This window comes from Streptomyces pseudovenezuelae, assembly GCF_029892565.1.
Taxonomy (GTDB): domain Bacteria; phylum Actinomycetota; class Actinomycetes; order Streptomycetales; family Streptomycetaceae; genus Streptomyces; species Streptomyces pseudovenezuelae_A.
Genome location: NZ_JARXVH010000008.1, coordinates 1 through 413,729, shown reverse-complemented (window position 1 = coordinate 413,729; position 413,729 = coordinate 1). Strand labels below are relative to the sequence as shown.

Annotated in this window: 352 protein-coding genes, 10 pseudogenes and 2 riboswitches; of the genes and pseudogenes, 180 read left to right on the top strand and 182 right to left on the bottom strand. The window is 70.8% G+C overall.

Annotated elements, in window-relative coordinates; all coding sequences use genetic code 11:
- Positions 1–212: 212 nt before the first annotated feature.
- Positions 213–1,430, bottom strand: coding sequence for a cytochrome P450 (locus M2283_RS27530; RefSeq protein WP_280879074.1), 1,218 nt, complete (start codon positions 1,428–1,430; stop codon positions 213–215).
- Positions 1,431–1,755: 325 nt separating this feature from the next.
- Between M2283_RS27530 and M2283_RS51975 the strand changes: the two are divergent.
- The 4 genes and pseudogenes from M2283_RS51975 to M2283_RS27515 form a co-directional block, all read left to right on the top strand.
- Positions 1,756–1,896, top strand: a pseudogene (locus M2283_RS51975) (IS5/IS1182 family transposase); the annotation flags it as partial.
- 750 nt (positions 1,897–2,646) lie between these two features.
- On the top strand, positions 2,647–3,828 hold the full coding sequence (locus M2283_RS27525) for a glycosyltransferase (RefSeq protein ID WP_280879073.1): 1,182 nt from the start codon (positions 2,647–2,649) through the stop codon (positions 3,826–3,828).
- Between the two features lie 15 nt (positions 3,829–3,843).
- Complete coding sequence (locus M2283_RS27520) at positions 3,844–4,506, top strand: sulfotransferase family protein (protein WP_280879072.1); 663 nt, start codon at positions 3,844–3,846, stop codon at positions 4,504–4,506.
- 303 nt (positions 4,507–4,809) lie between these two features.
- Positions 4,810–5,079, top strand: a complete 270-nt coding sequence (locus M2283_RS27515; protein WP_280879071.1) for a hypothetical protein — start codon at positions 4,810–4,812, stop codon at positions 5,077–5,079.
- Between the two features lie 79 nt (positions 5,080–5,158).
- Here the strand turns inward: M2283_RS27515 and M2283_RS27510 are convergent, their stop codons facing one another.
- The 7 genes from M2283_RS27510 to M2283_RS27480 form a co-directional block, all read right to left on the bottom strand.
- A complete protein-coding gene (locus M2283_RS27510; RefSeq protein ID WP_280879070.1) occupies positions 5,159–6,028 on the bottom strand; it encodes an SGNH/GDSL hydrolase family protein in 870 nt (289 codons plus the stop codon).
- Between the two features lie 78 nt (positions 6,029–6,106).
- Complete coding sequence (locus M2283_RS27505; RefSeq protein WP_280879069.1) at positions 6,107–7,120, bottom strand: hemolysin family protein; 1,014 nt, start codon at positions 7,118–7,120, stop codon at positions 6,107–6,109.
- Positions 7,117–8,541, bottom strand: a complete 1,425-nt coding sequence (locus M2283_RS27500) for a hemolysin family protein (protein WP_280879068.1) — start codon at positions 8,539–8,541, stop codon at positions 7,117–7,119. Before M2283_RS27500 ends, M2283_RS27505 begins: the two co-directional genes overlap by 4 nt.
- Positions 8,542–8,772: 231 nt before the next feature.
- A complete protein-coding gene (locus tag M2283_RS27495; protein WP_280879067.1) occupies positions 8,773–9,198 on the bottom strand; it encodes a GNAT family N-acetyltransferase in 426 nt (141 codons plus the stop codon).
- A 73-nt stretch (positions 9,199–9,271) separates the two neighbouring features.
- Positions 9,272–10,150, bottom strand: coding sequence for an LLM class F420-dependent oxidoreductase (locus M2283_RS27490; RefSeq protein WP_280879066.1), 879 nt, complete (start codon positions 10,148–10,150; stop codon positions 9,272–9,274).
- Positions 10,151–10,210: 60 nt separating this feature from the next.
- Positions 10,211–12,778, bottom strand: a complete 2,568-nt coding sequence (locus tag M2283_RS27485; RefSeq protein WP_280879065.1) for an ABC transporter permease — start codon at positions 12,776–12,778, stop codon at positions 10,211–10,213.
- 4 nt (positions 12,779–12,782) lie between these two features.
- Positions 12,783–13,616 carry an ABC transporter ATP-binding protein gene (locus M2283_RS27480; protein WP_280879064.1) on the bottom strand — a complete coding sequence of 278 codons (834 nt, stop codon included), beginning with the start codon at positions 13,614–13,616 and terminating at the stop codon, positions 12,783–12,785.
- A gap of 229 nt (positions 13,617–13,845) precedes the next feature.
- Between M2283_RS27480 and M2283_RS27475 the strand changes: the two genes are divergently transcribed.
- Entirely contained in the window at positions 13,846–14,085 is a 240-nt protein-coding gene (locus tag M2283_RS27475; protein WP_280879063.1) for a toxin-antitoxin system HicB family antitoxin, read from the top strand.
- Positions 14,086–14,089: 4 nt separating this feature from the next.
- Entirely contained in the window at positions 14,090–14,464 is a 375-nt protein-coding gene (locus M2283_RS27470; protein WP_280879062.1) for a fic family toxin-antitoxin system, toxin component, read from the top strand.
- Here M2283_RS27470 and M2283_RS27465 read toward each other — a convergent pair whose 3' ends face one another.
- A complete protein-coding gene (locus tag M2283_RS27465; protein ID WP_280879061.1) occupies positions 14,465–15,196 on the bottom strand; it encodes a class I SAM-dependent methyltransferase in 732 nt (243 codons plus the stop codon).
- Between the two features lie 70 nt (positions 15,197–15,266).
- Positions 15,267–15,953 (bottom strand): esterase/lipase family protein, encoded by a 687-nt coding sequence (locus M2283_RS27460; protein WP_280879060.1) that lies wholly within the window; start codon positions 15,951–15,953, stop codon positions 15,267–15,269.
- Between the two features lie 200 nt (positions 15,954–16,153).
- Here M2283_RS27460 and M2283_RS27455 point away from each other — a divergent pair, with 200 nt between their 5' ends.
- Positions 16,154–18,571: a helix-turn-helix transcriptional regulator gene (locus tag M2283_RS27455; protein ID WP_280879059.1), complete on the top strand. Its 2,418-nt coding sequence runs from the start codon at positions 16,154–16,156 to the stop codon at positions 18,569–18,571.
- A 63-nt stretch (positions 18,572–18,634) separates the two neighbouring features.
- Here M2283_RS27455 and bioD read toward each other — a convergent pair whose 3' ends face one another.
- Genes bioD through bioB form a run of 3 tightly spaced genes read right to left on the bottom strand, consistent with a single transcriptional unit; the run spans position 18,635 to position 21,879 of the window.
- A complete protein-coding gene (gene bioD / locus M2283_RS27450; RefSeq protein WP_280879058.1) occupies positions 18,635–19,351 on the bottom strand; it encodes a dethiobiotin synthase in 717 nt (238 codons plus the stop codon).
- A 1-nt stretch (position 19,352) separates the two neighbouring features.
- On the bottom strand, positions 19,353–20,642 hold the full coding sequence (locus M2283_RS27445; protein ID WP_280879056.1) for an adenosylmethionine--8-amino-7-oxononanoate transaminase: 1,290 nt from the start codon (positions 20,640–20,642) through the stop codon (positions 19,353–19,355).
- Positions 20,635–21,879 (bottom strand): biotin synthase BioB, encoded by a 1,245-nt coding sequence (bioB, locus tag M2283_RS27440; RefSeq protein WP_280879055.1) that lies wholly within the window; start codon positions 21,877–21,879, stop codon positions 20,635–20,637. The genes M2283_RS27445 and bioB overlap by 8 nt, the downstream gene beginning before the upstream one ends.
- A gap of 146 nt (positions 21,880–22,025) precedes the next feature.
- On the opposite strand from bioB, the gene M2283_RS27435 reads away from it, so the two are divergent.
- Positions 22,026–23,162 carry an 8-amino-7-oxononanoate synthase gene (locus M2283_RS27435; protein ID WP_280879054.1) on the top strand — a complete coding sequence of 379 codons (1,137 nt, stop codon included), beginning with the start codon at positions 22,026–22,028 and terminating at the stop codon, positions 23,160–23,162.
- 64 nt (positions 23,163–23,226) lie between these two features.
- Here M2283_RS27435 and M2283_RS27430 read toward each other — a convergent pair whose 3' ends face one another.
- Together M2283_RS27430 and M2283_RS27425 are read right to left on the bottom strand one after the other, a co-directional pair.
- Positions 23,227–23,454 (bottom strand): DUF397 domain-containing protein, encoded by a 228-nt coding sequence (locus M2283_RS27430; RefSeq protein WP_280879053.1) that lies wholly within the window; start codon positions 23,452–23,454, stop codon positions 23,227–23,229.
- A 9-nt stretch (positions 23,455–23,463) separates the two neighbouring features.
- On the bottom strand, positions 23,464–24,324 hold the full coding sequence (locus M2283_RS27425) for a helix-turn-helix domain-containing protein (protein WP_280879052.1): 861 nt from the start codon (positions 24,322–24,324) through the stop codon (positions 23,464–23,466).
- Between the two features lie 213 nt (positions 24,325–24,537).
- Between M2283_RS27425 and M2283_RS27420 the strand changes: the two genes are divergently transcribed.
- The gene (locus M2283_RS27420; RefSeq protein WP_280879051.1) at positions 24,538–24,996 is read left to right on the top strand and encodes an ATP-binding protein; all 459 of its coding nucleotides are present in this window, start codon (positions 24,538–24,540) and stop codon (positions 24,994–24,996) included.
- 77 nt (positions 24,997–25,073) lie between these two features.
- On the opposite strand, the gene M2283_RS27415 is transcribed toward M2283_RS27420, so the two are convergent.
- The 3 genes from M2283_RS27415 to M2283_RS27405 all read right to left on the bottom strand — a co-directional run bounded on the left by M2283_RS27415 (position 25,074) and on the right by M2283_RS27405 (position 27,052).
- On the bottom strand, positions 25,074–25,547 hold the full coding sequence (locus M2283_RS27415) for a C40 family peptidase (RefSeq protein ID WP_280879050.1): 474 nt from the start codon (positions 25,545–25,547) through the stop codon (positions 25,074–25,076).
- 3 nt (positions 25,548–25,550) lie between these two features.
- A riboswitch (cyclic di-AMP (ydaO/yuaA leader) is annotated at positions 25,551–25,723 on the bottom strand.
- A 377-nt stretch (positions 25,724–26,100) separates the two neighbouring features.
- A complete protein-coding gene (locus tag M2283_RS27410) occupies positions 26,101–26,409 on the bottom strand; it encodes a hypothetical protein (protein ID WP_280879049.1) in 309 nt (102 codons plus the stop codon).
- 7 nt (positions 26,410–26,416) lie between these two features.
- Positions 26,417–27,052, bottom strand: coding sequence for an ATP-dependent Clp protease proteolytic subunit (locus M2283_RS27405; protein ID WP_280879048.1), 636 nt, complete (start codon positions 27,050–27,052; stop codon positions 26,417–26,419).
- A 73-nt stretch (positions 27,053–27,125) separates the two neighbouring features.
- Between M2283_RS27405 and M2283_RS27400 the strand changes: the two genes are divergently transcribed.
- Positions 27,126–27,407: a type II toxin-antitoxin system Phd/YefM family antitoxin gene (locus M2283_RS27400; RefSeq protein WP_280879047.1), complete on the top strand. Its 282-nt coding sequence runs from the start codon at positions 27,126–27,128 to the stop codon at positions 27,405–27,407.
- Positions 27,408–27,495: 88 nt separating this feature from the next.
- Here M2283_RS27400 and M2283_RS27395 read toward each other — a convergent pair whose 3' ends face one another.
- A complete protein-coding gene (locus tag M2283_RS27395; protein ID WP_280879046.1) occupies positions 27,496–28,509 on the bottom strand; it encodes an ABC transporter permease in 1,014 nt (337 codons plus the stop codon).
- A gap of 163 nt (positions 28,510–28,672) precedes the next feature.
- On the opposite strand from M2283_RS27395, the gene M2283_RS27390 reads away from it, so the two are divergent.
- The 8 genes from M2283_RS27390 (at position 28,673) to M2283_RS27355 (ending at position 35,705) form a co-directional block, all read left to right on the top strand.
- Positions 28,673–29,302 carry a TetR/AcrR family transcriptional regulator gene (locus M2283_RS27390; protein ID WP_280879045.1) on the top strand — a complete coding sequence of 210 codons (630 nt, stop codon included), beginning with the start codon at positions 28,673–28,675 and terminating at the stop codon, positions 29,300–29,302.
- 133 nt (positions 29,303–29,435) lie between these two features.
- Positions 29,436–29,738, top strand: a complete 303-nt coding sequence (locus tag M2283_RS27385) for an urease subunit gamma (protein WP_280879044.1) — start codon at positions 29,436–29,438, stop codon at positions 29,736–29,738.
- 10 nt (positions 29,739–29,748) lie between these two features.
- On the top strand, positions 29,749–30,060 hold the full coding sequence (locus tag M2283_RS27380; RefSeq protein WP_280879043.1) for an urease subunit beta: 312 nt from the start codon (positions 29,749–29,751) through the stop codon (positions 30,058–30,060).
- Positions 30,053–31,774: an urease subunit alpha gene (locus tag M2283_RS27375; protein ID WP_280879042.1), complete on the top strand. Its 1,722-nt coding sequence runs from the start codon at positions 30,053–30,055 to the stop codon at positions 31,772–31,774. The genes M2283_RS27380 and M2283_RS27375 overlap by 8 nt, the downstream gene beginning before the upstream one ends.
- 13 nt (positions 31,775–31,787) lie before the next feature.
- Positions 31,788–32,462 carry an urease accessory protein UreF gene (locus tag M2283_RS27370; protein ID WP_280879041.1) on the top strand — a complete coding sequence of 225 codons (675 nt, stop codon included), beginning with the start codon at positions 31,788–31,790 and terminating at the stop codon, positions 32,460–32,462.
- Positions 32,463–32,516: 54 nt separating this feature from the next.
- The gene (ureG, locus tag M2283_RS27365) at positions 32,517–33,194 is read left to right on the top strand and encodes an urease accessory protein UreG (RefSeq protein ID WP_280879040.1); all 678 of its coding nucleotides are present in this window, start codon (positions 32,517–32,519) and stop codon (positions 33,192–33,194) included.
- Positions 33,191–33,949, top strand: coding sequence for an urease accessory protein UreD (locus M2283_RS27360; protein ID WP_280879039.1), 759 nt, complete (start codon positions 33,191–33,193; stop codon positions 33,947–33,949). Before ureG ends, M2283_RS27360 begins: the two co-directional genes overlap by 4 nt.
- A 151-nt stretch (positions 33,950–34,100) precedes the next feature.
- Positions 34,101–35,705, top strand: coding sequence for an alpha/beta hydrolase (locus M2283_RS27355; RefSeq protein WP_280879038.1), 1,605 nt, complete (start codon positions 34,101–34,103; stop codon positions 35,703–35,705).
- 87 nt (positions 35,706–35,792) lie between these two features.
- On the opposite strand, the gene M2283_RS27350 is transcribed toward M2283_RS27355, so the two are convergent.
- The 6 genes from M2283_RS27350 to M2283_RS27325 form a co-directional block, all read right to left on the bottom strand.
- The gene (locus M2283_RS27350; protein ID WP_280879037.1) at positions 35,793–36,521 is read right to left on the bottom strand and encodes a lysophospholipid acyltransferase family protein; all 729 of its coding nucleotides are present in this window, start codon (positions 36,519–36,521) and stop codon (positions 35,793–35,795) included.
- A 163-nt stretch (positions 36,522–36,684) separates the two neighbouring features.
- Positions 36,685–37,914, bottom strand: a complete 1,230-nt coding sequence (locus M2283_RS27345; RefSeq protein ID WP_280879036.1) for a PP2C family protein-serine/threonine phosphatase — start codon at positions 37,912–37,914, stop codon at positions 36,685–36,687.
- A 69-nt stretch (positions 37,915–37,983) separates the two neighbouring features.
- Positions 37,984–40,446, bottom strand: coding sequence for a SpoIIE family protein phosphatase (locus tag M2283_RS27340; protein WP_280879035.1), 2,463 nt, complete (start codon positions 40,444–40,446; stop codon positions 37,984–37,986).
- 166 nt (positions 40,447–40,612) lie between these two features.
- Positions 40,613–41,851, bottom strand: a complete 1,239-nt coding sequence (rocD, locus tag M2283_RS27335; protein WP_280879034.1) for an ornithine--oxo-acid transaminase — start codon at positions 41,849–41,851, stop codon at positions 40,613–40,615.
- Complete coding sequence (gene ddaH, locus M2283_RS27330) at positions 41,848–42,669, bottom strand: dimethylargininase (RefSeq protein ID WP_280879033.1); 822 nt, start codon at positions 42,667–42,669, stop codon at positions 41,848–41,850. The genes rocD and ddaH overlap by 4 nt, the downstream gene beginning before the upstream one ends.
- A 153-nt stretch (positions 42,670–42,822) precedes the next feature.
- Positions 42,823–43,308, bottom strand: coding sequence for an Lrp/AsnC family transcriptional regulator (locus M2283_RS27325; RefSeq protein WP_280879032.1), 486 nt, complete (start codon positions 43,306–43,308; stop codon positions 42,823–42,825).
- Between the two features lie 77 nt (positions 43,309–43,385).
- On the opposite strand from M2283_RS27325, the gene M2283_RS27320 reads away from it, so the two are divergent.
- From M2283_RS27320 to M2283_RS27305, 4 genes are read left to right on the top strand one after another with little or no spacing between them, the layout of a single operon-like run.
- Positions 43,386–44,135 (top strand): LytR/AlgR family response regulator transcription factor, encoded by a 750-nt coding sequence (locus M2283_RS27320; protein WP_280879031.1) that lies wholly within the window; start codon positions 43,386–43,388, stop codon positions 44,133–44,135.
- A 2-nt stretch (positions 44,136–44,137) separates the two neighbouring features.
- Positions 44,138–44,500: a hypothetical protein gene (locus M2283_RS27315; protein WP_280879095.1), complete on the top strand. Its 363-nt coding sequence runs from the start codon at positions 44,138–44,140 to the stop codon at positions 44,498–44,500.
- A gap of 52 nt (positions 44,501–44,552) precedes the next feature.
- The gene (locus tag M2283_RS27310; protein WP_280879030.1) at positions 44,553–46,265 is read left to right on the top strand and encodes a cation acetate symporter; all 1,713 of its coding nucleotides are present in this window, start codon (positions 44,553–44,555) and stop codon (positions 46,263–46,265) included.
- Entirely contained in the window at positions 46,262–47,467 is a 1,206-nt protein-coding gene (locus M2283_RS27305) for a sensor histidine kinase (RefSeq protein WP_280879029.1), read from the top strand. Before M2283_RS27310 ends, M2283_RS27305 begins: the two co-directional genes overlap by 4 nt.
- Before the next feature lie 39 nt (positions 47,468–47,506).
- On the opposite strand, the gene M2283_RS27300 is transcribed toward M2283_RS27305, so the two are convergent.
- The 7 genes from M2283_RS27300 to M2283_RS27270 all read right to left on the bottom strand — a co-directional run bounded on the left by M2283_RS27300 (position 47,507) and on the right by M2283_RS27270 (position 55,296).
- Positions 47,507–47,677 (bottom strand): hypothetical protein, encoded by a 171-nt coding sequence (locus M2283_RS27300; RefSeq protein WP_280879028.1) that lies wholly within the window; start codon positions 47,675–47,677, stop codon positions 47,507–47,509.
- A 13-nt stretch (positions 47,678–47,690) separates the two neighbouring features.
- Positions 47,691–49,562 carry a serine/threonine-protein kinase gene (locus M2283_RS27295; protein WP_280879027.1) on the bottom strand — a complete coding sequence of 624 codons (1,872 nt, stop codon included), beginning with the start codon at positions 49,560–49,562 and terminating at the stop codon, positions 47,691–47,693.
- A gap of 27 nt (positions 49,563–49,589) precedes the next feature.
- Positions 49,590–50,957, bottom strand: coding sequence for a PASTA domain-containing protein (locus tag M2283_RS27290; RefSeq protein ID WP_280879026.1), 1,368 nt, complete (start codon positions 50,955–50,957; stop codon positions 49,590–49,592).
- A gap of 67 nt (positions 50,958–51,024) precedes the next feature.
- Positions 51,025–51,975, bottom strand: a complete 951-nt coding sequence (locus M2283_RS27285) for a cytochrome c oxidase assembly protein (protein ID WP_280879025.1) — start codon at positions 51,973–51,975, stop codon at positions 51,025–51,027.
- Between the two features lie 99 nt (positions 51,976–52,074).
- The gene (locus M2283_RS27280) at positions 52,075–53,100 is read right to left on the bottom strand and encodes a 6-phosphofructokinase (protein ID WP_280879024.1); all 1,026 of its coding nucleotides are present in this window, start codon (positions 53,098–53,100) and stop codon (positions 52,075–52,077) included.
- A gap of 212 nt (positions 53,101–53,312) precedes the next feature.
- Complete coding sequence (locus M2283_RS27275; protein ID WP_280879023.1) at positions 53,313–54,041, bottom strand: type 1 glutamine amidotransferase; 729 nt, start codon at positions 54,039–54,041, stop codon at positions 53,313–53,315.
- A 16-nt stretch (positions 54,042–54,057) separates the two neighbouring features.
- Positions 54,058–55,296: a MurT ligase domain-containing protein gene (locus M2283_RS27270; RefSeq protein WP_280879022.1), complete on the bottom strand. Its 1,239-nt coding sequence runs from the start codon at positions 55,294–55,296 to the stop codon at positions 54,058–54,060.
- Positions 55,297–55,407: 111 nt separating this feature from the next.
- Here M2283_RS27270 and def point away from each other — a divergent pair, with 111 nt between their 5' ends.
- Entirely contained in the window at positions 55,408–55,953 is a 546-nt protein-coding gene (gene def / locus M2283_RS27265; RefSeq protein ID WP_280879021.1) for a peptide deformylase, read from the top strand.
- Positions 55,954–55,979: 26 nt separating this feature from the next.
- Here def and M2283_RS27260 read toward each other — a convergent pair whose 3' ends face one another.
- The gene (locus M2283_RS27260) at positions 55,980–56,624 is read right to left on the bottom strand and encodes a TetR family transcriptional regulator (RefSeq protein WP_280879020.1); all 645 of its coding nucleotides are present in this window, start codon (positions 56,622–56,624) and stop codon (positions 55,980–55,982) included.
- A gap of 172 nt (positions 56,625–56,796) precedes the next feature.
- Here M2283_RS27260 and M2283_RS27255 point away from each other — a divergent pair, with 172 nt between their 5' ends.
- Positions 56,797–58,023: an acyl-CoA dehydrogenase family protein gene (locus tag M2283_RS27255; protein WP_280879019.1), complete on the top strand. Its 1,227-nt coding sequence runs from the start codon at positions 56,797–56,799 to the stop codon at positions 58,021–58,023.
- Between the two features lie 89 nt (positions 58,024–58,112).
- Here M2283_RS27255 and M2283_RS27250 read toward each other — a convergent pair whose 3' ends face one another.
- The 8 genes and pseudogenes from M2283_RS27250 to M2283_RS27215 form a co-directional block, all read right to left on the bottom strand.
- Positions 58,113–58,634 carry a cupin domain-containing protein gene (locus M2283_RS27250; protein ID WP_280879018.1) on the bottom strand — a complete coding sequence of 174 codons (522 nt, stop codon included), beginning with the start codon at positions 58,632–58,634 and terminating at the stop codon, positions 58,113–58,115.
- A 7-nt stretch (positions 58,635–58,641) separates the two neighbouring features.
- Entirely contained in the window at positions 58,642–59,859 is a 1,218-nt protein-coding gene (locus M2283_RS27245; protein ID WP_280879017.1) for a cytochrome P450, read from the bottom strand.
- A 1-nt stretch (position 59,860) separates the two neighbouring features.
- Positions 59,861–60,931, bottom strand: a pseudogene (locus tag M2283_RS27240) (type III polyketide synthase); the annotation flags it as partial.
- Positions 60,932–61,205: 274 nt separating this feature from the next.
- A complete protein-coding gene (locus M2283_RS27235; protein ID WP_280879016.1) occupies positions 61,206–61,442 on the bottom strand; it encodes a DUF6213 family protein in 237 nt (78 codons plus the stop codon).
- A gap of 24 nt (positions 61,443–61,466) precedes the next feature.
- A complete protein-coding gene (locus tag M2283_RS27230; protein WP_280879015.1) occupies positions 61,467–62,852 on the bottom strand; it encodes an NADP-dependent succinic semialdehyde dehydrogenase in 1,386 nt (461 codons plus the stop codon).
- Positions 62,853–62,926: 74 nt separating this feature from the next.
- The gene (locus tag M2283_RS27225) at positions 62,927–63,397 is read right to left on the bottom strand and encodes an NUDIX domain-containing protein (protein ID WP_280879014.1); all 471 of its coding nucleotides are present in this window, start codon (positions 63,395–63,397) and stop codon (positions 62,927–62,929) included.
- The gene (locus tag M2283_RS27220; protein WP_280879013.1) at positions 63,394–64,932 is read right to left on the bottom strand and encodes an ATP-dependent DNA ligase; all 1,539 of its coding nucleotides are present in this window, start codon (positions 64,930–64,932) and stop codon (positions 63,394–63,396) included. Before M2283_RS27220 ends, M2283_RS27225 begins: the two co-directional genes overlap by 4 nt.
- Positions 64,933–64,975: 43 nt before the next feature.
- Positions 64,976–65,923, bottom strand: coding sequence for an NAD(P)/FAD-dependent oxidoreductase (locus M2283_RS27215; RefSeq protein WP_280879012.1), 948 nt, complete (start codon positions 65,921–65,923; stop codon positions 64,976–64,978).
- A 77-nt stretch (positions 65,924–66,000) separates the two neighbouring features.
- Between M2283_RS27215 and M2283_RS27210 the strand changes: the two genes are divergently transcribed.
- The 6 genes from M2283_RS27210 to M2283_RS27185 all read left to right on the top strand — a co-directional run bounded on the left by M2283_RS27210 (position 66,001) and on the right by M2283_RS27185 (position 71,359).
- Positions 66,001–66,591 (top strand): helix-turn-helix domain-containing protein, encoded by a 591-nt coding sequence (locus M2283_RS27210; RefSeq protein WP_280879011.1) that lies wholly within the window; start codon positions 66,001–66,003, stop codon positions 66,589–66,591.
- Between the two features lie 147 nt (positions 66,592–66,738).
- Positions 66,739–67,731, top strand: a complete 993-nt coding sequence (locus M2283_RS27205) for an NADPH:quinone oxidoreductase family protein (protein WP_280879010.1) — start codon at positions 66,739–66,741, stop codon at positions 67,729–67,731.
- Positions 67,728–68,909, top strand: a complete 1,182-nt coding sequence (locus M2283_RS27200; protein WP_280879009.1) for an acyl-CoA dehydrogenase family protein — start codon at positions 67,728–67,730, stop codon at positions 68,907–68,909. The genes M2283_RS27205 and M2283_RS27200 overlap by 4 nt, the downstream gene beginning before the upstream one ends.
- Positions 68,906–69,979: an acyl-CoA dehydrogenase family protein gene (locus tag M2283_RS27195; protein WP_280879008.1), complete on the top strand. Its 1,074-nt coding sequence runs from the start codon at positions 68,906–68,908 to the stop codon at positions 69,977–69,979. The genes M2283_RS27200 and M2283_RS27195 overlap by 4 nt, the downstream gene beginning before the upstream one ends.
- A 171-nt stretch (positions 69,980–70,150) precedes the next feature.
- Positions 70,151–71,008, top strand: a complete 858-nt coding sequence (locus tag M2283_RS27190) for a phosphatidylinositol-specific phospholipase C/glycerophosphodiester phosphodiesterase family protein (RefSeq protein WP_280879007.1) — start codon at positions 70,151–70,153, stop codon at positions 71,006–71,008.
- A gap of 156 nt (positions 71,009–71,164) precedes the next feature.
- Entirely contained in the window at positions 71,165–71,359 is a 195-nt protein-coding gene (locus M2283_RS27185; RefSeq protein WP_280879006.1) for a hypothetical protein, read from the top strand.
- A 12-nt stretch (positions 71,360–71,371) separates the two neighbouring features.
- Here the strand turns inward: M2283_RS27185 and M2283_RS27180 are convergent, their stop codons facing one another.
- From M2283_RS27180 to M2283_RS27170, 3 genes are all read right to left on the bottom strand, one after another.
- Positions 71,372–72,610 carry a phosphodiester glycosidase family protein gene (locus M2283_RS27180; RefSeq protein WP_432423131.1) on the bottom strand — a complete coding sequence of 413 codons (1,239 nt, stop codon included), beginning with the start codon at positions 72,608–72,610 and terminating at the stop codon, positions 71,372–71,374.
- Between the two features lie 75 nt (positions 72,611–72,685).
- A complete protein-coding gene (locus tag M2283_RS27175; RefSeq protein ID WP_280879002.1) occupies positions 72,686–73,045 on the bottom strand; it encodes a DUF779 domain-containing protein in 360 nt (119 codons plus the stop codon).
- Positions 73,046–73,107: 62 nt separating this feature from the next.
- Positions 73,108–73,242, bottom strand: a complete 135-nt coding sequence (locus M2283_RS27170) for a hypothetical protein (RefSeq protein WP_280879096.1) — start codon at positions 73,240–73,242, stop codon at positions 73,108–73,110.
- A 2-nt stretch (positions 73,243–73,244) separates the two neighbouring features.
- Between M2283_RS27170 and M2283_RS27165 the strand changes: the two are divergent.
- Positions 73,245–73,715: pseudogene (locus M2283_RS27165) on the top strand (LuxR C-terminal-related transcriptional regulator); the annotation flags it as partial.
- Positions 73,716–73,826: 111 nt separating this feature from the next.
- Here the strand turns inward: M2283_RS27165 and M2283_RS27160 are convergent.
- Entirely contained in the window at positions 73,827–77,921 is a 4,095-nt protein-coding gene (locus M2283_RS27160; protein WP_280879001.1) for a discoidin domain-containing protein, read from the bottom strand.
- Positions 77,922–78,313: 392 nt separating this feature from the next.
- On the opposite strand from M2283_RS27160, the gene M2283_RS27155 reads away from it, so the two are divergent.
- The 12 genes from M2283_RS27155 to M2283_RS27100 all read left to right on the top strand — a co-directional run bounded on the left by M2283_RS27155 (position 78,314) and on the right by M2283_RS27100 (position 91,820).
- A complete protein-coding gene (locus M2283_RS27155; RefSeq protein WP_280879094.1) occupies positions 78,314–80,395 on the top strand; it encodes a glycoside hydrolase family 27 protein in 2,082 nt (693 codons plus the stop codon).
- A gap of 14 nt (positions 80,396–80,409) precedes the next feature.
- Positions 80,410–81,699, top strand: a complete 1,290-nt coding sequence (locus tag M2283_RS27150) for an ABC transporter substrate-binding protein (RefSeq protein WP_280879000.1) — start codon at positions 80,410–80,412, stop codon at positions 81,697–81,699.
- A gap of 1 nt (position 81,700) precedes the next feature.
- Entirely contained in the window at positions 81,701–82,636 is a 936-nt protein-coding gene (locus M2283_RS27145; RefSeq protein ID WP_280878999.1) for a carbohydrate ABC transporter permease, read from the top strand.
- Positions 82,636–83,484, top strand: a complete 849-nt coding sequence (locus M2283_RS27140) for a carbohydrate ABC transporter permease (RefSeq protein WP_280878998.1) — start codon at positions 82,636–82,638, stop codon at positions 83,482–83,484. Before M2283_RS27145 ends, M2283_RS27140 begins: the two co-directional genes overlap by 1 nt.
- Positions 83,481–85,544, top strand: coding sequence for an alpha-galactosidase (locus M2283_RS27135; protein WP_280878997.1), 2,064 nt, complete (start codon positions 83,481–83,483; stop codon positions 85,542–85,544). The genes M2283_RS27140 and M2283_RS27135 overlap by 4 nt, the downstream gene beginning before the upstream one ends.
- Positions 85,545–85,616: 72 nt before the next feature.
- Positions 85,617–86,390 (top strand): SDR family NAD(P)-dependent oxidoreductase, encoded by a 774-nt coding sequence (locus tag M2283_RS27130; RefSeq protein ID WP_280878996.1) that lies wholly within the window; start codon positions 85,617–85,619, stop codon positions 86,388–86,390.
- Positions 86,391–86,442: 52 nt separating this feature from the next.
- Positions 86,443–87,183, top strand: coding sequence for a FadR/GntR family transcriptional regulator (locus M2283_RS27125; protein WP_280878995.1), 741 nt, complete (start codon positions 86,443–86,445; stop codon positions 87,181–87,183).
- On the top strand, positions 87,180–88,325 hold the full coding sequence (gene dgoD / locus M2283_RS27120) for a galactonate dehydratase (protein WP_280878994.1): 1,146 nt from the start codon (positions 87,180–87,182) through the stop codon (positions 88,323–88,325). Before M2283_RS27125 ends, dgoD begins: the two co-directional genes overlap by 4 nt.
- A gap of 2 nt (positions 88,326–88,327) precedes the next feature.
- Positions 88,328–89,143: a hypothetical protein gene (locus M2283_RS27115; protein WP_432423129.1), complete on the top strand. Its 816-nt coding sequence runs from the start codon at positions 88,328–88,330 to the stop codon at positions 89,141–89,143.
- A 108-nt stretch (positions 89,144–89,251) separates the two neighbouring features.
- On the top strand, positions 89,252–89,884 hold the full coding sequence (locus M2283_RS27110) for a bifunctional 4-hydroxy-2-oxoglutarate aldolase/2-dehydro-3-deoxy-phosphogluconate aldolase (protein WP_280878993.1): 633 nt from the start codon (positions 89,252–89,254) through the stop codon (positions 89,882–89,884).
- On the top strand, positions 89,881–90,768 hold the full coding sequence (locus tag M2283_RS27105; protein WP_280878992.1) for an SMP-30/gluconolactonase/LRE family protein: 888 nt from the start codon (positions 89,881–89,883) through the stop codon (positions 90,766–90,768). Before M2283_RS27110 ends, M2283_RS27105 begins: the two co-directional genes overlap by 4 nt.
- Positions 90,765–91,820 carry a sugar kinase gene (locus tag M2283_RS27100; RefSeq protein WP_280878991.1) on the top strand — a complete coding sequence of 352 codons (1,056 nt, stop codon included), beginning with the start codon at positions 90,765–90,767 and terminating at the stop codon, positions 91,818–91,820. Before M2283_RS27105 ends, M2283_RS27100 begins: the two co-directional genes overlap by 4 nt.
- A 27-nt stretch (positions 91,821–91,847) precedes the next feature.
- Here M2283_RS27100 and M2283_RS27095 read toward each other — a convergent pair whose 3' ends face one another.
- A complete protein-coding gene (locus tag M2283_RS27095) occupies positions 91,848–93,113 on the bottom strand; it encodes a YhgE/Pip domain-containing protein (protein WP_280878990.1) in 1,266 nt (421 codons plus the stop codon).
- 341 nt (positions 93,114–93,454) lie between these two features.
- Between M2283_RS27095 and M2283_RS27090 the strand changes: the two genes are divergently transcribed.
- The 3 genes from M2283_RS27090 (at position 93,455) to M2283_RS27080 (ending at position 99,515) form a co-directional block, all read left to right on the top strand.
- Positions 93,455–95,539 (top strand): xanthine dehydrogenase family protein molybdopterin-binding subunit, encoded by a 2,085-nt coding sequence (locus M2283_RS27090; RefSeq protein ID WP_280879092.1) that lies wholly within the window; start codon positions 93,455–93,457, stop codon positions 95,537–95,539.
- A 61-nt stretch (positions 95,540–95,600) separates the two neighbouring features.
- On the top strand, positions 95,601–96,062 hold the full coding sequence (locus tag M2283_RS27085) for a (2Fe-2S)-binding protein (RefSeq protein WP_280878989.1): 462 nt from the start codon (positions 95,601–95,603) through the stop codon (positions 96,060–96,062).
- Positions 96,063–96,140: 78 nt separating this feature from the next.
- Positions 96,141–99,515: a pyruvate carboxylase gene (locus tag M2283_RS27080; protein WP_280879091.1), complete on the top strand. Its 3,375-nt coding sequence runs from the start codon at positions 96,141–96,143 to the stop codon at positions 99,513–99,515.
- 3 nt (positions 99,516–99,518) lie between these two features.
- Here M2283_RS27080 and M2283_RS27075 read toward each other — a convergent pair whose 3' ends face one another.
- Positions 99,519–100,436 (bottom strand): pyridoxamine 5'-phosphate oxidase family protein, encoded by a 918-nt coding sequence (locus tag M2283_RS27075; protein ID WP_280878988.1) that lies wholly within the window; start codon positions 100,434–100,436, stop codon positions 99,519–99,521.
- A 163-nt stretch (positions 100,437–100,599) separates the two neighbouring features.
- Here M2283_RS27075 and M2283_RS27070 point away from each other — a divergent pair, with 163 nt between their 5' ends.
- Positions 100,600–104,325, top strand: a complete 3,726-nt coding sequence (locus M2283_RS27070) for a BTAD domain-containing putative transcriptional regulator (protein ID WP_432423128.1) — start codon at positions 100,600–100,602, stop codon at positions 104,323–104,325.
- Positions 104,326–104,333: 8 nt separating this feature from the next.
- On the opposite strand, the gene M2283_RS27065 is transcribed toward M2283_RS27070, so the two are convergent.
- Positions 104,334–105,242 carry an AraC family transcriptional regulator gene (locus tag M2283_RS27065; protein WP_280878987.1) on the bottom strand — a complete coding sequence of 303 codons (909 nt, stop codon included), beginning with the start codon at positions 105,240–105,242 and terminating at the stop codon, positions 104,334–104,336.
- Between the two features lie 206 nt (positions 105,243–105,448).
- Between M2283_RS27065 and M2283_RS27060 the strand changes: the two genes are divergently transcribed.
- A complete protein-coding gene (locus tag M2283_RS27060) occupies positions 105,449–105,730 on the top strand; it encodes an Atu4866 domain-containing protein (RefSeq protein WP_280878986.1) in 282 nt (93 codons plus the stop codon).
- Positions 105,645–107,018 (top strand): annotated as a pseudogene (locus tag M2283_RS27055) (Na+/H+ antiporter); the annotation flags it as partial. The gene M2283_RS27060 and the pseudogene M2283_RS27055, both read left to right, overlap by 86 nt.
- A gap of 376 nt (positions 107,019–107,394) precedes the next feature.
- On the opposite strand, the gene M2283_RS27050 reads toward M2283_RS27055, so the two are convergent.
- Genes M2283_RS27050 through M2283_RS27040 form a run of 3 tightly spaced genes read right to left on the bottom strand, consistent with a single transcriptional unit; the run spans position 107,395 to position 108,957 of the window.
- A complete protein-coding gene (locus M2283_RS27050; protein ID WP_280878985.1) occupies positions 107,395–108,060 on the bottom strand; it encodes a dihydrofolate reductase family protein in 666 nt (221 codons plus the stop codon).
- Positions 108,060–108,611: an SRPBCC family protein gene (locus tag M2283_RS27045; protein WP_280878984.1), complete on the bottom strand. Its 552-nt coding sequence runs from the start codon at positions 108,609–108,611 to the stop codon at positions 108,060–108,062. Before M2283_RS27045 ends, M2283_RS27050 begins: the two co-directional genes overlap by 1 nt.
- Entirely contained in the window at positions 108,595–108,957 is a 363-nt protein-coding gene (locus M2283_RS27040) for an ArsR/SmtB family transcription factor (RefSeq protein ID WP_280878983.1), read from the bottom strand. The genes M2283_RS27045 and M2283_RS27040 overlap by 17 nt, the downstream gene beginning before the upstream one ends.
- A 204-nt stretch (positions 108,958–109,161) precedes the next feature.
- Here M2283_RS27040 and M2283_RS27035 point away from each other — a divergent pair, with 204 nt between their 5' ends.
- Entirely contained in the window at positions 109,162–109,899 is a 738-nt protein-coding gene (locus tag M2283_RS27035) for an FG-GAP repeat domain-containing protein (protein ID WP_280878982.1), read from the top strand.
- Between the two features lie 225 nt (positions 109,900–110,124).
- Positions 110,125–111,498, top strand: a complete 1,374-nt coding sequence (locus tag M2283_RS27030; protein ID WP_280878981.1) for an amidohydrolase family protein — start codon at positions 110,125–110,127, stop codon at positions 111,496–111,498.
- A gap of 68 nt (positions 111,499–111,566) precedes the next feature.
- Here M2283_RS27030 and M2283_RS27025 read toward each other — a convergent pair whose 3' ends face one another.
- The 3 genes from M2283_RS27025 to M2283_RS27015 form a co-directional block, all read right to left on the bottom strand.
- Positions 111,567–112,340: a dienelactone hydrolase family protein gene (locus M2283_RS27025; protein ID WP_280878980.1), complete on the bottom strand. Its 774-nt coding sequence runs from the start codon at positions 112,338–112,340 to the stop codon at positions 111,567–111,569.
- Between the two features lie 225 nt (positions 112,341–112,565).
- On the bottom strand, positions 112,566–113,321 hold the full coding sequence (locus M2283_RS27020; RefSeq protein WP_280878979.1) for an Atu4866 domain-containing protein: 756 nt from the start codon (positions 113,319–113,321) through the stop codon (positions 112,566–112,568).
- 106 nt (positions 113,322–113,427) lie between these two features.
- The gene (locus M2283_RS27015; protein ID WP_280878978.1) at positions 113,428–115,290 is read right to left on the bottom strand and encodes a glycoside hydrolase family 76 protein; all 1,863 of its coding nucleotides are present in this window, start codon (positions 115,288–115,290) and stop codon (positions 113,428–113,430) included.
- 318 nt (positions 115,291–115,608) lie between these two features.
- Here M2283_RS27015 and M2283_RS27010 point away from each other — a divergent pair, with 318 nt between their 5' ends.
- Positions 115,609–118,500: an MGH1-like glycoside hydrolase domain-containing protein gene (locus tag M2283_RS27010; protein ID WP_280878977.1), complete on the top strand. Its 2,892-nt coding sequence runs from the start codon at positions 115,609–115,611 to the stop codon at positions 118,498–118,500.
- 75 nt (positions 118,501–118,575) lie between these two features.
- On the opposite strand, the gene M2283_RS27005 is transcribed toward M2283_RS27010, so the two are convergent.
- The 3 genes from M2283_RS27005 to M2283_RS51670 all read right to left on the bottom strand — a co-directional run bounded on the left by M2283_RS27005 (position 118,576) and on the right by M2283_RS51670 (position 121,923).
- Complete coding sequence (locus M2283_RS27005; RefSeq protein ID WP_280878976.1) at positions 118,576–120,003, bottom strand: cellulose binding domain-containing protein; 1,428 nt, start codon at positions 120,001–120,003, stop codon at positions 118,576–118,578.
- Positions 120,004–120,062: 59 nt separating this feature from the next.
- A complete protein-coding gene (locus M2283_RS27000; protein ID WP_280878975.1) occupies positions 120,063–121,595 on the bottom strand; it encodes a beta-N-acetylhexosaminidase in 1,533 nt (510 codons plus the stop codon).
- Between the two features lie 85 nt (positions 121,596–121,680).
- Positions 121,681–121,923, bottom strand: coding sequence for a hypothetical protein (locus M2283_RS51670; protein WP_348538928.1), 243 nt, complete (start codon positions 121,921–121,923; stop codon positions 121,681–121,683).
- A 270-nt stretch (positions 121,924–122,193) separates the two neighbouring features.
- Between M2283_RS51670 and M2283_RS26990 the strand changes: the two genes are divergently transcribed.
- Positions 122,194–123,033 carry a GntR family transcriptional regulator gene (locus M2283_RS26990; RefSeq protein ID WP_280878974.1) on the top strand — a complete coding sequence of 280 codons (840 nt, stop codon included), beginning with the start codon at positions 122,194–122,196 and terminating at the stop codon, positions 123,031–123,033.
- A gap of 22 nt (positions 123,034–123,055) precedes the next feature.
- Here M2283_RS26990 and M2283_RS26985 read toward each other — a convergent pair whose 3' ends face one another.
- The 3 genes from M2283_RS26985 to M2283_RS26975 form a co-directional block, all read right to left on the bottom strand.
- Entirely contained in the window at positions 123,056–123,607 is a 552-nt protein-coding gene (locus tag M2283_RS26985) for a dinucleotide-binding protein (RefSeq protein ID WP_280878973.1), read from the bottom strand.
- A gap of 147 nt (positions 123,608–123,754) precedes the next feature.
- Positions 123,755–124,537 carry an SDR family oxidoreductase gene (locus tag M2283_RS26980; protein ID WP_280878972.1) on the bottom strand — a complete coding sequence of 261 codons (783 nt, stop codon included), beginning with the start codon at positions 124,535–124,537 and terminating at the stop codon, positions 123,755–123,757.
- Positions 124,538–124,595: 58 nt separating this feature from the next.
- A complete protein-coding gene (locus M2283_RS26975) occupies positions 124,596–125,435 on the bottom strand; it encodes an SDR family NAD(P)-dependent oxidoreductase (RefSeq protein WP_280878971.1) in 840 nt (279 codons plus the stop codon).
- Positions 125,436–125,609: 174 nt separating this feature from the next.
- Between M2283_RS26975 and M2283_RS26970 the strand changes: the two genes are divergently transcribed.
- Positions 125,610–126,074, top strand: a complete 465-nt coding sequence (locus M2283_RS26970; protein ID WP_280878970.1) for a MarR family winged helix-turn-helix transcriptional regulator — start codon at positions 125,610–125,612, stop codon at positions 126,072–126,074.
- A gap of 12 nt (positions 126,075–126,086) precedes the next feature.
- On the opposite strand, the gene M2283_RS26965 is transcribed toward M2283_RS26970, so the two are convergent.
- Positions 126,087–126,965, bottom strand: coding sequence for a helix-turn-helix transcriptional regulator (locus M2283_RS26965; protein WP_280878969.1), 879 nt, complete (start codon positions 126,963–126,965; stop codon positions 126,087–126,089).
- A gap of 169 nt (positions 126,966–127,134) precedes the next feature.
- On the opposite strand from M2283_RS26965, the gene lpdA reads away from it, so the two are divergent.
- The 3 genes from lpdA to M2283_RS26950 all read left to right on the top strand — a co-directional run bounded on the left by lpdA (position 127,135) and on the right by M2283_RS26950 (position 130,299).
- Entirely contained in the window at positions 127,135–128,565 is a 1,431-nt protein-coding gene (lpdA, locus tag M2283_RS26960; RefSeq protein ID WP_280878968.1) for a dihydrolipoyl dehydrogenase, read from the top strand.
- Between the two features lie 211 nt (positions 128,566–128,776).
- On the top strand, positions 128,777–129,625 hold the full coding sequence (locus M2283_RS26955; protein WP_280878967.1) for a helix-turn-helix transcriptional regulator: 849 nt from the start codon (positions 128,777–128,779) through the stop codon (positions 129,623–129,625).
- Between the two features lie 143 nt (positions 129,626–129,768).
- Positions 129,769–130,299: a flavin reductase family protein gene (locus M2283_RS26950; RefSeq protein WP_280878966.1), complete on the top strand. Its 531-nt coding sequence runs from the start codon at positions 129,769–129,771 to the stop codon at positions 130,297–130,299.
- A 301-nt stretch (positions 130,300–130,600) separates the two neighbouring features.
- Here the strand turns inward: M2283_RS26950 and M2283_RS26945 are convergent, their stop codons facing one another.
- The 4 genes from M2283_RS26945 to M2283_RS26930 form a co-directional block, all read right to left on the bottom strand.
- Complete coding sequence (locus M2283_RS26945; protein ID WP_280878965.1) at positions 130,601–130,831, bottom strand: MarR family winged helix-turn-helix transcriptional regulator; 231 nt, start codon at positions 130,829–130,831, stop codon at positions 130,601–130,603.
- 28 nt (positions 130,832–130,859) lie between these two features.
- Entirely contained in the window at positions 130,860–131,357 is a 498-nt protein-coding gene (locus M2283_RS26940) for an ABC transporter permease (RefSeq protein ID WP_280879089.1), read from the bottom strand.
- A 68-nt stretch (positions 131,358–131,425) separates the two neighbouring features.
- Positions 131,426–132,601, bottom strand: a complete 1,176-nt coding sequence (locus tag M2283_RS26935; RefSeq protein WP_280878964.1) for a permease — start codon at positions 132,599–132,601, stop codon at positions 131,426–131,428.
- 95 nt (positions 132,602–132,696) lie between these two features.
- Positions 132,697–133,110, bottom strand: coding sequence for a DUF2218 domain-containing protein (locus M2283_RS26930; protein WP_280878963.1), 414 nt, complete (start codon positions 133,108–133,110; stop codon positions 132,697–132,699).
- Between the two features lie 103 nt (positions 133,111–133,213).
- Between M2283_RS26930 and M2283_RS26925 the strand changes: the two genes are divergently transcribed.
- From M2283_RS26925 to M2283_RS26910, 4 genes are all read left to right on the top strand, one after another.
- Positions 133,214–133,789 carry a TetR/AcrR family transcriptional regulator gene (locus M2283_RS26925; RefSeq protein WP_280879088.1) on the top strand — a complete coding sequence of 192 codons (576 nt, stop codon included), beginning with the start codon at positions 133,214–133,216 and terminating at the stop codon, positions 133,787–133,789.
- A gap of 237 nt (positions 133,790–134,026) precedes the next feature.
- Positions 134,027–134,893 carry an oxidoreductase gene (locus M2283_RS26920; RefSeq protein WP_280878962.1) on the top strand — a complete coding sequence of 289 codons (867 nt, stop codon included), beginning with the start codon at positions 134,027–134,029 and terminating at the stop codon, positions 134,891–134,893.
- Between the two features lie 71 nt (positions 134,894–134,964).
- On the top strand, positions 134,965–135,447 hold the full coding sequence (locus M2283_RS26915; RefSeq protein ID WP_280878961.1) for a MarR family winged helix-turn-helix transcriptional regulator: 483 nt from the start codon (positions 134,965–134,967) through the stop codon (positions 135,445–135,447).
- Between the two features lie 114 nt (positions 135,448–135,561).
- Positions 135,562–136,185, top strand: coding sequence for a TetR/AcrR family transcriptional regulator (locus M2283_RS26910; RefSeq protein ID WP_280878959.1), 624 nt, complete (start codon positions 135,562–135,564; stop codon positions 136,183–136,185).
- Positions 136,186–136,345: 160 nt separating this feature from the next.
- Here the strand turns inward: M2283_RS26910 and M2283_RS26905 are convergent, their stop codons facing one another.
- Together M2283_RS26905 and M2283_RS26900 are read right to left on the bottom strand one after the other, a co-directional pair.
- Positions 136,346–136,654, bottom strand: a complete 309-nt coding sequence (locus M2283_RS26905) for a hypothetical protein (protein WP_280878958.1) — start codon at positions 136,652–136,654, stop codon at positions 136,346–136,348.
- Between the two features lie 53 nt (positions 136,655–136,707).
- On the bottom strand, positions 136,708–137,397 hold the full coding sequence (locus M2283_RS26900; RefSeq protein WP_280878957.1) for a DJ-1/PfpI family protein: 690 nt from the start codon (positions 137,395–137,397) through the stop codon (positions 136,708–136,710).
- 208 nt (positions 137,398–137,605) lie between these two features.
- Between M2283_RS26900 and M2283_RS26895 the strand changes: the two genes are divergently transcribed.
- On the top strand, positions 137,606–138,544 hold the full coding sequence (locus tag M2283_RS26895) for a GlxA family transcriptional regulator (RefSeq protein ID WP_280878956.1): 939 nt from the start codon (positions 137,606–137,608) through the stop codon (positions 138,542–138,544).
- A 53-nt stretch (positions 138,545–138,597) separates the two neighbouring features.
- Here the strand turns inward: M2283_RS26895 and M2283_RS26890 are convergent, their stop codons facing one another.
- Positions 138,598–139,614: an alpha/beta hydrolase family esterase gene (locus M2283_RS26890; protein WP_280878955.1), complete on the bottom strand. Its 1,017-nt coding sequence runs from the start codon at positions 139,612–139,614 to the stop codon at positions 138,598–138,600.
- Positions 139,615–139,811: 197 nt separating this feature from the next.
- Between M2283_RS26890 and M2283_RS26885 the strand changes: the two genes are divergently transcribed.
- The 7 genes from M2283_RS26885 to M2283_RS26855 all read left to right on the top strand — a co-directional run bounded on the left by M2283_RS26885 (position 139,812) and on the right by M2283_RS26855 (position 148,664).
- Positions 139,812–140,657 carry a helix-turn-helix transcriptional regulator gene (locus M2283_RS26885; RefSeq protein ID WP_280878954.1) on the top strand — a complete coding sequence of 282 codons (846 nt, stop codon included), beginning with the start codon at positions 139,812–139,814 and terminating at the stop codon, positions 140,655–140,657.
- 135 nt (positions 140,658–140,792) lie between these two features.
- Positions 140,793–141,896 carry a LacI family DNA-binding transcriptional regulator gene (locus M2283_RS26880; protein ID WP_280878953.1) on the top strand — a complete coding sequence of 368 codons (1,104 nt, stop codon included), beginning with the start codon at positions 140,793–140,795 and terminating at the stop codon, positions 141,894–141,896.
- Positions 141,897–141,954: 58 nt separating this feature from the next.
- The gene (locus tag M2283_RS26875; RefSeq protein WP_280878952.1) at positions 141,955–143,565 is read left to right on the top strand and encodes an FAD-dependent oxidoreductase; all 1,611 of its coding nucleotides are present in this window, start codon (positions 141,955–141,957) and stop codon (positions 143,563–143,565) included.
- A 56-nt stretch (positions 143,566–143,621) separates the two neighbouring features.
- The gene (locus M2283_RS26870; protein ID WP_280878951.1) at positions 143,622–145,751 is read left to right on the top strand and encodes a hydantoinase/oxoprolinase family protein; all 2,130 of its coding nucleotides are present in this window, start codon (positions 143,622–143,624) and stop codon (positions 145,749–145,751) included.
- Positions 145,748–146,332 carry a hypothetical protein gene (locus tag M2283_RS26865; protein WP_280878950.1) on the top strand — a complete coding sequence of 195 codons (585 nt, stop codon included), beginning with the start codon at positions 145,748–145,750 and terminating at the stop codon, positions 146,330–146,332. The genes M2283_RS26870 and M2283_RS26865 overlap by 4 nt, the downstream gene beginning before the upstream one ends.
- A 3-nt stretch (positions 146,333–146,335) precedes the next feature.
- Positions 146,336–147,622, top strand: coding sequence for a TRAP transporter large permease subunit (locus tag M2283_RS26860; RefSeq protein ID WP_280878949.1), 1,287 nt, complete (start codon positions 146,336–146,338; stop codon positions 147,620–147,622).
- Between the two features lie 43 nt (positions 147,623–147,665).
- The gene (locus M2283_RS26855) at positions 147,666–148,664 is read left to right on the top strand and encodes a hypothetical protein (RefSeq protein WP_280878948.1); all 999 of its coding nucleotides are present in this window, start codon (positions 147,666–147,668) and stop codon (positions 148,662–148,664) included.
- A 7-nt stretch (positions 148,665–148,671) separates the two neighbouring features.
- Here the strand turns inward: M2283_RS26855 and M2283_RS26850 are convergent, their stop codons facing one another.
- A complete protein-coding gene (locus tag M2283_RS26850; RefSeq protein ID WP_280878947.1) occupies positions 148,672–149,583 on the bottom strand; it encodes a hypothetical protein in 912 nt (303 codons plus the stop codon).
- Between the two features lie 4 nt (positions 149,584–149,587).
- Positions 149,588–150,670 carry an NlpC/P60 family protein gene (locus M2283_RS26845; RefSeq protein WP_280878946.1) on the bottom strand — a complete coding sequence of 361 codons (1,083 nt, stop codon included), beginning with the start codon at positions 150,668–150,670 and terminating at the stop codon, positions 149,588–149,590.
- Positions 150,671–150,872: 202 nt separating this feature from the next.
- Between M2283_RS26845 and M2283_RS26840 the strand changes: the two genes are divergently transcribed.
- The gene (locus tag M2283_RS26840) at positions 150,873–151,646 is read left to right on the top strand and encodes a DUF1963 domain-containing protein (RefSeq protein WP_280878945.1); all 774 of its coding nucleotides are present in this window, start codon (positions 150,873–150,875) and stop codon (positions 151,644–151,646) included.
- A gap of 55 nt (positions 151,647–151,701) precedes the next feature.
- Here M2283_RS26840 and M2283_RS26835 read toward each other — a convergent pair whose 3' ends face one another.
- Both M2283_RS26835 and M2283_RS26830 read right to left on the bottom strand, forming a co-directional pair.
- Complete coding sequence (locus tag M2283_RS26835; protein ID WP_280878944.1) at positions 151,702–152,973, bottom strand: nucleotide disphospho-sugar-binding domain-containing protein; 1,272 nt, start codon at positions 152,971–152,973, stop codon at positions 151,702–151,704.
- A 118-nt stretch (positions 152,974–153,091) separates the two neighbouring features.
- Positions 153,092–153,793, bottom strand: a complete 702-nt coding sequence (locus M2283_RS26830) for a TetR/AcrR family transcriptional regulator (protein WP_280878943.1) — start codon at positions 153,791–153,793, stop codon at positions 153,092–153,094.
- Positions 153,794–153,974: 181 nt separating this feature from the next.
- On the opposite strand from M2283_RS26830, the gene M2283_RS26825 reads away from it, so the two are divergent.
- Positions 153,975–155,060, top strand: coding sequence for a medium chain dehydrogenase/reductase family protein (locus tag M2283_RS26825; RefSeq protein WP_280878942.1), 1,086 nt, complete (start codon positions 153,975–153,977; stop codon positions 155,058–155,060).
- 36 nt (positions 155,061–155,096) lie between these two features.
- On the opposite strand, the gene M2283_RS26820 is transcribed toward M2283_RS26825, so the two are convergent.
- Complete coding sequence (locus M2283_RS26820; RefSeq protein ID WP_280878941.1) at positions 155,097–155,348, bottom strand: Dabb family protein; 252 nt, start codon at positions 155,346–155,348, stop codon at positions 155,097–155,099.
- Between the two features lie 230 nt (positions 155,349–155,578).
- Here M2283_RS26820 and M2283_RS26815 point away from each other — a divergent pair, with 230 nt between their 5' ends.
- The 4 genes from M2283_RS26815 to M2283_RS26800 all read left to right on the top strand — a co-directional run bounded on the left by M2283_RS26815 (position 155,579) and on the right by M2283_RS26800 (position 158,173).
- The gene (locus M2283_RS26815; protein ID WP_280878940.1) at positions 155,579–155,857 is read left to right on the top strand and encodes a hypothetical protein; all 279 of its coding nucleotides are present in this window, start codon (positions 155,579–155,581) and stop codon (positions 155,855–155,857) included.
- Between the two features lie 212 nt (positions 155,858–156,069).
- On the top strand, positions 156,070–157,464 hold the full coding sequence (locus M2283_RS26810; RefSeq protein ID WP_280878939.1) for an FAD-binding oxidoreductase: 1,395 nt from the start codon (positions 156,070–156,072) through the stop codon (positions 157,462–157,464).
- Between the two features lie 85 nt (positions 157,465–157,549).
- The gene (locus M2283_RS26805; protein ID WP_280878938.1) at positions 157,550–157,807 is read left to right on the top strand and encodes a hypothetical protein; all 258 of its coding nucleotides are present in this window, start codon (positions 157,550–157,552) and stop codon (positions 157,805–157,807) included.
- Between the two features lie 216 nt (positions 157,808–158,023).
- Positions 158,024–158,173 (top strand): hypothetical protein, encoded by a 150-nt coding sequence (locus M2283_RS26800; protein ID WP_280878937.1) that lies wholly within the window; start codon positions 158,024–158,026, stop codon positions 158,171–158,173.
- 59 nt (positions 158,174–158,232) lie between these two features.
- Here the strand turns inward: M2283_RS26800 and M2283_RS26795 are convergent, their stop codons facing one another.
- The 3 genes from M2283_RS26795 to M2283_RS26785 form a co-directional block, all read right to left on the bottom strand.
- Positions 158,233–159,135 (bottom strand): alpha/beta hydrolase, encoded by a 903-nt coding sequence (locus M2283_RS26795; RefSeq protein ID WP_280878936.1) that lies wholly within the window; start codon positions 159,133–159,135, stop codon positions 158,233–158,235.
- Positions 159,132–159,365 carry a hypothetical protein gene (locus tag M2283_RS26790; protein WP_280878935.1) on the bottom strand — a complete coding sequence of 78 codons (234 nt, stop codon included), beginning with the start codon at positions 159,363–159,365 and terminating at the stop codon, positions 159,132–159,134. The genes M2283_RS26795 and M2283_RS26790 overlap by 4 nt, the downstream gene beginning before the upstream one ends.
- Before the next feature lie 62 nt (positions 159,366–159,427).
- A complete protein-coding gene (locus tag M2283_RS26785) occupies positions 159,428–162,022 on the bottom strand; it encodes a LuxR C-terminal-related transcriptional regulator (protein WP_280878934.1) in 2,595 nt (864 codons plus the stop codon).
- Positions 162,023–162,214: 192 nt separating this feature from the next.
- On the opposite strand from M2283_RS26785, the gene M2283_RS26780 reads away from it, so the two are divergent.
- The gene (locus M2283_RS26780) at positions 162,215–162,928 is read left to right on the top strand and encodes a hypothetical protein (protein ID WP_280878933.1); all 714 of its coding nucleotides are present in this window, start codon (positions 162,215–162,217) and stop codon (positions 162,926–162,928) included.
- A gap of 99 nt (positions 162,929–163,027) precedes the next feature.
- On the opposite strand, the gene M2283_RS26775 is transcribed toward M2283_RS26780, so the two are convergent.
- The 6 genes from M2283_RS26775 to M2283_RS26750 all read right to left on the bottom strand — a co-directional run bounded on the left by M2283_RS26775 (position 163,028) and on the right by M2283_RS26750 (position 166,993).
- The gene (locus tag M2283_RS26775) at positions 163,028–163,789 is read right to left on the bottom strand and encodes an SDR family NAD(P)-dependent oxidoreductase (RefSeq protein ID WP_280878932.1); all 762 of its coding nucleotides are present in this window, start codon (positions 163,787–163,789) and stop codon (positions 163,028–163,030) included.
- Between the two features lies 1 nt (position 163,790).
- Positions 163,791–164,504 carry an isochorismatase family protein gene (locus M2283_RS26770; protein ID WP_280878931.1) on the bottom strand — a complete coding sequence of 238 codons (714 nt, stop codon included), beginning with the start codon at positions 164,502–164,504 and terminating at the stop codon, positions 163,791–163,793.
- Positions 164,505–164,525: 21 nt separating this feature from the next.
- Positions 164,526–165,581, bottom strand: a complete 1,056-nt coding sequence (locus tag M2283_RS26765) for an MBL fold metallo-hydrolase (protein ID WP_280878930.1) — start codon at positions 165,579–165,581, stop codon at positions 164,526–164,528.
- A 59-nt stretch (positions 165,582–165,640) separates the two neighbouring features.
- Positions 165,641–166,321, bottom strand: coding sequence for an SDR family NAD(P)-dependent oxidoreductase (locus M2283_RS26760; RefSeq protein WP_280878929.1), 681 nt, complete (start codon positions 166,319–166,321; stop codon positions 165,641–165,643).
- Positions 166,322–166,550: 229 nt separating this feature from the next.
- Positions 166,551–166,679: an LPFR motif small protein gene (locus M2283_RS26755; protein WP_280878928.1), complete on the bottom strand. Its 129-nt coding sequence runs from the start codon at positions 166,677–166,679 to the stop codon at positions 166,551–166,553.
- A gap of 107 nt (positions 166,680–166,786) precedes the next feature.
- Entirely contained in the window at positions 166,787–166,993 is a 207-nt protein-coding gene (locus M2283_RS26750) for a hypothetical protein (protein WP_280878927.1), read from the bottom strand.
- Positions 166,994–167,347: 354 nt separating this feature from the next.
- Here M2283_RS26750 and M2283_RS26745 point away from each other — a divergent pair, with 354 nt between their 5' ends.
- From M2283_RS26745 to M2283_RS26735, 3 genes are read left to right on the top strand one after another with little or no spacing between them, the layout of a single operon-like run.
- A complete protein-coding gene (locus M2283_RS26745; protein ID WP_280878926.1) occupies positions 167,348–169,096 on the top strand; it encodes a diacylglycerol kinase family protein in 1,749 nt (582 codons plus the stop codon).
- On the top strand, positions 169,097–170,050 hold the full coding sequence (locus M2283_RS26740) for a YihY/virulence factor BrkB family protein (RefSeq protein ID WP_280878925.1): 954 nt from the start codon (positions 169,097–169,099) through the stop codon (positions 170,048–170,050).
- A gap of 3 nt (positions 170,051–170,053) precedes the next feature.
- The gene (locus M2283_RS26735) at positions 170,054–170,839 is read left to right on the top strand and encodes a phosphatase PAP2 family protein (protein WP_280878924.1); all 786 of its coding nucleotides are present in this window, start codon (positions 170,054–170,056) and stop codon (positions 170,837–170,839) included.
- Between the two features lie 64 nt (positions 170,840–170,903).
- Here the strand turns inward: M2283_RS26735 and adh are convergent, their stop codons facing one another.
- The 7 genes from adh to xylB all read right to left on the bottom strand — a co-directional run bounded on the left by adh (position 170,904) and on the right by xylB (position 180,046).
- The gene (adh, locus tag M2283_RS26730; RefSeq protein WP_280878923.1) at positions 170,904–172,427 is read right to left on the bottom strand and encodes an aldehyde dehydrogenase; all 1,524 of its coding nucleotides are present in this window, start codon (positions 172,425–172,427) and stop codon (positions 170,904–170,906) included.
- Between the two features lie 173 nt (positions 172,428–172,600).
- Positions 172,601–173,923, bottom strand: coding sequence for a GAF domain-containing protein (locus M2283_RS26725; RefSeq protein ID WP_280878922.1), 1,323 nt, complete (start codon positions 173,921–173,923; stop codon positions 172,601–172,603).
- A 71-nt stretch (positions 173,924–173,994) separates the two neighbouring features.
- Positions 173,995–174,594, bottom strand: a complete 600-nt coding sequence (locus M2283_RS26720) for an N-acetylmuramoyl-L-alanine amidase (protein WP_280878921.1) — start codon at positions 174,592–174,594, stop codon at positions 173,995–173,997.
- A 38-nt stretch (positions 174,595–174,632) separates the two neighbouring features.
- Complete coding sequence (locus M2283_RS26715) at positions 174,633–175,646, bottom strand: acetamidase/formamidase family protein (RefSeq protein ID WP_280878920.1); 1,014 nt, start codon at positions 175,644–175,646, stop codon at positions 174,633–174,635.
- Entirely contained in the window at positions 175,643–177,127 is a 1,485-nt protein-coding gene (locus M2283_RS26710) for an APC family permease (RefSeq protein ID WP_348538927.1), read from the bottom strand. The genes M2283_RS26715 and M2283_RS26710 overlap by 4 nt, the downstream gene beginning before the upstream one ends.
- 197 nt (positions 177,128–177,324) lie before the next feature.
- Positions 177,325–178,569 carry an ROK family transcriptional regulator gene (locus M2283_RS26705; protein WP_280878918.1) on the bottom strand — a complete coding sequence of 415 codons (1,245 nt, stop codon included), beginning with the start codon at positions 178,567–178,569 and terminating at the stop codon, positions 177,325–177,327.
- 37 nt (positions 178,570–178,606) lie between these two features.
- Positions 178,607–180,046 (bottom strand): xylulokinase, encoded by a 1,440-nt coding sequence (gene xylB, locus M2283_RS26700; RefSeq protein WP_280878917.1) that lies wholly within the window; start codon positions 180,044–180,046, stop codon positions 178,607–178,609.
- A gap of 180 nt (positions 180,047–180,226) precedes the next feature.
- Between xylB and xylA the strand changes: the two genes are divergently transcribed.
- Together xylA and M2283_RS26690 are read left to right on the top strand one after the other, a co-directional pair.
- Positions 180,227–181,393, top strand: a complete 1,167-nt coding sequence (gene xylA, locus M2283_RS26695) for a xylose isomerase (RefSeq protein ID WP_280878916.1) — start codon at positions 180,227–180,229, stop codon at positions 181,391–181,393.
- Positions 181,394–181,548: 155 nt separating this feature from the next.
- On the top strand, positions 181,549–182,052 hold the full coding sequence (locus M2283_RS26690) for a hypothetical protein (RefSeq protein WP_280878915.1): 504 nt from the start codon (positions 181,549–181,551) through the stop codon (positions 182,050–182,052).
- Between the two features lie 7 nt (positions 182,053–182,059).
- Here the strand turns inward: M2283_RS26690 and M2283_RS26685 are convergent, their stop codons facing one another.
- The 3 genes from M2283_RS26685 to M2283_RS26675 form a co-directional block, all read right to left on the bottom strand.
- Complete coding sequence (locus tag M2283_RS26685) at positions 182,060–183,400, bottom strand: esterase-like activity of phytase family protein (RefSeq protein ID WP_280878914.1); 1,341 nt, start codon at positions 183,398–183,400, stop codon at positions 182,060–182,062.
- Positions 183,401–183,679: 279 nt separating this feature from the next.
- Positions 183,680–184,963 (bottom strand): SWF or SNF family helicase, encoded by a 1,284-nt coding sequence (locus M2283_RS26680; protein ID WP_280878913.1) that lies wholly within the window; start codon positions 184,961–184,963, stop codon positions 183,680–183,682.
- A complete protein-coding gene (locus M2283_RS26675; RefSeq protein WP_280878912.1) occupies positions 184,960–187,872 on the bottom strand; it encodes a DEAD/DEAH box helicase in 2,913 nt (970 codons plus the stop codon). The genes M2283_RS26680 and M2283_RS26675 overlap by 4 nt, the downstream gene beginning before the upstream one ends.
- Before the next feature lie 183 nt (positions 187,873–188,055).
- Here M2283_RS26675 and M2283_RS26670 point away from each other — a divergent pair, with 183 nt between their 5' ends.
- Together M2283_RS26670 and M2283_RS26665 are read left to right on the top strand one after the other, a co-directional pair.
- Positions 188,056–188,238, top strand: a complete 183-nt coding sequence (locus M2283_RS26670) for a hypothetical protein (protein WP_280878911.1) — start codon at positions 188,056–188,058, stop codon at positions 188,236–188,238.
- Between the two features lie 336 nt (positions 188,239–188,574).
- Positions 188,575–191,865 (top strand): hypothetical protein, encoded by a 3,291-nt coding sequence (locus M2283_RS26665; protein ID WP_280878910.1) that lies wholly within the window; start codon positions 188,575–188,577, stop codon positions 191,863–191,865.
- Between the two features lie 38 nt (positions 191,866–191,903).
- Here the strand turns inward: M2283_RS26665 and M2283_RS26660 are convergent, their stop codons facing one another.
- The 8 genes from M2283_RS26660 to M2283_RS26625 all read right to left on the bottom strand — a co-directional run bounded on the left by M2283_RS26660 (position 191,904) and on the right by M2283_RS26625 (position 198,772).
- A complete protein-coding gene (locus M2283_RS26660) occupies positions 191,904–192,758 on the bottom strand; it encodes a hypothetical protein (protein ID WP_280878909.1) in 855 nt (284 codons plus the stop codon).
- A 135-nt stretch (positions 192,759–192,893) separates the two neighbouring features.
- Positions 192,894–193,190: a hypothetical protein gene (locus M2283_RS26655; RefSeq protein ID WP_280878908.1), complete on the bottom strand. Its 297-nt coding sequence runs from the start codon at positions 193,188–193,190 to the stop codon at positions 192,894–192,896.
- Positions 193,191–193,574: 384 nt separating this feature from the next.
- Positions 193,575–194,987 carry an NAD(P)/FAD-dependent oxidoreductase gene (locus M2283_RS26650; RefSeq protein ID WP_280878907.1) on the bottom strand — a complete coding sequence of 471 codons (1,413 nt, stop codon included), beginning with the start codon at positions 194,985–194,987 and terminating at the stop codon, positions 193,575–193,577.
- Complete coding sequence (locus M2283_RS26645; RefSeq protein ID WP_348538930.1) at positions 194,984–196,141, bottom strand: MAB_1171c family putative transporter; 1,158 nt, start codon at positions 196,139–196,141, stop codon at positions 194,984–194,986. Before M2283_RS26645 ends, M2283_RS26650 begins: the two co-directional genes overlap by 4 nt.
- A gap of 29 nt (positions 196,142–196,170) precedes the next feature.
- The gene (locus M2283_RS26640) at positions 196,171–196,698 is read right to left on the bottom strand and encodes a toxin-antitoxin system, toxin component (protein WP_280878905.1); all 528 of its coding nucleotides are present in this window, start codon (positions 196,696–196,698) and stop codon (positions 196,171–196,173) included.
- A gap of 32 nt (positions 196,699–196,730) precedes the next feature.
- Positions 196,731–197,360, bottom strand: a complete 630-nt coding sequence (locus tag M2283_RS26635; protein ID WP_280878904.1) for a hypothetical protein — start codon at positions 197,358–197,360, stop codon at positions 196,731–196,733.
- 364 nt (positions 197,361–197,724) lie between these two features.
- Positions 197,725–197,862: a hypothetical protein gene (locus tag M2283_RS26630; protein ID WP_280878903.1), complete on the bottom strand. Its 138-nt coding sequence runs from the start codon at positions 197,860–197,862 to the stop codon at positions 197,725–197,727.
- A 310-nt stretch (positions 197,863–198,172) separates the two neighbouring features.
- Positions 198,173–198,772 carry a class I SAM-dependent methyltransferase gene (locus M2283_RS26625; RefSeq protein WP_280878902.1) on the bottom strand — a complete coding sequence of 200 codons (600 nt, stop codon included), beginning with the start codon at positions 198,770–198,772 and terminating at the stop codon, positions 198,173–198,175.
- Positions 198,773–198,924: 152 nt separating this feature from the next.
- On the opposite strand from M2283_RS26625, the gene M2283_RS26620 reads away from it, so the two are divergent.
- From M2283_RS26620 to M2283_RS26600, 5 genes are all read left to right on the top strand, one after another.
- Positions 198,925–199,698: an MHYT domain-containing protein gene (locus tag M2283_RS26620; RefSeq protein WP_280878901.1), complete on the top strand. Its 774-nt coding sequence runs from the start codon at positions 198,925–198,927 to the stop codon at positions 199,696–199,698.
- A gap of 109 nt (positions 199,699–199,807) precedes the next feature.
- Positions 199,808–202,324: a sensor histidine kinase gene (locus M2283_RS26615; protein ID WP_280878900.1), complete on the top strand. Its 2,517-nt coding sequence runs from the start codon at positions 199,808–199,810 to the stop codon at positions 202,322–202,324.
- Entirely contained in the window at positions 202,321–202,758 is a 438-nt protein-coding gene (locus M2283_RS26610) for a roadblock/LC7 domain-containing protein (RefSeq protein WP_280878899.1), read from the top strand. The genes M2283_RS26615 and M2283_RS26610 overlap by 4 nt, the downstream gene beginning before the upstream one ends.
- 20 nt (positions 202,759–202,778) lie before the next feature.
- Positions 202,779–203,192 carry a DUF742 domain-containing protein gene (locus M2283_RS26605; RefSeq protein ID WP_280878898.1) on the top strand — a complete coding sequence of 138 codons (414 nt, stop codon included), beginning with the start codon at positions 202,779–202,781 and terminating at the stop codon, positions 203,190–203,192.
- Positions 203,193–203,243: 51 nt separating this feature from the next.
- Positions 203,244–203,849, top strand: coding sequence for a GTP-binding protein (locus tag M2283_RS26600; RefSeq protein ID WP_280878897.1), 606 nt, complete (start codon positions 203,244–203,246; stop codon positions 203,847–203,849).
- A 25-nt stretch (positions 203,850–203,874) separates the two neighbouring features.
- On the opposite strand, the gene M2283_RS26595 is transcribed toward M2283_RS26600, so the two are convergent.
- Complete coding sequence (locus M2283_RS26595) at positions 203,875–204,303, bottom strand: PPOX class F420-dependent oxidoreductase (RefSeq protein WP_280878896.1); 429 nt, start codon at positions 204,301–204,303, stop codon at positions 203,875–203,877.
- A 92-nt stretch (positions 204,304–204,395) separates the two neighbouring features.
- Between M2283_RS26595 and M2283_RS26590 the strand changes: the two genes are divergently transcribed.
- Together M2283_RS26590 and M2283_RS26585 are read left to right on the top strand one after the other, a co-directional pair.
- The gene (locus M2283_RS26590; protein WP_280878895.1) at positions 204,396–204,809 is read left to right on the top strand and encodes a roadblock/LC7 domain-containing protein; all 414 of its coding nucleotides are present in this window, start codon (positions 204,396–204,398) and stop codon (positions 204,807–204,809) included.
- Positions 204,810–204,933: 124 nt separating this feature from the next.
- A pseudogene (locus tag M2283_RS26585) lies at positions 204,934–205,881 on the top strand (DUF6397 family protein).
- Position 205,882: 1 nt separating this feature from the next.
- Here the strand turns inward: M2283_RS26585 and M2283_RS26580 are convergent.
- Both M2283_RS26580 and M2283_RS26575 read right to left on the bottom strand, forming a co-directional pair.
- A complete protein-coding gene (locus tag M2283_RS26580) occupies positions 205,883–206,749 on the bottom strand; it encodes an acyl-CoA thioesterase (RefSeq protein WP_280878894.1) in 867 nt (288 codons plus the stop codon).
- Between the two features lie 37 nt (positions 206,750–206,786).
- Positions 206,787–209,300, bottom strand: coding sequence for a DEAD/DEAH box helicase (locus M2283_RS26575; protein WP_280878893.1), 2,514 nt, complete (start codon positions 209,298–209,300; stop codon positions 206,787–206,789).
- Between the two features lie 145 nt (positions 209,301–209,445).
- On the opposite strand from M2283_RS26575, the gene M2283_RS26570 reads away from it, so the two are divergent.
- On the top strand, positions 209,446–210,240 hold the full coding sequence (locus tag M2283_RS26570; RefSeq protein WP_280878892.1) for a metal-dependent hydrolase: 795 nt from the start codon (positions 209,446–209,448) through the stop codon (positions 210,238–210,240).
- Between the two features lie 62 nt (positions 210,241–210,302).
- On the opposite strand, the gene M2283_RS26565 is transcribed toward M2283_RS26570, so the two are convergent.
- From M2283_RS26565 to M2283_RS26545, 5 genes are all read right to left on the bottom strand, one after another.
- Positions 210,303–210,782, bottom strand: coding sequence for a carboxymuconolactone decarboxylase family protein (locus tag M2283_RS26565; protein WP_280878891.1), 480 nt, complete (start codon positions 210,780–210,782; stop codon positions 210,303–210,305).
- Between the two features lie 147 nt (positions 210,783–210,929).
- Positions 210,930–211,196, bottom strand: coding sequence for a type B 50S ribosomal protein L31 (locus M2283_RS26560; RefSeq protein ID WP_280878890.1), 267 nt, complete (start codon positions 211,194–211,196; stop codon positions 210,930–210,932).
- 33 nt (positions 211,197–211,229) lie between these two features.
- Complete coding sequence (locus M2283_RS26555; protein ID WP_280878889.1) at positions 211,230–211,700, bottom strand: DUF5709 domain-containing protein; 471 nt, start codon at positions 211,698–211,700, stop codon at positions 211,230–211,232.
- Between the two features lie 204 nt (positions 211,701–211,904).
- Complete coding sequence (locus M2283_RS26550; RefSeq protein WP_280878888.1) at positions 211,905–213,686, bottom strand: ABC transporter ATP-binding protein; 1,782 nt, start codon at positions 213,684–213,686, stop codon at positions 211,905–211,907.
- Entirely contained in the window at positions 213,683–215,473 is a 1,791-nt protein-coding gene (locus tag M2283_RS26545; protein WP_280878887.1) for an ABC transporter ATP-binding protein, read from the bottom strand. Before M2283_RS26545 ends, M2283_RS26550 begins: the two co-directional genes overlap by 4 nt.
- Before the next feature lie 203 nt (positions 215,474–215,676).
- On the opposite strand from M2283_RS26545, the gene M2283_RS26540 reads away from it, so the two are divergent.
- A complete protein-coding gene (locus M2283_RS26540; protein WP_280878886.1) occupies positions 215,677–216,396 on the top strand; it encodes a L,D-transpeptidase family protein in 720 nt (239 codons plus the stop codon).
- A 72-nt stretch (positions 216,397–216,468) separates the two neighbouring features.
- Here the strand turns inward: M2283_RS26540 and M2283_RS26535 are convergent, their stop codons facing one another.
- A complete protein-coding gene (locus M2283_RS26535; RefSeq protein WP_280878885.1) occupies positions 216,469–217,110 on the bottom strand; it encodes a PadR family transcriptional regulator in 642 nt (213 codons plus the stop codon).
- An 85-nt stretch (positions 217,111–217,195) separates the two neighbouring features.
- Here M2283_RS26535 and M2283_RS26530 point away from each other — a divergent pair, with 85 nt between their 5' ends.
- From M2283_RS26530 to M2283_RS26515, 4 genes are all read left to right on the top strand, one after another.
- On the top strand, positions 217,196–217,900 hold the full coding sequence (locus M2283_RS26530) for an ABC transporter ATP-binding protein (RefSeq protein WP_280878884.1): 705 nt from the start codon (positions 217,196–217,198) through the stop codon (positions 217,898–217,900).
- Between the two features lie 5 nt (positions 217,901–217,905).
- Positions 217,906–220,728, top strand: a complete 2,823-nt coding sequence (locus M2283_RS26525; protein WP_280879087.1) for an FtsX-like permease family protein — start codon at positions 217,906–217,908, stop codon at positions 220,726–220,728.
- Positions 220,729–220,788: 60 nt separating this feature from the next.
- On the top strand, positions 220,789–222,423 hold the full coding sequence (locus M2283_RS26520; RefSeq protein ID WP_280878883.1) for a peptide-N4-asparagine amidase: 1,635 nt from the start codon (positions 220,789–220,791) through the stop codon (positions 222,421–222,423).
- Between the two features lie 168 nt (positions 222,424–222,591).
- Positions 222,592–223,983, top strand: coding sequence for a cation:dicarboxylate symporter family transporter (locus M2283_RS26515; protein WP_280878882.1), 1,392 nt, complete (start codon positions 222,592–222,594; stop codon positions 223,981–223,983).
- An 80-nt stretch (positions 223,984–224,063) separates the two neighbouring features.
- On the opposite strand, the gene M2283_RS26510 is transcribed toward M2283_RS26515, so the two are convergent.
- On the bottom strand, positions 224,064–224,546 hold the full coding sequence (locus tag M2283_RS26510) for a MarR family winged helix-turn-helix transcriptional regulator (RefSeq protein ID WP_280878881.1): 483 nt from the start codon (positions 224,544–224,546) through the stop codon (positions 224,064–224,066).
- Between the two features lie 93 nt (positions 224,547–224,639).
- On the opposite strand from M2283_RS26510, the gene M2283_RS26505 reads away from it, so the two are divergent.
- Together M2283_RS26505 and mltG are read left to right on the top strand one after the other, a co-directional pair.
- Positions 224,640–226,442 (top strand): ABC transporter ATP-binding protein, encoded by a 1,803-nt coding sequence (locus tag M2283_RS26505; RefSeq protein WP_280878880.1) that lies wholly within the window; start codon positions 224,640–224,642, stop codon positions 226,440–226,442.
- A gap of 43 nt (positions 226,443–226,485) precedes the next feature.
- On the top strand, positions 226,486–227,340 hold the full coding sequence (mltG, locus tag M2283_RS26500; protein ID WP_280878879.1) for an endolytic transglycosylase MltG: 855 nt from the start codon (positions 226,486–226,488) through the stop codon (positions 227,338–227,340).
- 12 nt (positions 227,341–227,352) lie between these two features.
- Here the strand turns inward: mltG and M2283_RS26495 are convergent, their stop codons facing one another.
- The 6 genes and pseudogenes from M2283_RS26495 to M2283_RS51970 all read right to left on the bottom strand — a co-directional run bounded on the left by M2283_RS26495 (position 227,353) and on the right by M2283_RS51970 (position 232,665).
- Positions 227,353–228,510, bottom strand: coding sequence for an NAD(P)-binding domain-containing protein (locus tag M2283_RS26495; protein ID WP_280878878.1), 1,158 nt, complete (start codon positions 228,508–228,510; stop codon positions 227,353–227,355).
- Between the two features lie 69 nt (positions 228,511–228,579).
- Positions 228,580–229,718, bottom strand: a pseudogene (locus tag M2283_RS26490) (LLM class flavin-dependent oxidoreductase).
- 1 nt (position 229,719) lies between these two features.
- Positions 229,720–230,745 carry an ABC transporter substrate-binding protein gene (locus M2283_RS26485; RefSeq protein ID WP_280878877.1) on the bottom strand — a complete coding sequence of 342 codons (1,026 nt, stop codon included), beginning with the start codon at positions 230,743–230,745 and terminating at the stop codon, positions 229,720–229,722.
- Between the two features lie 41 nt (positions 230,746–230,786).
- Positions 230,787–231,533 (bottom strand): ABC transporter ATP-binding protein, encoded by a 747-nt coding sequence (locus M2283_RS26480; protein WP_280878876.1) that lies wholly within the window; start codon positions 231,531–231,533, stop codon positions 230,787–230,789.
- Positions 231,506–232,411, bottom strand: a complete 906-nt coding sequence (locus M2283_RS26475; RefSeq protein WP_280878875.1) for an ABC transporter permease — start codon at positions 232,409–232,411, stop codon at positions 231,506–231,508. Before M2283_RS26475 ends, M2283_RS26480 begins: the two co-directional genes overlap by 28 nt.
- Before the next feature lie 170 nt (positions 232,412–232,581).
- The gene (locus M2283_RS51970) at positions 232,582–232,665 is read right to left on the bottom strand and encodes a putative leader peptide (protein WP_349817350.1); all 84 of its coding nucleotides are present in this window, start codon (positions 232,663–232,665) and stop codon (positions 232,582–232,584) included.
- 121 nt (positions 232,666–232,786) lie between these two features.
- Here M2283_RS51970 and M2283_RS26470 point away from each other — a divergent pair, with 121 nt between their 5' ends.
- From M2283_RS26470 to M2283_RS26445, 6 genes and pseudogenes are all read left to right on the top strand, one after another.
- Entirely contained in the window at positions 232,787–233,209 is a 423-nt protein-coding gene (locus M2283_RS26470) for a secondary thiamine-phosphate synthase enzyme YjbQ (protein ID WP_280878874.1), read from the top strand.
- A 27-nt stretch (positions 233,210–233,236) separates the two neighbouring features.
- A pseudogene (locus tag M2283_RS26465) lies at positions 233,237–233,638 on the top strand ((2Fe-2S)-binding protein); the annotation flags it as partial.
- A gap of 4 nt (positions 233,639–233,642) precedes the next feature.
- Positions 233,643–234,617, top strand: coding sequence for an FAD binding domain-containing protein (locus M2283_RS26460; RefSeq protein ID WP_280878873.1), 975 nt, complete (start codon positions 233,643–233,645; stop codon positions 234,615–234,617).
- Positions 234,617–236,764 (top strand): xanthine dehydrogenase family protein molybdopterin-binding subunit, encoded by a 2,148-nt coding sequence (locus M2283_RS26455; RefSeq protein ID WP_280878872.1) that lies wholly within the window; start codon positions 234,617–234,619, stop codon positions 236,762–236,764. Before M2283_RS26460 ends, M2283_RS26455 begins: the two co-directional genes overlap by 1 nt.
- 9 nt (positions 236,765–236,773) lie before the next feature.
- The gene (locus M2283_RS26450) at positions 236,774–237,349 is read left to right on the top strand and encodes a substrate-binding domain-containing protein (RefSeq protein WP_348538926.1); all 576 of its coding nucleotides are present in this window, start codon (positions 236,774–236,776) and stop codon (positions 237,347–237,349) included.
- Between the two features lie 357 nt (positions 237,350–237,706).
- Positions 237,707–238,366, top strand: a complete 660-nt coding sequence (locus M2283_RS26445; RefSeq protein WP_280878871.1) for an MSMEG_1061 family FMN-dependent PPOX-type flavoprotein — start codon at positions 237,707–237,709, stop codon at positions 238,364–238,366.
- A gap of 133 nt (positions 238,367–238,499) precedes the next feature.
- On the opposite strand, the gene M2283_RS26440 is transcribed toward M2283_RS26445, so the two are convergent.
- Both M2283_RS26440 and M2283_RS26435 read right to left on the bottom strand, forming a co-directional pair.
- On the bottom strand, positions 238,500–239,600 hold the full coding sequence (locus M2283_RS26440; RefSeq protein ID WP_280878870.1) for a dipeptidase: 1,101 nt from the start codon (positions 239,598–239,600) through the stop codon (positions 238,500–238,502).
- A gap of 58 nt (positions 239,601–239,658) precedes the next feature.
- The gene (locus tag M2283_RS26435) at positions 239,659–240,972 is read right to left on the bottom strand and encodes an amidohydrolase family protein (RefSeq protein ID WP_280878869.1); all 1,314 of its coding nucleotides are present in this window, start codon (positions 240,970–240,972) and stop codon (positions 239,659–239,661) included.
- Positions 240,973–241,089: 117 nt separating this feature from the next.
- Here M2283_RS26435 and M2283_RS26430 point away from each other — a divergent pair, with 117 nt between their 5' ends.
- The 3 genes from M2283_RS26430 to M2283_RS26420 all read left to right on the top strand — a co-directional run bounded on the left by M2283_RS26430 (position 241,090) and on the right by M2283_RS26420 (position 243,591).
- Positions 241,090–241,860 (top strand): IclR family transcriptional regulator, encoded by a 771-nt coding sequence (locus M2283_RS26430; protein ID WP_280878868.1) that lies wholly within the window; start codon positions 241,090–241,092, stop codon positions 241,858–241,860.
- Complete coding sequence (locus tag M2283_RS26425) at positions 241,857–242,801, top strand: ornithine cyclodeaminase family protein (RefSeq protein ID WP_280878867.1); 945 nt, start codon at positions 241,857–241,859, stop codon at positions 242,799–242,801. Before M2283_RS26430 ends, M2283_RS26425 begins: the two co-directional genes overlap by 4 nt.
- 571 nt (positions 242,802–243,372) lie before the next feature.
- Complete coding sequence (locus M2283_RS26420; protein WP_280878866.1) at positions 243,373–243,591, top strand: hypothetical protein; 219 nt, start codon at positions 243,373–243,375, stop codon at positions 243,589–243,591.
- On the opposite strand, the gene M2283_RS26415 is transcribed toward M2283_RS26420, so the two are convergent.
- Both M2283_RS26415 and M2283_RS26410 read right to left on the bottom strand, forming a co-directional pair.
- Complete coding sequence (locus tag M2283_RS26415; protein WP_280878865.1) at positions 243,585–244,481, bottom strand: S1 family peptidase; 897 nt, start codon at positions 244,479–244,481, stop codon at positions 243,585–243,587. The two genes, M2283_RS26420 and M2283_RS26415, sit on opposite strands and share 7 nt — an antisense overlap.
- 434 nt (positions 244,482–244,915) lie before the next feature.
- Entirely contained in the window at positions 244,916–246,094 is a 1,179-nt protein-coding gene (locus M2283_RS26410; protein ID WP_280878864.1) for a serine/threonine-protein kinase, read from the bottom strand.
- 219 nt (positions 246,095–246,313) lie between these two features.
- On the opposite strand from M2283_RS26410, the gene M2283_RS26405 reads away from it, so the two are divergent.
- Together M2283_RS26405 and M2283_RS26400 are read left to right on the top strand one after the other, a co-directional pair.
- Positions 246,314–246,739, top strand: a complete 426-nt coding sequence (locus M2283_RS26405) for a hypothetical protein (protein ID WP_280878863.1) — start codon at positions 246,314–246,316, stop codon at positions 246,737–246,739.
- Between the two features lie 103 nt (positions 246,740–246,842).
- Positions 246,843–249,959: a tetratricopeptide repeat protein gene (locus M2283_RS26400; protein WP_280878862.1), complete on the top strand. Its 3,117-nt coding sequence runs from the start codon at positions 246,843–246,845 to the stop codon at positions 249,957–249,959.
- Between the two features lie 124 nt (positions 249,960–250,083).
- On the opposite strand, the gene M2283_RS26395 is transcribed toward M2283_RS26400, so the two are convergent.
- Together M2283_RS26395 and M2283_RS26390 are read right to left on the bottom strand one after the other, a co-directional pair.
- Positions 250,084–253,311 (bottom strand): alpha-L-rhamnosidase, encoded by a 3,228-nt coding sequence (locus M2283_RS26395; protein WP_280878861.1) that lies wholly within the window; start codon positions 253,309–253,311, stop codon positions 250,084–250,086.
- A 234-nt stretch (positions 253,312–253,545) separates the two neighbouring features.
- Positions 253,546–254,430, bottom strand: a complete 885-nt coding sequence (locus tag M2283_RS26390) for a LysR family transcriptional regulator (protein ID WP_280878860.1) — start codon at positions 254,428–254,430, stop codon at positions 253,546–253,548.
- Positions 254,431–254,524: 94 nt separating this feature from the next.
- On the opposite strand from M2283_RS26390, the gene M2283_RS26385 reads away from it, so the two are divergent.
- The 3 genes from M2283_RS26385 (at position 254,525) to M2283_RS26375 (ending at position 256,333) form a co-directional block, all read left to right on the top strand.
- Entirely contained in the window at positions 254,525–254,842 is a 318-nt protein-coding gene (locus M2283_RS26385) for a hypothetical protein (protein ID WP_280878859.1), read from the top strand.
- A gap of 69 nt (positions 254,843–254,911) precedes the next feature.
- Positions 254,912–255,559 carry a WD40 repeat domain-containing protein gene (locus M2283_RS26380; protein ID WP_280878858.1) on the top strand — a complete coding sequence of 216 codons (648 nt, stop codon included), beginning with the start codon at positions 254,912–254,914 and terminating at the stop codon, positions 255,557–255,559.
- Positions 255,560–255,595: 36 nt separating this feature from the next.
- A complete protein-coding gene (locus tag M2283_RS26375) occupies positions 255,596–256,333 on the top strand; it encodes an SAM-dependent methyltransferase (RefSeq protein WP_280878857.1) in 738 nt (245 codons plus the stop codon).
- Positions 256,334–256,404: 71 nt separating this feature from the next.
- Here M2283_RS26375 and M2283_RS26370 read toward each other — a convergent pair whose 3' ends face one another.
- The 3 genes from M2283_RS26370 to M2283_RS26360 all read right to left on the bottom strand — a co-directional run bounded on the left by M2283_RS26370 (position 256,405) and on the right by M2283_RS26360 (position 260,584).
- Positions 256,405–257,976 (bottom strand): MFS transporter, encoded by a 1,572-nt coding sequence (locus M2283_RS26370; RefSeq protein ID WP_280878856.1) that lies wholly within the window; start codon positions 257,974–257,976, stop codon positions 256,405–256,407.
- Between the two features lie 153 nt (positions 257,977–258,129).
- On the bottom strand, positions 258,130–259,506 hold the full coding sequence (locus M2283_RS26365; protein WP_280878855.1) for an alpha/beta hydrolase: 1,377 nt from the start codon (positions 259,504–259,506) through the stop codon (positions 258,130–258,132).
- Positions 259,507–259,723: 217 nt separating this feature from the next.
- On the bottom strand, positions 259,724–260,584 hold the full coding sequence (locus M2283_RS26360) for a PaaX family transcriptional regulator (RefSeq protein ID WP_280878854.1): 861 nt from the start codon (positions 260,582–260,584) through the stop codon (positions 259,724–259,726).
- Between the two features lie 155 nt (positions 260,585–260,739).
- Between M2283_RS26360 and M2283_RS26355 the strand changes: the two genes are divergently transcribed.
- Positions 260,740–261,942, top strand: a complete 1,203-nt coding sequence (locus M2283_RS26355; protein ID WP_280878853.1) for an FtsX-like permease family protein — start codon at positions 260,740–260,742, stop codon at positions 261,940–261,942.
- A 105-nt stretch (positions 261,943–262,047) separates the two neighbouring features.
- Here M2283_RS26355 and M2283_RS26350 read toward each other — a convergent pair whose 3' ends face one another.
- Entirely contained in the window at positions 262,048–263,193 is a 1,146-nt protein-coding gene (locus M2283_RS26350; RefSeq protein WP_280878852.1) for a hypothetical protein, read from the bottom strand.
- A 125-nt stretch (positions 263,194–263,318) separates the two neighbouring features.
- Between M2283_RS26350 and M2283_RS26345 the strand changes: the two genes are divergently transcribed.
- The gene (locus M2283_RS26345) at positions 263,319–264,173 is read left to right on the top strand and encodes an alpha/beta fold hydrolase (RefSeq protein ID WP_280878851.1); all 855 of its coding nucleotides are present in this window, start codon (positions 263,319–263,321) and stop codon (positions 264,171–264,173) included.
- A gap of 55 nt (positions 264,174–264,228) precedes the next feature.
- Here M2283_RS26345 and M2283_RS26340 read toward each other — a convergent pair whose 3' ends face one another.
- A complete protein-coding gene (locus tag M2283_RS26340; protein ID WP_280878850.1) occupies positions 264,229–264,930 on the bottom strand; it encodes a response regulator transcription factor in 702 nt (233 codons plus the stop codon).
- 148 nt (positions 264,931–265,078) lie between these two features.
- Complete coding sequence (locus M2283_RS26335) at positions 265,079–266,803, bottom strand: SulP family inorganic anion transporter (protein ID WP_280879086.1); 1,725 nt, start codon at positions 266,801–266,803, stop codon at positions 265,079–265,081.
- A 268-nt stretch (positions 266,804–267,071) separates the two neighbouring features.
- On the opposite strand from M2283_RS26335, the gene M2283_RS26330 reads away from it, so the two are divergent.
- Entirely contained in the window at positions 267,072–267,701 is a 630-nt protein-coding gene (locus tag M2283_RS26330) for a DoxX family protein (RefSeq protein WP_280878849.1), read from the top strand.
- A gap of 191 nt (positions 267,702–267,892) precedes the next feature.
- On the opposite strand, the gene ppk2 is transcribed toward M2283_RS26330, so the two are convergent.
- On the bottom strand, positions 267,893–268,696 hold the full coding sequence (gene ppk2, locus M2283_RS26325; RefSeq protein ID WP_280878848.1) for a polyphosphate kinase 2: 804 nt from the start codon (positions 268,694–268,696) through the stop codon (positions 267,893–267,895).
- Between the two features lie 49 nt (positions 268,697–268,745).
- Here ppk2 and M2283_RS26320 point away from each other — a divergent pair, with 49 nt between their 5' ends.
- The 4 genes from M2283_RS26320 to M2283_RS26305 all read left to right on the top strand — a co-directional run bounded on the left by M2283_RS26320 (position 268,746) and on the right by M2283_RS26305 (position 275,933).
- Positions 268,746–271,127, top strand: a complete 2,382-nt coding sequence (locus M2283_RS26320; RefSeq protein ID WP_280878847.1) for a phosphoketolase family protein — start codon at positions 268,746–268,748, stop codon at positions 271,125–271,127.
- Positions 271,128–271,317: 190 nt separating this feature from the next.
- On the top strand, positions 271,318–273,045 hold the full coding sequence (locus tag M2283_RS26315; RefSeq protein WP_280878846.1) for a GAF domain-containing sensor histidine kinase: 1,728 nt from the start codon (positions 271,318–271,320) through the stop codon (positions 273,043–273,045).
- A gap of 153 nt (positions 273,046–273,198) precedes the next feature.
- Positions 273,199–274,029, top strand: coding sequence for a universal stress protein (locus tag M2283_RS26310; protein ID WP_280878845.1), 831 nt, complete (start codon positions 273,199–273,201; stop codon positions 274,027–274,029).
- Between the two features lie 182 nt (positions 274,030–274,211).
- Positions 274,212–275,933 carry a hypothetical protein gene (locus tag M2283_RS26305; protein WP_280878844.1) on the top strand — a complete coding sequence of 574 codons (1,722 nt, stop codon included), beginning with the start codon at positions 274,212–274,214 and terminating at the stop codon, positions 275,931–275,933.
- A gap of 79 nt (positions 275,934–276,012) precedes the next feature.
- On the opposite strand, the gene M2283_RS26300 is transcribed toward M2283_RS26305, so the two are convergent.
- From M2283_RS26300 to M2283_RS26265, 8 genes are all read right to left on the bottom strand, one after another.
- On the bottom strand, positions 276,013–276,654 hold the full coding sequence (locus M2283_RS26300; RefSeq protein WP_280878843.1) for a cutinase family protein: 642 nt from the start codon (positions 276,652–276,654) through the stop codon (positions 276,013–276,015).
- Positions 276,655–276,749: 95 nt separating this feature from the next.
- On the bottom strand, positions 276,750–278,006 hold the full coding sequence (locus M2283_RS26295; RefSeq protein ID WP_280878842.1) for a PucR family transcriptional regulator: 1,257 nt from the start codon (positions 278,004–278,006) through the stop codon (positions 276,750–276,752).
- A 122-nt stretch (positions 278,007–278,128) separates the two neighbouring features.
- Entirely contained in the window at positions 278,129–279,109 is a 981-nt protein-coding gene (locus M2283_RS26290) for an alpha/beta hydrolase (protein WP_280878841.1), read from the bottom strand.
- Between the two features lie 9 nt (positions 279,110–279,118).
- The gene (locus M2283_RS26285) at positions 279,119–283,171 is read right to left on the bottom strand and encodes a beta-ketoacyl synthase N-terminal-like domain-containing protein (protein WP_280878840.1); all 4,053 of its coding nucleotides are present in this window, start codon (positions 283,169–283,171) and stop codon (positions 279,119–279,121) included.
- The gene (locus M2283_RS26280; protein WP_280878839.1) at positions 283,168–284,910 is read right to left on the bottom strand and encodes a fatty acyl-AMP ligase; all 1,743 of its coding nucleotides are present in this window, start codon (positions 284,908–284,910) and stop codon (positions 283,168–283,170) included. The genes M2283_RS26285 and M2283_RS26280 overlap by 4 nt, the downstream gene beginning before the upstream one ends.
- A 73-nt stretch (positions 284,911–284,983) precedes the next feature.
- Positions 284,984–286,519 carry an acyl-CoA carboxylase subunit beta gene (locus M2283_RS26275; RefSeq protein ID WP_280878838.1) on the bottom strand — a complete coding sequence of 512 codons (1,536 nt, stop codon included), beginning with the start codon at positions 286,517–286,519 and terminating at the stop codon, positions 284,984–284,986.
- Between the two features lie 160 nt (positions 286,520–286,679).
- Positions 286,680–287,834 carry a diaminopropionate ammonia-lyase gene (locus M2283_RS26270; protein WP_280878837.1) on the bottom strand — a complete coding sequence of 385 codons (1,155 nt, stop codon included), beginning with the start codon at positions 287,832–287,834 and terminating at the stop codon, positions 286,680–286,682.
- A 111-nt stretch (positions 287,835–287,945) separates the two neighbouring features.
- Complete coding sequence (locus M2283_RS26265) at positions 287,946–289,403, bottom strand: MFS transporter (RefSeq protein WP_280878836.1); 1,458 nt, start codon at positions 289,401–289,403, stop codon at positions 287,946–287,948.
- Positions 289,404–289,705: 302 nt separating this feature from the next.
- Between M2283_RS26265 and M2283_RS26260 the strand changes: the two genes are divergently transcribed.
- On the top strand, positions 289,706–290,971 hold the full coding sequence (locus M2283_RS26260; RefSeq protein ID WP_280878835.1) for an amidohydrolase family protein: 1,266 nt from the start codon (positions 289,706–289,708) through the stop codon (positions 290,969–290,971).
- A gap of 97 nt (positions 290,972–291,068) precedes the next feature.
- Complete coding sequence (locus M2283_RS26255) at positions 291,069–291,578, top strand: DoxX family protein (protein WP_280878834.1); 510 nt, start codon at positions 291,069–291,071, stop codon at positions 291,576–291,578.
- 27 nt (positions 291,579–291,605) lie between these two features.
- Here M2283_RS26255 and M2283_RS26250 read toward each other — a convergent pair whose 3' ends face one another.
- Together M2283_RS26250 and M2283_RS26245 are read right to left on the bottom strand one after the other, a co-directional pair.
- Complete coding sequence (locus tag M2283_RS26250) at positions 291,606–292,367, bottom strand: SDR family NAD(P)-dependent oxidoreductase (protein ID WP_280879085.1); 762 nt, start codon at positions 292,365–292,367, stop codon at positions 291,606–291,608.
- Positions 292,368–292,372: 5 nt separating this feature from the next.
- The gene (locus M2283_RS26245) at positions 292,373–293,911 is read right to left on the bottom strand and encodes an acyl-CoA synthetase (protein WP_280878833.1); all 1,539 of its coding nucleotides are present in this window, start codon (positions 293,909–293,911) and stop codon (positions 292,373–292,375) included.
- 186 nt (positions 293,912–294,097) lie between these two features.
- Between M2283_RS26245 and M2283_RS26240 the strand changes: the two genes are divergently transcribed.
- From M2283_RS26240 to M2283_RS26230, 3 genes are all read left to right on the top strand, one after another.
- Positions 294,098–294,886: an enoyl-CoA hydratase/isomerase family protein gene (locus M2283_RS26240; RefSeq protein WP_280878832.1), complete on the top strand. Its 789-nt coding sequence runs from the start codon at positions 294,098–294,100 to the stop codon at positions 294,884–294,886.
- Between the two features lie 78 nt (positions 294,887–294,964).
- Positions 294,965–296,023, top strand: coding sequence for an alcohol dehydrogenase catalytic domain-containing protein (locus M2283_RS26235; protein ID WP_280879084.1), 1,059 nt, complete (start codon positions 294,965–294,967; stop codon positions 296,021–296,023).
- 1 nt (position 296,024) lies between these two features.
- Positions 296,025–297,179 carry an acyl-CoA dehydrogenase family protein gene (locus tag M2283_RS26230; RefSeq protein WP_280878831.1) on the top strand — a complete coding sequence of 385 codons (1,155 nt, stop codon included), beginning with the start codon at positions 296,025–296,027 and terminating at the stop codon, positions 297,177–297,179.
- Positions 297,180–297,237: 58 nt separating this feature from the next.
- On the opposite strand, the gene M2283_RS26225 is transcribed toward M2283_RS26230, so the two are convergent.
- Positions 297,238–297,945 (bottom strand): TetR/AcrR family transcriptional regulator, encoded by a 708-nt coding sequence (locus tag M2283_RS26225; RefSeq protein ID WP_280878830.1) that lies wholly within the window; start codon positions 297,943–297,945, stop codon positions 297,238–297,240.
- 194 nt (positions 297,946–298,139) lie between these two features.
- Here M2283_RS26225 and M2283_RS26220 point away from each other — a divergent pair, with 194 nt between their 5' ends.
- Positions 298,140–300,143, top strand: a complete 2,004-nt coding sequence (locus M2283_RS26220) for an alpha-ketoacid dehydrogenase subunit alpha/beta (protein WP_280878829.1) — start codon at positions 298,140–298,142, stop codon at positions 300,141–300,143.
- A 64-nt stretch (positions 300,144–300,207) separates the two neighbouring features.
- Here M2283_RS26220 and M2283_RS26215 read toward each other — a convergent pair whose 3' ends face one another.
- Positions 300,208–301,257 carry a cyclase family protein gene (locus M2283_RS26215; RefSeq protein WP_280878828.1) on the bottom strand — a complete coding sequence of 350 codons (1,050 nt, stop codon included), beginning with the start codon at positions 301,255–301,257 and terminating at the stop codon, positions 300,208–300,210.
- A gap of 161 nt (positions 301,258–301,418) precedes the next feature.
- Between M2283_RS26215 and M2283_RS26210 the strand changes: the two genes are divergently transcribed.
- Both M2283_RS26210 and M2283_RS26205 read left to right on the top strand, forming a co-directional pair.
- Complete coding sequence (locus M2283_RS26210; protein WP_280878827.1) at positions 301,419–301,817, top strand: nuclear transport factor 2 family protein; 399 nt, start codon at positions 301,419–301,421, stop codon at positions 301,815–301,817.
- 24 nt (positions 301,818–301,841) lie between these two features.
- Positions 301,842–302,237: a nuclear transport factor 2 family protein gene (locus tag M2283_RS26205; RefSeq protein ID WP_280878826.1), complete on the top strand. Its 396-nt coding sequence runs from the start codon at positions 301,842–301,844 to the stop codon at positions 302,235–302,237.
- A gap of 64 nt (positions 302,238–302,301) precedes the next feature.
- Here the strand turns inward: M2283_RS26205 and M2283_RS26200 are convergent, their stop codons facing one another.
- A complete protein-coding gene (locus tag M2283_RS26200) occupies positions 302,302–303,930 on the bottom strand; it encodes a flavin-containing monooxygenase (RefSeq protein WP_280878825.1) in 1,629 nt (542 codons plus the stop codon).
- 237 nt (positions 303,931–304,167) lie between these two features.
- On the opposite strand from M2283_RS26200, the gene M2283_RS26195 reads away from it, so the two are divergent.
- From M2283_RS26195 to M2283_RS26155, 9 genes and pseudogenes are all read left to right on the top strand, one after another.
- Positions 304,168–304,587 carry a carboxymuconolactone decarboxylase family protein gene (locus M2283_RS26195; protein ID WP_280878824.1) on the top strand — a complete coding sequence of 140 codons (420 nt, stop codon included), beginning with the start codon at positions 304,168–304,170 and terminating at the stop codon, positions 304,585–304,587.
- A 36-nt stretch (positions 304,588–304,623) separates the two neighbouring features.
- The gene (locus M2283_RS26190) at positions 304,624–305,364 is read left to right on the top strand and encodes an SDR family NAD(P)-dependent oxidoreductase (protein WP_280878823.1); all 741 of its coding nucleotides are present in this window, start codon (positions 304,624–304,626) and stop codon (positions 305,362–305,364) included.
- 31 nt (positions 305,365–305,395) lie between these two features.
- Positions 305,396–306,586 carry an NAD(P)/FAD-dependent oxidoreductase gene (locus M2283_RS26185; protein ID WP_280878822.1) on the top strand — a complete coding sequence of 397 codons (1,191 nt, stop codon included), beginning with the start codon at positions 305,396–305,398 and terminating at the stop codon, positions 306,584–306,586.
- A gap of 17 nt (positions 306,587–306,603) precedes the next feature.
- Positions 306,604–306,798, top strand: coding sequence for a ferredoxin (locus tag M2283_RS26180; protein WP_280878821.1), 195 nt, complete (start codon positions 306,604–306,606; stop codon positions 306,796–306,798).
- A 30-nt stretch (positions 306,799–306,828) separates the two neighbouring features.
- The gene (locus M2283_RS26175; RefSeq protein ID WP_280878820.1) at positions 306,829–308,067 is read left to right on the top strand and encodes a cytochrome P450; all 1,239 of its coding nucleotides are present in this window, start codon (positions 306,829–306,831) and stop codon (positions 308,065–308,067) included.
- 74 nt (positions 308,068–308,141) lie between these two features.
- The gene (locus M2283_RS26170; RefSeq protein WP_280878819.1) at positions 308,142–309,059 is read left to right on the top strand and encodes an SDR family NAD(P)-dependent oxidoreductase; all 918 of its coding nucleotides are present in this window, start codon (positions 308,142–308,144) and stop codon (positions 309,057–309,059) included.
- A 217-nt stretch (positions 309,060–309,276) separates the two neighbouring features.
- Positions 309,277–311,505: an MMPL family transporter gene (locus M2283_RS26165; protein WP_280878818.1), complete on the top strand. Its 2,229-nt coding sequence runs from the start codon at positions 309,277–309,279 to the stop codon at positions 311,503–311,505.
- 57 nt (positions 311,506–311,562) lie between these two features.
- A pseudogene (locus M2283_RS26160) lies at positions 311,563–311,712 on the top strand (cytochrome P450); the annotation flags it as partial.
- Between the two features lie 52 nt (positions 311,713–311,764).
- Positions 311,765–312,355: a GNAT family N-acetyltransferase gene (locus M2283_RS26155; RefSeq protein WP_280878817.1), complete on the top strand. Its 591-nt coding sequence runs from the start codon at positions 311,765–311,767 to the stop codon at positions 312,353–312,355.
- Positions 312,356–312,433: 78 nt separating this feature from the next.
- Here the strand turns inward: M2283_RS26155 and M2283_RS26150 are convergent, their stop codons facing one another.
- On the bottom strand, positions 312,434–315,817 hold the full coding sequence (locus M2283_RS26150; protein ID WP_280878816.1) for a S8 family serine peptidase: 3,384 nt from the start codon (positions 315,815–315,817) through the stop codon (positions 312,434–312,436).
- Positions 315,818–315,912: 95 nt separating this feature from the next.
- Positions 315,913–316,701: a DUF3152 domain-containing protein gene (locus M2283_RS26145; RefSeq protein WP_280878815.1), complete on the bottom strand. Its 789-nt coding sequence runs from the start codon at positions 316,699–316,701 to the stop codon at positions 315,913–315,915.
- Positions 316,702–316,901: 200 nt separating this feature from the next.
- Here M2283_RS26145 and M2283_RS26140 point away from each other — a divergent pair, with 200 nt between their 5' ends.
- From M2283_RS26140 to M2283_RS26130, 3 genes are read left to right on the top strand one after another with little or no spacing between them, the layout of a single operon-like run.
- Positions 316,902–317,594: a response regulator transcription factor gene (locus M2283_RS26140; protein ID WP_280878814.1), complete on the top strand. Its 693-nt coding sequence runs from the start codon at positions 316,902–316,904 to the stop codon at positions 317,592–317,594.
- Positions 317,591–319,075 carry a sensor histidine kinase gene (locus M2283_RS26135; RefSeq protein WP_280878813.1) on the top strand — a complete coding sequence of 495 codons (1,485 nt, stop codon included), beginning with the start codon at positions 317,591–317,593 and terminating at the stop codon, positions 319,073–319,075. Before M2283_RS26140 ends, M2283_RS26135 begins: the two co-directional genes overlap by 4 nt.
- Positions 319,072–319,635 carry a hypothetical protein gene (locus M2283_RS26130; RefSeq protein WP_280878812.1) on the top strand — a complete coding sequence of 188 codons (564 nt, stop codon included), beginning with the start codon at positions 319,072–319,074 and terminating at the stop codon, positions 319,633–319,635. Before M2283_RS26135 ends, M2283_RS26130 begins: the two co-directional genes overlap by 4 nt.
- An 18-nt stretch (positions 319,636–319,653) precedes the next feature.
- Here M2283_RS26130 and meaB read toward each other — a convergent pair whose 3' ends face one another.
- The 4 genes from meaB to M2283_RS26110 form a co-directional block, all read right to left on the bottom strand.
- Positions 319,654–320,643, bottom strand: coding sequence for a methylmalonyl Co-A mutase-associated GTPase MeaB (gene meaB, locus M2283_RS26125; protein ID WP_280878811.1), 990 nt, complete (start codon positions 320,641–320,643; stop codon positions 319,654–319,656).
- 6 nt (positions 320,644–320,649) lie between these two features.
- A complete protein-coding gene (gene scpA / locus M2283_RS26120; protein WP_280878810.1) occupies positions 320,650–322,824 on the bottom strand; it encodes a methylmalonyl-CoA mutase in 2,175 nt (724 codons plus the stop codon).
- Positions 322,824–324,632 carry a methylmalonyl-CoA mutase subunit beta gene (locus M2283_RS26115; RefSeq protein WP_280878809.1) on the bottom strand — a complete coding sequence of 603 codons (1,809 nt, stop codon included), beginning with the start codon at positions 324,630–324,632 and terminating at the stop codon, positions 322,824–322,826. The genes scpA and M2283_RS26115 overlap by 1 nt, the downstream gene beginning before the upstream one ends.
- 99 nt (positions 324,633–324,731) lie before the next feature.
- Positions 324,732–325,433, bottom strand: a complete 702-nt coding sequence (locus M2283_RS26110) for a hypothetical protein (RefSeq protein WP_280878808.1) — start codon at positions 325,431–325,433, stop codon at positions 324,732–324,734.
- Positions 325,434–325,689: 256 nt separating this feature from the next.
- Here M2283_RS26110 and M2283_RS26105 point away from each other — a divergent pair, with 256 nt between their 5' ends.
- Positions 325,690–326,472, top strand: coding sequence for an ABC transporter substrate-binding protein (locus M2283_RS26105; protein ID WP_280878807.1), 783 nt, complete (start codon positions 325,690–325,692; stop codon positions 326,470–326,472).
- A 27-nt stretch (positions 326,473–326,499) separates the two neighbouring features.
- Here M2283_RS26105 and M2283_RS26100 read toward each other — a convergent pair whose 3' ends face one another.
- Positions 326,500–327,084, bottom strand: coding sequence for a TetR/AcrR family transcriptional regulator (locus tag M2283_RS26100; RefSeq protein WP_280878806.1), 585 nt, complete (start codon positions 327,082–327,084; stop codon positions 326,500–326,502).
- Positions 327,085–327,266: 182 nt separating this feature from the next.
- Between M2283_RS26100 and M2283_RS26095 the strand changes: the two genes are divergently transcribed.
- The 4 genes from M2283_RS26095 to M2283_RS26080 all read left to right on the top strand — a co-directional run bounded on the left by M2283_RS26095 (position 327,267) and on the right by M2283_RS26080 (position 330,544).
- Positions 327,267–328,286 (top strand): zinc-binding dehydrogenase, encoded by a 1,020-nt coding sequence (locus M2283_RS26095; RefSeq protein WP_280878805.1) that lies wholly within the window; start codon positions 327,267–327,269, stop codon positions 328,284–328,286.
- A 20-nt stretch (positions 328,287–328,306) separates the two neighbouring features.
- Positions 328,307–328,867: a nuclear transport factor 2 family protein gene (locus tag M2283_RS26090; protein ID WP_280878804.1), complete on the top strand. Its 561-nt coding sequence runs from the start codon at positions 328,307–328,309 to the stop codon at positions 328,865–328,867.
- 93 nt (positions 328,868–328,960) lie between these two features.
- Positions 328,961–329,758, top strand: a complete 798-nt coding sequence (locus M2283_RS26085) for an NAD(P)-dependent oxidoreductase (RefSeq protein WP_280878803.1) — start codon at positions 328,961–328,963, stop codon at positions 329,756–329,758.
- Positions 329,759–329,767: 9 nt separating this feature from the next.
- Positions 329,768–330,544 (top strand): SDR family NAD(P)-dependent oxidoreductase, encoded by a 777-nt coding sequence (locus tag M2283_RS26080; RefSeq protein WP_280878802.1) that lies wholly within the window; start codon positions 329,768–329,770, stop codon positions 330,542–330,544.
- Between the two features lie 12 nt (positions 330,545–330,556).
- Here the strand turns inward: M2283_RS26080 and M2283_RS26075 are convergent, their stop codons facing one another.
- From M2283_RS26075 to M2283_RS26060, 4 genes are all read right to left on the bottom strand, one after another.
- Positions 330,557–332,116 (bottom strand): serine/threonine-protein kinase, encoded by a 1,560-nt coding sequence (locus tag M2283_RS26075; RefSeq protein WP_280878801.1) that lies wholly within the window; start codon positions 332,114–332,116, stop codon positions 330,557–330,559.
- Positions 332,117–332,264: 148 nt separating this feature from the next.
- A complete protein-coding gene (locus M2283_RS26070) occupies positions 332,265–332,822 on the bottom strand; it encodes a DUF3455 domain-containing protein (protein ID WP_280878800.1) in 558 nt (185 codons plus the stop codon).
- Positions 332,823–333,285: 463 nt separating this feature from the next.
- The gene (locus tag M2283_RS26065) at positions 333,286–334,140 is read right to left on the bottom strand and encodes a DUF1684 domain-containing protein (RefSeq protein ID WP_280878799.1); all 855 of its coding nucleotides are present in this window, start codon (positions 334,138–334,140) and stop codon (positions 333,286–333,288) included.
- Between the two features lie 157 nt (positions 334,141–334,297).
- Complete coding sequence (locus M2283_RS26060) at positions 334,298–334,918, bottom strand: TetR/AcrR family transcriptional regulator (protein WP_280878798.1); 621 nt, start codon at positions 334,916–334,918, stop codon at positions 334,298–334,300.
- A gap of 147 nt (positions 334,919–335,065) precedes the next feature.
- Here M2283_RS26060 and M2283_RS26055 point away from each other — a divergent pair, with 147 nt between their 5' ends.
- Entirely contained in the window at positions 335,066–335,863 is a 798-nt protein-coding gene (locus M2283_RS26055) for a siderophore-interacting protein (protein ID WP_280879083.1), read from the top strand.
- Between the two features lie 11 nt (positions 335,864–335,874).
- Positions 335,875–338,085 (top strand): 2Fe-2S iron-sulfur cluster-binding protein, encoded by a 2,211-nt coding sequence (locus M2283_RS26050; protein WP_280878797.1) that lies wholly within the window; start codon positions 335,875–335,877, stop codon positions 338,083–338,085.
- A 171-nt stretch (positions 338,086–338,256) separates the two neighbouring features.
- Here the strand turns inward: M2283_RS26050 and M2283_RS26045 are convergent, their stop codons facing one another.
- On the bottom strand, positions 338,257–338,745 hold the full coding sequence (locus M2283_RS26045; RefSeq protein ID WP_280878796.1) for a beta-class carbonic anhydrase: 489 nt from the start codon (positions 338,743–338,745) through the stop codon (positions 338,257–338,259).
- A 302-nt stretch (positions 338,746–339,047) separates the two neighbouring features.
- Between M2283_RS26045 and M2283_RS26040 the strand changes: the two genes are divergently transcribed.
- A complete protein-coding gene (locus M2283_RS26040; RefSeq protein ID WP_280878795.1) occupies positions 339,048–339,953 on the top strand; it encodes a TauD/TfdA dioxygenase family protein in 906 nt (301 codons plus the stop codon).
- Between the two features lie 6 nt (positions 339,954–339,959).
- Here the strand turns inward: M2283_RS26040 and M2283_RS26035 are convergent, their stop codons facing one another.
- A complete protein-coding gene (locus M2283_RS26035) occupies positions 339,960–340,766 on the bottom strand; it encodes an SAM-dependent methyltransferase (RefSeq protein ID WP_280878794.1) in 807 nt (268 codons plus the stop codon).
- A 136-nt stretch (positions 340,767–340,902) separates the two neighbouring features.
- Positions 340,903–341,670 (bottom strand): anti-sigma factor antagonist, encoded by a 768-nt coding sequence (locus M2283_RS26030; RefSeq protein WP_432423127.1) that lies wholly within the window; start codon positions 341,668–341,670, stop codon positions 340,903–340,905.
- 133 nt (positions 341,671–341,803) lie between these two features.
- Between M2283_RS26030 and M2283_RS26025 the strand changes: the two genes are divergently transcribed.
- Complete coding sequence (locus M2283_RS26025; RefSeq protein WP_280878793.1) at positions 341,804–342,187, top strand: helix-turn-helix transcriptional regulator; 384 nt, start codon at positions 341,804–341,806, stop codon at positions 342,185–342,187.
- A gap of 262 nt (positions 342,188–342,449) precedes the next feature.
- The gene (locus tag M2283_RS26020) at positions 342,450–342,917 is read left to right on the top strand and encodes a helix-turn-helix domain-containing protein (protein ID WP_280878792.1); all 468 of its coding nucleotides are present in this window, start codon (positions 342,450–342,452) and stop codon (positions 342,915–342,917) included.
- Positions 342,918–342,938: 21 nt separating this feature from the next.
- Here M2283_RS26020 and M2283_RS26015 read toward each other — a convergent pair whose 3' ends face one another.
- Both M2283_RS26015 and eno read right to left on the bottom strand, forming a co-directional pair.
- Positions 342,939–343,775, bottom strand: a complete 837-nt coding sequence (locus M2283_RS26015) for an alpha/beta fold hydrolase (RefSeq protein ID WP_348538925.1) — start codon at positions 343,773–343,775, stop codon at positions 342,939–342,941.
- Positions 343,776–343,843: 68 nt separating this feature from the next.
- Positions 343,844–345,127, bottom strand: a complete 1,284-nt coding sequence (gene eno / locus M2283_RS26010) for a phosphopyruvate hydratase (protein ID WP_280878791.1) — start codon at positions 345,125–345,127, stop codon at positions 343,844–343,846.
- Between the two features lie 100 nt (positions 345,128–345,227).
- Here eno and M2283_RS26005 point away from each other — a divergent pair, with 100 nt between their 5' ends.
- Positions 345,228–346,097 carry a winged helix-turn-helix transcriptional regulator gene (locus tag M2283_RS26005; RefSeq protein WP_280878790.1) on the top strand — a complete coding sequence of 290 codons (870 nt, stop codon included), beginning with the start codon at positions 345,228–345,230 and terminating at the stop codon, positions 346,095–346,097.
- 24 nt (positions 346,098–346,121) lie between these two features.
- Here M2283_RS26005 and M2283_RS26000 read toward each other — a convergent pair whose 3' ends face one another.
- The gene (locus tag M2283_RS26000; protein WP_280878789.1) at positions 346,122–346,880 is read right to left on the bottom strand and encodes a ferredoxin reductase; all 759 of its coding nucleotides are present in this window, start codon (positions 346,878–346,880) and stop codon (positions 346,122–346,124) included.
- Positions 346,881–347,324: 444 nt separating this feature from the next.
- Here M2283_RS26000 and M2283_RS25995 point away from each other — a divergent pair, with 444 nt between their 5' ends.
- A complete protein-coding gene (locus tag M2283_RS25995) occupies positions 347,325–348,749 on the top strand; it encodes a nucleobase:cation symporter-2 family protein (protein WP_280878788.1) in 1,425 nt (474 codons plus the stop codon).
- Positions 348,750–348,813: 64 nt separating this feature from the next.
- On the opposite strand, the pseudogene M2283_RS25990 reads toward M2283_RS25995, so the two are convergent.
- Positions 348,814–349,354: pseudogene (locus M2283_RS25990) on the bottom strand (molybdopterin-dependent oxidoreductase).
- A 167-nt stretch (positions 349,355–349,521) separates the two neighbouring features.
- Here M2283_RS25990 and cynS point away from each other — a divergent pair.
- The gene (gene cynS / locus M2283_RS25985; RefSeq protein WP_280878787.1) at positions 349,522–349,965 is read left to right on the top strand and encodes a cyanase; all 444 of its coding nucleotides are present in this window, start codon (positions 349,522–349,524) and stop codon (positions 349,963–349,965) included.
- Between the two features lie 37 nt (positions 349,966–350,002).
- On the opposite strand, the gene M2283_RS25980 is transcribed toward cynS, so the two are convergent.
- A complete protein-coding gene (locus tag M2283_RS25980) occupies positions 350,003–350,689 on the bottom strand; it encodes a response regulator transcription factor (RefSeq protein WP_280878786.1) in 687 nt (228 codons plus the stop codon).
- Between the two features lie 338 nt (positions 350,690–351,027).
- Between M2283_RS25980 and M2283_RS25975 the strand changes: the two genes are divergently transcribed.
- Together M2283_RS25975 and M2283_RS25970 are read left to right on the top strand one after the other, a co-directional pair.
- Positions 351,028–351,336 (top strand): YbaB/EbfC family nucleoid-associated protein, encoded by a 309-nt coding sequence (locus M2283_RS25975; RefSeq protein WP_280878785.1) that lies wholly within the window; start codon positions 351,028–351,030, stop codon positions 351,334–351,336.
- A 123-nt stretch (positions 351,337–351,459) separates the two neighbouring features.
- Positions 351,460–354,339 carry an ATP-binding protein gene (locus M2283_RS25970; RefSeq protein ID WP_280878784.1) on the top strand — a complete coding sequence of 960 codons (2,880 nt, stop codon included), beginning with the start codon at positions 351,460–351,462 and terminating at the stop codon, positions 354,337–354,339.
- A gap of 19 nt (positions 354,340–354,358) precedes the next feature.
- Here the strand turns inward: M2283_RS25970 and M2283_RS25965 are convergent, their stop codons facing one another.
- Positions 354,359–355,045 carry a sigma-70 family RNA polymerase sigma factor gene (locus M2283_RS25965; RefSeq protein WP_280878783.1) on the bottom strand — a complete coding sequence of 229 codons (687 nt, stop codon included), beginning with the start codon at positions 355,043–355,045 and terminating at the stop codon, positions 354,359–354,361.
- 217 nt (positions 355,046–355,262) lie between these two features.
- Here M2283_RS25965 and M2283_RS25960 point away from each other — a divergent pair, with 217 nt between their 5' ends.
- Positions 355,263–358,085: an ATP-binding protein gene (locus M2283_RS25960; RefSeq protein ID WP_280878782.1), complete on the top strand. Its 2,823-nt coding sequence runs from the start codon at positions 355,263–355,265 to the stop codon at positions 358,083–358,085.
- 251 nt (positions 358,086–358,336) lie between these two features.
- Positions 358,337–359,566 (top strand): cytochrome P450 family protein, encoded by a 1,230-nt coding sequence (locus tag M2283_RS25955; protein WP_280878781.1) that lies wholly within the window; start codon positions 358,337–358,339, stop codon positions 359,564–359,566.
- A gap of 94 nt (positions 359,567–359,660) precedes the next feature.
- On the opposite strand, the gene M2283_RS25950 is transcribed toward M2283_RS25955, so the two are convergent.
- Positions 359,661–360,647 carry a methyltransferase gene (locus tag M2283_RS25950; RefSeq protein WP_280878780.1) on the bottom strand — a complete coding sequence of 329 codons (987 nt, stop codon included), beginning with the start codon at positions 360,645–360,647 and terminating at the stop codon, positions 359,661–359,663.
- A 267-nt stretch (positions 360,648–360,914) separates the two neighbouring features.
- On the opposite strand from M2283_RS25950, the gene M2283_RS25945 reads away from it, so the two are divergent.
- The 3 genes from M2283_RS25945 to M2283_RS25935 are packed head-to-tail and all read left to right on the top strand — an operon-like array spanning position 360,915 to position 363,431.
- A complete protein-coding gene (locus tag M2283_RS25945) occupies positions 360,915–362,141 on the top strand; it encodes a Glu/Leu/Phe/Val dehydrogenase dimerization domain-containing protein (RefSeq protein ID WP_432423126.1) in 1,227 nt (408 codons plus the stop codon).
- Positions 362,138–362,974 carry an EamA family transporter gene (locus M2283_RS25940; protein WP_280878779.1) on the top strand — a complete coding sequence of 279 codons (837 nt, stop codon included), beginning with the start codon at positions 362,138–362,140 and terminating at the stop codon, positions 362,972–362,974. Before M2283_RS25945 ends, M2283_RS25940 begins: the two co-directional genes overlap by 4 nt.
- A 52-nt stretch (positions 362,975–363,026) precedes the next feature.
- The gene (locus M2283_RS25935; RefSeq protein ID WP_280878778.1) at positions 363,027–363,431 is read left to right on the top strand and encodes a nuclear transport factor 2 family protein; all 405 of its coding nucleotides are present in this window, start codon (positions 363,027–363,029) and stop codon (positions 363,429–363,431) included.
- Here M2283_RS25935 and M2283_RS25930 read toward each other — a convergent pair whose 3' ends face one another.
- Entirely contained in the window at positions 363,432–364,358 is a 927-nt protein-coding gene (locus M2283_RS25930) for a GNAT family N-acetyltransferase (RefSeq protein ID WP_280878777.1), read from the bottom strand.
- Between the two features lie 150 nt (positions 364,359–364,508).
- Here M2283_RS25930 and M2283_RS25925 point away from each other — a divergent pair, with 150 nt between their 5' ends.
- Both M2283_RS25925 and M2283_RS25920 read left to right on the top strand, forming a co-directional pair.
- Entirely contained in the window at positions 364,509–365,531 is a 1,023-nt protein-coding gene (locus M2283_RS25925; RefSeq protein ID WP_280878776.1) for an ArsR/SmtB family transcription factor, read from the top strand.
- A 98-nt stretch (positions 365,532–365,629) separates the two neighbouring features.
- Complete coding sequence (locus tag M2283_RS25920; protein WP_280878775.1) at positions 365,630–366,031, top strand: hypothetical protein; 402 nt, start codon at positions 365,630–365,632, stop codon at positions 366,029–366,031.
- 103 nt (positions 366,032–366,134) lie between these two features.
- Here M2283_RS25920 and M2283_RS25915 read toward each other — a convergent pair whose 3' ends face one another.
- Both M2283_RS25915 and M2283_RS25910 read right to left on the bottom strand, forming a co-directional pair.
- Positions 366,135–366,605, bottom strand: coding sequence for a carboxymuconolactone decarboxylase family protein (locus M2283_RS25915; protein ID WP_280879079.1), 471 nt, complete (start codon positions 366,603–366,605; stop codon positions 366,135–366,137).
- 87 nt (positions 366,606–366,692) lie between these two features.
- Positions 366,693–367,304 (bottom strand): TetR/AcrR family transcriptional regulator, encoded by a 612-nt coding sequence (locus M2283_RS25910; RefSeq protein WP_280878774.1) that lies wholly within the window; start codon positions 367,302–367,304, stop codon positions 366,693–366,695.
- 105 nt (positions 367,305–367,409) lie between these two features.
- On the opposite strand from M2283_RS25910, the gene M2283_RS25905 reads away from it, so the two are divergent.
- The 3 genes from M2283_RS25905 (at position 367,410) to M2283_RS25895 (ending at position 370,728) form a co-directional block, all read left to right on the top strand.
- Positions 367,410–368,096, top strand: a complete 687-nt coding sequence (locus M2283_RS25905; protein ID WP_280878773.1) for a class II aldolase/adducin family protein — start codon at positions 367,410–367,412, stop codon at positions 368,094–368,096.
- Positions 368,093–369,019, top strand: a complete 927-nt coding sequence (locus M2283_RS25900) for a carbohydrate kinase family protein (protein ID WP_280878772.1) — start codon at positions 368,093–368,095, stop codon at positions 369,017–369,019. Before M2283_RS25905 ends, M2283_RS25900 begins: the two co-directional genes overlap by 4 nt.
- Before the next feature lie 224 nt (positions 369,020–369,243).
- Positions 369,244–370,728 carry an MFS transporter gene (locus M2283_RS25895; protein WP_280879078.1) on the top strand — a complete coding sequence of 495 codons (1,485 nt, stop codon included), beginning with the start codon at positions 369,244–369,246 and terminating at the stop codon, positions 370,726–370,728.
- Between the two features lie 12 nt (positions 370,729–370,740).
- Here the strand turns inward: M2283_RS25895 and M2283_RS25890 are convergent, their stop codons facing one another.
- Positions 370,741–371,649, bottom strand: coding sequence for an EamA family transporter (locus M2283_RS25890; RefSeq protein WP_432423125.1), 909 nt, complete (start codon positions 371,647–371,649; stop codon positions 370,741–370,743).
- Between the two features lie 68 nt (positions 371,650–371,717).
- Here M2283_RS25890 and M2283_RS25885 point away from each other — a divergent pair, with 68 nt between their 5' ends.
- Positions 371,718–372,578 (top strand): LysR family transcriptional regulator, encoded by an 861-nt coding sequence (locus tag M2283_RS25885; RefSeq protein WP_280878771.1) that lies wholly within the window; start codon positions 371,718–371,720, stop codon positions 372,576–372,578.
- 29 nt (positions 372,579–372,607) lie between these two features.
- Here M2283_RS25885 and M2283_RS25880 read toward each other — a convergent pair whose 3' ends face one another.
- From M2283_RS25880 to M2283_RS25860, 5 genes are all read right to left on the bottom strand, one after another.
- A complete protein-coding gene (locus M2283_RS25880) occupies positions 372,608–373,378 on the bottom strand; it encodes a LuxR C-terminal-related transcriptional regulator (protein ID WP_432423130.1) in 771 nt (256 codons plus the stop codon).
- 180 nt (positions 373,379–373,558) lie between these two features.
- Positions 373,559–374,743, bottom strand: coding sequence for a GDSL-type esterase/lipase family protein (locus M2283_RS25875; RefSeq protein ID WP_280878769.1), 1,185 nt, complete (start codon positions 374,741–374,743; stop codon positions 373,559–373,561).
- A 33-nt stretch (positions 374,744–374,776) separates the two neighbouring features.
- Positions 374,777–375,346, bottom strand: coding sequence for a TetR/AcrR family transcriptional regulator (locus tag M2283_RS25870; RefSeq protein WP_280878768.1), 570 nt, complete (start codon positions 375,344–375,346; stop codon positions 374,777–374,779).
- 130 nt (positions 375,347–375,476) lie between these two features.
- Positions 375,477–377,231 carry an NlpC/P60 family protein gene (locus M2283_RS51665; protein WP_348538924.1) on the bottom strand — a complete coding sequence of 585 codons (1,755 nt, stop codon included), beginning with the start codon at positions 377,229–377,231 and terminating at the stop codon, positions 375,477–375,479.
- Between the two features lie 8 nt (positions 377,232–377,239).
- Positions 377,240–377,414: riboswitch (cyclic di-AMP (ydaO/yuaA leader) on the bottom strand.
- Between the two features lie 232 nt (positions 377,415–377,646).
- Complete coding sequence (locus M2283_RS25860; protein ID WP_280878767.1) at positions 377,647–378,036, bottom strand: DUF5997 family protein; 390 nt, start codon at positions 378,034–378,036, stop codon at positions 377,647–377,649.
- Between the two features lie 58 nt (positions 378,037–378,094).
- On the opposite strand from M2283_RS25860, the gene M2283_RS25855 reads away from it, so the two are divergent.
- Positions 378,095–378,904 (top strand): LysR family substrate-binding domain-containing protein, encoded by an 810-nt coding sequence (locus M2283_RS25855; protein ID WP_280878766.1) that lies wholly within the window; start codon positions 378,095–378,097, stop codon positions 378,902–378,904.
- Between the two features lie 55 nt (positions 378,905–378,959).
- Here the strand turns inward: M2283_RS25855 and M2283_RS25850 are convergent, their stop codons facing one another.
- Complete coding sequence (locus tag M2283_RS25850; RefSeq protein WP_280878765.1) at positions 378,960–381,785, bottom strand: beta-L-arabinofuranosidase domain-containing protein; 2,826 nt, start codon at positions 381,783–381,785, stop codon at positions 378,960–378,962.
- Between the two features lie 172 nt (positions 381,786–381,957).
- Here M2283_RS25850 and M2283_RS25845 point away from each other — a divergent pair, with 172 nt between their 5' ends.
- Positions 381,958–384,561, top strand: a complete 2,604-nt coding sequence (locus M2283_RS25845; protein ID WP_280878764.1) for an ATP-binding protein — start codon at positions 381,958–381,960, stop codon at positions 384,559–384,561.
- 140 nt (positions 384,562–384,701) lie between these two features.
- Positions 384,702–386,090: an FAD-binding oxidoreductase gene (locus M2283_RS25840; protein ID WP_280878763.1), complete on the top strand. Its 1,389-nt coding sequence runs from the start codon at positions 384,702–384,704 to the stop codon at positions 386,088–386,090.
- A 231-nt stretch (positions 386,091–386,321) separates the two neighbouring features.
- Here the strand turns inward: M2283_RS25840 and M2283_RS25835 are convergent, their stop codons facing one another.
- On the bottom strand, positions 386,322–386,798 hold the full coding sequence (locus M2283_RS25835) for an Lrp/AsnC family transcriptional regulator (RefSeq protein ID WP_280878762.1): 477 nt from the start codon (positions 386,796–386,798) through the stop codon (positions 386,322–386,324).
- A 167-nt stretch (positions 386,799–386,965) separates the two neighbouring features.
- Here M2283_RS25835 and M2283_RS25830 point away from each other — a divergent pair.
- Positions 386,966–388,291: pseudogene (locus M2283_RS25830) on the top strand (FUSC family protein); the annotation flags it as partial.
- Positions 388,292–388,946: 655 nt separating this feature from the next.
- Here M2283_RS25830 and M2283_RS25825 read toward each other — a convergent pair.
- The 3 genes from M2283_RS25825 to M2283_RS25815 all read right to left on the bottom strand — a co-directional run bounded on the left by M2283_RS25825 (position 388,947) and on the right by M2283_RS25815 (position 392,848).
- Positions 388,947–389,882 (bottom strand): TauD/TfdA family dioxygenase, encoded by a 936-nt coding sequence (locus tag M2283_RS25825; protein WP_280878761.1) that lies wholly within the window; start codon positions 389,880–389,882, stop codon positions 388,947–388,949.
- Between the two features lie 57 nt (positions 389,883–389,939).
- Positions 389,940–391,916: an ABC transporter ATP-binding protein gene (locus M2283_RS25820; protein WP_280878760.1), complete on the bottom strand. Its 1,977-nt coding sequence runs from the start codon at positions 391,914–391,916 to the stop codon at positions 389,940–389,942.
- 128 nt (positions 391,917–392,044) lie between these two features.
- A complete protein-coding gene (locus tag M2283_RS25815) occupies positions 392,045–392,848 on the bottom strand; it encodes an alpha/beta fold hydrolase (protein WP_280878759.1) in 804 nt (267 codons plus the stop codon).
- A gap of 487 nt (positions 392,849–393,335) precedes the next feature.
- Here M2283_RS25815 and M2283_RS25810 point away from each other — a divergent pair, with 487 nt between their 5' ends.
- The 8 genes from M2283_RS25810 (at position 393,336) to M2283_RS25770 (ending at position 402,519) form a co-directional block, all read left to right on the top strand.
- On the top strand, positions 393,336–394,919 hold the full coding sequence (locus M2283_RS25810) for an MBL fold metallo-hydrolase (RefSeq protein ID WP_280878758.1): 1,584 nt from the start codon (positions 393,336–393,338) through the stop codon (positions 394,917–394,919).
- 56 nt (positions 394,920–394,975) lie between these two features.
- A complete protein-coding gene (gene hppD, locus M2283_RS25805) occupies positions 394,976–395,998 on the top strand; it encodes a 4-hydroxyphenylpyruvate dioxygenase (protein ID WP_280878757.1) in 1,023 nt (340 codons plus the stop codon).
- On the top strand, positions 395,995–398,424 hold the full coding sequence (locus tag M2283_RS51660) for an aminotransferase class I/II-fold pyridoxal phosphate-dependent enzyme (RefSeq protein WP_348538923.1): 2,430 nt from the start codon (positions 395,995–395,997) through the stop codon (positions 398,422–398,424). Before hppD ends, M2283_RS51660 begins: the two co-directional genes overlap by 4 nt.
- A gap of 64 nt (positions 398,425–398,488) precedes the next feature.
- The gene (dpgA, locus tag M2283_RS25790) at positions 398,489–399,640 is read left to right on the top strand and encodes a 3,5-dihydroxyphenylacetyl-CoA synthase DpgA (protein ID WP_280878756.1); all 1,152 of its coding nucleotides are present in this window, start codon (positions 398,489–398,491) and stop codon (positions 399,638–399,640) included.
- Positions 399,641–399,651: 11 nt separating this feature from the next.
- Positions 399,652–400,371 (top strand): enoyl-CoA-hydratase DpgB, encoded by a 720-nt coding sequence (gene dpgB, locus M2283_RS25785; RefSeq protein WP_280878755.1) that lies wholly within the window; start codon positions 399,652–399,654, stop codon positions 400,369–400,371.
- The gene (gene dpgC, locus M2283_RS25780) at positions 400,368–401,717 is read left to right on the top strand and encodes a (3,5-dihydroxyphenyl)acetyl-CoA 1,2-dioxygenase DpgC (RefSeq protein WP_348538922.1); all 1,350 of its coding nucleotides are present in this window, start codon (positions 400,368–400,370) and stop codon (positions 401,715–401,717) included. Before dpgB ends, dpgC begins: the two co-directional genes overlap by 4 nt.
- Positions 401,714–402,007 carry an enoyl-CoA hydratase-related protein gene (locus M2283_RS25775; protein WP_280878754.1) on the top strand — a complete coding sequence of 98 codons (294 nt, stop codon included), beginning with the start codon at positions 401,714–401,716 and terminating at the stop codon, positions 402,005–402,007. Before dpgC ends, M2283_RS25775 begins: the two co-directional genes overlap by 4 nt.
- A complete protein-coding gene (locus tag M2283_RS25770; protein WP_280878753.1) occupies positions 401,956–402,519 on the top strand; it encodes an enoyl-CoA hydratase-related protein in 564 nt (187 codons plus the stop codon). Before M2283_RS25775 ends, M2283_RS25770 begins: the two co-directional genes overlap by 52 nt.
- 54 nt (positions 402,520–402,573) lie before the next feature.
- Here M2283_RS25770 and M2283_RS25765 read toward each other — a convergent pair whose 3' ends face one another.
- On the bottom strand, positions 402,574–403,659 hold the full coding sequence (locus tag M2283_RS25765) for a prephenate dehydrogenase (RefSeq protein ID WP_280878752.1): 1,086 nt from the start codon (positions 403,657–403,659) through the stop codon (positions 402,574–402,576).
- 875 nt (positions 403,660–404,534) lie between these two features.
- Between M2283_RS25765 and M2283_RS25760 the strand changes: the two genes are divergently transcribed.
- The gene (locus M2283_RS25760; RefSeq protein WP_280878751.1) at positions 404,535–405,599 is read left to right on the top strand and encodes a ParB/RepB/Spo0J family partition protein; all 1,065 of its coding nucleotides are present in this window, start codon (positions 404,535–404,537) and stop codon (positions 405,597–405,599) included.
- A 115-nt stretch (positions 405,600–405,714) separates the two neighbouring features.
- Here the strand turns inward: M2283_RS25760 and M2283_RS25755 are convergent, their stop codons facing one another.
- From M2283_RS25755 to M2283_RS25740, 4 genes are read right to left on the bottom strand one after another with little or no spacing between them, the layout of a single operon-like run.
- The gene (locus M2283_RS25755; protein WP_280878750.1) at positions 405,715–406,752 is read right to left on the bottom strand and encodes a MupA/Atu3671 family FMN-dependent luciferase-like monooxygenase; all 1,038 of its coding nucleotides are present in this window, start codon (positions 406,750–406,752) and stop codon (positions 405,715–405,717) included.
- Positions 406,753–406,768: 16 nt separating this feature from the next.
- Positions 406,769–408,007: a beta-ketoacyl-[acyl-carrier-protein] synthase family protein gene (locus tag M2283_RS25750; RefSeq protein WP_280878749.1), complete on the bottom strand. Its 1,239-nt coding sequence runs from the start codon at positions 408,005–408,007 to the stop codon at positions 406,769–406,771.
- A complete protein-coding gene (locus tag M2283_RS25745) occupies positions 408,004–408,240 on the bottom strand; it encodes an acyl carrier protein (RefSeq protein ID WP_280878748.1) in 237 nt (78 codons plus the stop codon). Before M2283_RS25745 ends, M2283_RS25750 begins: the two co-directional genes overlap by 4 nt.
- Before the next feature lie 18 nt (positions 408,241–408,258).
- Positions 408,259–409,245: a beta-ketoacyl-ACP synthase 3 gene (locus M2283_RS25740; RefSeq protein WP_280878747.1), complete on the bottom strand. Its 987-nt coding sequence runs from the start codon at positions 409,243–409,245 to the stop codon at positions 408,259–408,261.
- A gap of 441 nt (positions 409,246–409,686) precedes the next feature.
- On the opposite strand from M2283_RS25740, the gene M2283_RS25735 reads away from it, so the two are divergent.
- On the top strand, positions 409,687–409,896 hold the full coding sequence (locus M2283_RS25735; RefSeq protein WP_280878746.1) for an MbtH family protein: 210 nt from the start codon (positions 409,687–409,689) through the stop codon (positions 409,894–409,896).
- Positions 409,897–410,104: 208 nt separating this feature from the next.
- On the top strand, positions 410,105–413,729 hold a 3,625-nt coding region (locus M2283_RS25730), incomplete at its 3' end, for an amino acid adenylation domain-containing protein (RefSeq protein WP_280878745.1).

Here is a 413,729-nt window from a genome sequence, read left to right as displayed (position 1 = left end):
CGTACGGCTCAACCGTCAGTATCGCCAACCCACTTGACGTGGGCAGCTTCCTCTCTAACTTCGCGGCATTGGCTCCTGTGCCTGTGGGTTGAGACTTCGAACACCTCCCCCAACGGCACGGGAGCCTCGTGCGTTGCGCACACCTCCAGCGTCACCCGATCAGTGGCCACTCTGAAACAGCTCACTGACCGCCCGCGTCCGGCACTTGAGCGTCAGAGGCCGACCGCGTCCCATGTCACAGGGAGCCTGGCAAGGCCGTAGGTGATGGAGTCCGTGCGCAGTGGCACGTCCTCCGGCGGGACGGCGAGCCGCAGTGTGGGAAAGCGTTGGAACAGCGCCTTGTACCCGATCCGCAGCTCGACCCGGGCGAGTTGTTGGCCCAGGCACTGGTGGATGCCGAATCCGAAGGCCACATGGCCGGCGGCCTGGCGGGTGACGTCCAATACGTCGGGATCGCCGAAGCGTTCTGGGTCGCGGTTGGCGGCCATCAGCGCGGGCACGACGACGTCACCCCTCCTGATCAGCCGACCACCCACCTCGACGTCCTCGGTGGCCGACCGTTCCGCACCGTACTGTGCGATGGTCAGATAGCGCAGGAGTTCCTCGACCGCGCCGTTGACCAGGTCGGGGTCGGCGCGTAGGGCCGCGAGCTGGTCGGGGTTGCGCAGCAGCGCGAAGGTTCCCAGAGCAAGCATGTGGGCAGTGGTCTCGTGGCCTGCCGCCAACAGAGCCAGGCCCATCCGGGAGACCTCCTCCGTGGTCAGTTCCTCGTCGGCGGCGAGATTGCTGAGCACGTCGTCCGTGGGCCGGGCACGCTTGGCCACCACTAGCTTCGTGACGTAGCCGGTCATCTCCTCGACCGCCGCCATGAACTGATCAGCGCTGGCGCCCAGGGTCAGCATTGCCTTGGTCCGCTCCTGGAACTCCGCCCGCTCCGCGTAATCGACACCCAGTAGCTCGCAGATGACCAACGAGGGAATGGGAGACGCGAACGCCTCCACCAGATCGACCGGCGGGCCCAGGAGTTCCATTGTGTCCAGAGCGTCATCGACGATCCCGGCAATGCGCTCGGACAGCTGCGCCATACGACTCGTGGTGAACTTGCCGGCGAGCTTGCGCCTCAGCCGGGTGTGTTCCGGCGGATCGACGGAATTGATCTCGCCGGGCCTCGCCGGTCTGGCGGCGGTCACCTGGCCGTCGAGGGCCGAGTTGCGCAGCTCGCCGCGTGAGCTGAACCGCCGGTGGTCGCCCAGTACCGCGTGTACGTCCTCGTGACGGGTGAGCAGCCATCCGCTGCTGCCGTCCGCCATCGCGACCGGACAGACGGGGTCTTGCGTCCGTAATTCGCGCAGCGTCGCCGGCGGATCGAAGGGACAGGTCTGCGAGCGCTCCTTCGGTATGGCCCTGCGCTCTGGAACGGTCTCTGGCACGGGGGATTCCCCTCTCGTGGGGGCGGAAGACTTCCCGGCATGATCGGTCGAGTAGCGTCACCTTACAGACGATCATTGCCCCGTCAACCAGGAGAACATTCCGCTTGGTTGGTTCGGCAGCCTGCGGTTGCGGGCGTCGTGGAGCGTTTGGCGCCGTATGAGCCGTGGGAGCTTTTCGAGCCGGTGGTGGTGGTCAATTCTGGTTTGTACCTGGAGGCCGTCGCCCCGTCATTCGGGCCCCGGGCAACCGGCCCGCCGCCGCTTCAACAAGTGGTTCAAGGCCAGGGCCGAGGTCGGGCCGCACCTCTTGGTGCTGGAGGCACAACCGCTCGCGCACGGGACACCGTCGGTCCGTGCACGCCGCGGTCCGCGCCGACGCCGACCCGGCAAACCGCAGGCCGGCAAGGGTTATGTCGCCAGCAGTGGTCATGACCACCTGCGCCGATGGCTCCGTAAGCGCGGTATGCGCAGTCCGCCGAGATGTCCAGCGTCGTGGGTGGGCCGCGCCAATGGGACCGCCTCTATCACGGGAGAATAGAAGACCGTTGATCACCATAATTCATTTGTATCGGGGGCAAACCATCCATCCCAGAGGCGTACTTGCATGCGCGCGCTCCAGTCTTTAGGCTCAAAAAGCGGCAGGTGAAGATCCGCCCTAGTTCGATGAACAGGACGTACTGACCAATGTCTGACAGCAGTCTTTTCAGGCACGCAACCACCGCTTCCTTTCGAGGAAACGGCATTGCCGGCAGCCTTACCGCAGTGTGCGTATTCACCCCAAGTGAACACCGGGGGTCAGGTGTCAGTGATCCGGACGTGACAGCCGCGGACGAGACCCCGCAGTACGTCGAACTCGACCACGGATTCGGTTGCTACGCCCCGGAGAACGGTAGCGGTAGACCTCCGGGACCGGATTCATCCACACCGCAACCTTCCGCAGGAACTGGCCTTCGAACGTACGCCCGCCACGTTCCGCGCGTCGCGCGCGCCACTGCCCGGCGCAGCCCCGGGAACACGAGTACCGGGATCGGCTGCTGACGGGCACGCGCGAGGTACGGCTACCTGCCGAGTCGGGTTTCGGACTTGCCGGCCAATGTCCACCCCGTGGAGGCCATCGCCTTGGTCGCGATCGACGTCGGAGGGCCGAGACGGATGCGCTCGCCGATCCGGGTACGGAGACCGTGTCCGTGAGGCGGCGACAGGAGGAGGGTGTCGGATGCGCGTGATACTGACCTGTTTACCCTATTACTCACACATGATGCCGGTGGTGGTGCCGGTGGCGATGGCGCTACAGCGGGCCGGTCACGCGGTCGCCGTGGCGACCGCGCCGGCGATGGCTGACGCACTCGTCCGTGCCGGCGTCGAGCACCTGCCGCTGCCGCACGTCCAGACATTGGAAGAGCTGCTCGCCGATCCCGAGTTCGCCGGCAGCCCCGGGATGCCGGACGCGCGGGAGGAAAGCCCCGAAGAACAGGCACGGGCCAGGGCACAACCGGGACGGTTGACGCAGGCAAGAGCCGGAGCGTTGGCTGGGATCTTCGCACGAGAGGTGATAACGGCCTCGCAGGCGTGGCGGCCGGACCTGATCGTGCGGGAGTGTAACGAGTTCGGCGGCTACCTGGCCGCGGAGAGGCTGGGGTTGCCTCGCGCCGTGCTTGACATCTCGCCCTTCTCGGCACTGAACCTCCCGTTCGTGCACGATCTGGTGAACGGTCAGCGGGTAGCGTTGGGTTTGGACCCGGTCGACGATGTATGGCACCCGATCCGTGGCCCGCTCGCCGGCATCATCCCCCGCGAGTGGTATCCGGAGTCCTTGCCGATTTCCCCGGCGCGTTCCTACCGTCCGGATGCGGTCACCGCCGCCCTCGACCGCGCGCTCGCTGACCTGCCCGACGACCGACCGCTGGTGCTCGCCGGGCTCGGCACGGTCGCACCTGTTGTCGTGCCGGAATCTCGGCAGTTGCTCACGGCGATGGTCACCGCGCTTGGCGAACTGCCCTGTACGGCGATCATCGCGGCGGAATCCGATTGGCAGGGACCGCGCCCGGCCAATGTCCGGCTGGTGCCATTCGTCCCGCTTTCTCTGCTGCTTGGCACTGCCGAGCTGTTCCTGTCGCACGGCGGTTTCGGCAGCGTGCAGTTGGCGATGATCGCCGGCACACCGATGGTGAACCTGCCGATGTTCGGCGACCAGCCTGCCAACTCGCACCGGGTCGAAGAACTGGGTCTTGGAATACATGTGGACCCGGCCGACGCATCCCCCCGAGTACTGGCCGAGGCATGCGGTCGGGTGCTGGCGGACCGGACCTTCCGGTACCGAGCGGCCGACATGTCCAGGCGCATTCTGGCCGATCCCGGGTATGACGTGCTCGTCGATGATCTGGCCACCCTCTGCTAAAAAGGGAATTAAACGATGAAGATAATCGGTGTCGGTTTCCCCAGAACGGGAACGGTAACCCTGTACGAAGCATTGAACCAACTGGGCCTCGGTCCCTGCTATCACACGAAGGAAATGATAAAGAAACCCGATCATATCGAACACTGGGTACAGGTCTACGAGGGCGGGCCGATCGATCCGCATGCGATATTCGCCGGTTACCAGGCGACAGCGGACGCACCCGGTTGTTTTTTCTGGCGAGAGCTGATCCGGGAATATCCGGAAGCGAAGGTCATCCTCAGTATTCGTGATGCGCAAACGTGGTACCGGAGCATGAGCGACACCGTCCTTCGGCAGGACCTCCTCGATAAATCGGCTGATCCCGTCCTCGCCGGGCTGCGCCGGTTGGCGCTGGCAATGTTCGACCATGTCTTCGACAACCGCCGGGACGAAGTGCACCTCACGGCGGTGTTCAATCGGCACAACGCCGAGGTGCAGCGCGAAGTCCCCGCAGACAGGCTGCTGGTGTACGAGGTGAGTCAAGGCTGGGCGCCGCTCTGTGAATTCTTCGGAGTGGACTCGCCCGTCACGCCGTTCCCGTGGCTGAACAACACCGCGGAGTACGTGGACAAAGCTGAAAAGCACCGCCGTTCGCTCGTGAGGGGCCCAGTGTTTCCCGGACAGGCGTCTGGCCATTGAGCGTTTTCCAACCTCACGTTGACGCGTGGTGAAGGACGAGGACGGCCTTCACCATGTCGGTGATCCGGTTGGTGCTGCCCCGCCTGGATCAACGACCCGGCCAAGCGCTGCGAACCCGCACCACAAACCTCATAGCGCCAAGACCGTCTCACTGGACTTGAAATCTTCCGCGGACCTGGTGAGGCTTTCCATGTCTGCGACGGAACCCGGTTCTTGGAGCCGGTGGGCGCACGTGGATCGCTGTGTGGTTGTCCGACGCACCTGGCTGACCGCACGGCGGCAGCCCGGGCAGGTTGCGGACCGATGCCGGAAATCCGAATCGGCTTCCGGCTGGCGGATCTTCCCGAGCTGGCTGTGTTCTCTTTCGTGTCGACTTCGTGGGAACTCGCTGCCGAGCTACCCGCGTTGGCTGCTGCGCTGGAGGTGGCGGTTGTGCCGGCCTTGGGTGTGCTGCGATGTGAAGTGGTGGGGTTCATCACACGTTCCGGGCTCGCCGTGAGTTACAGGCGGCCGGTCGTTGAGGTCGACAGGACGCAGGTCCTCGCTCAGGATGCTGTACGGCTCGCGGCGTGACGTCGGTCTGTCGGTTGCAGGTGTCGTGCGGGTGAGGCTCCGCGTTCGATCGGTGCATGGCATCCGGCGAGGCTCTGGGTTAGGGCTCTACCTGTTGCCAGTCCGTCACAGGGCCAGGGTTTGTGTGGTCCGCAGGGGTGACCCAGAAGGCTTTGCCCAGCTCAGCGCTAGAATGGGCGCCTGTCCGGCCGTCCCCGGAGGAGCGGCCCGTCAGGCGGCGGCCGATCCACGGCAGCAGGTGCTGCCGGGCGAACCGTGCGTCCGCGACGCGTCGCGCGACCCACGCGGGCGGCACGGTGGCCGCCATCGGCGTACGCCACTCGGTGTCCTCGGGGTCGTAGCCGAGCGCCTGCCACACCGCCTCGGCGACCCGGCGGTGGCCCTCGGCCGTCAGGTGCAGCCGGTCCACGTCCCACAGGCGCGGGTCGGCGAGCGAAGGGGCGCCGTACAGGTCGACGAGCAGGGCGCCGTGCCGTTCGGCGAGCCCCTCGACGATGGTGAACAGCTCCTCCATGCGCGGCCGGAACCGCTCCAGGACGGGACCTTGGCGACCCGGGCTGCGCATCAGCACCAGCCGCTCGCAGGACGGGGCCAGCCGCTCCACGGCCTCGGTCAGCAGATCCCGCACCCGGCCCATGTCGACCTTCGGCCGGAGGGTGTCGTTGAGCCCGCCGACCAGCGTGATCACGTCGGGCCGCATGGCCACCGCCACGTCGACCTGCTCGTCGACGATCTGCCCGATCAGCTTGCCGCGCACCGCGAGGTTGGCGTAGCGGAATCCGGGCGCGTGGGCGGCCATCCGGCCGGCGAGGAGATCTGCCCACCCGCGGTACGAGCCGTCCGGCAGGAGGTCCGACATGCCCTCGGTGAACGAGTCACCCAGCGCGACCAGGCTGGTGAGCGCCGGGCCGGCCTGCGCGGGGTTGCTGTGTGTGGAGTTCGTCTGCATAGCGAAGCAGATGGTAACCCGACGGCATACCCGCCGGTCTGTCGGCCTCCGGGGAGGCGGCCGCTACCCTCCCGATCCTCATGCCCGCTGCCCGAACAGCTCCTGCAGTACGTCCTCCATGGTCACCAGACCCTCCAGCCGGCCGTCGTCGCCGCGCACCGCCGCCAGGTGCGTACGGCTGCCCCGCATCGCGGTCAGCACGTCGTCCATGGGCGTGGTCGCCCGCACGCGTGCGATGGGCCGCATGTCCTGGACGCGGAACGGCACCTCGCGGGGCGAGGCGTCCAGCGCGTCCTTGACGTGCAGGTAGCCGACGATCCGGCGGGACTCGTCCACGACCGGGAAACGGGAGAAGCCGGACTGCGCCGAGAGCTGCTCCAGCTCCTCGGGGGTGACACCCACGCGCGCGTAGACGACGCCTTCCAGCGGGAGGGCGACGTCACGGACCGGGCGGCGGCCCAGTTCGAGTGCGTCGCGCAGCCGCTCCTGCGCGCGGTCGTCGATCAGGCCCGCCTCGCCCGAGTCCCGCACGATCCGGGCCAGCTCGGCGTCCGAGAAGGTCGCCGCGACCTCGTCCTTCGTCTCCACGCGCAGCAGTCGCAGCAGGGTGTTCGCGAAGGCGTTGATCGTGAAGATCACCGGTCGCAGCGCCCGGGCCAGGGCGATCAGCGGCGGCCCGAGCAGCAGCGCGCTGCGCACCGGCTCCGCGAGCGCGATGTTCTTCGGCACCATCTCGCCGAGCAGCATGTGCAGATACGTCGCCAGGGCCAGCGCGATCACGAAGGACACCGCGTGCCCCGCGCTCGTGGGCACGCCCAGCGCGTGGAACACCGGCTCCAGCAGATGCGCGATCGCCGGTTCCGCGACGATACCGAGGACCAGCGTGCACAGGGTGATGCCGAGCTGGGCGGCGGCCAGCAGCGCCGACACGTGCTCAAGACCCCACAGCACGCTCTTGGCCCGCCGGTCGCCCTCTTCGGCGTACGGCTCGATCTGCGAACGTCGTACGGAGATCAGCGCGAACTCGGCGCCGACGAAGAAGGCGTTGACGACGAGGGTCGCGAAACCGATCAACAGTTGTACGGCGATCATCGGGCGTCCCCCTGCTCGTCCTGCTCGTCCTGGTCGTCCATGGCCTTGGTCTTGGCGGTGCCGGCAGTCCCGGAAGCCCCTGCGGCGCCGGCAGTTCCGGACGCCCCCGCCATGCCGTCGAACGGCGCGTGCATCAGCACGCGCGCGGCCCTGCGGCCCGACGCGTCCACGATGTCCAGCCGCCAGCCGGTGACCTCGACGGAGTCGCCCGTCTCCGGGATGCGGCCGAGTTCCGTCGCGACGAGGCCGGCGAGGGTCTCGTACGGCCCCTCGGGCGCCTTGAGGCCGACGCGCGCGAGCTGGTCGACGCGGGCCGAGCCGTCGGCGGAGTAGAGGGCGCGGCCGTCGTCGTCGCTGCCCGCGAGGGCCAGGTCGGGCGTCTCGTGCGGGTCGTGCTCGTCGCGTACCTCGCCGACGACCTCCTCGACGATGTCCTCCAGCGTGGCCACGCCCGCGGTGCCGCCGTACTCGTCGATCACGACGGCCATGGTCCGTCTGCCGGACAACCGGTCCAGCAGGCGGTCGACGGTGAGGGACTCCGGGACGAGCAGCGGCTCGCGCATGATCTCGGCGACCGGCACGTACCGGCGGCGGTCCGCCGGGGTCGCCAGGACGTCCTTGATGTGCGCGGTACCGACCACGGAGTCGAGGTTGCCGCGGTAGACGGGGAACCGGGACAGGCCGGTCGCCCGGGTCGCGTTCGCCACGTCCTCGCAGGTCGCCTGGACGTCGAGGGCGATCACCTGGACCCGCGGGGTCATCACGTTCTCCGCGGTGAGGTCGGCGAGGTTCAGAGTGCGGACGAACAGCTCGGCGGTGTCCGGCTCCAGGGCGCCCTCCTTGGCGGAGTGCCGGGCCAGCGCGGCCAGCTCCTGCGGGCCGCGGGCCGCGGCCAGCTCCTCGGTGGGCTCCACGCCGAAGAGGCGCACCACGCGGTTCGCCATGGTGTTGAGGTGGGAGATGAAGGGGCGGAAGGCCGCGCTGAACCAGCGCTGCGCGTTGCCCACCCCCTTGGCCACCGTCAGCGGCGAGGAGATCGCCCAGTTCTTGGGCACCAGCTCGCCGACGACCATCAGGAAGACCGTCGACAGCGCGGTGCCGAGCACCAGCGCCACGGTGCTCGCCGCGGAGTCCGGGATGCCGAGCGACTCCAGCGGGCCCGCGATCAGCTTGGCGATCGACGGCTCGGAGAGCATGCCGACGACCAGGTTGGTGACCGTGATGCCGAGCTGCGCGCCGGAGAGCTGGAAGGTGAGGTTCCGTACGGCCTTGAGGGCGCCGGCCGCGCCGCGCTCGCCGCGTTCCACCGCCCGCTCCAGCTCGCCCCGCTCGACCGTGGTCAGCGAGAACTCGGCGGCGACGAAGGCACCACAGGCGAGCGACAGCAGGATCGCCACCAGCAGGAGGAGCACTTCGGTCATCGGGTCACCTCCGTCCCATGATCGGACAGGGCGGGTCGGACCGCGCGCCGTCGTGCACGGTGGGTACTACTGGGAGGCTCGCCCATGGGCGGACGCTCACACCTTTCATGAAAGTACGGGTCGTCCTCGCATGCTCGCACGGAGGACGGAACAGTCCACCAATAGTAAAGGACGAGCAAAGTAGATCGGAAAGCTGGTCGAGGGCATGGGGAGAGTCGGCCGGGAAGCAGATCAGCCTGCCAGCGGCTTCACCCAGCGCCGCCACTGCTCCTGGGGCGCGTATCCCGCCGCACGCCACGCGTGCCGGCCGGTTTCGTTGCGGGTCAGCACCATAGCGTCCCCGCGCCGCCCGCCGAGCCGTACGAACCGCTCCTCGGCCGCGGTCAGCAGCGCCGAGCCGATACCCCGGCGGCGCCGCTCCGGGTGCACCGCCAGCCGGTACAGATGGCAGCGCCACCCGTCGAATCCGGCGATCACCGTGCCGACCAGCTCACCGTCCAGCTCGGCCAGGATCAGCGCCTCGGGATCGCGGGCCACCAGCCGCTCCACACCGTCCCGGTCGTCACTGATGCTCGTGCCCTCGGCGGCGCCCTTCCAGAAGGCGAGAACGGCGTCGAGGTCGTCGGGCCCGGCGGCCCGTATCCGCAGATCGGTCATACGGCGATCCCATCATTCCGAACGCCTGTGAACACGGAATTCCAGCATGCGGACGGCAGTCACCGCCGGCCGTTCACCGCCCCGCCAGCGCCGCCACGACCGGTGCGAACGCCTCCATGTACGGCTCCAGGACCGTCAGATACGAGAACCCGTACCGCTCCCGCTGCGCCAGCACCTGCGCGGTGATCTCGTCCACGGTGCCCACGAGGAGGATCGGCAGCTCCAGGGCCTGCTCCGGCGTCAGCCCCGGTACCCGCTCCAGGAGCGGTCGGACGGCCGCCTCACGGTCCTCGGTGACGATCACCATCTGGACGAGGAGATTCAACTCGGCCTTCTCCGCGCGCCCTTCCGTCAGCTCCAGATAGCGCGCCACCCGCCCGGCGAGTTCCGCCGCCGCGACCGGCGCAAGCTGCCCCGTCGTGCTGCCCGGCACCAGCCGCGCCCCCGCGAAGGCCGCGATGTCGGCGTGCTCGGCGGCGAGTTGGAGCATCCGTTCGCCGTTGCCGCCGATCATCAGCGGGACGTGGGTGGACTCGTCCGCGTCGAGCGTGCGGGTCAACTCCTCGACCGTGCGCCGCAGATGGGCCACCCGCTCGCCCGGCGAGCCGTACGGCAGGCCGGCCGCCTCGTGCTCCGACTGTACGTAGCCGGTGCCGAGCCCGAGTTCGAGGCGCCCGTCCGTCAACGCGGCCGTCGTCGCTACCTCGCGGGCGAGCAACACCGGGTTCCAGAAACCCGCGTTGAGCACGAAGGTGCCCAGCCGCGGCCGCTCGGTCGCGCCGGCCGCCGCGACGAGGGCCGGGAACGGAGCGACCATGCCGAGGTGGTCGGGGACCAGGATGACGTCGTACCCGAGCTCCTCGGCGCGACGGCATCTCGCGCGCCACTCGGCGGCCGGACCGGGCAGCAGCAGACTCGCTCCGAAACGGAACGGACGCGATGGACGCGGCATGAACTCTCCTCACCGAGAAGGGACTTGAGTACCCGCCGCGATTCCATCACTTCCGTTCCGTCATTCGTGCGCGATCGCCGCCAGTACGTTCATGCGTGACGCTCGCAGCGCGGGCAGCAGTGCCGCGACCACGCCCACCACCGCCGAACCGACCACCACTTCGACGATCGTGGCCCACGGGACGGCCAGCGCGTCCATGCCCTGCAGCGCCAGTACCTGCTGGGTGCAGACGCCCCACACCAGGCCCAGCGCGAGGCCCAGGACCGCGCCGAAGACCGCGATCACCACCGACTCCAGCCGGATCATCCGGCGCAGTTGGCGCCGGGCGAGGCCGATGGCCCGCAGCAGACCGATCTCCCGGGTGCGCTCCACGACCGACAGGGCAAGGGTGTTGACGACGCCGAGCACCGCGATGACGATCGCGAGCCCGAGCAGCGCGTACACGAGGTAGAGCAGGACCGCGATCTGGTCGTGCACGAGCTTCTTGTAGTCGGCCAGGTCGCGGACCTGGACCTGGGGATACGGGTCGAGCGTCGTGTCCAGACGCTTGCGCAGCTGGTCGGGCGCGGTGCCGGAGGCCGCGTTGACGTAGAGCGAGGAGTCCTGGCCGCCGGGGACGTACTTCTCCACGGTCGCGATCCCGAAGAACAGCCCGCCCTGCATGCCGAAGCCGTCGGCGGAGGCCTGGTCGGTGAGGGCGGTGACCTTCAGTTCCGTCTTCTGACCGGCCGGGAACTCCACCGGGATCGTGTCGCCCAGCCTGACCTGGTGGTCCTTCGCGAAGTCGACGTCCATGCCGATGGCGCCGGGCGCCAGCGCCGCCTGGGTGTCGCCCTGCGCGTACGTCACGTGTGCGACCTCGTCCGCGCCGTCGTCGTAGCCGGAGGCGGTCGTCTCGATCCGCTTGCCGTCCGGCAGCCGTACCGCGAGCGGCGCGAACCGCTGGCGTACGACGAGCCCTACGCCCTCGGTGGCGCGCACCTTGTCGGTGACCTCTTTGGAGAACGGCACGAAGTTGGCGTTCTGGATCACGAAGTCGGCGCCCAGGGTCTTGTCGATCTGCTCGTCGAAGGACTTCGACATGGAGGCGCTCGCCACGGACATGTCGCCGACCAGGGCGAGGCCGACCATCAGGGCGGCCGCGGTGGCGCCGGTACGGCGTGGATTGCGCAGGGCGTTGCGCTGGCTCATCCGGCCGATCGAGCCGAAGAGCGCCGGGAAGGCCGCGCCGAGGACCCGGATCACCGGGCGCACCAGGAGCGGGCCCGCGACCACGGTCGCGAGCAGTGTCAGGACGACGCCCAGCCCCAGGAAGGAGGCCGACGAGGCGGTCTTCGTGGCGGTCGCGCAGCCGACCAGTGCGGCGGCGCCGGCCACGCCCAGGACGGAACCGACGATCGCCCGGGTCCGCAGCGGACGCCCGATCTCGGCGATCTCCGCGTCCGCGAGCGCGGCCATCGGCGAGACCCCGGCGGCGCGCCGCGCGGGGAGGTAGGCCGCCACGAAGGTGACGCCCACGCCGACGGCGTAGGCCGCGACGGGTGTACCCCAACCCACCACCATCTCGGTGGTCTTGAGGTTCATGCCGAACGCGCTCATGAGCTTGATCAGTCCGGCCGCGAGCCCGATGCCGGCCGCCAGGCCCAGGGTCGAGCCGACCAGGCCGAGCAGGATCGCCTCGGTGAGCACGGACCGGCGTACCTGGCGGCGGTCGGCGCCCAGGGCGCGCAACAGGCCGAGTTCGCGGGTGCGTTGGGCGATCAGCATGGAGAAGGTGTTGACGATCAGGAAGACGCCGACCAGGACGGCGATGCCGGCGAAGCCGAGCATCACGTACTTGATGACGTCGAGGAACCCGCCGAGGTCCGCGGCGGCCGACTTGGCCTGCTCGTCGGCCGTCCTGACCTCGTAGCTGCCGGTGCCCACCACGGCGGCGACCCGCTGCTTGAGCACGGTGTCGCTGACGCCCTTCGCCGCGTTGGCCGAGATGCCGGTGGCCTTGTCCGCGGAGCCGAGTAGCTGGTTCGCCGCGGTCTTCGGGTCGAGGAAGACCAGGGCCGCGCCCGGGTTGGTGGTGGTGAAGGTGGCGATGCCGACGATCTCGACCTTGAAGGTGCCCGGCTGGGCGAGCACGGTCAGGGTGTCGCCGATCTTCACGTCCTTCTTGTCGGCGGTGTCGGCGTCCAGGAGTGCCTCGCCGCCGCCCCGCGGGGCATGGCCCGAGGTCAGCTTCACGGGGCTGCGGTCGGTGAGGAACCAGTCGGAGGCGATGGTGGGTGCGCCGGTGGTCGGGCCGACCGACTTGTTCTTGCTGTCGACGACCGTGATGTTCTCGACGCCCACGTCCGCGTGCGCCGACGCGACACCGGCCACCTTCGCCACCCGGTCCACGAGCGCGGCCGGCACGGTCTGCGCGGCCCCCGTCGGCACCTGCGACGAGAGGTCGTCCTTGGCCTCCACCGTCACATCGGCGGAGGTGGAGGCGAACAGCCGGTCGAAGGTGCGGGTGACCGTGTCCGAGAAGATCAGGCTGCCCGCGACGAACGCCACGGACAGGACGATCGCCAGCGCGGAGAGCAGCAGCCGCCCCTTGTGGGCGAGGAAGCTGCGGAGGGTCGCCTTGAGCACCGGTTCAGTCCTTGTCGAGGTTCACGTCGGCGGAGGCGGCGGATCCGTCCCCGTCCGACGGGCCGCGCAGGGAGTCGAAGCGCTTCATGCGCTCCAGCACCGCTTCCGCCGTCGGCCGCTCCATCTCGTCCACGATCCGTCCGTCCGCGAGGAAGAGCACCAGGTCGGAGTGGGCGGCGGCGCCCGGGTCGTGGGTGACCATGACGACGGTCTGCCCCAACTGGTCGACGGCCTCGCGCAGGAAGCCGAGCACCTCAAGACCGGCGCGCGAGTCGAGGTTGCCGGTCGGCTCGTCGGCGAAGATCAGCTCGGGCCGGGAGGCCAGTGCCCGCGCACAGGCCACGCGCTGCTGCTGGCCGCCGGAGAGCTGGGAGGGCCGGTGCTTGAGCCGGTCCCGCAGCCCCAGGGTGTCGATGACCTGGTCCAGCCACTTCTCGTCGGGCTTCTTGCCCGCGATGTCCATGGGCAGGGTGATGTTCTCAAGCGCGTTGAGGGTCGGGATCAGGTTGAACGACTGGAACATGAACCCGATCCGGTCGCGCCGCAGCCGGGTCAGCTCCTTCTCGCGCAGCCCCGTGATCTCCGTGTCGCCGAGCCACACCTGACCGGCCGACACGTTGTCGAGCCCCGCCAGACAGTGCATCAGCGTGGACTTCCCGGAGCCCGAGGGCCCCATGACGGCGGTGAAACGGCCCCGCGCGATGTCCACGTCCACCGAGTCGAGGGCGAGCACCGTCGTCTCGCCCGAGCCGTACGCTTTGGTCAGACCGCGGGCGCGGGCCGCGATCCCGCCCGCCGACGCATGGCCGGGGACGTACTGCGCAGCAGGTGTGGACAAAGCCGTCTCCTCGCTCGTGGGCACCGCGACTCGCTCGTCCTCGCCGAGCCTAGTGTGATCCAGAGCACACGCGGAATCCCCCGGAAGTCCCGGGCGGTCTCCACCGCAGGTCGGGTCCCTGATACGGATGTAAGGGGCACGCTCCACCCGACGGTGGACCCTTTCGTCCCGGATTTCGTACTGGCGTACCCCTTGCCGGTGCTAGCTGTTCGGCGCTAGCGTCATGGGTATGGCGAAGACCCAGCTGAACGTGAGAGTGGACGAGGGCACCGCCCGCGCCGCCCGTGAACGCGCCCTGGCCCGCGGCATGAGCGTCAACCGCTACATCGAAGAGCTGGTCAGACAGGACACCGGAGAGGTCGGCCACACCTTCGTGGACGCCGCCGCCGACTTCATGAAGCAGTACGAGTCCGTCTTCGCCGAGGAGTTCGGCACGGAGAAGGAACCGCCGCGCGAAGGTCGCCGCTGAGCCGTTGAGCAGTCTCAGAATCGATCTTGCCTGGCTCCTCATGCTCGCCGAACAGAAGACACCGGGGGACCCCCAGGTCACCGACTGGGGTGCCCTGGTCGCCGCCGTGGCACGCCACGAGGCCGAGATCTTCGACGTTCCCGTCTACGACACCCCGCCCGCGCGTGCCGCCGCGCTGCTCCAACTCCTCATCCACGTCCCTGCGTTGGAGCGCTCCAACGCCCTCTTCGCCTCCGCCGTGGCATACGCCTACCTGGTCGCCAGCGGCCTCAAGGTCGCCACCTCGCCCGAACAGGTCCGCGATCTGGCCCGGCTGGTCAAGAACGGTGAGGCGACGGTGCACGAGATCGCGGAGGAGCTGCGTCAGTGGACGCTGTGATCACTCGCCGGCGGTGGGCCCTGTGGGTGCGGCCGATCCGGTCGGCTCCGTGACCTCCGGTGATCGCCAGGCCGTGCCCAGCACGCAGTACGAGGTGGGCAGGCGCGGTCCCTTCTCCGGCATCAACAGCCGCCGGTAGGGGCCGAGTTCGAAGCCTGCGTCCCGGAGTGCGGCGATCGGCTCGCGGGCCAGATGGCAGCCGCCGTTCAGGGGTGGCCACAGGGTGCGGTCCAGGGCGCGCTGGGTGACGGTCATCGCGGGGCCGCCGCCCCTGCCGTGCTCGAAGAACCGCACGACACCGCCCGGCCGCAGCACCCGCCGCACCTCGCCGAGGGCGCGCCGCACATCCCGGACGCTGCACAGCACCAGACACAGCACCACCGCGTCGAAGGCCTCGGACTTGACCGGCAGCGCCTCCGCCGCGCCCGGTACGACATCGACCGGCACCTCCGCGCGCAGGGCGGCCTCGACCGCCAACTGCCGCAGCAGGGCCTCCGGTTCGAGGGCGACGACCTCCGCGACCGTACTCGGATAGTGCGCGAAGTTGAGCCCGTTGCCCGCGCCGATCTCGATGACCCGGCCGGACAGTCCGGCGAGCAGCCGGTCGCGTATCCCGCCCATGCCCATCCGGGTCTCGGCGCCGACGCTGACCTTGGCGTAGTAGCGGGCGAACAGCGGATGGTGCACGGGGCCCCGCGTGACCTTCGCGGAACCGGTGGACCCTTGCGGCATGAGGACCTCCCTCACCGGACGCCTTACCGCGATTGTCCCCCGGAACAGCCCCGCGCACCCTTTCGGCGGGTCAGGCGATGAAGTCCCGGACCTGGGTGTAGACGCCGTGGTCGTTGTTGGTGTCGGTGTGCGAGATGCACCCGACGTCGACGTTGGTCGCGCCGCTCAGCAGGGCCGAGCTGTTCGGGACGACGGCGGAGTCGCAGTCGGACCAGTAGCTCGCGTACGAGACACTGCCCGGCGTCTCGTCTCCGGAGTTCAGCGCGGTCACGTACGCGCTGCCGGTCTGCATCTCCTTGCAGGACGTGTACAGCCAGGCGCACAACGAGGCGATGGACGTCCCGTGGTTCGTACCGGCGACCGAGACGAAGTCGTCCACGTACGCCGTCCCGCCCAGGTTCTTGAGGTAGTAGCGGGTGCTGAGCACACCCATCGAGTGGGCGACGAGGTCCACCTTGGACGCACCGGTCCGCGCCAGCACGCTCTTGATCTCGGTGGCCAGCTGCTGCGCGCTGGTGGCGTTGGACTGTCCCCAGTCGTACGACCACGCGAACAGCTCGGAGGAGGAGTAGCCGTCGGCCTCGAAGTCGGCGACCCAGTCGTCCCAGCCGCTGGCCGAACCGCTCAGACCGTGCACGAACACGACCGGGTTGTGGGTGGCCGCCTGAGCGGGTGTGGCGGCCAGGGAGAGAGACAGCAGGAGCGTGGCGACAACTCCCGAAAGGGCGGTGGCGATACGACGCTTGTGGCGCTGCATGGGGCCTCCTGAAACGGATGGGGATCGTCAGGAGTGTCAGCGCGGGTCTACGCGCGCCGCATCGGTGAAATCGCCGGTCTTTACGGGTCAATTAACTCGCCAGTAACGTCAGTTGTGTGGTGTATCCGGTGAACCCCCCGCCGCTCGACCGCACTTCGCCACCGCCTCCCCCCACGGACGCGTGGCGCCAACTGGCTCCGATGCTCCCCGAAGGCGTCCGGGTACGGATGCTGCACGCCGTCTACGGCGATCCGCGCGCCGCCGCCGAGGCGGTACCGCGACTGACGGAGCGGCAGACGTCCGGCCACGACCCGCTCCCCACGGACCCCGCGGAGCTGGCCCCGGCCCTCCTGCACGCCCACCGCGCGGAGATCCGCGCCCTCCCGGACGACACCCGCCTGCTCCTGCTGCTGGCCGCGGCCGACCAGTACCCCCTGGCCACCCACGCCTTCCTCCGCGCGACCGCCGCCGCCCGCCTGGACACCCGCCCCCTGGAATGGGCCGAGGCCGCGGGCATCGCGCACGCCGGGGCGGGCGGTGTCGTCTTCCGCGACGCCTGGACCAGGATCGCCGCGTACGAGACCGGGTCCCCGGCGGACCGACGCGACGTCCACCGCCTGTTGGCACGCGTCCTGCGCGCCGACGGCGAGACGCCCCGCCGCTCCTGGCACCGCGGCGCGGGCGCCCTCGGCCCGAGCGGCCGGCTCACCTCGGAACTGCGCGCCGCCGCGGACCAGGCCCGCACCGCCGGCCAACTGACCCTGGCCCGCGCCCTGATGGAACGCGCCGCCACCCTCTGCCCCGACCGGACCGAGACCGCCCGCCTCCTCGCCCGCGCCGCCACGGACGCCTGGCACGCGGGCGACGGCGACCGGGCACGCCGTCTCGCGGCCACGGCAGCGGAGGACGACGCCTTGGCTGGCCTGTTCGCGTTACGCGCGGGGAACGCGACGGAGGCGTTCGACGCGCTGGTCGCGGCCGCGGTCCAACGGGGCGGTGGGGGTGAGGGACGCATCAGAGGGAACGGTTCAGCGGCCAGCGCCGGCGGGGGAGAGGCGGCGTCGGCCGAAGGAGTCACCACCGCGACAGGTTCCGGCCTGGGCGGCATCGGCGGGAGACCGTCGGCCTCGCTCGGCGGCGGTTCCGCCACGGCGTCCGTTCTTCGTCCGGCCGAAAGGGGACCGGAGGCCCCCGCACCGGGTCAGGCCGACAGGGTGTCGTCGTGTCGGCGTATCGCCGCACCGCTGCCGGGCCAACCCGGTGGTGCTGATCGGGGAGTCGAGATGCCCGACCGCCCCGACTCCGCCGTACACCTCCTCGCCCGGGCCGCCGAGGCCGCCGTCTACACCGGAGATCTGCGGCGCTGCCGGGAGGCCGTCCAGGTCGCCGGGCGGCTGGGTGTCGGGCCGCCCGGAGCACTCGGCGGTCTCGCGGCTGCCGTGGAGGGGCGGTACGAGGACGCGCGGGAGCTGTTGCGGACGGCGGCCGGGCACCGCGGGCCGGGCGGTGACCCCACGCTCCTGGTCCACGCCGGGATCGCCGCGCTGATGCTCGGGGACCACACCCTCGCCGCCACGGCGACCGTACGGGCCGTCTCCTCGGCGCGGGCGCGGGGTGCGACCGCCACCGTCGCCCAGGCGTTGGAGTTCCGCGCCTACGCCGACTTCTGGACCGGACGTCCGCACGCCGGCGCGGCCACCGCCCTGGACGCCCTGCGCCAGGCCCACGCCACCGGGCAGGACAACGGCGCCTGCCATCTGCAGGCCGCCCTCGCCATGTTCGCGGCCCTCACCGGCGACGAGGACACCTGCCGCGAACGGGCCGCCGCCGCACGCTCGTACGCCCTCACCCACGGCCTCGGTCTGCCCGCCGCGCTGGCCCAGTGGGCGCTCGCCTACCTCGATCTCGCGGCCGGCCGCTTCGCCGGCGCCGCGGCGCGGTTGCGCGCGCTCGCCGGGTTCGGCCCCGGGCACGGGCACCGCGCCATCCGGCACCTCGCCACCCCGCACTACGTCGAGGCCGCCGCCCGTACCGGCGACACGCGTGTGGCGCGGGCCGCCCACGCCGACTACGACCGGTGGGCGAGCGCCGTCCGCAGTCCGGACGACCTTGCCCTGAGCGCCCGTTGCCGCGCCCTGCTCGCCCCCGGCGCCGAGGCCGTCGAGCACTACCGTGCCGCCCTCGACCTCCACGCACACGGCACCCGGGACTTCGAACGCGCCCGCACAGAGCTGCTGTTCGGCAGCGCGCTACGCCGACTGCGCCGCCGCACCGAGGCCCGCGACCGCCTGAACAGCGCCCTGGAAGCCTTCGACTCCTTCGGCGCCCCACACTGCGCGACCCAGGCCCGCGCCGAACTCCGCGCCCTCGGCGCCCCCGCGACCCCCGCCCACGGCGGCGCCGCCGACCCCACGACTCGCCTCACGGCCCAGCAACTCCTGATCGCCCGCATGGCAGCCGACGGCGCCACCAACCGCGAGATCGCTGCCTGCCTCGCCCTGAGCCCGCGCACGATCGACCACCATCTGCGGGGTGTCTTCACGCGGTTGGGGATTCGGTCGCGGATCGACCTGGTTCGGTTGTTGGGTGGGGGTGGTGGCGTGCAGGGCACTGGATAGGTCCGTCGCGAGGCTTCTCCGGGCGCTGCTGCGAGGACACCGCAAGCGCACTGCAAGGCACCGCTAAGGCGCCTCCCGCACCCCGAACGCCTCCGCATCCCACGTCCCCGACAACCGCGCCGCCAGCCAAGTCGGCGCAGCAGTACGGAAGTCGGTCGGCGACAACGCACCCACCCCGGCGGGCACGGCACCCAGCAGCGGCGCGCCGGAGACCTCCGCCAAGTCGGCCACGTTGCAACGCGACGCCAGATCAGGTGAGTTCGGCCAGCTGCCGATCACCACGCCCGCCAACTCAAGGTCGCGGGAACGGAGTTCACGGGCCGTCAGTTCCGTCGTGTTCAGCGTGCCCAGGCCCGCCGACGCCACGACCAGAACCGGCGCCCCGAGAAGCCCCGCCGCATCCGCCAGCGTGCCGCCCTCCGCGTCGAACCGGACGAGCAGCCCGCCCGCACCCTCCACCAGCACCAGATCGTGCTCGGTGGCCAGCTTGGCGGCGGCCTCGGCGACCTCCGCCGGACGCACCGGCGCCCGCCCGGCCCGCCGCGCGGCCGTCGCCGGTGCCAACGGGTCGGGATAGCGGGCGAGTTCGGCCGTTGTCACGGCGCCCGCGAGCCGCGCGACTTCTGCCGCGTCCCCGGGCTCGTCCGGCCGTACCCCCGTCTGCGCGGCCTTCAGCACGGCCACCGAGCGACCGGTGGCGAGCGCCGCGGCGGCGACCGCGGCCGTCGTGACCGTCTTGCCGACCTCCGTGCCCGTTCCCGTGATCACCAGTACCGACATCTCATCCCTCCCGCGCAGCCGCACACACCGCACCCGCGATCCGGGCAAGATCCGCGTCACCCGTCACATACGGCGGCATCGTGTAGATCAGGTCCCTGAACGGCCGCAGCCACACGCCCTCGCGTACCGCCGCCTCCGTGGCCGCCTTCATGTCGACGGCGTGGTCGAGCTGCACCACCCCGATGGCGCCCAGGACCCGGACATCCCGCACGCCCGGCAGCTCACGCGCCGGTGCCAGTCCGTCCCGTAGACCCGTCTCGATCCGTTTGATCTCCGCCTGCCAGTCCTGCGCGAGCAGCAGCTCGATCGAGGCGCAGGCGACGGACGCGGCGAGCGGGTTGCCCATGAAGGTCGGGCCGTGGGCGAGGACGGGGACCTCGCCCCGTGAGATGCCGTCGGCAACGCGCGCGGTGCACAGCGTTGCCGCCATCGTCAGGTAGCCGCCGGTCAGGGCCTTGCCCACGCACATCACGTCCGGCGTCACGGCCGCGTGGTCCGCCGCGAAGAGCGCGCCCGTTCGCCCGAAACCGGTGGCGATCTCGTCGAACACCAGGAGCACGTCATGCGCGTCGCACGCCTCGCGCAGTACCCGCAGATACGCGGGGGCGTGGAACCGCATCCCGCCCGCGCCCTGCACCACCGGCTCGACGATCACCGCGGCCAGTTCGTCGGCGTGGCGCTCGATCGCCGAGCGCAGCTGGTCGGCGTACGACTCCTCGTACTCGGCCGGTGGCGCGTCCACGAACACCTGGCGGGGCAGCACCCCGGACCAGAGTTCGTGCATACCGCCCTCGGGGTCGCACACCGACATCGGCTGCCAGGTGTCGCCGTGATAGCCGCCGCGCCAGGTCAGCAGGCGTTGCTTCGCGGGGCGGCCCAGTGAACGCCAGTACTGCAGGCACATCTTGACCGCGACCTCGACCGACACCGAGCCGGAGTCGGCGAGGAAGACATGCTCCAGGCCATCGGGCGACATGTCGACAAGGTGCTTCACGAGCCGCACCGCGGGCTCGTGCGTCAGCCCGCCGAACATCACGTGGCTCATCCGCCCGAGCTGCTCGCGGGCGGCCTCGTTGAGCACCGGGTGGTTGTAGCCGTGGATCGCCGACCACCAGGACGACATGCCGTCCACGAGGTCGTCCGTGCTCCCGTCCGCCCCGCGCAGCCTCAGCCTGACCCCGCTCGCCGATTCCACGACGAGCGGTTCCTGCCGGCCCGGCATCGGCCCGTAGGGATGCCAGACGTGCCGCCGGTCGAGCTCCAGCAGTTCGGAGACGGGCAGGTCAGGCATTGGGCGCGAGGTCCGTTCCGGCACCACGGCGGCGGACCGATACGAGGTCGGTACGGGGTTCGCTCAGCGCAGACGCAGACGCAGACGCAGACGCAGACGCAGACGCAGACGCAGACGCCGACTCGGGCGTCGCCGTACCGCAGACTCCGCCGTCCTCGTGCGACCCGCACCCGCCGCCCGCATGGGATCCGCATCCGGCGCTCTCGTGCGACCCGCAGCCCCCGCCGACCGTCGCCCGGTGCTCCGGCAGCGTCACCTGGTCGGTGCCCTCCACCTCGAAGCCGGCGTCCGCGATCATCTCCAGGTCGGCGTGGCCGGCTTGGCCCTCGCTGGTGAGGTAGTCGCCGAGGAAGATCGAGTTGGCGAGGTTCAGGGCCAACGGCTGCATCGTGCGCAGGTGCACCTCGCGGCCGCCCGCGATGCGGACCTCGGCGTCGGGGCACACGAAACGGACCATCGCCAGGATGCGGAGGCAGCGCTGCGGGGTGAGGTTCCACTCCTGGGAGAGCGGGGTGCCCTCCATCGGGATCAGGAAGTTGACCGGGACCGAGTCCGGGTCAAGCGCGCGCAGCGAGAAGACCACGTCGACCAGGTCCTCGTCGGTCTCGCCCATGCCCGCGATCAGACCGGAGCAGGCGGACAGACCGGCCGCGTGCGCCTTCTGCACGGTGTCGACGCGGTCGGCGTACGTGTGCGTGGTCGTGATGTCCCCGTACGTCCCCTCGGACGTGTTGAGGTTGTGGTTGTACGCGTCCGCGCCCGCCGCCCGCAGCCGTTCGGCCTGGCCGTCGGAGAGCAGGCCGAGGCAGGCGCACACCTCGACGTCCTCGTTCTGGTCCTTGATCGCCTTGATCGTGTCCGAGACCCGATCCACGTCACGGTCGGTCGGCCCGCGCCCGGACGCCACCAGGCAGACCCGCTTGGCACCTCCCGCCAAACCGGCCGCCGCCGCCTTCGACGCCTCGTCCGGCTTGATCCAGGTGTACTTGAGGATGTCGGCCTTGGAGCCGAGCCGCTGGGAACAGTAGGAGCAGTCCTCCGGACACAGTCCGGACTTCAAGTTGACGAGGTAGTTGAGCTTCACCCGACGGCCGAACCAGTGCCGGCGTACCTTGCCGGCCGCGGCCACCACATCGAGCACGTCGTCGTCGGAAGTGGCGAGGACGGCAAGGGCCTCCTCGCGGGTCGGCAGCTCGCGCCGAAGCCCCTTGTCCACCAGCGTGTTCAGCAGGTCCATGAGAGCCGATCCTGTCCTACCGGGCGGCTTTCGGCCAAGGAGAGTTCACACAACGAAGGGACTTCGTCGTGTGTGTATTGCCACATCCTGGGCGGCGCGACCTGCGGCTAGTGTCTGTCCACTGCCTACAAAAGCCCGGAGGAGCCATGGCGTTCGGCTGGATCGACGAGCAGGCGATGGTGCGCCGTCGCGCCGGGCTCGTACGGACCCTGCGCCCGCGCCCGGCCGACTCCCCGCTCCTCGATCTCGCGAGCAACGACTACCTGGGTCTGGCGCACCATCCCGAGGTCGCCGAGGGAGCCGCGCGGGCGGCGTACACTTGGGGCGGCGGTTCGACCGGCTCGCGGCTCGTCACCGGGACGACGGAGCTGCACACGGAGCTGGAGCGCGAGCTGGCCGACTTCTGCGGCTTCGAGGCGGCGCTGGTCTTCTCCTCGGGCTACGCGGCCAACCTCGCCGCGGTGACGACCCTGGCCCCGCACGGCTCGCTGATCGTCTCCGACGCGGGCAACCACGCCTCCCTCATCGACGGCTGCCGACTGGCCCGGGGCGCCACGCAGGTGGTCCCGCACACCGATACGGAGGCCGTGCGCAAGGCGCTGCGGACCCACGAGGGGCAGGAGGGCCCGGCGGTCGTCGTGTCCGACACGGTCTTCTCGGTCGACGGCGACGCGGCCCCGCTCGCCGCCCTCGCCGGGGTGTGCCGGGAGCACGGCGGGGGACTGCTGGTCGACGACGCGCACGGGCTCGGCGTCCTCGGGGACGGTGGGCGGGGTGCCCCGCACGCGGCGGGGCTCGCGGGCGCCGACGACGTGGTCGTAACTCTCACGCTGTCCAAGTCGCTCGGTAGTCAGGGCGGAGCTGTTCTCGGCCCGGCGCGGGTGATCGACCATCTGATCAACGCGGCCCGCACGTTCATCTTCGACACGGGCCTCGCGCCCGCCGCGGCGGGCGCCGCCCTGGCGGCCCTGGGAGTGCTGCGCCGGGAGCCGGAGCGGGCGGCACGCGCGCGTGCGGTGGCCGCCGAACTGCACGCACGGCTGACCGCCGCGGGGCACGAGGCGGTACGCCCCGACGCCGCTGTGGTCTCCGTGCGCGCGCCGTCCCCGGAGGGGGCCGTGCGGTGGGCGGCCGGCTGCCGTGCCGAGGGGCTCGTCGTGGGGTGTTTCCGCCCCCCGTCCGTGCCCGACGGCATCTCACGGCTCAGGCTGACCGCCCGCGCGGACCTCTCCGAGGCGCAGATCGAACGCGCTGTACGTGTGATCGGCGAGACGCGACCATGAGTCGGCGTGACACGGCCGTGCGCCGCCGGATGCAGAACTGATCAGGTCCCGGACACGGAACCGATCAGGCCTCGAACGCGGCCGTGAAGCCCGCCCAGCTCTCGGGGGAGAAGAGCAGGACGGGTCCTGTCGCGTCCTTGGAGTCGCGCACGGCGAGCATCCCCGCGAAGGGGCCGGAGCGGGGCAGCGCCGTCTCGACGCAGTTGTTCGCTCCCGTGCTGTAGCTGCTGCGCAGCCATCGCACACCGTGCAGATCGGTACTGGAAGGTACGTTCCGAGGCAGTGCTGACATGGTGCCTCCTTACGCGCCGTCACCTATCCCGGCGATGTAATCCAACGAGTCCTCGGGTGAAAGGGCGTAGATCTGAAGGGTGTTGAAGGCCTCGGTGTAGGCCTGGAGGTCTTCTTTCCGTTCGAGGTAGAGGCTACTCGTCAAGTGGTCGAGAACAACCACGTCCAGATCAGAAGTGCTCGAAAATGAGAAGACAACGAAAGGTCCGGTGACGCCGACATGAGCCCCGGCGGTGAACGGCAGTACCTGAAGCCGCACTTGGGGCAGGCGAGCCGCCTCGATGAGCCGCTCCAGCTGCCGTGACATGACGTCAGGGCCGCCGATCTCCCGGCGCAGCACCGCTTCGTCGAGGATCGCGCTGAGTTTCAGCGGTGGATTCGAACGCAGAACGTCCTGTCGGGCCAGCCGCACCTCGACCAGCGTGTCCAGCCGCTCGTCGTCCAGACCTCCGACCGCCGCCCTGGTCACCGCCCGCGCGTACTCGGGCGTCTGCAACAGCCCGGGCACCACCGAGGTCTCCAGCGTGCGCATCGCGCTCGCCTGGGACTCCAGACTGATGAAATCGCGGTACGTGGTCGGCAGCACCCCGCGATAGGCGTGCCACCAGTGGTGCCGGCCGCCGCCCTCGTCGGAGCCCGCCAGCATCTGGAGCATCTCCCGCAACTGCGGATCCGAGACCCCGTAGGCGTCCAGCAGTAACCGCACATCGGCCGGTTTCACACCGCTGGCGCCGGTCTCGATCCGGCTCACCTTCGACTGGTGCCAGCCCACCATCCGGGCCGCCTCACCACTGGTGAACCCCGACCCGGTGCGCAACGAACGCAGTTCGGCGCCCAGCTTCCGGCGGCGCACCGCGGGACCGTGCTGCATGGCCCACTCCTTACTCCTTTCGGGCCGCCCAAATACGGTCTCCCGTCGTAGAGTTCACCGCTTTGAGCGACAGATATATGCATATCTTGGTGGATCGCCACCCGTGACCGGCGCGGAAATGGCAGTCTGACGACGAAGCACCAGTCCGGGACCGTACTCGAACCATCCGCTCTGTGTCGGACCCCGGTCCCGCGGGAAAGGGACGACCTCGCCATGGCAGACCACCTGGAAGCATCCGTCACTCTGCCGAGCGAACCCGCCTCGGTCGCCACCGCCCGCGGCTACGTGGTCTCGACGCTGGCGGAGTGGGGGCTGCCGTCCGACACCGAGGTGGCCGACACCGTCCGGCTCATCGTCTCCGAACTGGCCACCAACGCCGTACAACACACCTTCGGCCAGTCACCCACCTTCACGGTGGACATCGTGCTGGACCGTGACGAACAACTGCGCATCGGGGTAACCGACAGCCATCCCCGGTTTCCGAAACGCCTGCCGGCCGCTGTCCAACAGGACAACGGCCGGGGCATGGTGATCATTCGTTGGCTGGCCGCGGAGTGCGGCGGCCGCTTGCGGGTGCGGCCCACTCAGGAGGGCGGCAAGACGGTCTCCATCGAACTTCCGTGGACCGTGCCGGCGCGGCCGGTCACGACCGCGGGACAGCAGGAGCCGTAGCGGAGACGGAGACTGAGGCTGTGTCATGCCCCGCGAGGGCGACGGCGTGTCAGGTCGCCGTCACCCCCGCGGGAGAGTCAGCTGACCCGGCCGTACCAGACGCTCTTCGTCCAGATCTTCTGCAGCCGCACCACGTCCCCGGTCTTCGGGGCGTGCCAGATCTTTCCCTTCCCGGCGTAGATGCCGACGTGGTAGACGCTGGAGCCCGAGTGGAAGAACACGAGGTCCCCGGCCTTGCGGCCCTTGGCCGAGACATGGTGGGTCTTGTTGTACTGCTGGGCCGCCGTACGAGGCAGCTTCTTGCCCGCCTTCTTGAACGAGTACAGCGTGAGCCCTGAGCAGTCGAAGCGGCGTGGTCCGGCGGCGCCGTACTTGTACGGGGAGCCCTTCTTGGAAGCCGCGATGTGAAGTGCCTTGGTCGCAGGCGTCGCGGCCGCGGCGTCGGAGGCGACACCCGGGATCACGACGGAGCCGCCCACTGCGGCGATGGTGAGAGCGGAGGCCGTACCGGCCCGGGCCATCAGCGACGGGACACGATTGAGCGCAGACATGCGCAACCCTTCGTCAGCCGCCTGTGAAGGATGACCTGTCGGATTCGGGCTGGCGAAGTTGCCCGGCCGCACACTCGCGGCTTCACCCCAAGGGCTGCTCGACCCGGCCATGGCGTGACCGTTCCGGCGACCCGTCGTGCTTGGGTCCTCCACTCCTGCCGATGCAATCCTGTCGACCTGTCATCCGGGCGGCGGCAGGACTCGGCGTCCGCCCGGATCGCCCCGCCGCTGCGGCGGGGTCTTGTCGTCAGACAGGGATCTTGACCTATGGATGTCCTAAAATCCCAACGGAACCGGGGGTTTGTGTTGTTACTCACCACTCACCCGTTCGGGTGGACACCCACGTGTTCGAGCCGGCGTCCAGAGCCTCGCGGACCCCCGGACCAGCGCCGGAACGCCTCATGCGGCCCTCGAACCACGCGCGTTGCGCAAGCCTGACGGTCGCGAAAAAGTAGCCGCGGCTCCGCCGAACGGGGGTACACCATTTGGTCCGTTTCACCTCCGGTCCGGACGCCCCACGGCGCGGCGGACATCCGAACCGGCCGCGTCTGCGTCAACTGTCGGAGCGCGGCGGCAAAGTGAGCCGGGCGGTGCGGCGCTCGCCGTCCAGGACCCGCAGCGCCCGCGCCAAGGTGGGGGCGTGCACCTCGGCCTCGCCCCGCTGATGCATCAGCGCCAACGCGTCACGTAGTTCGGCCGCCTTGGAGACCAGGGCCTGCGCGGCCCGCAGCCCTCGGTACGTGTCCCCGTGCTGCGCCGGGTTGATACGGCCGAGCAGGTCGACCACGTCGAGATAACGGTCGATCAACTCGCCCTCGGCGCGCGTCAACGCGGGCAGCGGCGGCAGCTCGGGCGGGAGCACCGGCGGCTCACCTCCCCGCGGGCGGGGCGAGGGTGGACTTGCGGGTGGCGACGATCCGGTCCACCAGCCCGTACTCCAACGCCCCTTGCGCATCAAGGATGTTGTCCCGCTCGACGTCCTCGTGCACCTGCTCCGGCGTGCGGCCGGTGTGCCGCACCAGCAACTCCTCCAGCAGGTCCCGGGTCCGCATCAACTCCTCGGCCTGGATGGCCAGATCACTCGCCTGCCCCTCAACCGGCTCGGAAAGCCCGGGCTGATGAAGCACCACGCGCGCGCCCGGCAGCGCGAGCCGCTTGCCCGGCGTGCCCGCGGCCAGCAGCACCGCGGCGGAGGAGCCGGCCTGGCCCAGGCAGATGGTCTCCACGTCACAGGTGACGAACCGCATCGTGTCGTAGATCGCCGACATGGCGGTGAACGAGCCGCCGGGGGAGTTGATGTACAGCGAGATGTCCCGGTCCGGGTCCTGGTACTCGAGGTGCATGAACTGCGCCATCACGTCGTTCGCCGAGACGTCGTCGACCGGCGTCCCGAGAAAGACGATCCGCTCCTCCAGCAACTTCGAGTACGGATCCATCGTCCGGACCCCGGAGCTGGTGCGCTCGGTGAACTCGGGCAGGACGTATCGGGCGGTCGGTCGGGTCATGGGTGCCCCTCCATCTGCGTCTGGCTGCTTCTGTAAAAAATGTACAGGATGTACATGACGTTATGATGGAGGTATGGCCTACGAGATTCCGGTGACGCAAGCCAGGGCTGAACTCGCCGACCTGATCAACAAGGTGGTGTACGGCGGTGAGCGCGTCGTCGTGACGCGGCACGGGAAGCCGCTGGTCGCCCTCGTCTCCGCCGCTGACCTGGAACGACTCGCCGAGCTCGACGCGGCCGCCGAGGAGGAGCAGGTGATCACCGCCGTCTCCACGGTCCGGGAGGTCGCGTCCGCTCCCCGCGAACAGCAGCGGTTCGGCATCACGGCGCATCACCGGGGGACCGGCGCCTCGTAGAGCGAGGCGCCCGCAGACAGAAGGACCGCGCATCCCCGTCCGCTACGGCGGGGATGCGCGGTCGGCCCTGTGGTGGCCCGGTGTGCGGTCAGCCGACGGGCGTCAACTCCCGTTCGGCGACCGGCTTCGAGGCCCTCGTGCGCGTCCTGAGCGCGTCGCCGAGCAGGACGGCGCCCAGGCCCAGCACGGCCCACCAGGTCAACGTCAGCGCGGGACCGGTCGCCGCGGCGCCGTCGAAGAAGGACACCGAGCGCAGCAGCGTCGTACCCGCCCCCGGCGGCAGCCACTGGCCGATCGTGCCGACCGGCTCCGGCAGCATCCGCGGCGCGGAGGCCGCGCCGGAGAACGGGTTGCCGAGGAACATCACGAGGAACGCGACGCCCGCGATGCCCGCCGGTCCGACCAGTGCGGCGAGACCGGCGACGGCCGCGGAGACCGCCAGCGTCGACAGACTGAGCGTCCCGGCCTCCGTCCACCAGTCGCCGGTGAGCACCCCGAGCCAACTGTGCGCGAGCGAGGCGGCGATGACGCCCACCAGAGCGGCGGCGCCGAACAGCGCGACCGCGGCCCGGATCCCGCGCAGCCCGAGCACGGTCACCGCGGCGCCCGCGATGATGCCGGCCAGCGCGAGGGGCAGCACGCTCGCGGTGAGGGCGGCGCCCCGGGGATCGGTGGCGGGGGCGGCCACCACGTCGACCGTCTTCATCTCGGTGCCGGCGGCGGCGGCCTGTTCGGCCGTCGCCTGCTGGAGCAGCTGGGCCACGGTCGGGCTCGCCGCCGACGCGGTCAGCAGTTCGGGGCCCTGGGCGGTGACGACCACCGCGCCGTATACGGTCCGGTCCTCGACGGCGTCCCGGGCGGCGGCCTCGTCGGCGTAGCGGTGGATCTCGAACGCGCCCTTGTGCCGGGCGAGTTGCCGCTCCACCTGAGCCGTCGCGGCCGTGGGCCCTGCCACGCCGAGCGGCAGATCGCGGGGTGCGGTGCGGGCGGCCGGCCAGGCGAAGGCCCACAGTGCCAGGGTGGCCAGCACGGGGACGAGCACGACGACCGCGATCAGGCGGCGGTTGTGTCCCCGCGTGGGGGTGGCGGAGGCGGTGGACATGGGACGGGTTCCTCTCTGGCGGTATGGGTGTCGCTGTCTGTCGCTGAGGCGATGGCCTCTCTGGTGCGCTTAAAAGAAGGATCGTTCGTTTTTGGCGCGCCACCACCGTCCCGCCGATGCCCGCGGCTTGTCAAGAATGAATGTTCGTTTTACTTTGGACGGTATGGCCCGCGTATCCCAGGAACACCTCGACGCCCGCCGCCGGCAGATCCTCGACGGCGCCGCCCGCTGCTTCGCCCGCAACGGGTTCCATGCCACGTCGATGCAGGACGTGCTCAAAGAGGTGGACCTGTCGGCCGGAGCGGTCTACCGCTACTTCAGCGGCAAGGACGAACTGATCGCCGCGATCGCCGCCGAGGTGCTGGGCGAGGTCCGCGCGGCCTTCGGGGAGGTCACCCGGCAGAGCCCGCCCCCGCCGCTGGACGAACTGGTCGGCTCGGTCCTGGGGCGGATGCTGGGCATCTGGTCGTCGCTGACCGTCGACGGTCAGCCGGGCTTCCCGCGGCTGATCATGCAGGTCTGGGCGGAGGTCGCCCGCAACGAGGAACTGGCGGCCATCACGCGGAACGGATACGAGGCCCTTCAGGCGGGCTGGGTGCAGGTCGTCCGGGAGTACCAGGAGTCCGGCGTGATGCGGCCGGACATCCCCGCCGAGCACGTCACCCGTACGGTGATCGCCACCGTGCAGGGGTTCATCGCCCAGCAGAGCCTCTTCGGGCCCGCGCCCGTCGAGGTCCTCCAGGACGGTCTACGGGCGTTGATGAGCATGTCCGACACGCGGACCGCGAGCTGAGAGATCACAGCTCGGTTAACTTGCTTGAAACTCGGTCCAACTAGCCTGCCGATCCACGCCACCAGGGACTTTGCCCGGGTGGCCGCGGCAACCGGACCCCGCACGGTCCGGAGCGAGGACTGTGAGGTGGGACGTGCAACTGACCCCGCACGAGCAAGAGAGGCTGCTGATCCATGTGGCGGCCGACGTGGCCGAGAAGCGCCGGGCCCGTGGTCTGAAGCTGAACCACCCCGAGGCGGTCGCCCTCATCACGTCGCACATCCTCGAAGGCGCGCGCGACGGCCGTACCGTCGCCGAACTCATGTCCTCCGGGCGCAAGTTGCTGACCCGCGAAGACGTCATGGAGGGCATCCCCAAGATGATCCACGACGTGCAGGTGGAGGCGACCTTCCCGGACGGCACCAAGCTCGTCACCGTCCACGACCCGATCGTCTGAGGGGGCGGCGATGATTCCCGGAGAGATCCTGTTCGCCGACGACCCGATCGTCTACAACGAGGGCCGTGAGGTCACGCGGATGACCGTCCTCAACGCCGCCGACCGGCCCGTCCAGGTCGGCTCCCACTACCACTTCGCCGAGGCCAATCCCGGTCTGGACTTCGACCGTGCCGCCGCCCGCGGCAAGCGGCTCAACATCGCCGCCGGTACGGCCGTGCGCTTCGAACCCGGGATCCCCATCGACGTGGAACTCGTCCCGCTCGCCGGCGCCCGTGTCGTGCCCGGGCTGCGCGGGGAGACCGGAGGTGCCCTCGATGCCTGAGATCTCCCGTGCCGCGTACGCGGACCTGTTCGGGCCGACCACCGGCGACCGGATCCGGCTCGCCGACACCGACCTGCTGATCGAGATCGAGGAGGACCGCAGCGGCGGCCCCGGACTCGCCGGTGACGAGGCGGTGTTCGGCGGTGGCAAGGTCATCCGCGAGTCCATGGGCCAGGCGCGTGCTACGCGCGCAGACGGCACTCCGGACACGATCATCACCGGCGCCGTCATCGTCGACCACTGGGGCGTCGTCAAGGCCGACGTCGGCATCCGCGACGGGCGGATCACCGGCATCGGCAAGGCCGGCAACCCGGACACCATGGACGGCGTCCACCCCGACCTGGTGATCGGCCCCGAGACCGAGGTCATCGCGGGCAACGGGCGGATCCTGACGGCGGGCGCGGTCGACGCGCACGTCCACTTCATCTGCCCGCAGATCGCCGACGAGGCCCTGTCCGCCGGCGTCACCACCCTCGTCGGCGGCGGCACCGGTCCCGCCGAGGGCTCCAAGGCGACCACCGTGACGCCGGGCCCCTGGCACCTCGCCCGCATGCTGGCGGCGATGGAGCAGTACCCGCTCAACATCGGCCTCCTCGGCAAGGGCAACACCGTCTCGCACGAGGCGATGATGTCCCAGATCCGAGGCGGCGTACTGGGCCTGAAGCTGCACGAGGACTGGGGTTCGACCCCGGCCGTCATCGACGCGTCCCTGACCGTCGCCGACCGCACCGGGGTGCAGGTCGCCATCCACACCGACACCCTCAACGAGGCCGGTTTCGTGGGCGACACCCTCGCGGCGATCGCCGGACGCGGCATCCACGCCTACCACACCGAGGGTGCGGGCGGCGGGCACGCGCCGGACATCATGACCGTCGTCTCCGAGCCGCACGTCCTGCCCAGCTCGACCAACCCGACGCGGCCGTACACCGTCAACACCGCCGAGGAACACCTCGACATGCTGATGGTCTGCCACCACCTCAACCCGGCCGTCCCCGAGGACCTCGCCTTCGCCGAGTCCCGGATCCGCCCCTCGACCATCGGCGCGGAGGACATCCTCCACGACCTCGGCGCGATCTCGATCATCTCCTCCGACGCGCAGGCCATGGGGCGGGTCGGCGAGGTCATCATGCGGACCTGGCAGACGGCGCATGTCATGAAGCGGCGCCGGGGCTCACTGCCCGGTGACGGGCGGGCCGACAACCATCGGGTACGTCGCTATGTCGCCAAGTACACGATCAACCCCGCCCTCGCGCAAGGCCTCGCCCGCGAGATCGGGTCCGTCGAGACCGGCAAGCTCGCCGACCTCGTGCTGTGGGAACCGGCGTTCTTCGGCGTCAAGCCGCACCTCGTCATCAAGGGCGGGCAGATCGCCTACGCGCAGATGGGCGACGCGAACGCGTCCATCCCGACCCCGCAGCCGATCCTGCCGCGGCCGATGTTCGGGGCGATCGGGCGGGCCCCCGCCGCCAACTCGTTCAACTTCGTCGCGCCGTTGGCGATCGAGGACGGGCTGCCGGAGCGACTCGACCTGGGGAAGCGCTTTGTGGCGATCGAGTCGACGCGCGGTGTCACCAAGGCCGACATGCGCGAGAACGACGCCCGGCCGCAGGTGCGGGTCGATCCCGACAGCTTCGCCGTGCACATCGACGGGGAGCTCGTCGAGGCGACGCCCGCCGCCGAACTGCCCATGGCCCAGCGGTACTTCCTCTTCTGATGAGGGGGCTTCGATGAGCAGGGCAGCGCTTCTCGTCCTGGCCGACGGCCGCTTTCCCGCCGGGGGGCACGCGCACTCCGGCGGGGCCGAGGCGGCCGTGAAGGCCGGGCGGATCACCGGGGCGGGGAGTCTGGCCGACTTCTGCCGGGGACGGCTGCACACGGCCGGGCTGGTGTCCGGTGCGGTGGCCGCCGCCGCGGTACTCGGCGTCGATCCGCTGGAGTTGGACAGGGCCACGGACGCGCGGACGCCCTCGCCCGCGTTGCGGGTGGCCGCGCGGAAACTCGGACGCCAGCTGATGCGGGCCGGCCGCGCGACCTGGCCGTCGGCCGAACTCGACGCCCTGGCACGGCAGTTCCCCAAGGGGGCGCATCAGCCAGTGGTGTTGGGGCTGGTGGCTCGGGCCGCCGGGTTGGGCGCGGAGGACGCGGCGTACTGCGCGGCGTACGAGAGTGTGAGTGGGGCGGCGAGTGCGGTGGTGCGGTTGCTGAGTCTTGACCCCTTTGACGCGACAGGGGTGTTGGCTCGGCTGGCGCCGGAGTTGGATCGCGTTGCGGACAGGGCGGTCGAGGCGGCACGCGCGGTCGTCGGCGACGGGGTCAATGCGTTGCCCGCGGCTTCGGCGCCTCTGTTGGAGATCGGGGCGGAGGCACATGCCGCTTGGGCTGTGCGGTTGTTCGCCTCCTGAAGGCTCCCTGGAGCCGTGAAGCACCGTAGAGAAAGATCGTAAGGAGCCGCTCTTATGCACCTCGACCACGACCACCACGGACCCGCCGCCGTCAGCGCCGACTCCCACCGTCCCGACGGCACCCGGCGTGCCCTGCGTATCGGACTCGGCGGACCTGTCGGCTCCGGCAAGACCGCCACCGTCGCCGCCCTCTGTCGGATCCTGCGCGACGAACTGTCCCTCGCCGTCGTCACCAACGACATCTACACCCGCGAGGACGCCGAATTCCTGCTTCGGGAGGCCGTGTTGCCGCCCGAGCGGATCACCGCCGTGGAGACGGGGGCCTGTCCGCACACCGCGATCCGGGACGACATCTCCGCCAACCTGGAGGCCGTCGAGGATCTGGAGGACGAGATCGGGCCGTTGGATCTGATCCTGGTGGAGTCCGGCGGGGACAACCTCACCGCGACCTTCTCCAAGGGGCTCGTCGACGCGCAGATCTTCGTGATCGACGTCGCCGGTGGCGACGACATTCCACGCAAGGGCGGGCCCGGTGTCACCACGGCCGACCTGCTTGTCGTCAACAAGACCGACCTCGCTCCCTACGTGGGGTCCGATCTCGGTCGTATGGCCGCCGATGCCAAGGCGCAGCGGGCCGAACTGCCCGTCGTCTTCCAGTCGTTGCGGACCGAGGCCGGGGTTTGCGAGGTCGCCGGCTGGGTGCGGGGCCGGCTCGCCGCGTGGACGGCATGACCGTGACCGGGGTGCGGGCCACCGCTCGGATCCTCGCTCGGGACGACGGGCGGGGCGGTACCGCGTTGCCCGTGCTGGAAGGGGACGGGCCGCTCGCGCTGCGGCGGACGCGGGGGAGTGGCGCCGAGGCGCGGGTCATGCTCGTCGGGGCGATGAGCGGGCCGCTCGGTGGTGATCACTTCGCCGTGGAGGCGGAGGTGGGGGACGGGGCCCGGCTGAGCGTCGGGTCGGCCGCCGCGACCATCGCCTTGCCGGGACAGGCGAAGGGTGAGTCCCGGTACGACGTGCGATTGAATGTCGCCGACGGGGGTGAACTGTGCTGGCTGCCCGAGCAGTTGATCTCCGTGCACGGCAGCGATCTGTACGTCACCACGCGTGTCGAGGTCGGTGCGGATGCCCGGCTCGTGCTGCGCGAGGAGCAGGTGCTCGGGCGCGCCGGGGAGGAACCCGGGCGGCTGACCAGTCGTCTTTCCGTGCGGGTCGCGGGGCGGATGGTGCTGGATCAGGAGTTGGCCTGCGGGCCCGGGGCGCCGGGAGGCTGGGACGGTCCGGCCGTGCTGGGTGGGTATCGGGCCGTGGGGCAGCTGGTCGTCGTACGGCCGGAGTTCGGGGAGCGGCCGGTGGGCGCGCGGGTGCTGGGGGACGGGGTGGCCGTGATGCCGTTGGCCGGGCCCGCCGCGCTGGTGACCGCGGTGGCCGCGGACGCGCTGCGGCTGCGGCGGGCGCTCGACGAGGCGCTCGCGGCCTTCGGGTGAGCCTGTGCAGGTGAGGCGCCTTCTCCGCTGAGCGGGACGAACTACTCCGTTTATCGGATTGGCAAAGAAGGTCAACGAACCCTGTTCTCAGGGAGCACACAGCCGAAAGGATCCCCTTACCAAATCGCAATCATGTAGGGGGAGGTCCCACTTGAGGGACATCAGACCGAACAGGCGGGTGACCGCGCTCGGCTCGGCCGGCGCTCTCGTCACCGCGACACTGATAGCCGGCGCGTTCGCCGCACCCTCGGCGAGCGCGACCGCCGGCTCCCGGCACGGTCAGGACCGCGAGACCCGCGGCGCCACCGTGGCGGCGGAGCGGGCCGCCAAGGCCGGGATCGACTGGGCGGACTGCCCCACGGACTGGGGATTCGCCAAGCCCATCCAGTGCGGCTGGGTCAGCGTGCCGCTCGACTACGCCAAGCCGTACGGCAAGCAGATCAAGCTCGCCGTCGACCGCGCCGTCAGCACCGGGACGGCGGCGGAGCGTCAGGGCGCCCTCGTCTACAACCCCGGCGGCCCCGGCGGCTCCGGCATGCGCTTCCCGACCCGGGTCACCACCAAGAACCCGCTCTGGATCAACACGTCCAAGGCGTACGACTTCGTGGGCTTCGACCCGCGCGGCGTCGGCCACTCCGCGCCCATCTCCTGCATCGACCCGACCGAGTTCGTGAAGGCGCCGAAGATGGACCCGGTGCCGGACTCCGAGGCCGACAAGCAGGCGCAGCGCAAGCTGGCCCGCGAGTACGCCGACGGCTGCGCCGAGCGCAGCGGCAAGGCGATGCTGGCGCAGATGACCACGCCGAACACCGTCCGCGACCTCGACGTGATCCGCGCCGCGCTCGGCGAGAAGAAGCTCAACTACCTGGGCGTCTCCTACGGCACGTACATCGGCGCCGTGTACGGCACCATGTTCCCGGGCCACGTGCGCCGCATGATCGTGGACAGCGTGGTCAACCCGTCGAAGGAGAAGATCTGGTACCAGGCCAACCTGGACCAGGACGTCGCCTTCGAGGGCCGCTGGAAGGACTGGGAGGACTGGGTCGCCGCCAACGACGCCGTCTTCCACCTCGGCACCACGCGCGCCGCGGTCCAGGCGAAGTGGCTCGAACTGCGCGCCACCGCCAAGAAGAACCCCATCGGCGGGGTCGTCGGTCCGGCCGAGCTGATCGGCTTCTTCCAGAGCGCGCCGTACTACGACTCGTCGTGGATCCCGGTCGCCACCGTCTTCAGCAAGTACTTCGCCGGAGACACCCAGGCGCTGGTCGACGCCGCCGCCCCGGACCTGTCGGACACCGCGGGCAACGCGTCCGCGGAGAACGGCAACGCCGTCTACACGGCCGTCGAGTGCACCGACGCCAAGTGGCCCACCAGTTGGAAGAAGTGGGACAAGGACAACACGGCGCTCAACAAGAACTACCCGTTCATGACCTGGGCCAACGCCTGGCTGAACCTGCCGTGCGCCACCTGGCCGGTCAAGCAGCAGACCCCGCCGACCGTGGGGACCCACAAGGGTCTGCCGCAGGTCCTGATCGTGCAGTCCACGCGTGACGCCGCCACCCCGTACGAAGGCGCCGTCGAACTGCACAAGCGCTTCAAGGGCTCCCGCCTGATCACCGAGAAGGACGCGGGCTCCCACGGTGTGACCGGACTGGTCAACCCGTGCATCAACCAGCGGGTGGACACCTACCTGCTGACCGGCAAGCTGGACGCCAAGGACGTGACCTGCACCCCGCACGCCACGCCCAAGCCGTAACGGACTGCCGTACGAAGTGAAGGGGCGGCCGGAATCCTCCGGCCGCCCCTTCATCAACTCGCCCTGGCCCAGCGGCATCCGCTCGCTCTAGCCCAGCGGCATCCGGCGGAACCGGCGTTCCTTCTCGGCGACGCCCGCCGCCTCGGCCTCCGCCTTCGCCGCGGACGCGTACTGATCGACGTACTCCTGCTCGGACAGCGTCAGGATGGCGTACATGATCTCGTCGGTGATCGCGCGCAGGATCGCCTTCTCGTTCTCCATGCCCTCGTAGCGGGAGAAGTCGAGGGGCTTGCCGAAGCGGATGGTCACGGGGTGGGTGTTCGGGATGACCTTGCCGGGCGGCTGCGCCTCGAAGGTGCCGATCATCGCGCAGGGGATCACCGGGACCCGGGCCGTGAGGGCCATGACCGCGACGCCGACCTTGCCCTTGTAGAGGCGGCCGTCGTGGGAGCGGGTGCCCTCCGGGTAGATGCCGAGGAGTTCGTCCTTGCTCAACACGCCCAGGCCCTCGCGGATCGCCGCCTGGCCCGCCTCCTTGCCGGTGCGGTCGACCGGGATCTGGCCCGCGCTGCGGAAGAAGGTCGCGGTGAGGCGGCCCTTGATGCCGGGTCCGGTGAAGTACTCCTTCTTCGCCAGGAAGGTGATGCGCCGCTTGAGGATCGCCGGCATCAGGAAGTGGTCCGAGAAGGAGAGATGGTTGCCGGCGATGATCGCCGCACCCGTCGCCGGTACGTTCTCCAGGCCTTCGGTCCGAGGGCGGAAGAACAGTTTCAGCAGAGGTCCCAACAACACGTATTTGAGTACGTAGTAGAACAAAGGGGGCTCTCCTCACTCCGGCGGATCGGCGGGTCCCCGCGTTCTAGCAGGTCAACCGGCGTGTCGTGGGCTTGTCAGTGTAGGTGCAGGCAGGGGTTGCCGGAACACGGCCGACAGTTGTGTCGCAATCGCACCCAACTGCGGGCAGGCGCACGGCACTTGTTCACAGCCGCACGATGACGAGGGCGGTGTCGTCGGTGGCGCCTCCGGGCGGGAGCAGTTCGAGGAGGACGGCGTCCGCGAGGGACTCGGGGTCGTCCGTGCGGTGGCGGGTCAGGGAGTCGGCGAGGCGGGTCAGGCCGGTGTCGATGTCCTCGTGTCTGCGCTCGACCAGGCCGTCGGTGTACAGGACCAGGGTCGCTCCCTCGGTGTACGTCGTGCGGAACTCGGGTCTGCGGACCGGGTCGGGGCGGGCGTCCAGCGGCGGGTCGGTGGCCCGGTCGAGGAACTCCAGGCGGCCGTCGGCGTGCAGGAGGACCGGCGGGGGATGGCCGGCGCTGCTGTAGGTGATGGTGTGCGCGTCGAAGTCGATGAACGTCGTGACGGCGGTGGCCGATTCGGCACCGTCGACGACATGGGCGTAGCGGCCCAGGACGTTCAGCGCCTCGGCCGGACCCGCGGCGACGCGGGAGGCCGCGCTCAGGGCGCTGCGCAGCTGGCCCATGACGCCGGCCGCCGCGAGCCCGTGCCCGACCACGTCGCCGACCGCCACGCCGATGCGGTGGCCGCCGACCAGGTCGACGAGGTCGTACCAGTCCCCGCACACGTTCAGCGCGCCGACCGCGGGGCGGTAGCGGACGGCGGCGCGGTGGTGGCCCATCTGGCGGCGGGCCGGGAGCATCGCCTCCTGGAGGGCGAGGGCCACCTCGCGCTCGCGGGCGTGCGCCTGCCGGAGGCGTTCGTTGAGCTCCTGGAGTTCCCGGGCGCGGGTGTACAGCTCGGCCTCCAGGACCCGGGTCCGGCCGCCGGTCGGACCGCCGCGCGCCTTGATCAGCTCGGTGACCTCCTCGACCCGGTGCACCAGCACCGCCACCTTGCCGTCCGGGCCGAGCACGGGCGCGTTGACCGGGCTCCAGTAGCGCTCCTCCCACTCGCCGGGCCGCTCGGGGTCCTCGACGTCGTAGCGCTGCAGGGCCATGGCGTCCCGCGTGCCGGTCTCCCGCACCCGCTCCAGCGAGGCCGCCAGGTTGCGCATGCCGGAGGCCGCCGGGTTGTTCGGGTTGTCCGGGAAGACCTCGAAGAGATGGCGGCCGACGACCTGCTCGCGGGTGCGCCGGCTCATCCGCAGGAACTCCTCGTTGGCGTCCGCGTAGACCAGATCGGGCGTCAGCAGCGCCACCATGCCCGGCAGGGCCTGGAACACTCCCGTGTAGTCGATCGCCGTAACCGTCATGACCGCCGCCTCACCGCCGGGATCACACCATTTTCCCATGGCATGCGGCATATGTTGCGGTTCCGTCTGTCAGCCGGGAGGTTCCGTCAGGGACTGCTCGGCCCAGATGACCTTGCCCTCCGGTACGAAGCGGGTGCCCCAGCGCTGGGTGAACTGGGAGACCAGGAGCAGTCCGCGGCCCCCCTCGTCCGTGGTGCGCGGGTGGCGCAGATGGGGTGCGGTGGCGCCGCCGTCGGAGACCTCGCAGATCAGGGCGCGGTCCCTGATCAGGCGCAGCCGGATGGGTCCGGTGGCGTACCGGATCGCGTTGGTGACCAGCTCGCTGACGACCAGTTCCGTGGTGAAGGCCAGCTCCTCCAGGCCCCACGCGGTCAACTGCCGGGCCGCCGCCTTGCGGGCGTCGGCGACGACGGCCGGGTCGCCGGGCAGGTCCCAGTCGGCGACCTGGTCCTCGCCGAGCAGCCGGGTGCGGGCCAGCAGCAGGGCCACGTCGTCGTGCGGCCGGTCCGGGACCAGTGCGTCGACCACGGCCCGGCAGCGCAGGTCGAGCGAGGACGCGACCCGCTCCAGGGCCCCGCGCAGCCGGTCGCGGTCCGCGCCGACGGCCCAGTCCTCCCCGCGCGCCAGCAGCCCGTCGGTGTGCAGCGCGAGCACGCTGCCCTCCGCGAGGGCCAGCTCGACCGCCTCGAACGGCGGCCCGCCGACACCGAGCGGCGCCCCCTGCGGGAGGTCCACGAAGCTGACGGTGCCGTCGGGCATCACGACCGCCGGCGCCGGATGGCCCGCGGCGGCCATCGAGCACTGGCCGTCGACGGGGTCGTAGACGACGTAGACGCATCCGGACCCCACGATCCGCACCATGCCGTCGGCCCCGCCCGTGCCCGGTTCGCCGCCCTCCTCGCGGGCCGACCGTCCGACCAGGTCGTCGAGGTGGGCCAGCACCTCCTCCGGGGGCAGTTCGAGGGCGGCCAGGGTGCGTACGGCGGTGCGTAGCCGGCCCATGCCCGCGGCGGCGTCGATGCCGTGTCCTGGCACCTCGCCGACCACGAGGGCGACCCGCGCGCCGGAGAGCGGGATCAGGTCGTACCAGTCGCCGCCGAGGCCGGTCAGCTCGTCGGCGGGCCGGTAGCAGGCGGCCACCTCCACCGCGTCCTGCTCGGGCAGCCGGCGCGGGAGCAGGCTGCGCTGGAGCACCAGGGCGGCGTCGCGCTCGCGCGTGTAGCGGCGGGCGTTGTCCACGCAGACGGCGGCCCGGGAGACCAGGTCCTCGGCGAGGCTCAGGTCGTCCGCGTCGAAGGGCTCCTGGCGGCCGCGCCGGAAGAAGGTGGTGACGCCCAGGGTGACGCCACGGGCGCGGATCGGGACGATCAGCACACTGTGCAGGCCCAGCTCCAGGAAGGTGGCCTCCCGGCCGCCCGGGATGCGGGTGGCCCACTCCTTGGCGAGCGGGTCGAGCCGCTCCTCGCGCCAGGCCCGGCCCGAGGCCAGCGCGCGGACCGGCGGCGAGGTGGGGAGGTAGGCGGCGACGTCGCCGATCCCGACGACGGCCTCCGGCACGCCGGCGTTGACCGACTGGTGGCCGGCCCGGCGCAGCGGCACCTGGTCCGTGACGGCGACCGGGCCCGGCACCGGCTCGCCGCCCCGCAGCACCGACTCCAGCAGGTCGACGGTCACGTAGTCGGCGAAGTCCGGCACGGCGACGTCGGCCAGCTCCTGGGCGGTCCGCTCGATGTCCAGGGTGCGCCCGATGTTCTCGCCGGCCCGGTCGAGCAGCGCGAGGCGCTGGCGGGCGCGGTGCCGCTCGGTGATGTCGACGACCGTGTAGTAGACGCCCATCGGATGGCCGCGGTCGTCCTCCAGCCGGGTGAACGACATCATGTGCGCGGTCTCCCGGTGCGGGGCCGCCCGCACCTGGCCCACATGCTCGTAGCCGACCACCGGCTCACCGGACGCCAGCACGCGCCGCATCTGGGTCTCGATGCCCTCGGCGTTAAGCCCCGGCTGGATCTCCGCGAGGCGCCGGCCCAGCCGTTGCCGGGCCGGTCCGCCGCCGAACTGCTCCAGGGCCGCGTTCGACCACACGAAGCGCAGGTTCGCGTCCACGATCGCTATGCCGACGGGCGAGCGGTTGACCATCTGCTCCAGCACACTGCGGCTCATGTCCCAGCCGGGCGCCCCGGCCAGGTCCGACAGCAGCACCAGCCAGTGCCCCGCGCCGCCCGGTTCCACCGCCGGAGTGATGCGCACCATGACCGGGACCGGCCGGCCGTCCTTGTGCCGTGCGGTCAGCAGCCCGGCCCAGCCGCCGTCGTGGCGGCACCGCTCGGCCAGCTCGGGCACCCGCTCCGCGTCCGCGGCGGCCAGCAGTCCCGTGACCGCGGTGCCGACCACCTCGCCCGCCGAGTAGGCCAGCAGCCGCTGGGCACCCCTCGTCCAGCTGGTCACCACGCCCTGGGCGTCGAGCAGCAAGGGAGCGGCATCGGCCACGTCGAACCGGTGCCGGGCCACGTCATGCTCCTCGTGAGCGCCCAAGGCCGACCTCTCTGTCGCTGAGAGTGGTCTACCACCACATGTCCCCATCTTCACCCTTCGCGGCATCGGACGGGTTTCGGACGGGGACACGGGGGTGGGTCGCGTGAGGTGGAGAGGGGCGGGCGGGGCGTACGGGATTCCCGTGCACCCCGCCCGCCCGCCGGGCTCACGCCCCTTCGGCCAGCACCTTCGCCAGCGTCCCCAGAGCCGACTCCAGCTCCTCGCCCGTGATGGTCAGCGGCGGGGCGAGCCGGATCGTCGAGCCGTGGGTGTCCTTGACCAGGACGCCCTCCCGCATCAGCCGGGCGCTGATCTCGCGCCCGGTGCCGATCGCCGGGTCGACGTCGACGCCGGCCCACAGCCCGCGGGCGCGGAAGCCGACGACGCCCTTGCCGACGAGCCCGGCGAGACCGTCCCGCAGCAGCACGCCGAGGTCCGCGGCCCGCTGCTGGAACTCACCCGTCTCCAGCAGCTCGACCACCGCCGTGCCGACCGCGGCGGCCAGCGGATTGCCGCCGAACGTCGAACCGTGCTCGCCCGGCCGCAGCACCCCGAGCACGTCCCGCCCGGCCACCACCGCGGACACCGGCACGATGCCACCGCCCAGCGCCTTGCCCAGCAGCAGCACGTCCGGGACGACCGACTCGTGCTCGACGGCCAGCGTGCGGCCGGTGCGGCCGAGGCCCGACTGGATCTCGTCGGCGATGAACAGGCAGCCCTTGCGACGGGTCAGTTCGCGTACGCCGGTGAGGTAGCCCGGGTCCGGGATGATCACGCCGGCCTCGCCCTGGATCGGCTCCAGGAGCACGGCCGCCGTCGTCTCGTCGACCGCCGCCTCCAGGGCCGCAAGATCGTTGTACGGCACGATCCGGAAGCCGGGCGTGAACGGGCCGAAGCCCGCCCGTGCCGTCTCGTCCGTGGAGAAGCTGACGATCGTCGTCGTACGGCCGTGGAAGTTCTCCGCGGCGACCACGATCGTGGCCTGGTCGGCGGGGACGCCCTTGACCTCGTACGCCCACTTGCGGGCCACCTTGATGCCGCTCTCGACCGCCTCGGCGCCCGTGTTCATCGGCAGCACCATGTCGAGACCGGTCAACTCGGCCAGCCGCTCGGCGAATTCGGCGAGCCGGTCGTTGTGGAAGGCGCGAGAGGTGAGGGTCAGCCGGTCCAGCTGACGGTGGGCCGCCTCGATCAACGCCGGGTGGCGGTGGCCGAAGTTGAGGGCCGAGTAGCCGGCCAGCATGTCGAGATAGCGACGGCCCTCGACGTCCTCGACCCAGGTGCCCTCGGCGCGGGCGACGACCACGGGCAGCGGGTGGTAGTTGTGCGCCAGGACCGGCTCCTCGGCGCTGATCAGGTCGGCGGAGGTGCGGGCGCGGGCCGGAACGTCGGCGGTGGCAGTCATGAACGGATCTCCTGAGTGCAGCACTTGATGCCGCCGCCCGCCTTGCGGAACTCGGACAGGTCGACGGGTACGGGGACATAGCCGCGGTCGGTGAGCGCGGCGGCGAGGGCCTCCGCCTGGGGTGCGATGAAGACATGGCGGCCGTCGGAGACGGAGTTCAGGCCGAACGCCATCGCGTCCTCGGCCGTGGCGAGCACGGCGTCCGGGTACAGCCGCGCCAGCACCTCACGGCTGCCGGGCGAGAACGCCTCCGGGTAGTACGCGATGTTGTTCGCGTGCCCGTCGTCCAGCACGAACAGCGCGGTGTCCAGGTGGTAGAAGCGCGGGTCCACCAGCGTCAGGCTGATCACCGGGTGACCGAAGAACTCCTGCACCTCGCGGTGGGCCTCGCGGGTGGTACGGAAGCCGGTGCCGGCCAGCAGGTACCGGCCCGTCCAGACCAGGTCGCCCTCGCCCTCGCAGACGGACTCGGGACGGTGCACGGCGAAGCCCGCCGACTTGAACCAGGTGTCGTAGTGCGTGGACTCGGCGCGCCGCTCGGGCGCGTGGAAGAGGGAGCCGAAGACACGACCGTCCACCACGACCGCCGAGTTCGCGGCGAACACCATGTCGGGGAGACCGAGGACCGGCTCCACGACGTCGACGTCGTGGCCGTGGGTCCGGTAGGCGCTCATCAGCGCCTGCCACTGCTCCCGGGCCAGGTCGACATCGACATGGGCGTCGGGACGCATCCAGGGATTGATCGCGTACTGCACGGCGAAATGTCTGGGTTCACAGACGAGGAAGCGCCGCCGGCGCGGCACACGGGAGTCGGACACAGAGGGGTTCCTCCGCTTCCTTGATGACGAGTGAGGGTTGACACCAAGGTAAGAAGTGACGGAGCCGCGCGACAAGCAATGAAAGTTGCGTGTCTGCGCAGGAACACTGCGTCTTTGGAATCCCCCACGCAGCATCGCTGCGCGCTCGGATGTTTATTCGGGAGCCGGGTGGGTCGCGCCGGCTTCGGGGCTTTCCGGGATCAGGTGGGACAGCACCATCACGCTGATCGTCTTCCGCACGAACGGCTCCGCGCGGATCCGCTCCAGCACCCCCTCGAAGTGCTCGACGTCCCGCGCCCGCACGTGCAGCAGCGCGTCCGCGCCGCCCGTCACCGTCATCGCCGCGGTGATCTCCGGATGGTTGCGGACCACCTCCGCGAGCCGCCGGGGCGGGGCCGCGCCCTCGCAGTACACCTCGACGTACGCCTCCGTCAGCCAGCCCAGCGCCGACGGCTCCACCGTCGCCGTGAACGCGGTGATCACCCCGGTCTCGCGCAGCCGGTCCACCCGCCGCTTCACCGCCGTCGAGGACAGCCCGATCGCCGCCCCGATCTCGGCGAAACTGGTCCTGGAGTTCGCCATCAGGGCGTTGATGATCTTCCGGTCGAGCTCGTCGAACGGCGCGGGCCTGCTGTTCATGCCCGCACTGTATCCAGCGGGAACGTGCACGCCCGGCACATGTCCAGGCGTCCGGATTCCACCTACACTCCGGGTTCATGCTGCGCGCCCTCGCCGTCGACGACGAACGCCCCTCCCTGGAGGAGCTGCTCTATCTGCTGCACGCGGATCCGCGCATCGGCAGCGCGGAGGGCGCGGGCGACGCGACCGAGGCGCTGCGCAGGCTCAACCGCGCCCTGGAGTCCGGCCCCGGCGGGGCCGCGGCGATCGACGTCGTCTTCCTCGACATCCAGATGCCCGGCCTCGACGGCCTCGACCTGGCCCGGCTGCTCACCGGCTTCGCCCAGCCGCCGCTGGTCGTCTTCGTCACCGCCCACGAGGACTTCGCCGTCCAGGCCTTCGACCTCAAGGCCGTCGACTACGTGCTCAAGCCGGTCCGCAAGGAACGGCTCGCGGAGGCGATCCGCCGGGCCGCCGAACTCACCGGCAGCTCACCGCGCATCCCCGTCCACGAGCCCGACCCCGACCACATACCCGTCGAACTCGGCGGCGTGACCCGCTTCGTGGCCGTCGACGACATCACCCACGTCGAGGCCCAGGGCGACTACGCCCGCCTGCACACCGACAGAGGCAGCCACCTCGTACGGATCCCGCTGTCCACCCTGGAGGAGCGCTGGCGCCTGCGCGGCTTCGTCCGCATCCACCGCCGCCACCTCGTCGCCCTGCGGCACGTCGGCGAACTCCGCCTGGACGCGGGCACGGTGAGCGTCCTGGTCGGCGACGAGGAACTCCAGGTCAGCCGCCGCCACGCGCGCGAACTGCGCGACCTGCTCATGAGGAGGCCGTGACAGTGCCAGGCCAGGACCCCGCCGAACGCCGCGTCACCGTCACCGGCCCGCCCCGCCGCGTACGCCGCGCCACCGGCTACTACCGCCCCCGCACCGAGATCGACGAGCAGACCACCCTCGGCCACACCTATGTCCGCTCCCTCATGCGCACCCAACTGCGCGCCGCGCTCGCCGTGTTCGCCGTCCTCGGCCTGCTCGTCGGACCGCTGCCCCTGGTCTTCGCGGCCATGCCGGACGCACACCGCCTCGAATGGGCGGTCCTCGGCTTCTGCCTCTACGCCCCACTCGTCCTGCTCGCCCTCTGGTACGTCCGACGCGCCGAGCGCAACGAACGGGACTTCGTGCGCCTGGTCGAGGACCGATGAGCACGCGACCCACGCGGACCGGGGACCACCGAGCCCGAGGACCGATACGCCGGTGAACTCCAGCTACGCCATCACCGCCGTCGCCCTCGTCGTCATCGCGACCGTCCTGGTCGGCGCCTTCGGCCTGCGCATCTCCCGTACCACCTCCGATTTCTACGTCGCCTCCCGCACCGTCGGCCCCCGCCTCAACGCGGCCGCCATCAGCGGCGAATACCTCTCCGCCGCCTCCTTCCTGGGCATCGCGGGCCTCGTCCTGGTCCAGGGCCCCGACATGCTCTGGTACCCCGTCGGCTACACCGCCGGATACCTGGTCCTGCTCCTCTTCGTCGCCGCCCCACTGCGCCGCTCCGGTGCCTACACGCTCCCCGACTTCGCCGAGGCCCGGCTCGCCTCGCAGAACGTGCGCCGACTGGCGGGTGCCTTCGTCGTCGGCGTCGGCTGGCTCTATCTGCTGCCCCAACTCCAGGGCGCCGGACTGACGTTGGCGGTGCTGACGGGCGCCCCCGACCTGCTGGGCGGCGGGATCGTCGCGGTCGTCGTGGTCGCGACCGTCGCCGCTGGCGGCATGCGCAGCATCACCTTCGTGCAGGCCTTCCAGTACTGGCTCAAGCTCACCGCCCTGCTCGTGCCGGCGATCTTCCTGACCCTCGCCTGGCAGGGCGACGGCTCCCCCCGGCACGCCTTCGAGGAACCGGCCACCTTCCGCGAACAGCGCGTGGTCACCGTCGACGACAGCCTCGACCTCACCATCGACCGACCGCTCACCGTCACGGTCGACGGCAGGGTGGACGGCCGCGCCCGCGACGACCAACGGGTCCGACTCGCCGCCGGCACGCACCACATCGAGCACGGCACCCGGCTGACCTTCGCCAAGGGCTCAGCCGTCCCCGCCGCAGACCGGGGCAGCAGCAACGGGATGTCGACCTCGCTGGAGGCCAGCCGCGAGGAGCGCCCGCTGTACGCCACGTACGGACTGATCCTCGCTACCTTCCTCGGCACGATGGGCCTGCCGCACGTGGTCGTCCGCTTCTACACCAGCCCGCACGGCGTCGCCGCCCGCCGCACCACGGTGGCCGTCCTCGGTCTGATCGGCGCGTTCTACCTGCTGCCGCCGGTCTACGGCGCCCTGGGCCGCATCTACACCCCCGAACTCGGCCTCACCGGCGACGCGGACGCCGCCGTACTGCTGCTGCCCGACCGGATGATCGGCGGCGCCGGCGGTGACCTGCTCGGCGCGCTGGTGGCGGGCGGTGCGTTCGCCGCGTTCCTGTCCACGGCGTCCGGCCTGACCATGGCCGTCGCGGGCGTGCTCACCCAGGACGTCCTGCCGGCGCGCGGCGTACGGCACTTCAGGCTCGGCACCGTGCTCGCCATGGCCGTGCCGCTCGCCGCGAGCGTCCTGGTCGGCGGGCTGCCGGTGGCCGACGCCGTCGGACTGGCCTTCGCCGTCTCCGCGTCGTCCTTCTGCCCGCTGCTCGTCCTCGGCATCTGGTGGCGCCGGCTGACCCCGCCGGGCGCCGCCGCCGGCATGGTGATCGGCGGGGGCGGCGCGTTCGTCGCCGTGGCCGCCACCATGGCGGGCTTCCCCGGCACCGGCCCGCTGCACGCGCTGCTCGCCTGGCCCGCCCTCTGGTCGGTCCCGCTGGGCTTCCTCACCATGGTGCTGGTGTCCCTGGCCACCCCGGGGCGGGTGCCCACCGGAACGGCGGCGATCCTGGCCCGCTTCCATCTGCCGGAGGAACTGCGCGCGGAGGTGAAGGCATGAGCGGCTTCCTGGCCGGCCTGTGCGTGGCCGTACTCCCGCTGCTGGCCGCCGGGTTCTGGTTCGGGCGGCGCACGGCACGCCCGCAGAACCTCGGCGGGCTCGGCACCCCGGGCGAGCACGCCACCTTCCAGACCCTGCACACCGCCTCCCTCGCCGCGCCCCCGCTGCGGGCGGGCCTGACCGAGGAGACCGCCCGCAAGTCGGCCCGCAGACTGCGCTCACTGCTCGGCACGGACGCGCTGTGCCTCACCGACCAGAAGGAGGTCCTGGTCTGGGACGGGGTCGGATCCCACCATCGCACCGAGATCATGGACCGCCTCGCCGGCGCCCTGGAGACCGGCCGCGGCGAGGCCTTCCGGCTCCGCTGCGAGACACCGGACTGCCCGGTGCGCTGGGCGGTCGTCGCCCCGCTGACCGTCGACGACCGGGTGCACGGCGCGCTCGTCGCCTGCGCCCCGCGTGAGTCCGCCGTCCTGGTCCGGGCGGCCGGCGAGGTCGCCCGCTGGGTGAGCGTCCAGCTGGAGTTGGCCGATCTGGACCAGTCCCGCACCCGCCTGATCGAGGCCGAGATCAAGGCACTTCGCGCCCAGATCTCCCCGCACTTCATCTTCAACTCGCTCGCGGTGATCGCCTCGTTCGTCCGCACCGACCCCGAGCGGGCCCGCGAACTCCTCCTCGAATTCGCCGACTTCACCCGCTACTCGTTCCGCAGGCACGGCGACTTCACCACCCTCGCCGAGGAACTCCACGCCATCGACCACTACTTGGCGCTGGTGCGGGCACGCTTCGGCGACCGCCTCTCCGTCACCTTGCAGATCGCCCCCGAGGTACTGCCGGTCGCCCTGCCCTTCCTCTGTCTCCAGCCGCTGGTCGAGAACGCGGTCAAGCACGGCCTGGAGGGCCGCACGGACAAGAGCCGCATCAGCATCACCGCACAGGACACCGGCGCCGAGGCGCTCGTCGTCATCGAGGACGACGGCGTCGGCATGGACCCCGTCCTGCTGCGCCGCATCCTCGCCGGCGAGGTCAGCCCGTCCGGCGGCATCGGTCTGTCCAACGTCGACGACCGGCTCCGCCAGGTCTACGGCGACGAGTACGGGCTCGTCATCGAGACGGCGGTGGGCGCGGGCATGAAGGTCACCGCACGGCTGCCCAAATACCAGCCCGGTGTCCACTCGGCGGGGCGCCTGACCACGGAGTGAGGCTCAGGCGCCGCGAGTGACCGCCTTTCCCAGATCCCCTCAGGCGCTGCGCGTGGCCACCATCCCGAGGGTGATCAGCCCCAGCACGACCCAGCCGAACCACAGCCAGCCGTTGCTGCCGAGCGCCACCGTGTAGGCGGTCACCGCGACCAGACCTCCGACGGTGAGCACCCCCATCGTCTTGGTCGAGCCGTCCGTAGAACCGGGCATCGCGACACCCTCCTCATGGTTCGTCCCCCTCCATGGTGCCCCCGTTCTGCCTCCGGACGGTGCACACGACGAAATGTGTGCCCGATTTCCACGGTCCCTCGCTGGTCCAGGACCCGGCCGTGTAGACGGAGGGATCGAAGCCGTAGTCCCCTGGAGGCACGTCCTTCGCGCAAGCCGCGTCCGACTCCGTACGCGCCTCCGGAAGGGTGACGTCGGAGCCGAGCCGGGTGAAACCGAGCACCTTCTCGTCGTACGCGCCGGTGCAGGAGACCAGCTGGGCGTCCCGGTTCGTCCGGGCCCGCAGACAGTCCCGGCGCTGCATGTTCGTGGTGTCGATGAAGGACGAGCCGAGCTTGCGGTGCGCGCCCAGCGGCCCGTAGACCGGCCCGTGCGCGCCGAGCACCAGACAGGCCGTACGGCGCCCGGCGGCCCGGAAACCGGCCGGGCTCGGCACCACCGCGACCGCGCGGACGTCCGCGAGCCTCTCCCGGATCTCCCGCGTCCGCTCCTCGCAGCGGGCCGGACCGGTCTTCCTGGCCTCGTCCGCGGACCCGGCCGGCGCGAAGGCCATCACCTGCCCGTCGGGCGTACCCCCGACACAGCCCGCGTCCACCCGCAGCCGGGGCGTGCCCCGGAAACGGCCCCCGGGCCAGTCGGCGAGCACACAGTCGCCGTCCTTGAGCGGCTCGGCGAGCCCCACCCCCGAGCCGTACGGCGGCGCCGACGCCGTCGTGTCCTCGGTGGACGTCCGGTGCGCCATGGCGTACCAGACCCCGCCCAGGGCCAGCACCAGGCCGAGAGAGACGGCGAGGACGGCACGCAGGACACGCGGGACCTCCCGGCGGTGCCGGGCGGGCGACGACCCCGCCGAGGGCGCCGACGGGCCGACTGACGGGGACGCGACGGGCGGCCCGAAATCCTGCACGCCAGGCCCGGGCGGGGGAGGGGGCGGGGCGACGCCCGCCCAGGGCGGCTGCGAACCCAGATCCGTCTGGGTGCGCGCGTACGACTCGGCCTGCGGCGTGATGATCCCCGACAGCGCCGCCTCCGCCTCCGTCGCGGACAGCCGCTCCGCCGGATCCTTCGCGAGCAGAGCCGCCAGTACGGGGCCCAGCGCACCGGCGCGCACGGCGGGCCGCGGCTCCTCCATGACCACCGCGGTCACTTGTGCCAGATGCGACTCCCGCTCGAAAGGCCCCTGGCCCTCGACGGCGTGATAGAGCGTGCAGCCCAGCGAGAACAGGTCGGCGGACGCGGTCGGCGGCCCACCCGTGGCCCGCTCCGGCGCCAGATATCCCGACGTCCCCACCAGCACGGACGCCATCGTGTACCGGGTCTCGCCGCCGTCGGGGCGCACCGAGATGCCGTAGTCGGTGAGCAGCACCCGGCCGTACGGCGACCCGCTGCGGTCCGGCGCGAGCAGGATGTTCGCCGGCTTCACGTCCCGGTGCATGACGCCCCGCTCGTGCCCGGCGGTCAGCGCGTCGAGCACGGCGAGTCCGACGCGGGCGCCCTCCGCGGGTGCGAGGGGACCCCGCTGGTCGACCAGGTCGCGCAGGTCCACGGCGCCCGCCACGTACTCCATGACGATCCACGGCAGCCCCTCGTGCTCCAGGACGTCGTGCACCGTCACCACGTTCGGATGGCCCCGCAGCCCGGCCGCGTGCCGGGCTTCCGCGCGGGCCCGCGCCACCCGGGACTCCCGTTCCTCGGCGACCGTGTCCAGGTCCCGGAACACGATCTCCTTGAGCGCCACCTCGCAGGCGAGTCTCCGGTCGTGGGCGAGCCACACATGGCCCATGCCCCCGCCGCCCAACTGGTTGAGCAACAGATAGCGGCCGGCGATGACCCGGCCCACTCCCGACGTCGGTGATCCTGAAGGCATCCGGTGACTCCCGGGGTCTGCGGTGCGCTAGGCGCTCGCGCTCGAAGCGGGCCCGGACGACGCGGGCTCGGTGGTGCCGGGAACGCTGCTGGTGACCGGGTCGCCGGGCGGCGGTGGCGCGCTCGTCGTGACCGGGTCGCTGGGCGGCGGTGGCGCGCTGGTGGTCACCGGATCTCTCGGCGGCGGCGGTGCGAGCGTGTCCGGCGGCGGTGCGACGGTCGTCGTCGGCGGAGTGCTGTCCGGTGGCTTCGAGCTCGGCGGCGGGTTCGACGTGGGCGGCCCGGAACTGGGCGGCCCGCTCGACGGCGGGGCGGACGAGGAGCCGCCGGTGCCGCTGCCCGAGGGCGAGGAGGGTGGAGCCTTGGACGGCGGATCGGAGACCGATGGGGGCGGGGGAGGTGTCGAGCCCCCACCTGACGTACCCCCACCTGACGTACCGCTCCCCGACGAACTCCCGCCGACGGCCGTTAGCGTCACGTACTGGCCGAACCGCAGCTCGGTCCCGGCCGGCGGATCCGACGCCGTCACGCGCGCGTCGGCGGCCGGCGCCTGCTGGCCGCCGTACCCTGTCGCGAGCCCCTGGTCGGCCAGCCGCAGGCTCGCCTCCCCGAAGGTCGTCCCGGCGAGGAGGGGCACCGCGCGCAGCTCGCGGGTGTCGAACGTCGTGTCGGCCCTGCCCGTCGTGCCGACCGGCCGGCTGATGCCCGTATCGGGGTCGTCGACGTCGACGAGGGCGAGCTTCGCCATCTTCCGGGGTGCGGGACGCACCGCCACCACGGACGAACGCTCGTACCCCTGCCACTTCTTGTTGCCGTCGTCGAACGTGACCGAGATCCGGTCGGTGTCACCCTCGAAGGGCCGCAGCGGATTTCCGCACGAGCACTTCACGGCCGGCAGTCCCTGCTGGTCGACGAGAATCGCGATTCCCGCCTGCAGCAGCGAATTGAAGGGAACGGCCTTTCCCTTTTTGTAGTCGTGGTTCTTCACGAGAGTGTCGTGACGCAGGAGAACCGGTGTGAGCCGGTCCAGATAATCCGGAATCTCGGCCGTGGTCAGGTCGAGGGCGGTTGCCCACGCCTGAGCCTTCTGCCTGTTCCTGGGATTCGTGAGAAACGCCTTCAGCTTGGCCACGTCACAGAGCGTCGGCTCCCGTGTCCCGCCGTACAGCCCGGGCGTGTCCCCTTGCTGCAGGCCGCCCCGCACGGCCTGCGAGCGGACCGTGGTGTCCTTGCCGAGACCACTGCCCTCGTCGAAGAAGGGCGCGAGAGAAGGCACTCCCGCGGCTACTGCTTTCACCTTGGTCAAAGGCGTTCCGGTGTCACAACCGCCCAGCACCAGTACGCATGCCAACAGGACGGAGATCCTCCGAATTAACATGAACGCGCGCAATGTCATCACCGCTCCCCCTGCGGTTTCCCCCGATGCGCTTCATGCTACTGAATGCGTCAGAAAGACGGAGCCTTCAACGCCCGCGTGCGTTCAATGAGGCCAAATAGGCGTTGTATGCCTCGAGTTCCTTGTCGCCGTCGCGGTCGGCGGCCCGGTCCGAGCGCCGGGCCTGGCGCTGTTCGGAGCGGTACCACTGGAACAGCAGGGCGAGCAGCACCAGGACGGACGGCACCTCGCTGAACGCCCAGGCGATCCCGCCGGCCGCGGTCTGGTCGGAGAGCGCGTCGATGCCGAGCGAGGCGGACGGGTTCTTGAACGTCGAGACCATCGGCTCCGACGCCATCATCAGCGCGATGCCGAAGAACGCGTGGAACGGCATGCCCGCGAACAGCTCCAGCATCCGCATCAGATAGCCCGGCCGCTGCGGGCCGGGGTCCACCCCGATGATCGGCCAGAAGAAGACGATGCCCACGGCCAGGAAGTGCACCATCATCGCGAGGTGCCCCGCCTTCGATCCCATCAGGAAGTCGAACAGCGGCGTGAAGTACAGCGCGTACAGGCTCGCGATGAACAGCGGGATGGTGAACGCCGGGTGCGTGATGATCCGCATGTACCGGCTGTGCAGCAGCATCAACAGCAGCTCGCGCGGCCCCTTACGACCCTTTCCGGTGGTCGGCAGCGCGCGCAGGGCGAGCGTGACGGGGGCGCCCAGCAGGATCAGGATCGGCGACAACATGCTGATGATCATGTGCTGCACCATGTGCACGCTGAACATCACCATGCCGTAGTCGTTCAGCCCGGTGCACATCACCAACATGATGGTGAGCACCCCGATGACGTACGAGATCGTCCGCCCCACGGGCCAGGCGTCCCCACGCCTGCGCAACCGCACGACACCCCACGCGTACAGCCCGAGCCCCACCAGACAGGCGACCAGGAAGAACGGGTCGGCGGACCACGCGAGCCCCCGCCCCAGCGTGAACGGCGGCAGATCCATGGTCATGCCGTGCCCGCTGTGATCCATCCAACGGCTCCTGATTCGAGGCGCTTGTGCAAGTCTGTCCGCACCAGGGTATGACTCACCCCGGTCACCTCTGTGACCGGGGTGAGGGTGGTCCGAACGTCAGAGCACGCACTCCGCTTCGTCGTACCGCTCAGCGGGCACCGTCTTCAAAGTCTCCACGGCCTCCGCCAGGGACACCATGAGAATGTCCGTCCCCCGAAGCGCCGTCATCTTCCCGAACTCACCCCGGTGCACAGCCTCAACGGCATGCCACCCGAACCGCGTGGCCAGCACCCGGTCGTACGCGGTAGGTGTACCTCCACGCTGCACATGCCCAAGAATCACCGGCCGAGCCTCCTTGCCGAGCCGCTCCTCCAGCTCGATGGAGAGCTGCCGCGCGATCCCCGCGAAGCGCTCGTGCCCGTAGACATCCTTCTTGCCCTCGTCGAAGTCCATGGACCCGACCTTGGGCTTGGCCCCCTCGGCCGCCACCACTATCGCGAACCGCTTGCCCGCTTCGAACCGCGAGCCCACCCGAGCGGCCAACTCCTCGATGTCGAAGGGCCGTTCCGGTACGACGATGGCGTGCGCGCCGGCCGCCATGCCGGAGTGCAGGGCGATCCAGCCGGTGTGGCGGCCCATGACCTCCACGACCAGCACGCGCTGATGGGACTCGGCGGTGGTCTTCAGCCGGTCCAGCGCCTCCGTGGCGACACCGACGGCCGTGTCGAAGCCGAAGGTCACGTCGGTGACGGCGATGTCGTTGTCGATGGTCTTCGGCACGCCCACGATCGGCAGACCGGCGTCCGACATCAGGCGGGCGGCCTTCAGCGTGCCCTCGCCGCCGATCGGGATGATCGCGTCGAGACCCAGTTCCTCGACATGCCCCTTGGCCCGCTCCACGCCGTCCCGCAGATGCGAGGGCTGGACCCGGGAGGAGCCGAGGATGGTGCCGCCGCGGGCGAGGATGCCGCTCACCGCGTCGAGGTCGAGCTTGAGGTAGTCGCCCTCCAGGAGGCCCTTCCAGCCGTCCCGGAAGCCGATGACCTCGTCACCGTGGTCGGCCACGGCACGGTGGACGACGGACCGGATGACGGCGTTCAGGCCGGGGCAGTCGCCGCCGGACGTGAGGACACCAATGCGCATAGCCCGAAAGAACCTTCTCACCGTTGAACGTGCGCCGGGACCAGACCACATTGTCCGGCTCGAACCCCGCCACCCTAGCGGCACCAGGGGGCGGGGCAGCACCGTGCGTCCGCCTGCTGGACGACCCCGCTCACCTGTGCGGACGGGGTTTCAGACGGGCTGGTTACGAGAGGCCGGCGCGCAGGTGTCGGGCCGGCTGCCCGCCACTGTGATCACGCAGGTTGCTGCGCCGAAGCGATGCGCTCGTTGCGCAGCGCCTCGTACCACCGGTCGTCCGTCGGCGGCAGCGCGTTCACGTCGAGCGCGAGCTTCAGCAGATGGTCGGCGATGAGCGGGTTGCGCGCCAGCACCGGGCCGTGCATGTACGTACCGAAGACCGTGTCGTTGTACGCGCCCTCCGTGCCGTCGCCCGTGCCGTTGCCGTTGCCGAGGCGGACCTGGGCGAACGGGCGGGCCGACGGCCCGAGATGGGTGATGCCCTGGTGGTTCTCGAAGCCGGTCAGCGGCGGCAGGCCCAGGCGCGGGTCGATGTCGCCGAGGACGTCGCCGACGCACCGCGCGCCCTCGCCGCGCACCGAGACCACGTCGAGCAGCCCGAGGCCGGGCTCGCGCTGGCCGAGGTCGTTGATGAACTCGTGGCCGAGGATCTGGTAGCCGGCGCAGACGGAGAAGACGATCGCTCCGTTCTCCACGGCCCGGTGCAGACCGCCGTCCCGGCGCAGCCGCTCGGCCGCGAGCCGCTGCGGCCGGTCCTCACCGCCGCCGATCAGGTAGATGTCGCCCGAGGTCGGGATGGGCTGGTCGCTGCGCACGTCGAGGCGCGCCACGTCGAGGCGGCGCTGCCGGGCCCGGCGCTCCACGACCAGGACGTTGCCCTGGTCGCCGTACGTGCTGAGCAGGTCGGGGTAGATCCACACGACCCGCAGGCTGTTGTCGCTCACAAAAGTCCCCTGAGTGTCAGTTGCCGACGCGGCGGCGCAGATCCTGGAACGCGGTGTAGTTGGCGATGACCTCGATGCGCCCGGGCGGGCACTGCTGCACCGCCTGGTCGAGGTTGTCGCAGACCTGGAAGTGCTGGTTGGCGACCTCCAGGCGGACGGCGAGGTCGAGCTTGCGGTCGCCGACGACGCAGATCGGGTGGCCGCTCAGCCGGGTGTAGTCGACGTCCCACAGCCAGGAGGTGTCGGTGCCGTCGGCGCCCCGCGCGTTCACGGAGAGGATCACCGGGGTGGGCGGCGGATCGATCAGGCTGAACGTTTCGAGCCAGCCCGCCGGGTTCTTGGCGAGCAGCAGTCGCAGGTCGCGCTGCTGGAACTGCACGACGTCGTAGCGGCCGGCCACGGCCTGCACCTGGTACATGCGCTCCAGGGCGACCTGCGGCGGTACGCCGAACACGGCGGCGACGGCGGCCGAGGAGGCCGCGTTGGCCTTGTTGGCGCGCCCGGGCAGCTGGAGGTGGATCGGCCAGGCGGAGCCGTGCGGGTCGAGCACGTGGTCGCCGGAGAGCGCCCAGCTCGGCGTCGGGCGGCGGAACCCGCACTCGCCGCAGAACCAGTCGTCACCGGGCCGCTGCATCACGCCGCCGCAGGACGGGCAGGACCAGGCGTCGTCCTTCCACATCTGACCGGCGGCGACCCAGATCACGTTGGGGGAGGAGGAGGCGGCCCACACGACCAGCGGGTCGTCCGCGTTGGCGACGACGACGGCCTTCGAACCCGCCAGCCCCTCGCGCCAGTTCTCGGCGAGCATGCGGGTCTCGGCGGCACGGTCGAGCTGGTCGCGGGAGAGGTTGAGGAGGGCGATGCACTTGGGGTCGGTGTCGCGGGCCACGCCGGCCAGGTACTTCTCGTCGACCTCGATGACGCCGTAGCGCGCCTCCGAGCCGCCCGCGAGGGCGGAGGTGATCCCGGCCGGCATGTTCGCGCCGAGCGCGTTGGACACGACCGGGCCCGCGGCGCCGAGGGCCTCGGCGATCAGCCGGGTGGTCGTGGTCTTGCCGTTGGTCGCGGAGACGAGGACGACGTCCAGGCTCTGGGCGAGCCTGGCCAGGAGGTCGGGGTCCAGTTTGAGCGCGACGCGGCCACCGATCACCGATCCGCTGCCGCGGCCCGCGGCACGCGACGCCGCAGCGACCGCCTTGCCGGCGGTCACGGCGAGCTTGGCCCGCGGCGAAAGCGGGTCCGAGTTGCCTGACATCAGTTCCCGATCCTCCTTGCGTACGCGCCGCGCCTCTGCCTGACGGCAACGTGGTGGTGGCCAGCCTATCGAGATCCATTCGCACTCCCGAATCGCCGTACCCTTGCGGCCATGCGAAACGGCTCCATTCCGGGCACCCGCGGGCGCGTCCGGCCCCTCACGCTGTTCGGCGACGCCCCGCTGCACACGCCCTGCCGTGAGGTCACCGACTTCGGCCCCGAACTCGCGAGCCTCGTCGAGGACTTGTTCGCAACGATGTACGCCGCACAGGGAGTGGGCCTCGCCGCGAACCAGGTGGGGGAGTCCCTGCGGGTCTTCGTCTACGACTGCCCGGACGACGACGAGGTGCGTCATCTGGGCCATCTCGTCAACCCGCGCCTGGTGGAGACCGACGGAGTGTCGCTCCGCGGCCCGGAGGGCTGTCTGTCCCTGCCGGGCCTGGAGGCGGGGACCGAGCGCTACGACCACGCGGTGGTCGAGGGCTTCACGGTGACGGGCGAGCCGGTGACCGTGCACGGCACGGGTTTCTTCGCACGCTGCCTCCAGCACGAGTGCGACCACTTGGAGGGTCGCGTCTATGTCGATCACCTCACGGGATGGCGCAGACGCAAGGTGCTCAGAGAGGCGGCGAAGGCTTCCTGGAGCCGCCGGAGTTAGCCGGAGCCGGCCCGAACCATCCCGAACTAGAAGCCCGGCCCGCCGGCCTTGTCCCCGGCCGCGGCCAGCCGACCCCACAGCAGGTCCGCCAGGCTCCTGACCAACTCCGCGCGTGAGCACGGGCGTTCGCCGAGCCACCAGTCTCCGGCCGCGTGCATCATGCCGACGATGCCGTGGCCCCACACCCGCGCCAGTTGCTGACTGTTCGGTCCGAGGTCCACCCGCTCCTCGATGACCTGGGCCAACTCCTCGCCCATGCGGCGCAGCAGGGGAATCGAGTGCTTGCCGGCCTCGAAGCCCTGGTCGGCCGTCTGTCCACCCTCCGCCGGATGCATGAGGAAGCGGTACACCTGGGGCCGTGCCTCGATGGCCGCGAGATAGGTGTCCAGCGTTGCCTCGACCCGTTCCCGGCGTTCCGCGGGCGCGTCCAGGGCCGCCCGCAGGGAGGCGAGGAGGGCGTCCGTGTGCCGGGTGGCGAGGGCCGCGTAGAGTCCGCCCTTGTCGCCGAAGTGGCGGTACAGGATGGGCTTGGTGATGCCTGCCTCCGCGGCGATGGCGTTCATCGAGGCCTGTGGCCCGTCGCGCAGCACCACCCTGTCGGCGGCCTCCAGCAGCTCACGCCGGCGGCGGTCCGCCGAGCGCTGCTGATCGGTCCGCTGCGTGGTGTCCATGAGCTCTCCCCACCCGTGCTGATTCGGTGACGCCTGCGCAAACTAACACCTGACCTCAGCGTGACATCGAACGGGCTGCCGAGGAGTCATCAGGAGTTGACTTTTCCTACCGATGGGTAACAAGCTAGTGTTACCGCTAGTAACATGCAGGTGTACCGCCGCTGGAGGAGACATGGCCGAGTTCACCATGGAGCTCAACGACGAACAGAAGGAGGTCCGGGACTGGCTGCACGGCTTCGCCGCCGACGTCATCCGCCCCGCGGCCGCCGAATGGGACGAGCGTGAGGAGACTCCCTGGCCGGTCATCCAAGAGGCCGCCAAGGTGGGCATCTACTCCCTCGACTTCTACGCCCAGCAGTACTTCGACCCCACCGGCCTCGGCATACCGATGGCCATGGAGGAACTGTTCTGGGGCGACGCGGGCATAGCCCTCTCCATAGTCGGCACCGGCCTCGCCGCCGTGGGCGTCCTCGCCAACGGCACCGAGGAGCAGATCGGCACCTGGATCCCCCAGATGTACGGCGATGCCAACGATGTCAAGGTCGCCGCGTTCTGCTCCTCCGAGCCCGACGCCGGCTCCGACGTGGCCTCCATGCGCACGCGTGCCGTGTACGACGAGGCCAAGGACGAGTGGGTCCTCAACGGCACGAAGACCTGGGCGACCAACGGCGGTATCGCCAACGTCCACGTCGTCGTCGCCGTCGTGGACCCCGAGTTGGGCTCCAAGGGGCACGCGTCCTTCATCGTTCCGCCCGGTACGCCCGGTCTCTCGCAGGGCCAGAAGTTCAAGAAGCACGGGATTCGTGCCTCGCACACCGCCGAGGTCGTCCTGGAGGACGCTCGCGTTCCCGGTTCCTGCCTTCTCGGCGGCAAGGAGAAGCTCGACGAGCGCCTTGCCCGTGCCCGGGAGCGGGCCAAGAAGGGTGGCGAGCGGGTCAAGAACGCGGCGATGGCCACGTTCGAGGCGAGCCGCCCCGCGGTGGCGGCGATGGCGGTCGGTACTGCTCGGGCCGCCTATGAGGTGGCCCTCGAGTACGCGACGACGCGTGAGCAGTTCGGGCGGCCCATCATTGACAACCAGGGTGTGGCCTTCCAGTTGGCCGATATGCGAACGTCCATCGACGCGGCCCGGCTGTTGACGTGGAGGGCCTCCTGGATGGCGGTCAACGGCAAGCAGTTCACCGCCGCCGAGGGGTCGATGTCGAAGCTGTTCGCCAGTGAGACGGCGAAGAAGGTCACCGCCCAGGCGATCCAGATTCTGGGCGGCAACGGTTACACCAGGGAGTACCCGGTGGAGCGGATGCACCGGGATGCGGCGATCTACACGATCTTCGAGGGCACGAGTGAGATCCAGCGGCTGGTGATTGCTCGGACGCTCTCTGGGATGCCCATTCGGTAGCTGTGCGGCTGCGGGCCGGTGGGTGCTGGTCGCGCCCACGCGGCGGAGCCGCAAATCGATGCGGCCCCGCGCCCCTGAGGTCGGCGAACTCACCGGTGTTTCAGAGGCGTGAGTTGCTCGATGTCGTATCTTGCCCGGAGTTCTTCGATCGCCGCATGGTCCGGCGGACCCCCGCTGCCCAAGATTTCGAGCAGCTCCTCGAAGTAGCGCTCGTGATCCGGGGGCGGGGACGCCTGGAAGAACATCCTCGCGGGGGTGTCCGTCGGGTTCGCGAACGCGTGGGGGCAGCCGGGGGGTACGGCGATGAGCGTGCCCGGGGTGGCTCGTACCACCCGGGTGCCCGAACTCGACTCCCAGCGCTGCCAGTTGTCGGGAGTTCGTACCCTCGGTTCGAAGGCCAGGACGTCCAGTTCGCCTTCGAGGACGTAGAAGAGTTCCTCGCTGCGGGTGTGGACGTGGGCGCCGACGTCGAAGCCGGGCGGGACCTCCACCTCGAAGGTGGAAGCCGTCCGGGAGTGCGTGCCGGTGACCTTGAACGTCACGCGCTGGGCGGGGGTTTGGACGATCCGGCCGTGGCCCGGAGGGACCAACAGGCCCTCTGTCGCGCTCATCGGCCGCTCACCATGTCACCGGCAGAGACTCCGGGCCGCGGATCAACGCGCCCTTCTTGAAGGGAACTTGGTCCGGGGGTACGGCCAGCCGTAGGCCCGGCAGCCGGTCCAGCAGCGCGTCGATCAGCAGCTCCGACTCCAGCCGGGCGAGCATGCCGCCGGGGCAGTAGTGCGGGCCGAAGCCGAAGGAGACGTGCGGGTTGGGGTTGCGGGTGAAGTCGATCTTCTCCGGGTCGGGGAAGACCTCCGGGTCGCGGTTGGCGGCCAGGTAGGAGACGTAGATCGGGTCGTCCTTGCGGATGCGTACGCCTCGGATCTCCACGTCCTCCATGGCGATGCGGGACAGGCCGACCGCGTTGCGGTGCGGGATGTAGCGCAGGAGTTCGTCGATGGCCTTGGGGCGGATCTCCGGCTCGGCGCGTAGGCGTTCGGCCAGGTCGGGGCGGGTGAGCAGCAGGTAGAACATCTGGCCGCTGTTGTTCGTGACCGCCTCGCCGCCGATCTGCAGTAGCACCGCGAGTCCGACGGCCTCGTCGAGCGTCACCTCGCCGCGGCCCACGGCGGCGCCGAGCAGGGAGGTGACGTCCTCGGCGGAGCTGCCCTCCCGCAGGCCGATGAGGTCGGCGAAGTAGGCGCCCATCTCCTGCTTGGCCTGCTCGCTGACCTCCTTGCCGTGCGAGGAGGACAGGATCAGCTGGGTCCAGGTGTGCATGCCGTGCCGGTCGGCGGCCGGCACGCCCATCAGCTCGCAGATCACCGCGATGGGGAACGGGCTGAGGACGGTGGCCGTGAGGTCGGCGGGCGACCCGTCCTGGACCAGTTCGTCGATGAGTTCGTCGAGCAGCGCGCGCGACTTCTCGCGCACCCGCTCCACGCCCTTCGCCGTGAACGCGGCGGCGACCGAGCGGCGCAGCCGGGTGTGGTCGGGCGGGTCGAGGAATCCGACCGCACCGCGCTGCGGGATGAAATGCGGGGCGAGCCGGGTGACCGGCTGGTCCATGACCGCCTCACGGCTGAACCGGGGGTCGTTGGTCACCATGCGTACGTCGTCGTAGCGGGTGACCAGCCAGGCCCAGCCCTCGCCGTTGGGCAGCCGGATCCGGGTGACGGGGCCCTCGCGCATCAGCTGGGCCAGCACCGGGTCGAAGTCGACTCCGGTCAGGTCGCGCGCCGGCCAGTCGTGGATCGGGGGCAGGAAGGTCTCGGTGATCGTGTCGTCGCTCATGTCACGTCGTTTCGTCGTCCCGGTGCCAGCGGCCCAGGGCCATCTCGGCGGTGATGCCGGGTCCGAACCCGGCGAGCAGCCCGCGGGCCCGGTGCTGGGCGCCGCCCTCGTCGAAGAGCCGGCGCAGCGCGTCCAGGACGACGGCGCTGGCGATGTTGCCGTACTCGGTGAGCGTGGCCCGGCTGAAGCGGAAGGCGTGCGGGTCGACCTGCAGGAACTTGCTGAGGTCGTCGAGTATTCGGGGCCCGCCCGCGTGGACTATGTAGAAGTCCAGGTCAGCGGCGTCCCAGCCGTGCAGTCCCGCGAGGTCCTGGAGCGCCGGTGCGAGGGGCTCCATGGTGGCCGGCACCCGCTTGTCCAGCAGGAAGTGGAACCCGGTGGCCCGGACGTCGTACATGATCCACTCTTCGGTCTTGGGGATCAGGTACGAGCCGTTGCGCTCCAGCTTGATGCCCTCGCCGCCCTGTCCCCGCACCACGGCGGCGGCGATCCCGTCGCCGAAGAGGCCGTTGGACAGCAGGGAGCCGATGCCGAGGTCGGTGGGCTGGTAGCACAGCGAGCAGAACTCGCAGGCCACGATGAGCGCGTTGGCCTGGGGGTAGGCCGTGCAGAAGTCGTGCGCGCGGTTGATCGCCGCGCCGCCGGCCGCGCAGCCCAGCTGGGCTATGGGGATCTGGCGCGTGGTGGCGTCGAAGGCCATCTCGTTGATCAGCCAGGCCGTGAGCGAGGGCATCATGAAGCCCGTGCACGAGACGTAGATGATCACGTCGATGTCGCTGGTGAGGAGCTCCGCGTCGTCGAGGGCCCGCTGCACCACTGCCGGGACCCGGGCCTTCGCCTCGGCCACGTAGATCCTGTTGCGGTCCTCGAACCCGGGGTGCTTGAGGGTCTCCTCGATGGGCTGCACGATGTGCCGCGTGCGCACGCCGGTGTTCTCGATCAGCCGGAGGGCCAGCGGCAGTTGGGGGTGGTCGGCGTGGCGGGAGCGTGCCAGCTCCAGCGTCTCCTCCATCGTGATGACGTGCTCCGGGACGGACACCGAGGGTCTGCACAAAGTCGCCATGAACCGTGCCTGCTTTCGCCGTCCGGAAGGCTTTCGGCCCCCCGGTCAGAAGGTGGTTCACCTCTGGGGGTGGTGCACCCACGATCACCCGCGCAGGCGACGATCTCGCGGTGGACTACTCCAATTCAGGGACCCCGAGTAAAGATCGGATCAGCGGGGGCCCACCATTGGCCAACGCTCACTGTGCCGACCTCTGGGGGCGCGGAGCTGTATCAATTTGCGGCTCCGCCGCGTGGGCGCGACCAGCCGCGACGAACCGGCACCCGGCACACCACAGGCACCCCTACGACGCGCCCCCGCTGCTGTGCGCAATGCAGGCCACATCGATCCGGTCGGCCAGCTTCGCGAGCTCGATCGTCAACGCAGCGACCGTGTCTTCGTCGAGAGCCTCCTCCCCGGCCTCGACAAGGTGCAGCCACCGACCGCCCACCGTGCGGAGCAGCTTGCTCACATCCGCCGCAGCCACCTGCAAGGTCCCGCGGTCGTCGACGATCAGAGGCAGAGTCACTTCGCGGTTCACAGACGGATGGTAGCCGCGCAGCGTTCACGCACCGTGCCAAACCGTCGTGATGTTGCAGAACTCCCGGATTCCGTGCCCGGACAGCTCACGCCCGTACCCGGACCGTTTCACCCCGCCGAACGGGAACGCCGGATGGGAGGCGGTCATGCCGTTGAAGAAGATTCCGCCCGCCTCCAGATCCCGTACGAAGCGGTCCACCTCGGCGTCGTCGCGCGTCCACACGTTGGAACTCAGCCCGAACGGCGTGTCGTTGGCGATCAGCACGGCGTCCTCCAGGCTGTCGGCCCGGTACAGCGTGGCGACCGGACCGAACGCCTCCTCGCGGTGGATGCGCATCTCGCGGTCGATGCCGGCCAGGACCGTCGGCGGGTACCACCACCCCTCGCGGTCCGGCCGCTCACCCCCGCACAGCACGGCCGCACCGCTGCGCTTGGCGTCGTCGACCAGCTCCTCCAGATCGGACCGCCCCTGCTCGCTGGAGAGCGGTCCGACGTCCGTGCCCTCGTCCATGGGGTCACCGACGGTGAGTGCCTTCATCCCGGCGACGAACCGTTCGGCGAACGCGTCGTACACGTCCGTGTGCACGATGAACCGCTTGGCGGCGATGCACGACTGCCCGTTGTTCTGCACGCGCGCGGTGACCGCGATCTTCGCGGCCCGGTCGATGTCGGCGGACGGCATGACGATGTACGGGTCGCTGCCGCCGAGTTCGAGGACCGTCTTCTTGATCATCTCGCCGGCGGTGGAGGCGACGGCCCGCCCGGCGGGCTCGCTGCCGGTGAGCGTGGCCGCCCGGACGCGTTCGTCGCGCAGGATCTCGTCGACCGCGCCGGAGCCGATGAGCAGGGTCTGGAAGCAGCCCTCCGGGAAGCCCGCCCGGTGGAAGAGGTCCTCCAGGTACAGGGCGGTCTGCGGGACGTTGGAGGCGTGCTTGAGGAGGCCGACGTTGCCCGCCATCAGCGCGGGTGCGGCGAAGCGGATCACCTGCCAGAGCGGGAAGTTCCAGGGCATGACGGCGAGAACCGGGCCCAGCGGCCGGTAGCGGACCAGGGCGCGGGAGCCTCCGGAGTCCTTCACGTCGTGCTCCGCGGGCTCCTCGTCGGCCAGCAGCCCCTCCGCGTGCTCGGCGTACCAGCGCATCGACTTGGCGCACTTCGCGGCCTCCGCGCGGGCCTGCTTGACCGGCTTGCCCATCTCGGTGGTCATGACCGCGCCGATGTCCGCCTGGTCCTCTTCGAGGAGTTCGGCGGCCCGGACCAGGAGGCGGGCGCGTTCGGCGAACGTCGTCGTGCGATACGTCCGGAACGTCGCCTCGGCGAGCCGGATCCGGCGCTCCACCTCCTCCTCGCCCATGGCCTCGTACGTCTTGAGCGTCTCGCCGTTCGCCGGATTGACCGTCGCGATGGGCATGGCTGACCTCCTGGGGGCGGGCTTGCTCCGACCTTCCCGCGCGGTGCCGGGCACCGCAACGCGTAGGCCGCTGTTCAGTCCGAGTGCTCCGCCAGCCGGTCGAGAAACGCGGCCTGCGCCTTGACGATCACGGCTCGGGCCCGGTCCGGCGTGAACCACTCGACGCGGTCCAGCTCCGGGAACTCCCGCAGCTGCCCCGACTTCGGCGGCCACTCCATCCGGAACGTGCCCGGCTCGATCGTCGCGGGGTCCAGGTCGGCCTCGATCGCCCAGGCCGTGACGATCTTGCCGTTGGTCTGCCGGACCTCGCCGAGCGGCACGGCCTCGCCGTCGGGCGGCGCCAGCCCCAGCTCCTCCTGGAACTCGCGGCGGGCGGCGTCCCAGGCGGTCTCCTCCGCGGGCTCGTACTCGCCCTTCGGGACGGACCACGCCCCGGCGTCACGCTTGGCGAAGAAGGGCCCGCCCATGTGGCCGAGGAGCACCTCCAGGCCCTGGCCGGTGCGCCGGTACAGCAGCAGGCCCGCGCTGTGCTTCGGCCCGGTCACGGCTTCACCTCCGGGTGCGCGGCCAGCAGGGTCTCCACGGTGTCCGCCTCCTCCGGCCGCTTGTCCTCGCGGTAGCGGATCACGCGGGCGAAGCGGAGGGTGACGCCGGCCGGATAGCGGGTCGACTTCTGCAGGCCGTCGTAGGCGATCTCGACGACGAGTTCGGGGCGTACGGTCACCAACCAGCCGTTGTCCTCGACGGCCAGCTCCTGGAGGCGCTCGGTCTGCCAGGTGAGCATCGCGTCGGTCATGCCCTTGAAGGTCTTGCCGAGCATGGCGAAGGTGCCGTCCGGGTTGCGGGCGCCGAGGTGGAGGTTGGAGAGCTTGCCGGTGCGGCGGCCGTGGCCCCACTCGGCGGCCAGTACGACCAGGTCGAGGGTGTGCACGGGCTTGACCTTCAGCCAGGAGGCACCGCGCCGGCCGGCGCTGTAGGGCGCGTCGAGGGCCTTGGCCACGACCCCCTCGTGCCCGCGCGCCAGGGTCTCGGCGAGGAAGGCCTCCGCCGCGGCCGTGTCCTCGGGCCCGGACACCAGTGCGCGCCGCACCCGCATCGGCTCCGGGACCAGCCGGGCCAGCTCCGCGTGCCGCTCGACGAACGGCAGGTCGAGCAGGTCCCGGTCGTCGACCGACAGGGCGTCGAAGAAGACGGGGGAGACCGGGACCTCGCGGGCGGCCGTCGCCACGTCCACGCGGGAGCCGACGCGCCCTGCGGTCTCCTGGAAGGAGCGCGGCCGTCCGTCCGCGTCGAAGGCGATGACCTCGCCGTCCAGGATGAACCGCTCGCCTCTCAACTCCCGTGCGGCAGCCGTCACTTCGGGCAGACGGTCGGTGATGTCGTCGAGGGTGCGGGTGTAGATCCGTACGGTGTCGCCGTCGCGGTGCACCTGTACGCGGATGCCGTCCAGTTTCTCCTCCACCGCGCACGTGCCCAGCTTCTCGACCGCCTCGGCCACCGAGGCGGCGGTGTGCGCGAGCATCGGCTGGACCGGGCGGCCGACGGTGAGGCGGAAGCGGTCCAGGGACGCGGGGCCGTCCGCGAGCAGGGCCTGGGCCACCGGTTGCACGGAGCCGGCGAGCATCACCGCCCGCCGCACGTCCGCAGACGGTGCCTCGGTCGCCTGCGCAAGGCCCTCGACCGCCACCGCGTCCAGGGCGCCCTGCCGGACCTCCCCAGTGAGCAGCCCGAACAGGAAGCGCTGTTCCTCCTCGGTGGCCGCGCCCATCAACTCACCGACCAGCCGGGCCCGTTCGGCCTGCGAACCGGCGCCCGCGACCTTGCCCAGCTCGGTGAGACGGGCGTCCACCTCACGGACGGTGAGGGTGGGCTCAGCGGCCGGAGCGACCTGGTTGCTCAGCACCTTCCAGCCGACGCCGAGCCGCCCCTGCGGCAGCCGTCCCGCCAGATACGGGATCACGATCGGCACGTCGTCCGACTCGGCGTCCCGGAACAACTCCGCGAGCAAGGCGATCTTCCGGGACCGCGCCGAGGTGGCGGCGACCTCCTGGGACACATGGGCCAGCCGGGCAAGCAGCATGCAGCAATGGTGCAACGGAGGCGGCGGATCCACACCCGGACGTCTACACCTTGACGGCCGCGTCGAGGTCCGCGAAGAGCAGCTCCCCGTTGATCGCGGCGCCCGCCCGGTAGCCGCGGCTGGCCGAATTGATCACCTGCTCGGCGAATCCGCTCGCGTTGCCCGCCGCCCACAGCCCGGGCACGGTCGTCAGGCCCCGCTCGTCGACCACCGGGTACGTGCCGAACGGCGTCTCGACCATCTCGGCGCCCAGGCGGGCCGGCAGATCGGTCTGCGGGATCGCGCGCGGGGCGGTGAACAGGACCGACCGGTCGTGGACCGTGCCATCCACGAGCCGGACCCCGGTCAGCCGGTCGTCGGTCACGACGAGACCGGCGACCGGGCCCTGTACCACCTGGACTCCGGCCGCGGCCAGCCTGCGCAGGTCGTCATCGGAGAGGGCGTCCTCGGCGATCTCGTGCAGGAAGAGGGTCACGTCCTTCGACCACTGGGACACCATCAGCGCCTGGTGCACGCTCATCGGGGTGGTCGCGAGCACGCCGAAGGGCTGGTCGCGCACCTCCCAGCCGTGGCAGTACGGGCAGTGCAGCACGTCACGGCCGTAGCGCTCGGCGAGGCCCGGGACGGCGGGCAGCTCGTCCTTGAGGCCGGTGGCGACGACGAGGGCGCGGGCCCGCACGGTCCGGCCGCCGGCCAGCGTGACGGCGAAGTCCCCGTCCCGTGTCACGTCCACCGCGCGGTCCCGGAGCAGCTCGACGCCGTAGCGTGTGATCTCCTCGCGGCCGACCGCCAGGAACTCCGCGGGGGACATGCCGTCCCGGGACAGATAGCCCTGCATGTGGGCGGCGGGCGCGTTGCGCGGTTCGCCCGCGTCGACGACGAGGGTGCGGCGCCGGGCCCGGCCCAGCACCAGCCCGGCCGAGAGCCCGGCCGCTCCGCCGCCGACGACGACCACTTCGTACCTGTCGCTGATCCCGTTCCTGTCGGTCATGGTTGACCACCTCCACGACGACAGTCCCGCGACCGTACGGGATTGACAAACGCGTTTGCCGAAACTGCAATACCTGTATGAGTGACGACACGGACGACGGCACGAGCGAGGTCCTTGCCGAGGTCGGCCCGCGGCTGCGGCGGGTCCGCAAGGAGCGGGGTGCGACGCTTGCCGGGCTCTCTGAGGCGACCGGCATCTCGGTGAGCACGCTCTCGCGGCTGGAGTCGGGGCTGCGCAAGCCCAGCCTGGAGCTGCTGCTGCCGATCGCCCGGGCCCATCAGGTGCCGCTGGACGAGCTGGTCGGCGCACCGGCGCCCGGCGATCCGCGGGTGCGGGCCAAGCCGATCGTGCACGGCGGCCGCACCCACTGGCCGCTGACCCGCCAGCCCGGCGGACTCCAGGCGTACAAGGTGCTCGAACCGCAGCGGCAGCTGGAGCCGGAGGCGCGGACGCACGAGGGCTACGAGTGGCTGTACGTGCTGTCCGGGCGGCTGCGGCTGGTGCTCGGCGAGCACGACGTGGTGCTGGGCGCGGGCGAGGCCGCCGAGTTCGACACCCGGGTGCCGCACTGGTTCGGGTCGACGGGGGAGGGGCCGGTCGAGTTCCTGAGCCTGTTCGGGCCGCAGGGGGAGCGGATGCACGTACGAGCGCGGCCCAAGCGGGCGTGATGCCTGGAGGGGGCACGGGCGCGGCGCTACGGTGCAGGCGGTCGTGACGCGCGTGACTGTTCCGTGAGGGCTGTTCCCTGTCGGCAAGCGACCGCTTAGTATGCGTTTCGAACCCCGTCGGGCGAGGCAGTCGCGTGGAGGCACCGCATGCAGGCATGGCAAGTGCACGAGAACGGCGAGCCGAGCGAGGTGATGCGGCTCCAGGACATGGAGACGCCCACGCCCGGCGACGGCCAGGTGCTGCTGAAGGTGCGTGCCGCCAACATCAACTTCCCCGATGTGCTGATGACGCGGGGCCAGTACCAGGTGCGCCCGCCGCTGCCGTTCACGCCGGGCGTGGAGATCTGCGGCGAGACCGAGGACGGGCGCCGCGTGATCGCCAACCCCGCGCTGCCGTACGGCGGTTTCGCCGAGTACGCCGTCGCCGACGCCGTCGGTCTGCTGCCCGCGCCGGACTCGCTGGACGACGCCGAGGCCGCCGCGCTGCACATCGGCTACCAGACCGGCTGGTTCGGCCTGCACCGCCGGGCCGCCCTGGAGGCCGGTGAGACGCTGCTCGTGCACGCCGCCGCCGGCGGGGTCGGCAGCGCCGCCGTCCAGCTCGGCAAGGCCGCGGGCGCCACCGTCATCGGGGTCGTCGGCGGGGCCGAAAAGGTGCCTGTGGCGCGGGAGTTGGGCTGTGACGTCGTCATCGACCGGCGGAGCGAGGACGTCGTCGCCCGGGTCAAGGAGGTCACCGGCGGGCGGGGCGCGGACGTGGTCTACGACCCGGTCGGCGGCGAGGCCTACACGCAGTCGACCAAGGTCGTCGCCTTCGAGGGGCGGATCGTGGTCGTCGGTTTCGCCAGTGGGGTCATCCCCAGCCCGGGGCTCAACCACGCCCTCGTGAAGAACTACTCGATCCTCGGCCTGCACTGGGGCCTGTACGCCACCAAGAACCCGAAGCTGATCCTGCGCTGCCACGAGCAGCTCACCGACCTGGCCGCGCGCGGCGCCATCAAGCCGCTGGTGAGCGAGCGGGTGCCGATGGCGGGCGCCGCGGACGCCGTGCAGCGGGTCGGTGACGGTGTCACGACGGGCCGGGTGGTCATCGTCCCCTCGCTGGAGGCCGGATCCCAGGAGAACGGAGCCGCCGCATGACCGACGCAGCCGAACTCAAGCGCCGCACCGCCGAGTTGCTGGCCGCGTATCCGCCGGCCACGACCGACCGGCTCGACTTCCTCCAGGCCCGCTTCGACGCCGGGCTCGCCTGGGTGCACTACCCCGAGGGCCTCGGCGGACTCGGTGTGCCGCGCTCCCTCCAGGCCGTCGTGGACGCCGAGTTGGCGGACTCCGGTGCTCCCGACAACGACCCGCGGCGCATCGGCATCGGCCTCGGGATGGCCGCGCCGACGATCCTCCAGTACGGCACGGAGGAGCAGAAGCAGCGCTTTCTGCGGCCCCTTTGGGTGGGGGAGGAGGTCTGGTGCCAGCTCTTCAGCGAGCCGGGTGCCGGGTCCGACCTGGCCGCGCTCGGTACGCGTGCCGTGCGTGAAGGCGAGGACTGGGTCGTCAACGGGCAGAAGGTGTGGACGTCCAGCGCCCATCTCGCCCGCTGGGCCATCCTCATCGCCCGCACCGACCCGGAGGTGCCCAAGCACGCCGGCATCACGTACTTCCTCTGCGACATGACCGACCCCGGTGTCGAGGTCCGCCCGCTGCGCCAGATCACCGGCGAGGCCGAGTTCAACGAGGTCTTCCTCACGAACGTCCGCATCCCCGACTCCCGCCGCCTCGGCGAGGTCGGCAACGGCTGGCGGGTCGCGCAGACCACGCTGAACAACGAGCGCGTGGCCATCGGCGGCATGCGACTGCCCCGTGAGGGCGGCATGATCGGCCCGGTCTCCAAGACCTGGCGCGAACGCCCCGAACTGCGCACCCCCGACCTCCACCAGCGGCTGCTGGGGCTCTGGGTCGAGTCCGAGGTCGCCCGCCTCACCGCCGAACGCCTGCGCCAGCAGCTCGTCGCCGGCCAGCCCGGCTACGAGGGCTCCGGAATGAAGCTCTCCTTCGCCCGCCTCAACCAGGAGATCAGCGGCCTGGAGGTGGAACTCCGGGGCGAGGAGGGCCTGTTGTACGACGACTGGACCATGCGCCGCCCCGAGCTGGTGGACTTCACCGGCCGGGACGCCGGCTACCGCTATCTCCGCTCCAAGGGCAACAGCATCGAGGGCGGGACCAGCGAGGTCCTGCTGAACATCGTCGCCGAACGCGTCCTGGGCCTGCCCGCCGAGCCGCGCACCGACAAGGACGTCGCATGGAAGGACCTCGCCCGATGACTGACCTGCTCTATTCGGAGGAGGAAGAGGCCCTCCGCTCCGCCGTCCGCGACCTGCTCACCGACCACTGCGACGCGGCGAGCGTGATCACCCGCACCGAGTCGGACGCCCCGCACGACCTGTCGCTGTGGAAGTCTCTCGCCGACGGCATGGGCCTGGCCGGTCTCCTGGTGCCCGAGGACAAGGGCGGCCAGGGTGCCACCCACCGCGAAGTCGCCGTGGTCCTGGAGGAGTTGGGGCGCGCGGTCGCCCCCGTGCCCTACCTGACGAGCGCCGTCGTCGCCACCGAGGCCCTGCTCGCCTGCGACGCCGACGACCTCCTCGTCGAGCTCGCCTCCGGCCGGCGCATCGGCGCCCTCGCCGTCGCCCTGAACGTCGCTCCGGGCGGTTCCTTCAAGACCGTACGACTCGAAGACGGGTTCCTGTACGGGGAGTTGACCGGGGTCGCGGACGCGGCCGTCGCCGATGTGCTGCTGGTGCCGGGCGAGGACGGTGGGCTGTACGCGGTGGACGCCTCCGAGGTCACCGTCACACCGCAGGTCGCCCTGGACCTCACCCGGCCGCTCGCTACCGTCTCCTTCGACGGGGCGCGTGCCCGCCTCGTCGGTGACGGCGGACCGGCCGTGCGGCGTGCTCTGCGGGCCGGTGCCGGGCTGCTCGCCTCCGAGCAACTCGGGCTCTCCGACTGGACCTTGACCGAGACCGTGCGTTACCTGAAGGAGCGCAAGCAGTTCAACCGGCCCGTCGGCGGCTTCCAGGCGCTCAAGCACCGGCTGGCCCAGTTGTGGCTGGAGGTCGTCAACCTCCGCGCCGCCGCCCGCAATGCAGCCGACGCCCTCGCCACCGGTGAGGACACCGACGTCGCGGTCGCCGTCGCGCAGGCCTACGCGGCACGTGTCGCGGTCCACGCGGCCGAGGAGGCGGTGCAGTTGCACGGCGGTCTCGGCATGACGTGGGAGCACCCGGTCCACCTCTACCTCAAGCGGGCCAAGGCCGATTCGATCGCCTACGGCACGGCCGGCGCCCACCGTGCCGAGTTGGCCGAACTCGTCGACCTCCAGGCCCCCTGAGATTCACCCGGTGAAGCCCGCCCCACCTGGGGCGGGCTTTTTCGTGCGGCTGGGCGGAAGGAGTGAACTGACGACGGCAGTCCGGCCAACTCCTGGCATGTACAGGTTCATTGAGCCTGGTCCCGCCGCATACTCCCTGTGGTTCCGACCCGCCCCACAGGGAGGCAGAACATGGCCCACTTCACCCGCCGCAGAGCCCTTACCACCCTCGGCGCCGCCGCCGCGGCCGTGCTCGCCCCGCCCGCGGGCAGCGCGTTCGCGGGCGACGACAAGCACCGCCCGCGCCCGTTGTGGAACGCCCACGCCCACAACGACTACGACCACCCGCGCCCCCTCTTCGACGCCCTCGACCACCGTTTCGGCAGTGTCGAGGCCGACATCTTCCTCGTCGGCGACCAGCTCCTGATCGCGCACGACGCGACCGACCTGGACCCGACGCGCACCCTGGAGTCCCTCTACCTCGACCCGCTGTCCGCCCTGGTGAGGCGCAACCACGGTTCCGTGTACCGGGGTTACCGCAAGCCGCTGCAACTGCTCATCGACATCAAGACCGAGGGCTCCTCGACGTACCTCGAACTCGACCGTCATCTCCAGCGCTACAAGCACCTGTTCACGACCTACGCCCACGGCCGGGTGCACCCCGGCGCGGTCACCAACGTCATCTCCGGCGACCGGGCCGCCCGCATCCCCATGGAGGCGCAGACCGTGCGCCGCGCCTTCTACGACGGTCGACTCACCGACCTCGGCACCTCGGCGCCCGCCTCCTTCGTGCCGCTGATCAGTGACAACTGGCAGCTCAACTTCACCTGGCTCGGCGCGGGCGCCTTCCCCGAGGCGGAGCGACAGAAGCTGCGCGACATCATCCGCCAGGCCCACCGCCGCGGCCAGAAGGTGCGCTTCTGGAACACCCCCGAGGTGGCCGGGCCCGCCCGGGACGCACTGTGGACCGAGCTGCTGGACGCCGGCATCGACTACTTCAACACCGACGACCTGGCGGGCTTGGAGGCCTTCCTGGACGCCCACCGGTAGGCAGGCACCGGTTACCCGGACGCCCACCGCCGGGCGTCAATCCAGCACCGCGGACATCACACGTCCGGGGGGCGGGTCAGCCGCCCGGACGAACCCTCCACTACGCCACACTTGCGGCCGAATACCGCGAAACGGGCGTGGCGGAGGAGGTTGACGATGGCTATTTCCATCTCTGTGGTGGTGCTGCTCCTGATCCTGGCGGTGATCTTCCTGCGCAGCGGTGGACTGAAGGTCTCGCACGCCCTGGTGTGCGCCCTGCTCGGCTTCTTCCTGGCCGGCACGAGCATGGCGCCCACCATCCACAGCGGCCTCACGGCGACCGCCGACATCGTCAGCGGTCTGCGGCCGTGAGGCCCGCCGCGCTCACGACTTGGTGAAGACCCCGATGCCGGTCGGGACCGGACGCTCCGAGCCGTCGGAGGGGTGGTTGCGTACGGACACGGCGCTCGCCCCCGGCTCGCGGGCGACCAGTTCCGTGGAGCCGCCGCCGTCCAGGCTGAAGGCGTCCACCGAGCCCAACGACCGCATGGTGGTGGCCACTTCGGCGATCGTCAGACCGGTGCGGTAGGCGGGCGCGCCGTCCAGCGCGAACAGCAGCAGCTTCCGGCCGCCGTCCGCGATGCCGACGGCGGTGCGCACGGCCGCGACCGCGTTGTCGAGACCTGCAAGCGGCTGGCCGCCCATGAGCACCGGATAACCGCCGAGCGCGAAGCGGTACGGGATCCCGGAGGTCGACGCCACCAGCCGCCGCGTCACCTTCACCGCCTCGCCCTTGAAGAACTTCCGCAGCTGCTGCGCGCCCGCCTCACGGCCGACCAGCACCGTGGTCCCGGCCGCGATGGCGCCCTTGCCAGGGGCGTCGGCCGTCGACACGACCCGGTTGTCGCGGATCGTCACCTCGTAGGTGTCCGCGCTGCACGCGGCGGCGCGGTTGGTGTCGGTGCCGCAGGTGGCGCGCACCCGGGAGGCACTGCCCCAGTCGGCGGTGAACGCGCCGACGGAGCCCACCGGCAGCGCGTACTGGTTGAGCCCGCCCAGCGGCAGCCGCCCTTCCGGTGTGCGGACCGAGCCTTCCAGGGCGAGGCTGTCCAGCCGGGCCCTGCGGTCGACGCCCACGCCGATGACGTCCTGGGTGGTGCGGCCCGGCGGCATCGAGGGGCCGAAGCGCTGCCCGTTCGGCACCGCCCCCTTCAGCGTGCGGCCGCTCGCGATCGCCGGGCCCACGGTGGAGAACGTGGCCTCGACGCCCGGGTGCTGGGCCTCGGTGATGTTGAAGAAGTCGCCGTTCACGGCCGCGACCGCACCCTTGGCGTCGGCCAGCGCGGACAGGGCGGCCCGGGAGGCGACCGCTCCCGGATACAGCAGGTCGAGCCTCACACGGGCGTCGCGCAGGTCCACGGTCACCAGGTGGGCGTGCGTCAGCCCCTTCATTCCCTGGATGTCGAACTGCTGGTAGGTGACCCCCGAGCCGACTGCGAGGGCCCTCGGCACGCCGCTGGCCGGTGCCGCCCCCGCCAGGGCCGCACCGGCCAGCGCGCCGAATGCCGTGAGAAACGCCAGCACCGATCTGCGTGCCGAACGACGTCTTTGACGATGCGTCACCATGCCCCCTGAAGTCTCGTCAACTGTCCCAGGACTCAGGAGAAGTGCATCAGACGGTGGTGACCGGTGGGGTCCCTAAGCGTCGACTACGCGAGAACGAGTGAGAAAACGCAGCCCCTCGGGCGCCTCCAACGAGAAACCGCTGCCGCGACCCGCTACGACGTCGATGATCAGCCGCGTGTGGCTCCACACCTCGTACTGGCTGCGCGACATCCAGAAGGTCACCGGCTCCGCCACCCCCTCGACGTGCAGCTCGGCGAGCAGCACGTCCGAGCCGCCCGTGCGGAACTCGCCCTCGGGGTAGCACATGGGCGCGCTGCCGTCGCAGCAGCCGCCGGACTGGTGGAACATCAGCGGGCCGTGCGAGGCGTGAAGCTTGCGCAACAGGTCCTCGGCCGCAGGGGTGAGTTCGACGCGCGGAGTCTCCTCGTACATGCCACCAGGGCAGCACACGCAAGGTTGCGAGAGGGTTGCACGGCTCAGTCGCACGGCAGCCCCTACTCCGCGCGCAGGGCGGTCGCCGTGCGGATCCGGGCCGCCCAGCCGGTCGGCAGCAGCGAGCCCAGGACGGCGACGGCCGTGCCGGCGAGGGCCAGCAGGACCAGTTCGGGACCGCCGTAGACGGAGGTCACGGAGCAGACGCATCCTGGACGGTGCCACGGAGGCGCCCCGCGTGGTCATGCTCACCACCTTCGACCTCGACCACTACGTGTACGCGGCGCTGTCCGCCGGAGCCAGCGGCTTCCTCCTCAAGGACGTCACCCCCGAGCAACTCGTCGCCGCCGTCCGCACGGTACGGGCCGGTGACGCGCTGCTCGCCCCCACCATCACCCGCCGCCTCGTCGAACGCTTCGCCCGCACCAGCACCGCATCGGCCTCCCTGCACCGCGACCTGGCGGCCCTGACCCCTCGCGAATTCGACGTGCTGCGGCTGCTCGCTGAGGGCCTCAGCAACGCCGAACTCGCCGCCCGCCTCCACCTGTCCGAGACCACCGTCAAAACCCACGTCTCCCGCATCCTCACCAAACTCTCCCTGCGCGACCGGGCCCAGGCGGTGGTGGTGGCGTACGAGACGGGACTGGTCAGCCCGCGGTCGAGTCTCTGACGGCGTTCTCCGTCCGGAGCCGTGCAGCAGGGTGCAGCCGGGGGCCCAGCGGAAGTGCTGGGCCCCCGACTGCTATGCCCCGACCGCCCTGACCTAGGGCCGGGTCCTGTCCTACGGCCGGGCCGTGGCCGTAGGAACGTTGTATCCCTCGACCCGCAGCTTCGGCCGAGACCCGCCCGGCGCTTCGGCCGGCCAGGAGAGGGTGAGGGACCTGGACTCACCCGGCAGCAGCCACAGGTAGTTGTCGCTGTAGAGGGTGGGCAGCACCCGGTGGCCCGACTTCGCGTCGAGGAGTGAGACCCGCACCATCGCCGCGACCGACGAACCACGGTTGCGCAGCCGTGCCGTGAGCCCGTGGCGTGAGCCCGAGTGGTCCGTGTCGGTGATGTCGACGGACACCCGGGTCCGCGCCGCGGAGTTCAGCGCCCGCATGTTCTGCGGGGCCTTGTAGCGCCAGTACGTGTTCTCGGACAGCAACTCGCCGCGGGCGTCCGTGAGGCGCACCCGCAGGAGGTGGAAGTCCGGCAGTCCGTCCCGGCCAACGGTGAACGCGCTCGTCGTCGCCGAGGACGCGATGTCGACCTTCTTGCGCTGCTCCGCGCCGAGTTGACGTCCCGTCAGGTCATAGCAGCGTGCGGAGACCGTGGCGCCTTTGATCGCGCGGGGCGTGTGGTTGACCGCGATCACCTTGCCGTCCGTCGGGTCCGCCTGGACGTGGACGGGCTCGCTGGCCTTGCGGGAGCCGTAGTAGGCGCCGTTGACGTCGAAGTCGTAGTCGTACGTCTGCCACACCGTGCTGTACCAGGCGGGGTGGGACATCCACAGCATCAACCCGCTGGCGTCCTCCCACAGGTTGGCGTTCCAGGCCTCGAACATGGCGCGGTGGTTCTCGTAGTTGACGAACTGCGCCTTGCGGGAGAAGTCCTCCAGGCCGGTCGCGGTGTCGAGTCGGGACTCGATGGCGGCCCGGTAGTTCTGCGGCGCCTGATTCCCGCGGGTGCTCCAGTCGTGGTAGTACCAGGCGCCGCCGATCGGCCACTCGGGTTCGTCGCCGACGAGGTTCCGCAGCGTCTCGGCCGTCGACACGACCGGCATGCCGATCTCGGTGTGGAAGCCGAAGCTGCCGCTGCCGTAGGTGGTGGCGGAGGAGTAGCGCTCGGGCTCGACCCAGCCGTAGGGGCCGCCGCCGGTGACGATCCCGCCCGCCGAGTTGTTCTGGTAGAGCACGTCGGGTGCTTCGGCGCGCACCGCCGCCCGCATGCCGTCGTCGACCGGTCCCGGCGGGTTGCCCTCGTTGGCGCCGCACCACACCACGACGCTCGGGTGGATCCGGTACCGGCGCACGGTGTCCCGCGCGGTGTCCAGGAACGCCTTGTGGTTCGGCGGGTCCATCGCCCACGCGTTGGGGAAGTCGTTCCACACCAGCAGCCCGTGCTCGTCGCAACTGGCGTAGAACTCCTCGCGGTTGCTGCTGCCGACCCAGTTGCGGATCATCGTGAAGTTCATGTCCCGGTGCATCCGCACCGCCGCGTCCATGCGGGCCGCCGGCATGCGGCGCAGCAGCTCGTCCCAGCCCCAGTTGCCGCCCCGGCAGAAGACCCGGGTGCCGTTGACGCTGATCTTCAGCGGCACGGTGTTGTTGTCGACGGTCTTCACGTCGGTCCAGTTGTCGCCGTCGTCGGAGACCTGGATCGTGTACGTCTTGGCGTAGGCCGCTTCCCAGGTGATGACGACCTTGTCGAAGGGCACGGAGGAGCCGAGGTCGACGCGGATCCACTGGTCGTCCTCGTAGGCCGAGGACCAGCGGGTGCCCGGGTCCCCGTCGGTGGCGTTGCCCGCCCCGGTGCCCGAGCCGTCGGTCGAGGACGCGGTCGCCGTCCTGTGCAGGGCCAGGTCGGTGTCCGGCGCCGTGCTGTCCAGGACCGACAGGCTCCACATCGAGGAGCCCCAACTGGTCGCCCGAGTACGGCAGTAGACCCGCAGATACTGTGCCGTCCGCGCCTCGAAGTCCACGGTCTGCAGGCTCGCCGCACCACCGGCGCGGAACGGCAGCGGCACCGCCGTGTTGTCGACCGAGGCCGCGTCCGTCCAGGTGTCGCCGTCGTCGGAGACCTGGACGGTGTACGTCTTCGCGTACGCCTGCTCCCAGGTGACGACGACCCGGTCGAGGGAGACCGAGGAGCCGAGGTCGACGCGGATCCACTGGTCGTCCTCGAAGGCCGAGGACCAGCGGGTGCCCGCGTCACCGTCGGTCGCGTTGCCGGGCTGGTTGGCCGGGTCGTCGACGGTGGAGGCCGTGGCCGTCCTGCCGAGCGCGAGATCGGTGTCCTGGGCCATGCTGTCCACGACCGACAGGGCCCACATCGAGGAGCCCCAACTCGTCGCCCTGGTACGGCACATGATGCGCACGTACCGCGCCTTCCGACGGGTGAAGTTCACCGTCTGCGCGTACGAGTCGCCGCCGGTCTGGAACGTCAGCGGCACCTCGTACTCGTAGCCGAACTGGCGGATCCCGAAGCGCGTGGTGCGCCGGTCGCTCTCCGCGTCGCCGACGGTGGCGGTGAGGGTGAGCCGGTGCAGGTTCGGCTCGCCGTAGCCGTTGGGCCACCACAACGCCGGGTTGCGGAGGCGGAGTTGGGCGTGGTCGGCGGGGGAGAAGGTCACATCGGCCGTCTCGCCGCCGGCGATCGTGACCGTCTTGGTGAGGCGTACGCCCTCGAAGGCGGCGGAGACGGTGACGCTCCGGTCGGCGGTGTCCGCGTTCTGCACCGGCACAGTGATCGTCAGCTCGGCGGTGCCCGTGTCCGGGAGGTCGGGCAGCCGGGTCTCCACACGCGGGTCGCCGAGGACCGCGGCGCCGGTGGAGCGCAGCCGGACGTGGTTCCAGATACCGGCCGCCCGGTCGCGCACCGCGGGCATCCAGTCCCAGCCCGAAGAGGCCAGATACGTCGGTGAGTTGCGGTTCATCATGTTCGCGCCGGCGTCGACGAACGCGAGGCCCGCCGAGCCCTTGTCGCCCGGGCTGCCAGGGAAGGGTATCGGCGTAATCCGCACGGCGAGGGCGTGTGCGGAGCCGCCCTTGTCATCCGTGTTGTCCGCCAGGAGCTTGGTGACGTCGAAGGCGGCGCGGGCGAAGGGGAAGCCGACCTCGCCGACGGAGCTGCCGTTGAGCCAGACCTCCGCGTTGTGGTTGACCCCGTCGAACTCCAGCCAGACATGGCGTCCGGCGCCGGTGCGCAGGCCCTTGGGGAGGCGGAACTCGCGCCGGTACCACCAGGAGTGGCGCGAAAGGGCCTCCGGGGCATGGAGGTTGTTGAAGCCGGCGACCGGGTCGGGCAGGTGGCCCTGGTCGACGAGTGAGGTCAGGACGGTGCCGGGGACGGTGGCCGGCAGCCAACGGCTCGTGTCCGCCGAGGGCTTGGACAGGGCGGTGCCGTCTCCTGCGGCCCAGTCGTCCATGGTCAGGTCCCAGCCGGACTCCAGCGGGACGGTGCCGTCCTCGGCGACCTTCAGGGCCGGGGGAGTGCGGTGGTGGGTGCCCCAGTCGGTCCAGCCGGTGGCCCCGGGGCGGGCGGTGCGGCAAGTGCCGTACACCTGAAGGCCGTTGAGGCCGAGCGGGTTCGCGTTGGAGCGCTTGCGCACCGTCATCCGCACCCAGCGGGCGGTGACCGGCTTGGCAAGGGCGATCTCTACGACCCCGCCCTTGCCGGAGTCCGTGCGGTACACGCTCGTCCAACTCTTGTTGTCCCGTGAGGTCTCCACGACGTAGTCGACCGCGCAACTGGACAGGATCTCCTGGCCCGTCGTGTCGTTGCGCGGACTGCCGCTGGTCGATTCGGTGAACGGCGGGTCGTCCGCGGTCGCCTCGGAGGTGAGGTGGATCGAGTCGACCTCGCACAGGGCCTGGAGGTCGACCGAGATCCACTGGGGATCGCCGGCCGCCGCACGCCAGCCCGTGCCGCGCACGCCGGTGGCGGCCACCTTGTCCACCGCGAACTCCGCGGGGGTGGGCGCGTAGTCGGTCGAGGACACGGTGACGGGCCGATATCCGGCCAGCTCGCCCGGTGTCACGGGCCGGCTCGGCTGTCCGGATCCGGTCGCGAAGGCGTCGGCGGTCGGGGCCATACCGAGGCCGAAGCCGGCCAGCAGGGCGGAGCCGGTGGAGAGGACGGTGCGGCGCGAGGGTCTGGACGGCTGATCCGACATGAAATGCGGCTCCGATCAGGGAAGTTCAGGGCGCGGGCGAGCTCTGGGGCAGCCTGCTGACAACGTTGCCAGGGCGGCTCTGACAACGTTGCCAAACACTGCACCCGCGGTGTGGGGCTGTCAAGGTTTCCGGCAGGCGTCCGAGGCCTCTCTGAATAAATTAGTAATTAATATTGACAAGGTTTCGGCCGCGCGCCACAGTCGTCGCCGTGACGCCGAGGCCGCCGTCCTGGGGCCGGCCCGTGTCACGCCTTCCGCATCCCAACCACCCGGAGAGGCACGTGACCTCACACCCGCAAGGCCGCAAGGCCGCAGGCCACAGACTCGGGCGCCGAGCCACCACGGCCGCCGCGATCGCGACGGTCCTCGCCGCGACCGCGGCCCCCACAGCGATGGCACAGGCACCCACGGCGACGGCGCAGGGATCCACGGCGCGGTCCGCCACGGGCACGGCGCAGGGCGCCGTCGACCAGGGCGCACCCGCCTACTACGACAGCGGTCTCGCCCCGACGCCCTACATGGGCTGGAACACCTACTACGGGCTCGGCGCGCCCACCGAGAAGGAGGTGCGCTCGGTCGCCGACCGGCTGGTCAGCAGCGGTCTGCGCGACAGCGGCTACGACATCGTGTGGCTGGACGGCGGCTGGCAGGCCGACAACCCCCGTGACGCACAAGGGCGGTTGGTGGCCAACCCGGAGCGCTTCCCCTCCGGCATCCCGGCCCTCGTCTCCTACCTGCACAAGCGCGGACTGCGCGCGGGCATCTACACCGACGCCGGCACCTACGACGGCGGCAAGAGCTGCGGCCTCGGCAGCCGCGGGCACTACGACCAGGACGCGCGGCAGTTCGCCGGCTGGAAGGTCGACGCGATCAAGGTCGACTTCCTGTGCGGCATCACCGCGAAGCTCGATCCCGGCCCGGCCTTCAAGGAGTTCGGCGACGCGGTCGCCGAGTCCGGCCGCAAGATGCTGCTGAACCTGTGCAACCCGCTCACCGACGACTGGGGCCTGCCGCACACCCCCGAGCAGGACGCGCACAACACGTACGTCTACGCGCCGACCGCCGCCGACTCCTGGCGCACCGGCACCGACATCGCCTGGGGCACCGCGAGCCCAGGTCAGTGGCCCAACGTGCTGCGCAACATGGACGCCAACGCCTGGCACCCCGAGGCGCAGGGACCCGGGCACTACAACGACCCGGACTACCTGATCCCGATGCGCAAGATGACCGACGGGTCGTACGAGCTCACGCAGGAGGAGTCCACCAGCCAGTTCGTGATGTGGGCCGAGATGGGCTCGCCGCTCGTCCTCGGCTCCGACCCGCGCACCCTGTCCGACTCGATGCTGAAGACCCTCCGCAACCCGGAGATCATCGCCGTCGACCAGGACCCCCTCGCCATCCAGGGCGTGCGTGTGGCCTCGGACTCGGTCGGGGACGTGTACAGCAAGGTCCTCCAGGGCCACGGCCGGCGTGCGGTTGTGCTGCTCAACCGGTCCGACCAACCCGTCCAGCGCACCGTGCGGTTCGCGGACGCCGGGCTGGGTGGCCAAGTCCAGGTACGGGACTTGCGGGCGCGAGCCGACCGGGGCACGCACACGGGGTCGTACACCGCCGAAGTCCCCGCCCACGGCACCGCGTTCCTCAAGCTGACCGGCGCCGACGCCCTTCCCGGCACCAACCTGGGCGAGAAGACGACGGCCAGCCCGGCCGTGGTGCGCGACGGCGCCGGACTGACCACCTTCTCCCGGGGGCCGCACGGCTCGCTCGTCCAGCGCACGGACAACGGTCGCACACGGGACCTCGGTGGCCCCGCGCAGGGGAAGATCCTGGGCCAGCCCGCCGCGTACGCCTCCGCCGGCGGCCGGATCGACGTCTTCGTGCGGGGCGCCGACTCCCGGGCCTACCGGCGGGTCTACGACCACGGGCACTGGAGCGCCTGGCAGAGCCTCGGCGGCCGGCTGACCGACGCGCCCTCCGTCGCCTTCACCGACCCCGCGCACTGGACGCTGGTCGCGCGCGGCGCCGACGGGCTGATCGTGCAGCGCGGTCCCGAGTCCGGGTGGACGTCGCTCGGGGCGCCCAACGACCGGGCCACGTACGGGCGTCCGTCCGCCGTCGTCGACGCGCAGGGGCGCGTCCATGTCGCTGTACGCACCGCGGCGGACGACGTGTGGACGCGGTCGCGCGACACGTCGGGGGAGTGGTCGGCGTGGTCCTCGATCGGCGGGACGGTCAGCGGCAGTCCGACGCTGGTCGCCGTCGGGAACGCGGTCGTGCTGTACGCGCGGGCCGCGGACTACACGCTCTGGCAGCAGCGGTACGCCGACGGTGCCTGGCAGGGCTGGAGCAAGCGACAGGAGTTCCCGAGCGCCGCCTTCGACGGCGCGCTGGGTGTGGTCGCGGGGCCCGACGGCTCCGTCGACGCGGTGTTCCGCGGAGTGGACGGCTATCTGCACCGGACCGAATTCAAATAAATTAGGAATCAATCATGGCCAACCAACTGCCCAGCCGACGCCGGTTCCTCGGCGGACTCGGCGCCGCCGGGACCGCGGCACTGCTCAGCGGCTGCGTCACCTCCACCTCCACCGGCAAGAGCTCCTCGAAGGGCGCGGTGACCCTCCAGTCCAACCTCTCCGCCCCGCAGGCCAAGGCCGCGATGGAGGATCTCGTCGCCGCCTTCGGCAAGGAGGGCTCCGGCCGCGCGAGCCTCAACACGGTCGCCGCGGAGACCTTCCGCACCCAGCTGCCGACCTACCTCACCTCGGCCAACCCGCCGGACGTGTACACCTGGTACCCCGGCTCGGTGGCGGACGCCTACGCCAAGAAGAACCTGCTGCTCGACCTCGACGAGGCCTGGACGTCCTCGCCCGACCTCAAGCGCTACTCCAAGGCGCTCGACTCGCTGTGCACGTCGACCTCAGGCAAGAAGGTCTTCGTGCCCTCCACCTACTACTGGTGGGGCATGTTCTACCGGAAGTCCAACTTCGCCAAGTGGGGCGTGAGCGAGCCCAAGAGCTGGGACGACTTCCTGGACGTGTGCGACAAGCTCAAGAGCAAGGGCGTCGCCCCGATCGGACTCGGCGCCGGCGGCAACACCCCCTGGGTGGCCTCCGCCTGGTTCGACTACCTCGACATCCGGATCAACGGTGCCCAGTACCACCGTGAACTCCTCGCCGGGAAGCACCGGTTCGACGACCCGGAGGTGCGCAAGGTCTTCGACCGCTGGCAGGAGGTGCTGCCGTTCTTCGACCCGGACGGCACCGCCGTGCCCTTCCAGGACGCGACGACCACCCTGCTCAACGGCCGCAGCGGCATGATGCTCATCGGCACGTTCTTCGCCGACGCGGCTCCCAAGAACGCCCTCGACGACATCGACTTCTTCCGCTTCCCGATCATCGACGAGAAGATCCCGCTCGCCGAAGAGGCGCCCACCGACGGCTACTTCGCCAGCGCCCGCACCGGCCGCCACGACCAGGTGCTCGACCTGATGAAGTACCTCGCCACCGCCGAGGCCCAGGAGATCTACATCAAGGGCTCCTCCGGCACCGTCCTGCCCTGCAACCCCGACGCGAAGGACGCGGGCACCGCCCTGGTCAAGAAGGGCCGCAAGCACATCGAGGAGGCGGCCGAGATCACCCAGTACTTCAACCGGGACTCCAGCGACGCCCTCCAGCCCACCGCCGACAACGCGTTGACGAAGTTCCTGGCCAAGCCCAAGTCGATCGGCAGCATCCTCACCGACTGGCAGCGCGACGCCGAGAAGATCTGGAACGCCTGACATGGCTGTCCTGACCGCCCCCGAACGGAAGTCCCCGGCCCGCACGCCCGCCAAGGGCAAGCGGGCCCGGGGCCCCCGGCGCACGCCCCCGCTGGTGCTCGTCTTCGTCCTGATCCCGCTCCTCGCCGAAGCGGTGTGGGTGTTCTGGCCCGCCCTCCAGGGCTTCTACCTCGCCCTCACCGACTGGGACGGCGTCTCCGCACCGCGCTTCGTAGGCCTGGACAACTTCCAGGAGATGGCCCACGACGAGGTCTTCCGCAGCGCCACCGGCCACACCGTCCTGTGGCTCGTCCTCTTCGGCGGCCTGTCCGCCCTGCTCGGCCTCGCCGCCGCCCTGCTGCTCCAGCAGGAGCGGCGCGGCGTCGGCTTCTACCGCGCGGCCCTGTTCCTGCCGGTCGTCTTCTCCCTGGTCGCCACCGCCCTGGTCTGGCAGGCGATCTACCAGCCCGACGGCGTCCTCAACCAACTCCTGCAGTCGGTGGGCCTCGGCAGCCTGCGCCACGCCTGGCTCGCCGACCAGGACACCGCCCTGTACGCGGTGATCGTGCCCGCGCTGTGGCGTCAGATCGGCTACGTCATGGTCCTCTACCTGGCCGGCCTCAAGGGCATCGACCCGGCCCTGTACGAGGCCGCCAAGGTCGACGGCGCGACCGCCTGGCAGCGTCTCCGGCACATCACCCTGCCCCAACTGCGCAGCGTCAACGCGGTCGTTCTGTCGGTCATCGTCATCGACTCGCTGCGCTCCTTCGACGTCGTGTGGTCGCTGACCCGCGGCGGCCCCTACCACTCGTCCGAGCTGCTGAGCACCTACATGTACTCGACCGCCTTCCAGTCCCTGCGCCTCGGCTACGGCTCCGCACTCGCCGTCGTCATCTTCGTGCTGGCCTTCGGCGTCATCTGTTCCTATCTCGTCCGCGCGTTCCGGGAGGCCGACTGATGTCCGCCAACTCCACGGCCCTGCGCCGCAGGCGGGCCGCGACCGCCGGATTCCACCTGGGCGCCGGGGCGTTGGCGATCCTGTGGCTGCTGCCCATCGCCCTGGTCCTGGTGACCAGCCTGCGCTCCTTCGACGACATCGCCGCCCACGGCCTGGGCAGTTGGCCGCACTCCTTCACCCTCGGCAACTTCCGTCAGGCCTGGGTCGACGGCGGCCAGCAGCGCGCCCTCATCAACAGCCTGGTCGTCACCATCCCCTGCGTCCTGATCACGCTGGCCCTCGCCGCCATGGCCGCGTTCGCTCTCAGCCGCTACGAACTCCCCTTCCGCCGCTCCCTGTTGCTCCTCATGCTCGGCGGCAACCTGCTCCCACCGCAGATCCTGCTCATCCCGGTGTCCAAGCTGAGCGAGGTCATGGGCATCTACGACACCCTGCCCGCGCTCATCGGCGTGCAGATCGGCTTCGGCGTCGGCTTCTACGTCTTCGTCCTGCACGGATTCATGCGGTCGATCCCGGTGGAGATCCAGCAGGCGGCGGTCGTCGACGGCGCCGGCCCCTGGCAGATCTTCTGGCGGATCATCCTCCCGCTGACCAGGCCCGCCCTGGCCGCGCTCAGCGCCCTGTCCTTCACCTGGATCTTCAACGACCTGCTCTGGGCGATCACCGTGCTGCGCAGCGACACCAAGATGCCGATCACCGCGGCACTCATCGGACTTCAGGGTCAGTACGTGTCGATGTGGAACGTCATCGCGGCCGGCTCGGTCATCGCTGCCGCGCCCACGGTCGCCGTGTTCCTGCGCTTCCAGCGGCACTTCGTGGCCGGGCTCAACCTGGGAGCGGTGAAGTGACGTACCAGCGCTGGACCTTGCGCACGGACAACACCAGCTACACCGTGCGCCTGTCCCCGGACGGCCCCTGGGCCGAACTCGACGCATGGGGACCGCTCGGCGTCGAGGACGGCCCGTCCGCCCTGGACCGGTCGAGGCGTACGCACTTCATCACCCCCGCCGACGCGGCACCGGCCGAGTATCTGCCGTACGGGCTGCGGCCGTTCACCGGATCGGAACTGGTGGCCTCGCGTCCGGACGGGGAAGACAGGGGCGTGTGGTGGGCGTTCGCCGGGGCCGAGGCGGACGAGGGTTCGCTGCGGCTCGCCTTCCACGACGAGCTGCTGGGCCTGCGGACCGTCCTCCACTACGAGACCGTGCCAGGCACGGACGTGATCCTTCGCTGGACCGAGTTCACCGCCACCGAGGAACTGCGCCTGGAGCGGCTCGACTCGGCCGCCGTGAACATCCCCGTCTCCGGCGTCGCCCGACTGACGTACCTCACGGGTCAGTGGTCGCAGGAGTTCCAGCGCACCCAACTCGACCTGCCCCGAGGCACGTTCACCATCGGCAGCCTCCAGGGCGCGCCTGGACACGGGTACGCGCCCTGGCTCGCGGTGCAGGACGGTGAGTCGCCGGCCGCGTACGGCATCGCCCTCGCCTGGCCCGGCAACTGGCACATCACCGCAGAGGCCGAGCCCGGCGGCTCCGTACGAGTGCGGGCAGGCCGGGTGCCGCACGAGGGGGTGGCCCTGCTCGCACCTGGCGAGACCCTCGCCACTCCACGACTGGCCTGCGCCTTCAGTCCGGAGGGCCTGGACGGACTCTCCCGCGTCTGGCACCGCTATGAGCGCCGGCTCTCCGGCGAACGCCTGCACCGCCCGCGCAAGGTGCTCTACAACTCCTGGGAGGCCACCGGCTTCGACGTCGAGGCGGCCGGGCAACTGGAGTTGGCGAAGACCGCCGCCGACATCGGCGCCGAGTTGTTCGTCGTGGACGACGGCTGGTTCACCGGGCGCGCCGACGACACCGGGGGCCTCGGCGACTGGTGGCCGGACCCGGCGGCCTTCCCACAGGGCTTCGACCAATTCGTCGCGGACGTACGGGCGTTGGGCCTGGACTTCGGCCTGTGGATCGAGCCCGAGGCCATCAGCCCCAAGAGCCGCCTGTACGCCGAACACCCCGAGTGGGTCTACCGGATCGAGGGCCGCCCCGGCCGGCTCGTCCGCAACCAGTTCCTCCTCGACCTCGGCCGGACCGACGTCCAGGACTTCGTGATCGAGACGCTCGACCGGCTGCTCGGCACGTACGACATCAGCTACCTCAAGTGGGACATGAACCGCCCGCCCACCGAGCGCGGGCGCCCCGGCGCCGGTCGCGTGGACCTCGATGCCGAGCATGCCGCCGGGTACCTGCGCGTCCTCGACCACCTCCGGTCCGCCCACCCCGACGTCACCGTCGAGGGCTGCGCGGGCGGTGGCGGGCGGATCGAGCACGCGACCATCGCGCGCACCGACGTGGTCTGGCCCAGCGACAACACCGCCCCGCTGGACCGGCTGTCCATCCAGTACGGCTTCCTGCACGCACACGCGCCGCACGTCATGAGCTCCTGGGTCACCGACGCGCCCGGTGTCTTCGATCCGCGCCCGCGCAGTCTCGCCTTCCGCTTCGTCAACGCCATGTGCGGGGTGCTGGGCGTCGGCGCCGACCTGCGCGCCTGGACGCCGGAGCAGCGGGCCGAGGCCGCGCGGTGGATCGCCCGGTACAAGGAGGTGCGGGACGTGATCCATCACGGCGAGGCACGGCTCCTCGGCACGCCGGAGGACCCGAGCTGCGGGGTGCAGTACGACGCCGGTGAGCGCACGGTCGTCGCCGCGCTGAGCACCGGGCGCCTCGACGGCGCCCCGCTCGTGCCGGGGCGTTCGGCCAGGCTCCGGCTGCGTGGACTCGACCCGACGGCGCGCTACCGGGACACGGCGACGGGGACGACGTACAGCGGAGCGCATCTGGTGCACTACGGGCTGCCGTTCGCCTGGAGCCGCGATCACGATGCCGACCTGGTCGTGCTGATGCGCGAGTGAGCCCCTTATGTTTCCAGGAAGCCTTTCCAGCAAGCCCTTGCTCGCCGAAGGACGCGAAGGAGTCGAACCTCGATGGACCAGTCCGCACGCCGGCCCGGCGCCCGTTTCACCGGCCGCACGGCCGTGGTCACCGGAGCGGCCTCCGGCATCGGAGCCGCCACGGCCGTACGTCTCGCCGAGGAGGGAGCAGCGGTCGTGCTCACCGATGTCGCCGAGGAGCGGGGCGAGGCGGTGGCGGAGCGGATCGGCAAGGACGGCGGCCGGGCGCGGTTCGTGACCGCCGATGTCGCGGTCGAGGAGGACTGGGCGCGTGTTGTTGGTGTCGCGCACACTTTCGGGCCTGTCGATGTGCTCGTCAGTAACGCCTTCACCGTCGACGTCACGCCCGCCCACGAGATGACCCTGCCGTCCTGGCAGCGGCAGCTCGACGTCAACCTGACCGGCAGCTTCCTCGGCTTCCGGGCGGTTCTGCCCGACCTGCGGGAACGCGCCGGGGCGGTGGTGCTGACCTCGTCCGTCCACGCCCACCGCGGAATCCCCGGGCACCCCGCCTACGCCGCCGCCAAGGGCGCCCTGCTCTCCCTGTGCGGGCAGCTCGCCGTCGAGTACGGGCCCGAGGTGCGCGTCAACGCCGTCGTGCCGGGGCCGATCCTCACCGGGGCCTGGGACCGGGTGCCCGAGGAGGAACGCGAGCAGAGCGTGGCCGAGACGGCCGCCCGGCGGTTCGGCACGCCGGAGGAGGTGGCCGCGGCCATCGCGTTCCTCGCCGCCGACGAGGCCTCGTACATCACCGGGACGAGCCTGGTCGTGGACGGCGGCTGGAGCGTAGTGAAGGCCTCCGCATGACCGCGCACCCGGCGAACCGGTCGTACCGGACGAACGAGAAAGGCTGTACGACATGAGCTCCTACGCCCGCCGCGGCGTGCACGGTCAGACCGTGGAGGCCCTCGCGCGCCGCATCCTCGGGGGTGCCATCCCCGAAGGGGCCACGCTCGACCTGGTGGCGCTGCAGAGCGAGCTGGACGTGAGCCTCACCGCCCTGCGCGAGTCGCTCAAGGTGCTCGCCGCCAAGGGGATGGTCGACGCCCGCCAGAAGCGCGGCACCTTCGTGCGCGCCCGCGCCGACTGGAACCTGCTCGATGCCGATGTGCTGCGCTGGCAGTTCGAGGGCGGCAGCACCACGGACGCCGACCGGGCGCTGCTGCACAACCTCGCCGAGGTGCGTTCCATCATCGAACCGGCCGCCGTCCGGCTCGCCGCCGAGCGGCGCACCGAGGACGATCTCGCCGCGCTGGAGGGCGCCCTGGACGCGATGGCCGAGCAGGACGCGGGCGCCTCGCACGCCGTCGACGCCGACCTCGCCTTCCACCGCGCCCTGCTCACCGCCACCCACAACGAACTCCTCGAACGCATGGAGATGGTCATCGAGTCGGGCCTCGCCCACCGCGACCGCATCGTGCACAGCTCCCCGCACAGCGAGGACCCGGTGCCCGCCCACCGCGCGGTCCTGGACGCCGTACGCGACCGGGACCCGCTCGCCGCCGAGGCCGCCATGCGAGCCCTGCTCGACCAGGCCGGCCGCGACCTCGACCGGGTCGGCACCACCGACGACGACACGGAAGGCTCACGAGCCAAGTGAAGATCACCCGCATCGAAACCTTCCTGGTCCCGCCGCGCTGGCTGTTCTGCCGCGTGGAGACCGACGACGGGGTGGTCGGCTGGGGCGAACCCGTCGTCGAGGGCCGCGCCGAGGTCGTCCGGGCCGCCGTCGACGTCCTGTCCGAGTACCTCGTCGGCCAGGACCCACTGCGCATCCAGGACCACTGGCAGGTGCTCACCAAGGGCGGCTTCTATCGCGGCGGCCCCGTCCTCTCCAGCGCCGTCGCCGGCATCGACCAGGCCCTGTGGGACATCGCCGGGAAGACGTACGGCGCCCCCGTGCACGCCCTGCTCGGCGGCCCCGTGCGCGACCGCGTCCGGGTCTACGCCTGGGTCGGCGGCGACGAACCCGCCGAACTCACCGACCAGATCGCCGAACAGGTCGAGGCCGGCTTCACCGCCGTCAAGATGAACGGCGCCGGCGCCACCTCGCCGCTCGCCACCGCCGCCGAGACCGCGGCCGTCGTCGCCCGCGTCGCCGCCGCCCGCGAGGCCCTCGGCCCCGACCGGGACGTCGCCGTCGACTTCCACGGCCGCTTCAGCGCGGCGAGCTCCCGCCGGGTGCTGGCCGAACTGGCCCCGCTGCACCCGCTGTTCGTCGAGGAACCCGTCGTCCCCGAGCAGAGCCACCTCCTCCCGGGCCTCGTCGCCTCGACCGCAGTGCCGCTCGCCACCGGCGAACGCCTCTACGGACGGGCCGAGTTCCTCCCCGTCCTCGCCGCCGGAGTCGCCGTCGCCCAGCCCGACCTCTCCCACGCCGGCGGCATCTCCGAGGTACACCGCATCGCCTCACTCGCCGAGACGTACGGCGCGCAGCTCGCCCCCCACTGCCCGCTCGGCCCGATCGCCCTCGCGGCCAGCCTCCAGGTCGCCTTCGCCACGCCCAACTTCCTTATCCAGGAACAGAGTCGAGGCATCCACTACAACAAGGACGCCGACCTCCTCTCCTACCTCGTCGACCCCGAACCCTTCCGCTTCGTCGACGGCCACGCCCCTCGCGGCGACGCGCCCGGGCTCGGCATCAGCGTCGACGAGGACGCGGTGCGGGCGGCCGACCGTACGGGGCATGCGTGGCGGAATCCGGTGTGGCGGCATGCCGACGGGTCGTTTGCGGAGTGGTGACGGTGGCTTCGTCTTCGAGGACCTTGAGGATCGTCACCGATCCGGCGCACGGCGGGCGTTGGACGTCGCTGCGGGCCGAGGGCGGGCGAGAAGGTGGGCGGGAGTGGCTGTGGCGGCGGGCGGATCCTGCGCGGGAGGGTGTGGTGCCGGGGGATGCGTTTGTGGATGTGGGTGGGGTTGAGGAGTGTGTGCCGACGGTTCGGGGGGTGCCGGATCACGGGGACGCGTGGGGGCGGGTCTGGTCGCGGGATGGGGATACGGAGAGTGTGCGGTGCGAGGGGTTCTCGCTGACGCGGACCGTCCGTGACGGAAGGGGCGAGGTCGAGGTCGACTACGTCCTGGCTGCCGACCCCGGGTTTCGATTCGTGTGGGCCGCGCATGCCCTGCTCGACCTCTCACCGCGGGCGACGCTGCACATGCCCGAGGGGGCGCGTACGCGGCTCTATCCGTCGGCGGACGGGCCCTGGGTGGAGGGGAGTTGGCCCGCGCCCAGGGGGGTGGCCCTCGACCGGCTCGGACCGGATGACGGTACGGCGGTCGGAGCGGTCGTGGAGGCTGACAGTTGCTGCGTTCACGACGACGAGGATCGGTTGACGTTGTCGGTGCGGGCGGCAGATGGTCAGCCGGTGTCGGTCGCGCTGTGGCGCAACCTCGGAGGCTTTCCCGCCGAACGCCCCTATCGCAGCACCGGCGTTGAGCCCATGGTCGGCCGCGTCTTCGACCTCGCCGAGGCGGGTCCCGGCGACGCTGGCCGGGTGCCGACGTCGGGTGAGGCGCGGTGGCGGCTCACGTTGAGTGCGGGGTGTGGGTGCGCTTGACGTGGATGCCCTTGATGTGGAGTGCGGGTGCCTCGGAGAGGCCGAGTGGTGGCGCCTTGACGAGCATGAACAACTGTCCCTGAAAGTACGTGAATTGGAGCCCCGTCCATGGACCTGCGAGCGTCCCTCGCCGCCCACCGCCTCGTCGCGATCGTGCGTGGAGATGATCCCGAAGCCGCGTTGAGCACCGTACTGACCCTTGCCGCGGAGGGCGTCGAGCTGATCGAGGTCTCCCTCACCGGCAAGGACGCGCTCACCGTCATCGAGCGGGCCCGGCAGGCCCTCGGCCCGGACCGCCCCCTCGGCGCCGGTACCGTCCTCACCGCCGCCGACGCCCGGGCCGCCCACCGTGCCGGCGCCGACTTCGCCGTCACTCCCGCGTTGGGTGAAGGGGTGGGCGCGGCGAGGGAGTTGGGCATGCCGGTGGTGGCCGGAGTGATGACCCCGACCGAGATCGTGGCCGCCCGCGCTTTCGGCGCCGCCGCGCTGAAGATCTTCCCGGCGGCCGAGGCCGGCGGTCCTGCCTATCTCAAGGCGTTGCGGGGGCCGTTCCCGGAGGAGTCGTTCGTGCCGGTGGGTGGGGTGGATGAGGTGGCGGCTCGCGCGTATCTGGCGGCCGGGGCTATTGCGGTGGGGGTGGGTTCGCCTCTCGTCGGCGACGCCGCCGACGGTGGAAGTCTCGACGAGTTGCGGGCGCGGGCTCGTGTTTTCCGGGGCGTCACAGGGGAGTTCGCGCTGTGATCGAGACTTTCAGCCCTCAAGTCCTCCACCCCGACCGGCTGGAACTCGGTGAGGGCATCCGCTGGACCGACGACGGCATCATCCTCGTCGACATCCTCGCGGGCCGGTTGCTGTACGCCCCCGAGGAGCCCGGAGCGCCCCTGCGCGAGTTGGCCCAACTGCCCTTCCCGCTCGGGGCGGTGGCGCCCGTGGCCGGCCGGCCCGGCACCTGGATCGCCGCCGCCGACACCGGAATCTGTCAGCTCGGGTCGGACGGTTCCACCACCTGGCTGGCCCGGCCGGAGGACGACGCCTCGCTGCCCATGCGCATGAACGACGCGACCGCCGATCCGTCCGGCCGGTTCTGGGCGGGCAGCATGGCGTACGGCGCCGACGAGGGGGCCGGTTCGCTGTACCGGGTCGACCACGACGGCACGGTGAGTCGTGTGCTCGACGGCGTCAGCGTGCCCAACGGGCCCGTGTTCACGGCCGACGGGACCGGCATGTACCTCGCCGACAGCGGGCGGGGGATCGTGCGACGGTATCCGGTGGACCCGGCGACGGGTGGTCTCGGGGACCCCGAGACGTTCGTGACCGTGGACGAGGGCAGCCCGGACGGCATGGCCGTCGACCGCGAGGGCGCCGTGTGGATGGCGGTGTGGGGCACCGGAACCGTGCGCCGTCATCTGCCGGACGGGAGCCTCGACCGGACGGTGCGGTTGCCCGCGCGACAGCCTGCGGGGGTGTGCCTTCGGGAGGACGTCCTCTACATCACCAGTGCCACCGTGGGGCTGACCGACCCCGGCCCCGACGACGGCGCGCTCTTCGCCGTCCGGGTGGAGGTGCCGGGCCGCCCGGCATCTGCCTACCGACCCGAGCAGGCGCCGAAGCCGGAGGTGGCATGAGCACGGGTTGGCGTCCCGCTGACGGCCCGGTCGTCTGCGTCGGCGAGACCATGGCCGCGCTGGCCCCCACCCCTCCCGAATCGCTGGACGGCGTCGACGAGTTGCGCCTGTCGGTGGCCGGTGCGGAGTCCAACGTCGCCATGTACCTCGCAGACCTGGGCCGTCCCGTCTCCTGGCTCTCCGCCCTCGGCGACGATGCCTTCGGCAGGCGGGTCCGTGCGGCCGTTGCCGCGGCGGGCGTAGACGTGACCGGCGTACGGACCGACCCCGAGCGGCCCACCGGTCTGCTGGTGAAGGACCCGCGCCCCGAGCGCACCCGCGTCCACTACTACCGCACGGGATCGGCGGCCTCGGCCCTCGGCCCCGACGTCCTGGACGACGTGAGGCTGCGGTCGGCGTCCCTCCTGCACCTCAGCGGGATCACCCCGGCTCTCTCCCCGTCCTGTCGGGACCTGGTGCGACGGGCGCTCGACACCCCGCCGAACTCACGCCCGTACGCCATCAGCTTCGACGTCAACCACCGCCCCGCCCTGTGGCCGGACGACGCCACGGCCGCCACGGTGCTGCGGGAGCTGGCAGACCGGGCCGACATCGTCTTCGTCGGCCTCGACGAGGCGCAGGAGTTGTGGGGGGCGGACCTCCAACCGGACGGTGTGCGGCGGCTGTTGGCGGGCCCGCGCATCCTCGTCGTCAAGGACGGCGGCCGTGCCGCGCACGCGTTCTCTGCCGAGGACGGGAGCGAGGTAGAGGTCGAGGTCGAGTGCACCGTGCCCGCCCTGCCGACGGACGTCGTCGAGCCCGTCGGCGCGGGCGACGCCTTCGCCGCCGGTTTCCTGGCCGGTCTGCTGCGCGGCGACGACCTGCGACGCGCCCTGCGGCTGGGGCACATCACGGCCGCGTCCGCGCTCAAAGTGACCGGGGATCACGGGCCGTTGCCGGACGCCGTCACGATTGAGCGGCTGCTCGGCGCCGCAGACGGAGACTGGGTGAACGCAGGACAGCCGTCACCGGGCGCAACAGCCGACCGGCATCGGCCCGGTAGGGCCTCATAGCCGACCGGCCTCGCCCCCACGCCCACCTCACGTCGGCTGCGGGGTGAGCCGCTTGTGCCCCTTGCGGTCGTAGTACCGCGTCATCGCGAAGCCGAAGAGCAGGGCGAGGGCCGTGCCGATGGCGATCATGATCCAGGAGCGGGTGAGGCCGGCGTCGCCGCGGGCGTTGAAGTAGAGGACGGCTCGGACCCCGTCGCTGAGTTGGCGCATGGGCTCGAAGTGGGAGAGGAACCGGTAGAAGCCGGGGACCGCCTGGAGGGGGACCGTCGCGCCCGAGGACGGCAGGCCCAGGACGATGAACACGAACATGGACACCAACTGGCCGATCCCGCCGAACGCCGCGTTGATGGCCTGCACGCCCAGGCCGACGGCGAGGGCGGCGCAGTAGGAGAAGATCCACAGCAACGGGATGTGGGTGGCGTCCATGCCGAGGATCGCGATCGTGGCGACCATGACCAGCGTGACGGTCACGACCGTGATGCCCGCGGTCATCGCCATCTTCAGCAGCAGCGTCTGGGTGCGGTTGATGGGGACGGTCGGGCGCCGGGTGTGCCAGGGGCCGATCTCGTTGTCGGCGTAGCCGAGGGACGTGTCGACGGCGTTGCTGATGACGTTGCCGCCGAGGAAGCCGGCCAGGACGAGCAGCAGCGTGTAGTAGAAGGCGCTGAGGCCGAGGCCGCTGTGGTCGCCGAGGGGATGGCCCACCTGGGTGACGACGTTCACCGGGTCGGCGAGCAGCAGCTTGGTGGTGGAGTCGGCCCGGGTACCGGCCGCCGACGTGAGCTGCCTGCCGATGGACTGCGAGGCCTGGTGCGCCGCCTGCATGGTGATCTGACTGGCCAGCGAGGAACCCAGGCTGCCCTTGCCCGGGTTGGTGAGGACCGTGATCGTCGGTCGCGCGGTGGCACCGGTCGTGGTCAGTGCCGTGACCGAGTCGGTGAAGCCGGCGGGGATGACCAGGGCGCCGTAGATCCGGCCGGAGTCGAGCTGGTCCTGCGCCTGCGCTCGGGTCAGGGTGCGCCAACCGGCCTTGCCGCCCGCGGAGTTGGCGGTGACGGCACCGGCCACCTGCGTGCCCAGGTTCTGTCGCTGTCCGGTCGGCGGCTTACCGGTGTCGGAGTTGACGACGCCGATCGGGAGGTCGTGCAGGTCGCGCTGCGGGTTGACGACGCCGCCCATGTAGAGGAGGGACAGCAGCAGGGCGAGCACGCCGGTCAGGACGGACGGCATCACCCACAGCTTGGTGTGGCCCAGCAGCTTGGTGGCACGGACCTCGGGGTCGGCATCGGCCATGGTGGTCCTCGGGGTAGCGGGCGGCGGCTGTTCGGCGTACGGCGTTCGGTCTTCATGGTCGAGCGTTCAGCGTTCAGACATCAGCGTTCAGAGTTTTCGGCATTCGGCGCCTCTTCGCATCCCGAACCCGCTCGCACGGATGTACGTCCCCACAGGCAACCCACAGCACCATCGGGCCCTCATACCCGGTGAACAGACCCGCGTACCGAAGTCGTCCACGGGTGGCGACGCACCGAGAGGAGTGCTCGTTGGACGGCTTCGAGACCCCCACCGCCGGCAGCAGACCGTCCGAGGAAGCAGCCGACGCCGCACCGCGCACCGCACTGTCCCGCCGCCGTTTCATGGTCTACTCGCTCGCCGCCTCCACCCTCACCATCGCCGCCCCCCTCGGCTGCGACACCTCCACTGCCCAGGGCGCCACCCCGTCCGCCGCCCCCGCCGCCTCCGACGTCCTCGTGACCGGCACCGACGAGGAGATGCTCGTCCTGGAGGTCACCGCGGCCAACAAGGTGGTCGTGCGGCTGCCGCGGCTCGAGGTCGGTCAGGGCATCACCACCGCCGTCGCCATGATGATCGCCGAGGAACTGGACGCCCGGATCGCCGACGTCGACATCCCGCTCGCCGACGCCCGCACCCGGGGCAACCAGTACACCGGCGGCTCCAACTCGGTCAGTTCGCTCTACGGCCCCGCCCGCGCCCTCGCCGCGACCGCCCGAGCCCGACTGGTGACCGCCGCCGCCCGGCGTTGGCGCGTCCCCGCGTGGAGTCTGCGCACCCGGGACACGATGGTCATCGGGCCGGGCGGCCGCACCGCCACGTTCGGCTCCCTCAGCGCGAGCGCCGCCACGATCCGCCGGACCTCCGTGTCCAGCAAGCCGAAACCGGCCGCCAAGCACAAGGTGATCGGCCGGCCGACGACCCGGATCGACGCCCGGGCCATCGTGACCGGCGAGGCGAAGTACGCCGGTGATGTGACCGTGGCCGGGGTGAAGCCGACCGTGGTGGCCCGGCCGCCGACGATCAGGGGGAAGGTCGTCTCAGTCGACGACCGGGCCGCCCGTGCCCTGCCGGGCGTGCGTGCCGTGGTCCGCATACCGGGCGGTGTCGCGGTCGTGGCCGACTCCTTCCACCACGCCTTCGAGGCGCGCGACGCCCTCAAGATCAAGTGGGCGCCCGGCCCGCTGGCCGGTCTGTCCGACGCGGCCGTGCGTTCCCGACTCAAGGCCGCCGTGCCCCGGTTGGGCACCCCGCCGAGCGGATCCACGCAGGTCCAGGGCGAGTTCGAGTTCGCCTTCGTCAGTCACGCGCCGATGGAGGTGCTGACCGCGGTCGCCGATGTGCGTGCCCACAAGGCCGAGTTCTGGTTCTCCACCCAGACGCCGATGGAGGCGAGGGACGCCGTGGCCTCGGCGGTCGGGCTGCCCGCGAGCGCGGTACGGGTCCATGTCCTGCGTGGCGGCGGCTCGTTCGGGCGGCGGCTCAACTACGACGCCGCGATCGAGGCCGCCCTGATCTCCAAAGCCGCGGGCCGGCCGGTCAAGTTGATGTGGAGCCGCAACGACGACATCCGGCACGGACGGATGCGCCCCGCCAGCCACCACCGAATACGCGCCAGCCACAAGGACGGCCGGGTGGTCGCCTTTACGCACTCGATGGCCTCGGTGAGCGAGTCGTCCGAGGGCAAGGGCGTCGTCAATCAGGCTGCTTTCCGCGGACGGTTGTCGGCGGGGCCGGCGCCCAGCGACTCCGGCCTCTACAACTTCGGCCGTATCTCCGGGGATTGGGGCGGGATCGAGCTTGCGATACCGCTCGGCGCCTGGCGCTCGGTGGACTCCGGGACGATGCGGACGGCGGAGGAGATCGTCGTGGACGAGGTCGCCGCGAGCCTGGGGCAGGACGCGGTCGAGTTCCGTCGTACGACTCTGCGGAACAAGGCGGTGAAGGCCGTACTCGACAAGGTGGCCGCCGCCGGGCAGTGGGGGCGGTCGCTGCCCGCCGGGCACGCGCAGGGCGTCGCCGTGCACGAGGAGTACGGGTCCTGCGTGGCGTGCCTCGCCGAGATCGACGCCACCGATCCGAAGAACCCGCGCGTGACCAAGGTGGTGATGGCGGCCGACGTCGGCCGGGCCGTCAACCCGCGCGGCCTTGAGGCCCAGCTCATGGGCACCGCCATCGACGGGATCTCGACCGTGCTGCAAGCGGGCCTGCACCTCGATCGGGGTGCCGTCCGCGAGGGCAGTTTCGCCGACTTCCACTGGGCCCGCCAACGGCACGCTCCGCTGCACTTCGAGGCCCACGTCATGCCGGCCAAGGGGGACCCGGGCGGGGCCGGAGAACTCGGCGTACCGGCCGCCTCCGGTGCCGTCGCCAACGCGTACGCCCGAGCGACGGGCACCAAACCGCGCCGCTTCCCCCTGAACTTCTGAGCACCGTCCCAGCTCAGTCCGATCACTCACTCGACCAGCCCTCGCCTCCGAGAAGGTACCGATGCCCTCCCACTCCTTCACCCTCAACGGCAAGCCGGTCACCGTCGAGGCGCCCGCCGACATGCCGCTGCTGTGGGTGCTGCGCGACCTGCTGCACGTCACCGGGCCCAAGTACGGCTGCGGTGTCGGCGTCTGTCGCGCCTGTACGAGCCATCTCGACGGGGAGGAGATCCAGCCCTGCGTCGTCAAGGTCGAGGACTGCCAGGACCGTAAGGTCACCACCATCGAAGGGCTGGCCGACGGCGACACCCTGCACCCCGTGCAGCAGGCCTGGATGGACTGTGACGTGTCCCAGTGCGGCTTCTGCCAGCCCGGGCAGATCATGGCCGCGGCGGCCCTGCTGAAGCGGACCTCGCACCCGACCGATGCCGACATCGACCGCATCGAGAACGTCTGCCGCTGCGGCACATACGCCCGGATCCGCGAAGCGATCAACAAGGCGGCCTCGGAAATCACCCCTTGAGTGGCCCGGCTCACATGGCCAGACGGCGACGTCACCGACACCATGGTGCACGTCACCGGCAGGCTGAAGGGAGCGGCGATGTTCCGCAAGGTACTGGTCGCCAACCGTGGTGAGATCGCGATCCGGGCATTTCGGGCCGGCTATGAGCTGGGTGCCCGGACGGTCGCGGTCTTTCCGCACGAGGACCGCAATTCGCTGCACCGGCTCAAGGCCGACGAGGCCTACGAGATCGGCCAGCCCGGGCATCCGGTGCGGGCGTATCTCTCCGTCGAGGAGATCGTCCGCGCGGCGCGCAAGGCCGGCGCGGACGCCGTCTACCCGGGGTACGGGTTCCTGTCCGAGAACCCCGAGCTGGCGAAGGCCTGCGAAGAGGCGGGCATCACCTTCGTCGGGCCGGACGCGCACACCCTGGAGCTGACCGGCAACAAGGCCCGTGCCGTGGCCGCGGCCCGCGCGGCCGGCGTACCGGTGCTCGGCTCCTCCGCGCCCTCCAACGACGTGGACGAGCTGGTCCGCGCCGCCGAGGAGGTCGGCTTCCCGGTGTTCGTGAAGGCGGTCGCCGGCGGTGGCGGACGCGGTATGCGGCGGGTCGAGGACCCGGCCACGCTGCGCGAGTCCATCGAGGCGGCGTCCCGCGAGGCGGCGAGCGCGTTCGGCGATCCGACCGTCTTCCTGGAGAAGGCCGTCGTCGATCCCCGCCACATCGAGGTGCAGATCCTCGCCGACGGCGAGGGCAACGTCATCCACCTCTTCGAGCGCGACTGCTCGGTCCAGCGCCGCCACCAGAAGGTCATCGAGCTGGCTCCCGCGCCCAACCTCGACCCGGCCCTGCGCGACCGTATGTGCGCCGACGCGGTCCGCTTCGCCCGCGAGATCGGCTACCGCAACGCGGGCACCGTCGAGTTCCTGGTCGACCCCGCGGGCAACCACGTCTTCATCGAGATGAACCCGCGCATCCAGGTCGAGCACACGGTCACCGAAGAGGTCACCGACGTCGACCTCGTCCAGGCCCAGCTGCGCATCGCGGCCGGCGAGACCCTCGCCGACCTCGGCCTGTCCCAGGAGACGGTCACCCTGCACGGCGCGGCCCTCCAGTGCCGTATCACCACCGAGGACCCCGCCAACGGCTTCCGCCCGGACACCGGCCGCATCAGCGCCTACCGCTCGCCCGGCGGTTCGGGCATCCGCCTCGACGGCGGAACCACCCACGCGGGTACGGAGATCAGCGCGCACTTCGACTCCATGCTGGTCAAACTCACCTGCCGGGGCCGGGACTTCAAGACGGCGATCAGCCGGGCCCGGCGTGCCGTGGCCGAGTTCCGTATCCGCGGTGTGGCCACCAACATCCCGTTCCTGCAAGCCGTGTTGGACGACGCGGACTTCCAGGCCGGGCGGGTCACGACCTCGTTCATCGAGCAGCGCCCGCACCTGCTGACCGCCCGCTCCTCCGCCGACCGCGGCACCAAGCTGCTCACCTATCTGGCCGACGTGACGGTGAACAAGCCGCACGGCGAGCGGCCCGACCTGATCGACCCGACCACCAAGTTGCCCCCGCTGCCCGCCGGCGAGCCGGCCGCCGGTTCGCGCCAGCGACTCGTCGAACTCGGCCCCGAGGGCTTCGCCCGCCGGCTGCGCGAGTCGCCGACCATCGGCGTCACCGACACCACCTTCCGCGACGCCCACCAGTCCCTGCTCGCCACCCGGGTGCGCACCAAGGACCTCCTCGCGGTCGCCCCGGCGGTCGCCCGCACCCTGCCCGAGCTGCTCTCCCTGGAGTGCTGGGGCGGGGCCACGTACGACGTGGCGCTGCGCTTCCTCGCCGAGGACCCGTGGGAGCGGCTCGCCGCACTGCGCGAGGCCGTCCCCAACATCTGTCTGCAGATGCTGCTGCGCGGGCGCAACACCGTCGGCTACACCCCGTACCCGACCGAGGTGACCGACGCCTTCGTGCAGGAGGCCGCCGCCACCGGCATCGACATCTTCCGCATCTTCGACGCGCTCAACGACGTCGGCCAGATGCGCCCCGCCATCGACGCCGTACGCGAGACGGGCACCGCGATCGCCGAGGTCGCCCTCTGCTACACCTCGGACCTGTCCGACCCGAACGAGCGTCTGTACACGCTGGATTACTATCTCCGGCTCGCGGAGCAGATCGTCGAGGCGGGCGCGCACGTCCTGGCCGTCAAGGACATGGCGGGACTGCTGCGCGCCCCGGCCGCCGCCAAGCTCGTATCGGCGCTGCGGCAGGAGTTCTCTTTGCCGGTGCACCTGCACACCCACGACACGGCGGGTGGCCAGCTCGCGACCTACCTGGCCGCGATCCAGGCGGGCGCGGACGCGGTGGACGGCGCGGTCGCGTCCATGGCGGGCACCACCTCGCAGCCCTCCCTCTCGGCGATCGTCGCCGCGACCGACCACTCCGAGCGCCCCACCGGCCTCGACCTCCAGGCCGTCGGCGACCTGGAGCCCTACTGGGAGAGCGTCCGCAAGATCTACGCCCCGTTCGAGGCGGGCCTCGCCTCCCCGACCGGCCGCGTCTACCACCACGAGATTCCCGGCGGCCAGCTCTCCAACCTGCGCACCCAGGCCGTCGCGCTCGGCCTCGGCGACCGGTTCGAGGACATCGAGGCGATGTACGCCGCCGCCGACCGCATCCTCGGCCACCTGGTGAAGGTGACCCCGTCGTCCAAGGTGGTCGGCGACCTCGCCCTGCATCTCGTCGGCGCCGGAGTGAGCCCCGACGACTTCGAGACGAGCCCCAACCGCTACGACATCCCCGACTCCGTCATCGGCTTCCTGCGCGGCGAACTCGGTACCCCGCCCGGCGGTTGGCCGGAACCCTTCCGCAGCAAGGCACTTGAGGGCCGCGCCGCCGCCAAGCCCGTGCAGGAGCTGTCCACCGAGGACCGCGACGGCCTGGAGAAGACCCGGCGCTCGACCCTCAACCGCCTCCTGTTCCCCGGCCCGACCCGCGACTACGAGACGCACCGCCAGGCCTACGGCGACACCAGCGTCCTCGACAGCAAGGACTTCTTCTACGGCCTGCGCCCGGGCAAGGAGTACGCCGTCGACCTCGAACCCGGCGTCCGGCTCCTCATCGAACTGGAGGCCGTCGGCGAGGCCGACGAACGCGGCCTGCGGACCGTGATGTCCACGCTGAACGGGCAGTTGCGCCCCATCCAGGTCCGCGACACCTCCGCCGCCTCCGACATCCCGGTCACCGAGAAGGCCGACCGGGGCAACGCGGGCCATGTCGCCGCGCCCTTCGCCGGCGTCGTCACCCTCGCGGTCGCCGAGGGCGACGAGGTGGCGGAAGGCGCGACCGTCGCCACGATCGAGGCGATGAAGATGGAGGCCGCGATCACGGCGACGAAGGCCGGCCGGGTGTCCAGGCTCGCCATCAACCGCATCCAACAGGTGGAGGGCGGGGACCTGTTGGTCGAGATCGGCTGACGGTCAGCCCTTCCGAGCCGTCGCCGCGAGGGCCTTGAACTCCTCCCACCGCACCCGGGGGCGTTCGAGGCCGCGGCGCTCCAGGTAGCGGTTCGTGGCCTGCTTGGTGTGGCGCAGCAGTCGTATCGTGTCGCTCGGCCGGCCCGTGCCCATCGGCTCGACCACCTTCTCGGGCACCAGCAGCCAGCCGTCGTCGGTCTCCCGCAACTCGCCCCGGACGAGGGCGTTCTGCAAGTGGTTGATCCGCTCGTCGTGCCGGTGCACCAGCAGGGAGGCGGGACCCGGCTTCGCGGCGCAGTCGGCGGGGACCTCCACCGCGAAGCCGTCCGCGGTCGGCACCGGCCGGGTCCGGGCGAGCACGGGTGCGCCGGAACCGTCGCGGGCGGCCAGTACCGCCGTCGGGAAACGGGCCAGCTGCGCGGCGCCCGGCAGTGGGCTGTCCACGGCCGGCCCGGAGTCGTGGTCCGGCGCCAACGGGGCGCGGACGACGACCTGTTCGGGTGTGACGGTGATCAGGAGCCGCAGGTAGTACCACTCCGTGAGCCGTCTCATCGGGGCCGAGAGGTACGAGCGGCTGTGCGGCTGCCGCTCGAACAGCATCCGCCAGTAGTCCTCGGCGCCCTCGGGACCCGTCATGACGGTGTCGGGGCAGTCGGCCCGGCCGGCGACGAAGATCTGCGGGGCGTGGTCGAGACCGCTGCCGGTGGGGTCGGAGAAGAGCAGAGCGACGCGCGGGTCGCGGCGCACGTTCAGCGCCTTCTGCGCGAAGGCGAGGGACGTGGTCAGCAGCAGCGTCCCGTCCTCGCGGCGCCACACCGCCGTCGGCCACACCAGCGGCGTGCCGTCCCGGCCGAGGGTGACGAACTCGCAGGTCCGGTAGGCGCGCAGCACGCCGGGAGGGGCGGAGTCGAGTACGAACACGTTTCTTGCTCCAACGATCGTTCACGGCAATGGCGCTCACAGCTTCCCGGCTTCCGCTTGGCACCGGCTTGGCGTCCGCTTGGCGCCCCCCTCGCCGGCGCTGAGCAGCACGTTTATCGTCCGTTGAGGTGCCCGATCGATGGCTCGGGTAGATTCCCGCGGCGTGCTGCGTATTCGAGTCCTGGGTTCACCGGGCGCCGACCTCGGGGGGAACCCGGTCCCGCTGGGCGCTCCGCAGCAGCGCGCTGTCCTCTCACTCCTCGTCGTGGCCCGGGGCAGCACCGTGCCGGTCGAGCGGATGGCGGACGCGTTGTGGCGGGGCACACCGCCCGCCAAGGCCGTCGTGTCCCTGCACACCTACGTGTCCAACCTGCGCCGGTCCCTCGAACCGGGGCGCCTGCCGCGCACCCCGGCGACCGTCCTGGTCACCGCACCCCCCGGCTACGCCCTTCGCCTGCCCGCGGACGCGGTGGACGCCTGGCGCTTCGAGGCCGGGGTGGCCCGGGCCCGGCACGCTCCCGCCGAGGAGGCCCGCGAACTGCTCGCCGAGGCGCTCGGCTGGTGGCAGGGTCCGGCCTTCGCGGAACACGCCGACGAGGACTGGGCCGCGGCGGAGGTGGCCCGGCTGACCGAACTACGGGCCGAGGCCCGCGAACTCTCCGTCGCCGCCGACCTGCGCACCGGCCACGCGGCCGAGGCGGCACCGGCAGCCGAAGTCCTCGTACGCGAAAGCCCGTTGAGGGAGGAAGGCTGGCGCCTGCTGGCCCTCGCCCAGTGGACCTGCGGCCGCCAGGCCGACGCCCTCGCGGCGGTGCGCCGTGCGGCGAGCGTGTTGCGGGAGGAGCTTGGCTGTGACCCCGGGCCGGCACTGGCGGAGGTCGAGCGGGCGGTGCTTCTGGGGCGGGCCGATGTGCTTCGGGGGTTGGTGGAGGCGGGCGCGGGCGCGGGGGCCGGGCGTCTGTCGCCGGTGAGTGTCCGTGGGGGAGGGACGGGGTGGCCGGGTGGGTCGGGCTCGTCGGCGGATGGGGGCGCGAGCGGGGGTGGCACGCTGGCGTCCGCGCCTGGAGACGGGTCCGGGAGCGGGCTCGGCACACGCGGGCTCGCGTCCGCACACGGGTCCGGGAGCGGGCTCGTCGTACCCATATCTGCGCACGCGTCCGGGAGCGCGTTCCGCCCAACCGAGGGTGTCTTCGCGCCCGCGCCCGTGCCCGCGCTCGCCGCGCCCGGAAGCTCGCTCGTCCCGTCCAAGGCCATTCCCGGCGGCCTGCCCGCCCCGTCCCGATCGATAACCATGCCCTCAGTCGAGGCGGCCCGCACTGGCCATGACCTTTTCGTCGGTCGGGAGCGGGAGTTGCGTGCTCTGGGCGCTGTCGTGCAGGCCGCCCGGCCGCGTGGTGGTGTCGTGTTGGTGAGCGGGGAGGCCGGGGCGGGTAAGTCCGCGCTGCTCAACCAGTTCGCCGGCCGGCTGCAGGCCGACGGGTGGCGGGTGGTCGTGGGGCGGTGTCCGGAGGACGAGGGGACGCCGCCCGCCTGGGCCTGGGTGGAGGCGCTCGGGGCGCTCGCCCGGGACGTACCGCCGTCGCGGCCCGAGGAACTGGCCGTCCTGCTGCGCGAACCGCAGGACGGGGCCGCCGCCAGTCGCGACGAGGCGACCGCGGGGCGGTTCCGGACGCACCGCGCGTTCGCCGCCTGGCTGCGGGACGCGGCCGGTGCCGGGCCGCTCGCCGTCGTCCTGGAGGACCTGCACCGCGCGGACGGCGAGACGCTCGCCCTGCTCGAAGCGGCGGCCGGCGTCACCGGCGTACCCCTGCTCACCGTCACCAGCCACCGTCCGGCCGAGGTGGGCGAAGACCTCCTCAAGACGCTCGCCAGCCTCGCCCCCCGCGCCCCGCACCGGATCACGCTCACCGGACTGTCACCGACGGACATCGCCACGGTGGTCGGCTCCGTCTGCGGCGGGACCGTGGACGCGTCGACGGTGACCGCGCTCGCCGAACGCACCGGCGGCAACCCCTTCTACGTCCTGGAGAGCGCCCGTCTGCTGGCCAGCGAGGGCGCCCTGGTCGCCGTCTCGGAGGTCCCGCAGGGTGTGCGCGATGTGCTGCGCCGACGCCTGGCCATGCTGCCCGCCGGCGCCCGGTCGACCCTCCAACTCGCCGCCGTCGTAGGCCTGGAGGCCGACGTCGCCCTGCTGATCGACGCGTGCGACACGGGTGCCAACGGCGGTACGGCCGGCACGGGTGGTTTGGACGAGGAGGCGGTCCTTGACGGGCTCGATGCCGCCCTCGCGGCGGACCTGCTCGCCGAACCCGGCCCGGGGCGCGTGCGGTTCGTGCACGCGTTGGTCCGCGACACCGTCTACACCGACCTGTCCGGCGTACGGCGGGCCCGCCTGCACGCCCGTATCGCGCAGGCGTTGTCCCGCCACCGCCCCGACGATCTCGCCGCGCTGGCCCACCACTTCGCCCGCTCGGGCACCGCGGCGCACGCGCCGCTGGCCGTCGACTACGCGCTGTGGGCGGCCGAGTCGGCGGAGCGGCGCTACGCCTATGACGTCGCCGTCGACCTGATCCAGCAGGCGATCGACGTGCACACCGCCACCGGGGTCACGGGCGGCGTCGACACCGAACTCGACCGCACGGTAGGGCTGTTGGTGCGGCTGCTCGGCGCGCAGGTGCGGGCCGGCGCGACGGACGCGGCCCTGCACACGCGGCGGCGCGCGGTCGATCTCGCCGAGCGGGCCGACCGGGGCGACCTGGTCGCGGCGGTCTACGGCGCCTGGACCGAACCCTCCCCGTGGCGCAGCAGGTTGGAGGGCTTCTACGACCGCACGGCACTGGCCCGTCTGGAGCGGCTGACCTCCGACCCCGCCCTGGACGACCCCACCCGCGCCCGGGTGCTCCAGGTCCTCGTCGAGGCGGCCGCCGCCGTGGACGCGCCGCGCGCCCTGGACGCGGCCCACACCCAGCTGTCGCTCGCCCGCGCGAACGGCGAACCCCGTCTGCTGGCCGCCGCGTTGATGACCTCGGCCAAGCTGCTCCCACACGAGGCCCACGGCACCACCCGCACCCCGCTGGTCGCTGAGCTGCGCCGACTCGCCGAGGACCACGACCTCCCCGCCTACCGCTGGACCTGCGAACACCTCGACGCCATGACCGCCGGCACCCGCAACGACCCGGCAGCCGTACGCCGTCACACCGAGCGGGGCCTCGCCCTCGCGCACCGCTACGGGATGCTGTGGGCGCAGGGCCTCAACGCCGCGACCACCGCCATGCTCGCGACGGTCGCGGGCCACTTCGACGCGGCGGAGGCCTGGTACGCCGAGGCGGACGGCCTGGGTCGCCGCGTCGGCGCGCGCCACGCCACGCGCCTGCGCACCCTCGGCCTGATCACCATCCGGCTCGCCCGGGGTCGAACAGCCGAGATCGAGCCTCTGATGCGGGAGGTCTACGAGGCCGTGGGCGCCCCCGTCGGAGTGGCCCTCGCCCTCGCCCTGGCCCACGTCGGCAGACTCGACGAGGCGCGAGAGGTGCAGCGCCCCGACGCGATCGTGACCGACCACCTCTACGGCATCGACCTCGATTTCCGCTCCCAACTCGCCGTCCTGCACGGGGACTTGGAGGAGGCCGCCGCCTTGGTCGAGCACCTGCTGCCGCTCCGGAACCAGCTCGCCGGCGCGGCCGGAGCCGCCTACGCCACCCGCCCGCTCGCGCACGCCCTCGCCGACCTGTACCGCCTTCTAGGCGAGGACCGGGCCGCGGCCGAGCACTACGCCCTCGCCGAACGCACCGCCCGCGCCTGGTCCTCGACCCACCTCACCGCCAACGCCCGCCGCGCGGCGGAGGAGTTGGCCGCGGCACAGGGCCGCCGACGGACCTTCGCAACGTAGGGAACGGCTCAGGGGAGGGCGCCCGCGGGGGAGCGCACCGCGTGCCGCAGGCGGGCCGCGTCCTGGCTCGGGGGTGCGCCGAACTGGCGGCGGTACTCCCGGCTGAACTGCGACGGGTTGTCGTAGCCGACGCGCTGGCCGACCCCCGTGACGTCGCCCGGGTGAGTGGTGAGCAGCAGTCGGGCCTCCTGCAACCTGATCTGCTTCTGGAACTGGATGGGGCTCATCGCGGTCACCGCCTGGAAGTTGCGGTAGAACGCGGAGGCGCTCATGCCGGACAGCCGCGCCACGTCCTCGACCCGGAAGGGCTGCGCGTAGTGCTCGCGGATCCAGCGCACGGCCCGGGAGACATGGCTGAGGCTGCTGTCGGCGAGGCCGAGCTGGCGTACCGTAGCGCCCTGCTCGCCGGTGATCAGGCGCCACAGGATCTCGCGCTTGACCAGTGGGGCCAGGACGGCCCGGTCGCGGGGTTCGTCGAGCAGGCGCAGCAGCCGGACCACCGCGTCCAGCAACGCGTCCGGGGCGTCGCTGACGTAGATCCCCGACGAGGCGCCCCCGGTGGTGCGAGGCGCGTCGCCCGCCCCGGCCAGGAGCAGCAGCTCGGCCACGGCGGACGGCTCCAGCGTGAGGCCGAACCCCAGTGCGGGATGCTCGGGGTCGGCCTGTGTGAACTGTCCGGTGACCGGCAGGTCGACCGACGCGACCAGGTACTGCCCGGCGTGGTACTCGAACACCCGGTCGCCCAGCGCGAGGCGTTTGGCGCCCTGCGCGATGACCGCCAGTACCGTCCCGGACGTCGAGGGCGCCGGCGGATCCGACCGGTCGACCTTCGAGATGAGCACCCCGTCGATGGCGGTGGTCCAGTCGGGCCGGGCATGCCGGTCCAGCAGGGTGCGGAGTTCTTCGAGGTGCGGCATAGGAACAGTGCAACACGATTCCGTGCCGTGAGTCCTGTGACCGGGAGGATCGTGCAAGGACGGGCGAGCATTGTTGCGGGGCCGGGTGCGCACTTCGGAGGGTGAGTGGCGGGCATTCCGGAGGGTGGGTGTCGTACTCCCAGGAACGCGGCTCCTGCGAGAGCCGTGGCCTGGTTACCCGGGCGGCGGGCCGCGACCGTAGAGCCATGAACACGAACGCGGTAGCGCACCCCTTCGTCGGCATGTGGGTGACGGCGGACGGGCACATCCGTCAGGAACTACTCCCGAACGGTCGCTACGACGAGGCCCGGGGCAACCGGCAGAGCGCCTACACCGGCAGCTACACCGTCACCGGCAACCACCTCGACTACGTCGACGACACCGGCTTCACCGCCACCGGCGATGTCCGGGACGGCGTGCTCTTCCACGAGCACCTCGTGCTGTACCGGGAGGACGCCGTCCCCGGCCGATCGAAGAACTCGCAGTAGTCGACGCCGCGCACGCACAGCAGAGGTGACCGACATGGCAGGCCTGGAACTGATCGTCGTCGTGGCCGTCGGCGTACTGGCGATGGGCCGGCTGTCGCGCCGCACGGGGCTGAGCGAACCGCTGCTGCTGCTCGGCGCGGGCTGCCTGGTGGGACTGACGCCGGCCTTCGACTCGTTCGCGCTGTCGGCCGACGTCGTCCTGTTCCTCTTCCTGCCCGCCCTCCTGTACTGGGAGGCGCTGACCTCCTCGGTGCGCGAGATCCGCAACAACCTCCGCAGCATCGCCCTGCAGTCCACGGGGCTGGTCCTGGCCACCGCGGTCGCCGTCGCCGCGGTGGCCCACGCGCTGGGCTACGGCTGGCCCATCGCCTTTGTCCTCGGCGCGGTCCTGGCCCCCACCGACGCCGCGGCCGTGGCGGCCGTGGCCAAGGCGATGCCCCGCCGCATCCTGACCGTGCTGCGCACCGAGAGCCTCCTGAATGACGGGACCGCCCTGGTCCTGCTGGCCGTGACCATCGAGGTCGTCACCGACGAGCACCCCTTCACCTGGTCCGGCACGGCGATCGCCTTCGTCGAGTCGTACGCCGGTGGAATCCTGATCGGCGTCGCGGTCGCCCTGCTCCTGGTGCCGGTCCGGCGCCGGCTGCCCGAGCCCCTGCTCCACAGCGTGCTGAGCGTCGCCACCCCGTTCCTCGCCTACCTGCCCGCCGAACTCCTGCATGCGTCCGGCGTACTCGCGGTCGTCGTCTGCGGTCTGGTGACCGCCTGGTTCGGCCCACGCGTCATCGGCTCCGAGGCCCGCATCCAGGCCATCGCCTTCTGGGAGGTGGCCAGTTACCTGCTCAACAGCGCGCTGTTCATCCTCGTCGGCATCCAACTGCCCGCCACCGTCAGGGCGTTGACGTCCGTCTCGCTGTTGCAGGCGATGGTCGCCGCCCTCGCCGTGGCCGCCGCCGTGTTCGGGACGCGGCTGCTGTGGTTCTACTCGGTGCCCTACCTGGTCAGGCTCCCGGACCGACGCCCTCAGCAACGGGACCGCCGGATCACCGCCCCGCAGCGGCTGCCGTTGGCGTGGGCGGGGATGCGCGGAGCCATCTCGCTGGCCGCGGCGCTGACCGTACCCACCGCGACCGCCGAGGGACATGCCGTCGGGCAGCGCGACGCCGTCGTCTTCGTCACGACGGTCGTCATCGTCGTCACCCTCGCGCTCCTCGGCCCCACCCTGCCGACCGTGGTCCGCCGGGCCCGCTTCCCCGAGGACGAGGACAAGACCGCCGAACTCGCCCTGGCACGCTGGGAGATGAGCAGTTCCGCACTGCGGGCCCTGCCGGAGTTGGCGCGACGGTTCGAGGTCCCCCGAGGCGGACACCCTCCGCATGACCCAGGACATCGAGGACCGTACGGCCCCCGCTCCCGGCACCGCACGACACCGAGAAAGCCTGCGACTCCTCCAACTCGCCCTGCTCCAGGTCAAACGCGACACACTCACCGACCTGCGCGACACCGGCCGCATCGACGACATCGTCCTGCGCACGGTCCCGGAAGTGCTCGATGTGGAGGAGGTGCGCCTGGGGAGGAAGACCGGTCCATCGGCGTCAGCCGTCTCGCGGGAGGACACCTCGCACTCCTAGGTGCATGGGGGCCGGACGCTGCGGGAAGGCGGGCTAGCGTTTCGCGGCGGTGTAGGTCAGGTGGGTCACCCGGGACGATGCGTCGGTCCGCGTCTGTTCGAGGGCGAGGCGGGCGGGGTCCACGCGGTCGAACAGGCGGATGCCGGTGCCGAACAGCACGGGCGCGAGCGTGATCGAGAACTCGTCGATCAGGCCGCTGTCCAGGTACTCCTGGATCGTCTCGGCGCCACCGGCGATGCGCACATCACGGTCGCCGGCAGTCTCGCGGGCCTGGTCGAGGGCGCTCTCGATGCCGTCGTCGACGAAATGGAAGGTGGTGCCGCCCGGCCGCTCCCACGGGTCACGCCCGGTGTGGGTGACGACGAAGACCGGGGTGTGGAACGGCGCCTCCTCCGGCCAGGACGGCTCGCCGAGGTCGAACATCCGCTTGCCCATGACGCTCGCGCCGGTGCGGTCGAACGTCGCCCGTGCGATGTCGTTGTCGAGGCCCTCCTCGCCGCCCTCGCCGAACTTGAGGTTCTCCCGGAACCAGCGCAGCGGGAACGCCCACGCCTGCAGCTCCGACCACTTCGTCACCCAGCGCCTGACGTCCGGGTCGTCCTGCTTCTCGGGCGAGAAGGCGTCCTCGGCCGGCACGGCCTCGGGTGCCATGAAACCGTCGAGCGACATCGTCACGCTGAAGAAGACCTTCCCGGCCATCAGTCCTCCGCTCCCTTCGGGGTGGTCTCGTTCGAGGTGGCCTCGTTGCGGCCGGTGTCGTTCCGGGTGAGTTCGGCGACGTAGGCCGCCAGATTGCTCAGGGTCTGCTCGCCGCCCTCGATCGCGTGGTACTTCTCCACCGCCTCGTCGCGGAGTTCCTTGGTGGGGAACACCGTGCGCATCACGATCCGGGTCTCGTCGCCGGCCGGCTCGAAGGCCAGGACCGACTCGAAGGCGTTGGGGTCGTCCCGGGACTCGCCGTGCAGCATCACGATCCGCTCCGGCGGGACGATCTCCCGCCAGGTGATCCACTCCTGGTAGTCGGTCCCGTCCGGCCCGTGCATCACGAAGTCCCAGGCCCCGCCGACGCGGAACTCGTAGGACCGCGTGGTGGTGGAGAACCCCTCCGGTCCCCACCACCGCGACAGGTGCCGGACCTGCGTGAACGCCTCGAACACCAGCTCCCGTGGGGCGCCGATGAGCCGGGACATCACGATCTCGCGGTCCGTGGTCGTGTGTTCGGGCTCGCCGCCGCTACTGGTCGTCGCCATCGTGTGGTCCCTCCTGCTTTGCCTGCTTCAACTCCTGCACGTACTCGTCCAGCCGGTCGAAGCTCCCGCTCCAGAACCGCTCGAAGCCGCCCAGCCACTCGTGCACCGGCCGCAGCCCGCGGGCGTCGAGGCCGTACAGCCGCTGCCTGCCCGCCCCGCGGACCCGCACCAGCCCGACCTCCCGGAGCACCCGCAGGTGCTTGGACGCCTGCGGCTGGGTCATCCCCAGGTCTCGCGCCAGGTCGGTCACCGGCCGCTCGCCGCCCCGCAGCAGCACCAGGATCTCCCGCCGCTGCGGTTCGGCGATCGCGTTGAACGCGTCCGAGGTCGTCGCCGCTCGTGCCATGGCGCCATCGTATGCCCATATCGGCATGTGTCAACGCTCCGTCGCCGGGCCGCAGCACGGGAGGGGCTGTGCGACCGCGCACGTCCAGAGACGACACCGCGCACACCTGGAGGTGTCACTCCCGGGCCGGTTGCCGTTTAGGCTCGGACCTTCGTCCGTTCATCTCCCGTGGTTCGAGAGGTACTTGTCGCCGGTATGCGAATAATGAGCCACCCCACGAGGCACGCGCAGCTGCTCCGGCGCACGGCCGCCCTGGCGACAACGGCCGTTCTGCTCGGCGCCTGTGGCGAGTCCGAGGCAGGTGCACCGCCGAGTCCCTCGGGCAAGCCCTCGGTCCCCTCGTGTGTGACGTCGTCGGGGGATGTGCTCGCGGACATCGACGGCGACGGCCGTGCCGACCGCGTCTCCGATCCCTCCCACACCGGTGCGCGACTGACCGTCGCGTTCGGCGCGAAGACGGGCTACGGCAAGCCGGTCGGGGTGCGGAAGCTGGTCGGTGACGGCGGCGGGGAGAAGGGCGTGGTGGGAGCGGTCGCCGACTTCGACGGCGACGGGTGGAGCGACCTGGCCGTCGTGGCCACCGGGGAGACCCAGGGCGACGATGCCATCAAGCCGGCCGTGGCCAAGCTGGTGTCGGGCCCCTTCTCGTCCTCCGGCCGGGGACAGCACACCCGGAATCTCGACCTCGTCGAGACCCGTGGCGTCTCCGTGGCCGACTACAACCACGACTCCCGCCCCGACCTCGCGGTGTTCTCCTACAACGGCGACGGCGTCTACCAGACGGAGGCCCGCCTCGGCAGCAAGGACACCGGGCTCACCGACGCGTCCGCGGACTCGGCGGGATACACCAAGTACGTGTACTCGAACAACCCGGTCAAGCTGCCACCCTCCGGGTTGAGCAAGTTCTACCCGAAGTGCGGGAAGGCCGACGGTTCGGGCTGACGTGCCGATGGGCAAGGCGGACGTGCTCGTTGCGCAGGGCGGACGTGTCGTTGGACGGGGCCGAGACGTGCCGTGCCCCCAGAGCCGGCGGAGCCAACACGCGCCGCCCGTCCTGGGTGCGCCGCACCTAGGGAAACGGCGGCCTGGTTGCGGCGTGGGCGCGGATCGAGGCTTGGACCCGAAGCCACTCGGCCCAGCCTCAGCGCCTCCCGAAAGGGGCCCGCCATGAACACCGATGACACCACCAGCGCCAGCCTGCTCGAACAACTGCGACGCCAGTCCACCGACCCGCGTCGGCGCATCCTGTTCACCGGCGCGACCATCGTCACGATGGACCCGGACCTGGGCATTCTTCACAAGAGCGACCTGCTCGTCGAGGGCGAGACCATCGCCGCGATCGGGCCGGACCTGTCCGTGGAGGGCGCGGTGGTCGTCGACGCTTCCGGCACGATCCTCGCCCCCGGCCTCGTCGACACCCACCGGCACGCCTGGGAAGCCCAGTTGCGCAGAATCATGCCGGACGTCGACGACCTCGGCGGCTATGTGATGACCACGCTCGCCGGCTACGCCACCATCTACCGCCCGGAAGACATGTACATCGGTACGAAGTTGGCGGCCCTGACCGCGCTCGACAGCGGTATCACCACGATGCTCGACTTCTCCCACAACTCCCGTACCCGAGAGCACTCCGACGCGGCGATCGAGGCCCTCCGGGACACCGGCATCCGAGGCGTCCACGCCTCCATGGGCCCGCACTTCGGGGACTGGGACCGCCAGTGGCCGGCCGACCTGACCCGTCTGAAGGACCAGTACTTCAGCAGCGACGACCAGCTGCTCACCCTGCGGATGGCGACGCTGGCCACCGACGAGATCGCCGGACCCGTCCTCGCCTACGGGCCCGAACTCGCCCGTACCGCGGCCGACTTGGGCATCGGGGTCAGCGTCGACGCGGTCTTCGGCAAGGCCTCCTCGGAAGCCGTGCTGTCCTGGGCCGAGCACGGCATCCTCGGCCCCGATGTCACCCTCATCCACTCCACCGGCCTGACCACCGAGGCATGGAAGGCGATGGGGGAGTCCGGCACCACGGTCGCGCAGATCGGCCTGGAGACGGCGATCCCCGCCGTGGACGAGGCACTCGCCGTCGGCATCCGCCCCGGCCTGAGCATCGACGTCGAAGTCGCCCTGGCCAGCGACCTGTTCACGCAGATGCGGGCTCTGCTCGCGATCCAGCGGATGCGCGCGGTCAACGCCGCCTACGGCAGGGGCGGCGACCTCTCCCGCATCACCACGCACGACGTCCTGGACTTCGCCACCCTCCAGGGCGCCCGCACCAACGGTCTCGGTGGCGTCACCGGCTCCCTCACCCCGGGCAAGAAGGCCGACCTGCTGGTCGTCCAGGCCGAGGATCTCAACAACATGCCCCTCAACGACCCGATCGGGACACTGGTGTTGGGTTCCGACCCCCGCAACATCACCGCGGTCCTGGTCAACGGTCGCCCCCTCAAGTGGAACGGCGAGGTGCTCGACGTGAACCTCCCCGCACTGCGCGCCGAGGTCAACGCCTCCCGCACCTACGTGCTCAACACGCCGGCCGCCTGACGGGAGCCGGGCAAGCGCAATCGGCGCCCGGCCGGTGGCCGGGCGCCGACAACCACCAGTACCGCCAACTACCAGACCAGGTCGGGCTGCGGAATCGACGGCCGGACCAGCTGCCGGACGAAGAAGCGGACCGCACTGTCGGACTCGAACCTGGGCAGTTCCTTGTGCCCGCCCGAGTTGGCGTGCAAGGTCTTCTCCTCCGAGGCGAAGGCGTCGAACAGTGCCAGACCCGACTCGCGCGGGATGTGCTCGTCGTCCCACTGGAGCGTGTACTCGATCGGCACGGTGATCTGCCGCGCGTACTCGGCCAGGGCCTCGGGCCAGTGCAGGCCGAAGACCGCGGCCTTGATCCTGGGTTCGACCGCCGTCAGCGGCACCCCGATCGCGGTGCCCATGTTCAGACCGAAGTAGCCGACCGGATCCTCGTCGCCGACCCACTCCACGCCCTGGAGAAAGTCCAGGGCCGCCCGCCACTCCGGTACGGCACGTTCCGCCAGGTGGGCGTTGTACCGGACGACGATCGGGCCGACCGGCTCGCCCGTCTCCAGCGCCTCCCGCAGCGCGGCGATCTCCTGTTCGTCGTGCGCCGTGCGCGGACGGTCACCGTGACCGGGCGCGTCGATGCAGGCGACGTGGAAACCGCCGTCGACCACGAGGCGTTGGGCACGGCCCAGCATCGCGGGTGATTTCTTGTGATTGCCGCCGCCGTGGCCCATCAGGACCAGGGGTGCGCACTCGGCACGTTTGGACGACCAGAGCGCGCCGGTGACCTCACCCACGGTGAAGTCGTGCTGCATGACGCCGTTCGACGTTGTCACGCCGGTGAAATACGAAGATTGCATAGGTTGTTGCCCTTCGGGATCGCCTTGTCGAGGCGCTCCCGGCGACACCTAGGTCAATGGACCGACCACGAAGAGGAGGGGAGCACCCATACAGCTGTTGCGTTCACGGGGCTCACCTCCTCGCGCGGCATCGCGGTCAATTCGCACGCTACCAACCGGTGTTCATCCCGCCCAACTGCTTTTTCCGCAGCGGTTCTTGGGCCCAAGCCCGCTACTGCGCAGGGCTCAGCCCAGTCGCATCGCGTACCCCGCGTGGTGCAGCTCCTCGCCCTGGAACTCCCCGAAGGCCCAGAAACCGAGGTCGTCCAGGTAGTCGATCCGGTCACCGTCGATCCAGTACCGGCCCTGGTAGGCGTGCGGGCGACCGCCCCGGGTCTCGTCGTAGTGGCCGTCGGCGGTCAGCTCCTGGTGCAGGAAGTCGTTCTTGTCGATCCAGACGCCGACGCGCGGGCTGCCGGTCAGGTCCTGCGCGGCCGGGATGCCGGCCTCCGGCGCGGTGGGCCGACCGGAGGCGTCGGCACCGGCCCAGAGGACGGGCTTGCCGCCCGCGACCAGGGCGCGGACCTCCTCCGGGCGGGTCAGCAGCGTGGCCTGCGCGCTCGCCACGTCGGGCGCGAACTCGTCCGGTACGACGAGCAGGTCGCCGGCGTTCCCCGGCGTCAGCGTCGCGACGTACTCCGAGCGGTGGCCGCGTCCGCCGACCAGAGCGACGGTGTCCACGACGGCAGGCACCACGGTCATGCCCGTGCAGTCGACGACGATGGCGTTGTCGTCCTGCGCCGCCGTGATGATGCCGGGGCCGACCCCCACGAGCAGGGCGCCCACGAGCAGGACATCGGCACCGACCATGGTCCCGATCAACGGATCCATCGTCAGGACCCGGGCGTTGGTGAACAGGACGGGACGACCCGCGCCGTTCGAGACGATCTCGTCGAAGGCCTTGCCGTTCCAGTTCACGGTGTCCGTGGGGGTGACGCTCATGGCGGGCTCCTCAGCAGGTGGGCGGGTGTTTCACGGCCAGCCTGGTCGCGTCCACGGAACGCAACCAGGCCGCCGTTCGCCCAGGTGTCGGGCACCCACCCTGCGCTCAGCCCGCGGCAGCGGTGAGTGCGCCGAGCGCACTGGCCTGCGTACGCCAGTCGGTCTGGTTGGGACTGGTGCCGGCCCAGCGCTGACCGAGGGTGTTGGTGGAGCTACGGTCCCGCGCCCACAACGTGTCCGCCTGCTTCTGGACGTAGCTCTGATAGCCACTGGCACCGGTGGCCTTCGCGAGGTCGGCGAAGTGCCGCATGAAGATGCCCTTGAACTGCTTCTGGTTGTCGTCGCAGGACGCCGAACCGACGTCACAGGACTCGGTGAGCACACCTCCGACGGTCAGCTGTGAGCTGCTCATGGCGGCGTCGGCCAGGGTCCGCGCGGTGGTGAGATACGCACTGTCCCCCGTCGTCTTCCACAGTTCGGTGAAGCCGCCGATGGCCAGCCCTTGGTTGTAACTCCACACCGTGGAACCGTTGTTGGCGCAGGACGAGGTCAGACCGTCGTTCACAAGACCCGAGGAGTTGATCATCCCGCTGGACCGGTACCAGGCGGCCGACGTCTTCGCCCGCTGAAGCCACACGGTGTCGCCCGAGATCCGCTGATGCAGCGCCGTGGTCAGCCACAAGTACTGCCCGTTCGTGACCGCGTTCTTGTAGGTCCGCTCACGGTCCCACCACACGCCACCACCACAACTGCCGGTGTCCCAGTACTGCTGGACGTAATTGGCAATGGTGGCCGCCTCGTTGAGATACCGGGAGTCGCCGGTGTAGTCGTACGCGTCGAGCCAGGCGATCGCCCACCAGGCCGAGTCGTCGATGGAACGGCTGATGAAGTGCCCCTCGATCGCGTCCGAACTGCGCGTCCCGGCCGCGAAGACGCCCTTGTTCCGGTCGAAGGTGCGCGCGATGACCCAGTCGTAGTCGTGCGTGCCGGTGGTCTTCGCGAAGTCGATGACGGAGGCGAGCGTGGCCGCCGAGTTCCACCAACTGCTGGGCCACCAGCCGTTGTAGGGGTCGTACGAGGTCATCAACGCGTCCGCCGCGGCGCGTGCCCTGGTCGGCACGGGCCTGACCCACGCGGTGCAACTGCCCTCGTTGTGGCTCGCCTCCCGGCCGCACGCCCGGACCGCACCGCCGTAGAGGAGGCCGCGCGGGTCGCGGGTGGCGAACATCGCGGTACGGGTGCCGGTGGCGCCGGACGGGGTGCCGGTACGGCCGCGGGAGGAGCCGTCCGGCCAGGTCGAGCCGCCGTCCCAGGAGCGGTCGAGCCAGACCTCGTCACCGGCGCCACCGGATTCGATGCTCGCCCAGGCCATCGCGTTCTTCTGGTCGACGTGCAGCCGGATCGTCCGGCCGTAGAGGGTGGTTGACGGCACCGGCTGGTCGTCGCCGGCCGCCTGGCCGGCGCTCGTGCCGTCGCAGAGGGTGTCGCAGACCGTGGGGTAGGCCCAGTTCGTGCAGCCGACGCCGGCCGCGTCGCCGCAGGCCCGGATCAGCCCGCGTCGGTGGTTGCGCGGGTCGGTGACGTTGTACATCAGCGTCCTCGTGCCGGTCCATGAGCTCGGGACGCTCGCCTTGCCGAGCAGCCCCTCCCAGGTGGCGCCGCCGTCCCAGGAGCGGTCCAGCCACACCGAGTCGCCGGTCACGGCGTTGTCGATGCTGGCCCAGGCCATGTCGTCCGCGTCGGACACATGCAGTTCGACGCGCCGGCCGTTGAGGTCCTTGTTCGGCACTGGAAACGTTTCCTGTCTGGCCTGAGAAGGATCCAGCGTGTCGCAGGCCAGTACGCACACCTGGGTGGCGGCGGAAGCGGGAGAGGCGGCCGGGACGAGGGCCGCGAACGCGAGCGCGGCCGTGAGCAGGAAGGTGAGGAGCCGCGTTCTGACAACGATGTCGAAGCTGTGTGAGGGCACCGGAACTCGCCTCGATTTCAGAGTGGGGGACGCCGGTTGGGTCTCACTGAGCCAGGCGGTGGGGGGTACTGGTCCATACCTGTAGGGAGGCAGTGAACCGGCTCGGCCGGGAGCTGTCAACGTCTCCAACGAGAGTGATTCCAGGGGCGGTTCACACCGGCTGTGGCGGGTTGACACCCCGTTGTGGGGCGCACATCATCGGTGGAACTTCGGCGAGGCGCCTCGCACATTCACTGCTTTTTGAGCCCTCCACCTTTGTCGGCAAAGTTTTGAATCGATTCAACAGCCTTGTTCCCCCACCCGACCCGGGAGGTACCCATGCGGCGCCGCCGCCCCTTGCTGATCCGAACATCCCGTCCACAACGCGTGTTCGGCCTCGCCGCAGTGGTGGCCGCCGCACTGCTCACGGCTCCAGCGTCGGCCACCTCCGCGGCAACCCCGACGCCCGGGGCGGACGTGCGCCCGGCGGCCGTTGTCGCCCCGAACTACTCGCCGACCTCGCGCACCGTCAAGCCGACCGCGATCTACCGCACGTCCGGCAGCGTGGCGAACCCGCAGAACGTCCTCAACGGACAGCCGACGCGGATCTCCGGCTCGCAGTCGGCCATCACCCTCGACTTCGGCAAAGAGGTCGGTGGCGTGACAACGTTGTCCTTCGGGAGCGCCAGCGACAGCGGTCAGCGGGTCGGTCTGGCCTTCAGCGAGTCGTCCCTGTACGTGGGCAACAACAGCGACCGCAGCAGCGGCCGTGACGGCGAGGACGGCGCGCTCTACGCGACGGCCTCCGCGAACGGCACCTACACGGTCCCGACGGCTCAACAGCGAGGCGGCTTCCGCTACTTGACCGTCTTCCTGGACACCTCGGGCTGGGTGGATCTCAAGGGCGTCGGCCTCAACTTCACGGCGGCGCCGGGCAAGGCCAACCCGGCCGACTACGCCAACTACTTCTCCTCCAGCGACGACCTGCTCAACCGCATCTGGTACGCCGGTGCGTACACCGTGCAGCTCAACACCATCGCCTCCAACCAGGGCCGCGCCTGGCCGCCGCCGTCCTCGGCGTGGGACAACGGCGCGACCGTCGGCGTGGGTGACTCCGTCCTGGTCGACGGCGCCAAGCGCGACCGTACGGTGTGGCCGGGCGACATGGGCATCGCCGTACCGACGCAGTACGCGTACTCCAACGACCTCGTGTCGACGCGCAACGCGCTGACCACGATGTTCAACGCGCAGTCGGCGGCGGGCGAAATCCCTTGGTCGGGGCCGCCGTTCAACCTCACCGGCTCGGACACGTACCACACGTGGACCCTGCTGGGGACGTCCACCTACTACACCTACACCGCCGACCGGGCGTGGTTGGACACCGAATGGGCCAACTACAAGCGCGGGGTGGCCTTCATCACCAACAAGATCGACGGCAACAACCTGCTCAACGTGACCCGCACCCAGGACTGGGCCCGGGTCGGTCAGGGCGGGGAGAACATCTCCGCCAACGCGCTTTTGTACGCCGCGCTCAAGGGCGGTGCCACGCTTGCCACGGCCGAGGGCGACAGCGCGCTCGCCGCGAGCTGGAACAGCAAGGCGGCGGCCATCAAGTCCGCGGCCAACTCCCTGCTGTGGGACGCCGCGAAGGGCATGTACAAGGACAACCCCACCAGCGGTCTGTATCCGCAGGACGGCAACTCCCTCGCGATCTGGTACGGGCTGACCGACTCCACGGCCAAGGCGAAGAGCATCATCGCGGGGCTCGGCAGGAACTGGGGCATCTACGGTCCCGCCACTCCTGAATGGGGTGGCAACGTTTCCCCCTTCGCGGGCGGCATGGAGCTCAACGCCCGCTTCACCGCCAATGACGACTACACCGCCCTGGACCAGATCCGCCGCACCTGGGGTCACATGCTGACCACCGACATCGGCACCAAGAGCACCTTCTGGGAGGGCGTGAAGGCCGACGGCGGTCTGGCGTACGGCGGTTCGTTCATGAGCCTGGCCCACGGCTGGTCCACCGCGCCCACCTCGACGCTCACCTTCGACGTGCTGGGCACAGCGCCGGAGTCGTCGACCGGCGCCTACCGCTTCGTCCCGCACCCCGGCGACCTGACCAGCGCCGAGGGCCGCATCACCATGCCCCAGGGCGCGATCAACGCCTCCTGGTCCCGAGACCCCGCCGCCGGCACCTACTCGGCGCACCTGACCAGCCCGTCCGGCTCCGCCGGCCGCATCGGCGTGCCGAAGTTCGGCGGCGGCAACATCACGGTGACCGTGAACGGCGCCACCGTCTGGCGCAACGGAACCTTCACACCCACCTCCGGCATCACCGGCGCGAGCCAGGACGACACCTACGTCTACTTCACCGGCGTCGCCCCCGGCAGCTACACCGTGGCCGCCACCGGACTGGGCAATCCGGCGCCGCCCACCGATCCCGGCACCGGCGCACTGCGGCCCGGCTTCACCCGGTGCGCGGGCGAGGGCGGCACATGCTCCGTCAGCGGCACCCGCGCGGTGGCCTACGGCGCCGGGACCTACGTCTACAAGACGGTGACCGGCAGCACCACCTGCACCAACGACTCCTTCGGCGGTGACCCGGCGGACAATCTCGTCAAGTCCTGCTACGTCGCCGACGTGGGCGGCCCGCCCGGCTACACGTCCTGTGCGGCGGAGGGCGGCACCTGTGCCGTGCCCGGCTACAACCGTGACGTCGCCTACGGCGCGAACGGCAACTTCGTCCACCAGGTCACCAAGGGCTCCGTCGACTGCTCCAACGCCCACTTCGGCGATCCCATCGACGGTGTCGCCAAGTCCTGTTACCTGCCGCCCGACGGAGCCCCGGCCGGCGGCTGGACCAAGTGCGCCTCCCAGAACGGCACGTGTGCGGCAGCGGCGGGACAGCCGGTGATGTACGGCGCCTTCGGAGCGTTCGCGAAGGTCACCGCGACCGGCGACACCCCGTGCACCGACGCCACGTTCGGCGATCCCATCTCCGGTGAGTCGAAAGCCTGTTACACCGCGACCGGAGGCCCGGTCGGCTACGGCACGGCCTGCGCGGACGAGGCCGGGACCTGCTCCTTCAGCGGGCAGCAGACCGTCGCCTACGGTGCGCGAGGCACCTTCGTGTACAAGGCCTTCACCGGCAGCGCGAGTTGCTCGACGGCGGCGTTCGGCGGCACGGATCAGCTGCCCGGCGTACGCAAGAGCTGCTATCTGACCTCCTGACCTCCCGAGGGGGATGAGCAAGGGACCGGCCATCGACAACGGCGTCGACGGCCGGTCCCTTGCTCGGTCCGGGGATCAGCTGTTGGGCACGGTGTCCTCGAACGTGGTGCCCGCGCCGCGGTACGCGGTCACCTTGGCGGCGACCTGCGCCGGCGTGAGGACCTGGTCCTTGACGTGCAGGACGTAGTCGACCTGCTCGTCGTACGCCCGCGCGGTGGAGCTGGACAGGCCGCCGAAGTCGATCAGCCACTGGTTGAAGTTGATCGACATCGGCCGCTCCGGCAGGTACGCGGCGTCGTGCGTGCCGAACAGCTGCCCGTCGATGTAGTACTTGATGGAGCTGTTGTCGATGGTCAGCACCAGGTCGTGCCAGCCGTTGTAGCTCTGCCGGCCCTCGGTGTGCTGGTTGACCGCCACCCACGGGTCGGCCTGGTAGGTCTCCCAGGACGTCGTGTAGAGGATGTCGGAGCTCTCGCCCCAGCCGCCGTTGGGCAGGTACTCGAAGTCGTACTCGGCGTAGTCGTCCGCCATCGGTGCCGTGAGGTCGTTGATGGTGAAGAACGTCTGGACGAGGTGGTCGCCGTCCGGGCCGAACTTGGGCGCGTCGTTGAACTTGACCCGGGCCGCGTAGGTGCCGTTCTTGAACTTCCGCGCGTTGGTGAGGACTTCGGTCTGCTTGGTGCTCTCTCCGGTGCCGGAGGTCGACGTCTCCAGGTTCATGATGGAGTTGCCGCTCGTGGTAGCGAACGTGACCTTGTCCGGCGCCCAGGTGGCACCGGGCACGCCTGGACCGCCGGAGTTGGAGCGCACGCTCCAGCCGTGCGTCGAGATCTTCGGGTCGTTGTAGCCGCTGTAGTTGAAGTCGTCGAACAGCGCGGCGCCGCTCGCCGGAGGATCGGTCGGCGGGTCGGTGGGCGGGTCCGTCGGGTCGTTGCCCGCGGGGGCCTGACCCCACAGGGTGGCGCCGGCCAGCTGCGCCGTGACCTTGGACCAGTCGCCGTACGAGGTCTGCGAGGCGCCGAAGGAGTAGTCGTCGCTCTGCTTCAGCGAGGCCCACGTCGACTGGTAGAACCGCAGCTGCATGTCACCGGTGTCGGTGCCCGGGGCGAGCGAACCGGCACCGGAGGTGAAGCCGATCTCCAGGTAACGGTCGGCCGTGGCGGTCGGGTTGGCGAGGGTGCCGAAGGTGCCCGTGACGTTGGCGCAGCCCTTGACGGCCCAGGAACAGGCGAAGCGGTAGGTCGCGCTCGCCGAGTCCGCCTTGAAGTAGTACCGGATCTTGACGTTCGCCAACTGCACTGTGCCGGCACCGGTGTTCTTCACCTTGAACCAGGGCTCGGCCTGGTCGGCGGTGGCTCCGGTGGCGCTCGTGCGGTACTGCACGCTCAGCCCGCCTGCGGCCGCGTTCGCGGTGGCCGGGAGTGCGGTGAGCGCCGCGGCGCCCAGGGCCACCGCGACGGCGGCGGACGCGGTGGCGCGTAGCCGGTTCTTGGTGCGTTTCATCGTTGTTCCTCTCCAGAAAGGTGGGGATGATTCCCGGAACGGACAGGTCAGGGGTGGTCTCAGCGGTGGCGCTTGACGCCGAGCGCGTCGAGCCGGGCCGTGTGCGCGTCGAGGCGGGAGCGGAAGTCGGGCCAGTCGGTCGCGCCGCTCCAAGCGCGGTCGGCGAGGGCGCACAGGCGCGGGTAGGTGAGGTACTCGATGTGGGCGGGCGTCGTGACGAACTCCGTCCACAACTGGGCCTGCGTGCCGAGCACCCGCCCGGCCACGTCCGGGTCCGCGTCCTGGGGCACGGGAGCGTGGGCATGGGCCGCGCGCAGATCGACGACGGTGCCGGGCTGGGCCGGCGGCTCGTGGGGGTCGTCGGACTGGGCGTAGTCCAGGTAGGTGGCCCGGTGGTACGCGTTGATGACCGGGTGGCCGCGACGGGCCGCCGCCAGGGTGTGGGACGCGTCGCGCCAGGTCATCACCGTGAAGTCCAGGGGCAGTTCGGCGCCTGTCTCGGCCCAGCCGACCGGGCGGCGGCCACGCCGGACCAGGAACTCGCCGATCTGTCCGAGGAACCAGCCGTGCAGGGACCGGGGGTTGGGCAGGCCCTCCGCGGCGGCTCGTCGGCGTGCGGCGGCACTGCGCGTCCACTCGGTGGTGGGGCACTCCTCGCCGCCGATGTGGATGTACGGCGAGGGGAAGACGTCCATGACCTCGTCGAGGACGGTGCGGCAGAAGTCGAGGACCTCGTCGTGGACCCCGAGGACGGTGTCGCACACGCCCCAGCGCGTCCAGACGTCGAGGGCGCGGTCCGGGTCGTTGCCCAACTCGGGATAGGCGGCGAGGGCGGCCCGTACATGTCCCGGCATCTCTATCTCCGGCATGACGGTGACACCGCGCGCGGCCGCGTACCGGACCAGGCCGGTGAGTTCGGCCCGCGTGTACGCACCGGTGTGCGGGAGGCCGTCGTATCTGCCGCTGCCCGCCGGACCCTGCTGGGACTCGGTGCGGTGGCCGCCGATCTCGGTGAGCTTGGGCCGGGCGGCGACCGGCATGCGCCAGCCCTGGTCGTCGGTGAGATGCAGGTGGAACACGCTGATCTTGCGCAGGGCCAACAGGTCGACGTACCGGCGCAGATAGGAGACGGGCTGGAAGTGGCGGGCCACGTCCAGCATCGCGCCGCGCCAGGGGTGGCGCGGGTGGTCGGTGATCTCGGAGCACGGCAGCAGCCATGGAGTGTCGCCCTGCGGAGTCTCCGACAGAGCCTGTGGGGGCAGGAGTTGACGGATCGTCTGGATGCCGCGCAGCAGTCCGGTGAGGTGTGCGGCACGCAGCAGCACGGCGTACGGGGCGACCGTGAGGACGTACCCCTCGTCGCCCAGGGTGCCGAGGCCGGAGTCGATCGCCAGCTTCAACTGCCCGTTCGGGGAGGGTCGCAGGGCCAGTCCGGTGGCGGGGGCGAGCAGGGTGCGCAGCAGCTCCGCGGCCGGTTCGGTGCCCGCGCCGATGTTCAGCTCGGTGTCGCCGTCGAGGGTGAAGTACCCCGGCCGCAGCACGGTTTTGGCGGGGCGGGGGACGAGGGTGAGGACGGACCGATGTGCGCGCATGGATCGTCTCCGGAAGCGGGGTCGCGTGGGTTGGCGTACGTGAGCTCGTTCCAGGCGGTGATGTAGCCGGACAGCGAGGTGGCCATCAGTGGTCGTGAGTCCTGATCGAGGCCGTGTCGAGGCGCGCCGCCTTGAAGAGGTCGGTGCGGTGGATGACGACGTGGTTTGCGGCCTGGAACTGGGGCGAGACGCTGTCGCGCATCAGCCGCACGTCGATGGTGGAGCTCCCGCCGGAGCTGTCGGCGGAGGCATCGGAGGAACCGTCGCACGCACTCAGCCCGGCCGTCGGCACGAGCACGGAGACACCGGCGAAGAGGGGGAGCTTCAAGGTTCACCTCTGGAGGGCATGACCTGACCACCTGACCAGTGAAGTCCACTGGACAGCTCACCTCTTGATGTGGGGATGAAGGTGGCATAGACCAATGCATGCGTCAACCCCCTGTGCTGCGAAGGGATTTGGCGTGCAGGTCGGTCGGGATCCGGCTGGTCACCGCTCCGTGGTGGTTACACTTCCCCGGTCAGCAGGGGCAATTGCGGTCGGCCACTGGTCAACTGGTCAAGTGGTTAACTGGGGATTCCGCGCGCGAGGGAGTGCAACATGAAGGCCGACGAACCAGGTGCGGTGCTCAAGCGGGAGCGCGTTCGCGACTTCGTCCTCGACCTCGTCGAGTCGCACCGCCCGGGGGACGCGATCCCCTCCGAGCGCTCCCTCTGTGCCCACTTGGGCGTCTCCCGCCCGACCCTGCGCGCGGCGGTCGACGAACTCGTCGCGGCGGGTCTCCTGGTACGGGAACACGGGCGCGGCATGTTCGTGGCACCCGAGAAGATCACCCAGGAACTCGTCTCCGGCCAGCAGACCATGACGGTCCCTCAGGCGGCCGGGACCTGGTCGAGCCGCCTGCTGGAGTTCACCACCATCCCGGCGGGCGCACGCGTCGGCCGCAAGCTGCGCATCTCACCGGCGGCCGACATCGTGTACGTGGCCAGGCTGCGGCTGGTCGACGGCGCCCCGATGGCCATCGAGCACCTGCACATCAAGGCCGACCTGATCCCCACCCTGTCCGCGCGGGAGTTGGAGACCGGCGACCTGTACGAGCACCTGCGCGAACAGCACGGCGTGCACGCCCATGAGGCCGTCCAGGCGATCGAGCCGACCGTCGTCACCCGGGCCGAGGCCGAACTGCTCGAAGTGCCCGAACTGTCCCCGGCGCTGCTCTTCGAGCGGCTCACCACGGACACCACGGGCCAACCCGTCGAATACGTCCACTCGATCTACCGCGGTGACCGCTACCGCATCGTCTCCCGGCTCACCCTCGGTCCCTCGGTCGCGGTGCCGGCGGACCGGCTCGGACACCATCCCGGCATCCCCCCGGGCGACTTCGCGCATCGCGACACGATCGCGTCGTCCACGCGGGGGGACATCCAGTCGGCGCAGTGAACTCCCGCTGGGCGGGCGGTGTTTACAGCTCGCCGGGGCGGCCGTAGCGGTAGAAGAACGGGCCGCCGATCTGCCCGGCGATCGCGCGGGTCAGCCCGGAGCTGTCCTCCAGCAGTCGAGCGCCCGGGTCGAGGTCGCCGACGTAGACCGGGTCGAAGCCGGCGTCGCTGATCAGCTGCGCGGTGACGTCCTTCGCGCCCGGCTCGGCGGCGTAGAGGTTGCTCGGGGTCACCCGCTGGGTGCCGAGCTGGTCGTACGCGGAGGCGAAGACCGTGTTGAACGACTTCGCGGTCGGACCGCCGATGATCGACCTGACCTGGTGCGCGAGCGAGGGGAAGGCATCGTCGCGGGCCGCGTAGAGGTTGGTCGCGTCGATGGTCACCTGGCCGCCGAGCCCGGTGACGCCCTGGAGCGCCTCGGCGACGAGGCTGCCGGGGACGGCCACGACCACCACGTCGGCGTCCGAGGCGTCACCGCCGTCGCGACCCAGCGTCCGGACCTGGTGTCCGGCCTTCTCCCACAGGCGGGCCAGGCCGCCGCCGACGTGTCCTCGTCCGATCACCGTGATGTTCATGTCGGGTCCTCCGGCCTGCCGGGGTTTCATTGACGTATCAACAAGACACCACGGATGTTGTCGTGTCAACCAATGTCGCCAGGGCGGGGGAGGAGCAGCACCAGGCTGTTCCTCCCCCGCCCTGACGGGATGGGGTCGGGACGAATCTCATACGGCCTGCGCGGTGGGCAGGATGGTGATCTCGGTGAGGTTGACGTGACGCGGCACGGCGGCCATGAAGGCGACGGTCTCGGCGACGTCGGCGCTCTGCAGGACGTCGATGTCGTGGATGAGGTCGGCCATCAGCTTCGAGGCGTCGGGGTCGGTGACGTGGTCGGGGAGCTCGGTGTCGACCATGCCGGGCTCGATGGTGGCCACGCGGACCATCTTCGGGCCGAGCTCGACGCGCAGCAGCCGGGTGAGGTGGCTGATGTAGGCCTTGGTGCCGGAGTAGATCGAGAACTTCGTCAGGATGTGGGTGGCCGCGATCGACGAGGTGTTGATCAGGTCGGCCGACTTGCCGGCGGCGGCCGAGTCCGTCAGGTGGGGGAGGAACGCGGCGATCACGTTCATCAGGCCGCTGATGTTGAGGTCGATCTGGCGCTGCCAGTCGTCGACCTTCAACTCCTCGATGCCGGAGATGAGTTGGACACCGGCGTTGTTGAACACCAGGTCGGCCTTGCCGAAGCGCTCGGCGACCTGATCGGCGGCGGCCTGGACGGCGGCGCGGTCGGTGACGTCGACGGCCATGGCGAGCGCGGTGCCGCCGGCGGCCTCGATGTTCTTGACGACACCGTCAAGACGCTCCCTGCGGCGGGCCAACACGACCACGGTGGCGCCGAGTTCGGCGAGGCGTTCGGCGGTGACGGCGCCCATGCCGCTGGAGGCGCCGGAGACTACGGCGACACGGCCGGACAGGGGGGTTCCGGTGAGCAGAGCAGCAGACATCACAAAACCTCGATCTCTCTGGTGCGAACGGTGATTGACGGTATTTCAGGCGATACGAGCGTCAGGCGGCGTCGTCGTGCGCGGTGGCCGCGGACTTCTCGCGCCACGGGGCCAGGTCGTCCTGCACCTGCTGGTACTTGACGTCCAGCCGCTCCAGGGTGTCGCGGCCGAGGTAGAGGTGTGTGGGCAGCTTCTCGGTGCCGGCGACCTCGACGACGAGCGCCGCGCCTCGGACCGGGTCGCCGAGCTGGGCGTGGTTGGCGCGGTCGATACAGTCCAGCGTCACGTGCGCGGGGGTGTCGTCGTAGTCGGCGATGCGGTTCGCGGCCACCGAGAGCGAGCTGGAGTCGAGGAAGTCGGTGCGGAAGACGCCCGGTTCGACCACCATCGACTGGATCCCGAACGGCGCCATCTCGGCGGAGAGTGCCTCACTGACGCCGGCGACCGCGAACTTCGACGCGGAGTACAGGCTGACACCGGGCTCGCCCTCGAAGCCCGAGCGGGAACCGATGTGCACGAGCTTGCCGGAGCCCTGCCTGCGCATGACGGGCAGGACGGCGCGGGTGACGTTGATCAGGCCGAAGACGTTGAGGTCGAACAGCGACCGGGCCTCCGCGTCACTGATCTCCTCCAGCGCGCCGAGCAGGCCGCGGCCGGCCTTGTTCACCAGGACGTCGATACCGCCGAAGCGCTCCACGGCGGCCTCGACCGCCTGCGGGATGCTCTCGTCGTCCGTGACGTCCAGGGCGACCGCGAAGACCTGGTCGGACTTCTTCAGATCGTCGGGCACCCGCTCCGGATTCCGTACGGCGACCACGACATTGTTGCCGCCTGCCAGCGCGGCCCGGGCGATTTCCGCGCCGATTCCACGGGAGGCGCCGGTGACAAACCACGTAGCCATGGGGAAAACCTCTTTCGTCGCTTCCCCTTGTGGGGGATTTCCTGTTGACGTAAATGAGTCTGTCCCTCGGCGACGGAGGTATGAAGGCAGCGGTTTTCCTGGGAGTCCCGCACCCAGGCACGGGCGACGGTCCACGAAGTCGGTGACATGTCAACAACCTGGTACGGTGAGGACATGTCCGAACCTCGATGGCTCACCCCCGACCAGGCCGAAGTCTGGGCGAAGTACCGGAGGTTGCGCCGCGAGCTCCAACGGGCCCAGGACCAGCAGTTGCAGCAGGATTCGGGCCTGTCGGCGGCGGACTACGCCCTTCTGGCGCCCCTGTCGGAGTCCGCCGACGGCGTGCTGCGGGCGCGGGAGCTGGGCGCCGAGGTCGGCTGGGAGCGTAGTCGGCTGTCCCACCAGATCAGCCGCATGGAGAAGCGCGGACTCGTCACGCGCGAGGCCTGCGCCGATGATGCCCGCGGCTCCATGGTGCGCCTCACGGAAAAAGGTCGAGAAGCGATCGAGGCCGCCGCACCCGCGCATGCGGATAATGTGCGACGGCTCGTTTTTGATCCGCTTACGCCCGACGAGATGCGTGTTTTCGGCGATGTCCTGGACCGAATACTGGGTGCTGTCGAGAGGAATGCGGGATAAAAGCCCACGATTCTACTGGGCGCCGCGCGCCGGATTCTGCTGGTGGGGCACCTCGGGCGCGCTGAGTGAACCCAGCAGGGCCAGGCCGTCCGCGGAGGGCGAGTCCGGCTCCGCCTGCAGAATGATGAGCTGCTGCCCCGGCGCGCTTCGGATGTTGAGGGCCTCGTGTCGCAGCTCCAGGTCGCCCACCACGGAATGGTGCATCTGCTTGACCTCGTAGGGCGGCACCCGGGTGTACTCGCGCGCCCACAGGGAGCGGAACTCGCCGCTGCGGACCGAGAGTTCGCCGACCAGCTCAAGAATGCGGGGATCCTCGGGCGTGCTCGCGGCGCTCTGCTGGAGATCGGCGACCGCGCGATGCCTGGCCCGTTCCGGGCTCCGATAGAAGGTCTTCGCCGCGGGGTCGAGGAAGAGCATGCGCAGCACGTTGTCGTGCTGGGTGAAGTCACGGTAGAGGGCGTCGGCCAGGGTGTTGGTGGCCAGCAGGTCCTGGGCGTGGCCGATGATGAACGCCGGTGTCCTGGTCCAGCCCTCGATCAGTTGCCGCAGATGCGGGCGGACCCGCTCGACCCGGGAGGGCGACTTCGTACGCCGGCCTGCCGGCCGCGCCAGCCGGAACAGCTCCCGCCGCTCCTCGTCCTGCAGCCGCAGCACACGGGCCATGGCGTCCAACACCCGTACCGAGGGGCTCAGTTCACGGGCCTGCTCAAGTCGGCTGTAGTAGCTCGGACTGACCCCCGCGAGCGCCGCGACCTCGTCGCGCCGCAGCCCGGGCACCCTGCGGCGACCCGTGCTGGGCAGCCCCGCGTCGGCAGGGCTGATGCGTTCCCTGCGGGAGCGGAGAAACTGACCCAGCCCTTCAACCGGGTCGGGGCGCGTGTCGTTGTGCATACCTTCGAGGCTAGGCGGAAAACGCCCGGAGAAGGTCTGTGGACGGTGGGTGCGTTGCACCCAGGATGGTGCAGGCTCTCTACTGTGGGGGGATCCGACCAGGCCTTTTGCCTGGTGGTCGCCGGTTCGTATGTGACCGACTGTGCACCCCGTGGGAAAGGATCTTTCGATGGACCAGCAGGACGCGCAGGACTCGCAGGACCAGCGCTTCGATGTCGTCGTACTCGGGGCCGGACCCGGCGGCTATGTCGCCGCCGTCCGTGCGGCCCAGCTCGGCAAGCGGGTCGCGGTGGTCGAGGAGAAGTACTGGGGCGGTGTCTGTCTGAACGTGGGCTGCATCCCGACCAAGGCACTGCTGCGGAACGCCGAACTGGCGCACATCTTCACCCGCGAGGCGAAGACCTTCGGCATCAAGGTCGAGGGGGAGGTCTCCTTCGACTACGGGGAGGCGTTCAGCCGTAGCCGCCGGGTCGCGGACGGCCGGGTCAAGGGCGTCCACTACCTGATGAAGAAGAACAAGATCACGGAGATCGACGGCCGGGGCACCTTCCTCGACGCGAACACCCTCCAAGTGGCGGGTTACGACGGCGAGTCGCGCACGATCGGTTTCGAGCACTGCATCATCGCCACCGGCGCCACCCCCAGGCTGCTGCCCGGCACCCGTCGCACGGCACGCGTGGTGACGTACGAGGAGCAGATCCTCGCCGACGACCTGCCGCGGTCGATCGTGATCGCGGGCGCCGGTGCCATCGGCATCGAGTTCGCCTACGTGCTGCACAACTACGGTGTGAAGGTCACGGTCGTCGAGTTCCTGGACCGGATGGCGCCCCTTGAGGACGTCGAGGTCTCCGCCGAACTCGCCAAGCAGTACCGCAAGTTGGGCATCGACGTCCTCACCTCCACCCGCGTCGAGTCGATCGACGAGTCCGGGCCGCAGGTTCGTGTCACGGTCACCGGCAAGGACGGCGCCCAACAAGTGCTGGAGGCCGACAAGGTGTTGCAGGCGATCGGCTTCGCGCCGAACGTCACCGGCTACGGCCTGGAGAACACGGGCGTACGGCTGACCGAGCGCGGCGCGATCGACGTCGACGGGCGGTGCCGTACCTCCGTCCCGCACCTGTACGCCATCGGCGACGTCACCGCCAAGCTGATGCTCGCGCACGCCGCCGAGGCGATGGGCGTGATCGCCGCCGAGACCCTCGCGGACGCGGAGACCATGGAGCTGGACTACGCGATGATCCCGCGCGCCACCTACTGCCAGCCGCAGATCGCCAGCTTCGGCTACACCGAGGCGCAGGCACGGGAGTTGGGCCACGACGTCAAGGTCGCGAAGTTCCCGTTCACCGCGAACGGCAAGTCGCACGGCCTCGGCGACACCACCGGTTTCGTGAAGCTGATCAGCGACGCGAAGTACGGCGAACTCCTCGGCGGCCACCTCATCGGCCCCGACGTCACCGAACTCCTCCCCGAACTCACCCTCGCCCAGCAGTGGGACCTCACCGTCCACGAGGTCGCCCGCAATGTGCACGCCCACCCGACCCTGGGCGAGGCGGTGAAGGAAGCGGTGCACGGCCTCGCCGGACACATGATCAACATGTGACGCGCCGGTCGCATGTGAGGCACCGCCCAACTCGCCGTCCCCCACCGGCCGCGACCCCGGACGCCCCGAGGGCGCGGCCCTGGTGGATCGGGATCCGTCTCGCTGTCTGAACACCAGGACACCGAATCACTCTGGGCGAAGGATCTGGAACCTGGTGCAACCGTGCGCGACCTGCACTTCTCATCCGCCGACAAGCATCTAGTCTGGCCGCATGAGCAATGGGACCCCTTTGGGTGATTTCCTCCGGGCCCGCCGCGAGGGCCTCAAGCCCCAGGATGTCGGTCTGCCGGAATACGGCCGACGTCGGGTGCCGGGACTGCGCAGGGAGGAAGTCGCGCTGCTCGCCGGAGTCAGTTCCGACTACTACATCAGGCTGGAGCAGGGGCGCGAGAGCAGCCCGTCCCCGCAGGTTCTGGAGGCCGTGGCGCAGGCGCTGAAGCTGGACGCGGAGTCCGCGGACCACCTCAACCGCCTCTGCCTGACACGCTCGCAGCGCCCGCACGACTGGGGCGAGGCGGACATCAGCCCACAGTTGCTGCAGCTCATGGACGGCTGGGAGCACACCCCGGCCTTCGTCCTGGGCCCGGCCCTCGACATCCTGGCGGGCAACTCCCTCGCCACGGCGCTGCACAGCGGATTCGACGCGTTCGACAATCTCGCCCGCAACGTGTTCGTCGACCCGGCGGGGCGCGAGTTCTACCAGGAATGGGAGCGGGCCGCGCATTCCTGTGTCGCCGAACTCCGGGCCGCATTCGGCCACGATCCCGAATCGGCCCGTATCGCCGAGGTGTACGCCGAACTGCCCGAGAACAGCGAGGAGTTCGCCGGGATCTGGCAGCTGCACGACGTCAAGAGCAAGTCCCAGGAAGGCAAGCATCTCAAGCACCCTGAAGTCGGGGACCTGCACATCGCGTTCGCCGCATTCACGGTCAATGGCGCCCCGCATCAGCAACTGGTCGTCTACCAAGCCGAACCGGCCGGCCCGACGGCGACCGCTTTCGAGACGCTGAGGGCGATGGCCACCGAGCCGAAGCTGGCCCAGGCGAACGCGAGCACGTGACCCGGGCCGACACGAACACGTGACCATGTGACCCGGGGCGAGGCTGGTCCTCCCGCACCCAGGAAAACCGCGGCCTTCATGGCGGCGCGCCGTCTGTCGACACTCGAAGCGACAGAGAGACAGACAGCGCGCCAGGAGCAGACATGATCACCGTGAAGGACCTTCAGCCCCACCCCCTGGACCAGGTTCACCGTCTGATCGAACCAGGCCCCGTCATCCTGGCCACCACCCGCCACCGCGGCATCCCGAACGTGATGACCAACGGCTTCAACATGATGGTGCGCCACGCCCCGCCGCTGATCGCCTGCACGATCGGCCCCTGGGACCACAGCTACCAGGCGCTGGTCGAGACCGGCGAATGCGTCGTCTCGATCCCCACGGCGGACATGGCCGCCACCGTCGTCGACATCGGCAACTGCTCGGGCGCCGACGTCGACAAGTTCGAGGAGTTCGACCTGACCGCCGTGGACGGCGAGCAGGTCCGGGCACCGCTGGTGGCGGAGTGCTTCGCCAACTTCGAGTGCGGGTCGCCGACAGCGGCCTCGTGGACGCGTACAGCCTCTTCCTCCTGGAGCCCGTCAGGGCGTGGACCGACCCCTCCCAGCCCCGACCGCAGCTTTTCCACCACCGCGGCGACGGCACTTTCACGGTGGACGGGCCGGTCGTCGATCTGAAGGAACGGATGACCAGGTGGCAGTACCTCCTCTAGGTCCCGAGCGCGCTGCTGCGCGTGCCTCCTGGATGCCCCGACCGCCCTCCGCGCCGGAGTCAGCGGCCGGGCAGCCACGCCTCGTCGTCGGTGGCGTGGGCCAGGACGCGCTGCAGGAGCCGGCGTAGGGTCTCGGCCTCCTCCGGGCTGAGGTCCCCGAGCAACTCCGCCTCCACCCGCTCCAGCGGACCGTCGATCCGGGTCAGCAGATAGCGTGCGGTGTCGGTGATCTCCAGCCGGCGCGAGCGGTCGTCGGCGCCGGGGCGTCAGCGTACGTGTCCCGCCTCGACGAGCTCGTTGACCAACTGGTGCACCGACTGCCGGGCGATGCCGAGTTGGCGGGCCAACTCCGCCATGGTGAGCTCGGGTTCGAGGGCGAGCTGGGTGAGAAGCCCGTACTGACGCACGGTCAGGTCGTAGCCGTACAGCCGCTCGTCCACCCGACGCGTGGCCACTGTGCTCGCCACGGCGAGGAGATAGGGGATGTGGGTCCTCAAGACGTATTCACCTCGACAGGTACGGGCGTCACATGGAGGCGTTGCGCATGGCGCGGATGCCGGCCGCGACCCCGAGTACGGCTACGGCCCCCGCCCCGACGATGCCGTACAGCAGGCTCAGCTCGGTGAACCGGCCGTCGAACAGGGCGCGTTCGGCCTCGACCACATAGGTCACCGGGTTGATCCGGCTGAGCACGTACAGCCAGCCCGGTGCCGAGTCCTGCGTGATGGGCAGCAGGACGCCGGAGAGCAGCAGCAACGGGAAGAAGATCACCTGCTGAACCCCGTAGAAGAGGGTCTGCTGTTTGCGGGAGTGGAGGGCCAGGGTGAAGGAGAGGGCGCCGATGCCGATGCCGAAGACGGTCAGCAGGGCCAGGCCCGCGAGGGCGCCGAGCGGGCGCAGCCGGAAGTCGGTGGGCAGCAGGAGGATGAGGATCAGCAGGGCCTGGGTCAGCAGGATCACGACCTCCTTCAACGCCCGGCCGACGAGGGGCCGCGCGGGGCCGGCCGGCTCGGCCCCGCGCAGGTTGATGGAGAGTCAGGTGCTCTCGGCTCTTGACTTCTGAGAGCTTAGAGACGTTAATGACGTCTTTGTCAGCCTCCCTGACGGTCCTTGCCGTGTTCGGAGTGCGCCGACTGCTCGGGCGCCCCGCCCATCATCCGGAGCATCGCCGGACCGCCGGTGCGCAGGAACCGTAGGAGCAGGCTCGCGGCCAGGAGGAGGAAGGCGATGTTGAGCCAGGTCGTGTAGTTCCAGGTGATGCCCTCTTCGGGGATCTTGGCGTCGGCCTGGTCGGGGATCAGTCCCAGGCCGCCGAACGCGAACTCGACGACGTATCCGGCGAAGGCCATCGCGGTGAAGAAGGTGGCCAGCAGGAACGCGGCCGTCCGGGCGCCGTAGTACTTCCGGTAGATGTTCAGGATCGGGAGGATCAGCAGGTCCGCGTAGATGAAGGCGATCACGCCGCCGAAGCTGATGCCGCCCTTCCACAGCACCACGGCCAGCGGCACGTTGCCGATGGAGCAGACGAACGTCGCGATGGCGACCAGCGGTCCGACGAGGGGGCCGACGAGCTTGGCGGCGAGCGGGTGGTCCGCCAGGAAGAACGTGCGCCAGAAGTCGTCCGGTACCCAGGCGGCGATCGCGCCCGCGATCAGCAGGCCGGCCACCAGGTCACGAAGGATCGCGGCCCACTCCATGACGAAGATGTGCGCCACCGACGTGAAGCCGTCGCGGGAGAACAGCCTGCGCGCGAAACTGCCCGCGCCCCCGATCGACATGTCCATCGCCGCGTGACCCTCCATCGAACCGGTCAGCCCGCGTTCGGCCTGCTCCCGAGCCGTCCGCAGGAGCCGCTCGCGCAGGAAGAGACGGAACAGCACGGCGAGTACGACGATCATGAGCGGCCCGCCGACGAACTCGGCGGCCGTGAACTGCCAGCCCATCAACAGCGCCAGAATCACGCCGAGTTCGATGACCAGGTTGGTGGAGGCGATCTCGAAGGCCATCGCCGCGGTGAAGTCCGCGCCTTTGCGGAACAGGGAGCGGGCGAGGGCGACGGCCGCGTACGAGCAGGAGGAGGATGCCGCGCCCACTCCCGCCGACAGGGCTAGCGTTCGTGGCCGGTCGTCGCCGAGCAGTCGTACGACCGTGGATCTGCGGACCACCGCTTGGACCACGGCGGACAGTGTGAAGCCGAGGATCAGGGCCCAGGTGACTTCCCAGGTCATCGACCCCGCAATGGACAGTGCGTGTCCGATCGCCTCCACAGATCTGCACCTTTCCCGAGAGGGTTGCGCTCACGCGAGCACAGTATTCCCCCGGGGGGTATGTATGTCATGCGGACGGCTCGCTTCAGCCTGTGTCAGGTGGCCGCCTGGGTCCGTTGCCAGTCCACCCGTAGTGGGTCTCGTCCGCTGAACCTGTGGACGTGCGTGGTGACCAGGTCTTGCAGCCGGCGCAGACCCTCCTCGTCAGGTGACTGGGCGCGCAGGGTCAACTCGCCCGGGACGGCCTGCAAGGTACAGGTGCCCCAAGGGAGTTGGACCGTCCCGTCGGTGTCGGTCCAGTCGACGTGGATCTGGTCGGGGCGGGTGCCGGCAGACGTGTGGTTGTCGGTGCGCGCCTCGGTGTCGTCGATGTCGCTGTCGCCGTTGTTGGCGGCATGGGTGCGCGGGCGGTGGCCCAGGTGGCGGCCCTGGTTGGCGAAGTGCTTGCACAGTTGCCGGAGATAGCGGCTGGGGCGATCGGTCTCGATGTGGGCCTCGGCGGTGAACATGGGTGTCCTCGCTTCGCTCCTCTAGGGGCTCAAGCTTTATCGAGACACTCTGTCGCTGTCAACGCATCATGTATCGATGACGGCGATCCGTATGCTGGTGTGCGTGCCGAAGCTGTGGAACGAGACCATCGAGGAGCACCGTCGCGCCGTACGTGACGCGGTGCTGGGCACCACGGCGGCGCTGGTGGGCGAGCTCGGGCTGCGCGCGGTGACGATGTCGAGGATCGCCGAGGAGAGCGGGATCGGCCGGGCCACGCTCTACAAGTACTTCCCGGACGTCGAGTCGATCCTGACGGCGTGGCACGAGGAGCAGATCGCCGGTCATCTGAGGGAGTTGGGCGCGCTTCGGGACGGTTCCGGTGACCCCGGTGAGCGACTGGCGGCCGTTCTGGAGGCGTACGCGTTCATCCAGCAGCGGCGCCACGGTCACGGCGCCGAACTCGGGGCGCTGCTGCACCGGGGCGAGCATGTCGCCGGGGCGGAGCGGCACCTCCACCACTTCCTCCGGGAGTTGCTGGCCGAGGGTGCGCGGGCCGGTGACATCCGGGACGACGTCTCCCCGGACGAACTGGCGGGCTACTGCCTGCACGCCCTCGCCGCGGCGGGCGCCCTGCCCTCCAAGGCTGCGGTGCGGAGGCTGGTCGCGGTCACGCGGGCGGGGCTGCGGCCGGAGGGGTAGCCGACCTTGGTCAAAGCTCAGTGGAGCTATTAGCTGTTCGGGACAGTGTGCTGTTCGTCTGGGATCCATTCCGGCGAGACGAAGAGGATTGAGCGGAATAAACTGGCAGATGAGAAGCGTCATTTCCTCAGCAGGTCAGTTCCTCAGTTCCTCGCCGGTACTTATGTGTTCCAGGCAGTTAAATGGCCAGTCAAGCACCGGCCCGCTCAGTGACCGACTCGACTTGGAGAGCACCCGATGGGTATGCCGACGTCCCCCAGCAACGCGCCCCGGCGCACCTTTCGCCTCGGCGGCACGCTCACCGTCCCGCGCCTCGGCTTCGGTGCGATGCAGCTCCCCGGCCACTGGGGCGGCCCCGCGGGGGACCGTGCGAACGCGGTGGCCGTCGCGCGGCTCGCCGTCGAGCTCGGCGCGCAGCACATCGACACCGCGGCTTTCTACTTCACCGGTGCCAACCGCGCCAACGACATCCTGCGCGCGGCGCTCCACCCCTACCCCGCCGACGTATCCATCGCCACCAAAGTCGGGCCGATGCGTCTGCCGAACGGGCGGATGCACGGCGAGGCCGGCCCCGCCCAGCTGCGGACCGAGGTCGAGCGCAACCTCACCGAACTCGGCCTCGACGCCCTCGACCTCGTCTACCTCCGGGTCCTCACCCCCGCCCCGCTCGGCGACCGCTTCGCCGTCCTCGCCGAACTGCGCGAGGAAGGGTTGATCCGGCATCTGGGTGTCAGCAGTGTCACCGCTGAGCAGCTCGCCGAGGCCCGTTCGATCGCGCCGGTCGCCGCCGTGCAGAACCGCTTCGGGGTCTTGGACCAGGACGACGCGGCGATGGTCGACGAGTGCGCGCGAGCCGGCATCGCCTACATGCCGTACTTCGCGCTGGGCGGCGGCCACAACCCGCTGGACGACCGTGACCTGCTCGACGTCGCGGAACGCAACGCGGCCACCCCGTTCCAAGTGGCCATCGCGTGGGGGCTGGCGCGGTCGCCGTCGATCGTGCAGATCCCCGGCACTGCCTCCCTCGACCACCTGCGACAGAACATGGAGGCCGCGCGCATCACCCTCGATCAGCACGACATGGCACTCCTCACCCGGCCGTGACCCCGCACCGCGCGGCGGAGCCCGCCGGCCGTCGCGAACCGGTCCGAAGGCGCGGCGCAGTAGGGTGATGCATGACTTCACCACAGCCCGGACGGGGAGCGGCCCCCTCCGCCACCGCCGCCGGCAGCGGCCCCATCAGCAACGCTCTGATCCGGGTTACGCGACTGCACGTCATGCAGGCAAGGCAGTTGTTCCGGTCCGTCGGACTGCACCCCGGCCACGAACTGCTCCTGATGCATCTGTGGGACACCGGACCTCAGCGGCAGGCGGACCTCGCCGAGGTCTTCGACACGGACTCGGCCGCCATGACCCGCACCGTCCAACGCCTTGAGCGGGCCGGGTTCGTACGCCGTCGCCGCGACCCGAACGACGGGCGAGCCACGCTGGTGGAGACCACCCCCGCCGGCAACGGACTGCGGCGCTCGGTCGAGGAGTTGTGGGCGCGACTCGAAGCGATCACCACCGGCGGGATGACACCCGCACAGCAGAAAGCCCTGCTGGACGGGCTCGAACAGGTCGAGCAGAACCTGGCCGCCGGGCAGGGCCCGCAGTAGCGCCGACCCGACCCTACCCGGCCCACATCCACCCCGTCCGCGGACGGCCGTGCGCGTGTCAACCGGCCGTCTCTGGTTCAGAAAGCGCGCCCGACGTCCTGCCGGACGATCCGTATGGAGATCGCCGACGAGGCGGTCCGGCTCTTCGTCAGCCAAGGCGTGGCGGCGACCACCGCGGAGGACATCGCGGCAGCCGCCGGGGTGTCCACGCGCACCCTGTGGCGCTACCTCCGCTCGAAAGAGGACTGCGCACGCCCGCTGCTCACCGCGGGCATGGACCTGATCACCGCGCGCCTGCGGACCCACTGGGGGCAAGGCGGCTCGCTCGCCCAGGCGTTCGCGGACGCGGACGACCCCGGTCTGGCGGCCGCGCAGCACGTGGACGCCCTCCGCGATCTCGTACGTCTGAGCCGTGACGAGCCCGGGCTGCGTGCCGTCTGGCTGCAGGCGCGCTTCGACGCCGAGGCCGTGTTCGCGGGCGTGATCGCCGACGGCACCGATCGTTCCGCGCATGACCTCGCGGTCCGTCTGGAGGCGGGCATGCTCAATGCCGCGCTGCGGATCGTCGTGGAGGACTGGGCCCTGCGACCGGACGACCCGGCCGGTCCGTCTGTGGGTGAGACCCTCGCGCAGGCCTTGCACACGATGACCCAACTCCTCGACCCGGAGGCTTCGGTGGCGCTCGGCCGGAAGCCGATGATCCTCCGTCCGGCGACGGGACCACGCTCAGGGGGATAGCCGGTCCCGGCTCCAGGGGAGGGGGTACTTCGGGTGCCGTCGCCTTCGTCCACTACCTCAACTATCGTGCCCCGCCCGGGACTTACGACTCCGGTAGGGACGGCGCCGCGCAGTCCATAGCGGCGACGAAGCAGCTTGGACCAAGCGACGCCTGTGCGGTCTACGTCCGAACGGTGCGACGACGGCCGGTGACCTTGGAGGCCGGCAGCCGGCCGGCCTTGGAGGTGCCGGTGAGTGTGTCGCCGTCGACCGTCAGGGCGAAGGCCAGGTTCAGGCGCATGGGCTTGGTGATGGACTGCTTCCAGGTCAGCCGGTCGCCGTCGAGGGCGACATCGTCGAGTGGGACATGCTCTCCCGCTCCGTGGGCGGCCCCGGTCAGGACACCTCCCTGCCGACTGAGCTCGACCACGGACTTGATCTTGCCGATGGGGGTGGAGATGGACAGGTCCCAAGTGCCTTCGACGGGCATGGTGTTGTTCTTCCTCACGGTGCGGTGCGGGTAGGACGTATGCGAGTCGCCGGTCAGAGGGCGGCGGGCGCCGGGCCCTCGTGGCGCCAGACCGTGCCGCGGCGCTCGTGGGCGAACAACTCCTCGACCGTGTGGGCGATTTGGGGGCCCACCTCGCGCTCCAGCAGATACAGGCCCAGGTCGAGGCCGGACGTGACGCCGGCGCCGGTGACGAGGTCGCCGTCGTCGACGACGCGGGCGTGGACCGCGTGGACGCCCGTGGCGTCCAGCATGTCCAGGCCCAGATGATGGGTGGTGGCGTGCCGGCCCTCCAGCAGGCCGGCCATGGCCAGGACGAGCGAACCACCGCACACCGCGGCGACCGTCACCTCCGGATTGTCCAGCGCCGCCTTCATGAGCGCGGGCAACTCGGTGGTCAGGGTGCGGCCCAGAAGTACGGGGATGAACTCGTCCTGCCGCCACTCGCCGGCGCCCACCTCCTCGTCGGAGACCTCGCCGGGCTCCCCAACCCGGCCCGAGGCGCCCGGGACCAGAATCAGGCCCGCGCGCCCGGGATCGAGTGCGGCGGTGGCACGCAGGGCCAGACCACCGGTACCGCTGACCACCTCACGTACCCCCTCGGCGGAGACCAGTTCCACGGTCACCGCACCCCCGGAGGCGGTGCCGCCGGCGTACAGCACCTCGTAGGGGGCGATGACATCCAGCGGATCGAAGCCGTCGAACAAGACGATCTGGGCGTGCATGGCAGGTCCTTCAGGTGGGGCGGAGCCGGTCTTCGCGCCGGACGATCCAGACGCTAATCGGCTGCCGAGTGGTCTCCCAGTGGCATTAGTGACAGCTACCAACGGGATATCGCCACGGGTGCAAGGGTGGGCTTTGAACTGGGATGACTGCCTGCATGGACCTCACCTCGGCCGACGTCGACAGTCGGCGGAGGGGTATCTTGCTGCCATGCACACAGTCGCCGTTCTCGCGCTCGACCGGGTGATCCCGTTCGATCTGTCCACCCCGATCGAGGTCTTCGCCCGTACGCGCCTCCCGGACGGGCGCCCCGGCTACCAGATCCGGGTGTGCGCGGAGAAGCCGGAGATCGACGCGGGTGCCTTCACCCTGCGGGCGCCCTGGGGACTGGAGGGACTCAAGGGCGCGGACACGATCATCGTGCCCGGTACCGCCGACATCGCGGCTCCCCTCGCCCCCGCCGTCCGTGATGCCCTGCGGTCGGCCGCCGCCGACGGTACGCGCATCGCGTCCATCTGCTCGGGCACCTTCCCGCTGGCGGCCACCGGCCTGCTCGACGGCCTGCGTGCCACCACGCACTGGATCGCCGCCGCCCAACTGGCCGCCGACCACTCCGAGATCGATGTCGACCCGGACGTTCTGTACGTCGACAACGGCCAGATCCTCACCTCGGCCGGTGCTGCCGCCGGCCTGGACCTGTGCCTGCACATGATTCGCCGGGACTACGGCTCGGCCGTCGCCGCCGATGCCGCCCGGCTGTGCGTAATGCCTCTCGAACGCGAGGGCGGACAGGCGCAGTTCATCGTCCACGACCGCACACCCACTCCGCAGGGCTCCGTCCTCGAACCCCTGCTCACCTGGCTGCAGGACAACCTCGCCCGCGACCTCACCCTCGCCGACATCGCCGCCTACGACGGCACCAGCACCCGGACCCTGATCCGCCGTTTCCGCGAACAGACCGGCACCACCCCGCTCCAGTGGCTCCACCGCGCCCGCATCCGCCAGGCTCAGCACCTGCTGGAGACCACACGCCACCCCGTCGAACGCATCGGCACCCAGGTCGGCTTCGGCTCGCCCACCGCCTTCCGCGACCGCTTCAAGCGCACCACCGGCGTCAGCCCGCACGCCTATCGCCGCGCCTTCAGCTGAGCGGCGATGAGGTGAGGGGTCATGTTCCCTTCCGGGCAGGGGAGTTGCGGTTCCTACCGTGGGTGTGGAGGGGTGTCCGCCCGCATGGTCTCGCTGAAGAAGTCCCAGATGGCGGCCGGGGAGTTGAGGGTGTCGTCGGTCCTGCCCATGAGCCGGGGGAAGCGGTAGTCGGGGTTGGGGATCGTGTGGCCGCCGCCGGAGACCGTGAACGCCACGACCGGGTTCTTCCCGGGCTCGCTGTAGCGGGTCTCGATCACCGACGGTGCGCCCTCCGTGCCGCCGGACCCGTCCAGGGGCGACTCCGTGGGAGGCCAGGCGATCGGGGGCCGGGTGATGCCGTTGACGTCGGCGAAGGCACGGGCGGTGGCCTCGGCGGACCGTACGGTGCCGCGCTTCTGGAAGCCGAAGATGCTTGCCTCGCCTCCTTCGTACGGCATGATCGGGTCGCGCGTGCCGGCGATCAGCAGGACCGGCAGCGGGTGCTTGTGCTCCGTGACGGCCCACTGGTCCGGCGTGGGCAGGCCCGCCCCGATCACCGCGATGGCGGCGATCCGCTCCGGCGTCCGGGCGGCGAGGCGGAAGGCCATCTGGCCGCCGTTGGAGAAACCCGTGACGAACACCCGGGCGGGGTCGACGCCGTGGCGCCGGCCGAACCGCTCGACGAGCGCGGCGATCAGGCCCTCGTCGTCGACCTCCTCCTTGCGGGCCGGGGTGACCGCGGAGGTGCGGCCGTCGTTCCAACCGCGCTTGTAGCCGTCGGGGTAGATCACCGCGAACTTGTGCCGTTCGGCCAGCTTGTCGAAGCCGTACCCGGTCGCCGTACGAATGGTCCTGCCGTCCTGCTGCGAGCCGTGCAGGACGAACAGCAAGGGTGCGCCGGACGGCAGATCGGCGGGTACGAAGGCTCGGTACGAGCGTGTCCGGTTGTCCACGGTGATCGTGTCCACCGTCACCGGTGCGCTCAGCCGCGGCTCGGCGGGTTTGGGGGCGTGCAGGAAGTACCCGTACGCGGCGGCGCCCGTCAGCACCACCACGCCGAGCGCGGCCAGTGCCATCACCGAGGCGCTCACCGGTGTGCCCCCTGGTCATTCGCGCCTGTTGTGCGTAGCTGCCGTGTCCGCATGGCCTTGTCCTCACGTCGTTCCCCGTACGTCCCTGTACTCCAGGGCGTTCTGCCTGCACTTTCACCCTGCGGTGGCGGCCCCGGCGGTATCCAGGGACCGAGAGTCCGTGGCTGGCCGGTGTGCCCCGCCGTACCGTGGTGACCATGGACAAGCACGCCCTCGCGGAGTTCCTGCGCGGCAAGCGGGAACGCGTACGCCCCGAGGACGTCGGCCTGCCGCACGGGCCCAGGCGGCGCACCCCCGGGCTGCGTCGCGAAGAGGTCGCGCAGCTCGCGCACATCTCCGTGGACCACTACAGCCGCCTGGAACAGGCCCGCGGACGCCATCCCTCGCACGCCGTCCTGACCGGCATCGCCCGCGCGCTGCGCCTGTCCGACCAGGAGCGCACCCACCTCTTCCGGCTCGCCGGCGAGGCGGCACCCGAGCCCGCCCAGGGGCCGTCCCGCGACGTGGACCCCGGCACGCTGAGGCTGCTGGAGCGGCTCACCGACGCCGGTGCCCTCGTGCTCGACAACACGTGCCGTGTGCTGGCCTGGAATCCGCTGGCGGCGGCCCTGTTCGAGGACTTCTCCGGCCTGACCGGCTCGGACCGCAATGTCATCCGGCGCTACTTCCTGCACCCCGAGCACCACGCCTACGGCATGACCGAGCCCCACCGGTTCGTGACCGCCGCCGTCAGCTATCTGCGTGTCGCCACCGCCCGCTACCCGGACAACGCCGAACTCCGCGCCCTCGTGGACGAGTTGCTCGCCGGCAGCGAGGACTTCGCGCGTCTGTGGAACTCCCACGAGCTGCGCATCGAGCACCACAACCACCAGCGGGTCCAGCACCCCCAAGTCGGGCCGATCGACCTGGACTTCGACGTCCTGACCGTGCCGGGCCAGGACCAGCAGCTGATCATCTTCACCGCCGAACCCGACTCCCGCGCCTACCGGACGTTGCAACTGCTCAAGGTCATCGGTACGCAGCGCATGGACATCCCCACCTGACCCACGCGCCGGTCTGACCGACGCTCCGGCACGAAGTCCTGTCAGAAGTCTTGACCGACGGCGGCGGGGCGCCCACAGTACTCATTCATACGCATTACTAATACGCATTACTGAAGCGCATGAACGGTGAGGAACATGGTGGAGGAGCCCAAGAAGCGGTCCCGGCGCGGTCGTACCCCCGCGGTGTCGGGCCGCACGCCCCGGCCGCGGCAGGCCGAGGTCGCCCGGCTGGCCGGGGTCTCCCAGGCCACGGTGTCGCTCGTGCTGTCGGACAAGACCACGGGCGCGACGATCTCGGACGAGACCCGGCAGCGGGTGCTCGACGCGGCCCGCAGCCTCGGCTACGTCCCGGACCCCGCCGCGCAGCGGCTGGCCGCGGCCCGCAACAACCTGCTCGGCGTGTTCAGCTTCACGGCCACCTTCCCCACCGACGTGCAGCACTCGTACTACCCCTTCCTCGTCGGCGTGGAGCAGGAGGCCGCCGCGCGCGGCTACGACCTGGTGCTCTTCACGGGGTCGAGTTCGGGAGGGGCGGGGGCGTCCAGGCCCGACGCGTTGAGCAGAGTGCGGCTCGCCGACGGCTGTCTCTTCCTCGGACGGCACGCGCCGGTCGCGGAGTTGAAGCGGATGGTCGCCGACGGTTTCCCGGTCGTGCACCTCGGGCGCCGTGACGAACTCGAAGGGCTGCCGTGGGTGGGCGCCGACTACGTCAGTGCGAGTGCCGAGGTCGTCGGACATCTGTCGGCTCTGGGGCACCGGCGCATCGTGCTGGTCCGCGAGGACGACGACGCTCCGGCCTCGACGGACCGGCAACAGGGTTTCCTGGAAGGGCTGTTGGCGGCCGGGCTGGAGGGTGGCCCCGAGGCCGTCTTCCGTTCGGCCGACCCCGAGCGGGACCTCACCCCCGAGCGACTGCGCCACTGGCTGGATGAAGGCGTCACCGCGTTCGTCGCGGAGGAGACCGACACCGGGGCCGCCTGGCGTGCCCTGTGCGGGGCGGTCGAGGAGGCCGGCCTCAGCTGCCCCGACGACCTGTCGCTCGCCCTGCTCGGCAGCCCGCCCGGGGATCTCGTCGCCTGCCCGCAGGCCACCGGATTCGACATCCCCCGGCCGGAGTTGGGCGCGGCGGCGGTCCGGCTGCTCGCCGCCCGCGTCGCCGGAGAGGAGGCCGAAGAACCCCTGGTCGCCTGTGTCTTCCGGCCCGGTACCACCACGGGGAGGCCGCCGGAGCGGCACTGATCACCGCACCGCCGCACCACCGGACCTCCGTGGACGACAACTACCAGCAAGGAGAAGCGTGATACCGGAAGCCGACATCCTCATCGTGGGCGGTGGCCTCGGCGGCGTGGCGGCCGCACTCGCCGCCTGCCGGGCCGGACGCAGCGTCGTGCTCACCGAGGAGATCGACTGGATCGGCGGACAGCTCACCTCGCAGGCCGTGCCGCCCGACGAGCACCCGTGGGTCGAGCAGTTCGGGGCGACCGCCTCGTACCGCCAACTGCGTGAGGGCATACGGCAGTTCTACCGGCAGTGGTACCCGCTGCGTGCGGAGGCGCTCGCGCTCACGGACCTCAACCCCGGTGCCGGACGGGTCAGCAAGCTCTGCCACGAGCCACGGGTGGCGCTGGCCGTGCTGGAGGCCATGCTCGCGCCCCATCGGGCGGCCGGACGTCTGACCGTCCTCACCGACCACCGGCCCGTCGCCGCCGAATCCGACAACGATGTCGTACGGTCCGTGACCCTGGAGCACCGCCCCGACGGCCACCGCGTCACCGTCCCGGCCCGCTATGTCATCGACGCCACCGAGACGGGCGAACTCCTGGAACTGGCGGGCGTCGAGCACGTCTGCGGTGCCGAGGCGCGGTCCGAGTACGACGAGCCGCACGCCCCGGACCGGGCCGAGCCGCTCAACCAGCAGGGCATCACGGTGTGCTTCGCGCTCTCCCACCACGAGGGCGAGGACCACACCGTCGACCGCCCCGCGGACTACGGCTTCTGGCGGGCGTACCGCCCCGACTTCTGGCCCGGACCGCTGCTCGGCTTCCAGGCGCCCGACCCGCGCTCCCTGGAACCCGTCCCGCGCACCTTCGTCCCCAACCCCGACCTCGACCCGCTCGCCGTGAGCGCCGACCAGAGCGCCGACGCCGGCGACAAGGAACTGTGGGGCTTCCGCCGCATCCTGGCCCGCAGACTGCACAGCCCCGGAGCCTTCGACTCGGACATCACGCTGGTCAACTGGCCGCTCAACGACTACTGGTTGAAGCCGCTGATCGGAGCGGGCGCGGAGACCGGAGCCCAAGCCGTCGCCGAGGCGCGGCAGTTGTCCCTGTCGGTCCTGTACTGGCTGCAGACCGAGGCACCCCGCCCCGATGGCGGCACCGGCTTCCCCGGCCTCCGGCTCCGCCCCGACGTGACCGGTACCGCCGACGGCCTGGCGAAGGCGCCCTACGTCCGCGAGTCCCGCCGTATCAAGGCCGTCACCACCGTCACCGAACGCGATGTGGCGATCGACCTGGTGGGCCCGTACGGGGGCACCAAGTACCGCGACTCCGTGGGCATCGGCAGCTACCGCATCGACCTGCACCCCTCGACCGGCGGCGACAGCTACATCGACGTCGGCTCGGTGCCCTTCGAGATTCCGCTCGGGGCGCTGGTGCCGCGACGGGTCCGCAACCTGCTGCCGGCCGGCAAGAACATCGGCACGACCCACATCACCAACGGCTGCTACCGGCTCCACCCGGTGGAGTGGAACGTCGGCGAGGTCGCCGGCGCACTCGCCGCCCACTGCGTGGCCGAGGACGTCGAACCGCACCAAGTGCAGGGCGAGGACAAGCGGTTCGAGGAGTTCGCGCGGCTGCTCGACCGCGCCGGAGTGCAGCGCCACTGGCCCGACGTACGCGGCTACTGACCGCGTCGCGGCGACCGCCCCGCACGACCGACACAGCACAAGGAGGTGCTCCAGACATGACCACCGACCGCATTCGCGTCGGCATCGACGTGGGCGGAACCTTTACGGACGCCGTGGCCGTGGACGCCACAACTCTGCGGCTGCTGGGACAGATCAAGGTCCCCACCAGCCACCATCACGAGGACGGAGTCGCGCACGGCATCGTCGAGGCGCTGGACCGGCTGCTGCGCCAGATCGACCGCGCCCCCGGCGACATCGCGTTCCTGGCGCACGGCACGACCCAGGCCACCAACGCCCTGCTGGAGGGCGATGTCGCCACCGTCGGCCTGATCGGCATCGGCACCGGACCCGGCGCCGTCCTCACCCGTCGCCTCGCCGCGCTCGGCCGACTCGAACTCGCCCCAGGCAAGCGGCTTCCGCTCGCCTACGCCCACGTCGCCGACCCGCACGACCCGGCGGCCGCACGCACCGCGGTCGACGAGGTGACGGCCGCGGGCGCCCAAGTCCTCGTCGCCACCGAGCCGTTCGCCGTCGACCGGCCCGAGGGCGAGCAGGCCGTGCTCGAAGCCGCCCGGTACGCCGGGCTCCCGATGACGGCCGCGCACGAGATCACCTCGCTGTACGGACTGCACAAGCGGACCCGCACCGCGGTCGTCAACGCGGCCATCCTGCCCCGCATGCTCGCCACCGCCGACCTCGTCGACGCGTCCATCACCAAGGCCGGGGTCACCGCGCCGCTCATGGTCATGCGCTGCGACGGCGGGGTCATGGCCCTGGACGAGATGCGCCGACGCCCGCTGCTGACCGTCCTGTCCGGCCCGGCGGCCGGCGTCGCCGGTGCCCTCATGCAGGAACGGATCAGCGAGGGCGTCTTCCTCGAAACCGGCGGCACCTCCACCGACATCAGCGTCGTACGGCGCGGCAAGGTCGCCGTCCGCCACGCCACGATGCTCGGCAAGGCCTCGTACCTCAACGCGCTCGACGTGCGCACGGTCGGCGTCGGCGGCGGCTCGATGGTGCGTGTCGCCCAGGGCCGCGTCACCGCCCTCGGTCCGCGCAGTGCCCACATCGCGGGGCTGCCCTACGCCTGTTTCGCCGACCTCGACGACCTGCGGGGCGCGACCCTCGCCACGGTGCGGCCGATGCCGGACGACCCCGACGACTACGTGGTCCTTGACGCGGCGGGCGGACGGTTCGCGATCACCATGACGTGCGCCGCCAACGCCCTCGGCCGGGTCCCCGACGGGGACTTCGCGCACTGCGACCAGGAGGTGGCGAAGGCCGCGATCGCGCCTCTCGCCGCCGCCCTGGGTGTGGACGTGCCGACCGCGGCCGCCCGCGTCCTCGACGCCGGCGTCGGCCGCGTGCGGGAGATCGTGGACTCGCTCGTCCACGACTACCGCCTCGACCCCGACACGGCGGTCCTCGTCGGCGGTGGCGGCGGTGCGGCCTCCGTCACCCCGCACCTGGCCGCGCTCACCGGCATGACGGGCACGATCGCCCGGCACAGCGAGGTCATCAGCCCCATCGGCGTGGCCCTCGCGCTGGTGCGGGAGCAGATCGAGCGGATCATCCCGGGCGCCACACAGGAGCAGATCCTCGCCGTCCGGGCCGAGGCCGAGCGGGCGGTCGTCGCCCAGGGAGCGGCGCCCGACGGCGTCGAGGTCGAGGTGACCGTCGACCCGCAGACCAGCACCGTGCGCGCCACCGCCACCGGCGCCACGGAACTGCGTACCCAGGACCGCTCGCACAGCGCCGACGACACCGAGCGCCTCACCGCGGCCGCCGCCAGCCTCAAGACCGACCCCGCCGAGGTCCGCGTCCTCGCCGAGACACCCGCCCACACGGTCTACGGCATCGAGGTACGCCGTCGGCTGCGCTCTCCCCGGCGCCCCATCCGGGTCGTCGACGCCGACGGTGTCGTACGCCTGCACGCCGCGGACGCGAGCGTGACCGCCACCACCGTGGGCGCCGCGCCCGAACTCCTCGCCGACCTCGTGCGCGAGGGGACGTCCTACGGCGACGGTGGCGTCCGCGCCCCCGCGCTGCGGCTCCTTCTCGGCTCCCGCATCGCCGACCTCTCCGGCGTCCTCGACCCGCAGCCCCTGCTCGCGCTGGCCCGCAGCGAGATGCGCGACCGGGCCATGGACGAACCGGTGGTCGCGGTGCTGGAGGTGCGGTCATGAGCGGCCCCGCCGCGTCCGCCGTCGATCCGGCGACGGACGATCTGAGCCTCGCCGTACGGCTGTTGGCGGCCACGCCCACCCACGAGAACCGCACTCCCGCCGAACTGCGCCAATGGGCCCTGGCCGCCGACGAGTTCGGGGCCGCGCTCGACCCCGGTCTGCCGTGCCGGGCCCGGATCGTGGAGCGCGGCGACGGGCTGGACCAGTCGCTGCTCGCCCGCTACACCTCGCGTCCCGCCACCGTCGAGCTCTACACCGACACCATCGACCGGGCCGAGACGCTGATCGACGAACTCGGCTGGCGCAGTTGGTATCCCGTCGGATCCGTGCGCGGCGCGGCCCTCGCCCACGAGACCGCACACGCCCTGCTCCACCACAAGGCGACGCGGACCGCGCTCAAGGAGGCGCTCGGGCACACCGTCCTGCGGCTGGGCCGGTTCCGGGTCCTCGGTCATGTGGCCGGTGCCGAGGAGATCGCCGCGCACGCCTACGCCCGTACCGTCTGCGGCCTGGGTCGCAGCCCCCTCCTGCTCACCGCCGCGCTCGCCGCCGCGGTGGACACACCCGGAAGACAGAGGTGACCCATGGGTGTCGTCATCCTGCTCGTCATGGCGGCCGGAGTCGCAGCCATGCTCACCCGCAAACTGCCGACGGCCTTCGCGCTCGTCATCCTGGCCGTGGTCATCGCCTTCGTCGCCGGTGCACCCCTGACCGGCAAGAACAGTGTGCTGGACACCGTCCTCCAGGAGGGTGCGCCGACCCTGGCCGCCACGATGATCGCGATCGTGCTCGGTTCCTGGCTCGGCAAGCTCCTTGAGGAGACGGGCATCGCGGGCACCATCGTCCGCAAGATCGTCGAGTTCGGCGGTGACCGCCCGGTCGTCGTGGCCCTCGGTGTGCTGGCGGTGTCCGCGCTGGTGGGTACGGTGACCGGATCGGCGCCGGCCGCGATGCTCGCGGGGCTCATCGGCATCCCCGCCATGATCGCCGTCGGGATTCCGAAAGTGACCGCCGCCGGGACCGTCCTCATGGGCATCGCCGTGGGCATCCCCTTCGAACTGCCCCTGTGGCAGTTCTTCTCCACGGCCCTGGACCTGCCCGTACCGACCGTGCGCGGCTTCATGGTGAAGCTGTTCCCCTTCGCCCTGGTCGCCGCCGTCCTCTACGTGCTCGTCGAGTCGCGCCGTCGCGGTGTGGAGCACACCTGGTCCCTCAAGTCCGTTCAGGACAAGCCGAGTTCGGCCAGTCGCCGGAAGCGGCTCGGTGACGCTCCCTGGTACGCACTGCTCACCCCCGCCGTCCCCCTGATCCTCGCCCTGGGCTTCGAACTCGCCATCATTCCCTCGCTGTTGGCGGGTGTGCTGTACGCCCTGGTCACCACCACCGGCCCCCGCGAGATGAACAAGCGGCTGCTGCGCACCCTCTACGGCGGATTCGAGGTCGCCGCCCCGCCGATCGCCCTGTTCATCGCCATCGGCATCCTGCTGGCCGCGGTGAAACTGCCCGGCGCCGTCGACGCGTTGGAACCGCTGATGAAGGCGGTCAGCCCGCACAACGCGGTGCTGTTCGTCCTCGTCTTCACGCTGCTCGTCCCGCTCTGCCTCTACCGCGGGCCGCTGAACGTCTTCGGGCTCGGCGCCGGGATCGCCGGCGTCCTCATCGCCACGGGCATCTACCCGGCCGCGGTCGTCCTCGGCATGGCCACCTCGTACAACCAGGTCTTCGGCGTCGCCGACCCCACCAGCACGCAGACGGTGTGGGCCGCCCAGTACGCCGGTGTCTCCCCGCAGCAGGTCATGGTGCGCACCCTCCCGTACGTGTGGGCCGTGGCCCTCGGCGGGCTGTGCGTCACCGCGGCCACCTACCTCTGACCCCCGTCCCCCTGGACCGACCTCCACCCCCTTGGAGCCGACCATGTCCCAACCCCGTTTCGACCGCCGCCTGTTCCTGCGCGCCACGGCCGCCACCGGCGCCGCGGTCACCGTCGGCGGCCTCTCCGCCCCGACCGCGTCCGCCGCACCCGGCGGATTCCCCGACTACACCTACGTCCGCACCCTGCTCACGCCGTCCCAGCTGAAGTACAACCCGACCGGCGAGATCATCTTCCCGTGCGTCAGGGGCGTCTACGACAAGCTGAGTGCCCCGCTCGGCCGCTACTACCTGTACTACGGGCCGCACGACGCACCCGGCGGCATCTGCCTGGCCTACGGCAACTCCCTGGAAGGGCCGTTCACGGAGTACCCCAACAACCCGATCGTCGCCAACAACTGGCAGCCCCACTACTCCGTCAGCCACGTCGCGTCCCCGCACGTGATGTGGCACGAGAGCACGAAGGAGCTGTGGCTGTACTTCCACGGCGAGAACACCACCACGCGCCTGGCCCGTTCGAAGGACGGCATCAACTTCACCTACGACAAGGTCGTCCTGTCGACGTCGATGCTGCCGAGCGGCACCACCGAGACGTCGTACGCCCGTGTCTTCCCACACGAACTGGCCTCCCGTGGCGCCCACTACGTCATGGTCTTCATGCTGAACAACACCACCAACCACCGTGACATCCACTGGGGTTGGTCGGCCGACGGACGCACCTGGACCTACGACCAACAGCCCCTGATCCGCCACGCCGACGTCGGTGCCGTGAACGTCGGCGGGCCGCATCTGCTGTACCGCAACAACAGCACCTACGTCGTCTACAACAAGGACAAGGAGAGCGGCGGCGACCTGATGATCACGGAGGTGGGCAACGACTTCAGCAAGCGCAACCACCTCGGGGTCTTCTACAACTCCCGTAGCGGCGCACCTGAGAACGGCCGTTCCGCCGCCCCGTCGTTCGGCACCGACGGGGGAGTGCCCTACATGATCTACGAGGCAGGGGAGCGGCTCGCGGGCTCGATCGCGATGGCTCGCGGCTGAGGGGGAGCTATGACCCGGTGGGCCGGCCGGGCCGGCGGGTGAATCGGCGCAGTCCCCGTCGCGCGGGCTTGAGGGGCTTGTCCTCGGGGGCGATGGGACCGCGGCCCGCGGTCAGGGCCGGTGCCGCGGCCGAGGCCGATACGGACTGGCTGCCTCGTTCGAGCCGGGTCCGGACGGCCTGGGCCAGTGCGTGGTGGGACGGTTCCAGCAGCAGGCCCTCCGCGGACAGCCGCTCCCACATGTGGAGCAACTCCGTTCCCCGGGTGGCCACTTGGCCCTCGTCCAGCAGTCGCTGCCACGCGGCGGTGGCGCGGGCCACCTCGGGTGCCGCCCGGGTCAGGTCGGTGCGGCAGCGGATGCGGGCGACGGTCAGCGCGAGGACGGTGGAGAGCATGTAGTCGCCGCGCAGATACGCGAGGTAGGCCTCGATCGCCCGTGCCTCCAGCGAGAGTTCGTCCTCCGCTCCCCGGCGCAGCGTGAGGTGCTCCCGCAGCGCGCTGGCGAGGACGAACGCGGCGTGCAGCTCCTCGCGTTGCGCGTGCTGGAGGATGCGTTCGACGCGGGCGAGCGGCGGGAACGCCTCCTCCTCCGCGGCGGTCCGCTCGCGCCCGGGCGGCAGGTCCTCCTCGTCGGCGATGGTCCGGCTCGAACCGTCGGGGTACACGCGCAGGCGTGCCACCTGCTGCACGGTGCGGTCGATGACGGTGGCCGCCACCGGGGCTCGCAGGGTGCGGGCGAACATGGCGACGGCGTCGAGGATCGCCTCGTTGGGCTGCCGCATGCCGCCCATTTCCAGCAGATGGCCGTTGACCACCGTCGAGCCGTCCTCGGCCACGTAGGCGTCGAGACGGATCAGTGGCGGCGCGGCCAGCGCGGGCAGGTTGTGCCCCTCGTCACGGGGTGTCAGCGAGTGGTTCATCGGCTCATACTCCGGGTCGGACGACACCGACGATGGGCATGGAGGCGGCCGGCGCGATCGTCACCGTGCGTCCGGGCCGCGGGGCGTGCACGATCTGCCCGTTCCCGATGTACATGCCCACGTGCGTGGCGCCGTAGTAGATGATCAGGTCCCCGGGCCGCGCGGACGCGAGACTGACCCGGGTCAGTCCCTGCCACTGCGCCTGCGAGGTACGGGGTATGGGGTGCCCGGCGGCCGCCCATGCCGCGGAGGTGAGCCCGGAGCAGTCGTACGACGAGGGGCCCACGGCGCCCCACACGTACGGTTTGCCCATCTGCGCCTTCGCGAAGGCGACGGCCTGCGCGGCCGCCCCGCTCACCTTCGTACCGCCGCCCGTGCCGGTCCCGGTCGAATTGCCGCCGCCCGAACCGGATCCCGTCCAACGGGACTTGGCCTCCCGCGCCTGTTCCTTCTCCAACTGGGCCAGCTTGCGCGTCTGTTGCTCCTTGAGCCCCGCCTCGATCTGCTCGGCCTCGGCGATCTTCCCCTCGATCTTCTGCTTCGACTCGGCCTTGTCCGTGCGGGTGTTGTTCAGCTCCCGCAGCTCCTTGGCGGCGGCGTCGGTCTGCCGGCTCAGCTCCGCGCGGGCGGTCTTCTGGGACTCGGAGACGTTGATCAGGTTCCGCATGGCCTGGCGGGCCTGGGACGCCTCGTCCAGGGCCTCGTCGGGGTGGTCGCCGAGCAGCAACTGGATGCCCGTGGCGGCGAGATCGCCCCCGTGGTACTGCGTCCGGGCCGCCGCACCCGCGAGGTCGTGCAGATCGTCCACGCGGTTCTCGGTGCGGGCCAGGTCCTTGCGGAGCGACTTCAGCCGCTTCTCCTGCTTGGTCGCCTTCACGTCCGCGGTGTTGTACGCCTCGGTGGCCACCTCGGCCTCGCGGTAGAGGCCGTCCAGTTCGTTCTGGATGGCCTCGATCGACTTGTCGTTGTCCGGGGTGGGTTCGCTCGGGACCGCGTAACTCGGCCCCGAGACAAGGGCGATCGCGCAGGCGAGGGTTGCCAGGGAGGATCGACTCCGCAACCGTCTGCCGCCGGTCGACAGGTTCATCAGCACCGCTTTCAGAGGTCGGTCCCACACAACCGCGGCGCGTCACCCCGACCAAGAGCCGGACGGGCACACATGAGGGAACCAGCGTGACCTTCCGTCGTGCCCTTTCGTACGGGGGCCCTTGCACGGGGGTTCGGTCCCGTGCGCGAGTGGAGGCACGGCTCATGGGCCGATGTCAGTGGCCTCTGACACGATCACCGGCATGGCTTTGATCGATGAGCGGCACATCGGGGAACTCGCGGTTGAGCATGGCGTTCCCGAGGCGGTGGCGGACGAGATGACGGGACAACTACGGCCCTGCGTATACCTGGTGCAGCATGAGGACCTGTCTCGAAAGGAAGACGCCCGGCCGGCCGCGCGGACGGGTGGGCTTCCCGAGTTGCCTACCGGCGTCGACTGGCCGAGCGGGCGAGAGCCGTTGGTCCTGACGATCGACTGCGCGGAACTGCCCCGGGACGTCCTGGACTTCCCACTGCCCGCCGACGGACAGCTGTTGATCTTCACGGACATGTCGTACCCGCCGGACTCCTCGGCGGTTCTCCACGTCCCGACCGGCGTCCCGACGACGGAGCACTCCGCGACGTACACGGTCGACGGCCAGGCATGGGAGACCACGGTCCACGAACCCCGCAGGCTGTACCCGGTGACAGGACTGACCATCGGCCCTGACTGGTCGGACCTCCCCGAGACCGAGAAATTCCTGGACGGCGACCCTGACAACGAGGAGTTGCTCGACCGGTTCGAGGACGCCGTCGTGCACGGTGTCCATGGCGAGCCGCGCAGCGATTGGATCCAGTTGGGCGGCTACTCCCGCCCGTGGCAGATGCCGCCGGACGCGGACGGTCTCATCCTGCTGGCCCAGATCCAGGGGGATGCCGTCAAGTACGGCATCTACACCCTGAACCTGGTCGTGGGCACCCGCGAAGACATCGCCGCGGGCCGCTTCGAGAACCTTGAGTACGAGCAGCAGTACTGAACCCCTACGGGCGGCGCCAGGCGTGTGGAGGGCCGGCGCGGACGGTGCGTGGAGGTCAGCCGAGGGTGAGTCGCTCGATCTCGCCGAGCGCGTCGTGCTCGGCGTACACCTGGGCGAGCCTGCGCACGTTGTCGCGCATCTCGACGTCCTTGAGGGCCAGTTCGGCCGCTTGCGCCACCGCTTCCGGTGTGGGCGTGGCGGTCTCCAGGTCGATGCCGAGGCCGTGGTGGGCGACCCGGGCGGCGACGGCGGGCTTGTCCTCGGTGAGACCGGCCGCGATGACCGGCACGCCGGCGGCTATCGCCTGCTGGGTGCCGCCGTTGCCACCGTTCGTGATGTACAGGTCGGCCTTCGGCAGCAGCACGTCGAACGGGATGAACTCGGCGACCCGCGCGTTGGCCGGGACCGGTATGGACAGGGCGTCGACCTCGCGGCCGAGGGCAGCCACCACCGTGACGTCCAGGTCGGCCAGGCCGGTCAGGGTGGGTTCGACGAGCTCGGAGAGGTCGCGGTTGGCGAGGGTCCCCTGGGTCACCACCACGACCGGTCGGGAACCGTCCAACTCCGCCCACCAGGACGGGGGTTCCCATTCGGGCGCGCTGCGGCCGGGCAGAATGCCGACCAGGTGCACCGAGTCCGGGGCGTCGCCGCGCTCGAACTCGAAGCCGGGCACGGTGAGCGCGGCCGTCGCGTCGGGGACGGTGGCGACTCCGTCCACGAACACCGGGAAGGTCTCCGTCGCGCCGAGGGAGTGAAGCACGTCGGCAAGACGGTCCTGGGTCGGCTGCATCATCATGGCGAACTGGGCGTTGCCGGCCCGGTTCGCGGCCTTCTGATCGTCGCCGGGCGCGACCGGCGCCGGCCCGAAGAAGGTCGTGTCGTCGCTGCTGAGGGCGAGCGGGACCGCGGTCACCCCGACCCAGCGGCGGGGCCGGAGGCCGGGTGCGCCCATCGCGGTGGGGACCGCGCCGAGCCACAGGACGTTGGAGATCAGGTACTGGTCGGGGTCCTGCTCCAACAGCTGCTGAAGGACGGCGTGTTGCTCGGGGAGGGGGTTGACGAAGGCGTGCTTCCAGTCGTAGTTGAGCATGTCCGGCCCGGGAGCGAGCTTCATGCGCTCCGGGTCCTCGCCGAAGAGCCGGTCGTCGAAGTCGGCCAGGCCGGTGACCGGCACGAAAGCGAGCCCGGACTTCTCGACATCCTCACGGAAGCGGCTCCCGGTCACCACCGTGATCTGATGGCCTCGTGCGGCGAGCCCCCGAGCGAGCTGCAATAACGGTGACAGTTCGCCGGTGATGGGCGGGGCCGCGACGATGATCTTTGCCATGATGGCCTTTCCTTGACGCTACGGACTACTCGCATGACGAGATGTAGCGCCCACCGGTTCCCCAACTCCCTTGGTGTTATTGCGAGTTCACCGAGACGGACTGGCAGCTGCCGACTGTTCAGGCACCGGTCGGCCCCAGGAACCGGATGGCGTTGTCGATCTCCAGATCGATCAGCCGCTGCGCCTCTAGCGTCTGGTGGTCGAACACGCCGGTGAGTTCGAGGCTCACGATCCCGTGGACCCGCGTCCAGATGAGGATGGCGGCGCGGGCCACGCTCGGTGCGATGTCCGGCCGCTCCTGCGAGCGGGCCCACAGCCGCAGTTGCCCGTCCAGAGTGCGGTCGCCGCTGGCGCCGCCGGCCGGCGCGCTGTCCTGGACGGCCACCAGCAGGTCGACGAGCAGCGCCATCGCCTGATCCAGCGGAGTCCGCGTGGTGACCTCGCTGGGCAGGTCCCCGGCCCGCTCGCCGAACAACATCCCGTAGCGCCGCCGATACCGCAGCGCCCAGTCCCGGTACGCGGTCACCACCAGCCGCACCCGCGTGCGCGGAGCCTTCCGGCTGCCCTCCACGGCCTGACTCATCGCCGCCGCCAGTTGCCGGTAGGACAGGGTCACCAGGTGAGCCACCAACGCGTCCCGCGACGGGAAGTAGCGGTAGACCGCCGGCGCGGACATCGCCATGCTCCGGGCCAGCGCCGCGATCGACAGCGCCTGCACGCCCTCCGCGTCGATGATCGCGAACGACTCGTCCTCGATCTCCTGGAGCGTCTGTGCCCGCAGCCGCTCACGCCTGCTCACCGGCCGCGTTTCGTTGGTCATCGTCACACTGTAACGGTCCATGTGAATGCTGACGGGTTCAGCATCACGCTACGAGCAGTAACGCACGAAGTGCCCGGCGCCACGCCGCGAGTTATCGATTGACGCAGCATGACGGTCAGGTGCATAGTTACGACCATTAACTGAGTGATGGATATTCGCAGAAAGTTGAGGGGACCCGACCATGACCGAGACGAGCGCCACCGACGAGGCCACCGGCAAGTCCACCGTGACCGCCACCGAGGTGGTGCTGCCCGGCAAGGTCGCGCCGTCCGGCCTGCGGCTGGCCCGGCGTGAGCTGCCGCCGCCCGCCGCCGGTCAGGCCCTGGTGCGCGTCGAGTCGACGGCCGTGTCCTTCGCCGAGAGCGCGATGCGCAGAGGCCGCTACTACGGCCAGCCCACGTTCCCGTTCGTGCCCGGCTACGACCTCGTCGGCGTCGTCGAGGCCGTCGGCTCCGGAGTGGACTCCGCGCTCCTCGGACGACGGGTCGCCGCGCTGACCAAGACCGGCGGCTGGACCACGGCCGCCCTGCTGCCCGCCGCCGACCTGGTGGACGTACCCGACGGAATCGGTCCCGACGAGGCGGAGACCCTCATCGTCAACGGCCTCACCGCCTACCAGATGCTGCACCGCAGCGCGAAGGTGCGGGCAGGGCAGACCGTGCTCGTGACGGGCGCCGCCGGCGGCGTGGGCTCGGTCCTGGTGCAACTCGCCCGCGACGCCGGCGCCCGCGTCATCGGCACGGCCAACCCGCGCCACCACGAGGCGTTGCGCGCGCTGGGCGTAGAGCCGGTCGACTACCGGGACCCGGAACTGGCCGCTCGTATCCGGGAGTTGGCCCCCGACGGCGTGGACGCCGTGTTCGACCACCTTGGCGGCGCGAGCGTCAGCCTCTCCTACCGCCTGCTCAACCGCACCGGCACGCTGGTCTCGTACAGCATCGCGGCCGCACTCGACGACACCAGGCCCGTACTGCTCGACTTCCTCCCGCTGCTGGCCAAGCTGGCGTTCTGGAACCACCTGCCCACACGCAGGCACGCGAGCTTCTACGACATCTGGGCGGGCGCCGGCAAGCCGGACTCGGCGGGGCGCGAGGCGTTCCGGGCCCGGACCCGCACCGACCTCACCCACGTCTTCGGCCTGTTGCGGGACGGCGTACTCACCGCGAAGATCGCCGCCCGCTTCTCGCTGACCGAGGCTGCCGAGGCCATGGAGCTGGCGGAGTCTTCCAGCCGCACGGCCGTCGGCAAGATCATCCTCGTGCCCTGACCGGGCCGACACCGCCCTGTCCGTCGATCGGTCGGATCACACGTGCAGGTCGATGACCGCCCATGAGGAATGCTGCTGCCAGTAGTCGATGGCGGCCAGGTGCGAGGGGTGGTTGAAATACCGCTGGAAGGCGGCGGCGTCGTCAAAGAGGCTGCTCAAGGCGAAGTCGTAGGAGACAGGCGTCGGGTCGAACAGGTGCCACCCCAATTCCCACTGCCGGATCTCGGGGATTTCCTGCTCAAGGTTCTGCACGAGCTCAAAAACCCTTCTTGACTTCGGGGGATTCACGCGTGAGACCTTCGTTGAGCTTGAAGAGGACTATGTTTCGGATCATTTCCGCTCCTGATGCATAGCAGCATTCGGTGAACGTGGACGACTACGCGGCGACCGACGACTTGGTTCACCCACAAGGAACGTTTCTCGCCGCGCACTCACCGGATCCGGACCCGGACCGCTCGCCCCGCGACGCGCCGACAAGCCCTTCGGGGCGTTCGGCCGCGCACGGCAGAATGGCGGCCATGCGTTTTCGACTGCTCGGCCGCCTGGAGTTGGTGAACGGCAACGGCTCTGTCGTCCTTCCCGGCGTCGTGTCCCGGGCGATCGTGGGACGGCTGCTGCTCGACCGGGCACGTCAGGCGCACGCCGGACTCCTGGAGCCGCTCGCCCGACACGCGGTGGGCGTGCTGCTGGACAGGCTGGACGCCCACCACCGGTCCGGGGCCAACGCGCGGGGCGGGACGGACCGGGTACGCGACTGGCTCGCGGGGAGCCCGTCCGTGCTGGCCGCCTTCTGCTGAGCGGTCCCGGTCCCGGTCCCGGTCCCGGCCGCGGTCGGCGACAGGCCCTACGCGGGCTGTGAACCTCTTCGGGGTGCGCGCCGTAGCAGCGACCAGACGGCGCCTGGTCTCCCGGGACGCCTCCGCCGCCGCGTCGCGTCGCGGAGCCGTCTCCCCTGCTCACCCAAGTGACCGTCGGCCAGGGCCAGTTCTCCGACGAAAGGCACAGCACCATGACCGAGTACCAGGGGCGGATCGTTCTCGGAGAGGACACCGTCGCCGAACTGGCCGACCGGATCGAGGGATCCGTGTTCGCCCCGGACGACACGGGCTACGTGGGGGCGATCGCGGGGTTCAACCTGCGTTCACAGCAGCGACCTTGCCTGGTCGTCGTGGCGGCCAACGCCGCCGATGTGCGGGCCGCGGTCGCTTTCGCCGCCGCGCACGACATGCCCGTCGGGGTCATGGCCACCGGGCACCAGCCGTTCCCCGCCGCGGACGACTTCCTGCTCGTCTCGACACGTGCGATGCGTACGGTCGAGATCGACGCCGAGCGTGCCGTGGCCCGTGTCGGGGCGGGCGCGCTCTTGTCGGACGTAGTAGAGCCTGCTCAAGAGGCGGGCCTGGCACCGCTGAACGGGTCCAGTCCACTGGTGGGAGCCGTGGGCTTCACCCTCGGCGGTGGACTCAGCCCGTTCCTGGGCCGGTCCTTCGGCTGGGCCGCCGACCACGTCGTCGCGATCGAGGTCGTCACACCGGACGGTGAACTGCGCCGCGTCTCCGCGGAGTTGGAACCGGAGTTGTTCTGGGGCCTGCGCGGCGGACGCAGCAACTTCGGTGTGGTGACCGAGTTGGAGATCGGGCTGTTCCCCGTGACCTCCTTCTACGGCGGCGGGATCTACTTCCCCGCGGAGCACGTCGAGGCCGTGCTCCGTGCCTTCCCCGAGGTGGTCCGCGACGCGCCCGACGCCTTCACCTGCTCGGTGGCGCTGCTCAACTTCCCGCCCGTCCCGGAGATCCCCGAACTGCTGCGCGGCCGGTTCCTCGCTCACGTCCGGGTGACCCACCTCGGTTCCGACGAGGAGGCCGAGAAGCTCATCGCGCCCTTGCGGGCCATCGGCGAGGGCGTGCTCGACACGATCGGCCGCCACCAGTACAGCGCGTTCGCCCTCGTGCACACCGACCCGGCGGATCCCTTCCCGTACGAGGAACAGGGCGCCCTGCTGGCCGAGTTGCCGGCCCAGGCCGTCGGGTCTCTCGTGGAGAGCGCCCAGGTGGCCGCCGACGGCCTGGTCACGGTCCTGGAGATCAGGCATCTCGGCGGGGCACTGGCGGCCCGGCCGGCCGGGGCGAGCCCCATCGCCGCCCGGGACGCCGTGTTCAACGTGTGGGGAGCGACCGTCGGGCCGCCGGAGGTCGTCGACGCCGGGATGGCCATGCTGGGCGGGATGATCGAGCGCCTGAGCCCCTGGTCCACGGGTCTGGCGTACACGAACTTCGCCGGTCGCGACGACCGCGCGGAGAACGTGTTCACCGCGGACGACCTGGCGCGGCTGCGGGTCCTGAAGAGGCACTACGACCCGCGGAACCTCTTCTGGATCAACAACCACGACGTCGCTCCGGAATAGGACCCCGCCGGTACGCCGGTGCGGAGCAGTCGAGTCGTGGAGTGGCCGAGCCGTCGGGACACCGACCTGATTCCAGGAGACCGCGGTGAGATGCGAGCGGGAGATAACCGAACTGGCTGCTTACGCCATGGCAGCCCTCGATCCCACAGAGACCGTGCTCATCGACAGGCATGTACGGGAGTGCCCGGTCTGCGCGGTCGACGTGGACGGGATCCGCACCACGCTCGCCGCTGTCCGACGACTGCCCGCCGAGGAATTGCTGGGCAACTGGTCCGGCAGGCTCGCCGAGTTGAGGGAGGCGGCGGTCCGAGCCGCCCTGGCCCAGCGCCCCGACCAAGGGTGAACAACTCCTGAGCGTCGCCCGGCGTGCGGGACTCCGTCGGAGGAGCCCCGCACGCCGGGCGACGGCGCCCTTTCCCGCGCCTTTCCTGCCCCTGTCCTCGCGGACACAGGCCAGGCAAGCGGACATCAAGCGGGCGGCAAGAGGTCCCCTCGAAGGTTTCCCCGTTCAGCTTTCAACGAATTAGTGCGCCGTGCGTCGACCCACGGCGCACAGCGTGTGAACCCCGGCACCGCGGTCCAGTCCCACGTCACCAACCTCGTCGGGGTCAACAGCTTCAGCTTCTCACTGGCGGCGAACGGTGACGCGTACACCAGCGGCGGCGCCAACGACGGTCTGTGGCGGATCATCGGCCTGACGGCGCGATGAACCGCTAGGCGTCCCGGCCCCGGCAGTTCGCAGTCACCCCTGGTCCTGGCGCTGTCCGGTCACGCGTCCGCACCGCTCAGCCGTGCGGCCAGGAACCGTCCGGCGCGGTCCAGAGCTACGGTCCCTTCGTCGAGGAGCGGACCGTAGGCCTGGAAGACGTGCGGTACCCCAGGGGTGACCTCCAATGTGACCTCCACGTCCGCGGCGGCGGCCTGCTGGGCGAGACGTACGGCGTCGTCGAGGAGGACCTCGTGGGATCCGACCTGGATGAGGAGGGGCGGGAGGCCGGACAGGTCCGCGAAGACGGGGCTGATCAGGCCGAGTGCGGCGTCCTGGCCCGCTGTGTAGTCGGTGACTCGGGGTTCGAGGAGTTCCCGGCTGAGCAGCGGGTCGGCCCCTCGCTTGGTATCGATGCTCGCGCCTGCCAGCGTGAGGTCGGCATACGGGGACATGAGGTAGGCCGCGGTCGGCAGGGGCAGTCCGTGATCGCGGGCGTTGACCAGCGTGGCGACGGCGAGTCCACCGCCCGCGGACTCGCCCGCGAAGAGGATGTCCGAGGGGGCGATGCCGTCCTTAAGGAGGGCCTCGTAGGTGGCGAGAGCGTCGTCCACCGCTGCCGGGTACGGATGCTCGGGGGCGAGCCGGTAGTCGACGGAGAAGACCCTGGCGTCGGTCCGTCGGCCGACCTGGGAAGCCAGTCCCGCGGCGCTGAGCGCGTCGCCCAGAACGTAGACACCGCCATGGAAGTACAGGACGGCATGTCGCGGTTCGACTCCGTCGACCGTGATCTCGCAGACGGGCACACCGCCCAGCGTGGCCGACTTCGCGATCACGTCGGCGGGCAGCGGCTGTGCCGATGTCAACTCACGGAGCCGGCGCCGTTGTTCGTCGACGGAACTGCCGACGGGGAAGGCGGACTGACGCAGAATCGCGTCAAGAGTCTGTTGCTGCTCGGTGCTCACGGAGCATCTCCCTTCGATGGGGGCCGGACTCTGCGGACTTCGAGGAGGTCGAGACCGAGAGCCTCGATCTCGGAGAGAACTCCGAAGAGCGCCGCGGCGTCCGGCAGCAGCCCGGTGAGCACGGTCTCGGCGCCCTGCCGCTCCGGCGCGAACCCCGGGAACGCCGTCAGCAGGGTGGGGCCCAGGTGGCCGTCGACCCGGATCTGATACAGGACAGGGTCATCACCCATGCGCTCATGGTCGTGGGTGGTCGGGTGAATCCGCGTCACCGGAATCGGGTGACGTACGACGCTCAGGTACGGCCGTTCGACAGCAGCCGCAGCTCACGGCCGCGCTGCACCGCCGAGGACCGGTCCCGGGCGCCGAGCTTGGCGTAGATCCGGCGGATGTGGGTGTTGACGGTGTTGGGCGAGACCGACAGTTCGGCGGCGATCTCGGGCCGGGTGAGGTTGGTCGGCAGATAGCGCAGGACACGCAGCTCGCTCGGGCTGAGCTTCTCGATCGGTCCCGCGGCCGACCGGTCCGGGGCGTCGCCGTGGACGGCGTCGAGGATGTCGGAGACCAGCGCGGCGTGCGACGTCCTGTGCTGCAGGGCATCGAGCAGTTCCCAGGCGCCGGTCGTCGCGAAGGGCAGGATCATCCGGTCCGGCTCGGCGAGGTGCAGCGCCCGTTCGACGGCTGCCTCCACCGCGCGATCGTCGCCCAGCTCGCGCCAGGCGAGCGCGTCCAGGAGATGGGCCTCGATCGGGGTGAGGAGGGAGTTGACGGGGGCGGTGCCGTCGAGGACCGACCGGAGCTCACGGCGGGCGCCGATGGGGTCCTTCTCGGCGAGGCGGATCACCGCGGCCGCGTTGCGGATCTCGCCGGCCGCGGCCTGCCGGTCGTCGAGGGCGGCGAGGCGCGTCCGTGCCTGGTCGACCATCCCGAGGCGGGCCTGAGTCGCCATCGTCCAGGCGGTCACCCGGGACGACAGCCCGTGCCGGCCCACCATGTGTGCCTGCACCTGCTCGGCGGCGGTCAACTCGGCCAGCGCCTCCCGGTGTTGGCCGCGCGCGGCCGGAAGCATCGCGGAGATCAGACGCACCAGCAGCCGGACTCCGGGTTCGCCGTCGGACCGGGTGACGCGCCGGGAGCGGTCCAGCCACTGTTCCCCTTGGCCGAACTCGCCCGTGCAGATCAACGTCCCCGCGAGGGCCACCTGCGCGGGGGCGATCACCGGCTCGGCGTCCCAGCCGTACCGCGCGGCCAGCGCGATGGCCTCCTCGCAGCGCTGTCGGACCAGGGCGAAGGACTGGCTGCCGGAGACGAACCCCAAATGGGCCCGGCAGGCGACTTCCAGGTAGGGGCGGCCGATGCCGCGGGCGAGTACGGCGCCCTCCAGAAGGTGCCGCTCGCTCTCGGCGAGCCGCAGCGACCAGGCCTCGGTGACACCCAGATTCAGCAGCGCGAGGGCTCGCAGGTCGCCGGCGAGCGCGACCTCGGTGTTGGACCGGCCGACGGCGGGGGAGGACAGTGCGTCGGCCTGCTCGAACACGGCGTCGAAGTGCCCGCGCAGCCGGGCCAGCAGCAGGTCCAGGGACGCGATCGCGGTGCGCAGCCGAGGCCGGCGGTCGGGTGGTGTCGTAGCGGCGTACGACCTGGCGATCTCCAAGTGCGCCTGGGCTTCCGCCAGTCGGTGCTGGTGCAGGTCGGCGTTGGCGTACACCAGCGCCAGCTCCGGGGAGTCCTCGCCGGCGCCGGCCGGGAAGGCGCGCAGCAGCGCCACCACGGTTCCGCCCTGTCCGTCGAGCGTGAGGCTGACGGTGTGATCGGTGAGCAGGCGGGCCGCCTCGGCCCAGTCGCCGGCGGCCTGCAAGTGCCGTACGGCATCGGCGGTTTGGGCGTGTTCAGCGAACCAGCGCGCGGCGAGCCGGTGCAGTTCCGGGATGGCTTCCGGGTGTGTGTGGCGCAGTTCCAGTCGGAGCAGGTCGGCGAACAGGCGGTGGTAGCGGAACCAGGTGCGGTCGGGGTCGAGCGACACGACGAACGCGTTGGCGTCCTCCAGATCCAGCAGGATGCGCTCCGACCCGGTCGCGCCGGTGAGGAGATCGGCCAGTTCGCCGTTGACCCGGTCCAGCAGGGAGGTGCGCAGCAGCAGTCGTTGCACGTCGGCCGGCTGCCGCTCCAGCATCTCGGCCATCAGGTACTCGGCGACCGTACGGTGACTGCCGGAGAACTCCGCGACGAACCGTTCGGGATCCGGGTGCCCGGCCAGCGACAGCACCGCGAGACGCAGCCCGGCCGCCCAGCCCTCGGCACGCTGGTGCAGCAGCCCGGCCACCTCGTCGGGCAGCGCGACTCCGCAAGTGGCGAGCAGCTCACGGGTCTCGGCCTCGGTGAAGCGCAGCTCCGCGGCGCGGATCTCGGCCAACTCCCCGGTCAGCCGCAGTCTGTGCAGGCGCAGCGGCAGGTCGTGCCGGGTGGCCACGATCGCGTGGACGCCATGGGGGAGATGCGTGAGCAGGGCCGTGAGCTGCTCGGTGGCCTCCGCGGAGCCGAGTTCGTGCAGGTCGTCGATGACGAGGAAGAAGTGTCCGCCGGCGGCCGCGACCTCGGACAGCACCTTGTCCACCATGGCGCCGCCGTCGAAGCCGGGGGCCACGGGCGGCGGCTCCGCGGCACCCTCGGTGCCGGCCGCGGCGCGGACCGCGTCCAGCAGAGCGAGCCAGAACAGTTGCGCGTCCTGCTGGCCCGGCCGCACCGACATGAACGCGATACGGCGGTCCTGGCCCGGCCGGTCGGCCCAGGCACGCAACAGTGACGTCTTTCCGCTGCCGGCCGGCGCGGAGATCATCGTCACCGGCTTCTCGGCCGCGCGGTCCAGGGCGGCGACCAGATCGCGGCGCACGATGAGACCGGGTCGGCTCCGAACCGGTGCGCGGCCAGAACCCGCCGCGGCCGGCAGGTGGGGCTTCGAACCATGTCGTTGAGCCACGCGGGCAGCGTAGTCGACGCGCATCACCGCATCCCGGCGGCGAACTGGCACCTTCACCGAAGACGTGGTGGCGGCGCACAAACACGTTCGCATAGCCTCGCGGACATGGCAGATGTGTTTGCGGGCGTCCGTCTGTTGGGGCCGCCGGAGACCGACGGCGAGTACATCGCGCTGAGCGAGCACGAGACAGTGCACCTGCACGAGTACACGCGGATCTACGCCGTACCAGGCCTCTACGAGCATGTCGTCCAGGAACGGCTGCAGTGCAGATCACCGCAGGTCGCGGCGGCAGGTTTCCTTCGCGCGGCCGCGAGCCTCGGGTTGGATCCGGGCTCGATGACAGTCCTCGACGTCGGCGCCGGCACAGGTTTGGTCGGCGAACTCGTGCGTGGCGGTGGTGTGGCTCAGGTGATCGGGGTCGACTCGCTGCCGGCGGCGCGCGAGACGAGTCTGCGCGACCGGCCGGGCGTCTACGCCGACTACGTGATCGGCGACTTCCTGCGCCCCGACGCACTCCGTGAGGCTCTACGTCCGTATGCGCTCGGCGGGTTGGTGTCAGCCGGAGCGTTCGGCGGCACGCACGCCACACCGCAGGCGCTCGACAACGCACTCGCGGTCCTGCCGGCCGGCGCTCCCGTGGCGTTCACGATCGACGAGCGGTGGATGGACGAGTCGGATCCGGACGGGTTCGGCGCCGCGATCGGGCGGCTGACGGCCGGCGGACGTCTTACGGTGCTGGAACGAACCCGGTTCCGGCACCGGGTGACGACGACCGGCGAGCCGATCTTCTACCAGCTCGTCGTGGGCCGGACCGGGTGAGGTGAACGACCGTACTGGACCGGCGAGTTGGCGGCATCCTCCGCGTCGCGGACCAGGCCCCCGCTTGGAACCTCCCTCGCCGCTGCCGGGCGATGTCGGTCACCAGACCCTCATGCCGCCGTCGATGACGAGGTCGACTCCGGTCACGTACGAGCTCTCGTCGGAGGCGAGGAACAGCGCGGCGTTCGCCACGTCCTCGGGTCGGCCGACTCGGCCCAGGAGCGTCCGGTCGAGCATCTGGTGGGAGAAGTCGTCGTTCTCCAACTGCTCGCGGGTGGCATGACTTTCGATCAGGCCGGGCGAGATGGAGTTGACGCGGATCCCGAATTCGCCTCCCTCCATGGCCAGTTGGCGGGTCATGCCGATGATCGCGGCCTTGTTCGTCGTATGGGACAGGGAGGGGAAGTGCTTGAAGCTGAGGGATCCGTTCAGGGACGCCATGTTCACCACCACGCCGTGGGTGGCCCTCAGTTGGGGCCAGGCGGCCCGGGTGAGGTAGAAGACCAGGTCGACCTCGTCCCGGCGCGCGCCGTCCCAGTCCTCGTCGGAGATCTCTTCGAGCCAGTTGAAGTGGTTCCTGGCGGCGAGGTTGAACAGGACGTCGATCCGGCCGAACTCGCGCACCGCGAACTCGACGAGCCGTGCGCATTCGGTGGGGTCAACGAGACGGCACGGCTGTAGCGACACCATCTCGCCGCCCGCGGCACGCACCGTCCCGACGGTCTCTTCCGCCGCCTCGACGCCCACGTCGCAACCGACGACGTGGGCGCCTTCTCGGGTGAACCCCAAGGCTGTCGCGCGGCCGATGCTCCCGCCCGTGCCGGTGACGACGCAGACCTTCCCCGCCAGCCGGCCCGACATCTCATTGCCCCTTCTGGTCCGCCGCGGCGAGCTTCTCCGCCTCCGCGACGCCGACCGCGTCCGTCAGCTTCGGGACCTCGTTGAAGTACCAGTCGATGACCTCGCGGGCCGGCCCGGCCAGGGGCGTCGCCCAGTCACGGAAGAGTTCGGTGACCACCGCGAGCGCCGTGGTCGGAACCGCACCGGCGTGCGCCAGCCGTTCTATGGCGGTGCGGTGCGCGGTCTGCGATCGGCCGCCGACGGCATCGGTCACGTACATGACGTCGTAGCCGTCCTTGAGCGCCTGGACGGACGCGAACGTGAGGCAGATCTCGGTGTGGAGGCCGCCGATGATCAGTCGCCTGCGCCCGGCCGCCTCCACCGCCCGGCGAAACGCCTGGTCCTCGAAGGCGTTCATCGAAGAGCGGTCGATCGGCTCGACCCCGTCGAGCTCGGACAGGATCGACGGGAGCGTCGGCCCGTTGAGACCGAAGGTGACACCCACGGTCGACAGGACGATCGGCATGTCGAACGCCTTGGCCGTCCTGCCAGCAGCCGCACGTGCAGCTCGGCCAGATCGGCGTCCGTTTCCGAGCGTATGACCTCGAACATCTCCTTCTGATAGTCGATCAGTACGAGGGCGCAGTCCGCCGCGGTCCAGACACCCAGGTCCTTGGTCATCGGTGTGCTCCTGTTCGGGCGTGAGGGGCTGTGATGCGCTGTGATCGGCCGCCAACTGCCGTGTTGTCGCCGGTGATCAGGCGTGGACCTGCGAGCCCAGGCCGAGATTCAGGCGGAGCGATTCGAGGATGATGAACGTCGTACTGGCCGTGTAGACATCGGCCGCGGCGAGGACGCCGGTGTACTTCTTGATGACCGGCGCGGCGGCGTAGGCGACCTGGGCGGCCTGGTACTCCTTGACCGCGGCCCAGGCGTTGTTCCCGTACTTGGCGAAGTACGGCGTGGGGTCGACCGCCACCAGGGCCTTCCTGACGTTGTCGACGATGTCGGCCACGTACTGCTGGTGGACGACCATGTCCTGGCGGGTGCCGAGCCGGCCCATGTGGCCGCCGATGTAGTGCTTCCACGGATACGTCATCGCCTTGGCCGGGGCGGCCATGGAGGCGGGGACGTCCTCGTTCAGGTTGAAGCTGTCGAAGGGGACCCAGCCGGGCAGGTTGACGTCGACCAGCATGAGCGTGTCGTGGTCCGGCAGGTGGATGTAGATGTTGTCGGGGGAGTGATTGGTGCCGTGCCACGCCAGGTTGATCCGTTCGCCACCCACACGCAGTGTGTAGCGGTTCTCGAACGTCACGTCGGGCAGCGGCCGGGTCGGGTCGTTGTCGCGGGCCAGCAGCCGCTTGTTCTCGGCGTGGCCGATCCGTGTCACGTGTCGGCCGAACAACGACGATGCGCCCAGGTGGTCGGCGTGATGGTGGGAGTAGACGATGTGGCTCACTCTGTTGGAGACGCCGTTGTCGGCGGCGATCTCGTCGATGGCGCGCTGGAGGTTGTGCCCGATGGAGGGCGGCGCGTCGAACAGCACGACACCCTCACGGGTCGTCAGGAACGCCGCCTGGTAGGTGCCGTCGGTCACCCAGTACAGGTTCTTCGCGACCCGACCGACGTAGTAGCCCTGCGAGTTGACGGCGGGACCGAGCGCGGACGGCGGGATCGGCGCGTAGTCGGGCAGCGTGGCAGGGGCGGCGGACGCCTGGCCGGCGAGTGTGCCGTCGGCCAGTGCGGCGACCGTGGGAACGGCCGCCAGTACCGCGCTGCGGGCGAGGAACGAGCGCCGGTTCGTCGATGACATGGTGATCCCCTTCGACCAGTGGTGACGTACATGGGGTGGGGCGTCGAACCTTGTCCGGGCTACGCGCCGTAGGCCGGCACGATCGCTCCGCTGATGTCGGTCGCGAGGTCGCCGACGAGGAAGGCGATGACGTTGGCGATCGTCTCCGGCGGCACGGCGTGGGCCAGCGCCTCCGGAGGAAACTCCGCCCGGTTCCTGGCCGTGTCGATGAGCTGCGGCGCCACCGCGTTCACGCGGATGCCGTGCGGGCGCAGTTCCAGGTCGAGAATGCGGACCAGGTGGTTGAGGGCCGCCTTGCCGAGGCTGTAGGCGGCCATGCCGGGGGTCGGCTCACTCGCGGGCCGGGCGGACACGTGCACGATGGCGCCCCCGCCGTGTCGGCGCATGTACGGCGCCACGGCTTGGCTCAGCCACAGGGCGGCGCCGAGGTTGACGTCCAGCATGAGCCGCAGGTCCTCGGGCGTCGCGGCGAGCGCGTCTCCCGGGCGGAACGCGCCGAGGGCGTTCACCAGCACCTCGGGAGGCCCGGACTCGTCGGCGATCCGGTCTACGACGCTCCTGGCCAGGGCCGGATCGGTGCCGTCGCCCACCACCCGGCGGATGCCGTCGGGCAGTTCGTCCAGTGTCTTCTCCGTGCGGTCGACCGCCGTCACGCTGAACCCGGCGTCCGCGAGGACCACCGCCGTGGCCAGGCCCAGGCCCCCGCCCGCACCGACCACCACCGCCACACGCTCGCTCATGAGACCGCCTCCTTGCCGGGCGCCGAAGCGACGCCGCGACCGCACGTGCCGCGCCGTGCTTCACAGGTTTGCCGCGGGGCAGGTGAGCGGTCCTCACCGGATTCGGGTGATCTCACGGAGGTACGTCGGCGGTGGGTGGAGCGGGGGCGATGGGGGTGACGGTCTGGTGCCGGGTCGCGCAGGTGCGTTGCAGGTGAACACCCCCGGCCGGCCTGAGCCGTCGGTGTCGTCAGTGGTGGCCGTGGGCGCTGTCGGAGGCGCCGCCGAAGAGTCGGGCGATGGCACGGAAGGGCAGGGTGACGACGGTGGCGATCGCGCTGCCGATCGAGCGCAGCACGTCGGCGATGGCCTTGAACATGGAGAGATCCAATCTTCGAGAGGGGCGGCCCCGAGTCGGGGAGCGCCGCTGTGGACGGGTCGGTGTGGCGCGGAATGCGGCTGCGCTGCGCGGTTCGGGTTCCGTGATCAGGACCCGATGAGGGCCTTGTCGATGGCGTCGAAGGTGGCGTCGGGCTCCACGGTTTCGCCGAGGTCCTTGTCTCCCACCAGGGTCTGGACCGGGTCCGCCGTCGCGGCGGCGACGGTGACGTCCGCACCCTCCTCCCGCAGCCGCCTGAGCGGCACCAGCAGCTCGTACTGCCGCTCCCGCTTGGGGCTGGAACCTGCCGGCATCACTGCTCTCCTCGCCTCGGAATCAACGCGGGAACGTGTGTCCCCACACCCCGGGTGCTCACTACGGCCCGAGTTATTACTCACGGCCGCCCCTTCCGGTGCACGCCGTCCGGCCCCGGCCCGTACCGCCCATCCACCAGCCGGAGGTGGCCTGCCGGGAGTCACCCGAGTACCCGGGGATGTCCCGTCGGTCCACGCCCCACCGGCACCATTGGTGCGCGTCCAGGGCGCGAATTCGTGGATTCCCACGTCACGGAGCGTCTGCGCCTCCGCTTCGGGGGCAGACGGCGTTGCATCGGGTGCGAACGGCATCCGACGAGGACCGCCGCGAGGCGCAGACCCGTGGGAGCCCCGATGCCGACCGCCACGCCGGGAAGAGCCGCAGGAGCGACCGGAGAAGGTACCGAAGCGGTGCGGCCTGCCCATTCGTCCGTCCTGCCCAGCGGCACCGGCATCACCGCGGCACGGATCGGCGCACTGACCGTCTGCCAGGCCGTCCTGATCGTGGGCTTCGGACTCCTGATCACGGGCCCCGCCCGGAACGTGTGGCCCCTGACGGTCGAGGACCACGTCAACGAGGGATTCGAGCGAATCCGTACGGGCCCGCTGACCACACTGTCGTACCTCGGCTCGGAGGCGGGCAACACCCTCACGGTGATCGCCATCACCCTGCTGAGCTGCGTGGCCCTGCTGCTCGTACCCCGGCTGCCGATGTGGCGTCAGGCGGTGTTCCTCGCCGTCGCCGTCTCGCTCCAGGCGCTGGTGTTCCTGACCGTCACCGAGTCGGTGGACCGTACCCGCCCGGACGTGCACCGTCTCGACGCCTCGCCGCCCACGTCCAGTTACACCTCCGGCCACACCGGCGCGGCCACCGCGCTCTACGCCGGACTCGGGGTCCTCGTACTGTCCCGGGTCCGCAGGCCGTGGCGGTGGCCGCTGGCCGGGCTGCTGTTCCTGCTGCCGCTGATCGTCGGCGTCGCCCGTCTCTACCGGGGCATGCACCACCCCACGGACGTGATCGGCGGGATGGCCAACGGCGCCCTGTCCCTGCTGATCGTCGGCCGAGCCCTGTTCACCGACGGGTCCGTGGCCGCCGTCCCCTCACCGCGGACCGGGGACACCGACGCGAGCGCCGAGGTCGAGGAGCGCCCACCCGGCAGCACCGCCGTGATCTTCAACCCCACGGTGACCGGCGAGGGAGACCGCGAGAAACTGCGGCGGATCCTCGAACAACACGGCCACCGCGCACCGGAGTTCATCGAGACCACCGCCGACGACCCCGGGACGGGACAGGCGGCCGCCGCGGTCCGTGGGGGAGCGACACTGGTCGTGGTCTGCGGCGGTGACGGAACCATCAGGGCGGCCGCCGACGCCCTGGCCGGCACCGGCGTACCGCTCGTCGTGGTGCCCTGCGGCACCGGCAACCTGCTGGCCCGCAACCTCGGTCTGCCGCTCACCCCCGCCACCGCGCTCGACGCCGCGCTGTCCGGCACCCCGCACCGCCTCGACCTCGGCCACATCGAGGGCGACGGACTCGCCCCCACCCACTTCGCCGCGATGTCCGGGGCCGGCCTCGACGCCGCGATGCTGGAACACACCGACGACCGGGCCAAGTCCGCCGTCGGCTGGCCCGCCTACGTGTTCGCCACCATCGGCACCCTGCGCACACCCCGGATGCGGTTGACGGTCCGGCTCGACGACGCGCCCGTCCTGCACCGCACGGCCCGCATGGTGCTGCTCGCCAACGTCGGCACCGTACAAGGCGGTCTCACCCTCGTCCCGGCGGCCAGGCCCGACGACGGACTGCTCGATCTGCTGATCCTGGACCCGCGCGGCCCCGGCGGCTGGATGCGTGCCGTGGGCGTACTGATGCGTGGCCGCAGACGCACCGTGCGGCCCACGACCGTGGACACGCTCGCCCCTGAGGGCGCCGGAACGAAGGGCGTGCCGGTGGAGTTCTTCACCTTCCGCCGGGCCGAACTCACCTTCGCCGTACCGCAGTCGCGTGAACTCGACGGGGACCCGGTCTCCCACGGCCGGGGTCTCACCGCCGAGGTCAGGCCCGGCGCGCTCACCGTCCTGCTGCCCACCCGGGAGAAGTGAATGGGCACCGCCACCAAGGTCCCCGAGACCCGCGACATGAGCGGCGACGACCTCTCGGCCGACGAGGCGCTGACCTCGCTGCGCCGCTACGGCCGCTGGCCGCTGCTGCGCGACTCCTTCGTCCGGTTCCGCTACGCCGACGGCTTCAGCCACTCCCGGGCGCTCGCCCTGCAGACGGTGCTGGCGGTGATCCCGCTGGCCATCGCCTTCGTCGGGCTCTCCACCGCGCTGCACACGGAGGACATCGGCAGACTCGCCGAACTGACCATCCACCGGCTCGCGCAGGGTCCCAGCGCCGACGTCGTCGACGACGCACTGGACCGCAGCCGCCACAGCGCGGGCGACGGCGACGAGATCGCCCTCTGGTTCGGCCTGCTCTTCTCCCTGGTCAACGTCACCACCGCGATGTGCCAGATCGAACGCGGCGCCAACCGGATCTACGGCAACGAACGCGACCGCCCCTTCCACCAGAAGTACCTGCGCGGACTCGTGATGTCCCTCAGCGCCGGGATCCCGCTCGGCCTCGGGTTCATCGTGATGGTGGCCGGCGGCGACCTGGCCGCCGCGGCGGTGACGGTGTATCACCTCGACGGTGGCGCGAGGACCCTCTGCGAGATTCTGCGCTGGCCCTTCGGCCTGCTGCTGGCCCTCTTCTCGGCCAGCGCGATCTTCCGCCGTTCCCCTCGGCGCCGGCAGCCCGGCTACACCTGGCTGGCCTTCGGCGCCGCCGTGTATCTCGTGCTGTGGATGGTCCTGACCTGGCTGCTGAGTCTGTACCTGGGCATCAGCGGCTCCTTCGACACGGTCTACGGCCCGCTCAGCGCCTTCATGTCGCTGCTGCTGTGGGCCTACCTGACCTCCATCGCCCTCTTCCTTGGGCTGTCCTTCGCCGCTCAGTTGGAGGCCTCGCGGGCGCGGCGGCCCGGTCCGATCACAGCCGACCCGGGAGTGTGAGGGATGGTCCGCGCCACGGCTCAGCGCCTTCGTGAACTCCGTCGCCGGACGGCCGACCGGAGATTCGGCATCCACCTGCTCGGTTCGACCGCGGTCGCCGCCGTCGCCGCCGTCCCCTTCGGACTGCTGCTCGTCCTGATCGAGGGACACTGGCAGCCGCTGCGCCGTCTCGACGCGGGCGCGGCACGGCGGTTGAACGAGACCGCCCTCGAACACCCCGAGTGGACGGACACCCTGCGCTTCCTGTCCGACCGCGTGTGGGACCCGCTCACCCTGCGGGCGGTCGTCGCGCTGCTGACCGGGTGGCTGCTCTACCGCCGGGCCTGGCGCCTGGCCGCCTGGTCCGCCGTGACGGCCGTGGCCGGCGGACTCATCGGACTGCTGGTCAAAACGGTGGTCGAGCGGGCCAGACCATCCCTGGAGGACCCGGTCGCGCACGCCCCGGGATTCTCCTTCCCCTCGGGGCACGCGATGACCGCGACCACCTCGTTCGCCATCCTGCTGCTGGTCCTGCTGCCCATGGTGCCGCGCGCTCTGCGCGCCCTGTGCTGGTGCGTGGCGATCGTGTCCGTGCTCGGCGTCGGCTTCACGCGGATCGCGCTCGGCGTGCACTGGTTCAGCGATGTCGTGGGCGGCTGGCTCCTGGGTCTCGCCGTCGTCGCCCTCACCACCTGGGCCTTCGAGGCCTGGCGCACCGACGCGGGTCGCGGACACGCCGACTTGACGGAGGGACTGGAGCCCGAACTCACTGACGCCCACCCCGAACCGGGCCCCTCCGGCCGGGATTGAGGACGACAGGGTGCCTGACGGGATTTCTCCCAGGTCAGGCACCCTCTTCGTCGGCCTTTCGGGCCTAGAAGAAGCCCAGCTTCTTCGGCGAGTACGACACCAGCAGGTTCTTCGTCTGCTGATAGTGCTCCAGCATCATCTTGTGGTTCTCGCGTCCGATGCCCGACTGCTTGTAGCCGCCGAACGCCGCGTGCGCCGGGTACGCGTGGTAGCAGTTCGTCCAGACGCGGCCCGCCTGGATCGAACGGCCCGCGCGGTACGCCGTGTTGATGTCGCGCGTCCACACGCCGGCACCGAGTCCGTACAGCGTGTCGTTGGCGAGCTTGATGGCGTCGTCGAAGTCGTCGAAGGACGTCACGGAGACGACCGGCCCGAAGATCTCCTCCTGGAAGATCCGCATACGGTTGTCGCCCTCGAAGATGGTCGGCTGGACGTAGTAGCCGCCCTTCAACTCACCGTCGTAGTCGAGACGTTCGCCGCCGGTGAGGACGCGGGCGCCTTCCTGACGGCCGATGTCCAGATAGGAAAGGATCTTCTCCAGCTGGTCGTTGGAGGCCTGGGCACCGATCATCGTGTCGGTGTCCAGCGGATGGCCCGGCTTGATCAGCTCGGTGCGGGCGACGGCCGCCTCCATGAACTCGGCGTAGTGGCCGCGCTGGACAAGCGCCCGGGAGGGGCACGTGCACACCTCGCCCTGGTTGAGCGCGAACATGGTGAAGCCTTCGAGCGCCTTGTCGCGGAAGTCGTCGTTCTGCGCCCACACGTCGTCGAAGAAGATGTTCGGCGACTTGCCACCGAGCTCCAGTGTGACCGGCTTGATGTTCTCGGAGGCGTACTGCATGATCAGCCGCCCCGTCGTGGTCTCACCGGTGAACGCCACCTTCGCCACCCGCGGGCTCGACGCGAGCGGCTTGCCCGCCTCGACGCCGAAGCCGTTGACGATGTTCAACACACCCGGCGGCAGCAGGTCGGCGACGAGGCTCATCCAGTAGTGGATGGACGCCGGGGTCTGCTCGGCCGGCTTGATGACGACCGCGTTGCCCGCGGCGAGGGCCGGCGCCAGCTTCCAAGTCGCCATCAGGATCGGGAAGTTCCACGGGATGATCTGCGCGACCACACCCAGCGGCTCGTGGAAGTGGTACGCCACCGTGTCGTCGTCGAGCTCGCCGACCGAGCCCTCCTGTGCACGGATCGCACCCGCGAAGTACCGGAAGTGGTCGATGGCCAGCGGGATGTCGGCCGCCAGCGTCTCGCGCACCGGCTTGCCGTTCTCCCAACTCTCGGCCACGGCCAGCGTTTCGAGGTTGGCCTCCATCCGGTCGGCGATCTTCAGCAGGATGTCCGCGCGCGCCGTCACCGACGTACGGCCCCAGCCCGGCGCGGCCGCGTGCGCCGCGTCGAGGGCCCGCTCCACGTCCTCGGCCGTGCCGCGCGCGATCTCGGTGAAGGACTGCCCGTTCACCGGTGACGGGTTCTCGAAGTACTGCCCCCGCGCCGGCGGCACGTACTCGCCGCCGATGAAGTGGTCGTATCGCGCCTGGTAGGAGACGATCGCGCCCTCGGTACCGGGCGCCGCGTAACGGGTCATGCTGGTCGGCCTCCTTCAGCACCGCCGCCCGCCGTTGGGCAGCGTTCCTCGGGACGCTAGGAGCGAGGACGTTGCAACTACGTTGCCGTGCCATTTCGCACGGCACCGCGTCCGCACGGCACCGGGACCGTACGGTGCTGCGTCCGTACGACACCGCACATGTCCTACGGTGCTCAACTGCCCCGGCGTGCCCCGCTCCGCGTCCAGTCGCCCGGTGCCGCCAACTCGGACTCCAGTGCCGCGAGACGGGCCCGGACCGCCGCCGTCGGCCGGACCACGGAGAGCGCCCGCCACACGTCGAGGTCGTCCTCGCCCCATGGCGAGTGCGCCCAGTCCGCGAGCAGGTCGGGATCGCGGCGGGCGATCAACGCCGTACGCAGTCCGTCGGCGAGGCGGTGCCTGAGCCGCACCACCGCCGGGGCCTGGGAACCGGGCAACAACGGCCCGGCGTACGCCGTCGCGGCGGCGGTGACCGCCCCCGTCTCCAGCCGCCGCTCGACGACGGCGACGTCACACTCCACGGGCACGGTGAGACGGTACGGCCGCGAATCCAGCAGCCCCGGGCCGAGAACCCTGCGCAGCCGGGCCAGTTCGGCGCGCAGGGTCACCGGCGTCACCGACTCGTCCTCGTACAGCGCGCACAGCAACTCGTCGCCGGTCAGCCCCTCCGGATGACGGGCGAGCAGCACGAGGATCTCGCTGTGCCGGCGGCTGAGCCTGATCGCGTGCCCGCCCGTGACCAGGTGCGCCTCGTCACGGCCCAGCACCGTCAGCTCGATCGTGTCCGCCGCGGGCCACTCCGGGGCGAGCAGCGCCAACTGGCTCTCGGCGGCCCGCGCGACCGCCTGCACGAAGCCCAGGCTGTGCGGATGCGCGAGCCCGTTCCCACCGGTGATGTCCACGGCACCCAGCACCCGCCCGGTGCGCGGATCGTGCACCGGAGCCGCCGCGCAGGTCCAGGGCTGCACCCGCCGGGTGAAGTGCTCGGCGGCGAAGACCTGCACCGGCCGGTCGACCGCCACCGCAGTCCCCGGCGCGTTCGTCCCCATCGCCGTCTCCGCCCAACGGGCACCCGGCACGAAGTTCATCAGCCCCGCCGCACGCCGGGTCGTCGCATGCCCCTCGACCCACAACAGCCGACCTTGCGCGTCGCACACCGCGAGCAGATGCTCGCCGTCGGCCGCGAACGTCCCCATGAGTTCGCGGAACAGCGGCATCACCCGCGCCAGCGGATGCTCGGCCCGGTAGGTGCCGAGGTCACCGTCCGTGAGATCCACACTCGCCGTGCCGTCGGGCCCCACCCCCGCCCGCCTGGAACGCCGCCACGACTCGGCCACCACCGAACGCACCGGCCAAGGCACCGTGCCCTTCTCGGTGAACGTCTCGTGCGCGCGACGCAGCATCCGCGCGTGCTCGGCAGGGTCGGCCCCCGGCTCGAGGGCCACCCACGGATCGGTCAACTGGGCCTCCTCGAACTGCGATGCGGTTGGGGACATCGTCACTCCGGGTACGCGCGCGGACAACCTTTTCGACCGGCCTCACCCGAACGATGCGCATCGGCTTGCCGTCAGGCGAAGTTGACCAGCCTTATGTAACGCGTCCAGTCCCAGTTGGGCCCGGGATCGGTGTGGTCCGTCCCCGGCACCTCGTAGTGCCCGAGGATGTGCGCCCGGTCCTTCGGGATGCCGTACTTGGCGCAGATCGCCGCCGTGAGTTTCGCCGACTGCTCGTAGAGCGCGTTGGTGAAGTAGGAAGGCTGATCCACCCACCCCTCGTGTTCGATGCCGATGCTGCGCGTGTTGTAGCTCCAGTTCCCCGCGTGCCAGGCGATGTCGGCCTCCCGGACGCACTGCGCCACATGACCGTCGGCGGAGCGCACCACGTAATGCGCGGACACCTTCTTCTGCGGGTTCTTGAAGATGGCGAGCGTGCCGGCGTACGTCTCCTGCGTGACATGGATGATCACGCGGTCGAGGGAATAGGCCGTCGGGCGGTTCGACACCGTGTAGTTGGAGGTGCTCGCCGCCTGCCATTCGGCGCCCGGGTAGTCGACGGCCAGGGCCTGCGCACCGGCCCGCGTGTCGGAGAGTAACGCGTACGGGACGGCGGCGAGTGCGGTGCCCTTCAGGAACCGTCGCCTGGTGGTGCTCGGTCTTGCTCGCTCCATCGAGCCGCACCTTTCGGTCGTAGGTGTGTGGAGGCCGCTCAACCCAGCAGGGTCGCCGCGGTCTCCCGCAGTCGCGCGTGCACCCCGCGGTGAGTCTCGCGGGCCGGCAGCCACTGCTTGCGGAGCTTGGCCACGCACGTGTAGTTCGTGTCGCACACATTGGCCAACGGCGACTCCACGGCCTGGGTCGCGAACTGGTACGCGTCCAGCTCGCTGAACCCGTAGTCGCGCACGAGCCACTGCACCAGGTCGAGTTGGGAGATCCGGAACGCGTCCTCCAGCGGACGAGCCGAGCCCGTCGAGATGATGTGCGTGTCCGACTCGATGCGCGGCCACGGGGTGGCGATGCCCTTGAGCAGCTCGACGATCACCATCGTGTTCATCGCGCACTCGACGGCGACCCCGCAGGTCTCGCCCTCGCCCTGCCGGGCGTGCCCGTCGCCCAGGCTGAGCAGCGCGCCCTCCACGTTCACCCCGAGGTAGCAGGTGACGCCCGCCCGCATCTCCGGTGTGTCCATGTTGCCGCCGTGCGCGTCGGGCACCAGGGCCGAGCGCACCTCCAGATTCGCCGGAGCCACACCCACGGTGCCGTGCATGGGGTCCATCGGCAGCTCGGCCTCGAAGTCGCTGTCGTGCGCCCGGAACAGCGCCGTGCGCCGCGTCCGGTCCAACTGCCAGATCCAGACGGTCTCCGGCAGCGGCGGCTGGAGTGTGGCCGTGGTGTGCGTGGAGGTCAGCGCGCCGAACAGCGGGACCGTGGTCGACGCCGCCCAGTCCCGGGCCGGCTCGATCGACACGAAGTGCACGGCGACCGTGTCGCCCGGCTCCGCGCCCTCGATGTGGAAGGGGCCGGTCTGCGGGTTGAGGAACGGGAACTCGCACACCTCGGACACCAGGTCCTTCTCGGACCGCACCCGCCCCGCGAAGCAGTCCTCCGTGTACAGGTCGAGAACCGTGCCGGGCGCGATCCGGGCGACGGGCGGCGCGCCGCCGAACGTCCAGGCGTACTCGCCCGGTTCGGGTCGCACGGTCAGGATCCGGGGGTCGCTCATCGCTGTGCTGCTCCGTTCTGCGGAAGGCCGCTCGGGGTGGGGTCGTCGAGGTGGACACGGGCGGTCTCGGATATGCGCTCGGGATGGCGCCGCAGCAGGACGACCAGGACCACGACCCCGGCCGCCATCCACACGCCGACCACCGGGCCGGCGTACGACACCGGAGCGGTCAGCTGGGAGACGAAGTCGAAGACGGGCAGGCCCGCGGCGGTCAGCAGGGCCGGCACGAACGCGACGATGCCGAGGACGGGCAGCACCAGGTGCCGTACCGGTTTGAGCGACTGGCGCCCGCGGCGCAGGAAGTAGCCGGCGCAGGCCAGGTTCACGACGATGTACACACCGATCACGACCGTGACGATCACCGTGGCCAGCAGCAGGAACGCGGTCACCGGGTCGTAGCCGAAGCCCAGCCCGAGCACCGCGCCGACCGCCACCACGGTCTGCACGGCGATCCCGGCGACGGGGGAGCGGTAGCGCGGGTGGAGCGAGGCGAAGAGGCCGGGCAGGACGCGGATTCGGGCGAGAGCGAAGGCCGTCCGTGTCGAGACGTTGGCGCACGCGTTGGCGTTGGCGATCGTGGAGTTGACCACCGCCAGGAACACCAGCACCCAGAAGAAGCCGAACGACGCCCGAGCCACCCCCTCCCAGGACGCGTCCCCGGAGGCCCCGAAGGTCGCGAAGCGGTCAGGACCGAAGTACACCGTCATGGCATACGTCGTGACCACGTAGAACAGGCCGATCGAGAGGGCCGCGCCGAGCACCGCGCGGTGCATCGTGCGGCGCGGGTTCCTCGTCTCCTCCGCGAGCGGTGCCGCGGCCTCGAATCCGGCGAAGGCCAGGACGGTGTACACCGACCCGGCGAAGACCCCGCTGACGCCCTCGTGGCCCGCGGGTGTGTGGGATGTACCGAACACCGACAGCGTGTTGTCGCCGCCCGCTTTGCCGATCAGCCAGACGGCGAAGATGAGAAAGACGAGCACCTCGAAGACACCGAGGACCGTGCCGAACCGGGCCGACGCGCGCACCCCGAAGTAGCCGGCGGCCGCGATGATCGCCGCACCCGCGAGCGCCCACGGCCACCACAGGTCCGCCGGATACGAGGACCACTCCTGGTGCAGCGTCCCCGCGGTCGTGAAGCCCAGCTGCAGAAGCAGCAGCGGCGGGATCAGTGCCTCCACGAACACGTAACCCCAGCCGACGAGGAAGCCCACGGTGGGGTGCAGGCCCTGCGCCGCGTAGGTTGCCACCGAGCCGGCGCTCGGGAGTTCCCGCGCCAGCTCGGCCACGCAGGACGCGGTGAACAGACAGGCCACGAGGGCGATCAGCACGGCGAGCGGCAGGCTGCCGCCCGCGAAGGCGGCACCGGACGGGATGGACGCGGCGACCGCCGCGGCCGGTGCCATGGCCGTGATGCTCTGGAACAGGACCTCGCGCAGTCCGATCGCGTCAGGCCTGAGGCCCGCTGCCACTTCCCCCACCATGTGAATCCCCCTCAATTCACGCCGACTTGCTCGACATCGCCCGTCGGGACGGGTGTGCCTCGCGTGAATCACGGTACGGCGCTCGCGGGTCGGGCAGAAGGGCACAGCGTGCTTCGGTGGACGACGCCATGACTGTGGATAACTCGCTCACCCACAGGGGTGAACAGCCGCGGAGCCAGCGGAGATTGGGGCCGTGATCAGGCCCGTCCCGCCACCGCCGCCGGGTCGTCGAGGACCGCCCGCACCACCGAGTGCGCGGCGCCCAGCAACGGCCCCTCGGACCCCAGCCGCGACACCGACACCGGACAGGCGGGCCCTGCCGTGCGCCGGTCCAACTCGGCCTCCAGCGACGGCAGCAGCCAGGGCGCGAGCCCGGCCAGCGCACCGCCCAGGACCACGCTCTCGGGGTCCAGCAGATTGACCGCCCCGGTCAGCGCGATGCCGAGCGCCGTGCCCGCGTCGTGCAGCGCACGCCGTACGTCCTCGTCGCCCTCGGCCGCCCGGTCCGCGAGCAGCCCGACCCGGTCCTCGCCCGGCTCCAGGCCCGCCGCGCGCAGTACCGCTTCCTCACCGGCGTACTGCTCCAGACACCCGCGCCCGCCGCAGGCGCACTCCGGCCCGTCCGGACGCACCGGCACATGCCCCAACTCGCCCGCGAAACCGCGCGTTCCACGCAGCAGCCCGCCGGCCACGACGACGGCCGCGCCGATGCCGATCTCCGCCGACACGTGAAGGAAGTCCAACGGAGCGTCCTTGCCGAGCCAGAGTTCGGCGAGTGCGCCGAAGTTGGCCTCGTTGTCGACGGTCAGCGGGAAGTCCGTGGGCAGCAGGGCACCGAGATCGGTGTCGTGCCAGTCGAGGTTCGGGGCGCGTACGACGGTGCGGGCGTCGCGCGCCACCAGGCCGGGGACGGCCACCGCGAGACCGGCGGGCCACAGCCCCTCACGCTCCGCCTCGCCGACGACTTGACGCACCAGTTCGGTGAGTTCCTCGACCACAGGGCCGGGGGAGCGGCCACGGTTGGCGCCGTGCCGCACGGCCTTCGCGCGCACCTGCCCGCGCAGATCGACGGCGCATACCGCGAGGTGGTCGACGCCTACCTCGGCGCCGATGCCAGCGGGGCCGTGCCCGCTGACTGCGAGGGCGGAGCCGGGACGGCCCACCCGGCCGGGCCGCTCGGGGCCCAGTTCTTCGAGGAGCCCCGAGCGTATGAGCTCGTCGACGAGGGTCGACACGGCCGCCCGGGTCAGACCGATGTGCGAGGCCACGGCGGCCCGGGAGAGCGGCCCTTCGGCGCTGACGGCGTGCATGACCCGGGCCAGATTGCGGCGGCGCATGCCCTGCTGCGTGTCGGGCAGGGCCCGCCCGGGGCCGGCCGGACGGGCCTCGTGCGACGGCCGTCCCGGACCGTCGGGGTGGGCCTCGTGCAGCGGTGCGGTCATGCCTGCGTCAGTCCTCGGTCGCCGTCCGTCGGGGAGCTCAGTCGGTCCCCCGCTCCAGCAGCGGGGCCGCGTCGGAGAGTACCCCGGCGATCCTGGCCAGCGTCTCCTCGTCCCGCTCCACCGCGTCGAGCACCGGCCCTGCGGCCGTGTTCCAGCGTCGGGCGACGGCGGCCGGGTCCTCACCGGTCAGCACGCCCGCCGCCTGCGCCGCGGCGCCGAGCGCCACCAACTCCTTGGCCTCGGGCACCTGGACGGCACGGCCCGACAACCGGCGTACGGTCTGCTGCCAGGCCGCGCCCCGGGCGCCGCCGCCGATCAGCAGCAGCGGGGCCGAGCGGTCCGCGTCCTCGTCGAGGACCAGGTCGAGCGCCCCGAGCAGGGAGTGCACCGCGCCGTCGTAGGCGGCCTGCAGCACCTGGCCCCCGGTCGTGTCGTGGCGCAGCCCGTGCAGCAGACCCGAGGCGTTCGGCAGGTTCGGCGTGCGCTCGCCGTCCAGGTAGGGCAGGAGCGTGACGCCGGTGACGGGTTCGACGGCCTCACGGTCGAGGCCCAGCAGGGCCGCCACGCGGTCGACGGCGAGCGTGCAGTTCAGCGTGCAGGCCAGCGGCAGCCAGTCCCCGTGGGCGTCGGCGAAGCCCGCCACCGTCCCCGTCGGGTCGGCGGGGCGTCGCCTGGAGACGGCGTACACCGTGCCCGACGTGCCGAGGCTGAGCACCGGCGTGCCGGGACGCAGCCCGAGGCCGAGCGAGGCGGCCGCGTTGTCGCCGGTGCCCGGCGCGACCAAGGTGCCCTTCGAGAACGGCAGTTCATGGCTGCCCCGCACGGTCCCCGCCACCTCGCCGGGCCGCACCACGCGCGGCAGCAGCGCGGGATCGAGGCCCACGTGCGCGAGGGTCTCCTGGTCGTACGACTCCGTCCCGGCTGCCCACCAGCCCGTACCGGAGGCGTCACCGCGGTCGGTCGTGCCCTGCCCCGTGAGGCGCTCGGTGAGGTAGTCGTGGGGGAGCCGCACGGCCTTCGTGGCACGGACCGCCTCCGGCTCGTGCTCGGCCAGCCAGGCCCACTTCGTGACCGTGAAGGACGCGCCGGGCACGCTTCCGGTGCGTTCCGCCCACGCCTTCGGGCCACCCAGCTCCTCGATCAGCCGGCGGGCCTGCGGCGCCGAGCGCACGTCGTTCCACAGCAGGGCTGGGCGTACCGGCTCGCCGCGCTCGTCCAGCGTCACCAGACCGTGCTGCTGGCCGCCGATCGACACTGCCGCCGCCTCGTGGGCCGCGTCGCCGCACTGGTGCAACGCCTCGCACAGGGCCTCCCACCACTGACGGGGGTCGCTCTCGCGGCCCGCCCCGGAGGAGACGGTGTGCGGGGCCTGACCGCTCGCGACGATCCGGCCGGTGGCCGCGTCGACGACGAGCGCCTTGGTGGACTGGGTGGACGTGTCCACGCCGACGACGAGCGGACCCTCGGCTGCTGACATCGGGCTCTCCCTTTTTCCGCGGCTCTGCGGGCTCTGACCTGCTATTTCGAGGGCGCCAGGGCCTGGGCGACCCGGACCGCACCCCTTCGGGGACATCTTCTCCCTTCCCAGGGCTGCGTCCGCATACTAATTTGTAAACCGCCATGACGAAATAGTCGCAAGCGAGCAAGGAGCCGCGGCATGAGCTACCAGCCCACCCCCGACGACAGGTTCACCTTCGGGCTGTGGACCGTCGGCTGGCAGGGAAGGGACCCGTTCGGCGACGCCACGCGGCGTGCCCTCGACCCCGTAGAGTCGGTGCAGCGCCTGGCCGAGCTCGGCGCCCACGGTGTCACCTTCCACGACGACGACCTCATTCCCTTCGGGTCCTCGGACAGCGAGCGCGAGTCGCACATCAAGCGCTTCCGCCAGGCCCTCGACGCCACCGGCATGAAGGTGCCGATGGCCACCACCAACCTCTTCACCCACCCCGTCTTCAAGGACGGCGCGTTCACCGCCAACGACCGCGACGTGCGCCGTTACGCGCTGCGCAAGACCATCCGCAACATCGACCTGGCGGTCGAACTCGGCGCGCAGACCTACGTCGCCTGGGGCGGCCGCGAGGGCGCCGAGTCCGGCGCCGCCAAGGACGTACGCGTGGCCCTCGACCGCATGAAGGAGGGCTTCGACCTCCTCGGTGAGTACGTCACCTCCCAGGGCTACGACCTGCGCTTCGCGATCGAGCCCAAGCCGAACGAGCCGCGCGGCGACATCCTCCTGCCGACCGTCGGCCACGCCCTCGCGTTCATCGAGCGCCTGGAGCGCCCCGAGCTCTACGGGGTCAACCCCGAGGTCGGCCACGAGCAGATGGCCGGGCTGAACTTCCCGCACGGCATCGCGCAGGCCCTGTGGGCGGGCAAGCTCTTCCACATCGACCTCAACGGCCAGTCCGGCATCAAGTACGACCAGGACCTGCGCTTCGGCGCCGGTGACCTGCGTGCCGCCTTCTGGCTGGTCGACCTCCTGGAGACCGCCGGTTACGCCGGTCCCCGCCACTTCGACTTCAAGCCGCCGCGGACCGAGGACCTCGACGGCGTGTGGGCCTCGGCGGCGGGCTGCATGCGCAACTACCTCATCCTCAAGGACCGCACCGCCGCCTTCCGCGCCGACCCTGAGGTCCAGGAGGCCCTGAGGGCCTCGCGCCTGGACGAGCTGGCGCAGCCGACCGCCGCGGACGGCCTGCAATCGCTGCTCGCGGACCGCACCGCGTTCGAGGAGTTCGACATCGAGGCCACCGCCGGGCGCGGGATGGCCTTCGAGCACCTCGACCAGCTGGCCATGGACCACCTGCTGGGGGCCCGCGGCTGACACCGCGTTCCGCACGCGCACGCGTGTGTGCTCGAGGTGACGCACATACGCGTGCGTGCGTGTTTGCTGCGGAATGGTGCGGTCCACGGCATGGGCCCGTATCAACTTCCGCGTGGGGGTCGCACGATGTCTGTTCCGAGGCGACTCTGGACGGTATGGCCATGCCGCCCGTACCGCCTCAGCCGCCCGGACCGCCGGGCGGTACGCCGCCTCCCGGCGGTGGCTTCGGACCACCATCCGACGACTACGGCCCCGGTTACGGCGCCCATGGGACCGGGGGAGGCTACGGCCCGCCTCCGGGCGGCTACGAACCTCCCACGCAGGGAGATTGGCAGCCGCCGCAGGAGCCGCCCAGGAAGCGCCGGAACCCGCTCGTCATCCTGCTGATCGGGGTCGTGGCGGTCGCTGCCGTGGTCGCCATCGCGCTGATGGCCACCGGCAACCACGGCTCGCCCGACAAGAAGTCACCCGCCGAAACCAGCGCCGGCTCCAGTGCCTCGCCCTCACCGTCCCTGAGCATTCCGACCGCGCTGCCGAGCAAGTTGCCCAGCGAGCTGCCGAGTGGGCTGCCCAGTGGCTTTCCGAGCGACCTTCCGAGCGATCTTCCGAGCGGGATCGAATCCCTGATCCCGTCCCTGGGGGACATCGACCTGCCGTGACGTCGGTTCAGATCCCGTGCGGCAACCGCACGTAGGTAACCGTCGTCTCGATCCCGCTGTCGACCAGCCGACCCTGCGCGTCGAAGGCCTCCGCGCCGTCCGTCATGCCGAAGTCGTTGTCATTGATGAGGGCGATCGTGTCGCAGTCCACGCGCGCGACGCCCTCGATCTTCTGGGGCACACCGGCGACCGTGCCCAGATCGACGACCAGCTTCTTGGCGAGCACCGGGACACCGGCGACGGCCGGGTCGTCGAGCTCCTCCAAAGAAGGCGACGCCGAGTCGTCGTCGTAGGCGCCGCCCAGGATGTTCGCGCTCCGCCCGAGCTTGACCACCTGCAGCCGCGCCGCCTTGTCGGTGCGCTCCTCGACGAGCAGTCGGTCGCCGTCCAGGGCGACGACCGAGGAGATCTTCAGCTCGGAGGTGTCGTCCTCGCTCGGGTCCACGACGTCCACCGGGTCGAAGCGGTACGCGTACTCGGCGGTGACCGCCTTCTTCTTGGGCGAGAAGCGCAGCAGGCGGGTGTTGAGCGAGGCCTCCGCGGTGTCGTCGTCCGGCACCGACAGCGGGCTCTGCAGGGCGATCACCAGGTCGCCGCCGGGCAGTTGGGTGAGTCCCTCGAAGCCGCGGTTGATCTGCCGGTGCAGGTAGACCGCCGGCAGGGCCTCCACCACCGGGTAGTCGGCGCCGGTGAGGTGCAGTCCCTTGGGGACGTACCGCGTGAGCACCTTCCCGCGCGCGGAGACGTGGACGATCGAGGGCCCGTACTCGTCGACGAGCCAGAAACTCCCGTCCGCGGCACGCACGATGCCCTCGGTGTCCAGCCCGTTCGGGTTGTACGACAACGCGGTCTGGGCGTCGTAGGAGTACGGCGGCTCGTCCCGCCCCTCCTGGTTCGACAGCCCGGTGACGGCCTTCCCGGAGGAGGTGGTGATCGGGATCGCGTCCAGCACCTTCACGGAGCTCCCGGACACCCGGATCTTCACGATCGCCGGATCGAACCCGGGCACCGGGAACGTACGGCGTTTCTTCCCGGACACCTTGATCTGGCCGTTGGGCCCGCGGTCCGTGACCGTCCAGAACTCGCCCTTGTGGCCCGTCGGATAGATGTCGCTGCCGATGCCGCCGAGGTCGACGCCCCGGTCGTTGGCCACGGTGCCGGGCAGCAGGGAGTTGCTGAACGTCCCGAGCGGGATGTCGCCGAGAGTGGCCGTGTGTATGACGTGCGCGGTCCGCGACGGGGCGCCGATGGCCGGACCTGCCGCCACGAGGGCCGCGATCACGGCGAGCGGAACACCTGCCGCGACGGAACGTCTGATGCGGTGCGGGCCGGTGGTGTGCGGGGACATCGGGCCTCCTGAAGGACAACTTTGCAGACAGCGGCCAGATTTGGGCCCTGTGGCGAACGCGGCGCTACCGAGAGGTGAACTGGGGGCGTCGGCTGCCCAAGCATGCGGGCCGCCGGTACCGCCGGGGAGGGTGCCGACGGGCACGCCCTGTTGCGGGTCAGGCGCTGTCCATGAGTGCCGAGGCACCGTCAGGCGGCACGAGCGCCGCGGCACCGTCTCGCCCCAGGAGGGGTAAGCGCCCGGCGCCGTCTGGCTGCCTGCGCCGGCGAGACGCCCGTCTCAGGAGCGTTCCTCCCCGGGTGTCGGCTCCAGGGCGGCCAGGGCGGTCGCCGGATCCCGGGACGTGCCCGAGACGGGCACCCAGCGCCCCTGTTCCCTGCGATACGGCCACCAGCGACCGTCTTGCCCCAGACGCAGCTGGGCGGGTGCGCCGACGACGGTCCACCGGTTGCCCCGCATCCGCAGCGCCGGACGTTCCTCCTCGTCCCACGCCGACTCCAGAGCCGCACGCGTGCGTGCGAGCGTTTCGCCCGTGACCGACCACTCCTCCTCCAGCGCGGACAACGAGGCGGCACCACCCACGCGCCAAGCCCCTACGGCCGCCGTCAAATCGTCCCGGCTACGCCCCGACCCGTGGGCCAGCCGGTCCACGACCGCCTCGTCCAGAGCATCGACGGCCAGCCGGACGGCATCCTGGCCAACCGTCAACTCCGCCTCGGCGCCCGGCTGTTCCGGTCCGGCGCGGAGAGCCTCGGCGAGCAGCCGACGTGCCTCCACCGCCGTCCGGGCGATCAGGTGGCGCAGCGCGGCCGGATCGATGCCCGGGCCGGGCTGGACTTCGGTGTCCAAGGAGGGCGGCACACCGGGTGACGCGGGCAGCTCCGGCGGGGCCGGCAGTGGCGGCAGGATGTCGCCGGCCGCGTAGGCCTCGGCGGCATCCACTCCCTGCGGTCCGGCAGGCGCCTCGACAGGGGCGGCGCTACGGGCCTGGAGTTCGTCCAGGAGGGCGCGTTCGGCCCGTCCGCGTATCAGCAGCAGGACGAAGGGGTCCTCGTCCAGCAGCCGCGCCAGCTGGTAGCAGAGGGCCGCCGTGTGCCCGCAGTGGTCCCAGGCGTCGCAGTCGCATTCCGGCTCCAACTCGCCCATGCCCGGCAGCAGTTCGACGCCGGCGGCCGACGCGTCCTCGACCAGGTGCGGGGGCATCTCCCGGTCCAGCAGCGCAGCCACGTGCCCGGCCCGCTCGACGGTCATCTCCAGCAGCCGATCCCACTGCTCCTCGGAGAGTTCCTGCAAGAGGACGTCGGCCCGGTGAGCCGTGCGGTCCCGGCCCTGGACCACGGCCGTGATCCGCCCCGGACGCACGGACACGGCGCCCACCGCTCCCGCGCGCGCGAGCCTGCGGCCCGCCTTGAGTTGCTGCGAGTCCAGTGCCGCGTCCTCCAGCGCCTTCAGCCACGCCTGGCCCCACCAGGTCCGTGCGAAGCCTCGCCCGCCCGCGGGCGGCAGCGCGGCGAACGTCCGCTCCATGTCGCGTCGGTGCGCATCACTGTCGTACGCGTTCATCGCGCGCCCCCTCGCAGCTCGACCAGAGCGGCCAGCTCCGTGTCCGTCAGTTCCGTGAGCGCCGCCTCGCCGGAGCCCAGCACCGCGTCCGCCAGCTCTCTCTTTCGGCCGAGCATCTCGGCGATGCGGTCCTCGATGGTTCCCTCGGCGATCAGCCGGTGCACCTGCACGGGCCTGGTCTGGCCGATCCGGTACGCGCGGTCCGTGGCCTGCGCCTCGACGGCCGGGTTCCACCAGCGGTCGTAGTGCACGACGTGCTCGGCCCGGGTGAGGTTCAGCCCGGTGCCCGCGGCCTTCAACGACAGCAGGAAGACCGGCACTTCACCGTCCTGGAAACGCCGCACCATCGACTCGCGCTCGGCGACGGGCGTCCCGCCGTGCAGGAACTGCGTCCCGATGCCACGGGCCGCCAGATGCCGCTCCAGGAGACGTGCCATGCGCACGTACTGGGTGAACACCAGGACGGACGCCTCCTCGGAGAGGATGGTGTCGAGCAACTCGTCGAGCAGCTCCAGCTTTCCGGAGCGTCCGGCGATCTTCGGCCGCTCCTCCTTGAGGAACTGCGCCGGGTGGTTGCAGATCTGCTTCAGCCCGGTCAGCAGCTTCATCACGAGTCCGCGCCGCACCATGCTGTCGGAACCCGAGATCTCCGCGAGCGTCTCGCGCACCACCGCCTCGTACAGACCGGCCTGTTCCGTGGTCAGCGACACGGCGCGGTCGGTCTCGGTCTTCGGCGGCAGTTCGGGGGCGATCCCCGGATCCGACTTGCGGCGCCGCAGCAGGAACGGCTGTACGAGGCGCGCGAGCCGCTCACCGGCCGCCGGGTCCTGACCGCCCTCGACAGCCTGCGCGTACCGCGTGCGGAAGGTGCCGAGCCGGCCCAGCAGCCCAGGGGTCGTCCAGTCGAGGATCGCCCACAGCTCCGACAGGTTGTTCTCCACCGGAGTGCCGGTGAGCGCCACGCGTGCGCGTGCGCCGATGGAACGCAGCTGCCGCGCGGTCGACGAGTACGGGTTCTTCACATGCTGCGCCTCGTCCGCCACGACCATGCCCCACGGCAACGAGGCGAGCCGGGCCGTGTCCAGGCGCATCGTCCCGTACGTGGTGAGCACGAACTCCCCGTCGACCACGCCCTCCAGGCTGCGCCGCGCCCCGTGGAAGCGACGCACGGGCGTGCCCGGCGCGAACCTCTCGATCTCGCGCTGCCAGTTGCCCAGCAGGGACGTCGGACACACCACGAGCGTAGGACCGGCCGCCGCCTCCTCCGTCTGCCGGTGCAGATGGAGCGCGATCAGCGTGATCGTCTTGCCGAGCCCCATGTCGTCAGCCAGACAGCACCCGAGCCCCAAGGACGTCATCCGGGCCAGCCAACTCAGCCCCCGCCGCTGGTAGTCGCGCAGCGTGGCCGCGAGCGCGGCGGGCTGCGCCACGGGCTCCTGCGCCTCGGGGTCCGCGAGCCGCTCCCGCAGGGCCGCCAGCCACCCCGTGGGCAGTACGTCGACCAACTGGCCGTCCGCCTCCGCGGAGCCCGTCAGCGCGGCGCCCAGCGCCTCCACGGGCGTGATCTTGCGCTCCTGCCGGCTATGGGCGCGGCGGACCTCACGGGGGTCCACGAGGACCCACTGGTCGCGCAGCCGCACGACGGGACGATTGGCCTCGGCGAGCCGGTCCAACTCCTCGCGCGTGAGCCGCTGATCGCCCAGTGCGAACCACCAGTCGAAGGCGAGCAGCGCGTCGGCGGACAGGAACGACGGCGCGTCCGAGGCCGTCCGCCCGGTAGCCGGTCCGTCGTCCGGCGGGCCGATCACGGCACGAGTGGTCAGCTCGCGGGCGAGCTCCTTCGGCCAGTGCACGTCGACACCGGCCGTGGCCAGGGCCTGGGCGCCTGCTCCGAGGAGCTCGGTGACCTCCTCGTCGGCCAGCTCGACCGCGTCCGGCACACTCGCCGAGAGCAACGGCGCGAGCGGCGGCCAGGCCCGCGCCGCGCGACGGAGCGCGAGCAGGGCGTCCATACGCGCACGTGGACCGAAGACGCCGGACCCGCCCCACACCTCGGCGGCATCGGCCATGAGAGTCGGATCGCTCACGCCGTGCACCTGGGGGACGGCCCGGAAGGACACCGTCGCCTCGTCCTGCGCTGCGCTCGCGAGGCCGTGCACCTCGATCCGCAGCGAGACCCGTACGCCGGCGTCGTGGCCGGCGGAGATATCGGCGGCCCAGGCGCGTTGCTCGGGCATGTGCCGCGGCTCGCGTGCCGCGTAGGCGGGCCCGCCTGTCACGAGCGGGGCGGCGGGGGAGCGGGGCAGGGTGTCGGCCACCGCGTCGAGGAAGGCGCGCAGCAGCGGCTCCGGGTCCGGCAGCCGTGGCGGCACCGAGCCGTCGACCGGCACGGCGTGCGCCTCGGGCGGCATGGTGGCGGCCAGCCGGCGGACGCGGTCGACGTCCTCAGCGGGCAGCGGGCCCACCCGCCACGCGTCGTGGTCGCCGGGGGACAGGCCGGGCAGCAGCAACCCCCGTGCCACGAACTGCAGGGCCAGCACGGAGGCCGCGCCCCAGAACACACTCCCGCGGTGTCCGTTCACGTCGGCACGCGCGCGCGTGAGCACCGGCAGCGCCGCCCGCACGGGCAGGACGACTGCGGGCACGCTCGCCGGCCGGACACCGTCGTCGCCGGGCACGACGACGGTCAGCTCCTCGACGGATCCGGTCGCGACGAGAGGCGGAGCGGTGCCGGCGGGCCGCCAGAAGGCGACGCTGCCGGTACGCGCCGGATCGCCCGGGAGGAAGACGGCACAGCAGCGGGCCAGTTCGGAGATCTCGGACGGTGTTGCCGCAGGGACGCTCTGCACAGCGATACCGCACTCCTCAAACTTGACTACTGAGCCCTGAGGTCGCCGAGAGTACAGCATGCGAACGATCCGTCGGAGCGGCCGATCCGTGACCTGGCCGAGTCCGGGATTGGGTAGAAGGGTCTCAGGGACGAGTAGGGGTCGCGCCTCAGGGATGTCTCAGGGTCGCCGTTCGGAACTGTGCGCGGCGCGGACCCGTTTTCAGGACAGAGAGCGGCCCCGGCCGCGAAGGAGGCGACGTACATGTCGAAGAAGGCGAAGATCGCCGCAGGGGGTGTGGCGGTCGGGCTCATCCTGTTGATCTGGCTGCCCTGGTGGGCGGCGCTCCTGATTGTCCTGGGAGTCCCGGCCGCCGCATACCTCACGTTGGACCCTTCCCAGCGGCGCAGGCTGCGCCGGGTGACCCGCAAGGAGATCGGCCGCTGACCGCACCGGCACACTGACGCAGCGACACACCGGCGCGCTGGGGCGGCGAGGTCGGCGTGGGCACAGGAGTTGGTCACATCGCCGTCCGCGGCCCGTACGACGTACGGGCCGCGGACGGCGAGTGCCCCGTTGCCAAAATCGTTTGCGTGCCGGACGGGCGGCGCATCACCATGACCGCATGAAGCATGGAAAGGAGGCCCAGCGACTCCACGGTGAGCGCTGATGGCCCGATACGAGGCGTCCCAGACGCCGTCCGGACAGCCCCAGACCCCGCCGGCGCCTCTGACGCCAGCCTGGCTGAGGGCTCACTTCGATCCCCTGCCGTTCCCGGCACGCATGAGCGCCCTGGCGCGCTACGCCCGCACGCTCACTCCACACGCCTACGAGACCCTGCACCACGCCCTCGACACCGGCGATGGGGACGAGCGGCACACCGCCCTCTTCCTGGCCGTCGTCCGCCGCGACCTGGAACGGGTGACCGAGGCTCTGGCCGACCCACTGCTGGGCCGCCGCGCGCGTGCGGCGGCCGTCCGGCTCCCGATACCCGAACAGGCCCTGGAGCGACTGGCGTCGAGCGATATCAGCACCACCCGCCTCGACACCTACCGACTGCTCAGGCGCAGCCGCCGCCACGTCCTGGCCGCCGGACTGCTGCCCGGTGTCTTCGAACGCCACGGCCCTCGGGAAGCGGCCGAGCTGCTGCCCGCATGTCCTCCGGAGACCGTGGCGGACTGGCTGCCCCGGGTCGAACCGTCCGCCGGCACGATCAACTCCCTGGCCCGCACGGCACCCCGGGCCCTCGCCGCGTATCTCGCGGCGCAGAGCGGCCAACAGGCGCGGGAGGAGTCGTACGCCTTCCACCGGAGCCATCGTGGGGCCGCGACGGTCGCCGCGCGCCGTGACCCGGACGCGGCGCTCCTGCTCCTGGAGCGGGCTCCCGACCTGCTCACCCCGCGCGGAGTCCTGGCCGCGCTGTACCGGCCCACGCAGGCGGCGGCCGTCCTGAGGGCGGCACCGACGTGCGGCGACGGCCGCCATCGCGAACAACCCGTGCCGGCAGGGCCGTTGCCGCCATCCCTGCGACGGATCCTGGTCGGGCTGTCCTCAGCGGATCTCCTGGTGCTCGCCGAGCACTGCCCCGCCACCAGTAGCCGGTACGCCGGGCCCGGCCGCCAGGAGGTGGCGCCCGACGCCCTGTTGAGGCTCCTTCCGTCCGTCGAACGGCGGCGGATCGCGGAGATCCGGACCTCGCGCCACCGATTGAGTGAGTCCTCGGCCCCGGCGCTCGCCGCGCTGGACCCCGCTGACCGTGCGGAGTTGATCAAGCCCCGGCTGAAGAAAACCCGCAGGCCCTGGTACTCGGCCCGGTGGGCGATGACCCTGCCCCTGGCCGACGGCGAACCGCTTCTGCGTGAGCTCGCCGAAAATCACCGCGTCCATCATCGCGCCCAGGCCTGGCCCGCCCTGCTCGCCTGCGCGGAACTCCAAGGCGACCCGGCGGAGTTCGCCAGAGTCGCCGTCGACTGCGAACGGGCCTGGCACGACCGGGACGAGGTGCGCCGCCCGGCACTGCAGCAACTCGCCGGCACCGCACCCCACCTGCTCGCCGCCCTGCCCGAACAGGTGCTGCGCGATGCCGTCCGCACCACCGTCCAGTCACGCGACTCGACGGCCGACACCCTCGACGCGGCCCGAACCCTGCTCCACCGCGTCGTCGAACGAGCCGCGGCAGTCGGCGACATCGAACGCGCGGCCCTCGCCGTCGCTCTCCTGGGCGAGGCCGCGTCCGGGCCCCGGCACACCGGCCCGCTGACCCCGGTGCGCGTCGACGAGGAGGCTGCCCGCGCCATCTGGGCGGCGATGGCCCAGAACCGACCGCAGCGGCCCGAGGCGGCCACGGCCCTCGCCGAACTCCTCAGAAGCCACCTGACCGAGCTGCCCGACCTCGACGCACAAACGCGACACATCGCCGTCGAGTGCGACGACCCGGTGATCGCTGCCCGAGCCGCCGCTGCCTGGGTGTGGCCGCCACGGCTGCGGGAGCAGCGCTGTGCCGAACTGCTCGCCCTGGACGCCACCTTCGCCACCGTGCCCCTCGTCCTGCGAACCGTCACAACCCGCCGGACGACACTCCTCGATCCCGTGCTGGCCGCCGCCAGCGGGGAGTTCAAGGGCCGACTGCGCCTCCGCGCCACGCCTTGGACACCGCGGTTGCACCCCGGGGTGGTCGGGCGGTGGTTGCCGTGGCAGCGGGACGCGTGGAGCGAGCACCACGCGCGCGTGGCCGCCGACGAGACGGCTCCGCTGCACGTCCGCACGGACGCGGCACAACTCCTGAGGAACCCCGCGCTGTTGACCGCGCTCGCCGAACAGGCGCCACAACCCGTGGCAGCCGCGGCGCTCACCGCGCTCGGCGAGCTCGCCGGAGAGACGGCCGAGGGCGTGCCTGACGCGTCGGCTCTGCGGGACCTCCTGCTGCGACACGCCGCGACCGGCGGTGTGCGCGGTCGTGCCGCGATGGCCGCGGTCCGGCGGCTTCTCGCGCGGCTGCCCGACGACGAGACGGTGCGTCTGCTCGCCCCGGTGGCCCGCGCGGCCGACGCACCGGTGGGCACTCGCAAGGAGGCCGCACGGGTGCTGGGTTCCCTTCCGGGCGACGATGCCTTCGAGGCTCTCGTCGCGGCCTGGGACCAGCCTGGCGGGCACCCCGATGTCCGGGCCGTGCTGGCCGGCGCGCTTCTGCCCGCCGTCGACCGACCCGGCGTGACCGAGCGCCTCCTCGGCGCGGTCCACGAACCCGCCGTACGCGAAGCGGTCGTGCACGCACGCGTGCGTGCGGTGCCCAGCTCCAAGAGGCTGTCTTACACGGCCTTACTGGTGCGGATCGTCGAGGAGGGCGACGACGAGTCCGCCGCGGGCGCGTGCCGCATCCTGCCGTCCTGGCTCGGGGTGGACACGCCGGACGGGATCCGTGTGCTGGCGGACACCGTGGCGGACCCGGAGCGAGCGAGCCGGGTGTGGCACGCCGCGGCCCGCCAACTGGTGCGGCTGCCAGCCGGACCGGACTCGGAGGCCGCTGTCCACCGCGCGTTCAACCTGCTGGGGGAGCGGGCCCGCGCGCGGGACCCCCTCGTGCGTACCGACGCCCTGCGCAGGCTGCACGCGGTCGCGGGCGATGTGCTGCCGGGTGGTGGCGGCTCGCAGGTGCCGCGTGTCTTGGACGCGCTGATCGACACCTTGGAGGCGGTCGGGCTGTCGACCGATGCCGCGCGCCTCAACTGGGACGCTGCCCTGCACGACGTGGGCCGCGGCAGACACCGGGCGGATCGCTGGGCGCGGCTGGCGCGGCTGTGCGAAGCCGCGCCGGCACGTCTGCCGGTGCCCACGTACCTGCCCATGGACTTCAGGCGGTCACGCGTGCGTGAGGTCGCCCTCGCCGCGGCGCGTGCCCTGGGCGCCCACGGCACTGCTCTCTCAGGTCAGTTGGCCCTCGCGTTCGTCCGGGCCGGCGGCCAAGCCGCGAGCTGGGAGGAACCCTGGAGGACCGAACTCGAAGCGCTACGAGCCCACCAGGACCCGGACACGGCGATGGGCGCGCTCCTCGTCGACCCGGACGCGGGACGCTGAGCCGCGTCCGAGTTCGGACGCGTGCGTGACGCGGCAGTTCAACTGGGGCGTACGGCCATCTTGTCGAGCGCCTCCAAGAGACCCGGCAGCTCTGGCCCTCGGCCCACCGGCAGGACCTCGCCCGGTTCCTCGTCGAGCAGCACGAACGCGATGTCGTCGGTCCTGGCCACGAGGGACCAGCCGGGACCGTCGGCACGCAGCGTCCGCGCCTCGCCCGGGGCGAAGGACGACCGCACGCGGCCGAGCGGCGGCGGCGAGTCCACGTATCCGCGTGCCTCCGAGAGGACGCGCCGGATGCCGCCGTGGCCGGGCTTCTTCTCGGTCTCCTCGTCCGGGCCCTGATCGGCCTTCTCGGCCCCGTCCGGGTCCGAGGCGCCCCCGGGGACCTGGAACTCGGTGTCGTCGATCTGCTCGCGCCACACGGCCCACTGGAGGGCGATCTCGTCGGCTCCCAGCCGCCGTTGGGCCGGGCCCCATGTCGACGTGTCCGGCGGCGACAGCGGAGGACCGTCCACGACGTCGGGATCGGGGTCGTGCGGTTCCGGTACGCCGGGAGCCGCGACGGCGACCGCGAGGGGCCAGCCGGGCAGGGCGGCGACGACCGTGCGCTCGGTGGGCGACAGGTCGTACTCCATGCCGCAGTCCCAGGACGCGATGGCCACGGCGACCAGGGAGACGTCGTCGACGACGACGGTCCACCGGGCGCCGTCGCCGTCCTGGCCGAGTACCAGGCCGTACCCGTCGGCGAGCGGCGCGAGGCCGAGCGCCGCGCAGGCCTCCGGATAGTCGTCGCCCAGCACGCTCGGAAACTTCGCCGGCGTCAGCAGTACCGCCGTGAGCACATAGAGCGCGTCGTCCTCGGCGGCGACGGCGTCCTCGTCCGTCCCGGCCATCCCAGCCTCCCCATCGGTTCGTCCAACCGCGCGCACCCTAATGCGACCGGCAGCAGCTTGTCACGACTGCCCAGCGACGCGGACCTGCAGTTTTCCGGGTGCACGGGGCGAATCGACCGCGCAACGCCCCGCGCGTCAGGCCACGGGGAGTCCAAGGAGCGCGCGGGCCACGGTCTGCGGGGACTCGTCGCGCTCACGCGCCAGCGCGATGACAGCCCTGCACGCGAGCTCGCTGACACCGAAGGAGAGCGCCTCCGGCGACACCCAGGCCGCCGCTTCGTCGATCTGCTCCTGGTCGTCCTCCACGCGGGCCGAGACGTACGTGGCCGCGGCCTCGAAAAGATTGTGTGTACGTTTGTCCCGGCCGGCGTCAACTTCGACGCGCAGCGCATCGCGGACTCTGGAACCGGACCTGCGCACCCTGCCCCACATGTGAACCACCTTCCCCCTACGTGGTTGATTTCGCTCAGCGTTCATGTCCTGCTACTCAACGTAGAGCTTGACTCGCCTGCCGGAAAGGGGTCCTGACCAGCGAAGGTGCTGGTCAGAGGTGCATTCGTTGCAGGTCGAAGAGCTTCCTGGGCCCCGATCAGTACCGGTTCAGACCGGACCGCGCGGCTACGCAAGTAGCCACGAGAGTAGTCATGAACAGTGGGGCGGGAGGTCGGCGTACCTCCCAGCTGGTACGCGCTGTTGACCGCTCTCACCCCTGAGCAGGCCGATCCCAGCGAAGTGCTACGCCGCCACAAAGGCCAGGGTGTGGTCGAGCGCGGATACGGCGACTGGAGTTGCCCAATCGGACAGGGATTATCTCTGCTATGCGGACTCGATGGCCCCGATTTCCTCGGGGCTGAGCGGCGGTTCGGTGAGCTGAGGTTTGAGAGGGCCCCGCAGGGCCGACACGAGGGTGCTGGGCTTGAACAGCCACTCAGGTCCCTTCTGGAGCGTCATCACGTCGGTGAGGTCGCGGGCCATTCTTCCGGAGCCGGTGGCCGTGAGGGTGAGACGGTCCACGAAGAGCGCGGCCATCCGATCGGGCAGGGTGGGTCCACCCTCGGTTGCGCCGTCATAGAAGACGTCCGTGCCTACGGCGAAGGTCCATGCGAGGCCGACGTGCCGCGCGATCGCCTTTTGCACGCGCCTGGTGAAGCCGGGGCTCCCGTAGCCGTAACGGTCGATCATGTTCCGCAGAGTCAAAGCGCTTTGAGCCGCGACCGACATGCCGTGCCCATACGTCGGGTTGTACGCGGCCACGGCATCCCCGAGGGCGAGGAAGTTCGCCGGCAGTGCGGTCTTCTCGTAGAAGCGGCGACGGTTGGCCGTCATTCGCGTGACATGGACGGGGCCCAGCGGGTCCGCTTTCTTGATCATCTCTCCAACGATGGGATGGCGCAGGCCCAGGGCGAAATTCCCGAAGGCGTCCGGATCGATGGTGGGTTCGCCGCCGCGGGTACCCGACAGGGTGACGAGCCAGCGTCCATCCTCGATGGGCAGGATGACGCCTGCCTGCCCTGGGCCGTCACCGCGGGGGTCTGCCTGCACGTTGATGATGGGCCAGGTCTCCGGGAGGCCATGAGGGGCTTGGTAGAGGCGGCTGGCGTAGACGAGTCCGGAGTCGACCTCCCGCGAGGGCGGGCTTTGCGCGCCGAGGCGGTTGAGCCAGACCGGTGTTTGGGAACCCTTGCCGCTGGCGTCTACGACCAGGTCGGCCAGGAGGGTCTCCTGTCGACCGTCATTCGTACGGACGTCGACGCCGGTCACCGTGTCGGCGCTGCCGGCCAGGCCGAGAACGGTGGTGCCCTGCATGACGGTGATGCCGTTGTCCTTCGCGCCGAGAACCTGGCGGCGGATCACCCAGTCGAACAGGTCCCGGTGGCAGGCGATGGCGTAGTGGCTCTCCTGCCAGCGGCGAAACCAGCCCGCCGGGCTGAGGCCGACCATGCCGCTGGTCAGCGGTATGCGGCGGGCGCCTGCGGACTCAAGGTCACTGAGGACGTCAGGAAGGAGCGCAGCGATGGCCTCCGCTCCGCCGGACCACAGCACATGCACGTGGTGTGCCTGGGGCAGGCTCTTGCGAGGCTCGGGTATCTCCGGCAGGGAGTCGCGTTCGATGACGAGAACGTCGGTGCGTGTCGACAGCGCTTGCGCGGTCAGCATGGCGGTGAGACCCCCGCCGATGACAATGGCCCGGCGTTGCCGGCCGACGGACGAGTTGGTGCGGGCGCTCATGAGGTCACGGTTCCTTCTGGTGTCGGGTTGGAACCGACCACGTGCATGGTGGGCAGGTCGCGCAGGGCACGGGAGATGGCGACGATGTCCCTGCTCTGGTTTGGGTTCGTCCGCGCGAGTTGCTTGGCCGCCTGGCGGTCCCGTTCCTCCGGAACGCCGGCCGCGGCCACGATGGCGGTGGCTTCGGCAAGAACCTGCGCCTCGTCGGGCGTCTTCCCCTGGCCCAAATAGCGCTGGACGGCCTTGTCGTGCTCGTCCATGTCCAGGTACGGCTGGAGCTGCCTCAGAGCGTCGCGGATGGTCGTCTTACGGTGTGTCAGGCGGAGGTCCACAGAGGAGAATCGGCGGATCGGCACGGGGGAGGCAGCGGACTGCACATGTTGCAACGTGCGGGCAAGGGGCGCGAGGGCCTTGTACTCGCGGAGGGCTGCCGCCCGGTGCGACGCTCCCTCTCCCGCGTGCGGCACGATGAACCCCAGGGCGATCAGCAGGCCGACTGTTCCCGCGACGGGAGGGGCTACGTCGGTGCTGAGCCAGTCGAGGTCATGGTTGGTCCACCGGGCGACCACGGCGATCAGTTTGACCGCGTCATAGACGAGGTTCAGGGCGTAGCCGACGCTGAGCAGTACGACACCGGCGTGCAGCCAGCCCATCCCGCGCAAGCGGCTTTCCCATGCCCAAAGCAGTGCAGAAGTAATCAGGACTGCCACGGTGTGACCGAGCAGGTAGAGCAGGATCATCTCGCGCATCCACGGAGTGCCGGCGTAGTACGTGTCCAGGTCCCGCAGCCGCTCGACATGGTGGTCACCGAGCGCGAAGCACGCCCACAAAGCGACGATCACCATGCCGTAACTTCCGTACACCCACCACGTCGTACGCCGGACGCTCGCCGGGACTCCTCCCCGCCACTTCACGATCAGCAGCAGACACGAGGCGCAGAAGCCGGTGAGCAGGCTGTAGACGAAGGGCGCCGCAAAATTGGGGATGCCGGTCACGTCGTTGAGCCATGCGAGGGTGGATGGTGCCGCGAAGAAGAACACGGCAACCGCCGTCAGGAGCAGGCCGGCAACCTGCCGTGCAAGGGGGTTGCGGCGGCCCCCCAACAAGGCCGGCAACTTGTAGGCCACGCCTACTCCGAGCACCGCCGCAATCATCCAGAAGGATTGGGACATCGTCACGGCCGTCAGCCCTGCAATCCGTGGCAGCCGAGGGCCGTGCTGATGCGCCGCGCTACATCGTCGAGGTCCTGGCGGGTGTCCGGGCCTGCTAGCCAGACACCCATACGGGAGCCCATGAGGAGGCCGAACCCTTCGGCGGCGAGCTCGTCCTCGGTGTGCGACTGGGCGCGCGCGGCCACTCTCCGGGCCAGATCCCAGTCGACCTCTTCGGTCATCGCTGCTCGTGCGGCAACTGCGGTTCCGTCGTGATCGTGGCCGCAGTGCCCAGCGTTCATGTGCCACAACTCGTGGCCAAGGACGACGAGTTGGTGATCGGGGGCGAGGTTCGCCTCAACGACGATGACGTCCTGGTCCCTGAGGTCCAGCCAAAGCCCCGTGGTCGTATTGGCCAACTCCTCGGGGAAGCTCCGCATGACCAACTGCACCGGCCGGCCGCGGCGTTCGCTCATCACCTGACACAGCGTCTCGAAGATGACTTTCGGCTCTGCCGGCACCCTGACCGCCTCGGTGACAGCCGTGGTGAGCTCGGCCATGAGCTTCCTCTGGAGCCTCTCGACCGACTTCTTCACTGATCAGCCTCCGGGTGGTTCGCCAGGTGGTCGACCACGCGCCTGACGCGGTCGAAATCGAATTGGAGCTCTGCGACCATCCTGGCGAGCGCCGCCAAGTCGGGTTTGGTCATGAGCGGACTTCGACCGGACATATGTACGACGCCCATGTCACGGAGGGCCTTGGCCGGGTCGGCCTCCACCTCCAAGTCGAAGAGGTTCCTCTGCAGTTCTCGGTTCAGGGCATCGGCCGGCGCGTCAGTCAGGAAGGTGGCGGCCACCTTGTAGTACTTGGTCAGCTGGGAACCGGTCCACAGACTCGGCTTCGCTTTGCCGTCCGCCAGTTTCCTTGTCCAAACCGTGGTCTGGTCGATCGCCGCAGCGATGTCCCGGATGTCTCGGGGACCTCCGTTGGGGCCCGTGTGGCTCTCGTACAGGAAACGGACTCGGTTCCGGACCATGTCGTCCGGGTCCTCCTCCTCCGGCATGCCGCCGGCGAGGAGGAGCTCCACCTCGGGTTCGGTCAAGCCGGACGCCAGGGCCAGCCGCTTGGTGTCCAGCACCTCCGCCAACCGGCGACCGCTCTTGGCGATCAGTTCCTCGATACGGGCGACGGTCTTCAGCAGCGAGGCGTTGGGCTCACTCACAGGTGCTCCTCCTGGAAGGTAAGGGTGAGCGTGGCGTGCATGCAGGTGGTACTGAAGAGGCGGCCGGGGCCTCAGAAACGGATCGTGCACCCCTCTTGTATGACGCTCTCTGCATGAGGCCGACGGTTCGAGGCGGGCGCCGCGCCTGTGACCGGTGCCCACATCCGGGTTCTGGTGGCGGGTGACGTGGCGCACCTGGAGGCCCGAAGTCTCGTCAACTAGGCTATTCCGTAGGAGAGTTGAGGGGGCGCCTCGCGTGTCTGGCACCGGACACCACCGGGTCCCGGGGGGAAACGGCTCCACCGATCGCTCCCGATGCTCGAGTATCTGCGATCGGCACAGTACGGCGTGAGCACCTCAAACCTCAACGTTCGTTGCGTGGCAGCGAACGCTCGTTGATATTCGGTTCAAGGTCGTTGCACTGTCCGGTCGTGGAACCGGCCCTGTCGAGGAAGCAACGCTCGCCGTCCTGACCGAGCTCGTTGATGTCACTGCGCGGCATCGCACCAGCGTCGACCTGAGTGGCCGAGTGTCGTACGACGGGGGCCACGTCCTGATCGCGGTCGGAGAGATGGATCGGCCGTTGCCGGCGCCCGAGGAGGAGCCGCGTCTGTTCCTCGTGCGTACCGCCTTGCTGACGACATCGGGCCTGCCGCGGTGATGAGGCTGGCTGTGTGACCTGGGTGTCCGTGCCGCTGGGGTCGACCTCTCAGTAGCCCTGCGCGGGTGGGTCGGCATGTCTGACCGGTTGTTGCTTCACACGGAGGAGCGGTCGTTCTTTGTCGGGGCGTGCAGGCTTGGGAGGCGAGACGTCACCCTTCCCGCACGGCCAGCGCCAGGAAACGGTCGTCCTCGTCGACGTACGAGATCACGCGCCAGCCCGAACCGGCCAGCAGGGAGCGGAGATTCGGTTCCGCGCGCAGGTCGTCCGGGGTGATCTGTCGGCCCTGGCGCGCGGCGAGCGCCGCCCGGCCGATCGGGTGGAACAGTGCGAGCGTGCCGTCGGAGCGCACGACGCGTGCCAACTCCCGCAGATTCTCGGTCGGATGCGGAAGGTGCGCGATGAGCCCGGCCGCGAACACCGCGTCGAGCGACCGCGACCGCACCGGCAGTGCGGACACGTCGGCGAGCAGCAACTGCCCCTGACGGTCCCTACCGGCGTCTACGGCGGCTTGGAGCATGGCCGGCGTCAGATCGGCGCCCATGACCACTCCGGAAGGCCCCACGGCCGTCCGTAGCGGCGGCAGGGCCCGCCCCGTGCCGCAGCCCGCGTCCAGCACCCGGTCGCCCGCGCGCAGCCCCAACTCGGCGACCGCCGCCGCGTAGGCGGGACCGTCGTCGGGGAAGCGGCTGTCCCAGCCCGCGGCGCGCGCGGTGAAGAACTCCCGGACATGCGTGTGGTCGTCGCTCATGTTCCGCATGATCCCTCACCGACACGGATGACGCCGCAGCGCGCACGTTCGAGCGGGACACGGTCGTTCATAGGTACCGCTGTGTCATATTTCAATACCTTTCGAAATGCGCCCTCTTTGTGCGCCCCTGTCCCGACTAGCGTCCCGGGGTCATGGGACACCTGGACCACGCATCCTTCGGTTGGCTGACCCCCGTGCTGTCGTACGTGATGGCCTGCATCGGCTCCGCCCTCGGGCTGCGCTGCACCGTCCGCGCGCTCGGCGCCACCGGACGCTCGCGCCGCAACTGGCTCATCACCGCGGCCTCGGCGATCGGTACCGGCATCTGGACCATGCACTTCGTGGCCATGCTCGGTTTCGGCGTCAGCGGCACCGATATCCGCTACGACGTGCCGCTCACCATCGCCAGCCTGCTCGTCGCCATGCTCGTCGTCTGTGCCGGCGTCTTCGCCGTCGGCTACAGCAAGGACCGCACCCGCGCGCTCTTCCTCGGCGGCCTCACCACCGGGCTCGGGGTCGCGAGCATGCACTACCTGGGCATGGCGGCGGTACGGCTGCACGGCGACGTCGGCTACGACCCGGCGCTCGTCGGCCTGTCCGTCCTGATCGCCGTCGTCGCGGCGACGGCGGCCCTGTGGGCGGGGCTCAACATCAAGTCGCCCGTCGCCGTCTTCGGGGCCTCGCTCATCATGGGGGCCGCGGTGACGAGCATGCACTACACCGGCATGCTCGCGGTGAGCGTCCACGTCACCCCCTCCGGCGAGGCCTTGCCCGGGGCCACGGCGATGCAGTTCATCTTCCCCCTGGCCGTCGGTCTTGGGTCCTACCTGTTCCTGACCTCGGCCTTCGTCGCGCTGTCGCCGACCAGCGGAGAGCGCGAGGCATCCGCCTCCGCCCAGCGGCCGATCGAGAGCCCCGTGGGCTAACACCCCCCGACCGACGACCCGCCCCGAGGCACCGTCGCGAGCGCGTCGCCGACCGACGGCGACTGCGGCCCGACGGTCCGCCCCCCAACCACTTCCGAGCGAGGAGGCCATGCGTACACCCCGTAGGACGCCCGCACCTGGCGCCGAGACGCCGACCACATCTCCCGCGCGCGGTCGTCGCGCGCACGCCGGACCGCCGGCCGACGAAGGCGCGGAGGACGCCTTGGGCCCGGTGCCGGACGAGGCACCCGCGCGTGGCGGGGGCTGGCGAATAAGGCCGCGGACCGTTCGGGCCAAGATCGTCTGTCTGCTGATGGTGCCGGTCGTCTCGCTGCTGGCCCTGTGGGCCTTCGCCACCGTCAGCACCGCTCAGGACATCGCCAGGCTGCGGCAGTTGCAGCGCGTGGACTCCGAGATCCGGACCCCTGTCGCGACGGCAGTCGCCGCCCTCCAGGCCGAGCGCTCGGCCGCCGTGCGGTACGCGACCGACCCGTCCGCCGCGCAGAGCGGCGACTACAAGAAGCTCGCGGACCGCACCGACCGGGCCGTGGCCGAACTCCGGCTCGGCGACGGCAACACCGTCGCCGACAGCGAGGAACTGCCCCCAGGAGTGGCCAACCGACTCGACGCGTTCGTCACCGGCGCCGAACGACTGCGCACGCTGCGCACCGCGGTGCTCAACCGGCGTACGGGCTGGGACGAGGCCTACGGGCGCTACACCGGCACCATCGCGACCGCCTTCGGAGTGGGTGGCGCCCTCACCAGCATCCAGGACGCCGACCTCGGCTCCGACGCACGCGTGCTGCTCGAATTCTCCCGCGCGGGAGAGGCGTTGGCCCAGGAGGACGCACTGGTGACCAGCGCACGCCTCGCCGACGGCCTGCGCGGCGAGCGGCTGCGGCTGTTCACCGGCGCCGTCGACACGCGCCGCGCCCTCACCGACTCCGCCGTCGCCGACCTGCGCGGCCCGGAACACAGCTCATGGCGGCACCTCGCAGCAGGCAGCGCCTACACGGCCCTGGGCACCGCGGAGGACAAGGCCCTCGACGGCACCCCCGGCCCGCTCACCTCGGCTCCCTCGAACAGCTGGGACACACCCCACGCACGCGTGCAGAACGGCATGCGGACGATCGAGGAACGGGCGGGGCAGGGCGTCGCGGACCGGGCCGACCCGTTCACCCGAGGTCTGCTCACCCCGGCCGGTGCCGCGGTCCTCTTCGGACTCGTCGCCGTCGCCGCTTCACTCGTCATCTCCGTACGCATCGGCCGCGGCCTCGTCGTCGAGCTGGTCGGGCTGCGCAACAGCGCCCTGGAGATCGCCCGGCGCAAGCTCCCCGAGGCGATGCGGAGGCTGCGCGCGGGCGAGGAGATCGACGTCCACGTGGAGGCCCCGCCGGGACTGCCCGCCGAGGACGAGGCGGGCCAGGTCGCCGAAGCCCTCGGCACCGTGCACCGCGCCGCTCTTCGGGCCGCCGTCGAACGCGCCGAACTCGCCAGCGGCATCTCCGGGGTGTTCGTCAACCTCGCCCGCCGCAGCCAGGTCCTCGTGCACCGCCAACTGAGCCTGCTGGACAGCATGGAACGCCGCTCAGACGACCCGAACGAACTGAGCGACCTGTTCCGGCTCGACCACCTCACCACCCGCATGCGGCGCCACGCCGAGAGCCTCATCATCCTCTCCGGAGCAGCGCCCGGCCGCGCCTGGCGCATGCCGGTCTCATTGACCAACGTGGTGCGCGCGGCCGTCTCCGAAGTCGAGGACTACGCACGCGTGGAGGTACGACAGCTTCCCGAGGCGTCCGTCATCGGCACGGCTGTCGCCGACCTCACCCACCTCCTGGCCGAGATCGTCGAGAACGCCGCCCAGTTCTCGCCGCCCCACACGCGCGTGCGCGTCAGCGGCGAACCCGTGGGCAACGGTTATGCGATCGAGGTCGAGGACCGCGGCCTCGGCATGGGCAGCGAGACGCTTGCCGAGGCCAACCGCCGCATCGAACAGTCCGAGACGCTGGACCTCTTCGACAGCGACCGGCTCGGCCTCTTCGTCGTCAGCAGGCTCGCCGCCCGGCACGACATCAAGGTGCATCTGCGTACCTCGCCCTACGGCGGCACCACCGCGGTCGTCCTGCTGCCCACCCCGCTGCTGCACGGTGGCGCGGCGGAACGTTCGCCCAAGAAGGCCGCCGACAGGGAACGGTTCGCGGAACGCGAGTACGCGCGCGTGCCGGGCGCCGCCTCCCACCAGGAGTCCGTCCAGACGCCGGCCGAACGGCCCGCGCTGGTGCCCACCGCGCCGGCCGCGGTGGAGGAGACGGCGCCCGAAAACCCACCACCCGGAGTCACCACCTTGCGCCTGCACCGGCCCCCGGACGACGCCGAGGAGTCCGACGACCTGCCCCGCCGCGTACGCCAGGCGAATCTCGCCCCGCAACTGCGCCAGCAGCGCCCCGAAGAGCCCGACCGGACCACCACGCCCCACCACGACGACGGGCGCACCCCCGAAGTCGTACGGGAACGCATGGCGGCGTACCGCGAAGGCTGGGCCCGCGGCGGCGGCAGGCAGCCAGGGCGTGGCGCCACTCCGGATTCCACAGCGCGCAGGGACAGTGAAGGAGATCCCGCATGATCAAGGACCCGAGCATGAGGGCCGCCCCGCAGTCGGGCGAACTCGACTGGCTGCTGGACGACATGGTGCTGCGCGTGAGCGAGGTACGGCACGCCGTGGTGCTGTCCAACGACGGCCTGGCCGTGGGCGCCTCGACCGACCTGCACCGCGAGGACGCCGAACACCTCGCCGCGGTCGCCTCCGGCTTCCACAGCCTGGCCAAGGGAGCCGGCCGGCACTTCGGCGCCGGCGGCGTGCGCCAGACCATGGTGGAGATGGACGACGGCTTCCTGTTCGTGGCCGCCGCGGGCGACGGCTCCTGCCTCGCCCTCCTCACCGACGTGAGCGCCGACATCGGCCTGGTGGCCTATGAGATGGCACGGCTGGTCAAGCGCGTCGGCGAGCACCTGTACACGGCACCGCGCGTCGCCGCGCGGCCCCCGGCCGCCGGATAGGCCGAGGGCGGTTCGCGCACATGAACGAGGACAGGACGGGCGCCCCGAACGAGCCGGGCAGCCAGTGGTACGACGGTGAGGCCGGACCTCTGGTCCGTCCGTACGCCATGACGGGCGGGCGCACCAGGTCCGGCCCCGCGGGGGTCCGCTTCGACCTGATCGCCCTCGTCACCCTGGACGCGGGTGCTCCAGGCATCGACGACGACACCGCGCTCGGGCCGGAACACCGGGTCCTGATCGACCTGTGCCGCACGGAGACCCAGTCGGTCGCGGAACTCGGCGCGGGCGCCGACCTGCCCGTCGGCGTGATCAGGGTGCTCCTGGGCGACCTGCTGGAGCGCGGCTGCGTCACCGTCAGCCGCCCGGTCCCCCCCGCGCAGCTTCCTGACGAACGGATTCTGCGCGAGGTGATCGAAGGACTGCGGGCGCTGTAGACGAAGTTCACCACCATCCGACGTTGCCGGTACTCCCGAGAGAAGTGATCAATGGACTCCGAGCACTCCGATGCCGCGGGCGGCGAGACGACCGCCCTGGCGTTGAAGATTCTGGTCGCCGGTGGATTCGGCGTGGGCAAGACCACCCTGGTGGGCGCGGTCAGCGAGATCAAGCCGCTGCGCACCGAGGAACTGCTCAGCGAGGCAGGCCAGTTGGTGGACGACACCGACGGCGTCGACCAGAAGGTCACGACCACCGTCGCCATGGACTTCGGCCGCATCACCATCCGGTCCGGCCTGTCCCTCTACCTCTTCGGCACCCCCGGCCAGGACCGCTTCTGGTTCCTGTGGGACGAGTTGTCGCAGGGAGCCCTCGGCGCGGTCGTCCTGGCGGACACCAGGCGACTGGAGGACTGCTTCCCCGCGGTGGACTACTTCGAGCACCGGCACATCCCGTTCGTGGTGGCCGTCAACTGCTTCATGGGCTCCCGCAGGTACGGCCCCCAGGACGTCTCGCGCGCCCTCGACCTCGACCGGGGAACTCCGGTGGTGCTCTGCGACGCCCGTGACCGAGACTCCGGGAAGGAGGTGCTGATCCGGCTCGTCGAGTACGCCGGGCGGATGCACACCGCCCGGCTGCTCGACTCGGTCGGCTGACCCGGCCGCCCGGCGGGCCGCGAACTCAGCCGGCGACGGCCTTCTCGGCCAGGACCTTGTCGACCGCGATCCGGACGAGGAGTTCCCCGGGCACACCGTTGCGCTCCCCGAACTCCGCGGCGCGCTCCTCACCCATGTACCGCGCGCCGATACGGCCGGCCCAGTGCCGCAACTCGTCGAGGTCCTCCGAGATCCGGGCGCGGCCCTGCAACACCACGTAGTCGAACGGCGGCCGGTCGTCGTCCACACACAGCGCGGCCCGTCCGTCACGGGCGAGATTCCGGCCCTTCACGCTGGACTTGGCGGTGTTGAACACGATGTCGTCCCCGTCGAGCAGGAACCAGATCGGCGTCACATGCGGGCTTCCGTCGGCCCGGACGGTGGACAGTTTCGCGGTGCGGGTTCCGTTCGAGACGAAGGCCCGCCATTCCTCATCGGTCATCTTCTGCGCCATGCGCCCATCCTCCTTGCTCGTGCGCCGGTGGTGGGGAAGGCTGGCGGGGGATCCTCCCACGAGGGGGAGTCGGCACACGGGGAGTCGGAGACATGGGGCAGAACGAGGGACTCGGCTGGCTGCTGGACGACCTCACGGAGCGGGTCGAGCACGTGCGCCACGCGTTGGTCCTGTCCAACGACGGCCTGGTGACCGGCGCGAGTACGGGCCTGCGACGCGAGGACGCGGAGCATCTCGCCGCCGTCTCGTCCGGACTGCACAGCCTGGCCAAGGGCTCGGGGCGCCACTTCAGCGCGGGCGGAGTACGCCAGACCATGGTCGAGTTCGACGACGCGGTGCTGTTCGTCACCGCGGCCGGCGCCGGCAGCTGTCTGTGCGTGCTCAGCGGGGCCGACGCCGACATCGGCCAGATCGCGTACGAGATGACCCTGCTCGTCAACCGAGTCGGCGAGCATCTCGGCGTGGAGGCAAGGCAGCCCGAGCGATCACCGGCCGCAGACGCCTGACCTGCGCTTTCGCTCCTCCCGCAGAGTTATCCACAGGCTCGCCACGAGATTCCCCGAACCGGCTACGGTTTTTCCCGAGGCCACGCGGACGGCGCGGGCCCCTCACTCCACGGGGGAGACGAGCATGTCAGGCAACACCGTCACCAAACCGCAGTCCCTGTCCTTCACGCCGAGTCGTGCGGCCAGGGAACTGGAGCTCAGGCGAGGGGAGTTCGACCTCGCCGTACACCTCGGCTGCGTCAGGACCGTGCCCGACGAAGGGGGCGGAGGCCGGGGGGTCACCCGCACCGAGATCGACCGGCTGCGCACGGAGGAGGGCTATCCCGAGGCGCTGCGGCAGCGCGTCGAAACCGTGGGCACGAAGCAGGGGGCGGGTCTGCTGGAGGTGACACCCACCAGGTTCACCCGACTCGCCAGGCTCGGCGTGGTCGTGCCCGTGAACTTCTACCTCAACCGCTACCGGGCCGTGGTCTGGCTCTATCTGGCCGAGGAACTGCGGCAGTTCGCCATCGACGGGGACAACACAGGCCTGGTGAGCGGCAGGACGCCGTCCGGACTGCGCGAGCAACTGGAGGCGGGGCTGGACCTGCGGGCCCGGAACTGACGGGGACGGCACCTCGGCTTCCTGCTCCGGCAGGCCGACGGCCATCCCTGGGCACGCGCGGCGGCCGTGGCGTCCCTGCTCGACCCCGTCCAGATCGCGGAGATCGTCCAGGACCCCTACGAGCGCTCCCATCTGAGCCGCTTCCGCCCCAGGCAGGTGTCGCACGGCGCACCCGGCTCGCCCGCCGCGCAGCTCGCCGAGAGGATCATGACGGCGGACCACCCGGACGAGATCGGCTGGCTGCGCGCCGACCTCGCACAGGCGGTGAACGAGGCCCGCACGGACCATCCCGCACCGCGACCGACACCGAATCAGACGGTGCCCCGGCCGACAGAGGCTCCGGCGACACCGCGGCAGAGGTCCGAACCGACGGCACCGCCACAGGTCGCGCACCTCGACGACCCCGCTCACCAGGAGCCGGAGCGTTCCCGCGGCCTGCTGAGTCGGCTGCTGCGCAGAAACCCGTGAACTACAGCGCCCTGAACAGCCCTTCCTGGACCACGGATACCAGCAGCCGTCCCTCGATGTCGTAGATCCGCCCACGGGCCAGACCCCGTCCACCCGTGGCGATCGGTGACTCCTGGTCGTAAAGGAACCACTCGTCCGCGCGGAACGGCCGGTGGAACCACATGGCGTGATCCAGCGACGCCATGTCGAAACTCCGCGGACCCCACAGGGGTTCGACCGGGATGCGGACGGCGTCCAGGAGGGTCATGTCGCTGGCGTAGGTCAGCGCGCAGGTGTGCACGAGCGGGTCGTCGCCGAGCGGTCCGACCGCGCGCATCCACACGGCACTGCGCGCCTCGGCGTCGTTCAGCTCCTCGGCGCTCCAGCGCAGCCGGTCCACGTAGCGGATGTCGAAGGGCTGGCGGCGTGCCATCCGCTCCAACTGCTCGGGCAGCGCGCCCAGATGGGCCCGCACCTCTTCCGCGACGGTCGGCAGGGACTCCGGGTCCGGGACCTTGCGGGCGGGCGGCAGCTGGTGCTCGAAGGGTCCTTCCTCAGGCTTGTGAAAGGAGGCGGTGAGATTGAAGATCGTGCGGCCCTGCTGCACGGCGGTGACCCGGCGGGTCGTGAACGACCTGCCGTCCCGCACCCGTTCGACCTCGTACACGATCGGCACGCCCGGCCGGCCCGGGCGCAGGAAGTACGCGTGCAGGGAGTGCACCGGACGGTCGCCGTCCGTGGTGCGGCCGGCGGCGACCATCGCCTGGCCCGCCACCTGGCCGCCGAAGACCCGCTGCAGGGACTCCTGCGGGCTGCGGCCACGGAAGATGTTGACCTCGATCTGCTCCAGGTCGAGCAGGTCGACCAGTCTCTCGGCCGGGTTCGTCATGCGTGGAGTTCTCCTTGGCTCACAGCTGACCGACGGCTTACAGCTGACCGACGTCGGTGACACGGACGACCGCACGGCCCTCCGCGTCGGAGGCCGCGAGGTCGATCTCCGCGCTGATGCCCCAGTCGTGGTCGTCGTTCGGGTCGTCGAAGATCTGGCGGACCCGCCAGATGCCGTTCTGCGGCTCCTCCTGGATCACGAGGAGCTTGGGGCCGCGGGCGTCGGGACCGGTGCCGAGGTCGTCGTACTCGTCCCAGTACTTGTCCATCGCCTCGCCCCAGGCGTCCGCGTCCCACCCGTGGGCGGAGTCCAACTCGCCCAGGTCGTTGACATGGTCGAGAGCCGCGAGCTCGACGCGGCGGAACATCGCGTTGCGGACCAGGACGCGGAAGGCGCGCGCGTTGGCGGTGACGGGCTTGACCTCGTCGGCCTTCTCCTGGGCCTCCTCGGCCGTCATCTCCGCCGGGTTGGCGAGCTGCTCCCACTCGTCCAGCAGACTGGAGTCGACCTGGCGGACCATCTCGCCGAGCCACTCGATCAGGTCCTGCAGATCCTCGGACTTGAGGTCGTCCGGGATGTTGTGGTCCAGCGCCTTGTACGCGCTCGCGAGGTAGCGCAGCACGATGCCCTCGGTGCGGGCCAGCTCGTAGTGGGACACCAACTCCGTGAAGGACATGGCCCGTTCGTACATGTCACGGATGACGGACTTCGGCGACAGCGGATGGTCGCCCACCCACGGGTGGCTCTTGCGGTACGTGTCGTAGGCGTGGAAGAGCAGCTCCTCCAGGGGCTTCGGGTACGAGATGTCCTGGAGCCGCTCCATGCGCTCCTCGTACTCGACGCCGTCCGCCTTCATCAAGGCGACGGCCTCGCCCTTCGCCTTGTTCTGCTGGGCGGCGAGGATCTGCCGGGGGTCGTCCAGGGTCGACTCGACGACGGACACCATGTCCAGGGCGTAGGACGGCGATTCCGGGTCCAGGAGCTCGAAGGCGGCGAGCGCGAACGTGGACAGCGGCTGGTTGAGGGCGAAGTCCTGCTGGAGGTCCACGGTGAGGCGGACGATGCGGCCGGAGGCGTCGGGCTTGTCGAGCTTCTCGACGATGCCGCCGTCCAACAGGGAGCGGTAGATGGCGATCGCGCGCCGGATGTGCCGCAGTTGCTGCTTGCGCGGCTCGTGGTTGTCCTCCAGCAGATGACGCATGGCGTCGAAGGCGTTGCCGGGACGGGCGATCACCGACAGCAGCATCGTGTGCGTCACCCGGAAGCGGGACGTCAGCGGCTCCGGCTCGGAGGTGATGAGTTTGTCGAAGGTGGTCTCCGTCCACCCGACGAAGCCCTCCGGCGCCTTCTTGCGGACCACCTTGCGCCGCTTCTTCGGGTCGTCGCCCGCCTTGGCGAGCGCCTTCTCGTTCTCGATGACGTGCTCGGGGGCCTGGGCGACGACGAAGCCCGCCGTGTCGAAGCCGGCCCGGCCGGCACGTCCCGCGATCTGGTGGAACTCACGGGCGCGCAGGGTGCGTACGCGATTGCCGTCGTACTTGGCCAGGGCGGTGAACAGCACGGTGCGGATGGGGACGTTCACTCCCACGCCGAGCGTGTCCGTGCCGCAGATGACCTTGAGCAGTCCGGCCTGCGCGAGCTTCTCCACCAGACGCCGGTACTTGGGCAGCATACCGGCGTGGTGGACGCCGATCCCGTGCCGGACGTAGCGGGAGAGGTTGCGGCCGAACTTGGTGGTGAAGCGGAAGTTGCCGATCAGCTCGGCGATCTGGTCCTTCTCCTCGCGCGAGCACATGTTGATGCTCATCAGCGCCTGCGCCCGCTCCACGGCCTGCGCCTGGGTGAAGTGGACGATGTAGACCGGGGCCTGCTTGGTCTCCAGCAGCTCGGTGAGGGTGTCGGTGAGCGGGCTGAGCCGGTACTCGTAGGACAGCGGCACGGGCCGGGTCGCCGAGCGGACCAGCGAGGTCGGGCGGCCGGTGCGGCGGGTGAGGTCCTCCTCGAACATCGAGACGTCGCCGAGCGTGGCGGACATCAGGATGAACTGCGCCTGGGGCAGTTCCAGGATCGGGATCTGCCAGGCCCAGCCGCGGTCCGCCTCCGCGTAGAAGTGGAACTCGTCCATGACGACCTGGCCGACGTCCGCGCCCTTGCCGTCGCGCAGCGCGATCGACGCGAGCACCTCGGCGGTGCAGCAGATGACGGGCGCGTCCGCGTTCACGGAGGCGTCGCCGGTCAGCATGCCGACGTTCTCCGTGCCGAACATCTTGCACAGCTCGAAGAACTTCTCCGAGACCAGCGCCTTGATCGGAGCCGTGTAGAAGGTGACCTCGTCCCGGGCAAGGGCGGCGAAGTGCGCGCCCGCCGCGATCATGCTCTTGCCGGAGCCGGTGGGCGTCGACACGATCACGTTCGCACCGGAGACCACCTCGATCAGCGCCTCCTCCTGATGGGAGTAGAGCGTGATACCGCGTTCCTGGGCCCACGACTCGAAGGCTTCGTAGAGGGCGTCGGGGTCGGCGGTCGCAGGGAGCTGATCGATGAGGGTCACGGACCCATCTTGCCTGGCCTCCTCCCTCAGGGGGGAATCGGATGTCCGGCCGAAGATCACGACCTATACGCTGTGTCGCCGACGGAGCGTCAGCGAACTCGGTCAACTGGACAGCGGTACACGAGGAATGGGGCGGGCAACGGCCATGATGGGACCAGCACACTCACTGTCGGGCGCCGCGGCCTGGCTCGGCGTCGGAGCCGCGGCCGCCGCGGCCGGGCACACGATGCCCTGGCCGGTCCTCCTGGTCGGTGCCTTGATCTGCGCCGGCGCCGCGCTCGCCCCCGACCTGGACCACAAGGCGGCCACGATCTCCCGGGCTTTCGGTCCCATCTCGCGCGGGCTGTGCGAGATCGTGGACAAGCTCTCCTACTCCGTCTACAAGGCGACGAAGAAGCAGGGCGACCCGCGCCGCTCCGGCGGCCACCGCACCCTCACGCACACCTGGCTGTGGGCGGTCATGATCGGGGCGGGATCGTCGGCGTTGGCCATCGCGGGTGGCCGCTGGGCGGTCCTCGCCATCCTCTTCGTCCACATGGTGCTGGCCATCGAGGGCCTGTTGTGGCGGGCGGCCCGGGGCTCCAGCAGCGATGTCCTGGTCTGGCTGCTGGCGGCGACCAGCGCGTGGATCCTGGCCGGTGTCCTGGACAAGCCGGGCAACGGCGCGGACTGGCTCTTCGCGGCTCCCGGGCAGGAGTACCTGTGGCTGGGGCTGCCGATCGTGCTGGGCGCGCTCGTGCACGACATCGGCGACGCGCTGACGGTCTCCGGTTGCCCGGTCCTGTGGCCGATCCCGATCGGTCGCAAGCGCTGGTACCCGATCGGGCCGCCGAAGATCATGCGCTTCCGGGCGGGCAGCTGGGTCGAGCTGAAGGTGCTGATGCCGGTGTTCATGCTGCTCGGCGGAGTGGGCTGCGCGGCGGCGCTGAACTTCATCTGAGGGGCGGGCCCCTCCGGGCGGGGCACGGCGGTCGTGCCCTCACCCCTGAAGGGCCCTCGCCGTCAGTCCCGCCACTGCTCGCCGGGCGCCACACCGGGCAGCGGCCGGCCGATGGTGGCGAGGGGGAGGAAGAACAGCCCCTGGCCGATCGCGAACGTCAACGTGGTCAGGGCCTTCTCGTCGTAGTGCACGGACACCTGGGCGTAGAGGTCCGCGGAGACCCGCTCACCGTGCGGGTTCGGGGTGAGCACGGCCTCGATCAGGGCGAGCGCGACACGCTCGGCGTCCGTGAAGCAGGGCGCGTCGTGCCAGGACGACACGGCCGTGATCCGCTCCTCGGACTCCCCGGCCCTGCGCAGAGCGCCGGTGTGCATGACGGTCAGGTAGGTGTTGCCGACCAGCTGGCCGAGGCGCAGATGGATCAGGCTGACCGTGGTCTGCGGCACCGAACCGTTGCCGACGGCCTTGAACAGGGCCTCGGCGACCGGTGCGAGTTCCGGGACGGTCTTGAGCGGGTTGGGCAGGCGCGACTGGGTCGTCATGGCGTTCTGTACTCCGAATCCTCGACATCCTCGGCGGCTTCGCCACGTGCGAAGTGCCTCTGTCGCACTGACGGATGTCGAGGCCCGGATGTGACCGCCGAACGCCATGGAACTCCGGTCGGCCGTGCGACGGCGCCGCGGGCCGGTTCAGCCGGTGGAACCCTGGCCGGTTCCGCCGCCGTAGCGCCGCTCGAACTGGGCGATGCGGCCCTCGGTGTCCACCGTGCGCGCCTTGCCGGTGTAGAACGGGTGGCTCTCCGAGGAGATCTCCACGTCCACCACCGGGTAGGTCTCGCCGTCGTCCCACTCGATGGTCTGCTCGCTGGTCGCGGTGGACCGGGTGAGGAAGGCGTAGCCGGCGGCGCGGTCGCGGAAGACGACCGGGTGGTAGTCGGGCTGCTTGTCGTTCTGCATGCGTGCTCCTTGGCAGGTCGGCCGGACGACGGTTCAGCCGGACAGGGTGTCCTCGTCGACGATGTGCATGGCGGCTTCCTCTGCGGAGGCCGCGGCGCCGTCGATCCCCACGTCCGTGGCGATCAGCGCGCTCTCCTCGTCCTCGTGCGCGCCCTCGTCGGGCGCCACCAGCCGGCCGGAGCGGAAGTCGCCGACCTCGTTGTCCAGGAGCTCCCCGTCGGAGTCGTCGGAGTCGCCCAGGCCGTCGCCGTCGGAGGAACCGAGGTCGGGGACCTCCTCGGCGAGCCGCTGGTCCAGGGTCTCCCCGCGCTGCCCCTCGGCCGCCGTCACGCCCGCGTGCTCCACCGCCCAGGGCCGCTCCGGAGGGGACCAGCCGCGGTCGAGCGGGTCGTCGACACCGTCGTTGTCCAGGGTGTCCTCCGGGTCGAGCAGGCCCGAGTCCTCCTGGATCTCGGATCCGTCGGGCTGGTAGACGTCGTCTCCCCATCCGTCGGCGCTGGTCACGGGTACCTCCAGGTGATGGGGACGGGCCCGCTGTGGGTGGCGGGTCGCCGGTACGCGGCGCGAGCCGGTACCGATGCCCACCCTTCCACCCCCTTTCGGGACCGCGCAACGGCACAGGGCGACGAGCCCCTCGTACCGCGAGTCCCACCTGCATCCGAGACCGGGTCCCCGCTTACCGGCTCGCCCTCGCCTCCGCCCGCCGCCTCACCCGTGCCAGGACCGCCACAACGCCGCGTACGCACCGTCCGCCGCGACCAGCTCGCCATGGCTGCCGAGTTCGCTGATGCGGCCGTTCTCCACGACGGCGATGACATCCGCGTCGTGGGCGGTGTGCAGCCGGTGGGCGATGGCGACGACGGTGCGGCCGTCGAGGACGCGGGCCAGGGATCGTTCCAGATGGCGGGCCGCACGCGGGTCGAGCAGGGACGTCGCCTCGTCCAGGACCAGCGTGTGCGGATCGGCCAGCACCAGCCGGGCCAGCGCGATCTGCTGGGCCTGGGCCGGGGTGAGCGTGAGCCCGCCCGAGCCGACCTCCGTGTCCAGGCCGTCGTCCAGCGCCCGCGCCCACCCGTCCGCGTCCACCGCGCCCAGCGCCGCCCACAGCTCGGCGTCCGCCGCGCCGGTCCGGGCGAGCAGCAGGTTGTCGCGCAGGGAGCCCACGAAGACGTGGTGCTCCTGGTTGACGAGGGCCACGTGCGAGCGGACCCGCTCGGCCGGCATCCGGGAGAGTTCGGCGCCGCCGAGGGTGATGTGGCCGGCCCGGGGCGCGTAGATGCCGGCGAGCAGTCTGCCCAGCGTGGACTTGCCCGCGCCCGACGGTCCGACCAGCGCCAGCCGGGTGCCGGGCGCGACCTCCAGGGACACCTTGCGCAGGACGTCCACGCCCTCGCGGTAGCCGAAGTGCACCCGGTCCGCGTGCACGTCACGGCCGTCCGGGGCCAGCGAATCCTCACCGGCCTCCGGCTCGATGTCGCGCACGCCGACGAGGCGGGCCAGCGACACCTGGGCCACCTGGAGCTCGTCGTACCAGCGCAGGATCAGGTTCACCGGGTCCACGAGCATCTGGGCGATGAGCGCGCCCGTGGTCAGCTGGCCGATCCCGATCCAGCCGTGCAGGACGAACACGCCGCCGATCATCAGGACCGAGGCGAGCACCGTCACATGGGTGAGGTTGATGACGGGGAAGAGCACGGACCGCAGCCACAGCGTGTAGCGCTCCCAGGCCGTCCACTCCTGGACCCGGCGCTCCGACAGTTCGACGCGGCGGGCGCCGAGGCGCTGGGCCTCGACGGTGCGCCCGGCGTCGACCGTCTCGGCGAGGGCGGCGGCCACGGCGGCGTACCCCGCGGCCTCCGAGCGGTAGCCGGACGGTGCCCGCTTGAAGTACCAGCGGCAGCCGATCACCAACAGCGGCACGGCGATCAGCACGGCCGGTGCCAGCGGCGGCACCGTGACGACGAGCCCGCCGATCAGCAGCACCACCCACACCACACCGATCGAAAGCTGCGGCACGGCCTCGCGCATCGCGTTGGCCAGCCGGTCGACGTCCGTCGTGATCCGGGACAGCAGGTCGCCCGTGCCCGCCCGCTCCAGGACGCCCGGCGGCAGCCCGACCGACCGCACAAGGAAGTCCTCGCGCAGGTCGGCCAGCATCCGCTCGCCGAGCATCGCCCCGCGCAGCCGCACCTCGCGCACGAACACGGCTTGGACGACCAGCGCGACAACGAACACCGTGACGGTGAACGGCATATGGAGCTCCCGCGCACCGTCCGACACCCGCTGCACGAGGTCGCCGAGCAGCCACGGGCCGACCAACGAGGCGATCACGGACACCGTGTTGACCGTGATCAGGACCAGGAAGGCACGACGGTGCCGTCGGAACAGTTCGGCCACGTAGGCGCGTACGGTCGCGGGGGCGCCGACGGGCAAGGTGTTCGCCGTAGTCGGGGCCGCCGGGTCGTAGGCCGGTGGCGCCACGCCGATCATGCTGTCTCCTCGATCTCTTCCAGTTCCTTCAGTACGCCGGTCAAGGCGGCCTCTTCCTCGGTCTCCCGGGTCACCACCGCCCGGTACCGGGGCTCGGCGTGCACCAGGTCGCGGTGGACGCCGACCGCCGCGACCTCGCCCTCGTGCACCAGCACGACCCGGTCCGCGTGGTCCAGGAGCAGCGGCGACGAGGTGAACACCACCGTCGTCCGCCCCTCCCGCAGTCCGCGCAGTCCCTCCGCGATCCGCGCCTCGGTGTGCGAGTCGACGGCCGAGGTCGGCTCGTCCAGGACGAGCACCTCGGGGTCGGTGATCAGCGACCGGGCCAGGGCCAGCCGCTGCCGCTGTCCGCCGGACAGCGACCGACCGCGTTCGGTGATCCGTGTGTCCATCGGATCCGCCGCGTCCAACGACCCCTGGGCGAGCGCCTCCAGGACGTCCCCGCACTGGGCGGCGGCCAGCGCGTCGGCCGCGGTGACATCGCCCGACGCCGGCACGTCGAGCAGCTCGCGCAGCGAACCGGACAGCAGCACCGGGTCCTTGTCCTGGACGAGCACGGCCGCGCGGGCGGTGTCCAGCGGCAGCTCGTCGAGGGGGACACCGCCCAGCAGGACGGACGTGCCCTCCTCGGCGGGGTGCCCGCCCAGCCGTTCGGCGAGCAGGCCCGCCGCGTCCGGGTCGCCGCACACCACGGCGGTGAGTCGACCGGCGGGGGCGAGCAGGCCGGTGGCGGGGTCGTACAGGTCGCCGGCCGGCAGGTGGTCGGCCTCGCGCACGCCGTCGGCGTCGGTGGCCCGTTCCAGCGACAGCACGCGCGCGGCGCGCTTGGCGGACGGGCGCGAGAAGGAGTACGCCATGGCGATCTCGTGAAAGTGCTGGAGCGGGTAGCTCAGGACCATCACCGAGCTGTAGACGGTGACCAGTTCGCCGATGGTGATACGACCCTGGCGGGCCAGGTGGACGCCGTACCAGACGACCGCGATCATCAGCAGGCCCGGCAGCAGGACCTGGATCGCGGCGATCAGGGACCACATGCGGGCACTGCGCACGGCGGCCCGGCGGACCTCCTGGGAGGCGCGGCGGTAGCGGTCGAGGAACAGTTCCTCGCCGCCGATGCCGCGCAGCACGCGCAGTCCGGCGACGGTGTCGGAGGCGAGTTCGGTGGCCCGGCCCGCCTTCTCGCGCTGGACGTCGGCCCGGCGGGTGGCCCGCGGCAGCAGCGGCAGGACCGCCAGCGCCACCACGGGCAGACCGACGGCGACGAGCACACCCAGCGCCGGCTGGTAGACGACCAGGGCGACACAGACCAGCACGGCGGTGAGCGCCGCCGCGGTGAACCGGGAGACGGCCTCCACGAACCAGCCGATCTTCTCGACGTCACCCGTCGACACGGCCACGACCTCGCCGGCCGCGACCCGCCGGGTCAGTGCCGAGCCGAGTTGGGAGGCCTTGCGGGCCAGCAGTTGCTGGACGCGGGCGGCGGCGGTGATCCAGTTGGTGACGGCGGACCGGTGCAGGAAGGTGTCGCCCAGCGCGACGCCGATCCCGCACAGCGCCAACAGCCCGCCCGCCAACGCCAGTCGGGTGCCGGAGCGGTCCACCACGGCCTGCACGGAGAGGCCCACGCAGAACGGCAGTGCGGAGACGGACATGAAGTGCAACAGCCCCCAGGCCAGGGACTTGAACTGTCCGCCCAGCTGATTCCGGCCCAGCCACCACAGGAATCGGGCGCCTGAGCGCGCGTCCGGCGTGCCCGGGTCGGCATAGGGAAGGTCTTGGATCTGCATGACGGATGGGGTCCCAGTTGCTCGTGTCAAGGGGGTGGAAGAGGCCGCGAGCGGCGACAGCAAACCGTGAAAGGTTCGCGTCACTGCGTGGTCGGAGGCAACCGGTTTTTCACGTAGCCCGCACAGAACCGGCATCTTTCCGGTCTGCCCCGTATCTCCCGAACCGCAGACAATCGCCCGGGACGTGCTGCCACCATGAGTCGATGCAATGCGTACGAAGTGTGACGATCGCGGCGACCCTCCTGATGGCCTTGTCCGCGTGCGGCGGCGCGCACCATGCCGGGGGAGAGGGCGCGGGAGCGGAAGGGACGGCGACGGCGACGGCGAGCACGGCGGCGTCGACCCGTGGTCTCCCTGGCGTCGGCGACGGCTTCGGGCGGCGGATCCCCGCGGAAACCCGCCAGGCCGTCGTGGTCTACGGCGACGGCAAGGACTCGCCGGACGCCACTGTCGCCCTCTACACGAAACGCGGCTCCGGCTGGGAACGGACCCGCAGTTGGCCCGCGCACAACGGAAAGAAGGGCTGGACCGTCGACCATCACGAGGGCGACAAGCGCAGCCCCGTAGGCGTGTTCACCCTCACCGACGCGGGCGGCGTGCTGCCCGACCCCGGCGCCCGCCTCCTGTACACGCGCAACGCCGCCTTCGCCGCCCCGCGCTGGTGGGCCGAGTCGCACTGGCACGACTTCGACTACGTCATCGCCATCGACTACAACCGCGTCAAGGGCACCCCGCCCAACGACCCGACCCGCCCCGACGGCGAGGTCAAGGGCGGCAGTATCTGGTTGCACATGGACCACGGCAGCGGTACGTCGGGCTGCGTCAGTCTGTCGAAGGCGGCGATGGAGTACCTGCTGCGCACGCTCGACCCGGACCGGCATCCGGTGGTGGTGATGGGGGACAAGGCCGACCTGAAGGACTAGGCCCTCCCCGTCAGCCCCCGTCAGCCCCCGTCAGCCCCCGTCAGCCCCCGTCACCCCGCCGATGCCCGTCGCCTACGCCGAGTCCGTCCAGGCCTGTCCCGCCCGGCCGTAACTGTCGCCGGCACTCGGCGAGTTGTCCTCAGCGCTCCCCGTCCCCGGTGACTGCTGCCCCGCCGTCTGCGTGTCCTGTGCCGCGGCGAGCGGGGTCAGATGCCCCGCGGCGTTGTCCAGTAGCCCGAGGTCGGCCTTGGTGTGCGCGATGGCGGCGTCGATCAGCAGGGCGACCAGTGGCTCGTCGGCGTGGGCGCGGCGTTGGTGTGTCAGGCCCGCGAGTTCGGACAGGTAGGTCTGCCGCTGCGTCTCGATCAGCGTGGCCAGGGCCTCCGGGCCGAGGGCGACCGCGCCGAGGAGCTTCAGGAAGAGCTCGTCGCGGAAGCCGCCGGTACGCACCCATGCCGTGGTCGCCCACGTGTGCACCTCGTCGGCGCCGGACGGCGTGAGCGTGTACAGGTTCTTGTCCGGCCGGTCGGCCTGCGCGACCTGCGAGCGCGTGACGTAACCGTCTCGGACCAGCCGTTCGAGGATCTGGTAGAGGTGCCCGATGTTCAGGCCTCCCCACTGCGGGCCGATGGCCTCCTCGAACCGGACCTTGAGTTCGTAACCGTGGCTCGGGCGCCGGGTCAGCAGCGCGAGCACGGCGTGGTGAAGCGGCATGTACCTCCCTCCTGCATTGTGACAATGTGCATTGTGACAACATACCCTTGAATTGCCACAATCTACGAGGGGCGGGGCGGCTTCCATGGCTGTGAGCGTGGCGTTGCGAGGGGTGAGCCGGCGGTATCCGGGGCTGACCGCCCTGGACGCGGTCGATCTGGAGGTCGCCGCCGGCGAGGCGGTGATGCTGACCGGGCCCTCGGGCGCGGGCAAGTCCACGGTGCTGCACGTGACCGGCGGAATGGACCAGCCCGACGAGGGCACCGTGGAGATCGACGGGACGGAGCTGCAGCCCAAGGGTCTCGACGCGCACCGCCGGCGCATCGGGTTCGTCTTCCAGCGCTTCCACCTGCTGCCCGCGCTGACCGTGCTGGACAACGTGCTGGCGCCGGTGTTGCCCCGCAGGGTCGACTTCGACCGGCGCGAGCGCGGCATGGAGCTGCTGGAGGCGGTCGGCCTGGCGGCACGTGCCGACGCCCTGCCGGCGGAGTTGTCGGGCGGCCAGCAGCAACGCGTCGCCGTGGCACGCGCGTTGATCAACCGGCCAGGACTGCTGCTGGCCGACGAGCCGACGGGCAACCTGGACAGCGTCATCGGGCGGGAGATCATCGACCTGCTGATGTCGTTGCGTGAGCGGTACGGGATGACGATGCTGATCGCGACCCACGACTCCGAGGTCGCCGCGAACGGCGACCGGGTGGTGCGCCTCCAGGACGGCAGGATCACCTCGGACGTGCGGATCACCGCGTCCGGCGACGTGCTGGACCGGCTGGGGGGCCTGCGCCCGTGATAGCGATGATCCTCGGGCAGCTCCGCCGACGACGCGGGCGCGCGTTGGCCCTGGCGGCCGGGATCCTGGTGGCGGCCACCAGTTTCACCCTGCTGACCTCGACGGTGGACACGAGCCAGGCGACCACCGTGGGCACCGTACGCAAGAACGCGCGGTCCGCGTACGACGTCCTGGTCCGGCCCGCGGGCGCGCGGACGGACGTCGAGCAGGAGAGCGGTCTGGTCGCACCGAACTTCTTGTCCGGCACGTTCGGTGGCATCACCATGGCGCAGTACCGGCACATCCGGGGCCTGAGCGGGGTCGACGTGGCGGCGCCGGTCGCCAACATCGGCTACCTGATGGTGCACACCACCGTCTCCGTGGACGTGTCCCGCTTCCTCGACGGCAAGGCGTCCCGGCAGATCCTCCGCCTCGCCCCGACCCTGACCGCGGGCCTGGGCACCTACCGCGCCGCCGACCAGTACGTCTACCTCACCCGCAGCCCCATCACGTGTGGTACGGCGTACGGCGACACGTTCGGGTCGGACACTCTGGAAAAGGGCCGGATCGAGAAGAGCACCCGGCGTTACGTGATGGACGGGAAGTACGACGTGTGCTTCTACTTCAACGGCGACAAGACCGAAGCGACGAATTGGAGTCTCGATCTGCCGATGATGTCGAGCATCATCGGCGAGGACCTCAGCGACAAGTCGGCGTTCGACCCCGGCCTGCACTCGCGGATGAACTGCCAGTCGGGCCAGGGCAAGGCCACCATCGACATCCCGGTCGCCTATCCGGTCCTGCTGTCCGCCGTCGACCCGGTGGCCGAGGACCGACTGGTGGGCCTGGGTGACACGCTCGCCTCGGGACGGATGCTCACCGAGAAGGACAGACCGCACACCACTCCGCCCTCCAAGGCGACGGGCGGGGAGCCGGAGACGCTCGTCCCGGTGATGCTCAGCAGCCGACCGCTGACCGAGGGCAAGCTCGACGCCACCGTCGAACGCCTCGACATCGGCGACCCGGCGACGCTGCCCTCCAGACTGGGCAACCCGACCGCCGCCGGCTACGTCGACGGACTGCGGGGCACACCCGTGGGCAAGGTCGGCGTCGACCTGAGCGAGGGCTACCGGAAAGCGGTGCCCAGATACGGCGTCGACACCCAGGAGTACTGGACGGTCGGCCCGGTGACCTACCGCCGTACGCCCGACGGTGAACTCGCCGTCCGACCGCAGCCTCGGCAGAAACCCGACCTGTGGGTGACCAACATCAACCAGCAGCCGGTGCCGGACGTCCCTGAGGAGAACAAGGGAACCCAGTACCGGAAGGTGACCGGCCACCCCTCGACCTTCTGCGGTCACCTGGGGGTGTGTGACCAGCAGGACTACGGACGGCTGACGTTTCCGTACATCCGCGTGGTCGGCCGCTACGACACCGACAAGCTGCCCGGCTTCTCGCCCCTGTCGGACACCTCGCTGGAGACCTATCAGGCCCCGGAGGTCACCGGCGCGGACAGCGCCACCCGCGAGCTGCTCGACGACAAGCCGCTCCAGCCCGACCGCAACCTGGGCGGATACCTCAGCGCGGCGCCCACCATGCTGACCACGCTGGACTCCATCACCACGCTCACCAAGAGCCGCCGTACACCCGGCCTCCAGGACCGGGCGCCGGTCAGCGCGATCAGGATCCGGGTGGCCGGAGTGACCGGCGTCGACGCCGCCTCGCGCGCCAGGGTCAATGCCGTGGCCGGCGCGATCCGTACCGCCTACCCCAAGCTCGAGGTCGACGTCACGATCGGCAGCTCGCCCACCCTCCGCACGGTCGCGCTGAGCCCGAAGGCGCACGTCACGGAGCGCTGGGTGGACAAGGGCGTGGCGCTGCGGATCCTCAAGGCGGTCGACACCAAGAGCGCGATCCTCTTCCTGCTGGTCCTGGTGGTCTGCGCACTGTTCCTCGGGCAGGCGGCGCTGGCGTCGGTGCGTTCGCGCCGCACCGAGATCGGCACGCTGCGCTGCGTGGGCTGGAGCGGCGGCGAGGTACTCCGGCTGGTACTGGGCGAGTTGGCGGCCATCGGTCTCGCGGCCGGGGTCGCCGGCGCGCTGCTCGCGTACGGGCTCGGCCGGTTGCTGGGGCAGCCCGACGCCGGTGCCAAATCGCTCCTGGTGCTGCCGGTCGCGCTGCTGCTGGCCACGGCGGCGGGCCTGATCCCGGCCTGGCTCGCCACCCGGCTGGGGCCCATGCAGGCACTGCGGCCCCCGGTGGCAGGGGCCCGTCGCGCCCGTCCGGTGCGCTCGGTGGCCGGCCTCGCCGCGCTCAACCTGCTGCGGGTGCGCGGCCGGACCGTGCTCGGCGCGGCCGGTCTGGCACTCGGGGTGGCCGCCTTCACGGTGCTGCTGGCGCTGACGCTGGCCTTCCAGGGCGAGGTGGCGGGATCGCTGCTCGGCAACGCCGTGGTGGCGCAGGCACGGAACGCCGACTACCTCAGCGTCGCCTTGTCCCTGCTGCTGGGCGCCGCCGGGGCGGTCGACGTCCTGGTGCTCTCGCAACGTGAGCGCGCGGCCGACCTCGCCGTGCTGCGGGCCACCGGCTGGACCAACCGAGAACTGGCCCTGCTGACCCTCTACGAGGGGATCGGACTGGCGCTGCTGGGCGGCCTGTCGGGTGCGGTGGCCGGCCTGGTGGCAGTGCTGGCGCTCGGCCAGGGCGTGCTGCACGGACATCTCGTGGGGATCGTCGGCGCCGCCCTGCTGGCCACGCTCGCGGCGACCGCACTGGTGAGCGCGGCCCTGACGGTGCCCATCAGGAGGCTGTCCCGGATCGCCCCCGCCCATCTGCTGGCCGCCGACTGAGCCTGTCGGCCGTGGAGGCCTCATTGCCAGACGGGGTCAACTCCCCGTAGAACACCGGCCATGAAGAGACGGATCATCATGTCCTTGCTCGCCGGAGCGACCCTCGTGGCGAGCACCCCTCTCGGGGCGGGGCCGGCCCAATCCGCCGAATTCCAGGGCCGGTCCACCGAGGCACGAACCCAACCCGCCGATGTTCCCGCGGAGTTCGGCACCGACTGGCACGACCCGGTCACCGCGGCCCCGCCCATCAAGAAGCCCTCGGGGCGGTCCTGCCAAGTCACCCTCGCCGAGGCGCAGTTCCGCGACTTCACCCCCTACCGGGGCACGTACACCCCGCCCGCCGGTTGCGGCGACCGCTGGAGCAAGGTGGTGCTGCGCCTCGACGGCAAGGTCGCGGGACGGCAGTACGACCGGCTCGGCTACGTGCACGTCGGCGGCGTCGAGATACTCCGCACGTCGACCCCCGAACCCTCGCCCGACGGCATCAAGTGGTCCGTCGAGAAGGACGTCACGCGCTACAGCGACACCTTCCGCCACGCCCAGGACGTCGAGATGCTCATCGGGAACGTCGTCGACGACACGTACACCGGCGTCCTCGACGTGAAGGTCACGCTCACCTTCTACGCGGGCCGCCCCGCCACGACCCCCGACAAGGTCATCACCCTCGGCGAAGACAACACCCTCACCACGCCGCGCAACAGCGAACGCATCCTCGCCGAGGTGTACGCCACCGGATCGGGCGGCGGCTGCGAGGAGTTCTGGTACCTCAGCGTGCCCGACTCCGCCCCCTACTCCTGCCAGGCCGACGGCGGCCCCTACCGCGAGGTGCAGATCAAGGTCGACGGACAACTCGCCGGAATCGCCGCGCCGTTCCCGACCGTCTGGACCGGCGGCTGGTCAAATCCCTTCCTCTGGTACGTCGTTCCTGGGCCGCGCGCCTTCGACGTCAAGCCGATCGAATACGACCTGACGCCCTACGCCGGTCTCCTCAACGACGGCCGCCCGCACCGCGTCGAGGTCTCCGTCGTCGGCGTACCGGAAGGGCAGAGCGGCTGGAGCACGCCCGTCAACGTCCTCGTCTGGCAGGACGCGAAGCGCGCACACGTCACCGGCAAGGTCACCACGCACGAGGTCGGTGACCTCGCCAACTCCTCGACGTACACGCCCGGTTCACCGCATCGCGTGGACACCGAGGGCGGCCACCGGCTGACCGTCGCCGGTTATCTCGACACCTCGCACGGCCGCGTCACGACCACCGTCCGGCGAACCCTCGCCAACACCTCCACGCACCACTGGACCGACGGCGAGAACGTCGACGGCCTCGACGCCACCTGGACCGACGACGAGTCGGTCACCGTCGACGGACGCGGACCGGCCCGCACGACGCACACGCAACGGACGTACACGATGAACGGCTCGACCACCGTCGGCGACGACGCCCGGCTGCGCACCGTGCTGACCCTGGGTGACCGCGCCTCGGTGACCGAGTCGCGCGGCGGCCGGCGTACCGCGTGGTCGCGGCTCGACGACACCTACACCGGCGACGCCACGTACACGACGGTCGTGCCCCGTGACCAGCGGCACGCGGTCGGCACGACGAGCGAGCGCTACCGGTTGTACGGATCCGAGGGCTGCTACGACCGTTCGCTGACCACCGTGCAGGGGGTGCTCACGGAGGAACGCGACCGCTGCTGAGGGCAGTTGTGTGCGACGCGTCACACGGGACGTGATTTACGTATCCGCAACACGGAGGTTTCCGGCGGGATCAACAAAACCCTGAAGGTGATCGTCACGGAAGCCGCTTTCCGTATCGCAGAAGTCGCCCCGGACTTCTGCGGCAGACGTCCCCCACAAGGAGTGCCCGTGCCGCCGTCCGTCCCGTCTCTGCCGCGACGCGTCGCACGCATATTGCGTACCTCTCTTTTCGCGCAGGTCGCCTGCGCGCTCGTGCTCGGCATCGTCGTCGGCAAGCTGTGGCCCGATGTGGCCACGGATCTCCAGCCGCTCGGCGACGGCTTCACCCGGCTCATCAAGACGATCATCTCGCCGCTGGTGTTCTGTGTGGTCGTCGTCGGCATCGCCAAGGCCGGCGACCTGAAGGCGTTCGGGCGGATCGGGCTCAAGGCCCTGATCTGGTTCGAGGTCGCGAGCACGCTCGCCCTGATCATCGGGCTGGTCGCCGCCAACGTCGTCCAGCCCGGCTCGGGGATGCACGTCGATCCGTCGACGCTCGACGCCTCGGCCGTGGATGCGAAGACGGGCGGCGGCTCGCTGCCCTCGACGACCGAGTTCGTCCTGAACGCGCTGCCCACCAGTTTCATCGGCGCGTTCGCCGAGAACTCCCTGCTCCAAGTCCTCATCCTGGCCTGTCTGGTGGGCGCCGCCCTGCTCCACCTCGGCCGGACCAAGGTGCCGCAGGTGCTGCCCGCCATCGAGCAGGCCCAGGAGATCATCTTCGCGATCGTCGGCTTCGTGATGCGCCTCGCCCCGATCGCCGTGTTCGGCGCGATGGCCGTCCTGATCGGCCAGTACGGCCTCGGCGTGATCGAGACCTACGCCAAGCTGATCATCCTGTGCTACGCAGCCGCCGCGGTGTTCGTCGTGCTGCTCGGTGTCGCCCTGCGCATGGTCACCGGGCTCAGCCTCTGGAAGTTCCTGCGCTACATCCGCGAGGAGATGCTGCTCGCGCTCGGCACCGCGTCCACCGAGGCCGTCCTGCCGCGTGTGATGCAGAAGCTGCGCAAGGCCGGCGCCCGCGACGACGCCGTGGGCCTGGTGTTGCCCACCGGCTACTCCTTCAACCTCGACGGCGCCTCGCTCTACCTCTCCATCGGCACGCTGTTCATCGCGCAGGCCGTGGGCGTCGACCTCAGCCTGAGCGACCAGATCACCGTCGTCCTGGTGCTGATGCTGACCAGTAAGGGCATGGCGGGCATCCCCGGCTCCGCCTTCCTCGCCCTGTCCGCGACCGCCTCCTCGCTGGGCGCCATCCCGGCCGGCGCGGTCGCCCTGCTGCTCGGCGTGGACCGCATCATGGACTCGATGCGCGTCGTCACGAACCTGCTCGGCAACTGCGTCGCCGTCTTCGCGGTGTCCCGCTGGGAGGGGGCGCTGGATCTGGAACGGGCGAAGAAGGTGCTGGACGGCGAGATTGTGGTCGTAGCCGAAGAGCCCCGAGGGGAAGCGGAGAAGGCGGAGGGAGCGGTCGAGGTTCCTGCCCAGGCCGTCAAGGAGGCTGCCCCCGAGGTCGGCTGATCCCACCCGGACACCGAATCGGGCCGTGTGCCGCAGCTCCAGTCGTACGGAGCGTCGGCACACGGCCCGATTCGCGTTGCTCAGCAGGCGTGCCCGTGTTTCTCGTGGGCGCCGGACGCCCCGTCCGGCATGGACCCGTCCAGCAGCGTGTCCAGCAGCGTGCCGAACACCTCGCGCTGCTCGCCCGTGAGTGGCCCCAGGATCTCCTCGGCCGCCGACCTGCGGGACGTGTGCAAGCCGCGCAGCGCCTTGCGTCCGTCGTCCGTGAGCTCGATGCGGATCACCCGGCGGTTGGTCGGATCGGGTACCCGGCGCACTTTGCCGTTCGCCTCAAGTCCGTCGACCAGCGTCGTCACGGCCCGGGGAACCACCTCCAGGCGCTCGGCGAGATCCGCCATGCGTGGTGGCGAGCCCCAGTGCGACAGCGTGCGCAGCAGACGGGACTGAGCGGGGGTGACGCCAAGTCCCGCCAGCTCGATGTGCCGCTTCTGGATGCGGTGCACACGGCGGGTGAACCGCAGCAACTGCTCGGCGAGCAGGCCGTCGGAATCGGGGGTGTTCATGCGGGAACAATATCAGGATGAAGTTCATTGTGAGCATAGGTAACAATGAGCTAAGCTCCCTCAGTCCGCACCACCTCACCCTCCGTAGGAGCCATGCCCCGAGACGACATCAACTGGACCCCAGGCCCCGGCACCTCGACCGACGAACCCCGGCAGGTGCGCCGTATCCTCCGACTCTTCAAGCCCTACCGAGCCCGGCTCGCCGTGGTCGGCGTGCTGGTCGGTGCCGCGTCCGTGGTCACCGTGGCCACCCCGTTCCTGCTCAAGGAAACGCTGGACGTGGCCATCCCCCAGGGCCGCACCGGGCTGCTCAGCCTGCTCGCCCTGGGCATGATCCTGAGCGCCGTCCTCACCAGCGTCTTCGGCGTGCTGCAGACCCTCATCTCCACGACGGTCGGCCAGCGCGTCATGCACGACCTGCGCACCGCGGTCTACGGCCGCTTGCAGCGCATGTCGCTCGCCTTCTTCACCCGCACCCGCACCGGCGAGGTGCAGTCCCGCATCGCCAACGACATCGGCGGTATGCAGGCCACGGTGACCTCCACGGCCACGTCCCTGGTCTCCAACCTGACCAGCGTGGTCGCCACGATCATCGCGATGGTCGCCCTCGACTGGCGCCTGACCGCCGTCTCCCTGGTCCTGCTTCCGGCCTTCGTGTGGATCAGCCGCCGCGTCGGCAACGAACGCAAGAAGATCACCACCCAGCGCCAGAAGCAGATGGCGGCGATGGCCGCGACCGTCACCGAGTCCCTGTCGGTCAGCGGCATCCTGCTCGGCCGCACGATGGGCCGCTCGGACTCGCTGACACACGCCTTCTCGGAGGAGTCCGAGGGCCTGGTCGACCTCGAAGTCCGCTCGAACATGGCCGGTCGCTGGCGCATGGCCGTCATCACGATCGTCATGGCCGCGATGCCGGCGGTCATCTACTGGACCGCGGGTCTCGCCCTGCAGTCGGGCGGCCCCGACATCTCCATCGGCACCATCGTCGCCTTCGTCTCGCTCCAGCAGGGCCTGTTCCGCCCGGCCGTGAGTCTGCTGGCGACCGGCGTCCAGATCCAGACCTCGCTCGCGCTCTTCCAGCGCATCTTCGAGTACCTCGACCTGCCGATCGACATCACCGAGCGCGAGAACCCGGTCCACCTCGACCGCGTCAAGGGCGAGGTCGCCTTCGAGGACGTCGAGTTCCGCTACGACGACAAGGGCGCCCCGATCCTCGACGCCATCGACATCACGGTCCCCGCGGGCAGCAGCCTCGCGGTCGTCGGCCCGACCGGCGCCGGAAAGTCGACGCTCGGCTATCTCGTCCCGCGGCTGTACGACGTGACGGGCGGCCGGGTCACCCTCGACGGGGTCGATGTCCGCGACCTCGACTTCGACACCCTCGCGCGCGCGGTCGGCGTCGTCTCCCAGGAGACGTACCTCTTCCACGCGACGGTCGCCGACAACCTGCGCTTCGCCAAGCCGGAGGCCACCGACGAGGAGCTGTACGCGGCGGCCCGGGCGGCCCAGATCCACGAGCACATAGCGGGCCTGCCCGACGGGTACGACACCGTCGTCGGCGAGCGCGGCCACCGGTTCTCCGGCGGCGAGAAGCAGCGCCTGGCCATCGCCCGCACGATCCTGCGCGACCCGCCGGTGCTGATCCTCGACGAGGCGACCAGCGCCCTGGACACCCGCACCGAGCATGCCGTGCAGGAGGCCATCGACGCGCTGTCGGCCAACCGCACGACGCTCACCATCGCGCACCGCCTGTCCACCGTCCGCGACGCCGACCAGATCGTGGTCCTCGACTCCGGGCACGTGGCCGAGCGGGGCACGCACGAGGAGCTGCTCGAACGGGACGGGCGGTACGCGGCCCTCGTACGCCGGGATGCCCAACTGGAACCGACAAGCTGAAAATATGCCGGGTTTGTGACGATATGCGGGTTAACGTGCCCGCATGTACCAGAACACTCCGCCTCGGAGAACGATTCGACTGACGCGCAGGGGCCGGCTCGCCCTCATCGCGACCGGTGCCGTCGTGGCCGGCACCGCCGTGGCGGTGCCGCTCCTGAGCCTGGACAGCGAGGGGGAGTCCAAGCCCACCTCGCTGGTCATCCCGGAGGGCTGGCGCGCAGGCCAGATCTACGACGCCGTCGACAAGGTCCTCGCCCTGCCGCCGGGCAGCGCCAAGAAGTCGCTGGCGAAGGCGAACCTGAAGCTGCCGAACGACGCCGAGGGCAACCCCGAGGGCTACCTCTTCCCGGCGACGTATCCACTGGCCGAGAAGGCGACCCCCGAGTCGCTGCTGTCGTACATGGTCGACACGGCCAACAAGAAGTTCAACGGGGCGCCCGTCGCCGCGGGCGCCCAGCGCAACTCGATGAACGTCTACCAGGCGGTGACGATCGCGAGCATCGTCCAGGCGGAGGCGGCCACGAAGGCGGACATGGGCAAGGTGGCCCGGGTCGTCTTCAACCGGCTGGAGCGCGGGATGCCGCTGCAGATGGACTCCACGCTCAACTACGCCCTGAACCGCTCGACGTTGCGTACGACCGCCGACGACACGCGGATCGACAACCCCTACAACTCGTACATGCGCATGGGCCTGCCGCCCACGCCGATCGACAATCCGGGTGAGGACGCCATGCGCGCCGCGATCACCCCGACCCCGGGCGACTGGCTGTACTTCGTCACGGTCAAGCCCGGCGACACCCGCTTCACCGCCGACTTCGCGGAGCACCAGCGCAACGTCGCGGAGTTCAACGCCCAGCAGAAGGACGGGGCGAGCACGCAGCCCAAGCCGACGAAGTGACCGGGCGGGGCATCACGCGGCGGCCGACCCGACCGATCGAACCGATTCGGCCGGCTCGATCGAATCGGCGGGCTCGGTCGGCTGAGCGGGTTCGGTCGGCTGGGTCGGCGTTTCGGCCAGCAGTCGCCTGATGTCCCGTACGGCCGCGCGGCCGGCCCGGTTGGCGCCGATGGTGCTGGCCGAGGGGCCGTAGCCGACCAGGTGGATGCGCGGGTCGGCGACCGCCCGGGTGCCCTCGACCCGGATCCCGCCACCGGCTTCCCGCAGCCGCAGGGGCGCCAGGTGGTCGATGGCGGCGCGGAATCCGGTGGCCCACAGAATCACGTCGGCGGCCAGACGCCGTCCGTCGTTCCACTCCACACCCTCGGGCGTGATGCCGTCGAACATGGGCTGCCGGTCGAGGACACCGTCGTCGATGCCCTGCCGGATCGCGTCGTTGAGCGGCAGCCCGGTCACCGACACGACACTCTTCGGCGGCAGCCCCTGCCGTACGCGTTCCTCGACCAGAGCGACGGCCGCCCGGCCGAGGTCCTCGTTGAACGGACCCTCGCGGAACACGGGCAGGCGCCGAGTGACCCAGGTAGTAGTGGCCGCGTACGGGGCGATCTCCAGCAGATGCTGGGTCCCGGACGCGCCGCCGCCCACCACGATCACCCGTAGCCCTGCGAACTCCTCGGGACCGCGGTACTGCGCGGTGTGCAACTGCCTTCCGCGGAAGGTCTCCTGACCCCGGTAGCGCGGCCAGAACGGCCGGTCCCAGGTGCCGGTCGCGTTGATCAGCGCCCGCGTCGACCAGGTGCCGTCCGAGGTCTCGACGAGCAGCCGCCCGCCGGCGCCCTCGCGCACGGCACGGACGTCCACGGGACGCCGTACCCGCAGGTCGAAGGCGCGCTCGTAGGCGGCGAAGTACTCCGCGACGACCTCGGCGGAGGGGCGCGTCGGATCGGCATCGGTGAGTTCCATGCCCGGCAGCGCGTGCATGCCGTGCACCTTGCCGTACGTCAGCGAGGGCCAGCGGAACTGCCAGGCGCCACCCGGGGCGGGGGAGTGGTCGAGCACCACGAAGTCGCGCTCCGGCTCGAAGCCGGTGCGGCGCAGGTGATAGGCGCTGGACAGACCCGCCTGCCCAGCGCCTATGACGACGACCTCGACCTCACGCGTGTTGTTCACGCTTCTACCAACCGTGGTGAGGTCACCGATCTTCCCGTGCGCGGCCCTGCCGGTTCGCTGTCCCCTGGCTCACCGCCCGCCGGCGACCAGGAGCGGCGCACCGCCGCCGACCACGGGGGCGTCCAGCAGCCCGCGCGCCGACAGCTCGGGAATCACGCCCTCGCCGAACCAGTACGCCTCCTCCAGGTGCGGATACCCGGAGAGCACGAAGTGCTCGACGCCCAGCGCGTGGTACTCCTCGATCAGATCGGCCACCTCGGCATGGCTGCCGACCAGCGCGGTCCCCGCGCCGCCGCGCACCAGACCCACCCCGGCCCACAGGTTCGGGTGGATCTCCAGCTCACTGCGCGAGCCGCCGTGCAGGGCGAGCATGCGCTGCTGGCCCACCGACTCACTGCGCCCGAGCGCGGTCTGCGCGGCGGCGATCGTGTCCGCGTCGAGGTCGTCGAGCAGCCGGTTCGCCGTCGCCCACGCCTCGGCGGAGGAGTCGCGCGAGATGGTGTGCAGCCGCACCCCGAAGCGCACGGTCCGGCCCTCCCGCTCGGCGAGCGACCGGATCCAGTCGATCTTCTCCTTGACCTGCGAGGGCGGTTCACCCCAGGTCAGATAGACATCCGCGTGCCGCGCCGCGACCGGCCCGGCGGCCGGCGACGACCCGCCGAAGAACACCTGCGGCAACGGGTCGGGCGGCAGCGCGGTCAACCCGCCTTCCACCTGGTAGTGCTCGCCGTCGAAGTCGTACGGCTGTCCGCGCCACACCCCGCGTACGACGGACAGGAACTCGTCCGTGCGTGCGTACCGCCGGTCGTGGTCGAGCCGGTCGCCGAAGCGCCGCTGCTCGGCCGAGTCGCCGCCGGTGACGACGTTCAGCAGCAACCGCCCGCGGGTGACTCGCTGATAGGTCGCCGCCATCTGCGCGGCGAGATCAGTCCCGGCCTGAACGCCACCAGGAACTTGAGCCGTTGGGTGTGCTGGGCGAGCGCCACGGTCGTCAGCCAGGCGTCCTCGCACCAGGTGCCGGTAGGCGTCAGCACCGCTTCGAAGCCCAACTGCTCGGCGGCCTTGGCTATTTGGGCGAGGTACTCGATGTCCGGCGGGCGAACTCCGCGGACCGGGGAGCCGGTCTGGTTCGACCCGTAGGCATGCCGGTCGACGAGCGTACGGCCGTCCCCGCCCGTCGGCAGGAACCAGTGCAGGTGAACCGACATGTCACGAACCCCCGGAAGTGCGGGCCGGCGTGGTGGACGGGGGCAGGTCGCCGTTGTAGCGCGCGTCCACGAAGTCGGCGAAGTCGACCTTCTTCGGGATGAGCTTCAACTCGGTGAAGGTGTCCGCGATTTCCTGCTCGGAGGCGACGACCCCCTTGTCGACCGCGACCGTCACCCGGGTGGAGTTGGTGCGCTTCACCGAGGCCAGCGCGGTCTCGTAGGGCAGCCCGGTGTCCTTCGCCCAGACTTTGGCCCACTCCTCCTGGTGGCTGTAGACCCACTCCGTGGCCCGGTCAAGCCGCGCCAGATAGTCCTTGATCGCGGCCGCCTTCTCCTTGTCCTTCAGCGCGTTCGGCGCCGCCACCTGGAAGGTGAGACCGTTGGTCACGCCCTGACCGGTGGTCAGGACGCGGCCCTGCTTGGCCTGGAGGATCTGGGAGGTGTACGGGTCCCACACCGCCCACGCGTCCACCTTGCCGGACGTGAACGCGGCGAGCGCGTCGGCCGGTTGGAGGTACTTGACCTTCACGTCGCTCAGCGACAGCCCGGCCGCCTTGAGGGACGCGACCAGCTGGTAGTGCGCGGAGGAACCCTGCGCCACCGCGACCGACTTGCCCTTCAGCTCCTGGGGTTTGGTCAGCTTCGAGCCGTTCGGTACGAGGATGGCGTCGCCCTCGGACGTGCCGTGCCAGGCGGCCACCACCGAGATCTTCGACCCGGCGCCGGCCGCGAAGACCGGCGGGGTGTTGCCGACTCCGCCGATGTCGACGGCCTTGGCGTTGACGGCCTCCAGGAGCGGCGGGCCGGAGGTGAAGGTGGACCACTTGATCTTGTACTTGAGGTTCTTGAGCTCCCCGGCGGCCCGCAGGATGGCCTCCGAACCACCCTTCTGGTCACCGACGTTGAGCGTGACGGAGCCCGTGCCGTCGGTGTCGGTCCCCGTGCTGGCGGACGAGTTCCCACCGCAGGCGGTGAGCAGGAGGGCGAAGGGGAGAAGCAGTGCGGCGGGGACGAGGCGACGTCGCATGGGGTTCCGTTCTGTTCAACTCGGTGGTGGGGGTGGGGAGTTCAGGCGGCTTCGGCGGTGGTGTCGACGCCGAGCCGTTCCAGCAGGCCGGCGCGCAGTTCGGCGAACCGGGGGTCGGTGATGTCACGCGGGCGGTCGAGGTCGATGCGCTGCTCGTGCGCGATGACGCCGTCGTCCATCACCAGGACGCGGTCGGCGAGCAGGACGGCCTCCTCGACGTCGTGTGTGACCAGCAGGACGGCGCAGCCGCGCCGCTGCCACAACTCGCCGACCAGCCGCTGGGCCTTGATGCGGGTCAGCGCGTCGAGCGCGCCGAACGGCTCGTCGAGCAGCAGCAGATCGGGCTCGCGCACCAACGCCCGTGCCAGGGAGGCGCGTTGGGCCTCACCGCCGGAGAGGGTCTTGGGCCAGGCGTCGGAGCGGTGGCTCAGGCCGACCTCGGTGAGGGCCTGTTCGGCGACGGAGCGGGTCGGCTTGCCGGGCAGCCCCAGCAGCACGTTGCGCCAGACCCTCTTCCACGGCATCAGGCGGGGTGCCTGGAAGGCGACGGCCTTGCGGCGCGGCACCAGGACCGTGCCCTGGATGTCGCGGTCGAGGCCGGCCAGGATCCGCAGCAGCGTGGACTTGCCGCAGCCGCTGCGACCGAGCAGGGCGACGAACTCACTCGGCCGGACGTCGAGTCGGAGGTTGTCGATGACGGCACGGCCGTCGAAGGAGCGGGTCAGCCCCTCGACCTGGACGGCGTGCGTGACGGTGGGGCTCACCGGCCGGTGAACGTCGGTCGCCATTGCAGCAGCACCTTTTCGAGGGAGCGGACGATGAAGTCGGCCAGCAGACCGAGGAAGGCGTAGACGATCAGGCAGACCACGATCACGTCGGTCTGCAGGAAGTCCCGCGCCTGCACCATGAGGAAGCCGATGCCCGCGTCCGCGTTGATCTGCTCGGCGAAGACCAGCGCGAGCCAGGCGATGCCGAGGGAGTAGCGCAGCCCCGTGAGCGCGCCGGGCAGCGCCCCCGGCAGCACGACGTGCCGGACGAGTCCCCACCGGGACAGTCCCAACGACTCTCCGGCCTCGATGAGTTGGGAGTCCACACCGCGGATTCCGGCGTACACGTTGAGGTAGAGCGGGAACGTCACGCCGAGCGTGATGATGGCGACCTTCGGGGCCTCGCCGATGCCGAACCAGATGATGAACAGCGGGATGAGACCGACGAACGGCACCGTCCGCAGCATCTGCACCGGTGCGTCCACCAGGTCCTCGCCGATCCTGAACAGCCCGGAGACCAGGGCGAGTCCGGTGCCGATCAGGGTGCCGAACAGCAGCCCGAACGCCACGCGCTGGAGCGAGGTCCCCATCGCCGAGGTCAGCGAACCGTTGCCGATCAGATCCCCGGCGACCTGCGCGATCCGCCCCGGCGAGGCAAGCACGTCGGAGGTCAACACGCCTGTGCTGCTGAGGAGTTGCCACAGCAGAAGCAACAGGACGGGCCCGGAGGTCCGACGCAGCCAGCGCGGGACGCGGGTGCCGCGGGAGGAGGCGGGGGTGATGGGGACCAGGTCGAGATCAAGGGCGACCTGGTCACCGCCGGCCGCGTTGCCCTTGTCAACTGATATAGGCGATATATCGGGTTCGGATGCGCCGGGCGGCGCATGGCTGATGCTCATGGGAGCTCCACGGGGAGGAGAGCGGCCGGTGGGGGTGGGCCCAGGTGCCGCCACACCGGCTGAACCGACGCTGATCAACGTCGATCAGTGCCGATCAGAGGGCGTGCGGGCAGGCGGCGAACGAAGGCCGGAAGGCGAGAGCCTGAAAGGCGAGGGGGTGGAAAAGGGCGTCAGCAGCCGCGGCGACACGCGGCGGAGGCCACCCGCAGCAGGTCGATGTGACCGCGCGTGGTGAGCAGAGCTGAACGCAACATGCGGCGAAAGTAGTCAGATCGTCGGGTCACGGTCAATGGTGTCTCGCGGACTGGACCCCTCATATCAACCGGCGGGCGCCCGGTCGCGTGTGCAACCGGGCGTATGGGTCAGGATGGGGGCATGTCAGATGCCTTCACCACGCGAGTCCTGAACATCACCACGGGTTCCAGGGAGCGGGTCGTCGACCTCACGAGCGACTGCGAGGCGTTCCTGAGGGAAGCGGCCGCCGACCGCGACGGCCTCCTCAACCTCTTCGTCCCGCACGCCACGGCCGGAATCGCGATCATCGAAACGGGCGCGGGCAGCGACGACGACCTCCTCGCCGCCCTCCACACCCTCCTCCCGGCCGACGACCGCTGGCAACACCGCCACGGCAGCCCGGGCCACGGCCGCGACCACGTCCTCCCGGCATTCGTTCCGCCGCATGCGACGTTGCCGGTGGTGGGCGGGCGGTTGGAGTTGGGGACTTGGCAGTCGGTGTGTCTGGTCGACACGAATCGAGATAATTCGAACAGGAAGGTTCGGCTGTCGTTCCTCGGCTGAGCTGCCGGGCGTGCCGGCCCGCGCCCGACTCCGTGGGTAGACCTCCTCCGCGAGCACCTGGACCTCCCCGGCACGAAGAAGGGCTGCGACCAGGGCGCCTGCGGAGCCTGCACGGTGCTCGTGGACGACCGGAGGGTGAACGCCTGCCTCACCCTCGCCGTGATGCACCAGGGCGCGCGCGTCGCCACGATCGAGGGGCTCGCCCGGGGCGAGCAACTGCACCCGCTGCAACAGGCGTTCATCGACCACGACGGCCTTCAGTGCGGCTACTGCACGCCGGGGCAGCTCATGTCGGGCGTCGCCTGTATCGCCGAGGGCCACACCGGCTCCCGGGAGGAGATCCGCGAGTGGATGAGCGGCAACCTGTGCCGGTGCGGGGCGTACACGAACATCGTCTCCGCCATCGAGCAGACGGCCAAGGAGGCGTGACCGCGTGCATCCCTTCGCCTTCAGCCGAGTCTCCACCGTCACCGCCGCGCTCAACGCCGGTGCCCGCTACGGCCGTTACATCGCCGGCGGGACCACACTGGTCGACCTCATGCGGGAGACCGTCGAGCGCCCCGCGCACGTGGTCGACATCAACGGGCTGCCGTACAAGGACATCACCGTCACCCGACAAGGGCTGCACGTCGGTTCCCTGGTCCGGATGAGCGAGCTCGCCGCGCATCCGGAGGTGCGCGCCACGTACCCCCTCCTCTCGCAGGCCCTCGAACTCGGCGCCTCGGCTCAGCTGCGCAACATGGCCTCCATCGGGGGCAACATCATGCAGCGGCCCCGCTGTCCTTACTTCCGGGACGTCCACTCCGCATGCAACCGCCGTGACCCGGGCTCGGGTTGCGACGCCCGGCACGGTGACAACCGTATGCAGGCGATCCTGGGGACGAGCACCCACTGCGTGGCAACTCACCCGTCCGACCTGGCAGTCGCCCTCGTGGCGCTGGACGCCGTGATCCAGGTACGGGGCCTCGACGGCACCCGCTCCATCCCGGTCCAGGACTTCTTCCTCCGCCCCGGGGACACGCTCCAGGACGAGCACTCGCTCCGGCCGGGCGAACCCATCACCTCCCTGACCGTTCCCGCGGGAGCGCACACGCGCCGCTCGGGTTATCTGAAGGTCCGCGACCGGCAGTCGTACGAGTTCGCCCTCGCGTCCGCCGCGGTGGCGCTGGACATCAGGGGCGGCGTGGTGCGGGGCGCCAGGGTGGCCGTCGGTGGTGTGGCGACCGTGCCGTGGCGGCTGCCCAAGGTGGAGGAGGCGCTCGTCGGCAAGCGGCCGGGGCGCCGGACGTGGACGGATGCCGCGGCCCTCGCGGCCGAGGGTGCCGTACCGCTGTCCGAGAACGCCTTCAAGGTGCGGCTGGTCGAACGGACCGTGCGCCGCCAGCTCATGACGATCGGAGGACAGTGATGGCGACGACCGTCGTCGGGCAGCCGCTCTCCCGCGTCGACGCCCGCCGCAAGGTGACCGGCGCGGCCACCTACTCGGCCGAGCACCGCGTCGGAGGCCTGTTGTACGGCGTGATCGTCAACGGCACGGTGGCCCGCGCCACGGTGAGCCGGATCTCGGTGGACGCGGCGCTCGGCCACCCGGGCGTCCTGCACGTCCTGACCGACTTCGGCAGCCTGCGACTTGCCCACCCCGTCGATCGAATCGCCTTCTACGGCCAGCCCATCGCCGTCGTCGTCGCGGAGACCCTGGAGGCGGCGACCCATGGCGCCTCGCTGGTTGAAGCGACGTATGAACGGCAGGACGCGGTCACCGACTTCGACGATCCGGACGCCCCGTCGCAGACACCGGCCGACGAGCCCGACTACAGCCGGGGCGACCCGGCGGGCGCGCTTGGTTCGGCGCAGGTGAAGGTGGACCTGGAACTCACCAGTGCCCGGGAGAACCACAACCCCATCGAACTGCCCTCGACCATCGCCCGGTGGCAGGACGGACGGCTGACGCTCTGGGACAAGTCCCAGTGGGCACAGGGCGCCGCTCGCACGGTGGCCGGCGCGCTCGGCATCGCCGTCGGCGACGTACGTGTGCACAACGAGTTCCTGGGAGGAGGGTTCGGCAGCGCAATCCAGGCCTACGACCATGTCATCCTGGCCGCGTTCGCCGCGCGCGAGGTCGACAGGCCCGTCAAGGTGGTTCTGACCAGGCGTCAGTTCTTCTACGGCACCGGGTTCCGGCCGGCCAGCCGGCACCGGATCGCCCTCGGAAGCACTGCGGCCGGCCGCGTCAACGCTCTCGTCTACGAGGTCCGTATCGAGAACGCGCGCTACCAGTCCTACACGGACGGCCTGACCGACCTGCCGCAGTTCCTCTACGGCGTCCCCAACACCCGTACCGCCTACCGGGTCACGCCCGTCGACGTCCACTCCCCGTGCTCCATGCGAGGCCCGGGTGTGGTGCTCGGCAACTTCGCCCTGGAAACCGCGATGGACCAGCTCGCGCACGAACTGGCCGTGGATCCCGTCGAGTTGCGGATGCGCAACGAGCCGACCCAGGACGAGGTCACACAACTCCCCTTCTCCACACGGAAGTTGCGTGAGTGCTACGAGACCGGCGCACGCCGCTTCGGCTGGTCCCGGAGGCGCGCCGAGCCGGGCTCGCGCACGGACGGCGACCTGCTCATCGGCATGGGGATGGCCACCGCCAGCTACCACAACAACCGACGCGACTCCAGCGCACGGGCCCGGATCCACGCCGACGGCACCGCCGAAGTCTTCGCGGCCTCCGCGGACATGGGCCCCGGCACCACCACCTCGGTCATGCAGGTCGCCGCGGACGCCCTGGGGCTGCCCGCCTCGGCGGTCACCTTCCGGTTGGGCGACTCCAGCTACCCCACCGCGCCCCTGCACGCGGCGGCCACCACCATGGCGAGCGTGGGCTCGGCCGCGCACACCACCTGCAACGCGCTGAAGGCGGAGTTCATCCGCAGGGCGGTAGCAGACACCGACTCGCCTCTCCACGGCGCGAATCCGGCGGATGTGCACGTCCGCGACGGCTATCTGTCGGCCGCCGACGGGGGAGCCCGGGACAGCTACCGGGACATCCTGCGCCGCGCCGGTCTGCCCAGCCTCGACATCACCGGCAACTGGGGCCCGGGCGACGCCGATTCAAGGATCTCCTCCTACGGCTACGGAGCCGTCTTCGCCGAAGTCTCCGTCGATCCCCTGCTGGGCCTCGTCCGCGTACGGCGGATCTTCGCGGCGTACGACGTAGGGCGGGTGATCAGCCCCAAACTCGCCCGCAGCCAGGCCATCGGCGGCATGGTCGGCGGCATCGGAATGGCCCTCCTCGAAGGCACCGTCACCGACCACCGCGACGGCCGCATCGTCAACGTGAGCCTCGCCGACTACCTTGTGCCGGTGAACGCGGACGTCCCCGACCTCGACGCCGCCTTCGTCAACACCGAGGACCCGCAGGCCGATCCGATCGGCGTGAAGGGACTCGGTGAGATCACCATCGTCGGGGTGGCGCCCGCCATCGGCAACGCGGAGTTCAACGCGACGGGCAAACGCCTGACGGACCTGCCGATCCGTCCTGAGGCACTACTTTGACCTACGTGGATGACCTCGCGACGCTGTGATGCGAGCGGCACCCGGAAGGGCCGCCCCTCGCGCACAGGTTCCGCAGTTCATACGCGGATCATCACGTACGTCGACGGCGGCAGGGGCGTGATCGCCACCGACCGGCGCCGCGGACATCGCATCGCCTTGCGGCGCCACGGTCTGGACGCGCACATCAGGGTGCTGCGCGGAGACAACACCGAGGCGGCCGGTGAGCGCGCCGCGCGCCACCTCCTCGACGCGGGCGAACTGACCACCGCCGTGGCCGCGTTCAACGACCAGAGCGCGATCGGCGTGCTGGCGGGTCTTGCCCGTGCCGGTGTCTCCGTCCCCGGCGAGGTGTCCGTCGCGGGATACGACGACAGACTCTCCCGCCTGAGCTGCTTCGACCTGACCACGGTCAGCCAGGAGCCGAGGAGCAGGCGCGTTACGAGGTGGCCGCCGCCGTGGAACGCCTCGACCAGGGCCGCACCGAGCCCCGAGAGGTGGTCCTCGCTCCGCACCTCGCGACAGGTTGGCGGTGAGGCACGAGCAGTCAAGCGAGAAAGGCATTTCTCACACAGGTGTGGGTGCTGAGCTTGCCCGGTTCGCGGAGAAGTCCGGGCCGCGACGGCGCGCAGTTGGGCGGCACCGCCGAACACCCATGGCGGCTGAGTGGGGCCGGAACAGGCGGGCAGCTCGGGCATCGCCGCCCATGTCGCGGCCTCTGACGTCGCCCGTGACGCCCGGACTCGTAGCGCGCCACCTGGGGCGGGGCGAGTGCCGCGGACAACTCGCCCAGATGTTGGCGCGACAGCCCACAGAAGGCAGGGCGGGACGTGGCCGAGCGGGTCTGTTTGGCCGTCACACACCAGGCAACTTGCGCGGCCGTCTCTCTGTGCCCGCCCTCACCGACCAAGATCAGTCGCAGGTCGGCCCATTAGGGTCGGAGGCATGACGACATCCCTTGCCGGCAGTGCCTTCGACATGCTCCGCGTCGACGCCGTGCCCGACCAGGAGGCGTTGCGCCAGGTCTACGACCTCCCCGGCGACGCGGCCGTGCGGAAGCAGATGACGGAACTCACCGAGCAGACCCGGCAGTTGATCGGCTGCTCATCGCTGGTCCTGGTCGCCAGCGTGGACGCCGAGGGAAACTGCGACGTCTCGCCGCGCGGCGGCCCCGCCGGGTTCGTCGCCGTCCTGGACGCACGGACAGTGGCGATACCGGACGCGACCGGCAACAAGCGGCTGGACACTCTGCAGAACGTCATCGCCACCGGACGGGCCGGGCTGCTGTTCGTCATCCCCGGGCGGACCACCACGCTGCGGGTGAACGGCCGGGCTGTCGTCTCCACCCGCCCGCAACTGCTGTCGCAGCTGACCGCCGTGGGCAAGCCGCCGGCCAGTGCGCTGGTGCTGGGGATCGAGGAGGTCTACCCGCACTGCCCCAAGTCGCTGCTGCGCAGCGGCGCTTGGAAGCCGGAGCAGTGGCTCCCGGCGGACGCCCAGCCGGCCTCGGCCGAGGTGACGCTGGCCCAACTGCGGATGCCGGAGCTGACCATCGCCGACATCGAGCAGACGGAGGCGGACTCGCTGAAGTACCGGTACGAGTAACGGGCCGAGCTGAGGTGCATCTCTTTCGGCCGGCGTAGTCGATGGTCATCCCCATCGATTACGACAGCCACCGGCCGCGCGGAGAGCCGGTGGAGGAACTCGGCCGTGGGCCCGGCGTCCCCCGAGGCCGGCCTCAAGAGCTCCAGACGCGCTCCGCGTAGTCCGCGAAGTTCTTGCCGAGGATCTTCTCGATGCGTTCCGAGCGGTAGCCGCGCTGCTCCAGCAGCCGGATCAGCTCGTGGAACTGGTCGACACCCCGCAGGTCGACGACGAACGGGTAGACGTCGTCGCCCTCGCCCGTCGCGCTGACGCCGGCCTCCCGGCGCCGGGCGACCTGCTCGGCGAGGTCGGCACGGTAGGCGTCCAGGTCGTCGATGGCGGTGACGGGACCGTCGGTGCCGATGCCGACATGATCCTCGCCGCAGAGGTTGACGGCGTGGTCGATGTGCTCGACGACATCCGCGGCGCGGGCGTGGCCGGAGGAGTCGAGGAACGGCATGAAGTAGATGCCGACGAACCCTCCGCGCGAGGCGACCAGGCGCAGTTCCTCGTCCGTCTTGTTGCGTGGGAGGTCGGTGAGCGCGCGGCAGCCGGTGTGGTTGATGGAGACAGGCTGCCGGGAGATCCGGGCTGCCTCCAGGCAGGTCCGCTCCCCGCTGTGGGAGAGGTCGACCATGAGGTGACGGTCGTTCAGGCGCTGGATCACCTCACGGCCGAAGGGGGTCAGACCGCGGTTGCGCGGCTCCATCGAACCGTCGCCGAGTGCGTTGGCCTGGTTGTACGTGAGCTGGATGACGCGTACGCCGAGCCGGTCGAAGGTGTCGACGCGGGTGACGTCGTCGCCGAGCGCGACGGCGTTCTGGAAGCCGTAGATGACGCCGATCCGGCCGTCGCGGCGCGCCTGGTGGAGGTCGGCCGCCGTGCGCACCTTGACGAGGTCGGCCGCGTTGTCACGGAGGATCGTGTCCCAGACCGCTATGTCGTGCAGCGTGTGCTCGTAGGGGTCCATGTCACCCATCACGTATCCGAGCGTGATGTTGACCGCGGTCAGCCCCGAGGCATGGGCCTCGGCCAGCGTGCGCGCGTCGATGGTGATGTCCTCGCCGGTCTGGACGAGCTGGCCGGCGGTCGCCGACGAGCGGGGCGCGTTGGGGTTGTCCAGCACACCCAACGCGTTGACGATCATGTAGTCGCGCTCGAAGTGGTCGTTGTCCGCAAGGGGATTGGCGGTCATCGGGCGTCGTGTCCCTTCCAGGGGTGCGTTTTTCGTGGCTGTCAGCGGCCGAGGGCTGTCAGCGGCCGGGGGCGGCCGGCTGGTAGTCGCTACGGTCGTACCGGCAGCCGCGTTTGACCACGAACTCGATGTCGGCGAGATGGGCTATGTCGGCGAGGGGATTCCCCGACAGGACGGCGAAGTTCGCGAGCTTGCCCTCCTCGACCGTGCCCATGACGTCCTGTGCGCCCATGCTCATGGCGCCGACCAGGGTGGCCGACCGAATGACCTGCACCGGGGGGATGCCGCATTCCCGCGCCAGGAAGACCATCTCGTCGTGCAGCGCGGGGAAGGGGTGCTCGGGGGCGTTCTCGTAGTCGCCGCCCGCTGAGATGGGGACGCCGACGCGGTACGCGTGGTTGGTGATCCCGGCCGCCAGACGCGAGTTGGCCCGAACACGCTCCTGTGACTCGGGATCCGTCGCCTCGGGGGCGAAGTAGTTCGCCCACATGCCGGAGGTCGCGTCAAGAATCGTGCCCTGCGCCAACATGCGCTCGAACAGCGCCTGGAGGTGCGGGTCGTCGCCGTCCGCGAACCGGTCGTACTCGATGGGCGGCTTGTCCTTGTACGTGGTCAAGGGGTGTCGGGTGCCCTCCTGCGCGAGCGCCGTGGCGTGCGAGACGGTGTCCACGCCGGCGTCGACGACGTCACCGGGGCTCGCGGGATAGACCGTGCCGTGCGCCCAGACGGCGAGCCCCTGTCGGTGTGCCTCGGCCGTGAGTGCGGCGACCGTGTCCGCGGGCAGGTCGGCGTAGATCTTGACCGCCCGGGCACCGGTGCCCCGAGCCATCGCCACCGCCAGGGGCAGGTCGGTCTCGTCGGTGATCGCCTGCATCCACGGCACGGCGCCGGGCGTACCGCCCTGTGAGACCTGCTGGGTGCGCGGGTCGTCGAAGAAGGTCGGCCCGGCCATGAGGGCGGCGAACTGGATGTCGGGTCCGGGGATCTCGCCGACCAGCGCGGCGCGGGCGAGTTCGGCCACCTGACGGAGGTCGTCGGCCATGACCCGGATCGCCGTGACACCGCCGTGGACCTGCCGGCGCAGCATGGCCTCGGCGGTGGCGCGATCGGGTGGCGTCGCGATGTGCTGGTGGGAGTCGATCAGACCGGGGACGACGAAGCGTCCCGTGAGGTCGACGACCCTCGCTGTGCTGTCGGCGATCTCGGCGTCGGGGACGACGGCCCGGATGGTCGCGCCGTCGGTGACGATCGACGTCGCCGTCCGCGCCGGGCCGCCCGTCCCGTCGATCACCGTCGCCCCGCGGTAGACCACCGCCGCGCCCGCCGCGGGCGGGGCCCAGGGAGTGGGCGCACCGAGAACCTCATGACCCATCGAATTGACCCTCTCCGTGGTGGGACGCAAGCCGTGGTGTTACGTCAGGCGTAACATGTGTATCCTCATGCGTAACATCGAGAATGTAGCACCGTAGTGCGACAGGGGGCGCCACGCATGTCGAAGCCAGCCAGCTCCGCTGTCGACAAGGCACTGGACCTGATCGAGGCGCTCGCCAGGTCCGACCGCCCGTTGCGCCTCAGCGAACTCGCGGGCGAGGTCGGTCTGCATCGCGCGACGGCCTACCGCGTCCTGATCGACCTGATCCGCCGAGGCTGGGTGCTGCGCACCGACGACCACTACCTCCTCGGCGCCGCCGCGCTCCAGCTGTCGCACTCGGCCGCGCACAACTCCCTTGTCGCGGTGGCCCGTCCGATGCTGGAGGCCCTCTCGGAGCGCACCGGCATGATGGTCAACCTTCAGGTGCTGGAGGCCGATCACTCGCGCGTGATCGACGTCGTACGACCGCCGCGGCTGGAGATGATCAATCACCTGCGGGACGAGATGCTCCCCGTTCACAGGTTCGCGGGTCCGGTGGCCCTGGTGGCGCTGCTCGACAAGGACGCGCGGCGCCCCTATCTGCGCCTGGCGGAGGAGGCCGGTCATCCGCTCACCGGGCCGGAAGGTCTCCTGGCGGACATCGAGCAGGCCGGGCGCACCGGTTACGCCTTCGAGCGCGGTCGCGCCGAGCAACTCGTCGCGTCGGTGAGCCGGGCCGTGGTCTCCGCGAAGGGGTGGCCGATCTGCGCGCTCACCCTGGTCGGGCTCGGCGCCGAGTTCGACGAGCCGCACCTGTCCGAGCTGAAGCGGCAGCTCCGCGACGCGACGGACGCGCTGCAGGAATCGCTGACGGGCCTTTCCTCGATGCCGCAGGCGGATCCCGCGTGAGCGGCGTACTGGTCCTCGATCGCTCGCAGACCCGGGCCTGTCTGGATCCGGCGCGGGTGCTGACAGCGGTCACGCGGGCGCTCGTCGCGATCAGTCGCGGCGAGGTCTCCGCCCCTGCCCGGATCGCCGCGCAGGCGCCCGCGGGGCTCCTCGGCGCGATGCCGGGTTACGTGCCGGGCCTTGGTCTGGCGGCCAAGTTGGTGTCGGTCTTCGCCGTGCCCGGCCGGACAGGCGGCAGCGCGCACCGTGGCGTCGTAGCTCTGTTCGACGAACACGACGGCCGTCCGCTCGCGCTCATGGACGCCGAACCGGTCACCGCCGTGCGCACCGCCGCCGTCGCGACCATCTCCATGCGCGCCCTGGCGCGCCCGCGCCCGGACCGGATCGCCGTACTGGGCACGGGAGTTCAGGCCCGTGCCCAGGTCGAACTCCTCGCCACGACCAACGCCGACGCTCCCCTCGTCGTGGGCGGACACGACCTTGAGCGCGCCCGACGGCTCGCGGAACTGCACCCGAACGCCTCCGCGGGCTCCGTCGAGGAGGCGGCCCGCGGGGCCGACGTCGTGTTCTGCTGCACCAGCGCCCGCGAACCCGTGCTCGACCCGTCGTGGCCGGCCGAGGGCGCCCACATCAGCTCCGTCGGCGGTTCCCACGGCCACGAACTCGCCCCCGACACCGTCCGCGCCGGCTCCCTCTTCGCCGAATGGCCGGGTGCAGCCGCCTCGGCTCCGCCGGCCGGGGCCCACGAACTGCAGGACATCCCGGCACACCGGATCACCCTCCTCGGCTCGGTCCTCGACGGCCGTCATCCCGGCCGTCGAGGACCGACCGAGTTGACGGTCTTCAAGTCGACGGGCCACGCCGCCCTCGACGTTGCCGCGGCGGCGGTGGTCCACGAAGTCGCCCGCGCCAACGGCATGGGTACGACCCTGGACATGTAGCGGCCACCACCCTGGCTGCCGCCTGTCGTCGGCCAGAGGGTGATCGACGCGCCCTTCTGCCTGGGCGTCCGAACTCCTCGTAGGGCTTGGGCTTGCGGAGCTCTGCGAGTTGTTGTCAGCGGGCGGCGATGCTCCTTTCCACGATCGAATCCAGGGCTTCTGCCCCGGCGTTGTGTTTGCGGAGGATCGAGAGCGCGTCGTTGCGCGGAGCCGTCGACTTCGCGGTTGTCGAGTGGAGGGACGTGGCGGGGCCGGCCTGCTTACGGAGCCCACTCAGCGTCTGGCGGAGGCGTGTTGCAGAAGGCCGTGATTTTGCAGGTCAGGGTTCGATGACGGCTGTCTTGATCACGCGGTCAGAGCGCGGTCAGAGCGCGGTTGCGCATGTGCGCGACGGCTTGGACCGCTCGTCACCCCGTTCCCGCACCACCTTCATCCTGCCCGCGCTGATGGACGACGACGATCCGTGGGTGCGCAGGCGGACCTCTCTGGAGCTGGGCGTGCCCGGTGATGTTCCCGCGCTCCTCCGGCTGTTGGGGATCCGGCACATGGCGCCTGGGGTCGGGCGCGGGCCATGGTCTTCGTGTTCGAGAAGGACCCGGACGTCGAGGCGGAGCTGGTCCGTACGGCCCAGTGGGGCGCGGACGCCGCCCGCGCGCACGCCCTGGTGATGCTGCCGGACCAGCCCACCGACCGACTGCTGCCGTCGCTGCTGAGAGATCTGACCGGCGCCCCAATTCCGTATGTCGAACCCTTCCCGCCACCGTCCCGGCGACCGACTCTTCGTCAATAGACGGACAGCCCATAGGCGTTGAGCACTTCCTGGATCGGCTGGTAGTAAGTGCTCCCTCCCGCCGCACAGTTCCCGGAGCCCCCGGAGAGGATGCCGATGACCTTGTCGCCGGCGTAGAGCGGGCCGCCGCTGTCGCCCGGCTCGGCGCAGATATTGGTCTGGATCAGCCCGTAGACGACCGCTCCGCTCCCGTAGTTGACGGTCGCGTTCAGTGCGGTGACCACGCCGCAGCGGACACCGGTGGTCGCTCCCCGACGGCAGACGCTCTGGCCGGGGTAGGCGGTCGCGGTCCCGGTGATGTCGACGGATCCGATGGTGCCGGGGTGTGGGACAGCCGGGTTGGTGTAACGGACGACACCGAAGTCGTCGCTGGGGAAGCTGGTGGCGACGGTCGGGCCGATCGTCGTGGTCAGGCCAGAAGTGGTGTACCAGGTGGACGCGCCGTCGGTGCAATGGCCGGCGGTGACGAAGTAGTACGTGGAGCCACTTTGTACGTTGACCCCGGCCGAGCAGCGCCAGGCGGCCGCGTAGACGCCGTCGCCGCCCGACAGGAGGGTGCGCAGTCGTCCGCCGACTCGCTCGACGGACATGGCACCCGCGAACTGCCGGGCGGACTCGCGCAGTCGGACCAGGTCCGAGTCCGAAACCGTGGAATCGGCGAGCACCCGCAGCTTCCCGGTGCGCTCGTCGACGGCCCAGGTCGTCCCGGCGATTCCCAGGGACTCGACGGCAGAGGTCACGCCGGTCACCGAGGCGCCGGACGGTGCGGCGCCGACCTTGGGCGCTGCGGACGCGCCGGTGTCGGATACCGCGAGGGCGGTCACGATGAGCAGGCTCAACACCGAGGCGATCGTTCGCGAACGCCTGATGGTGGTACGGGGTGCTCTCATCAGCCAGTCTCCCCGAGGTCGGTAGGTCAGGTCGGAGCACGTCCGATGGGTCAACGGGCGTGCTGTGCCCGCGTGCTGTGGTGCGGTCAGTGTGCCCAGCCGCGCCCGGCGGGGGTAGGCCGACTTCGGCCGAAGCGGCCGGCCGGAGGTTCGTGCAGTTGGTGCCCAGTCAGGTGATCAAGCCGCCGTGGAGCGGTACGAGCGGTACGAGAGCTCCCCCGCCGTCGTCAAAGGGAGGGGACGCAGGACGGGGATACGGGAGGTCCGCGGATCGGTGCGAGGATCCGGCCGAGCAACTCGCGGCGGCGATCGGGGTGCCGTCACCCTTGAGGGCCGGGGTTGAGGGCCGGGGTGTGACGACAGCACGGGCCGAAGCCGCGTGGGCGAAGCGGACCTCTCACTTCCGGGCGCCTTGCCGCTGGTCGGAGGAGAGGTCAGGGCTGAGGGGGTGCTGGGGTGGTGCTCGTGGTGCGGGGCGGATCAGTCGGTGGTGTATCCGCCGAGCTGTGGTCGGGGGAGAACAAGGCCACGCCGACCAGCAGTGCGGCGAGGAAGACGACCACGGCGGCGATGGTGCCCGCTGCCCTGGATCGAGGTACGACGACGGCGCGGAGTCCTGTTCGTTGCCGACGTCGGGTCCGGTGGGACGGAGCGGTACTGGTGACGGCGGACGGGAAGGCGTATGTGGTCGCGGAGCCGGGAGCCGAGTTCCAGCTGGACCCCACGGACGGATTCCAGGGGGTCGCGTGCGGCTCGGGGTGCGGTACGGCTGCGGGGAGGGGCTCGGGACGCCCTCTCCAGGCGCCTGCGGCGAACCACTCGGCCGCCTGCCGCGCCGTGGGGCGGTCCTCGGGTCGCTTGGCGAGGAGACCGAGTAAGTAGTTCTCGAAGGCGGGCGGCAGTCTGGCGCCGAGCTCCCTCGGTGGTACGGGGGCCGTGTCGAGGTGGTGGTGGAGGACGGCTATGGGGCTGCCGGCGCGGAACGGCGGTTGTCCGGTGAGGAGTTGGTAGAGCACGCAGCCGAGCGAGTAGACGTCGGACGCCGGCCCGGCGGCCTGGCCGAGGGCACGTTCGGGGGCGATGTACAGGCTGGTTCCGACGAGTTGGCCGGTCGCGGTGAGCGCCCCTCCCGGGTCGTTCATGAACTGCGCGATGCCGAAGTCGCCGATCTTCACGGACCGGTCGGCGTCGAGGAGGAGGTTGCCGGGCTTGATGTCCCGGTGCACGATGCCCTGTTCGTGTGCGGCGGCGAGCCCGGCGGCCGACTGGGCGGCGATGCGGGCGACTTCCTCGGCCGGCAGGGAGCCCGCCTGGGTCAGCAAGTGGGCGAGACTGTCGCCCTCGACCAGCTCCATCACCAGGAACAGACGGCCCTCCTGCTCACCGAAGTCGAGGACGCCGACCACATGGGGGTGGCTGAGCCGGCCCGCGGTCTGGGCCTCCAGGCGGAAGCGGGCGGCGGCGGTGGGTTCGGAGTTCTGGGCGTGCAGGAGTTTGACGGCCACCGGTCTGCGGCCCATCTCGTCGTACGCCTGCCAGACCTCTCCCATCGCGCCGCGTCCGATGGTGGTGTTCAGCCGGTACCGGCCCGCTATCAGCACCTTCAGTTCCATCCTCACGCAGGGAGACGACTCGACCGCTGCCGGCCATGTCCCTTTGCGGGGACGGGTGTTGGTGGGGATGCCGCAGCTGCCCCAGCCTACTGGCGGGCTGACGGCGACCGACCACGATCACGGGTTCACCGCGTCGGTCTGTTCGGGAGAGCCGCGCCCGTGGCGTTTCCCTATGCTGAGTCTGCGGTACAAGCAGGGCCGCAGGCCAAGGAGTCGGGGATGAGTGCGGAGATCGTTCAGTTTGTGGGGCAGGCGGGCCCGTACCTGACGGCGGCCCTGGGGGCCTATGGCGCGGGAGTGCTGACCCGGACGGAGAACGCCGCTGTCGATGCGACGGCGAACGTGGGGCGGCGCATGCTGCAGTCGGTGTGGCGCCGTCGGGACGAGCAGGGGCGTGCCGAACTGGAGGCCGCGGTGCAGGACGCGGCCGAGGCAGTCGACGATGAGGACGCGGCCGCGGCACTGCGGCAGCAGCTCCGGCGCGCGGTACGCGAGGACGCCGAGTTGCTGCGGGAACTGGCCGGACTGCTGCCTTCTGTCGCTGGACCGGTGACTGTGACCGCGTCGGGTGAGCGCTCCATCGCCGCCCAGACGATCGGTACCGCGGTCACCGGTGACAACGTCTCGCTCAGCCGTGACCAGTGATCACCAGGCCGCGGCAGGCGGGCCACAGGCTCTGGGCCCGCGATCGGTCGCGGCTGCCGGCCGCATCGAAGTGGCGATCACGGGTGATGGTGCCCGGGTTGTGATGCTGCCGCCGGAGGCGGTGCGCTGGGCGCGGGAGGTGAGCGCGCCGCCGGGGGCGGCGAATCTTCCGGGATCGGCGTCCGGGGTGTTCGTGGGCCGGGACCGGGAACTGAAGCGGCTACGGGGGCTGTTGGACCGGGACGGTGAGGCCGCGGTGACTCAAGCCCCCTCCGGGACGCGGGTCATCCACGGGCTGGGCGGGATCGGGAAGAGTTCTCTCGCGCTGCACTACGCCCATGAGTACCGGTCGGATTACACGCTGGTGTGGTGGATCACTGCCGAGTCCACCGACCAGATCATCACGAGTCTGGCCGCGCTGGCCATGAGGTTGTGCCCGCAATGGGCCGCCGCGGTGAGAGTTGAGGACCGAGCGGCATGGGCGATCGTCTGGCTGCAATGGCATCCGGGCTGGCTGCTGATCTTCGACAACGTCGAGGACCCGACCGACCTGCGCCACTACCTCGGTGCCCTGTCGGACGGCCATCGCCTGGCGACCAGCCGCAAGGCGACAGGCTGGCACACCATCGCCCCCACCATGGTTTTGGACGTGATGGACCCGGACGCGTCAGCAGAGCTGCTGTGCACACTCGCTCTCGGACAGGGACGGTCCCCTTCCGCGGAGCAGCGACGCCAGGCCAGTGATCTGGCCGCCGAACTCGGGTATCTGCCCTTGGCGCTGGAGCAGGTGGGGGCCTATCTCTTCCAGACCGGCACCGATCTGGGCCTGTACCGGCAGTTGCTGGGACGGGGCCTCGACAGGGCGGCGGACGGAACCGACCCGGAACGCACGATCGCCCGTATCTGGCTCCACACTCTGAGCGCGATCGAAGACCGTGACCCGCTGGCTCTCGAACTGCTGCACACGCTCGCGTGGCTGGCCCCGGACGACATCCCCCGGGATCTCCTCGCCCCGCTGGCCACCGACCCGATCGCCCTGGGCGACGCGCTGGGCGTGCTCCACGCCTACAACATGATCGCCTTCACCGCCGACCGTCGGGCGATCACCGTGCACCGTCTGGTGCAGATGGTGCTGCGTACCCGCGCCACACCTGATCCCGACGGTGCTGCCCCGGGCCGGCAGGAAGCCGAACAGGTTCTGAGGGAGGCCGTTCCTGACGGGACCGATGGCGCTACGGAGGTGAACACGCGGTGGGAGCGTCTGCTCCCTCATGTCTTCGCCCTGGCCGAATCCACATCGCTGAGCCGTCCCGCCTCACCCCGGACCGCCGGCCTTTTTCGAGCCGCCGCCCGGTATCTGTTCAGGCAGGGCCGCGACGCTCATTCCATCCCCCTGCGCAGAGCTGTCCTCGCGGAGTCCGAACAGGCGCTGGGGGACACCCATCCCTCCACCCTCACCAGCCGTACCAACCTCGCCGGCGCCTACAAGGCGGCGGGGGATCTGGGCCGGGCGATCGCTCTCTACGAGGCGGCTCTCGCTCAGCAGGAGCAGGTGCTCGGCGACACCGCCCCCGACACCCTGATCAGCCGTACCGACCTCGCCGCCGCCTACGAGGAGTCGGGGGATCTGGGCCGGGCGATCGCTCTCTACGAGGCGGCTCTCGCTCAGCAGGAGCAGGTGCTCGGCGATACGCACCCCGACACCCTGGTCAGCCGCAACAGTCTCGCCGGTGCCTATGAGGAGGCGGGGGATCTGGGGCGGGCGATCGCTCTCTACGAGGCCACCCTCGCCCAGCGGGAGGAGGTGCTCGGGGGCACCCACAGATTCACCTTGAACACCCGCAACAACCTCGCCCTCGCGTATCTGGCGGCGGAGGATCTGGAGCGCGCCACTCCCCTGTTCGAGGCCACCCTCGCCCTGCGGGAGCAGGTGCTCGGCGACATCCACCCCGCCACTCTCACCAGCCGCAACAACCTCGCCCTTGCCTACAAGAAGGCGGGGGATCTGGGACGGGCCGTCCCGCTGTACGAGGCCACCCTCGCCCAGCGGGAGCGGGTACTGGGCGACACCAATCCGCACACCTTGAAAACCCGTAGCAGCCTTGCCGCCGCCTACGAGGCGGCGGGGGATCCGGGCCGGGCGATCGCTCTCTACGAGGCCACCCTCGCCCAGCAGGAGCGGGTGCTCGGCGACACCCACCCCGACACCCTGATCAGCCGCAACAGCCTGGCCCATGCCTACAAGGCGGCGGGGGATCTGGCCCGGGCGACCGCCCTCTACGAAGCCACCCTCGCCCAGCGGGAACAGGTGCTCGGCAACAACCACCCGCGCACATTGAACACCCGCAACAACCTGGCCTACGCCTATGAGGCGGCGGGGGATGTGGAGCTCGCCATCTCGCTGTTCGAGGTCACTCTGGCTCAGCGGGAGCGGGTGCTCGGCGACACCCACCCCGACACGCTGAGCAGTGGCAGCAGCCTCGCCGGGGCCTACGAGGCGGCGGGGGATCTGGCGCGGGCCATCGCTCTCTACGAAGCCACCCTCACCCGGTCCGAGCGGGTGCTCGGCGACACTCACGCCGACACCTGGGCCAGACGTAACAGCCTGGCCCACGCCTATACAGCGGCAGGGGATCCGGGGCGGGCCACTCCGCTGTACGAGGCCACCCTCGCCCAGCGGGAACAGGTGCTCGGCGACACTCACCCGGACACTCTGGCCAGCCGCGGCAACCTGGCCCACGCCTACAAAAAGGCGGGGGATGCGGGGCGGGCGGTCGCTCTCTATGAGGTCAATCTGGCCCAGCGGGAGCAGATGCTGGGCGACACCCACCCGGACACCTTGGTCAGCCGCAGCCTTCTCGCCGGCGCTTGCAGGGCGGCGGGGGATGTGGAACGGGCGGTCGCTCTGTACGAGGTCACTCTGGCTCAGCGGGAGCAAGTCCTGGGCGACACCCACCCCTCCACGTTGACCAGCCGCAGCAACCTCGCCATTGCCTACGAAGCGGCGGGGGATCCGGCTCGTGCCCTTCCGCTGTACGAGGTCACCCTCGCCCAGCGGGAGCAAGTGCTGGGCGATATCCACCCCTCCACCGTGACCAGCCGCAACAACCTCGCCGATGCTCGCAAGGCGGTCGAGACTGCACAGCGATCGGATGCAGGATCGTCGGAAACCTCCGATGGCGGGCAGCGCCCCGCAACCTCTCGCGAGCAAGTGGAATGACCATGGGGAGGGCGTGGCGATTCCGGAGCCCCGGCCAAGGGCGGGCACCAACTGCCACAGGGCCCGCCGTCCGACCCCTCGGCTGCCCGGGACGGTGACCGCTCCGGGCAGCCGCACCCCTTGATCAGGCGGTGAAGCGGTGAGTGCCGGAGCCGACCCGGTACACCGCGCAGTCGTCCTCCTGGCGCAGGTACGTTCCGTGCGTGTGGGTCACCGCGTCCGGGGTGGACGCGGGGATCCACACCTCGGCGGTCGTGTTGGGCGGCACCGCGCAGGTCAGCGTGAATCGGCCGGAGCGCTGCCGCCAATGGGTGGAGACCGGGCCGTAGACCGAGGTGAACGTGGCGCGGGCGGTGGTGACGGCTCCGCCGGGGCGGGGGCGGATGACGATCTCGCGGTAGCCGGGCCGGCCCGCCGCGATACCGGCGATGTTCGTGTACATCCATTCCCCCACCGAGCCGTAGGCATAGTGGTTGAAGGAGTTCATGCCCGCGTCCTGGAAGCTGCCGTCGGGCCGGATGGAGTCCCAGCGTTCCCACATCGTGGTGGAACCCCGGTCGATCTGGTAGCCCCAACTGGGGAAGGACCGCTGCTGCAGCAGGCGGTAGGCGACATCGGTGTGGCCCGTGTCGGTCAGGACGGGAAGCAGTCGGGGAGTACCGAGGAAACCTGTCGACAGGTGCCAGTCCTTGGCCTCGATCAGGGCGACGAGACGGTCGGCCGCGGGCTTTCGCGACGCGTCCGGCAGCAGGTTCATCGACAGCGCCAGGACGTAGGCCGTCTGCGTATCGCCCTTGATCCTGCCGTCGGAGGCGAGGTAGGCGCCCTGGAAGGCCGTTCGTACCCGTTGGAAGAGATCGAGGTAGGGCGCGGCGTCCTTGCCGAGCGCCTCGGCCATGCGGGCCGCGAGGTCGGCGCTGTGCGCGAAGTACGCGGTGGCGATGACGTCCTTGGGGGTCTCGTCCTCGACGTTCAGCCAGTCGCCGTATCCCTGGTCCGGGCGCAGCAGTCCGGCGCTGTTCTTCTCCAGGTACGCCAGCCAGGTCTGGACGGACGGCCAGGCATCCGCGAGGACTTGGCGGTCGCCGTACGCCTGGTAGAGGGACCAGGGGACCGTGACCCCCGCGTCGCCCCAGCCGGCCGTGCCGTTGCCGACCGTGCCGACCATCGGTGCCACGTCCGTGAACGCGCCCTCCGCGGTCCGGGAGTCCCGGAGGTCGACGAGCCACTTGGACAGGAAGCGGGCCGACTCCATCGTGTACGCGGCCGTGGGCGCGAAGACGTTGATGTCTCCCGTCCAGCCCAGGCGCTCGTCGCGCGCGGGTGTGTCCGTCGGAACGGAGAGGAAGTTGCCGCGCTGGCCCCAAGTGATGTTGTGGTGCAGCTGGTTGAGCATCGGTACGTCGGTCTCGAAGTCGAGGGTGAAGGGGGCGGACGTATGCATGACGCGGCCGGTGACGGCTCCCGCCGAGGGAGTGCCGGGGAATCCGGTCACCTCGACGTACCGGAAACCGTGGAAGGCGAAGCGGGGCTCGTAGATCTCCTCTTTTCCGCCGCCCTTGAGGGTGTACGTGTCGGTCGCCGCGGCGGTCCGCAGGTTCGCGGTGTAGATGGTGCCGTCGGGGTTGAGTACCTCGGCGTGTCTGAGCCGGACGGTCGTCCCCGCGTCGCCCGACACGCGCAGCCGCACCGAGCCGACCATGTTCTGGCCCAGGTCCAACACGTGGACGCCGGGCTTGGGTTGGGTGATCTTCGTCGGTTTCAGCTCCCGCTCCACCCGCACCGGACCGTCCACCTGCGCGACGATCAGGTCGGGACCGAGGTCGCCGACGCCACCCATGCCTCGCACACCGAGCCAGCCGGTGTCGTCGAAGCCGGGCGAGGCCCAACCGGGGGTCTCCTTGCGCGCGTCGTACGTCTCGCCGTTCAGCAGATCGGCGGTGACGATCGGCCCTGCGGTGGCCCGCCAGTCGGCGCCCGACACGATGCGCTCGCTCGTCCCGTCCGCGTACTCCACCTCCAACTGGGCCAGAAGCGCTGGAACTTGGCCGTACTGACCGGGCCCGAACATGCCCACGTTGCCGGCGTACCAGCCGGGTGCCAGATACGCCCCGATGGCGTTGGTGCCGGGCCGCAGCAGTTCGGTGACGTCGTACGTCTGGTACTGGACGCGGGTGCGGTAGTCCGTCCAGCCGGGAGCGAGCTGGTCGAGGCCCACCCGGCTGCCGTTGAGGTGGCTCTCGTACAGGCCGAGCGCCGTGGCGTACAGGCGCGCGCGGGACACCTTCCGACGCGGCAGCCGGAATTCGTGCCGCAGTTGGGTGACGGCGTACGACACCGGGACGACACGCCCCCACGGTCCGCCACCCCAGGCCGCGGCCACCCGGACCGCCGGCCAGCCCGCGTCGTCGAACTCCAACTCCCGCCATCCGTCGGCCGGTTGCTGGTTCGTGGTCTTCCAGGAGGCGTCGGTGAACACCTTCTGCTCACCGGAGGCGGTCCGGACGACAAGGGTGGCGACGAGTCCCGCCGGGCCTTCGGTCGCGTTGGTGGCGGCGACGGCGATAACGTTGTCGCCAGCCCGCACGCGGCCCAGTACGTCGATCACCGCCGGGCGTTTCCAGTCCTCGTTGTCGGTGTCGAGGTCGGTGTGGGCGACCTCGACTCCGTTCAGGGAGACGGCGTAGACGTTGTCGGCGGTGATGGCGAGCGTGGCCGACGTGATTCCGTCGGGCAGTTGGGCGGTACGACGGAACCAACGGGTGGCCGCCGGAACGCTGCTCGTCGGATCACCCTCGGGGAACCAGATCCACGAACCACCCTCGAAGGACGGCGCGTCCACGAGGCTCGCCGGTGCGGAGATCCAGTCGGCGCTCCACTGCCCGGCATCCATCAGTCCGGTCTCCCACCACGAGGGCGCGCTCCAGCCGGAGACATGGCCGTCGGCGTCCCACACGCGTACGGACCAGTGGTAGCGCGTCCGCGGCTTGAGGCCGGGACCTCCGTAGGACACGAGGACCGACTCGCCGGACGTGACCTTCCCGCTGTCCCAGACGTCCGGGCGGGACAGGCGCGACGCGGCGGTGGCGACGCGGATCTGATAGGCGGTCTGGCGCGCACCCGTCCGGTCGGAGGCCAACGGCCAGCTCAGCCGGGGGCGTTGCGCATCGACCCCCAGCGGGTGCCGGACGTACTCCACGGTCGGCGCCGTGACGCGCAGTCCGTTGCGCTGTGCCTGTGTCTCTGCCTGCGTCTGTCCGGACGCCGGCGCGGCCATCGCCGGCCCGCTGCCGACGGTTGCTGCCGCGACCGTGGCGATCGCGCCCGCGAGCATGTTCCTCCTGCTGATCACTACGACTCCTCACCCGCACACAATGGATGAATCGATTCAGAGTTGAGAGGCGTGGGTAACGTAGAGCCTGGTGAGGTCGGGGTCAATCAGCGTGCAACTGTTTTCCTGACACGGCCACTTCGCGATCGCTCTGGGTGGAGTCGGCACGCGAGGTGGACGCGAAGGGATTGAACGGTTTCAATCGGAGCTGGCAAATCCAAGGGCGAGCCAGACTCGGCAAGCGGCGGAACGGGCTCAGCCCTGCGCCGCCTCCACCGCTGAGGCGACGAAGTCCGCGACCAGTCGCCGCCGGTCCTCCTGCGCCCAGGCGAGGACCAGCGCGCTACGCGGTGCGTCGGCCACCGGAACATGGACGAGCCCCGGATGCAGAGGCCGGGCCAGTGAACGCGGCAGCACCGCGATCGCTCGTCCGAGCAGGATCATGTGCGTCAGTTCGGCACCGTCGGCGACCTCGGGACCGTCGGCGACCTCGGGACCGAACCCGGAGTTGGGCTCGATGCCGGGCACCCCGTTGCCGCGTACGCCCTTCCAGCGCGGCAGCGTCTCGTGGGCCAGGTCCGCGAGGGTCACCTCGGTGCGGCCGGCGAGCCGGTGGTCCGGCGGCAGGATCGCCACCCGGCCCTCGACCATCAGGGTCTCGTGATCCAGCCCGGTCAGGTCGTCGAACGGCGCGTAAAGCAGAGCCGCGTCCGCCCGGCCGTCGCGCACGTGATCGGCGCGGTCGGTGGACCCGCCGAACAGGATGTCCACCTGGCGGGCGTCGGGCCGGCGGGAGTAGGCGGCCAGGATGCCGGACAGCAGGTCCGCGTCCCCGCCGGGCTTGATCACCAGACGCAGCCGGGTCTCCCGCTCGCCCGCCCGACGGGCCTTCTCGACCGCCGCCCCGACGGCGAGCAACGCATGGCGTCCGTGGAACCGCAGCGCCTCCCCGGCGGAGGTGAGGGTGACGTGCCGGCTGGAGCGCTCCACCAGCGCCACCCCGAGCCGGTCCTCCATCCGACGCACCGCCTTGGACAAGGCGGGCTGCGCGATCCCCAGCCGCTGCGCCGCCCGGCCGAAATGCAGCTCCTCGGCGAGGGCAGCGAAGTACTCCAGCTCGCGGGTCTCCAGCTCGGCCATGCCGCGAGGCTACTACCCCAGCCATTCCTCATAGGAATAGATCCAGAATCTACCGGCCTTGGACTTCACCAAGAACCACCAGTTAAATCGAAGCATGATTCACCACACGATGATCGTTGCCTTCGACGAACCGATTCCCTCGGACGAGCTCGACGAGTACCTGAAAGGGCTTGAGGAACTGTCCATGGGGACCGGCCTCTTCCAGTCCTTCGCCGCCCGCCACCACCTGCGCGCCCCCAGCGACGACCACGCCCCGGTGGCTGTCGCGTCCGCCGTCGTCCAGCTCGGCCTGGCCGACCTCGACGCCCTCAACACCGCCTTCGCCCTCCCCGGCATCGGCGAGTTCATAGACAGCTGGCAGGCCCGCCGCCCGTACAAGGCGATCTGGGTCAACCACGAGCCCCTCGCCTGACGCGGCGGCTCAGCGGGGGTGCGTGCCCGACGTTGGTGCCGGCGCAACTCGGCGGTCCGGCAGCGCAATGTGGCCATCGCACGGAAGGTCGCCGCGGACGCGGCCGAGGTACGGCGGCACAACCCCGCGCTCGCCGCGCAGTTGAACCTGGCCGCGTACCGGTTGGCGGACACGGTCGACGTCCGCGATCAGCTCATGAGCACCGTCACGACGACATACACGAGCCGACTCACCGGCCACACCTCCGACGTCGTCTCGATCTCCTTCGCTCCGCGGAGCACGGTTCTGGCGACCGTGAGTTGGGACCGCACGGTCCGCCTGTGGGACGTCGGGAACGCACACCGTCCCGTCCAACTGGCGGTCCTGCATGAGCCCTTGAGGCTTCTGTCGGTCGCGTTCGGGCGGGGCGGTAGCGTCCTGGCGGCGGCGAGCGAGGGATCGGTGCGGCTGTGGGACGTGAGAGGTGGGGCTGCTGCCGCCGTTCTCGCCGGCCACTCGAATCCGGTACCGGCCGTGGCGTTCGGCCCGCACGGCGACACCCTGGCCACCGGCGGCAACGACTTCACGATCCGGCTGTCGGACACACCGGCCTGGATCGGGTCGCCGCTCGAATCCGCGACAGCGCCTACCCGCGGATCACCGGAGCGGAATGGGCACGGTACTTCGCGGCGGCGGACTACGACCCGCCCTGCCCCGCCGCATGACCACGGAAAATGAGGTGTGCGTTGCCTGCGCCGCTGGCAAGCTGCGCCGGTGAACCGTGAACAGATGTCCAGGATCGCCCATGCCGGCCACCCGATTAAGTCCCCGCTCGACGACGACTCGGTACGCCGGCTGCTGGAACGCGGCGCCCCACGCGGCGACGAGCGTGTGCTCGACCTCGGCTGCGGCGGCGGGGAATGGCTCCTACGCGCCCTGACCACGCGCCCGCACCTGCACGCCGAGGGCGTCGACATCTCCGAGGACGCCTTGGCACAAGCCCGCGAGGCGGCGAACCGGCTCGGCGTGGAGGAGCGCCTCGTTCTCCACCGGCAGGAGGCCGCGGGCTTCACCTCCGCGCAGCCGTTCGACCTGGTGCTCAGCGTCGGGGCCGCGCATGCCTTCGGCGGTCTGCTCCCCACCCTCGTGGCGGCACGCAAGCACCTGGCGCCCGGCGGCCGCGTCCTGATCGGTGACGGACTCTGGGAGCGCGAACCCTCCCAGGAGGCCATCGAGATGCTCGGGGACTTCAGCGACCTCGCGACCACCGTGGACCGCGTCGTCGCCGACGGCTGGACCCCTGTCGACGGGCACGTCAGCACGCGCCGCGAGCTGGACGACTACGAATGGGCATGCTGGGGGACGTTGGCCGCGTGGGCCCTGGACCACCCGGCGGATCCGGACAGTGCGGACGTACTCGCGACAGCCACCACTCGGCGCTCCGAATGGCTGCGCGTCTACCGGGACAGCTGGGGCTTCGTCTCGCTGGTCCTGCGTCGGACGTCGGACTGACGGCCCGGGCCGCGCGCTCCGCGCCCTCGGCGTCGTGGATCCCTTGCCTGGAGCGCGCGTCCGGCCGAGCCCTAGAGCTCTGACGAATCCTCGCGTGAGGCGGCCCGGCCGCGGAGGGCGACGAGGGCCAGCAGGGCCGAGAACAGTGCGGCCGAGCCACAGACCACGAAGCCGATCGAATAACCGTGGCCGAGGGCGTCCATGGCGAGCGGGTGCAGGTCGGCCAGTTTCGGCGACGCCTCCGAGGCGCCGTTCACCGCGAGCGGGCCGCCTTCCTCCAGTACGGCCGTGCCCGCGCCCTTGAGGGCCCCCGGCAGGGCCGAGTCGCTCAAGGACTCGGAGAAACTGCTCGCCGCCCGGCTGAGGGCGACCGCGCCGATGATCGCCGGGCCGAGGGTGAAGCCGAAGTCGCGCAGCAGGTTGGTGGTGGCGCTGGCCATGCCGGCCAGGTGAACCGGCACGGTGTTGACGGCTGTTGCCGTGATCGAGGAGACGGTGACGGCGAAACCGAGGCCGACGAGACCGAGCGGCAGGATCAGCGAGGTGAAGGCGGTGTCGGTGATCGGCAAGGTGGCCGCCAGGTAGTCGCCCGCCGCGATCAGCAGCAGTCCCGCACCCAGCAACAGCCCCGGCGCCACCGTGCGCAGCAGGCGTTCCGTCACGGGCAGCATCACCAGAGCGATGCCGTTGAGCAGGACGAAGGCCAGGCCCGTCCGCATGGGCGCCTGGTCCTGCACCGGGCCGAGCCGGATGCTCACGGAGTAGGCGGTGCCGAGGAAGGCGAACATGCCGACCACGGCCACGATCGAGGCCACCGCGAAGGCGCGGTTGCGGAACAGATCGAGGCGCAGCAGCGGGGACTTGGCGTGCTTCTCGGCCAGGATGAAGGCGGCGAGGAACACGGCCGCCAGGACGAAGGCGATGACGATCGACGGCGAGGCCCAGCCGTCCGTCGGCCCCTGGATGATGGCGTAGAGCAGGGCGAACAGGCCCAGACCGATGGTGACCTGGCCCGCCAGGTCCAGCGAACGGCCCTCGGGGGCACTGGAGTTGACGGCGAACCGGGCGCTGACGACCGCGCTGGCCGCGGCGACGACCGTGACGACGACGAAGGACCAGCGCCACGAGCCGTAGGTGGCGGTGACGCCGCCGAGCAGCGGGGCGAGGAAGCCGCCGGTGGACAGCAGGGCCGCCCACATCGCGATGACCCGGGCGCGCTGTGCGGGCGAGGTGGTGCCGGCGGCCAGGATGGCCAGCGAGGTGGGGAAGAGGGCTGCCGCACCCAGGCCGGCCAACGCCTGGCCCGCCCAGAGCTGGTGGACGCCGGAGGCGGTGGCGCTGACCACTTCGCCCACGGCGAGCAGCGCCGCGCCGCCGACCAGCAGCCGCTTGCGGCCGAAGAGGTCGCCGAGCAGGCCGAAGGTCAACTCCAGTACGGCGACCGGGAGCAGGAACGCGTCGGAGATCCAGGTGAGTTGTGAGCCGACCGGGTGCAGGTCGGACTGGAACAGGCCGTTGAGGGTGGCCGGTATGGCCAGGCCGATCTGGGCGAGGCAGACGGCGAGGAGTCCGGCGACAAGGGTGCCGGTGGTCAGGCCGGGGCCGGTGGCGGTTGTCGCGGAGGGCTTGGTCGTCGTTGACACGGAGGGCTCCTGAGGGCGGGAGGCTCGGGTAGGGAGAGGGTGCTTCGCGGTCAGCGCGTGGAGGTCAGGTGTCTCGGCATCAGCGCGTGGAGGTCAGGTGGCTCGGCGAATAGCCATCGGCGCGTGCTCGTCAGACGGCTTGGCCGGTGGTCGTCAGCGCGTGCCGGTCAACCGGCTCGGCCGGTAGTCGGTGAAGGCGGCGCCGTCGAGGCCCAACTTGTCGGCGCTGCGCTGGAGTTCGGCGGCGGTGGTGGAGTCGCCCCAGTGCCCGGTGTCCACCCGGTGCTCCACGGCGTGCAGGCCGGCGACGACTTCGGCGGTGGTGAAGTTGCAGTGGCTCTGGCGTGCGACGTAGGCCTGACGCAGCAGCGCGGAGTCGCCGGCCCTGTGCACCCGCCCGGCGAAGGCCGTCTCCTGCTCCACGGGAACGAGTTGGTCGGCGGTGTTGTGGATGTCCAGCAGCGGCACGGCCAGGCCCTGCCCGGCGGTGGAGGTCTGCTTCAGATGGGCCACGGCGGCCCGGTCGGCTGTGATGCCGGCGCCGTCGGTGAGGTGGTTCAGGTCGGCCCGTAGGTTGAGTCCGGCGTCGCGGTAGAGCGTCTCGATCTGCTTGGCGTGGGCGGACTCGCGCAGCAGGCCGGCGTAGTCGACGCCCTTGTTCCACGACGTGTTGCCGCCCGCGGACTGCTCCACCGACCAGCGCGCCGGCACGATGAAGCTGAGCAGACCCTGAGCGAGCCACGCGTACTGCTGCTGCTCCTGGCCCGCGAAGTCATCGCGCGCGGGCGGGAGTTGGCCCGGTGCCCAGTCGGCCAGGTTGAGGAAGGCGGCGGCCAGGGCGATGCGAGCCCGCCCGGCCGGGGTCTGCTGCGCTGTCTCCACCGCCTGCGTGAGCCGGGCGGCGAGCGCGGCGCCCTCGGCCTGGCTGTCCAGGTTCACGAGCTTGTCGGCGTCGGCCGGGTCGAAGAACGTGGCCAGGGTGTACTCGGCGTCCAGTTGGTAGTTGTCCAGGTCGACGCCGCCCGCGACCAGGCCGCAGAGGCCGAGTGCGCCGTCGACGCGTCCCGCGCCGTCCCGGGCGAGCTGCGCGTTGACCAGGCCGCCCATCGACTGGCCCACCGAGATGACCCGGCTCGGTGTGCCGACCTGGCGGTGGAAGGCGTCGAGCGCGGCGAACTGGTCCCGCTCGGCCGAGTCGAGCGCCCACATCGAACCGTTCGGATCGTACGAGGAGCCGGCGAGTGCGTATCCGCCGTCGAGCAGGGCCTTTTGCGCGGCGGCCGACGGGGCGTCGGCGGCGGTGGTCGGGCCGAAGCCGTGGCTGAACAGCAGCAGGGTGCCGTTCCACTGCGCGGGCTTGTCCGCGATCCAGGTGGCGCCGTCGGACAGCGTCCCGGTGTAGTGCTCGGCGGTGGCGGCCTGGGCGGCTGTCGCCGGTCCGAGAAGGGCAGTCGCGAGGGCGGTCGCACAAGCGGCGGCGAGGACCGAGAGACGGGGACGAGGAAGGGGGCGAGGGCGGGGACGGGGCATGGCGGCGGCTCCGCGGATCGAGTGGGGACCGAGTGGGGGAGCGTGCTGGACGAGCGCTGCGAATGTAGGGCTCTTTTTTCATCGCCGTCAATAGAATGACCAATAACGGGGTGGACGGATCCGCGTACGGACTCGCGGGCCGGGACGCGGATCAGTCCGTTGCCGGTGCGGGGCGGCCCGGTGGAGGTGTGAGTGGGCCCAGTTGTGGCGGCTTGGGTCAGCCCAGCGTCAGGGTGTCGAGCAGCTGCGCCGCCGCACGCGCCGCCGGGCGCTCCCAGCGGCCGGCCAAGCCGCGGAATACGGTCTCCGCCTGACCGGCGGGCCAGTCCGCCGGCAGGTGCTCGGCGGGCAGATGCGGGTCCCGTCGCACCAGGTCCAACCAGTCGGTGTGCACCAGGAGTTGGCCCGCGAGTTCATCGCCGGACGCGGCGGCGGGCAGCGGCTCCGTGCGGTCCCAGCGCTCCAGGAACGACCGGTACCGCGCGCCGATGGCCGGCACGTCGAAGGCCTGCTCCAGCACCTCGCGGACATCGGTGGGCGAGTCCACCTCGGCCCGGAACACCCTCAGATACGACTCCAGGCCGAGCCCCGCCACCATCTCGCGGACGTCGACGCGTGCCGGGGCCACCCACAGTCCGTTCTGCAACGGGCCGAAGCCCGCCCAGATCAGGCGGGAGCGCAGATCGTGCCGTTCACGGCTCCAGGCCTCGGGCAGCGAGAAGCCCACCATCGTCCACCGGCCGTCCCAGTCCCGGTTGACGGCGCCGGTGCGCCAGATGCGGTCCCTGCCGTCCGTCAGCACCTGGACCGCGTGCGGCGTCAGCTCGAAGTAGGTCTTCCGGCCCTGCCGGGTGCGCTCCAGCAGATCCCGTTTGACCATCCGGTTCAGCGTGGTCCGTACCGCCTCCTCGGTGCTGCCCACCCTGCCGAGCGCGGCGATCACACTGCCCGACGACACGGCGACGGACCGCCCCAGCACATGAGCGCCGAAGAAGGTCAGCATCAGGGACTGGGTACGCGGTTCGGGGCCGCTCTCGGCGGCCGGTCCGGCGGCGACATCGACACTGGTCACCGCCACAGCGTAGGCCCGGGGCGAGCGTCACCTGCCTCCGCCGCGAAAAGTGTGTCACTTCTGTGACGGCAATACGTGAAAGGTCCGATGTCGGTGTCGCGCGCCTGCTCGGGGTGACGCCATTCAGGCCGTGTTCAGGGTGTTGTGCCACCGTGGGCGCGATGCGGGTACTGGTGGTCGAGGACGATGCGCGGTTGGCGGACGTGCTGTTCGCCGGGCTGGTGGCCGAGGGGTTCGGGGTCGATGTCGTGCACGACGGCCTGGAGGGGTACTGGCAGGCGTGCGAGGGAGCACATGACGTCATCGTGCTGGACATCATGCTGCCCTCGCTCAACGGGTACGACGTCGCGCGGCGGCTGCGGGCGGAGCAGGTCTGGACGCCGGTGCTGATGCTCACCGCGAAGGACGGCGCCCACCTTCCGACGCAGGCGCCGGGCCGGCTGTCGCTCCTCGACCAGGTGCGGGCCGTCGCCACGACCGCCCAACTGGACGTGACCGTACGACGCAGCGACCGGCTGCCGGCGACCGACACCAGGGGGACGGCCGTACTGGCGGCCGACGACGGTCTGTTGAGCACCCTGGGCGGCGAACTCGCCGCCGGACACTGGCTCAACCACGGGACGAACGGCTACCCCACGGTCGTGCTCGGCACAACGGCAGCGCGGCTCCAGGGAGTTGATCTGAACCGGGGTGAGCAGGTGGTCTGGCTCGGGGACCAGTGGTTCGCGGTGGTCGGCGTACTCAAGGCGATGCCGCTGGCGCCCGAACTCGACAACACGGCGATGATCGGCGACCAGATCGCCAGGCAGGAATTCGGCTACGAGGGGTCACCCACGACGGTGTATCTCAGGACCGACCCGCGGCATGTCAACTCCGTGTACGAGGTGGCTGCCGGCACCGCCGACCCGCGGAGCCCGGAAGAGGTCGAGGTCACCCGGCCGTCGGACGCGCTGGAGGCACGGGCCGCCGCGGACACCTCGTTCACGGCACTGCTGCTCGGGCTCGGCGGGGTCGCGTTGCTGGTGGGCGGGGTCGGTATCGGCAACGTCATGGTCATCTCGGTGCTGGAGCGGCGGGGCGAGATCGGGGTGCGGCGCGCGCTCGGCGCCTCACGGCGGCACATCAGGGCGCAGTTTCTGGTGGAGGCCCTGGCCCAGGCGGGAGCGGGCGGACTCGTCGGGGTGGCGCTCGGCGCCGCGATCACCGTCGGGTACGACATCAGCGCGGACTGGCCGGTCGTCCTGCCCGCCCAGGGCCTGGCCGGCGGCGTACTGGCCGCCCTCACGGTCGGCGGCTTGGCCGGCCTCTACCCGGCAAGCCGCGCGGCCCGCCTCCAGCCGGCGGAGGCGGTGCGGCCGGTCTGACCTCGCGGATACGGACGCGGATACGGATGCGGACGTGGGTACGGGTACGGGTACGCATGCGGATGTGGACGCGTGCTCGCTCCCCGCACCCGCCCCCGTTCCGCCCTACCCGCGCTGCTCGTAGCGCCGCCACTCGCGTCCGCCGTCGCGAGAGACCCACAGCCCTTCGCCCTTGACCAGGTCGTACGTCGCCGTCGTCGCGTCCGCGATGCCGTAGAGCGTCGTACCGTCGACGGCGAACGACGTGAAGGCCGCCGGCGTCTTCACCTCATGGAAGGCGCCGGCGGTGCGGTCGTCGGCGAGCCAGTACCGGCCGCCTTCCTCACCGACCAACAGCCGCCCGTCCGTGAGCAGTTCGAGGACCAGCGACTCCGGGCCACCCTTCAGGTCCTTCCAGGGAATGCCGCCGCCGAGGACCGTCCGCCAGTGCTCGCCGTCGTCCGTCGTCACCAACAGGCCGCGCACGCCCTCGCCTTGGGTGAGGGACAGCGCCGCGGTGCCGCCCCGCGCGACGAGAATGCCCCCCGCGTACGGCTTCGGGACGGCCGTGGAGCCAAGGGTGCGGCCGTCGCGCTGCCGTACGACGCTGTTGGGGTCCTCGGTCAGGGGCTGCGCCAGGCTCCAGACCGTGCCCCGCTCGTCGACGGCGACCCGGACGGCGTCGTCCGGAACTCCGGACGGGGGTGCCAGGGTGCGCGTGGCGGGGCGGTAGAGGAGGGTCGGCTCCAGCTCGGCGAGCAGGATGTCGCCGGGGCGGGTGCGCAACGGGGTCTCGGTGGTGACGACCTTCTGCCGCTTGCCGTGCACATCGAGGGCGTACGCCCCCTCGGGCGGCTCACCCGACGGCACCCGCACGAAGCCCCCGGGCACGCCCTTGAACGCGGGCGGCTGCGCCTCCGCGTCCGCGTGTTCCGCGTGCTCGGCGACGGTACGGCCGTCGGGACCGACGATGCGCCAGGCGGTGGCGGCCGGCCCCTCGTCGTCCTCGACGTTGCCGGCGTCGTACGTCAGCAGCAGCGAGCCGTCGCCCGCGCGGGCCACGCCGGTGGGCGCGCCGGCCGCCTCGATGACGTCGGCGGGGCGGGGGTGGGGGTCCTCGATGACGCGCTTGTACTTCGCCTCGCGGTCCCCGGAGCCCCCGTGGCCGGAACCGCCCGAGCCGTCCGTGCCGCAGGCGCTCAGCACCAGCGCCGCACTCGCCGCGGCCATCAGTCCGACCGTCCACCGCCCGCGTTTCGTCAGCCACGTCATCGGCACATCCTCACATGAGCTCAGAACCGGGCGCGCAGCCCGTCGACCGCGTCCGTCGCGTCGAGCAGTCGGTCGCCATCGGATGGACAATGGGTGGGCCTCAGGATCAGCAGAGGAGGGCGGCGATGGCAGAGCGCATGATCGAGGTGGACGGCGTCGAACTGTGCACCGAGCCCTTCGGCGACTCGTCGGATCCGCCGGTCCTGCTCATCATGGGCACCGGAGCCTCGATGCTCTGGTGGGAGGAGGGCTTCTGCCGCATGCTCGCGGCGGGCGGACGCCAGGTCATCCGCTACGACCACCGCGACACCGGCCGGTCGATCACCTACGCGCAGGGCGAGCCCGGCTACACGGGTGCAGACATGGTCGGCGACGCCGTGGGCGTGCTCGACGCCTACGAGATCCCGGCCGCGCACGTCGTGGGCGTCTCCGCCAGCGGGGCGATGGCACAACTGCTCGCGCTGGAGCGCCCCGATCGCGTTCTCTCGCTCGTCCTGATCAGTACGTCCCCTGCCGTGCCCGGCGACCGCGAACTGCCCCCGCCGACCGAGGAGTTCATGCGCTTCGTCTCGACCGCGCAGGCCGATTGGTCCGACGCCGAGTCGGTGATCGACTATCTGGTCGACTATTCACGGGTGCTCGCGGGAGGCAGGCGCCCGTTCGACGAGGCCGCCGCCCGCGACCTCGTCCGTCGCGATGTCGAGCGTGCCCGGGACTTCGCGGCGGTGCGGAACCACGACGAGATCGACACCGGCAAGCTGCCGGAACAGCCGTTGTCGTCGATCCCCGTGCCCACGTTGGTGATTCATGGGACGGCGGATCCGATGTTCCCGCTCGCGCACGGCGAGGCGTTGGCGCAGGAGATCCCCGCCGCGAGGTCGATGGTCCTGGAGGGGGCCGGCCACGGGGTCGAGGGTGCCGACTGGGAGACGATCGTCGGCGCGATCCTCAAGCACAGCGCCGCGGACGCGGCAGGCTAGCGCCGCGACCGGGAACGTACCGGTCCGAGATGGGTGAACTCGGCCCGGGCGGCGCTTACTTCGTGGGGCGGCCGCCGGTGTGCGGTTGCTCCAGTTGGGAGGCCAGGACCGCGGCCTGGACGCGGCGTTGGACGCCGAGTTTGGCCAGCAGTCGGGAGATGTGGTTCTTGACGGTTTTCTCCGACAGGTAGAGCTTCTTGCCGATCTCGCGGTTGGTCAGGCCGTCCCCGATCAGGGCGAGGATGTCTCGTTCGCGGGGGGACAGGCTCGCCAGCTCGGGTGAGACGGTGGGCGTTTCGGTGGGGTCGGCACGCAGCGAGCGCATCAGGCGGGCCGTGGTCGCGGGGTCCAGCATGGACTGGCCCGAGGCGACCGTCCGTACCGCCGAAACCAGGTCGGAACCCCTGATCTGTTTGAGGACGTAGCCCGAGGCCCCTGCCATGATCGCGTCGAGCAGGGCGTCCTCCTCGTCGAACGAGGTCAGCATGAGGCAGGCCAATTCCGGCATCCGGCTGCGCAGTTCCCGGCAGACGGTGATGCCGTCGCCGTCGGGGAGGCGTACGTCGAGCACGGCGACGTCCGGGCGCAGTGCGGGGCAGCGGGCGAGGGCGTGCTCGACGGTGTCCGCGTCGCCGACCACCGAGATGTCCGGTTCGGTGCCGAGGAGGTCGGTGATGCCGCGTCGTACGACCTCGTGGTCGTCCAGCAGGAAGACACGGATCGGGTGCTGCTGCGTGAAGGTGCGTGTCTCGGCCATGACGACCCCTTGTTCCGCGGTGGCGGACGGTCTGCGAGCTGCCCGTAAGGACGATCGTCGCTCGCCGGACCCGGATGCACTAGGGCCGACCGGCCCCAGTCGGCTTCGAGTTGCGCCCGCTCGACGCTCCCTGCACCGGGCTGTACGTCTACTGATCGCGGGACCGTGCGCGGTACGCGGCCACGGCCGTCGGCAGGGTGGGGAAGATCAGGTCCGCTCCGACGGAGTCCGCCAGGCCGTACACCTCAAGGTCGTGCATGAGGTCCTGCTTGACGCGTGCGAGGGCGAACACGATGCCGCGATCGGTGAGTTCGCGGCGCAGTGCGTCGACCGCGTCGAGGGCGGTGATGTCGACCTCGACGTTGGCCTCGGCGTTGAGGACGAACCACCGGACCGGGTCGGTCTGTTCGGCGACGGCGGCCAGGGCGCGGCGCTTGAAGTTCTCGGCGTTGGCGAAGAACAGCGGTGAGTCGTAGCGGTAGACAAGCAGGCCGGGGACGGTACGGGCCTGTGGGTAGTCGTCCACGTCGTGCATGCCGGCGACACCGGGCACCAGTCCTTCGACGGCGTCGTGCGGGCGGGCCACCCGCGTGAGCAACTCGGCCACGGACAGGCCGACGGCCACGATCACTCCGTAGAGGATGTCCAGGGCGAGCACGCCGGCCAGGCAGCCGAGGGCCAGCAGGAGTTCGCGGCGGCGGAAGGACGCGAGGCGGCGGAAACCCGCGAGGTCGATCATGCGGACGGCGGCGTACACGACGAGCGCGCCCAGTACGGCCGACGGGGTGCGATGCAGCAGCGGGCTGAGGAACAGCAGCACCGCCAGCACCACCGCGCCTGCCACCAGGGAGTACGCCTGGCTGCGGGCGCCCGCCGAGGCGGCGAGCGCGGTGCGGCTGGCGCTGCTGCTGACGGGGAAGCCGTGCAGGACGCCCGCGCCGAGGTTGGCCGTGCCCAGCGCCAGGAACTCCTGGTTGGCGTCCGGCCCGGGGTTCTCGTCGTCGTGTCCGGTGAAGGCCCGCGCGGTCAGGATGAAGTCGGTGTACCCGACGAGGAGCACGCCGAGGGCCGGCAGCACCAGATGCGGCAGCTCGCCCAGGTCCGGCCAGGCGAGGCCGGGCAGGCCCGACGGAACCTCGCCGATGACCTTGATGCCGTACCGGTCGTCGAGGTCGAAGGCCACCACCGCGACCGTGCCGAGGACGACGGCGAGCAGCGGACCGGGCACGGCACGGACGTACCTGGAAACCGTGAAGAGGAACGCGAGTAGGGCGGCGGACAGGACGATGGTGGCCGCGTGGGCGTCGGGCAAGTGTCCTATGGCGGACCAGAGTTGAGGGAAGAACTCGGAGCCGGTCGTCTTCACGCCGGTGAGTTTGGGCAGTTGGTCCACCATCATGATCAGCGCCACGCCCGCCAGGTAGCCGATCAGGACCGGGCGGGAGAGCAGGTCCGCGAGGAAGCCGAGCCGCACCGCCCACGCCACCAGGCACAGCAGTCCGACCGTGACCGCGAGGGCGGCCGCCAGGGTCGCGTAGCGCCCGGGGTCACCGGCGGCGAGCGGGCCGACCACGGTGGCGGTCATCAGCGCGGTCGTGGACTCGGGGCCCACCGAGAGCAGGCGTGAGGACCCGAAGAGCGCGTACAGGGCGAGGGCGGGCAGGATCGCCCACAGACCGGCGACCGGCGGCAGCCCGGCCACGCCGGCGTAGGCCATGACCTGCGGAACCAGGTACGCGGCCACCGTGACACCGGCCAGCAGGTCGCCCCGCAGCCAGGCGCGCCGGTAGCCGAGGAGGGCGACGGCTCCGGGCACCAGACCGCGCCATCTCGGAACATGGGCGTCCGCGTGGTGTCCGCCTGTTCCGTCCATGTCCTGTCTGTCCGCGTCCTGGGACATGTGCCACCTCTCCCCGTTCGACCTCAGGATCCACCGGCAAGGTCACGGTCGCGACAGGTGGGGTGTGCACCAGTTGACCGGGGGCCGGGCGGGCACCCCAACGGTCCCTGAAGACAGGGCCGTTCAGCCCTGTGGTCACGGACCTTCGGCATCCGGCGGTCACCGTCGCACGGGACGAGAGTGAGGAGCGTCAGACACCGAGCGGACGACAGTCCCACTCCTCCCCGAAGGGATCACCACCATGGCCGTTCACGAGCGCCCTCGTCAGAGCCAGGGCTTCCACCTGCCGTCCTTCCGCGGCAATGGGACCGCCCCCGCCTCCCAGTCCGCCGTGTCGGCACACAGCGACACCCACGCCGCGCGGGCCTACGCCTTCGCGTCCCTTCGTCTGCTCACCGGCTTCGTCTTCCTGTGGGCCTTCCTCGACAAGACCTTCGGCCTCGGCTACGCCACCCCCTCCGGCAAGGGCTGGGCCGACGGCGGCTCGCCGACGAAGGGCTTCCTGAGCGGCGTGGCCGCGGGCCCGATGGAGTCCACGTTCCACTCCTGGGCCGGGGATCCCTGGGTGAACTGGCTGTTCATGCTCGGTCTGCTCGGGGTAGGTGTCGCGCTCGTCGCCGGCGTCGCGCTGCGCTTCGCGGCCGTGGCTGGCACTCTGATGATGGTGTTCATGTGGGTGGCGGAGTGGCCGCCGGCCCAGCACCTCTCGGACGGCTCGCCGAGCATGTCGTCGAACCCGTTCGTGGACTACCACCTCATCTACGCCGTCGCCCTGATCGTTCTGGCCGCTGTCTCCGCCGGCGACACCCTGGGTCTCGGCAGGCTCTGGGCGAGGCTCCCGCTGATCCGCGACAGCCGCTGGCTGCGGTGACCGCGGGCGGTGCCGCGGACCCCGCCGAGGGTCCGCGACGCCGAACACCGACCAGGGCCGGTCGGTCCCTTCCAGGGACCTGCGGCCCCTGTCGGGCGCCGCGTCCAAGGACGAAGCTCGATTCGGGACCCCCGACCCAGGAGGTGGACGTCATGACCGGCCCGAGCGGGTGTGAGCGCGGTGGCCGCTGTTCAGAGGGTCGCCGCGTGGTCGAGGACGTAGGTCTGCAGATCGCGTGGCGGGCGCTCGTAGCCGGTCGACACCGGCCGCCGCGGCAGCTCCAGTACCGGCGGGGGCACATCGCGGTACGGCACGGACGACAGCAGGTGGGCGATCATGTTCAGGCGCGCCCGGCGCTTGTCGTCGCTCTCGACGACGTACCACGGCGCCTCCGAGACATCGGTGTGCACCAGCATCTCGTCCTTGGCCCGGGAGTAGGCCTCCCAATGGGTGATGGACTCCAGGTCCATCGGCGAGAGCTTCCAGCGCCGCAGCGGGTCGTCCAGCCGCTTGCGGAACCGCTCCTGCTGCTCGGTGTCACTCACCGAGAACCAGTACTTGCGCAGCACGATCCCCGCCTCGACCAGCATCCGCTCGAAGATCGGGCACTGGCGCAGGAAGAGCTGGTACTCCTCCTTCGTACAGAAGCCCATCACGTGCTCGACGCCGGCCCTGTTGTACCAGGAGCGGTCGAACAGCACGATCTCCCCGGCGGCCGGCAGATGCTCGACGTAACGCTGGAAGTACCACTGGCTGCGTTCGCGCTCGGTCGGCTTCGGCAGGGCCGCGATCCGCGCCACCCGCGGGTTGAGGTGCTCGGACACGCGCTTGATGGTGCCGCCCTTGCCCGCCGCGTCCCGCCCTTCGAAGATCACGATCACCCGGGCGCCCTCCGCGCGCACCCACTCCTGCAGCTTCACCAACTCCGTCTGCAGACGCAGCAGTTCCTTCTCGTACGCCTTGCGCGGCAGCCGCGCCGCGTCCTTGCCGGCCATGCCGCCTCCATCGCCCGTTGATCCACGCCGATGACTTCCGGAGCCCCTGATGCCCAAGGTCGAACACCAGGACAGCACCGTACTTTCCGACGCCGAACTGCGCACTCTGGACGCCCACTGGCGGGCCGCCAACTACCTGGCCGCCGGACAGATCTACCTGATGTCGAACCCGCTGCTGACCGAGCCGTTGAGGCCGGAGCACATCAAGCCGCGGCTGCTCGGGCACTGGGGCACCTCGCCCGGGCTCAACCTCGTGTACACCCACCTCAATCGCGTGATCGGGGCGCGGGGGATCGACGCGCTGTGCGTGTGGGGTCCGGGGCACGGCGGGCCGTCCGTGCTGGCCAACTCCTGGCTGGAGGGCAGCTACAGCGAGACGTACCCGGACGTGTCGCGCGACGGGCCGGGCATGGGGCGGCTGTTCCGGCAGTTCTCCTTCCCCGGCGGGGTGCCCAGCCATGTGGCGCCCGAGACGCCCGGTTCGATCCACGAGGGCGGGGAACTCGGCTACTCGCTCGCGCACGCCTACGGCGCCGCCTTCGACAATCCGGACCTGCTGGTCGCCTGCGTGATCGGTGACGGTGAGGCCGAGACCGGCCCGCTGGCCGCGTCCTGGCACTCCAACAAGTTCCTCGACCCCGTCCACGACGGCGCGGTCCTGCCGATCCTCCACCTGAACGGCTACAAGATCGCCAACCCGACCGTGCTGTCCCGGCTCCCGGAGTCCGAACTCGACGAGCTGCTGAGGGGATACGGCCACGAGCCGATCCATGTGACCGGCGACGACCCGATGCAGGTGCATCGGGCCATGGCCGCCGCGTTCGACGACGCGCTGGACCGCATCGCCGTGATGCAACGATCCGCGCGCGAGGACGGTGTCACCGAGCGCGTGCACTGGCCGATGATCGTGCTGCGCACCCCGAAGGGCTGGACCGGTCCCGCCGAGGTCGACGGCGTTCCCGTCGAGGGCACCTGGCGTGCACACCAGGTGCCCCTGTCCGGGGTGCGCGAAAACCCGGAGCACCTGCGGCAGTTGGAGGCCTGGCTGCGCTCCTACCACCCGGACGAACTCTTCGACGCCGACGGCCGGCCCGTCGCGGACGTCCTGGCCTGCGTGCCCGAAGGCGCCAAGCGGCTCGGGTCCAGCCCGCACGCCAACGGCGGTCTGCTCGTTCACGACCTGCCGATCCCGTCCCTGGACCGCTTCGCCGTCCCCGTCGACAAGCCGGGCACGACCCTGCACGAGCCCACGCGCATCCTCGGTGACCTCCTCGAACAGGTCATGTACGACACGGCGGCGAGCCGCGACTTCCGTCTCGTAGGGCCGGACGAGACCGCCTCGAACCGGCTGCAGGCGGTGTTCAACGCCAGCGGGAAGGCCTGGCAGGCGCAGGTGCTGCCGGTGGACGAGCACCTGGAGCGGCACGGCCGGGTGATGGAGATCCTCTCCGAGCACCTGTGCCAGGGCTGGCTGGAGGGCTATCTGCTGACCGGTCGGCACGGACTGTTCTCCTGCTACGAGGCGTTCGTGCACATCGTCGACTCGATGGTCAACCAGCACATCAAGTGGCTGAAGACATCGAGGGAGTTGCCGTGGCGGGCGCCCATCGCCTCCCTCAACTACCTGCTGACCTCGCACGTGTGGCGCCAGGACCACAACGGCTTCTCGCACCAGGACCCCGGTTTCGTCGACCACGTCCTCAACAAGAGCCCCGAGGTCGTCCGGGTCTACCTGCCACCGGACGCCAACACCCTTCTCTCCGTGGCCGATCACGTCCTGCGCAGCCGCGACTACGTCAACGTGATCGTGGCCGGCAAGCAGCCCTGCTTCGACTGGCTCTCGATGGACCAGGCCCGCGCCCACTGCGCCCGTGGCGCAGGGATCTGGGAGTGGGCGGGCACCGAGAACGGCGGCGAACCCGACGTCGTCCTCGCCTGCGCCGGTGACGTTCCCACCCAAGAGGTGCTGGCCGCCGCCCAGTTGCTGCGCCGGCATCTGCCCGATCTCGCCGTGCGCGTCGTGAACGTCGTCGACATGACGAGGCTCATGCCCCGCGATGAACACCCGCACGGGATGAGCGACTTCGAGTACGACGGCCTGTTCACCACCGACAAGCCGGTCGTCTTCGCCTACCACGGCTATCCGTGGCTCATCCACCGGCTCGCCTACCGCCGCGCCGGACACGCCAACCTGCATGTGCGCGGCTACAAGGAGTCCGGCACCACGACCACGCCGTTCGACATGGTCGTCCGCAACGACCTCGACCGCTACCGCCTGGTCATGGACGTCATCGACCGCGTCCCCGGCCTCGCCGTGCGCGCCGCCACGGTCCGCCAGCAGATGGCCGACGCCCGCACCCGCCACCACGCCTGGATCCGCGAGTACGGCACCGACCTGCCGGAGATCGCGGACTGGTCCTGGAACGCCTGAGCATCCCTGCTTCCGACACCGTGGCGCCTTGAGCCCACGGTGTCGGAACTCGGCGCGTACCGGGCAGGTGCCGTCCGTCCGTCCCCGGTGCGGGGCCGAACGGGCCCAGTACGCTGTCGGCAGGTCGGCGAGCCGTGACCCGTATCCGGAGCGGTGGGCGTCAGCCTGCCGCAGGCCGGAGGAGGCACAGGTGGGAAGCCCCGAGGAGCCCCGGGAAGCCCGCATACGACTGCCGCAGCTGAAGCTGGACGAGCTGCTGGAGGAGCTCCAGGCGCGGCTGGACGCGGCCCGCGGAACCCGTGACCGGGTGCACAGCCTGCTGGAGGCGGTGCTCTCCGTCGGCAGGGAACTGGAGCTGGAGCAGGTCCTGCACGGCATCGTCGAGGCCGCCGCGGTGCTGGTCGACGCCGAGTACGCGGCACTCGGCGTGATCGGTCCCGACGGCAAGTGGCTGTCCGCCTTCCACACGGTCGGGGTCACCGAGGAACAGATCGCCGGGATCGGCCCGTACCCGCAGGGCTACGGCATCCTCGGCGAGCTGATCCGCCGTCCCGAGCCGCTGCGGCTGGTGAAGATCTCCGAGCACCCGGCCTCGTACGGCTTCCCGCCCAACCACCCGCCGATGAACACCTTCCTCGGCGTTCCCATCCGCGTACGCGACCAGATCTACGGCAACCTCTACCTCACCGAGAAGCGCGGCGGCGCACAGTTCGACGACGAGGACGAGTCGGTCCTGTCCACCCTGGCCGTGGCGGCCGGTGTCGCGATCGACAACGCCCGGCTGTACGAGGAGTCCCGGCTGCGGGAACGCTGGCTGCGGGCGAACGCGGAGATCACCCACAACCTGATGTCCGGCGTCTCCCGTACCGAGATCCTCGCCCTGATCGCCGAGCGGGCCGGCGAGATCACGGGCTCCGCGCTTACGGCGGTCGCGCTGCCGATGGAGGACACCGGATCGCTGGCGGTGGAGATCGCCGTCGGGCTGGACGCCGAAGCCCACCAGGGGCTCGTCCTGTCCATGGACCGCAGTCTGATGGGGCTGGCCTTCTCCGGCGCCGCCCCCGTCACCAGCGCGGACGTGAGCCACGACGGTCGCATCTCCCTGGATCCACCGCGCTTCGGGGGACTCGGCCCCGCCGTGGCCATGCCCATCGGCACGAGCGCGACGGGCGCGCGCGGCGTGGTCCTGCTGGCGCGCGAAACCGGGCGGCAGCCCTTCTCGGCGACGGAGACCGAGACCCTGCGGGCCTTCGCCGCGCAGGCGGCCATCGCGATGGAACTGGCCCAGAGGCGTACGGACGCCGAACAGATCGCGGTGCTCCAGGACCGCGACCGCATCGCCCGCGACCTGCACGACCTCGCTATCCAACGGCTCTTCGCCACCGGTATGACCCTGCAGAGCACGAGCCGCTTCATCGACCACCCCGAGGCCGCCGAGCGCGTGGTGCGCGCGGTGGACGACCTCGACGAGACCATCAAGATCATCAGGTCTACGATCTTCGGGTTGCGCTCACGGGAAGGCACCGGCGGGGACGGCCTCCGGGCGCGTGCCGTGCGGGTCGTGGGCAAGGCGGCACCGGTGCTGGGCTTCGCGCCCAGCGTGCGGATGGAGGGGCTGGTGGAGACCCGGGTGCCGCGCGAGATCGCCGACCATCTGATCGCCGTACTCTCCGAGGCCCTCACCAACATCGCCCGGCACGCTCACGCCGGCCGTGCCGACGTCTCCCTCACGGCCGGCGCTCACCGGATCTGCCTGACGGTCACCGACAACGGCGTCGGCATCGCGGCCGACGGTCGCCGCAGCGGGCTGCGGAACATGGCGGAGCGGGCCCAACAGCTGGGCGGGGAGCTGGAGTTGAGCGGTCCTGACGGTGGTGGTACCACGCTGGTGTGGTGGGTGCCGGTGCCGACGGAGTAGCGGGGCACGGACGGTTCGACCCGTAGGCGGGGCCGGACGGCCTGCTTGAGGGACCCGACCGGCCCTGTCGAGGGTGCGGCGCCGAGGGCGAGTCTTGAGGCCTGGGGAGGAGGCACCCAGGTTCCGGGACAGCGCGAGGGAAGGGAGTCCGTCATGAGCGGTCAGGTCGTGGTGGGAGTCGATGGCTCGCAGTCGGGGAGGGCGGCGGTGGAGGCCGCGGCCCAGGAGGCCGACCGCAGCGGGGTGGAACTCCGGTTGGCGCACGCCTTCGCGTGGCCGTCGGCCCATGTGCCACGCGGTGTTCCACCCTGGGATCAGGGCGGAGCCGGAGCGGGCCGGGTGGCGAAGGGCGCGTTGACCGAGGCCGAGGGATGGGCCCATCGGGCCGCCCCTCAGGTCCGTGTGACGCACGAAGTCCTCGTGGGTTCCCCCGTGGCGGTGCTGGAGTCCCAGTGCCGTGAGGCGTCGCTCGTCGTGGTCGGCAGCCGTCTGCCGGGGAGGTCCGGCGCGCTGCGACCCGACTCGGTCGCCGGGCAGTTGGCAGCCCATGGGCGTACTCCGGTGCTGGTGGTGCGCGGCAGGCCCGACCCGACCGGTCCCGTCGTGCTGGCCGGCGGTCACGCACAAGAGGTCCCGGCAGCGGCGGAGTTCGCCTACGCCGAGGCGTCGGCCCGTGGCGCGAACCTGGTCGTGCTCGACAGGACGACCGCGTGGAACAGTCGGTCGCGCACCGGCTTCTCCGACACGCTCTCCCTGCTCAGCGAGAAGTATCCGGACGTCACCATGCACCGCGTCCGAGTCCGCGCCCGCGTCCGCGGCGGGCTCTGCCGGGCGCTCGTCGAGGTGAGCACCCGGGCACAGCTCGTCGTGGTCGGCTCGCGCGACCGGGGCCGCCTCGCGGGTGCGCTGTTGAGCCCGGTCGGCCGTGCGGCACTGCGCCACGCGGACTGCCCGGTTGCTGTGATCCGCGCGGAAGAGGAGTGAGCGGGCGAGGCACAGGTCCGGCGGCGAGCTGCGGAGTGCGGTTGCGCAGAGGTCTGTGGCTGCGCACCGGCCGGCGGATGACAGGTCCGTTCTCTGCGGCCCGGTGACAAGGGCATCCGCAAGCGCTGCGTTCTTGTGAGCACCGCCTGAGCTCGGCGTCTCGGCGGCCCTACGGTCCGGCCATGAAGACGAGTCGCAGCAGAGAAAGGACGTGGCGCGGTGCCGCGCTGGCGGTGCTGCTGACCGCCGGGATGCTCACCGCAGCCGCCCCGCAGGCCCAGGGAGAGAGTGCGCGTACCGAGACCCCCGTGACGTCGACCCATCCGGCGGACGGCGTGGCCGAGTCGGTGGTGCGGGTGAAGGTGCCGTTGCCGCAGTCGTTCGGCGCCCGTCCGGGGCCGTGCGACTGGCTGTCGTATCTGCGCTACCGCGCCGCCGACGGGCCACGCGCGTCGGCCGACGCCGACCGGATCCTCGTGGCCCAGCCGGGCATCCTGGAGGGGGCCGGAGCGTTCGACAGCGTCGCCCGCAACACCGTCGCCCAAGCCGCCGCGCAGGGGCGGCACATCGAGTTCTGGGCGCTGGACCGGCGCTCCAACTGCCTGGAGGACCCGACCGGCATCGCCTCGGGCGACCAGCACACCGCCGTCGACTACTACTACCGAGGCAAGCAGGTCGGCGGCCGGACCTTCGCCGGGTTCGTCGGCAACGACCAGCTCGGCTGGATGGCCAAACTCGGCATCGAACAGACCGTACGGGACGAATACGACCTGCTCGTCGCCGAGTTGCCCGATCGGAGCGTGCGTAAGAGCAAGGTGCTGTGCGGCGGTCACTCGCTCGGAGGCGTGATCACCGGGTACTTCGCGGCGGCCGACTTCGACGGGAACCCCGCCACCACGGCCGACGCCGGGCAGAACCAGTGCGCCGGGTACTTCGCCCTCGACACGACGGTCTCCACCTCGCTGGCGGACCTGAGCGGCAGCATCCCGGACGACACCAACCTGCCTGACATCGGCCTCGGCTACGGGGTCGTACAGGCCGGGCTCGACAGCGGGTTGCTGTCGCGCTCGCTGTCCGCGCCCGTGCTGCTCAACCCCGAGACCATGACCCTGCTGGCCATCACCGGGCTGGGGGCCGTACGCGATCCGGACGGCGAGGCGGACCTGCCGTCCTATCTGCCCGCCAACGTCAACATCGAGGCAACGAACCGCTTCCTGTTCTCCAAGGACACCGCCACCTTCCTCACCGGCTCACCCGCGGTGAAGGACTTCCGGCTCACCAACGACGCCGTGCTCGGGGCCCTGATGGACGACAACTCCGTACCCCTGGCGTTCCTGCAGAGCAGCGTCGGCCTCTTCGACGGCGGGCCGATCGTCGACAAGAACTTCCCCGCCGCCAACGGCGGTTCGGACCAGTCGCAGCTGTTCGGCGTCGAGTACAAGGCCATCCCGGCGCAGCCGCACGGGCCGCTCTACACCTGGCGCGATTACGACCGTGTCGGCGACGCCGACGACCCCGGGTACCGGTCGGCCGACGGCACCCCGTTCACCAACGCGGGCAAGGAGGTCACCGACATCCATGAGCTGGCCCGCAGCATGGGGGAGCAGCCGTTGGACTTCACCGAGCAGTACTTCCCGACCAAGCTGGTCACCGACATCGAGCTGGCCACGTCACCGCAGGTGAAGCAACTCGTCGCACACCCTGAGGGGTTGACGGCCAATCCGACGCTCACCGTGCTCGCGGGCGACGGACTGCTCGCGGGTCACATCCCGGCCGACCTGCATCCCGTGATCGCGCCCGGCTACCAGCACCTCGACGTACTGACGGCCGCGCCGGTCCAGAACGACGGCCGGCCCGAGGTCGTGTCCAGCAGCCTCGCGGCGTTCGCACGCTCACCCAAGTAACCGTCCCTCAACTCGGCGTCCCCACACGCCGGAAGGGCCCGGGAGGATCGACTCCCGGGCCCTACGGCGTTGCTGCGGGTCAGACCTTGCCCGCGGCGAACGTGGCCGCCGCGTCGGCGTTCGCGGTGTAGCCGAGGTGCGCCCCTACGTCGGTCCCGCCGTTCTGGCAGATGGGGTCACCGTTGGCACAGAAGTCGATGGTGCGGCTCTGGTAGGTGCCGGTGACGCTCTTGCCGAGGGCGCGGATCGGGTTGCCGAACAGCAGCACCGCGGCGACTTTCGGCTCGACCGCGGTGGGGATGGTCGCCACGATCGGGCTGCCCACCACCGCGCCGGCGCTGCTGATTCCTACGGAGTTGTCGACGACGTTCGCGCCCTGCGAATAGCCGACGAGAATGAAACGCTGACTGGGGCAGGCGGACGCTTGCGCGTTGACGTGGTTCACCACATCCGCGTTTCCCTGCGCGGCTGATGTCAGGGAAAGGTCGGCGGGGTAGTTCACCGCGTAGCTGGACAGACTCTTGCCCGTGATTTTCTTCTGGAGCGCGGAGAACACCGGGTCGCCGACGATCAGGCCGAGTGTGCCCGGTTCGAAGGTGCCGCGCGCCGCCACGACGTCGATGTCCGAGCAGGCGGCGGCGGATGCCGTGGGTGCGGTGAGGGTGGCCAGTCCGGCTCCGCCGACCAATGAGAGCGCGGCGAGGCATAAGCGGATACGCATGGGAATCCTTTGAGGGTGGGGCGCGCGACGCGCGCCTGTGGAAAGGACATCCCGAAGGTATTCGCAGTGTCTGGCGGGGTGTTATGGACGGGAATTCAGAAGTTCCCTTTGTTTTTGTCGGGTCGTGAGTCGTCGCCCTCTTCTCGCGATGATGCCGAGCGCAGCGCGAGGATGAGGTTCAGGCGGGTGTCGGGGGAGTGCAGGGAGTCGCCGAAAAGCTTCTCCAGCTGACGCAGGCGATAGCGGACCGTCTGCGGATGGATGTGGAGGCGGGCGGCGACGTCGGGAACGTTGCTGCCGCTGAGCAACCAGGCGAGCAACGTCTCGGCCAGCCGCGCGCGTTGGCCCTCGGAGGCGGCGTCGAGCGGCGCGAGGGCCCGTGCCTCCAACTGGGCGAGCAGCGGCTCGTCGCTGTGCAGCAACAGGGTCGACAGGTGGTCGGCGCACAGCACCACGCCCTGCCGGGGCAGCACCCCGCGGCCCATCAGCCCCAACGCCCGCGTGGCCCAACGCAGCGACCGCGCCGCCTCGTTGACCGGGACCGTGGGACCGATCGCCGCCGGACGGCCACCGAGGCCCAGGACGAACGACCGGCCCCCGAACCGGCCGTAGCCCTCCGGGTCCGGCACCAGCACGCGCGGCGGCCGCGACTCCATGTCCACCAGCGCGCCGGGCATCGTCGGCGGCCGGTCCTCCGAGCGCGGGTCGGCCGGGCCCGCCAACGCGATCACGGCGACTTTCGAAGGCACCCGCCACCGCGCGCCGTGCGCCAGATCCTGCACCGCCTCCGCGAGCACCGGCCCCTCGCCGAGCAGCAGATCGAGCAGCCGTCTGCGCCGCCGCTCCAACTCGCCCGTACTGTGCGACTGCGCCTCCGCGAAACCGGCCGCCGCCGCCTCCGCCACCTCGTGCACGGTCCGGAACGCCAGCTCCCCGAGCGTGGCCACCACCGCCGAATCCAGCCCGAGTTCCTCCGCCGTACGGCCCATCAGCCGCCAGGCGTGCATGCCGCCCACGCGTAACGCGGACTGCAGCGCGTCCAGACTGCGGCCCTCCAGGGCCTCACCGCGCCCGAGTTCCTCGTAGTAGGTCGCCGCCATCGCAACGCCCTTGGCGCGCGGGTCCGCGATGTGGTCGACGAACAGCGTGAGCGCCTGCACCACCCCGGACCGGAGGTTCTCGCGATTGGTCCCGTCGGCCGGCCGCGCGTACTCGGGGACCTGATTGCGGACCACCTCCGCCACCTCGTCGGCGACGACCGGGAGTTGGGCGCGCAGCAGCTCGGCCAGGTCGGGCGGAATCGAGACGGGCCCGGGTTCGATGGGTACTCCGCGCGGGGTGGGGACAGCCACGACGGACGCTCCTTTCCCCCGGAGGCGACTCACCCACGGGCCGTTGCCCGTGGGATGAGGGGGACGTCCTGTGTTGGACGGGCGTCCCCTGCGCTCCGTTCCGTGCCCCGGCGGCACCGACATCACTCCGGCAGCCCCAGCGCACGGGCGAGCATCGGCCATGAGGCCGTGAACTCCCCTTTCCAGTAGGCCCAGCTGTGCCCTCCTCCCGCGTAGTAGTGGGTGGTCACGGGGATGCCGAGCAGCGCGAGGGTGTCGGTGAACAGGTGCGCGGAGGGCCACAGCAGACTCTCCAACGCCTCCGGCAGCCAATCGCCGATCCCGCCGACCACACCGCTGCCGCCGGACACGTACAGAGGTGTGCCGCGCAGCCCGGTGGCACGGGCGCGCGGATTGAAGTCGCGCCAAGTCAGGGCGCCGAAAATCGGATTGCCCCAGAGGGAGCTGGGCGCCAGGTTCTCGCGGGCCACGATGGCGTCGACGAGGGGCGGCACGCCCAGGGCCGTGGTGTCGAGGATGCCGCTGTAGGAGGCGGCCGCGGTGAACGCGCCCGGGTGGCGGGCCGCGTGCGCCATCGCGCCGTAACCTCCGGTGGACACGCCCGCGACGGCCCGCACGCCGGACGCGCGGTAGTCACGGGCGAGCAGTGCCGGTACCTCCTGGACCTGGAAGGCCTCGTAGTCGGGTCCGCCGCGCCAGGCGCTGGGGATGCCGGTCGGGCCCGCGTCCGGCATGGCCACGATCAGGTCGCGGCCCGCGGTGAAGGCCTCGATGTCCGTCTCCCGGGTCCAGGAGGTGTAGTCGTCGTGGGCGCCGTGCAGCAGATACAGGACGGGATACGTCCGACCGGTCTGCGCGTCGAAGCCCGACGGCAGGATCAGCCGCACCGGCGCGCTGCGGCCCAGCGCGTCGGAGGACACGGACACGTCGAAGGTGCGCGCCCCGACCCGGGTGGCCGCCCGGGCGCGTCCGGCGCCGGCGGTGACGCCGAACAGGGCGGCCAGACCCGTGGCCGCGGCGGCCTTGGTGACGGCGCGGCGGGACATTCCGGAGGCTCCGGAGGTTCGGGCGGCTCCGTTGGTTCCGGCGGGATGGTGCGGCATGGCGGCTCCTCAGTCCGGTTCGGCGGGTCCGCCCGGCGAGGCGAGCACCCGCCGAAGATGGGCGGCGATCTCGTCGACGTAGGGCGGGTCGAGCAGCGACAGGTGGTGGCCCGCCACCGGTACGACCGTCAGACGCGGGCACAGCTCGTCCCAGCCGAGCGCGTCGTCGTCCCGTTCGTACGCCGGGTCGCGCACGGTGTGCGGAGCCGGTTCGGTGGCCCGGTACAGGACCACGGGACCGTCGTACCGCTCCGGCCGGTGGGCCTCGCCGATCCGCAGGTCCAGGTAGGAGGCACGCTGGTGTTCCAGCGCGGCGGGCGGCACCTCGGCGACCTCGCGCAAGGTCCGCAGCACGAGGTCGATGCGCTCGCGGTCGTCGTCCATCGCCACGAGTTCGTCGTACGGCAGCGGTAGTTGGACTCCGTAGGCGTCGGCGACGTGTCGGGCGAAACCCGTGAGGTGCGCGCGGATGCGATCCGCGGGCGTGCGGCCGGGCCGGGGGAGAGGGCGTACGGAATCGATGAGCACGACGAGTTCTACGTCCCGTCCGGCGGCGGTGAGTTGCCGTGCCGTCTCCTGTGCGACGAAGCCGCCGAACGACCAACCCCCGAGCACGCAAGGGCCGTTGGGATGAGTGGCGGCGATTGCCTCGGCGTATTGGCGTGCCTTCTCCGGCACGGTTCCGGCGTCCTCGATCCGGTCCAGACCGTGCACCGACCGGTCCTCGCCCAGTCGTTCGGCGAGTGCGCGGTAGACATCGGTGGATCCGCCGGCGGCGTGGAACAGGAAGAGCGGCGAGTGCGTGCCGCCTTTGTGGAGCGTGCGAAGGGAGGAAGGTGTGTCGGTCAACTGCCTTACCTGAGTGGCCAGTTCGGCGACCGTGGTCGCGTCGAACAGGTCGCGGAGGGTCAGTTCGATGCCGAAGTCGCGTTCCAGGGCGGTGCGGATGCGGACGGCCATCAGGGAGTCCAGGCCGAGGTCGGCCAGCGCCGTGGCGGGTGTGATGCGGGCCGCCGGATGGCCGGTGACGGTGGCGATGTGCTGGCTCAGGCGGGCGGCCACCGAGGTCGCTGCCTCGCTCGCCGGCGCTGTGGGCTCGACCCAACGGGCAGTTGTGGGCGCCGCGACGGGTGCCCGGCCGTCGGTCCACCAGTACCGGACGTGCCGCCAACGCGGTACAGGAAGGTCGATGACCCGGCCGGCCGGCGTCGGCAGGGCCAGACCCGCCACGCACAGAGCGCCCAACTCCGAGAGAAACGCGGCTGATCCGTCCGCGTCGCGACGCAGTGAGCCCACCGCCAGCGCTCCGGGCACGTTCTCGGCGACCGACCTGGCCAGGACCGGATGCGGCGAGATCTCGACGAAGGCGGTGTGACCGTCGGCCGCGGCTGCCGCGAGGGCCCGATCCAGACGCACCGGCCGACGCAGGTTGGCGGCCCAGTGGTCGGCGTCGAACGCGCAGTCGCCGCGCGGGTCGTCGAGGACGGTGGAGTAGACGGGGATACGGGGAGGCCGACCCCGGACGTCCGAGAGGGCCTCGGTCAGTTCCGGCAGCAGCGGGTCCACCTGGGACGAGTGTCCGGCGCCGACGACCCGCATGGCCCGGGCGGCACGTCCTCGCTCCTCAAGATGGCGCACCAGCAGGGTGACCGCCAACTCGTCGCCGGTGACGACCTTCTGCCGGGGCGAGGAGTGGACGGCGACCTGCACTCCGGGGAAGTCCCCCTCCAGGGAGGGCAGTTCAGCCTCCTCCAGATCCACGACGGCCATCGCACCGCCGTGCAGCCCGCTGAGCAGCCGGGCCCGCGCGGTGATGACGCGAGCCGCGTCCGCCACGTCCAACGCGCCCGCACAGACGGCGGCGGCCACCTCGCCCATGGAGTGGCCGATCACGGCGACCGGTTCGACGCCGTACGAACGCCACAGCTCGGCGAGAGCCAACTGCACGCCGAACAGCACGGGCTGGGAGACGTCGAGGCGGTCGAGATCTCCGCCGGAAGCCAGGTGCTCATGGAAGGAGAAGCCGAACTCGCCCGCCAGTTGTGCGTCGAGTTTCTCCACGGCGGCGGCGAAGGCCGGTTCCTCGGCCAGCAGCCGGCGACCCATGCCGGGCCACTGGCTCCCGTACCCGGAGAACACCCACACCGAGCCGCGCCCCACGAGATCGCGGTCGCCGGTCGACACCCGGACATCTCGGCCGCCCTGCGCCAACGCGCCCAGCGCGTCCGCCAGTTCGGCCCCGTCGCGGGCGACGACGGCGGCGCGTACGGGCCCGCGTCCCGCACGTCCCGCGAGTGTGCGAGCCACGTCGGCGGGGCGGGCGGTGCTGCCTTCGGGTGTCCGGAGCCACGCGGCGAGGCGGGCCGCGGTGTCCCGCACCCGTTCGGTGTCGACGTCGGAGAGGAGGTGGAGGTGGAGACGGGGGGCCGGCTGTTCGGCCGGGGGTGGCGGGAGGACTCCGGGTCGCCATTCCTCCAGTACGGCATGGGCGTTGGTGCCGCCGAACCCGAAGCCTGAGATCCCGGCGGTGGCTGTGCCGCTGTAGCGGGGCCACGGTTCGGGCTCGGTCACCACGCGCAGCCGTGGGTCCGCCAGGGCGCTGCCGTTGCCGTGCAACGACGGCGGGACGAGGTCGTGGTGGAGCGCGAGGACCGTTTTCACGAGACCGGTGAGGCCGGCCGCACATTCCAGGTGACCGAGATTTCCTTTCACGGAGCCGAGCAGCAAGGGCTGTTCGAGGTCACGGTCCGCGCCAAGTACCGTGCCGAGCGCGCCCGCCTCGATCGGGTCACCGAGCGGGGTGCCGGTGCCGTGGGCCTCGACGTAGTCGACGTGGGCCGGGGTCAGCCCGGACCGCGCGTACACGGTGGCCAACAGGGCTTGCTGGGCGGCAGGGTTGGGGGCCAGGAGACCGTTGGAGCGGCCGTCGGAGTTCACGGCGGTCGCCCGGATCACGGCGAGGACGCGGTCGCCGTCCCGTTCCGCGTCGGAGAGCCGCTTCAACAGCACTGCCGCGCAGCCCTCACCACGCCCGATGCCGTCGGCCGCCGTCGAGAACGGTTTGCAGCGTCCGTCCGGTGCGAGTGCGCCCGCTCGTTCGAAGGCGACGCCGACGGAGGGCGACAGCAGGACGTTGACGCCGGCGGCGATCGCCGTGTCGCTCTCGCCGGTGCGCAGGCTGACGCAGGCGTGATGCAGGGCGACCAGCGAGGAGGAACAGGCGGTGTCGACGGCCATGCTCGGCCCGCGGGTGTCGAGGACGTACGCCAGTCGGCCCGCCGCCACACTGAGCGCCGCGCCCGCCGGGGCCCAGGGATCGACGGCGTCGGCGTACGCGCCGGTGAGTTGTCCGTACTCCGGGGCCGAGACACCGACGTAGATGCCAGTGGTCGTACCTGCCAAGGCGGCTGCGGGGACCGCGGCGTGGTCGAGGGTCTCGCGGACGACCTCCAGGAGGATCCGCTGCTGGGGGTCCATCACCGCGGCCTCGCGCGGGGTGATGCGGAAGAAGTCGGCGTCGAACCCGGCGATGTCATCGAGGTAGCCGCCGTACGCGGGGGCGTCGGCGGGCGCGAACGCCGTGAAGTCGCCCCATCTGTCCTCGGGGACGCGTCTGATGGCGTCGACCCCGTCGACCAGCAACTGCCAGTAGTCGCCCGGGCCGTGCACCCCGCCGGGCAGCCGGCAGCCGACGCCGATGATCGCGACGGGCTCGCCCGGCGCCCCCGGGGGAGGGGCGCCGGACGAGGTCTGGGTGAACTGCTGGGCCGCATCACACAGTTGCATCACCAGCGCGTCCCCGGTGGGCGCTTCCCACACCAGGGTCGCGGGCAACTCGCGGCCGGTCAGCAGGGACAGCTCGCCGGCCAGCACGACCGCGTCCCGCGAGGACATGCCGAGGTCGGCCAACGGCCGGTCCATCGGGACGTCGTCGACGGGGGTGCCGTTCCACTCGGCGACCAGTTCCGCGATCCGGCGGCGCAGGGCTTTCGCGTCGGCGGCCCTCGTACCGCGTTCTCCGTCGGCGGAGTTCGCGCCGCGGTCTCCGCCGGTGGCCGTCATACCGCGGTCTCCGCCGCGTACGCGCCCTCCAGATACCGGGCGCGGGTCAGGGCTCGTGACACCTTGCCGCTGGAGGTCCGGGGCACGGCGCCCGGCGCGACCAGGACGACGTCGGCGAGCCGCAGCCCGTGCCGGGCGGAGACGGCCGCGCGCACGGCCCGTGCCAGGGACGGTACGTCGATGTCGGCGAGGTCGGTGGTCCGCGCGTGCTCGGCCACGACCACCACCCGCTCGCCCCCGCCGCCCGGCACACCGAACGCGGCGAGCCGGTCGCGCCGCACGGCCGGATGCGCGTCCTGCGCGGTGGCCTCCACGTCCTGCGGATAGTGGTTGCGGCCGTCGACGACGATGAGGTCCTTGAGCCGGCCGGTGACGATCAGCTGCCCGCTCAGGATCGTCCCCAGATCGCCGGTGCGCAGCCAGCCGCCCGGGGCGTCCTTGCCAAGCGTGGCGCCGAAGACGCGCTGTGTCTGGGGCTCGTTGTTCCAGTAGCCGCGCCCCACGTTGGGCCCTTGCACCCAGATCTCGCCGACCTCCCCCTCGGCCATGACGGCGTGGGAGACGGGATCGACGATACGGACCCGCTGGCCCGCCGGAGTCCCGCACCCGGCCAGGAGCACGGCCCTGGGGTCGTCGGGCCGCGCGGGCAGGGCCTTTCCGGTGGCGAGGGCGTCACGGTCCAGGGCGAACCGGTTGAGCGGCTCGCCCGGGCGGGCGGCGCTGACGAAGACGGTGGCCTCCGCGAGCCCATACGACGGACAGTGCACCTCCGCCGGTAGCCCCTGTGCGGCGAACGCGGCGTGGAAACGCTCGACGGTGCCGGGCCGCACGGGCTCACTGCCGTTGATCAACGCGGCGACACCGCCCAGCCGCAGCTCCGCCTTCTGCGCCTCGGTGACCACCGAAGTGCAGTAGTCGTAGGCGAAGTTGGGCGCGGCGCTCAACGCACGCGGATGCGCGGCCAACAGCCGTAACCAGCGCGCCGGTTCGTGCAGGAACGCGGCCGGGTCCATGAGCACCGACAACAGGCCCCGTACGACGGGCGCCGCGACGCTCAGCACGAGCCCCATGTCGTGGTAGAGCGGCAGCCAGCCCACGCAGGTCGCCGGGTGCACGTCGGCTCGGTAAGCACCGAGCGCCTGGCGGGCGTTGGCGACGACGTTGGCGTGAGTGATCTCAACTCCCGCCGGAGCGCGGGTGGATCCGGAGGTGTACTGCAGATAGGCGGTCGCGGCGGGGTCCAGCGCGGGCGCCTGCCAGTCCCGGGCGGCGGCGTCGGGCACCTGGTCCGCCACGAGGACCGCCACGTGCGCGCGCTCGCAGAAGTCCGTGACCTCCTCCAGGATGCGGCCGGTGGTCACCACGACCGCGGGGCGGGCGTCGGCCAACACCCCGACGAGCCGGTCCCCGTGCCCCGGCAGACCGGGCGGGTACAGCGGTACGGCGACCATCCCGGCGGTCAGCGCGGCCAGGAAACCGGTGATGTAGTCCGTCCCCTGCGGGCACAACAGGGCGACCCGTGACCCGGGTTGGGCCTGCTCGGCGAGCCGGGCGGCCAACGCCCTTACCCGCAGGTCCAGTCGCTGCCAGGTGAGGGTGCGGTGCACTCCGCGCGACTGTGGGGCGGGGTGGTCGACGAAGGTGAACGCCCGTCGGTCCGGGGTGGTTTCGGCCCAGTGCCGCACGTGGTCGGGCAGAGTCCGGTACGCGGGCGCGAGCGGGGGGCGGCGGCTGTCCATCGGGCGTGGCTCCTCACATCGCGGTGTCGGCCGGCGAGTCGGGCGGATCAGAGCGGTGGTGCGGTGGGTGCGGTCAGAGCGGGATGTTGCCGTGCCGGCGCTCCGGCATCGGGGCGCGTTTGCCGCGCAGCGTGCGCAGGGCACGGCAGAGGTGGGCGCGGGTGTCGCGCGGGGAGATCACCGCGTCGACGTACCCGCGTTCGGCGGCGAGGTACGGGGTCCCGTGGGTGGACTCGTAGGTGGCGATCAACTGGGCGCGCAGTGCCTCGGGGTCGTCCGCGGCGGCGAGTTCACGCCGGTGCAGCACGCCGACGGCGCCCTCCGCGCCCATGACGGCGATACGCGCCGTGGGCCAGGCGAGGTTGACGTCGGCGCCGAGGTGCTTGGAGCCCATCACAGCGTACCCACCGCCGTACGCCTTGCGCACGACCACGGTGACCTTCGGGACGGTCGCCTCGGCGTACGCGTACAGGAGTTTGGCGCCGCGCCGGATGATGCCAGCCCGCTCCTGACGGACGCCGGAGAGGTAGCCGGGGACGTCGGCGAAGGTCAGCAGCGGGATACCGAACGCGTCGCAGAACCGTACGAAACGCGCCGCCTTCTCGGAGGCGTCGATGTCGAGGACACCGGCCGAGTGCAGCGGCTGATTGGCGACGACGCCGACACTGTTGCCTTCGACGCGTGCCAGGGCACAGATGATGTTCGGCGCGAACAGCTCCTGCACGTACAGGAGTTCACCGTCGTCGACCACCGCCTGGAGGATGTCGCGCATGTCGTAGGCCTGACCGGTCCGGTCGGGCACGACCTCGTCGAGCCCGTCCCCGACGGGCGCCGACCCGGGCGCGTACTGCGGGGGCCGGTCCAGGTTGTTGGCGGGCAGGTACGACAGCAGGTCGCGTACGGTGTCGAGGGCGTCCTCCTCGTCGGTGGCGAGGAAGTGGGCGTTGCCGTTCACGGAGTTGCTGGTGCGGGCGCCGCCCAGATCCTCGGCGGTGGTGTGCTCGCCGGTGACCGCCTCGATGACGTCGGGACCCGTGACGAACATGTGCGAGGCGCCGTCCACCATGACCGTGAAGTCGGTGATGGCAGGGGAGTACGCGGCGCCGCCCGCGCACGGCCCGAGGATGACCGAGATCTGCGGGATCACCCCGGACGCCTTCACGTTGCGGCGCACCAACTCGGCGTAGAGGGCGAGCGATGCGACGCCTTCCTGGATGCGGGCGCCGCCGGAGTCGTTGAGGCCGATGACGGGGCAGCCGGTCTTGAGGGCGAGGTCCATGAGGGCCACGGTCTTCTCGCCGAACGCCTCGCCCATACTGCCGCCGAAGACCGTGGAGTCCTGGGCGAAGACACAGACCGGCCGGCCGTCGACCGTGCCGTATCCGGTGACGACCCCGTCACCGTAGGGGCGGCGGGCGCCGTCCCCCGTGGATCTGGCGCGCACGAACAGGCCGGTCTCCGCGAAGGAGTCCACGTCCAGCAGCCGTTCGATCCGCTCCCGCGCGCCGAAGGCCCCGCGTCTTCTCGGCGTGGCCGGAGCCACGGCCTGTGCCTGGCGGCGTTCCAGGTCCGTGATGCGTTCGGCGGTGCGGTCCGCCGTATGTGTCACTGTCGCCCGGGATGTTGTCGCCTCTCGCGTCACAGCCACCTCCGAAGGGGTTCTCGAATATGGCAGCGATTCGAGAGTGGACCTGGGTGATGGCGGTTCTGTTTGCGGGAGTTGAGTCCTGGGCGACGGAGGTTCGTCCTGAGGTGACAAAGGGGTGCGGTCAGGGCCGGACTTCCTGGACGTGGGGGTTGGCGGCCGTGCCCTCGGTGCTGAGCAGGACGACCGTCGAGGTGGGACCGACGGCCAGAGCGGTACGTCTTTCGGTGGCGCCCTCGCCGGTCAGGGCGGCGCGGGCGCCGGCCAGTGCGGCCGCACCGCAGGGTCCCGCGGCGACATCGACGGCGGCGAGGTCGCGTGCGGCACCGGCGCTGTCGGCGTCCGTGACCGCGACGGCGGCGTCCAGGCCGTCGCGTAGAAACGGCCACGCCAGGCTGGAGACGGTGCCGCAGTTCAGGCCGGCCATGCTGGTGGCGCCGGTCGGCACGCTGACCGGCGCCTGGCGATCGAGGCTGGCCAGGACGCAGGCCGCGGTGTCGGGCTCCACGGACAACAGGGCGGTCGGCGCGGACCCGGCCGCCCTGCTGCGGTAGTGGGCGACGGCGGCCTGCGCGAGCGAGCCCACGCCCACCGGGACCGCCACCAGGCCGGGCGACCCGACGCCCGCGGCATCCAACTGCGCGTCGATCTCGGCGAACAGGGTGGAGTAGCCCTCCACGATCCAGCCCGGAATCCGCTCGTATCCGGGCCAGGCGGTGTCCTGGACGAGCACGGTGTCCCGCCCGCTCGCCGCCGCGTCGGCCGCCCGGCGCACGGCTTCGTCGTAGGAGCCCGGAACCAGCGTGACGACCGCGCCCTCGTCCTCGATGGCGGTCACGGCCGCCGGGTGGACGCCCCGCGGAACGAAGACATGGGAACGCTGCCCGAACAGCCGCGCCATCCGGGCCACGGCCCGGCCGTGATTGCCGTCGGTGGCGGTGACCAGCCGTACCTGGCCGCCACCACTGCCACCGCCATCGCCGTTCATCCGCTCCGCCAGCACCCGATGAACCGCCCAGGACGCGCCCAACGCCTTGAAGGCGGGCAGCCCCAGACGCGAGGACTCGTCCTTGACGAACACCCGACCGACCCCGAGTTCCCTTGCCAGGGAGGGGAGTTCGGCCAGCGCGGTGGGCGCGTAGCCGGGCTGCTCGGCATGGAAGTCCCGCACCTCGGCCGGGGGCGGCGCACAGGTCCAGGTCCTGGCGTCGGATCGTACGAACCACGGCAGGTGGCGCGGTGGGGTCGGGCTGCTGGAGACGTAAGGAATCTTGGACACGCGATCAGCGTGTGGCCTGTCCATATGGTTGGTCCAGCACAGGTTTCTGATCGATATCGATCAGAAAAGCCAACGGCCATCGGGTGGGCTCACTGTTCACCGGCATCACGATCAGGCGGCCTGCCCCGCCGGCACCTCGTCGAGGCGCTTGCTCTTCGGGATCAGGGTGACGAGCAGCGCGCCGAGGGTGCAGCAACCGACCACCAGCCAAAGGCCGTTGGTGAAACCGGCGTCCAGGTAGAACTGGGTGCCCTTGAGGATCGCGCCGTTCTGGGCCATGACCACGAAGGCCAGCTGGGAGACGACGATCTGGGCGACGCCCTGTCCGAGGGTCTGCATGCCGTTGGCCAGTGCCTGTTCCTCGGGGGTGACCACCTCGATGATCATGATGGGCACGATGGCCATGACCATGCCGGTGCCCAGCCCTGCGATCAGGCCCATCTCGACGATCTGCGCGGCGTTGTGGTGCAGGTGGGTGCCGATGCCGTAGCCGAGGACTGTGAGCGCGGAGCCGGTGCCCAGGATGACGCGTGCGTCCATCCGGCGGGCGAGCACACCGGTGCCGACGGCCGCCACGATGATCATGGCGCTGATCGGGCTGGTGACGATGGCGTTGTGGGTCCCGGACCAGCCCAGTCCTTCGGAGACGGTGGGGATGTTCGGCATCAGTATCAGCAGCTGGATCACCACGCCGACGGCGCTGAGCGAGCCGGCCGCGACGGATGTGGCCAGCAGGACGGTCCACACCGGACGACGCCGGGTCATGGACAGCGGGAACAGGGGTTCGGCCACCCGGCGTTCGACGAGGACGAAGGCGACCAGTGTGATCACCGCGCCGATGACGTAGCCGACGAACCTGCCGCTGTCCCAGCCCCAGTGCGACCCCTGGCCGACGGCGTAGACGAGCGCCGTGACTCCTGCGCCGAGGAGGATTCCGCCGGCCCAGTCCATTCGGCCGCCCGCCGTGCGGATCGGGCTCTCGGGTACGAAGGCGGCCACCAGGACGAAGCTCGCGGCGGTGCTGATGGCCATGAACCACAGCACGCCGCGGAAGCCGTAGTCGTCCAGGAGCCAGCCGGACAGGAACGGCCCGCCGAAGGCGACGAGGCCGATCCCGCCGGCGAGGATGCCGCTGGCGAGTCCGACCCAGCGGCGCGGGAAGACGTCGCGGGTGATCGCGTAGGCCAGCGGGGCGGTGGCGGCGTAGACGCCCGCGATGCCGCGCCCGATCAGCAGGGTGCGGTAGTCGGTGGCCAGGGCGGCGACCAGGTCGCCGACGAAGCCCAGCCCGGTGGCGACGAGCAGGACGCGCTTCTTGCCGAACAGGGCCGCGGCCTTGACCGCGAAGGGCAGGAAGAAGGTCCCGGTCAGCAGGGTCATCAGGGTGAACCACGCGATGTCGGTGGTCCGGAAGTGGATCGCGACATCGGCCTGCGCGATGCCGGACAACGCGGCCATGAGCGCGACCAGTTGGACGGTCCAGACGAGCGCGACGAGGACGAGCGCGTTGCGCGTTGAGGAGCGGGTGGGCTCGGGTGCCTGCGGGGCAGCGGTGCGGGTCTCGGACATACGGGGGCCTTCCGTGGTGCGTCGGAGGGTGTGGGGAGAGCGTGAGGGCGGCGTGGGGGAGTGCGCCGTAACGTAGACCTAACGGTCGGTACAATCAATGAGTCGCGCAGAGGGAATCGCTCCGACTCGCCGCGCACCGCGGTCGCCGTTCCCCTTGACGAGGAAGAGCGGGCGGGAGTAGACCTAATCGTAGAACGACCGGTCGGTATACGTAACGCCGAAGCGCGGTGCCCGAACCGATCGGTGGCGGAGCGAACGACGAGGTTCGGAGAGAGGCAGGCCCTGTGTTCAAGGAATTTGTCGTGTCGGGCGACTCGCACATCATCGAGCCCGTCGACCTGTTCAAGACCCGGCTTCCCAAGAGCCTCAGGGAACGGGCCCTGTGGGAAGAGGAGTTCACGCTCGACGAGCCGATCGTTCCGGGCGGGCACACGGAGTTCAAGAAACTGCACACGATCGGCTTCGACGGCTGGACCATCTCCAAGTACCGGCAGACCGGCGGGGAGACCCCGGACGGCGATCCGGAACACATCGTCCGGGACATGAACTTCGACGGCGTCGACGCCTCGGTGATGTTCCCGAACCTCTCGCTGTTCGTCCTGTTCACGGACGACCACGAACTCTCCATGGCGCATGCCAGGGTGTGGAACGACTACCTCGTCGAGCGTTACCTCCCCTACAAGGACCGGCTGCGTCCGACGGCCGCGATCCCGCTCACCGACGTGCCCGAGGCCGTCGCGGAGATCGAGCGGTGCGCGCGTCTGGGGCTCGGCGCGATCCTCCTCCCGGAGATCCCGCCCCTGCCGTACTACGCCCGGGAGTACGACCCGGTGTGGGCGGCGGCGCAGGCGCACGGGATGCCCGTGTTCATCCACGTGGCCACCGGCGGGGTACGGGTCAGGGAGGACGTGTCCGAGACGGCGGTGACCGTGCGGGGCCTGATGACGGCCATGAACATGGGCAAGGGCAACCTGACCGACGACATGGTGGCGGGCCGCACCATGGGCAGCTCGGTCGGGTCGGCCGTGGCCGGTCCGCAGGGCATCATCGCGAGCCTGGTCGGCGGCGGCGTGTGCGAGCGCTTCCCCGACCTGCACTTCAATCTGATCGAGTACACCGCCGGCTGGCTGGTCTCCTTCATGGGCTACATGGACAAGGCATGGAAGACCGGCACCGGGCAGGACCCCGACTGGTGGCTCGGCTTCTGGGACGACAACCGTTCGCCGAAGGAACAGCCCGCCATGGGACGGCTGTTCGCGATCAACGACAAGTGGCCCTACCCGCTCAAGCCCACCGACTACGTCCGCCGTCAGATCCACGTGCAGTTCGCGGACGACCCGACCGCCGTCAAGGCCCGCCACATCACCGGCCTGTCGACCGTCATGTGGGGCAACGACTACCCGCACGCGGAGGGCACCTTCCGCAGCAGCGCCGACTGCATCGCCGAGAACTTCGAGGGCGTGAACGACGAGGACCGCGCCGCCATCCTCGGCGGCACCCTGGCCGACGTCGTCCATTTCGACAGGTCCCGGAAGCTGGCCCCGGTGAAGGTCGCCGAGGACGCCTGAACCGCGGTCGAGCCGACGGAGGTTCTGCGGTCCCGAGCCTTGCGAGGGCCGGGACCGAGCGGTGTTCCCGGACGCGACGAGGAGTCGGAGAACGGCCATGGGTCATGACGCAGGCATGCTGGTGATCCGCTCGGCCCTCGGGCTGATGCTGTTCGTCCACGGCGGGAACAAGGCATTCGGGCCCGGTGGACTCGGCGGTACGACCGCCTGGTTCGCCTCGCTCGGGCTGCGCCCGGCCTGGGTGCACGCACGGCTCGCCACGGGTCTGGAGATCGCCGCGGGAGCCTTCCTCTGCCTCGGCCTCCTGACGGGCCCGGCCTGTGCCGCGTACGTGGGCCTGATGCTGGTGGCCGCCCTCACCGACCACCGGGGCAAGGGCTACTTCGTCTTCAAGGGCGGTTGCGAGTACGTGCTGCTCGTCGGCCTGGTGGCGGTCGGCATCGCCTGCGTCGGTCCCGGCGCCTGGTCGTTGGACAACGCGCTCGGATTCGAGACCACCGGCTCCTGGTGGCCCGTGGCCGCGGTGGTGGCGGGCGTGGGCGCCGCGCTGGGCCTCCTCGGCACGTCCTACCGGCCGCCGGCGGCCACCGAAGGGGACGCCGGCTGACCTCCTCAACTCGCCCCGACCGTCCCCTCAGTGGGCCGTCCAGCCGCCGTCCACCGTGAGGGTCGTGCCCGTGACGAACCGGGACGCGTCCGAGGCGAGGAACACCGCGGCCCCGCCCAGCTCGTCGGCGTCGCCCACCCGGCCCAGGGGAGTGCCGCGCACGATCCGCTCGCCCCAGCGGCTGTCCAGCAGCCCGGAGCTGAGGTCGGTCTGGAAGTAGCCGGGAGCAAGGGAGTTGACCCGCACACCGCGATCCGCCCACTCCACGGCCAGCGCCCGGGTGAGGGCCTCGACCCCGCCCTTGCTGGCGGCGTAGGCGGCGATCCGCTCGAAGCCGGTACGGGCGTGCACGGACGAGACGTTGACGATCGAACCCGAGCGCTGTTCCAGCATCACCTTGCCGGCCTCGCGGCAACAGTAGAAGGTGCCTTGCAGGTTGACGTCGATCACCTGCTGCCAGTCCTGGTCGGTGACCTTCTCGCTGCGGGTGAAGTGCGGGCTGATCCCGGCGCAGTTGACGACCGCGTCCAGACGGCCCGCCCACCCCGTGATCCGCTCGACCATGTCCCGCACGGCGGCGGAGTCCGCCACCGACCCGGGGACGACGAGCACCTTGCCGCCGTGCGCGGCGAGTTCGGACTCCAGCCGCTCCAGGTCCGTGGCGGTACGGGCGGTCACCGCCACGGTCGCCCCGGCCTGCGAGAGAGCGACGGCGATCGCCCGCCCGAGTCCCTTTCCGGCCCCGGTCACCCACACCGTCCTGCGGTCCAGGCGCAGTTCGCTGTTCACACTGCTCAAGACCGGTCCTCCGCGGGCAGGTCGCGCAGGGTCCGCTTGAGGACCTTGCCCGAGGGTGTACGGGGCAGTTCGGCGACGAAGTCGATCCGGGCGGGCACCTTGAACTTCGCGAGGCGGGCCCGGCAGAACTCCCGCAGCTCCGCCGCTCCAGCGTCCGTCTCCGGTCGCAACACCACGAAGGCGCGCGGCACTTCGCCCCACCGGGGATGCGTCAGGCCGACCACCGCCGCCTCCAGCACGGCGGGGTGCTCGTACAGAACCCGTTCGACCTCCGGGGTCGCGATGTTCTCGCCGCCCGAGACGATCATGTCCTTCTTGCGGTCGTCGACGTGCAGGAAGCCGTCCTCGTCGACGTGTCCGATGTCCCCGGTGTGGAACCAACCGTCCTTGAGGGCCGCCGCGGTGGCCTTCTCGTCGCGCCAGTACCCGGCGAAGACCTTGGGGCCGCGCAGGGTGATCTCGCCCAACTCGCCCGCCGGCACCTCCTTGCCGGTGTCGTCGACGATCCGCACGCGTGTGTGCGGCACCGGGCGGCCCACCGACCCCAGCTTGGTCAGCGCATGCGCGCGGTCGAGGAAGGTGTCGCCCGACACGGTCTCGGTCAGCCCGTAGGCGTCGGCGAACCAGGCGTTGGGGAACGCGTTCATGATCCGCCGCAGCACCGGCTCGGGCGTCTTCTCGCCGCCCCCCAGCACGAAACGCACGGAGGCGGTGTCGTAGCTGTCGCGGTCCGGGACCTGGAGGACCGCGTTGACCATCGCGGGCGCCAGCCACACGTTGGTGACGCCGTGCTCCTCGATCGCGTGCAGGACGCCCTCGGGGTCGAACTTCCTTTGCAGGACCACGCTTCCGCCCGCGTACAGGACCCCGAGGGCGGGCATGTCGAGCCCGCCCACGTGGTAGAGCGGGCCGCACACCAGCGTGGTGTCCGCCGAGGTCAGGCCGAAGTGGACGATGTGGGCGAGGTTCTTGGCCTGCACGTTCCCATGGGTGATGCACACGCCCTTGGGGCGGGCCGTGGTGCCGGAGGTGTACATCAGGCGCTGGAGGTCGTCCGGCCCGGCCTCGACGGGCTCGACGCGGGCGCCGGGGTGCCGGGCGAGCAACTCCTCGTAGCCGGTCCACGGCCGGGCGGTCGCCGCCCCGCCGACCTGGATCCGGTGCTCCAGACCGGGCACGTTCGCCGCGATCCGGTCCGCCGCGCGCGTGAACTCCGGCTCGGTCACCAGGACCCTGGCCTCGGCGTGACCCAGGATGTACTGCCATTCCTCTTCGGACAGCCGGTAGTTCAGCGGCAGGAATACCGCGCCGAGACGGCCCGCCGCGTACAGCAGTTCCAGGAATTCGGGTCGGTTGTAGAGCAGCAGCCCCACCACGTCACCGCGCCCTACCCCCAACTCGGCCAACCCGGCGGCCAGTCGGTTCACCCGCTCGTGCAGCTCCCGCACGGTCAGGCGCTGCTTTGCCTGGGTGATCACCACGGCGTCCGGTCGCTGGGACAGGTGGTAATCGAGGATGCTCGCGAAATTGTGCACGGCAACTCTCTCGGCTCGGTGGCCGGGAATGTCCCGACCGGTCGGTTGCTCGCTCCCAAGATTTAGTGTACCTCTTGGTCTATAAAACTTTTCAGCACTCTACGACGACCCGTGCCGAGCGACAAGCCGTCCGACCACCGGCGATGCCGCTCTTCAGCGGACCGGCCCAAGACGAGGAGGGCCCTCGTGCCACGTATCCGCCTCGACCCCGACGGACCCGTCACCACGGTCCGGCTCGACCATCCGCCCATGAACGCGTTCGACGACCGGCAGCGCGTCGAACTCGCCGCGTGCGCGCGGGACCTGGCGGACGCCCGCGGCGTACGTGCCGTGGTGCTCCACGGCGGGGAGCGGCTCTTCGCGGCCGGCGCGGACATCAAGGCGCTGGCCGCGATGGGCTCCGAGGAAGTGCGGGGCTGGAACCGGGCGTTGCAGCGGACCTTCGACGAGATCGCCCGGCTCCCCATGCCGGTCGTCGCGGCGATCACCGGGTACGCGCTCGGCGGCGGCCTGGAGCTGGCGCTCGCCGCCGACTACCGGGTGGCGGCCGAGGACGCGGTCCTCGGTCAGCCCGAGGTGCAGCTGGGCATCATGCCCGGCTCGGGCGGCACCCAGCGCCTGGTCCGGCTGATCGGCCCGGCGCGCGCGAAGAACCTGCTGATGACCGGCCGACGGGTCGGCGCCGAGGAGGCGTTGCGCCTCGGGCTCGTCGACGAGGTGGTCCCACCGGGCGCGGTCCTCGACACCGCGCTCGGCTATGCCCGCCGGCTCGCCGCGGGGCCGCCGGCCGCACTGGAGGCGATCAAGGATGCGGTCGACCACGGAGCGGACGGGGGCCTGTCCGCCGGTCTTGCGCTCGAACGGTCCCTGTTCACCGGGGTTTTCGGCACCGCGGACGCCGCTCACGGCATTCGCTCCTTCCTCGAACACGGCCCGGGAAAGGCGCGGTTCACCGGCGAGGACCGGGACGGCTAGGGCCGGGCTTCCAGCTCGGCCCGGTTGCGCAGAAGCCGTACGGCACGGGAGCCGTACGACAGGAGAGGGGTGGAGACGATGAAGGCGTTGCGCTGGCACGGTGCGCGTGATCTGCGGTTGGAGGAACTGCCCGACCCGCCCGACCCGAGGCCGCACGAGGCGGTCGTGGAGGTGGCCTGGTGCGGAGTGTGCGGCACCGACCTGCACGAGTACCTCGAAGGCCCGCACATGATCCGCACCGAGCCGCACCCCCTCACCGGAGCCGTTCCGCCGCTCGCCCTGGGCCATGAACTCAGCGGCACCGTCCTCGCGTTGGGCGCGGAGGTGCCGGGCATCGCGGTCGGCGACCGGGTGACCGCGGACCCCGTGTGGCGCTGCGGGGCCTGCTACTGGTGCGCGCGCGGCGAGTACCACATCTGCCCGAAGAGCGGTTCCGTCGGCCTCGCCTCGCCCGGTGCCTTCGCCGAGCGCGTCACCGTCCCCCTCGCGGGACTGACCCGCCTGCCCGACAACGTCAGCGACGAGATGGCGGCCGTCGCCGAACCCCTCGCCGTGGGCCTGCACGCCGTCACCCGCGGCGGAGTGCGCCCGGGTGACAACGTCCTGGTCGTCGGCGGCGGCCCCATCGGCTTCGCCGTGATCCTCGCGGCACGACTGGCCGGCGCCGCCGGGCTCTACGTCAGCGAACCGCTCAAGGAACGCCGGGAACGGCTCCTGGACCTGGGCGTCACCGAGGCGTTCGACCCGCGCGAGACCGACGTACGCCGCGAGGTCTTCGTGCGCACCGGCCGGATCGGACCGGACGTCGTGATCGACGCGACCGGTGTGCCCGCCCTCGCCGCGCAGGCCGTCGCCACCGTGCGCCGTGGCGGACGGGTCGTCCTGGCGGGAGTCGGCCACGGGAAGGTCGAGTTCGACATGGGGCAGCTCGTCTTCTACGAGCGTGCCGTGCTCGGCACGCTCGGCTACCAGCACGACATCGCCCGCGTGATCGACCTCATGAGCACCGGGCGTCTGGATGCCGCGCCCCTGGTCACCGGCCGTTTCCCGCTCTCGGAAGGAGCCGGGGTCCTCGCGGACCTGGCCGCCGACCGGGCCCGCCATCTCAAGGTTCTGCTGACCCCGAAGGGACTGTGACATGGATTTCGACCTGCCGGAGGAGACCCGGGACCTGCAGGAGATGGTGCGTGAGTTCGCGGCCAAGGAGATCGCCCCGCACGCCGCCGAGTGGTCCGAGAACGAGCACTTCCCGACGCAGGTCTTCACCAAGCTCGGCGAACTCGGCCTGATGGGCATGCTGGTGCCCGAGGAGTACGACGGCGCGGGCTCCGACATGGTGTCCTACGTCGCGGTGATGGAGGAACTCGGCGCGGCCGACCAGTCGGTGGCCTCCTCCTGGAACGCCCACTCGACCATCGCCACCCTGCCGCTGCTCACCTACGGCAACGACGCGCAGAAGCGGCGCTGGCTGGCCCCGCTTGCCCGCGGCGAGGCGATCGGCGCCTTCGGCCTGACCGAGCCGGACGCCGGCTCCGACGCGGCCGGCATCGCCACCACCGCCCGTCGGGCGGACGGCGGTTGGGTGCTCAACGGCACGAAGATGTTCATCACCAACGCCGGTACCGACATCAGCCAGGGCGTCACCCTGCTCGCCGTGACCGGCCGGGACGCCGACGGACGCAAGCGGTACGCGACCTTCTACGTCGAGACCGGCGCCCCCGGCTACAGCTGCGGCCCCAAGCTGAAGAAGCTCGGCTGGCACGCCATGGACACCCGGGAGCTGGTCTTCGACGACTGCTGGATCCCCGACGACCATCTGATCGGCGAGGAGGGCAACGGACTGCGTCAGTTCCTGTCGGTGCTGGACAAGGGCCGGATCAGCGTGGCCGCCCTGGGCCTCTCCCTGGCCAGGGCCGCGCTGGCCCTCGCGGTCAAACACGCCGCGGAGCGCCACCAGTTCGGCCGCCCGCTCGCGGACTTCCAGGCGGTCGCCCACAAGATCGCCGACATCGGCACCGAGGTCGAGGCCGCCCGCTGGATGGTCTACCGTGCCGCCTGGCTCGCCGACCAGGGCCGCCCGTACAGCACCGAGGCCGCCATGGCAAAGGTGTACACCTCCGAGGTCGCCAACCGCGCCGCCTCCCAGGCGGTCCAGATCCACGGCGGCTACGGCTACATGCGGGAGTCGGAGATCTCCCGCTTCTACGCCGACGCGAAGATCCTGGAGATCGGCGAGGGCACCAACGAGATCCAGCGCAACGTCATCGCGCGAGCCCTGCTGAGGCAGGGGTGAGCCGGCCCCGGCGTACGGCCGCGGCCCGCGGTGCGCGGGAGCGCACCGCGGGACGGGATCAGCGCCCGACCGGGGCCGGCTCCCAGACCGCCTCGGGGTCGAGCGGCAGCTCCGCGCGGTCGCGCTTGAACGCCGTCGCCCGCTCCTCGGTCTCCGCCAGGTCGGCGTCGGCCGCGCCGAAGCCGCGGAACAGGGTCGCGCAGTACTCGCGGGACAGGTACGCCGGATCCCACCTGCCGCCCGGCTTCACCCACTGGTAGGTGTGGTTGTGCAGATTGAGGAACTGCAGGGTCGCCAGGCGCGGTTCGGCCACCCGGAGGCTGCCCTGCTCCGCGGCCTCCGTCAGCAGGCCGGTGATCAGCTGCTCGAACTCCGAGCGCTGGCCCAGCAGGGTCTGCAGCTCCGGACCGGTGAGGCTGCGGTAGTCGTGCTCGTAGACCCAGATGTGGTCGAGGCGGTGGAAGATGATCGTCAGCAGCGACTCGGACAGCAGCCGCAGTCTGAGCAGCGGATCCGTGTCGAGGCCGGCGATCTGCCGGGTGCGGGAGAGCAGCGGGCTCATCACCCGCCCCTGGATCTCGATCAGCAGGTTCTCCTTGGAGCCGATGTAGTAGTACAGCGCTCCCTTGGCGAGCCCCACCGCACGGCCCAGGTCGTTGACGGACGTCGCCGCGTAGCCCTGGCGGGCGAACAGCTCGGCGGCCGTATCGATGATCTTCTGGCGGCGGACCTCGAAGTCCGGTCCATGACCCGGCGGTCGTGGCATCGCATCTCTCCCCTGACGAGACGACGTGTCGAACCGACCCAACCCAGGAACCGCACCGGGCGCCGCGGGGGCGCCCGGGGGGACAGCGGACCCCGGGACGTCGTCACTTCTGTTTGCTAGACCAGACGGTACATTAAAAGGCGAGCCAGACGGCGCGGGGCAGCGCCCTTGGCGCGAACATTGCGAGGACGCGCATGACTCAGGCACCGCAGTCCACCGACGCGGGCGTCGGGACCCGATCCGCCCACGCGGACCAACTCCTGGAAATGTACCGGCGGATGCGCCGGATCCGCCGCTTCGAGGAGCGGGCGTCCGAGCTGTACAAGGCGACGGAGATCCCCGGCTTCCTCCATCTGTCGATCGGCCAGGAGGCCACCGCCGTGGGCGCCTGCTGGCCGCTGGGCGAACGCGACGGCATCACCTCCACCCACCGCGGCCACGGCCACGTCCTGGCCAAGGGCCTGGACCCGGCGCCGATGATGGCCGAGCTGATGGGCCGGGAGGCGGGCACCTGCCACGGCCGCGGCGGCTCCATGCACATCGCCGACCCGGGCCTCGGCATCTACGGCGCCAACGGCATCGTCGGCGCGGGGCTGCCGATAGCCGCCGGGGTGGCCACCGCCGCCAAGCTGCGCGGGGCGGGCGACGTCGTCGTCGCGTTCTTCGGCGACGGCGCGGTCGCCCAGGGAATGTTCCACGAGGCCGTCAACCTGGCCGCCGTATGGGACCTGCCCGTCGTCTTCCTCTGCGAGAACAACCACTACTCGGAGTTCTCGCCCGCCTCCGAACAGCACCGCGCCCCGCTCTCCGCCCGCGCCGCCGGATACGGCATCGGCTACGCGCACGTCGACGGCAACGACGTCCTGGCCGTCGCCGGAATGATGACGGACGTGGTGGAACGCCTGCGCAGGGGCGGCGGCCCGGTCCTGCTGGAGGCCGAGACCTACCGCTGGCACGGCCACTACGAGGGCGACCCCGAGCGCTACCGCACCCCCGAGGAGGTCGCCGGGGCCAAGGAACGCGACCCCCTGCTCCTCGCCCGCCGCCACCTCGCGGACGCGGGTGTGCCCACCGCCCTCGCCGACGCCGTCGACGAGGAGATCGACAAGGAGATCGAGGCGGCGGTCCAGTGGGCGCGCGCCCTTCCCGAGCCCGCCCCGGAGACGCTGTACGACTTCGTCTCGGCCCCGCGCGCGGCCGTGCCCGAGCCCGCCCCGGCCGACGGGGAGGTCTTCCGCACCATGGACGCCGTACGCCTCGCCCTGGAGCACGAGTTGACGGCGGACCCGACCGTCTTCGTCGCGGGCATCGACGTCGGCGCGGGCGGCAACGTATTCGGCCTCACCCGCGGCCTCGCGCAGGCCTTCCCCGGCCGGGTCCGCGACACCCCGATCAGCGAGAGCGCGATCCTCGGTACAGCGGTCGGGGCGGCCATGGCCGGCATGAAGCCGGTGGTCGAGATCATGTACATGGACTTCATCGGCGTCTGCCTCGACATGCTGCTCAACCAGGCGGCCAAGCTTCGCTTCATGACCGGCGGCCGGGCCTCGCTGCCCCTCGTCGTGCGCACCCAGTTCGGCGCGGGCCGCTCCTCCGGCAGTCAGCACTCCCAGAGCCTGGAGGCACTGCTGGCCCACATCCCCGGGCTGACCGTGGTCATGCCCTCCAACCCGGCCGACACCTACGGCCTGCTGCGCGCCGCCATCCAGGACCCCAACCCGGTCGTCTTCGTCGAGAACCGCCTCCAGTACGGCCTCAAGGCCCCCCGCCCGCCGGCCGACCACCTCGTTCCGCTGGGCCGCGCGAAGGTGGTCCGCGAGGGCACCGACATCACCCTGGTCTCCTGGTCACGCATGGTCCAGGACTGCCTCGCCGCCGCCGAACTCCTCGCCGGCGAAGGCGTCAGCGTCGAGGTGGTCGACCTGCGCACCATCGCCCCGCTGGACCGCGAGACCGTCCTCGCCTCCCTCGCCAAGACCAACCGCCTGGTCATCGCGCATGAGGCCGTACGCGACTTCGGCGTCGGCGCGGAACTGTCCGCTCTCGCCGTCGACGAGGGCTTCTGGCACCTCGACGCCCCGGTCACCCGCGTCGCCCCGCCCTCGGTCCCGGCCCCGTACGCGCCGTCGCTGGAGCGGCTGTGGCTGCCCTCCCGGGACACGATCGCCGAGACGGTGCGGCGGATCGCGGCCGTCTGAGACACGTACGCGGAGGGCCCCGGGGTGATCCCGGGGCCCTCCGTCGTGTCGCCTCGTGGAACCGTCAGACGGTCGCGACCGGTGTCAGCGGGCTGCCCTGCGTGCCCGGGAGGTTCAGCGGGGGAGCGGTGAGCAGGAAGCGGCTGCGGTGGTGCTCGCGCAGCCAGGCGGCCAGCTTCTCCAGGTACCACAGCTCGCCGAGCGGGACGCCGAGTTTGAAGAGACAGAGGTTGTGGATCGGGAGCAGCGAGTGCGGGGTGTTGTCCTCGGGCCCCACTCCGACGCCCTCGACCGCGTAGTTGTCCGCGATCAGTGCCGAGATCTGCGAGTCGGCGATCCACTCCAGCAACGCCGGGTCGTAGGCGTCGAGGTAGGAGGCCGTGGTGTGGATCCCCACGGGGTCCGGGTTCTTGCCCCAGGCCATCACGGCGGTGTCGAAACCGGTGTGCAGGAGGAGCATGTCGCCGGGTTCGACGACGATGCTGTCCGCGGCCATGATCTCCTGGAGAGTCTTCAGGTTGACCGCCTGCCAGGTGGTGCCCAGGTGGTGGGCCAGGTCGATCAGGACGCCCCGGCCCTGTACCCCGTGCTCCGCCATGTGCTCCAGGCCGAGGTGCCGCGCGAAGCCGAGGCTGCCGCTGCCGTCCCCCTTGGCGTCCTCCTGCGGTCCGACGATGTCGGTGTCGGCCCGGTACCCGTTGTAGTAGACGGCCTCGTCGACCCCGTCACCGTCGGCGTCGAACTCCTGGCCCTGGTGGGCGAGGGCGTCCCACTGCGTCGAGTACTGGAGCCACAGGGTCACCACGTCGTCGGACCACACGTCCGTGAGGTGCGGCGAGAAGTGCTCCCGCGCCTTGATGTTGTAGAAGACGTCCTGCTTGTGCTCAAGGTTCTCGGTGGGCCGCAGGATCGGCGGGTACCGGCGCTGGTTCAACGAGCTTCCGCCCGGATAGTCGAGCGGCAGGCTCAGGCTGAAGGCGATGCCGCGCTCGACCTCACGCACCCCCTGGAGCACCTTCTTTGGGGTCAGCAGGTTGATACGGCCCAGCTCGTCGTCCTCGCCGAAGTCGCCCCAGGTCGAGCCGGGCGGACGCTGCTTCCAACGCTTGGTCACGATGTTGCCTCCTCGTGCGACGGTCCCCGTTGACAGCCGTCAGCATGCTATTGAGATTGGACCGCTCGGTCAACAAATCTTTCAGGCTGTGATGGGCAGCCTCTCCCTTAATCTCAAGAGGGGCAATAGACTGTGTGGTCGAAACAAGTCTGGAGGACGTAATGAGTGATTCCACAGCGGCCTGGGTCGCGACGGGTGTGCGGGCCGTGATCGGCGCGCACACCCAGGCCCAGGACGCGGGCCGCACGGACGACGTCGTCGCGCTGTACACCCCCGACGCGGTGCTGGAACTGCCCGGCACCGATCCGATCGAGGGGCACGACGCGCTGCGCGAGGCGTTCAAGGGGTGGGCGCCGACACAGCCCCAACAGCACCTGGTGGGCAACACGGTCGTCACGCCCACAACCGACGACGGGGCGACGGCCGTGAGTGACGTCGTCTTCTTCCAGCGTGGCGACACGGGCTGGGCGGTGCAGGTCGTCGGGCACTACGAGGACACCTTCCGGCACACCGACGGCACTTGGCTGATCCAGCGGCGCGTCACGACCTACCAGGCCTGATTCCAACCTCCAGGGAGACCGACGATGACCGTATCCGCCGAAGCGGCCCTGTCCGGCGTGCAGAACGCCATCGCCACCTATGCCCATGCCCTCGACTCGGGCCGTATCGACCTGATTTCCGAGCTGTTCACCGAGGACGGCGTCGCCGAGATCGCGGGTCAAGGCACCTTCGAGGGCCGAGAGGCGATCCGCAAGGCCTACGAGGCCTTCGCACCGCAGGGGCCGCAGCTGCACCTCGTGGGCAACACCGTCCTCACCTCGCCGCCCGGGGACGAGGTGACGGCGAGCAGCAACCTGGTCTTCTTCGTGCGTGGCGAGACGGCCTGGGCCCCACTGCTGGTCGGGGCCTACGAGGACACGCTGGTCCGTGCGGACGGTGGGTGGCGGTTCCGCAGGCGGGTCACGACCTTCCTGCCGTAGGGGCCCCGAACAGCCCGGACGCCCGTGTCACCTGATCCTCAGGTGACACGGGCGTCCCGTGTGGTCAGGCTTCCGGGTCCGCCGGCTTGGAGAAGGCGAACGTCTGGTAGCCGCCGGTGGCGGCCTCCTTGATCAGCTCCTGCAGCTTCCACCGCCCGGTCGGGTTGAGCAGCTGCCGGATCGGCTTGCCGGGGATGTTGGCCCCGTAGAAGTAACTGCTCGTCAGGAAGGAGGACTGGGCGGCGCTGTCGTTGACCAGGTCCGTCCACTCCTGCTCGGCGCCGGCCGTCACCTCGACGATGTCGTGGCCGTGGTCGCGGGTGTGGACGAGCACGTCGGTGACGAAGTCCACCTGGTCGCCGGCGTAGCGCGGGTTGTTGCCCAGCGCGCCGTGCGGGCCGCCGGGGAAGAAGAAGTTGGGGAAGCCGGCCACGGCGACCCCGAGGTAGGTGGACGGACCCTCGGCCCAGTGGTCCTTGAGCGCCAGGCCCTGACGACCGCGCACGCCGAGCCGGTTGAGGGCGCCGGTGCCGAAGTCGTAGCCGGTCGCCCAGATGATGATGTCGAACTCCCGCGATCCGTCCGGCGTCTCGATCCCGGTCTCGGTGATCCGGGTGATCGGCGTCTCGTTGACGTCGACCAGCTCGACCGCCGGCTTGTTGAAGGCTTCGAAGTAGCCGGTCACGAAGGGCGGACGGCGGCCGCCGTAGCCGTGGTCCTTGGGGATCAGCTTCCGCGCGGTGTCCGGGTCCTTGACGATGTCGCGGATCTTCCCGGCGATGAACGCGCACCACTCCTCGTTCACCGTCTGATTGGTCGTCATGTCGTAGTAGTGCTCGGACAGTTTGGTGAACCCGGGGCCGTTCCACCGCTGTTCGTAGAACTCCTGTCGCTGCTCGGGGGAGTCGTCGAGGCCCGAGCGCATGGTGATCTGGTGCAGGAACCCGCTCGCGGAGGTGTTCAGCGTCTCGCGGATCGACTCGAAGTCCGCCTTGAGGGCGGCCTGTTCCTCGGGCGTGATCGGGCCGTTGTTCAGCGGCGTGGCCCAGTCGGCGACCTTCTGATACACCGTCAGCCGCGCCACCTCGTCGGCGATGGCCGGCACGATCTGCACCCCGCTGGAGCCGGTGCCGATCTGCGCCACCCGCTTGCCGGTGAAGTCGACGGGCTCCTTGGGCCAGCGGCCGGTGTGGTGCTGGTCGCCGCGGAAGTCGGCGCGGCCCGGGATGTCCGGGACGAACGGCACGGAGAGGATGCCGGTCGCCGCGACGACATGGCGGGCGCGGCGCTCGGTGCCGTCGTCCGTCGTCACCGTCCAGGTGCCGGACGCCTCGTCGAAGACCGCCGAGGTCACCTTCGCGCCGAACACCATGTGGCGGCGCAGGTCGAAGCGGTCGACGACGTGGTTGAAGTAGCGCTCGATCTCCGGCTGGCCGGCGAACCGCTCGGACCACTCCCACTCCTCCCACAGCTCCTGGGAGAACAGGTAGCCGTAGGTGTAGCTCTCCGAGTCGAAGCGCGCCTCGGGGTAGCGGTTCCAGTACCAGGTGCCGCCCACACTGCTGCCGGCTTCGATGAGCTTCACGGTGAAGCCGACCTCGCGGGCCCGGTACAGCTGGTAGATGCCGGTGACGCCGGCTCCGATGACCAGTACGTCGGTCGGGGCGCTCGACACCTTCGTCGATTCGCTCATCTGCCCTCCAAGGTGACAGGGGCGGTGATGCTCCCGCGGGTTTTCGTAGTTCGACCGGTCGGTCGAATATTCAGGTCGAGAGTAGATGAGGGGGTCGGCCCCGGCAATGGGGTCGGTGGGTGCGGTGGAGAAGGTTTTGCGTGCCGGTCGGCTCCAGCCATTGATTGTACCGACCGTTTGATCTAACTTTCGATCGAGGCGAAGGACGCCTTCTCACGTGCACAGCAGGAGCCGTGTATGACTGCCAAGGACGCCACGAACGCCGAGGGCGACGCGGAACCCACGGCCGGGTCCGATCTGCGGACCGCGGGCCTGAAGGCCATGCGCCAGGCGCTGCCCGGCGTGTTCCCCGAGGGCGACATCGATCTGCGGGACGGTCTGCTGGGCGAGGACCTCGTCGAGATCGGGCTGACGAGCGTATGGGGCGGTATCTGGGCCCGGGACGGCCTCAGCTACCGCGACCGCAGCCTGGTCACCCTGGGCATCCTGATCGCGCTCGGCGCCGAGTCGGAACTCAGGACCCATGTCCGGATCGCGCTGACCAACGGGCTGACCGAGGACGAGATCGCCGAGGTCGTCTACCACGCGGCCGGCTATGCCGGCTTCCCCCGCGCGACGGCGGCCCGCACCGCGGCTCGCGAGGCGCTGGCGAGCTAGTCCCGGCCGCAGTCACCAGGCACACGAGGAGTACGCATGTCACTTCAGGGAAAGGTCGCGGTCGTCACGGGCGGCGCCCGGGGCATCGGTCAGGGGATCGCTACCGTACTGGCGGCCAAGGGCGCCGCGGTCGCCGTCTGGGACCTGAACGCGGAGGGCGCCGAGAAGACCGCCGCCGCGATCCAGGAGGCGGGCGGCAGGGCGATCGCCATCGGCGGGGACGCGTCCGACGCCTCCGACGTGGCCGCCGCCGCGGCGCGGACGCGCGAGGAGCTGGGACCGGTCGCGATCCTCGTCAACAACGCGGGGACGACGGCCTATCAGCCCTTCACGGACATCACCGAAGAGGCGTGGGACCGCATGATCGGCATCAACCTCAAGGGGCCGTTCCTGGTCACCAAGGAGCTGCTGCCCGACATGCTCGCGGCCGGCTGGGGCCGGATCGTCAACATCTCCTCCTCGTCCGCGCAGACCGGCGCGCCCGCCATGGCCCACTACGTGGCGTCCAAGGGCGGCGTCATCGGACTGACCCGGGCGCTCGCGGTCGAGTACATCGGCAAGGGGATCACGGTCAACCACGTGCCGCCCGGCTTCATCGACACCCCGCTGGTGCGCCAGGGGCCGGTCGACGTGGACGCGGTCGCCGCCACGATGCCGATGAAGCGGGCGGGCACCCCCGAGGACGTCGCGCACGCCGTGGCCTACCTGGCCTCCGAGGAGGCCGGCTACGTCACCGGTCAGACGCTCAGCACGAACGGTGGGCGCTACCTCGCATGAGTACGAAGAACCACACCCGCGGGAGTACCCGATGACGGCCCCGGCGCACGTCCTCGTGGTGGGCGCCGCCGCGTCCGGGCTGACCACGGTGGAGGCGCTGCGACGCAAAGGGTACGGCGGAGCGATCACCGTTCTCGGCGACGAGCCGCACCCGCCCTACGACCGGCCGCCGCTGTCCAAGCAGGTCCTGTCCGGCACCTGGGAACCGGCGCGGACGGAGCTGCGGACCGGGGAGTACCTGGCCGGGCTGCAGGCCGAGTTCCACCTCGGCGACCCGGCGACCGCCCTGGACGTGCCGACCCGGACCGTGCGCACTCAGTCCGGGCGCGAACTGCGGGCGGACGCGGTCGTGATCGCCACCGGGGTGCGGGCGCGGACCCTGCCCGGTCAGGAACTCCTGGCCGGCGTGCATGTGCTGCGCACCCTCGACGACTCGCTGGCCCTGCGCGCGGACCTGCTGGCCGCCACCCGGCTGGTGGTCGTCGGCGAGGGCGTCCTCGGCTGCGAGATCGCCGCCACCGCACGCACCCTCGGCCTCGACGTCACCCTCGCCGGCCCGCTCGCCGCGCCGATGGCCCTCCAGGTGGGGCCGCTGGTGTCGGAAGCGCTGGCCGCACTGCACACCGAACGGGGAGTACGGCTCCGGATGGGCGCCGGCGTCGCGGGACTCACCGGCGCCGGGGGCCGGGTCACCGGCGTGCGGCTCGCCACCGGTGAGGTGCTGCCGGCCGACGTCGTGGTCGTCGCGATCGGCGCCGTGCCGGCGACGGACTGGCTGGCGGACAGCGGCCTCGAACTGGACAACGGCGTGGTGTGCGACGCCCGTTGCCGGGCCGCGGCGGGGATCTACGCCGTCGGCGACGTGGCCCGCTGGCACCACGAGCACCTCGGCAGGCTGCTCCGCCTGGAGAACCGTACGAACGCCACGGAACAGGCCATGGCCGTCGCCGCCACGCTCCTCGGCGAGGAACAGGCGTACCTGCCGGTGCCGTACTTCTGGACCGACCAGTACGACGCCAAGCTCCAGGTCCACGGCTTCCTGCCGGTCGACTCCCAAGTGGACGTCGTCGAGGGCGATGTGACGGCCCGTCGGTTCGTCGCCCGGTACCACCACGGCGGTCGGGTCACCGGCGTGCTCGGCTGGAACATGCCGAAGCAGACGCGCCTGCGCCGCCAGGAAGTCGTGGACGCGCTGCGGTCCACGCCCGCCCCCATCCCCTGAACGACCGGGAGAGACCCATGAAGGTTGTCGTCGACGAGGAGAAGTGCGTCGCCGCCGGACAGTGCGTGGCCGCCGCCATGGACGTGTTCGACCAGCGGGAGGAGGACGGCATCGTCGTCGTCCTCGACGAGCACCCGCCACCGGAGCTGGCCGACGAGGTGCGCAACGCGGCCGCCGTGTGCCCCGCGCTGGCCATCCGCATCGAGGAATAGACACCGACCCCCACCCCCGAAGGAAACGTCATGACCGAGGCAGACCTCCGACCCGCCCCCGACGAGCCGGTCTACGACTACCAGGACGATCGCGACGCCAAGTGCCCGTTCGCCCCGTCGCCCGGGCTGCGCGCCCTGCACGACAAGGGCCCCGTCAACCGGGGCCGGATCTGGGACGGCAGCACCCCTTGGCTCGTCACGGGCCATGCCGCGCAGCGCGCGATCCTCTCCGACCCCCGGGTCAGTTCCGACGACAAGCGGGCCGGGTTCCCCTACCCGAACCAGGCCATGGCGGAGAACGCCCCGCACCACCCGCTCACCATCTTCAACGCGGACGGCGCCGACCACACACGGATCCGCCGCATGATGACCCGCCCCTTCACCCGCCCCCGGATGGAGGCGCTGCGGCCGGAGATCCAGCGGTTCACCGACGACCTCATCGACAAGATGCTCGCCGGCCCCAAACCGGTGGACCTGGTGACCGCGCTGTCGCTGCCGCTGCCCTCGCTGATGATCTGCGCGCTGCTCGGAGTGCCCTACGAGGACCACGACTTCTTCCAGGAGCACTCCTCCTTCGCCACCCGCAGCGACAAGACCGCCGAGGACGACCGGCGGGCGAGCGAGGCGCTCGGCGGCTACCTGGCAAGGCTGATCCAGCAGAAGACCCTGGAACCGGCCGAGGACGTGCTCTCGGACTTCGCCGCACGGGTCGGGGCGGGCGAACTCACCCTCCCCGAAGCCACGTTGCTGGCCATGATCCTGCTGATCGCCGGACACGAGACCAGCGCGAACATGATCACGCTGGGCACCGCGCTGCTGCTGGACAACCCCGACGAGCTCGGTCGGCTGCGCGCGATCGACGACACCAAGGACGTGGCCCCCGCGGTCGAGGAGATCCTGCGCTATCTGACCGTCGCCCAGTACGGCCAACGCCGCATCGCCGACCAGGACTTCGAGTTCGAGGGCGCCGACATCAAGGCCGGGGACGGCATCGTCGTCCCGCTGCCGGCCGGCAACTGGGACCCGGACGCCTTCCCCGACCCCCAGAAGCTCGACCTCACCCGAAAGGCGAGCCACCACCACGCCTTCGGCTGGGGCATCCACCAGTGCCTCGGCCAGCAACTCGCCCGGATCGAGCTCCAGGTCGTCTACGGCACCCTCTACCGGCGCGTCCCGACCCTGCGCCTCGCGGTGGACCGCGCCGAGTTGGAGTTCCGCCCGGCCGATTCGCTGGCCTTCGGCATCAAGGAGCTGCCGGTCACCTGGTAGTCGCCGGCCGCCACCCCGTCAGCCCAGGGCGCCCGGAGCCGCCGGACACCGCCCGACAACGTACGGAGTCATCCATGAGCGAATTCAGCTTCGACGGACGCGTGGCGGTCGTCACCGGCGCGGGCCGCGGCATCGGCCGGGCCCACGCCCGCCTGCTGGCGCGGCGGGGAGCGAAGGTCGTCGTCAACGACCTCGGCGGATCGATGGACGGCGAGGGCGCCGACACCGGGCCCGCCCAGCAGGTCGTCGACGAGATCAGGGCGGCCGGCGGCGAGGCCGTCGCCGACACCCACGACGTGTCCACCGAGGCGGGCGGGCAGGCGATCGTCGACTCCGCGATCGAGCACTTCGGCCGCATCGACGTCCTCGTCAACAACGCCGGGATCATCCGCTGGGCAGGCCTGCCCGAGGTCGACCTCGACAACCTCGAACGCCACCTCGCCGTCCACCTGATCGGTTCCTTCAACACCCTGCGCGCGGCCTGGCCGCACTTCGTGGCCCAGAACTACGGCCGGGTCGTGCTGACCACGTCGAGCGGAGTGCTCGGCCTGCCCAACAACCTGTCGTACGCGGCGGCCAAGGGCGGCACGATCGGGCTCGCCCGCAGCGCCAAGCTGGCCGGTGAGCCGCACGACATCAAGGTCAACCTGATCGCGCCGGCCGCGATGACCCGCATGGGCGGCGGTTCGGACACCGAGGAGCCGACGGACGTGCCCGGACAGCCGTACATGCCGTCGGACGCGGTCGCGCCCATGGTCGCGTACCTGGCGCACGAGAACTGTCCTGTCAGCGGCGAGATCTACACGGCCGGCGCCGGCCGTTTCGCGCGGCTGTTCATCGCCTCGACCGAGGGATACGCCCACGAGGACGGCCCCGCCTCGATCGAGGACGTCGCCGGGAACTGGGACGCCATCAACGACGAGAAGGGCTACTACGTCCCCGCCGACCTGATGGCCTGGACGGGCTCCTTCCTCAAGCACCGGTTCGGCTAGGAGCCCGGCGCCCGTGGGACGGCCCGGACTCGGGGTGTAGCCCGCTACACCCCGAGTCCGGGAGCACGCTCCCTCGTTGCGCCCGGCGGTTCACGAAATCGTGGAGCACGGAGACGGACGCCTCTCCACAACGCCCTGAACAGGGCGGACATCCCCCACAGAGGCGGTTCCTCTTCTTCCCGCATTCCGAACCGCTGACGTGGAGGCTCCTTCCGCCATGGCAACTGTCCTTTACCACCTGGGCCGCACGGCCTTCCGCCGGCGCTGGTTGGTCGCCCTCGTGTGGGTGGCGGTGCTGGGTGCCGTCGGATTCGCCGCGACCAAGGCTCCCGCGGCCGCCGACGAGGGCTTCACCATGCCCGGCATCGAGTCCCAGAAGGCGTTCGACCTCCTGGAGGAGCGCTTCCCGGGAGCCGCCGCCGACGGTGCGAGCGCCCGGATCGTGTTCATCGCCCCAGATGGCCAGAAGGTCACCGCCGGCGACAACAAGAAGGCCGTGGAGAAGCTCTTCGACGAGGCCGCCGACGGTTCGCAGGTCGCCGGCGCCGTCGACCCCTTCCAGGCGAAGGCCGTCAGCGAGGACGGCACCACGGCGTACGCGACCGTCTCCTTCCAGGCGAAGGCCGACGACCTGACCGACGCGAGCAAGCACCACCTCGAACGCGCCATCGAGCAGGTCCGGGACGCGGGTCTGACGGTCGAGGTCGGCGGGGACGCGCTCGCGACTCAACCGTCCGCGGGAGGCGCGGCCGAGGCGATCGGCATCGCCATAGCCGCCGTCGTCCTGCTGATCACGTTCGGTTCCCTGGCCGCCGCCGGCCTGCCGCTGTTGGCCGCGATCGTCGGCGTCGTCGTCGGCATGACCGGGATCATGGCCCTGTCCGAGACCTTCGGTCTCTCGGAGAACACCGGCACGCTGGCCACCATGCTCGGCCTGGCCTGCGGCATCGACTACGCCCTGTTCGTCGTCTCCCGCTACCGCGAGGAGCGCGGCAAGGGCCACGCACCACGCGAGGCCGCCGGGCTCGCCGCCGGCACGGCGGGCTCCGCGGTGGTCTTCGCCGGTCTCACCGTCGTCATCGCGCTGGCCGGTCTCTCCGTCGTCGGCATCCCGATGCTCACCAAGATGGGCCTGGCCGCCGCCGGCGCGGTCCTCGTCGCCGTCCTCATCTGCCTGACGCTGGTCCCGGCCATGCTCGGCTTCTGGCCGAACGCGGTGCTGTCACGCGGCGCCCGCAAGAACTCCAGGCGCCACCGCCGCAAGCTGCGCAAGACCGAGAACGGCGGCTCCCGCTGGGCGAAGACCGTCGTACGGCACCCGCTGCCTGTCCTCCTGCTCGGCGTCGTCGGCCTCGGCGCCGTCGCCGCGCCGGTCATGGACCTCCAACTCGGTATGCCGGGTGACGAGGCCAAGCCCACCTCCACCACCGAGCGCCGCGCCTACGACGCCCTCGCCAAGGGCTTCGGCCCCGGCTTCAACGGGCCCCTGACCCTCGTGGTCGACGCCAAGGGCACGGACGATCCCAGCCAGGCCGCGGCCACCGTCGCGAAGGACATCGCCGCCACCAGGGGAGTCGTCTCCGTCTCGCCGGCCCGCTTCAACGAGGCGGGCGACACCGCGGTGTTCTCCGTGACCCCGGCCACCAGCCCGACCGACGAGAAGACCAAGGACCTGGTCAAGACCATCCGCGACGAGCGGTCCGGCATCGAGAAGGACTCGGAGGCGACCTTCGAGGTCACCGGCAAGACCGCGCTGGACATCGACGTCGCCCAGAAGGTGCAGGACTCGCTGCTGCCGTACCTCGCCGTGGTGGTCGGACTGGCGATCGTGCTCCTGCTGCTGGTCTTCCGCTCCCTGCTCGTGCCCCTGAAGGCGGCCCTCGGCTTCCTGCTCTCCGTGCTGGCGGCCCTCGGCGCGGTCGTCGCGGTCTTCCAACAGGGCCACGGCGCCGAGCTGTTGGGCGTGGACACCACCGGCCCGATCATGAGCATGATGCCGATCTTCCTGGTGGGCATCGTCTTCGGCCTGGCGATGGACTACGAGGTCTTCCTGGTCGCCCGGATGCGGGAGGCGTACGTCCACGGCGAGCAGCCGGCGGCCGCGGTCGTCTCCGGGTTCCGGCACAGCGCCCGGGTCGTGGTGGCCGCCGCGCTGATCATGATGGCGGTGTTCTCCGGCTTCATCGGTGCCGGCGAATCGATGATCAAGATGATCGGCTTCGGCCTGGCGGTCGCCGTCTTCTTCGACGCCTTCGTGGTCCGCATGGCGATCGTGCCGGCCGTTCTCTCGCTGCTCGGCCACAAGGCCTGGTATCTGCCGCGCTGGCTGGCCCGGTTGCTGCCGAACATCGATGTCGAGGGCGAGAAGCTGAGCCGCAAGGTGCCCGCCCCGACCGCTCCGGCGGCCGACGAGGCGCCGGACGCGGAGCCGGTGGGCGCCCGCTGAGGGCTCGACCGAGGAGTGCCCGTTCGCACCGCCTCCGGGTCTGCTCGCCCAGCGGTTCAGGACGCCGCGCGCATCGAACCGCACGTAGTCTTCAGCACCCTGTTACACCGCATCCCGACGCTGCGCCTCGCCGTCGACGTCTCGGAACTGAAGTTCAAGGAGGATTCGCAGGCCTACGGCATCCACGAGCTGCCGGTCACCTGGTAGACGTCGTCGTCATGGACGCGACGGACGAGGGAGCGGTTGGTAGCGTTCCGGCATGACCGAACGCGAGCACCGTGTCGTCGTCGAGGGGTCCCGGATCACCACGCCCCGGCTGGTCCTGCGGCCGTGGACCGTCGAGGACGCGGAGGACGCGCTACGGGTCTACGGCGCCGCGGACGTCGCGCAGTGGCTGGCCCCGGCCATGACCCGGGTGACCGACACAGCGGCCATGCGGACCCTCCTGGAGCAGTGGGGCGCCGGGACGCTGGACGCCCCGCAGGGTCGGTGGGCGATCGAGCTGAGGGAGGACGGAGCCGTGGTCGGCGGGGTCGTGCTGCTGCCCCTGCCGCCCGACCGTCGGGACCTGGAGATCGGCTGGCAGCTCGCGCCCGGCGCCTGGGGGAAGGGCCTGGCAGCCGAGGCCGGTCACGCGGTGGCGCACTACGCCTTCGAGGCGGGCGTGGACGAGCTCTTCGCGGTCGTACGGCCCCGCAACGAACGGGGTGCCGCGACGGCCCGGCGGGTGGGGATGGAGTGGGTGGGGGAGACGGACAAGTACTACGACCTGCGGCTGCAGGTCTACCGGCTCCGGCCGGGCGACCTCGACGCCCCGGCGCTGCGACCGGAGCAGCGGCCCGACGCCTGAAGATGACGGCCCCGACGTCCGGCGACGACGAAGGGGGCGCCGGCTTCGCCGACGCCCCCTCTGCCCAGCGACTGAGGGCTACTGCGTGGTGAGGTAGGCGCGCTGGATCGTCTGGACCAGCTTGTTGCCGGCCCGGTCGGTCAGTTCGGCGCGCAGTGACACGGAGCCCGGCTGGGCCGGGTGCTTCAGCGTCAGATGCGTACCGCCGACGGCCTTGGCGGACTGCCAGGTGGCGCCGTCGTCGTAGGAGACCTGGAAGGTGAGCTTCGCGGGCTTGTGCCCGGCCGCCGCGCCCTTGATGCTGAACGGCACCTTGAAGGACGTACCAGCCTTGGCCGTGCTGGCCAGGGTCAGCTTCGGGGAGAAGGTGACCGTCGACAGCGGCAGCGCGGCGTTGTCGCCGTCGGGGGTCGTGGCCGAGCGGAAGGTCCACTCCGCCTGGACGCGCGTGCTGACCGGGTACACGGCCGGGTCACGGGAGCTGTCCACGCTCAGCTTGTACGCGGCGTCCCCGGCGGGGACGGTGTACTCGGTGAGGCCCTCGGTCGGCGGGGTGTCGTAGTCGTCGGCGATCTCCTTGCCGTCCGCCGTGAGCGAGGTCTTCACCGAGGTGACGTCGGAGTCGCCCCAGTGCCCGGCGCCGTCGCCGAACAGCGGCACATAGGCCCTGATGGTGTTGCCGTTGCGGGCCAGACCCGGGAAGCCCATGGCCGGTCCGGGATCCGCCGAGCCGTTCAGGACCGGGCCGAACACGCCCACGTTGAACTGCTCGTGGTAAGTGCGGCCGGCCTTCCAGAGTCGCGGCATCCGCATCAGGAAGTTCTCGAAGACCGAGTCACGGCCCTCGCCCGAGACCGACCACATACGGCCCGACCACTTCACGCCGTTGTCGAGGATGTACTCGGCGGTCCGCAGCGGCAGGTCCCCGCGCAAGTCGGTGTAGCTGCGCACCAGTTCACCGTTGGGCCCGTGCGGCGACACCTCGACCTGGGCGCGCCGGCCCTCGACCGGCTCGCCTGCCTCGAAGTCGACCTTCGCCAGCTGCTTCTGGTCCACCGTGGCGCTGAAGCCGTTCAGGTCGGCGCCCCGGTTCCAGCCCAGGTGGTAACTGACCGGCCGGCCCTCCGCGTCCAGCCGGGACCAGGTGCCGGCGAACAGGGCGTACAGCCCGTCGACGGGCTCCCCGGTGACGAGCTGCCCGAACCGCGCGCCCTGGAAGGTCGGCATCAGGTACTGCAGGAAGCCGTCGTTCAGGTCCGCGCCCCGCTGGAAGCCGATCGCGGCCGTCGCGTCGGTGGACTCGGCCGCCGGGTCCGGCACGGTGACGTCCACCGGCTTCGCCTGCCGGGCGTCGACGGTGATGGTCTTGTCCCCGTCCAGCCGGAACTTGGGCTGGACCAGGATGGCGTGCTCGGCGGACGAGATGCTCGGGTGGATCACCCCGCTGAGGATGTAGTCGCCCTTGGGCAGCCGGACCGTCAGCTCGCCGTCCTGCTCGTCGGCGTACTCGGCGTAGAAGTCCTTGGCGAAGCCCATGACCGAGGTGACCGCGTCACCGGTCGGCTCGCCGTTCTCGTCGAGGTGCTTGAGCGTCAGGCTGTACGACTCCACCTCGCGCTCCGCACCGACGGCGGTCCGCACCTGGACCTTGCCGTCCGCGGAGGTGGCCGAGACCGAGCCGCCGAAGCTGCCGTCGGCGGTGCCGGCGCTGGTGTCCGCCGTGACCTCGGCGCTCGCCTCCCCACCCGCGGGGACGGTGATCCGCTGTGGCGAGACGGTGAACATGCCCTCGGCGGCGGGCTTGCCGTCCACCGCGTAGGCGTCGACGGAGAGGTCCAGGGTGACCGGCTCCGTGCCGAGGTTCTGGTACGTGAGCTGCTTGGTGACCGGCTTGTCGTCGGCGTGCGGCCACTGCTGCTCGTCGAAGCCGATCGACTGCTGCTCGGTGACGACGCCCTGGTCCAGCGCCCGCACCAGGTCGGTACGGCCGGTGCCCTGCTGGAAGGAGCTGTACGCGCCCGGCTTCGCGGACGCGGTGAGGACCTGCTTGATGCGCTCGCCGGTCCAGTCCGGGTGCTGCTGGGCCAGGAGGGCGGCGGCGCCCGCGACATGCGGGGTCGCCATCGACGTACCGTCGAGTGTGAGGTAGCCCGGGGTGTCGGAGGGGAACTCGCCCTCCAGGAGGCTGCCGGCCGCCGCGGCGGCCGTGATGGCGACACCGGGCGCGGTCAGGTCGGGCTTGACCCCGCCATCCCCGACGCGCGGGCCGCGGCTGGAGAACGGGGCGAGCTCGTCGGACTTGTCGACCGCGCCCACGGTCAGCGCCGCGTCGGCGCTGCCGGGCGAGCCGACGGTCTTCTCGCCGAACTCGCCCTCGTTGCCGGCCGCGATGACGAACAGCGTGTCGGACTCGGCGGAGAGCCGGTTGACGGTCTCCTCCAGCGGGTCGATACCCGGTGAATCGGTGCCGCCGAGGCTGAGGTTGGCGACATCGGCGCCCTGCGCCACCGCCCACTCCATGCCGGCGATGATCCCGGAGTCGTAGCCGGAGCCGCCGTCGTCGAGCACCTTGCCGTTCAGGAGCTTCGCGCCCGGCGCGACGCCCTTGTACTTGCCGCCGGACTTTGCGCCCGTCCCGGACGTGATCGACGCGACGTGCGTGCCGTGGCCGAACTTGTCGTCGGTGCTCCCCGAGTCGGAGAAGTCCTGCGCCTCGATCACCTTGCCCGCGAGGTCGGGGTGGCTGGTGTCGACGCCGGTGTCCAGGACGGCGATCTTGGTCCCGGTGCCGTCGTAACCGGCGGCCCAGGCCGTCGGCGCGCCGATCTGCGGGACGCTCTTGTCGAGGCTCGCCTTGCGCTTGCCGTCCAGCCAGACCTTCTCCACCGACGTGGAGTCGGTGAACTCCGTCGTGCCGCTGTCGCCGGCGGTGTCGGTCACGGCGTTCCAGAAGTCGGTGGCCCGCTTCTTGACGGGGCGTATCACCTTGGCGTTGACGACGGGCAGCGCGCGGCCCATCCGGGCGCCGGCCCCGGTGAACGGGCTCATCGAGGGCGCCTTCTTGCCCTTGAAGGTGACGATCAGCGGTACGTCGGTGCGGCCCGCGTCGTCGTAGCCGTCCGCCACCAGCTGGGTGACGTCGAACAGCCGGACGTCCAGCTTGCCCTGTGCGACCAGCAACTCCGCGTCGGAGGGCACCACTTGGGTGTGCTCGCCGACCATGCGGATCGAGAACGTGCCCCGCTCCCGGCCCTTCGCCCGCTCGACGCCGGCGACCTTTCCGGCTCCGTCCAGCAGGACCCGGTCGCCGGTGACGAGCGTGACGGTCTTCACCGCGGCGGCCGTACGGGCCGGGCTCGGGCCGGTCGAACCCGCTCCGGAGGCCGGGCCGGCGGGCAGGCCAGCCAGCACCAGGGCCGCGGCGGCGACCCCGGCCGCGGCGACGGCATGTCTGTGCTTCACGTGTAACTCCACTTGCGCTCCTGATGGTTGGTGATCGGTGGTGCGGTGATTCGTCGAATTGGCGCATCGGCGAATCGGTGCACCGGAGAGGGAGGTCAGGGGACGGCGGGGCCGGTGATGAACTGGCCGTCGGCGTTGTAGGGCCAGACGTTGGGGGTGCAGCCGTGCATGCCCTTGATCTGCTGCATCATCGCGGGGGCCGGTCCGCCCTTGGCGGGGCAGGTGACGTGGCCGTGGCCGAGGAAGTGGCCCACCTCGTGGTTGATGATGAGCGCCCGGTAGGAGGTGACGTCCTTGGCGTAGACGGGAGTTGCCTCTTCCCAGCGCTTGAGGTTGACCATGACGTTGTGGGCCACGCTGCAGTTGACCTCGCCGCCGGTCTCCAGGCCGTACTCGCCGCAGACCTTGTCCACGGTCCCGGGAGTGGCGACCTTGACCACGAAGTCGGTGGCGCCGGTGGAGACCCGCTGGAAGCCCGAGTGCCCGTCGGCCGTCCAGCCGCGCGGGTCGGCCAGGATGCGCTCCACCTGCTCGGCGGTGTCCTCGCCGGACAGCTCGATGCCGTTCTCCACCTCGACCTTGTAGCGCAGGGCCCTGCCCTTGCCGACGCGCTCGCTCCCCCCGGGCGCGGTGACGAACGTGCCCGGCCCGTTGCGGGGGATGGTGATGCCGGAGGAGCTCGGAGAGCCGCCGCCCTTCCCGGCGGCGCTCGCTGTCGGCCGCGCGGGCTTCGTCGGCGTCTTCTGTTTCGGCGGCTCGGTGGTCGCCCTCGCCGACGGGGTGCGCTCGGCACTCGCGTCGGATCCGGCCGCCGCCGGCGACCGCTTCGAGTCGGCCGGCAGCCAGGCCACCACCGCGCACCCGACGACGCCGAGAGCGGCCAACGCGGCCAAGCCCCCCGTCAGTTGTCTCCGCCCGCTGCGCGAGGCGGCGTGGGCGGAACCGTTCCGACGACGGCTGGGGGGCTTTTCCTTGTGCGCTGTCACGATCGTTTACGGTGCGACCGCAATGTGATCGGATCTGGCCCGGAAGGTAACGAGACGATAACGCCCGCCTTGGTCATCTCCCTGTGGATACTGTGCGCATGTCACGTGTACTACTGATCGAAGACGACCGCGCCGTGCGCGAGGGCGTCGACCTGGCCCTGCGCCGACAGGGCCACGAGGTCGCCGCCACCGCGACCGGCGAAGAGGGCATGGACCGGTTAAGGAGCTTCCGGCCGGACATCGTGGTCCTCGATCTGATGCTCCCCGGAATGACCGGTCTTGAGGTGTGCCGGGGGATACGGGCCGTCGACCAGACGCTGCCGATCATCATCGCCACCGCGCGGGGTGATGAGGTGGATATCGTTGTCGGTCTGGAGGCGGGCGCCGACGACTACGTGGTCAAGCCGGTGCTGGCCCGGGTGCTCGACGCCCGGATACGCGCCGTCCTGCGCCGTGCGGGCGGGGCGCCGGCCGGGACCGGGCTGCCGAAGATCGACACCTACGGTGAACTCGCCGTCGACCGGGCCGGGTTGACCGTCACGCTGGGCGGCGCGCCGATCGCCCTGGCCCCCTCCGAGACACGGCTCCTGCTCACGCTCTCCGCCTCGCCGGGCCAAGTGTTCAGCCGGCAGCAGCTGTTGGAGGCGGTCTGGGAGCACGACTACCACGGCGACGCACGCCTGGTGGACGCCTGCGTCAAGCGACTGCGCACCAAGATGTCCGAACCGCCCCGCGCGCCGCGCTACATCCACACCGTGCGCGGCTTCGGCTACCGTTTTGCGGCGCCGTGAAGACGCGTCGCACGCGCCGGCTGCGCGGTCTGCGCCCGCGACTTGTGGTGGGCTTCGGGCTCGTCGCCACCGTCGCCGCCGCCACGACCGGCGCCCTGACCTTCCGGGAGGCCCGCACCGGAGTGCTCAAGCAGAGCCAGGACGCCACGATCAGACAACTGCGCACCCAGGTCAACCAGCGCGCCCCCGAACTCGGCTTCCCCCCGGACCAGTCCGCGCTCCAGCGCTTCGCGGCCGACGTGGCCGCCACCGAGGGGCCCGGCGACTGGCGCGTCCTGGCCACCTACGGGACCCTGCGCGCCGCCTCCGTCGCCGACGACCCCTTCCCCGAGCTGACGGCCGACGTGCGCGAGGCCGTCGCCACCAGCCAGGCCACCGTGTTCCAACGCGTGCGCGAGAGCGGCCGTACCTCCCTCGTCGTCGGCATGTCGGTCACCTTCGGCCTCCCCGACGGAGCGCAGACGGTGTCCGGGGTCCGGGTGTTCCTGGTCGTCCCGCAGACCGAGGAACAGGCGTACGTGGACGCCCTGGTGACCGCCGTCGAGCGGGCCATGGTGCCGGCCCTGCTGCTCGCCGTGGTGCTCGCCCTGTTCGCCGCCCGAGGCGTACTGCTGCCGGTGCGGGCGTTGCGGGACGCGACCCGCAGCATCGCCGAGGGCCGCCTGGACACCCGGCTCGCGGTCAACGGTTCCGACGAACTCGCCGATCTCTCCCACACGTTCAACGAGACGGCCGCCGCGCTGGAGACGTCGGTGGCGGAGCTGCGCGGCATGGAGGCGCGGGCCCGGCGCTTCGCCGCGGACGTCTCGCACGAGCTGCGCACCCCGCTGGCCGCCATGTCGGCGGTCACCGACGTCCTGGACGAGGACGCCGCCCGGCTGGACCCGGACACGGCCACCGCGGTCCGGCTGATCAGCGGGGAGACGGTCAAACTCGCCCGCCTGGTCGACGACTTGATGGAGATCTCCCGGTTCGACGCGGGCGCGGCGGAGCTGCACCTGGACGAGATCGACCTCGCCGAGTCGATCCGGCGCACCCTCGCCTCCCGCGGCTGGTCGGACACAGTGGAGACGTGGTTGCCGCCGCCGGACGCGGTGCGCGGGCGGGTCGATCCGCGCCGCCTCGACGTGGTCGTCGCCAACCTGGTCGGCAACGCCCTGCGGCACGGCGCCCGTCCGGTGCGGGTGTGCCTGGAGGCGAGCGGTGAACCCTCGGCCGGGCGCCTCGCCGTCATCGAGATACGGGACGGCGGCCCCGGCATCCCCGACGACGTACTGCCGCATGTCTTCGAGCGGTTCTACAAGTCGGACACCGCCAGGACCCGCTCCGAGGGTAGCGGCCTCGGCCTGTCGATCACCGCCGAGAACGTACGGATGCACGGCGGAACCGTCCGCGCGGCCAACCATCCGGCGGGCGGTGCCGTCTTCACGGTCGAACTCCCGTTGCGGCGGGACGAGTCGTCCGAGGAGAACCCGTCATGAAGGCCACACGCCGGCTTCCGCTGCTGGTGGCACCGTCGCTGCTCGCGCTGACCTCCTGCGGGATCCCCGCGACCGGGGTGGTGGAGGCCGGCGGTCCGGCGAGCGGGATCGCCTCGGTCACGACGGTCTACTTCGTCCGGGACGGCGGCGCACTCGTCGCGGTCCCGCGCACGACCGCCGAGCCCGGGGACGCCGGAACGGCTCTGGACCTGCTGCTGCTCGGCCCCACCGACCGGGAGCAGTCCGAGGGCCTGGCCAGCGACGTGCCCGGGCTGCCGAGCCGCGCGCCCCTCCCGACGTCCAAGGCGGACGCGGCCACCGGAGGACCCGACGAGACCGGGGAGGACGTGCCGACCGTGACGGTGCGGGGCGACATGCTAGCCATCGAACTGCCCGGCGGCATGGACAGGTTGACCGACATCGCGATGCGGCAGCTGATCTGCACGGCCGCCGCCGCGCACCGGGTCGCCACCCAGTCCGCGAACCCGGTGACGGTCGAGGTGACCAGCGTCTACGGACAGCACACCAGGGGCTCGGACAAAGGCTGCCCTGATCAGTGAGCCCGGCGCCTCGACACCTCAGTCCGCCGCGTCCCCGAACGCCTTCAGGATCCGCTCCGCGGCCAGCGTCGCCGTCAACTTCCCCTCGCGCACCTGCTGTTCGAGCCCGGGAGCCAGTTCCCGGACCTTCGGGTCGGCGTGCAGACGGCCGAGGAGTTCGTCGCGGACCATCGTCCAGGTCCAGTCGACCTGCTGGTCACGGCGCTTGGCGGCGAGCCGCCCGGAGGAGCCGAGGAGTGCGCGGTGCTGTTCGAGGCGCTCCCAGACGGTGTCCAGGCCGGTCTGCTCGCGAGCGCTGCAACTGAGCACGGGAGGCGCCCAGTACACGTCCTTGCCGTGCATCAGCCGCAGCGCGCCCGCCAGTTCACGCGCCGCCGCCCGGGCGTCGCGCTCGTGCGGACCGTCCGCCTTGTTGACGGCGATCACGTCGGCCAGCTCCAGCACGCCCTTCTTGATGCCCTGCAGCTGGTCACCGGTACGGGCCAGCGTGAGCAGCAGGAAGGAGTCGACCATGTTGGCGACGGCCGTCTCCGACTGGCCCACACCGACCGTCTCCACCAGCACCACGTCGTAGCCCGCCGCCTCCATCACCACGATCGACTCGCGGGTGGCCTTGGCGACCCCGCCGAGCGTCCCGGCGGTGGGGGAGGGCCGTACGAAGGCGGCCGGGTCCACGGCGAGGCGTTCCATGCGGGTCTTGTCGCCCAGGATCGAGCCGCCGGTACGACTGGAGGACGGGTCGACGGCGAGCACCGCCACCCGGTGTCCCAGCGCGGTCAGCATGGTGCCGAAGGTGTCGATGAACGTCGACTTGCCCACCCCGGGCACCCCGCTGATCCCGATCCGCCGGGCCCGGCCGCTGTGCGGGAGCAGCTCGGTCAGCAGCGCCTGGGCCAGGGCCCGGTGCCGGGGGTGGGTGGACTCGACGAGCGTGATCGCACGGGCGACGAGTGCCCGCCTCCCGTCGAGGACACCCTTCACATACGTCTCGAGATCGATCGCGGCCATGCGGCGCTACAGATCGTGGCCGAGGTCGGTCGCCAGCCGTTTCACCAGGTCGTAGGCCGCGTCCGGGATCACCGTCCCGGGCGGGAAGACGGCTGCCGCGCCCATCTCCAGGAGCGTGGGCACGTCCTGCGGCGGGATCACTCCGCCGACCACGATCATGATGTCCTCCCGGCCCTCCTCGGCGAGCGACTCCTTCAACGCCGGTACGAGGGTGAGGTGTCCGGCGGCCAGCGAGGACACCCCGACGATGTGCACGTCCGCCTCGACGGCCTGGCGGGCCACCTCGCCCGGGGTCTGGAACAGCGGGCCGACGTCGACGTCGAAGCCGAGGTCGGCGAAGGCGGTGGCGATCACCTTCTGGCCGCGGTCGTGACCGTCCTGGCCCATCTTGGCGACCAGGATGCGCGGCCGGCGCCCCTCGGCCTCCTCGAAGGCGGTCACCAGGGTGCGGGTGCGGTCCACGGAGGGGGACTCGCCTGCTTCGTTGCGGTACACGCCGGAGATCGTACGGATCTGGCTCGCGTGCCGTCCGTACACCTTCTCCAGCGCGTCGGAGATCTCGCCCACGGTCGCCTTCGCGCGGGCCGCGTTCACGGCCAGCTCCAGCAGGTTGCCCTCGCCGCCGGCCGCCCTGGTCAGCGCGTCGAGTGCGTCCTGACAGGCTCGTTCGTCCCGCTCCGCGCGCAGCCGCCGCAGCTTCTCGATCTGCTGGGTGCGTACGGAGGAGTTGTCGACCTTGAGGACGTCGATCTCCTCGTCGGTCTCCACGCGGTACTTGTTCACGCCGATGACCGGCTGGCGGCCGGAGTCGATGCGGGCCTGCGTGCGGGCGGCGGCCTCCTCCACCCGCAGCTTGGGGATGCCGGCGTCGATGGCCTGCGCCATGCCACCCGCCTCCTCGACCTCCTGGATGTGCTGCCAGGCCCGCCGGGCCAGGTCGTACGTCAGCCGCTCCACGTACGCGCTGCCGCCCCACGGGTCGATCACCCGGGTCGTGCCGGACTCCTGCTGGAGCAGCAGCTGGGTGTTGCGGGCGATGCGCGCCGAGAAGTCGGTGGGCAGCGCGAGCGCCTCATCGAGGGCGTTGGTGTGCAGCGACTGGGTGTGGCCCTGCGTCGCCGCCATCGCCTCCACGCACGTACGCGTCACGTTGTTGAACACGTCCTGCGCTGTCAGCGACCAGCCCGAGGTCTGTGAATGGGTGCGCAGGGAGAGGGACTTGGCGTTCTGCGGGTCGAACTGCTTCACCAGCTTCGCCCACAGCAGGCGTGCCGCGCGCAGCTTGGCGACCTCCATGAAGAAGTTCATGCCGATCGCCCAGAAGAAGGACAGCCGGGGCGCGAACGCGTCGACGTCCATCCCCGCGTCCCGTCCCGCCCGGATGTACTCCACCCCGTCCGCGAGCGTGTACGCCAGCTCCAAGTCGGCCGTCGCACCCGCCTCTTGGATGTGGTAGCCGGAGATGGAGATGGAGTTGTAGCGGGGCATCCGCTGCGAGGTGTAGGCGAAGATGTCGGAGATGATCCGCATCGACGGCTTCGGCGGATAGATGTAGGTGTTGCGGACCATGAACTCCTTGAGGATGTCGTTCTGGATGGTCCCGGCCAACTTCTCGGGCGGCACGCCCTGTTCCTCGGCGGCGACGATGTAGAGCGCCAGCACCGGCAGTACGGCGCCGTTCATCGTCATCGACACGGTCATCTTGTCCAGCGGGATGCCGTCGAAGAGCTGACGCATGTCGTAGATCGAGTCGATGGCCACACCGGCCATGCCGACGTCACCGGTCACGCGCGGATGGTCGCTGTCGTAACCCCGGTGCGTGGGCAGGTCGAAGGCGACCGACAGGCCCTTCTGGCCGGCCGCCAGATTGCGCCGGTAGAAGGCGTTGGACTCCTCGGCCGTGGAGAAGCCCGCGTACTGACGGATCGTCCAGGGCTGGTTGACGTACATCGTCGGGTACGGGCCGCGCAGATACGGCGCGATGCCCGGGTACGTGTCGAGGAAGTCCAGGCCCTCCAGGTCACGGCCGGTGTAGAGCGGCTTGACCGCGATGCCCTCCGGGGTCTCCCAGAGCAGGTCGGAGCCGTCGGCGGCGCGCTTCACGGACGTACGCCACTCGTCGGTGCCCCCGTCGGCGGGCGGGGTCCCCAGGTCGATCCCGGTGAAGTCGGGGATTCCCATCACGACACTCCCATGCGGTCGAGGGTGGCGGAGAGCACGGCCACGGCGTCACAGCCCGCGAAGACGTAGGCGTCCACGTCGGTGTACTGCCCCGGCCGGCCGGCCAGGAACACCTGCCGGGCGCCCGCGGCCCGCAGCGCCCCGGCGGTCTGCTCGGCCTGCTCCTCGTAGAGCGCGTCGCTGGAGCACAGGCAGGCCTCGGTGGCGCCGCTGTCCTCGAAGGTGCCCTCGGTGACCGGCTCGATGCCGCCGGCCTGGAAGAGGTTCGAGGCGAAGGTCGAGCGCGCGGTGTGGGCGGCGGCCGGGCCGATCGAGGCCAGGAAGATCCGGGGCCGGGATCCGGTGGCCGCGAGGTGGGCGTCGGAGCGGGCGCGCAGTGCCTCGTACGCCTCGTCGCGCCGCACCCGGGGCAGTCCGCCGGACGGCGTCTCGGGCGCGGGGGCGCGCTGTACGGGCTTCTCGCCGAGGTTCGGGAACTCGCTGACGCCGGTGATGGGTTCACGGCGTTTGGCGAGCTTCGCGCTGCGGACCGCCCAGGTCTCGGCCAGATCCTCGGCGAGCCGTCCGGAGCGCAACGCGGCGGCCTGGCCGCCGAGTTCCTCGATGTGGCGGAAGAACTCCCAGCCCGCGTGGGCGAGTTCGTCGGTGAGCCGCTCCACGTACCAGGAGCCGCCCGCCGGGTCGATCACCCGGGACAGGTGCGACTCCTCGACCAGGATCGTGGAGGTGTTGCGGGCGATGCGGCGCGCGAACGCGTCCGGCAGGCCGACCGCGTGGTCGAAGGGCAGCACGGTGACGGCGTCCGCGCCACCGACCCCGGCGGCGAGCGTGGCGATCGTCGTGCGCAGCATGTTCACCCACGGGTCGCGCCGGGTCATCATCACCGGCGAGGTCACGGCGTGCTGCGTCTGCGCGCCCGCGGCGGGCGCACCGGACACCTCGGCGACCCGCGCCCACAGGCGGCGCGCGGCCCGCAGCTTGGCGATCGTCAGGAACTGGTCGGCGGTGGCCGCGTACCGGAACTCCAGCTGCCCACAGGCCTGTTCGACGGAGATGCCGGCCCGGGTCAGCTCCCGCAGATACGCGACGCCGGTCGCCAGCGAGCAGCCCAGCTCCTGTGCCGCAGAGCCGCCGGCCTCGTGGTACGGCAGCGCGTCCACGGTCATCGCCCGCAGCCCCGGGTACTCCTCGGCACACCTCCGAGCGAGCCCGGTCACCTCGGCGAGGTCCAGCGCCTCGCCGGTGCGGGCCTCGTGGCCCAACGGATCGGCGCCGAGGTTGCCGCGCGCGGCCTCCTTGGCGACGCCCCGCTCCTCGTACAGCCGCAGCAGCTCCCGTGCGGCGGCCTCCGTGTCCCGTCCCGCGTCCAGCACGACCGGCGCCAGGTCCAGGTAGACCCCGTCGAGCACCTGGCCGAGCGAGGACACCGGAACACCGTTCTCGCCCACGGCCAGCCAGAGTGAGGTGACGCCGTTCTCCAGGTCCGCGAGCACCGCGTCGCCGGTCGGTGAGGCGTGCCGCTGCCGTACGTCCCAGCCGCCGAGGGTGGTGCCCTCGGCCCGGCCACCGCGTACGAAGGGCGCGAAACCGGGCAGGCCGGGTTCGGGGGCGCTGTCACGCGGGGTGTACAGGGGGCGGGTGCGCAGCCCGTCCTCCAGCGGGGTGGACAGGGCGTCTTCCGCTGCCGTACCCGAGACCTCCTTGCCCGACTTGCGCAGAACGCCTTCCACCAGGCGTTGCCACTGCTCGTGCGTAGCGTCAGGGAACTCGGCGGCCAGGGAAAGCCCGTCGTCAGGCAGGACCGTCATGCTCGGATGCTAGGGCAGATCACTTGAGCTGCAGCGAGGCACACCGTGTGAGCTTTCCCTCGCTGAGGGTGTGACCGGGACCTCTCCGGCGCGCAAGGCTCAGGAATCCGGCAGGGCACGCGCCGCCGGGGTGTCACCGAGGTCGTACAGCGGGGTGCCGTGGGCCCAGCGCTCCAGACGGGTTCCGTCGATGAGGTGGACATGGCCCTGGCGGGCCGCCCAGCGGACGTCTCTGGCGGCGAACGTTCCGCGGTGCACGACGAGACGGAGGTCGGGGCCCGCCTTTCCCCGGCCCTTCGAGCGACGGCGCCAGACCGGTTCCTCGTCGGGTAAGGGCTCGGCCACCGGGCGGAACCCCACGACCAGCAGTCGCCCCTGGTCGTCGCGGGCGGCCAGGGCGGGCCGGTCCTGTGCGGGCAGCGGCAGGACCCGCCAGCCGTCCCTGCGCAGCATCCGCGCCACCGCGAGGACCAGCTCCGGCACGTCGAGTTCGGTCAGCTCCTCCGGTGTGTAGTAGCCGCGCCGGCGGCGGGCCAGCGGGCGGCGCCGACGGTGCACGGCGACGGCCACGAGCGTGAGCAGGACGAGGATCGCGGCGGGGGCGACCGGGCCGAACGCGCGATACGACAGGGCCAGTGCCGTGACGCCGGCGCAGACGACGATCACGAGTCCGGTGAGCCCGGACAGCACGTCGCGGAACCGGGGGCCGTAGCGCCCCGACCTGCGTAACTCCAGTACGGTCTGCCGGCGCCGGGCCCACCGCGAGCGGCCCATCGCCGAGTGTTCCTGCGCCTGCGCCATCAGGGCCAGCTCCCCCCACCCTGCACACCACGTCGTGTCAGAGATGAGTACCCGCCAACGAGCATGAATCTGCGGGGAGTTGAGATCCGGCCACGAAGTGGCCCAAGCGCGCGGGGCAACGGTCGGCGGGAGCCTTCGACCAGGGGAGTATTAGGTTCTCTTGTGTGAGGGCTTAATTGGCTGATTCAGAGAATGTACTTTCCGCGCGACGAACCGAAGCCTTTCGACGACGTCCGAACCTCCCCGAGGAGGCACCTTGCGCAGGCTGCTCATGGGCGCGGTCACCGCGGCCGCGGTACTGCTGGCCGGCTGCTCCGGCCATTCCAAGGAGGGCATCGGCGGCCTCGGCGGCAAGGTCACCTACAGCGACCTCTACCCGGCGGCCGGCGTCTCCGACTGGACGCCGTACGCCCAGTCCATCAAGACCAAGGGCGTCAAGGGCCTGGTCTTCCTCGGCGACTCCGCGAGCCTCGCCAAGCTGGAACAGGCACTCAGCAACCTCGGCCACGCCCCCGACTGGATCGATGCCAACAGCAACGCCTACGGCCCGGCGTTCCTGCAACTGGCGGGCCCCGCACTGGCGAAGCAGCACAACTACGCCGAACTGTCCGCCACCGCACCCCTGGAGAGCGCCTCCGCCAACCCGGCGACCCAGCAGGTCATCGACCTGTTCAAGAAGTACGCCCCCGCCAAGGCGGTCACCTACCCGGTGCTGCGCGCCTTCTCGGCCTGGCTGCTGTTCGCCACCGCCGCCCGCGACTGCGCCACGGTGACGCGCAGGTGCGTCTACGACAACGCGGTCGAGCAGACCGAGTGGACCGGCGGCGGACTCCAGGCCCCGGCCGATCTGAGCAAGAACAACATCCCGCCCAAGTGCTACTCCATCGTCGAGGCGACACCGAAGGGCTGGCGGGCGGCCGGCTTCCGGCCCGACGACGGCGCCTACCGCTGCGACGCACCCGCCTACAAGTACAAGGGCGACTACGGCAAGCCGATGACCCTGGCGGACGTCGGCAAGTCGCTGTCCGACCTCAAGTGATCCGCGGACCGGTGCCCGTCGGGGATCTCAACTCACCGGTGCGAGCAGGCGGATGATCAGGCCCACGGTCCGCTCGACCGGTGTGCGGCGGGCCGTGGCGCCAGGCAGCAGAACGCGGGCGAGGATCGCGCCGAGGAGCATGTCGAAGACGTCGTCCGGGTCGACGGCGGGGTCGACGTGCTCCGGCGGCGCGGCACGCAGGATGGCGTGGAACTGGGGGCGCGCGGAGACCCGCAGGGTCAGTTCGGGCGAGCGCGGCCGGGACGACGACTGGTTGTGCGCCAGCAGCCCGGCCGCGGCCGCTCGGGCCACGGGGGTGGTGAACGCGGCCAGGTAGGCGCGTGCGAACCGCCGTAGATCCGCGCTGAGTTGACCGGTCGGCTCGACGGCGTGCTGGTCGAGGCCGGGGAAGGTGGCCTCCGCGATGAGTTCGATGCGAGAGGGCCAACGCCGGTACAGCGCGGAGGAGTGCACCCCCGCGTGTTCGGCGACGGACTGGATCGTCGTCGCCTCGAATCCGCGCCGCACCAACAACTCACGCGTCGCGGCGAGCGCACGCTCGTCGATCGTCGTGTCGCGCGGGCGGCCAGGGCGTCGTCCGGAGTCTGCCACGGCCGCCATGGTAACGGCCCAGGTGGACCCCTCGCCGGTGGCTAATTTCAGGAGACCGTCTTCTATAAATACGACGTTGTCGCTAGAGTCCGAAGGCAACGTCCGGTATGGGCACCGGAGTTCGCGGACGCCGGCGCCCTGTGACGCGAATGCCCCGCACGCCCCCCACCGAGGAGTGGCCGATGCGCGCTGCCGTGCTGCGGAACGGAACGGTGCGGGCGAGGACGATCAAGGACCCCGTACCCGGCCCCGGTCAGCTTCTCGTCCGCTCGCCGGCCTGCGGGATCTGCGCGTCCGACCTGCAGTTCATGGACCACCCGGAGGCCGGTCTCGACGACGACAGCGGCATGTCCACCTACGACCAGGACGTCGACATCGTCATGGGGCACGAGTACTGCGCCGAGGTCGTCGGCCACGGTCCCGGCACGGAGCGGCGGATCCCCGTGGGTGCCCGGGTGAGTTCACTGCCGATCGTGGTCGTGCCCGGCGGTCGGCGGATCATCGGGCAGAACCCCGAATCACCCGGCGGCTTCGGCGGGTTGTTCCTCCTCACCGAGGCGCTGACCCGTCCGGTCGCATCCGACCTGACCAGTGAACTCGTCTGTGTCGCCGACGCGATCGCGGTCGGCTGGTCTGCCGCCTCCCGCGCCCGGTTGACCGCACGGGAGGTCCCGCTCGTCATCGGCTGCGGAGCCATCTGCCTGTCGACTGTCGCCGCACTGCGGTCACTTGGGGTCGGCCCCGTCGTCGCGGCCGGCCTCGTGGCCTCGCGCCGGAGGACGGCCACCGCCATGGGCGCCGACGTGGTCGCGGATCCCGCCGAGGTGTCGCCGTACGAGGCGTGGCGGGAGGTGGCCGGCACCGGTGACGTGGGGTGCGTCGTCTTCGAGTGCGTCGGGCTGCCCGGCGTACTCGACTCGATCATCAAGGGGAGTGCGAGGGGCACCCGGATCTTCTCCATGGGCGGCCCGCCCCAGGGCGACCTGCTCCGCACCCTCACCGCCAAACGCAAGGGCATCAGCATCCAGTTCGGCGGCGGGCCGACGCCCGACCACTGGAACGAGGCGTTCGACGCGGTCTGTTCGGGGCGCCTCGACGTCCGGCCGATGCTGGGCCGCACCGTCGGACTCGACGAGGTGCCCACCGCTCTCGACGCCGCACGCGCTGCGGATGCTCCGGCCCGCATTGTCGTCGTGCCCTGACCGATGGAAGGGACCGCACCGTGAACGAGATCGACGAACTCCACTCCACTGTCTCGGAGTTGACGGAACTCCGTTCCGCAGTCAAGGAGTTGACCGAGAAGGTCCGCGTGCTGGAGGGCCAGGCGGAGATCGTGCAGTTGGTCGCCCGGTACGGTCCGGCGGTCGACAGCGGCTCGGGCGAGGCGGCGGCCGAACTGTGGACCGAGGACGGGGTCTTCGACGTCGTCGGCCACTTCACGATGCGCGGTCATGAGGACATCAGCGGCATGGTCCACGGCACCGGCCACCAGCACCTGATCCGCAACGGCGCCGCGCACGTGCTCACCGTGCCGCACATCCAGGTCGACGGGGACCGGGCCACGGGCCGCGGCTACGCCCTCAACATCCGCTGGGACCCGGACGCCGACCGGTTCTGGGTGGCCCGGGTGTCGGCCAACACCTGGCGCTGGGCGCGCACCGCACACGGCTGGCGTGTCGTCGAGCGCGTCAACGCGAACCTCGACGGCACCGCCGGGCACCGCGAGTTGCCGGCGCCGCCGCGGCCGGACTCCGGCTCCGATCCCGTCGCCGAGACCGACTGACCACATCCGCCCTATCGCACTGCCCCGCCGTCGCACCGCCGTAGGAGGCGAAGTGAGGATCGGATTCATCGGACCGGCCGTATGGGCCGCCCCATGATCGACCGGTTGACGGCCGCCGGGCACGACGTCACCGTCCACGTCCGCCACCCACACACCCGTGCCGCTGCGACCGCCGACGGACCGACCGTCGCCGACACGGTCCCGGCGACGGTCGAAGGCGTCGACGCCGTGTTCGTCACGGTGTTGACGGACGCACAGGTGCGCGAAGTCTGCCTCGGCCCGGACGGTGCCGTCGCGGCCATGCGCCCGGGCGCGACCCTCGTCCAGCACACGACCTGCGATCCGGCCACCGTCGACGCCGTCGCCGAGGCGGGTGCGGCGCGGGGCGTGGACGTACTGGACGCTGCCCTCTCCGGCGGACCGCACGACATCCGAGACGGCCGGCTCACGCTGTGGGTCGGCGGTGACGAGTCCGCGCTGGACCGTGTGCGCCCGCTCCTCGCCACGTACGCCTCACCCGTCCTGCATGTGGGCACGGCCGGTGACGGGCAGCGGCTCAAGCTCGTCAACAACGCCCTGTTCGTGGCGCAGGTGGGCCTGGCCGTCGACGCCGTACGACTTGCCGAGTCGCTGGGCCTGGGGGAGTCGACCGTGCTGGCCGCCCTCCAGCAGGGCAGCGGTGCGAGCCGGGCCCTGCAGGTCGTGGCGCGCGGTGGCTCGGTCGATTCGGTCGCCGACCGCCTGGCCGACCTGATGAGCAAGGACGTCGGCACGGTCCGCGAGGTCGCCGACCGGGCGGGCGTGGACCTCGGAATCATCGGCACCGTACTGGCCTCCGAGGCGGTCGAGAAACGCGTGCTGCGCAAGTCGCCCGACCCGAGCACCAGTTGACGAAGGGTAATGACCACCATGACTGCCGCGTACGGCCCTTGGGGCATCGTCGCCGGAGGATCCGACGGTGTGGGAGCCGCGTTCGCCAGGGCGATGGCCGCCCGCGGAATCAACGTCGTCCTGGTGGCCCGACGCGTGCCCGTGCTCAAGGAGACGGCGGACACCGTCTCCCTCGAATACGGCGTCCAGGTCCGCACCGTCCCCCTCGACCTCGCCGCACCCGTTGCCCTGGCCGAACTCGCCGCCGCCACCGCCGACTTGGAGATCGGCCTGTTCGTCTACAACGCAGGAAGCGACGACAGTACCGCCGACTTCCTCGACCGTGGCCTGCCGGCCCACCTGAGCCTGGTGCGCCGCAACTGCGTGACCGCCCTCGAAACGGTCCACCACTTCGGTGCCCCGATGGCCGCCCGGGGACACGGCGGTGTGGTCCTCGTGACGTCCGGGGCGGCGTGGGCCGGCGGCGCGACCCGTGCCACCTACGGCGCCACCAAGGCCTTCGGCTTGGTACTCGCCGAGTCCCTGTGGGCGGAGTGGCGCGGGCACGGAGTGGACGTCCTGGCCCTCGTGTTGGGCCGCACCGACACGCCCTCGCTGCGCCGCCTCCTCGGTGACGGGGACGCGCCTCTCGGTGCTCTCGCAGACCCCCAGGACGTGGCGGAGGAGGCCTTGGCCCACCTGGGCGACGGGCCCACCTGGATCGCCGGGGGTCCGGACCCGACCGGGGCGTCGCCGCTCGGGGCGCTGAGCCGCCGGGACGCGGTCATCGCGATGAGCCCTCGGTGAGGAGGGACGGGGTCACGACGGGCGCGTGACGACGACCTTCACGGTCAGGGTGCCCCTGTTGTCCTGGGAGCAGGATCCGGCGAGGTCGTTCATCGCCAGTTCGAGGGCGCCGTTCCCGGCCGCCTTGAAGGTCAGCTTCCGCCCGACGGCGTGGATCGGGTAGCCCTGCTTGCCCGTGAGGCGTGCCAGCAGGCTGCCGAAGGGGGACGCGCGCCTGATCTTGCAGTCCACCGCTCCCGCGAACAGTTTGTCGGTGGCCGCGTCGTAGCCCGCAGGCCCGGTCATGGGCATGTTCCGGTAGTCGGCCGTCCACTGTCCCGAGACGAACCGCACCGTGACCCGGTCGCCCCGCTGGACGGTCACTCCGGTCACCGGCTGCCAACTGGCCGCCGACTTGACGACGTAACTGGCGGTCGTCGCCTTCGAGTTCTCCTTGAACGGCGGCGTCCCGGTGAGGAACAGTCCGCCACCGACACCCGCCGCCAGCACCGCCGTACCAACGAGGGCCCACAGAACGCGCGTTGGACCCGAGCGGGACGACTGCTCCGGCAACTCCCGTACGGGCTTGAGTGTTGTGGTGTGCCGTGCCGTCGGTACGGCCCCCCGGGCCGGGACGAGCCGCTCCTGGCCGCTGGTCACCGTGTCCGCGTCGGCCGATGAGGGCGAGGACCGCGGCACGCGGACCGTCGGTGTCGGCAGCGGCTCGGCGGTCGTGTCACCCGCCGCGACGCGCCGCAGCGCGGCACGTGCGGTGGCCGCCGGAGGACGGTCGTCCGGTGACTTGCGCAGCAGGGCCTCGACCACCGGGTAGAGCGGGCCGAGTCGCTCGGACAGGACGGGTTCCTCGTACGCCACCGCGTGCAGCGTCGCCGGGTGGGCCGGCCTGCGGAAGGGGGACTGACCGCCGCAGACCGTGGCGAGGGTCGCGCCCAGTGACCACAGGTCGGAGGCCGGACCGACCTCGGTCCCCATCACCCGCTCGGGCGCCATGAATTCGAGGGAGCCGACCAGTTCGCCGGTGGTCGTCAGGAACTCGCCGTCGTCCAGGGCCGCGATGCCGAAGTCGGTGAGAACGGCGTTGCCGTCGCGGCGCAGCAGGACGTTGGCGGGTTTGACGTCGCGATGCAGGGTGCCGGCCGCGTGCACGGCCTCCAACGCGTCGAGCAGTTGCACACCGAGGGCGGCGGCGTGCTGTGGCGTGAGCGGTCCGTTCTCGGCGATCCGCTGGGACAGCGAGGGTCCTTCGACGAGTTCCATGACGATCCACAGCCGGTCCTCGGACTCGACCAGGTCGTGGACGCCCACCACATGCGGGTGCGACACCCGGGCGACCGCGCGCGCCTCACGGATCGCGCGGCGTACCCGTATGCGGTGCTCCTCGTCGCCGTGGGTGAGGATGTGCAGTTCCTTTGCGGCGACCGCGCGGTCCAGGAGTTGGTCGTGGGCGCGCCAGACGGTGCCCATGCCGCCTCTGCCAAGGACGTCGTGGAGGTGGTACCGACCGGCGATCAGCCGTCCTGAGCCGCGGTGCGCACTCGTCGTCGCCTGGTGATCGCCCTCTTCGGATATCACGCGCTCTCTCACGTTTCCTTCGCGGCGGCCCGGACGTCCGCCGGTCGTCATTCAGCTCGAACTGTTCGAGCGGGGCTGAGCATAGTGGCGAACGGTGCCCTCCTCGGACGAGTCCGAGGAGGGCACCGTCGCGCGACTTCCTATCGCATCACTTGGCGGGCTTGTAGAACGCGTAGGTGGCGGTGTACTCCACGCTGACCTGGTCGGTTCCGGTGCAGGCCGTGGTGGGGGCGACGCCGCCGTGCGTGTTCAGGCGCTGGATGTAGGAGACGTCGGCGAAGGTCCCGGTGCCGCGGGTGGCGGTCGACTTCAGGAGAAGCTCCGGGATGGTGCCGGTCTTGGGGGAGTTGGCTATGGCGCTGCCGTTGACCGCGCTGCCGTCCACCGTGGAGACCCAGACGGGGCCGCGGGAGTGGAGGGCGACGGAGCGGTGGGAGCGGTCGTTCTTGGCCCACAGGGTGGCGGCCGGCTCCAGCAGCGTCCAGGCGCCGTTGGTGCAGGTGTAGGTCTGGACGCCGGCGGCGGAGAAGACGCCGGTGAGCCGGTTGCCGTCCGGGACCTTCAGCGCGTCGGGAACGTCGACGGCGGCGACGGGGTGCGCGGTCTGCGGGGTCGCCGCCTGACCGGCCGACGCGCCCAGGAACGTGCCGACGGTCGCGACGGCCACAGCTGTGGTCGTGAGAACCACACGCTTGCCAAGCTTCATTGGTGTACCTCCAGAAGAATTTCCGAGCATGTTGCGCGGGTGGGGGCGCGGCGACCGTACGAGTCCATGCGCCGGAACCTCGCGCGTACAAATCCTGCGGGGCCGGTCTACTGATCGTCGGCCCTCGACGCCGCAGTGTACGGGTGAACTCCCTTTGCGGGGCCGTCAATTGCTGACGAATCGGTGACCGACTCCGTCTATCGGATCTGAGCTGCCTCTGCCCGCCGCACCAGGCGCCGGTGCCGCTTCCCGCGCAGGCTGCGCACATGCACTTACGGGCCTGATCAATTGCCTATTCGGGCAAGGCGTTTCACGCACCAGTCCCCTCGGCCGAATGCCGAGGGGACTGGTGACGGGAATCTTGACGACAATTCAAAAAAACGAGCCGTATCCATTGGCGACTTCGGCGGAACCGCTGAACTGCCGTGGCGCCCTCGGTATTTCGCCGCGGCCGGGACGACCGTCAGGCCCCGACCTGGTCCCAGTCCTCGTCCGCGTCCCCGTCCCACTCACGGGGTGTCTTCTGGCCGGCCTCGATGGCCACCGGCAGCCGGTTCTCCGCCGGTGGCAACGGGCAGGTGGCCAGGTCGGTGTAGGCGCACGGCAGGTTCGTCGCGCGGTTGAAGTCCAGGACGACCGTGCCGTCGGCGGCAGGCGGGTCGAGGGAGAGGGCGCGGTTGGCGGCGTAGGTGGTCACGCCGGAGGTGGCGTCGGTGAAGAGCACCAGCAACCGGCCCGGGCCGTGTCCGGGGAACGCGGTCAGGGCCAGGGGACGTCCGTCGAGTTCGAACTCGACCCGCCCCGGTGCGTCGTAGACATGCTCCAGCCCCTCGACCGCGGCGCCCACCGTCGTCGGACGCGGTTCGTCGAAGGCGGTGTAGCGACCGGTCACCGCCCAGCGGGGGTCCGGGGCGTAGGCGGGGGTGCCGGCGAAGGCGGTGCGCAGCGGCGCGTCCGGGTGCCGGGGTCGGACGATGTCGTGTCCGCCGCGCTTGGCGACCTCGATCACGGCATCGCCCCAGACCGCGCTGACGCCACCGCGCTCGGGCAGCACGCCGAAGCGGTGTTCGCCCCGCACCGGAGTTCCCTCCACGACGAGTTCCTCGCCCTCGTCGAGAGCTACGGCGACCCCCGCGGCGTCGGTCCACCAGGCGCCCGGCGCGTCCGGGAAGCGCTGCGGCCGGTCGTCGAGCCAGTGCAGGCCGGTGATCGCCAGGAACCCGTGCGGAGCGGCCAGCCCTTCCTCCTGCCCGCGGTACCAGTCCAGCCAGTCCTGGGTGAAGGCCTGGAGGTCGGTCGTGGTGAGCTGCACGGTCATGAGCACTCCTTCGACTCGGACGTGTCGAGCGCGACGCCTACGGTCACGCCAGTGCCAACCCCGGCCGCCCGACCAGGGATTCCGGTTCTCGTGTGACAGCTTCTTGTCAGGACTGTGCAGGTCCCTGCCGGCCACCGTCGGCGGAACGGCCCCGCGGCTACCGCCCGCCGCGCAGATACCGGGTGACCATGTCGACCAGTTCGTTCTCGAACGTCTCGACCCGGCCGGTGCGCGGGTAGGCCATGAGCTTGTGGGTGTTCGTCTCCACGGTGAACACGATCAACTCGGCGGCGGTGTCGAGGTCTTGTACGTGGACATCGGGGTGACGGGCGAGAAGGTCGCGCACCTGGCCGACGCGGTTCCTCTCGTGGCGGACCATCGTGTCGAGCAGCTCCTGCGAGACCGGCGCCTCCTCGATCATGATCCGCAGCAGCTGTGGATCGTCGTTGTGGTTGTCGATCGCGTCGCGGACCAGGGCGCGCACCGTCGCCTCCAGGGTCCCGGCGGACAGATCGAGCTGGTCGGCCTGCGTCCACGTGCCACGGTCGATGTGCCGCACCAGCAGCTCGGCCAGGACGGCGTCCTTGTTCGGGAAGTACTGGTAGAGCGAGCCGATGGAGATACGGGCGCGTTCGGCGATGCGGTTGGTGGTGCCGGCGGCGTAGCCGTGCTCGGCGAAAACGTGAGCAGCGGCGGTGAGGATGCGCTCGCGGGTGAGCTCGGCGCGCACCTGACGGGGCTTGCGACGTGGCTGAAGACGACGGTCGGCCGACGGCATCCGGAGGCCTCCTCAGGGCGCGAAAAGCGAGTAGTCAAAGAGCTGAGCTATTGCTCACAATAGTGCCATGAGCTGCGAGAACAAGGCCGTGCCGGATGCGGGTGGCCGGCCGTGATCCCCAAGGTGTACCTGCCCGAGTCGCGCACGATGATCACCCTGGAGGTGCGCCGCCGCGCGTTCGTCACCCCGGGCTTCGCCAGCGTCACCCTCGGCGGGCCGGCCGTACGGGACCTGGTCGTGGCCGGACACGACCAGGCGGTGCGCCTGTTCTTCCCCCGCGAGGGACAGACCGCGCTGCGGATGCCGACCGTCTCGAACGAGGCGTGGATCGCCCAGCTGATGCTGCTGCCGAAGTCGGTCCGCCCGTGGGTGCGCAACCTGACGATCAGGCGAGTGCGGCCCGCGGAGGACGAGGTCGACATCGAGTTCGCCGTGCACGGTGACTCGCCCATGTCGTCCTGGGTGCGCCGGGCCGAACCGGGCGACCCGGCCGGGATCTTCGACGTCGGCACCATGTACCGACTGCCCGAGCACGCGGACGCGCAGCTGCTGATCGGCGACGAGACCGCGCTGCCCGCGATCCTGTCCATCCTCGACGGGACACCGCCCGCCCTGGCCACGGAGGTCTACCTGGAGGTGGCGAGCGCGGCCGACATCCGGCCCGTCGAGACGCCCGCCGGCGCCCGCGTCCACTGGTTGAGCCGCGACGGCGAAGACCTGCGGCCCGGCGATCCGAACCCCGGCGAGGAGCTGCGCCCCGGCGCCTTGGCGCTGGACGCGGTACGCCGTGCCTCGCTTCCGCCCGGCCGCTTCTACACATGGGTCGCGGGCGAGTCCCGGCTGGCGACCTCGGTGCGGCGCCATCTGGTCAACGACCGTGGCGTACCCAAGCGGGACATCTCGTTCGTCGGCTACTGGCGCCTGGGCCGCTCGTCCCCAGGCTGAGAGGAATCCTTGTGCGGCAAGCAGACCGTTCGAGCACCCCGCACCGCCTGACGACGGTGGACGAGGTCGAGACGACCGTCGGCCGTCCCGCGTCGGCGGTCATGCTCAAGCAGATCGGCGCCCTCGACGAGGGCTGCCGGACCGTCCTCGCCCGGTGTCCGATCGCGGCCTTCGGCTACCGGGACGCCGACGGCACCAGCAGGACCATCTTCATCGGCGGCGCCCCGGGATTCGCACGGGTCCACTCGCCCACGCGGATCTCGTTCACCCTGCCCGAGTCCGGCGACCCGCACGGTCCGGTCTCGTTCTTCTTCCTCCTGCCGGGCGTCGGGGAGATCCTGCGCGTCAACGGTTCGGTGGCCGCGCGCAAGGGAGCGCGGACGACCGTGGACATCACGGAGGCGTACGTGCACTGCGCACAGGCCGTCCTCCGGGCCCGTCTGTGGCAGCCGCCCGCCTCGCCCGAACCGGCCGCCGAGTTCGTGGGCGACGGGCCGCTGCGCCGACCCGGCGTCGCCGACTTCCTGGCCGCGGCGCCCTTCCTCGCCCTGTCCACCTGGGACTCCGCCGGCGGGAGCGACACGAGTCCGCGCGGGGACCGGCAGACGGTGGCGCGGATCCTGGACGGCCACACCCTCGTCATCCCGGACCGCAAGGGCAACAAACGCGCCGACACACTCCACAACCTGCTGCGCGACGACCGCCTCTCGTTCGCCGCGCTCGTCCCGGGGCGCAGCGGTGTGCTGCACGTCCGCGGCCGGGGCGCGATCACCGACGACCCCGCACTCCTGGAGACGATGGCCCTGCGCGGGATGCCCCCGCACCTGGCGCTGCTCATCGACGTCGAGCACGCCGAGGTGACCGGCAACGACGCCGTGGCGCGCTCGCGACTGTGGACCCCTGGCGCGCACCTGGACCGCGGCGCGATGCCGGACCTGCTGGCGCTGGCGGGCGAACACCTCGCCGCCGGTTCGGCCGAGGCCGAGGGCGGCCCACCCGCGTTCCTGCTCAAGCTCGTCGGGGCGATCCCGGGCGTGAACCGGCTGTTGCGCCTGGCCGCCGACCGTCTTTACCGTTCCGGGCTGCGGAAGGAGGGGTACGAGGATGTCGAGTCCGGCGCCGGTGGGCGGCGCCGCGGATTCCGGCGCCGAGACCCTGCCGACTACGGCAGGACGGATACGCCGGAGCGGGCGCACAGGGAGGAGCACCTTCTGCGGGAGGTGCGCATCGCCGAGGTGCGCAGCGAGACGCCGAGCGCGGTCACCCTCGTACTGGAGGACGCCGACGGGAGTCCCGGACCGTTCGACTTCCGGCCCGGCCAGTTCTTCACGCTCGTCGCCGACATCGAGGGGCGCCCGGTACGACGGGCCTACTCGGCGTCGTCGGCGCCGGGATCGTCCCGGCTGGAGGTCACCGTCAAGCATGTGGAGGACGGCCGGTTCTCCACCCACGTGCACCGGAGTCTCCGAGCCGGGGACCGCCTCGCGGTGCGCGGCCCCTCGGGGTCCTTCCACGCCGAGCCGCAACCCCCGGACGAGATCGTGCTCGTGGCGGCGGGCAGTGGCGTGACGCCGATGATGAGCATGATCCGCGCGCGGCTCGCCGACCGGCCGGGCGGAGGCCGGATCGCGCTGCTCTACAGCAGCCGCCGCGCGGACGAGATCATCTTCGCCGACGAGCTGACCCGACTGACGAAGGACCATCCCGACCGGCTGTCGATCACCCACGTCCTGACCGGCCGGGACGGGCGGCTCGACGCGGACGGTGTACGGCGTTGGGTCACCGGCCTGTCGCCGGCCCGGGACGCCCACTACTACGTCTGCGGTCCCGCACCGCTGATGGACGCCGTCCAGGGTGCCGTGACCGGACTCGGAGTACCGCAGAACCGGGTGCACCAGGAGCGCTTCACCAGCGGAGCGGACACCGGGACCGCGCCGACGGTGCCGCAGGAGATGACCGTCGAGGAGGACGGGCGCCCTGTCGGGACGGTGGTGGTCGAGCCCGGTCAGACACTGCTCGACGCGGGACTCGCCGCGGGGCTGCCGATGCCGTACTCCTGCACGGTCGGCAACTGCGGCGACTGCAGGGTGCTGCTCCGCACCGGAGAGGTCGCACAGAACGAGCCGAACTGCCTCACCCCGGAGCAGAAAGCCGACGGCTACGTGCTGACCTGCGTGGGCTGCCCCCTGTCCAAGGTCACCCTCGACATCGCGGACCCGTGATCGCTCCTGAACTGGTGGGAAGACGGAATTGCGAGCGCCACGGCCGAGTCGGGGCCGGCCGTGGCGCGCAGACGCTGATCCCTGATGGACGCGTCAAGGGCAGGACGCGACGCCCCGCCGGCACCCTCCGCCGCTTGTCGAAGCGCTGGTCTGTGCGGGACGGCGCCGCTGTCAGTTGACCTCGTTGAGCTTTCCGGTCGCGACGTCGAAGACGAAGCCCCTGATGCGGTCCTTGTGCACGATGAAGGGGTCGGCCTTGATGCGCGCGATCGACTGGCGGACGTCCGTGTCGAGATCGCCGAAGGCCTCCGCCGCCCAGGACGGACGGATGCCGGTATCCTCCTCGACCGTGGACTTGAAGCCGTCGTCGGTGAAGGTGAGCATGCCGCAGTCGGTGTGGTGGATGAGGATGATCTCCTCGGTGCCCAGCAGACGCTGGCTGATGGCGAGCGAACGGATCTCGTCCTGGGTGACCACGCCGCCCGCGTTGCGGATGACGTGCGCCTCACCGTCGTTCAGGCCGAGGACCGCGTACACGTTCAGCCGGGCGTCCATGCAGGCCACGACGGCGAGTTGCTTGGAAGGCGGCAGGGGGAGCGGGCCGGAGAAGGTCTCGGCGTAGCGGGCGTTGTTGGCCAGCAGCTCATCGGTCACGGACATGGTGGACCTCTGTTCTCGAGTGTTCTGAAGGGTGCGGTGCGGGCGGCGAGGACGGCGCACGGCAACAGAACACGTCGAAGACGTGGACACGACGCGAGGGCCAGAAGCCCGTCAGCGTGGTGGCGAAGGTCGGCACCCGACCAGTGAACCTTCCGCCACCGAGAGCTGGCAAGAAAACGTGTGTTCGGAGGCCGGGCGACGGCCGGGCGACGGCGGATCGACGGCGGGAACGATCATTTCACCTTCGTGAACATCGAACCGCGGGCGCCCGGTCGGCGGTTCCACGGATCAGGATCGACAACATGACAGTCATCAGCGAACAGCCGGGCGAGACCCGCGTCGACCACCCGGCCCATGGAACGGCGGGCCTGCGGATCACCCCGCTCGGGCCAAGCTTCGGCGCCGAGGTGCACGGAGTCGACCTCGGCCACCTGGGAGACGAGCAGGTCGCGGCGATCCGGGCCGCGCTAGTGGCGTACAAGGTGCTGTTCCTGCCCGGCCAGGACATCGACGACCACGCGCAGATCGACTTCGGCCGGCGCCTGGGCGAGGTCACGGCGGGCCACCCGGTGCACGATTCCGGTGACGTGCCCGACGAGGTGTACGCCCTGGACAGCCAGGACAACGGGTTCGCCGACGTGTGGCACACCGACGTGACGTTCATGCGGCGTCCGCCCGCGATCTCCGTCCTGCGGGCCGTGGTCCTGCCGCCCCATGGCGGGGACACGTCGTGGGCCGACAGCCAGCTCGCCTACGAGTCGCTGTCACCGGGGCTGCGCGCGCTGATCGATCCGCTCACCGCCGTGCACGACGGCAGCCGTGAGTTCGGGTACTACCTGACCCGGAAGCGCGAGGGGCGCGGCAACGTCTGGGAGGGCGAGGTGGTCACCCAACTCGCCCCCGTGGAACATCCGGTGGTCCGTGTGCACCCCGAGAGCGGGCGCAAGGGCCTGTTCGTCAACCCGGGCTTCACCTCGCACATCGTCGGCGTCTCGGAGCACGAGAGCCGCGGGATCCTCGACATCCTCTACGCCCATCTCATCAAGCCCGAACACACCGTCCGCCACCGCTGGCAGCCGGGCGACGTGGCCCTGTGGGACAACCGCGGCACCTCGCACTACGCCAACCGCGACTACGGCGACCAGCACCGCGTCATGCACCGCATCACCCTGCGCGGAGACGTACCCGTCGGACCCGGGGGTCGGTGAGGTACGTCAGTGCCGGGTCCGGGCCACTCCCACGTAGAGCGGGATCTGCTCACCCTGAGTGCGCCGGCCGCCCAACTCCGGGTGCCAGTGTGCCGCGAGCTGGATTCCAGGGTCGATGAGCTCCAGGCCCTCGAAGAACCTCGCGAACTCACCGCGTGACCGCACTTGGGCGGTGGTTCCGCCCCGGCGGTAGACCTCGACAACGCGCTCCCATGTCTCGGGATCGAAGTCTCCGGTCGCATGGGAGAGCGCCAAGTAGCTACCGGGAGCGAGGGAGTTGAGCAGTTCACCCACGATCCGGTAGGGGTCGTCCTCGTCCGCCACCAGGTGCAGGAGGGCCACCAAGGACAGGGCGATCGGCTGCTCGAAGTCCAGCAACTCCTTCCCCGCCGCGAGGATCCGTCCCGGTTCTCTCACGTCGGCCTGGAGGTAGGTGGTACTTCCCTCAGGGCTGCTGTGAAGGAGAGCCTCGGCATGCCTGAGGACGATGGGGTCGTGGTCGGCGTACACCACGCGCGCGTCAGGGGTGACGGCCTGGACGATCTGATGCAGGTTCGGCTCGGTGGGGATGCCGGTGCCGATGTCGAGGAACTGGCGGATTCCCCGCTCGGCCAGCAGCCGGGCGGCCCGGTGCATGAAGTCGCGGTTGACCCGCGCCATCTCCTTGACGGCGGGGAAGAGGGAGATCACCTGCTCGGCGGCCTCCGCGTCGACGGGGTAGTTGTCCTTCCCGCCGAGAAAGTAGTCGTACATGCGGGCCGACTGCGGCTTGCCGGTGTCGATTCCGCCCGCCTCGATCCCCGCGTCCGTCACGTCAGCCCTCCGACGCTGTTTGTGCGACCACTGATTGACATGACGTCGACCCTAGCCGCTCGATCCGGCTTTCGGCTTGCCTCCTGCGCCGTGGGTGGCGCGGCCAACTCGGCTATGGCAGGGCTGAGTTCACCTCTCAACCGACGCCCGGTGTCACCGGCTCCGTCTGCAGTTTGTTGACCGTCGCGGCCACCTGCTGCTGGAAGGGTTCCGGGAGGGCCGCTCCCGTGACCGCGCCGACCAAGTCGTCGGCCACGTGGTGGAGTTTGGTGTTGGTGTTCTGGGAGAGCGTGACCAGAACCTTCCAGGCGTCCTCGGCGCTGAGGCCGAACGACGCCATCAGCACGCCGCGGGCGAGGTCGATCACGGGCCGGGTCTGCATGGCGCGTCGGAGCTGGACGAGCTCGATGCGCAGATCCTGGTCGGCTTCCGCGAGTGACATCCCCTCTGTCTCGGCCGGCGCTCCTGACACCGCCCCGCCGTTCTCGTGCTCCTCGTCCGGGACCGTGAAGAGGGAGCGGGTGCCGGTGATCGACAGGAGCCGGTGCACGACCCCGCTGGCGACCTGGAGGGCGACGGTCCTGCCCTCGTCGAGAGCGCGCCGGCGAACGCTCAGCAGGGTGTTGAGGCCGGAGCAGTCGCAGAACTCGACCTCGCTCAGATCGAGGTCGATACCTCGGACCGACTGGTTGAGGGCTTCACACAGGGCGTCCTGCAGGGCCTCCTCGGTGTGGATGTCGAGCACGCCGGACACGACCACGAGCGTCCAGTCGCCCGCGGGATGTGTCTCGATCCCCAGCGGCGGCCGGTGATCGCTCGACGACGGAACCGGCGGTGGGACGGACGATGCGATGGCAACCCCGTCACCCGCTGTGCATGGCGTTGAAGATGCACGTTCTGGCATGGCAGTCGCTCCGTAGGGATCCGCGCGTGTTCACCACCACAAGACTTGCCCCGACACCCCGCATACGTCAAGAGATACAGGAAATCTTGTTCGCCCTTTTGAATGCGTGAATCAGACGCCTTACGCTGTGGGCATGTCTGGAGTACCGGAATCACATACCGGTTGGACGTTTCTCACCAACCACGCCCGCGTGCTGGCCGCGATCGCCGAGGATCCCACCACGCGCATCCGCGACATCGCCGCGCGCTGCCGACTCACCGAACGTGCCGTCCAGAAGATCGTTTCCGATCTGGAGGACGGCGGCTATCTCACCCACACACGCCAGGGCCGCTCCAACTCGTACCGCATCGAGAAGGGGACCATCCTGCGCCACCCCGCCGAGGCGGGGCTGACGGTGGCCGAGCTGCTGTCCCTGCTCGCTCAGCACGATGCCGCCCACGACGAGGGGCGGCAGGAGCGACGCCAACTGCAGGACGCGGCGGGCTCGCAGAGCGGGACGGCCGAAGCCGACCTCTGACGACCGCGGCGGGGGGGGGGGGGCCCGGGCCCCCCCCCCCCCCGCGGGGCCCCCCCCCCCCGCGGGCCCCCCCCCCCCCCCCCCGGGCGGGCCCCCCCCCCCCCCAACCCCCCGGGCCCCCCCCCCCGGGGGGGGGGGGGGGGGGGGGGGCGGGGGCCCCGCCCCCCCCCCCCCCGGCCGGGGGGGGGGGGGGGGCCCCCGCGCCCCCCCCCCCCCGCCGGGGTACGTACCGCGTCGGCGCTCCCCGGCCGCCGCGGTACGAGTGCATGCCGCTCAGACGCTGACCGGATCGGCTCGCCTGCGTACGACGGCTCCGCAGATCGAACGAGCCGAAGACCGCCGAGACGCCGTAGAAGATGCTGAACAGCCCGAAGACGGTGGCCAGCGAGACCGCGCCGATGTCCGGGCGGACGAACAGCACGCCGCCACCGTCCTCGGCCCGATCGAGGCCCTGCCGCCCGGCGACCGCGATCTGCTGCTGGACACACTCGACGCCTGGTTCGCCTGCGGCGGCTCGACCGAGGAGGCCGCCAAGCAGCTGTACGTCCACCCCAACACCGTGCGCATGCGCCGCATCGCCGAGCGCACCGGCCGCTCCATCGTCGACCCCCGCGGAATCACCGAACTCGCCCTCGCCCTGCGTGCGTTGAGGCAGACCCCGATGCCGTCTTCATCGGAACCGACCGACATCACGGAGGCCACAGGGACCACGGAGACGTCGGACAGCTGAGCCGATCGGAGGAGAGTCCGCTCAGTCGCCGTAGGTCCGCAGGTGTTCGAGCAGCAGCCGGTTCAGCGCCTCGGGCGCCTCCTCGGGGATCCAGTGGCTGACGCCCTGGAGAGTCTCGAACCGGTACGGCCCCCCGACCCACTTTCCGCTCTCCCGCGCGGCCGCCGGCCCGAACGCCACGTCCTCCTCGCTCCAGACATACAGCGTGGGTACGTCGACGACGCCGATCGCGGTGTCGGGGCGGCCGGACCGGTACCAGTTCAGGGCCGCGGTCAGAGCGCCCGGCTCGGACAGGTGCCGCACGTAGGCGTCGGCACTGGCCTGTGGGACCTTGCCGGCGTAGAGGGCCCTAAGCTGCGCGGCGTCGTCGGCGAGCATCCGGTCCTCGGTCGCGGGGGTCTCACGCCAGTCGAGCATGTACGTCGACCGCGCCCGCTGGTCCTCGTCGGTGCGCAGCGCCTCGGCGAGGGCACCGGGATGCGGGGTCGAGACGACCGTCAGAGTGCGTACGCGATCGGGGTGGGCGCCGGCGGTCCACCAGGCCACCGCGCCTCCCCAGTCATGGCCGACCAGGTCGAACGTCGCCCAGCCCAGCTCATCCGCGATCGCGACGACGTCCTCGACCAGGACACCGATGCGGTAGTCCTCGGGCCGCTCGGGACGGACCCCGGGGGAGTAGCCGCGCTGGTCCGGTGCCACCACGCGGTGGCCGTCCGCCGCCAGCGCCTCGATCTGCCGCTGCCACGCCAGTCCCGTCTGGGGGAAACCGTGCAGCAGCAGTACCGGGCGGCCCTCGGGCGGACCCGCCACGATGGCGTCGAACACGCCCGCGGCGGTGGAGATGCTCAGCTCGGTCACGATCCACTCCTTCATACCAACTGGTCGGTCACCCTTCAGGTCGCGGAGACGGATTGTCAAGGTCGACATCAGTGCCGCAGCCCGAGCGCCTCCCGGCCGGCGTAACGAGCCTGGGTCCCCAACTCCTCCTCGATACGAACGAGTTGGTTGTACTTGGCGGTACGGTCGGAGCGGGACAGTGACCCCGTCTTGATCTGCCCGCACCCGGTGGCCACCGCGAGGTCGGCGATCGTGGTGTCCTCGGTCTCGCCCGAGCGGTGGGACATGACGACGGTGTACCCGGCCCGGTGGGCGGTGGCGACGGTGGCCAGGGTCTCGGTGAGGGTGCCGATCTGGTTGACCTTCACCAGGACCGAGTTGGCGATGCCGTCGCGGATACCGGCGCGCAGCAGTGTCTCGTTGGTGCAGAAGACGTCGTCGCCGGTGAGCTGGCAGCGGTCGCCGAGCCGGGCGGTCAGCGCGCGCCAGCCGTCGTGGTCGTCCTCGGCCATCGGGTCCTCGATGGAGGCGACGGGGTAGCGGTCGACCAACGCGGCCAGGTAGTCGGCGTGTTGGGCGGGAGTGCGTCGGACACCCTCGCCCGTGTAGTCGTAGACACCGTCGCGGAAGAACTCGGAGGTGGCCGGGTCCATGACGAGCGTGATGTCGGTGCCGGGCTTGTAGCCGGTCTGCTCGATGGCGCGTACGACGAAGTCCAGGGCCTCGTCGGCGGTGCGCAGGTCGGGCGCGAACCCGCCCTCGTCGCCGACGTTGGCACTGTGGCCGGCGGCGAGCAGATTGCCGCGCAGGGTGTGGAAGACCTCGGAGCCCATGCGGACGGCCTCGGCGAAGGTGGCCGCGCCGATGGGGGCGATCATGAACTCCTGGAAGTCCAGCGGATTGTCGGCGTGGGCACCGCCGTTGACGATGTTCATCATCGGTACCGGCAGCACGCGGGCGTCGACCCCGCCGACGTAGCGGTACAGCGGCAGCCGATGGGCGGCCGCGGCGGCCTTGGCGGTGGCCAGGGAGACGCCGAGCAGCGCGTTGGCGCCGAGCCGTGACTTGGTCTCCGTGCCGTCCAGTTCGGTCATGACACGGTCGACGATGGCCTGGTCCTCGGCGTCGAGTCCGGTCACGGCGTCCGCGATGCTCTCGTTCACGGCATCGACGGCACGCCGAACTCCCTTGCCGTGGAACCTCGTCGGGTCGCCGTCGCGGAGTTCCACCGCCTCGCGGGCGCCGGTGGAGGCGCCCGACGGCACGGCCGCGCGGCCGAGCGAGCCGTCCTTCAGTTCCACGTCCACCTCGACAGTCGGGTTGCCCCGGCTGTCGATGATCTCCCGTGCGACGACCCGGCTGATGGCGGTCACGGTGCAGCTCCTCACGCTGAGCCCGCGTCCCGGACGTCGGCGGGCGGTAAGTTCCATTCGGAAACAAAGTGAGTCCCGAAAAGGAACCTACTATGGGCGCATGAGGATGCACAACGCCGACGAGACCTGCGGCATCGCCCAGGCCGCCATGGTCCTGGGCGACTGGTGGAACGTTCTGGTGCTGCGGGAGGTCGCCCGCGGCCATGTCCGCTTCGACGCGCTGGCCGCCGAGATCGGCCTGTCCCGCAAGGTCCTCACCGAACGCCTCGGCCGGCTCGTCGCGCACGGGGTCCTGCACCGCAGCCTCTACCAGCGACGTCCGGTGCGCTACGAGTACCTGCTCACGGACGCGGGGGTCGCGCTGCTGCCGCTGCTCGTCGCCATGCAGGACTGGGGCGACCGGTGGGTGCTGGGTGACGGAAGCGTCACCGCGACGGCGACGGCGGAAAGCGCCGAACATGCCCGGGTGCATGCCCTGACCGGCACCCGCCTGCCCGACGGCCTCGAACTGCCCGGCGTGTATGGCGCCCAACTGCCGGTCGTCTCAACGGACTCCGCGGCGACCGTGCTGTTCACCTACCCGGGCACGGGAGTCGAGTGGGGCGAGCCACCGATGCCCGGCGCCCCCGGCTGCACGCTGGAGAACAGACTGTTCCGGGACGCCTGGCCCGACTTCCACCGGGCGGGCGTGGACGTACGCGGTATCAGCACCCAACTCCCGCATGAGCAGACGGAGTTCGCCCGCGCGGAGGAGGTCCCGTACCCACTCCTCTCCGACGCGCACCACCAACTGGCCGCGGCCCTGCGCCTGCCGACCTTCCGCGGCGCGGGCCGACTGCGGCACAAACGCCTCATCCTGATCGTCGACGCCGAACGGACCGTGCGACACGCCCTGTTCCCGGTCGACGACATCCCGCACGCCGTCACCGAGAGCCTGACGCTGGCCATGGCCTGCGCCCGAAGGCCTTGAGGAAACCCCAGGGCGAGTGTCGAACTACGGGCGTGTGAGCGGCACGCCGAAGCGTTCGAGGTGCAGTTGCCGGGGCAGCCAGCCCGCCGCGGTCGCCTGTTCGGTCACGTACGTCATGAAGCCGTCCGGCCCGCAGATGTATACGAGCGCGGACGGAACGGGGGTGCGAAGGTCGGCGGGCAGTCCGGCACGGACGCTGTCCCCGGTCTGGCTATGGTGGACCACCACCCGGTCGGCGAAGTTGGCGGCCTCCACGCGATCCAGCAGGGGCGCGTCCCGCTCGCTCGCGGCGTAGTGGTGGAGGGTGAAGTCGCCCCCGGCGGAGGCCAGTTCCTCCGCCATCGACAGCAACGGCGTGATGCCGATCCCGCCCGCCACGAGCACGTGCCGCTCGGCCGCGATGAGCGGGAAGTGGTTGTGCGGGGCGGAGACGCGCAGCCGTTGGCCGACCGTGATGTCGCGGTGCACGGCGGTGGAGCCGCCGCGGCCGGTGTCGTCCCGGCGTACGCAGATCAGATAACGGCCCTGTTCGTGAGGGGAGTTGAGGAGGGAGTGCTGGCGGACGAGAGACGGTCCGATGTGGACGTCGATGTGTGCGCCCGCTTCGAAGGCGGGGAGCGGCACGGACGGGTCGGCGGGGCGCAGGTCGTACATCCGGCTGGCGCCGGAGCGGGAGGCGCGGGAGATCGCGTGGACGACGGTGTCGAGGGCGCGGTATTCCTCGAACGCCGGGTGGCTGAGTTCGTATACGGCCTGGACGGGCCGGAACACGGCGGTGGTCATGCGGGGAGTCCTTCACGGGGTGCCGGAGACCGGGATACCGGAGAAGGGCCGACGTCAACGGTGAGTGGCAGCTCTCAGCTGCTCAGACGTGGTGGCCCTGAAGAGCGTCCGGCACACCGTGGGCGACACGGCCCCGCGTCCACGCCGACTGGTGGACACGGCAACGGAGATCGGCGAGACGTCCTCGTACGTACGTTATGGTCGCCACCTCCTCCAAGTGTCCTGTTCCCGCGTTCGTGAGAGCGACGGTGACGCACGGCCATGTCGTGGCCGTTCCACGACAGTTAACAGTGGATTGCCTCGGCACCCCGCGCAGCTGGAACGCCACTGTTCCACAGCCGAAACGCGGGGGAAACGCACTCAACAAAAAGTTGACCCACTGCCCCTCTCGCCAAGGCCCGCCCTCTCGCCGATCCCCAGGCTCAACTCCGCCCCGGAGGCCCCGTGTCACAGGCCCCTGCTCCGTCCGCCCCCGACGCCGCCGCCACCGCACCACCCGCCCGGCATCCCGTCGACGAGGTCCTGCCGCCCGCCCGGCTGGGACTGCTCGGCCTCCAGCACGTGCTGGTGATGTACACCGGCTGCGTCACCGTCCCGCTGGTCTTCGGCGCCGCCGCCAAGCTGGACACCTCCACCATCGGCCTGCTGATCAACGCCGACCTGCTGGTGGCCGGTCTGGTCACGCTGCTGCAGTCGCTCGGCATCGGCAGGATCCTGGGCGTGCGACTGCCGGTCGTCGCGGGCGCGACCTTCACGGCCGTGACCCCGATGATCCTGATCGCGGGCGAGTACGGGATGCAGGCGGTCTACGGCTCGATGATCGCCGCCGGTGTCTTCGGACTGCTGGTCTGTGTGCCGTTCGCGCGGGCGGTACGGTTCTTCCCGCCGCTGGTCAGCGGTTCGGTCATCACGGTCATCGGGCTCTCGCTCATCGGGGTGGCGGCCGGCCTGATCGCCGGTCTGGACTCGACCGCCAAGGACTACGCGGCACCCAGCCACCTGGCCCTCGCGGGCGGCATCGTCCTGCTGATCGTCATCGTCAGCCGCTTCACCAGCGGCTTCTTCTCCCAACTCGGCGTCCTGCTGGGCCTGGTGGTCGGCACGCTGGTCGCGATCCCGATGGGCCTGACGAACTTCTCCTCGGTCGGCGACGCCGACTGGCTCGGACTCGCCTCGCCGTTCCACTTCGGCGCCCCGCACTTCCCCGTCGCCGCGGTGATCTCGATGTGCGTGGTGATGCTGGTGACGTTCACCGAGTCCACCGCCGACATGCTCGCCGTCGGTGAGATGACCGGCCGCCCGCTGAGCAAGAGCGACCTGGCCCGCGGCCTCGCGGGCGACAGCGTCTCCGGCATCTTCGCCGGTGTCATGAACGGCTTCGTGGACACCGTCTTCGCCCAGAACGTCGGCCTGGTCGGCATGACCAAGGTCCGCAGCCGGTACGTCGCCGCCGTCGCCGGCGGCATCCTCGTCGCCCTCGGTCTGGTCCCCAAGCTGGGCGAGATCGTCGCCTCGCTGCCCGGTCCGGTGATCGGCGCGGCCGGTCTGGTCATGTTCGCCACCGTCACCGCCGTCGGCATCAACACCCTGCGCAAGGTGGAGTTCGACGGCACCAACAACCTGCTGATCGTGGCCGTCTCCATCGGCATCGGCATGCTGCCCGTCGTGGCACCGGCGATCTACCACGCCTTCCCGACCTGGGTGCAGATCATCGGCGGCAGCGCCATCACCAGCGCGACGCTGGCCGCGTTCCTGCTGAACCTGCTGTTCAACCACACGGGCGGTGGCGGACGGAAGCCGGATGTCGCAGGGGACGAGAGCGATGCGGATACCGGCACCACCGCCGAGCCGGTGGTGAACAAGGCCTGATCGCCGGGGCCGAGTTGAAGTACCCCGACGACCCTGACCCCGCCGCCCCGCCCTGACCCCGGCCCTACTCCTGTGGGGCCGGGCCGTCGCCCTCCTGCTCCTGATGGGAGTAGCGCTGTTCCTTCCAGGGGGCGGCGATGTTGTGGTAGCCGCGTCGGTCCCCGGTGAGGTACTCGATGGCGCGCAGCCATTGGGGCTCATGTAGCCGTAGAGGCGGGGACGACCAGGCGCAGCGGGAAGCCGTGCTCGGCCGTGAGGGGCTCGCCGTCGTGGTGGGTGGCCAACAGTATCTGCGGGCCGGTGAAGTCGGCGAGGCGGAGGTTGGCGGAGTATCCGTACTCCGCCCAGGCCATGACGTGGGTGACGTCCGGCGCGGGCGGGACCAGGTCCAGGACGGTCGTGGCGGGGGTCCCGTACCACTCGTGGTCCGTCGAGGTCGGGCCGCTCACGCAGTGCAGATCGGCGACCACCGTGACGCGGGGGAGCGCGGCTAGCTGGTCGAACGTCCACATGTGCTCGTCGCCGGAGGCGGTGGCGCCATGGACACGCAGGTTCCGCGTGGCGCCGGGTGCGCCGCTCGGCGCAGTGGGGAGGTCGCCTGCCACGCGGGCTCCTCCCTCCGGTCGGCCCTTCCATCAGCAGCGTAGGTGTCCATTTCGCAGGGTCCCGACGCCGGGGCCCGCTGTACGGCGGGACCGGTTACGTCAATCGGTCGCCCCTCCTACCCTGGTGGGGCGTGCCACCAGGACCACCGCTGTCAAGGGAGATGCACATGCTCAGCAAGCAGGAAGCCGCCGAGGCCGTCCGCCAGGCCAAGGTGAAGACCGGGGTCACCTGGGCCCAACTGGCCGAAGCCGTCGGCAAGCCGCTCGCCTGGACCACGGCGGCCCTGCTCGGCCAGCACCCGATGGGCAAGGACGAGGCGACCACGGCGGCGGCCCTGCTCGAACTCGGCGAAGACGCGGCGCTCGCCTTCCAACTCCAGCCGACCCGGGGCGCGTTGGACGCGGCCGTCCCCGTGGACCCCACGATCTACCGCCTCTACGAGGTCATCCAGGTATACGGCCCGACCATCAAGGAACTGATCCACGAGCAGTGCGGCGACGGCATCATGAGCGCGATCAACTTCCGGCTCGACGTCCAGCGCGTTCCTGACCCCGCGGGCGACAGGGTCGTCGTCACTCTCGACGGGAAGTACCTGCCCTATCAGTGGTAGTGGGCGTCCCCAAGAAGAGATCCGATCTCGCCGGCCATCACGCTGCGGGCGAATAGCCGGAGGCGAGCGCGGTGGAACCCTGGAACTGCTCCTCCTGGAGCAGGCCGAGCTCGATCGCCTTACGGGTGAGGTCCGCCTTGTTGCGGACGTTCAGCTTGTTCCTGATCCGCTTGACGTAGGTGCTGACCGTGGCTTCCGTCAGGCCCATGCGCCGGGCGATCTGACCATGCGTCAGTCCCGTGGCCAGTAGACGCAGTGCCTCCCGCTCCCGGTGCGCGAGCGCCGGCGCGGGGGTACCGGCAGGCTGCCGAAGCTCGTTGTGCAACTGGTCGGCGAGGCCCGGCGCCACGTGGAGGCCGCCCAGTGCGACCGTCTCGACCGCGCGCAGTAACTCCTCTTCCTCCGCATGCTTGCTGACGCAGCCGAAGGCCCCCGCACGCAGTGCGTCGGTCACCGGCTGCCAGCCCGCGAAGTCCGCGACGACCAGCACTCGACCGGTGCGGGTGAGCACGTCGACGGTCCTGGCAAGGGACGGCCCGGTCCGCGGTGGAGCGCCGTAGACGACGACGTCGAGGCGCTGCGCGGCGGGGTCCGGCAGCTGTGCGGGATCCGCCGCCAGCGCGACCACCCGCAGCATCGAGCTGCCGGAGAGCAGGGTCTCCAGTCCTAGGCGCACCAGGCTGTGCTGCTCGACAACGGCGATCTGAGAAGTCTGGGGGGACATAGTGCTCCTGCCATTCTCAGTTGCGGTGAGTTCCAGTTCCTGAGCAAGGAACGTAGTCTCCGCGTCAGGCCCCTTCCCCGCCCCGGTCTGGGTGAAAGAAATCACGTGAACCTGTCTGTGACCCTTTACGTAACTCAAGACAGTGGCTCTACGGGCGAATTGATATAGACCCACCAAAATGCCGGGTACTTTCTCGCATTGTTGACGAGGATTGGCGCGGACCTCCTCCGCATTCGCCGAATCCGTACGTTCGCAGGACTCCAAGCCGGCGAGACCCGTTCGGGCCTCGTATCCGTATCTCTAGTTGGAACAACCACCCCGAGACGGGAGACGGCCGGATGCCCGACCATGAGCAGATCAATTTCGCCGCGCTCGCGGACCGCGCCCGGCAGATGCGGGGCACGGTGATCGACGCGCGGTACGACCTGCGGAACATCGAGACCACAGGCCGCAGTTCGGACGGCATGGTCACAGCGACCGTGTCCGGCGAGAACCGGGTCGTGGACCTGCGTATCGACCTGTCGGTGATCGATCCCGACCGGCCGGAGCGGCTGGTCCGGCTCGTCATGGAGGCCATCGACGGCGCGCACGACACCGTCACCGAGCGGCGCACCGGGGTCGTGTCGGGCATCACCGGCGGCCTGTGAGGCATCTGGTCCGGCCTGCACGGCGAGAGGGCGGCCGCGCGCCGGACAGTGAAACGGAAGCGGAGCGTCAAAGGTTCACTTTCGCGGAACCGCTGACTCGGCGGTGATGGCTACCATGCCCGCATGGCGGTGCAATCGACGACGACGTTCGTCGGCAGGGACGCCGAACTCGCCCTGATCGGCGAGCTGTTGGCTGGTGCAGTCGCGGGACGCGGGCGTGCGGTGCTGATCGAGGGTGAGCCCGGGATCGGCAAGTCCGCTCTCGTGTCGGCCGGCCTCACCGGCGCGGACACGGCCAAGTGCCGGGTGCTGCGCGGGAGGTGCGACGAACTGGCGCAGCGCTTCCCGCTCTCGTCCCTGACGCAAGCGCTGGGCTTGGGCCCGGACGAGTCACCCACGGGTCCACGGCGGGCGGTGACGACACACGTACTGAGGAGCCCCGTGGCCGCCACCTCGCCGGGCGTTCGGACGGCTGCCGAAGATCCGGTGACGACGGCGATCGAGCAACTGCTCGGCCTGGTCGACCGGTTGTGCGCGTCCGGCCCGGTGGTGCTCGCCGTCGAGGACCTGCACTGGGCGGACGAGGCGAGCCTGCTGCTGTGGGGTCGCCTGTGCAGCGCGACGGCCCGATTACCCCTACTGCTGGTCGCGACCTGCCGCCCGGTGCCGGTGCGGCCCGCACTGGACGCGCTGCGCCGCGAACTGCGGGAGTCCGGCGGGGCGTTCATCCCGCTCGACGGCTTGCCGCAGCCGGCGGTGGCGAAGCTGGCGGCCGAGCGGCTGGGCGGTGCACCGGGGCCACGGCTCTCGCGGCGGCTGGCGTCGGCGGCCGGCAACCCGCTGTACGTAGGGGAGTTACTGGAGGCACTCGTCCGCTCGGAGGCGGTGCGGACGGTGACCGACGGCGTGGAACTGGTGGCCGATGCCCCGCGGGACGCCGAGATGTCCCCGCCGCACGTGAACGCGGACCGGCTGGACTTCCTCTCGGCGCCGACACGCGCCGTACTGCGCACGGCGGCCCTGCTGGGGCCGGACTTCTCGGTCGCCGAACTCGCCACGGTGGTGGGGCGCCCGCGCGCCGACCTGGTCGATGCGGTCGACGAGGCCATGGCCGCCGGTGTGGTGGAGGCCGATGGTGCGAAGGCCGGCGGCGAGCGACTGCACTTCCGGCACGGACTTTTACGACGCTCCCTCTACGAGTCGACGCCCACCGCCTTGCTCGCCGCCCTGCACCAGCACGCGGCGAAGGCTCTGATCGCCGCCGGGGCACCGGTGGAGCGCGTCGCCCCGCTCGTGCTGCCGGTGCTGGCGGAGCCCGAAGGCTGGGAGGTGGGCTGGATCGCGGCGAACGCGGGTGCCCTGGCGGCCCGTTCTCCCGAGAGCGCGGCGCACCTGCTGGGCCACGCGCTGGAGCGGCTCGACACCACCGATCCGGGCCACGCCGACGTCGAGGACCAGTACCTCGCCGTCACCTTCCGACTGGGCCGGGATCAGCAGTCGGAGGCTACGTCCCGTGCCGTCATGGCCGGCGGCGCCGACCCCGAACGGGCAGGCCGGGCCGCCTGGTTCCTCGGCTCAACCCTGCTGCGCACCGGCCGGCGCGAAGAGGCGTCGACGGTCCTGGCCGTCGCGGCCGACGCAGGCGGCGCCGAAACCGGCGTACCGCAGTGGCGGGTTCGCAACGAGGCGCTGCGGTCGACAGCGCTGGTCGGGCTGGTCGGGCAGGTCGGGCAGGAGGAGGCGTGCCAGGCCGCCGAGCGGGCGTACGCGGAGGGGCAACGACTCGGTGACCCCCTCGCGAGGGCCCAGGCGCTGTACACGCGCTCGGTGGTGCGCACCCTCTCCGACGACTTCGCCGAGGCCCTCGCCGTCACGGACGAGATTCTGTCCCTCACCGATGCGCACGACGAACTGCTCGACCTGGGGCTGACGGTGCAGGGCGACCGTTCGGCCGTTCTCGCGGAACTCGACCGCTTCACCGAAGCCGAGGCGACGGCGCGTGAGGCGCTCGCTTCGGCCGCGCGGGCCGCCAGCATCCGACCCGGTGCCGTCGTCGCGCTGCGAACACGGGTCGCCGAACTGCACTACACCCAGGGCCGGTGGAACGACGCGCTCACGGCACTCGAACTGCCCACAGAGGAACCAGAGTTGGTCCGCATGTCCTGCGCCGCGCACGCGTTACGGGCTCTGATCGCCGGTCATCGCGACGACTGGCAGGAGGCCTCCCGGCAGTTGGCGGCGCTCGGTGACCGGCGAGTCCTGGACGAGCAGACGCTCAACTCCGCGTCCATCGTGCGGGCGTGGGCTTTGGAGGCCGAACACGTCGCTCGCCCGGAGCGGGTCGTGGAGGTGCTCGCGCCGTGCCTGACCCCGGATGCCGGGCAGCGCGTGATCGGTCCGAGCGCCTGCCTGCCACTCCTGGTCAGGGCCGCGCAGGAGTGCGGCGACATGGCGACCCTGCGGGCCGCCGCCCAGGTGTGCGCGGCGACGGGCGAGAGGCACGCGGCCCGGCAGGCGGACCTCGACTGGTGCCGCGGGCTGCTGGCCGGCGAACCGGCGCCGGTGCTGGCCGCCGCCTCCTCCTACCGTGCCTCCGGGCGCCGGGCGGCGCTGGGCAACGCCCTGGAGGACGCGGCCGTCGTGCAGGCGGCCTGCGGCGATGTGACGGCGGCACGCACCACACTGGCCGAAGCGCTCGACGTGTACTCGGCGTTGGGCGCGGCGTGGGACACCCGACGGGTCACCGCCCGGCTGCGGCCCTACGGCGTCCGTCCGGGAGTGCGGGGCACGCGACAGCGGCCCAAGAACGGTTGGCAGGCGCTGACCGACACCGAGCGGCGCGTCGCGGAACTCGTCGCCCAGGGCCTCTCCAACCCAGACATCGCCGGTCAACTGCTGTTGTCCCGCCGGACGGTGGAGACCCATGTCTCCCACATCCTGACCAAACTCCAGATCAGCTCCCGCCGCGAGGTCGCCCGGCAGGTCCGGCACGGGGGAGCGTGAGCGCTTCCGCACCCGCCGGTCAGTGATCGGCGTGTACGCGCACGGGTGTCGGGCGCCGGCCCGGGTGCCGGTGGACCTGGACCGACGGAGCGTGGCCTCGCGGGGCGGTTCGGTTGGTCCGGTTACGGAGCCTGGCGCCATTCCGGTCGCCCAGCGCCTCGCGCAGCGCCCGCAGGGCATTGTGGGTGCGTGACTTGACGGTGCCCTCCGGGACGTTGAGCACCTGAGCCGCGTGCCGGACCGGCCGGTGCAGGATGTAGACCTGCGTCAGCACGGCCTGGTGGGTGGCGGACAGTCCGGCCAGCGCCGTGCGCAACACCTGCCGGTCGAGGATCTGCTCCAACGGTTCCGCGGTCACCGGAATCGACTCCAGCGGATCGTCCTCGACCTCGGTGGGACGTGACGCGCGGGCGCGCAGCACATCGATGGCCAGTCGACGTGACACCGTCAGCAGCCACGGACGCACCGACCGCGGGTCGTCCGGCAGGATGTCCAGATGGCGCCAGGCCCTCAGCATGGTCTCCTGGACGAGATCCTCTGCCGCCTGCTGGTCCCCGTGGGTCCAGCCGAGCAGGCTGCGCATCAGGGAGTTCTTGTTGACCTCGTAGATCATGCGCATCTTGTGCTCCGCGGACCCGGGGGAGCGGGTCGGGTGCGGTGGGGAAGTACGTGCGGTGCGGGCCTCGTCTATGTGTGCCGTGGTCATGAGCTGGCTCCATCTGTCGCCGACCGATGGGACGAGCCTGCGACAGCGCGGACACGGAGACATCCGTGAGCCTCACTGAGATCCCACGGGTCACGGAGACCCGTGTGCTGCTTGTGCCTCAGTGAGGCCTTGGCGGCCTCATCGGTGAGGCCTCAGTTTCCCCAGGCGTTACGTGAACCTCAGTGACGCCTCGTCCGGAGGCTCTAGAGTCATGAACATGCTCGGGCAACAACTGCACCCAATGATCGGGCGGGACGCGGAGCGAGCCATTCTGAACCGGCTGGTCGCCGACGTCGCCGCGGGCCGGGGCGGAAGCCTGCTGATCGAAGGCGAGCCGGGTATCGGCAAGTCGACGTTGCTTGCGCACGCCTTGGCCAGTGCCCGTGAGGCCGGCTGCGAGGTGTTGACCGGGCAATGTGACGAACTGGGCCAGCGATTACCGCTCTCCGTGATGACGCGGCTCCTGGAGGTCGAGGCGGATTCGGCCGACCCCCGGCGTGCGGAGGCCGCGCTCGCCTTGGACCAGCCCCAGGAGGCGCCGGGTTGGACGATGCGCCTGCTCGCCGGGGACCCGGTGGTGGCCGCGACGGAGCAACTCCTCGTCCTCGTCGACCGGTTGAGCGCGTCCGGACCCCTCGTGCTGGCGGTGGAGGACCTGCAGTGGGCCGATGAGGCAAGCCTGTTGATGTGGCGTCGGCTGTGCCGGGCCTCGGTCCAGCTGCCGTTGCTGGTCATCGGTACCTGCCGGCCGGCGCCCGGGCGGACGGAACTGGAGCCGCTGCGCCGCGATCTGCGCTCCCAGGGCGGGCAGTCGATCCCGCTCGACCAGTTGCCCGAGGCCCATGTCGCCGAGCTGGCCAGGCTGTTGGCCCACGCAGTCCCCGGACCGATGCTCACCGAGCGCCTGCGCTCCGCCGCGGGCAACCCGCTCTACGTACGGGAACTGCTGGACGCCCTGGCACGCGTCGGTGCGCTGCACTCCGCGGGCGGCCGGGTGGAGTTGACGGCGGCGGGCCAGGACGTGGGGGAGCTCAACGCGCTGGGAGACGTGATCGCGGACCGGCTGGCCTCTCTCTCGGCCGACGCCCGGGACGTGCTGCGCACCGCGTCGCTGCTCGGGCCGGAGTTCTCGGTGACGGACCTGGCGGCGGGGGCGGGCCGGGGAGTCGGTTCCCTCCTGGCGGTGGTGGAGGAGGCGCTCGGCGCCGGCGTGCTGGAATCCGCGGGCTCCCGACTGCGCTTCCGGCACGGCCTGTTGAAGGAGGTGCTGTACGAGGCGATGCCAACCGCCTTGCGCACGGCCTTCCTTCGGCGCGCGGCGCAGGAGCTGATGGCCGCCGGGGCGCCGGTGGAGCGGGTGGCCGAGCTGATCCTCCCCGTGCTGGGCACGGCCGAGGACTGGGAGTGGGAGTGGCTCGCCGACAACGCGGCGCGCCTGGTCGTCCGGGCCCCGACCGCCGCCGCGGAACTGCTCGAACACGCCCTGCGGCACGCGCGCCCGGACGATCCGAGACTGCCCGTCCTCACCGCCCAACTGGCCGCGCTCTACTTCCGTATGGGCCCCTTGGACCGCGCGGAAGAGCTGGCCAGGACCGTCCTGCGGGCCACGGCCGACTACGAGTTGATCGGTCAGGTCAGGTGGCTGCTCAGCACGATCGGAATGCGCACCGGCCGCTACGAGCTCGTGGTCGAGAACTGGCGCGCCGCCACCTCCGACCCCCGCCTCGGGCCCGTCTGGCGCGCACGGCTGCTGACCCTGGTGGCGCTGGCCCGGCACCTGTTGGGGCAGATAGGCCCGGCCCGCATGGCGGTGGCCGAGGCGCTGGACGAGGGCAGGAGGCTGGCGGACTCGACCGCGATCGGATACGCCCAGCTCGCCGAGTCCGTCATGCGCAGCCGGCAGGGCGACCAGGCGGGCGCGCTGGCCGTCAACGGTGAGGCGCTGGCGGAGATCGGCAACGATCCGGCACTCGTCGACCTGCGGCTCATCCTGCTGGGCCACCGGGTCATCGAACTGGACGGCGTCAACCGCCTCCAGGAGGCGGAGGAGGCACTGGCCCAGGCCCGTACGCTCGCCGAACGGGTCGGCGCGACACGGCTGTCCATGACCCTCGTACAGAGCGCCGAGCGGTACTACGAGCACGGACACTGGGACGACGCGCTCGCGGTGCTGGACGAGGTCACCGACCTTCCGCCGCTGTGGCGGCTGTCCCGGCACGGTCTGTTGTCGCTGATCAGCGCCCGCCGCGGTCGGTGGCAGGAGGCGGCCGGGCATCTCGACGCCCCGGGCGACCGGAAGATGCCGTCGGGGGGACCCGTGGCCGCCGCCTACCTGCTGCTCGCGCGCAGTCTCGTCGCCGAGCACGCCGGCCGGCTCCCCGAGGCCCTGGAGGTGCTCGCGGGACTGCTGACGGACAGCTACGCGCACGACGTCGGCAACCACCCGGAATGGCTGCCCGCCCTGGTCCGGCTGGCGCTGGCCGCCGACGACCGGCAGATGGCGAGCGCCGCCGAACTCGCCGCCCGGCAGGCGGCCGACCGCCAACCCCGGCCGCGGACACTGGCCGCCGCCGACTGGTGTGCCGGGCTGCTCCACCAGGACGCGGCCCGACTGCTCGCCGCCGTCGACTACCACCGCACCGCCGACCGGCTGCCGGATCTCGGCAACGCGCTGGAGGACCTCGCCCAGGTCCGGGCCGCGTCCGGAGAACTCGACGCGGCCCGCGCCTCGTTCAGAGAAGCCCTCGCGGTCTGTGCCGAGCCGGGTGCGGACTGGGACGTGCACCGTGCCACCGCTCGCCTGCGCCCCTGGGGCCTGCGCCCGGGAAACCGCGGCCACATGCGTCCCTCCTCCGGCTGGGAGGCGCTGACCGCGACCGAACGACGCGTCGCCGCACTGGTCGCCGAGGGACTGTCCAACCCCGACATCGCCGGCCGACTGCTGCTGTCGCGGCGGACGGTGGAGACCCATGTCTCGCACATCCTCACCAAGCTTCAGGTCCGCTCTCGGCACGAGGTCGGCGCTGTCGCGGGTGCCTGAGGTTCGGGTGCGTCAACCGGTCGGCGAGCGGCCGTGGTTGACGCAGCGAACAGGGTAGGCGCGCGGTCCCCGCGCCCGACAGGTCCCCGTTCGGGGATCTGGGTCTGTCCTGCCGGTGCCGCCTACGGTGTCGATGCCCGACGCGCTGAAGGTGCTCATCGCGCCCGACCGGCGTCACCTTGCGCGCGCCCTTGTGCTCCACGTCCGCCGCGTGTCCGCATCCCGCGGCCCCAACCCACAGGAGGTACCGCGTGACCAGCCTTCGGACCGAGGCCGTGACGCTCGACAGCGACGGCGGCAGACGCCTGTACGAGCAGGCCGACGAACTCCGTGACGCCGGGCCGGCCGTCCGCGTGCGCATGCCCGAGGACGTCGTCGCCTGGTCGGTCACCCGCGGCGACATCGCCAAGCAGCTCCTCATCCACCCGCACGTCTCCAAGGACGCACGCAAGTCCTGGCCCGGACACGAGCCCGGCGCCGTTCCGTGGCTGTATCCGTGGGTCGACGTGGTCAGCATGTTCACCTCCGACGGCGCCGACCACACGCGGCTGAAGCAACTGGTCGGCCGGGCGTTCACCGCCCGCAGGATCGAGGCGATGCGGCCCGTGGTCGAGGCAATCGTCACCGACCTCCTGGACGCCCTGGAGGAGCATGCCGGCGACGAACGCGTCGACCTGCGCGCCGAGTTCGCGCACGGCGTGCCCAGCCGGGTCATCTGCGACCTGTTCGGTGTCCCCGCCGACCAGCGCCCCGAGATCCTCCGCATCATCGGTGCCGTGTTCGCCACCGACGTCACGCCCGAGCAGTCCGCGGCCGTGGCGGCCGACCTCTACCGCGCGATGCTGACCCTCATCGAGACCAAGCGCCGCACACCCGCCGACGACATGACCAGCCTGCTGCTGACCGCCCACGAGGAGGACGGCGACCGGCTCAGCGAGCCGGAGCTCATCTCCACCCTCATCGCGGTGATCGGCGGCGGCAGCGAGACCACCGTCGCCCTGATCGACGCCGCGGTACGCGAACTCCTCGCCCACCCCGACCAGCTCACCACCGTCCTCGCCGAGCCGGCCCGCTGGAGCGACGTGATCGACGAGGCACTGCGTCTGCACCCGCCGATCATGCACCTGCCGCTGCGGTACGCCACCGAGGACATCGACCTCGGTGAGGGCGTCGTCATGAAGGCCGGCGACGCCATCCTCATATGCTTCGGCGCCCACGGCCGCGACCCGGGCGTCCACGACGACCCGGCCGCCTTCCACATCGACCGCGCCGACAAGCAGCACCTGGCCTTCGGCCACGGCATCCACTACTGCCTCGGCGCCCCGCTCGCCAGACTCGAAGCCGAGATCGCCCTGCCGGCCCTGTTCGACCGCTTCCCCGGACTCACCCTCTCCATCGCCCCCGACGAACTGGAGCCCCAGCACTCCTTCATGGGCAACGACCTCGTCGAACTGCCCGTGAAACTGGGCCCTTCCGCATAGCCGACTCATCGACGGAGACGTCACCACGCCCGGCCGCCTGGAGCTCGGCCGGGCGTGGTGACGTCTCAACTGTGCGCCCGTCGTGGGCGGTTGGTCAGACCGCCCTCGCCTCGGCGATGCGCATGGTCCCGGAGGTCTCCGTCATGCCGGTGAGGCGGAAGCCGGCGCCCTCCAGGAGCACGGACAGCTCGCCCGCCGTGCGCTCACGGCCGCGGGTGAGGGCGAGCATGATGATGTCCATCGTGAGCGCCGCCGGCGTCGGCCGCTCGTCGTCCGGAACGTTCTCGATGACGAGTAGGGTGGCTCCGGCGGTGGCGGCCTCCCGGATCGAGGCGAGGATCCGCGCCGCCCGCTCGTCGTCCCAGTTGTGCAGGACGTGCATCAGGACGTAGGCGTCGGCCGGGGGCACGGAGTCGAAGAAGTCCCCGGCCCGCAGCGTCAGTCGAGGCTGGTCGGGAAAGCCCAGGGTGTCGATGACGACGGGCCGGTCGAACAGGATGCCCTCGGTGGCGGGCGCGCTGTCGAGGACGGCGCGCAGCAGGTGTCCGCGGCCGCCGCCGATGTCGGCGATCGAGGCGAAGGGCGTGAAGTCGTAGGCGTCGAGGACCGTCGGGATGTCGGCGGCGGCCTTCGAGGTCATGGCGTGGTTGAAGAGTTCGGCTTCCTCGGGGTGGGCGTGCAAGTAGGCCCACAGACCCCCGGGTTCGAAGGTCTCGACGGCGGGTTGCCCGGTCGTGACGGTGTGCTGGAGCCGGGCGAGACCGTCCAGGTGGACCGGCAGACCTGTCAGACGGACGAGGGGACGCGCGCTCATCGGGTGGTCGTCCCGCAGCAGGCGGGACGCGTCGGTGTGGGCGTATCCGGCGTCCCTCAGCTCGAAGACACCGTGCGCGGTCAGCAGGCGCAGTACCCGGGCGAGCATGCCGGGGTCGGCGCCACAGGCCGCCGCGAGCTTCTCGACGGGCACGGGTTCGTCGTCGATGTGGTCGGCGACGCCCATGTCGGCGACGACCTGGAGGCATCGTGCCGCATACGCGCCGTAACTGAGCGCGTGAATCATCTCGTTGGGTTGCTGGGTCATGACCGACACTGCTTCCTGTCAATGGACAGACGGATAAGGGGAGTTGGGTGAGTTCAGACTCTGCCCGAGCAAGAAGCTAGGAGCACGGCTCCGCGCCCGACAGGTCCCCGTAGGGGGTCGGGCGTGACCCAGGAACGGGGACCTCCCGGCGGAACGTGTCCCCAACTACCGTCAGAGCGCGCGTAAGTGGCCGCTCCGCATCGTCGTCGACCGCCACCTGTGCGCCACCTGGCCTGTCCTCATCGGCTTTTCTAGGAGCCCACTGCTGTGAACAGCGGCCTTCTCACCCCGCCCGCGGCCCGAGCCGACGGCGCGTTGTCCCAACCCCCCGAGGCATCCATCACCTGGACCGACCCCGTCACCGGACGCCAGGGCTTCCTCGTCATCGACAGACTCGTCCGGGGTCTCGCCAGCGGCGGCCTGCGCATGCGCGAAGGCTGCTCCTACGAGGAGGTCAGGGAGCTGGCGGCGGCGATGAGCGTGAAGGAGGCACTGCACTACGACCCCTCGAACCGCTATCTGCCCATGGGCGGCGCCAAGGGCGGGATCGACTGCGATCCGCTCAGCAGCGAGGCACGCGGCGTGCTCTCCCGCTTCCTCACCTTCGTCCGGCCGTACGTGGAGCAGCGCTGGGCGACGGGCGACGACCTCGGCACCACCACCGAGCTCATCGACGAGGTACTGGGCGAGTTGGGGGTGGCGGGCTGCGTCGCCCCGGTCGTCCGCACGCTCGACGACCCCGCGGCGGCACGGAAACGCTTCGCCGACGCCTTCGCGGTCGAGGTCGACGGCATCGGGCTCGCCGAACTGGTCGGCGGCTGTGGGGTCGCGGAGGCCGCGCTCACGGTCCTGGACCGGGAGGGGACGCCCCGCTCGTCCGCCACCGCCGTCGTGCAGGGCTTCGGAGCGATGGGCGGGTCGACGGCCCGATTCCTCGACGCGGCCGGCATCCGCGTGGTGGCCGTCTCGGACGTCCACGGCACCGTCGCCAACCCGCGCGGCCTCGCCGTCGAGGAGATGCTGCGCAACCGCCGGGCCCACGGAGCCATCGACCGCAGCCGACTCCGCCCTGCCGACATCCTCCTGGACAGGGACGACTGCCTGGCCCTGCGAGCCGACGTACTGGTCCCGGCCGCGACCTCCTACGCCCTCCACGACGCGAACCAGGGCCGGGTCGCCGCCCGTTACATCGTGGAGGCGGCCAACCTCCCGGTGACGGCCACCGCCGAAGAGCGGCTGCGCCGACGCGGCTGTGTCGTCGTCCCCGATGTCGTCGCCAACTCCGGTACCAACGCCTGGTGGTGGTGGGTTCTCTACGGCGATGTCGCGCCGGACGCGGAGTCGTCCCTGGCCAAGGTGCGGGGATCGCTGCGTGCCCTGGTGACGGAGACACTGCAGCTCGCCGAGGACGCGGTCCGTACTCCCCGGCAGGCGGCGCGCTGCATCGCCGAGGCCAGGCGCGACGTTCTCCTGCACCGGCTCGGTGCCGCATGACGACCGCTCTGCTGGCCACGGTGGCGGCGCTGGGCTGGGGAGCGGCGGACTACTGCGGCGCCAGGGCGTCGCGGAACGTGCCGGCCCATCGGGTCGTGTTCCTCTCCCAGGTCCTGTCCCTCCCGGTGATCGCCGTCTGGTTGGCGGCGACCACCGCGCGAAGACCCGGCCCGGGCGACCTCATCTGGGGTCTGGGAGCCGGTGCCTTCGGACTGCTGGGCATGGTGTTGCTCTACCGGACACTGGCGTCCGAGGGAATCGTGCTCGTGGCACCCGTCACGGCGGTGACGGTGGCACTGGTGCCCCTGGCGGTCGGCCTCTTCATCCAGTCCGCTCCCGGGCTGTTCGCCCTGTGCGGCGTCTTCTGCGCCCTGGCCTCGATCGCGCTGGTCAGCCCGGTGGGCCGGATCCGGCGGGACAGCATCGCGTCGCGCACCCTGCTGTTGGCTCTGGCGACGGGCGGAGCACTCGGACTCCAGCTGGTGTGCCTCTCCCATCCGGGACCGGGCGCCGGCCTGTGGCCATTGGCCGGCGCCCGCGTCTTCTCGATCCTGTGCGTCGCGCCACGGGCTCTGCGCGGTCGGCAGCCGACGCGCACCGCCCGTGTGCCGTGGCTGCTCGTCGTACTGGCCGGAGCCCTCGACACAGCCGCCTTCGCCTTCTACCTCTTCGCGATGGACCGGGGCCTGCTGAGCGTGGTCGGACCGGTCGTGTCGCTGTACCCGGCCGCCACCGTCGTGCTCGCGCTGGCGCTCGACGGCGAACGCGTGACGATCCACCAGGCGTTCGGACTCTGCCTCGGGGCGGGAGCGCTGCTCCTGGTCGCCCTCTAGGCCCTGTCGAATCCCCTGAATCCCCATTGCCTGCTTACGGAGCGACTCCCACATGAGCAACGGTCAGGAACAGGTACTCCAGGCGGCCGGTGACCTCGTCGCCGCCTTCGCCACGGGCCGCCTGGACGACTACTTCCAGGCCTTCGCCCCGGATGCGACCTTCGTCTTCCACACCACGGCGCAACGCATCGAATCCGTCGCCGAGTACCGGCGCGTCTGGGCCCGCTGGGTGACCGAGGACGAGTTCCGGGTGCTGAACTGCGTCTCCTCCGACCGGATGGTCCAACTCTGGGACGACACCGCGGTGTTCACCCACACCGTCGAGACACACATCTCCACTCTCGACGGCGTCGACAAGCTCCACGAACGGGAGACCATCGTCTTCCGCCGTGCAGAGGACGGCCGTTGGCTCGCCGTGCACGAACACCTGTCACCGGTCGCCGTCACGACGAGCTGATCAGCGCAGCACCGCCTCCCACGTGTCCACGGCGTAATGCACACCCATGCCGTGCCGCGCGTACAACTCGGGCGCCCCCGTGGCGTTGGACGTGTCCACCCCGAGCCCCACCGTCTCCCTGCCCCGCGCCGCGAACGCCGCGAAGGCGTGGCGCAGGAGGAGACCGCCGAGGCCACGCCCGCGGGCCTCGCGCAGGACGCCGATGCTGCGGATCCAGCCCATGGCCTCGCGGTCGTCGCGGGCCAGCAGGAAACCGGCGTCTCCCAGGTCGTCGGTGGCGACGATCCAGACCAGGGACCAGTCGAGCCCCTCGGCGTCGACGTCGGACTGCCACTGGCCGTGGTCGCGCGGCTGGAAGTCGAAGTGCTCGGCGAAGGTGGCCTGGTAGAGCTCGTACACCCGGACTCGGTCGGCTTCGGTCGTGCAGGGCCTTACCCGCACTCCGGCGGGCACTCCCGGCGCAGGGTCCCGCGCGGAGTCAACGTCCTTGCGCAGTACGTGATATCGGCGGACGACCTGCCAACCCCGCGCCCGGATCAGGTCCGTGTCGAGCGTGGGCGCCACGTTCAGGTGCAGATGGACCACGGCCCGCTCGGCCCCGTTGCCCCGGGCCTTCTCCAGCGCCCTGGCCTCCATCGCCTCCAGAATCCGGAGGCCGGCCTGCTGGTGCTCGGGCAGTACGTAGTGGTCGACGTCGACCCGCTCGCCCCCCGACTCGTCCCACAACAGCCCGTACGCCACCAGGCGATCCCACTCGAAGGTCAGCCAGGAGTCGCGCGCGAGGTCGGTGTCCGGGCCCTTGAGGTCGGCCTCCACCGTGTGCAGGTCGGTCTCGGGCCTGCCGATCTCGATCCGGTCGATCTCGTTGAGGAGCTCGGTGACGGCGGGCGCGTCGGAGAGTTCGGCGGGGCGCAGGAGGGAGGGCATGGTGATCAGGGTCCGGGGAGTGGGGGTGGTCGCAACAGAATTTCGGCCCGCGTCCACCTCCACCGGCCGAAGTTCGGCTGACCGAATGTCCTCTGGTCGGCGGCCACCCGGGCGGGTACACAGTGGCTCACGACGACCAGCGGAGAGGTCATGCTGCGAGTGCACTTCACCATCGAGGACGTCGCGCGCGTCCGGGTCGCCGCCGCGCCCGATCCTCTGTGGGAGATCACCAACAGCTTCCAGATCCTGCTCACCCGGGACTCGTCCCTGGCGTTCGGCGAGTGGCGGCGGCTGATCCGGCCGCGACTGCCCGTGGGCGACGGCCAGTTGACCGGCCAGCTGACCGGGCTGTTGCCGCCGCGCGGGTACTCGCCCGACTTCCTCACCCCCGACCTGTGCGGCCGCCACGACCTGAGGAGCGCGGTCGACACCGTGCTCGGCACCCCGCGCACCGTCCTGCGCGACGACCTCGTCACCCTCGCCGAGTCCAGGGAGCGGTCCCGCCCGTTGCCGACCGGAATCCGTGAACTCGCCGACGGCGCACCCTCGGCGCTGCGCCGCCTCGCCTCGGCCCTGCACGGCTACCACCGGCACGCGCTCGCCCCGTTCTGGCCGCAGATCCGCGCGCAGGTCGACGCCGACCGCGCCCTGCGCACCCGGGCGGTGCTGGCGGGCGGCACCGACGGGCTGCTGCGGAGCTTCGATCCGCTGCTGCGCTGGGAGCCGCCGGTGCTGGTGGCCGACTACCCGGTCGAGCGTGAACTGCGCCTGGACGGGAGGGGGTTGCTGTTGCAGCCGTCCTTCTTCTGTCACCGCAGACCGGTCACGCTCGCGTCCCCGGACATGACCCCGATCCTCGTCTACCCGATCCAGCACACGCTCGGCTGGGCCCGTCGCCGCGCCCACGTCGGCACCGGACCGGCCGCGGAGCTGGGCGCGCTGATCGGCCGTACCCGGGCCGCCGTACTGGAGGACGTCGTCACCGGCCGCACCACCGGTGAACTCGCCGAGCGGTTCGGCATCACCGGCGCGGCGGCGAGTTACCACACCGCCGTCCTGCGCCGGGCCGGTCTGCTGCTGAGCGTGCGGCACGGCAAGCACGTCGTGCACAGCATCACGCCCTCCGGACAGGCGCTGCTCGACGGCCCGTTGGAGACTCCGTTCGACGCTTAAAGCACGGCTTCATTGTGTGGCGGCTGTGAAGTCCCTGACGACAGCATGGTTTCGCACGGACCTGAGCACGTACACCATGCACAGCAGGGGGACTTCACATGGCTCTGCGCCGACTCATCGCCTTTTTGGCCTCGACCGTCATGGTCGCGGCGGTCACCATCGGCCTGACCGGCTCCGCACACGCGTCGGCGAGCGCCGGCTGCACGCCGAGGAGTGGCGGCAAGTACAACTGCAACGTCTGGAAGACGGCCAACACCTGGTGGTGCACCACCACCGACCAGACCGACAGCTGCGACGGAACACCGGCCGGCATCCTGCGCGCGGGCACCAACTACTTCTACTGCCAGATCTGGGCCACCGAGTTCCGGTACGGCAGCTACTACAACCACTACTGGGCCCTGACCGACGACGACAGCGGCAACAAGCTCGTCTGGCTCCCCGTCGTCTGGATCAGCGGCGGCGTCAACGACGGCCGCATCCCCGGCCTTCCTCTCTGCTGATGGGCCGAACTCCGTCCCCGGTCCCTTCCGATTCCCTCCCGCGGAAGGGGCCGGGGACGGTGCTGCCGGTGAAGCGGACGGCCGCCGCCCGATCGGCGCGAGGTCAGCCGGCCGGACGTACCGGGTGCTTGCTCATGATCGACACGCGGTTGAAGGCGTTCATGGTGATCGCCACCCAGATCACCGCGGAGATCTCGTCGTCGGTGAGGTCCGCGCGGGCGGTGGCGTAGGCCGCCTCCTGCGCACCGGCGTCGGCGGGGTGGGTGGTCGCCTCGGCGAGGGCGAGCGCCGCGCGCTCCCGCGTGGTGAACAGCTGGGCGTCACGCCAGGCGGCCAGCACGCCCAGCCGCTGGGTGGAGTCACCCGCGCGCAGTGCGGCCCGGGTGTGCACGTCGAGGCAGTAGGCGCAGCCGTTGAGCTGGGAGACCCGGAGGTTGACCAGCTCGACGAGCCGCCGGTCCAGGCCCGCCTCGGCGGCCACCGCACGCGTCGCCTCGGCCGTCTCGACCAGGGCGTGGTAGGCCTTCGGGCTCTGCTTGTCGACGAAGACCCGCCCCGCGGGACCCGCTGCCATGTCGCTCAACCTGCGCTCCTTCGAAAGACACGGTTCCTCGACATGAAACCACCCCCGTGTCCGGCACCGAATCGCCCCCTGTGCCGGTCACTGACCGCGGGGGTCCCCGTAGCGCTCCTCCAAAGCCGCGAGATAGCCGCGCAGCATGACCTTGGCCTCCTCCAGCAGCTCCGCGTCCCCCTCCGGGCTGCGGCGGAAGGCCTCCTGCGCGAGGGCGTCGGCGGTCAGCACCGCCGCGTGGCAGGCGCGGCCGAGTGCGTCGTCGTCCCGGGCGACCCCGAGCGCGAGCAGGACCCGGCCGATGCCGTCGGCCATACGGAGCTTGTGCTCACGGTCCGCGGCCCGCGTCCGCTCGGTCAGACCGCTGCCGAACCACAGCGCCCGGAAGCCGTGTTCGGTCCGGTAGAGCCCGGCATACGCGTCCACGAGCACGCCGACCGGATCCTCCCAGCGCTGCTCCGCCGCCCCCTGGACGAACCCCTCCATGAGGGCCTCCAGCTTGCTGAAGTAGCCGCTCGCCAGGGCGTCGATGATCGCGTCCCGGTCCGGCAGGTACTGGTACAGCGAGCCGATCGACACCTTCGCCTCGGCGGCGACCCGGGTGGTGGTCAGCGCCTCGACCCCCTCGTCGACCAACAATCGCTCGGCGGCCTCCAGCACCCGTGCCAACCGGGCCTTGCTGCGCGCCTGTTGGGGCATCCGACGCAGGGGAGCGGACCCCACGGACTCCGCGGCCGGCTCGCCCACGCACTACCTCCGAATGTGAACGTGACTTTGTTTCACGTTTAGGTTACGGTCCCGCACATGACCGACTCAAGCGCGGTGCTGGGTCAGGAGCGGGCCGCCGTGGCGGACTCCTGCCGTCGGCTGGGTGCCGCGGGCCTGCTCATCGGCACGGCCGGGAACGTCAGCGTACGCGTGGAGGGACTCGTCGCGATCACTGCGACCGGAGCGGTCCTCGCCGAACTGACCCCGGACCAGGTCACCGTGGTCGACCTCGACGGAAAGCTCGTCGACGGCACCCTGGAGCCGACCTCCGAACTCGACCTGCACCTCGGCGTCTACCGGCGCTACGGCACCGGCGCGGTCGTCCACACGCACGCCCCGATGGCCACCGCCCTCTCCTGCGTCCTGGACGAACTGCCCTGCATCCACTACCAGTTGCTCTCCGTGGGCGGTACCGTCCGGGTCGCGCCGTACGCCACCTTCGGCACCCCCGAACTCGCCGAGTCGGTCATCGCCGCACTGGATGGCCGCAGCGCCGCGCTGATGGCCAACCACGGCGCGCTCACCCACGCGCAGACCCTCGAAAAGGCCGTCGAGCACGCCCTGTTGGTGGAGTGGGCGTGCGGTGTCTACCAGCACGCGGCGGCCCTCGGACCGCCGCGCGTCCTCGACGAGCAGCAGCAACTCGCGGTCATCGAGGCCGCGATCGCCCGCAACTACGGCACCACTCACCCCGTACCACCCGCGCAGGAGGGAACCCCATGAACGTCGTCACGATGGGCGTGCACGTACTGGACGTGCTGGTGCGGCCGGTGGAGGCCATACCCGAGGGACAGGGCGCCACCCTGGTCGACGACATCAGGATGACCGCCGCCGGGACGGCCGCCGGCACCGCGCTCACCCTGGCCAAGCTCGGCGCCTCGGTCCGCACCGCGGGCGCCATCGGTACCGACCCGACCGGCGATCTGCTCGTCCAGCTCCTCGACCGCGCGGGTATCGACACCGGCCTTCTGGTCCGCCGCACCGACACCTCCACTTCGGCGACCGTCCTGCCGATCCGCCCCAACGGTGACCGCCCCTCCCTCCATCTGTTGGGCGCCAACATCACCTACGGCCTCGACGACGTGCCCTGGGACGCGGTCGCCGAAGCCAGCCATCTGCACCTGGGCGGACCGGAGTTGATCGGCGCCGACGTCGCCGCGCGCATCCTGGCGCACGCCAAGGAGCACGGCGTGGTCACCTCCGTGGACCTCCTCGCCCCCGGCGAACTCGGCACCTACGACCAGATCGAGCCGCTGCTCCCGCACGTCGACTTCCTGCTCCCCAACGACGACCAGGTCCTCGGCTTCAGCGAGGAGGCGGACCTCCTGACCGGCGCGCGCAAGCTCCTCGACGCCGGCGCCGGACTCGTCGCGGTCACCCGCGGCGCCGACGGCGCGCTCCTGGTCACCGCCGAGGGCACCGAGACCGTCCCCGCCTACGCGATCGACGTCGTCGACACCACCGGTTGCGGCGACGCCTTCTCGGCCGGCTTCCTGCGCGGCGTGAGCCTGGGCCGCACGCCCCGCGAGGCCGCCGTGCTCGGCAGCGCGGCCGCGGCACTGGTGGCGCAGGGCCTCGGCAGCGACCACGGGGAGTTCGACCTGGCCGCCGCCGACGAGTTCGCGGCGACCCACAAGACGCGCTGACGCGCCGACGGCGAGGGCGTCACCGCTCGTTCCGGTGGTGACGCCGGTTCCGGTGGTGACGCCCACAGCACGGGCGTACGGTCGAACAGTGGACGGAACCGTTCACTGAACCGACTTCCCCGCGGGGCTTCGCCCCCGGGAGGGCGACGCACATGAGCCAGAGCGCACAGCCGACCTCTTCGTCGCAGGCCACCGCACGGGACACCGGCGGTGGCGGAAACGGCATGGCGCTGTTGGTCATCGCGTCCTGCCAGCTGATGGTGGTCCTGGACATCACCATCGTGAACATCGCGCTGCCGGACATGCAGCGCTCCCTGGACTTCTCCACCACCAGCCTGTCCTGGGTGGTCAACGCCTACACCCTCACCTTCGGCGGCCTCCTCCTGCTGGGCGGCCGGGCCGGCGACATCCTCGGCCGACGGCGCGTCTTCATCTTCGGCGTACTGCTCTTCGTGCTCGCCTCGCTGCTCGGCGGCCTGTCCCAGAACTCCGGCCAACTCCTCGCCGCCCGCGCCCTCCAGGGCGTCGGCGGCGCTATCGCGTCCCCGACCTCGCTGGCCCTGATCAGCACCACGTTCCGCGAAGGGCCCGAGCGCAACCGCGCGTTCGGTGTGTTCGCCGCGGTCTCCTCGGGCGGCGGCGCGATCGGACTGCTCGCGGGCGGCATGCTCGTCGAGTGGCTCAACTGGCGCTGGGTGCTCTTCGTCAACGTCCCCATCGGCCTGCTGATCGTGCTCGCCACACCTCGCTGGATCAAGGAGTCCGAACGCCACCCCGGACGCTTCGACATCACCGGCGCGCTCACGTCCACCGTGGGCATGGTGCTGCTGGTGTACGGCTTCATCAGAGCCGCGCAGGAGGGCTGGCGCGACGCGTTCACGCTGGCCTCGTTCGCGGCGGCGGTCGTCGTGCTGGTGGCGTTCGTCCTGGTCGAGCGGCGGTCCAAGCAGCCCATCACCCCGCTGCACATGTTCGCCGACCGCAACCGCGCGGGCACCTACGGCATCATGCTGAGCCTGTCCGCCGCGATCTTCGGCATGTTCTTCTTCCTGACCCTCTTCGTCCAGGACGTGCTGGGCTTCAGCCCGTTGGAGGCCGGACTCGCCTTCCTGCCGGTGAGTGCGGTCATCGCGGTCGGCGCCGGGCTGGCCTCCAAGTTCCTTCCCGTGTACGGCCCCAAGCCCTTCATGGTGATCGGTGCGGTCCTCGCCGCGGCCGGCCTGGCCTGGCTGACCCTCACCGACGTGCACTCCACCTACGCGGGCAGCATCCTCGGCCCGATGCTCGTCTTCAGCCTGGGCATGGGCATGGAGTTCGTCGCGCTCACCCTGATGGCACTCTCCGACGTGCCCGTCGCGGAGTCCGGCGCGGCCTCCGGACTCCTCAACGCCACCCAGCAGGTGGGCGGCGCGCTCGGACTCTCCATCCTGGTCACGATGTTCGGCACCGCGAGCAACAACGAGGCGAAGAAACAGGTCCGCCAGTTCCTCGCCCAGGCGACCCCGGCCGAACGCCTGCAGTTCCGGCGCACCGGTCAACTGCCGTCCCCCTGGTCCGACGAGGTCCTGACCGCCGGCGTCTCCTCCGCCTTCGTGATGGCCGCGATCTTCACCCTGGTCGCCGCCCTAGTCGCCGTGATCGCCATCCAGGTCCGCCCCTCCGACCTGGAACGCCTCAAAGGCGGCGCGACAGGCCCCGGCCAGAGCTGAAAGCCGCAAACCCTACGACGGTCGAGTCCGGCGCGTGGCGATGCTGAGCGCGTTCGCCACCACCACGGCCCCGATGCTCGCCCACTCCGCCCACCCGAGATGCTGCCCGAGACCGACCAGGCCAACGACCGCCGCCAGCACCGGATTTACGCTCATGAACAGCCCGAACGCCTGAGCAGGCACCTGCCGCAGAGTGAACAGGTCGGCGAGATAGGGCACCGCCGAGGACAGCACACCGGCCGCCACCGCACAGCAGACGGCGGCCACGGTCGGCGGATGCCGCAGCACGACGACGACACCGACCGGCAGGAACATCAGCGCCGACACGGTGGCAGCCGCAGCTGACCCCTGCGCGCCCGGCAGCCGCCGACCAACGGTCCGGTTGAGCAGGATGTACGAGGCCCAGCAGACGGCGGCGAGCAGGCCGAGCGCCATTCCGGCGTAGTCGGCCGAGGGCCGCGGCCGCATCAGCGCCACCACACCCGCCGCCGCGATCACCGCACAGCAGGCGTCGACCCGGCGCCGTGCCGCGGCCAGCGCGACGGTGAGCGGACCGAGGAACTCCAGGGTCACGGCGAGCCCGAGGCCGACGCGGTCGATGGCGGTGTACAGGGACAGGTTCATCGTCCCGAACACGAGCGCCAGCAGCAGCACCGGCCACCACTGCCCCCACGTGAAGGACCGCAGCCGGGGCCGCCCCACGGCCAGCAGCACGGCCGCGGCGACGTACTGCCGCACCGCGACGACACCGACCGGGCCGAGCACGGGGAAAGCGAGTGAACCGATCGCTGCGCCGGTCTGATTGGACAGCCCGCTGCCGGCCATCGTGGCCACGCCGACGAGACGCCGCCGGTCGGATGCGGGGGTCGCGGGGGCGGGGTGGACCCGGGCGGGAGCGGCAGGTGCGGATGCGTCGGGCATGTTCCGATCGTGCGCCGCGTCCGGCGATGCACAAAATGCGTCCGGCCGCTGATCCATACGCTGGAGTCATGGATACGGATGTGGAACTCCGGCAGCTGCGCTGTCTCGTCGCCATCGTCGAGGAGGGCAGCTTCACCGACGCGGCCATCGCCCTCGGCGTCTCCCAGGCGGCCGTGTCCCGGACTCTGGCCTCGTTCGAACGGGCCCTGGGCGTACGGCTGTTGCGGCGCACCTCGCGCGAGGTGGCGCCGACCCCGACGGGACTGCGGGTGCTCGCGCAGGCCCGCCGGGTGCTGGGCGAGGTGGACGACCTGGTGCACACGGCCACCTCCGGGCACACCAGCCTGCGCATCGGCTACGCCTGGTCGGCGCTCGGCCGGCACACGCCCGCCTTCCAGCGGCGCTGGGCCCAGGCACACCCCGCCACCGACCTGCACTTCGTCCGCGTCAACTCCACCTCGGCCGGCCTGGTGGAAGGCGCCTGCGACCTGGCCGTCGTGCGCAGGCCGCTGGACGAGAAACGCTTCGACGGCGTCATCGTCGGCCTGGAGAGGCGCCTGTGCGCGCTCGCCGCCGACGACCCGCTGGCCCGGCGCCGTTCCGTCCGGCTCGCCGACCTGTCCGGGCGCACCCTGCTGATCGACCGCCGTACCGGCACCACCACCGCGGACCTCTGGCCGCCGGACGCCCGCCCGGCCACCGAGGAGACCCACGACGTCGACGACTGGCTCACCGTCATCGCCGGCGGCCGGTGCATCGGCATGACGGCCGAGTCGACCGCCAACCAGTACCCGCGCCCGGGCGTCGTCTACCGGCCGGTGCGAGACGCCGAACCCATCGCCGTCCGCCTCGCCTGGTGGCGCGACGACCCGCATCCCGCCACTCCCGCGGCGATCGAACTCCTCACCGCCCTCTACCGCGGCGACTGACCCGCGCCCCGATCCCGGACGGGTCCCGTTCAGGCCCGCCCGCGGGACAGGGCGGGTGTCGGGACGAGGCCCAGCTGCTGGGCGCGCAGGACCGTGCTGATGCGGTCGCGGGTGCCGAGCTTGCGGTAGATGTTCTCGACGTGCTTGTGGACCGTACGGTCCGAGATGCCGAGCCGACGGCCGATGGCGGTCGCGGTCAGAGCGTCCGTGAGCAGCAGCAGGACGGTCGTCTCCCGGGGTGTGAGGTCGCCCGTGGCGACAGGTTCGTTGACGACGGCCGGATCCGCCAAGTGCCGCCACTGCTCAAGCAGTTGACGCTGTTGGTCGACGGCGGCCAGTAGCGGTTGCAGCCGCTGGGCCGTGCGGAGTTGGTCCTCGGTGAAGTCCTTGCCGGAGCGGTAGACCATGCACCCGGTGATCGGGGTGGTGACCTGCGGCAGCGGGAGGGCCAGCACATGGTCCATGTCCATGGTCGCGCCGAGCAGCCGCGCGGTCGGGCTCGCGGACCACCCTCGGCCCGCTGCCCTGCGGGCGGTGTGCGGCGTCCGGTCGGGGCCGGTGGCGTAGTGGTCGGCGAACGGATAGCCCGACCGCAGCAGACCCAGGTCCTCGTCCCCGAGCGCGTCGAACTGGGCGGCCACGCCTGCCGACATGCCGACCGTGCCAGCGCGCTCGCTCCAGTCGTCCAGCTTGTAGACCAGCAGCTCGCCGCCGCACAGATCCGGCAGGGCGCCGGCCAGCAGCGGCCACAACCGCTCCGGCTCCCGCTCGTGGAGCGCCCCGACGGCCACCGCCAGCATGCGTTCATAGGCCTCGCCCGGCCCGTGTGCCACGTTCCTCCTCCGCTCGTTCGCCGCGTACGCAGTTCTACCCATACCGGCGACGTCCAGTGGTGCCCGAGACTTTCGTCGTCCGTGCGGGCCGCCGGCACGGGGGAGTGGCGGCCCGCACGCTTTCATGTCCTCACCGGCGCGGCAGCCTCAGGACATGGTGCCGAAGGCGCCCTCCGTGGCGAAGGCCAGGCCCGCGAAGCGCTTGCCCATGCTGCGATGGGTGGCGGCGTCCGGGTGGAGGTCGTCGGGGAGCGGCAGTTCGGCGAAGTCGTCCTCGCCGTACAGCTCGCGTCCGTCGAGATAGTGCAGGTTGGGATCCTCGGGCTGCCGCCGCTCCACGATCCGCGCCAGCTCGTCCCGGATGACGCTCAACGTCAGCTTCCCCTCGGCCACTTCGGCCGGATCGCCCATCGCCTTGAACCGCAGCTGTCCGTCGGCCAGCGCGCCGAAGTCCGCTGCGCTGGGGCCGGGCGTGTTCTCGTGGATCGGACAGAGGATGGGGGAGACGACCAGCAGGGGAGTGGTCGGGTGGCCCTCGCGGACGGTGTCGAGGAAGCCGTGCACGGCGGGAGTGAAGGCGCGCAGGCGCATCACGTCGGTGTTCACCAGGTTGATGCCGATCTTGACGCTGATCAGGTCGGCCGGGGTGTCGCGCAGGGCGCGCGCGGTGAACGGGTCCAGCAGGGCGCTGCCGCCGAGCCCGAGGTTGATCAGCTCCACACCGCCGAGGGAGGCGGCGAGCGCCGGCCAGGTCGTGGTCGGCGTCGCGGCGAAGGAGCCGTGACTGATCGAGCTCCCGTGATGCAGCCACACCGGGCGACCCGAGTCCGGCGCGGGCTCGATCGGGGCGTCGGTGCGCAGCGCGACGAGTTCCGTGGCCTCGTCGTGCGGGAGCCAGATCTCGACGACCTTCGACTCGCCGGGCAGTCCGTCGAAACGTAGCGTGCCGATCTCGCCCCGCACGACCTCGGCGGTCCCCTTGGCCATGTCGATGGTCAGGGCGTTGCCGCCCGGCACACTGCCCTGACCGGCCGGGCGGCCGTCGACGAGCAGGTCGTACACGCCGTCCGGACGGGGCGGGGCACCGACGTAGACGCGCTTGGTGGGCAGCGTGTCCAGTTCCACGGCGGTCGCGCGGGTGCGGAACACCAGCCGTACGCCGGACGGTTGGGCCTCGACCATGGCCAACTGCGGGTCGTCGCACTGGGCGCGGGCCCGGGCGGGCAGCCGGTGCGGCAGTACGCCGTGCTCGGTGTGCTCGACGTCGAGGGCGCCGCGCAGCAGTTCGGCGGAGATGTACGTGGTGGTCCAGTCGCGCTGGGGGGTGTCCATGGTCTCAACCTGTTGATAGAGGTGGGTGGTTGGTCAGGGCGCCGGCCAGTTCCGCAACAGTGAGTCGAGGGCGTCCAGAGTGCGGGTCCAGCTCTCCTGCGAGTCGGGGGCGCTGTGACTGAACCCGCCCGCCAGCTCCAGACTCACGTACCCGTGAAAGACGCTGCCGAGCAGTCGGACCGCATGTGTCTCGTCCGGGTCCGTCAGGTCGTAGCCGCGCAGGACGGCGCGGGTCATCTGCGCGTGCCGTACACCGGCGCTCGCGGCAGCCGCTTCGGGGGCCAGCCGCAGCCGGGCCGCGTCGTAGCGGCCGGGGTGGGCGCGGGCGTAGTCGCGGTAGACGTTCGCCAGAGCGGTCAGGGCGTCCTTGCCGGCCCGCCCCGCGAGTGCCCCGGCGGCCCGGTCGGCCATCTCCTCCAGGGCGAGCAGGGCGATCCTCGTCTTCAGGTCCTGTGAGCTCTTCACGTGCGAGTACAGGCTCGCGACCTTGACGTCGAAGCGCCGCGCGAGCGCCGAGACGGTCACGTGCTCGAAGCCGACCTCGTCGGCCAGCTCGGCACCCGCCTGCGCCAGCCGCTCCGCGGACAGTCCCGCACGCACCACAGCCACTCCTCCCGTTGGGCTTCGGCGCTATCGAGTATGCATTTACCTAAACCTTCTAGGCAAATGACTAGACGATATAGCTGGACGGGGGAGTGGCTGTGTGGTGGAAGTCGGTGGGTGTCGGTGGAGGTCAGACGGGACGCACGGCGATACGGACCGCGGCCTCCCCGGCGTAGTAGACGGACTCCTCGCGTACGCAGGTGCCGGGGCCCGGGGCGTGGACCATCATGCCGTCGCCGGTGTAGATGCCGACGTGGCTGAAGTTGTCGTTGTAGAAGATCAGGTCCCCCGGCCGGCTCTCGGCGAGGGGCACGACCGTACCGGCACTCGCCTGTTCCTGCGCGGCGCGCGGCAGCGCGACCCCCGCGGACTTCCAGGCGGTCTGGGTGAGGCCGGAGTCGTCGTACGAGCCCGGACCGATCGAGCCCCAGACGCACGGCCGGCCGATCTGCGCACGCGCGAAGGCGATCGCCCGCTCGGCCTTGCTGCCGACGGCGGGACCGAGGTCGGCGGGGACACCGGTGTCGAGGACGCTCGGCTGCCAGTTCTGGGCGGGTATCGCGCCGGTGTCGAGGACGCCGGGCTGCCACGTCGGGGCAGGTACCGCGCCGGTGTCGTAGGCGTTCGGCTGCCAGGCCTGGGCGGCCGGCACTCCGGTGTCCAGCACGCTGGGCTGCCAGTTCTGGGCCGGAGTCGCCCCGGTGTCCAGGACGCTGGGCTGCCAGTTCTGGGCCGGAGTCGCCCCGGTGTCCAGGACGCTGGGCTGCCAGTTCTGAGCGGGAACCGCCCCGGTGTCGTAGGCGCTGGGCTGCCAGTTCTGCGCAGGCATGGCCCCGGTGTCGAGGACGCTGGGCTGCCAGTTCTGCGTGGGTATCGCGCCCGTGTCGAAGCCGCCGGACTGCCAGTTCTGTGCAGGCATGGCCCCGGTGTCGAAGCCGCCGGACTGCCACGTCTGAGCGGGTATCGCGCCGGTGTCGTAGGCGTTCGGCTGCCAGGTCTGGGCGGCCGGTACCCCGGTGTCCAGGACGCTCGGCTGCCGTAGCCGCCACTCCTCCTCGGCCATGCGCTGGGCCTGCTGCGCCGTGTCGGACCACGGGGCGGCGACCGGGGCGGGCGCGGCCTCGATCGCCAGGGCCGGTGCGGTCCGCTGCCCGGTGTACCGGGAGAGCAGCTCACGGGCCGTGGCGAGCTTGCGCTGGTTGCGCTCCTTGGCCGTCCGCAGCGAGGCCTGGCGCGAGGGTGTGGCGGGGGCCGTCGGGGGCAGCCCTCTGAGGACCGCGGGCTGGAGTTCCGGCCGGGGCGTGGGCACGGCCGGCAGGGCGGCGATGGCGCGGCCCGTCAGCGCCGGGGCGGGGCCGGCGGTCAGTTCCGCGACCGGGCCCGCCGTCAGTTCCGCCACCGGGCGGGCGGTGGGACCCGCGGGGAGTTCGGGCACGTCACGCTTGCGCTCGATGAGATCGTCGGCCGGGCGCGCGGGCCGGGGTACGGCAGGGCGGGCGGGCATCCGGTCGGCCGGCAGCACCGCCGGAATCGTCGGCCCCACCGAGCTGCGCGCCGCGTCGAACCAGCGCCGGGCGACGTTGTCGAGCTCGGGGTCCGAGGCCTGGCGGGGGATGTTGCCGGTCGATGCGCCCCGTCCCCGGGTGCTCGCCGTCATCGCGCGAGTCGCGTTGAAGTTTCCGGTGTCGCTCTCGGCCCGGTCGTAGAGCGTGCTGACCCGTTGCTGGACCTCTTCGCGGCTCGGGCCGTCGTCAACGGCCTGGGGCGCGGCATCGGCGGTCTGCGAGAACAGGGCCACCGAGGTGAGGGCCGCCGTTGCCAAAGCGGAGTTGCGCATGCCGGGCTGGCCGAAGCCTCCCGCGCGCGGCATTCGTTCCGGCGCCATGGGAGCCGTACTCCTTCCGTACTCCGCCTACCGAGTTAGCTGTCGGGTTCGGGCGGTCAATTCCGGAAGGCATGCCCTACGGCCCTTGCCCCGACGGGCAATTGGGCCGATTCACCCCATGAATCGGTTGGGTCCCCGGCTCCGGCGGCCACGAAGGCGAACCGGACTCAGCGGAGGTCGCGCGACCCGACGGGGTCCGCCGGAGGAAGTCATGCGACCTAAGAGTCAACTTAGCCAACTTGTGTGCCCCGTGTGAAGGTTGAAGCGCGATATGTCCGATACGCTTTTGTGACCTTCGTCTTAATGGGCCGTCAGAACCGGATTCCGTGTACACACAGAGTCCGGCCGACAACTCACCGTCGCCGGAACGGGATCAGGCAGCCGGGATCAAGAAGGCGGGATCAAGAAGGCGGAGTCAGGAACCGGCTTCGCGCTCCGCGTCCCGCTGCTTGATGCGCGCGGCCTCCTTGCGGACCTCGGCCTGGGTGGCGCGCTCCTTCTCCAGCCACTCGGGCGCGTCCTGCTTGACGGCCTCGATCTGCTCGGTGGTGAGCGCCTCGGTGATACCGCCGCGGGCGAGACCCGAGATGGAGATCCCCAGCTTCGCCGCGACCACCGGACGCGGGTGCGGCCCGTTGGCCCGCAGCTCGCGCAGCCACTCGGGCGGATTCGCCTGGAGCTCGTCGAGCGTGGCGCGCGAGACGTCGCCCTCGCGGAACTCGGCGGGGGTGGCATCGAGGTACACACCCAGCTTCTTCGCCGCGGTGGCGGGCTTCATGGTCTGGGTGCTCTGGTGCGACTTCATGGTGTCCAGGGTATCGATCGTGTGAGAGGCCGCCGACCACGGACGGTAATCTGGCGGGGTGACAGGCTCCGCGGACTCCGCAACATCCCCGACATTCCGGCTGGCGTACGTCCCGGGGGTGACGCCCGCCAAGTGGGTGCGGGTCTGGAACGAGCGTCTGCCGGACGTCCCCCTGGTCCTCCGCCAGGCGGAGGCCGCAGAGGCGCCCGAGCTGCTGCGCGCCGGTGAGGCCGACGCGGCGTTCGTACGGCTGCCGGTCGACCGTACGTTCCTCAGCGCGATTCCCCTCTACACCGAGACGACGGTCGTGGTGGTCCCCAAGGACCACGTGATCACGGCGGTGGAGGAGGTGACCGTGGGCGATCTCGCCGACGAGGTCCTCTTCCACCCTCTGGACGACGTCTTCGACTGGGACCGGCCGCCGGGGGAGCCCGCCTTCGAGCGCCCCCCGACCACCGCCGACGCCGTCGAACTGGTGGCGGCGGGCGTGGGCCTGCTGATCGTGCCCCAGTCCCTGGCCCGACTCCACCACCGCAAGGACCTCACCTTCCGCCCGGTCGTGGACGCCCCGGAGTCGAGCGTGGCCCTGTCCTGGCCCGAGGACGCCACCACCGACCTGGTCGAGGACTTCATCGGCATCGTCCGAGGCCGCACGGCCAACAGCTCTCGGGGCCGCAAGGCGACCGACCCCGAGCCGAAGACGAAGCGGGCCGAGCCGACGACCGCCCGCCGCAAGCCCGCGACGCCCTCGAAGCCGACGGGCCGGGGTGGCCGGGGTGGCACGGGCGGCGGCACGAGGGGCGGTGGCGCCAAGGGGAGCGGTGCCAAGGGAGGCGGCAAGCGGGGCAAGCCTCGCGGCCGGCCCTAGTCCACGCCTCCTCGGCCCATGCCCCACTGCTCCACGCCTAGCTGGTCACCTCTGCTCAGGGCGCGAACACAGCCCTCTCCGCCGTGCTGACGACCTTCGTCCCGTCGCTCCCGCTGAGCAGTCCGCCCGACACCCACGCCTCCACCGTCGACCGCACGCGCGCAACGAGCGCGCCCTTGTCGCCGAACGGCGCACCGGTCCAGATCTCGTCGAGCAGAGTCGTGCCGTCGGCCTTCGCCGGATTGGCCACACCGGAGTCGGTGTTCCCGAACACCACCCTCGGCTCCGAGCGCCTGAAGTAGGCGTGGGTCGGATCCTCCGTCCCCTCGAAGAAGGGGGCGAACTCGGTGCCGTCCAGCGTGAAGTGGAGAGACTTCCCGGTTACCAGGGTCAGAGACGGCAGTAGGTCACCGGAGAGGCCGGCATTGCGATAGAGGCCGAACTCCAGGTACTCCGTGGCCGAGTTGCGGCCGACCAGATTGACCGGCCCGAGGAACAGGGTCTGGAGTGCGGGGTCATCCAGCGCCCTCTCGACCCGGAGTCGGAACGGTACGGCGACGCGCACGGTGTCACCGGCCCGCCACCTCCGCGATACGGCGAAGTAGCTCCCCGGCGTCGGACTCCCCGACACCGCACGCCCGTTGACCGTGACGCGGAAGCCGGCCGTCGCCCAGGACGGCACCCGCAGCCGCAGCTCGAAGGTCGCGGAGCCGCCCCCGATGGTCAGCGTGGTGCCCTGATCGCGCGGGTAGCCGGTCGTCTGGGTGACCGTAACGCCCTTGTCCGCCCAGGTGAGTTGGGACGGGCTGAAGAGGTTGACGTACAGGGCGCTACCGTCGGACGCGGCGAAGTACACCGAGTCCTGGTACTTGGTGGCGCTCTCCATGCCGGTGCCCTCGCAGCAGGTCGTGCCCTGCTTGGGTGTGTAGTCGCGCACGTGTCCCGGCGTCAGCCCGATGAAGTAGGTGACGAGCGGCTTCTCGGCGTCCGCCGTGTCCTGCTTGGAGCCCAACACCTGGTTGTAGAGGGCCCGTTCGTAGTAGTCCATGTACTTCGGGGCCTGCTCGTGGAAGAACAGCGTCCGGCTGAGCTTCAGCAGGTTGTACGCGCAGCACGTCTCGGCGGTGGTCGCGCCGATCGTGCCCGCGATCACGTCCCGCGCCTTCCAGAACTCCCCGGTGCTGGTGCCGCCGATGCCGTACATGCGATGCGGTACGACCATGCCCCAGAAGTTACTCGCCGCCGTCAGGTAACGCTCCTCGCCCGTCGCGTCGTACAGGCGGACCAGGCCGGTGAAGATCGGGATGTGCTGGTTGGCGTGCAGTCCGTCGAGCGTGTCGGTGTTCGCGGCGCAGGCGTCGATCAACTTGTCGAGGTCGAACAGGCGGGCCAGCGCGAGGTGTTCGGCCTTTCCGGTGAGCGCGTGCAGATCGCAGATCGCCTCGACGATGCCGCCGAACTCGCCACTGGAGAAGATGCCCCACATCCGCTGCAGGGTCGCGGCGGGTAGCACGGACAGACGCGCGTACATCCAGTCGCCCATGCCGGACGCCAGGTCGAGGGCCCGGTCGTCGTCCGTGGCTGGGTACGCGTCCAGCAGGCCACGGAGGATCTTGTGCGCGGTGTAGTAGGGCGCCCACACCTTCGTGTAGTCGCTCCCGGTCATCGACTCCAGCTGGATGAACTGTGTCTCCGGGTACGCGGCCAGATATCCGGGATGGCTGGGACCGCCCCAGGTGCGGCGCAGGGTGGCGGTCAGGCCACGGCCTGAGGCGTCCGCGAAGCTGCCGCCGGTGGTCTCGTCGAAGGCGTACGAGGCCAGGTCCCCGCGCCCCGTCGACGCGTCGGCGGCCCGGCTGCCCTGCAACTCGGCGATCTCGGTGCCGGACAGGGCGCGCGACCAGACGTCGAACCCGCCGTAGGCGCCCGCGAAGACGGGGTCGGCGGGGTAGTTGGAGCGACCGAGCCAGTTGTGGGCGAGGGTGCCGAGGGCGGCCGGGGTGAGGGTCATCGCCGTGCTGCGCGCCACGGCCGCCCCGTTGACGTACAGCGTCCCGGTGCCGTTCGCGATCGTCACCGCGAGGTGGCTCCACTCGTTCGACGGCAGCGCGGAGGTGCCGTTCAGCCCCTGCTCGCCGCCGGCCCCGCTCGTCGTGACGGCGAAGCGCGGGACGCCGTTCGCGTTGCGGGCGGCGAGGTAGAGGTAGCGGGTGGTGTCGGCGCCGAAGTCGAAGACGCGCGCCCAGTTGTCGTCGTGCACGGGCTTCACCCATGCGGCGAGGGTGATCGCGGTGGCGGCGCCGAGGACGGCCGGTGGCAGCTCGACGTACTGATAGGACCCGCGCTCGTTCAAGGCGGCGGCCCCGAACCTGCCGGCCACGCTCAGCACGGCCGGATCCGTGCGCAGAGCGGCCCGTACGTCGGTCAGCGCGCCGACCATCGTGCCGATCCGGTCCGCGAACACCTGCTCCCTGGTGCCGGCGTAGGCCTGGGCGAGCATGGTGAGGAAGTGGCCGGTGTAGTGGCCGCGAAGGTTCCCGTTCGCCTCGCCGTCGAGACCCTCCCAGCCGCCGGGGGCGACCGCGTCGCCGGTCGGGAGGCCGGCGTTGGCACGGAAGACCTGCAACAGCCGGTTCACGTCGTAACCACGGGCGTGGTCGAGCATCAACCGCCGTTTGTCCGCGAAGACACCGGCGCCGAGCGCCACGTCGTTCAGCGCGAACGGGCGCACGGTCCAGGTGGAGGGGATGGCGACTGCGGTGGGAGTAACGGCAGTGGCGGGGTCGGTCGCCGCGTACGAGAGCGCGGGTGCGGTCGCGGGTGTGGCCGCGGCGAGGGTGGCGGCCTGCAGAAGGGATCGTCTGGAGAGGGGCGGTGCCATGTGTGCTCCTCAACGGGTGCGGCGGATTCGCGCGTTCGGTACTGCGAACGGTGTGCGAATGGTCGACCAGACGATAGGGAGGGGGAGGGTGGGGGTCAACGGGGTGGGAGCGTTCAGTTCCGGTCAGGCAGGACACCCCGCAGAGCGACCCCGCGGTGGCAGAATCGGCGACGTGGACCGGGGGATCCTCGAACGCGAGTCCGAGCTTGCGCGACTGGCCGCGGCCGCACGGCAGGCGGCGGCCGGCGCCGGTTCCGTGGCGCTCGTCTTCGGTGAGGCGGGGATCGGCAAGTCCAGCCTGGTGAAGGCCATGCCGGACCTGCTGCCCGCCCATGCCCGCGTGCTGGTCGGACAGTGCGACGACCTGGCCACCAGCAGGCCACTGGGCCCGTTCCGCGACCTCGTCGGGAGCGTCGGCGCCGAACTCGCCCGCGCCGTCACCGACGGCGGCGACCGCCACCGCGTCTACGAGGCACTGCACGCCGAACTGGCCGGCACCCCCCATCCCGCCGTACTCGTCGTCGAGGACGTGCACTGGGCCGACGAGGCCTCCCTGGACGCCCTGCGCTTCCTCGTGCGACGCATGGAACGGCTGCCCGCCCTGCTCGTCCTGACCTACCGGGACGACGAGTTGAGCCGCGGCCACCCCTTGCGTCACCTCCTCGGCCAGGTCTCCCGCGCGCCCCGCGCGCACCGCCTGCCCCTGGCCCGGCTCTCCCTGGCCGCGGTGCGCACGCTCAGCGCGGCAGGGCGGCTCGATCCGGCCCAGGTGTACGAAGTGACGTCCGGCAACCCCTTCTTCGTCGCCGAGGTCGTGGCGGCGGGCGGCACCGGAGGAGTGCCACCGACCGTCGTCGACGCCGTCCTCGCGCGACTGCGCGGACTCGACCCCGCCACCGTGGACGCGCTGGAGCAACTCGCCGTCGTGCCCTCGGCGGTCGAACGCCCTTTGGTGGACGCACTGTTGACCGACGGCGTGGCCGCGCTCGTGGCGGCCGAACAGCGCGGGCTGCTCGCCGTGGAGCCGGAACGGGTGGCCTTCCGGCACGAGCTGATCCGGCGGGCGGTCGCCGACTCGCTGCCCGCCGCCCGCCGCATCGACCTCAACCGCAACGCCCTCGCGGCCCTGGTCGCCCGCCCAGGCTCGGACACCGCCCGCATCGTCCATCACGCCGCCCAGGCCGGTGACCAGGACGCCATCGCCCGCTACGGACCCGACGCGGCCCGGGACGCCGCTGGCGCCGGCGCCCACCGCGAGGCCGCCGCCCAACTCCGCCTGGTCCTGCGCCGACGGCAGCGCTACGGCCCCGCCGAACTCGCCGACCTGCTCGAACGCTACGCCGTGGAGAGCTACACCATCGCCGACTCGGCCGCCGCCGTCGCCGCTCAGCGCGAGGCGGTCGCCCTGCGCCGCTCGCTGGGCGACACCCTCGCCCTCGGCGCCGATCTGCGCTGGCTGTCACGGATCCACTGGTGGGCCGGCGACGCCGACGAGGCGCAGGAGGCCGCGCGGGAGGCCGTCGACGTCCTTGAACAGGCGGGCGACGAGCGGCTGTTGGCCCTCGCCGTCAGCAACATCGCCCAACTGCGGATGCTGTCCGACCGCTACCCCGAGGCCGTCGCCCACGCCGAGCGCGCCATCGTCCTGGCCCGCCGCACCGAGGACACGGCGATCCTCTCGCACGCCCTCAACAACGTGGGCATGGCCCGCTGGCGGGGCGGCGACCCGGGCGGGCGCAAGCAGGTGGAGGAGAGCCTGGACGTCGCGCTCGCCGCCGGCGAGGTCGAGCACGCGTGCCGCTCCTACGCCAACCTCATCTGGACGCTGCTCGACAACCTCCAGTACGCGGAGGCCGACCGCCTCCTGCCCCCGGCCATGGAACTGGCCGACCGTGCCGAGCACTTCGGCTTCCTCACCTACCTGCACGTCGAACTTGCCATCCGCCGGCTCGCCGCCGCCGACTGGGAGGAGGCCGAGCGGCACGCCGAGTTCGGGATGCACGACTTCCTCCCCGCCCGCTGTCCCGCCCTGACGGTCCTCGCCCGCATCCGCACCCGCTGCGGCCGCCCCGGCGCGGACGAACTCCTCACCGAGGCCCAGGGGATCGCCGTACGCACCCGCGAACTCCAGCGCACCGGACCGGTGGCGGCAGCCCTGGCGGAAGCGGCCTGGCTGCGCGGAGACAACGACGCCGTGGTCGAGGCCGCCGCCCCCGTCCACGCCGAGGCCCGCCACCTCACCGGCATCCCCTACGGCGCCGAACTCGCCTACTGGCTCGGCAAATCCGGGCACCCGGTCCCGCTGGACGACGACTCGCAACATCCGTACGCCCTCCAGGCGCGCGGGCGTTGGCGGGAGGCCGCGTCGATCTGGCAGGCGGCCGGCTGCCCCTACGAACACGCAGCAGCCGTCGCCGAGAGCCCGCACCCCGCCGACAAGCTCGCCGCCCTGGCCGAACTCGACGCCCTCGGCGCCGAACCGCTGGCCCGCGTCATCCGCACCGAACTCCGGCGCCTCGGCGTCCGCCGCATCCCGCGCGGCCCCCTCGCCGCGACCCGAGGCAACCCCGCCGGACTCACCGACCGCCAGCTCCAGGTCATGCGGCTGCTCGCCGAGGGCCTGACCAACTCCGAGATCGCCGCCCGCCTCGTCGTGTCGGTCCGCACGGTCGACAACCACGTACGAGCCGTCCTGGACAAGCTCGACGCGCCGACCCGACGCCATGCGGCCGAACGCGCCGCGCAGCTCGGCCTCCTGTCCGAGCGCGAGACGTAGGTATCCCTAGGAACGGGGCCGAGGGCGAAACGTAGGTACCCCGCGGGCCCGAGCTGGGTGACGCGCACGGATGACCGGGTCCGCGCAACCCGAGTAGAACGTGCAGATCGGCCCGACACCGAACAAACGGGGGATATCGCATGTCCAGTACACCCGCTCAAGCGGCACGCAGGGAACTGACCGGGTTCACGGGGGAGTTGGTCGGGCCCGAGGACTCCGGCTACGAGCAGGCCCGCGCCGTCTACAACGCGATGATCGACCGCAGCCCCGCCCTGATCGCCCGCTGCGCCGACGCGGACGCCGTCGCCGGCGTGATCGGCTTCGCCCGCGCCCACGACCTGCCGCTCGCTGTTCGCGGCGGCGGTCACCACGGCGCCGGACTCGGCACCGTAGACGGGGGAGTGGTGGCCGACCTGTCACCGTTGAAGGAGATCCACGTCGACCCCGTGGCCCGCACGGTCCGGGTCGGCGGCGGCTGCGTCTGGGGCGAGGTGGACCGCGCGACCAACGCGCACGGCCTCGCCACCCCCAGCGGCATCGTCTCCACCACCGGAGTCGGCGGCATCGCCACCGGCGGCGGGCTCGGCCACCTCACCCGCAAGTGCGGTCTGACCATCGACAACCTCCTCGCGGCCGACGTCGTCCTCGCCGACGGCCGGCAGGTCCGCGCGAGCGCCGACGAGAACACCGACCTGTTCTGGGCGATCCGCGGCGGTGGGGGCAACTTCGGCGTCGTCACGTCCTTCCTCTTCCGGCTGCACGAGATCAGCACGGTCGTCGCCGGGCCGACCTTCTGGCCGGTCGAGATCAGCGCCGAAGTCCTCACCGCCTACCGGGACTTCCTCCCGAACGCGCCTCGCGAACTCAACGCGTTCTTCATGCACGGCACCGTCCCGCCGGCCCCGCCGTTCCCCGAGGACATCCAACTCCGCAAGACCGCGGGCGTCGTGTGGTGCTACACCGGCGACGACCTGGAGGCGGCCGCCCGCGCGATGGCCCCGCTGCTCGACGCGCTGCCCGAGCCGCTGCTGCACGCCGCCGGCCCAATGCCGCACCCGGACATGCAGTCCATGTTCGACGGGCTCTACCCGCCCGGCCACCAGTGGTACTGGCGCGCCGACTTCGTCAACGAGATCCCCGACGAAGCCGTCGACCTGCACGCGAAGTTCGGCGCCGAGGTGCCGACCGTCCAGTCGACCATGCACCTCTACCCGATCGACGGCGCCGCCCACGACGTGGGCCCCGACGACACGCCCTGGGCCTACCGCGGTGCCCGTTGGGCCTCCGTCTACGCCGGCGTCGACCCAGACCCGGCCAACGCCGACCTCGTCAAGCGCTGGACCGTCGACTACTTCGACGCCCTGCACCCGTACTCCGCGGGTGGCGCCTACGTGAACATGATGATGGACGAGGGCCAGGAGCGGGTCCGCGCCAGCTACCGCGGCAACTACGACCGCCTGGCCCGCATCAAGGCCGACTACGACCCGGAGAACGTCTTCCGTCTCAACCAGAACATCCGGCCGAGCTGACGGGCCCTGACCGTTCGGCGACGCCTCCCCTCCGGCGCCGCCTGACGGTCGGGAAGCCGCGGCCGCCGCGCCGGCCACCTGAACCCGTCCCGCGCGGCGAACTCCGACCGGCCTCCCCGCAGGAGCAGCCCGCGGCGGCGAACTCCCGTACGTCGGCCCGCACGGTGACGTACGGGATGGCGTCCGCCTCAAGGGCTCAGGGGTTCAAAGGTCCCCTCGGCGTCCGAGAGTTCACTTCCGGGCCGCGCGGCCGATCGACTCCACCAGCGGCAGCAGCCGGTGCGGGACGCGCTCGCGCAGGGCCATCTCGGTGCGGGTGCGAACGACGCCCGGCAGGCTGATCAACCGCTGGATCACATCTTCCAGATGGCCGTTGTCGCGCGCCACGACCCGGGTGAGCAGATCCCCGCCACCGGTGATCGAGAACGCCTCCACGATCTCCGGTACGACGGCCAGCGCGTCCCCCACCTCGTCGAGATGCCCTTGGGTGACCTCGATGTGCACGAACGCGAGCACCGGGTGGCCCAGCGCGGCGGGGGACAGGAAGGGACCCGTACCGGTGATCACCCCGTCCCGCTCCAGCCGGTCGAGGCGGGCCTGGAGCGTGCCGCGGGCGACGCCGAGGAGGCGGGCGTACTCGCGCACACTGGTGCGCGGCTGCTCCAGGAGCAGCCTCAGGATGCGGGTGTCGAGTTCGTCCACGCTCATGACATGAGACTGTACCAATGGCTCATCCCTGTGGAATCGAGCCAATGGCCCAGCAAAGCGAAGCTCACTTGAGCCACTCGCCCTGTTGATGCTGTGATGGTCACGTCGATGGCGCTGCGGACCTCCGCGGCGCCTTTTCCATGCCGGTGTCCAGGGGCGGGGTAGCAGTGCTGAAGAGGGTGTTCGCGGCGCCGGACCCGGGGCGCACACGGCTGCGGTTCGCCGCCCGGGCCGTCCTCGGCATCGGCCTCGCGGTCGTCGTCTGCGGTCTCGCCGGACACTCGCTCGTCGGCGCCGTGACGGGCGGTCTCGCCGCGCTGCTCGCCCTGTTCACCGTCACGGACGCCACGGTCCGCGGGCAGGCGCTCACCACCGTGCTGCTGCCCGCCGTCGGCCTGCCGGTACTCGCCGTCGCGGCCGGACTGCACGACCACCCCGTGGCCCGCGACCTCACCTTCCTCGCCGTCGTCGGCGCGGGCGTGTACGCGCGCCGCTGGGGCCCGCGCGGGCACAGCCTCGGCGTGTTCGCGTTCATGACCTTCTTCGTGGCGCAGTTCGTGCACGCCACCACCGAGAAGCTGCCCGAGCTGTACGCCGCCGTCGCGCTGTCCGTGCTCACCGCGGCGGCGGTGCGCTTCGGCCTGTGGAGCTACGAGCGCCGACTGCCTCCCGCCCCCGTACCGGCCCCGCCGCCCGGCACCGGCCTCGCGCGCGTGACGACCCGCCAGGCGGTGCAGGCGGCCACCGGCGCCGCCTTCGCCCTGGTCGTGGGACAGCTGGTGTCCGGGCAGCGCTGGTACTGGGCCGTCGGCGCCACCTGGTGGATCTTCGTCAACACCGCCTCTCGCGGCGAGACCCTGGTCCGCGGCTTCCGCCGGGTACTCGGCACGGTGATCGGCATCGGCCTGGGCCTGCTCGTCGCGGTCCCCGTCGCCGGAGCGGCCCTCCCCACGGCCGTCCTCCTCGCCGTCTGCGTCTTCGGCATCTTCTACACGGCAGCCGTCTCGTACACCTGGATGATGCTCTGGGTGACCCTGCTGGCCGAGCTGCTCTACGGCCTGCTCGGCGTCCTCAACCCAGGCCTGCTCGCTCTCCGGTTCGCGGAGACCGGCGTCGGGGCGCTGGGCGCCGTACTGGCCGTGCTGTTCGTCCTGCCGGTCACCACGCACACCACGACCCACGCCTGGATCCAGCGCGCGCTGCGCTGCGCCCACGCCTGCACCGCCGAGGCAGCGGCCCGGCTGGCCGGCTCCCCGACCGCCGACCCGGCCCCGCGGGTGGCGGAACTGGAACAGCTGGTCGCTCGCGTACGCCTGTCCGTCGCGCCCCTGGTGCACCCGCTCAACCCGATGCTCGGCCGCAAGCGCCGGGCCCGCCGGGTGCTGGCCCTGCTCGACGACTGCGCCCTCGAGATCCGCGGCCTGGTCGCCGTCGCAGCCGACCCGGAGGCCTCCCACGACGCGCGCCTCGCCGCCGCGTGCCGACGGGTGGAGAAGTTCCGCATCACGCTCAAGGACGCCCGGGACAAGGCGATCGCCGACGATGACGAGGTGACGCTCGAGTACGTCAAGGCGATGTACTCCAAGTTCGTCTCCACCTGGGGAGTCGAACTACAACCGGGAGCTGAACCGCACCGACTGGATGCACCTGATCCGCTCGCAGGCCTTCGCCAACCTGCGACGTCCTGCCACCGCGCTGAACTCCCGGCCCCCTCGCCGAACGGCGCCCGCACCACGTCCCGTACCCGTACCGGCTCCTGCGCATCCCACACGAACTCGACGATCTTGGAGTAGAGGCAGGGCAGCCGGTCGGGTCGTCGCTCTCCTGCCGCTGCGGCACATACCGCGACTCGCCACCACTACCGGCAGGACTCTCCGATTCCGCGTCGCCCGAGGTGTCCCCGTCGGCCGACGGGGGCAGGCCACGGTTGCCTCACCGGCATCACCGCGTTCCTGCTCGACCGCGTCCCAGATCTCGGCGGCACGGGCTTCGAACGTACGCAGTCGGCGCTTCATGACAGCAGCGGGCGTGGGCACGGCACAACCTCCGCGCTCGACAGCGAAGACCCCACCACCCTGCACACCGAACCACGAAGATTACAAACAGTAAACGCGCTGGTCAGACACTGATCGGTTGAGAAACAGCCAGTCAGTCGGACATGGCGACGAGGACACGGCGCGGCCCTGTGAACGGGCGTCGTCCGTGACCCACCAGCACGTTGTCGATGAGGAGCAGATCGCCCGGCGCCCACTCGACGTCGACCGCCAGGGCCAGTCCCGTCTCCTGGATGTGAGTGATGTACTCGGCGGGAATGGGGCTCCCGTCGGCGAATGTCACCGCTTGCGGCAGCTCGTCCTCGGACATCAACTCCTGCACGGCCGCGGCGTGTTCGCCCAGGCCGGCGTGGTGGAACTGGTCCGCTTGGTTGAACCACACCTCGGCACCGGTGACGGGATGCCGGGTGGTGGCGGGCCGGAGATGGCTGATGCGCAGGGTGCCGTCCGGGGTCCACGTCCACTCCGCGCCCGTGCCGGTCAGGAAACTCTCCACTGCGGACGGGTCGTCGGTCTCGAAGGTGTCCTGCCAGCTCTTGCCGAATCCGTAGCCGTCATGAAGGTTTTGGACGTAGCGGACGCCCGGAGCGAACGCGGCCCGGACTTCTGGGTCGAGCGTCGACAGCCAGAGCCGCCCGTCGACGACGGGGGTCGCGCCACCGCTCTCCGGGGCCTGCTCACAGAAGAACAGCAGCCGTGACGGCCAGGTGTGCGAGTACGACATCTCGTTGTGCATCGAGATGACGAACTCGGCCGGATATTCGGTGGACGTGTAGACGTTGTCCCCCACCTTCGTACGCGGGGAGTTCCCGTGCACATAGGCCAGGCGCCGGGGCAGGAGTGCGTCGACGGCCGTGCCGTGGGTCTCGGGCGTGATGCCGAACCCCCGGAGGACCAGGGCCTTCTCGTCCGCCAGCAGGGCGCCGACGTCGAGCCGGCCCAAGAGCTCCAGGAGCCCCTGCGCGCTCGCCCCCACGCCCGCGCCGTCCGGAGTCAGCTCCCGGGGCTGCCAGTCCAGGGTTATCGACATGAGCTTCTTCTCTCCACGGTCGGTTGTCGGTTCGGGCGCGCGGGGGACGGGAGGTGGTCACGCCCCGTCGTGCGAGGGGATCGGCTGCGGGCCGACCGGAAGGTTTCCGGAACCGGCGCTCATGCTGTCCGGGGCCTGGTGGGCGAACTGGGTGTGGTAGAGATCGGCGTAGAGTCCGCCCGATGCCAGCAACTCCTCATGGGTACCGCTCTCGCGGATCCGGCCGGCTTCGACGACCAGGATCTGGTCGGCCTCGCGGATGGTCGACAACCGGTGCGCGATCACCAACGAGGTACGGCCGGACAGAGCCGTCTTGAGCGCGCGCTGGATCGCCGCCTCCGACTCGGAGTCGAGGTGGGCCGTCGCCTCGTCGAGGACGACGATCGGCGGCGCCTTGAGGAGCAGCCTGGCCAGAGCGATCCGCTGCTTCTCGCCGCCGGACAGCCGGTACCCGCGGTCACCGACCACGGTGTCGAGACCGTCCGGGAACGCGTCGATGGTGTTCCAGATCAGGGCGGCCCGGCAGGCGTCGATCAGCTCCTGCTCACTCGCCTCCGGCCGGGCGTACGACAGGTTGGCGCGCAGGGTGTCGTGGAAGAGGTGCGCATCCTGGGTGACGACCCCGACGGTGTCGCGCAGCGACTGGAGGGTCAGCTCCCGGATGTCGTGCCCACCGATACGTACGCTGCCCGACGACGGGTCGTACAGCCGCGGCACCAGATGAGTGATGGTGGTCTTACCCGCACCGGAGGGACCGACCAGCGCGGTGAGCTTGCCGGACGGCGCGCGGAAGGACAGGTTCTCCAGCGTCAGCGCTTCACTCGTGCGCTCGGGCTTGCGTATCGCGATCGACTCCAGTGAGGCGAGCGACACCTCGCGGGCGGTCGGATAGCGGAAGGAGACCTCGGTGAATTCGATGTCCGGCGCGAGCGCGCCCGCGCCTTCGGGGGTGTCCCGCTCCGCGGTGACGTCTTTGGTGAGGTCCACCGACCGGGCGTCGGGGCGCTCCTCGATGAGCGGCTTGAGGTCCAGCACTTCGAAGACCCGGTCGAAGCTCACCAGGGCGACCATGGCGGTCGACTGAAGGCTCGACAACTGGTTGACCGGCCCGTAGAGCCGCATCAGCAGCGTCACCATGGCCACCAGCGTGCCGAATTGCAGGGTGCCGTCGATGGTGAGGCTGCCGCCCAGGCCGTACACCAGCGCCGTGGTGCACGCGGTGAGCACGGACACGATGATCGGCAGCAGCCGCCCCCAGGTGACCGCCTGCGCCGCCACGTCGCGCACCCGGCCGGCCTTGCCCGCGAACAGCGACGACTCCTCGTCCGTCCGGCCGTACAGCTTGACCAGCATCGCCCCGGAGACGTTGAAGCGCTCGTTCATCATCGAGCTCATCTCCGCGTCCAGTTGCATCGTCTCGCGGGTGAGCCGCTGAAGTCTGCGCGCGATCAGCCGCGCGGGGACCAGGAAGAGGGGAATCATCACCAGCGCCGCCACGGTGATCTGCCACGACAGGTACACCATGGCGCCGAGCACGAGAAGCAGCGTCAGGATCGTGGAGACCGCCTGGGACAGCATGGTGGTCACGGCCTGCCGGGCGCCGATGACATCGGAGTTGAGCCTGCTGACCAGTGCACCCGTCTGGGCCCGGGTGAAGAACGCGAGGGACTGTTCCTGCACATGGGAGAAGACCTTGGTGCGCAATTCGTAGACGAGCCCCTCACCGATCCGTCCCGAGCACCAGTTCTGGACGAACAGCGACGCCGCGTCGACCAGGGAGAGGCCTGCCAGCAGTACGCAGAGCCACACCACCACCCCGAGGTCCTTGGGAAGGATCCCGTCGTCGATGACCTTCTTGAGAACCAGGGGCCCGGCAGCCGTGATGGCCGCACTCACGCTCGTCGCGAACACCAGCAGGGCCACCTGCCAGCGGTATTTACGCGCGTACGGAAGGATGCGGCGCACCGTTCCCGGGTTGATCCGTTGCCGCGTCAGTGATTCCTCGCCCTGCCGTACCCGCATCGGCACGCTCATGCCCGGTCCGCCCATACCCGGCCCGCCCATCATGGCCACGGAATTTCGCCTCGCTCTCTTGTTCTCTCGCACGGAACGGCGAATGGCCGCTGGTGGACGCCCGGCAACGAGCGGTGAAAATCGCTCTGTCAGTACTTGTCGAGAAACTCGATGATCGCCGAGTTGACCATCTCCGGCTGCTCCAGGTACCCGAGATGACCGCAGTCGGGAATCTGTACGAAGTCGCAGTTCGGAATGGCATCGGCCACTTCCGCGACGAGATGCGGAGGACATATCAGGTCATCGGCGAACGCGATGGCACGGCACGGTACCGTGACGCCTCGCAATTCCGCACGGCGGTCGCCGAGTTCGTCCACGGCCGTCGACTGGCCGGGGACGGTGTCGCCACCGCCGGAGACCTCGAAGAGCTCCAGCCACGAGGCGACAGCGCCGTCGTCGTTCAGGGTCTTCGGCGAGAGCATCTCGATCACCGTCTTGGCGGCGGTGTACCGGGGCGGCAGCCGCACCCCGCTGTCCCGCAGGGCGCGGTCGGCGGCCGACTGCGCCCGCCGCAGGACGTCCGACCGCGCCCGGCCGGCCATCAGGACCGCCGAACGCACCAGGTGCGGCTGGCCGAGAGCCAGCTCCTGGGCGATCATGGCACCCATCGACGTGCCCACCACGCGGCAGGGGCCGAGCTCCAACTCCTCGATCACTCCACGGGTGTCGGCGACCAGATCGGCGAACGAGTAGTCGCCGGCCGGCGCGTCGGAGGGTGCGATGCCCCGGTTGTCGAGGACGACCGTCTCATATCCCGCCTGGTGCAGCGCGGGTGTCTGGTGCACGGTCCACACCCGTCCGGCGGCGGACGACCCCATGATCAGGAGGACCGGCTCGCCACGGCCCGAGCGCTGGTAGGACAGCCGGATGCCGTTGGTGCTGACGAAGGGCATGGCGGTCTCGCTCACTCCCGGCCGGCGACGCGGGGGAACGCTGCGCGGCGCGCGTCGGCGGAATCACCGCGGGCATCGGTTCTCGTCTTGGGCAAGGCCCTCTCCTCGTGGTGCGGCAGGGGTGTTCGGCCGGCTGCGCCTCACGATGTCACCGCGCGACCGGACCTATCAACAAGGGTTCACGGCGGCCGGCCCGCGGCCTCACCACCCGTTCAACTGGCGCCGGAGCGCAGTTAAACACCCGAGGAGAGAACCGGTCGGGCAAGGGCGCTGAAAAGCCGTTCCAGGAGCGAGCGAGAGGACGGTCGGGGAAATTCCAGGAGTTTTCCGTGCTCATCGGTGAGTGACACCGCCGAGTATTGATCCACCGCATGCCGACGGGGCATCCTGCTGAAGCGAGAGACGCAATAAGCGCCTTGAACTCCAGGTGCTCCACGTATGTATTGAGGGAAGTTGTTGCGAATTTCTCCCGGAAGGAGGGGCGTAGATGACTGACCAGAAGCTGTTCCTGCGGTCGAACGTCATTGTCGAGCCACTGATAGACAGGTTCTTCGCCTGGCCGTACACATTGGCGCCGGTTCAGTCCGCGATGAATCTCGCGTTCCTCCAGGTACCCTTGCTCGAGTCCTATCTGCAGTCCCCGCAGGTGCACGTCGCGGCCAGCAACAACCCGGAGCTGCGCGGCGGTTACTTCATCAACATCGCCGAGGAGCGCGCCGACGAGGTGCGTGATCTCCTCGCCGCCATCAAGCGCGACCGGGCGGCGATCCTGCGCTTCGCCGATGCGGTAGCCGCCGGCCAGGAACTGCTGCGGGCGAACGCGACGGGATTCGACCTGACCCCGCTGTACCCGAAGCTGCCGCCGGAGCTCGGCGGACTGGTCGAGCTGGCCTACGACACCGACAACCAGGCCCAGATGCGGTTCATGGAGCCGATCGTCTACACCAGCGACGTCTACCAGGAGTCGCGGCAGTCGGTGCAGATCTCGTACGAGACCGGCATCGAGCGTCCCTTCATCCTGAGCACACCGCGGCTGACCTCGCCGGACGTGCTGGAGCTGGACGTGCCGTTCAAGCACCCTGGGCTGGAAGAGCTGTTCAAGGCACGCGTGCGCCCCACCACGCTGAGCCACGTCGCCGACGGGCTCGGACTGGCCGGCACCCAGGTGGACCAGCTCGCCGGAATGTTCAACGAGCAGCCCAGTCTCGCGGAGGACCGGCACATCCAGGAAGGCGGGCGCATCCGCTACTTCGGTCACGCCTGTCTCGTCCTGCAGACGCCGCAGGCCGCCGTCGTGACCGACCCGTTCATCAGTGCCGACAACTCCGTCGGCGACCGCTACACCCTGGACGATCTGCCGGACTTCATCGACCTCGTGCTGATCACCCACGGCCATCAGGACCACATCGTCCTGGAGACCCTGCTGCAACTTCGCGGCAGGCTGGGCGCGATCGTGATGCCGCGCTCCTCGCGCGGCAACCTGGCCGACCCGTCGATGGCCCTGATGCTCAAGCACCAGGGCTTCCCGGTGATCGAGGTCGACGACTTCGACGAGGTCGAGTTCCCCGGCGGCAAGGTCACCGCGACCCCCTTCCTGGGCGAGCACTGTGACCTGGACATCCGCGCCAAGTCCACCTACTGGGCGGAACTGGCGGGCAAGAAGATCTTCATCGGCGCCGACTCCTCCGGCATCGATCCGATGCTCTACCGCTACATCAAGCAGCACCTGGGCACGGCCGACTTCGCCTACCTCGGCATGGAGTGCGACGGAGCACCGCTGACCTGGCTCTACCAGGCCCTGCTGACCATCCCGGTCACCAAGAAGATGAGCAACTCGCGCAAGCTCTCGGGGTCCAACGCGGAGCAGGCCGGCGCGATCATGACCGAGCTGGGAGCCAAGGAGGCGTACGTCTACGCCATGGGCGAGGAGCCCTGGCTGGGCCACGTCATGGCCACCACGTACAACGAGGACACCTACCAGATCAAGCAGATCGACGAGTTCATGACCTGGTGCAAGGACCGCGGCATCAAGGCCGGGCACCTGTACGGCCAGCAGGAATGGCGCTGGTAATCCCACCGGGCGGGCCAAGCACCCGCTCTTGACCCGCACGTCAGGAGGGCACCTCCATGCCTGTGCACGACATAGCGCACGTCGAGATGTACACGCGAGACAAAGCGGCCACGGCCGACTACTTCGTCTCGGCCATGGGCTTCACCTGGGTCGCCGACTGCGTGGAGGTCGACCGGAGTTCCGTTCTGCTCAGACAGGGCGACCTGCATCTGGTGGTCACCTCCGGTCCGGGGGTCTGGAAGTTCCTCGACAAACACGGGGACGGGGTCGCCACCATCGCCCTGACGTGTGACGACGTGGCCGCCACTCATGACGCGGCGGTGGCGGCCGGCGCCCGGTCCGTCGGCACCCCGTACGGCAGCCCCGTCGTGACCGGTTTCGGCGACGTCACCCACGCGCTCCTGCCGGTCACGGCACGGTCGGCCACCTACCTGCCCCCGGGCCGGCGGTGGACGGCCGCTCCGGAGCCGTCCGCACGCCCTGAGGGCCCGATCCGGCTGCTCGACCACGTCGCCGTCTGCGTCGAGGGCGGCAGCCTGGACCGCCACGCGGACTTCTACCAGGACGCCTTCGGCTTCGCCCGCTACTCCTCCGAGTACGTGGCCGTCGGGGGGCAGGCGATGGATTCGCTCGTCGTGCGCAGCGCCTCGGAGCGGGTCATCTTCACTCTCGTCGCCCCCGACCCGTCGAAGGAGCCCGGCCAGCTCGACGCCTTCCTCCAGCGCAACGCCGGTGAAGGTGTGCAGCATCTCGCCTTCCTGGTCGACGACATCATCCCCGCCGTACGTGCCTGCCGGGACCGGGGCGTGGAGTTCCTGAGCACGCCGGACACCTACTACGAGATGCTCGCCGACCGCCTCACCGGCCTGAACGAGGAGATCGCCGGGCTGCGGGACGCGCAGGTACTCGCGGACAGCGACGAATGGGGCTACCTGCTCCAGCTGTTCACCCGCTCCCCCTACGAGCGCAACACCCTCTTCTTCGAGCTCATCCAGCGCCAGGGCTCCCGCGGTTTCGGCAGCGCCAACATCCGCGCCCTGTACGAAGCGGTGGAGCGCGACCGGCTGACCGCCTCGTGAGCGGCCCGGACGCCGGCACCAGGACCGCGAACCCGCTCACCCTCACCGACTACGCCACTCTGGCGCGTACGGGGATGAGCTCCGCCGTCTGGGACTTCCTGGAAGGCGGTGCGGGACAGGAACGGACCCTCGCGGACAACCTGAGGGCATTCGACCGCGTACGGCTGAACCCGCGCGTCCTCACCGGCGCCGGCCGCCCCGACACCGGCATCACGCTCCTCGGCCGCCGCTGGGCGGCGCCGATCGCCGTCGCGCCCGTGGCCTACCACACCCTCGCCCACCCGGCTGGGGAGGTCGCCACGGCCCGGGCCGCCGGACAAGCCGGCGTTCCCCTCGTCGTGAGCACCTTCGCGGGGCGGACCTTCGAGGACATCGCCGCCGCGGCGGCCCCGCTGTGGCTCCAGGTGTACTGCTTCCGCGACCGCGACGCGACGCGCCAACTCGTGGAACGCGCCGAGCGAGCGGGCTTCGAGGCACTGGTGCTCACCGCCGATGCCCCGCATCTGGGCCGACGGCCCCGCGATCTGCGGAACGACTTCACCCTGCCCGCTGGGATCGAGCCGGCGAATCTGACCACAGACGGTTTCGCCGCACCCGCCGCCCACGCACTGGCCCAGTTCGATCCGTCCCTCGACTGGTCGGTCGTCGAGTGGCTGCGCTCCATCAGCTCCCTGCCCGTCCTGGTCAAGGGCATCCTGACCGCCGCCGACGCCATTCGGGCGATCGAGGCGGGGGCACACGGCATCGTGGTGTCGAACCACGGTGGCCGGCAGCTGGACGGCGCGCCCGCCACCCTCGACGTACTGCCCGAGATCGCGGCAGCGGTCGCGGGCGCCTGCCCCGTCCTCCTCGACGGCGGGGTCCGCCGCGGCGCCGACGTCCTCGCGGCCCTGGCACTGGGCGCCGACGCCGTACTGCTGGGCCGCCCCGTACTGCACGGCCTGGCGGTGGCCGAGCAGGAAGGCGTACGCCACGTCCTGAGCATCGTCACCGACGAGCTGAGGGAGGCGATGACCCTCACCGGCATCCGCACGGTCGCGGACGCGGGCCCGGAACTGGTGCGCGCACCGAACAGCGCCCCAACCCCGCAGGCAGTACGCCCAGTTGGGCGGACGAGCGGCCCGGGGCTGCGAAAGGCGGAGCTGCACGGCAGCCTCGGTGACCCGGTGCTGGACACCATGAACTTCCTCAACGAGATCACCCACCGCTACCCCGACGCGATCTCCTTCGCGCCCGGCCGCCCGTACGACGGCTTCTTCGAGACCGAGCAGATCTTCACGTACCTGCGCCGCTACCTGGACCACCTGGAGGACAGTGGATCCTCACCTGGCCAGATCCGCTCCGCGCTCTTCCAGTACGGCCCGACGAGCGGCCAGATACGCGAACTGATCGCCGACTGGCTGCGCCTGGACGAGAACATCGACGTCTCCCCGGAGTCGATCGTGGTCACCGTCGGCTGCCAGGAGGCGATGCTTCTCGCCGTACGGGCCCTCATCGCGGGGCCGCGGGACGTACTGCTGGTCTCCAGCCCCTGCTACGTGGGAATCACCGGAGCGGCGCGGCTGCTCGACGCCGAGCTGACGGCGGTGGCGGAGGACCCCGGCGGATTCCGCTGCGCCGACCTGGCGGCGGCGATCCGTGCCGAGCGGGCCCGCGGACGTAACCCCCGAGCCTTCTACGTGATCCCGGACCACGCGAATCCCTCCGGCACCACCATGCCCCTGGACACCCGCCGGGAACTGCTCGACCTGGCCGCCCGGGAGGACATCCTGCTGCTGGAGGACAGCCCCTACCGGCTGGTCAGCCCGGGCACCCAGCTTCCGACCCTCAAGGCCCTCGACCGGGACCGCCGCGTGATCCACCTGGGCTCCTTCTCGAAGACCCTCTTCCCCGGCGCGCGCGTCGGCTTCGTCATCGCGGACCAGGACGTCCACGACGACGCGGGCGGCACCGGGCTGCTGGCGGACGAACTCACCAAGATCAAGAGCATGGTCACGGTGAACACCTCCCCGGTCGCCCAGGCCGTCGTCGCCGGCATGCTCCTCGCCGCCGACAAACGCGCCTCGGAGCTCAACTCCAAGACCGCCGCGTACTACGGCGACGCGATGCGCGTCACCCTGCGGCAGCTCGAAGAGACCTTCCCCGAGGACGAGCGGGCCGCACTCGGCATCCGCTGGAACGAACCCAGCGGCGGGTTCTTCCTGGCGGTCAACGTCGCCTTCCGCGCGGACAACACCGCGCTGCGGCGCTCCGCGGAGGAATTCGGCGTCATCTGGACCCCGATGTCCTACTTCTATCCCGAGGGCGGCGGCGAGCACGGCCTGCGCCTGTCCGTCAGCTACCTGACCCACGACGAGATCGCCGACGGGATCGCACGACTGGCGCGGTTCATCAGGTCCCAGACCACCAGCTCACCGGAAGGGTGATCGACGTGCTGACAGCAGTGAGCACCATCCGCAGCAAGACCCGGATGTGGGGGTGGACCTACCGATGACCGTCACCACGGAAGGTCCGGGCACCGACCTGACCACCGAACCCGGCGCCCCCCACGGCAAGAACACCGGCGCCGCCGCCATCGTGGGCATCGGAACGGCGACCACCGGAGTCTCCTACACCCAGCGTGAACTCCTCGACCTCTTCGGGATCACCGATCCCAGGGTCCGTTCCGTCTTCCTCAACAGCGCCATCGAACGGCGCCACCTCACCGTGCCACCCCTGGACGCCGACGGCGTCTGTCTGCCCGAACCCCAGGGAGAGCTGCTCGCCAAACACAAGCGGCTCGCTCTGGACATGGGGGCGAGAGCGGTTCGGACCTGCCTGGACAGCTCCGGCCTCGACGTCTCGGACATCGACTACCTGTGCTGCGTGACCACCACCGGCTTTCTCACCCCGGGACTGAGCGCCCTGCTCATCCGGGAGATGGGCATCCTCCCCAAGACCAGCCGGGTCGACGTGGTCGGCATGGGATGCAACGCCGGACTCAACGCCCTCAACGCCGTCGCGGGCTGGGCGGTCGCCAACCCCGGCAAGGTAGCGGTCCTGCTGTGCGTGGAAGCCTGCTCGGCCGCCTACGTCATCGACTCGTCGATGCGCACCGCAGTGGTGAACAGTCTGTTCGGCGACGGCGCCGCGGCGATTGCCCTGGTCGCCGACACCCCCGACACCGCCTACGGTCCGGCCGACATGCCGGCGGCCCCCGGCAGCCCGCGCCTCATCGGCTTCGCCAGCCACCTCATCACCGACGCGATCGACGCGATGCGGTACGACTGGGACGACGTACAGTCGAAGTTCAGTTTCTATCTCGACCCCGAGATCCCCTACGTGGTCGGTGCCAACGCGGAACAGGTCGTCGACCGGCTGCTGTCCGGCGCCGGACTGCGGCGCAGCGAGATCAGTCATTGGCTCGTGCACTCGGGCGGCAAGAAGGTCATCGACGCCGTACGGGTCAACCTCGGCCTCACCCGCCACGACCTCCGGCACACGACCGGAGTCCTGCGCGACCAGGGCAATGTGTCGAGCGGCTCCTTCCTCTTCTCCTACGAGCGGCTGTTCCAGGAGCGGGTCACCCGGGCCGGTGACTACGGCGTTCTGATGACGATGGGCCCCGGTTCGACCATCGAGACCGCGTTGGTGCAATGGTGAGGGATGGGCAGATGAACACCCGCAAGAGCATGCCGCAGACCGACGGGTTCCACGACGGAGCCGACGAACTGGTGCTGCGGATCGACGGACGCCAGGCCCTGTCGGCCGAGTGGATCGGAGCGGTGAGCGCGGCCTGCGACAGCGCCGAGGACCGCGGCGGCCGGAGCAAGGTCGTCGTCCACGTGTCCGGCGCCCCCGAAGAACCCTGGGCGGGGAATCCGACGGTGTCCCTGGTGAGCAAGTGGGAACGCGCACTGCGCCGCCTGGAGCGCCTGCCGGCCGCCACCGTCGCCGTCGCGGCCGACGACTGCGGCGGACTGGCCCTGGACGCGCTGCTGGCCACCGACTACCGCATCGCCACCCACTCCGTACGACTGCGGCTGCCGGCCGGGGAGGGCGGCACCTGGCCGGGCATGGCGCTGTACAGGCTCGGCCGGCACGGCGCGAGCGGTTCCGTGATCCGCCGTGCACTGCTCTTCGGCACCCCCGTCGAGGCGTCCGAGGCACTGGCACTGCACCTCGTCGACGAACTGTCGGACGACCCCGCCCGCACCCTGGCTCTCGCCCGGGAACGGCTCGCGACCGTCTCGGGCACCGAACTGGCGATACGGCGGCAGCTGATGCTCGACGCCTCCACCACCGGTTTCGAGGAGGCGCTCGGCGCCCATCTGGCCGCCTGCGACCGCACGTTGCGGCGGGCGGCCGTGGCGGCGGGTGGAGCCGCGTCGTGACCGCCGACGACGACCAGCCCTCGCGGGGAAGCCAACTCGCCTCCGGGGAAGCCGAATTGATGTACGCCCGGGCCGCGCTCGCCGAGTCCGCCGGACATACCGACGAGCTCCTGGACGCGTTGCCCGGGCCGCAGGAACGGTCACCGCGCCAGCGCGACCGCGCCGCGGCGGCGCTCGACGCCACCCGGACACTGCGCGCCGCCTTCATGGACGCGCACACCGACGCGGTCTACGACGAACTCACCGCCGGCCGCACCCGCCGCCCAAGGCTCGCCGAACTCGCCGAGGCCGCCGCGACGGCGTTCCCCGGACTGGTGCCCACGGCCGACCGGCTCAAGGCAGAACGCGCCCTGCCACAGGCGGGAAAGGAAGGACACGAGATCGATCAGGGCATCTTCTTCAGCCGGGTGCTGCGCTCGTCGCAGGCAGGCCCGCACCTGATCGACACCCTGCTCACCCCGACCCCCCGCGCACTCGCCCTGCTGGCGGAGTTCAGCAGAACCGGCACGGCGGACCTGGGCTCCGTACGACTGGATCGCGACGCCGCGGTGGCCCGCCTGACCATGTGCCGCGACGACTGTCTCAACGCCGAGGACAACCAGCAGATCGACGACATGGAGACGGCCGTCGACCTCGCACTCCTGGACACCGGGACGGAGGTCTGTCTGCTGCGCGGCGGCGAGATGACACACCCCCGCTACCGGGGGCGGCGTGTGTTCAGCGCGGGCATCAACCTCAAGTCCCTGCACGGCGGCGGCATTTCACTGGTCGACTTCCTCCTGCGGCGCGAACTGGGCTACCTCCACAAGATCCTGCGCGGCATCCGCGTCGAGGACGGCGCGGGCTGGCGGGGCACGACGGCCGAGAAGCCCTGGGTCGCCGCGGTGGACACCTTCGCCATCGGCGGCGGCGCGCAGCTCCTGTTCGTGTTCGACCATGTCCTCGCCGCGTCCGACGCGTTCCTCAGCCTGCCGGCCGCCAAGGAGGGCATAATCCCAGGGGCCTCGGCGCTCCGGCTGAGCCGGGCCGCCGGCACTCGCCTGTCCCGCCAGGTGATCCTCGAAGGGCGCCGCATCCGGGCGACGGAACCGGCGGCCCGGCTGCTCGTGGACGAAGTCCACGAGACCGACGAACTGGACCTCGCGGTGGAGCGGAGCCTCGAACGTCTCCGAGGACCGGCCGTCGTCGCCAACCGGCGGATGCTGAACCTCGCCGAGGAACCGGTGGACGCCTTCCGCCTCTACATGGCCGAGTTCGCCCTCCAGCAGGCGCTGCGCCTCTACAGCTCCGACGTCCTCGACAAGGTCGGCCGCTTCTCGGCAGCGGGGCGGGCGAGCCCGCGGTGAGTGACGCGCGGGAGCCCCGCGTTCGGTACGAGAAGAAGAACGGCGTCGCCCGCGTCACACTCGACCGGCCCGACGTACTCAACGCCATGGATCTGCGGACGCACGAGGAACTCGCCGCCGTCTGGCACGACTTCGAGGCCGACGACGAACTGCGGGTCGCGGTTCTCACCGGTGCCGGCGACCACTCCTTCTCGGTCGGGCAGGACCTGCGCGAGCGGGCTCGGCTCGACCGGGAGGGGTGCCGCGCTCGACGTTCGGCAGCCGTGGCCAGCCTGGCCGGCCACGGCTGACCGAGCGGTTCGAGCTGTCCAAACCGGTGGTCGCCAGGATCAGCGGCTACGCGCTGGGCGGTGGCTTCGAACTCGCCCTGGCCTGCGACCTGATCATCGCTGCCGACCACGCCGAGTTCGCTCTGCCGGAGGCCCGGCTGGGTCTCGTCCCGGGCGCGGGCGGCGCGTTCAGACTTGCCCGTCAGCTCCCCCTGAAGACAGCGATGGGGTACCTGCTGACGGGCCGCCGTATGACGGCGGCCGCCGCGCTCCGCCTCGGTCTGGTCAACGAGGTGGTGCCGCTGCGGCAGCTCGACGAGTGCGTCGCCGGGTGGACCGACGATCTGGTGCGCAGCGCCCCGCTGGCGGTCCGGGCGATCAAGGAGGCGGTCATGCGGTCGCTGGACATGCCCCTCGGGGACGCCTTCAGCACCCCGTTCGAGTGGGAGCAGCGGCGCAGGCGCAGCGAGGACGCCGTCGAGGGGCCGCAGGCCTTCGCGGAGCGCCGTGCGCCCCGGTGGCAGGGCCGCTGAGGACCCCGGGGCAACGCTGTGCCGGTCGTGCCCGGCGCGGGTCGAGGGCGCCCCTCAGTGCGAAGCGGACCAGCCGCCGGCGCCCAGCAGCCGGGACAGCTCCGGAGCCGCGGTTCGCCGTACGAGAAGTTCGACGAGGCCCTGTCCTTGGCCCGGCGAGTGTTCGATACGGACGTCCTCGATGTTGACGCCGATCTCGCCGACGGCGGCGAACACCCGGGCGAGCGAATTCGGCTGATCCGGGATCGTGACGGTGACCGCGGCCAGGTCGGCCAGTGACGTGCCCGGCTTGTGCTCGATACGGGCCCGCCCCTCACAGCCCTGTTCGAGCAGTCGCTCCACATCGTCCGCCGCGCGCTTGCGAGCCACCGGATCCGCGCTGGCCAGGGCGCGCAGCGCGCCGATGACCAGGCCGAGATCGGCCGCGTAGGCGTCGAGGATCTCCGCCACCGCCTCCGCGTTGGCATGGAGGACGTCCTGCCAGAGCGCCGGATTGCCGGCCGCGATGCGGGTGACGTCCCGCAACCCCTGCCCCGAGACCCGAATGCTTGCCTCCGGGGCGTGCCCGAGCCGGGCCGCCATGAGGGAGGAGACGAGGTGCGGCGCGTGCGAGGTGAGGGCGACGGCCCGGTCGTGCGAGGTGGCGTCCATGATCACCGGCGTGGCGGCGCACAGCGCGACCAGCTCCAGCGCGCGGTTGAGGACGGCCTCCTCGGTGTGCGCCGACGGGGTGAGGACCCAGGGCCGGCCCTCGAACAGGTCGGCCCGCCCGGCCAGCGGTCCCGAGCGCTCGGTACCGGCCAGCGGATGACCGCCGACGTAGCTGGCGGCGTCGGCGCTCTCGCTGTGCAGGTCGCGGTGCGGCCCCGCCTTCACGCTGGCGACGTCCGTGTAGGCATGGGCGAGGCCGCTGCGCTGGACGCGCGCGAGTTCGGTGGCGATGTGCGCGGGTGGTACGGCGAGCACCGCGAGGTCGACCGGTTCCTGGGGCGTCTGGAGCGACCCCGCCCCCATGGCCTCGGCCGTCCTGGCCGCCGTGCTGTTCACGTCCTGCAGATGCACCGCCACGCCGTTGCGCGTCAGGGCGAGGGCGACCGATGTACCGATGGCGCCGGTTCCGATGACCGTGGCACTTCTCATCGGTGGCCGCCTGTCGTCCGGGGCGTCCGGAGTCGTGGGCGCGCTACCCGAACGGCGGACGCATCTTCGGTGGTGCCTGCGGACATGAGGGGTTCCTTTCAAAGGTCTGGACGCATTCGAAAGACAGTGACGCAACCGGCGACCGTGGCCGAAGAATTGACGTGGGGAGGCATATGCGGAGAGAGGCCGCTCAGGGCGCATGCCCGTGTGGGGCGAGGATGTCTCGACGATTCCGAAACATCCGGCCGACGAGGGCCGCCACCTGGACATATGCGCCCATTGAGTTCTTTGTTCGTGCCCCTGTCACAGCGTACTGTGCTGTGTCGTCCGAGACGATTGACCGCGGTGAGCGGATGTTGTGTCCGAATTGTTTATGAAAGGAGCCTTCGATTCCATCTCTGATGCGGTGCCTGCCGGTCCGGTGTCGTCGTCCTTCGATCCGAAGCGGAATATCAGCGACCGCACAGAAATTCCGACGGTCGAAGCAGGGGTCCGGCACGGTGACACGGTGAGGCTCTGCGGCGGCCCGGTCCGGCGGCCCCGCCGCTGGCCTCCGGCCCGCCGTTCAACCGATGCGGTGCCGCAGTTGAACGGGGGGTTGACCTTGTGCATGCCTTGAGGGCTTCTGTACCCAAACCGTGACCTCTGATGTATGTTCGAACGAGACTTCTGGGGCTGGTGGGGGACGGTCAGATGGAGTACCGAAGCCGTTGCCGGATCGTCCGTGGTGCTTCTCGTTTCACCTGCATGGATTGCATGTGTGGAACGGGGAGGGAGAGTCGGCGCTCGCCTTCTTCCACATTCCCTGAAATCTCTGCACAAGCTGGTGTGACCAGTGGAAGGCATCGACAAAAATCGATTCTTACCGTGCGGCAATGGGGGAGATCAGTTTGAAGAGCGAGACTGTCCAATTAAGACGACGGGAACCCACAAAAAAGTCAGTCGACCTAATCAGAGCCGCCAGACATCCGAAAGCTCCGCAACGAGCCGCCGTTTCCATTTCCATCGCCTCGCTCCTTCCCGCTGACTCTCCGCGTCTGGAAGGCCAGGACACGGAGCACGTTGGCCGGCTGATGGAGATCGACGAACCGCTTCCGCCGATCCTTGTGGAGCGGCGCAGTATGCGGGTGATCGACGGGATGCACCGTCTGACGGCGGCCCTCCTCAGGGGCGACGAGTCGATCCTCGTCGAGTTCTTCGACGGCACCGCTGAAGAAGCCTTCCTGCGGGCCGTCGAAGCGAATGTCACGCATGGCCTTCCGCTCTCCAAGGAAGACCGGCGAGCCGCGACCGAGCGCATCATCTCGTCACATCCCGAGATGTCGGACCGGGCGATCGCACGGGCCACCGGGCTGGGCGCCAAGACGGTGGCAGCCGTCCGGCGCAGTGCCTTCGACGCCGCCCCGCAGCTGAGCGCACGCATCGGAAGGGACGGCAAACTGAGGCCCCTCAACAGCGCGGAGGGACGGGAGCGGGCCGCCGCACTCATCACCAAATACCCGGACGCGTCACTGCGCGAACTGGCACGACTCGCCGGAATCTCGCCGGCGACCGTGAGCGATGTCCGCAAACGGATCATGTCCGGCGAGCCGCCGGTGCCGGAGCCGAGGCCGGACGAGTCCGCCGCCGAGGACGAGCCGCAGGAGACCCCCGAACCCGGTCGGGCCGGCGAGCGCCGAGCCGCACGCAAGGCCCGGCTGGTCCCGCCGGATCCGGTACCCCTGCTGGAGAAACTGCTGCGTGATCCGTCACTGCGGCACAAGGAGGAAGGAAGGCGTCTGCTGCGGGTGCTGCAGCAGAACGCCTTGGGAGAACAGGACTGGTCCAAGCTGGCTGATGCGGTGCCGTCGCACTGCGGGGACCTGGTGGTCGACCTGGCACGCCAGTACGCGGAAACCTGGACGGAGTTCGCGAAGGAGCTGGACGAACGCACGCAGTGAGAGGGGACGCGCAGCCCTAGGGACTCCGATCGGTGAGCACCCCGCCGCACAGCACGTGCGCCGGGGTGCTCACCCGATTCCGAGGCCTGAAGGAGCAGCGGCAGCCGTACCGTGGCTACGCGGCCGTGGCCTCGCCCTCCTGCACCCGCCGCCGTACCTCGTCGAGGTGGGGGAGTGCGGCGAGCACCTTCTGACCGTCGACTCCGAAATCGACGAGCGAGGCGATCTCGTCCACACCGGCCGCCCCGAGGGCGCGTGCGAAGGCCGTGCACTTGTCGACCGATCCGAACAGGGCCGCGGCGTGGAAGTAGCGTTGGAAGGCCAGCTGGGCCAGCCGTTCGGGATCGGCCTGCTGGAGCTCGCTCCACTGCCTCTTCCACAGATCGATGGACGAGAGCAGATACTCGCCGAACGGGGCACGGACCGTGTCGCGCACCGCCCGGTCGCTCTCTCCCACGAACGTGTGCAGCATGAGGGTCACGGTGCCCGCCGCGGGATCGTGGCCGTGCTCCTCGCGGGCGGCACGATAACGCTTGATCTTCTCGGTCAGTTCGTCCGTGCTCTGGAACAGCAGCGCCGTCAGGACGTTGAGTCCCCGCGCTCCGGCCTGGGCGAAGGACTCGGGATTCGACGTACAGGTGAGCCAGATGTCCGGCTCCGGCTGGACGGGCCGTGGGTACGTCAGTGTTTCGACCAGCTCGCCCTCGCCGTTGCGCCGCGACAGCCGCTTGCCGGCCCACAGGCTCTTGATCTCCTCGATCGTGTCCAGCGTGTACTGCCGACGGTCCGCGTACCGGTCGGGAGCCAGCACGAAGTCGTTGGGGTTCCACCCGGTGGCCATCGCCAGATCGACACGCCCGTAGGAGAGGTTGTCCACGAACGACCAGTCCTCGACCACGGTCAGCGGGTCGCGCAGCGGAAGGACGACGCTGCCCGCCCGGAGCCGGATGCGCCGGGTCCTGGTGGCGAGCGCCGCCGCGGCGAGCGCCGGATTCGGATACGCGCCACCGAAGGGATGGAAGTGCCGCTCCGGAATCCAGAGAGCCTTGAAGTCGTGCTCGTCGGCGAATCCGGCTGTTTCCAGCAGCAGTTCGTACTCCTGCGGCGGGTCTACGACCTCACGGTTGGCGAAATACAGCAGGCTGAAATCCACGGAAACCCCATCTCGCTCAGACTGTGCCGAGGACGACGACCGCGTTGTGGCCGCCGAAACCGAAGGAATTGCTGACGGCCGCACCTACGGGCGTATGTCTGGGCGCACCGTGCACGATGTCGATCTCGGGAGTGCCGGGATCCCGCTCGCCGAAGTTCGCGGTGGGCGGGATGATTCCCTGTTCGACCGAGAGAGCGGTGAACGCGGCCTCGACGGCTCCCGCGGCACCCAGCATGTGTCCGGTCACGCCCTTGACGGAGGTGACCGGTGTAGCGTTCCCGAAGACCTGCTCGACGAGCCGCGCTTCGATGGCATCGCCCTGGGGGGTGCTGGTCGCGTGAGCGTTGATGAACGCGATGTCCGACGGGCCGATCTCCGCGTCCTCCAGGGCCTGCCGCAACGCGAGTTGAGCGCCCAGCCCGTCGGGATGCGGTGCCGTGAGGTGGTGCGCGTCCGAGGATTCGCCGTAGCCGAGCAGCCTCGCGTAGGCGTGCCGGCCGCGCGCCCTCACGTCCACGGCGCGCTCCAGTACGAGAACGGCGGCGCCCTCTCCCAGCACGAAACCGTCGCGCTGCCGGTCGAACGGCCGGGACGCGACCGCGGGTTCGTCACGACGCCGGGACAGAGCCTTGAGCCGGTCGAACCCGGTGGACATGAGCGGCGAGACACCGGCTTCGGTGCCGCCCGCCAGGACGACGTCGCAGCGGCCGGCGCGCAGCAGGTCGAGGGCGAAGCCCAGCGCCGTGGTGCCCGACGCGCACGCGGTGGACAGGCTCAGAGCGGGGCCGTGCAGGCCGAGTTCCATGGCCACGTTGGCCGCGGCGATATTGCCGATGGCCTTCGGCACGGTCAGCGGGTTGACCGCGCGCGGCCCCCTGTCCCGCAACCGCGCTCCCTGCTCCTGCCAGGTGGCGTGCCCACCGAGCGCCGTGCCCATGAGCACGCCGACCCTGGCCGGGTCCCAGTCCCCGGCCGCCGGTGCGGCGTCAAAGACGGCCTCGCGGGCCGCGGCCGTCGCGTACTGCGTGAAGGGATCCATCCGGCGCGCCTCGGCACCCAGCAACCCGTCCGCGTCGAACTCCCGCACGGCGCAACTGAAATCGACGGCCATGCCCTCAAGTCGCGGGTCCGCGGCGGCCGTCGGCAGCCCGGCGCAGACCGTCTTCCAGGCCTGGCCCGTGCCGACCCCGGCCGGAGTGACCATCCCGAGCCCGGTGATCACCACCTCCGGGCGCCGAAGTCCCCTGGATTTCATGCGGGGATGACCGCGCCTCGGGATTCCAGAAGGACGGCCAGCCCGGACACGGTGGTGACGGCGCTCAGATCCTCCTCGTCGACCGTCACACCCAGCTCGTCCTCAAGATGCGCGCCGAGCTCCGCGAGGGAGAGGGAATCCACCCCCAGTTCCATGAACGAGTTCTCTGGGTCGATGGTGCCGGGAACCTTGTAGACGGTGTTCAGGATGGTGGTGAGGTACGTGACATACATGCTGCATTCCCTTCTCACTCAGATCTCTGAATGGACAGCTGTCAGCCGCGGCCAGACCAACGCGGCCGATGCCCAGGTGAGGCCGCCGCCGAAGGCGGTCAGTACGGTCCGGTCACCGGGCTCGAGTTCATGGGCGGCCATCGCCTCGGCCAGGGCCAGCGGGATGGAGGCGGCCGCCGTGTTGCCCACCTCGGCTAGGGCGCAGACCGCGCGCTCGGGTGGCAGGCCGAGTCGCTTCGCCACCGCCTCGACTATGCGGGCGTTCGCCTGATGCGGTACGAGCAGGTCGAGCGTCTCGGGGCTCCAGGCGCAGTCCTTCATCACCCGCAGGGCCGAGTTCGTCATCTGCTCGACCGCCTGGAGATACACCTTCCGTCCCGCCATCGAGAACCAGCGCTCGCCGGTCGGCTGTTCGCGCGTGCCGGGAACACGGATGAGCTCCGCGCCGGAGCCGTCGCTGCCGAGGTCGAACGCGAGCAACGCGCCCTGCTCGGCTGGGGAGCCGCGGCGCAGCAGCACGGCCCCCGCACCGTCTCCGAAGAGCACGGCCGTGGACCGGTCGAGGGGGTCGACGATGCGGGAATAGGTTTCGGCCGCGACCACCAGAACACTGTCCACGATGCCGGCCGTGATCAGACCTCCGGCCGCCGCGGCGGCGTACAGGAATCCACTGCAGACGGCTGACACATCGAATGCGGGAATCCTTCCCTGCCCCATGCGGTACGCGATCTCGGGCGCGGCAGGCGGACAAGGACGTTCCGGTGTCGTGGTGGCAAGAATGAGGGCCCCTACCGTGCCGGTCCCCGCCGAACTCATCGCATTGGCGGCGGCCGCACAGGCCAGATCGTTCACGGAGACATCAGGGGCGGTCCGACGGCGCGCGGATATTCCCGTCCGGGTGCGAATCCATTCGTCACTGGTGTCCAGGTCATCCGGCAGCGACGCGTTGTCAACCTTTGTGGAAGGTAAACAGGTGCCCAATCCGGCGACCACGGCTGCGCTCATGCCCGGTACCTGCATCCCGCCGCTCCTTTGAGTACCGACTGTCGGCACAGCAGACGCCATCGCATTCCCCATGAATTCTTCGTCCGGCGACCGTATCCAGGTCGAGAACACGGCACAACCGCGGCCGACTTCAGGCATCCGGCCGTCGGAGCGCCCGGCGGCGAGGCGGCCCGCGACCCGCCGGCACCGCACCTCACGGCAGGCGTCAACTGCCCTTCACCGCAACGGTTCACGCCCGCCCGCACCTTCCGACCATAGGAGCCAGGAGCCGCCGTCACCGGACCCGTCCCGCACCGGAGCCTTGTTCAACTGGTGCGGCGACGCAGTTGAACGGCGGGTGTGGTGATCGCCGGGGATTGATTAGCCTCAGGGCTCGGACCATCGTTCATCGGGGCAGACCCATGGCTGCCCGATTCAATTCACCCAGGAAGGGACGGCGTCGTGACTAATCCGTTCGACGACCCGGATGGCATCTACTTGGTCCTGGTCAACGACGAAGGACAGCACTCGCTCTGGCCGGTCTTCGTCGATGTGCCCGACGGCTGGAAGACCGTATTCGGCGAGGCCGGACGGCAGGAGTGCCTCGACTACATCGAGAAGTCCTGGACCGACATGCGACCCAAGAGCCTGATCGAGGCCATGGGGAAGTGAACCGCTGCCGCTCGGCGATCCCTCTTTCGGGTCCGCCGAGCGGCGGCGATCCTGCTTGACACACTGCCGGGGCGCTGTCCGCGCTCCATGGACTTCCAATTGCCAAGGCGCAGTTCTCTCACTGGAACTGGGCGCCTTTCAGCATGCCTGAACGGCGGCTGACCTGCGTTTGTCAATAGGCGTGCCGGAATACTTGGGGTGGACGGGAATGGCTGCTATCGACCGAGAGATCCAGCATCTGATGGCTGGCCAGTTGGAGATCTGGCAGGCGCAGCAACTCGCGCCCGAAAACCCGATCTACAACGTCGCCGAGTATCTGGAGATCAATGGCGATCTGAACGTCGAGCTCTTCGTGGAGGCCCTGCGGCGCACCGTCGACGAGGCGGACAGCCTCCGGCTGCGCTTCCGGGTGGTCGACGGCACCCCCATGCAGTACGTCGCCGACCCGCACGACGGCTATCCGGTCCATGTCATCGACGTCAGCGCCGAGCCGGACCCGGACGCGGCCGCCCAGGAATGGATGCGGGCGGAGTTCCGCCGCCCCGCCCTCCTCACGGACGGGCCGCTGTTCGCCTTCGCCCTGCTCAAGCTCGGCCCCGAGCACCACTTCTGGTACCAGCGCTACCACCACCTCATCGTCGACGGCCCGGCCGCGGGCCCCATCGCCAGCCGGGTCGGCCGGCTCTACGACGCACTCCTGACCGGCCGAGCCCCCGAGGGCCGGCCACTGGAGCCCCTGTCCGTACTGCTGGCTGCGGACCGCGCCTACCAGGACTCACCCGACTTCGCGCTCGACCGCGCATACTGGCTCGACACCCTGTCCGACCTCGCGGACACGGACGGAGCCGGCGGCCCCACAGGGGGGCGCCTGGCCGACACCCTGGTGCGCCATCGGGACCGTATCGCCGCCGAACAGGTCACCGAACTCGAGGCCGCCGCACGGCAGTTGAGGACCAGCCTCGCGGGCCTGGTGATCACCGCGGCGGCCATTCACCAGCACCGTGTCACCGGAGACCAGGACGTCACCATCGGCCTCCCGGTGGCCGGCCGGCTCGGCGAGCGAGCCCTCGGCATTCCCGGCATGACCGCCAACAACATGCCGGTACGCGTCCGGTTCGACCGGGAGACCACCCTCGCGGACGTGATCCGACAGGCCACCGGCACCGTCCGCGAGGGCTGGCGCCAGCAGCGGTACCGCTACGAGAACACCCTCCGAGACCTGAAGCACGCGAAGGGCGACACGCTGTGCGGCCTGCACGTCAACGTCATGTCCTTCGACTATCCCGAACGGTTCGGTGACTGCCGGATCACCTGCCACAACCTCTCCACCGGGCCGATCGACAACGCCCGCATCGACCTCTACACCAGGCCTGGCGAACCCGGCGTACAGCTCGACGTGGACGTCAACCTCGACGTCCACGAGCCCGCCGCGGCCACGGACATCGCCCGCCGCTTCCTGCACATCCTGAACTGGATCGTCACCGCCGCCCCCACCGACCCGGTCGGCCGCGTGGACCTTCTGGAACACGGCGAGCGCCTGCGCGTGCTGCTCGAATGGAACGGGACCGGCACAGACATCGCGGCCACCACGGTCCCCGCACTCTTCGCCGCCCAGGCGGCGCGGACACCGGACGCCGTGGCCGTGGCATCCGACGAACTCCGGCTGTCGTACGCACAACTCGACGAGCGGGCCAACCGCCTGGCACACCACCTGAAGGCCCACGGGGTCGGACCGGAGTCCGTGGTGGCGGTCGCCATGGAGCGCGGCGTGGACCTGGTGGTGTCCCTGGTCGCGGTGCTCAAAGCCGGCGCGGCCTACCTGCCGATCGACACCTCGCTGCCCGCCGAACGCATCGGCTTCATGCTCGCCGACAGCCGCGCCGCGATGCTGCTCGGCAAGGAGGAACTCCTCGACGACCTCCCCGTCAGGCGCGTCCTGACACTCGCCGTGGACTCCGCCCCCGTACAGGCCGCCCTCGCGTCCGCACCCGTCACGGCGCCCCAAGTAGCCCTGAAGTCGCACGGCTTGGCCTACGTGATCTACACCTCCGGATCCACGGGCACACCGAAGGCCGTCATGCTCACCCACGCCGGCGCGGTGAACCTCGCCGCGGTGCAGGCCCGGCGATGCGGCGTCGACGAGAGTGCCAGGGTGCTGCAGTTCGCGTCGGTCGGCTTCGACGCCGCCACCTGGGAACTGCTGATGGCACTGGGCACCGGCGCGCGGCTGGTGGTGGCCCCCGCCGAGGAACTGCTGCCCGGATCAGGCCTGGTGGACGTGCTCAACCGGCACGGCGTCACCCACGCGACCCTGCCCCCGGCCGTACTCGCGGTACTCGCTCCCGAAGACCTTCCCTCCGTGACCACCCTGATCTCCGCGGGCGAAGCACTCGGCAAGGACCTGCTGGCACGCTGGGCCCCGGGCCGGACGTTCATCAACGCCTACGGCCCCACCGAGGTGACGGTCTGCGCCACCATGACCGGCGCCCTGCACGCCCACGACGAGCCCTTCATCGGCACACCCAACGCCAACACCCGGGTGTACGTACTGGACCAGGCGCTGCTTCCGGTTCCGGCCGGAGTCGTCGGAGACCTGTACGTCGGCGGAACCGGAGTGGCCCGGGGTTACCTCGGGCGGCCGGCACTGAGCGGACAACGGTTCGTCGCCGACCCGTTCGCCGCGGACGGTACCCGCATGTACCAGACCGGAGACCGCGTCAAATGGACGGCCGACGGCCAACTGGCCTTCGTCGGCCGGGCCGACGACCAAGTGAAGATCCGCGGCTATCGGATCGAACCCGGCGAGGTGCAGTCCGTGGTGACCGCACACCCCGACGTCGAACAGGCCATCGTGACAGTCGACGAGGAACCCGCCGGAGACAAGCGCCTGGTGGCGTACGTCGTCGCGGCCGACGGCGCCCGCATCGCCGAACTGCCCACCGCCGTGCGCACGTTCGCGTCCGGACGGCTCCCCGAATACATGGTGCCGAGTGCCGTCGTTGTACTCGGCGCCTTCCCCCTGACAAGCAACGGAAAGATCGACCGCAGGGCGCTCCCACGGCCCACCTACCCGACCGGCACGCGCCGGGCACCAGCCACGGCGCGGGAGGATATCCTCTGCGCCGCCTTCGCCGAGATCCTGGGACTGGAGCGCGTCGGGGTCGACGACGACTTCTTCGACCTGGGTGGGCACTCTCTGCTGGCGACCCGCCTGGTGAGCCGGGTCAGGGCCCTGCTGGGTGTCGAAGTCCAGATCGCCGACGTGTTCGAGGCCCCCACCGTGGCCTCCTTGGCCGCACGGCTCGCAGGCGCCGAGGATTCCCGCCCCGCGCTGATCGCCGGCGCGCGCCCGGAGCGCATACCCCTGTCCTTCGCGCAGCGACGCCTGTGGTTCGTCGGCCAGTTGGAGGGACCCAACGCCACGTATAACGCCCCGCTCGTACTGGGTCTTTCCGGACCCCTGGACCGGGACGCGCTCAAGTCCGCCCTGCGGGATGTCCTGGAGCGGCACGAGGCATTGCGCACGGTGTTCCCGGCCGAGGACGGCGAGCCCTACCAGCGGGTGCTCGACCTCGACGAACTGTCCTGGGACGTGACGGTCACCGAGGCCGTGAAGACCCAGGAGACATACGACCGCCTCCAGGCCCTCACCGACCTATCGGGCTCGGTATCGGGCCCCACACCGAACACGACACGCGAGACCGACGGCCCGTCGGACCTGGCCGAAGAAGTGGTCAAGGCTGCTGGGTATGCGTTTGATCTTGCGGTTGAGGTGCCGGTGCGGGCGTGGTTGTTCGTGGTGGGGCCGGGTGAGCATGTGTTGGTGTTGGTGG

Excerpts from the sequence above, each read along its gene's own strand:
- M2283_RS27525 (WP_280879073.1), top strand. The coding sequence starts at position 2,647 with ATGCGCGTGATACTGACCTGTTTACCCTATTACTCACACATGATGCCG.
- M2283_RS27520 (WP_280879072.1), top strand. The coding sequence starts at position 3,844 with ATGAAGATAATCGGTGTCGGTTTCCCCAGAACGGGAACGGTAACCCTG.
- M2283_RS27515 (WP_280879071.1), top strand. The coding sequence starts at position 4,810 with ATGCCGGAAATCCGAATCGGCTTCCGGCTGGCGGATCTTCCCGAGCTG.
- M2283_RS27510 (WP_280879070.1), bottom strand. The coding sequence starts at position 6,028 with ATGCAGACGAACTCCACACACAGCAACCCCGCGCAGGCCGGCCCGGCG.
- M2283_RS27505 (WP_280879069.1), bottom strand. The coding sequence starts at position 7,120 with ATGATCGCCGTACAACTGTTGATCGGTTTCGCGACCCTCGTCGTCAAC.
- M2283_RS27500 (WP_280879068.1), bottom strand. The coding sequence starts at position 8,541 with ATGACCGAAGTGCTCCTCCTGCTGGTGGCGATCCTGCTGTCGCTCGCC.
- M2283_RS27495 (WP_280879067.1), bottom strand. The coding sequence starts at position 9,198 with ATGACCGATCTGCGGATACGGGCCGCCGGGCCCGACGACCTCGACGCC.
- M2283_RS27490 (WP_280879066.1), bottom strand. The coding sequence starts at position 10,150 with ATGCCGCGTCCATCGCGTCCGTTCCGTTTCGGAGCGAGTCTGCTGCTG.
- M2283_RS27475 (WP_280879063.1), top strand. The coding sequence starts at position 13,846 with ATGGCGAAGACCCAGCTGAACGTGAGAGTGGACGAGGGCACCGCCCGC.
- M2283_RS27465 (WP_280879061.1), bottom strand. The coding sequence starts at position 15,196 with ATGCCGCAAGGGTCCACCGGTTCCGCGAAGGTCACGCGGGGCCCCGTG.
- M2283_RS27460 (WP_280879060.1), bottom strand. The coding sequence starts at position 15,953 with ATGCAGCGCCACAAGCGTCGTATCGCCACCGCCCTTTCGGGAGTTGTC.
- M2283_RS27455 (WP_280879059.1), top strand. The coding sequence starts at position 16,154 with ATGCTCCCCGAAGGCGTCCGGGTACGGATGCTGCACGCCGTCTACGGC.
- bioD (WP_280879058.1), bottom strand. The coding sequence starts at position 19,351 with ATGTCGGTACTGGTGATCACGGGAACGGGCACGGAGGTCGGCAAGACG.
- M2283_RS27445 (WP_280879056.1), bottom strand. The coding sequence starts at position 20,642 with ATGCCTGACCTGCCCGTCTCCGAACTGCTGGAGCTCGACCGGCGGCAC.
- bioB (WP_280879055.1), bottom strand. The coding sequence starts at position 21,879 with ATGGACCTGCTGAACACGCTGGTGGACAAGGGGCTTCGGCGCGAGCTG.
- M2283_RS27435 (WP_280879054.1), top strand. The coding sequence starts at position 22,026 with ATGGCGTTCGGCTGGATCGACGAGCAGGCGATGGTGCGCCGTCGCGCC.
- M2283_RS27430 (WP_280879053.1), bottom strand. The coding sequence starts at position 23,454 with ATGTCAGCACTGCCTCGGAACGTACCTTCCAGTACCGATCTGCACGGT.
- M2283_RS27425 (WP_280879052.1), bottom strand. The coding sequence starts at position 24,324 with ATGCAGCACGGTCCCGCGGTGCGCCGCCGGAAGCTGGGCGCCGAACTG.
- M2283_RS27420 (WP_280879051.1), top strand. The coding sequence starts at position 24,538 with ATGGCAGACCACCTGGAAGCATCCGTCACTCTGCCGAGCGAACCCGCC.
- M2283_RS27415 (WP_280879050.1), bottom strand. The coding sequence starts at position 25,547 with ATGTCTGCGCTCAATCGTGTCCCGTCGCTGATGGCCCGGGCCGGTACG.
- M2283_RS27405 (WP_280879048.1), bottom strand. The coding sequence starts at position 27,052 with ATGACCCGACCGACCGCCCGATACGTCCTGCCCGAGTTCACCGAGCGC.
- M2283_RS27400 (WP_280879047.1), top strand. The coding sequence starts at position 27,126 with ATGGCCTACGAGATTCCGGTGACGCAAGCCAGGGCTGAACTCGCCGAC.
- M2283_RS27395 (WP_280879046.1), bottom strand. The coding sequence starts at position 28,509 with ATGTCCACCGCCTCCGCCACCCCCACGCGGGGACACAACCGCCGCCTG.
- M2283_RS27390 (WP_280879045.1), top strand. The coding sequence starts at position 28,673 with ATGGCCCGCGTATCCCAGGAACACCTCGACGCCCGCCGCCGGCAGATC.
- M2283_RS27380 (WP_280879043.1), top strand. The coding sequence starts at position 29,749 with ATGATTCCCGGAGAGATCCTGTTCGCCGACGACCCGATCGTCTACAAC.
- M2283_RS27375 (WP_280879042.1), top strand. The coding sequence starts at position 30,053 with ATGCCTGAGATCTCCCGTGCCGCGTACGCGGACCTGTTCGGGCCGACC.
- M2283_RS27370 (WP_280879041.1), top strand. The coding sequence starts at position 31,788 with ATGAGCAGGGCAGCGCTTCTCGTCCTGGCCGACGGCCGCTTTCCCGCC.
- ureG (WP_280879040.1), top strand. The coding sequence starts at position 32,517 with ATGCACCTCGACCACGACCACCACGGACCCGCCGCCGTCAGCGCCGAC.
- M2283_RS27360 (WP_280879039.1), top strand. The coding sequence starts at position 33,191 with ATGACCGTGACCGGGGTGCGGGCCACCGCTCGGATCCTCGCTCGGGAC.
- M2283_RS27345 (WP_280879036.1), bottom strand. The coding sequence starts at position 37,914 with ATGACGGTTACGGCGATCGACTACACGGGAGTGTTCCAGGCCCTGCCG.
- rocD (WP_280879034.1), bottom strand. The coding sequence starts at position 41,851 with ATGACTGCCACCGCCGACGTTCCGGCCCGCGCCCGCACCTCCGCCGAC.
- M2283_RS27325 (WP_280879032.1), bottom strand. The coding sequence starts at position 43,308 with ATGAACAGCAGGCCCGCGCCGTTCGACGAGCTCGACCGGAAGATCATC.
- M2283_RS27320 (WP_280879031.1), top strand. The coding sequence starts at position 43,386 with ATGCTGCGCGCCCTCGCCGTCGACGACGAACGCCCCTCCCTGGAGGAG.
- M2283_RS27305 (WP_280879029.1), top strand. The coding sequence starts at position 46,262 with ATGAGCGGCTTCCTGGCCGGCCTGTGCGTGGCCGTACTCCCGCTGCTG.
- M2283_RS27300 (WP_280879028.1), bottom strand. The coding sequence starts at position 47,677 with ATGCCCGGTTCTACGGACGGCTCGACCAAGACGATGGGGGTGCTCACC.
- M2283_RS27295 (WP_280879027.1), bottom strand. The coding sequence starts at position 49,562 with ATGCCTTCAGGATCACCGACGTCGGGAGTGGGCCGGGTCATCGCCGGC.
- M2283_RS27290 (WP_280879026.1), bottom strand. The coding sequence starts at position 50,957 with ATGACATTGCGCGCGTTCATGTTAATTCGGAGGATCTCCGTCCTGTTG.
- M2283_RS27285 (WP_280879025.1), bottom strand. The coding sequence starts at position 51,975 with ATGGATCACAGCGGGCACGGCATGACCATGGATCTGCCGCCGTTCACG.
- M2283_RS27280 (WP_280879024.1), bottom strand. The coding sequence starts at position 53,100 with ATGCGCATTGGTGTCCTCACGTCCGGCGGCGACTGCCCCGGCCTGAAC.
- M2283_RS27270 (WP_280879022.1), bottom strand. The coding sequence starts at position 55,296 with ATGTCAGGCAACTCGGACCCGCTTTCGCCGCGGGCCAAGCTCGCCGTG.
- def (WP_280879021.1), top strand. The coding sequence starts at position 55,408 with ATGCGAAACGGCTCCATTCCGGGCACCCGCGGGCGCGTCCGGCCCCTC.
- M2283_RS27260 (WP_280879020.1), bottom strand. The coding sequence starts at position 56,624 with ATGGACACCACGCAGCGGACCGATCAGCAGCGCTCGGCGGACCGCCGC.
- M2283_RS27255 (WP_280879019.1), top strand. The coding sequence starts at position 56,797 with ATGGCCGAGTTCACCATGGAGCTCAACGACGAACAGAAGGAGGTCCGG.
- M2283_RS27250 (WP_280879018.1), bottom strand. The coding sequence starts at position 58,634 with ATGAGCGCGACAGAGGGCCTGTTGGTCCCTCCGGGCCACGGCCGGATC.
- M2283_RS27245 (WP_280879017.1), bottom strand. The coding sequence starts at position 59,859 with ATGAGCGACGACACGATCACCGAGACCTTCCTGCCCCCGATCCACGAC.
- M2283_RS27230 (WP_280879015.1), bottom strand. The coding sequence starts at position 62,852 with ATGCCCATCGCGACGGTCAATCCGGCGAACGGCGAGACGCTCAAGACG.
- M2283_RS27220 (WP_280879013.1), bottom strand. The coding sequence starts at position 64,932 with ATGCTGCTTGCCCGGCTGGCCCATGTGTCCCAGGAGGTCGCCGCCACC.
- M2283_RS27215 (WP_280879012.1), bottom strand. The coding sequence starts at position 65,923 with ATGACCGACAGGAACGGGATCAGCGACAGGTACGAAGTGGTCGTCGTC.
- M2283_RS27210 (WP_280879011.1), top strand. The coding sequence starts at position 66,001 with ATGAGTGACGACACGGACGACGGCACGAGCGAGGTCCTTGCCGAGGTC.
- M2283_RS27205 (WP_280879010.1), top strand. The coding sequence starts at position 66,739 with ATGCAGGCATGGCAAGTGCACGAGAACGGCGAGCCGAGCGAGGTGATG.
- M2283_RS27200 (WP_280879009.1), top strand. The coding sequence starts at position 67,728 with ATGACCGACGCAGCCGAACTCAAGCGCCGCACCGCCGAGTTGCTGGCC.
- M2283_RS27195 (WP_280879008.1), top strand. The coding sequence starts at position 68,906 with ATGACTGACCTGCTCTATTCGGAGGAGGAAGAGGCCCTCCGCTCCGCC.
- M2283_RS27190 (WP_280879007.1), top strand. The coding sequence starts at position 70,151 with ATGGCCCACTTCACCCGCCGCAGAGCCCTTACCACCCTCGGCGCCGCC.
- M2283_RS27185 (WP_280879006.1), top strand. The coding sequence starts at position 71,165 with ATGGCTATTTCCATCTCTGTGGTGGTGCTGCTCCTGATCCTGGCGGTG.
- M2283_RS27175 (WP_280879002.1), bottom strand. The coding sequence starts at position 73,045 with ATGTACGAGGAGACTCCGCGCGTCGAACTCACCCCTGCGGCCGAGGAC.
- M2283_RS27160 (WP_280879001.1), bottom strand. The coding sequence starts at position 77,921 with ATGTCGGATCAGCCGTCCAGACCCTCGCGCCGCACCGTCCTCTCCACC.
- M2283_RS27155 (WP_280879094.1), top strand. The coding sequence starts at position 78,314 with ATGGCACAGGCACCCACGGCGACGGCGCAGGGATCCACGGCGCGGTCC.
- M2283_RS27150 (WP_280879000.1), top strand. The coding sequence starts at position 80,410 with ATGGCCAACCAACTGCCCAGCCGACGCCGGTTCCTCGGCGGACTCGGC.
- M2283_RS27145 (WP_280878999.1), top strand. The coding sequence starts at position 81,701 with ATGGCTGTCCTGACCGCCCCCGAACGGAAGTCCCCGGCCCGCACGCCC.
- M2283_RS27140 (WP_280878998.1), top strand. The coding sequence starts at position 82,636 with ATGTCCGCCAACTCCACGGCCCTGCGCCGCAGGCGGGCCGCGACCGCC.
- M2283_RS27130 (WP_280878996.1), top strand. The coding sequence starts at position 85,617 with ATGGACCAGTCCGCACGCCGGCCCGGCGCCCGTTTCACCGGCCGCACG.
- M2283_RS27125 (WP_280878995.1), top strand. The coding sequence starts at position 86,443 with ATGAGCTCCTACGCCCGCCGCGGCGTGCACGGTCAGACCGTGGAGGCC.
- M2283_RS27110 (WP_280878993.1), top strand. The coding sequence starts at position 89,252 with ATGGACCTGCGAGCGTCCCTCGCCGCCCACCGCCTCGTCGCGATCGTG.
- M2283_RS27100 (WP_280878991.1), top strand. The coding sequence starts at position 90,765 with ATGAGCACGGGTTGGCGTCCCGCTGACGGCCCGGTCGTCTGCGTCGGC.
- M2283_RS27095 (WP_280878990.1), bottom strand. The coding sequence starts at position 93,113 with ATGGCCGATGCCGACCCCGAGGTCCGTGCCACCAAGCTGCTGGGCCAC.
- M2283_RS27090 (WP_280879092.1), top strand. The coding sequence starts at position 93,455 with ATGGTCTACTCGCTCGCCGCCTCCACCCTCACCATCGCCGCCCCCCTC.
- M2283_RS27085 (WP_280878989.1), top strand. The coding sequence starts at position 95,601 with ATGCCCTCCCACTCCTTCACCCTCAACGGCAAGCCGGTCACCGTCGAG.
- M2283_RS27080 (WP_280879091.1), top strand. The coding sequence starts at position 96,141 with ATGTTCCGCAAGGTACTGGTCGCCAACCGTGGTGAGATCGCGATCCGG.
- M2283_RS27065 (WP_280878987.1), bottom strand. The coding sequence starts at position 105,242 with ATGCCGCACCTCGAAGAACTCCGCACCCTGCTGGACCGGCATGCCCGG.
- M2283_RS27060 (WP_280878986.1), top strand. The coding sequence starts at position 105,449 with ATGAACACGAACGCGGTAGCGCACCCCTTCGTCGGCATGTGGGTGACG.
- M2283_RS27050 (WP_280878985.1), bottom strand. The coding sequence starts at position 108,060 with ATGGCCGGGAAGGTCTTCTTCAGCGTGACGATGTCGCTCGACGGTTTC.
- M2283_RS27045 (WP_280878984.1), bottom strand. The coding sequence starts at position 108,611 with ATGGCGACGACCAGTAGCGGCGGCGAGCCCGAACACACGACCACGGAC.
- M2283_RS27040 (WP_280878983.1), bottom strand. The coding sequence starts at position 108,957 with ATGGCACGAGCGGCGACGACCTCGGACGCGTTCAACGCGATCGCCGAA.
- M2283_RS27035 (WP_280878982.1), top strand. The coding sequence starts at position 109,162 with ATGAGCCACCCCACGAGGCACGCGCAGCTGCTCCGGCGCACGGCCGCC.
- M2283_RS27030 (WP_280878981.1), top strand. The coding sequence starts at position 110,125 with ATGAACACCGATGACACCACCAGCGCCAGCCTGCTCGAACAACTGCGA.
- M2283_RS27025 (WP_280878980.1), bottom strand. The coding sequence starts at position 112,340 with ATGCAATCTTCGTATTTCACCGGCGTGACAACGTCGAACGGCGTCATG.
- M2283_RS27020 (WP_280878979.1), bottom strand. The coding sequence starts at position 113,321 with ATGAGCGTCACCCCCACGGACACCGTGAACTGGAACGGCAAGGCCTTC.
- M2283_RS27010 (WP_280878977.1), top strand. The coding sequence starts at position 115,609 with ATGCGGCGCCGCCGCCCCTTGCTGATCCGAACATCCCGTCCACAACGC.
- M2283_RS27005 (WP_280878976.1), bottom strand. The coding sequence starts at position 120,003 with ATGAAACGCACCAAGAACCGGCTACGCGCCACCGCGTCCGCCGCCGTC.
- M2283_RS27000 (WP_280878975.1), bottom strand. The coding sequence starts at position 121,595 with ATGCGCGCACATCGGTCCGTCCTCACCCTCGTCCCCCGCCCCGCCAAA.
- M2283_RS26990 (WP_280878974.1), top strand. The coding sequence starts at position 122,194 with ATGAAGGCCGACGAACCAGGTGCGGTGCTCAAGCGGGAGCGCGTTCGC.
- M2283_RS26985 (WP_280878973.1), bottom strand. The coding sequence starts at position 123,607 with ATGAACATCACGGTGATCGGACGAGGACACGTCGGCGGCGGCCTGGCC.
- M2283_RS26975 (WP_280878971.1), bottom strand. The coding sequence starts at position 125,435 with ATGGCTACGTGGTTTGTCACCGGCGCCTCCCGTGGAATCGGCGCGGAA.
- M2283_RS26970 (WP_280878970.1), top strand. The coding sequence starts at position 125,610 with ATGTCCGAACCTCGATGGCTCACCCCCGACCAGGCCGAAGTCTGGGCG.
- M2283_RS26965 (WP_280878969.1), bottom strand. The coding sequence starts at position 126,965 with ATGCACAACGACACGCGCCCCGACCCGGTTGAAGGGCTGGGTCAGTTT.
- lpdA (WP_280878968.1), top strand. The coding sequence starts at position 127,135 with ATGGACCAGCAGGACGCGCAGGACTCGCAGGACCAGCGCTTCGATGTC.
- M2283_RS26955 (WP_280878967.1), top strand. The coding sequence starts at position 128,777 with ATGAGCAATGGGACCCCTTTGGGTGATTTCCTCCGGGCCCGCCGCGAG.
- M2283_RS26950 (WP_280878966.1), top strand. The coding sequence starts at position 129,769 with ATGATCACCGTGAAGGACCTTCAGCCCCACCCCCTGGACCAGGTTCAC.
- M2283_RS26930 (WP_280878963.1), bottom strand. The coding sequence starts at position 133,110 with ATGTTCACCGCCGAGGCCCACATCGAGACCGATCGCCCCAGCCGCTAT.
- M2283_RS26920 (WP_280878962.1), top strand. The coding sequence starts at position 134,027 with ATGGGTATGCCGACGTCCCCCAGCAACGCGCCCCGGCGCACCTTTCGC.
- M2283_RS26915 (WP_280878961.1), top strand. The coding sequence starts at position 134,965 with ATGACTTCACCACAGCCCGGACGGGGAGCGGCCCCCTCCGCCACCGCC.
- M2283_RS26910 (WP_280878959.1), top strand. The coding sequence starts at position 135,562 with ATGGAGATCGCCGACGAGGCGGTCCGGCTCTTCGTCAGCCAAGGCGTG.
- M2283_RS26905 (WP_280878958.1), bottom strand. The coding sequence starts at position 136,654 with ATGCCCGTCGAAGGCACTTGGGACCTGTCCATCTCCACCCCCATCGGC.
- M2283_RS26900 (WP_280878957.1), bottom strand. The coding sequence starts at position 137,397 with ATGCACGCCCAGATCGTCTTGTTCGACGGCTTCGATCCGCTGGATGTC.
- M2283_RS26895 (WP_280878956.1), top strand. The coding sequence starts at position 137,606 with ATGCACACAGTCGCCGTTCTCGCGCTCGACCGGGTGATCCCGTTCGAT.
- M2283_RS26885 (WP_280878954.1), top strand. The coding sequence starts at position 139,812 with ATGGACAAGCACGCCCTCGCGGAGTTCCTGCGCGGCAAGCGGGAACGC.
- M2283_RS26880 (WP_280878953.1), top strand. The coding sequence starts at position 140,793 with ATGGTGGAGGAGCCCAAGAAGCGGTCCCGGCGCGGTCGTACCCCCGCG.
- M2283_RS26870 (WP_280878951.1), top strand. The coding sequence starts at position 143,622 with ATGACCACCGACCGCATTCGCGTCGGCATCGACGTGGGCGGAACCTTT.
- M2283_RS26865 (WP_280878950.1), top strand. The coding sequence starts at position 145,748 with ATGAGCGGCCCCGCCGCGTCCGCCGTCGATCCGGCGACGGACGATCTG.
- M2283_RS26860 (WP_280878949.1), top strand. The coding sequence starts at position 146,336 with ATGGGTGTCGTCATCCTGCTCGTCATGGCGGCCGGAGTCGCAGCCATG.
- M2283_RS26855 (WP_280878948.1), top strand. The coding sequence starts at position 147,666 with ATGTCCCAACCCCGTTTCGACCGCCGCCTGTTCCTGCGCGCCACGGCC.
- M2283_RS26850 (WP_280878947.1), bottom strand. The coding sequence starts at position 149,583 with ATGAACCACTCGCTGACACCCCGTGACGAGGGGCACAACCTGCCCGCG.
- M2283_RS26845 (WP_280878946.1), bottom strand. The coding sequence starts at position 150,670 with ATGAACCTGTCGACCGGCGGCAGACGGTTGCGGAGTCGATCCTCCCTG.
- M2283_RS26840 (WP_280878945.1), top strand. The coding sequence starts at position 150,873 with ATGGCTTTGATCGATGAGCGGCACATCGGGGAACTCGCGGTTGAGCAT.
- M2283_RS26835 (WP_280878944.1), bottom strand. The coding sequence starts at position 152,973 with ATGGCAAAGATCATCGTCGCGGCCCCGCCCATCACCGGCGAACTGTCA.
- M2283_RS26830 (WP_280878943.1), bottom strand. The coding sequence starts at position 153,793 with ATGACCAACGAAACGCGGCCGGTGAGCAGGCGTGAGCGGCTGCGGGCA.
- M2283_RS26825 (WP_280878942.1), top strand. The coding sequence starts at position 153,975 with ATGACCGAGACGAGCGCCACCGACGAGGCCACCGGCAAGTCCACCGTG.
- M2283_RS26815 (WP_280878940.1), top strand. The coding sequence starts at position 155,579 with ATGCGTTTTCGACTGCTCGGCCGCCTGGAGTTGGTGAACGGCAACGGC.
- M2283_RS26810 (WP_280878939.1), top strand. The coding sequence starts at position 156,070 with ATGACCGAGTACCAGGGGCGGATCGTTCTCGGAGAGGACACCGTCGCC.
- M2283_RS26790 (WP_280878935.1), bottom strand. The coding sequence starts at position 159,365 with ATGGGTGATGACCCTGTCCTGTATCAGATCCGGGTCGACGGCCACCTG.
- M2283_RS26780 (WP_280878933.1), top strand. The coding sequence starts at position 162,215 with ATGGCAGATGTGTTTGCGGGCGTCCGTCTGTTGGGGCCGCCGGAGACC.
- M2283_RS26775 (WP_280878932.1), bottom strand. The coding sequence starts at position 163,789 with ATGTCGGGCCGGCTGGCGGGGAAGGTCTGCGTCGTCACCGGCACGGGC.
- M2283_RS26765 (WP_280878930.1), bottom strand. The coding sequence starts at position 165,581 with ATGTCATCGACGAACCGGCGCTCGTTCCTCGCCCGCAGCGCGGTACTG.
- M2283_RS26760 (WP_280878929.1), bottom strand. The coding sequence starts at position 166,321 with ATGAGCGAGCGTGTGGCGGTGGTGGTCGGTGCGGGCGGGGGCCTGGGC.
- M2283_RS26755 (WP_280878928.1), bottom strand. The coding sequence starts at position 166,679 with ATGTTCAAGGCCATCGCCGACGTGCTGCGCTCGATCGGCAGCGCGATC.
- M2283_RS26750 (WP_280878927.1), bottom strand. The coding sequence starts at position 166,993 with ATGCCGGCAGGTTCCAGCCCCAAGCGGGAGCGGCAGTACGAGCTGCTG.
- M2283_RS26745 (WP_280878926.1), top strand. The coding sequence starts at position 167,348 with ATGCCGACCGCCACGCCGGGAAGAGCCGCAGGAGCGACCGGAGAAGGT.
- M2283_RS26740 (WP_280878925.1), top strand. The coding sequence starts at position 169,097 with ATGGGCACCGCCACCAAGGTCCCCGAGACCCGCGACATGAGCGGCGAC.
- M2283_RS26735 (WP_280878924.1), top strand. The coding sequence starts at position 170,054 with ATGGTCCGCGCCACGGCTCAGCGCCTTCGTGAACTCCGTCGCCGGACG.
- adh (WP_280878923.1), bottom strand. The coding sequence starts at position 172,427 with ATGACCCGTTACGCGGCGCCCGGTACCGAGGGCGCGATCGTCTCCTAC.
- M2283_RS26725 (WP_280878922.1), bottom strand. The coding sequence starts at position 173,923 with ATGTCCCCAACCGCATCGCAGTTCGAGGAGGCCCAGTTGACCGATCCG.
- M2283_RS26720 (WP_280878921.1), bottom strand. The coding sequence starts at position 174,594 with ATGGAGCGAGCAAGACCGAGCACCACCAGGCGACGGTTCCTGAAGGGC.
- M2283_RS26715 (WP_280878920.1), bottom strand. The coding sequence starts at position 175,646 with ATGAGCGACCCCCGGATCCTGACCGTGCGACCCGAACCGGGCGAGTAC.
- M2283_RS26710 (WP_348538927.1), bottom strand. The coding sequence starts at position 177,127 with ATGGTGGGGGAAGTGGCAGCGGGCCTCAGGCCTGACGCGATCGGACTG.
- M2283_RS26705 (WP_280878918.1), bottom strand. The coding sequence starts at position 178,569 with ATGACCGCACCGCTGCACGAGGCCCACCCCGACGGTCCGGGACGGCCG.
- xylB (WP_280878917.1), bottom strand. The coding sequence starts at position 180,046 with ATGTCAGCAGCCGAGGGTCCGCTCGTCGTCGGCGTGGACACGTCCACC.
- xylA (WP_280878916.1), top strand. The coding sequence starts at position 180,227 with ATGAGCTACCAGCCCACCCCCGACGACAGGTTCACCTTCGGGCTGTGG.
- M2283_RS26690 (WP_280878915.1), top strand. The coding sequence starts at position 181,549 with ATGGCCATGCCGCCCGTACCGCCTCAGCCGCCCGGACCGCCGGGCGGT.
- M2283_RS26685 (WP_280878914.1), bottom strand. The coding sequence starts at position 183,400 with ATGTCCCCGCACACCACCGGCCCGCACCGCATCAGACGTTCCGTCGCG.
- M2283_RS26680 (WP_280878913.1), bottom strand. The coding sequence starts at position 184,963 with ATGAACGCGTACGACAGTGATGCGCACCGACGCGACATGGAGCGGACG.
- M2283_RS26675 (WP_280878912.1), bottom strand. The coding sequence starts at position 187,872 with ATGCTGTACTCTCGGCGACCTCAGGGCTCAGTAGTCAAGTTTGAGGAG.
- M2283_RS26670 (WP_280878911.1), top strand. The coding sequence starts at position 188,056 with ATGTCGAAGAAGGCGAAGATCGCCGCAGGGGGTGTGGCGGTCGGGCTC.
- M2283_RS26665 (WP_280878910.1), top strand. The coding sequence starts at position 188,575 with ATGAGCGCCCTGGCGCGCTACGCCCGCACGCTCACTCCACACGCCTAC.
- M2283_RS26660 (WP_280878909.1), bottom strand. The coding sequence starts at position 192,758 with ATGGCCGGGACGGACGAGGACGCCGTCGCCGCCGAGGACGACGCGCTC.
- M2283_RS26655 (WP_280878908.1), bottom strand. The coding sequence starts at position 193,190 with ATGTGGGGCAGGGTGCGCAGGTCCGGTTCCAGAGTCCGCGATGCGCTG.
- M2283_RS26650 (WP_280878907.1), bottom strand. The coding sequence starts at position 194,987 with ATGAGCGCCCGCACCAACTCGTCCGTCGGCCGGCAACGCCGGGCCATT.
- M2283_RS26645 (WP_348538930.1), bottom strand. The coding sequence starts at position 196,141 with ATGATTGCGGCGGTGCTCGGAGTAGGCGTGGCCTACAAGTTGCCGGCC.
- M2283_RS26640 (WP_280878905.1), bottom strand. The coding sequence starts at position 196,698 with ATGGCCGAGCTCACCACGGCTGTCACCGAGGCGGTCAGGGTGCCGGCA.
- M2283_RS26630 (WP_280878903.1), bottom strand. The coding sequence starts at position 197,862 with ATGCCGCGCAGTGACATCAACGAGCTCGGTCAGGACGGCGAGCGTTGC.
- M2283_RS26625 (WP_280878902.1), bottom strand. The coding sequence starts at position 198,772 with ATGAGCGACGACCACACGCATGTCCGGGAGTTCTTCACCGCGCGCGCC.
- M2283_RS26620 (WP_280878901.1), top strand. The coding sequence starts at position 198,925 with ATGGGACACCTGGACCACGCATCCTTCGGTTGGCTGACCCCCGTGCTG.
- M2283_RS26615 (WP_280878900.1), top strand. The coding sequence starts at position 199,808 with ATGCGTACACCCCGTAGGACGCCCGCACCTGGCGCCGAGACGCCGACC.
- M2283_RS26610 (WP_280878899.1), top strand. The coding sequence starts at position 202,321 with ATGATCAAGGACCCGAGCATGAGGGCCGCCCCGCAGTCGGGCGAACTC.
- M2283_RS26605 (WP_280878898.1), top strand. The coding sequence starts at position 202,779 with ATGAACGAGGACAGGACGGGCGCCCCGAACGAGCCGGGCAGCCAGTGG.
- M2283_RS26600 (WP_280878897.1), top strand. The coding sequence starts at position 203,244 with ATGGACTCCGAGCACTCCGATGCCGCGGGCGGCGAGACGACCGCCCTG.
- M2283_RS26595 (WP_280878896.1), bottom strand. The coding sequence starts at position 204,303 with ATGGCGCAGAAGATGACCGATGAGGAATGGCGGGCCTTCGTCTCGAAC.
- M2283_RS26590 (WP_280878895.1), top strand. The coding sequence starts at position 204,396 with ATGGGGCAGAACGAGGGACTCGGCTGGCTGCTGGACGACCTCACGGAG.
- M2283_RS26580 (WP_280878894.1), bottom strand. The coding sequence starts at position 206,749 with ATGACGAACCCGGCCGAGAGACTGGTCGACCTGCTCGACCTGGAGCAG.
- M2283_RS26570 (WP_280878892.1), top strand. The coding sequence starts at position 209,446 with ATGATGGGACCAGCACACTCACTGTCGGGCGCCGCGGCCTGGCTCGGC.
- M2283_RS26565 (WP_280878891.1), bottom strand. The coding sequence starts at position 210,782 with ATGACGACCCAGTCGCGCCTGCCCAACCCGCTCAAGACCGTCCCGGAA.
- M2283_RS26560 (WP_280878890.1), bottom strand. The coding sequence starts at position 211,196 with ATGCAGAACGACAAGCAGCCCGACTACCACCCGGTCGTCTTCCGCGAC.
- M2283_RS26550 (WP_280878888.1), bottom strand. The coding sequence starts at position 213,686 with ATGATCGGCGTGGCGCCACCGGCCTACGACCCGGCGGCCCCGACTACG.
- M2283_RS26545 (WP_280878887.1), bottom strand. The coding sequence starts at position 215,473 with ATGCAGATCCAAGACCTTCCCTATGCCGACCCGGGCACGCCGGACGCG.
- M2283_RS26540 (WP_280878886.1), top strand. The coding sequence starts at position 215,677 with ATGCAATGCGTACGAAGTGTGACGATCGCGGCGACCCTCCTGATGGCC.
- M2283_RS26535 (WP_280878885.1), bottom strand. The coding sequence starts at position 217,110 with ATGCCGCTTCACCACGCCGTGCTCGCGCTGCTGACCCGGCGCCCGAGC.
- M2283_RS26530 (WP_280878884.1), top strand. The coding sequence starts at position 217,196 with ATGGCTGTGAGCGTGGCGTTGCGAGGGGTGAGCCGGCGGTATCCGGGG.
- M2283_RS26525 (WP_280879087.1), top strand. The coding sequence starts at position 217,906 with ATGATCCTCGGGCAGCTCCGCCGACGACGCGGGCGCGCGTTGGCCCTG.
- M2283_RS26520 (WP_280878883.1), top strand. The coding sequence starts at position 220,789 with ATGAAGAGACGGATCATCATGTCCTTGCTCGCCGGAGCGACCCTCGTG.
- M2283_RS26510 (WP_280878881.1), bottom strand. The coding sequence starts at position 224,546 with ATGAACACCCCCGATTCCGACGGCCTGCTCGCCGAGCAGTTGCTGCGG.
- M2283_RS26505 (WP_280878880.1), top strand. The coding sequence starts at position 224,640 with ATGCCCCGAGACGACATCAACTGGACCCCAGGCCCCGGCACCTCGACC.
- mltG (WP_280878879.1), top strand. The coding sequence starts at position 226,486 with ATGTACCAGAACACTCCGCCTCGGAGAACGATTCGACTGACGCGCAGG.
- M2283_RS26485 (WP_280878877.1), bottom strand. The coding sequence starts at position 230,745 with ATGCGACGTCGCCTCGTCCCCGCCGCACTGCTTCTCCCCTTCGCCCTC.
- M2283_RS26480 (WP_280878876.1), bottom strand. The coding sequence starts at position 231,533 with ATGGCGACCGACGTTCACCGGCCGGTGAGCCCCACCGTCACGCACGCC.
- M2283_RS26475 (WP_280878875.1), bottom strand. The coding sequence starts at position 232,411 with ATGAGCATCAGCCATGCGCCGCCCGGCGCATCCGAACCCGATATATCG.
- M2283_RS51970 (WP_349817350.1), bottom strand. The coding sequence starts at position 232,665 with ATGTTGCGTTCAGCTCTGCTCACCACGCGCGGTCACATCGACCTGCTG.
- M2283_RS26470 (WP_280878874.1), top strand. The coding sequence starts at position 232,787 with ATGTCAGATGCCTTCACCACGCGAGTCCTGAACATCACCACGGGTTCC.
- M2283_RS26455 (WP_280878872.1), top strand. The coding sequence starts at position 234,617 with ATGGCGACGACCGTCGTCGGGCAGCCGCTCTCCCGCGTCGACGCCCGC.
- M2283_RS26450 (WP_348538926.1), top strand. The coding sequence starts at position 236,774 with ATGACCTCGCGACGCTGTGATGCGAGCGGCACCCGGAAGGGCCGCCCC.
- M2283_RS26445 (WP_280878871.1), top strand. The coding sequence starts at position 237,707 with ATGACGACATCCCTTGCCGGCAGTGCCTTCGACATGCTCCGCGTCGAC.
- M2283_RS26440 (WP_280878870.1), bottom strand. The coding sequence starts at position 239,600 with ATGACCGCCAATCCCCTTGCGGACAACGACCACTTCGAGCGCGACTAC.
- M2283_RS26435 (WP_280878869.1), bottom strand. The coding sequence starts at position 240,972 with ATGGGTCATGAGGTTCTCGGTGCGCCCACTCCCTGGGCCCCGCCCGCG.
- M2283_RS26430 (WP_280878868.1), top strand. The coding sequence starts at position 241,090 with ATGTCGAAGCCAGCCAGCTCCGCTGTCGACAAGGCACTGGACCTGATC.
- M2283_RS26420 (WP_280878866.1), top strand. The coding sequence starts at position 243,373 with ATGGTCTTCGTGTTCGAGAAGGACCCGGACGTCGAGGCGGAGCTGGTC.
- M2283_RS26415 (WP_280878865.1), bottom strand. The coding sequence starts at position 244,481 with ATGAGAGCACCCCGTACCACCATCAGGCGTTCGCGAACGATCGCCTCG.
- M2283_RS26410 (WP_280878864.1), bottom strand. The coding sequence starts at position 246,094 with ATGGAACTGAAGGTGCTGATAGCGGGCCGGTACCGGCTGAACACCACC.
- M2283_RS26405 (WP_280878863.1), top strand. The coding sequence starts at position 246,314 with ATGAGTGCGGAGATCGTTCAGTTTGTGGGGCAGGCGGGCCCGTACCTG.
- M2283_RS26400 (WP_280878862.1), top strand. The coding sequence starts at position 246,843 with ATGCTGCCGCCGGAGGCGGTGCGCTGGGCGCGGGAGGTGAGCGCGCCG.
- M2283_RS26390 (WP_280878860.1), bottom strand. The coding sequence starts at position 254,430 with ATGGCCGAGCTGGAGACCCGCGAGCTGGAGTACTTCGCTGCCCTCGCC.
- M2283_RS26385 (WP_280878859.1), top strand. The coding sequence starts at position 254,525 with ATGATTCACCACACGATGATCGTTGCCTTCGACGAACCGATTCCCTCG.
- M2283_RS26365 (WP_280878855.1), bottom strand. The coding sequence starts at position 259,506 with ATGCCCCGTCCCCGCCCTCGCCCCCTTCCTCGTCCCCGTCTCTCGGTC.
- M2283_RS26355 (WP_280878853.1), top strand. The coding sequence starts at position 260,740 with ATGCGGGTACTGGTGGTCGAGGACGATGCGCGGTTGGCGGACGTGCTG.
- M2283_RS26350 (WP_280878852.1), bottom strand. The coding sequence starts at position 263,193 with ATGACGTGGCTGACGAAACGCGGGCGGTGGACGGTCGGACTGATGGCC.
- M2283_RS26345 (WP_280878851.1), top strand. The coding sequence starts at position 263,319 with ATGGCAGAGCGCATGATCGAGGTGGACGGCGTCGAACTGTGCACCGAG.
- M2283_RS26340 (WP_280878850.1), bottom strand. The coding sequence starts at position 264,930 with ATGGCCGAGACACGCACCTTCACGCAGCAGCACCCGATCCGTGTCTTC.
- M2283_RS26335 (WP_280879086.1), bottom strand. The coding sequence starts at position 266,803 with ATGGACGGAACAGGCGGACACCACGCGGACGCCCATGTTCCGAGATGG.
- M2283_RS26330 (WP_280878849.1), top strand. The coding sequence starts at position 267,072 with ATGGCCGTTCACGAGCGCCCTCGTCAGAGCCAGGGCTTCCACCTGCCG.
- ppk2 (WP_280878848.1), bottom strand. The coding sequence starts at position 268,696 with ATGGCCGGCAAGGACGCGGCGCGGCTGCCGCGCAAGGCGTACGAGAAG.
- M2283_RS26320 (WP_280878847.1), top strand. The coding sequence starts at position 268,746 with ATGCCCAAGGTCGAACACCAGGACAGCACCGTACTTTCCGACGCCGAA.
- M2283_RS26310 (WP_280878845.1), top strand. The coding sequence starts at position 273,199 with ATGAGCGGTCAGGTCGTGGTGGGAGTCGATGGCTCGCAGTCGGGGAGG.
- M2283_RS26305 (WP_280878844.1), top strand. The coding sequence starts at position 274,212 with ATGAAGACGAGTCGCAGCAGAGAAAGGACGTGGCGCGGTGCCGCGCTG.
- M2283_RS26300 (WP_280878843.1), bottom strand. The coding sequence starts at position 276,654 with ATGCGTATCCGCTTATGCCTCGCCGCGCTCTCATTGGTCGGCGGAGCC.
- M2283_RS26290 (WP_280878841.1), bottom strand. The coding sequence starts at position 279,109 with ATGCCGCACCATCCCGCCGGAACCAACGGAGCCGCCCGAACCTCCGGA.
- M2283_RS26285 (WP_280878840.1), bottom strand. The coding sequence starts at position 283,171 with ATGACGGCCACCGGCGGAGACCGCGGCGCGAACTCCGCCGACGGAGAA.
- M2283_RS26280 (WP_280878839.1), bottom strand. The coding sequence starts at position 284,910 with ATGGACAGCCGCCGCCCCCCGCTCGCGCCCGCGTACCGGACTCTGCCC.
- M2283_RS26265 (WP_280878836.1), bottom strand. The coding sequence starts at position 289,403 with ATGTCCGAGACCCGCACCGCTGCCCCGCAGGCACCCGAGCCCACCCGC.
- M2283_RS26255 (WP_280878834.1), top strand. The coding sequence starts at position 291,069 with ATGGGTCATGACGCAGGCATGCTGGTGATCCGCTCGGCCCTCGGGCTG.
- M2283_RS26235 (WP_280879084.1), top strand. The coding sequence starts at position 294,965 with ATGAAGGCGTTGCGCTGGCACGGTGCGCGTGATCTGCGGTTGGAGGAA.
- M2283_RS26230 (WP_280878831.1), top strand. The coding sequence starts at position 296,025 with ATGGATTTCGACCTGCCGGAGGAGACCCGGGACCTGCAGGAGATGGTG.
- M2283_RS26225 (WP_280878830.1), bottom strand. The coding sequence starts at position 297,945 with ATGCCACGACCGCCGGGTCATGGACCGGACTTCGAGGTCCGCCGCCAG.
- M2283_RS26220 (WP_280878829.1), top strand. The coding sequence starts at position 298,140 with ATGACTCAGGCACCGCAGTCCACCGACGCGGGCGTCGGGACCCGATCC.
- M2283_RS26210 (WP_280878827.1), top strand. The coding sequence starts at position 301,419 with ATGAGTGATTCCACAGCGGCCTGGGTCGCGACGGGTGTGCGGGCCGTG.
- M2283_RS26205 (WP_280878826.1), top strand. The coding sequence starts at position 301,842 with ATGACCGTATCCGCCGAAGCGGCCCTGTCCGGCGTGCAGAACGCCATC.
- M2283_RS26200 (WP_280878825.1), bottom strand. The coding sequence starts at position 303,930 with ATGAGCGAATCGACGAAGGTGTCGAGCGCCCCGACCGACGTACTGGTC.
- M2283_RS26195 (WP_280878824.1), top strand. The coding sequence starts at position 304,168 with ATGACTGCCAAGGACGCCACGAACGCCGAGGGCGACGCGGAACCCACG.
- M2283_RS26190 (WP_280878823.1), top strand. The coding sequence starts at position 304,624 with ATGTCACTTCAGGGAAAGGTCGCGGTCGTCACGGGCGGCGCCCGGGGC.
- M2283_RS26185 (WP_280878822.1), top strand. The coding sequence starts at position 305,396 with ATGACGGCCCCGGCGCACGTCCTCGTGGTGGGCGCCGCCGCGTCCGGG.
- M2283_RS26180 (WP_280878821.1), top strand. The coding sequence starts at position 306,604 with ATGAAGGTTGTCGTCGACGAGGAGAAGTGCGTCGCCGCCGGACAGTGC.
- M2283_RS26175 (WP_280878820.1), top strand. The coding sequence starts at position 306,829 with ATGACCGAGGCAGACCTCCGACCCGCCCCCGACGAGCCGGTCTACGAC.
- M2283_RS26170 (WP_280878819.1), top strand. The coding sequence starts at position 308,142 with ATGAGCGAATTCAGCTTCGACGGACGCGTGGCGGTCGTCACCGGCGCG.
- M2283_RS26165 (WP_280878818.1), top strand. The coding sequence starts at position 309,277 with ATGGCAACTGTCCTTTACCACCTGGGCCGCACGGCCTTCCGCCGGCGC.
- M2283_RS26155 (WP_280878817.1), top strand. The coding sequence starts at position 311,765 with ATGACCGAACGCGAGCACCGTGTCGTCGTCGAGGGGTCCCGGATCACC.
- M2283_RS26140 (WP_280878814.1), top strand. The coding sequence starts at position 316,902 with ATGTCACGTGTACTACTGATCGAAGACGACCGCGCCGTGCGCGAGGGC.
- M2283_RS26130 (WP_280878812.1), top strand. The coding sequence starts at position 319,072 with ATGAAGGCCACACGCCGGCTTCCGCTGCTGGTGGCACCGTCGCTGCTC.
- meaB (WP_280878811.1), bottom strand. The coding sequence starts at position 320,643 with ATGGCCGCGATCGATCTCGAGACGTATGTGAAGGGTGTCCTCGACGGG.
- scpA (WP_280878810.1), bottom strand. The coding sequence starts at position 322,824 with ATGGGAATCCCCGACTTCACCGGGATCGACCTGGGGACCCCGCCCGCC.
- M2283_RS26115 (WP_280878809.1), bottom strand. The coding sequence starts at position 324,632 with ATGACGGTCCTGCCTGACGACGGGCTTTCCCTGGCCGCCGAGTTCCCT.
- M2283_RS26110 (WP_280878808.1), bottom strand. The coding sequence starts at position 325,433 with ATGGCGCAGGCGCAGGAACACTCGGCGATGGGCCGCTCGCGGTGGGCC.
- M2283_RS26095 (WP_280878805.1), top strand. The coding sequence starts at position 327,267 with ATGCGCGCTGCCGTGCTGCGGAACGGAACGGTGCGGGCGAGGACGATC.
- M2283_RS26085 (WP_280878803.1), top strand. The coding sequence starts at position 328,961 with ATGATCGACCGGTTGACGGCCGCCGGGCACGACGTCACCGTCCACGTC.
- M2283_RS26080 (WP_280878802.1), top strand. The coding sequence starts at position 329,768 with ATGACCACCATGACTGCCGCGTACGGCCCTTGGGGCATCGTCGCCGGA.
- M2283_RS26070 (WP_280878800.1), bottom strand. The coding sequence starts at position 332,822 with ATGAAGCTTGGCAAGCGTGTGGTTCTCACGACCACAGCTGTGGCCGTC.
- M2283_RS26065 (WP_280878799.1), bottom strand. The coding sequence starts at position 334,140 with ATGACCGTGCAGCTCACCACGACCGACCTCCAGGCCTTCACCCAGGAC.
- M2283_RS26060 (WP_280878798.1), bottom strand. The coding sequence starts at position 334,918 with ATGCCGTCGGCCGACCGTCGTCTTCAGCCACGTCGCAAGCCCCGTCAG.
- M2283_RS26055 (WP_280879083.1), top strand. The coding sequence starts at position 335,066 with ATGATCACCCTGGAGGTGCGCCGCCGCGCGTTCGTCACCCCGGGCTTC.
- M2283_RS26045 (WP_280878796.1), bottom strand. The coding sequence starts at position 338,745 with ATGTCCGTGACCGATGAGCTGCTGGCCAACAACGCCCGCTACGCCGAG.
- M2283_RS26040 (WP_280878795.1), top strand. The coding sequence starts at position 339,048 with ATGACAGTCATCAGCGAACAGCCGGGCGAGACCCGCGTCGACCACCCG.
- M2283_RS26030 (WP_432423127.1), bottom strand. The coding sequence starts at position 341,670 with ATGCCAGAACGTGCATCTTCAACGCCATGCACAGCGGGTGACGGGGTT.
- M2283_RS26025 (WP_280878793.1), top strand. The coding sequence starts at position 341,804 with ATGTCTGGAGTACCGGAATCACATACCGGTTGGACGTTTCTCACCAAC.
- M2283_RS26005 (WP_280878790.1), top strand. The coding sequence starts at position 345,228 with ATGAGGATGCACAACGCCGACGAGACCTGCGGCATCGCCCAGGCCGCC.
- M2283_RS26000 (WP_280878789.1), bottom strand. The coding sequence starts at position 346,880 with ATGACCACCGCCGTGTTCCGGCCCGTCCAGGCCGTATACGAACTCAGC.
- cynS (WP_280878787.1), top strand. The coding sequence starts at position 349,522 with ATGCTCAGCAAGCAGGAAGCCGCCGAGGCCGTCCGCCAGGCCAAGGTG.
- M2283_RS25980 (WP_280878786.1), bottom strand. The coding sequence starts at position 350,689 with ATGTCCCCCCAGACTTCTCAGATCGCCGTTGTCGAGCAGCACAGCCTG.
- M2283_RS25975 (WP_280878785.1), top strand. The coding sequence starts at position 351,028 with ATGCCCGACCATGAGCAGATCAATTTCGCCGCGCTCGCGGACCGCGCC.
- M2283_RS25970 (WP_280878784.1), top strand. The coding sequence starts at position 351,460 with ATGGCGGTGCAATCGACGACGACGTTCGTCGGCAGGGACGCCGAACTC.
- M2283_RS25965 (WP_280878783.1), bottom strand. The coding sequence starts at position 355,045 with ATGACCACGGCACACATAGACGAGGCCCGCACCGCACGTACTTCCCCA.
- M2283_RS25960 (WP_280878782.1), top strand. The coding sequence starts at position 355,263 with ATGCTCGGGCAACAACTGCACCCAATGATCGGGCGGGACGCGGAGCGA.
- M2283_RS25950 (WP_280878780.1), bottom strand. The coding sequence starts at position 360,647 with ATGACCCAGCAACCCAACGAGATGATTCACGCGCTCAGTTACGGCGCG.
- M2283_RS25940 (WP_280878779.1), top strand. The coding sequence starts at position 362,138 with ATGACGACCGCTCTGCTGGCCACGGTGGCGGCGCTGGGCTGGGGAGCG.
- M2283_RS25935 (WP_280878778.1), top strand. The coding sequence starts at position 363,027 with ATGAGCAACGGTCAGGAACAGGTACTCCAGGCGGCCGGTGACCTCGTC.
- M2283_RS25930 (WP_280878777.1), bottom strand. The coding sequence starts at position 364,358 with ATGCCCTCCCTCCTGCGCCCCGCCGAACTCTCCGACGCGCCCGCCGTC.
- M2283_RS25925 (WP_280878776.1), top strand. The coding sequence starts at position 364,509 with ATGCTGCGAGTGCACTTCACCATCGAGGACGTCGCGCGCGTCCGGGTC.
- M2283_RS25920 (WP_280878775.1), top strand. The coding sequence starts at position 365,630 with ATGGCTCTGCGCCGACTCATCGCCTTTTTGGCCTCGACCGTCATGGTC.
- M2283_RS25915 (WP_280879079.1), bottom strand. The coding sequence starts at position 366,605 with ATGGCAGCGGGTCCCGCGGGGCGGGTCTTCGTCGACAAGCAGAGCCCG.
- M2283_RS25910 (WP_280878774.1), bottom strand. The coding sequence starts at position 367,304 with ATGCCCCAACAGGCGCGCAGCAAGGCCCGGTTGGCACGGGTGCTGGAG.
- M2283_RS25905 (WP_280878773.1), top strand. The coding sequence starts at position 367,410 with ATGACCGACTCAAGCGCGGTGCTGGGTCAGGAGCGGGCCGCCGTGGCG.
- M2283_RS25900 (WP_280878772.1), top strand. The coding sequence starts at position 368,093 with ATGAACGTCGTCACGATGGGCGTGCACGTACTGGACGTGCTGGTGCGG.
- M2283_RS25895 (WP_280879078.1), top strand. The coding sequence starts at position 369,244 with ATGGCGCTGTTGGTCATCGCGTCCTGCCAGCTGATGGTGGTCCTGGAC.
- M2283_RS25890 (WP_432423125.1), bottom strand. The coding sequence starts at position 371,649 with ATGCCCGACGCATCCGCACCTGCCGCTCCCGCCCGGGTCCACCCCGCC.
- M2283_RS25885 (WP_280878771.1), top strand. The coding sequence starts at position 371,718 with ATGGATACGGATGTGGAACTCCGGCAGCTGCGCTGTCTCGTCGCCATC.
- M2283_RS25880 (WP_432423130.1), bottom strand. The coding sequence starts at position 373,378 with ATGCTGGCGGTGGCCGTCGGGGCGCTCCACGAGCGGGAGCCGGAGCGG.
- M2283_RS25875 (WP_280878769.1), bottom strand. The coding sequence starts at position 374,743 with ATGGACACCCCCCAGCGCGACTGGACCACCACGTACATCTCCGCCGAA.
- M2283_RS51665 (WP_348538924.1), bottom strand. The coding sequence starts at position 377,231 with ATGGCGCCGGAACGAATGCCGCGCGCGGGAGGCTTCGGCCAGCCCGGC.
- M2283_RS25860 (WP_280878767.1), bottom strand. The coding sequence starts at position 378,036 with ATGAAGTCGCACCAGAGCACCCAGACCATGAAGCCCGCCACCGCGGCG.
- M2283_RS25850 (WP_280878765.1), bottom strand. The coding sequence starts at position 381,785 with ATGGCACCGCCCCTCTCCAGACGATCCCTTCTGCAGGCCGCCACCCTC.
- M2283_RS25840 (WP_280878763.1), top strand. The coding sequence starts at position 384,702 with ATGTCCAGTACACCCGCTCAAGCGGCACGCAGGGAACTGACCGGGTTC.
- M2283_RS25835 (WP_280878762.1), bottom strand. The coding sequence starts at position 386,798 with ATGAGCGTGGACGAACTCGACACCCGCATCCTGAGGCTGCTCCTGGAG.
- M2283_RS25825 (WP_280878761.1), bottom strand. The coding sequence starts at position 389,882 with ATGTCGATAACCCTGGACTGGCAGCCCCGGGAGCTGACTCCGGACGGC.
- M2283_RS25820 (WP_280878760.1), bottom strand. The coding sequence starts at position 391,916 with ATGAGCGTGCCGATGCGGGTACGGCAGGGCGAGGAATCACTGACGCGG.
- M2283_RS25815 (WP_280878759.1), bottom strand. The coding sequence starts at position 392,848 with ATGCCCTTCGTCAGCACCAACGGCATCCGGCTGTCCTACCAGCGCTCG.
- M2283_RS25810 (WP_280878758.1), top strand. The coding sequence starts at position 393,336 with ATGACTGACCAGAAGCTGTTCCTGCGGTCGAACGTCATTGTCGAGCCA.
- hppD (WP_280878757.1), top strand. The coding sequence starts at position 394,976 with ATGCCTGTGCACGACATAGCGCACGTCGAGATGTACACGCGAGACAAA.
- dpgA (WP_280878756.1), top strand. The coding sequence starts at position 398,489 with ATGACCGTCACCACGGAAGGTCCGGGCACCGACCTGACCACCGAACCC.
- dpgB (WP_280878755.1), top strand. The coding sequence starts at position 399,652 with ATGAACACCCGCAAGAGCATGCCGCAGACCGACGGGTTCCACGACGGA.
- M2283_RS25765 (WP_280878752.1), bottom strand. The coding sequence starts at position 403,659 with ATGAGAAGTGCCACGGTCATCGGAACCGGCGCCATCGGTACATCGGTC.
- M2283_RS25760 (WP_280878751.1), top strand. The coding sequence starts at position 404,535 with ATGGGGGAGATCAGTTTGAAGAGCGAGACTGTCCAATTAAGACGACGG.
- M2283_RS25750 (WP_280878749.1), bottom strand. The coding sequence starts at position 408,007 with ATGAAATCCAGGGGACTTCGGCGCCCGGAGGTGGTGATCACCGGGCTC.
- M2283_RS25745 (WP_280878748.1), bottom strand. The coding sequence starts at position 408,240 with ATGTATGTCACGTACCTCACCACCATCCTGAACACCGTCTACAAGGTT.
- M2283_RS25740 (WP_280878747.1), bottom strand. The coding sequence starts at position 409,245 with ATGAGCGCAGCCGTGGTCGCCGGATTGGGCACCTGTTTACCTTCCACA.